This is a genomic window from Xanthomonas sp. NCPPB 2586 (assembly GCF_041475775.2).
Classification (GTDB): domain Bacteria; phylum Pseudomonadota; class Gammaproteobacteria; order Xanthomonadales; family Xanthomonadaceae; genus Xanthomonas; species Xanthomonas campestris.
Map to the genome: position 1 here is coordinate 2,764,662 of NZ_CM192981.1, position 456,490 is coordinate 3,221,151.

410 protein-coding genes, 7 tRNA genes, 5 other RNA genes and 13 pseudogenes (2 of these 435 only partly in view) are annotated in these 456,490 nt (G+C 64.8%); 194 read left to right on the top strand and 241 right to left on the bottom strand.

Features of this window, described 5'->3' with window-relative positions:
- The 5 genes from ACCQ09_RS11780 to ACCQ09_RS11800 form a co-directional block, all read left to right on the top strand.
- Positions 1-1,643, top strand: the 3' portion of a protein-coding gene (locus ACCQ09_RS11780; protein ID WP_228427907.1) for a methyl-accepting chemotaxis protein. It extends 724 nt beyond the left edge of the window; only the last 1,643 of its 2,367 coding nucleotides appear in the window; its start codon lies beyond the left edge, outside the window; it ends in the stop codon at positions 1,641-1,643.
- Positions 1,644-1,835: 192 nt separating this feature from the next.
- Positions 1,836-2,705: a CheR family methyltransferase gene (locus ACCQ09_RS11785; protein ID WP_040941365.1), complete on the top strand. Its 870-nt coding sequence runs from the start codon at positions 1,836-1,838 to the stop codon at positions 2,703-2,705.
- Complete coding sequence (cheD, locus tag ACCQ09_RS11790; protein ID WP_024937701.1) at positions 2,702-3,298, top strand: chemoreceptor glutamine deamidase CheD; 597 nt, start codon at positions 2,702-2,704, stop codon at positions 3,296-3,298. Before ACCQ09_RS11785 ends, cheD begins: the two co-directional genes overlap by 4 nt.
- On the top strand, positions 3,295-4,371 hold the full coding sequence (locus ACCQ09_RS11795) for a protein-glutamate methylesterase/protein-glutamine glutaminase (protein WP_011037036.1): 1,077 nt from the start codon (positions 3,295-3,297) through the stop codon (positions 4,369-4,371). Before cheD ends, ACCQ09_RS11795 begins: the two co-directional genes overlap by 4 nt.
- Positions 4,372-4,478: 107 nt before the next feature.
- The gene (locus tag ACCQ09_RS11800) at positions 4,479-6,659 is read left to right on the top strand and encodes a sensor domain-containing protein (RefSeq protein WP_228427908.1); all 2,181 of its coding nucleotides are present in this window, start codon (positions 4,479-4,481) and stop codon (positions 6,657-6,659) included.
- Between the two features lie 48 nt (positions 6,660-6,707).
- Here ACCQ09_RS11800 and ACCQ09_RS11805 read toward each other — a convergent pair whose 3' ends face one another.
- From ACCQ09_RS11805 to ACCQ09_RS11820, 4 genes are all read right to left on the bottom strand, one after another.
- Positions 6,708-7,583, bottom strand: a complete 876-nt coding sequence (locus ACCQ09_RS11805; protein WP_052844677.1) for an alpha/beta fold hydrolase — start codon at positions 7,581-7,583, stop codon at positions 6,708-6,710.
- 195 nt (positions 7,584-7,778) lie between these two features.
- A complete protein-coding gene (gene acnB, locus ACCQ09_RS11810) occupies positions 7,779-10,370 on the bottom strand; it encodes a bifunctional aconitate hydratase 2/2-methylisocitrate dehydratase (protein ID WP_040941367.1) in 2,592 nt (863 codons plus the stop codon).
- Between the two features lie 52 nt (positions 10,371-10,422).
- Positions 10,423-10,830 carry a type II toxin-antitoxin system VapC family toxin gene (locus ACCQ09_RS11815; RefSeq protein WP_011037032.1) on the bottom strand — a complete coding sequence of 136 codons (408 nt, stop codon included), beginning with the start codon at positions 10,828-10,830 and terminating at the stop codon, positions 10,423-10,425.
- Positions 10,827-11,084, bottom strand: coding sequence for an AbrB/MazE/SpoVT family DNA-binding domain-containing protein (locus ACCQ09_RS11820; protein WP_011037031.1), 258 nt, complete (start codon positions 11,082-11,084; stop codon positions 10,827-10,829). The genes ACCQ09_RS11815 and ACCQ09_RS11820 overlap by 4 nt, the downstream gene beginning before the upstream one ends.
- Positions 11,085-11,232: 148 nt before the next feature.
- Between ACCQ09_RS11820 and acnA the strand changes: the two genes are divergently transcribed.
- The gene (acnA, locus tag ACCQ09_RS11825) at positions 11,233-14,001 is read left to right on the top strand and encodes an aconitate hydratase AcnA (protein ID WP_040941368.1); all 2,769 of its coding nucleotides are present in this window, start codon (positions 11,233-11,235) and stop codon (positions 13,999-14,001) included.
- Between the two features lie 189 nt (positions 14,002-14,190).
- On the opposite strand, the gene ACCQ09_RS11830 is transcribed toward acnA, so the two are convergent.
- Positions 14,191-14,637 (bottom strand): nuclear transport factor 2 family protein, encoded by a 447-nt coding sequence (locus ACCQ09_RS11830; RefSeq protein ID WP_228427906.1) that lies wholly within the window; start codon positions 14,635-14,637, stop codon positions 14,191-14,193.
- A 97-nt stretch (positions 14,638-14,734) separates the two neighbouring features.
- On the opposite strand from ACCQ09_RS11830, the gene rpfB reads away from it, so the two are divergent.
- Both rpfB and rpfF read left to right on the top strand, forming a co-directional pair.
- Positions 14,735-16,417, top strand: a complete 1,683-nt coding sequence (gene rpfB / locus ACCQ09_RS11835; RefSeq protein ID WP_011037028.1) for a fatty acyl-CoA ligase RpfB — start codon at positions 14,735-14,737, stop codon at positions 16,415-16,417.
- 176 nt (positions 16,418-16,593) lie between these two features.
- Complete coding sequence (gene rpfF, locus ACCQ09_RS11840; RefSeq protein WP_011037027.1) at positions 16,594-17,463, top strand: diffusible signal factor synthase RpfF; 870 nt, start codon at positions 16,594-16,596, stop codon at positions 17,461-17,463.
- 12 nt (positions 17,464-17,475) lie between these two features.
- Here the strand turns inward: rpfF and rpfC are convergent, their stop codons facing one another.
- The 6 genes from rpfC to ACCQ09_RS11870 all read right to left on the bottom strand — a co-directional run bounded on the left by rpfC (position 17,476) and on the right by ACCQ09_RS11870 (position 25,340).
- The gene (rpfC, locus tag ACCQ09_RS11845) at positions 17,476-19,656 is read right to left on the bottom strand and encodes a sensor histidine kinase RpfC (protein WP_011037026.1); all 2,181 of its coding nucleotides are present in this window, start codon (positions 19,654-19,656) and stop codon (positions 17,476-17,478) included.
- Between the two features lie 7 nt (positions 19,657-19,663).
- Positions 19,664-20,278, bottom strand: a complete 615-nt coding sequence (locus ACCQ09_RS11850; RefSeq protein ID WP_040942322.1) for a hypothetical protein — start codon at positions 20,276-20,278, stop codon at positions 19,664-19,666.
- A gap of 10 nt (positions 20,279-20,288) precedes the next feature.
- On the bottom strand, positions 20,289-21,425 hold the full coding sequence (gene rpfG / locus ACCQ09_RS11855; protein ID WP_011037024.1) for a cyclic di-GMP phosphodiesterase response regulator RpfG: 1,137 nt from the start codon (positions 21,423-21,425) through the stop codon (positions 20,289-20,291).
- A 138-nt stretch (positions 21,426-21,563) separates the two neighbouring features.
- Positions 21,564-23,081 (bottom strand): lysine--tRNA ligase, encoded by a 1,518-nt coding sequence (gene lysS, locus ACCQ09_RS11860; protein ID WP_075285726.1) that lies wholly within the window; start codon positions 23,079-23,081, stop codon positions 21,564-21,566.
- Positions 23,082-23,292: 211 nt separating this feature from the next.
- A protein-coding gene (gene prfB, locus ACCQ09_RS11865; RefSeq protein WP_100097357.1) for a peptide chain release factor 2 occupies positions 23,293-24,418 on the bottom strand; the annotation gives its coding sequence in 2 pieces (ribosomal slippage) (positions 23,293-24,342 and positions 24,344-24,418; 1,125 coding nt in all).
- 73 nt (positions 24,419-24,491) lie between these two features.
- Positions 24,492-25,340, bottom strand: coding sequence for a LytTR family DNA-binding domain-containing protein (locus tag ACCQ09_RS11870; RefSeq protein WP_227971156.1), 849 nt, complete (start codon positions 25,338-25,340; stop codon positions 24,492-24,494).
- 206 nt (positions 25,341-25,546) lie between these two features.
- Between ACCQ09_RS11870 and ACCQ09_RS11875 the strand changes: the two genes are divergently transcribed.
- From ACCQ09_RS11875 to ACCQ09_RS11890, 4 genes and pseudogenes are all read left to right on the top strand, one after another.
- A complete protein-coding gene (locus ACCQ09_RS11875; RefSeq protein ID WP_267129919.1) occupies positions 25,547-25,873 on the top strand; it encodes an acyltransferase family protein in 327 nt (108 codons plus the stop codon).
- 146 nt (positions 25,874-26,019) lie between these two features.
- Entirely contained in the window at positions 26,020-26,742 is a 723-nt protein-coding gene (locus ACCQ09_RS11880; RefSeq protein WP_323370235.1) for an acyltransferase family protein, read from the top strand.
- A 175-nt stretch (positions 26,743-26,917) separates the two neighbouring features.
- Positions 26,918-28,191 (top strand): annotated as a pseudogene (locus tag ACCQ09_RS11885) (acyltransferase family protein).
- 89 nt (positions 28,192-28,280) lie between these two features.
- On the top strand, positions 28,281-29,309 hold the full coding sequence (locus tag ACCQ09_RS11890; protein WP_011037017.1) for a DUF1176 domain-containing protein: 1,029 nt from the start codon (positions 28,281-28,283) through the stop codon (positions 29,307-29,309).
- A gap of 87 nt (positions 29,310-29,396) precedes the next feature.
- On the opposite strand, the gene recJ is transcribed toward ACCQ09_RS11890, so the two are convergent.
- From recJ to ACCQ09_RS11955, 13 genes are all read right to left on the bottom strand, one after another.
- Positions 29,397-31,136: a single-stranded-DNA-specific exonuclease RecJ gene (gene recJ / locus ACCQ09_RS11895; RefSeq protein ID WP_040941373.1), complete on the bottom strand. Its 1,740-nt coding sequence runs from the start codon at positions 31,134-31,136 to the stop codon at positions 29,397-29,399.
- Positions 31,133-32,053 carry a phosphoglycerate mutase gene (locus ACCQ09_RS11900; protein WP_040941374.1) on the bottom strand — a complete coding sequence of 307 codons (921 nt, stop codon included), beginning with the start codon at positions 32,051-32,053 and terminating at the stop codon, positions 31,133-31,135. Before ACCQ09_RS11900 ends, recJ begins: the two co-directional genes overlap by 4 nt.
- Before the next feature lie 3 nt (positions 32,054-32,056).
- Entirely contained in the window at positions 32,057-32,521 is a 465-nt protein-coding gene (gene greA, locus ACCQ09_RS11905) for a transcription elongation factor GreA (protein ID WP_014507602.1), read from the bottom strand.
- An 8-nt stretch (positions 32,522-32,529) separates the two neighbouring features.
- Positions 32,530-35,772, bottom strand: coding sequence for a carbamoyl-phosphate synthase large subunit (gene carB / locus ACCQ09_RS11910; RefSeq protein WP_011037013.1), 3,243 nt, complete (start codon positions 35,770-35,772; stop codon positions 32,530-32,532).
- A gap of 57 nt (positions 35,773-35,829) precedes the next feature.
- Entirely contained in the window at positions 35,830-36,381 is a 552-nt protein-coding gene (locus tag ACCQ09_RS11915) for a hypothetical protein (RefSeq protein ID WP_040941375.1), read from the bottom strand.
- Entirely contained in the window at positions 36,381-37,508 is a 1,128-nt protein-coding gene (gene carA, locus ACCQ09_RS11920; protein WP_040941376.1) for a glutamine-hydrolyzing carbamoyl-phosphate synthase small subunit, read from the bottom strand. The genes ACCQ09_RS11915 and carA overlap by 1 nt, the downstream gene beginning before the upstream one ends.
- A gap of 239 nt (positions 37,509-37,747) precedes the next feature.
- Positions 37,748-38,464 carry a 4-hydroxy-tetrahydrodipicolinate reductase gene (dapB, locus tag ACCQ09_RS11925; RefSeq protein WP_011037010.1) on the bottom strand — a complete coding sequence of 239 codons (717 nt, stop codon included), beginning with the start codon at positions 38,462-38,464 and terminating at the stop codon, positions 37,748-37,750.
- Between the two features lie 74 nt (positions 38,465-38,538).
- Positions 38,539-39,267 (bottom strand): MOSC domain-containing protein, encoded by a 729-nt coding sequence (locus ACCQ09_RS11930; protein ID WP_040941377.1) that lies wholly within the window; start codon positions 39,265-39,267, stop codon positions 38,539-38,541.
- Entirely contained in the window at positions 39,264-40,466 is a 1,203-nt protein-coding gene (locus ACCQ09_RS11935) for an aminotransferase-like domain-containing protein (RefSeq protein ID WP_040941378.1), read from the bottom strand. Before ACCQ09_RS11935 ends, ACCQ09_RS11930 begins: the two co-directional genes overlap by 4 nt.
- Positions 40,467-40,670: 204 nt before the next feature.
- Positions 40,671-41,171, bottom strand: a complete 501-nt coding sequence (locus ACCQ09_RS11940) for a nuclear transport factor 2 family protein (RefSeq protein ID WP_019237696.1) — start codon at positions 41,169-41,171, stop codon at positions 40,671-40,673.
- 63 nt (positions 41,172-41,234) lie between these two features.
- Positions 41,235-41,483, bottom strand: a complete 249-nt coding sequence (locus ACCQ09_RS11945; protein ID WP_011037006.1) for a DUF6587 family protein — start codon at positions 41,481-41,483, stop codon at positions 41,235-41,237.
- 1 nt (position 41,484) lies between these two features.
- Positions 41,485-43,344, bottom strand: a complete 1,860-nt coding sequence (gene feoB, locus ACCQ09_RS11950) for a ferrous iron transporter B (RefSeq protein ID WP_011037005.1) — start codon at positions 43,342-43,344, stop codon at positions 41,485-41,487.
- The gene (locus tag ACCQ09_RS11955) at positions 43,341-43,589 is read right to left on the bottom strand and encodes a FeoA family protein (RefSeq protein WP_011037004.1); all 249 of its coding nucleotides are present in this window, start codon (positions 43,587-43,589) and stop codon (positions 43,341-43,343) included. The genes feoB and ACCQ09_RS11955 overlap by 4 nt, the downstream gene beginning before the upstream one ends.
- Before the next feature lie 116 nt (positions 43,590-43,705).
- Between ACCQ09_RS11955 and ACCQ09_RS11960 the strand changes: the two genes are divergently transcribed.
- The 5 genes from ACCQ09_RS11960 (at position 43,706) to ACCQ09_RS11980 (ending at position 47,429) form a co-directional block, all read left to right on the top strand.
- Complete coding sequence (locus ACCQ09_RS11960; RefSeq protein WP_040941379.1) at positions 43,706-44,503, top strand: enoyl-CoA hydratase-related protein; 798 nt, start codon at positions 43,706-43,708, stop codon at positions 44,501-44,503.
- Positions 44,504-44,579: 76 nt separating this feature from the next.
- Entirely contained in the window at positions 44,580-45,476 is an 897-nt protein-coding gene (locus ACCQ09_RS11965; protein WP_040941380.1) for a hydroxymethylglutaryl-CoA lyase, read from the top strand.
- Positions 45,477-45,579: 103 nt separating this feature from the next.
- Entirely contained in the window at positions 45,580-46,350 is a 771-nt protein-coding gene (locus ACCQ09_RS11970) for an SDR family oxidoreductase (RefSeq protein ID WP_040941381.1), read from the top strand.
- A 100-nt stretch (positions 46,351-46,450) separates the two neighbouring features.
- Positions 46,451-47,017: an elongation factor P-like protein YeiP gene (gene yeiP / locus ACCQ09_RS11975; RefSeq protein WP_011037000.1), complete on the top strand. Its 567-nt coding sequence runs from the start codon at positions 46,451-46,453 to the stop codon at positions 47,015-47,017.
- Position 47,018: 1 nt separating this feature from the next.
- A complete protein-coding gene (locus ACCQ09_RS11980; RefSeq protein ID WP_040941382.1) occupies positions 47,019-47,429 on the top strand; it encodes a hypothetical protein in 411 nt (136 codons plus the stop codon).
- A gap of 255 nt (positions 47,430-47,684) precedes the next feature.
- Here ACCQ09_RS11980 and ACCQ09_RS11985 read toward each other — a convergent pair whose 3' ends face one another.
- The 3 genes from ACCQ09_RS11985 to ACCQ09_RS11995 are packed head-to-tail and all read right to left on the bottom strand — an operon-like array spanning position 47,685 to position 51,290.
- Positions 47,685-49,547, bottom strand: a complete 1,863-nt coding sequence (locus ACCQ09_RS11985; RefSeq protein WP_040941383.1) for a DUF7844 domain-containing protein — start codon at positions 49,545-49,547, stop codon at positions 47,685-47,687.
- On the bottom strand, positions 49,544-49,837 hold the full coding sequence (locus ACCQ09_RS11990) for a DUF2388 domain-containing protein (protein WP_011036997.1): 294 nt from the start codon (positions 49,835-49,837) through the stop codon (positions 49,544-49,546). The genes ACCQ09_RS11985 and ACCQ09_RS11990 overlap by 4 nt, the downstream gene beginning before the upstream one ends.
- A 34-nt stretch (positions 49,838-49,871) precedes the next feature.
- The gene (locus tag ACCQ09_RS11995; RefSeq protein WP_040941384.1) at positions 49,872-51,290 is read right to left on the bottom strand and encodes a D-2-hydroxyglutarate dehydrogenase; all 1,419 of its coding nucleotides are present in this window, start codon (positions 51,288-51,290) and stop codon (positions 49,872-49,874) included.
- Positions 51,291-51,497: 207 nt separating this feature from the next.
- Here ACCQ09_RS11995 and serA point away from each other — a divergent pair, with 207 nt between their 5' ends.
- Positions 51,498-52,739 (top strand): phosphoglycerate dehydrogenase, encoded by a 1,242-nt coding sequence (serA, locus tag ACCQ09_RS12000; protein WP_040941385.1) that lies wholly within the window; start codon positions 51,498-51,500, stop codon positions 52,737-52,739.
- A 197-nt stretch (positions 52,740-52,936) separates the two neighbouring features.
- Here the strand turns inward: serA and ACCQ09_RS12005 are convergent, their stop codons facing one another.
- Both ACCQ09_RS12005 and ACCQ09_RS12010 read right to left on the bottom strand, forming a co-directional pair.
- The gene (locus ACCQ09_RS12005; RefSeq protein WP_011036994.1) at positions 52,937-53,218 is read right to left on the bottom strand and encodes a hypothetical protein; all 282 of its coding nucleotides are present in this window, start codon (positions 53,216-53,218) and stop codon (positions 52,937-52,939) included.
- Between the two features lie 106 nt (positions 53,219-53,324).
- Positions 53,325-53,876, bottom strand: a complete 552-nt coding sequence (locus tag ACCQ09_RS12010; RefSeq protein WP_012438273.1) for an NUDIX hydrolase — start codon at positions 53,874-53,876, stop codon at positions 53,325-53,327.
- 173 nt (positions 53,877-54,049) lie between these two features.
- Between ACCQ09_RS12010 and ACCQ09_RS12015 the strand changes: the two genes are divergently transcribed.
- From ACCQ09_RS12015 to ACCQ09_RS12040, 6 genes are all read left to right on the top strand, one after another.
- On the top strand, positions 54,050-55,522 hold the full coding sequence (locus ACCQ09_RS12015) for an amino acid permease (RefSeq protein ID WP_016944570.1): 1,473 nt from the start codon (positions 54,050-54,052) through the stop codon (positions 55,520-55,522).
- A gap of 73 nt (positions 55,523-55,595) precedes the next feature.
- On the top strand, positions 55,596-57,026 hold the full coding sequence (locus ACCQ09_RS12020; protein WP_040941386.1) for an amino acid permease: 1,431 nt from the start codon (positions 55,596-55,598) through the stop codon (positions 57,024-57,026).
- A 667-nt stretch (positions 57,027-57,693) separates the two neighbouring features.
- On the top strand, positions 57,694-58,347 hold the full coding sequence (locus ACCQ09_RS12025) for a methylthioribulose 1-phosphate dehydratase (protein WP_011036990.1): 654 nt from the start codon (positions 57,694-57,696) through the stop codon (positions 58,345-58,347).
- Positions 58,348-58,380: 33 nt separating this feature from the next.
- A complete protein-coding gene (locus tag ACCQ09_RS12030; RefSeq protein WP_040942323.1) occupies positions 58,381-58,947 on the top strand; it encodes a 1,2-dihydroxy-3-keto-5-methylthiopentene dioxygenase in 567 nt (188 codons plus the stop codon).
- Positions 58,948-58,949: 2 nt separating this feature from the next.
- Complete coding sequence (mtnC, locus tag ACCQ09_RS12035) at positions 58,950-59,648, top strand: acireductone synthase (protein ID WP_011036988.1); 699 nt, start codon at positions 58,950-58,952, stop codon at positions 59,646-59,648.
- Between the two features lie 355 nt (positions 59,649-60,003).
- The gene (locus ACCQ09_RS12040; RefSeq protein WP_040941387.1) at positions 60,004-61,053 is read left to right on the top strand and encodes a C13 family peptidase; all 1,050 of its coding nucleotides are present in this window, start codon (positions 60,004-60,006) and stop codon (positions 61,051-61,053) included.
- A gap of 189 nt (positions 61,054-61,242) precedes the next feature.
- On the opposite strand, the gene ACCQ09_RS12045 is transcribed toward ACCQ09_RS12040, so the two are convergent.
- The 11 genes from ACCQ09_RS12045 to hisS form a co-directional block, all read right to left on the bottom strand.
- Complete coding sequence (locus ACCQ09_RS12045; protein WP_040941388.1) at positions 61,243-62,829, bottom strand: calcineurin-like phosphoesterase C-terminal domain-containing protein; 1,587 nt, start codon at positions 62,827-62,829, stop codon at positions 61,243-61,245.
- Between the two features lie 643 nt (positions 62,830-63,472).
- Entirely contained in the window at positions 63,473-64,093 is a 621-nt protein-coding gene (hisIE, locus tag ACCQ09_RS12050; protein ID WP_012438267.1) for a bifunctional phosphoribosyl-AMP cyclohydrolase/phosphoribosyl-ATP diphosphatase HisIE, read from the bottom strand.
- Positions 64,083-64,859, bottom strand: a complete 777-nt coding sequence (hisF, locus tag ACCQ09_RS12055) for an imidazole glycerol phosphate synthase subunit HisF (RefSeq protein WP_011036984.1) — start codon at positions 64,857-64,859, stop codon at positions 64,083-64,085. Before hisF ends, hisIE begins: the two co-directional genes overlap by 11 nt.
- Complete coding sequence (gene hisA / locus ACCQ09_RS12060; protein WP_011036983.1) at positions 64,853-65,587, bottom strand: 1-(5-phosphoribosyl)-5-[(5-phosphoribosylamino)methylideneamino]imidazole-4-carboxamide isomerase; 735 nt, start codon at positions 65,585-65,587, stop codon at positions 64,853-64,855. The genes hisF and hisA overlap by 7 nt, the downstream gene beginning before the upstream one ends.
- Entirely contained in the window at positions 65,584-66,186 is a 603-nt protein-coding gene (gene hisH / locus ACCQ09_RS12065) for an imidazole glycerol phosphate synthase subunit HisH (protein ID WP_012438265.1), read from the bottom strand. Before hisH ends, hisA begins: the two co-directional genes overlap by 4 nt.
- Positions 66,183-67,310, bottom strand: coding sequence for a bifunctional histidinol-phosphatase/imidazoleglycerol-phosphate dehydratase HisB (gene hisB / locus ACCQ09_RS12070; protein WP_228427905.1), 1,128 nt, complete (start codon positions 67,308-67,310; stop codon positions 66,183-66,185). Before hisB ends, hisH begins: the two co-directional genes overlap by 4 nt.
- Complete coding sequence (gene hisC / locus ACCQ09_RS12075) at positions 67,307-68,395, bottom strand: histidinol-phosphate transaminase (RefSeq protein WP_227972152.1); 1,089 nt, start codon at positions 68,393-68,395, stop codon at positions 67,307-67,309. Before hisC ends, hisB begins: the two co-directional genes overlap by 4 nt.
- Positions 68,392-69,687, bottom strand: coding sequence for a histidinol dehydrogenase (gene hisD, locus ACCQ09_RS12080; RefSeq protein WP_228427904.1), 1,296 nt, complete (start codon positions 69,685-69,687; stop codon positions 68,392-68,394). The genes hisC and hisD overlap by 4 nt, the downstream gene beginning before the upstream one ends.
- Positions 69,684-70,598 (bottom strand): ATP phosphoribosyltransferase, encoded by a 915-nt coding sequence (gene hisG / locus ACCQ09_RS12085; RefSeq protein ID WP_012438261.1) that lies wholly within the window; start codon positions 70,596-70,598, stop codon positions 69,684-69,686. Before hisG ends, hisD begins: the two co-directional genes overlap by 4 nt.
- Before the next feature lie 9 nt (positions 70,599-70,607).
- Positions 70,608-70,934, bottom strand: coding sequence for a YerC/YecD family TrpR-related protein (locus ACCQ09_RS12090; protein ID WP_011036977.1), 327 nt, complete (start codon positions 70,932-70,934; stop codon positions 70,608-70,610).
- Positions 70,935-71,144: 210 nt separating this feature from the next.
- Entirely contained in the window at positions 71,145-72,578 is a 1,434-nt protein-coding gene (hisS, locus tag ACCQ09_RS12095) for a histidine--tRNA ligase (RefSeq protein WP_016944567.1), read from the bottom strand.
- 246 nt (positions 72,579-72,824) lie between these two features.
- Here hisS and ACCQ09_RS12100 point away from each other — a divergent pair, with 246 nt between their 5' ends.
- On the top strand, positions 72,825-73,448 hold the full coding sequence (locus ACCQ09_RS12100) for a Crp/Fnr family transcriptional regulator (protein WP_228427903.1): 624 nt from the start codon (positions 72,825-72,827) through the stop codon (positions 73,446-73,448).
- Between the two features lie 91 nt (positions 73,449-73,539).
- Here ACCQ09_RS12100 and ACCQ09_RS12105 read toward each other — a convergent pair whose 3' ends face one another.
- Together ACCQ09_RS12105 and thrC are read right to left on the bottom strand one after the other, a co-directional pair.
- Positions 73,540-74,280, bottom strand: a complete 741-nt coding sequence (locus ACCQ09_RS12105; protein ID WP_011036974.1) for a murein L,D-transpeptidase catalytic domain family protein — start codon at positions 74,278-74,280, stop codon at positions 73,540-73,542.
- Positions 74,281-74,379: 99 nt separating this feature from the next.
- Positions 74,380-75,684 (bottom strand): threonine synthase, encoded by a 1,305-nt coding sequence (gene thrC, locus ACCQ09_RS12110; protein ID WP_040942324.1) that lies wholly within the window; start codon positions 75,682-75,684, stop codon positions 74,380-74,382.
- A gap of 164 nt (positions 75,685-75,848) precedes the next feature.
- Between thrC and ACCQ09_RS12115 the strand changes: the two genes are divergently transcribed.
- A complete protein-coding gene (locus ACCQ09_RS12115) occupies positions 75,849-76,163 on the top strand; it encodes an EthD family reductase (RefSeq protein ID WP_029217002.1) in 315 nt (104 codons plus the stop codon).
- Positions 76,164-76,231: 68 nt separating this feature from the next.
- Here the strand turns inward: ACCQ09_RS12115 and ACCQ09_RS12120 are convergent, their stop codons facing one another.
- From ACCQ09_RS12120 to ACCQ09_RS12140, 5 genes are all read right to left on the bottom strand, one after another.
- Entirely contained in the window at positions 76,232-77,200 is a 969-nt protein-coding gene (locus ACCQ09_RS12120; RefSeq protein ID WP_228427902.1) for a homoserine kinase, read from the bottom strand.
- Positions 77,197-79,704: a bifunctional aspartate kinase/homoserine dehydrogenase I gene (gene thrA / locus ACCQ09_RS12125; RefSeq protein WP_228427901.1), complete on the bottom strand. Its 2,508-nt coding sequence runs from the start codon at positions 79,702-79,704 to the stop codon at positions 77,197-77,199. The genes ACCQ09_RS12120 and thrA overlap by 4 nt, the downstream gene beginning before the upstream one ends.
- Positions 79,705-80,294: 590 nt before the next feature.
- The gene (locus tag ACCQ09_RS12130; protein WP_228427900.1) at positions 80,295-80,795 is read right to left on the bottom strand and encodes a TspO/MBR family protein; all 501 of its coding nucleotides are present in this window, start codon (positions 80,793-80,795) and stop codon (positions 80,295-80,297) included.
- Between the two features lie 230 nt (positions 80,796-81,025).
- A complete protein-coding gene (locus ACCQ09_RS12135; protein ID WP_075285747.1) occupies positions 81,026-81,481 on the bottom strand; it encodes an outer membrane lipoprotein in 456 nt (151 codons plus the stop codon).
- Positions 81,478-82,044, bottom strand: coding sequence for a UDP-N-acetylglucosamine acyltransferase (locus ACCQ09_RS12140; protein ID WP_075285748.1), 567 nt, complete (start codon positions 82,042-82,044; stop codon positions 81,478-81,480). The genes ACCQ09_RS12135 and ACCQ09_RS12140 overlap by 4 nt, the downstream gene beginning before the upstream one ends.
- 209 nt (positions 82,045-82,253) lie before the next feature.
- Between ACCQ09_RS12140 and ACCQ09_RS12145 the strand changes: the two genes are divergently transcribed.
- Both ACCQ09_RS12145 and ACCQ09_RS12150 read left to right on the top strand, forming a co-directional pair.
- Entirely contained in the window at positions 82,254-82,628 is a 375-nt protein-coding gene (locus ACCQ09_RS12145) for a hypothetical protein (protein WP_228427899.1), read from the top strand.
- A 185-nt stretch (positions 82,629-82,813) separates the two neighbouring features.
- Complete coding sequence (locus tag ACCQ09_RS12150; protein WP_228427898.1) at positions 82,814-82,966, top strand: hypothetical protein; 153 nt, start codon at positions 82,814-82,816, stop codon at positions 82,964-82,966.
- A gap of 60 nt (positions 82,967-83,026) precedes the next feature.
- On the opposite strand, the gene ACCQ09_RS12155 is transcribed toward ACCQ09_RS12150, so the two are convergent.
- A complete protein-coding gene (locus ACCQ09_RS12155) occupies positions 83,027-83,668 on the bottom strand; it encodes a hypothetical protein (RefSeq protein WP_228427897.1) in 642 nt (213 codons plus the stop codon).
- Positions 83,669-83,771: 103 nt separating this feature from the next.
- Between ACCQ09_RS12155 and ACCQ09_RS12160 the strand changes: the two genes are divergently transcribed.
- The gene (locus ACCQ09_RS12160; RefSeq protein WP_075285750.1) at positions 83,772-84,005 is read left to right on the top strand and encodes a hypothetical protein; all 234 of its coding nucleotides are present in this window, start codon (positions 83,772-83,774) and stop codon (positions 84,003-84,005) included.
- Positions 84,006-84,018: 13 nt separating this feature from the next.
- On the opposite strand, the gene ACCQ09_RS12165 is transcribed toward ACCQ09_RS12160, so the two are convergent.
- The 4 genes from ACCQ09_RS12165 to ACCQ09_RS12180 all read right to left on the bottom strand — a co-directional run bounded on the left by ACCQ09_RS12165 (position 84,019) and on the right by ACCQ09_RS12180 (position 86,503).
- Positions 84,019-84,738, bottom strand: coding sequence for a hypothetical protein (locus ACCQ09_RS12165; RefSeq protein ID WP_146011543.1), 720 nt, complete (start codon positions 84,736-84,738; stop codon positions 84,019-84,021).
- On the bottom strand, positions 84,735-85,148 hold the full coding sequence (locus ACCQ09_RS12170) for a hypothetical protein (RefSeq protein ID WP_146011544.1): 414 nt from the start codon (positions 85,146-85,148) through the stop codon (positions 84,735-84,737). Before ACCQ09_RS12170 ends, ACCQ09_RS12165 begins: the two co-directional genes overlap by 4 nt.
- A 369-nt stretch (positions 85,149-85,517) precedes the next feature.
- Positions 85,518-86,198 carry a hypothetical protein gene (locus ACCQ09_RS12175; protein WP_228427896.1) on the bottom strand — a complete coding sequence of 227 codons (681 nt, stop codon included), beginning with the start codon at positions 86,196-86,198 and terminating at the stop codon, positions 85,518-85,520.
- Between the two features lie 228 nt (positions 86,199-86,426).
- Positions 86,427-86,503 (bottom strand) — tRNA-Arg (locus ACCQ09_RS12180).
- Between the two features lie 136 nt (positions 86,504-86,639).
- On the opposite strand from ACCQ09_RS12180, the gene amaB reads away from it, so the two are divergent.
- From amaB to ACCQ09_RS12220, 8 genes are all read left to right on the top strand, one after another.
- On the top strand, positions 86,640-88,172 hold the full coding sequence (gene amaB / locus ACCQ09_RS12185) for an L-piperidine-6-carboxylate dehydrogenase (protein ID WP_119959771.1): 1,533 nt from the start codon (positions 86,640-86,642) through the stop codon (positions 88,170-88,172).
- 329 nt (positions 88,173-88,501) lie between these two features.
- A complete protein-coding gene (locus ACCQ09_RS12190; RefSeq protein ID WP_011036963.1) occupies positions 88,502-88,786 on the top strand; it encodes a DUF4190 domain-containing protein in 285 nt (94 codons plus the stop codon).
- A gap of 2 nt (positions 88,787-88,788) precedes the next feature.
- A complete protein-coding gene (locus tag ACCQ09_RS12195; RefSeq protein WP_040941399.1) occupies positions 88,789-89,556 on the top strand; it encodes a class I SAM-dependent methyltransferase in 768 nt (255 codons plus the stop codon).
- Between the two features lie 5 nt (positions 89,557-89,561).
- A complete protein-coding gene (locus ACCQ09_RS12200) occupies positions 89,562-90,617 on the top strand; it encodes a quinone-dependent dihydroorotate dehydrogenase (protein WP_011036961.1) in 1,056 nt (351 codons plus the stop codon).
- Positions 90,614-91,666, top strand: coding sequence for a UDP-N-acetylmuramate dehydrogenase (murB, locus tag ACCQ09_RS12205; RefSeq protein WP_075285751.1), 1,053 nt, complete (start codon positions 90,614-90,616; stop codon positions 91,664-91,666). Before ACCQ09_RS12200 ends, murB begins: the two co-directional genes overlap by 4 nt.
- Complete coding sequence (locus ACCQ09_RS12210; RefSeq protein WP_011036959.1) at positions 91,660-92,571, top strand: DMT family transporter; 912 nt, start codon at positions 91,660-91,662, stop codon at positions 92,569-92,571. The genes murB and ACCQ09_RS12210 overlap by 7 nt, the downstream gene beginning before the upstream one ends.
- Positions 92,572-92,715: 144 nt before the next feature.
- The gene (locus ACCQ09_RS12215) at positions 92,716-93,420 is read left to right on the top strand and encodes an aspartate/glutamate racemase family protein (protein ID WP_228427895.1); all 705 of its coding nucleotides are present in this window, start codon (positions 92,716-92,718) and stop codon (positions 93,418-93,420) included.
- 194 nt (positions 93,421-93,614) lie between these two features.
- Positions 93,615-94,898, top strand: a complete 1,284-nt coding sequence (locus ACCQ09_RS12220; RefSeq protein ID WP_228427894.1) for an MFS transporter — start codon at positions 93,615-93,617, stop codon at positions 94,896-94,898.
- 143 nt (positions 94,899-95,041) lie between these two features.
- Here the strand turns inward: ACCQ09_RS12220 and ACCQ09_RS12225 are convergent, their stop codons facing one another.
- Positions 95,042-95,773, bottom strand: a complete 732-nt coding sequence (locus tag ACCQ09_RS12225) for a phosphatase PAP2 family protein (protein ID WP_011036955.1) — start codon at positions 95,771-95,773, stop codon at positions 95,042-95,044.
- Entirely contained in the window at positions 95,754-97,019 is a 1,266-nt protein-coding gene (gene ispG, locus ACCQ09_RS12230; RefSeq protein ID WP_011036954.1) for a flavodoxin-dependent (E)-4-hydroxy-3-methylbut-2-enyl-diphosphate synthase, read from the bottom strand. The genes ACCQ09_RS12225 and ispG overlap by 20 nt, the downstream gene beginning before the upstream one ends.
- A 121-nt stretch (positions 97,020-97,140) precedes the next feature.
- On the opposite strand from ispG, the gene ACCQ09_RS12235 reads away from it, so the two are divergent.
- Positions 97,141-98,367, top strand: a complete 1,227-nt coding sequence (locus ACCQ09_RS12235; protein WP_014507542.1) for a sensor histidine kinase — start codon at positions 97,141-97,143, stop codon at positions 98,365-98,367.
- Positions 98,364-98,939, top strand: a complete 576-nt coding sequence (locus ACCQ09_RS12240) for a response regulator transcription factor (RefSeq protein WP_011036952.1) — start codon at positions 98,364-98,366, stop codon at positions 98,937-98,939. The genes ACCQ09_RS12235 and ACCQ09_RS12240 overlap by 4 nt, the downstream gene beginning before the upstream one ends.
- 321 nt (positions 98,940-99,260) lie before the next feature.
- On the opposite strand, the gene ACCQ09_RS12245 is transcribed toward ACCQ09_RS12240, so the two are convergent.
- Positions 99,261-100,262: a glycoside hydrolase family 5 protein gene (locus tag ACCQ09_RS12245; protein ID WP_228427893.1), complete on the bottom strand. Its 1,002-nt coding sequence runs from the start codon at positions 100,260-100,262 to the stop codon at positions 99,261-99,263.
- Between the two features lie 426 nt (positions 100,263-100,688).
- Between ACCQ09_RS12245 and ACCQ09_RS12250 the strand changes: the two genes are divergently transcribed.
- Positions 100,689-102,545 carry a putative bifunctional diguanylate cyclase/phosphodiesterase gene (locus tag ACCQ09_RS12250; protein ID WP_040941403.1) on the top strand — a complete coding sequence of 619 codons (1,857 nt, stop codon included), beginning with the start codon at positions 100,689-100,691 and terminating at the stop codon, positions 102,543-102,545.
- Positions 102,546-102,625: 80 nt separating this feature from the next.
- Here the strand turns inward: ACCQ09_RS12250 and ACCQ09_RS12255 are convergent, their stop codons facing one another.
- Both ACCQ09_RS12255 and ACCQ09_RS12260 read right to left on the bottom strand, forming a co-directional pair.
- Positions 102,626-104,188 carry a sodium/sugar symporter gene (locus ACCQ09_RS12255; RefSeq protein WP_040941404.1) on the bottom strand — a complete coding sequence of 521 codons (1,563 nt, stop codon included), beginning with the start codon at positions 104,186-104,188 and terminating at the stop codon, positions 102,626-102,628.
- A gap of 262 nt (positions 104,189-104,450) precedes the next feature.
- A complete protein-coding gene (locus tag ACCQ09_RS12260) occupies positions 104,451-107,069 on the bottom strand; it encodes a glycoside hydrolase family 3 protein (RefSeq protein ID WP_040942327.1) in 2,619 nt (872 codons plus the stop codon).
- A gap of 430 nt (positions 107,070-107,499) precedes the next feature.
- Between ACCQ09_RS12260 and ACCQ09_RS12265 the strand changes: the two genes are divergently transcribed.
- Entirely contained in the window at positions 107,500-109,455 is a 1,956-nt protein-coding gene (locus tag ACCQ09_RS12265; RefSeq protein WP_228427892.1) for a PhoX family protein, read from the top strand.
- Positions 109,456-109,509: 54 nt separating this feature from the next.
- Here the strand turns inward: ACCQ09_RS12265 and ACCQ09_RS12270 are convergent, their stop codons facing one another.
- From ACCQ09_RS12270 to pcnB, 7 genes are all read right to left on the bottom strand, one after another.
- Positions 109,510-110,097 carry an ATPase gene (locus tag ACCQ09_RS12270; RefSeq protein WP_165349470.1) on the bottom strand — a complete coding sequence of 196 codons (588 nt, stop codon included), beginning with the start codon at positions 110,095-110,097 and terminating at the stop codon, positions 109,510-109,512.
- 55 nt (positions 110,098-110,152) lie between these two features.
- Positions 110,153-111,667 carry a glucose-6-phosphate isomerase gene (gene pgi / locus ACCQ09_RS12275; RefSeq protein WP_040941406.1) on the bottom strand — a complete coding sequence of 505 codons (1,515 nt, stop codon included), beginning with the start codon at positions 111,665-111,667 and terminating at the stop codon, positions 110,153-110,155.
- Positions 111,664-112,044, bottom strand: a complete 381-nt coding sequence (gene panD / locus ACCQ09_RS12280; RefSeq protein ID WP_040941407.1) for an aspartate 1-decarboxylase — start codon at positions 112,042-112,044, stop codon at positions 111,664-111,666. The genes pgi and panD overlap by 4 nt, the downstream gene beginning before the upstream one ends.
- A 107-nt stretch (positions 112,045-112,151) precedes the next feature.
- Positions 112,152-113,006: a pantoate--beta-alanine ligase gene (gene panC / locus ACCQ09_RS12285; protein ID WP_011036942.1), complete on the bottom strand. Its 855-nt coding sequence runs from the start codon at positions 113,004-113,006 to the stop codon at positions 112,152-112,154.
- On the bottom strand, positions 113,003-113,818 hold the full coding sequence (panB, locus tag ACCQ09_RS12290; protein WP_228427891.1) for a 3-methyl-2-oxobutanoate hydroxymethyltransferase: 816 nt from the start codon (positions 113,816-113,818) through the stop codon (positions 113,003-113,005). Before panB ends, panC begins: the two co-directional genes overlap by 4 nt.
- Positions 113,819-113,853: 35 nt before the next feature.
- Complete coding sequence (gene folK, locus ACCQ09_RS12295; RefSeq protein WP_075285756.1) at positions 113,854-114,339, bottom strand: 2-amino-4-hydroxy-6-hydroxymethyldihydropteridine diphosphokinase; 486 nt, start codon at positions 114,337-114,339, stop codon at positions 113,854-113,856.
- 3 nt (positions 114,340-114,342) lie between these two features.
- Positions 114,343-115,710 (bottom strand): polynucleotide adenylyltransferase PcnB, encoded by a 1,368-nt coding sequence (gene pcnB, locus ACCQ09_RS12300; RefSeq protein ID WP_040941409.1) that lies wholly within the window; start codon positions 115,708-115,710, stop codon positions 114,343-114,345.
- 47 nt (positions 115,711-115,757) lie between these two features.
- Here pcnB and ACCQ09_RS12305 point away from each other — a divergent pair.
- A tRNA-Glu gene (locus tag ACCQ09_RS12305) sits at positions 115,758-115,832 on the top strand.
- 385 nt (positions 115,833-116,217) lie between these two features.
- Here ACCQ09_RS12305 and folE2 read toward each other — a convergent pair.
- Together folE2 and ACCQ09_RS12315 are read right to left on the bottom strand one after the other, a co-directional pair.
- On the bottom strand, positions 116,218-117,153 hold the full coding sequence (gene folE2, locus ACCQ09_RS12310; RefSeq protein WP_040941410.1) for a GTP cyclohydrolase FolE2: 936 nt from the start codon (positions 117,151-117,153) through the stop codon (positions 116,218-116,220).
- 34 nt (positions 117,154-117,187) lie between these two features.
- Complete coding sequence (locus ACCQ09_RS12315) at positions 117,188-118,348, bottom strand: N-acetylmuramoyl-L-alanine amidase (RefSeq protein WP_040941411.1); 1,161 nt, start codon at positions 118,346-118,348, stop codon at positions 117,188-117,190.
- 220 nt (positions 118,349-118,568) lie between these two features.
- Between ACCQ09_RS12315 and ACCQ09_RS12320 the strand changes: the two genes are divergently transcribed.
- Positions 118,569-118,793, top strand: coding sequence for a hypothetical protein (locus ACCQ09_RS12320; protein WP_040941412.1), 225 nt, complete (start codon positions 118,569-118,571; stop codon positions 118,791-118,793).
- Positions 118,794-118,999: 206 nt separating this feature from the next.
- Positions 119,000-119,470 carry a hypothetical protein gene (locus ACCQ09_RS12325; RefSeq protein ID WP_043877915.1) on the top strand — a complete coding sequence of 157 codons (471 nt, stop codon included), beginning with the start codon at positions 119,000-119,002 and terminating at the stop codon, positions 119,468-119,470.
- Here ACCQ09_RS12325 and ACCQ09_RS12330 read toward each other — a convergent pair.
- The 13 genes from ACCQ09_RS12330 to ACCQ09_RS12390 all read right to left on the bottom strand — a co-directional run bounded on the left by ACCQ09_RS12330 (position 119,424) and on the right by ACCQ09_RS12390 (position 144,679).
- A complete protein-coding gene (locus ACCQ09_RS12330) occupies positions 119,424-120,962 on the bottom strand; it encodes an MASE1 domain-containing protein (protein WP_014507522.1) in 1,539 nt (512 codons plus the stop codon). The two genes, ACCQ09_RS12325 and ACCQ09_RS12330, sit on opposite strands and share 47 nt — an antisense overlap.
- Positions 120,963-121,343: 381 nt before the next feature.
- A complete protein-coding gene (locus tag ACCQ09_RS12335; RefSeq protein ID WP_014507521.1) occupies positions 121,344-122,771 on the bottom strand; it encodes a sugar porter family MFS transporter in 1,428 nt (475 codons plus the stop codon).
- Positions 122,772-122,855: 84 nt separating this feature from the next.
- Positions 122,856-124,196, bottom strand: coding sequence for a xylose isomerase (gene xylA, locus ACCQ09_RS12340; RefSeq protein ID WP_047677169.1), 1,341 nt, complete (start codon positions 124,194-124,196; stop codon positions 122,856-122,858).
- A gap of 36 nt (positions 124,197-124,232) precedes the next feature.
- Positions 124,233-125,726 carry a xylulokinase gene (gene xylB, locus ACCQ09_RS12345; RefSeq protein ID WP_014507519.1) on the bottom strand — a complete coding sequence of 498 codons (1,494 nt, stop codon included), beginning with the start codon at positions 125,724-125,726 and terminating at the stop codon, positions 124,233-124,235.
- Positions 125,723-128,086 carry a glycoside hydrolase family 95 protein gene (locus tag ACCQ09_RS12350; RefSeq protein ID WP_040941414.1) on the bottom strand — a complete coding sequence of 788 codons (2,364 nt, stop codon included), beginning with the start codon at positions 128,084-128,086 and terminating at the stop codon, positions 125,723-125,725. The genes xylB and ACCQ09_RS12350 overlap by 4 nt, the downstream gene beginning before the upstream one ends.
- A gap of 91 nt (positions 128,087-128,177) precedes the next feature.
- A complete protein-coding gene (locus ACCQ09_RS12355) occupies positions 128,178-131,081 on the bottom strand; it encodes a TIM-barrel domain-containing protein (protein WP_040941415.1) in 2,904 nt (967 codons plus the stop codon).
- 112 nt (positions 131,082-131,193) lie between these two features.
- Positions 131,194-131,268: non-coding RNA, sX9 sRNA (locus tag ACCQ09_RS12360), on the bottom strand.
- 61 nt (positions 131,269-131,329) lie between these two features.
- The gene (galD, locus tag ACCQ09_RS12365) at positions 131,330-132,997 is read right to left on the bottom strand and encodes a GH35 family beta-galactosidase GalD (RefSeq protein ID WP_080566083.1); all 1,668 of its coding nucleotides are present in this window, start codon (positions 132,995-132,997) and stop codon (positions 131,330-131,332) included.
- A gap of 83 nt (positions 132,998-133,080) precedes the next feature.
- On the bottom strand, positions 133,081-134,994 hold the full coding sequence (locus ACCQ09_RS12370) for a sialate O-acetylesterase (RefSeq protein WP_228427890.1): 1,914 nt from the start codon (positions 134,992-134,994) through the stop codon (positions 133,081-133,083).
- A gap of 103 nt (positions 134,995-135,097) precedes the next feature.
- Positions 135,098-137,353 (bottom strand): sialidase family protein, encoded by a 2,256-nt coding sequence (locus ACCQ09_RS12375; RefSeq protein ID WP_040941417.1) that lies wholly within the window; start codon positions 137,351-137,353, stop codon positions 135,098-135,100.
- 111 nt (positions 137,354-137,464) lie between these two features.
- Positions 137,465-140,200, bottom strand: coding sequence for a TonB-dependent receptor (locus tag ACCQ09_RS12380; RefSeq protein ID WP_040941418.1), 2,736 nt, complete (start codon positions 140,198-140,200; stop codon positions 137,465-137,467).
- A 337-nt stretch (positions 140,201-140,537) separates the two neighbouring features.
- Positions 140,538-143,450: a TonB-dependent receptor gene (locus ACCQ09_RS12385; RefSeq protein WP_040941419.1), complete on the bottom strand. Its 2,913-nt coding sequence runs from the start codon at positions 143,448-143,450 to the stop codon at positions 140,538-140,540.
- Positions 143,451-143,707: 257 nt separating this feature from the next.
- Positions 143,708-144,679, bottom strand: coding sequence for a LysR family transcriptional regulator (locus ACCQ09_RS12390; RefSeq protein ID WP_014507511.1), 972 nt, complete (start codon positions 144,677-144,679; stop codon positions 143,708-143,710).
- A gap of 419 nt (positions 144,680-145,098) precedes the next feature.
- Between ACCQ09_RS12390 and ACCQ09_RS12395 the strand changes: the two genes are divergently transcribed.
- The 5 genes from ACCQ09_RS12395 to fdxA all read left to right on the top strand — a co-directional run bounded on the left by ACCQ09_RS12395 (position 145,099) and on the right by fdxA (position 149,203).
- Complete coding sequence (locus ACCQ09_RS12395; RefSeq protein ID WP_011036921.1) at positions 145,099-145,737, top strand: 2-dehydro-3-deoxy-6-phosphogalactonate aldolase; 639 nt, start codon at positions 145,099-145,101, stop codon at positions 145,735-145,737.
- Entirely contained in the window at positions 145,734-146,882 is a 1,149-nt protein-coding gene (gene dgoD / locus ACCQ09_RS12400) for a galactonate dehydratase (protein ID WP_011036920.1), read from the top strand. The genes ACCQ09_RS12395 and dgoD overlap by 4 nt, the downstream gene beginning before the upstream one ends.
- Entirely contained in the window at positions 146,876-147,787 is a 912-nt protein-coding gene (locus tag ACCQ09_RS12405) for an SMP-30/gluconolactonase/LRE family protein (RefSeq protein ID WP_011036919.1), read from the top strand. Before dgoD ends, ACCQ09_RS12405 begins: the two co-directional genes overlap by 7 nt.
- Positions 147,784-148,662 carry a 2-dehydro-3-deoxygalactonokinase gene (locus ACCQ09_RS12410; RefSeq protein WP_040941420.1) on the top strand — a complete coding sequence of 293 codons (879 nt, stop codon included), beginning with the start codon at positions 147,784-147,786 and terminating at the stop codon, positions 148,660-148,662. The genes ACCQ09_RS12405 and ACCQ09_RS12410 overlap by 4 nt, the downstream gene beginning before the upstream one ends.
- Before the next feature lie 217 nt (positions 148,663-148,879).
- Positions 148,880-149,203: a ferredoxin FdxA gene (gene fdxA / locus ACCQ09_RS12415; protein WP_011036917.1), complete on the top strand. Its 324-nt coding sequence runs from the start codon at positions 148,880-148,882 to the stop codon at positions 149,201-149,203.
- A gap of 76 nt (positions 149,204-149,279) precedes the next feature.
- On the opposite strand, the gene ACCQ09_RS12420 is transcribed toward fdxA, so the two are convergent.
- Together ACCQ09_RS12420 and dapA are read right to left on the bottom strand one after the other, a co-directional pair.
- A complete protein-coding gene (locus tag ACCQ09_RS12420) occupies positions 149,280-149,798 on the bottom strand; it encodes a hypothetical protein (RefSeq protein WP_012438549.1) in 519 nt (172 codons plus the stop codon).
- Between the two features lie 16 nt (positions 149,799-149,814).
- Positions 149,815-150,723, bottom strand: a complete 909-nt coding sequence (gene dapA, locus ACCQ09_RS12425; RefSeq protein WP_228427889.1) for a 4-hydroxy-tetrahydrodipicolinate synthase — start codon at positions 150,721-150,723, stop codon at positions 149,815-149,817.
- 92 nt (positions 150,724-150,815) lie between these two features.
- Here dapA and ACCQ09_RS12430 point away from each other — a divergent pair, with 92 nt between their 5' ends.
- The 9 genes from ACCQ09_RS12430 to ACCQ09_RS12470 all read left to right on the top strand — a co-directional run bounded on the left by ACCQ09_RS12430 (position 150,816) and on the right by ACCQ09_RS12470 (position 156,328).
- A complete protein-coding gene (locus ACCQ09_RS12430; protein WP_011036914.1) occupies positions 150,816-151,442 on the top strand; it encodes a glycine cleavage system transcriptional repressor in 627 nt (208 codons plus the stop codon).
- 13 nt (positions 151,443-151,455) lie between these two features.
- Entirely contained in the window at positions 151,456-151,806 is a 351-nt protein-coding gene (locus ACCQ09_RS12435; RefSeq protein ID WP_016945239.1) for a ribonuclease E inhibitor RraB, read from the top strand.
- A 38-nt stretch (positions 151,807-151,844) separates the two neighbouring features.
- Positions 151,845-152,327: a peroxiredoxin gene (locus tag ACCQ09_RS12440; RefSeq protein ID WP_011036912.1), complete on the top strand. Its 483-nt coding sequence runs from the start codon at positions 151,845-151,847 to the stop codon at positions 152,325-152,327.
- A gap of 82 nt (positions 152,328-152,409) precedes the next feature.
- Complete coding sequence (locus ACCQ09_RS12445; RefSeq protein ID WP_011036911.1) at positions 152,410-153,807, top strand: PhoH family protein; 1,398 nt, start codon at positions 152,410-152,412, stop codon at positions 153,805-153,807.
- Positions 153,807-154,286, top strand: a complete 480-nt coding sequence (locus tag ACCQ09_RS12450) for a hypothetical protein (RefSeq protein WP_040941422.1) — start codon at positions 153,807-153,809, stop codon at positions 154,284-154,286. The genes ACCQ09_RS12445 and ACCQ09_RS12450 overlap by 1 nt, the downstream gene beginning before the upstream one ends.
- Before the next feature lie 66 nt (positions 154,287-154,352).
- Positions 154,353-155,168: a bifunctional hydroxymethylpyrimidine kinase/phosphomethylpyrimidine kinase gene (thiD, locus tag ACCQ09_RS12455; protein ID WP_040941423.1), complete on the top strand. Its 816-nt coding sequence runs from the start codon at positions 154,353-154,355 to the stop codon at positions 155,166-155,168.
- A complete protein-coding gene (locus ACCQ09_RS12460) occupies positions 155,159-156,010 on the top strand; it encodes an alpha/beta hydrolase family protein (RefSeq protein WP_011036908.1) in 852 nt (283 codons plus the stop codon). Before thiD ends, ACCQ09_RS12460 begins: the two co-directional genes overlap by 10 nt.
- A 68-nt stretch (positions 156,011-156,078) precedes the next feature.
- Positions 156,079-156,155, top strand: a tRNA-Arg gene (locus ACCQ09_RS12465).
- Between the two features lie 96 nt (positions 156,156-156,251).
- A tRNA-Arg gene (locus ACCQ09_RS12470) sits at positions 156,252-156,328 on the top strand.
- 65 nt (positions 156,329-156,393) lie between these two features.
- Here the strand turns inward: ACCQ09_RS12470 and ACCQ09_RS12475 are convergent.
- Both ACCQ09_RS12475 and ACCQ09_RS12480 read right to left on the bottom strand, forming a co-directional pair.
- Positions 156,394-157,386: a DedA family protein/thiosulfate sulfurtransferase GlpE gene (locus ACCQ09_RS12475; protein WP_040941424.1), complete on the bottom strand. Its 993-nt coding sequence runs from the start codon at positions 157,384-157,386 to the stop codon at positions 156,394-156,396.
- Between the two features lie 44 nt (positions 157,387-157,430).
- Positions 157,431-158,375, bottom strand: coding sequence for a LysR substrate-binding domain-containing protein (locus ACCQ09_RS12480; protein WP_040941425.1), 945 nt, complete (start codon positions 158,373-158,375; stop codon positions 157,431-157,433).
- Positions 158,376-158,512: 137 nt separating this feature from the next.
- Between ACCQ09_RS12480 and ACCQ09_RS12485 the strand changes: the two genes are divergently transcribed.
- Entirely contained in the window at positions 158,513-159,214 is a 702-nt protein-coding gene (locus ACCQ09_RS12485) for a pirin family protein (RefSeq protein ID WP_012438554.1), read from the top strand.
- A 690-nt stretch (positions 159,215-159,904) separates the two neighbouring features.
- Here the strand turns inward: ACCQ09_RS12485 and ACCQ09_RS12490 are convergent.
- The 9 genes from ACCQ09_RS12490 to ACCQ09_RS12530 form a co-directional block, all read right to left on the bottom strand.
- Complete coding sequence (locus tag ACCQ09_RS12490; protein WP_040941426.1) at positions 159,905-161,869, bottom strand: methyl-accepting chemotaxis protein; 1,965 nt, start codon at positions 161,867-161,869, stop codon at positions 159,905-159,907.
- Positions 161,870-162,906: 1,037 nt separating this feature from the next.
- A tRNA-Ser gene (locus tag ACCQ09_RS12495) sits at positions 162,907-162,999 on the bottom strand.
- A gap of 85 nt (positions 163,000-163,084) precedes the next feature.
- Entirely contained in the window at positions 163,085-163,297 is a 213-nt protein-coding gene (gene csrA, locus ACCQ09_RS12500; RefSeq protein WP_040941427.1) for a carbon storage regulator CsrA, read from the bottom strand.
- 141 nt (positions 163,298-163,438) lie between these two features.
- Complete coding sequence (gene alaS, locus ACCQ09_RS12505) at positions 163,439-166,087, bottom strand: alanine--tRNA ligase (RefSeq protein ID WP_040941428.1); 2,649 nt, start codon at positions 166,085-166,087, stop codon at positions 163,439-163,441.
- 101 nt (positions 166,088-166,188) lie between these two features.
- Positions 166,189-166,677, bottom strand: coding sequence for a recombination regulator RecX (recX, locus tag ACCQ09_RS12510; protein ID WP_040941429.1), 489 nt, complete (start codon positions 166,675-166,677; stop codon positions 166,189-166,191).
- Between the two features lie 115 nt (positions 166,678-166,792).
- A complete protein-coding gene (recA, locus tag ACCQ09_RS12515; protein WP_011036899.1) occupies positions 166,793-167,824 on the bottom strand; it encodes a recombinase RecA in 1,032 nt (343 codons plus the stop codon).
- 172 nt (positions 167,825-167,996) lie between these two features.
- The gene (lexA, locus tag ACCQ09_RS12520) at positions 167,997-168,638 is read right to left on the bottom strand and encodes a transcriptional repressor LexA (RefSeq protein WP_011269877.1); all 642 of its coding nucleotides are present in this window, start codon (positions 168,636-168,638) and stop codon (positions 167,997-167,999) included.
- Positions 168,639-168,704: 66 nt separating this feature from the next.
- Positions 168,705-170,381 carry a 2-polyprenylphenol 6-hydroxylase gene (gene ubiB / locus ACCQ09_RS12525; RefSeq protein WP_011036897.1) on the bottom strand — a complete coding sequence of 559 codons (1,677 nt, stop codon included), beginning with the start codon at positions 170,379-170,381 and terminating at the stop codon, positions 168,705-168,707.
- Positions 170,382-170,803: 422 nt separating this feature from the next.
- A complete protein-coding gene (locus tag ACCQ09_RS12530; RefSeq protein ID WP_040941431.1) occupies positions 170,804-173,344 on the bottom strand; it encodes a TonB-dependent receptor in 2,541 nt (846 codons plus the stop codon).
- A 245-nt stretch (positions 173,345-173,589) separates the two neighbouring features.
- Between ACCQ09_RS12530 and ACCQ09_RS12535 the strand changes: the two genes are divergently transcribed.
- A non-coding RNA gene (locus tag ACCQ09_RS12535) (sX9 sRNA) lies at positions 173,590-173,664 on the top strand.
- Positions 173,665-173,854: 190 nt separating this feature from the next.
- On the opposite strand, the gene ACCQ09_RS12540 is transcribed toward ACCQ09_RS12535, so the two are convergent.
- The 7 genes from ACCQ09_RS12540 to rlmE all read right to left on the bottom strand — a co-directional run bounded on the left by ACCQ09_RS12540 (position 173,855) and on the right by rlmE (position 181,273).
- Positions 173,855-174,349, bottom strand: a complete 495-nt coding sequence (locus ACCQ09_RS12540; RefSeq protein ID WP_016945236.1) for a CinA family protein — start codon at positions 174,347-174,349, stop codon at positions 173,855-173,857.
- A gap of 405 nt (positions 174,350-174,754) precedes the next feature.
- Entirely contained in the window at positions 174,755-176,074 is a 1,320-nt protein-coding gene (gene hflX / locus ACCQ09_RS12545; RefSeq protein ID WP_040941432.1) for a ribosome rescue GTPase HflX, read from the bottom strand.
- An 11-nt stretch (positions 176,075-176,085) separates the two neighbouring features.
- The gene (hfq, locus tag ACCQ09_RS12550; RefSeq protein WP_011036893.1) at positions 176,086-176,364 is read right to left on the bottom strand and encodes an RNA chaperone Hfq; all 279 of its coding nucleotides are present in this window, start codon (positions 176,362-176,364) and stop codon (positions 176,086-176,088) included.
- Between the two features lie 76 nt (positions 176,365-176,440).
- On the bottom strand, positions 176,441-177,424 hold the full coding sequence (miaA, locus tag ACCQ09_RS12555; protein ID WP_040941433.1) for a tRNA (adenosine(37)-N6)-dimethylallyltransferase MiaA: 984 nt from the start codon (positions 177,422-177,424) through the stop codon (positions 176,441-176,443).
- On the bottom strand, positions 177,424-178,326 hold the full coding sequence (folP, locus tag ACCQ09_RS12560; RefSeq protein ID WP_040941434.1) for a dihydropteroate synthase: 903 nt from the start codon (positions 178,324-178,326) through the stop codon (positions 177,424-177,426). The genes miaA and folP overlap by 1 nt, the downstream gene beginning before the upstream one ends.
- 312 nt (positions 178,327-178,638) lie before the next feature.
- Positions 178,639-180,579 (bottom strand): ATP-dependent zinc metalloprotease FtsH, encoded by a 1,941-nt coding sequence (gene ftsH / locus ACCQ09_RS12565; protein ID WP_040941435.1) that lies wholly within the window; start codon positions 180,577-180,579, stop codon positions 178,639-178,641.
- Between the two features lie 61 nt (positions 180,580-180,640).
- Complete coding sequence (gene rlmE / locus ACCQ09_RS12570) at positions 180,641-181,273, bottom strand: 23S rRNA (uridine(2552)-2'-O)-methyltransferase RlmE (RefSeq protein ID WP_012438562.1); 633 nt, start codon at positions 181,271-181,273, stop codon at positions 180,641-180,643.
- A gap of 65 nt (positions 181,274-181,338) precedes the next feature.
- On the opposite strand from rlmE, the gene yhbY reads away from it, so the two are divergent.
- Positions 181,339-181,644 (top strand): ribosome assembly RNA-binding protein YhbY, encoded by a 306-nt coding sequence (gene yhbY / locus ACCQ09_RS12575; RefSeq protein WP_011036888.1) that lies wholly within the window; start codon positions 181,339-181,341, stop codon positions 181,642-181,644.
- Positions 181,645-181,660: 16 nt separating this feature from the next.
- Complete coding sequence (locus tag ACCQ09_RS12580; RefSeq protein ID WP_040941436.1) at positions 181,661-182,035, top strand: Mth938-like domain-containing protein; 375 nt, start codon at positions 181,661-181,663, stop codon at positions 182,033-182,035.
- A gap of 188 nt (positions 182,036-182,223) precedes the next feature.
- Here the strand turns inward: ACCQ09_RS12580 and ACCQ09_RS12585 are convergent, their stop codons facing one another.
- The 4 genes from ACCQ09_RS12585 to surE are packed head-to-tail and all read right to left on the bottom strand — an operon-like array spanning position 182,224 to position 185,089.
- Positions 182,224-183,006, bottom strand: a complete 783-nt coding sequence (locus ACCQ09_RS12585; protein WP_228427887.1) for a peptidoglycan DD-metalloendopeptidase family protein — start codon at positions 183,004-183,006, stop codon at positions 182,224-182,226.
- Positions 183,003-183,617: a YqaA family protein gene (locus ACCQ09_RS12590; RefSeq protein WP_011036885.1), complete on the bottom strand. Its 615-nt coding sequence runs from the start codon at positions 183,615-183,617 to the stop codon at positions 183,003-183,005. Before ACCQ09_RS12590 ends, ACCQ09_RS12585 begins: the two co-directional genes overlap by 4 nt.
- 18 nt (positions 183,618-183,635) lie before the next feature.
- The gene (locus ACCQ09_RS12595; RefSeq protein WP_011036884.1) at positions 183,636-184,313 is read right to left on the bottom strand and encodes a protein-L-isoaspartate(D-aspartate) O-methyltransferase; all 678 of its coding nucleotides are present in this window, start codon (positions 184,311-184,313) and stop codon (positions 183,636-183,638) included.
- Positions 184,310-185,089 (bottom strand): 5'/3'-nucleotidase SurE, encoded by a 780-nt coding sequence (surE, locus tag ACCQ09_RS12600; RefSeq protein ID WP_012438564.1) that lies wholly within the window; start codon positions 185,087-185,089, stop codon positions 184,310-184,312. Before surE ends, ACCQ09_RS12595 begins: the two co-directional genes overlap by 4 nt.
- Positions 185,090-185,188: 99 nt before the next feature.
- Between surE and ACCQ09_RS12605 the strand changes: the two genes are divergently transcribed.
- Positions 185,189-185,728, top strand: a complete 540-nt coding sequence (locus tag ACCQ09_RS12605) for a Smr/MutS family protein (RefSeq protein ID WP_014507480.1) — start codon at positions 185,189-185,191, stop codon at positions 185,726-185,728.
- 60 nt (positions 185,729-185,788) lie between these two features.
- A non-coding RNA gene (locus ACCQ09_RS12610) (sX9 sRNA) lies at positions 185,789-185,863 on the top strand.
- Between the two features lie 116 nt (positions 185,864-185,979).
- On the opposite strand, the gene truD is transcribed toward ACCQ09_RS12610, so the two are convergent.
- The 9 genes from truD to ACCQ09_RS12655 form a co-directional block, all read right to left on the bottom strand.
- The gene (gene truD, locus ACCQ09_RS12615; protein WP_040941437.1) at positions 185,980-187,083 is read right to left on the bottom strand and encodes a tRNA pseudouridine(13) synthase TruD; all 1,104 of its coding nucleotides are present in this window, start codon (positions 187,081-187,083) and stop codon (positions 185,980-185,982) included.
- Positions 187,084-187,178: 95 nt separating this feature from the next.
- A complete protein-coding gene (gene ispF, locus ACCQ09_RS12620) occupies positions 187,179-187,670 on the bottom strand; it encodes a 2-C-methyl-D-erythritol 2,4-cyclodiphosphate synthase (protein WP_014507478.1) in 492 nt (163 codons plus the stop codon).
- Between the two features lie 5 nt (positions 187,671-187,675).
- Positions 187,676-188,473, bottom strand: a complete 798-nt coding sequence (gene ispD, locus ACCQ09_RS12625; protein WP_040941438.1) for a 2-C-methyl-D-erythritol 4-phosphate cytidylyltransferase — start codon at positions 188,471-188,473, stop codon at positions 187,676-187,678.
- Positions 188,470-188,835, bottom strand: coding sequence for a cell division protein FtsB (gene ftsB, locus ACCQ09_RS12630; protein WP_014507476.1), 366 nt, complete (start codon positions 188,833-188,835; stop codon positions 188,470-188,472). Before ftsB ends, ispD begins: the two co-directional genes overlap by 4 nt.
- A gap of 3 nt (positions 188,836-188,838) precedes the next feature.
- The gene (gene eno / locus ACCQ09_RS12635; RefSeq protein WP_011036877.1) at positions 188,839-190,131 is read right to left on the bottom strand and encodes a phosphopyruvate hydratase; all 1,293 of its coding nucleotides are present in this window, start codon (positions 190,129-190,131) and stop codon (positions 188,839-188,841) included.
- Between the two features lie 125 nt (positions 190,132-190,256).
- Positions 190,257-190,619 carry a hypothetical protein gene (locus ACCQ09_RS12640; protein WP_011036876.1) on the bottom strand — a complete coding sequence of 121 codons (363 nt, stop codon included), beginning with the start codon at positions 190,617-190,619 and terminating at the stop codon, positions 190,257-190,259.
- On the bottom strand, positions 190,616-191,446 hold the full coding sequence (gene kdsA, locus ACCQ09_RS12645) for a 3-deoxy-8-phosphooctulonate synthase (RefSeq protein WP_011036875.1): 831 nt from the start codon (positions 191,444-191,446) through the stop codon (positions 190,616-190,618). The genes ACCQ09_RS12640 and kdsA overlap by 4 nt, the downstream gene beginning before the upstream one ends.
- Positions 191,447-191,860: 414 nt before the next feature.
- On the bottom strand, positions 191,861-193,525 hold the full coding sequence (pyrG, locus tag ACCQ09_RS12650; RefSeq protein WP_011036874.1) for a CTP synthase: 1,665 nt from the start codon (positions 193,523-193,525) through the stop codon (positions 191,861-191,863).
- A 166-nt stretch (positions 193,526-193,691) separates the two neighbouring features.
- Positions 193,692-193,931: a hypothetical protein gene (locus ACCQ09_RS12655; RefSeq protein WP_019237729.1), complete on the bottom strand. Its 240-nt coding sequence runs from the start codon at positions 193,929-193,931 to the stop codon at positions 193,692-193,694.
- A 163-nt stretch (positions 193,932-194,094) separates the two neighbouring features.
- Between ACCQ09_RS12655 and parE the strand changes: the two genes are divergently transcribed.
- Positions 194,095-195,984 (top strand): DNA topoisomerase IV subunit B, encoded by a 1,890-nt coding sequence (gene parE / locus ACCQ09_RS12660; RefSeq protein WP_019237730.1) that lies wholly within the window; start codon positions 194,095-194,097, stop codon positions 195,982-195,984.
- Between the two features lie 263 nt (positions 195,985-196,247).
- Here the strand turns inward: parE and ACCQ09_RS12665 are convergent, their stop codons facing one another.
- The gene (locus tag ACCQ09_RS12665; protein WP_011036871.1) at positions 196,248-197,033 is read right to left on the bottom strand and encodes a CDP-diacylglycerol diphosphatase; all 786 of its coding nucleotides are present in this window, start codon (positions 197,031-197,033) and stop codon (positions 196,248-196,250) included.
- Between the two features lie 142 nt (positions 197,034-197,175).
- Here ACCQ09_RS12665 and ACCQ09_RS12670 point away from each other — a divergent pair, with 142 nt between their 5' ends.
- Positions 197,176-198,672 (top strand): S10 family peptidase, encoded by a 1,497-nt coding sequence (locus ACCQ09_RS12670; protein WP_011036870.1) that lies wholly within the window; start codon positions 197,176-197,178, stop codon positions 198,670-198,672.
- Positions 198,673-198,726: 54 nt separating this feature from the next.
- Here ACCQ09_RS12670 and ACCQ09_RS12675 read toward each other — a convergent pair whose 3' ends face one another.
- The 3 genes from ACCQ09_RS12675 to ACCQ09_RS12685 all read right to left on the bottom strand — a co-directional run bounded on the left by ACCQ09_RS12675 (position 198,727) and on the right by ACCQ09_RS12685 (position 201,464).
- Positions 198,727-199,488, bottom strand: a complete 762-nt coding sequence (locus tag ACCQ09_RS12675; protein WP_011036869.1) for a YdcF family protein — start codon at positions 199,486-199,488, stop codon at positions 198,727-198,729.
- Positions 199,489-199,700: 212 nt separating this feature from the next.
- A complete protein-coding gene (locus ACCQ09_RS12680; RefSeq protein ID WP_011036868.1) occupies positions 199,701-200,828 on the bottom strand; it encodes an inorganic phosphate transporter in 1,128 nt (375 codons plus the stop codon).
- A 9-nt stretch (positions 200,829-200,837) separates the two neighbouring features.
- Positions 200,838-201,464, bottom strand: a complete 627-nt coding sequence (locus ACCQ09_RS12685; protein WP_011036867.1) for a DUF47 domain-containing protein — start codon at positions 201,462-201,464, stop codon at positions 200,838-200,840.
- A gap of 273 nt (positions 201,465-201,737) precedes the next feature.
- On the opposite strand from ACCQ09_RS12685, the gene ACCQ09_RS12690 reads away from it, so the two are divergent.
- Together ACCQ09_RS12690 and ACCQ09_RS12695 are read left to right on the top strand one after the other, a co-directional pair.
- Entirely contained in the window at positions 201,738-203,048 is a 1,311-nt protein-coding gene (locus ACCQ09_RS12690) for a hemolysin family protein (RefSeq protein ID WP_040941439.1), read from the top strand.
- On the top strand, positions 203,032-203,706 hold the full coding sequence (locus ACCQ09_RS12695; RefSeq protein WP_012438572.1) for an exopolysaccharide biosynthesis protein: 675 nt from the start codon (positions 203,032-203,034) through the stop codon (positions 203,704-203,706). Before ACCQ09_RS12690 ends, ACCQ09_RS12695 begins: the two co-directional genes overlap by 17 nt.
- 31 nt (positions 203,707-203,737) lie before the next feature.
- Here ACCQ09_RS12695 and ACCQ09_RS12700 read toward each other — a convergent pair whose 3' ends face one another.
- Positions 203,738-204,238: a pyridoxamine 5'-phosphate oxidase family protein gene (locus tag ACCQ09_RS12700; RefSeq protein ID WP_011036864.1), complete on the bottom strand. Its 501-nt coding sequence runs from the start codon at positions 204,236-204,238 to the stop codon at positions 203,738-203,740.
- A gap of 60 nt (positions 204,239-204,298) precedes the next feature.
- Positions 204,299-205,300 (bottom strand): LLM class flavin-dependent oxidoreductase, encoded by a 1,002-nt coding sequence (locus ACCQ09_RS12705; protein WP_014507466.1) that lies wholly within the window; start codon positions 205,298-205,300, stop codon positions 204,299-204,301.
- A 422-nt stretch (positions 205,301-205,722) separates the two neighbouring features.
- On the opposite strand from ACCQ09_RS12705, the gene ACCQ09_RS12710 reads away from it, so the two are divergent.
- Positions 205,723-207,129, top strand: coding sequence for an MFS transporter (locus ACCQ09_RS12710; protein ID WP_012438575.1), 1,407 nt, complete (start codon positions 205,723-205,725; stop codon positions 207,127-207,129).
- Positions 207,130-207,209: 80 nt separating this feature from the next.
- Here the strand turns inward: ACCQ09_RS12710 and ACCQ09_RS12715 are convergent, their stop codons facing one another.
- A complete protein-coding gene (locus ACCQ09_RS12715; protein ID WP_052844680.1) occupies positions 207,210-208,910 on the bottom strand; it encodes an ATP-binding cassette domain-containing protein in 1,701 nt (566 codons plus the stop codon).
- 39 nt (positions 208,911-208,949) lie between these two features.
- Positions 208,950-210,038 (bottom strand): HPr kinase/phosphatase C-terminal domain-containing protein, encoded by a 1,089-nt coding sequence (locus tag ACCQ09_RS12720; RefSeq protein WP_040941441.1) that lies wholly within the window; start codon positions 210,036-210,038, stop codon positions 208,950-208,952.
- A gap of 219 nt (positions 210,039-210,257) precedes the next feature.
- On the opposite strand from ACCQ09_RS12720, the gene ACCQ09_RS12725 reads away from it, so the two are divergent.
- Positions 210,258-211,745, top strand: coding sequence for a B12-binding domain-containing radical SAM protein (locus ACCQ09_RS12725; RefSeq protein WP_040941442.1), 1,488 nt, complete (start codon positions 210,258-210,260; stop codon positions 211,743-211,745).
- Between the two features lie 52 nt (positions 211,746-211,797).
- Entirely contained in the window at positions 211,798-213,012 is a 1,215-nt protein-coding gene (locus ACCQ09_RS12730; protein ID WP_040941443.1) for a nucleotidyltransferase family protein, read from the top strand.
- Positions 213,013-213,029: 17 nt separating this feature from the next.
- Here the strand turns inward: ACCQ09_RS12730 and ACCQ09_RS12735 are convergent, their stop codons facing one another.
- The 11 genes from ACCQ09_RS12735 to ACCQ09_RS12785 all read right to left on the bottom strand — a co-directional run bounded on the left by ACCQ09_RS12735 (position 213,030) and on the right by ACCQ09_RS12785 (position 224,252).
- The gene (locus ACCQ09_RS12735) at positions 213,030-214,142 is read right to left on the bottom strand and encodes a glycosyltransferase family 4 protein (RefSeq protein WP_040941444.1); all 1,113 of its coding nucleotides are present in this window, start codon (positions 214,140-214,142) and stop codon (positions 213,030-213,032) included.
- Entirely contained in the window at positions 214,139-215,263 is a 1,125-nt protein-coding gene (locus tag ACCQ09_RS12740; protein WP_040941445.1) for a glycosyltransferase family 4 protein, read from the bottom strand. The genes ACCQ09_RS12735 and ACCQ09_RS12740 overlap by 4 nt, the downstream gene beginning before the upstream one ends.
- Positions 215,264-215,386: 123 nt before the next feature.
- On the bottom strand, positions 215,387-216,085 hold the full coding sequence (locus ACCQ09_RS12745) for a class I SAM-dependent methyltransferase (protein WP_040942331.1): 699 nt from the start codon (positions 216,083-216,085) through the stop codon (positions 215,387-215,389).
- 8 nt (positions 216,086-216,093) lie between these two features.
- On the bottom strand, positions 216,094-217,308 hold the full coding sequence (locus tag ACCQ09_RS12750; protein WP_040942332.1) for an amidohydrolase family protein: 1,215 nt from the start codon (positions 217,306-217,308) through the stop codon (positions 216,094-216,096).
- A gap of 12 nt (positions 217,309-217,320) precedes the next feature.
- The gene (locus ACCQ09_RS12755; RefSeq protein ID WP_011036853.1) at positions 217,321-218,166 is read right to left on the bottom strand and encodes a class I SAM-dependent methyltransferase; all 846 of its coding nucleotides are present in this window, start codon (positions 218,164-218,166) and stop codon (positions 217,321-217,323) included.
- A gap of 161 nt (positions 218,167-218,327) precedes the next feature.
- Positions 218,328-219,182 (bottom strand): Wzz/FepE/Etk N-terminal domain-containing protein, encoded by an 855-nt coding sequence (locus ACCQ09_RS12760; RefSeq protein WP_228427886.1) that lies wholly within the window; start codon positions 219,180-219,182, stop codon positions 218,328-218,330.
- A gap of 36 nt (positions 219,183-219,218) precedes the next feature.
- Positions 219,219-220,355, bottom strand: a complete 1,137-nt coding sequence (locus tag ACCQ09_RS12765) for a hypothetical protein (RefSeq protein WP_052844683.1) — start codon at positions 220,353-220,355, stop codon at positions 219,219-219,221.
- 1 nt (position 220,356) lies between these two features.
- The gene (locus ACCQ09_RS12770; protein ID WP_040941446.1) at positions 220,357-221,295 is read right to left on the bottom strand and encodes a glycosyltransferase; all 939 of its coding nucleotides are present in this window, start codon (positions 221,293-221,295) and stop codon (positions 220,357-220,359) included.
- Positions 221,292-222,545 carry an O-antigen translocase gene (locus ACCQ09_RS12775; protein ID WP_011269881.1) on the bottom strand — a complete coding sequence of 418 codons (1,254 nt, stop codon included), beginning with the start codon at positions 222,543-222,545 and terminating at the stop codon, positions 221,292-221,294. The genes ACCQ09_RS12770 and ACCQ09_RS12775 overlap by 4 nt, the downstream gene beginning before the upstream one ends.
- Positions 222,542-223,684, bottom strand: coding sequence for a DegT/DnrJ/EryC1/StrS family aminotransferase (locus ACCQ09_RS12780; RefSeq protein ID WP_040941447.1), 1,143 nt, complete (start codon positions 223,682-223,684; stop codon positions 222,542-222,544). Before ACCQ09_RS12780 ends, ACCQ09_RS12775 begins: the two co-directional genes overlap by 4 nt.
- 145 nt (positions 223,685-223,829) lie before the next feature.
- The gene (locus ACCQ09_RS12785) at positions 223,830-224,252 is read right to left on the bottom strand and encodes a sugar 3,4-ketoisomerase (protein ID WP_011036847.1); all 423 of its coding nucleotides are present in this window, start codon (positions 224,250-224,252) and stop codon (positions 223,830-223,832) included.
- 330 nt (positions 224,253-224,582) lie between these two features.
- Between ACCQ09_RS12785 and ACCQ09_RS12790 the strand changes: the two genes are divergently transcribed.
- The 14 genes from ACCQ09_RS12790 to ACCQ09_RS12855 all read left to right on the top strand — a co-directional run bounded on the left by ACCQ09_RS12790 (position 224,583) and on the right by ACCQ09_RS12855 (position 235,860).
- Entirely contained in the window at positions 224,583-225,176 is a 594-nt protein-coding gene (locus tag ACCQ09_RS12790) for a cytochrome b (protein ID WP_228427885.1), read from the top strand.
- A gap of 56 nt (positions 225,177-225,232) precedes the next feature.
- Positions 225,233-226,579, top strand: a complete 1,347-nt coding sequence (locus ACCQ09_RS12795) for a cytochrome c (RefSeq protein ID WP_011036845.1) — start codon at positions 225,233-225,235, stop codon at positions 226,577-226,579.
- A gap of 32 nt (positions 226,580-226,611) precedes the next feature.
- Positions 226,612-227,007, top strand: a complete 396-nt coding sequence (locus tag ACCQ09_RS12800) for a c-type cytochrome (RefSeq protein WP_228427884.1) — start codon at positions 226,612-226,614, stop codon at positions 227,005-227,007.
- 258 nt (positions 227,008-227,265) lie between these two features.
- Entirely contained in the window at positions 227,266-228,033 is a 768-nt protein-coding gene (locus ACCQ09_RS12805) for a hypothetical protein (RefSeq protein ID WP_040941448.1), read from the top strand.
- 62 nt (positions 228,034-228,095) lie between these two features.
- Positions 228,096-228,677, top strand: a complete 582-nt coding sequence (locus tag ACCQ09_RS12810; RefSeq protein ID WP_011036842.1) for an RNA polymerase sigma factor — start codon at positions 228,096-228,098, stop codon at positions 228,675-228,677.
- Positions 228,674-229,327: a zf-HC2 domain-containing protein gene (locus ACCQ09_RS12815; RefSeq protein ID WP_040941449.1), complete on the top strand. Its 654-nt coding sequence runs from the start codon at positions 228,674-228,676 to the stop codon at positions 229,325-229,327. Before ACCQ09_RS12810 ends, ACCQ09_RS12815 begins: the two co-directional genes overlap by 4 nt.
- Positions 229,324-230,649 (top strand): S8 family peptidase, encoded by a 1,326-nt coding sequence (locus ACCQ09_RS12820; protein WP_040941450.1) that lies wholly within the window; start codon positions 229,324-229,326, stop codon positions 230,647-230,649. Before ACCQ09_RS12815 ends, ACCQ09_RS12820 begins: the two co-directional genes overlap by 4 nt.
- Before the next feature lie 8 nt (positions 230,650-230,657).
- The gene (ccmC, locus tag ACCQ09_RS12825) at positions 230,658-231,416 is read left to right on the top strand and encodes a heme ABC transporter permease CcmC (RefSeq protein ID WP_042598868.1); all 759 of its coding nucleotides are present in this window, start codon (positions 230,658-230,660) and stop codon (positions 231,414-231,416) included.
- Complete coding sequence (gene ccmD / locus ACCQ09_RS12830) at positions 231,413-231,616, top strand: heme exporter protein CcmD (protein ID WP_040941452.1); 204 nt, start codon at positions 231,413-231,415, stop codon at positions 231,614-231,616. Before ccmC ends, ccmD begins: the two co-directional genes overlap by 4 nt.
- A complete protein-coding gene (ccmE, locus tag ACCQ09_RS12835; protein ID WP_040941453.1) occupies positions 231,613-232,083 on the top strand; it encodes a cytochrome c maturation protein CcmE in 471 nt (156 codons plus the stop codon). Before ccmD ends, ccmE begins: the two co-directional genes overlap by 4 nt.
- 66 nt (positions 232,084-232,149) lie before the next feature.
- Positions 232,150-234,147 (top strand): heme lyase CcmF/NrfE family subunit, encoded by a 1,998-nt coding sequence (locus ACCQ09_RS12840; RefSeq protein ID WP_014507442.1) that lies wholly within the window; start codon positions 232,150-232,152, stop codon positions 234,145-234,147.
- Positions 234,144-234,686, top strand: a complete 543-nt coding sequence (locus ACCQ09_RS12845; protein ID WP_012438594.1) for a DsbE family thiol:disulfide interchange protein — start codon at positions 234,144-234,146, stop codon at positions 234,684-234,686. Before ACCQ09_RS12840 ends, ACCQ09_RS12845 begins: the two co-directional genes overlap by 4 nt.
- Before the next feature lie 47 nt (positions 234,687-234,733).
- A complete protein-coding gene (locus ACCQ09_RS12850; RefSeq protein WP_225443923.1) occupies positions 234,734-235,135 on the top strand; it encodes a cytochrome c-type biogenesis protein in 402 nt (133 codons plus the stop codon).
- The gene (locus ACCQ09_RS12855) at positions 235,135-235,860 is read left to right on the top strand and encodes a tetratricopeptide repeat protein (protein ID WP_040941454.1); all 726 of its coding nucleotides are present in this window, start codon (positions 235,135-235,137) and stop codon (positions 235,858-235,860) included. Before ACCQ09_RS12850 ends, ACCQ09_RS12855 begins: the two co-directional genes overlap by 1 nt.
- Before the next feature lie 39 nt (positions 235,861-235,899).
- On the opposite strand, the gene ACCQ09_RS12860 is transcribed toward ACCQ09_RS12855, so the two are convergent.
- Positions 235,900-237,876 (bottom strand): ATP-binding protein, encoded by a 1,977-nt coding sequence (locus ACCQ09_RS12860; protein WP_372357279.1) that lies wholly within the window; start codon positions 237,874-237,876, stop codon positions 235,900-235,902.
- 82 nt (positions 237,877-237,958) lie between these two features.
- Positions 237,959-239,455, bottom strand: coding sequence for an ATPase domain-containing protein (locus ACCQ09_RS12865; protein ID WP_016945215.1), 1,497 nt, complete (start codon positions 239,453-239,455; stop codon positions 237,959-237,961).
- Between the two features lie 192 nt (positions 239,456-239,647).
- Here ACCQ09_RS12865 and ACCQ09_RS12870 point away from each other — a divergent pair, with 192 nt between their 5' ends.
- Positions 239,648-240,022 carry a response regulator gene (locus tag ACCQ09_RS12870; protein ID WP_080640113.1) on the top strand — a complete coding sequence of 125 codons (375 nt, stop codon included), beginning with the start codon at positions 239,648-239,650 and terminating at the stop codon, positions 240,020-240,022.
- Positions 240,023-240,044: 22 nt separating this feature from the next.
- On the opposite strand, the pseudogene ACCQ09_RS12875 reads toward ACCQ09_RS12870, so the two are convergent.
- Positions 240,045-242,874: pseudogene (locus tag ACCQ09_RS12875) on the bottom strand (hybrid sensor histidine kinase/response regulator).
- Positions 242,875-243,156: 282 nt separating this feature from the next.
- On the opposite strand from ACCQ09_RS12875, the gene ACCQ09_RS12880 reads away from it, so the two are divergent.
- Complete coding sequence (locus tag ACCQ09_RS12880; RefSeq protein ID WP_014507434.1) at positions 243,157-243,486, top strand: hypothetical protein; 330 nt, start codon at positions 243,157-243,159, stop codon at positions 243,484-243,486.
- Positions 243,487-243,751: 265 nt separating this feature from the next.
- Positions 243,752-244,489 (top strand): DNA/RNA non-specific endonuclease, encoded by a 738-nt coding sequence (locus ACCQ09_RS12885; RefSeq protein WP_228427883.1) that lies wholly within the window; start codon positions 243,752-243,754, stop codon positions 244,487-244,489.
- Positions 244,490-244,648: 159 nt separating this feature from the next.
- Here the strand turns inward: ACCQ09_RS12885 and ACCQ09_RS12890 are convergent.
- Positions 244,649-244,722: non-coding RNA, sX9 sRNA (locus tag ACCQ09_RS12890), on the bottom strand.
- Positions 244,723-244,889: 167 nt separating this feature from the next.
- Between ACCQ09_RS12890 and ACCQ09_RS12895 the strand changes: the two genes are divergently transcribed.
- The gene (locus ACCQ09_RS12895; RefSeq protein ID WP_170873826.1) at positions 244,890-245,186 is read left to right on the top strand and encodes a hypothetical protein; all 297 of its coding nucleotides are present in this window, start codon (positions 244,890-244,892) and stop codon (positions 245,184-245,186) included.
- Between the two features lie 52 nt (positions 245,187-245,238).
- Entirely contained in the window at positions 245,239-245,457 is a 219-nt protein-coding gene (locus tag ACCQ09_RS12900) for a hypothetical protein (RefSeq protein ID WP_011036826.1), read from the top strand.
- 35 nt (positions 245,458-245,492) lie between these two features.
- On the opposite strand, the gene ACCQ09_RS12905 is transcribed toward ACCQ09_RS12900, so the two are convergent.
- Complete coding sequence (locus ACCQ09_RS12905; RefSeq protein ID WP_070694577.1) at positions 245,493-245,723, bottom strand: DUF1653 domain-containing protein; 231 nt, start codon at positions 245,721-245,723, stop codon at positions 245,493-245,495.
- 175 nt (positions 245,724-245,898) lie between these two features.
- Positions 245,899-246,510 carry a DUF488 domain-containing protein gene (locus tag ACCQ09_RS12910; RefSeq protein ID WP_372386076.1) on the bottom strand — a complete coding sequence of 204 codons (612 nt, stop codon included), beginning with the start codon at positions 246,508-246,510 and terminating at the stop codon, positions 245,899-245,901.
- Between the two features lie 286 nt (positions 246,511-246,796).
- Here ACCQ09_RS12910 and ACCQ09_RS12915 point away from each other — a divergent pair, with 286 nt between their 5' ends.
- From ACCQ09_RS12915 to ACCQ09_RS12930, 4 genes are read left to right on the top strand one after another with little or no spacing between them, the layout of a single operon-like run.
- Positions 246,797-247,792, top strand: a complete 996-nt coding sequence (locus ACCQ09_RS12915; protein ID WP_228427882.1) for an acyl-CoA dehydrogenase family protein — start codon at positions 246,797-246,799, stop codon at positions 247,790-247,792.
- Positions 247,780-248,541: a PIG-L deacetylase family protein gene (locus ACCQ09_RS12920; protein WP_228427881.1), complete on the top strand. Its 762-nt coding sequence runs from the start codon at positions 247,780-247,782 to the stop codon at positions 248,539-248,541. The genes ACCQ09_RS12915 and ACCQ09_RS12920 overlap by 13 nt, the downstream gene beginning before the upstream one ends.
- Positions 248,538-249,134 (top strand): methyltransferase domain-containing protein, encoded by a 597-nt coding sequence (locus tag ACCQ09_RS12925; protein ID WP_076035940.1) that lies wholly within the window; start codon positions 248,538-248,540, stop codon positions 249,132-249,134. Before ACCQ09_RS12920 ends, ACCQ09_RS12925 begins: the two co-directional genes overlap by 4 nt.
- The gene (locus tag ACCQ09_RS12930; RefSeq protein WP_227971658.1) at positions 249,131-249,808 is read left to right on the top strand and encodes a glycosyltransferase family 2 protein; all 678 of its coding nucleotides are present in this window, start codon (positions 249,131-249,133) and stop codon (positions 249,806-249,808) included. The genes ACCQ09_RS12925 and ACCQ09_RS12930 overlap by 4 nt, the downstream gene beginning before the upstream one ends.
- Positions 249,809-249,817: 9 nt before the next feature.
- Here ACCQ09_RS12930 and ACCQ09_RS12935 read toward each other — a convergent pair whose 3' ends face one another.
- A complete protein-coding gene (locus ACCQ09_RS12935; RefSeq protein ID WP_228427880.1) occupies positions 249,818-250,222 on the bottom strand; it encodes a hypothetical protein in 405 nt (134 codons plus the stop codon).
- Between the two features lie 344 nt (positions 250,223-250,566).
- On the opposite strand from ACCQ09_RS12935, the gene ACCQ09_RS12940 reads away from it, so the two are divergent.
- Positions 250,567-252,591, top strand: a complete 2,025-nt coding sequence (locus tag ACCQ09_RS12940; protein WP_228427879.1) for a hypothetical protein — start codon at positions 250,567-250,569, stop codon at positions 252,589-252,591.
- Here ACCQ09_RS12940 and ACCQ09_RS12945 read toward each other — a convergent pair.
- From ACCQ09_RS12945 to ACCQ09_RS12955, 3 genes and pseudogenes are all read right to left on the bottom strand, one after another.
- A pseudogene (locus tag ACCQ09_RS12945) lies at positions 252,574-252,924 on the bottom strand (IS5-like element IS1480b family transposase); the annotation flags it as partial. The gene ACCQ09_RS12940 and the pseudogene ACCQ09_RS12945 sit on opposite strands and share 18 nt — an antisense overlap.
- 31 nt (positions 252,925-252,955) lie before the next feature.
- Positions 252,956-254,088, bottom strand: a protein-coding gene (locus ACCQ09_RS12950) for an IS3-like element IS476 family transposase (protein WP_087942069.1) whose coding sequence is annotated in 2 segments (ribosomal slippage) — positions 252,956-253,833 and positions 253,833-254,088 — 1,134 coding nt in all. Because the reading frame shifts where the segments join, the coding sequence is not laid out codon by codon here.
- Positions 254,089-254,134: 46 nt separating this feature from the next.
- Positions 254,135-254,603: pseudogene (locus tag ACCQ09_RS12955) on the bottom strand (IS5 family transposase); the annotation flags it as partial.
- A gap of 197 nt (positions 254,604-254,800) precedes the next feature.
- Here ACCQ09_RS12955 and ACCQ09_RS12960 point away from each other — a divergent pair.
- Both ACCQ09_RS12960 and ACCQ09_RS12965 read left to right on the top strand, forming a co-directional pair.
- Positions 254,801-256,063 carry a DEAD/DEAH box helicase gene (locus ACCQ09_RS12960; RefSeq protein WP_228428491.1) on the top strand — a complete coding sequence of 421 codons (1,263 nt, stop codon included), beginning with the start codon at positions 254,801-254,803 and terminating at the stop codon, positions 256,061-256,063.
- Positions 256,064-256,139: 76 nt separating this feature from the next.
- Positions 256,140-257,600 carry a restriction endonuclease gene (locus tag ACCQ09_RS12965; RefSeq protein WP_197708504.1) on the top strand — a complete coding sequence of 487 codons (1,461 nt, stop codon included), beginning with the start codon at positions 256,140-256,142 and terminating at the stop codon, positions 257,598-257,600.
- On the opposite strand, the gene ACCQ09_RS12970 is transcribed toward ACCQ09_RS12965, so the two are convergent.
- The 5 genes from ACCQ09_RS12970 to ACCQ09_RS12990 all read right to left on the bottom strand — a co-directional run bounded on the left by ACCQ09_RS12970 (position 257,601) and on the right by ACCQ09_RS12990 (position 264,875).
- A protein-coding gene (locus ACCQ09_RS12970; RefSeq protein ID WP_087942069.1) for an IS3-like element IS476 family transposase occupies positions 257,601-258,733 on the bottom strand; the annotation gives its coding sequence in 2 pieces (ribosomal slippage) (positions 257,601-258,478 and positions 258,478-258,733; 1,134 coding nt in all). It lies immediately after the preceding gene.
- Between the two features lie 33 nt (positions 258,734-258,766).
- Positions 258,767-259,435 (bottom strand): hypothetical protein, encoded by a 669-nt coding sequence (locus tag ACCQ09_RS12975; protein ID WP_162866381.1) that lies wholly within the window; start codon positions 259,433-259,435, stop codon positions 258,767-258,769.
- Positions 259,436-259,490: 55 nt separating this feature from the next.
- A complete protein-coding gene (locus ACCQ09_RS12980) occupies positions 259,491-260,141 on the bottom strand; it encodes a hypothetical protein (RefSeq protein ID WP_040941459.1) in 651 nt (216 codons plus the stop codon).
- A 39-nt stretch (positions 260,142-260,180) separates the two neighbouring features.
- Positions 260,181-264,197: a hypothetical protein gene (locus tag ACCQ09_RS12985; RefSeq protein ID WP_040941460.1), complete on the bottom strand. Its 4,017-nt coding sequence runs from the start codon at positions 264,195-264,197 to the stop codon at positions 260,181-260,183.
- Between the two features lie 36 nt (positions 264,198-264,233).
- Complete coding sequence (locus tag ACCQ09_RS12990) at positions 264,234-264,875, bottom strand: DUF1629 domain-containing protein (RefSeq protein WP_011036803.1); 642 nt, start codon at positions 264,873-264,875, stop codon at positions 264,234-264,236.
- Positions 264,876-265,405: 530 nt separating this feature from the next.
- Between ACCQ09_RS12990 and ACCQ09_RS12995 the strand changes: the two genes are divergently transcribed.
- The 3 genes from ACCQ09_RS12995 to ACCQ09_RS13005 all read left to right on the top strand — a co-directional run bounded on the left by ACCQ09_RS12995 (position 265,406) and on the right by ACCQ09_RS13005 (position 266,802).
- Positions 265,406-265,687: a hypothetical protein gene (locus ACCQ09_RS12995; RefSeq protein ID WP_040942343.1), complete on the top strand. Its 282-nt coding sequence runs from the start codon at positions 265,406-265,408 to the stop codon at positions 265,685-265,687.
- 15 nt (positions 265,688-265,702) lie between these two features.
- On the top strand, positions 265,703-266,314 hold the full coding sequence (locus ACCQ09_RS13000; protein WP_228428456.1) for a hypothetical protein: 612 nt from the start codon (positions 265,703-265,705) through the stop codon (positions 266,312-266,314).
- A 128-nt stretch (positions 266,315-266,442) separates the two neighbouring features.
- Positions 266,443-266,802 carry a hypothetical protein gene (locus tag ACCQ09_RS13005; RefSeq protein WP_011036801.1) on the top strand — a complete coding sequence of 120 codons (360 nt, stop codon included), beginning with the start codon at positions 266,443-266,445 and terminating at the stop codon, positions 266,800-266,802.
- 62 nt (positions 266,803-266,864) lie between these two features.
- On the opposite strand, the gene ACCQ09_RS13010 is transcribed toward ACCQ09_RS13005, so the two are convergent.
- The 9 genes from ACCQ09_RS13010 to ACCQ09_RS13050 form a co-directional block, all read right to left on the bottom strand.
- Entirely contained in the window at positions 266,865-267,338 is a 474-nt protein-coding gene (locus ACCQ09_RS13010) for a hypothetical protein (protein WP_228428457.1), read from the bottom strand.
- A 57-nt stretch (positions 267,339-267,395) separates the two neighbouring features.
- Positions 267,396-268,046: a DUF1629 domain-containing protein gene (locus ACCQ09_RS13015; RefSeq protein WP_197708505.1), complete on the bottom strand. Its 651-nt coding sequence runs from the start codon at positions 268,044-268,046 to the stop codon at positions 267,396-267,398.
- Between the two features lie 93 nt (positions 268,047-268,139).
- On the bottom strand, positions 268,140-268,619 hold the full coding sequence (locus tag ACCQ09_RS13020) for a JAB domain-containing protein (RefSeq protein ID WP_011036798.1): 480 nt from the start codon (positions 268,617-268,619) through the stop codon (positions 268,140-268,142).
- Between the two features lie 398 nt (positions 268,620-269,017).
- Positions 269,018-269,206: a hypothetical protein gene (locus ACCQ09_RS13025; RefSeq protein ID WP_194734445.1), complete on the bottom strand. Its 189-nt coding sequence runs from the start codon at positions 269,204-269,206 to the stop codon at positions 269,018-269,020.
- Positions 269,207-269,532: 326 nt separating this feature from the next.
- Positions 269,533-270,030, bottom strand: coding sequence for a hypothetical protein (locus ACCQ09_RS13030; RefSeq protein WP_012438762.1), 498 nt, complete (start codon positions 270,028-270,030; stop codon positions 269,533-269,535).
- Between the two features lie 44 nt (positions 270,031-270,074).
- Positions 270,075-270,581 (bottom strand): hypothetical protein, encoded by a 507-nt coding sequence (locus ACCQ09_RS13035; protein WP_322707481.1) that lies wholly within the window; start codon positions 270,579-270,581, stop codon positions 270,075-270,077.
- 739 nt (positions 270,582-271,320) lie between these two features.
- The gene (locus ACCQ09_RS13040; protein WP_040941465.1) at positions 271,321-271,788 is read right to left on the bottom strand and encodes a hypothetical protein; all 468 of its coding nucleotides are present in this window, start codon (positions 271,786-271,788) and stop codon (positions 271,321-271,323) included.
- On the bottom strand, positions 271,785-272,243 hold the full coding sequence (locus ACCQ09_RS13045; protein WP_040941466.1) for a hypothetical protein: 459 nt from the start codon (positions 272,241-272,243) through the stop codon (positions 271,785-271,787). Before ACCQ09_RS13045 ends, ACCQ09_RS13040 begins: the two co-directional genes overlap by 4 nt.
- Before the next feature lie 121 nt (positions 272,244-272,364).
- A protein-coding gene (locus ACCQ09_RS13050) for an IS3 family transposase (RefSeq protein WP_087942080.1) occupies positions 272,365-273,509 on the bottom strand; the annotation gives its coding sequence in 2 pieces (ribosomal slippage) (positions 272,365-273,272 and positions 273,272-273,509; 1,146 coding nt in all).
- 315 nt (positions 273,510-273,824) lie between these two features.
- Here ACCQ09_RS13050 and ACCQ09_RS13055 point away from each other — a divergent pair.
- Entirely contained in the window at positions 273,825-274,805 is a 981-nt protein-coding gene (locus ACCQ09_RS13055; RefSeq protein ID WP_012438063.1) for an IS5-like element IS1646 family transposase, read from the top strand.
- Between the two features lie 562 nt (positions 274,806-275,367).
- Here ACCQ09_RS13055 and ACCQ09_RS13060 read toward each other — a convergent pair.
- Positions 275,368-276,500 (bottom strand): IS3-like element IS476 family transposase gene (locus ACCQ09_RS13060; protein WP_506182559.1). Its coding sequence is split into 2 segments (ribosomal slippage): positions 275,368-276,245 and positions 276,245-276,500, totalling 1,134 coding nucleotides; the frame shifts between segments, so codons are not numbered across the junction.
- Positions 276,501-276,616: 116 nt separating this feature from the next.
- Between ACCQ09_RS13060 and ACCQ09_RS13065 the strand changes: the two genes are divergently transcribed.
- Positions 276,617-276,970, top strand: coding sequence for a hypothetical protein (locus tag ACCQ09_RS13065; RefSeq protein ID WP_052862137.1), 354 nt, complete (start codon positions 276,617-276,619; stop codon positions 276,968-276,970).
- A 3-nt stretch (positions 276,971-276,973) separates the two neighbouring features.
- Here the strand turns inward: ACCQ09_RS13065 and ACCQ09_RS13070 are convergent, their stop codons facing one another.
- From ACCQ09_RS13070 to ACCQ09_RS13080, 3 genes are read right to left on the bottom strand one after another with little or no spacing between them, the layout of a single operon-like run.
- Positions 276,974-277,567, bottom strand: coding sequence for a hypothetical protein (locus ACCQ09_RS13070; RefSeq protein WP_228428468.1), 594 nt, complete (start codon positions 277,565-277,567; stop codon positions 276,974-276,976).
- Positions 277,545-277,934: a hypothetical protein gene (locus ACCQ09_RS13075; RefSeq protein WP_040940231.1), complete on the bottom strand. Its 390-nt coding sequence runs from the start codon at positions 277,932-277,934 to the stop codon at positions 277,545-277,547. The genes ACCQ09_RS13070 and ACCQ09_RS13075 overlap by 23 nt, the downstream gene beginning before the upstream one ends.
- Complete coding sequence (locus ACCQ09_RS13080; protein ID WP_040940233.1) at positions 277,934-278,794, bottom strand: hypothetical protein; 861 nt, start codon at positions 278,792-278,794, stop codon at positions 277,934-277,936. The genes ACCQ09_RS13075 and ACCQ09_RS13080 overlap by 1 nt, the downstream gene beginning before the upstream one ends.
- 204 nt (positions 278,795-278,998) lie before the next feature.
- Between ACCQ09_RS13080 and ACCQ09_RS13085 the strand changes: the two genes are divergently transcribed.
- From ACCQ09_RS13085 to ACCQ09_RS13095, 3 genes and pseudogenes are all read left to right on the top strand, one after another.
- Positions 278,999-279,292, top strand: a complete 294-nt coding sequence (locus ACCQ09_RS13085) for a helix-turn-helix domain-containing protein (protein WP_230620479.1) — start codon at positions 278,999-279,001, stop codon at positions 279,290-279,292.
- Between the two features lie 90 nt (positions 279,293-279,382).
- Positions 279,383-279,481: pseudogene (locus ACCQ09_RS13090) on the top strand (DUF4236 domain-containing protein); the annotation flags it as partial.
- Positions 279,482-279,673: 192 nt separating this feature from the next.
- Complete coding sequence (locus ACCQ09_RS13095; protein WP_228428469.1) at positions 279,674-280,516, top strand: hypothetical protein; 843 nt, start codon at positions 279,674-279,676, stop codon at positions 280,514-280,516.
- Positions 280,517-280,541: 25 nt separating this feature from the next.
- Here the strand turns inward: ACCQ09_RS13095 and ACCQ09_RS13100 are convergent, their stop codons facing one another.
- The 3 genes from ACCQ09_RS13100 to ACCQ09_RS13110 are packed head-to-tail and all read right to left on the bottom strand — an operon-like array spanning position 280,542 to position 283,960.
- A complete protein-coding gene (locus tag ACCQ09_RS13100; RefSeq protein ID WP_040940225.1) occupies positions 280,542-282,476 on the bottom strand; it encodes a helix-hairpin-helix domain-containing protein in 1,935 nt (644 codons plus the stop codon).
- Complete coding sequence (locus tag ACCQ09_RS13105; RefSeq protein WP_040940223.1) at positions 282,477-283,286, bottom strand: PP2C family serine/threonine-protein phosphatase; 810 nt, start codon at positions 283,284-283,286, stop codon at positions 282,477-282,479.
- Positions 283,286-283,960 (bottom strand): vWA domain-containing protein, encoded by a 675-nt coding sequence (locus ACCQ09_RS13110; protein ID WP_040940221.1) that lies wholly within the window; start codon positions 283,958-283,960, stop codon positions 283,286-283,288. Before ACCQ09_RS13110 ends, ACCQ09_RS13105 begins: the two co-directional genes overlap by 1 nt.
- Positions 283,961-284,127: 167 nt before the next feature.
- On the opposite strand from ACCQ09_RS13110, the gene ACCQ09_RS13115 reads away from it, so the two are divergent.
- From ACCQ09_RS13115 to ACCQ09_RS13125, 3 genes are all read left to right on the top strand, one after another.
- Positions 284,128-284,703: a hypothetical protein gene (locus ACCQ09_RS13115; RefSeq protein WP_162866383.1), complete on the top strand. Its 576-nt coding sequence runs from the start codon at positions 284,128-284,130 to the stop codon at positions 284,701-284,703.
- A gap of 52 nt (positions 284,704-284,755) precedes the next feature.
- On the top strand, positions 284,756-285,736 hold the full coding sequence (locus tag ACCQ09_RS13120; RefSeq protein ID WP_108133918.1) for an IS5-like element IS1646 family transposase: 981 nt from the start codon (positions 284,756-284,758) through the stop codon (positions 285,734-285,736).
- Between the two features lie 525 nt (positions 285,737-286,261).
- Positions 286,262-286,750, top strand: a complete 489-nt coding sequence (locus ACCQ09_RS13125; protein WP_162866384.1) for a hypothetical protein — start codon at positions 286,262-286,264, stop codon at positions 286,748-286,750.
- A 157-nt stretch (positions 286,751-286,907) separates the two neighbouring features.
- On the opposite strand, the gene ACCQ09_RS13130 is transcribed toward ACCQ09_RS13125, so the two are convergent.
- Entirely contained in the window at positions 286,908-287,888 is a 981-nt protein-coding gene (locus ACCQ09_RS13130; RefSeq protein ID WP_108133919.1) for an IS5-like element IS1646 family transposase, read from the bottom strand.
- A gap of 296 nt (positions 287,889-288,184) precedes the next feature.
- Here ACCQ09_RS13130 and ACCQ09_RS13135 point away from each other — a divergent pair, with 296 nt between their 5' ends.
- A complete protein-coding gene (locus ACCQ09_RS13135) occupies positions 288,185-289,675 on the top strand; it encodes a hypothetical protein (protein WP_228428231.1) in 1,491 nt (496 codons plus the stop codon).
- A 319-nt stretch (positions 289,676-289,994) separates the two neighbouring features.
- On the opposite strand, the gene ACCQ09_RS13140 is transcribed toward ACCQ09_RS13135, so the two are convergent.
- The 3 genes and pseudogenes from ACCQ09_RS13140 to ACCQ09_RS13150 form a co-directional block, all read right to left on the bottom strand.
- Positions 289,995-290,810 (bottom strand): hypothetical protein, encoded by an 816-nt coding sequence (locus ACCQ09_RS13140; protein WP_162866385.1) that lies wholly within the window; start codon positions 290,808-290,810, stop codon positions 289,995-289,997.
- A gap of 99 nt (positions 290,811-290,909) precedes the next feature.
- Positions 290,910-291,755, bottom strand: a pseudogene (locus tag ACCQ09_RS13145) (site-specific integrase); the annotation flags it as partial.
- Positions 291,756-291,763: 8 nt separating this feature from the next.
- A pseudogene (locus ACCQ09_RS13150) lies at positions 291,764-293,233 on the bottom strand (DUF6538 domain-containing protein).
- 252 nt (positions 293,234-293,485) lie between these two features.
- Here ACCQ09_RS13150 and ACCQ09_RS13155 point away from each other — a divergent pair.
- The 12 genes and pseudogenes from ACCQ09_RS13155 to ACCQ09_RS13210 all read left to right on the top strand — a co-directional run.
- Positions 293,486-293,704 (top strand): annotated as a pseudogene (locus tag ACCQ09_RS13155) (Arm DNA-binding domain-containing protein); the annotation flags it as partial.
- A gap of 129 nt (positions 293,705-293,833) precedes the next feature.
- The gene (locus ACCQ09_RS13160) at positions 293,834-294,676 is read left to right on the top strand and encodes a tyrosine-type recombinase/integrase (protein ID WP_228428256.1); all 843 of its coding nucleotides are present in this window, start codon (positions 293,834-293,836) and stop codon (positions 294,674-294,676) included.
- Positions 294,677-294,845: 169 nt separating this feature from the next.
- Positions 294,846-295,049 carry a helix-turn-helix transcriptional regulator gene (locus ACCQ09_RS13165; protein WP_015463065.1) on the top strand — a complete coding sequence of 68 codons (204 nt, stop codon included), beginning with the start codon at positions 294,846-294,848 and terminating at the stop codon, positions 295,047-295,049.
- Positions 295,049-295,444, top strand: coding sequence for a hypothetical protein (locus ACCQ09_RS13170; protein ID WP_162866386.1), 396 nt, complete (start codon positions 295,049-295,051; stop codon positions 295,442-295,444). Before ACCQ09_RS13165 ends, ACCQ09_RS13170 begins: the two co-directional genes overlap by 1 nt.
- Positions 295,445-295,447: 3 nt before the next feature.
- Positions 295,448-299,014, top strand: a complete 3,567-nt coding sequence (locus tag ACCQ09_RS13175; RefSeq protein ID WP_040941467.1) for a plasmid replication protein, CyRepA1 family — start codon at positions 295,448-295,450, stop codon at positions 299,012-299,014.
- A gap of 48 nt (positions 299,015-299,062) precedes the next feature.
- Positions 299,063-299,518 carry a hypothetical protein gene (locus ACCQ09_RS13180; protein ID WP_162866387.1) on the top strand — a complete coding sequence of 152 codons (456 nt, stop codon included), beginning with the start codon at positions 299,063-299,065 and terminating at the stop codon, positions 299,516-299,518.
- A 531-nt stretch (positions 299,519-300,049) separates the two neighbouring features.
- Positions 300,050-300,394 (top strand): hypothetical protein, encoded by a 345-nt coding sequence (locus tag ACCQ09_RS13185; protein ID WP_162866388.1) that lies wholly within the window; start codon positions 300,050-300,052, stop codon positions 300,392-300,394.
- A gap of 49 nt (positions 300,395-300,443) precedes the next feature.
- A complete protein-coding gene (locus ACCQ09_RS13190) occupies positions 300,444-301,403 on the top strand; it encodes a hypothetical protein (protein ID WP_080640118.1) in 960 nt (319 codons plus the stop codon).
- 2 nt (positions 301,404-301,405) lie between these two features.
- Positions 301,406-301,879, top strand: a complete 474-nt coding sequence (locus tag ACCQ09_RS13195) for a hypothetical protein (protein WP_197708506.1) — start codon at positions 301,406-301,408, stop codon at positions 301,877-301,879.
- Positions 301,876-302,109 (top strand): hypothetical protein, encoded by a 234-nt coding sequence (locus tag ACCQ09_RS13200; RefSeq protein ID WP_162866389.1) that lies wholly within the window; start codon positions 301,876-301,878, stop codon positions 302,107-302,109. The genes ACCQ09_RS13195 and ACCQ09_RS13200 overlap by 4 nt, the downstream gene beginning before the upstream one ends.
- A complete protein-coding gene (locus tag ACCQ09_RS13205; RefSeq protein ID WP_228428233.1) occupies positions 302,099-302,533 on the top strand; it encodes a hypothetical protein in 435 nt (144 codons plus the stop codon). Before ACCQ09_RS13200 ends, ACCQ09_RS13205 begins: the two co-directional genes overlap by 11 nt.
- The gene (locus tag ACCQ09_RS13210) at positions 302,520-302,729 is read left to right on the top strand and encodes a helix-turn-helix transcriptional regulator (protein WP_162866390.1); all 210 of its coding nucleotides are present in this window, start codon (positions 302,520-302,522) and stop codon (positions 302,727-302,729) included. The genes ACCQ09_RS13205 and ACCQ09_RS13210 overlap by 14 nt, the downstream gene beginning before the upstream one ends.
- Positions 302,730-302,878: 149 nt before the next feature.
- Here ACCQ09_RS13210 and ACCQ09_RS13215 read toward each other — a convergent pair.
- The 3 genes from ACCQ09_RS13215 to serS form a co-directional block, all read right to left on the bottom strand.
- Positions 302,879-302,968, bottom strand: a tRNA-Ser gene (locus tag ACCQ09_RS13215).
- A gap of 174 nt (positions 302,969-303,142) precedes the next feature.
- Positions 303,143-304,162, bottom strand: a complete 1,020-nt coding sequence (locus ACCQ09_RS13220; RefSeq protein WP_011036777.1) for a LysR family transcriptional regulator — start codon at positions 304,160-304,162, stop codon at positions 303,143-303,145.
- Positions 304,163-304,439: 277 nt separating this feature from the next.
- Positions 304,440-305,720 (bottom strand): serine--tRNA ligase, encoded by a 1,281-nt coding sequence (gene serS / locus ACCQ09_RS13225; RefSeq protein ID WP_011036776.1) that lies wholly within the window; start codon positions 305,718-305,720, stop codon positions 304,440-304,442.
- A 109-nt stretch (positions 305,721-305,829) separates the two neighbouring features.
- Here serS and ACCQ09_RS13230 point away from each other — a divergent pair, with 109 nt between their 5' ends.
- Positions 305,830-306,483, top strand: coding sequence for an energy transducer TonB (locus ACCQ09_RS13230; protein ID WP_012438644.1), 654 nt, complete (start codon positions 305,830-305,832; stop codon positions 306,481-306,483).
- Positions 306,484-306,596: 113 nt separating this feature from the next.
- The gene (locus tag ACCQ09_RS13235) at positions 306,597-307,160 is read left to right on the top strand and encodes an energy transducer TonB (RefSeq protein WP_012438645.1); all 564 of its coding nucleotides are present in this window, start codon (positions 306,597-306,599) and stop codon (positions 307,158-307,160) included.
- Here ACCQ09_RS13235 and aroA read toward each other — a convergent pair.
- The 3 genes from aroA to serC form a co-directional block, all read right to left on the bottom strand.
- A complete protein-coding gene (aroA, locus tag ACCQ09_RS13240) occupies positions 307,144-308,460 on the bottom strand; it encodes a 3-phosphoshikimate 1-carboxyvinyltransferase (RefSeq protein ID WP_040941470.1) in 1,317 nt (438 codons plus the stop codon). The two genes, ACCQ09_RS13235 and aroA, sit on opposite strands and share 17 nt — an antisense overlap.
- A 115-nt stretch (positions 308,461-308,575) precedes the next feature.
- Complete coding sequence (pheA, locus tag ACCQ09_RS13245) at positions 308,576-309,778, bottom strand: prephenate dehydratase (protein WP_016944749.1); 1,203 nt, start codon at positions 309,776-309,778, stop codon at positions 308,576-308,578.
- 66 nt (positions 309,779-309,844) lie between these two features.
- Positions 309,845-310,930, bottom strand: coding sequence for a phosphoserine transaminase (serC, locus tag ACCQ09_RS13250; RefSeq protein WP_011036771.1), 1,086 nt, complete (start codon positions 310,928-310,930; stop codon positions 309,845-309,847).
- A 175-nt stretch (positions 310,931-311,105) separates the two neighbouring features.
- Between serC and msrP the strand changes: the two genes are divergently transcribed.
- Positions 311,106-312,074 (top strand): protein-methionine-sulfoxide reductase catalytic subunit MsrP, encoded by a 969-nt coding sequence (gene msrP, locus ACCQ09_RS13255; protein ID WP_012438648.1) that lies wholly within the window; start codon positions 311,106-311,108, stop codon positions 312,072-312,074.
- Between the two features lie 151 nt (positions 312,075-312,225).
- On the top strand, positions 312,226-312,882 hold the full coding sequence (msrQ, locus tag ACCQ09_RS13260; protein WP_040941471.1) for a protein-methionine-sulfoxide reductase heme-binding subunit MsrQ: 657 nt from the start codon (positions 312,226-312,228) through the stop codon (positions 312,880-312,882).
- Here msrQ and ACCQ09_RS13265 read toward each other — a convergent pair.
- Positions 312,824-313,633, bottom strand: a complete 810-nt coding sequence (locus ACCQ09_RS13265; RefSeq protein WP_040941472.1) for an FHA domain-containing protein — start codon at positions 313,631-313,633, stop codon at positions 312,824-312,826. The genes msrQ and ACCQ09_RS13265 overlap by 59 nt on opposite strands.
- A 111-nt stretch (positions 313,634-313,744) precedes the next feature.
- Between ACCQ09_RS13265 and ACCQ09_RS13270 the strand changes: the two genes are divergently transcribed.
- The 3 genes from ACCQ09_RS13270 to ACCQ09_RS13280 all read left to right on the top strand — a co-directional run bounded on the left by ACCQ09_RS13270 (position 313,745) and on the right by ACCQ09_RS13280 (position 315,959).
- A complete protein-coding gene (locus tag ACCQ09_RS13270) occupies positions 313,745-314,020 on the top strand; it encodes a polyhydroxyalkanoic acid system family protein (RefSeq protein ID WP_014507417.1) in 276 nt (91 codons plus the stop codon).
- Positions 314,021-314,155: 135 nt separating this feature from the next.
- Positions 314,156-314,716, top strand: coding sequence for a phasin family protein (locus ACCQ09_RS13275; RefSeq protein ID WP_228428235.1), 561 nt, complete (start codon positions 314,156-314,158; stop codon positions 314,714-314,716).
- Positions 314,717-314,957: 241 nt separating this feature from the next.
- Positions 314,958-315,959 (top strand): restriction endonuclease, encoded by a 1,002-nt coding sequence (locus ACCQ09_RS13280; RefSeq protein WP_040941473.1) that lies wholly within the window; start codon positions 314,958-314,960, stop codon positions 315,957-315,959.
- A 183-nt stretch (positions 315,960-316,142) separates the two neighbouring features.
- Here ACCQ09_RS13280 and hutC read toward each other — a convergent pair whose 3' ends face one another.
- Together hutC and ACCQ09_RS13290 are read right to left on the bottom strand one after the other, a co-directional pair.
- Positions 316,143-316,880: a histidine utilization transcriptional repressor HutC gene (hutC, locus tag ACCQ09_RS13285; protein WP_052844689.1), complete on the bottom strand. Its 738-nt coding sequence runs from the start codon at positions 316,878-316,880 to the stop codon at positions 316,143-316,145.
- 52 nt (positions 316,881-316,932) lie between these two features.
- Complete coding sequence (locus ACCQ09_RS13290) at positions 316,933-318,288, bottom strand: formimidoylglutamate deiminase (protein WP_372386289.1); 1,356 nt, start codon at positions 318,286-318,288, stop codon at positions 316,933-316,935.
- A 75-nt stretch (positions 318,289-318,363) separates the two neighbouring features.
- On the opposite strand from ACCQ09_RS13290, the gene hutI reads away from it, so the two are divergent.
- The 5 genes from hutI (at position 318,364) to ACCQ09_RS13315 (ending at position 324,594) form a co-directional block, all read left to right on the top strand.
- On the top strand, positions 318,364-319,569 hold the full coding sequence (gene hutI, locus ACCQ09_RS13295; RefSeq protein WP_228428239.1) for an imidazolonepropionase: 1,206 nt from the start codon (positions 318,364-318,366) through the stop codon (positions 319,567-319,569).
- 12 nt (positions 319,570-319,581) lie between these two features.
- Positions 319,582-321,123, top strand: a complete 1,542-nt coding sequence (hutH, locus tag ACCQ09_RS13300) for a histidine ammonia-lyase (RefSeq protein ID WP_011036761.1) — start codon at positions 319,582-319,584, stop codon at positions 321,121-321,123.
- Between the two features lie 34 nt (positions 321,124-321,157).
- Positions 321,158-322,000, top strand: coding sequence for an N-formylglutamate deformylase (hutG, locus tag ACCQ09_RS13305; protein WP_068574576.1), 843 nt, complete (start codon positions 321,158-321,160; stop codon positions 321,998-322,000).
- Positions 322,001-322,015: 15 nt separating this feature from the next.
- A complete protein-coding gene (hutU, locus tag ACCQ09_RS13310) occupies positions 322,016-323,683 on the top strand; it encodes a urocanate hydratase (RefSeq protein ID WP_070694526.1) in 1,668 nt (555 codons plus the stop codon).
- Positions 323,684-323,856: 173 nt separating this feature from the next.
- Positions 323,857-324,594, top strand: a complete 738-nt coding sequence (locus ACCQ09_RS13315; protein ID WP_014507408.1) for a hypothetical protein — start codon at positions 323,857-323,859, stop codon at positions 324,592-324,594.
- Positions 324,595-324,812: 218 nt separating this feature from the next.
- On the opposite strand, the gene ACCQ09_RS13320 is transcribed toward ACCQ09_RS13315, so the two are convergent.
- The 6 genes from ACCQ09_RS13320 to ligA all read right to left on the bottom strand — a co-directional run bounded on the left by ACCQ09_RS13320 (position 324,813) and on the right by ligA (position 335,767).
- Positions 324,813-327,284 carry a glucose/quinate/shikimate family membrane-bound PQQ-dependent dehydrogenase gene (locus tag ACCQ09_RS13320; protein WP_228428240.1) on the bottom strand — a complete coding sequence of 824 codons (2,472 nt, stop codon included), beginning with the start codon at positions 327,282-327,284 and terminating at the stop codon, positions 324,813-324,815.
- Positions 327,285-327,475: 191 nt separating this feature from the next.
- The gene (gene gyrA, locus ACCQ09_RS13325) at positions 327,476-330,175 is read right to left on the bottom strand and encodes a DNA gyrase subunit A (RefSeq protein WP_011036756.1); all 2,700 of its coding nucleotides are present in this window, start codon (positions 330,173-330,175) and stop codon (positions 327,476-327,478) included.
- A 209-nt stretch (positions 330,176-330,384) separates the two neighbouring features.
- Complete coding sequence (gene mtnA, locus ACCQ09_RS13330) at positions 330,385-331,449, bottom strand: S-methyl-5-thioribose-1-phosphate isomerase (RefSeq protein ID WP_011036755.1); 1,065 nt, start codon at positions 331,447-331,449, stop codon at positions 330,385-330,387.
- A 47-nt stretch (positions 331,450-331,496) separates the two neighbouring features.
- Complete coding sequence (locus ACCQ09_RS13335; protein ID WP_012438660.1) at positions 331,497-332,183, bottom strand: DUF3011 domain-containing protein; 687 nt, start codon at positions 332,181-332,183, stop codon at positions 331,497-331,499.
- A gap of 111 nt (positions 332,184-332,294) precedes the next feature.
- A complete protein-coding gene (gene epmA, locus ACCQ09_RS13340; protein ID WP_011036753.1) occupies positions 332,295-333,269 on the bottom strand; it encodes an EF-P lysine aminoacylase EpmA in 975 nt (324 codons plus the stop codon).
- Positions 333,266-335,767, bottom strand: a complete 2,502-nt coding sequence (ligA, locus tag ACCQ09_RS13345; protein ID WP_228428242.1) for an NAD-dependent DNA ligase LigA — start codon at positions 335,765-335,767, stop codon at positions 333,266-333,268. Before ligA ends, epmA begins: the two co-directional genes overlap by 4 nt.
- 187 nt (positions 335,768-335,954) lie before the next feature.
- Between ligA and ACCQ09_RS13350 the strand changes: the two genes are divergently transcribed.
- Complete coding sequence (locus tag ACCQ09_RS13350) at positions 335,955-337,079, top strand: pyridoxal phosphate-dependent aminotransferase (protein WP_014507402.1); 1,125 nt, start codon at positions 335,955-335,957, stop codon at positions 337,077-337,079.
- A 181-nt stretch (positions 337,080-337,260) separates the two neighbouring features.
- Here the strand turns inward: ACCQ09_RS13350 and zipA are convergent, their stop codons facing one another.
- From zipA to ACCQ09_RS13390, 8 genes are all read right to left on the bottom strand, one after another.
- Positions 337,261-337,995 carry a cell division protein ZipA gene (zipA, locus tag ACCQ09_RS13355; RefSeq protein ID WP_011036750.1) on the bottom strand — a complete coding sequence of 245 codons (735 nt, stop codon included), beginning with the start codon at positions 337,993-337,995 and terminating at the stop codon, positions 337,261-337,263.
- Between the two features lie 56 nt (positions 337,996-338,051).
- Entirely contained in the window at positions 338,052-341,555 is a 3,504-nt protein-coding gene (gene smc / locus ACCQ09_RS13360; RefSeq protein WP_040941481.1) for a chromosome segregation protein SMC, read from the bottom strand.
- A 178-nt stretch (positions 341,556-341,733) separates the two neighbouring features.
- A complete protein-coding gene (locus ACCQ09_RS13365) occupies positions 341,734-342,018 on the bottom strand; it encodes a hypothetical protein (protein ID WP_228428244.1) in 285 nt (94 codons plus the stop codon).
- A 16-nt stretch (positions 342,019-342,034) separates the two neighbouring features.
- Positions 342,035-342,688 carry an alpha/beta hydrolase gene (locus ACCQ09_RS13370; protein WP_228428246.1) on the bottom strand — a complete coding sequence of 218 codons (654 nt, stop codon included), beginning with the start codon at positions 342,686-342,688 and terminating at the stop codon, positions 342,035-342,037.
- Between the two features lie 369 nt (positions 342,689-343,057).
- Positions 343,058-343,507, bottom strand: a complete 450-nt coding sequence (gene rplI, locus ACCQ09_RS13375; protein ID WP_005991240.1) for a 50S ribosomal protein L9 — start codon at positions 343,505-343,507, stop codon at positions 343,058-343,060.
- A 327-nt stretch (positions 343,508-343,834) separates the two neighbouring features.
- On the bottom strand, positions 343,835-344,065 hold the full coding sequence (gene rpsR / locus ACCQ09_RS13380) for a 30S ribosomal protein S18 (RefSeq protein WP_005991243.1): 231 nt from the start codon (positions 344,063-344,065) through the stop codon (positions 343,835-343,837).
- Between the two features lie 11 nt (positions 344,066-344,076).
- A complete protein-coding gene (gene rpsF, locus ACCQ09_RS13385; RefSeq protein WP_011036747.1) occupies positions 344,077-344,511 on the bottom strand; it encodes a 30S ribosomal protein S6 in 435 nt (144 codons plus the stop codon).
- 349 nt (positions 344,512-344,860) lie between these two features.
- Complete coding sequence (locus tag ACCQ09_RS13390; protein ID WP_040941482.1) at positions 344,861-345,199, bottom strand: HesB/IscA family protein; 339 nt, start codon at positions 345,197-345,199, stop codon at positions 344,861-344,863.
- A gap of 188 nt (positions 345,200-345,387) precedes the next feature.
- Between ACCQ09_RS13390 and asnS the strand changes: the two genes are divergently transcribed.
- The 13 genes from asnS (at position 345,388) to ACCQ09_RS13455 (ending at position 357,770) form a co-directional block, all read left to right on the top strand.
- Entirely contained in the window at positions 345,388-346,782 is a 1,395-nt protein-coding gene (gene asnS, locus ACCQ09_RS13395) for an asparagine--tRNA ligase (protein ID WP_014507398.1), read from the top strand.
- Between the two features lies 1 nt (position 346,783).
- Complete coding sequence (locus ACCQ09_RS13400; protein WP_040941483.1) at positions 346,784-347,038, top strand: hypothetical protein; 255 nt, start codon at positions 346,784-346,786, stop codon at positions 347,036-347,038.
- Complete coding sequence (locus tag ACCQ09_RS13405) at positions 347,035-347,340, top strand: hypothetical protein (protein ID WP_040941484.1); 306 nt, start codon at positions 347,035-347,037, stop codon at positions 347,338-347,340. The genes ACCQ09_RS13400 and ACCQ09_RS13405 overlap by 4 nt, the downstream gene beginning before the upstream one ends.
- Positions 347,337-347,672 carry a hypothetical protein gene (locus tag ACCQ09_RS13410; RefSeq protein WP_040941485.1) on the top strand — a complete coding sequence of 112 codons (336 nt, stop codon included), beginning with the start codon at positions 347,337-347,339 and terminating at the stop codon, positions 347,670-347,672. Before ACCQ09_RS13405 ends, ACCQ09_RS13410 begins: the two co-directional genes overlap by 4 nt.
- Before the next feature lies 1 nt (position 347,673).
- On the top strand, positions 347,674-348,312 hold the full coding sequence (locus tag ACCQ09_RS13415) for an FMN-binding negative transcriptional regulator (protein WP_040941486.1): 639 nt from the start codon (positions 347,674-347,676) through the stop codon (positions 348,310-348,312).
- A 93-nt stretch (positions 348,313-348,405) separates the two neighbouring features.
- Positions 348,406-349,068 (top strand): carbonate dehydratase, encoded by a 663-nt coding sequence (can, locus tag ACCQ09_RS13420; protein WP_014507393.1) that lies wholly within the window; start codon positions 348,406-348,408, stop codon positions 349,066-349,068.
- A gap of 75 nt (positions 349,069-349,143) precedes the next feature.
- Entirely contained in the window at positions 349,144-349,674 is a 531-nt protein-coding gene (locus ACCQ09_RS13425; protein WP_040941487.1) for a 3-hydroxyanthranilate 3,4-dioxygenase, read from the top strand.
- A gap of 62 nt (positions 349,675-349,736) precedes the next feature.
- Positions 349,737-351,866 (top strand): FUSC family protein, encoded by a 2,130-nt coding sequence (locus tag ACCQ09_RS13430; protein WP_040941488.1) that lies wholly within the window; start codon positions 349,737-349,739, stop codon positions 351,864-351,866.
- A gap of 32 nt (positions 351,867-351,898) precedes the next feature.
- Entirely contained in the window at positions 351,899-353,170 is a 1,272-nt protein-coding gene (gene kynU / locus ACCQ09_RS13435; protein WP_228428248.1) for a kynureninase, read from the top strand.
- A gap of 49 nt (positions 353,171-353,219) precedes the next feature.
- Complete coding sequence (locus ACCQ09_RS13440; RefSeq protein WP_011036736.1) at positions 353,220-354,590, top strand: FAD-dependent oxidoreductase; 1,371 nt, start codon at positions 353,220-353,222, stop codon at positions 354,588-354,590.
- A gap of 366 nt (positions 354,591-354,956) precedes the next feature.
- A complete protein-coding gene (gene sbcB / locus ACCQ09_RS13445) occupies positions 354,957-356,402 on the top strand; it encodes an exodeoxyribonuclease I (RefSeq protein ID WP_040941489.1) in 1,446 nt (481 codons plus the stop codon).
- The gene (locus tag ACCQ09_RS13450) at positions 356,399-357,085 is read left to right on the top strand and encodes a DUF2461 domain-containing protein (RefSeq protein WP_011036734.1); all 687 of its coding nucleotides are present in this window, start codon (positions 356,399-356,401) and stop codon (positions 357,083-357,085) included. Before sbcB ends, ACCQ09_RS13450 begins: the two co-directional genes overlap by 4 nt.
- A 112-nt stretch (positions 357,086-357,197) precedes the next feature.
- Positions 357,198-357,770 carry a DUF2939 domain-containing protein gene (locus tag ACCQ09_RS13455; protein WP_040941490.1) on the top strand — a complete coding sequence of 191 codons (573 nt, stop codon included), beginning with the start codon at positions 357,198-357,200 and terminating at the stop codon, positions 357,768-357,770.
- Between the two features lie 38 nt (positions 357,771-357,808).
- On the opposite strand, the gene ACCQ09_RS13460 is transcribed toward ACCQ09_RS13455, so the two are convergent.
- The 9 genes from ACCQ09_RS13460 to ACCQ09_RS13500 all read right to left on the bottom strand — a co-directional run bounded on the left by ACCQ09_RS13460 (position 357,809) and on the right by ACCQ09_RS13500 (position 367,656).
- A complete protein-coding gene (locus ACCQ09_RS13460; RefSeq protein ID WP_040941491.1) occupies positions 357,809-358,552 on the bottom strand; it encodes a fused MFS/spermidine synthase in 744 nt (247 codons plus the stop codon).
- The gene (locus ACCQ09_RS13465; RefSeq protein WP_012438679.1) at positions 358,549-359,514 is read right to left on the bottom strand and encodes a 5'-nucleotidase; all 966 of its coding nucleotides are present in this window, start codon (positions 359,512-359,514) and stop codon (positions 358,549-358,551) included. Before ACCQ09_RS13465 ends, ACCQ09_RS13460 begins: the two co-directional genes overlap by 4 nt.
- Positions 359,515-359,688: 174 nt before the next feature.
- Positions 359,689-360,465 carry an NAD kinase gene (locus ACCQ09_RS13470; RefSeq protein ID WP_011036730.1) on the bottom strand — a complete coding sequence of 259 codons (777 nt, stop codon included), beginning with the start codon at positions 360,463-360,465 and terminating at the stop codon, positions 359,689-359,691.
- Positions 360,466-360,679: 214 nt separating this feature from the next.
- Positions 360,680-362,815 (bottom strand): bifunctional 23S rRNA (guanine(2069)-N(7))-methyltransferase RlmK/23S rRNA (guanine(2445)-N(2))-methyltransferase RlmL, encoded by a 2,136-nt coding sequence (gene rlmKL, locus ACCQ09_RS13475; protein WP_040941492.1) that lies wholly within the window; start codon positions 362,813-362,815, stop codon positions 360,680-360,682.
- A gap of 167 nt (positions 362,816-362,982) precedes the next feature.
- Positions 362,983-364,596 carry an ATP-binding cassette domain-containing protein gene (locus ACCQ09_RS13480; RefSeq protein WP_014507382.1) on the bottom strand — a complete coding sequence of 538 codons (1,614 nt, stop codon included), beginning with the start codon at positions 364,594-364,596 and terminating at the stop codon, positions 362,983-362,985.
- Between the two features lie 364 nt (positions 364,597-364,960).
- A complete protein-coding gene (locus tag ACCQ09_RS13485) occupies positions 364,961-365,920 on the bottom strand; it encodes an SAM-dependent methyltransferase (RefSeq protein ID WP_228428250.1) in 960 nt (319 codons plus the stop codon).
- Between the two features lie 169 nt (positions 365,921-366,089).
- Complete coding sequence (locus ACCQ09_RS13490; protein ID WP_029217208.1) at positions 366,090-366,596, bottom strand: GNAT family N-acetyltransferase; 507 nt, start codon at positions 366,594-366,596, stop codon at positions 366,090-366,092.
- Between the two features lie 44 nt (positions 366,597-366,640).
- Positions 366,641-367,168: an alpha/beta hydrolase gene (locus ACCQ09_RS13495; RefSeq protein ID WP_012438684.1), complete on the bottom strand. Its 528-nt coding sequence runs from the start codon at positions 367,166-367,168 to the stop codon at positions 366,641-366,643.
- Positions 367,165-367,656 carry an MOSC domain-containing protein gene (locus tag ACCQ09_RS13500; RefSeq protein ID WP_012438685.1) on the bottom strand — a complete coding sequence of 164 codons (492 nt, stop codon included), beginning with the start codon at positions 367,654-367,656 and terminating at the stop codon, positions 367,165-367,167. The genes ACCQ09_RS13495 and ACCQ09_RS13500 overlap by 4 nt, the downstream gene beginning before the upstream one ends.
- 23 nt (positions 367,657-367,679) lie before the next feature.
- Here ACCQ09_RS13500 and ACCQ09_RS13505 point away from each other — a divergent pair, with 23 nt between their 5' ends.
- Positions 367,680-368,255 (top strand): N-acetylmuramoyl-L-alanine amidase, encoded by a 576-nt coding sequence (locus ACCQ09_RS13505; RefSeq protein WP_012438686.1) that lies wholly within the window; start codon positions 367,680-367,682, stop codon positions 368,253-368,255.
- Between the two features lie 9 nt (positions 368,256-368,264).
- Here ACCQ09_RS13505 and ACCQ09_RS13510 read toward each other — a convergent pair whose 3' ends face one another.
- From ACCQ09_RS13510 to ACCQ09_RS13525, 4 genes are all read right to left on the bottom strand, one after another.
- The gene (locus ACCQ09_RS13510) at positions 368,265-369,215 is read right to left on the bottom strand and encodes a DUF1684 domain-containing protein (protein ID WP_012438687.1); all 951 of its coding nucleotides are present in this window, start codon (positions 369,213-369,215) and stop codon (positions 368,265-368,267) included.
- A 73-nt stretch (positions 369,216-369,288) separates the two neighbouring features.
- On the bottom strand, positions 369,289-370,176 hold the full coding sequence (locus tag ACCQ09_RS13515; RefSeq protein ID WP_228428252.1) for a sulfurtransferase: 888 nt from the start codon (positions 370,174-370,176) through the stop codon (positions 369,289-369,291).
- A complete protein-coding gene (locus ACCQ09_RS13520) occupies positions 370,173-370,970 on the bottom strand; it encodes a CoA pyrophosphatase (protein WP_228428258.1) in 798 nt (265 codons plus the stop codon). Before ACCQ09_RS13520 ends, ACCQ09_RS13515 begins: the two co-directional genes overlap by 4 nt.
- 91 nt (positions 370,971-371,061) lie before the next feature.
- Entirely contained in the window at positions 371,062-371,760 is a 699-nt protein-coding gene (locus tag ACCQ09_RS13525; protein WP_004429231.1) for an FKBP-type peptidyl-prolyl cis-trans isomerase, read from the bottom strand.
- A gap of 164 nt (positions 371,761-371,924) precedes the next feature.
- Between ACCQ09_RS13525 and ACCQ09_RS13530 the strand changes: the two genes are divergently transcribed.
- Genes ACCQ09_RS13530 through nth form a run of 3 tightly spaced genes read left to right on the top strand, consistent with a single transcriptional unit; the run spans position 371,925 to position 373,766 of the window.
- Positions 371,925-372,707: an enoyl-CoA hydratase/isomerase family protein gene (locus tag ACCQ09_RS13530; protein ID WP_040941495.1), complete on the top strand. Its 783-nt coding sequence runs from the start codon at positions 371,925-371,927 to the stop codon at positions 372,705-372,707.
- Between the two features lie 10 nt (positions 372,708-372,717).
- A complete protein-coding gene (locus tag ACCQ09_RS13535; protein WP_012438690.1) occupies positions 372,718-373,086 on the top strand; it encodes a hypothetical protein in 369 nt (122 codons plus the stop codon).
- Positions 373,083-373,766 (top strand): endonuclease III, encoded by a 684-nt coding sequence (gene nth, locus ACCQ09_RS13540; protein WP_011036717.1) that lies wholly within the window; start codon positions 373,083-373,085, stop codon positions 373,764-373,766. The genes ACCQ09_RS13535 and nth overlap by 4 nt, the downstream gene beginning before the upstream one ends.
- Positions 373,767-373,968: 202 nt before the next feature.
- Here nth and ACCQ09_RS13545 read toward each other — a convergent pair whose 3' ends face one another.
- The 3 genes from ACCQ09_RS13545 to ACCQ09_RS13555 all read right to left on the bottom strand — a co-directional run bounded on the left by ACCQ09_RS13545 (position 373,969) and on the right by ACCQ09_RS13555 (position 376,653).
- Positions 373,969-375,528 carry a SulP family inorganic anion transporter gene (locus tag ACCQ09_RS13545; RefSeq protein WP_011036716.1) on the bottom strand — a complete coding sequence of 520 codons (1,560 nt, stop codon included), beginning with the start codon at positions 375,526-375,528 and terminating at the stop codon, positions 373,969-373,971.
- 12 nt (positions 375,529-375,540) lie between these two features.
- Positions 375,541-376,221: a carbonic anhydrase gene (locus tag ACCQ09_RS13550; RefSeq protein ID WP_011036715.1), complete on the bottom strand. Its 681-nt coding sequence runs from the start codon at positions 376,219-376,221 to the stop codon at positions 375,541-375,543.
- A 111-nt stretch (positions 376,222-376,332) separates the two neighbouring features.
- The gene (locus tag ACCQ09_RS13555; RefSeq protein ID WP_029628989.1) at positions 376,333-376,653 is read right to left on the bottom strand and encodes a hypothetical protein; all 321 of its coding nucleotides are present in this window, start codon (positions 376,651-376,653) and stop codon (positions 376,333-376,335) included.
- A 339-nt stretch (positions 376,654-376,992) separates the two neighbouring features.
- On the opposite strand from ACCQ09_RS13555, the gene ACCQ09_RS13560 reads away from it, so the two are divergent.
- The 9 genes from ACCQ09_RS13560 to rnt all read left to right on the top strand — a co-directional run bounded on the left by ACCQ09_RS13560 (position 376,993) and on the right by rnt (position 385,687).
- Positions 376,993-378,243, top strand: coding sequence for an OprO/OprP family phosphate-selective porin (locus ACCQ09_RS13560; protein ID WP_011036714.1), 1,251 nt, complete (start codon positions 376,993-376,995; stop codon positions 378,241-378,243).
- Positions 378,244-378,435: 192 nt separating this feature from the next.
- The gene (gene pstS / locus ACCQ09_RS13565; RefSeq protein ID WP_228428254.1) at positions 378,436-379,455 is read left to right on the top strand and encodes a phosphate ABC transporter substrate-binding protein PstS; all 1,020 of its coding nucleotides are present in this window, start codon (positions 378,436-378,438) and stop codon (positions 379,453-379,455) included.
- A 177-nt stretch (positions 379,456-379,632) separates the two neighbouring features.
- Positions 379,633-380,724, top strand: a complete 1,092-nt coding sequence (gene pstS, locus ACCQ09_RS13570; protein ID WP_011036712.1) for a phosphate ABC transporter substrate-binding protein PstS — start codon at positions 379,633-379,635, stop codon at positions 380,722-380,724.
- Positions 380,725-380,836: 112 nt separating this feature from the next.
- Entirely contained in the window at positions 380,837-381,811 is a 975-nt protein-coding gene (gene pstC / locus ACCQ09_RS13575; RefSeq protein ID WP_011036711.1) for a phosphate ABC transporter permease subunit PstC, read from the top strand.
- On the top strand, positions 381,811-382,674 hold the full coding sequence (gene pstA, locus ACCQ09_RS13580) for a phosphate ABC transporter permease PstA (protein WP_011036710.1): 864 nt from the start codon (positions 381,811-381,813) through the stop codon (positions 382,672-382,674). The genes pstC and pstA overlap by 1 nt, the downstream gene beginning before the upstream one ends.
- A gap of 22 nt (positions 382,675-382,696) precedes the next feature.
- Positions 382,697-383,527, top strand: a complete 831-nt coding sequence (pstB, locus tag ACCQ09_RS13585) for a phosphate ABC transporter ATP-binding protein PstB (protein WP_011036709.1) — start codon at positions 382,697-382,699, stop codon at positions 383,525-383,527.
- A 120-nt stretch (positions 383,528-383,647) separates the two neighbouring features.
- Complete coding sequence (phoU, locus tag ACCQ09_RS13590) at positions 383,648-384,358, top strand: phosphate signaling complex protein PhoU (RefSeq protein ID WP_011036708.1); 711 nt, start codon at positions 383,648-383,650, stop codon at positions 384,356-384,358.
- A gap of 134 nt (positions 384,359-384,492) precedes the next feature.
- Positions 384,493-384,897, top strand: coding sequence for an RcnB family protein (locus tag ACCQ09_RS13595; RefSeq protein WP_012438695.1), 405 nt, complete (start codon positions 384,493-384,495; stop codon positions 384,895-384,897).
- 139 nt (positions 384,898-385,036) lie between these two features.
- Complete coding sequence (rnt, locus tag ACCQ09_RS13600; protein WP_011036706.1) at positions 385,037-385,687, top strand: ribonuclease T; 651 nt, start codon at positions 385,037-385,039, stop codon at positions 385,685-385,687.
- A 206-nt stretch (positions 385,688-385,893) separates the two neighbouring features.
- Here the strand turns inward: rnt and ACCQ09_RS13605 are convergent, their stop codons facing one another.
- From ACCQ09_RS13605 to ACCQ09_RS13615, 3 genes are all read right to left on the bottom strand, one after another.
- Complete coding sequence (locus tag ACCQ09_RS13605) at positions 385,894-388,926, bottom strand: ligand-binding sensor domain-containing diguanylate cyclase (protein WP_040941497.1); 3,033 nt, start codon at positions 388,924-388,926, stop codon at positions 385,894-385,896.
- A 247-nt stretch (positions 388,927-389,173) separates the two neighbouring features.
- Positions 389,174-389,923: a 23S rRNA (guanosine(2251)-2'-O)-methyltransferase RlmB gene (rlmB, locus tag ACCQ09_RS13610; RefSeq protein ID WP_011036704.1), complete on the bottom strand. Its 750-nt coding sequence runs from the start codon at positions 389,921-389,923 to the stop codon at positions 389,174-389,176.
- Between the two features lie 316 nt (positions 389,924-390,239).
- Positions 390,240-390,710: a GFA family protein gene (locus tag ACCQ09_RS13615; RefSeq protein WP_040941499.1), complete on the bottom strand. Its 471-nt coding sequence runs from the start codon at positions 390,708-390,710 to the stop codon at positions 390,240-390,242.
- A 68-nt stretch (positions 390,711-390,778) separates the two neighbouring features.
- On the opposite strand from ACCQ09_RS13615, the gene ACCQ09_RS13620 reads away from it, so the two are divergent.
- Positions 390,779-391,577, top strand: a protein-coding gene (locus ACCQ09_RS13620; RefSeq protein ID WP_100101148.1) for an IS5 family transposase whose coding sequence is annotated in 2 segments (ribosomal slippage) — positions 390,779-391,050 and positions 391,049-391,577 — 801 coding nt in all. Because the reading frame shifts where the segments join, the coding sequence is not laid out codon by codon here.
- 111 nt (positions 391,578-391,688) lie between these two features.
- Here ACCQ09_RS13620 and rnr read toward each other — a convergent pair.
- The gene (rnr, locus tag ACCQ09_RS13625) at positions 391,689-394,214 is read right to left on the bottom strand and encodes a ribonuclease R (RefSeq protein ID WP_040941500.1); all 2,526 of its coding nucleotides are present in this window, start codon (positions 394,212-394,214) and stop codon (positions 391,689-391,691) included.
- A gap of 121 nt (positions 394,215-394,335) precedes the next feature.
- On the opposite strand from rnr, the gene ACCQ09_RS13630 reads away from it, so the two are divergent.
- Positions 394,336-394,422 (top strand) — tRNA-Leu (locus ACCQ09_RS13630).
- Between the two features lie 552 nt (positions 394,423-394,974).
- On the opposite strand, the gene ACCQ09_RS13635 is transcribed toward ACCQ09_RS13630, so the two are convergent.
- The 10 genes and pseudogenes from ACCQ09_RS13635 to ACCQ09_RS13680 form a co-directional block, all read right to left on the bottom strand.
- Entirely contained in the window at positions 394,975-396,498 is a 1,524-nt protein-coding gene (locus ACCQ09_RS13635; RefSeq protein WP_227971796.1) for a platelet-activating factor acetylhydrolase IB subunit, read from the bottom strand.
- A 538-nt stretch (positions 396,499-397,036) separates the two neighbouring features.
- A pseudogene (locus ACCQ09_RS13640) lies at positions 397,037-397,123 on the bottom strand (acyl-CoA dehydrogenase family protein); the annotation flags it as partial.
- A 52-nt stretch (positions 397,124-397,175) separates the two neighbouring features.
- Positions 397,176-397,286, bottom strand: a complete 111-nt coding sequence (locus ACCQ09_RS13645; protein WP_012438704.1) for an acyl-CoA dehydrogenase family protein — start codon at positions 397,284-397,286, stop codon at positions 397,176-397,178.
- A gap of 28 nt (positions 397,287-397,314) precedes the next feature.
- Positions 397,315-397,401, bottom strand: a pseudogene (locus ACCQ09_RS13650) (acyl-CoA dehydrogenase family protein); the annotation flags it as partial.
- Positions 397,402-397,453: 52 nt separating this feature from the next.
- Positions 397,454-397,540, bottom strand: a pseudogene (locus tag ACCQ09_RS13655) (acyl-CoA dehydrogenase family protein); the annotation flags it as partial.
- A 52-nt stretch (positions 397,541-397,592) separates the two neighbouring features.
- Complete coding sequence (locus tag ACCQ09_RS13660) at positions 397,593-397,703, bottom strand: acyl-CoA dehydrogenase family protein (RefSeq protein WP_012438704.1); 111 nt, start codon at positions 397,701-397,703, stop codon at positions 397,593-397,595.
- A gap of 28 nt (positions 397,704-397,731) precedes the next feature.
- Positions 397,732-397,818 (bottom strand): annotated as a pseudogene (locus ACCQ09_RS13665) (acyl-CoA dehydrogenase family protein); the annotation flags it as partial.
- Positions 397,819-397,870: 52 nt separating this feature from the next.
- Positions 397,871-397,981: an acyl-CoA dehydrogenase family protein gene (locus ACCQ09_RS13670; RefSeq protein ID WP_011269903.1), complete on the bottom strand. Its 111-nt coding sequence runs from the start codon at positions 397,979-397,981 to the stop codon at positions 397,871-397,873.
- A 28-nt stretch (positions 397,982-398,009) separates the two neighbouring features.
- Positions 398,010-398,096 (bottom strand): annotated as a pseudogene (locus tag ACCQ09_RS13675) (acyl-CoA dehydrogenase family protein); the annotation flags it as partial.
- A gap of 52 nt (positions 398,097-398,148) precedes the next feature.
- Positions 398,149-399,297, bottom strand: a complete 1,149-nt coding sequence (locus ACCQ09_RS13680) for an acyl-CoA dehydrogenase family protein (RefSeq protein WP_012438705.1) — start codon at positions 399,295-399,297, stop codon at positions 398,149-398,151.
- Between the two features lie 123 nt (positions 399,298-399,420).
- Here ACCQ09_RS13680 and ACCQ09_RS13685 point away from each other — a divergent pair, with 123 nt between their 5' ends.
- From ACCQ09_RS13685 to metH, 3 genes are all read left to right on the top strand, one after another.
- A complete protein-coding gene (locus tag ACCQ09_RS13685; protein ID WP_040941503.1) occupies positions 399,421-400,416 on the top strand; it encodes an ArsR/SmtB family transcription factor in 996 nt (331 codons plus the stop codon).
- On the top strand, positions 400,413-401,552 hold the full coding sequence (locus tag ACCQ09_RS13690) for a homocysteine S-methyltransferase family protein (protein ID WP_012438707.1): 1,140 nt from the start codon (positions 400,413-400,415) through the stop codon (positions 401,550-401,552). Before ACCQ09_RS13685 ends, ACCQ09_RS13690 begins: the two co-directional genes overlap by 4 nt.
- An 82-nt stretch (positions 401,553-401,634) precedes the next feature.
- Complete coding sequence (gene metH, locus ACCQ09_RS13695; protein ID WP_040941504.1) at positions 401,635-404,391, top strand: methionine synthase; 2,757 nt, start codon at positions 401,635-401,637, stop codon at positions 404,389-404,391.
- Between the two features lie 412 nt (positions 404,392-404,803).
- On the opposite strand, the gene ACCQ09_RS13700 is transcribed toward metH, so the two are convergent.
- The 5 genes from ACCQ09_RS13700 to ACCQ09_RS13720 form a co-directional block, all read right to left on the bottom strand.
- Entirely contained in the window at positions 404,804-406,009 is a 1,206-nt protein-coding gene (locus ACCQ09_RS13700) for an AGE family epimerase/isomerase (protein ID WP_040941505.1), read from the bottom strand.
- A complete protein-coding gene (locus ACCQ09_RS13705; RefSeq protein WP_040941506.1) occupies positions 406,006-406,992 on the bottom strand; it encodes a carbohydrate kinase family protein in 987 nt (328 codons plus the stop codon). The genes ACCQ09_RS13700 and ACCQ09_RS13705 overlap by 4 nt, the downstream gene beginning before the upstream one ends.
- On the bottom strand, positions 406,989-408,299 hold the full coding sequence (fucP, locus tag ACCQ09_RS13710; RefSeq protein ID WP_040941507.1) for an L-fucose:H+ symporter permease: 1,311 nt from the start codon (positions 408,297-408,299) through the stop codon (positions 406,989-406,991). The genes ACCQ09_RS13705 and fucP overlap by 4 nt, the downstream gene beginning before the upstream one ends.
- 13 nt (positions 408,300-408,312) lie before the next feature.
- The gene (locus tag ACCQ09_RS13715) at positions 408,313-409,458 is read right to left on the bottom strand and encodes a LacI family DNA-binding transcriptional regulator (protein ID WP_372386127.1); all 1,146 of its coding nucleotides are present in this window, start codon (positions 409,456-409,458) and stop codon (positions 408,313-408,315) included.
- A gap of 207 nt (positions 409,459-409,665) precedes the next feature.
- Positions 409,666-410,502, bottom strand: coding sequence for a transporter (locus ACCQ09_RS13720; RefSeq protein WP_228428298.1), 837 nt, complete (start codon positions 410,500-410,502; stop codon positions 409,666-409,668).
- On the opposite strand from ACCQ09_RS13720, the gene ACCQ09_RS13725 reads away from it, so the two are divergent.
- Positions 410,421-410,600, top strand: coding sequence for a hypothetical protein (locus tag ACCQ09_RS13725; protein WP_162274426.1), 180 nt, complete (start codon positions 410,421-410,423; stop codon positions 410,598-410,600). The genes ACCQ09_RS13720 and ACCQ09_RS13725 overlap by 82 nt on opposite strands.
- 155 nt (positions 410,601-410,755) lie before the next feature.
- Here ACCQ09_RS13725 and ACCQ09_RS13730 read toward each other — a convergent pair whose 3' ends face one another.
- Genes ACCQ09_RS13730 through ACCQ09_RS13755 form a run of 6 tightly spaced genes read right to left on the bottom strand, consistent with a single transcriptional unit; the run spans position 410,756 to position 414,663 of the window.
- Positions 410,756-411,433 (bottom strand): DUF2058 domain-containing protein, encoded by a 678-nt coding sequence (locus ACCQ09_RS13730; protein WP_043890343.1) that lies wholly within the window; start codon positions 411,431-411,433, stop codon positions 410,756-410,758.
- Between the two features lie 18 nt (positions 411,434-411,451).
- The gene (locus ACCQ09_RS13735) at positions 411,452-411,688 is read right to left on the bottom strand and encodes a SlyX family protein (RefSeq protein ID WP_011036690.1); all 237 of its coding nucleotides are present in this window, start codon (positions 411,686-411,688) and stop codon (positions 411,452-411,454) included.
- The gene (locus ACCQ09_RS13740; RefSeq protein ID WP_011036689.1) at positions 411,681-413,027 is read right to left on the bottom strand and encodes a UDP-glucose dehydrogenase family protein; all 1,347 of its coding nucleotides are present in this window, start codon (positions 413,025-413,027) and stop codon (positions 411,681-411,683) included. The genes ACCQ09_RS13735 and ACCQ09_RS13740 overlap by 8 nt, the downstream gene beginning before the upstream one ends.
- A gap of 24 nt (positions 413,028-413,051) precedes the next feature.
- Positions 413,052-413,954, bottom strand: a complete 903-nt coding sequence (locus ACCQ09_RS13745) for an FKBP-type peptidyl-prolyl cis-trans isomerase (RefSeq protein WP_223648126.1) — start codon at positions 413,952-413,954, stop codon at positions 413,052-413,054.
- On the bottom strand, positions 413,884-414,045 hold the full coding sequence (locus tag ACCQ09_RS13750; protein ID WP_223648265.1) for a hypothetical protein: 162 nt from the start codon (positions 414,043-414,045) through the stop codon (positions 413,884-413,886). The genes ACCQ09_RS13745 and ACCQ09_RS13750 overlap by 71 nt, the downstream gene beginning before the upstream one ends.
- A 60-nt stretch (positions 414,046-414,105) precedes the next feature.
- Positions 414,106-414,663, bottom strand: a complete 558-nt coding sequence (locus ACCQ09_RS13755) for a glutathione peroxidase (RefSeq protein WP_014507343.1) — start codon at positions 414,661-414,663, stop codon at positions 414,106-414,108.
- A gap of 134 nt (positions 414,664-414,797) precedes the next feature.
- Between ACCQ09_RS13755 and ACCQ09_RS13760 the strand changes: the two genes are divergently transcribed.
- From ACCQ09_RS13760 to ACCQ09_RS13790, 7 genes are all read left to right on the top strand, one after another.
- Positions 414,798-415,046 carry a hypothetical protein gene (locus tag ACCQ09_RS13760; RefSeq protein ID WP_012438718.1) on the top strand — a complete coding sequence of 83 codons (249 nt, stop codon included), beginning with the start codon at positions 414,798-414,800 and terminating at the stop codon, positions 415,044-415,046.
- 2 nt (positions 415,047-415,048) lie between these two features.
- Positions 415,049-415,411, top strand: a complete 363-nt coding sequence (locus tag ACCQ09_RS13765) for a GntR family transcriptional regulator (RefSeq protein ID WP_011036686.1) — start codon at positions 415,049-415,051, stop codon at positions 415,409-415,411.
- Positions 415,408-416,283, top strand: coding sequence for an ABC transporter ATP-binding protein (locus ACCQ09_RS13770; protein WP_011036685.1), 876 nt, complete (start codon positions 415,408-415,410; stop codon positions 416,281-416,283). The genes ACCQ09_RS13765 and ACCQ09_RS13770 overlap by 4 nt, the downstream gene beginning before the upstream one ends.
- Positions 416,280-417,266: an ABC transporter permease gene (locus ACCQ09_RS13775; RefSeq protein WP_011036684.1), complete on the top strand. Its 987-nt coding sequence runs from the start codon at positions 416,280-416,282 to the stop codon at positions 417,264-417,266. The genes ACCQ09_RS13770 and ACCQ09_RS13775 overlap by 4 nt, the downstream gene beginning before the upstream one ends.
- A gap of 9 nt (positions 417,267-417,275) precedes the next feature.
- Positions 417,276-418,100 (top strand): GIN domain-containing protein, encoded by an 825-nt coding sequence (locus ACCQ09_RS13780; protein WP_228428297.1) that lies wholly within the window; start codon positions 417,276-417,278, stop codon positions 418,098-418,100.
- A gap of 27 nt (positions 418,101-418,127) precedes the next feature.
- Entirely contained in the window at positions 418,128-418,661 is a 534-nt protein-coding gene (locus ACCQ09_RS13785) for a DUF2884 family protein (protein WP_011036682.1), read from the top strand.
- Between the two features lie 98 nt (positions 418,662-418,759).
- The gene (locus tag ACCQ09_RS13790; protein ID WP_016944498.1) at positions 418,760-419,182 is read left to right on the top strand and encodes a hypothetical protein; all 423 of its coding nucleotides are present in this window, start codon (positions 418,760-418,762) and stop codon (positions 419,180-419,182) included.
- A gap of 120 nt (positions 419,183-419,302) precedes the next feature.
- On the opposite strand, the gene ACCQ09_RS13795 is transcribed toward ACCQ09_RS13790, so the two are convergent.
- Entirely contained in the window at positions 419,303-420,706 is a 1,404-nt protein-coding gene (locus ACCQ09_RS13795; protein ID WP_228428296.1) for a class II fumarate hydratase, read from the bottom strand.
- A gap of 301 nt (positions 420,707-421,007) precedes the next feature.
- Between ACCQ09_RS13795 and ACCQ09_RS13800 the strand changes: the two genes are divergently transcribed.
- The 17 genes from ACCQ09_RS13800 (at position 421,008) to ACCQ09_RS13880 (ending at position 442,748) form a co-directional block, all read left to right on the top strand.
- Entirely contained in the window at positions 421,008-422,330 is a 1,323-nt protein-coding gene (locus tag ACCQ09_RS13800; protein WP_012438720.1) for a hemolysin family protein, read from the top strand.
- A 35-nt stretch (positions 422,331-422,365) separates the two neighbouring features.
- Positions 422,366-423,733 carry an adenylosuccinate lyase gene (gene purB, locus ACCQ09_RS13805; RefSeq protein ID WP_011036678.1) on the top strand — a complete coding sequence of 456 codons (1,368 nt, stop codon included), beginning with the start codon at positions 422,366-422,368 and terminating at the stop codon, positions 423,731-423,733.
- A gap of 252 nt (positions 423,734-423,985) precedes the next feature.
- Positions 423,986-424,486: a DUF3060 domain-containing protein gene (locus ACCQ09_RS13810; protein ID WP_040941510.1), complete on the top strand. Its 501-nt coding sequence runs from the start codon at positions 423,986-423,988 to the stop codon at positions 424,484-424,486.
- A 139-nt stretch (positions 424,487-424,625) separates the two neighbouring features.
- Positions 424,626-425,249, top strand: coding sequence for a DUF3060 domain-containing protein (locus ACCQ09_RS13815; RefSeq protein ID WP_040941511.1), 624 nt, complete (start codon positions 424,626-424,628; stop codon positions 425,247-425,249).
- Positions 425,250-425,419: 170 nt separating this feature from the next.
- Entirely contained in the window at positions 425,420-426,967 is a 1,548-nt protein-coding gene (locus ACCQ09_RS13820; RefSeq protein ID WP_040941512.1) for a JmjC domain-containing protein, read from the top strand.
- On the top strand, positions 426,964-427,875 hold the full coding sequence (locus tag ACCQ09_RS13825; RefSeq protein ID WP_011036674.1) for a GNAT family N-acetyltransferase: 912 nt from the start codon (positions 426,964-426,966) through the stop codon (positions 427,873-427,875). The genes ACCQ09_RS13820 and ACCQ09_RS13825 overlap by 4 nt, the downstream gene beginning before the upstream one ends.
- Before the next feature lie 180 nt (positions 427,876-428,055).
- Positions 428,056-430,884 (top strand): 2-oxoglutarate dehydrogenase E1 component, encoded by a 2,829-nt coding sequence (locus tag ACCQ09_RS13830; protein ID WP_019237773.1) that lies wholly within the window; start codon positions 428,056-428,058, stop codon positions 430,882-430,884.
- A 42-nt stretch (positions 430,885-430,926) separates the two neighbouring features.
- The gene (gene sucB / locus ACCQ09_RS13835) at positions 430,927-432,129 is read left to right on the top strand and encodes a dihydrolipoyllysine-residue succinyltransferase (protein WP_228428295.1); all 1,203 of its coding nucleotides are present in this window, start codon (positions 430,927-430,929) and stop codon (positions 432,127-432,129) included.
- A gap of 146 nt (positions 432,130-432,275) precedes the next feature.
- Positions 432,276-433,712 carry a dihydrolipoyl dehydrogenase gene (gene lpdA / locus ACCQ09_RS13840; protein ID WP_040941513.1) on the top strand — a complete coding sequence of 479 codons (1,437 nt, stop codon included), beginning with the start codon at positions 432,276-432,278 and terminating at the stop codon, positions 433,710-433,712.
- 153 nt (positions 433,713-433,865) lie between these two features.
- Positions 433,866-434,459: an LOG family protein gene (locus ACCQ09_RS13845; RefSeq protein WP_014507326.1), complete on the top strand. Its 594-nt coding sequence runs from the start codon at positions 433,866-433,868 to the stop codon at positions 434,457-434,459.
- 211 nt (positions 434,460-434,670) lie between these two features.
- The gene (locus tag ACCQ09_RS13850; RefSeq protein WP_012438728.1) at positions 434,671-435,273 is read left to right on the top strand and encodes an IMPACT family protein; all 603 of its coding nucleotides are present in this window, start codon (positions 434,671-434,673) and stop codon (positions 435,271-435,273) included.
- On the top strand, positions 435,270-437,036 hold the full coding sequence (locus ACCQ09_RS13855) for an ABC transporter transmembrane domain-containing protein (RefSeq protein ID WP_011036668.1): 1,767 nt from the start codon (positions 435,270-435,272) through the stop codon (positions 437,034-437,036). Before ACCQ09_RS13850 ends, ACCQ09_RS13855 begins: the two co-directional genes overlap by 4 nt.
- 95 nt (positions 437,037-437,131) lie before the next feature.
- A complete protein-coding gene (locus ACCQ09_RS13860; RefSeq protein ID WP_014507323.1) occupies positions 437,132-438,031 on the top strand; it encodes a hydrogen peroxide-inducible genes activator in 900 nt (299 codons plus the stop codon).
- Positions 438,032-438,119: 88 nt separating this feature from the next.
- Positions 438,120-439,811 (top strand): ATP-binding cassette domain-containing protein, encoded by a 1,692-nt coding sequence (locus ACCQ09_RS13865; protein ID WP_016944493.1) that lies wholly within the window; start codon positions 438,120-438,122, stop codon positions 439,809-439,811.
- Entirely contained in the window at positions 439,795-440,880 is a 1,086-nt protein-coding gene (locus ACCQ09_RS13870; protein WP_011036665.1) for an efflux RND transporter periplasmic adaptor subunit, read from the top strand. Before ACCQ09_RS13865 ends, ACCQ09_RS13870 begins: the two co-directional genes overlap by 17 nt.
- The gene (locus ACCQ09_RS13875; protein ID WP_040941515.1) at positions 440,877-442,280 is read left to right on the top strand and encodes a TolC family protein; all 1,404 of its coding nucleotides are present in this window, start codon (positions 440,877-440,879) and stop codon (positions 442,278-442,280) included. The genes ACCQ09_RS13870 and ACCQ09_RS13875 overlap by 4 nt, the downstream gene beginning before the upstream one ends.
- Before the next feature lie 270 nt (positions 442,281-442,550).
- Positions 442,551-442,748 (top strand): hypothetical protein, encoded by a 198-nt coding sequence (locus tag ACCQ09_RS13880; RefSeq protein ID WP_014507319.1) that lies wholly within the window; start codon positions 442,551-442,553, stop codon positions 442,746-442,748.
- Positions 442,749-443,125: 377 nt separating this feature from the next.
- Here ACCQ09_RS13880 and ACCQ09_RS13885 read toward each other — a convergent pair whose 3' ends face one another.
- Together ACCQ09_RS13885 and pdxY are read right to left on the bottom strand one after the other, a co-directional pair.
- Positions 443,126-444,253 (bottom strand): prephenate dehydrogenase, encoded by a 1,128-nt coding sequence (locus ACCQ09_RS13885; RefSeq protein ID WP_040941516.1) that lies wholly within the window; start codon positions 444,251-444,253, stop codon positions 443,126-443,128.
- Positions 444,250-445,158 (bottom strand): pyridoxal kinase, encoded by a 909-nt coding sequence (pdxY, locus tag ACCQ09_RS13890; RefSeq protein ID WP_011036662.1) that lies wholly within the window; start codon positions 445,156-445,158, stop codon positions 444,250-444,252. Before pdxY ends, ACCQ09_RS13885 begins: the two co-directional genes overlap by 4 nt.
- 178 nt (positions 445,159-445,336) lie before the next feature.
- Between pdxY and ACCQ09_RS13895 the strand changes: the two genes are divergently transcribed.
- Positions 445,337-445,411: non-coding RNA, sX9 sRNA (locus tag ACCQ09_RS13895), on the top strand.
- A 121-nt stretch (positions 445,412-445,532) separates the two neighbouring features.
- Here the strand turns inward: ACCQ09_RS13895 and dnaJ are convergent.
- The 4 genes from dnaJ to hrcA all read right to left on the bottom strand — a co-directional run bounded on the left by dnaJ (position 445,533) and on the right by hrcA (position 450,522).
- Positions 445,533-446,663: a molecular chaperone DnaJ gene (gene dnaJ, locus ACCQ09_RS13900; RefSeq protein WP_011036661.1), complete on the bottom strand. Its 1,131-nt coding sequence runs from the start codon at positions 446,661-446,663 to the stop codon at positions 445,533-445,535.
- A 138-nt stretch (positions 446,664-446,801) separates the two neighbouring features.
- Positions 446,802-448,730: a molecular chaperone DnaK gene (dnaK, locus tag ACCQ09_RS13905; RefSeq protein WP_011036660.1), complete on the bottom strand. Its 1,929-nt coding sequence runs from the start codon at positions 448,728-448,730 to the stop codon at positions 446,802-446,804.
- A 141-nt stretch (positions 448,731-448,871) separates the two neighbouring features.
- Positions 448,872-449,390 (bottom strand): nucleotide exchange factor GrpE, encoded by a 519-nt coding sequence (grpE, locus tag ACCQ09_RS13910; protein WP_014507314.1) that lies wholly within the window; start codon positions 449,388-449,390, stop codon positions 448,872-448,874.
- Positions 449,391-449,490: 100 nt separating this feature from the next.
- Positions 449,491-450,522, bottom strand: a complete 1,032-nt coding sequence (hrcA, locus tag ACCQ09_RS13915) for a heat-inducible transcriptional repressor HrcA (protein WP_029628994.1) — start codon at positions 450,520-450,522, stop codon at positions 449,491-449,493.
- A gap of 138 nt (positions 450,523-450,660) precedes the next feature.
- Here hrcA and recN point away from each other — a divergent pair, with 138 nt between their 5' ends.
- On the top strand, positions 450,661-452,325 hold the full coding sequence (gene recN / locus ACCQ09_RS13920) for a DNA repair protein RecN (protein WP_011269906.1): 1,665 nt from the start codon (positions 450,661-450,663) through the stop codon (positions 452,323-452,325).
- 653 nt (positions 452,326-452,978) lie between these two features.
- Here recN and fur read toward each other — a convergent pair.
- Positions 452,979-453,389, bottom strand: a complete 411-nt coding sequence (gene fur / locus ACCQ09_RS13925; protein WP_005988392.1) for a ferric iron uptake transcriptional regulator — start codon at positions 453,387-453,389, stop codon at positions 452,979-452,981.
- A gap of 103 nt (positions 453,390-453,492) precedes the next feature.
- Between fur and ACCQ09_RS13930 the strand changes: the two genes are divergently transcribed.
- The gene (locus ACCQ09_RS13930) at positions 453,493-453,888 is read left to right on the top strand and encodes an outer membrane protein assembly factor BamE (RefSeq protein ID WP_011036655.1); all 396 of its coding nucleotides are present in this window, start codon (positions 453,493-453,495) and stop codon (positions 453,886-453,888) included.
- Positions 453,889-454,115: 227 nt separating this feature from the next.
- On the opposite strand, the gene ACCQ09_RS13935 is transcribed toward ACCQ09_RS13930, so the two are convergent.
- The gene (locus ACCQ09_RS13935; RefSeq protein WP_012438734.1) at positions 454,116-454,412 is read right to left on the bottom strand and encodes an RnfH family protein; all 297 of its coding nucleotides are present in this window, start codon (positions 454,410-454,412) and stop codon (positions 454,116-454,118) included.
- Positions 454,413-454,414: 2 nt separating this feature from the next.
- On the bottom strand, positions 454,415-454,846 hold the full coding sequence (locus ACCQ09_RS13940) for a type II toxin-antitoxin system RatA family toxin (protein WP_011036653.1): 432 nt from the start codon (positions 454,844-454,846) through the stop codon (positions 454,415-454,417).
- Positions 454,847-454,906: 60 nt separating this feature from the next.
- Between ACCQ09_RS13940 and smpB the strand changes: the two genes are divergently transcribed.
- Positions 454,907-455,410: an SsrA-binding protein SmpB gene (gene smpB, locus ACCQ09_RS13945; RefSeq protein ID WP_011036652.1), complete on the top strand. Its 504-nt coding sequence runs from the start codon at positions 454,907-454,909 to the stop codon at positions 455,408-455,410.
- 230 nt (positions 455,411-455,640) lie between these two features.
- Here the strand turns inward: smpB and ACCQ09_RS13950 are convergent, their stop codons facing one another.
- On the bottom strand, positions 455,641-456,490 hold the end of the coding sequence (locus tag ACCQ09_RS13950; protein WP_040941517.1) for a S8 family serine peptidase. The gene runs 1,610 nt beyond the window's last position; the window shows 850 of its 2,460 coding nt (coding positions 1,611-2,460); its start codon lies off the right edge, out of view; it ends in the stop codon at positions 455,641-455,643.

The following is a 456,490-nucleotide window of genomic DNA, read 5'->3' on the forward strand; positions in this document are numbered from 1 at the left end:
GCCAGGACGAAGTGGGCGAGCTGATGCGCGCCATGCAGCGCATGCAGCGTGACCTGCGTGAGCGCATCGAACGCGACCAGCAGGTGGCCAACGAAAACCTGCGTATCCGCATCGCACTGGACAAGTCCTCCACCGGGCTGTTCATCACCGATACCGAGCGCAAGCTGATCTACGCCAACGACTCGTTCAAGAAGACCGTGGCGCATTACGAAGGCAGCATCCGTCTGGCTTCCAGCGACTTCGACGCGTCCAAGGTCATCGGCCAGCACGTGAGCTACCTCGGCCTGTCCGACGCCACGCTGCGCAAGGCCATGGCCGCGCTGGATCGCGACGGCACCACCACCTTCGAAGAACGCTTCGGCGAAGCGGTGTTCGCCCAGACCGTCACCACCATCCAGGACGAAGATGGCCAGTGGGTGGGCGATGTCTGCGAATGGCGCGACCGCACCATCGAAGTGCAGGTCGAAAACGAAGTGGGCCGCATCGTGCGCGCCGCCGCTGCTGGTGACATGACCGGCCGCGTCGATACCGACGGCAAGCAGGGCTTCTTCCTGCAGCTGGCCCAGCAGCTCAACGGTTTGCTGGACGCCAACGCCGCCAGCATCGAGCAGATCTCGGCATTGCTCTCGGCGCTGTCGCGGGGCGATCTCACCGTGCGTATGCAGGGCGAGTTCAAGGGCGTGTTCGCGCAGATGCGTGACGATGCCAATGCCACTGCCACGCAGCTGGCCGACATCGTGGGCCGCATCAAGCTCTCGTCGACGGCAATCAATGCCTCGGCCGGCGAAATTGCCTCCGGCAACCAGGACCTGTCGCAGCGCACCGAGCAGCAGGCCGCCAACCTGGAAGAAACCGCCGCTTCGATGGAGGAACTCACCTCCACCGTGCGTCAGAACGCCGAGAGCGCCCGCCAGGCCAACCAGCTGGCGATCGGTGCAACCGGTGTCGCCTCGCAAGGTGGCGAAGTGGTGTCGCAGGTGGTCAACACCATGTCCGGCATCGAAGCCTCGTCCAAGAAGATCGCCGACATCATCTCGGTCATCGACGGCATCGCGTTCCAGACCAACATCCTGGCCTTGAACGCAGCGGTGGAAGCCGCACGTGCCGGCGAACAGGGCCGCGGCTTTGCGGTGGTGGCTTCGGAAGTACGCACGCTGGCACAGCGTTCGGCCGGTGCCGCCAAGGAGATCAAGGGCCTGATCGACGATTCCGTGCACAAGGTGGCCGAAGGCTCGGCGCTGGTGCGCAAGGCTGGCAGCACCATGGCCGAAATCGTCGCCAGCGTGCAGCGCGTCACCGACATCATGGGTGAGATCTCCGCCGCCTCGCAGGAGCAGTCCGCAGGCATCGAACAGGTCAACCAGACCATCACCCAGATGGACGAAACCACCCAGCAGAACGCCGCGTTGGTGGAAGAAGCCACTGCTGCCGCCCGCTCGATGGAAGAACAGGCCGGCCACCTTGCCGAAGCGGTGTCGGTGTTCAAGCTGGACACGCCTGCAGCACCCGTCCACGCCCGCCCGGCAGCCTCACGCCCGGTCGCGGTGAAGACGGCTGCCAAGCCGGCACTCAGCGCTGCAGCACCCGCTCGTCCGGCCAAATCCGAAACCGCCTTGGCGGATGGAAACTGGCAAGAGTTCTGAGGTGTAGATTGACCCAACAACGCCCCGGTCTCCCGGGGCGTTGTGCATTTGGGGCACGGCACGCTGCCGAAGGCACAGTGATGTGCAGCCCCCCTGCAGTGCGACCGCCCGTCGTCGCGGATGCACCCGCTGCAAATGGCGCTTCAGTTGCATGCCAACGTGGCCGATACCTGGTTATAGCTCACCACGCGTATGGATATGACGACGACCTCCACTCCCGCATCAGACACACGCGAGTTCGACTTTGGCGACCGCGATTTCAAGCGCGTCTGCGACCTGATCTATCATCGGGTCGGCATCGCCCTGGCTCCCGCCAAACGCGACATGGTCTATGGCCGGCTGTCGCGCCGTTTGCGCGTCCTCGGCCTGCGCTCGTTCCGCGACTACCTGGACCAGCTCGAATCCGGCAACGACGACGAAGAATGGCAGGCGTTCACCAATGCGCTGACCACCAACCTCACCTCGTTCTTCCGCGAGCCGCACCACTTCGACAAGCTGCGCGAAGAACTGCAGAAGCGTGCCTCGCAGGCACCGCTGAAGATCTGGTCGTGCGCCGCCTCCACCGGCGAGGAGCCCTACTCCATCGCCATCACTGCCTGCGAAGCCTTCGGCACGCTCACCCCGCCGGTGAGCATCGTCGCCACCGACGTCGACACCCAGGTGCTGGAAACCGCCTCGCGCGGCGTCTACGCCATCGACCGCGTGGCCTCGCTGGATGCGGCGATCAAGCGCAAGTATTTCCAGCGCGGCAGCGGCCCCAACGAAGGCAAGTGCCGGGTCATTCCTGCACTACGGCAGTTGATCGAATACCGCCAGTTGAACCTGTTGTCCTCGCGCTACGACGTTGGCGGCCCGTATGCGGCGCTGTTCTGCCGCAACGTGATGATCTACTTCGACAAGCCCACCCAACGCGGCATCCTGTCGCGCCTGGTCACCCACATGGGCGACGACGGCTTGCTCTACACCGGACATTCGGAGAATTACCTGCATGCGGCCGACCTGATCCAGCCGTGCGGGCGCACGCTGTATCGGCGCGCCCCGCGCGCAGGAGCCGGATCATGAGCACCGCCGTGCAAGTCGACGATGTCATGCGCTACCGCGATTCGCGGTTCCAGACCATCACCGCCAAGCTGCTGCCCACCCAGTACCTGGTGGTCGATGACGACACCGCGTTGACGACCACCTTGGGATCGTGCGTTGCGGCCTGTCTTCGCGACCCAGTGCTGAAGATCGGTGGCATGAACCACTTCCTGCTGCCGGAAGGTCAGGTCGGGGATGGCGCACCCGCGCGCTATGGCAGTTATGCGATGGAGTTGCTGATCAACGACATGCTCAAGCGCGGCGCGCACCGTAAGCGCATCGAAGCCAAGGTCTTCGGTGGCGCCAACGTGCTCAAGGGTTTCACCAGCAATCCGGTGGGCACGCGCAACGCCGAGTTCGTCCGCCAGTACCTGCAGGCCGAACACATTCCCATCATTGCCGAAGATCTGTGCGGCATCCATCCGCGCAAGGTGTGGTTCTTCCCGACGACTGGCCGCGTCGTGGTGCAGCGTCTGCCGCACGCACACGAAGCCGAAGTCGCCGCCGCCGAATCGGCCGTGCGCGCCCGTCTGTCCAAAGCCCCGGTCACCGGTGGCGTGGAGTTGTTCGAATGACGCTGGAAACTCCTGTGCGTGTGTTGATCGTCGACGACTCGGCGGTTGTGCGTCAGATGCTTACCGAAATCCTCTCGCGCGACCCCGGCATCGAAGTCGTCGGCTCGGCCGCCGACCCGTTGCTGGCGCGCGAAAAAATCAAACGCCTCAATCCAGACGTGATCACGCTGGATGTGGAAATGCCGCGCATGGACGGGTTGGTGTTCCTGGAAAACCTCATGCGCCTGCGCCCCACCCCGGTGGTCATGATTTCCTCGCTGACCGAACGCGGCGCCGACACCACGCTGCAGGCCTTGTCACTGGGCGCGGTGGATTTCATCTCCAAGCCCAAGATCGACGTTGCGCGCGGCCTGGAAGGCTATGCCGAAGAAATCGTCAGCAAGGTCAAGATGGCTGCCAAGGCCAAGGTGAGCGCGCTCAATCGTCCCAGCGCGCCCAAGATCACCCTGGACATGCAGTCCGCGCCCGTGCCGGGCAGCGCGCTGCGTTTCCGCACCACCGATCGCCTGATTGCCATCGGTGCCTCCGCCGGCGGCACCGAGGCACTGCGCGTGGTGCTGGAACACATGCCCGCCGACGCCCCTGCGGTGGTCATGACCCAGCATCTGCCGGCCAGCTTCAGCACCGCATTTGCCGAGCGCCTGAATCGCCACTCGGCGATGTCGGTGCGCGAAGCCAGCGACGGCGAAGCCATTCTGCCGGGCCACGCCTACCTGCCGCCGGGCGGCCAGCATCTGCGCATCATCCGAGACGGTGCGCGCTGGCGCTGCCGTATCGACGACGGCCCGCCGGTCAACCGCCACAAGCCGGCAGTGGACGTGCTGTTCCGTTCCGTTGCCGCCAACGCTGGCCCGAATGCGGTCGGCGCCATCCTCACCGGCATGGGCGACGACGGCGCACGCGGCCTGCTGGAAATGCTGCAGGCCGGTGCGCCCACGCTGGTGCAGGACGAAGCCAGCAGCGTGGTCTGGGGCATGCCCGGGGCTGCCTACAAACTGGGCGCTGCGCAGGAAGTGGTGCCCTTGGAACGCGTGGCCGAACGCCTCATCGCGCTGTCGGCACAGGCACGCTGAAGCGTATGACCGCACCTCCCCCGCATCCAGCCGACCCCGCGGCGGACCCCGGCAGTCCGGGATCCGCCGCGGCCGGCCATGCGGAAACGCCGACACAGATCGATGTCATGCCGGGAGAGAGAGCGTCGGACACCCGTTCGCGCCTGCTCGCCCAGGCCCTGGATGGCAGCAGCAGCGCCATCCTGATCTGCGATCTGCAATCGCGCCTGCTGTACGCCAACGATGGCTTCGAGCGCATGTTCGGCTACACCGAAGCCGAACTGGTCGGCCAGCGGCCCTCGCACGTGCTGACCCGTGCGCTCAGTGACCAGACCGAGGTTGCGCGCATCCGCGAACGCGCCGATGCCTTGCAACAGACCCAGGCCGACCTGCTGGTGTACCGCAAGGACGGCACGCCGCTGTGGATCTCGCTCAACTTCAACCCGATCTACGACGCCCAGCACAACCCATCGCATTACGTCGCGGTGCTTACCGACATCACCGAAACCAAGATGCACGAAGTGCTGCAGCACCGCGTGCTGGAGGCGCTGGTGCAAGAGCGCCCGCTAATCGAAGTGATGACGCTGATCTGCACCGAGGTGGAACGCATCGCCCCGGAAGTGCTGGCCACGGTGATGAGCGCCGACAACGACGGCTGCCTGCACTCGCTGGCCGCGCCCAGCCTGCCGCCCGAGTATGCCGATGCGGTCAATGGCCTGAAGATCGGCCCCGGTGCCGGCGCCTGCGGCACCGCTGCCTGGCGCGGCCGCGCGGTGATGGTGGAAGACATCGCCAACGATCCGCTGTTTACCCATTTCCGTGATCTGCTGTTGCCGATGGGCCTGCGTGCCTGCTGGAGCACGCCGATCCGCGCCAACAGCTCGCGCGTGCTCGGCACCTTTGCGCTGTATTACCGCAGTGTGCGGCGCGCCGATGCCTGGCACGTCAAGCTCACTGACCTGTGCCAGCAGCTGTGCACCCTGGCGCTGGAGCGCGAACAGATCCGCCAGCGCGTGCATCAACTGGCCTTCTATGACGCACTCACCGGCCTGCCCAACCGCATCATGTTCAGTGCCCGCGCCGAGCAAGCCCTGACGCATGCCGAATATGCCGGCGAGCCGGCTGCGTTGATGTTCATCAACATCGACCGCTTCAAGCTGATCAACGACAGCCAGGGTCACGCGGCCGGCGACGGCTTGTTGCGCGACATCGCATTGCGTATCGGTGAACAGCTCACCGCCACTGCCATGCTGGCGCGCCTGGCCGGCGATGAATTCGCCCTGGCCCTGCCGCAATGCAGCGCCGAGCAGGCCAGCGCCACCGCCGAACGCCTGCTCGGCACCATCGCCGGCCCGCTGCCGGTGGGCCACATGACCGTGCACCCGTCTGCCAGCGTCGGCGTGGCGATGTTTCCCGAGGACGGGCGCGATATCAACATCCTGCTGCGGCATGCCGATCTGGCAATGAACCGCGCCAAGAAGGAAGGCGGCGGGCGTTTCCGCTTCTTCAGTGCCGACATGAACCGCATGGCGCAGGAGCGCGTGGCGCTGGAAGCAGAGCTGCGCCAGGCGATCGGCCGCAATCAACTGCAGCTGCACTATCAACCGCAATTGCTCAGCCAGGCGCCGCATGCGCTGTATGGCGTGGAAGCCTTGTTGCGCTGGAACCACCCGCAACTGGGCGCCGTGTCGCCCGCGCGCTTCCTGCCGGTGGCCGAAGAGCAAGGCATGATGCCGCAGCTCAACGACTGGGTGCTGCGTCGCGCCTGCGAACAGGTTGCCGATTGGCGCCAACGCGGCGTGCCGGTGGCGCGGGTCTCGGTCAATCTGTCGGCGAGCAGCTTCGAAAGCCCGCGCATGCTCACCGACCTGCTGCGCCTGATCGACGACATGGGCGTGCAGCCGTCGGACCTCACGCTGGAAATGACCGAGAGCGTGATGCTCTCCGGCCAGCCCGGCGTGCTGGAGAACCTGCACGCCATCCGCGAAGCTGGCATCTCCTTGTCGCTGGACGACTTCGGCACCGGCTATTCCAGCCTGAGCCACCTGCACCGCCTGCCGATCGACGAACTCAAGCTCGACATGAGCTTCGTGCGCGACATCGAACACAGCGAAGACGCGCGCGCACTCACCACCTCGGTGCTGCGCATCGGCGAGCACCTGCGCAAGCACGTAGTCGCCGAAGGCGTGGAGAACGAAGCCCAACGCCTGCTGCTGGCCGATCTGGGTTGCGAAGTGCTGCAGGGCTACCTGTTCTCGCGCCCCTTGCCCGCCGCCGCCCTGGAAGCCTGGCTGGGCGCACAACCCTGACAGTTGCCTGTTGGGCCGGCACGCGCGCTCGCTGCAACTGGTGGCGCTTTAAGTTGCCACTTGCCGGATCAAGGCGATCGACGCGCGACGCGATGCGACGAACCGTTCCCGATCCAACGTCCGTCCCAACCAGCCCAGCAACTGCGCATTGACGAAGGCCGGGTTCTCCAATGTGGCGATGTGGCCCGCATCGGGAACCAGCTCGTAATCGCAGTTGATCACCTCGGCCATCAGCAACAGTTCTTCCACCGGCCGGGGAATGTCGTACTCGCCACCCATCAGCAGCGTGGTGGCCGGATTCAGATGTGCAAGGCGTTCCAGCGCATCCTCGCGCCCGAAGATCAATCGCCCCAGCGGCACGATCGCGTCCCGCAAATGATCGGGCGACAAGGCCGCCAGGCGTTGTGCGAACGCCACAGGCAAAGGCGAGGCCAGATCGATCGCCGGGCGGAAGAACAACGGCACGATCGCCGACACCAGCGTCGGCGTCACCTGCCCCGCCGTGGCGATGGCATCCAGCAGGCCGAAGTAGCGCTCACGCGTCACCTGCGGCTCGGCCCCCAGATAGGTATCCATCAGCACCAGGCTGCGCACGCGCGTTGGCGCCATCAGCGCCAGTTCCGCGGCCCACATGCCGCCAACGGACAGCCCGACCACGGCGCACTCTTCGATCTGCAACGCATCCAACAATGCCAGCATCTGTCGCGCCAGGTCACCGATGGTCTGCGTACCGGCCGGCAACGGCCCCGATGCGCCATGCCCCCACAACTCGGGAACGATGACGCGATAGTGCGGTGAGAGGGCCTGGATCTGCGGTTCCCACATTGCCGCATCCCAGAGGTAACTGTGTCCCAGCAACACCGGGAACCCGTGACCATGTTGTGCGTAGTGCAGCGGTTGACCAGCGATCGTGCAAGTGGGCATTGGACATCGAACCGCAATGGGGGAAGCGGCGACACTCTAGACCCGTGCACTTCAGATTTTTGTTGCAGCGCGCCAGAGGAGTTACCTGCGATTTGCGTTGGCACACGCACTTGTGCGGCCAGACGAAGCCAGTGCCCGTTAAACGAAAAACGCCCGGCAGTGCCGGGCGTTTTGCGACGAACGTGCTGCGCTCGATCAGGCAGCGACAGTGTCGGCCACGTCCTGATATTCCTGGATCTGATCGAAGTTCATGTAGCGGTAGATATGCTCGCCACTGGTCTTGATCACGCCCACATCGGCCATGTACTCGTCCTTGGTCGGGATGCGACCCAGACGCGAGCAGATTGCCGCCAGCTCCGCCGAACCCAGATATACGTTGGTGTTGCGACCAAGGCGATTCGGGAAGTTACGCGTGGAGGTGGAGAACACGGTGGCGCCCTCGCGTGCCTGCGCCTGGTTGCCCATGCACAGCGAGCAGCCCGGCATTTCCATGCGTGCGCCGGCCGCGCCGAAGGTGCCGTAATGGCCTTCCTTGGTCAGCTCGGAAGCATCCATCTTGGTCGGCGGTGCCACCCACAGGCGGGTCGGGATATCGCGCTTGCCTTCCAGCAGCTTCGCCGCGGCACGGAAGTGGCCGATGTTGGTCATGCACGAACCGATGAACACTTCGTCGATCGCCGCACCGGCAACCTCCGACAGCATCTTGACGTCGTCCGGGTCGTTCGGGCACGCCACGATCGGCTCGTGGATATCGGCCAGATCGATCTCGATGACGGCGGCGTATTCGGCGTCGGCATCGGGCTGCAGCAGCTGCGGATCGGCCAGCCACTCTTCCATCTTCTTGATGCGGCGGCCCAGCGTGCGCGCATCGGCATAGCCTTCGGCAATCATCCAGCGCAGCAGGGTGATGTTGCTGGTCAGGTATTCGATGATCGGCGCCTTGTCCAGGTGCACGGTGCAACCGGCCGCGGAACGCTCGGCGGACGCGTCGGACAGCTCGAACGCCTGCTCCACCTTCAGGTTCGGCAAGCCTTCGATTTCCAGGATGCGGCCGGAGAAGATGTTCTTCTTGCCCTGCTTGGCCACGGTCAGCAGACCGTCCTTGATCGCGTACAGCGGGATTGCGTTGACCAGGTCACGCAGGGTCACGCCCGGCTGCATCTCGCCCTTGAAGCGCACCAGCACGCTCTCGGGCATGTCCAGTGGCATCACGCCGGTGGCGGCGGCAAAGGCCACCAGGCCGGAGCCGGCCGGGAACGAAATGCCAATCGGGAAACGGGTGTGCGAGTCGCCGCCGGTGCCGACGGTGTCGGGCAGCAGCATGCGATTGAGCCAGCTATGGATCACGCCGTCGCCCGGGCGCAGCGACACGCCGCCGCGGGTGGAGATGAACTCCGGCAGCGTGTGGTGGGTCTTGACGTCCACCGGCTTCGGATACGCCGCGGTGTGGCAGAACGACTGCATCACCAGGTCGGCCGAGAAGCCCAGGCAGGCCAGGTCCTTCAGCTCGTCGCGGGTCATCGGACCGGTGGTGTCCTGCGAGCCCACCGAGGTCATCTTCGGCTCGCAATAGGTGCCCGGGCGCATGCCCTGGCCTTCCGGCAGACCGCAGGCGCGGCCAACCATCTTCTGCGCCAGCGAGAAGCCCTTGCCGGTGTCCGGCGGGTCCATCGGCAGACGGAACAGATCCGAGGCCGGCAGGCCGAGGAATTCGCGTGCCTTGGCGGTGAGGCCACGGCCCACGATCAGCGGAATGCGGCCACCGGCGCGCACTTCGTCGAACAGCACGTCCGACTTCATTGCGAACTCGGCAATCACCTGCCCGTCCTTCAGCGCCTTGCCGTCATACGGACGCAACTCGACCACGTCGCCATGCTCCATCTGCGACACGTCCAGCTCGATCGGCAACGCACCGGCGTCTTCCATGGTGTTGTAGAAGATCGGTGCGATCTTCGAACCCAGGCACACGCCGCCGAAGCGCTTGTTCGGGATGTACGGAATGTCTTCGCCGGTCCACCACAGCACCGAGTTGGTCGCCGACTTGCGCGAGGAACCGGTACCGACCACGTCGCCAACATAAGCAACCAGATGGCCCTTGTCCTTGAGATCGGCGATGGCCTGGATCGGGCCGCGCTTGCCGTCTTCTTCCGGCACGAAGGCCGCGCCTTCGCGCGCATTCTTCAGCATTGCCAGTGCGTGCAACGGGATGTCTGGGCGGGTGGTCGCATCCGGCGCCGGCGACAGGTCGTCGGTGTTGGTTTCGCCCGGCACCTTGAACACGGTGATGGTCATGCTCTGCGGCACTTCCGGCTTGCTGGTGAACCACTCGGCATCGGCCCAGCTCTGCAGCACGGCCTTGGCGTGCGCGTTGCCGGCTTCGGCCTTTTCCTGCACGTCATGGAACGCATCGAACACCAGCAAGGTGTGCTTGAGCGCTTCGGCGGCGGTGGCGCCGAGCTCGGCGTTGTCCAGCAGCTCGATCAGCGGATGGATGTTGTAACCGCCCAGCATGGTGCCCAGCAGTTCGGTGGCACGCGTCGGCGAGATCAGCACGCTGGTCTCGGTGCCGAACGCCACCGCGGCCAGGTACGAGGCCTTGACCTTGGCGGCGTCATCCACGCCGGCCGGCACGCGCTGGCTGAGCAGCTCGACCAGGAAGGCCTCTTCGCCGGCGGGCGGGTTCTTCAGCAGCTCGATGACCTCGGCGGTCTGCTGCGCGGTCAGCGGCAGCGGCGGGATACCGAGCGCTTGGCGCTCTGCAACGTGGTGGCGATAGGCTTCCAACATGCGGATTCTCCAAAGGACAGCTAGTGAATGTGTAGAACGCGAAAAACGTGGATCAGGCAGCGGGCTTGGGCACGATGATCTTCAAGCCCTTGAAGTAGTCGCGGAAAAAACTGTCGTCGCGGGTGATCAGGCCGTCGCATTGCAGCATCGCGTGCGCACCGATCAGGAAGTCCGCCACCACCCGTTCGCGCTTGCCGCCGCGCGCACGGAAGCGGCGCTGCATCTCGCCGGCGCGCAACGCCGATTTGGCCTCCAGCGCGTTGAAGCGGATGCTCATGTCTTCCAGCACCGACAGCGCTTCGGCGCCATCGCGCAGCGCGCTGCAGACCTCGGCCAGCACCACGTCGCAGACCACCACCGGGCCGGTGCTCAGGCATTGGCGCAGGCAGGCTTCGGCGGCGTCGGCTTGCGCGCTGTCGGCCAGCAGGTCGACCAGCACCGATGAATCAATGGCGATCATGCGCCGGCTTCGGGATCGAGCGGATCGCCCGGCGCACGCCCACGGATGGCACGCATCGCATCGTCGGTGCTGGCAAAGCCGTCCAGCTTGAAGCGGCCGCGTGCGCGTGAAATGGCATCGTCAACACTCTTGCGCAGAATGATGCGGCCGCCTTCCAGCTCGACCTTGAGCGTGGTGCCCTTGGTCAGGCCCAGCGCGTCGCGCACCGCCTTGGGCAGCGTGATCTGGCCGCGTTCGGCAACAGTGGCTTCCATGGGCGCTCCGCGGAAAAAGTATGCATGAATTCTACATACTTGACTTGTCGTACTCAAGGCCACATACCGGTGTGCACAAACCGGGCGTACACACTGAATCGGTCACACTGTGGCCGAGCCTAAAGCCTGCAAGCCATAGGAGTGATGCATGAGCGATTCCTTTTTCACCCGCACCTCGCTAGAGGTCAACGGCCAGCGCTACGACTACTACAGCCTGCCCAAACTGGGCGAGCGCTTCGATGTCGCCCGCCTGCCCTACTCGATGAAGATCCTGCTGGAGAACCTGCTCCGGCATGAAGACGGTGGCGTCACCGTCGGCAAGGACCACATCGAAGCGGTCGCCAAGTGGGACCCGGCCGCCGAACCCGATATCGAAATCGCCTTCATGCCCGCGCGCGTGGTGCTGCAGGACTTCACCGGCGTGCCCTGCGTGGTCGACCTGGCCGCGATGCGCGACGCGGTGGTCAAGCTCGGTGGCAACGCCGACCAGATCAATCCGCAGATTCCCTCCGAACTGGTCATCGACCACTCGGTGCAGGTGGACGTATTCGGCAAGCCCGAAGCGCTGGATCTGAACGGCAAGATCGAATTCCAGCGTAACCAGGAGCGCTACGGCTTCCTGCGCTGGGGCCAGAAGGCCTTCGACAACTTCAAGGTGGTGCCGCCCAACACTGGCATCGTCCACCAGGTGAACCTGGAGAATCTGGCACGCGTGGTGATGAGCGCGGACAAGGACGGCACCCAGATCGCCTATCCGGACACCGTGTTCGGCACCGACAGCCATACCACCATGATCAACGGTATCGGCGTTCTGGGCTGGGGCGTGGGCGGCATCGAGGCGGAAGCGGCGATGCTCGGCCAGCCCTCCTCCATGCTGATTCCGCAGGTGGTGGGCTTCAAGCTCACCGGCAAGCTGCCCGAAGGCGCCACCGCCACCGACCTGGTACTCACGGTCACCCAGATGCTGCGCAAGCACGGGGTGGTGGGCAAGTTCGTGGAGTTCTACGGTGAAGGCCTGCAGCACCTGCCGCTGGCCGACCGCGCCACCATCGGCAACATGGCGCCGGAATACGGTGCCACCTGCGGCATCTTCCCGGTCGATAACGAATCGCTGACCTACCTGCGCCTGTCCGGCCGCAGCGAGGAGCAGATTGCACTAGTGGAGGCCTATGCCAAGGCACAGGGCCTGTGGCACGACGCCGATACCCCGCATGCGCAGTACAGCGCCACGCTGGAGCTGGACATGGGCGACGTCAAACCGTCGCTGGCCGGCCCCAAGCGCCCGCAGGACCGCGTGCTGCTGGAAGACATGCAGTCCAACTACCGCGAAAGCCTCAAGCCGTTCGCCGAGGCGCGCAGCAAGCGCTTGGCCGATACCAAGCAGGAAGACCGGCTCAAGAACGAAGGCGGCGGCGGCACCGCGGTGGGCGCCAAGGCCTCGCAGGCCGAAAGCGCTGGCGACAGCGGTGCGGGCTGGCAGCTGCGCGATGGCTCGGTGGTGATCGCGGCGATCACCTCGTGCACCAACACCTCCAACCCGGCAGTGATGCTGGGCGCCGGCCTGCTCGCCCGCAATGCCGCGGCCAAGGGCTTGAAGGCGCAGCCCTGGGTGAAGACCTCGCTTGGGCCGGGCTCGCGCGTGGTCACCGACTATCTGAGCAAGGCCGGCGTGCTGGCCGATCTGGAACAACTCGGCTTCTACGTGGTGGGCTACGGCTGCACGACCTGCATCGGCAACTCCGGCCCGCTGCCGGAAGGCGTCTCGGCGGCGATTGCCAAGGATGACCTGGTGGTGACTTCGGTGTTGTCGGGCAACCGCAACTTCGAAGGCCGCGTGCATCCCGAGGTCAAGATGAACTACCTCGCCTCGCCGCCGCTGGTGGTGGCGTATGCGATCGCCGGCACCACCGACATCGACCTCACCCGCGACCCGCTCGGCACCGGCAGCGACGGCCAGCCGGTGTACCTGCGCGACATCTGGCCCAGCAACAAGGAAATCGGCGACACCATCGCCGCCACCGTCGGCCCGGAAATGTTCAAGCAGAACTACGCCGATGTATTCAAGGGCGATACGCGCTGGAACACCATCGCCTCGCCGGATGGCGCGCTGTACGAATGGGATGCCGGGTCCACCTACATCAAGAACCCGCCCTATTTCGAAGGCATGACGATGCAGGTGGGCCACGTCGACGACGTGCATGGCGCGCGCATCATGGGCTTGTTCGGCGACTCGATCACCACCGACCACATCTCCCCGGCCGGCAACATCAAGAAGGATTCGCCCGCGGGCCGTTTCCTGCAGGAGCGCGGCGTGCAGCCGGCCGACTTCAACAGCTACGGCAGCCGGCGCGGCAACGACGATGTGATGGTGCGCGGCACCTTCGCCAATATTCGCATCAAGAACCTGATGTTCGGTGGCGAGGAAGGCGGCAACACGCTGTATTTCGGCAAGGACGGCGCCACGCCTGAGAAGCTGGCCATCTACGACGCGGCGATGAAGTACAAGGCCGACGGCGTGCCGCTGGTGGTGCTGGCCGGCAAGGAATACGGCACCGGCTCCTCGCGTGACTGGGCCGCCAAGGGCACCAACCTGCTGGGCGTCAAGGCCGTGGTCGCCGAAAGCTTCGAGCGCATCCACCGCTCCAACCTGGTCGGCATGGGCGTGCTGCCACTGCAGTTCCTGGAAGGCGAAAATGCGCAAACCCTGGGCCTGGATGGCTCCGAGGTGCTGGACATCACCGGCCTGCAGGACGGCGCCAGCCGTCGCGCTACCATCGATGCGAAGAAGTCCGATGGCAGCGTCAAGCAGTTCCAGGTCAAGGTGCTGCTGCTGACGCCGAAGGAAGTGGAGTACTTCAAGCACGGCGGCCTGCTGCAGTACGTGCTGCGCCAACTAGCCGCCCGCAAGGCAGCCTGATTGCACTGAAGTGATGTTCTCGACACTCCCGCCGCCCGGCGGGAGTGTCGTTTTTGGGCAACGGATGTCTCGCAAGCGTGGCTGGGGATCGCCTGATGGCGGTGAAACAGCACTGCGTCTGTGAGCCAAGAAGAGCGCACGCACTGCACCAGTCCGATATGGTCGCGCTCGCTGATATTGGAACCTGCCCTACCCGCCACCTGCCGTCCACTGCGCGTGGTACAGCTCCCAGTCGCTGCCACGCAGCCGCCAGCCGGTGGTGACCTGGTAGTGCTGCGCCTGATCAGGCAGCCAGCGTCCGCCGCCGCCGGTCAGCAACACGCTGAAGCGCACGGTTGCCGTACTGTCCTGCATCTGCACGTCCACCGGCCCGACGGTGACGCCGATCGCTTGATGACCCAGCAGTTGCAGTTGCAGCAGGCGCCGCGCCCCGGCCGCGTCCATGCCGTGCTCGCCGACAAAATCCTCTGCCACCGGCGCCATCGCCCCGCGTACATCGCGTGCCTCGATCGCCGCGCGCATCTGCTCCACCGTGGCACGCAGCCGCTGCTCCGGGCCCGGCTTCGCGCAGCCGGCCACCAGCAGCACGCAGAACGCGACTAGCCCGACCTGCCACCTCAAAATGCTGCTGCGCATCACGCTTCGCCTTTTCCATCCATGACGGTATGCTGCCAGTTGCTGTGGCGCCGTGGAACATGGCACGCCACCAACGAATACCCTGGAGGGGGGGCAGATGAGTCAGGCACGTCCTTGGTTGCAAAGTTATCCGGCCGGAGTGGCCGCGGAGATCGATCTGGAGCAGTTCCGCACCGTGGCGGAGGTTTTCGCCACCTCGGTGGCGCGCTTCGCTGATCGTCCCGCGTATCACAGCTTCGGCAAGACCATTACCTACCGCGAAGCAGATCAGCTGGTCGACCAGTTCGCGGCCTATCTGCTCGGCGAGTTGCAGCTGAAAAAAGGCGACCGCGTCGCCTTGATGATGCCCAACTGCCTGCAATACCCGATTGCCACCTTCGGCATCCTGCGCGCCGGTCTGACCGTGGTGAACGTCAACCCGCTCTACACCCCGCGCGAGCTCAAGCACCAGTTGATCGACTCGGGCTCCAGCGTGCTGGTGGTCATCGACAACTTCGGCACCACTGTGCAGCAAGTGATCGCCGACACGCAGGTCAAGCAGGTCATCACCACCGGCCTGGGCGACATGCTCGGGTTCCCGAAGGCCGCACTGGTCAACTTTGTTGTCAAGTACGTCAAGAAGCTGGTGCCGGAGTACCGCATCAACGGCGCGATCCGCTTCCGCGACGCGCTGGCACTGGGCCGCAAGCACCGCGTCCCGACCCTGCAGATCGAGCCGGACGACATCGCCTTTTTGCAGTACACCGGCGGCACCACCGGCGTGGCCAAGGGCGCAATGCTGACCCACCGCAACCTGGTCGCCAACATGCAGCAGGCGCACCAGTGGCTGGCCGGCACCGGCAAGCTGGAAGAAGGCCACGAGGTGGTGATCACCGCGTTGCCGCTGTACCACATCTTCGCGTTGACGGCGAACGGCCTGGTCTTCATGAAGATCGGCGGCTGCAACCACCTGATCAGCAACCCGCGCGACATGCCGGGCTTCGTCAAGGAACTCAAGAAGACCCGCTTCACCGCGTTTACCGGCGTCAATACGCTGTTCAATGGCTTGCTCAATACGCCCGGCTTCGATCAGATCGACTTTTCGTCGTTGAAGATGACCCTCGGCGGCGGCATGGCAGTCCAGCGCTCGGTCGCCGAACGCTGGAAGCAGGTGACCGGCCTGACTCTGGTCGAGGCTTACGGCCTGACCGAGACCTCGCCCGCCGCCTGCATCAACCCGATGGATCTGGTCGACTACAACGGCTCGATCGGCCTGCCGATTCCGTCCACCGATGCCTGCATCAAGGACGACGACGGCAAGGTGCTGGCGCTGGGCGAGATCGGCGAGCTGTGCATCAAGGGCCCGCAGGTGATGAAGGGCTATTGGAAGAAGGCCGACGAGACCGCCAAGGTCATGGACGCCGAAGGCTGGCTGCACACCGGCGACATCGCGCGCATGGACGAACGTGGCTTCGTCTATATCGTCGACCGCAAGAAGGACATGATCCTGGTGTCCGGCTTCAACGTGTACCCCAACGAGATCGAAGACGTCATCGCGACGATGCCGGGCGTGCTCGAAGTGGCCGCAGTCGGCGTGCCGGATGAAAAGTCCGGCGAAATCGTCAAGGTGGTGATCGTCAAGAAAGACCAGGCCCTGACCGCCGAGGACGTAAAGGCGCACTGCCGCACCAACCTGACCGGCTACAAGCAGCCGCGCGTGATCGAGTTCCGCAAGGAATTGCCGAAGACCAACGTCGGCAAGATCCTGCGTCGCGAATTGCGGGATGCGGCCAAGGCATAGCCAACCGTGCAACCGCAGAGTTGAAGACGTTCAGTCGTCATGACGCCCGCGACGCCGCAAGGCCTTGCGGGCGTCTGCTTTTGCACGCATAGAATCCGATGTCGGCGCACGCTCACGCGTTCACCCTTATCTCCGTCCGCAAGGCGGCCGGCCGGACGGTCTCACGGAGAACCACCATGTCTGCAGTTCAACCCTTCATTCGTACCAATATTGGCTCGACCCTACGCATCATCGAAGAACCGCAGCGTGACGTTTACTGGATCCATATGCATGCCGACCTGGCCATCAATCCCGGGCGGGCCTGTTTCTCGACACGCCTGGTCGACGACATCACTGGCTACCAGACCAACCTGGGACAACGCTTGAATACTGCCGGTGTGCTGGCGCCGCACGTGGTGCTGGCATCGGACAGCGACGTGTTCAATCTGGGCGGTGATCTGGCCCTGTTCTGCCAACTGATCCGCGAAGGCGACCGCGCCCGCCTTCTCGACTACGCCCAACGCTGCGTGCGCGGCGTGCATGCCTTTCATGTCGGCCTGGGCGCGCGTGCGCACAGCATTGCGCTGGTCCAGGGCAATGCGCTTGGCGGCGGGTTCGAAGCGGCACTAAGCTGCCACACGATCATTGCCGAGGAAGGCGTGATGATGGGGCTGCCCGAAGTGCTGTTCGACCTATTTCCGGGGATGGGCGCCTACTCCTTCATGTGCCAGCGCATCAGTGCGCACCTGGCGCAAAAGATCATGCTTGAAGGCAACCTGTATTCGGCCGAACAGCTGCTCGGCATGGGCCTGGTCGACCGTGTGGTACCGCGTGGCCAGGGCGTGGCCGCAGTGGAACAGGTGATCCGCGAGAGCAAGCGCACGCCACACGCGTGGGCGGCGATGCAACAAGTGCGCGAAATGACCACCGCCGTGCCGCTTGAGGAGATGATGCGCATCACCGAAATCTGGGTAGATACCGCCATGCAACTCGGCGAAAAATCACTGCGTACCATGGACCGCCTGGTGCGCGCGCAGTCGCGTCGCTCAGGGCTCGACGCGGGCTGATGCGCCGGCGGTCTATTCGTTGCTACGGGGGGAGCACTCGCCGTCCTTGACGCCCTGCACGCGTGCGTCGAGTGCATCCTTTCCCGCCTTCAACTGCTCGCGCAGTGTGGACAGCCGCAGCCGCCATTCTGCCTGCAGCTGCCAATCGGCCATGCGCATCAGCTCGCCACCGCTGCTGGCAACCTGCGCCAGACCAAGGTTGCTGGCCACGCCGCGTAAGGCATGCGCACTCTCGCGCAGTTGTTCCCAGTCCGAGCACGTGCCATCGCGTTCGATATCGCCCACGCAGTTCTGCGCATCGTCCAGACACTGGCGCACGAACTGGCGTTCGAATTCCTCGCCCATGCCCAGCGCGGCCAGCTCGTCCAGCACGCTGGAATCGAGCACGCCTTCGAAACTTGTCGCCACCTGCACCGTGGTTGCCGGCGTCGCCAACTGCCGGGTGCTCACTGCCAGATCGGCCAGGGTGTCGAGCAACTTGGCCGCCACGACAGGCTTGGCCAGAAACGCACGCGCGCCGGCCTGTTCGCAGGCGCGAATCGCTTCGGGCGTCACGTCGGCGCTGAGCACCACCACTGGCGTGTAGCGCATGCCACTGGCCTGCATCACCCGCAATTGCTTGAGCATGTCCAGGCCGTTCATGCCCGGCATGTGCAGATCCACAATCACCGCGTCGTAATCCTCTTCGGCCATCGCATCGAGCACCTGCTCGGCGCCGTTGACGCACAGCACCTTATGTCCAGCCTTCTCTAGCAACCGCTGCAGCACCATGCGGTTGGCTTCGTGGTCGTCGGCCACGAGCATGCGCATACTGCGCACACGTGCGCGATGACGCAGGAATGGGTTGGAAAAAGCGATGATGTTGGAAGATTCCAACTCCTCGGGCGCATCCACCAACGCCCCGGTCGGCACCCGTACGGTCGAAGATTTCAGCGGCTCGCCGATCGCCATCGGCAGCTCGAACCAGAACACGCTGCCGCTTGGCTGATTTTCCTTGAACCCGATACTGCCTCCCATTGCCTCTACAAGGCCCTTGGCGATGGTGGTGCCCAGGCCGGTGCCCTCGTAACGGCGCGACAACCCGACATCGGCCTGCTCAAAGGCCTCGAACAGCCGCGGGCGCATGTCCATCGGCACGCCGATGCCGGTGTCTTCCACATCGAAGCGCAACCGGACGGCGTCCTCGGCACTCCCGGACACGCGCGTGACCCGGAGCAACACATGCCCGTGCTCGGTGAACTTGACCGCATTGCCGACCAGATTGAGCAGTACCTGACGCAGATGAGCGGTGTCGCCCTTGAGCAGGTCGGGCACGTCGTCGGCCACCTGCGTGCCGTACTCCAGCCGGCGCCCCCTGGCCTGCGGCTGCAGGATCAAGTTGACCGAGCCGATCATCTCGCGCAGCGAGAAGTCGCGGCGATCGATACGGATCTTGCCGGCCTCGATCGCCGAAATATCCAGCACCTCTTCCACCAACGACAGCAGGCTGCGCGCCGATGCCTGGATGGTGTTGAGGCACTCCTTCTGCTCGGCGTCCAAGCGCGTGGTCGCCAGCACTTCGGTCATGCCCGACAGCCCGTTGAGCGGCGTGCGGAACTCATGGCTCATATTGGCCAGGAAGCGGCTCTTGGCCTGGTTGGCGTGCCGGGCTTCGCGCACTGCACGGGTCATCGCACGTAACAGCGAGTCGAAGTACAGCGGCACCGCAATCAGGCCCAGCAACAACCCCCAACTCAGATAGGGATTGGCTTTCCAATAAGGAGAAATCAGGATGGCACCGAGAAAACACAGGCTGCCCATTGCGGTCGCCGCACGCAGATAGTTGCTGCCATAGCGCAGACCGTTGCCGATGGTCACCCACATGCACACCGCATACAGCGGCGAGGCTGGCTCGCCCTGGATGGCCATGATCGCGCCGGTGCAGGTGTAGTCGAGCAGCATCCCGATCAGCCGGCGCGTATGCGACACCTGCGGTCGCAGCAGGATTGCCACCATCAAGCCCAACGACACCAGCAGCTCGCCGACCAAGATCAACCAGGTGGCCATCAAGGTATCGCCGTGGGTGTGCTGATAGCGCCATCCCAGGTACGAAATGAACAATGTGGTGATGATGATGCGGATCAGATTCTGCGCGTGTTCCGAATCTGCTCGCCCTGACAGGCGCCGCTTCAACCATGGCAATGGAGACTTCATAGACGCCTCAGACGCGCGGCGGCGTCGATGGGGTTGGGATCCTTCCGTGCTGCGAAGCAGCGTCGATACCTGCTGCTGGCGACCCGGCCATTGCCTGGTCCCGCTCGCGTAGCGTACGCAACAATGACATAGGAACCACGATCAGCGCACCCAGAAGCGCGATCCCCAAGCCAAGCTGGCCCTGCCAATACGTGCTATTGGCAAGCGTCGTGCCGAAGCTGAGCGTGGCCATGGCAACAGCGGTATGCAGCGTCTCGCTGCCGAAGCGCAGCCCATTGCCGATCGTGATCCAGAGCAACACGACGTATAGAAAGGCCATCGGTGCGCCCATCCAGGTCATTGCCAGCCCGATCAAGCCATAGTCGGCGAGCATCCCAAGCGTCCGCCGCAGATGCGAGCGCGGTGGGCTTGCCACAATCCGGCAAAAGATCAGCACTGCTGTCGCCTGACCGATCGCGATCAGACAGAACAGCTGCTGCAACTGGCGCCCGGAGACCGGCCATCGGGGAGCGCTGATCAGCGTGTAGACCAGGATCAGCGCAATCAGCGTGATGCGTACCAGGGCTTGACCGTGCTCGCTGTCGGCGCGCCGGGCAAGTCGAGCACGCAGCTGGCTGAGCACCGCCCTCACCTCACACCCCAGGACGCGCCGATGCGGTGGAGAACTGTCCGCAGATCTGCTCCAGTTGCGCGCGCCCGCGCAGCAGTGCGTCCACGCAGCGCGGGTCGAACAGCCGACCGCGTTGGGCGTACAGGTAGGCTAGTGCTGCGTCCATCGTCCATGCTTCCTTGTAAGGCCGTGCCGAGAGCAGTGCGTCGAAGACGTCGGCCACTGCCACGATGCGTGCTTCCAGCGGTATCGCCTCGCCCACCAGGCCGTCGGGATAACCGCTGCCATCGTAACGCTCGTGATGGCGTAGCGCGATCAGCGCGCCCACCTGGATGAAGCGGTTCTGGCTGCCGCTGAGCAGCTCATAGCCGATGCGCGGGTGGCGCTTCATCACGTTCATTTCGTCTTCGGTGAGCTTGCCCGGCTTGAGCAGCACCGAATCGGGAATGGCGATCTTGCCCATGTCGTGCAGTGGCGCGGCCATCTCGATGATGCGCACTTCTTCTTCGGACAAGCCCAGCTGCTCGGCCACCAGGCCGGCCACGTGCGACATCCGCTCCAGGAAGGCACTGGTGCCGCCGTCGCGGTATTCGATGGCGCGTGCCAGGCGCGAAAGCGTTTCGCGTTCGCGCTCTTCGACCTCGTTCATGCTCGCAAGCAGGCGTTGCTCCAGCGACAGCGCACGTTGCTTGACGCTCTCGCTCTGCTGGCGCAACTGCAACAGGTTCGAGCAACGGGCGCGCAGTTCGCGCGGCCGGATCGGCTTGACCAGGAAATCGATCACGCCCGCTTCCAGCGCCGCCTGGCGGATCGGCTCGTCGCCGACGATGGTGATCAGGATGATCGGAATGTCGCGGTGGCTCGGCAAACGGCGCAGCCGCCGCGCGAACTCCAGCCCATCCATGCCCGGCATCCGGTAATCGAGCAGCAACAGATCCACGCGACCAGCTTCGCACCAGGACAGCGCGTCCAGCGGATCGCCGAAATCGTAGACCTTCAACTCCGGCGCGATGTCTTCGATGACATGACGCAGCATTGTCCGCGCGGACATCTGGTCATCGACAATGACGATGTTCAATCCCAGATCCGCCTTTTCCGACCAGCTTCCCCATGTCTCCGCCGAAGATACACCCGCCGGATTCCCTAAAACATCCTGCATAACCGTTTCTCCTCTCGTTCGAGAACGGGAAAGCGACGACGTCGGTCCCTGTACCGACTCCTCCGGCCATACCGTGACCGGAGCTCCGCCCTAGCATATGCAGTATCTGTGCCGTCGGCACGCGGCGGCACAAAAAAATCAGGCTTCCGGGCGCATGTAGGGGAACAGCAGCACGTCACGAATGGAGGTACTGCCGGTCAGCAGCATCACCAGCCGATCGATACCGATGCCCAGCCCGCCGGTCGGCGCCATTCCGTACTCCAGGGCACGGATGTAATCGGCGTCGTAATGCATGGCTTCGTCGTCGCCGCCGTCCTTCGCCTGCACCTGGGCCTGGAAACGCGCCGCCTGGTCTTCCGGGTCGTTGAGCTCCGAGAACCCGTTGGCCAGCTCCTTGCCATTGATGAAGAGCTCGAAGCGGTCGGTATACCCCGGCTCGGTGTCGCTGGCGCGTGCCAGCGGCGACACCTCGACCGGATGGTCGGTGATGAAAGTCGGCTGCACCAGCGTGTGTTCGACGGTGGCCTCGAAGATTTCCAGCAGCAGCTTGCCCCAGCCGTAGGACGGCTTGACCTTGATCTTGAGCCGCTCGCAATGGCGCAGCAGCGCCGCGCGGTCGGTGCAATCGGCCGCGCTGATCTCCGGGTTGTGGTGGCGCACCGCCTCATCCATGCGCCAGCGTCTGAAAGCCGGCGCCAAATCAATGTCGGCGCCGTCCCAGCTGACCTGGGTGGTGCCGAGTACGCCCTGGGCGGTGTCGCGGATCACCTGCTCGGTCAGGTCCATGATCTCGTGGTACGTGGCATAGGCCTCGTAGAGCTCGAGCATGGTGAACTCGGGGTTGTGCCGGGTCGACACGCCTTCGTTGCGGAAATTGCGGTTGATCTCGTAGACGCGCTCCAGCCCACCGACCACCAGCCGCTTGAGGTACAGCTCCGGGGCCACGCGCAGGTACAGGTCCAGATCCAGTGCGTTGTGGTGGGTGGTGAACGGCTTGGCAGTGGCGCCGCCGGGGATGTAATGCATCATCGGCGTTTCAACTTCCAGGAAGCGGCGCGCGTCCAGCCAGGCGCGGATGGCGCGGATGATCTTGGAGCGCTTGATGAAGACCTCGCGCGCTTCCGGGGTGACGATCAGGTCCACATAGCGCTGGCGATAGCGCTGCTCCACGTCCGACAGGCCGTGCCACTTGTCCGGCAGCGGACGCAGCGACTTGGTCAGCAAACGCAGCGCAGTGGCCTTGACCGACAGCTCGCCGGTCTTGGTGCGGGTCAGCCCGCCCTCCACCGCCACGATGTCGCCCACGTCCCAGCCCTTGAAGGCGGTGTAGGCATCGCCCAGCACATTGCCCTGCAGGAACAACTGCACGCGCCCGGACTCGTCCTGGATCTGCGCGAAGCTGGCCTTGCCCATCACCCGCTTGGCCATCAACCGGCCCGCCAGCTTGACGCTGCGGTCGGCTGCTTCCAGCGCTTCGGCAGTCCAGGTTTCGGCCTCGGCGAACTCGGCCTGCAGGTCGCCGGCAAAGTGGGTGCGCACGAAATCGTTCGGATAGGCGATGCCCTGGCCGCGCAACGCGCCCAGTTTCGCGCGCCGCTCGGCGATGAGGCTGTTCTCGTCGGCGGGGAGCTGCGGCGTGGGGGTCTGTTCGGTCATGGCGGGAATCGATCTGCAATGGGTCGGGCACGGGCCCGGTGGGGGTAAGGCGCCGGTGGGGTCGGCGCCGCTGCGACGGTGCAGCGCGATGGAACGATCGCGTAGCGGTGTCGCGTGGTGTGAGATCGCAAGGCGTCGCTGGCGAGCGACGCGGTCTCCGCAGTGCTGCAGTGCGCCGGTGCGACATTACCGCCGCACCGGCGCACCGCACTCAGGCATCCAGGCGCTTGGAGCCCGCCGCCAGGCCGGCCTTGAGGCTGGCTTCGACGAATTCGTCCAGATCGCCATCGAGCACCTTCTGGGTGTCGCTGCGTTCGATGCCGGTGCGCAGATCCTTGATACGGCTCTGGTCGAGCACATAGTTGCGGATCTGGCTGCCCCAGCCGATGTCGGACTTGGTCGCTTCCAGCGCATCGCGCTCGACGTTGCGCTTCTGCACTTCCAGCTCGTACAACTTGGCGGCCAGCATCTTCATCGCGTTGTCGCGGTTCTGGTGCTGGCTGCGGCCGGTCTGGCAGGCGACCACGGTATTGGTCGGAATATGCGTGATGCGCACCGCCGACTCGGTCTTGTTGACGTGCTGGCCGCCGGCACCCGAGGAGCGGTAAACGTCGGTACGCAGATCGGCCGGATTGATGTCGATCTCGATGTTGTCGTCCACTTCCGGCGACACGAACACCGAGGTGAAGCTGGTATGCCGGCGGTTGTCGGAGTCGAACGGCGACTTGCGCACCAGCCGGTGCACGCCGATCTCGGTCTTCAACCAGCCATAGGCGTACTCGCCTTCGATGCGGATCGTGGCCGACTTGATGCCCGCGACTTCGCCGCCGGACACTTCCATCAGCTCGGTCTTCCAGCCGCGCGACTCGGCCCAGCGCAGATACATGCGCAGCAGGATTTCCGCCCAGTCCTGGGCTTCGGTACCGCCGGCGCCGGCCTGGATGTCGACGAACGCGTTGGCGCCGTCCATCTGGCCGGAGAACATGCGCTGGAATTCCAGCTTTTCGACGTGCGCCTGGTACTTGTCCAGGTCGGCGATCACCGCCACGGCGGTGTCTTCGTCCTGCTCGCTCTCGGCCAGGTCCAGCAACTCGCCGGCATCGGTGAGGCCGGCCAGCACATCGGCGATGCCGATGACGGTCTTTTCCAGCATGGAGCGCTCGCGTCCCAGCGCCTGGGCGCGCTCGGCGTCGTTCCAGACATCGGGGCTCTCAAGCTCCCGGCTGACTTCCTCTAGACGCTCTTTCTTGACGTCGTAGTCAAAGATACCCCCTGAGCGAGAGCACGCGATCGTTGAGATCGGTGATGCGCTGGCGGATCGGATTGGTTTCGATCATGACGGACTTCCGGCAAACAAGCCCGGTAGTTTAGCAAGCGGGCGGCGACGGCGGAACGCGGTGGCCATCCAGTTCAGCCCGGCACAACCGGCACCGCTGGCGCCTCGGCATGGCCGGCGGCCCGCCGCAGCGACGCCAGGTAACGGCGGCTGCACGGCAGCGGGCCATTGCCGGACAGGTGCACGCGCGCCTCGCCGGCGTCCAGCGGCTCGATGGAAACCACGCAGCCCAGGTTGACGATGTAGCTGCGATGGATCCGCACGAACACGGCCGGATCGAGCTTCGCCTCGATCGCCGTCATCGTGCTGCGCAGCGGATAATCGTGCCCGCGCACATGTAGATTGACGTAATTGCCGGACGCCTGCAGCCATTCGATATCGGCGGCGGCGACCAGGAAATCGCGCCCCAACTTACGAACCAGAAAGCGTCCGGGGCGCTCGAGCGACTCCACCGGCGCGCCTTCGTCGGGCGCAGCCAGCAGCCGCACTTCGCCCTGCAAGCGCCGCAACAGAAACCGGTAGCCGTGCATGCACGCGACGATGATCACGAAGGTGCGCACGTCCTTGAGATATTCGTAGACCAGTTCCTGCGGCCACGCGCCGAAATCGTAATGCTCGCCCAGCAGCCGATAGGCCAGCATGCGTAGCCCGACCATCGTCAGGACGTGCACCACCGAGACTGCCACGCTCAGCAACAGATACCAGGGCAGCCGGCGCCACCAGGTATCCAGATGCAACGGCAGCTTGCGCGTGAACCAGCCAATGACGGGGACGAGCATCAGCAGCCAGACCAGGCCGCTGGACAGCTCCCAGACCCAGGGCTCCCAGCTTTGGATCGGCAGCCCGGCGCGCCGGCGATCCATCAACTCGGTGACCGCGTTGCCGCTGGCGTTGACCACCACCACCAGTAGCCAGAAGAACATGCCTGCGCTGCGCTGCCACGGCAGAAAGCGCTCCAGGGTCGTGCGGGCGGGGTCAGTGCTCATCCCCATATTCTAGGGCTGGCACGGCTGGTCGCCTCCAGTGCGGACGCCGTTCCCTGAATCTCCCGATATCGCCCCTATCCGCTGGCCGCCTAAAGCGCCGCCCCATGTAGTTGGCCCCCTATCGGCGATGGCAGAGGCAGCCAATGCAAAGGCGTCACGATCTGGACTGGCTGCGCGTCATCGCGTTTGGCCTGCTGGTGCTTTACCACGTCGGCATGGACTACGTGACCTGGGACTGGCACGTCAAAAGTCCCACCACCCAGCTGATGCTGCAGCCGGTCATGCTGCTCAGTAGCCCGTGGCGGATGTCGCTGCCGTTCCTGATTTCCGGTGTCGCCACAGCCTTCATGCTGCGCAGCAGGCCGGAGGGCTTGCTATATCGACGATCGCGCCAGTTGCTGCTGCCGCTGTTGTTCGGCATGGCCGTGATCGTGCCGCCACAGTCCTATTATCAAGTGGTGGAACAATGACCCGGCGGCTACCACGAGGGCTACCTGGCGTTTTATGCAAAGTATCTGAGCCCCACCAAGGATTCTGTGGCACCGACGGCGACTGTCTGCGCCTGCCGACCTGGAACCATCTGTGGTTCCTGCCTTACCTGTGGGCTTACACGCTGGTGGCCTGGTTCCTTTGGCGTCTGCTTCCTGCCGACGCGATGGTGCGGATACGCGCATGGACCGCGCGGGAAGTTCGGGGCTGGCGGGTGTTGCTGGTACCGGTGACGCTCCTGGCGCTGGCACGTCTGCTGCTGGTGGCTCGCTTCGAGCAGACCCATTGGCTGTTCGACGATTGGTACAACCACGCGCAGTACCTGCCGATCTTCCTGATCGGAGTGCTGATTGCGCCAATGACCAGCGTCTGGGAGTCGCTGCAACGCCTGCGCTGGGTGGCACTGCTGCTGGCCGTTTGCAGCTATGCGTTGATGATCCACACCTTGTATTTATCCATTTACGATGACGCGCATCCCGCGCCCACCACGCTGCGCCTGCTCTTGCGGGTGCTGTGGGCGGTCGACCAGTGGTGCGCGATCGCCGCCGTCCTGGGCTTTGCCTACCGTTTCCGTCATGCAGACGGCGCCGCCTTGCGTTATCTCACCGCTGCCGTGTTTCCGGTCTATGTGCTGCATCAGACCATCATCGTGGTCCTGGCGCATTCCCTGAAGCCACCGGCACTGCCGCAACTGGTCGAGAGTGCGACGCTGATCGTCGTGACCGCCGCGCTGTGCCTGGCGGGCTACGAGGTCATCCGCAGACAGCGCTGGCTACGGCCGCTTTCTGGCCTGCCAGCGATGACAAGGCTGCGCGCGGCTCCCGTCATAAAGAAAGAGACGGCGACGTAGCGACGCCAGAGCCGGCCTTCGCTCGGGTGAAACTATTCGCGCATCTCGGGCCAATCGCCCGCTCGCCGTCCCCGTGGGACCGCAACTGGTCACACAGGGACGGCATTGCTCCCTTGGCGCAGCTGTATGGGGCCAGATTGCCGAGGGTGCGGGCACGCCTTCCAACGACACCATCATGAACGAGCGCCGCCACGATATCGATGCCTTGCGCGTCTTCGCCTTCGCCCTGCTGATCCTCTATCACGTGGGCATGGCCTACGTGGCCGGCTGGGAGTTCCACCTCAAGAGTGCCTATACCACCGAGTGGTTACAGGCGCCGATGATCGTTCTCAACCGCTGGCGCATGCCGCTGCTGTTTATGATCTCCGGCATTGCGATCGGGCTGGCGCGTGCGGAACGCGCGCCGTGGCAGTTCGCATGGCGACGCTGCGGCCGGTTATTGCCTCCATTGCTGTTCGGCATGTTCGTGGTGGTGGCGGTGCAGGCGTACTGCCAGGGCGTGACGAATGGAAAGGTCAGCCCGGGCTTTGGCGCCTTCCTGCTGCGCTATTGGCAGGTGCGTCCCTGGCCGGCCGGCAGCTTCGATGGCTGGGAGCACGGCATCACCTGGAACCATCTGTGGTATCTGGCCTACTTGCTGCCGTACACGCTGTTGCTCCTGGCGCTAATGGCGCTGGCCCGCGCGCTGCCGACGCTGGCACTGCCACGGCTGCCCGCCGCCGTGCTGGTACCGGCGCTCTTGCTGCTGCCCATCCTGTGGGAAAGCATCTGTGTGCTGTGGGTGCTGCCGCGCTACCCGCCCACCCACGCATTGGTCGGCGACTGGTTCGTGCATGCCGAATCGCTCCCGTTGTTCCTGTTGGGCTATCTGCTGGCGCATAACGCGCGCTTTTGGCGCTGGGCGGTGCAGCTGCGCTGGCTCACCTTGGCGAGCGCGGTGCTGGCAATCACGGTGGAGCTGACCTTGCGGGCGGGCGGCCAATCGCTACTGCCGGCCGGCTTGCAAACCGCGCTGGCCGCGCTGCCGCTGGGGGTGATCGAGCGCCTCGCGCGCGCTGCCTATACGTGGCTGGTACGTGGCTGGCCTTGCTCGCTTTGCTGGGCTGGGCGCGGCATCGCCTCAACCGCCCGTTCGCCTGGTTGCCGTACTGCACCGAGGCCGTGTTTCCCTGGTACATCCTGCATCAGAGCCTGATCATCGTCGCGTTGTACTGGCTGGCGCCGTTCAAACTCGGTGCGTGGCTGGAGCCGGCCCTGGTGCTGGCGGCGACCGTGGCCGGATGCCTGTTGCTGCATGAGCTGGTCATCCGCCGCCTGCGTTGGCTGCGTCCGTTGTTCGGCGTGCCAGCGCGTCCCCGCGCCGCGCCCGCTGTGGGCACGGGTGTTTCTGCGGCTGCTGAGCACCCAGGCGAGCCTAGGCAGCGCGATCAACGCGGCACATTGCCCTAACCCGCGCCAACCGTACTCCGCCGCGGGATGGACGGCAACTGCCGGCGGCACGCAAGATGCGCTTCCGTTCCTGTTGTTGAAGATCATCGATGCGCCCTTCCCTGTGTACCGCCCTGTTGTTGCTCTCGCCTGTCGCCGCGCTCGCCGCGCCTGCCACCAGCGTCGATTTCAGTCACGACGACTGGACCATCGCCTGCGACAACACCCGCACCTGCCGCGCTGCCGGCTACCAGGCCGATGACAGCGACCCGCCGGTTTCGGTGTTGCTCACCCGCAAGGCCGGTGCCGGCCAGGCGGTGACGGCGGAGCTGATGTTGGGCCAGTACGACAAGGTCAAGATGCCGGCCTCGCTTAGCCTGCAGATCGATCAGCGCAACCAGGGCAAGCTGGCGCTGGATGGCAAGCGCGGCACTGCGGTGCTGACCAGTGCGCAGGTCGGCGCGCTGCTGGCGGCGTTGCCACGCAGCAGCAAGATCGTGGCGCTCGGCAACGATGGCCGGCGCTGGCAGTTGTCCGATCGCGGCGCGGCCGCGGTGCTGCTGAAAATGGACGAATTCCAGGGCCGGATCGGCACGCGCGGGGCACTGGTGCGCAAGGGCGACCGCGACGAAACCGCCGTGCTGCCGCCATTGCCGGCACCCCAGGTCCGCGCGGCCAAGCTCGCCGCAGCGCAGGCAGGCGACGCACGCCTGGGCACGCTGCCGGCGCTGTATCAGGCGCTGCGCGCCACCCTTCCTGCCGATGAGGAGTGCAAGGGGCTCGACGCCAGCGATGCGTCGGAACCGCTGAACGTCACGCGCCTGACCAACGACAAGCTGCTGGTTTCCACCGATTGCTGGATGGGCGCGTACAACATCGGCACCGGCTTCTGGGTTGTGAATGCGCGCGCACCGTTCACCCCAACCCTGGTGACCCTACATGCCAGCGATCTGGATGGCGCCACCATCCTGGAGTCGCAGAAGGGTCGCGGCCTGGGCGACTGCTACAGCCAGGCAGCGTGGACCTGGGATGGCCGCCGCTTCGTGCTGACCTCCAAGTCCACCTCCGGCCTGTGCCGGCTGGTCGCCGCCGGCGGCGCCTGGGAGCTGCCAACCGTGGTGGCCGACGTCAAACAATAACCTGCCCGATCACCCGGCCGGCGCATCGTCAACGGCGCGGTCTGCAGCACGGCAGATCGCGCCAGGCCTGCGCCCGGAGCGCACCGCTCAACCCGCTGACGCCGCCGGCTCGCAGTGCTCGACGATGAGCTGTACCGCAGTGCCACCGCGGTAGTCGTCGCCGACCAGTCGATAGGCGATGCGCACCGTGCGCGCTGGCTCGCTGCCGCGCCAGCCATTGAAGTGGATGGCGTTGAGCGGCTCGGCGCGCCCGGCGCAGCGCAAGGTCAGCTTGAGGTGGCGCTCCTTGAGCAGGCGCCATTGCAGCACCTCGAATTGCCCATCGAACAGCGGTTCGGGAAAGCCCTGCCCCCACGGCCCGGCGGCACGCAGCGCTTCGGCATGCAGATGATCGAGTTCGTGCGCGGCCAGCTCGCCATCGCTGTGCAATTCGGCCTGCAACAGCGAGGCATCGACCATCGCCTGCACCTGGGTCTGAAACGCCTGCTCGAACGCGGCCAGCGCGCGGTGCTCCAGGCTCAGGCCGGCCGCCATCGCATGCCCGCCGAACTTCTGGATCAAGCCCGGATGGCGCGCATCCACCGCCGCCAGCACGTCGCGGATATGCAGGCCGGGAATGGAGCGCGCCGAGCCGCGCAACTGGTCGCTGCCCGGCTCGGCCGGTGCCAGCGCGATCACCGGACGGTGCAGGCGGTCCTTGAGTTTGGAGGCAACCAGGCCGATCACGCCTGGGTGCCATTCGGGGTCGAACAGGCAGGCGGCCATCGGCAGCGCACCGTCGGCAGCCAGCATCACCTTGGTGACGGCCTGCTCGGCATCGTCGGTCATCAACTGCTGCACCGCGCGGCGCTCGGCGTTGATTTCTTCCAGCAGACCTGCGATCTCGCGCGCCCGGCTCCAGTCCTCGCACAGCAACAGTTCGATGCCCAGCGCCATGTCTTCGAGCCGGCCGGCGGCGTTGAGACGTGGCGCCAACGCAAACCCGATATCGCTGGCACTCAACCGCGCCGCATCGCGGCCGCTGGCGTCGATCAACGCACGCAGGCCGATGCAGCCTTTGCCTTCACGCAGGCGGCGCAGGCCCGCAGACACCAGTGCGCGGTTATTGGTGTCCAGCGGCACCAGATCGGCCACCGTGCCCACCGCCACCAGATCCAGCAGCACCGACAGGTCCGGTTCTGCGCGCTCGGCAAAGGCCCCGCGCGCGCGCAACACGCCACGCAAGGCGAGCAGCACGTAGAAGATCACCCCGACCCCGGCCAGCGTCTTGCTCGGGAAACTGTCCTGCACCAGGTTGGGGTCCACGATCGCATCGGCCGGCGGCAAGACCTCGCCGGGCAAATGGTGATCTGTGACCAGCACGGTCCAGCCGCGTGCCTTGGCCGCCGCAACACCGGCATGGCAGGCGATGCCGTGATCGACGGTGACCAGCAGATCCGGCTGCAGCGCGGCCAGTTCGTCCACCAGCGCCGGCGACAGGCCATAGCCATGCACCATGCGATTGGGCACCGCATGGTGCACATCCAGCGCGCCCAGCATGCGCAGACCGCGCACGCCGACTGCGCACGCGGTAGCGCCATCGCAATCGAAGTCACCTACCACCAGGATGCGGCGTTGTGCGGCGATCGCATCGGCCAACAGTTCGGCGGCGACGCGGCTGTTGTGCAACAACTCCGGCGACAACAGCTGGCCGAGCCGCGGGTGCGCGCCCTGCACATCGACCACGCCGCGCGCGGCGTAGATCCGCCGCAACAACGGCAGCATTGCGTCGGGCCAGGTGCCGCCCTGCCCGGGCGGGCGTCGCACAATCGTGGGGCTGGAGGTCATTGCACCAGCTGCAGGCGCGGCTTCCGCCAGAACCGCCAGCGCTGCGTGCGCTGCAGCGTCAGGGTCTCGCCGTCCTGGAAATCCAGCACCAGGCGATCGAGTTCGCCGCGCGCGATGGCGGCGAGCAATGGCGCCACCGCATCGGCACTGAACTGCTCCAGCGAGCGCAGGTGGCGCAGATCCACCAGCGCATCCACGCGCTGCTCGCCCTGCGCATCGGCACCTGCGGCAAGCGCCAGCGAACGCAGCAACGAATCGCGGCTGCGTACCTGGCGGTGCGGCGAGGTCACTGCGTGCGGCAACACGCCGCCACCCCAGAACCACAGCGAATTGATCGGCGGCTTGCCGCTGGCCACACGCCCCTCGTTCCAGGGATGCTGGTGCAGCACCACCTGGGCTTCGGTCAGCAGCGCGCGCCAGCGCCGGCCCGTGTCGCCGGCCGGCAAATGATCGAACAGGTCTTCACCGATCGCCGCTTCGGGTGAGGCGAACTCCGGCAGCTGTGCATCCGGCGACAGCCGCAGATACCAGCGCGAGGGCGTGGGTGCATCCAGCAGAAAGCCGGCATCGCCAAACATCGGCTTGAGCACCGGCAACAGCATTACCAGATCTTCGGCGGTGGCGCCCAGTGCTTCGCCGTAACCCATCAAGCGCGCGCCCTGCATGTCCGGCACCACATAGGCCGGATCAGCGCGGACCCAGGTCGCGCCAGCGGCGTCGCCGGCATCGAGCTGACGCGTCAGCGCCGCCACAGGCCACTGGTGCGGGGTGAGCGCGAAATGGCGCTGCAACTGCGCCACTTCGCCAGCCTCGGCCGGCTGCACATCGGCGCGCGCCAGTGCACGCGCCACCGCTGCATCGCCCAGGGTTCCGGGCAGGCGGCGGCGTTCCGGCAGCAGCAGGGTCGCGGTGGTCATCGATCAGTCGAGATACGCCACACTGACGACTTCGTATTCGCGCTGCCCGGCCGGCGCATCGATGGTCACCGAATCGCCTTCCAGCTTGCCGATCAGCGCACGCGCCAGCGGTGAGGAGATCGCGATCAGGCCCAGCTTGATGTCGGCTTCCAGATCGCCAACGATCTGGTAGCGCTTCTCTTCGTCGGTTTCGGTATCGGCCAGCGTCACGGTGGCACCGAACACGATCTTGGTGCCAGCCGCCAGCTTGGTGATGTCGATGATCTCGGCATGCGACAGCTCGCCCTCCAGCTGCTTGATGCGGCCTTCGATGAAGCTCTGCTGCTCGCGCGCGGCGTGGTACTCGGCGTTTTCCTTGAGGTCGCCGTGCGCACGCGCTTCGGCAATCGCGGTGATCACCGCCGGGCGCTTGACCGACTTCAGGTGGTCCAGTTCCTCGCGCAGACGCTGCGCGCCCTTGGACGTCATGGGGGCTCTCATGCTTCCAGCTCCTTGTGCAGTTCCTGCAGCGACCAGACGGGGCCGGTGCCGCGGAATTCCAGTGAATGCACCAGCGCCTTGGCGCCGGCGACGGTGGTCGAATAGGTCACGCGATGCTGCAGCGCTTCACGACGGATCGAGAACGAATCGGAGATCGCCGCGCGCCCTTCGGTGGTGTTGACGATGTAGACGATCTCGCCGTTCTTGATCGAGTCGACGATATGCGGCCGCCCTTCGGCCACCTTGTTGACGATCTCGCAGCTCAGGCCGTGCTGCTGCAACCACGCACCGGTGCCACGCGTGGCCACCAGGGTGAAGCCGCGCTCCACCAGGGCCTGGGCCACCGGCAACACGCGCTGCTTGTCCGGGTCACGCACCGACACGAAGGCCTTGCCCAGCGGCGGCGCCTTGATGCCGCCGGCTTCCTGCGCGCGCGCAAACGCGGCGCCGAAACTGCGGCCCACGCCCATCACCTCACCGGTGGAGCGCATCTCCGGCCCGAGGATCGGGTCCACGCCCTGGAACTTGGCGAACGGGAAGATCGCCTCCTTCACCGAGTAGTAGTCCGGCACGATTTCCTTGGTGGCGCCCTGCTCGGCCAGCGTCTTGCCGGCCATGCAGCGCGCAGCGATCTTGGCCAGCGGCATGCCGGTGGCCTTGGACACGAACGGCACGGTGCGCGAGGCACGCGGGTTCACTTCCAGCAGGTACACGATGTCATCGCCGGCGTCGTTGACCTGCACCGCGAACTGCGTGTTCATCAGGCCGACCACATTCAGGCCTTCGGCCAGCATCACCACCTGGCGACGCAGCTCGGCCTGGGTTTCGGCCGACAGCGAATACGGCGGCAGCGAGCAGGACGAATCGCCCGAATGCACGCCGGCTTCTTCGATGTGCTCCATCACCCCGCCGATCAGCACGTTGCCGTCCTTGTCGGCAATGATGTCCACGTCCACTTCCACCGCGTTATCGAGAAAGCGGTCCAGCAACACCGGCGAATCGTTGGAGACCTTCACCGCATCGCGCACATAGCGCGCCAGGTCGGATTCGCCATACACGATTTCCATCGCGCGGCCGCCCAGCACATAGCTCGGGCGTACCACCAAGGGGTAGCCGATTTCGCGCGCCAGCACCAAGGCCTCGTCGGCATTGCGGGCAATGCGGTTCGGCGGCTGCTTCAGGCCCAGCTTGTCGACCAGCTGCTGGAAGCGCTCGCGATCTTCCGCCAGATCGATCGAGTCCGGCGAGGTACCGATCACCGGCACGCCGTTGGCTTCCAGCGCACGCGCCAGCTTCAGCGGGGTCTGGCCGCCGTACTGCACGATCACGCCCTTGGGCTGCTCCAGCTCGACGATCTCCAGCACGTCTTCCAGCGTCAGCGGCTCGAAGTACAGGCGGTCGGAGGTGTCGTAGTCGGTGGAGACGGTTTCCGGGTTGCAGTTGACCATGATGGTCTCGAAGCCGTCATCGCGCAGCGCCAGTGCCGCGTGCACGCAGCAGTAGTCGAACTCGATGCCCTGCCCGATGCGGTTGGGGCCACCGCCCAGGATCATGATCTTGTCGCGGTTGCTCGGCAGCGCTTCGCACTCGTCCTCGTAGGTCGAATACAGGTACGCAGTGCTGGTGGCGAATTCGGCCGCGCACGAGTCCACGCGCTTGTACACCGGGCGCACCTTGAGCGCGCGGCGCAGCGTGCGCACGGCTTCTTCGTTGGTGCCGATCAGCTCGGCCAGGCGTGCGTCGGAGAAACCGGCGCGCTTGAGCAGGCGCAGGCGTGGGGCATCCAGTGCCGCCATCCCATCGTCGGCAAGCTGCTGCTCGAGGCTGATCAGCTCTTCGATCTGGTCCAGGAACCAGGGGTCGATGAACGACAGCGCATACACATCGGCCACGCTCATGCCGGCACGGAACGCATCGCCCACGTAGAACAGACGCTCCGGGCCCGGAGCCTTCAGCTCGCGCTTGAGCGCGGCCATGTCGTCTTCGCTGCCCAGATCCAGGCCGGTCGGGTCCAGGCCGATCTTGCCGGTTTCCAGGCCACGCAGCGCTTTCTGCAGCGATTCCTGGAAGGTGCGGCCCATCGCCATGACTTCGCCGACCGACTTCATCTGCGTGGTCAGGCGTGCATCGGCCTGCGGGAATTTTTCAAAGGCAAAGCGCGGAATCTTGGTGACCACGTAATCGATCGACGGCTCGAACGAGGCCGGGGTCAGGCCACCGGTGATCTCGTTCTTCAACTCGTCCAGCGTGTAGCCCACCGCCAGCTTGGCGGCGACCTTGGCGATCGGGAAGCCGGTGGCCTTGGACGCCAGCGCCGAGGAACGCGACACACGCGGATTCATTTCGATCACCACCACGCGGCCGGTGGTCGGGCTGATGCCGAACTGCACGTTGGAGCCGCCGGTATCCACGCCGATCTTGCGCAGCACCGCGATCGAGGCATCGCGCAGGCGCTGATATTCCTTGTCGGTGAGCGTCTGCGCCGGCGCCACGGTGATCGAGTCACCGGTGTGCACGCCCATCGGGTCGAGGTTTTCGATCGCGCACACGATGATGCAGTTGTCCGCGGTATCGCGCACAACTTCCATCTCGAATTCCTTCCAGCCCAGCACCGATTCTTCCACCAGCACTTCGGTGGTCGGCGACAGTTCCAGGCCGCGGCCGACGATGTCGATCAGCTCTTCGCGGTTATAAGCGATGCCGCCACCGCTGCCGCCCAGGGTGAAGCTGGGGCGGATGATGGTCGGGTAGCCGACGCGGGTCTGGATATCCAGCGCTTCTTCCAGCGTGTGCGCCACTTCGGCCCGGGGGCAATCCAGGCCGATCTCGCCCATTGCCACGCGGAACAGCTCGCGGTCTTCGGCCATGCGGATCGCTTCGCGCTTGGCACCGATCAGCTCGACGTTGTACTTCTCCAGCACGCCGTGGTCGGCCAGGTCCAGCGCGCAGTTCAGCGCGGTCTGGCCGCCCATCGTCGGCAGCAGGGCATCGGGCTTTTCCTTGGCGATGATCTTCTCGACCGTCTGCCAGTTGATCGGCTCGATGTACACGGCGTCGGCCATGTTCGGGTCGGTCATGATCGTGGCCGGATTGCTGTTGACCAGCACCACGCGATAACCCTCGTCGCGCAGCGCCTTGCACGCCTGCGCGCCGGAGTAGTCGAACTCGCAGGCCTGGCCGATGACGATCGGGCCAGCGCCGATGATCAGGATGGTTTTAAGGTCGGTGCGCTTTGGCATTGTCTTCTCTAAGTCTGGACAGCGTGACAAATAGGGGGAGTGATCGGACGCTGTCGATCAGGAAACGGCATCGGCGGTCAGCACGATGCCGCACTGCGCCTTCAGGTCTTTCGCCATGCGTGCTTCGTGGTCGTCGGGCATCGGCGAGGCGGCATCCAGCGCGGCCATCAGGCGTGCGCCGGAGGGGCTGCGCAGGAACGTGTCCAGCTCGGCACGTGCCTTCTCGTTCAGCCCTGCACCGGCCCTGTCGGCAATCGTCTGCGCGTTGGAACCGGCAAACACGCTCGCCAGCGACTTGCCGGCGGAGGTGTCCAGAAACTGCGCCCAATCGGCAACCACCTGCGCGCCGTCGTCGCCGAGACCGGCGATCATCGAGCTGCGAAAGCCTTGGTCGATCATGTCCTGAATCGGCTTGCGCGCGCAGACACGCTGCGCATCATCCAGCGCGCTCAACGATGGCGTGCTCTTGACCGTCAATTCGGCCATGTCGGTTCCAAGCCCGCCCATGCCCAACCGGGTCACCAGCGTCTTGACCGCGCCGTCGCTGGCTGGCGCGGCATGCACCACGCCCACCGTGCAGGACAGCGCCAGCAGCAGGCATACCCGCATCAAGACTTCGCCTCGGCCATCGATGCGACAAACCGATCGAACAACGGCCCGACATCGCGCGGGCCCGGCGAGGCTTCCGGGTGGCCCTGGAACGAGAACGCCGGCGCGTCGGTCAGGGCGATGCCCTGGTTGGTGCCATCGAACAGCGAGCGATGGGTCACCCGCACGTTGGCCGGTAGCGTGGTTTCGTCCACCGCAAAGCCATGGTTCTGCGAGGTGATCATCACCCGGCCACCCTCCAGATCCTGCACGGGGTGATTCGCGCCGTGGTGGCCGGTGGCCATCTTGACCGTCTTGGCGCCGGCGGCGAGCGCCAGCAACTGGTGGCCCAGGCAGATGCCGAAGGTGGGCACCTTCTTGGCGATCAATTCCTGGATCGCGGTGATCGCGTAATCGCACGGCTCCGGGTCGCCGGGGCCATTGGACAGGAACACGCCATCGGGCTGCAGCGCCAGCACCTCGGCCACCGGCGTCTGCGCCGGTACCACGGTGACCTCGCAACCGCGCTCGGCCAGCATGCGCAGGATGTTGATCTTGACGCCGTAGTCGTAGGCCACGACCTTGAACTTGAGCTCGGCCTGCACGAAGGCGTTCGCGTTTAGATCCAGCTGACCTTCCTGCCACTGATAGGTGGTTTCGGTGGAGACCACCTTGGCCAGGTCCATGCCCTTCAGGCCGGGGAACTTGCGCGCGGCTTCCAATGCCTTTTCGACATCGATCTCGCCGGCCATCAGTGCACCGTTCTGCGCACCCTTCTCGCGCAGCAGACGGGTCAGCTTGCGGGTGTCGATGCCGGAGATGGCCACCACGCCGCGGGTCTGCAACCAATCCGGCAGCGCCACCTGGTTGCGCCAGCTGCTGGGGCGGCGCGGCACATCGCGCACGATCAGGCCGGCGGCCCACACCTGCTTGGCCTCGTCGTCCTGATCGTTGAAACCGGTGTTGCCGATATGCGGATAGGTCAGCGTGACCATCTGGCGGGCGTAGGACGGATCGGTCAGGACTTCCTGGTAACCGGTCATGGCGGTGTTGAACACCACTTCGCCGACGGATAGCCCGTTGGCGCCTACGGATTCGCCCTCGAACACGGTGCCGTCTTCGAGGACAAGGATTGCGGGTTGGGTCACGTGGGGTCTCGCTCTGGCTGCCTGGGACTCCGATGCGCTCCCGGCCAAATTCCGGTTGCAGCAAAGCGCGGACGCGGTGCTGGGGACCGGTCCGACGCTAGGTTCGGGCAAGCGAGAATTGTAAAGGCAAGTGCCCCGGCATGCCAGTGCGCGGCACACCGATCAGCGCAGGCGCCGCATCGCTGCCAGGTGAATACGGCCCGCTGGCATGCGTCCATTCATGTAACCGACGCCCGCGTTTACAGCACCAGATCGCGCACCCGGTAACTGCCCGGCGGCTTGCCGAGCAGGCGCTTGGCCGCATGCAACGCACCGCGCGCGAAGATGTCGCGGTTGGTGGCGCGGTGGATCAGCTCGACGCGTTCACCCAGCCCGGTGAACTGCACGCTGTGCTCGCCGACGATGTCACCGGCACGCACGCTGGCAAACCGCGGCTGGGCCCCGCTACCGGTGGCAGCCTCGCCCAGCGTCAGCGCAGTGCCCGAGGGGGCGTCCTGCTTGTGCACGTGATGGGCTTCGATGATGTCGCAGTCCCAGCCCGGCAGGCTGCCGGCGGCGCGCTCCACCAGTTCGGTGAGCACCGCCACGCCCAGGCTGAAATTGGACGCCCAGACCAGCGGAATCTGGCCCGCAGCCTGCAGCAAGCCGGCCCGCTGCGCCTCGTCCAGCCCGGTGGTGCCCGAGACCAGCGGTTTGCCGCGCTGCACGCACAACGCCAGGATCGGCGCAAAGCCCTGCGGCAGGCTGAAGTCGATCGCCACATCGAACGCCGGCGCACCGCCCAGTTCGTTGGCGGCGAAGTACGGCACGCCATCCACCACACGCTGCGAGGGCGACCGCCCCACCACCGCACCGACGACGTGCAAGGCGTCGTCTTCGGCGGCCAATCGCAGCAATGCCTTGCCCATGCGCCCGGAGGCACCGTGGATCAGAACTTTCACGGGAGAAGTTGTCATGGGGTCAGGCTAGCGAGGCGGCAACGGTTTCACAAGATGAACCGGCAACCGCCTGCTGCGCGTGACGCCAGCGCTCACCCCGGATCGACAGCGCCGTGCAAGCGCGCGCCCCAACTCTCCACTTCGCGGCGCTGCAGGCGGCGCTCGAACAACGCGCGCCACGACGGCACCAGCGGCAGCTGCAACACCGCGGTAATGGCCTCGGCATCCACCTCGCGCGCATACAGCACCTGCTGCACACGCGACAGCGTCCACTGCGGATGCGGGCGTTCCAGCAGCGTCAGCGCATCGCCGGCCGCCAGCTGCCCGGGCTGCAACACGCGGTAATACCAGCCGGTGCGGCCACTGTCCTGGACGCGGCGCGCCATGTCGCGCAGGCCGAAGCGGTCGGAAAGTTTCCAGCACGGTTGCCGCAGTTGCGACACCTCCACCACCGCACTGCCCAGCGCCAGGCGATCACCCAGGCAGACATCGGCCTCGGTCAGGCCGAGGCTGCTGAGGTTTTCGCCGAACGCGCCGGCCGCCTCCAGCAACGCATGCGCGCCGATCTCGGCCTGCCACGCCGCATAGTGGTCGCGCGGGTAATGGTGGATCGCCTTGTCGGGACCGCCATGCACGCGGCGGTCGCCCTGCTCGTCGCCCTCCAATCCTTCGGCACAGATCTGCAGCGGCCGCGTGACCATGCGCTTGTCGATCGCACTGCGGCTGCCCGGGCGGGTGAAGTCACGCGCCACGCCGGTGGCCACGCTGTCGATCCGCGTCAACTGCGCCGGCGTGACGAGGCGTGCCTCCGCAGCGCTCACGCGCCCTGCCCCGGCAGCTCCGCCAATGCCTCACGCAGCAATTCGCCGAGCACCTGGATGCCGGCATCGATGCGTTCGCCCGGCACGGTAACGAACGACAGCCGCAGCGTATTGGTCTGCGGCAAGGTGGCGAAGAACGGCGCGCCGGGCACAAACGCGACATTGCGCGCGATCGCACGCGCCAGCAGCACGCTGGCATCCAGGCCCTGCGGCAGCGTCACCCACAGGAACATGCCGCCGTCGGGACGATTCCACTGCACCTGCGGCGGAAAGTGCCGCTCCAGCGCCTCCAGCATCAGGCTGCATTGCCGCGCATACAGCGCGCGGATCTGCGGAATATGCGTATCCAGGAAATCGTCCTGCAACGTGGAGTGCACCACGCGCTGGGTAAACGACGGCGTATGCAGATCGGCCGCCTGCTTGGCCTGGATCAACTTGCCCAGCACTGCCTCCGGTGCCACCACGTAGCCCAGGCGCAGACCGGGCGCCAGCACCTTGGAGAACGAGCCCATGTAGATCACCCCGTCCGGGTGCATCGACAACAGGCTCGGCAGCGGCTCGCCGCTGTAGTACAGCTCGCCGTACGGGTCGTCTTCGACGATCGGCACGCCCGCCTCCGCAGCCCGCGCCACCAGCGCCTGGCGGCGCGACAGCGGCAGCCGGCGCCCGGTGGGGTTCTGGAAATTGGGCAGGCAATACAGAAAGCGCGCATCGGCCAACAGCGAGGGGTCCAGTGCATCCACCACCACGCCATCGGCATCGGACGGCATGCCGGCAAAGTTGGGCTGGAACAGCGAAAACGCCTGCAATGCACCGAGATAGCTCGGCGTCTCCACCAGCACCTTGCTGCCTTCGTCGATGAATATCTTGCCCAGCAGATCCAGCCCCTGCTGCGATCCGGTGGTGATCAGCACCTGGGTCGGGCGGATGCTGGCACCGTCACGGCTCAGCCGCGCGGCGACCCACTCGCGCAGCGGCAGATACCCTTCGGTGGGGCCGTATTGCAGCGCCGCCTGCGGCGCATCGCGCAGCACCTGGTCGCTGGCCGCACGCATGCGCTCCACCGGGAACGTGGCCGGCGACGGCAGGCCGCCGGCAAAGGAAATCACCTCCGGCCGTTCGGTGATCTTGAGGATTTCGCGAATCGCCGAACTGGTCAGCGCCTGCGCACGTCGGGAGATCTGGAAAGAGGTCGTCATCAACCAAGCATAGCGACTGCCCGCCGCCAACGCGCTGTGCGCTGCAGCGAACGCGGTGCGGCCTGACTACGATTGTTTACCGCGTGATTGCGCTGCCATGCGTGCATTCGGCAGCGCATGGCATCACTGCTTGGCGCGCTCACTGCCGCACGATGCTGAAAGCGCCAGTGCTCCCGCGCACCAAAGGCGGCGCGCGCGCCGCGCTCAGTCGTACGCGGGCCCGACCCAGGCGGTGCCTTCGCTGCGTTCCACCAGAGTTTTCCAGCGCTTGCGAATCACCTTGTCGCGGCTGCGCAAGGTCATGCGCATGCCGGGCAACCCGATCGTGGCGCGGGTTTCGACCATGGCCGAGGCTTCGTCCGGTGCAATCTCGATCTTGGTGATGGAGTGCTTGTAGTCCATCACGTCTCCCAGGTTGACCGACGCATGCACCTGGCGCAGCGCCTGCGCCCACTCGCCATTGGCCTTGCAGTATTTTTCGCGCGAGGTGGTGCGGCGCTGCTGGTGCGAATCCATGCGGTACAGCACCACCATCTCGAAATCCGGTGCGGTCATGGCGCACAAGGCCTCACCATCCTGGGCCAGCATCGCCTTGTCGTGCGCGGCATACAGATCGCGCACCTGCTGCTCGTCCAGCGCATTGCCACCGTAGTTATAAATCCCCGCAATCGCTGCCAATACGGCCAGCAACACCAACACACGCATCGCCTTTCCCCTGGACTGCCGCGTCCTGCGGCCGCGCAAGTGTAGCGAAGGCGCTGCCGGCCGTCAGTGGCTGCGCGGCGTCTTCGGCCCGCAACTGTCACAGCCACCGCAGGCGGCCGCGCCCTGCCCGGCGGGCGGTGCGACGCGGCGCCCCATTGCCTGCATCCACGCGGGGCGGCCCTCGCGCACCAAGGCGAGCGCAAGCGCGCCGCGCAGACGCCGCAGCGTGCCGGGGAATTGTTTTTTCATCACCACCCATGCGCTCACCAGCACGGCGAGCGCGATGATCACGTATTGCAGGGTCAACGACATCTCAGCCGGCTCCGAACAACACGGCAAGCTGGTAGGTCACCAGCGAGGCCAGATAGGCCAGCGCGAACAGGTAAACCGCGCTGATGGTCATCTGTTTCCACGAGTTGGTTTCGCGCTTGATCGTGGCCAGCGTGGAGATGCACATCGGTGCGTAGATGTACCAGACCAGCAACGACAACGCGGTGGCCAGCGACCAGCCGTCGCTGATCAACGGCGACAGCGCCTGCGCGGCCGCGTCGTCATCGGCTGCGGACAACGCATAGACCGTGGCCAGCGACGCCACCGCCACCTCGCGCGCCGCCAGGCCGGGAATCAGCGCAATGCAGATCTGCCAGTTGAAGCCCAGCGGCGCGAAGAACACCGCCATCGCATGGCCGATCCGCCCGGCGAAGCTGTAGTCGATTGCGGGCAACGTGGCATTGGCTGGTGCGGCCGGGAACGACAGCAGGAACCACAACAGAATGGTCAGCGCCAGGATGATGCCGCCCACGCGCTTGAGGAAGATCACCGCGCGCTCCCACAGGCCCAGCGCCAGATCGCGCAGCTGCGGCACACGGTAGGACGGCAGCTCCAGCATCAACGGATGCTCGCTCTTGTCGCGGCGCCACTTCTTCATCGTCCACGACACCAGCAGCGCACTGACGATGGCCGCGGCATACAGCGCGAACAGGATCAGCCCCTGCTGATTGAAGATGCCCCACACCGTTTTTTGCGGAATGAAGGCGCCGATCAGTAGCGCATACACCGGCAACCGCGCCGAGCAGGTCATCAGCGGCGCCACCATGATGGTGGCCAGGCGGTCGCGTGGGTCCTGGATGCTGCGGGTGGACATGATGCCGGGCACCGCGCAGGCAAAGCTCGACAGCAGCGGAATGAAGGAGCGCCCAGACAGGCCTGCCGAGGCCATCATGCGATCGAGCAGGAACGCCGCGCGCGGCAGGTAGCCGGACTCTTCCAGCGCCAGGATGAAGGCGAACAGGATCAGGATCTGCGGCAGGAAGACGATCACCCCACCCAGGCCAGCGATGATGCCGTCCTTGAGCAGGCTGTTGAGCGGGCCTTCGGCCATGTGGGTGCCGACCCACTCGCCCAGCATCGCGGTGCCGCCGTCGATCAGGTCCATCACCGGGGTGGCCCAGGCGTACACCGCCTGGAAGATCAGGAACATCACCACCGCCAGCGTCACCAGCCCCCACACCGGGTGCAGCAGCCAGCGGTCCAACGCATCGTCCACACGCGAGGTGCGCGTGGGCATGGTCACCGCCGCGCTCAGGATCTGCCGCACCTGGGCGTGATAGTTGCCATCGGCCGGCGGCGTGGCGGTGGGGGCAGCCAGGTGCGCGGCCTGCGCGTCGATGCGCTCGACCAGCGCCTTGGCGCCGCCGCGCCGCACCGCCACCGTCTCGACCACCGGCACACCGAGCGCCTGCTCCAGTGCGGGCAAGTCGATGACGATGCCGCGCCGCTGGGCGGCATCCATCATGTTCAGCGCCACGATCATCGGGCGGCCCAGCTCACGCAGCTCCAGCGCAAAGCGCAGGTGCAGGCGCAGGTTGGTCGCGTCCATCACATAGACCAGCACATCGGGCGCCGGCTCGCCGGGGTAAAAACCGCGGCACAGATCGCGGGTGATCGCCTCGTCCAGACTGGCCGGCTGCAGGCTGTAGGCGCCAGGCAGATCCAGCACCGCAAACTCGCGCCCGGAGGGCGCACGGAAATGGCCTTCCTTGCGCTCGACGGTGACGCCGGTGTAATTGGCCACCTTCTGCCGGCTGCCGGTCAGCTGGTTGAACAAGGCGGTCTTGCCACTGTTGGGGTTGCCCACCAACGCCAGCCGCATCGGCAGGCCGATCGCGCTCATGCCGCCACTCCGTCGTCACGCACCTGCACACGGGCCGCCTCGCTGCGGCGCAGTGCAAAGCGCGTATAGCCAACCTGCACCAGCAACGGCTCGCGGCCAACCGGGCCCATCGCCAGCACCGTTACCTCTTCCCCCGCCACGAAGCCTAGTTCGCGCAGACGCCGGGCGATGGTGTCGTTGGGCTGACGGTCCTGCACGGATTCCACGGTGGCGACGCGATGCAATGGCATATCCGACAACGTCACAAAGACGGCCTGATTGTTAGGAATGGTTCTCAATTCTAGCATCGACGCACCGCGTCATGGCTCCAGCGGGTGGGCCGGCTATCATGGTTCGCATCCCATTCATGGACGCATGCGCAATGCAGGAAACCGGCTTGATCGTCGAGGACCAGGGAGCGGTCCGTACGCTGCGGCTCAATCGCCCGGCAGTGCACAACGCGTTCGACGCGACCCTGATTGCCGCCCTCACCGGCGCCCTGCAGCAAGCCGGTACCGATGCGCAGGTGCGGGTGGTGGTGGTCACCGGTGCCGGCGCGGCGTTTTCCGCCGGCGCCGACCTGCACTGGATGCGCAGCATGGTCAGCGCCAGCGAGGCCGACAATGCGGCCGATGCACTGACGCTGGCGCGGCTGATGCGCACGCTGGACGAATTGCCCAAGCCCACCATTGCGCGCGTCAATGGCGCCGCGTTCGGCGGCGGCGTCGGCCTGGTGGCGTGTTGCGACATCGCCATCGGCTGTACCGAAGCGCGCTTTGGCCTGACCGAAAGCCGCCTTGGCCTGCTGCCGGCGGTGATTTCGCCCTACGTGATCGCCGCGATCGGCGCGCGCCAGGCGCGGCGCTGGTTCGCCACCGCGGAAATCTTCGATGCCGGCATGGCGCAATCGCTCGGGCTGCTGCATCAATTGGTGGCCGCCGACCAGCTCGACATTGCGGTGCAGCGCCAGATCCGCCTGCTGCTCTCGGCCGCTCCGCAGGCCGCCAGCAGCGCCAAGGCGCTGGTACGCAGCATGCTGCCGTATTGCGAACGCGATGCCATCGACGCGGCCAACGCCGCCTTGATCGCCCGCTTGCGTGTGTCGCCGGAAGGCCAGGAAGGCCTGGGCGCCTTCCTCGACAAGCGCCCGCCTGCGTGGGCGAGCGAGGAAAGCGCATGAGGCTGTCCTGGTATCGAGCCGACCCCATGCCGTGCACCGGTCAGCAGCAAGGGCGCTCCACGGCCCGGAGCCGCCCATGAGCGACTTCGTACGCATTGTCGAAGTGGGCCCGCGCGACGGCCTGCAGAACGAAGCCAACCCGATTGCCACCGCCGACAAGATCGCCTTGATCAACCAGCTCTCGGCCACCGGGTTGCGCACGATCGAGGCGACCAGCTTCGTCAGCCCGCGTTGGGTGCCGCAGCTGGCCGATGCGGCCGAGGTGTTTGCGGGGATCACCCGCCAGCCCGGCATCGCCTACCCGGTGCTGGTGCCGAACCTGCAGGGCTATGCGCGTGCGCACGCGGCCGGCGCGCAGGAAGTGGCGGTGTTCACCGCGGCCTCCGAAACCTTCAACCGCACCAATATCAATGCCGGCATCGACGAATCGATCGAGCGCTTCCGGCCGATCCTGGCGCAGGCCGCGCAGGACGGCGTGCGCGTGCGCGGCTACGTGTCCACGGTGCTCGGCTGCCCCTACCAGGGCGAGGTGGCGGTGGCCGATGTGGTGGATGTGGCCGAGCGGCTGTACCGCCTGGGCTGCTACGAGATTTCGCTGGGCGACACCATCGGCGTCGGCACCCCGGCCAAGGCACGCCAGATGCTGGCCGCGGTGGCCGGCAGCATCCCGATGCAGGCCCTGGCCGTGCACTTCCACGACACCTACGGCCAGGCGCTGGCCAATATCGCCTCCTGCCTGGAGCAAGGCGTGCGCGTGGTGGATGCGGCCGTGTCCGGCGCCGGTGGCTGCCCGTATGCGAAAGGTGCCAGCGGCAATGTCGCCAGCGAGGACGTGGTCTATCTGCTGCATGGCCTGGGCATGCCCACCGGCATCGACCTGCCTGCCCTTGCCCGTACTGGACGCTGGCTGGCGCAACTGCTGGGCAAGGAAACCGGCAGCAAGGTCGGCAAGGCACTGGCAGCGGCCGCCTGATCATTCCACCCGCGTTGCGCCGCGCAGCGATGCGATCAGCGCTTCGGCTAGAATCGCCGACCGATCGCCGGCCGGCATCCCCGCTTTCAAGGAACCCACGCGCATGCAGCCTTCTTCTGTCCTTGCCATCGTCACCGGCGGCGTTTCCGGCCTCGGCCTGGCCGTGGCGCAGCGCATCGTCGCCGACGGCGGCAGGGTCGCGCTGTTCGATGTCAACGCCGACAAGGCCGACGCGGCGCTGGCCTTGCTGGGCGCGGGCAACGCGCACTATTTCGCCACCGACGTGACCGATGAAGCGCAGGTCGCCGCCAATGTCGCGCAAGCGGCGCAGGCACTGGGCGGGCTCAACCTGGCCGTTAACTGCGCCGGCATCCTCGGCGCCGGCCGCGTGCTGGGCAAGGAGGCTGCGATGCCGCTGGCCACCTTCCGCACCACCGTCATGGTCAATCTGGTCGGCAGCTTCAATGTCGCCAAGGCCGCCGCCGATGTGATGCAACACAACGCCGCCGGCGAGGATGGCGAGCGCGGGGTGATCATCCACACCGCCTCGGTGGCCGCCTACGAGGGCCAGATCGGCCAGGCCGCGTATGCTGCCAGCAAGGGTGGCGTGGTCGGGATGACCTTGCCGATGGCGCGCGAACTCGCCCGCTTCGGCATCCGCGTCATGACCATTGCGCCCGGCGTGTTCTGGACCCCGATGGTGGATGGCATGCCCGAAACCGTGCAGCAATCGCTGGCCGCCTCGATCCCGTTCCCCTCACGTCTGGGCCAACCCGACGAGTACGCCGAAACCGTCGCCTTCATCCTGCGCACGCGCTATCTCAACGGCGAAGTCATTCGCCTGGACGGCGGCGTGCGCTTGGCGCCCAAGTAGCAGGGAATGGGGAATCGGGAATGAGGAATCGCAACCGCGCCCCACTCCCAGCACCCCGGCCCCGGCTTTTCCAATTCCCCATTCCCAACTCCCGATTCCCATGAAAGCTAACGACATCAAGAAAGGCAACGTCGTCGAATACAACGGCGGCATTTACCAGATCCGCGACATCGAACGCAGCTCGCCGCAGGGCCGTGGCGGCAATGTGCGCTTCCGCTTCATCATGTACAGCGTGCCGGGCGGCGCCAAGCTGGATGCCAGCTTCGATGCCGACGACAACCTGCCGGAAGTGGAACTGCTGCGCCGCCAGTCGACCTATTCGTATAAGGACGGCGAGGCCTTCGTGTTCATGGACGACGAGGACTACACCCCCTACATGCTGGACGCGGAGGTGATCGGCACCGACGCCGGCTACATCACCGATGGCCTCACCGGCATCTTCGTGCAGGTGATCGACGACCAGCCGGTCGCCGTGCAGCTGCCGCAGACGGTGACGCTGGAAGTGGTCGAAACCCCGCCAGAGCTCAAGGGCGGCACTGCCACCAAGCGGCCCAAGCCGGCCAAGCTCAACACTGGGCTGGAAATCATGGTGCCGGAATACATCACCAACGGCGAACGCGTGCTGGTCAACACCACCACCGGCGAATTCGCTGGCCGCGCCGACTGACATGCGCAGCATCCTGTGCCTGCTCGCGCTGCTCGCGCTGCTGGCGCTGAGCGCATGCACCGCCGAGCCGGCACCGGCGCCCGCCCCTGCGGCGGTCGCCCCCGTGACCGCTGCACTCGCCTGCACCGACCCGGTGGTGGAAGAGGAATGGCTGCAACATCCGGCCGGCCTGTGCGGCATGCCGGATGACGTGCGCAAGCTGGTGGACGACTACGACACCTGCGAGCATTTCGCCGGCGAAGAGCCGTACGACGACGCGCGCCGCCGCGAAATCGAAGCGGCCGTGGAGCAGTACTGCACGCCGGCACCCGCCCGGCTGGCTGCATTGATGCAGCGCTACCGCAACGATGCCGGCATCAGCGAGTGGCTGCGCAACTACGCAAAACAAGCGGATTTGCAGCCTGCGAGCTGAGCCGTGCCATGCAGACGTAGCGGCTGGCTGTGTTCTCGACGCTCCCAAGCCGCTTTCTCACGCTAGACGGGCTGGAAAGCACGTCCGTTCCGGCGTTAGCTTGCGCGCAGCGCAACGCGGCATGCGCGCTGTTGTCAGCGTCAACTCATTCGCAGTGTCCTAAAGACCTTCAAGTCGCGGGCGTGTTGGTGTGTTGGATGCACCCGCAATGCCTGCAACGCTGCAATCAACCGACGCAAACGCCAGCGTCGCCGCTCACTTGGCAGTCACTGATCCAGCAGCCGCAACTGCCTGCACCGGCTGTGCAAGCACACGCAATCGTGCACGCAGTCTTTCCACGTTCGCTTCACTCTGTTCCAGATCATCGCGCAGCTCGGCAGACAACTGCTGTCGGCCCAGCGCCTGCAATTGCTTCCAGCCATCGGCCAGGCCGCTACTGGCCTGCGCGACCTGGGCGCGCACACGTTGCTGCTCGTCGGCCTGCGGCAATCCGTAGCCGGGGCCATCGAGAAGCGCCGCCGGGTGACTGAGCCGCGCCTGCCGGGCGAACAGGCGCAGCAGTTGATCCTGCACTGCTGCGCGCTCGGCGATGCCGGGCCGCAACAGGCGCTTGAGCGCATCGCGCGCGATCAGCTCCTGTCGCCGTAATGCGGCCTGCTCCAGCAGTAATGCAGCTGCGGTTTCGCGCAAGCCGCCGCGGTCGAACCACTGCGCGCGTGCGCCAGGCGCGGCATCCAGCCATTGCGCGACACTCATCTGCGGTACCGGGATGCCGCGCCGAAGCACGTCGAACATGGCCTGGTAATGCGCAGCCGCCGATTCGAAGTAATAGCCCTGGCGTGTGGCCTGCGCGCGGTCGTCCAGCACGTGCAGATCGGCAAGGCCGGCGCGCTGCAGCCGCTGGCGCACGCCGCGCGGGGTGATCGATGACATGCCGGCTTCAGCAAGACGCGGCACGCCGTCGTGCAACAACTTGTAGGTTTCCACCGCACAGTTGTTGCTGATGAAGTAATAGCGCCCGTCGTAGCTCCAGTGCACCTGCGCGGCGCGCGTCAGCAACGCGGCGATCTCATCCGGGCGCAACGCCAGCGGCACCGACGACAGGGCACGCAATTCCACTTTGGTGTATTCGTCGATGACCTGGTTCAACGGCAGCACGAACAGCCGCGACGGATACGAGCCGGTCAGCCCGCGCCAGCTGGAGATCTGCACATCGCCGACGAAGGCACGAAACGACAGCACGCGGTGATACTGCAGATCCAGCCGGCATGCCGGCCCTGGCACGCGACCGGGCGCGCAGATCACCAACCGCAACATGCTGTGGCCCCAGCGACTCATCGGCTGCTCGTTGCCTTCGGCAAGCAGATAGTCCACCGCATAGACCCGCGCCGGATCCAACGCCAAAAGCGACATCGCACCGGCATCGTTGTCGGCCTGCAGATACGGCAAGGTCGGCGCGCATGCTGCCGCAGCGTGCGGCGGCCCTAGCCGCTCGGAAAACCAGGCCGCGAGCGCTGGACGGCGGCAGGCGTAGTCCGCATCCAGCACGTAATGCTCGAGATTGACCGCAACAAATTCGGCCGGGCTATGCCGCTCGTAGGCATCGGGACTGCGGTCGCTGAAGCGGTTTGCACCGCGCCCGACCCGCCAGGGACGCACCTGCCAGCCGGCAAGATCGCGCAGGCGTGGGTCGCGCGACAACGTACTGCCCGCTCCACGGTCGCGCACGTGCGCCAATTCATGCACCAACGCCGCCATCGCCGCACGTGTGGCCGGGGCGCTGATGTCAGTGCGTGCGCTGGCGGGCTGCATGCTCCAGGCATCCAACAGCGCATGATCGAGCAGGATGCGATTGCCGATCGCACGACCATGCACCTGCGCCGGCAAATCGCGGCGCCACTGCAATTGAATGGGTGCTGCATCGCGCGTTACCCAGCCCGCCGGCAAGCGTTGTTCAACCTGCTGCAGCAGCGCCTGGCTGGCCGCGCGCTCGGAAGGGGTCAACTCCGATGCGACAACCGACACCTGCAGCACGGGCGAACGCTGCGATTGGGCGTGCGCCGCCGGTGCGATCGCTGCGGCCAGCCACAGCCATGCGCACCGGCGACGACGATTCACTGCGCCAGAATGGACTGAGCCAGTTCCAGGTCGCTGGACACGCGCGCCGCATCGCTGCGACTGCGCAATTGCAGCAATGCCGCTTCAAGCCGCGCACCACGGATGGCGCCATCGCTGGCCACGAAACCGGCCGCATCCTCGCGTGCGTCGGCAACCACCTTGTCGTCGCCGGAACTGCTGCTGTTGGACGAACCGGCCGACGAGGCACCGGCCGAGGTTCCCGCAAGACTGGATGCGGCGGCTGCCAGCGGCAGCAGGGTCAACGCACAAAACACCAGGGAGCGCATCATCGGCGTGTCTATTCCATGTGAGGTGGTGAAGAGACTACCCGGCAGGCGTTGCGCCGGGCACCTCGTCCATGTCGAACAGCTTGCCTGGATTCAGCAAAAGATGGGGGTCGAGCACCTGTTTGATGCCGCGCATCAGCGCGATTTCTGCCGCCGAGCGCGTACTCCACAGGTACGGTTTCTTGACCAGGCCAATGCCGTGCTCGGCCGAGATGCTGCCGTCGAAACGCTGCAGGCTCTGCGCCAGCAACTTGGTGACCTGCTCGCAGGCAGTGATGAAATCTGCCTGGCTGGTGGCATCGGGCTTGAGCACGTTGATATGCAGGTTGCCGTCGCCGATATGGCCAAACCACACCACATCGAAATGCGGGTAAGCATCGTGCAGCAGTGCCTGCGTCTCGGCCAGGAACGCCGGCATCGCCGAGATCCGCACCGACACATCGTTCTTGTAAGGGGTGTAACGCGCCAGCGCCTCAGTGATGCCTTCGCGCAGGCGCCACAGCTGCGCCGCCTGCGCATCGCTCTGGCTGATCACCCCGTCGCTCACCCAGCCCTGCTCCATGCAGGCCTCGAACGCCGCCATCGCCGCCGCTTCCTGCGCCTCATCGCCGGCAGCGAATTCGGTCACCACGTAGTACGGGTGCACCTGCGCAAACGGCGCCTGCGCGCCGTGCGCCAGCACGTGCTCCAGCGCGCGGTCGGTGAAGAATTCGAACGCTTCCAGCCGCAGCTGTGCGCGAAACGCCGCGAACACCTGCATCAACACATCGAACGACGGCAGCGCCAGCAGCATCACGTTGCTCGGCGGCGGCAGGTCGGTCAGCCGCAGGGTTGCTTCGACCACGATACCCAGCGTGCCTTCCGAGCCGATCATCAGATGCCGGAAGTCGTAGCCGCTGGAATTTTTCACCAACGCATTGTTGAGATGCAGCAGCTCGCCGGTGCCGGTGACCACGCTGAGCCCGGCCACCCATTCGCGGGTGTTGCCGTAGCGGATCACGCGGATGCCGCCGGCATTGGTGGCGATGTTGCCGCCGATCGAGCACGAACCACGCGCTGCGAAATCCACCGGGTACACCAGGCCGTGCTCGCGCGCGGCGTTGTGCACCGCTTCCAGCGGCATGCCGGCCTGCACGGTGAGCGTGCGATCCACCGCATCGAAGGCCAGCGGCTTGTTCAACCGCTCCAGGCTCAGCACCAGCTCGCCATTGGCTGCGACCGCGCCACCAGACAAACCGGTACGCCCGCCCGAGGGCACCACCGCCACCGCATGCGTGTTGGCCCAGCGCACCACCGCCTGCACTTCTTCCACCGACCCCGGCAGCGCGATGGCCAGCGGATTGGGCGTCCAGCGGCGCGTCCAGTCACGGCCGTAGTGCTCCAGGTCGGCCGGTCCGGTCTTCAACCGCAGCGCGGGGACGGCCTGTTGCAAGGAGAGGATGCGGGGATCGGTCATGGCACGCAGCGCGGCGGTAGGAACCGCACAGCGTGCCAGCCTGCGCCGGCCCCGTCCAGCCGCATCAACCTGCGTGCGCGCGGCGTTGGATTCAGCTGAAACCGTTGCGGCACAAGGGCTGCGACGTCACACCGCAGGCACGGCGGGTGCCAAATCGCTCACCCCATCTGGCATAGTGGCCGGCCCGATTGCTGCAGTGCGTCCACCATGTCGCCGAAGAAAACCTCGTTTCCCAAGCAGGACATCCGCGTCCTGTTGCTGGAAGGCATCAGCCAGACCGCCGTGGACGTGTTCCGCGCCGCCGGTTACTCGCAGATCGAGCTGCACGCCAAGTCCCTGCCCGAGGACGAACTCAAGGCGCGCATCGCCGAGGCGCACATCGTCGGCATTCGCTCGCGCACCCATTTGAGCGCCGATGTGCTGGCGCACGCCAAGCGACTGATCGCGGTGGGCTGCTTCTGCATCGGCACCAATCAGGTCGACCTGGAGGCGGCGGAACTGGCGGGCATTCCGGTGTTCAACGCGCCCTACTCCAACACCCGCAGCGTGGCCGAACTGGTCATCGCCGAGGCCATCCTGCTGTTGCGCGGCATCCCGCAGAAGAATGCCGAATGTCACCGCGGTGGCTGGTCCAAGTCGGCCGCCGGCAGCCACGAAACCCGCGGCAAGGTGTTGGGCATCGTTGGCTACGGGCACATTGGCACCCAGGTTGGCGTGCTGGCCGAATCGCTAGGCATGCAGGTGATCTTCCACGACATCGAAACCAAGCTGTCGCTGGGCAACGCGCGCGCGGCGATCGACCTGGACGACCTGCTGGCGCGCTCGGACGTGGTGACCCTGCACGTGCCGGAGACCCCGTCCACCAAGGACATGATCGGCGCGGCAGAAATCGCCCGCATGAAGCCCGGCGCGCATCTGATCAATGCCTCGCGCGGCACCGTCATCGACATCGATGCACTGGATGCGGCGCTCACCTCCGGCCAGATCGGCGGCGCGGCCGTGGACGTGTTCCCGATCGAGCCCAAGGGCAATGGCGATGCGTTCGAGTCCCCGTTGATTGCGCACGACAACGTCATCCTGACCCCGCACGTGGGCGGCAGCACGCTGGAAGCACAGGACAATATCGGCGTGGAAGTAGCCGCCAAACTGGTGCGCTACAGCGACAACGGCAGCACCTTGTCGGCGGTGAACTTCCCTGAAGTCACCCTGCCCGAGCACCCCGACAGCCTGCGGCTGCTGCACATCCACCGCAACGTGCCGGGCGTGCTGTCGCAGATCAACGAACTGTTCTCGCGCCACAACCTCAACATCGATGGTCAGTTTTTGCGCACCGACCCCAAGGTGGGCTATGTGGTGATCGACGTCAGCGCCAGCGAGGAGCTGGCGGGCGTGTTGAAGGACGAGCTGGGTCAGATCACCGGCACCTTGCGGACGCGGGTTCTCTACTGACGGGGATTAGGGATTCGGAATTTGGGATCGGGAAGAGTGGCGGCGCTGGCGAGCCCTTTCTCTGACAGGTATCTGGCTTGGATCGATTGCGGTGGCGCAAAAGCGAATGCGCACACCGCCAAAACAAGCGCGTAAGAGCGGATCACGCGACGTACGCGCTTGCGAATCCCCAATCCCCAATCCCGAATCCCAGCCCCTCAGGGCTGCAACTCGCCGCGCAAGCCCTCGCTCAACAGATAGTCGTCGGCCTTCAAATACCACCGCTCCGGGCCGGTGGTGACCGCCTCCATGTACAGGCCGTCGCCATCCTCGCGCGGCGGGCGCTGCAGGCTGACGATCGCCACGCCATGCGGCGGCCCGCTCAACGCCAGCAGCGCCCGTTGCACGGTACGCGCCAGTTCGGCCGAGTCCATCCGGTCGTCGACCGGGCGGAACGCCAAGCGGTAAGTGAACGAAGCAGCGGTGCGGGACATGGGCATGGACAGGCAACGGGCGCCCAAGGGTACCCAATCCCGCCATGCCCGCCCAGCCAACGGACGCTCGGCGCCCGCGCAAGCCGGCCCGGCAACGCCCGTCGCCGGCGCATCAGCTGCCGCCGTGCGCCATCCACTTCTCGGCCATGCGACGCATCGACGGATCCAGCTCCGGGTCGGCCAGCAGCTCGGCGATCGGGCGCCACGCCAAAGCGAGCGATTCTTCGCTGACCTGGAAGGTCTCGTCAGCGCCGGCGACCACCACGTAGCGGGCGTCGTAATGCCAGTGGCCGGCCACCTCGCCACGGGCCGGGATCCAGTGCCGGTCCAGATCGAACAGCAGGCCGTCGGCCAGGGTCAGGCCGTTGAGGCCGGATTCCTCCTGTGCTTCGCGCAGTGCCACCTGAGCCAGATCGCGGTCGCCATCGGCGTGGCCGCCCAGCTGCAGCCAGCGCTGCAGCTTGCGGTGATGGGTCAGCAGCGTGCGGGTGCCATCGGCACCGACCACCCACGCCGAGCCGGTGAAGTGACCTTCGACACGCTCGCGCACGAACGGATCGGTGGCATCGTCCAGGAGTTGCTCGAACTGGTCGGCCACCTCGGACTCGTTCGGCCAGCGGGCGCGGTAGACCGTCAGTTGCTGCCGCAGGGGTGCATCCACCATCTATTGTTCCCGGTTGTCATGGACCAGCGACCATTATCGCCATTCATGCTGCGTACGCGCTTGTCGTGAGCGTGTAGCTTTGGCAAGGTAGGCCGCTTGCCTGTCCCATCGGGATGCGGCGCACACTTCGCCCAGGCGCGCGCGCCTTCGTTCTGCCACTTAGGATGTACCGAATGCTGAAGTCTCTGTTGAGGGTCAAACCGATCGAGCCCGCCGGACGTGTGGATGCGGGCGAACCGGTCGAAGGCAGCCTGCAGGGCGAAGCGACGCTGCAACGGACCCTCACCGCCAAGCACCTGATCATGCTCGGCATCGGCGCGGTGATCGGCGCAGGCATCTTTGTGATGACCGGCCAGGCGGCTGCCAACCATGCTGGGCCAGCGGTGATGCTGTCGTTTGTCTTCGCGGGTATCGCCTGCACGTTTGCCGGCCTGTGTTACGCCGAGTTCGCGGCAATGATGCCGGTCTCCGGAAGTGCTTACTCGTATTCCTACGCGACGCTTGGAGAAGGCATCGCCTGGTTCATTGGCTGGTGCCTGGTGCTGGAATATCTGTTCGCAGGGTCAAGCGTCGCGGTGGCGTGGTCTGCCTATCTGATCAGCTTCATCACCGGCACGCTGGGTCTTCCGTTCCCCACAGAGCTGACCAACGCCCCGCTTGCCTGGATCAATGGCGAATTCGTGGCGTCTGGCAACATCCTCAACCTGCCTGCCGTGCTCATCGTGGCTGCGGTGAGTGGGTTGTGCTATGTCGGCATTACCCAGTCGGCCTTCATCAACGCAATTGTCGTGGCGATCAAGATCGCAGTGATCTGTCTGTTTGTTGGCTTCGGCGCGGCATATATCGACCCGGCCAACTGGCATCCTTTCATTCCCGAAAATACCGCCCCAGGCGTATTTGGCTGGAGCGGCGTATTCCGCGCTGCCTCGATCGTGTTCTTTGCCTACATTGGCTTCGATGCGGTATCGACCTCGGCTGGAGAAACCAAGGACCCGCAACGCAACATGCCGATCGGCATCCTCGGCTCGCTGGCGGTGTGCACCATCATCTACATCATCGTGTGTGCAGTGCTGACAGGTTTGATGCCATATACCCAGCTTGGCACTGCCAAGCCGGTGGCCACTGCGCTGGAAGCGCACCCGCAACTGACTTGGCTCAAGACTGCGGTGGAGATCGGCGCGATCGCCGGCCTGTCCTCGGTGGTGCTGGTGATGCTGATGGCACAGCCGCGCATCTTCTACACCATGGCCAAGGATGGGTTGATGCCCAAACTGTTCGGCAAGGTGCACCCGAAATTCCACACGCCATATGTCGGCACCGTGATCGTGGGGGTGGTCGCCGCATCACTGGCGGGGTTGATCCCGCTCAGCGTGCTGGGTGAACTGGTGTCGATGGGCACCCTGCTCGCCTTCGCCACCGTGTGCGCCGGCGTAATGGTGCTGCGTTTCACCAAGCCCGAGCTGGAGCGTCCGTTCCGTGTACCGCTGGCAATGATAGTTTGTCCGTTGGGTACGCTTGCGTGCCTGGCCCTGTTCTTCCAGGCCTTCCAGGAACACTGGAAGGTGTTCGTGGGCTGGACCGTGATCGGCCTGGTCATCTATTTCGGCTACGGCATCCACCATAGCCGTCTGGCTCGCAAGGCCTGACCCTTTCAAGACCGGCGTTCGCGCCGGTCTTCTCGTTCAACGATCGCGCGCAGCGCCAAGCCGGAACCGCTCCATGTTCAAACAACTTTGGGCCACCAAACACCCGCACGCCAGCCATGAGGCGGCCGACGGGCTGGGCCTGCAACGCGCGCTCGGTCCCTGGGGGCTGACCGCCCTGGGCATCGGCGCGGTGATCGGCGGCGGCATCTTCGTGATCACCGGCCAGGCCGCGGCCGACCATGCCGGCCCGGCGATCGTGCTGTCGTTCGTGCTCGCGGCGATCTGCTGCGCGTTCTGCGCCATGGCCTACGCCGAATTTGCGGCGATGGTGCCAGTCTCCGGCAGCGCCTACACCTATACCTACGCCACCTTCGGCGAGCTGGCGGCCTGGTTCATCGGCTGGATGCTGGTGCTGGAATACGGCGTCTCTGCCTCGGCGGTCGCGGTCAGCTGGACCGGATATTTCCTCAGTCTGCTGGAACACTTCGGCATCCATTTGCCGGCCGCCCTGGTCAGCGCACCGCTGGACGGCAAGCTGCAGCGCACCGGCGCGATCGCCAACCTGCCCGCCGCCGGCATCGTGTTGTTGCTGACCTGGCTGTGCTATGTCGGCATCCGCAAGTCGTCGGCGATGAACATGGCGATGGTGATCCTCAAAACCGGGCTGATCATCCTGGTCATTGCGGCGGGCTGGAAGTACGTGGACCCGGCCAACTGGCATCCCTTCATCCCCGCCAACGAAGCACCGGGCAAGTACGGCATGGAAGGTGTGCTGCGTGGCGCGGCGATGGTGTTCTTCGCCTACATCGGCTTCGAGGCGGTGTCGGTGGCGGCGCAGGAATCGCACCGTCCGCAACGCGATCTGCCGATCGGCATGATGCTGTCGCTGGTGATCTGCACCGTGCTCTACATCGCCATGGCCGCGGTGATGACCGGCCTGGTGCCGTTCACCCAGCTGGGCACCGATGAGCCGGTAGTGACCGCAGTGGCCGCGCATCCGCAGCTGGCCTGGTTGCGCGTGGTGGTGGAAGTGGGTGCGCTGATCGGGCTGTCGTCGGTGGTGCTGGTGATGATCATCGGGCAGCCGCGCATCTTCATGATCATTGCGCGCGATGGCCTGCTGCCGGAGGTGTTCACGCGCATCCATCCCAAGTACCGCACGCCGCACATCAATACCGTCATCACTGGCGTGGGCATCGCCATACTGGCGGCCGTCTTCCCGCTGGATGTGCTGGGCGAGCTGACCTCGATGGGCACGCTGATCGCCTTCGCCGCCGTGTGTGCGGGCGTGCTGATCCTGCGCCGCACCCATCCGGAACTGCCGCGTCCGTTCCGCATGCCGGCCGCGTGGCTGATCTGCAGCGCCGGTGCGCTCAGCTGCCTGGCCTTGCTGTCGGCGATGACGCTGCACAACTGGATGCTGATGGGGCTATGGACCCTGGTCGGGCTGGTGGTCTATTTCGGCTACGGCTATCGCCACAGCCGCCTGCGCGAGGGCCGCTGAGCACGCGCGCGGGCCAGCAGGGACTGACAAAACGGCTGCGCGCCCCCTAGGGGAGCGGGCGATCTGAGCCTTCGTTGCAGGGCGGCTGATTTGTGGCTTGGCCTCCAAGGCTCTGATCTGCGGCGTTGCTGCAAGGACCCTGGCCCGCCCACCATCGCAGGACACTTCGCGAGGATGTCCCCGTCGGCTCTTACGCGGCATCCATGCCGCGTCATTTCCCGCGGTGCTGTGCGGGCAAGGACCGGTCGAGATGGTCGACGTGCATAGCAAAGCGCCCTACGTGATGCACGTTTTTTGATGCTGGTGCTGGTTCGACATCCGACACAGGTGCGACAAGCGGCTGTTCATGCGGCCACCGACCAACCGTCTGGTGCGGTGTCCTCGCCGCTTGCGGGACCGTGTGGCGGCATGGATGCGGCCACCGAGCCCCCAGGGACGGGTTCACGGCGTGTCCCGCGAGCGGTGAGGGCACCGCGCGCCCGACCCACTCAGCGTTTGACACGGGCTTCTGACTGAACCCAAAAAGAGACAACGAACAAAACCACTGCGCTCACTGCCAGACGCACGCTCGTTACATTCCGTCAGCCATTCGCGATCCGAGCGCGGCAGGAACAGCCCCTGCTGCGCTGCACCTGACCCTAATCCGGTGGGGCAGTAGAATAGGCGCATGAATGCGACCACTGCCCCCCTGCCCTATAGCGCCGCCCGTTTGCACGAGCTGGCGCAGCTGTTGATCGGCAATATCCGTGAGCTGGCCCAGGCCGGCTGGACGCCTGCCACCAGCAGTAATTTTTCCCATCGCCTGGACGAGCAGCACGCGGCCATCACCGTCTCCGGACGCGACAAGGGCCGCCTGGTCGAAGAAGACATCATGGTGGTGGACTTCGATGGCCAGCCCGTGGGCCGCCCGTTGCGCCCGTCTGCCGAAACCCTGTTGCACACCCAGCTGTATCGCCGGTTCCCGGAGATTGGCTGCGTGTTGCACACGCATTCGCCGGTGCAGACGATTGCCTCCCGCCTGTATGCAGGCAGCGGCGTGATCCGCCTGGAAGGCTATGAACTGCTCAAGGCCTTCGAGGGAAATACCACCCACGAAACCGCGGTGGATGTGCCGGTGTTCGCCAACACCCAGGACATGCAGGTGCTGGCCGCGCAGGTCGAGGCCTTGCTGGACAAACAGAGCATGTGGGGGTATCTCATCGAAGGACACGGCCTGTATGCCTGGGGCCGCAACATGGCCGAGGCACGCCGTCATCTGGAGGCATTCGAATTCCTGCTGCATTGCGAACTCGAGCTGCTCAAGCTGCGCAGTCCGCGCTAAGCCCTCCCCGCCCCACGTGTGAGCCAGACCGCCATGAGCCGACTGCGTATTTTTGCCGATTCCAACCCGACCACCCCGCACTTCGACAGCCGCGACGGTGAGCAGATCGCCACCGAGCTGCGCAAGATTGGTGTCACCTTCGAGCGCTGGCACGCCAGCCAGCCGGTCGAACCGGGTGCATCGCCCGAACAGGTGATGGCCGCCTACCGCGCCGACATCGACCGCATCAGCGCCGAGCGCGGCTTCAAGACCGTGGACGTGGTGAGCATCGCGCCAGACAACCCCAAGCGCGAAGAAATGCGTGCCAAGTTCCTGGATGAGCACTTCCACAAGGAAGACGAGGTGCGCTTCTTCGTGGCCGGCTACGGGTTGTTCACGCTGCACGTGGACGCGCAGGTCTACGAGATCGAATGCGTCAAAGATGATCTGATTGCGGTGCCGGACAGCACGTTGCATTGGTTCGACATGGGCCCGGAGCCGCACTTCGTGGCAATCCGTTTCTTCACCGAGCCGGACGGTTGGGTCGGCCACTTCACCGGCACCGAAATCGCCAAACAATTCCCCCGCTACGCCCCCGAGAAACCTCCAAAGGCCAGCTGACGATGACACGACCGCAAGCGATCCTCACCGATATCGAAGGCACCACCAGCAGCATCTCTTTCGTCAAGGACGTGCTGTTCCCGTATGCGCGCCGCGCCATGCCCGCTTACGTGCGCGAGCACGGCGGGCACCCGCAGGTGCGGCACTGGCTCAATCAGGTGGCCGACGAGATCGGCGAAGACGTGCCGGACGAGGTGCTGATCACCACCTTGCAGACCTGGATCGACGAAGACCGCAAGCACACCGCGCTCAAGGCCCTGCAGGGCATGATCTGGGAGGACGGCTACCGCACCGCCGATTTCAGCGCGCATATCTATACAGACGCGGCGATCCAGCTGCAGGCCTGGCATGCCGAAGGCATTCCGCTGTACGTGTATTCGTCCGGTTCGGTGCCGGCGCAGAAGCTGTTCTTCGCACATAGCGATGCCGGCGACCTGAGCGGCCTGGTGAGCGACTGGTTCGACACCGAGGTGGGCCCCAAGCGCGAGAGTTCCAGCTACCGCCGCATCGCCGAACGCATCGGCGTGCCGGCGCCGGAGATCCTGTTCCTGTCTGACGTGATCGAGGAACTGGATGCTGCCAAGCGCGCCGGCATGCGCACCGCGCTGCTCGACCGCCTGGAGGATTACCCCACCCCGCGTTCGGCGGACGATGTGGGCAGCCACCAGCGCGTGGAAAGCTTCACGCAGTTGGTGCTGTAACTGGCCACGCGCCATCGCTTCGGTTGATGGCGCGGTTTTGTTGGCGTGGGCGGCACCGTGAGTGTGCGGAAGCTGGGGTGACGGTGCGCCTGTTGATCACGGCGAGCGTGTCCACAGCAGATTGCTGGCTTGTATTGACTGCAGAGCGCAGCTGCAGGCGCCCTTGGCGGCTCGGTAAGTTGAGTCGACAACACGGCCGCTCATGCAAGCCAGCATGACGCCCGCCTACCGCAACGCCAGTGTGCGGCCCCTTCGCGTTGGATCACCGATCAGCTACATACGACGCCAGCCGCCTCGGCTTGTTATCCGCCTGCGCAAGCGCTACATCTGCATCTTTCCGGTCCTGGCGTCCTCCATGTTGCAGTCATCCCGATCCGGTCCGCCTGCCCTGTTGCGCCGGTTGCTGCTGCTGACCGCACTGGTGGCCCTGGTTGCCGGCTGCCACCCGGATGCCGGCGCGGCGCTACCGGCGCAGCAAGACGCCAGCGACGCGCAGGTCGATCCGGTAGACCAGGCGGCGCTCGCCAGCGCGCTCAAAACGTTGGCGCCGCAACGCCCAGGCATCACCGATCTATACGTGGTGGGCTTTGCCGGCGATGCCAGCGACGACGTGTTTCGCAACGAAACGCTCTACCTCAAGCAGCTGTTCGAGCAACGCTTCGACGCCCGTGGCCGCGTGATCACGCTGGTGAATCACCCGGACAATCTCGGCGAGCGCCCGTACGCACCGCTGGCCACCTACGACAATCTCTACGACACGCTCGCGGCGATCGGCAAGCGCATGGACCGCAAGGAAGACGCGCTGCTGCTGTTCGTCACCACGCACGGCACCGAAGACCACACGCTGTATGTGCAGGTGGACCAGAACGAAGAAGATTTCATCAGCCCGCAGGATCTGCGCAAGGCACTGGACGATGCCGGCATCGACAACCGTGTCATCGTGCTGTCGGCGTGTTATTCGGGCGGCTTCATTCCCGCGTTGCGCTCTGCCACCACGCTGGTGCTCACCGCGGCACGTGCCGACCGCCCCTCCTTCGGCTGCGGCAACACCTCCAACGCCACCTACTTCGGCCAGGCCTGGTTGATCGATGCGATGAACCAGGTGGCCGACCCAGTGGCGGCGTTCGAAGCAGCCAAGGTGGCGATCACTACGCGCGAAAAAGAGGACGGCGAGCTGCCGTCATTGCCGCAGCAGTCGGTCGGCAAAAATATCGGGGCCGTGCTGGCGCGCTGGCGTGCCGGGTTCCAGCTGGGGCCGGCGCTGGCATATCCATACCTGCCAGTCGTTGCCGAAGCCGCGGATGACGCGGTTGCCGATCAGGGCGATAACCCCGCCGACACCAAAGACGCTGCGCCCTCCACGCGCCCACAACCCACGGCAGCGCCGCAACCGAAGCGTCCGTGATGCGCTAAAGGTTGCGACTAATTCTCATTACGTCACCGGCGGCCGCGCATCTTTAGACTTGCCGGGCCAGCCAGCGACACGCCAGCCAGCACCGATCCCCGCCAGCGCGCCCATCGCCTGCCAGCCCGGATCCAGACGCCTCCCTCGTGGAGGCGTTCGCGTTTGTGGGGTGCGCCCTGCGCGCCGAACTCAGGGCGTGGCGCGCTCCAGGCGATAGGTGGTGCGCGCGCTTTGCACGCCGGTAGGCAAGGTGGCACGCACCTCGACGGTATGCGCGCCGACCTCCAGCGTGGTCGGCAATGCGCCGCGCCATAGATGCGTGGACGGCGTGGCCTCCGGTGAGCGGTCGTACCCCCGCAGCTGCTCGGCCACATCGTCGCGCGTGTTCTCGGCGAGCACGCGTGGATCGGGCCGCTCCACCCGCTTCATCGGCTGCCAGGCGCCGCCGTCGATGCGCATCTCCACCGGCGTTTGCGCATCGCCCATGAACACGTTTGCGTACACGCCCCAGGCCGCATACGCGCCTTGCCGCAGCACCTTGGGTGCACTCAGCAGCAGTTGCGCATCCTCCGGCGCACGCGCGGCGTGATACGCCAGCGTGTAGTCGCCACTCGGCGCTACCTGCAGCACCGCATAACCGTTCGGGGTGCCATCGCTCATGGTGGCATCGGGAATGCCGTCGGCGTCCTTGACCCCGGACCAGAACGCGCCGCAGGCCGCGCCTACGTTGTATTCGTGCAGCGGACGCGCACCCTGCCAGCCTTCATCGGCGCCGTGCGCCACCTGCCGCTGCGTGTGGCTGTGCGCGCTCAGCACCAGCACATGCGGGAAGTCCTTGAGCAACGCAAACAGGCGACGCCGATCGGCATGGCGAAACGTCTCCTGCCCGGGCGCGGCATCGAACAACGGGATATGCAGGCCCAACACCACCAGGCGCTCGCGCGGCAGCTGCGCCAGGTAGGCCTGCAGAAAGGCGAATTGATCCTCGCGCAGGCCGCCGACGTACGCCGGCTTGGCGCCCGGCGTATAGATCACATCGTCCAGAAACACGAAGCTCGCGTTGGCCTCCTCCACCGCGTAGGTGTCCGGGCCATAGATCGCACGCCAGCTGTCCAGCGACTGCAGGTCATCGCGCGCATCGAAGTTGAGGTCGTGGTTGCCCGGCACATGGAACCACGGCACGCCCAGCTGCGTGGTGACCTTGTTCAAGGCCGGGTACAGGCTCAGATCGTCGCTGACGATATCGCCCAGCGTGGTGCCCAGGCGCGCGGGGACCTTGCCGACGATGGGCGCGACGATATCGCGGCGGTAGTAGTCCACATCGGCCAGGCTGGCAGTCTGGCTGTCGGCAAACACCAGTATCTGGAAGCCGCTTGCCTGCGCGGCGACGCGCGGGGTCAGTGCGAAATCCCGGTTGCGGGTGTTGGTGCCTGTGGCAGCGATGCCGCTGTATTTGCGCTTGGGCGAGCCCTTGGGCGCGTAATGGCGCCAGAACCCGGGCAAGCCATCGGCATCGGGAACGAAACTGCGATCGCCCGGCTTGATCACAAAGACGGTCTGGCCCTCGCGCACCGGCAGACGGTAGCGGCCCTGCGCATCGGTGCGCACCAGCTGCTGCCCATTGGAGACGATGACATCGGCAAGACCAGGCTCATCACGGCCCCGCCCCGGCCTGCCGTCGCGCTCTTCGAACACCACGCCATCGACCACGACATCGCGCGCATGCGCAGTGCCTGCGAGCAGGCCCAGGGCCAGGAGAGCAAAACGAAGCTGCATGGGTGTTCCCGCGATAACCAGCCGTAATTGTAGCGGGGCCTGCTGGGCCACCGCAGTGTCGGGTGGGTAGGTCATCACGACGCGTGGGGGTGTCTGCGCGATGAGATGTCGGATCCGCAGTGCGTAGGAGCGCGCTTGCGCACGATGAGGCGTTATCGGTAACGCCCATCGCGCGCAAGCGCGCTCCTACGACGTGCATTAGCTACCACGCGAATCACCTTGTGCCGGGATTTCCAACAGCGCCATTGCATTGACCAGGCCCAGCCGCGCGCGTCAATGAGATGCAGTGCACAGCGACGAGGAGCTGAGTGCAATCAGATCTGCGGCAGCCCAGCTCTACGTAGGAGCGCGCTCGCGCGCGATGAGGCGTTATCGGTAACGCCCATCGCGCGCAAGCGCGCTCCTACGGGGTGCACTAGCTATCACGCGAATCACCTTGTGCCGCGATTCCGGCGACGCCATTGCATCGCACAAGCCTAGCGGTGCGCAGCAACAAGAGGCGCTGCGCAGCGACGATGCGACTGGCTGCGATAAGGTCTGTGGCAGTCCCGCTTTGCGTAGGAGCGCGCTTGCGCGCGACGAGGCGTTATCGATAAAACCCATCGCGCGCAAGCGCGCTCCTACGAGGTGCGCTGGTGAGCGATTACGTGTGCCGCGATTCCAGCAGCGCCACTGCATCGCCCAGGCCCAGCCCGCGTGCGCGCAGCAGCACGATCAGGTGGTACAGCAGGTCGGCGGATTCGCCCAGCAACTCGGCGTCGCCCTGCACTACGCCGGCCAGCGCGGTTTCCACGCCCTCCTCGCCCACCTTCTGCGCAATGCGGCGGATGCCTTGCTCAAACAGCTTGGTGGTGTAGCTGCCATGCGGGCGCTCGTGCTCGCGCTCGGCGATCAAGGCGTCCAGGCTGCCGAGGAACTGGCTGGGCGCGGTGGGGAAGCAACTGGTGCGGCCCAGGTGGCAGGTCGGGCCGTGCGGACGTGCCTGCACCAGCAAGGTGTCCGCATCGCAATCGGTTTCGATCGCGACCACGCGCAGCACATTTCCCGAGCTCTCGCCTTTGGTCCAGAGGCGCTGCTTGCTGCGGCTGAAAAAAGTGACCTCGCCACGCGCACGCGTCACCGCAAGCGCCTCGGCGTTCATGTAGCCCAGCATCAGCACGCGCAGGTTGTCGGCGTCCTGCACGATCACAGGCAGCAAGCCGTCGCCCTTGTTCCAGTCCAGCGCATCGAGCGCATCGCCCGCGGCCGTAGTTTCACTGCCCATCACGTACCTCGATCTGTTGCGCACGCAGGAAGCGCTTGAGTTCCGGAATCGGAATCGCGCCGCTATGGAAGACACTGGCCGCCAGCGCACCATCGGCGTCGGCCTGGTCGAACACGTCGGCGAAGTGCTGCATCTCGCCAGCGCCGCCGGAGGCAATCAGCGGTACCCGGCACAACGCGCGCACCTGGCGCAGCTGCGCAATATCGTAGCCATGCCGGACCCCGTCGTTATCCATGCAATTGAGCACGATCTCGCCCGCACCCAGTCGCTGCGCCTCGGCCACCCAGTCCAGCGTGCGCATCGGCAGCGCCTGGGTCTTGCTTGGGTCGCCGGTGTAGCGGCGGACGCGCCACTGCCCGTCCTCTTCGCGGATCGAGTCGATGCCGACCACCACGCATTGCACGCCAAAGGCGTCGGCCAGCTCGGAGATCAGCTGCGGCCGCCCCAATGCCGGCGAGTTGATGGAGATCTTGTCGGCGCCGGCATGCAGCACCGCACGCGCGGTTTCTACATCGCGGATGCCGCCGGCCACGCAGAACGGGATGTCGATCAGGCGCGCAACGCGCTCGACCCACGCATAGTCCACCGAACGCCCTTCCGGGCTGGCGCCAATGTCGTAGAACACTAACTCGTCCGCGCCCTGGTCGCGGTAGCGCATCGCCAACTCGACGATGTCGCCCATGTCGATGTGGTCGCGGAACTTGACGCCCTTGACCACGCGGCCATCGCGCACGTCCAGGCAGGGAATGATGCGACGGCTCAGCATGCCAGTGCGTCCTTCAGATCCAGATGACCTTCCAGCAGCGCCTTGCCGAGCACGATGCCGGCACACCCAGCCGCCTTGGCCGCGGCCACGTCGGCCAGATTGCGCGCGCCACCGGAGACCTGCACCTGCAACTGCGGCGCCAGTGCGCGCAGATGCGCATACAAGCCCATGTTGGGGCCGGACAGCATGCCGTCACGCGCGATGTCGGTGCACAACAGATGCTGCAGACCGGCCTGCGCGTACTGCGTGGCCAGTTGATCCAGCGTGGCCTCGGCGGTTTCGGTCCAGCCATGCACCGGCAGTTGCCATACGCCCGCTGCGTCCTGGCGTGTGTCCAGCGCGATGGTCAGCCGATCGGTGCCGAATTCCTGCAGCCAGCCGATCACCGTGGCGCTGTCGCGCACGGCCAGCGAGCCCACCACTACACGCGCCGCGCCGGCATCGAGAATGCGCGCCACATCCTCGCGCGAGCGCACACCGCCACCGGTCTGCACCTGCAGGCCGGTCTGACGGCTAATCTGACCGAGCAGCGCGGCCAAGGTGTAGCCGCCGGCCTTGGCCGCATCCAGATCCACCAGATGCATCCACTGCGCACCGGCGTCGGCAAACGCCTGCGCACGCGGCAGCACATCGTCGCCGTAGCGGGTTTCGCGGGCGTAATCGCCTTGCAGCAGCCGCACCACGCGGCCGTCGCGGATGTCCAGCGCGGGGTAAACGGTGAAACTCATGGGAAGCTCATCTCAAGAAAATTGCGCAGGATGCGCGCGCCGGTGTCGGCGGAACGCTCGGGGTGGAATTGCGCGCCGCACCGCAAGCCGCTCTGCACCACCGCGGTGAACAGCCCGCCGTGGTCGCAGGCGGCCACGGTGTCGGCGGTGACTGGCGCGGCATAGCCATGCACGAAATAGGCGCTGGCACGCTCCGGCAATCCAGCAAGCAGCGCGGAGTCACGCATCGGCACCAGCTGGTTCCAGCCCATGTGCGGTACGCGAATGCCAAGCGCCGGCGTCATGTGCCGCACGATGCCCGGCAGCATTCCCAGACAAACCACGTCGCCTTCTTCGGAATGCTCGAACAACAGCTGCATGCCCAGGCAAATACCGATCAGCGGCACCTGCAATTGCTGCAGCGGTTCAATCAGGCCCTGCGCACGCAGGCGCGCCATGGCCTCCGGCGCTGCGCCCACGCCCGGCAGGATGACGCGCTCGGCGCCCTGCAGGCCCTGCGCATCACGCACCACGCGCGCTTCCACGCCCAGGCGCTCGAGCGCATAGCGCACCGAGCCCAGATTGGCACCGCCGGCGTCGATGAGCGCGAGATCGGTCATAGCGCCCCCTTGGTGGATGGCAACGCGGTGCCCTCGCGGCGGATCGCCTGGCGCAGTGCACGCGCCAATGCCTTGAAGCAGCCTTCCACCTTGTGGTGATCGTTCTCGCCGCGCACTTGCAGATGCAAATTCAATCCGGATGCATCGCACACCGAACGGAAGAAGTGCGGCACCAGCTCGGTGGGCATGTCGCCAACGCGCTCGCGTTTGAAGTCGCCGTCGAACACGAAGTATGGCCGGCCGCTGAAATCCAGCGCAGCACTGGCGATGGTTTCGTCCATCGGCAAGGTAAAGCCGTGCTGTGTGGTGTCGCCCGCTACGCGCCATGGGCTGTCGTCCGGATCAAAGCCATAGCGGCCAATACCGCGCTTGTCGCCCAAGGCTTCGCGCAAGGCCTGCCCCAGCGCCAAGCCGGTGTCTTCGATGGTGTGGTGCTCATCGATGTGCAGGTCGCCTTCAGCGCGGATATCCAGCGCAAACCCGCCGTGCTTGCCGATCTGCTCCAGCATGTGATCGAAGAACGGCAGCCCGGTGGCGGTGTGCGGTTCGGCCACGCGATCCAGGTCGAGCTCCACGCGGATGCGGGTTTCCTTGGTATTGCGCTGGACCACCGCGCGGCGCGGGGCATCGGCCAGTTCGTGTGCGATGCCGGCCCAGTCCCAATCGCCGCCGAACTGCTCGGTGCGCAGCTGGAACCCGCGGATGTTGAGGTTCTGCGCGAACTGGATGTCGGTGATGCGGTCGCCCACCATCGCCGAACGGCTCCAGTCGATGGTGCGGTCCTGCAGGTACGGCACCATCAGGCCAACGCCCGGCTTGCGCGTCGGCGCGTTGTCGGCCGGCCAGCTGCAGTCGATCAGCACTTCGCGGAACACGATGCCCTGGCTGGCGAAGATCTGCAGCATCAGGTTGTTGGGGCCGTCGAAGGATGCCTGCGGATAGCTTTCGCTGCCCAGACCGTCCTGGTTGCTGACGATGACGAACTGGTAGCCGGCATCGCGCAGCTTGAGCATGGCCGGAATCACGCCTTCGACGAAGCGCAGCTTTTCGTAGGCGTCGATCTGGAAATCGGCCGGCTCGGTAATCAGCGTGCCATCGCGGTCGACGAAAAGAATCGGGGTCATGCGGCCTCCTGCTTGCGCTGCAACGCGCCCAGCACACGGTCGTTCTGTTCGGGCGTGCCGATGGTGATGCGCAGTGCATCGGACAGGCGCGGCACCGCGCGTTGATCACGCACCACCACACCTGCTTCGAGCAGCGCCTGGAACGCTGCTTCGGCGTCGTCGAAACGCACCAGCAGGAAGTTGCCCTGCGAGGGGTAGACCTGGCGCACGCCGGCCACCTGCACCAGCGCGGCATGCAGGCGTGCGCGCTCGGCACGGATCTCGGTCACCCGCCGCTGCGTCACTGCCAGCGCAGGTGCAGACAAGGCCTGCTCGGCCATCACCGCGCATGGCGTGGGTACCGGATACGGCGCCTGGCAACGGCGCAACAACGCGATCAGCTCGGCATTGGCGATCAGGCTGCCGATGCGCGCAGCCGCCAGCGCGTGCGCCTTGGACAAGGTGCGCAACACCGCCAGATTGTCGTAGCGCGCAAGCAGGCCAATGGCCGAGGGCACATCGGAGAACTCGCCATAAGCTTCATCCACCACCACCACCGCCTTGCCCTGCAGCGCCTGCAAGGCAACCTCGATCTCGGCCAGCGGGATCGCCGAACCGGCCGGATTGGACGGCGAGCACAGGAACACCAGCTTGGCCTTGGCATCCAGCGCGGCCTGCACGATCGCCGGCACATCGGCATGGAAACCCTCAGCCCCATCCACCAGCGGCACTTCGACCAGCGGCGCATTCTGCAGACGTGCGCACACCGCATACATGCCGAACACCGGTGGCGTGACCACCACCGCATCGCGCTCGGGCACGCACAGGCCACGCACCAGCAGATCGATGGCCTCGTCGCTACCGCGGCCGATCAGCAATTGCTCGGGCGCACAGCCGTACAGCTGCGCCAGCGCCGCACGCAGGCCCTTGGGTTGCGGATCAGGATAGCGACGCGTGCTGGCGTCGGGATCGGCCGGATTCCCCCAGGCCGACTCGTTGGCGTTGAGCCACACATCGCCTTGCAATGCACTCGTGCGCGCCGACGCATAACCTGCAAATGCGCGCAGATCGTCGCGCACCAGATCCATTACCGATGCCGTGCTCATGCGGCCACTCCCATGCGCAGCGCCACCGCGTTGGCGTGCGCGTCCAGGCCCTCGGCGCGCGCCAGAATCACTGCGCATGCGCCGATTCCATCGATACCCGCCTTGCTCGCCGCCTGTACGCTCACCATGTTCTGGAAGCTGGCCACGCTCACGCCGCTATAGGCACGCGCCGCACCGCTGGTCGGCAACACGTGGTTGGTGCCGCTGCAGTAATCGCCCAGTGCTTCGGGCGTGTAGTCGCCGAGGAACACCGAGCCGGCGGCTTCCACCTGCGCGAGCCACGCACGCGGCTCGCGCAATGCCAGGATCAGGTGCTCCGGTGCATAGCGGTTGCTGATCTCGAACGCCTCCGGCAGCGTCGCCACCTTGATCAACCGCGACTGCGCCAACGCCTGGCGCGCGATGTCGGCGCGCGAGAGTTGCGCCAGTTGCAGGTCCAGTTGCTCCTGCACTGCGGCAATCAATGCATCGCTGTCGGACAACAGCAGCACCTGCGAATCCGGGCCATGTTCGGCCTGCGACAACAGATCGGCCGCGACAAATGCCGGTTGCGCGCCGGCATCGGCAATCACCAGCACCTCGGACGGGCCGGCCGGCATGTCGATCGCGGCCGCGCCGGATTGCGCCACCTGCTGCTTGGCTTCGGTAACGAAGCTATTACCGGGGCCAAACAATTTGTCGCAGCTCGGAATGGAGTCGGTGCCGTAGGCCATCGCTGCAATCGCCTGCGCGCCACCGAGCTTGAACACGCGGCGCACGCCGGTGAGTTGCGCGGCCACCAGCACCGCCGGGTCGACACTGCCATCCTTGCGCGGTGGCGTGCACAGCACCACTTCGCGGCAGCCAGCCAGCCGCGCCGGCACGCCCAGCATCAAGGCGGTGGACGGCAACGGCGCGCTGCCGGCCGGCACGTACAAGCCCACGCGGCCGATCGGGCGCACGATCTTTTCGCAGACCACGCCAGGTGCGGTTTCCACCGCGTAGCCTTCGCTCATGCCGGCGCGGTGAAAGGTGTCGATGCGCGCCACGGCGTCCTGCATCGCCTGGCGCAGTTCCGGCGCGATGGCGGCGTCTGCCGCGGCAAATTCGGCCTCGCTGACCGCAAAGCTGTCCAGCGTGACGCCGTCGAAGCGTGCGGTGATCTCGCGCAGCGCCACATCGCCGCGTGCACGCACATCGGCGATCAGGGTGGCGACCGCCTTGCGTGTCTGCGTGGCGACGGTCTGCACCGGGCGCGTCAACGCCTGGGTGCGTGCGTCTGCACTGAGTTCGGTCCAATCAAGCGTGTTCATGCGAGCGAGCGCTCCACCGTCAATACCATCAAGCCTTGCGCACCTGCGCGTTCCAGTTCTTCCAGGCGCTGCCAGGTCACCGCGCCATGGCACATGGTCTGCAGGCGCAACGCGCCATTGCCATCGTCGGGCAGCTGCACCAGCGGGTCGGCATCCGGCAGCAAGCGGCGCAGCGCATCTACGTTGCCCTGCTCGGCGCGGAACATCAGCAGTTTGCTGTCGCGCAGCTTGAGCACGCCATCCATGCGCCGCAGCAGCATCGCCAGCAACGCCGCGCGCGCATCGGCCGGCTCGCGCACGGCACCAGCCAGCACCGCCTCGCTTTCCATCACCAGCTCGACCGGCTTGAGCTGGTTGGCGGCCAGCGTCGCGCCGCTGGAGACCAGGTCGCAGATCAGATCGGCCGTGCCCAGGCGCGGCGCGATTTCCACCGAGCCGGAGAGCTCGACCACCGATGCGTCGATGCCCTGGCGCTCCAGCCAATCGGCCAGGATCGCCGGGTAGCTGGTGGCGATGCGCTTGCCCGCCAGCTGCGCCACGCCCTGCCATTCCCACTCTTCCGGCACCGCCAGCATCAGCCGGCACTGGCCGAAACCGACGCCGCGCACGGCGTGATACGCGGCCGGCAGGCCAGCGCGACGCCGCGCCGATGCCTGCTCGTCCAACTCGTTCTGGCCGACGATGCCCAGGTCGCAGACGCCATCGGCGATCAGGCCCGGGATGTCGTCGTCGCGCACCAGCAACAGGTCCACCGGCAGCGATTCGCCGTAGCAGAACAATTTGTCGCGGCTCTGCCGCCAGCTCAGCCCGCAGGCGGCCAGCAGGCTGCGCGCCGGCTCGGCCAGGCGGCCGTTTTTCTGGATGGCAATGCGCAACCGGTCACGTGCCGGTGCTGCCGTGGAAGCACTCATCTTGTTCTCTCAGTGGGATTCGACAGGGCGCGACGATTGCTCGCGCAGGGCCGCGGCATAGCCGCCGGCGCCGTGTTCCAGGGTGCGCGCGACACGCCCGATGGTGGTCACGCTGACCTGGGTCAGGTCATGGATCTCGCGATACGGCACACCCTTGACCAGCAACGGCACCACCCGCCAGCGGTCGGACATGGCTTCGAGTTCGGCCGGCGTGCACAGGTCACGCAGGAAGGCCTCGACGGCGCCGGGTGCCTCCAGGCACGCCAACGCCTCGGACAGCATCTTCAGCGAGGCGGCGACATCGGTACTTTCGCGGGGAGCAGGTCGTTGTTTCATCGCGTTAATGTAATAGCGTGTTAGTACATTAGCGCAAACGGGATACTGAGGACAAGCGGGCGAGCCTGCGGCGTTCATGCAAGCGTCTTGCACGGACGCGCTCTGATCTCGCTACCGCAGCGCCACCGCCACGCATCCTGCCCCGAAAACGAAAGCAGCCGGCCAGATCGCTCCGGCCAGCTGCCCGCAACGCCCGTGCAATGGGCGCGATCAGTTCGCCGCGATCCCCGACACCAGCATCGCCTTGGCCTGCTCCAACTCCACCTGCAACGTGCTGGCCAGCTCGTCACGGGCCACATCGAACTGCTGCTCGCGCACCAGGTCCTTCACCGCCACCACGCCACGCGCCAGCTCGTCGTCGCCGGCCAGCACCACGAAGCGGATGCCCGCACGCGCGGCGTACTGGAACTGCTTGCCGACCTTCTTCGGCTCCATCTGCACTTCGGTATTGATGCCGCCAATGCGCAGCCGGCGCGCGATATCCAGCGCATCATCCAGGCGCGACTCGTCCATCAGCGCCACCATCGCGTGCACGCTGCTCTCGGCGATCCCGGCAATCAGGCCGGCCTCGCGCAGCTGCCAGAACAACCGCGTCAGGCCAATGGAAATGCCCACGCCCGGCAGCTTGGACTTGGTGTAGTGGCTGGCCAGGTTTTCATAACGGCCGCCCGAGCAGATCGAGCCGATCTGCGGGTGATCGGTCAGCGTGGTCTCGTAGACGGTGCCGGTGTAGTAATCCAGCCCGCGCGCGATCGAGAAATTCAGGCAGTAGGCGGTCTCGGGCACGCCCAGCGCCTTGACCAGTTCCAGCACCTCACGCAACTCGGCAATGCCCTCGCCCAGCGTTGCGCTCGCGCCCACCGAGGTCTCCAGCGCCTGCAACTGCGCCAGCGCATCGGCATGCCCGTTGGAGCGCACCGCCACGAAGGCCAGGATCTTGTCCACCTGCGCGGCCGCAATGCCGAAGCCTTCGCCGGTCAAGGTGTCGCGTACGTACTCGGCGCCGCGCTTGTCGATCTTGTCGACCTCGCGCAGCACCGCCAGCTGCAGCTCGCCCTCAGCCACGCCCAGGCTTTCGAAGAAACCGCGCAGCAGCTTGCGGTTGTTCAACTGCACCTTGAACTCGCCGATGCCCAACTCGGCGAACACCGCGTGGATCACCGCCAGCACTTCGGCGTCGTAGCGGATGCTCAGCGCATCCTTGCCGATCACATCGATGTCGCACTGGTAGAACTCGCGGAAGCGGCCACGCTGGGCGCGCTCGCCGCGGTACACGCGCTGCATCTGGTAACGGCGGAACGGAAAGCTCAACTCGTGCTCGTGCTCGGCCACATAGCGGGCCAGTGGCACGGTGAGGTCGAAGCGCAGCGCCAGCTCCGGCAGGCCGCCACTCTCGGCGCCCTCGTCGGCTGCCGCGGCGGCATTGGCCAGCGCGCCGGTGGACTGCACGAAATACACCTGGCGCTCGGTTTCGCCGCCGGATTTGGTCAGCAGCACATCGGAGAGCTCGAACACCGGGGTTTCCACCGGCAGGAACCCGAACCGCTCGTAGTTGCGGCGGATGACGTCCAGCATGCGCTGGAACGCGATCTGCTCGCGCGGCAGCAATTCCATGATGCCGGGCGGCGTACGGGGCTTGATCACGAGCGAAACTCCTGCGTATCGAGTGGGGCGAACGCGCAATTCTACCGGCTGGGCGGCCGTGCTGACCGCATGGCGTATCATTCGCCGCGTCCCAGCAGTGCGTGGCCCATGTACCGGCAGCTTCCAGACCCCAGCGTGACCTGCCCGGCCCCGGCCGAGGCCACTGGCGCCACCGCCCGTGACTCCGAATGCGCGTTGTGTGCGGTACGCGGCCGGGCGATCTGCGCGGCGCTCTCGGAACAAGAGATGGCCGCGCTGGACCAGGCCACCAGCGCGCAGGCCTATGCCACCGGCAGCACGCTGGTGCGGGCCGGCGAGGCGCGCCACCACGTCTACACCGTGACTTCCGGGGCGCTGCGCATGGTGCGCACCCTGGCCGATGGGCGACGCCAGATCACCGGCTTCGTGCTGCCCGGCGACTATGTCGGGCTCACCGAAACCAGCCACCACCGCCACGATATCGAAGCCATCATCGACAGCCGGGTCTGCCGCACGCCGATGGCGCAGATGCGTCAGCTACGCGAGCGCTACCCAAGCCTGGAACGCAAGTTGTTGCAGCGTGCCGGCATGGAGCTGGCCGCCGCGCAGGACACCGGCCTGCTGCTGGCGCGCCTGCAACCCAGCGAGCGGCTGGCGCATTTCCTGCTGCGCCTGGCCGCACGCTCCACCCGCCCGGGCGCATCCGGCGACACCGTGGCGCTGCCGGTGAGCCGCAGCGACATCGCCGACCATCTTGGCCTGACCATGGAAACGGTGAGCCGCACCTTCACCAAGCTCAAGCAGCAGCACCTGATCGCCCTGCCCCAGCTGCATCTGGTGCAGATCCTGGACTATCCGGCGCTACGCAAGCTGGCTGGCGACGAGGTCTGAGCCCGGCCGCCATGCGCTGGCGGCGAAACGGAGCGGGCAAGCATCGCAATCGCTGGCTGCGACATCTCCGGCAACGCCAGCCGCAGCGCCCCTAGCGCCCACCCACGCTGGCAACGGCAGCGCCGCAACCGCCACTCAACAGGCGCGATTGGCGCAACCAGGCACGGTCCGGGTAATAGGCAAACACGAAGGCGCCTTCGCGCAAGGTATCGATCAACTGTTTGGCCACCGCCGGCCGGACCGCCGGGCAGCCCAGGCTGCGGCCCAGCCGGCCCTGGCTGCGGATCACCGCTTCGCTGACATACGGCGCACCGTGGATCACGATCGCGCGGTCGCGTGCATGGTCGTTGAAACCAGGCTCCAACCCCTTCAGGCGCAGTGAATAGCCGTTGTGGCCGGTGTAGGCCTCCTGCGCGGTGAAGGCGCCAAGGCTGGACTGGAAACTGCCGTCGTCGTTGGAGAATTTCGCCGCCAGGTTATTGCCGGTATTGCGCCCATGCGCCACCCACTCTTCGAACAACAGCCGCTGGCGGGCCAGATCGAATACCCACAGCCGCCGCTCGGTCGAGGGGCGGCTGTAGTCGATGACGCTGAGCACCCGCTCGGTGCCCACCTGCTGGCGTTGACGCGCGCATTGCAGGGCTTCGGTGGCCAGGGCCAGGACCTGCCGGTCCAGCGCCGGTGCCTGGCGGGCCAGTGCATCGACCAGGCCGGCCTGCGGTGTGCCCAGGGGCGACACAGGCGAGGCAGCGATGGCGTCGGCGGCACCCGCCGTGCCGGCCGTTGCCCATCCGCACAGCGCGGCGGCAACGGCGATCAATCGATAAGACATGCAACAACCCACAGGGACGCGGTGCCACGTGGGCCCGCACCCCCTAGAGATAGCCGCATCCGGCCCGGTTTCCAACCCCAGCTGGCTGAACGTGTTCGGTCAGGGCGCATCCGCGAGCAGACGCTGCCGGAACGCCAGGTAGTCCGGTGCCAGCGGTTCGGCATGCGCCGGACGCTGCAACAGCGCCGCCAGCGCCGGCGGAATCTCCACCGCGCGGCCGATCAGCGGCTCCACCACCGCCTCGAACTTGGCCGGGTGCGCCGTGGCCGCCACCGCCCAGTCGCCGGTGCCGCCCTCGACCCCTTCCGCGCGCAATTGCTCCAGTACGTGCACGGCGGTGGCGGTATGCGGGCAATGCACCTCGCCGTAGCGTGCGAAGCGTTGCTGCACGGTATGGCGGATCGCCGTGTCATCCACCGAGAGCGCACGGAAGGCCTCGCGCAGGGCCGCATCGTCGCCGTCATACAGCCAACGCAGGCGTTCGAAATTGCTGGGCGCGCCCACGTCCATCGCGTTGGCCACGGTGGCCACGCTGGGTTGCGGGGCGTAGTCGTCGCCGGCGAAGTAGTCGGGCAACACATGGTTGGCGTTGGACGCCAGCGCGATCTCGCCCAACGGCACGCCGAGCGCGCGCGCCAGGATCGCCGCCAGGCCGTTGCCCAGGTTGCCGGTGGGCACCACCAGGTTCAATGCGGCCCTGGAGCCAGCGTGGTGCTGCAGCGCTGCGTGCGCGTAGTAGCTCATCTGCGGCAGCAGCCGCCCCAGGCTGATGCTATTGGCCGAACTCAGCGGCACCTGCACCTGCAGCTCGCCATCGTTCAAGGCCTGCTTGACCATGGCCTGGCAGTCGTCAAAGGTGCCGGCCACACGCAATGCCTGGATGTTGTCGCCGAAGCAGCCCAGCTGATGCGCCTGCCGTGGCGACACGCGGCCATCCGGATACAGCACCACCACCCGCAGGCCGGGCTGCCGATGGAACGCCGCCGCCACGGCCGCGCCGGTATCGCCGGAGGTGGCCACCAGAATGGTCAGCGGGCGGTCTTCGGCGCGCCGCAGCCGGGTCAGGCAAGCGGCCAGAAACCGCGCACCAAAATCCTTGAAGGCTGCGGTGGGGCCATGGAACAGCTCCAGCGCGTAGTCGCCCGGCGTGGCCAGCGGCACCAGCGGCGCCGGGAAATCGAACGCTTCGGCGCAGATGGCCGCCAGCTCGCCTGCCAGCGCGTCACCTTCGAAGAACGGCTGCAGCAGTGTGGTGGCCGTGTCGGCCAGCGTTGCGCCGGCCTGCAGGGTGCGCGCCGGCGGCAGGGTCTGCGGCACGTACAGGCCGCCGTCCGGGGCCAGGCCGGCGGCGATCGCCTGGCTCAGGCTCACGGCAGGTGCGGCGCCACGGGTAGAGATGAACATCATGCGGACTCCAGGCAGAGCGGAAACGGGCCAGCGCCCATCAACGAGAAAGGCGGATGCTGCGGGTGAGCGGCGGCATTGGACATCGCGGCGCGCCGCCAGGCGGTCGCACGGGGTTGCTGGCGCGGCGCTATGCTGCGCGCACCTTCCCGTGGAGCCCGCAAATGATCAAGGTCAGTGTGATGTACCCGTATCGCGATGGCGCCCGCTTCGATCACACCTACTACAGCGACACCCACATGCCGTTGGTGAGCGCGCGCATGGGCGCGGCCTGCCTCAGCTACACGGTGGACAAGGGCATCAGCGGCGGTGAGCCGGGCAGCACGCCGCCGTACATCGGGATGTGCCACATCTTTTGCGATTCGGTCGAGGCCTTCAACGGCAGCTTCGGGCCGCACGCGGCCGAGATCCTTGCCGATATCGCCAACTACACCGATCTCGCGCCAGTCATGCAGATCAGCGACGTGGTCGTGGGATGAACATGGCATCGCGGTGCACGCCTGCTGCGCGCACCGCTGCTGCCTGATCGAACAACGCGTGCGCTGGCTCATGCAAGCAGCCGTGCCGCGGGGCTGTTGATGGGCGTCACCCAGGCCTGGCTGTCCAGGCCCACGCCGGCAAATGCGGCTTGCACCGCCGGCGCAGCAGCAGCGGCAGCCGCGCGGGTTTCGAACCAGGCAAACACGCTGGGGCCGGCACCGGAAATACTGGCGCCCAGCGCAGCATGCGCGAGCGCGGCCTGTTTCGCCTGCGCAAAGCCGGTAATCAAGGGCGCGCGCCGCGGCTCGACCAGCACATCGCGCAGGCCGGCGCGGACCAGGTCCGCATCGCCGGCATGGCAGCCGGCCAGCACCAGCGCCAGGTTGGTGCTCTGCGCCACGAACTCGCTCAGGCGGTAGTCGCCAGCCAGGGCTTCGCGCGCGCGGCGGGTTTCCAGCACTGCCTCCGGATGCACCACCAGGCTGTGCCACGCCTCCGGCACTGCGATCGGCACCAGCCGCTCCAAGGTGCACAGCACCAGCCCGCCCAGGAACAACGGCCCCAGGTTGTCGCCATGCCGGCTGCCGCTGGCCACCGCTTCGCCATCGAGCGCGTGCTGATAGAGCTGGTCAGTGCTGACCGGCGTGTCCAGCAAGGCATTCGCCGCCACCAGCGCAGCCACGCACGAGGCAGCGGAGCCGCCCATGCCCGAACTCAAGGCGATGCCCTTGTCGATCTCCAGTTCAAAGCCGAACGGCAGCGCCAATGCCGCACGCAGCGACATCAATGCCGCGCCGGCGGTGTTGCGCTCGGCCTCCAGCGGCAGCGCCACCGTGGTGCCGCGAATGGCGGCAATGCGCACCACCGGCGCGTCGATGCGGCGCACGGTCACGGTGTCGCCCACGCCATCCAGCGGGTAGCCCAACAGGTCGAAGCCCACCGCCACGTTGGCCACCGACGCCGGCGCAAATGCGCGCGCCTCGCGCAGCCCACGTGCGGCGGGCACGGCCTGGCCCATGTCCACCATCTGATTCACAAACGCGCCCCCTCGCCTGCCGCCACGCGCAGCAGATCGGCAAACACGCCGGCCGCGGTCACTTCCGGCCCTGCGCCCGGGCCCTGCACCACCAACGGGTTCTCGCAGTAGCGGCGGGTGGTGAACTGCACCACGTTGTCGGTCAGGCGCAGATTGGCGAACGCATGGTGCGCAGGCAATTCCACCAGGCCCACGCTGGGGGCGCGATCTGGAGGCAGCTGCGCGACATAGCGCAGCACGTTGCCGCGCGCATGCGCGTCGGCCAGCCGCTGCGCAAAGCCGGCGTCCACCGTCTGCAGCTGTGCCATGAAGTCATCCACGCTGGCCTGACGCAACGCCTCGGGCACCAGGCTTTCCACGCTGACATCGTCCAGGCTGATCGCCCGCCCCGCCTCGCGCGCCAGGATCACCAACTTGCGTGCCACATCCACGCCGGACAGGTCATCGCGCGGGTCTGGCTCGGTGTAGCCCATGCCGCGCGCCTGCGTCACCAGCTCGGAGAACGGCACGCTGCCGTCGTATTTATTGAACAGCCACGCCAGCGTGCCGGAGAAAATGCCTTCGATCGAGGTCACTGCATCGCCGGTATCGACCAGGTCGCGCAGCGTGGTGATCACCGGCAGGCCGGCGCCGACCGTGGCCTCGTAGCGGAAGCGCGCACCGCTGACATCGGCGGCGGCACGGATCGCTTCATAGCGCGCCAACGAGCCCGAGCCGGCCTGTTTGTTCGGCGTCACCACATGGATGCCGGCCGCCAGCCAGCCCGCATAGCGGTCGGCCACCTCTGCACTGCCGCTGCAATCGATGATCACCGTATGCGGCAGGTGCGCGGAGAGCAGATGCGCGGTGAAGCGCTCCAGATCGGTGGGCGTAGACGCCGCTGCAAATGCATCGCGCCAATCGCCGGTCACGCTGCGCTCTTCCAGCAACATGCGCCCACGCGAGACCACGCCGCGCAGGCGCAGATCCAGGTTGGCCTTGCCGAGCAGTTGCGGCTGCGCGGTACGCAGCTGATCCAGCAACGCCGCACCCACATTGCCCGGCCCGATGACACCCACCGAGAACGTCTGTGGCGACAACCAGAAACCGGCATGCGCCGCGCGCAAGGCCTTGGTGGCATGCGCTGCATCGATCGCCACCGAGATGTTGCGCTCCGACGAACCCTGTGCAATCGCCAGGATATTGACCTGCGCGCGGCCCAGCGACTCGAACAAGCGCGCCGCCACACCGGGTTGCCCGGCCATGCCATCGCCCACCGCCGCCAGCACGCTGATGCCGGTGGTCAACTGCACGCGCTGCACCTGGCCAACCGTGAGTTCGTGCGCAAACGCCTGCAGCAGCGCATTACGCGCACGCTCGGATTCATGCTGCTTGACCACGCAGCAGATCGAATGTTCCGACGAGCCTTGCGAGATCATCACCACCGACACCTGCGCCGTGCGCAGCGCCGCGAACACACGCTCGGCCGTTCCCGGCACACCGATCAGGCCGGTGCCTTCCAGGTTGAGCACCGCCAGATCCGGGCTGAGCGTCAGCCCCTTGATCGGCCCGCTCACCGCACTGCTGGCGGTGATACGCGTGCCTGGATGTTCGGGCTGGAACGTATTGCGGATGATGATCGGCAAACCCCGCTCGATCGCCGGCGACATGGTCTGCGGATGCACGACCTTCGCGCCGAAATAGGCCAGCTCGCAGGCTTCGTCGTAGCTCAGGGTTTCCAGCTGCACCGCCTCGGGCACCACGCGCGGATCGGCCGAGAGCACCCCATCCACGTCGGTCCAGATGTGCAGCTCGTGAGCATCGAACAAGGCCGCGAAGATTGCGCCCGAATAATCGCTGCCGTTACGCCCCAGCGTGGTGATGCGGTCGCCGCGATCGCGCGCGACAAACCCGGTGACCACCACCCGCGTCTGCGGATGCGCCTGCCGCCAGGTGTCCAGCCGCTGCGCGCTCACCGCCCAGTCCACATCCACACCCAGCTCGCCGCGATTGACCACCAGCACATCGCGTGCATCCAGCACTGCGCAGTCTTCGCCCAATGCACGAAAGTGGTCGCCAAGCAGCTGCGCGGAATACACCTCACCCAACCCCTGCACCCGATCAAGCACTTCGCGCGGCAGCTCGCCGATGACTGCAAGCGCCGCAAGGATCTGTGACAGATGCTCGAAGCGCTCGTCCAACCACTCTACGGTGGGCCCGGAATGCTCGCCCAGCAACGCCACCGCCGCACCGCGATGCCGCGCACGCGTTTCGTGCCAGCGCTCGCGCCACTCGGGACGATTCTGCGCGGCCAGTTCGGCCAGCTCGATCAACGCATCGGTCACGCCTTTCATCGCCGAGACCACCGTCACCTGCACGGTCTCATCGCGTGCCAGCAACAGCTGCGCCACATGCCGGTAACGCTCGGCATCGGCAACCGAGGTGCCACCGAATTTATGCACCACGGTGCGGACGGAAGGCGTTGGGACAGCGGCGGGTTCAAACGAAACGACAGGCGATGACATCGACAGACCTCGTTGGGAGGCCCCGTCCGCTTCAGGTGAGAGAGGGAGACCCCCGCATCCTGATCCGGGTGCGGGGCCGTTGTTTTCGGAAATTACGCGAAGACGACGGACCGCACCGGGCGAATGGTGGCGGTGGTAATGGTGGTGGTAATGCCGGCCACGCCCGCACCCGGCCGCAGTAGCGGCTGGCAGAGAAGCGAAACGCTGGCGGAGGCGTTATCCATGCGTGCAAAAGACATCACAGGGCCGAGGCCTGTCAAGCATTGCGTGAATGGGTAGGCGCACGCGCTCGGGGCGCGAAACAGAAAACCTTGTTGCTCAGGGATTTAAGCATCGCGCGCGCAAGCAATTGATTGCTATGGAAACTTTTGGAACGACTTTGGAGAGCCGCCCTGCGCAGGTTTCGAACCTCGATTGGTAGTGTCATGCGCTCAGATGACGCGATACAGCTGACTAGATCGCTTGCGGGCGAGGCGTTGCCTCGCTGCCGGCATCAGTTCGCATCAAGCGACAGGCCACTTCGCACCAAGCAACAGATCGTCGCTATTGCCGCGCCGGTGAGTACGAGGCACCAAGATCAACAGCGGAGATCAGCCGAGTACCTGGGGATTGAGTTGCCAGACCGAAAAGTTGAGCGCCGCCGCGAAGCTCACCCACGCCAGATAAGGCACCAAGAGCCACGCCGCCAACGCCCGCCGCTTCGCGAACACGGCAATCGTTCCTGCCAACACCAGCCACAGCGCCACGATGTCCGCGAATGCCCAAGCCCCCAACTGCCACGCAAAGAACAGCCAGCTCCACAAACCATTGAGCATCAACTGCAGCACGAACAGGCCCAGCGCCGGATGCGTCCCCGCCCGGCTGACGCGCCGCCACACCAACCAGACCGACACCGCCATCATTCCGTACAACACTGTCCACACCGGTCCGAACAACCAGCCCGGCGGCGCCCACGTCGGCCGCTGCAGCAGCGCATAAAAGCTGGCCGCCTGGATCGATGCCATTGCGCCCAGCCCAGCGACGGCATAGCAAAGCACCAGCCAACCCAGAAGGCCGAACCATTGCGATTTTTTTGAACGTCCTTGGGTCATGACTGCTTTGGCCTGTGATCCGCGCTCGTCAGCGTGGCAGAGCTTCTGTGCAAGCCGTGACTACGCGCATAAGCGAGTCCGCGCTCAGCTAACGCCGTACGGATTCGTGTCGCCATGTCCAATCTCCTCGGGATAGGGAGTTGGACTCCAAACCAATGCGCCACTCAAAATCGGGGGACGTCGCGTCCGCACAGGTCTATTCATGCATTTGCGGAGTTAGGTGTTGGCGATCAGTTGCGAGGGTCGGCGATCAGCCTGGACGGCGAACCGTACAGAACCAGCACTCGGGCCCCTGCTGCAAATGCAGGTGTTGCACCCTGCACCACTGTCATCAGTGAACCGTTTTCGGTCTGGACGACGTACTCCATGCCATCCGCACGTGATGCCGAACGCTCAGCTGCAGCACCGACAATGGCGCCGGCGACCAGGCCGCCAACTGCTCCGACGGCGTTGGCACGACCACTGCCGCCCATCGATGAGCCGGCAATGCCGCCTGCTGCCGCGCCCGCCGCGGCGCCACCGCCCTGCGTGCCATCGATCGAAACAGCGCGCGCACTGATCACCGTGCCTGCCACGGTCCGATTGACCTGGCCAACCGAACCCACTGAGTAGCTGTCGGTGCGCACGTTAGGTGCGCACCCAACCACTGCGACCGCGAGGTAGGTCGCGACGATGAGCGACTTCACGGAGTCGCCTGGCTGCTCGGGAACATCGGCTTGCTCACGTCGACCGTTTCCAACGCCTGCAGGAACAGCGCGATGTTGTTCTGGGCGGAGCGATTGACAGACTCGCGAGCGCGGATCACGCCGGCGAACGCATAGCCCGCCGGCACAGTGCCCGAAGCGCTCACATCCTGGGTGTAGACGATGCTGCCGTTCGCGCGATCGATCAGCTCGTAGCGCGCGATGGTCTTGGTGGTCATGGACGCGCCGAACGACGGTATGTCGATCGCCAGGATCTTCACCGACAAGCTGAGCTTTCGCGGTGCGTCGTCACGAAAGATCGCCATCCGGTTGAGCGCCTCAGTCAGGGCGTTCTCCCACATGTCCGGTATTTCGTGCTGCGCCTCAGGCGGCACCTTGCCCTTTGCCTCGTCCGGTCGGGCCAGCGTGACCGTCAGCGACTTCAGCTCGGCATCGAGCTTCTTGCTGCTGACTCCTACGCCCGGCACCGAGAAGTTGAGCGGCGGATTGGCCGCACAGCCAGAAAGCGCCGCGATCACGATCGCAGCGGCGAGTAGCTTTCTCATTCCATTCCCCTGTTGCTTCCATTGCGGCATGGGGCCGCACCCCTACAGCTAACACGATAGTAACAAATGACTCGAACTGCACCAGATGAACATCTCCCCCGACTATCCATGTAGCAGACCAGCAGCCTGCCTTCCCCCACGTTCGGCTGGCGCAGGCCAAGGACTGACATACGCCAGGAAGCCACGCCCTTGCCGCCCAGCATTCCCGCGTGCCAGTCCACCAGTCGCAGCTGGTCACCACACACGGCGCACCACATCGCTACCGCATCAGCGGGCCGGCGCCGACCACGTTCCACATCGAGCGCTGCCGCTGCGGCAAGGCCACTGCGCCGAGCACCAGCCGCGCAGTCACCGAAGGCCGCTGGACCGAACCCACCGGCCAACACCGCATCCCGCTGTCCCACCTGAGCCGTGCGCGAGCAGCTGTTAGCACACTTGGCCACCGCGGCACATGCCGCCTGATCGAGGTCATCATGCGTCTACAACCCAAAGCACAGGCCGCGCGGAAGGCGGCATATACCGCACAGGGCCGCACCCTGCGCCGCACTCGCGGCGGCTTCGCCGCAATGCCCGCGCAGGTGTAAGCCAACGGCCCCGTGCAGATCCAGGCGTTCATCCGCCGATGAATCAACTGGCTCGACGAAGCCGGCCTGGTGCAGTTCGACGACCCCCAATTCCCGAACGTCATAACCCTCAACCCACGCGGCATCGCCTACGCCGAGCAGCTGGTGCGCGACGAACCCGCTGCGCGCAGCAAGGCAGGTGCGCAATGAGTGCCTTCGCCCTCTCCACCGTCCGCCACAAGGACCGCGAACGCGCCGATCTCGCGAACGGCCTCGAGGCCTTCGCCAAGGCCGGCGGGAAGATCGAGAAATTGGGGGGTTACTCCCGCGCGCAAGATTCTATCGCGGCGCCAGGTTAACAACGCTCGCATGCAGACCAAAACAACGCAGAGTCAGAACCCATCGTGACGATAAAATTCCTATCCGATCAAATAATTTAGGTGATTGAGTGTTTGCTCCACCTCAATCCGGGCTTCCTTAAGCGAATCGAGATAATCATCGGGAGCATCCATTTCCAATGGACGACCATCATTCTCGTAAATTACACCCGCATTATTTTGATAGATGGCGGCGTACATCAACGCCTGTCTAGCCATTCCTGCAAGCACAATTGCGCGCAGAAGTCCCGTAGCAGCCGGACCAATTTCGTGGATCTCAGATGCGCGCCGAGTCAGTGTCTCTGGAAGTTGAGCGTATCCACTTGCCTCATGAAGAAAAGGCCCATCCGGGCTGTCGAAATCATTTGCAGCGACCCAGGCCTGCACAAGGCCCCCTCTGAATTTCTCAATAAGGGGCTGAAAAGCGATTGCAAACGCTTTAGTTCTGAGCACTCGATCCCTCTCAATCCGATGCTCTTGTCCCGCCTGAATTCGAATTGGAATCCAAATGGCGACACCAATGCCGGCGATGCTCCCGACTGCCTGTACCCACGCTGGAGCATCCTTCCCAAGATCAAATGGGTAAATAAGAAGAACAAATATAAGCGCAATACCGATATAAAGCATCTGGACCAGCACATGCCTCACGACGCGCTCCAACCTAATCCTCTGAACGTCTTCCACCGAAAAATCCTTATTTAGAAAAATCTCAGAGTACCCGAACAACCTCATGCCAAGGTCACTCGGATCGTATGATCGAAACAACCAACCACGTTGGCGGTCATGCATGACCAACGAAGATGTCGCGAATCTCGCTGGCAAAGACTGTCTCAACGTCGCAGAGGCAGCCCACTACTGCGGCGTCTCCGAATCCCAGTTCCGCAAGAACGCACTCGCCTACGTGCCACTCCGCCGCATACGGATGCTCGCCGGTCATTCTGACTATACGACGACAGAGAAGTTCTATGCACACTTGACCCCCGAGGGGGACGAAGAAGCCGTTCGTATAATTGGATTCTGAAAATGATGCAAAGCTAAACCTGAGAATTGAATCTTTTTACAGCGACCTTCTCAACTCTGGCATCTTTCCGAGCTTTACGGGCAGCAGCAATTGCATTTTTAGAAAGTTTTATAACATCCTCTTTTGGCTCGTGATGCAGAGGCACAGCCAAGTGGATTAAATCAAAAACATGACCAGCCGAATTTTGATTGTCACTAGACCTAAAGGACAAAGGAACAGGACCTTTCCGAGCATTGCATTGCGGCATTTGTGCGACTAAGGCAGCTTGCCACCCAGCCAAAATCACATTGGCCTGATCATGGTTACAATAAAGCAACAAGCCGCCCGCAGTTTGGTTAGGCATCCCGGTTGCATAGCGAGACGTGAGCTGCTGATATCCATGAAAAATCTTACTCACATCGCTGGCAATCTTAGCCTCGCCAAGCCACTTATAATCCCCATACTCTATTACAATATCCACATTGCCATTTATATTTTTCGCGGCACAATTCAACTCAAGATTAGTTAGCGATAGCTCAATGATTCCAGTGAGCGTATCTTCACTAAGATCCTTGAAGTGGTTACGCTTATTTGCAATCAACGAAATTTGGTGAAGAACAGCATCTTCGACTAACTGAACCCACTCATCGTACAGCGGCCTATCAAAATCCCACATCATTATTTTGAAGTGCAGCTGTTTAACCGGCGAAAGCTGAGCATTAGCGCGCCACTGATCCATCGTTACTTCTTTCATGAAGAGCTTACCGCTTCATTTATTTTGAAGTAAGGCACTAAATTTCTCTCAAAATGACGGATTTGACTTCCATTTTGGGGGTCAATCAAATATCCATCCTTGTAAGCAGCCATTACTTCACTATCGTCGAGCAGCTCTCCCACTCCATCCTCGTCGCCAGCACTAAAATAAATAAAATGCATGTCTAGAAGCTTAGTTTTTGGTTTTGAAGCCAACAGCCGCACACTTTCAAAGAGTACAGAATCATCTGAGGAAATTCCGGCAATCTTTGATAGCTCGCTAATCGTCCATGAGGCATCACGATCAGAGATAAAATGGGAAAGCTGCTTAACCAAACAAGCAGCGGCCTCCCTAACATCCTGATCAGATATCTCATTAATTGAATTAGCAATGTCGGCTAACGACGTCATATCCAATTTTTGACATGTGGGGTCAGCTTTGAGACTACAAGACTGAGGTCTCGTGACGTGAGACAGCCACGGACAACGCAATAGCCGACCACCGGGAGAGCCTTTCCTAAATCCATTGCCACCCCCGGAATCTGCACCTCGGGAACGGTGATTATCCCATCTGGGTGCTTAACCGACCACTGCATCGCGACTTTGAACAGTTCCAAACTTTTTCCAGCCGCCGTCACGGCCGCGGCTCCGGCGGCGTCATAGACGGCCTTCCGTAAGCACAGCGCAGTTCTGCGTCTCGCCTTGTGGTGATTCACTGACTGTCCGCCAGCAGAAAATCCATAATCCACAAGCTTTCCATCGGGGGCCTGATATAAACCATCAACAGAGTTGCCATAGATTGGCAAATTTAATTGAGCGACCGAGAAATTGCCGCAGGGTGCTAAGCAAATGCTTCGCGCCTGGTTCTGGAAAGCGCTGAGTTGGACCATCCTGGGGATAATCGACAGCTATTACGACATAGTTACCATGAGACGGCAGCCAGATAGCATCATACACTTGCTTGAATATGTTTTTATATCCAACGATTCTTTCATACCCGCTTGCAGCCCCGTCCTTTAGGCTTGATGCCGGCACGGGGACCGAATGAACATAAGAGCGCACCCCGGTATAAAGTGCGGCCACCCCACTTTCAAGCTCTACAAAACCGGCGGCAGTTGGGTCTAAGTACCTCATAGGTATAAGAGTACTCTCGGGAGCCACACCAGGAAAGACATCGGTCAAATCGTTTTTGTGCTTCCGCTTTGCTCTAATCCAAGCCTCCACGGCGGGCCTTTCACCGGGCTGAAGTTGAACAATCTGTATGTACTTCTCACCTGCTACAAGGTGTTCGACCAGGCCCTTGTAAAGCGCGTCTTCCTGAGCCTGATTGCTTCCAGTCGCGATAATAGAAGTGACTGTATTCTCATATCCCCGCGAGGTATCGAAAGCTGCCCGACCTAAAATATGTCTCGCAACCGATCTCCACGGTGCTCGCCCCAGTCCCCACAGCATACTGTCCATCTGCATTCCGTCTGCTCTCCTATCCATAAGGAATCTGAGAGTAACTCGATCCGTAGAGCGTATGCTGTAGGGGTTATTCCTACAATGCTTTTTGTGTGTCTCTAAGTGGCTGTAGAGACCACTTTAGCGAGGGAACGGCTTCATGTGGCAGCTGTGGCAGAGGCCTGTGGATATCCACAAGAATGCAGCAGGCCAGATACTTCAGGCTGCATCTAACTTGTTGATTCCTGGTGACCCCGGCCCGATTCGAACGGGCGACCTTCCCCTTAGGAGGGGGACGCTCTATCCAGCTGAGCTACGGGGCCAAGGGCGGCATTGTCGCATGTTCGTCCGGCTTGCCAAGCCGGCGGGCGGTGCGGGGAGCCTGCTAAAATCGGCGGCTACTTGCGTTGCGTTCCGCTTGGTGCGGGGTGCGGCCGTCCCGACTTTTTTGGAGATCCCATGTCCGCTGACCTGCTCAAGGCGCTCGACCTCGCCCCGTCCAATGCCGGCACCTATCTTGGCGAGGGGACCTGGTCGCAGGCCACCGGTGCTGGGGTGCTGCAGCCGCTCAATCCGACCACCAATGCGGTGATCGCCGATGTGCAGGCCACCACGCCGGAGGACTACGAGCTGATCGTGGCGCGCGCGCAGGCCGCCTTCAAGGTCTGGCGCACCACCCCGGCGCCGCGTCGTGGCGAGGCCGTGCGCTTGTGCGGCGAGGCACTGCGTACGCACAAGGACGCGCTCGGTTCGCTGGTGGCGCTGGAAATGGGCAAGAGCAAGCCCGAAGGCGATGGCGAGGTGCAGGAGATGATCGACATCGCCGACTTCGCCGTGGGCCAGAGCCGCATGCTGTACGGCTACACCATGCATTCGGAGCGCCCGGGTCACCGCATGTACGAGCAGTACCAACCGCTGGGCCTGGTCGGCATCATCAGTGCGTTCAACTTCCCGGTGGCCGTGTGGGCGTGGAATGCGTTCCTGGCGGCCATTTGCGGCGATATCTGCATCTGGAAGCCGTCCAACAAGACCCCGCTGACCGCGATCGCGACGATGAAGATCTGCAATGCAGCGCTCAAGGAGGCAGGCTTCCCGGACATCTTCTTCCTGATCAACGATGCCGGCACCTCCTTGTCGGAGAAGCTGGTCGAAGACGGCCGCGTGCCGCTGATCAGCTTCACCGGCTCGACCCAGATTGGCCGCGTGGTGGCCGAGAAGGTCGCACGCCGCCTGGGCCGTTGCCTGCTGGAGCTGGGCGGCAACAACGCCATCATCCTGGACGAAACCGCCGACCTGAAGCTGGCGGTGCCGGGCATCGTGTTCGGCGCGGTGGGCACCGCCGGCCAGCGCTGCACCACCACGCGCCGCCTGATCGTGCATGAGTCCATCCACGACAACGTGCTGGCCACGCTGGTCAAGGCGTACAAGCAGCTCGACAGCAAGATCGGCGACCCCACCGACCCGGCCAACCTGATGGGCCCGCTCAATAGCCGCGGTGCGGTGGAACAGTTCCTGGAGTCCATCGCCAAGGCCAAGGCCGCCGGCGGCACCGTGGAAGTGGGCGGCACCGCGATCGATCGCCCAGGCAACTTCGTGTTGCCGGCGATCGTGACCGGGCTGAAGAACAGCGACGCGGTGGTGCAGCACGAGACCTTCGCGCCGATCCTGTACGTGATGAAGTACAGCACGCTGGATGAGGCGATCGATCTGCAGAACGGCGTGCCGCAGGGCCTGTCGTCGTCGATCTTCACCCAGAACCTGAAGGCGGCCGAGAAGTTCCTGTCGGCGGCCGGCAGCGATTGCGGCATTGCCAACGTCAACATCGGCACCTCGGGTGCGGAGATCGGCGGCGCCTTCGGCGGCGAGAAGGAAACCGGCGGCGGTCGCGAATCCGGCTCGGATGCGTGGAAGGTCTACATGCGCCGCCAGACCAACACCATCAACTACTCCGATTCGCTGCCGCTGGCGCAGGGCATCAAGTTCGACCTCTGATCGCATTGTGATCGCAGCGCCCCGGGCTCCGGGGCGTTGTCCGGTGCTGGCACCTGGCGCTCGTTGCGCCTATTGGTACCACTGCCTGCAGCGACGCACGCGCTGCTTTCTGCGCGCTGCCGCGCAGGGGCCAACGCGAGCACATGCAACACCCAGCGCTTGCCCAGTGCGCAAAAGACCGCCTCACGCATTGGCCGCGACCCGATGCACCGCCGCAGGCCATACTGCACAGCCGCCATTCCGCCGCAGACCGCACGCCATTTGCGTGCCCGCTCTGGGATAATTGTGCAGCGCCCTGCCCTCCGGCTGTGGCCATCCAAGGAGTTGTGATGAATCATGTCGTCCGACAGACCAGCACGCTGGCCATCGTCAGCCTGGTCTCAGGCATTCTCGGCTGGACCCTGCTGCCGTTCCTGGGCAGCGTCTGCGCCATCATCACCGGCCACCTGGCGCGCGGCGAGATCCGGCGCAATCCGCAAGGCCTGGAAGGCGATGGGCTGGCCGTTGGCGGCCTGCTCCTGGGCTGGATCTCGGTGGCGATGTGGATTGCGGGCGTGGCGATCTTCGTCCTGTTCTTCGGCGGCCTGGCCTGGTTTGCGGCGGCAAACGCGTGAGCATGGCCGCGCCATCCTCCGCGCAACGGTTCAACGACCGGGTGGCCGCATACGTGCGCTACCGGCCCAGCTACCCGCCGCAGGTCTTGCGCTGGCTGCATGAGCAGCTCGGCGTGACGCCCGCCAACCACGTGGCCGACATCGGTGCCGGCACCGGGATTTCCAGCCGGTTGTTCCTGGAGGCCGGCTACCCGGTGACCGCAGTGGAACCCAATCCGGCCATGCGCGAAGCAGCGCAGCAATGGCTGGCCAGCTATGCCAAATTCCGGGCGGTCGACGGCACTGCCGAGGCCACCGGGCTGGCCGATGCCAGCGTGGATGTGGTCTCTGCGGCGCAGGCCTTCCATTGGTTCGACATGCTCGCGGTGCGTGCCGAATGGGCGCGCATCCTGAAACCCGGCGGCCTGGCGGTGGTGTACTGGAACAGCCGCGAACTGGACAGCACCGCGTTCCTGCGCGGCTATGAGCAGCTGTTGCTGGACTACGGCACCGACTACACCGCCGTGGCCGAGCGTTACCAGGACGATGCCACCATGCAGGCGTGGTTCGGCGAGGGTTTCGTTGCGATGGCCAAGTTTCCCAACGTGCAGCAGCTGGACTTCGAGGCCTTGCGCGGCCGCTTGCTGTCGTCGTCATACGCGCCCCTGGCGCACGATCCGCGGCATGCACCGATGCTTGCCGCGCTGCGCGCCCTGTTCGATGCACATGCCCAGGATGGGCACATCGATTTCCATTACCAGACCCGCGTGTTTGCCGGGAGATTGAACTGACCCGCATGTATTCGCTCGCCCGCCCCTTCCTGTTCGCCTTCGACGCCGAGCGCGCCCACGCGCTGGCCCTGCGCGCCATCGACACCGCCTACCGCACCGGCACCACGGCGCTGGTGGCCACCCGGCCGGTGCCCCTGCCCACGCCTGCCTTCGGGCTGATGTTCCCCAACCCGGTGGGCCTGGGCGCCGGGCTGGACAAGAACGGCGAGCACATCGATGCGCTGCTGGCATTGGGCTTCGGGTTTGTCGAGATCGGCACGGTGACGCCGAAGCCACAGGAGGGCAATCCCAAGCCGCGCATGTTCCGGTTGCCCGAATACCAGGCGGTGATCAACCGCATGGGCTTCAACAACCTGGGCGTGGATGTGCTGGTGAAGAACGTGCAGCGTGCGCGCCGGCGCGGTGGCCTGCTCGGCATCAACATCGGCAAGAACAAGGACACGCCCAACGAGGAAGCGACCAGCGATTACCGCTATTGCATGGAGCGCGTGTATCCGCTGGCCGACTACATCACCGTCAACATTTCCTCGCCCAATACCGCCGGTTTACGCGAGCTGCAGGAAGAACAGGCGCTGCGCCGGCTGATCGCCGATCTGCGCGAAACCCAGGAAGCCCTGGCCGCCCAACACGGCAAGCGCGTGCCGATGCTGGTGAAGGTGGCACCGGACCTCAACGACCGCGACATCGATGCGGCCGCACGCGTGTTGGCTGACCTGGCGGTGGATGGCGTGATCGCCACCAACACCACGGTGACGCGCACCCTGGTGGCCAGCCATCCGATGGCCGAGCAGGCCGGCGGCCTGTCGGGCGCACCGCTGCTGGGGCAATCCACGCTGGTGCTGCGTCGCCTGCGTGCACGCCTGCCTGAGTCCATTCCGTTGATCGGCGTGGGCGGCATCACGTCCGGCGCCGATGCGGTGGCCAAGATGGCCGCCGGTGCCAGCCTGGTGCAGTGCTACAGCGGCCTGGTCTATCGCGGGCCGCGCTTGATCGGCGAGTGCGTGGATGCAATCCGGCGCCGCCGTGAGTCGCCCAGTGGCGGCGCGGTGGGGCCGCTATGAGCGCGGCATCGCCGCTGCGCTGGCAACTCATCGAACACGCCCCGCTCCGCGCACTCAATACCTTTCATGTGGATGCCACGGCACGCTGGCTGTTGAACATCCATGCGCCCGAGGCGCTGCCCGACGCACTGGCTGCGCCGCAGATCGCCGGGCAACCACTGCTGGTGCTGGGCAGCGGCAGCAATGTGTTGCTGGCCGGCGACCCGCCCGGCTGTGTGCTGTGTTTCGACAACCGCGACATCACCATCATCGCCCACCATGCCGACCACGCCATCGTGCGCGCAGGCGCCGGGGTCAATTGGCACGGGCTGGTGATGTATTCGCTGCAGCAGGGGCTTTCCGGCCTGGAAAACCTGGCGCTGATTCCCGGCACCGTGGGTGCCTGCCCGATCCAGAACATCGGCGCCTACGGCGCGCAGGTCAGCGACTTCATCCACGTGGTGGAAGCCTACGACCGCGGCACCGAGCAGTTCGTGCGGCTGAACCCGGCCGAGTGCGCCTTCGGCTACCGCGACAGCGTGTTCAAGCAGCAGCCGGACCGGTATCTGATCGTGGCGGTGGAATTCAATCTGCCGCTGCTGCACGAATTACGACTGGACTATGCCGGCATCCGCGAAGAACTCGCGCGCATGGGCGCCGAGCTTGCGGGCGCGGCCGATGTGGCGCAGGCGGTGATCAACATCCGCCAGCGCAAGCTGCCTGACCCGGAGGTGTTGGGTAACGCCGGCAGCTTCTTCAAGAACCCGCTGCTGCCGAGTGAGCAGATTGCCGCTTTGCAGGCGAGCTTTGCCGACATGCCGGTGTTCCCCGGCGAGCAGCCCGGCCAGGGGAAACTCTCGGCGGCGTGGCTGATCGAACAATGCGGCTGGAAAGGCAAGCGCGAGGGCGACGCCGGCATTTCCGAAGCGCATGCCTTGGTGCTGGTCAATCACGGCAATGCCAGCGGCGCGCAGCTGCTGGCATTCGCACGCCAGGTGGCCGAATCGGTGCGGGAGCGGTATTCGGTGATCCTGGAACCGGAGCCGCGCGTGATCGGAGCGCATTGGTGACGGCGCAGCCCGCGTCGGCACGCGCTGCGCTGTGGATGCTGGTCAGCACATTTGCGTTCGGCCTGATGGCCATCACCATCCGGCTGGCGTCCAAGGACATCGCCACGACCGAGATTGCGTTTTTTCGTAACGCATTCGGCTTGTTGGCGCTGCTGCCGTTGATCGTGCGCCCTGGCAAACCGCTGCCGCGCACGCGCCAGTTGCCGCAGTATCTGGCGCGCACGTTGATCGGCCTGGCCTCGATGCTGTGCGGCTTCTGGGCGATCGGGCATCTGCCGCTGTCGCAGGCCATTTCGTTGTCGTATTCCACGCCGTTGTTTGTCACCGTGCTGGCGGTGATCTGGCTGCACGAGCAGGTGCGCCTGCGCCGCTGGCTGGCGGTGGCGGCGGGGTTTGTGGGCGTGCTGGTGATCCTGCGGCCAGGCTCGTCCACGTTCACGCCCGGGTTGCTGATTGCACTGCTGGCCGCGGTGATCAGCGCGGTGGTCGCCATCCAGATCAAGCAGCTCTCGCGTAGCGATGATTCGGACACGGTGGTGTTCTACACCTACGTGTTTTGGGTGCCGATGTCGTTGATCCCCGCGTTGTTCCAGTGGACCTGGCCACACGGGATCGACTGGCTATGGCTGATCGCCACCGGCATCTTCGGTACCGCCGGGCAACTGTTCTGGACGCGTGCGCTCAAGCTGGGCGAAGTCTCTGCGTTGCAGCCGATCAGCTTCATGCAATTGCCACTGGTGGCCTTGCTGGGCTGGTGGCTGTTCGGCGAAGCGATCGCGCGCCACACGGTGATCGGTGCGGCGATCATCATCTCTGCCAACGTGTACATCGCGCATCGCGAAACCGTGCTGGCGCGCCGCGCGGCGACGCATGCGCCGGTGGAAGGCGCCAAACCGGGTGAGTGAGCGGGTCCACGCGGCAGCTGGATGGGCTCGCTGGCCATGCATCTCCTCGGCAATGCCAACGTAGACTTCGGTCGCCGCGTACTGCGTACCACCTGCGCCGTAAGGTTTCCGATTTACCATCCGCCGCACTGACGTGGAGTTCGCATGCCGGTCCCAACGAAAACCATTGGTTTGATCGGCGGAATGAGCTGGGAATCCACCCTGCCCTATTACCGCATCATCAACCAGCACTTGCGCCATGCGTGCGGTGGCCTGCACTCGGCGAAGCTGCTGCTTTACAGCGTCAATTTTCATGACATCGAGCGGCTGCAGCACGCCGGCGATTGGGAGGGGGCGGGTCAGGCGATGGCCACGGCAGCGCGTGCGCTGCAGGCCGGAGGCGCCGACTTCATCGTGCAGTGCACCAACACGATGCACTGCGTTGCTGACGCGATCACCGCCGCCACGCCCCTGCCGCTGCTGCACATCGCCGATGCCACCGCCGATGCATTGGTCGCCGCGGGCATCCTCCGTGTCGGGCTGCTTGGTACGCGCTTCACCATGGAGCAGCCGTTCTATCGCGAGCGACTGGAAGCGCGGGGCTTGGATGTGCTGGTGCCGCCGGCCGAGGCACGCGCACAGCTGCATCGGGTGATCTACGACGAGTTGTGCCAGGGCGTGATCAAACCGAAATCGCGCGACTATTTCCGTCAGGTCATGGCCGACCTCGGCCAGCACGGTGCGCAAGCGATCATCCTGGGGTGCACCGAGATTTCGCTGCTGGTGGACAGCACCGATGCGCAGCTGCCGTTGTTCGACACCACCGCGTTGCACGCCGAGGCGGCGGCATTGGCAAGCGTGTCCGGCTGATTCGCAGTGAAGGCGCAGCAATGGCGCCCCTGACCGAAGCAACAGCGTATTTGCGTGAAGTCTGATAGGTGCCATCGGCATTCCATCCCCCAAACGCCGTAGCGAGGGCACTGCATGGCAGCTAGCATTGGATGCTCGGCGCGTTACCAAGCTTCAATGGCAGTGCATCGCCACCCGCGACAGGATGCAATTGCATGACCACCGACGCCCTACCAACGCAACTCACCCGCCGCGATTACAAAACGCTGGGCTTGTCCGCGCTGGGCGGCGCGCTGGAATTCTATGACTTCATCATCTTCATCTTTTTCGCGAAGGTGCTGGGCGAGTTGTTCTTCCCGCCCGGCATTCCGGAATGGACGCGGCAGTTGCAGACGTTCGGCATTTTTGCCGCCGGCTATTTGATCCGCCCGCTGGGCGGCATTGTGATGGCCCATTTCGGCGACCTGCTCGGGCGCAAGCGCATGTTCGCGCTGAGCATCGGGTTGATGGCGCTGCCCACGCTCGCTATCGGCGTGCTGCCGACCTACGCGCAGATCGGCGTGGCGGCACCGCTGTTGCTGCTCACGATGCGGCTGCTACAAGGCGCAGCCATTGGCGGCGAGGTTCCCAGCGCATGGGTGTTCGTTGCAGAACACGTGCCCGCGCGGCGCAGAGGGCTGGCCTGCGGCACACTGACTGCTGGCCTGGCTGCCGGCGTGCTGCTTGGTTCGCTGAGCGCCGGCGCACTCAATCGCGCCTTCACCCCGCAGGAGATCGCCGAATACGCCTGGCGACTGCCATTCCTGGCCGGCGGCATCTTCGGCCTGCTGTCGGTGTATTTGCGGCGTTGGCTGCATGAAACGCCCGTGTTCGCCGAGTTGGTGGCCATGCGCGCGCTGGCACGCGAGACGCCGCTGAAGGTGGTGCTGCGCGATCACCCGCGCAGTCTCGCGCTGTCGTTGTGGCTGACCTGGGTGGTGGCCGCCGCAGTGCTGGTGGTGTCGCTGATGACGCCCACGCTGCTGCAGACTGCGTATGGCTATCCGGCACCGGTCGCGCTGCAGGCCAACCTGCTGGCGGTGCTCATGCAGGCCATCGGCTCGGTGGTGGCCGGCGCGCTCTCGGACCGCTGGGGCAACGGGCGTGTTCTGCTGGCCGGCAGCGTGATCCTGGGCATCAGCGCATGGCTGTTCTATCGCCTGGCAGGCGATCCGCAACTGCTGTTCCCGCTGTATGCCCTGCTCGGTGCTGCGCTGGGCGTGCTGGGTGCGATTCCCCGCGTGATGGTCGAGGCGTTTCCACCGGTGGTGCGTCTGTCCGGCGTGTCGTTTGCCTACAACCTGGGCTATGCCGTGTTCGGCGGCCTGACCCCGTTGCTCGTGGTGCTGCTGCTCAAGCAACACCCGATGGGGCCGGCGTATTACGTGATTCTGCTGGCATCCATCGGAGCCATCGCTGGCGCTCGCTTGTGGCAACGGGAGCGTGTCAGCATTTCTTAGGGCCGCTGCCAACCCCTAGCGAACGGTGGTCAGGCGGGCGTGCACGGCGCGCAGGAGCCGCAGAGTACAAAGTGGGAATGGCTCTGATGCTGAGCACCGGCCGCACCCGCCTTGCGGCTGCGCAGTCGGTTCGTGAGTCGCCCTTAATCAGCGAACGGCACGCGCCCGGGCCGCTCCACCACCGCCCCGCTCGGCGTGCGCCAATGCGGGCGCCGCATACCGCGAAACATCACCAGATACAGGCCCACCACCCACACCAATGCAGCCGACCAGCCGCCGAGGATGTCGGAGGGATAATGCACGCCCAGGTAGATGCGCGAGACACCGACCAGCAGCGCGAACAGGCCGGCAACACTGGTCACCGGCCAGCGCCAACGCGTACGCCACGCCAATGCAATCACCACGGCCGCCAGGGTCATCGAGCCCATCGCGTGGCCACTGGGAAAGCTGAAAGTGCTTTCCGGGGCGATCGATTCCCACAGGCTGGGCCGGTGCCGCTGAAAGAACTGCTTGGCGCCCAGGTTGAGCAACGCCGAGCCCACAAACCCAAGCGCGGCGAAGGTGCCTTCGCGCCAGCGCCGCAGCACCAGCAACACCAGCACGATCGCGATATCCAGCGGGATCACGCCGTACTGGTAACCAACTTTAGAGACGATGCTGAAGAACGCATCCAGCCCCGGCGAGGCAATGCTGCGCAGGCTCCACAGCAACGGTTCGTCGAAATAGAAGTTTTCCAGCTCATGCACTTCGTCGGCGAGGTCGACGAACAATCCCAGCGGCAGCAGCACGCCCGCAAACAGCAGGCCGAACCGCCACGCATTGCGCTGCAGCCAGGTCTTGAATCCGGTCGGCGACTCAGCCGGCCCGACGGACATAGGTGCGTTCGACGTACTGGTCGATCAGGTCGATGAATTCGTAGGCGATGTTCTCGCCGCGCAGGGTGACGGTCTTTTCGCCATCCACAAATACCGGTGCCGAGGGCGCTTCGCCAGTGCCCGGCAGCGAGATACCGATGTTGGCGTGTCGCGATTCACCCGGCCCATTGACCACGCAGCCCATCACCGCCAGCGTCATGTTTTCTGCGCCGGGGTTGCTGATCTTCCATTCCGGCATCTTGGCGCGCACATGGTTCTGCACCACGCCGGCCAGCTCCTGGAAAAACTCCGAGGTAGTACGGCCGCAGCCGGGGCAGGCGGTGACCAGCGGCGTGAACGCACGCTGCCCGGTGGTTTGCAGCAGCTCTTGCGCGACGATCACTTCCTGCGTGCGCGACTGTCCCGGTTCGGGCGTCAGCGAAATGCGGATGGTGTCGCCGATGCCTTCCTGCAGCAGCACGCTCAGCGCCGCTGCCGAGGCCACGATGCCCTTGCTGCCGATACCGGCCTCGGTCAGACCCAGGTGCAGCGCGAAGTCGCAGCGCGCGGCCATGTCGCGGTACACCGCGATCAATTCCTGCACGCCGGACACCTTGGCCGACAGGATGATGCGCTCGCGCGGCAAGCCCAGTTCCACGGCGCGTTCTGCCGAATCCACCGCCGAGCGGATCAGCGCTTCGCGCAGCACCCGGCCCGCATCCCACGGCGTCTCGCGCTTGGAATTTTCGTCCATCAGCTGCGCGGCCAACGCCTGGTCCAGCGAGCCCCAGTTGGCGCCGATGCGCACCGGCTTGTCGTACTGGATGGCGAATTCGATCAACTGCGCAAACTGCAGGTCCTTCTTCTTGCCGAAGCCCACGTTGCCCGGATTGATGCGGTATTTGGCCAGCGCCTCGGCGCAGGCCGGTTCGGCCGTGAGCAGCTGGTGGCCGTTGTAGTGGAAGTCGCCGATCAACGGCACTTCGATGCCCATCATGCGCAGCTTCTCGACGATGCGCGGGATGGCCGCTGCCGACTCGGCATTGTTCACGGTCAGGCGCACCATTTCCGAGCCGGCCCGCCACAACTCGGCGACCTGCTTGACGCTGCCGGCGATGTCGGCAGTGTCGGTATTGGTCATCGACTGGACGACCACCGGATGGCCTCCGCCCACAATGACGTTACCGACCTTGACGGCCTGGGTGATGCGGCGCGGCCAGGCGCTGGCATCGGCGGGGGGACTTGGGCGGGTGACGGCGTCGTACATCGCGCTATTTTAGCCTGTCCGCCGTCCGCTCACAGCTGAAGCGCTGCACGCGGCCCCTCCCCGCCCGGATGCGACGGTTTGTCGCAGGCCACCACCCCGACGAGCGCATAGCATTGCCGTGATGAATACCTCCGACGCCTCCTTCCTGCGGACCCTGTGCAGCCTGCGCTGGCTGGCCACCGCCGGCCAGGCCGCCACCATCCTGGTCGCCAGCGGGCTCATGGGCCTCACCCTGCCGCAGGAGCCGCTCTGGGCCGGGGTGGCCGCGCTGGCGGTGTTCAACCTGTATGCGCAGTTGCGGGTGGCGCACCGCGGCGCGGTCAGCCCGGCCACCGAGTTCGGCCACATCCTGGTCGATGTGACGGTGCTGACCTGGATGGTGGGCTGGAGCGGCGGCATCGCCAACCCGTTCGGTTCGCTGTTCCTGGTGCTGATCGCGCTGGCCGCGCTCGCCCTGCCGCTGAGCTGGGCGATGGCGGTGGCGGCGGCCTGCGTGGCCGGCTACGTCATCAGCGCCGCATTCGGCTTGCCACTGCCGTACGGCGGCTTCGACCCGTTGACCCTGCACATGTGGGGCATGGCGGCCAACTTCCTGCTTTCCACCGTGGTGGTGCTGGTGTTCGCCACCCGGCTGGCGTTGTCGCTGCGCGAGCGCGAACGCGAGATCTCCACACTGCGCGAGCGCTTTGCACGCAACGAAGGCATCGTGGCGCTGGCCACGCATGCCGCCTCGGTGGCGCATGAGCTCAACACCCCGCTGGCGACGATGACCCTGCTGGCCGACGACATCGCCGACCAGTGCGATCAGGTCGAGCTGCGCGAAGACCTGGAAACCCTGCGCGAGCTGTTGGTGCAATGCCACGAGCGCGTGCTTGCGCTGGCCGCACCGGCCGACAACGGCCATCTCAGCCGCGAGGTGGCGGTGCGCGATGTGCTGGAACAGTGGCGCCTGGTGCGCCCGACCATCGAGCTGCGCCGCAATGAAGACGCGCCGCTGCGGCTGATGCTGCAGCCCGGCGTGAGCCACCTGTTGATGGTGCTGCTCAACAACGCCGCCGATGCCGGCGAACGCGCCGGCCGGCCGCTGATCGACCTCACCCTGCGCGTGGAAGACGACCAACTGGTCGGCGAAGTGCGCGACTACGGGCTGGGCTTCGACACCTCGCAGGCGATGTTGCCGGGCACCTTGTTCAACAGCGGCAAGCCCGACGGCATGGGCGTGGGACTGGCCCTGTCGCATGCCACCGTCGAGCGGCTGCAGGGTGAACTGTGGATGCTTCCCGCCGAAGGCAGCGGCGCCCGCGTCGGTTTCCGCCTGCCGCTCTCCGAACACGAGGCCCTTGCATGAGCACTCCCATCCGCACCGGCCTGCTGGTCGACGACGACACCCTGTATCTGCGCACCTTGCAACGCAGCCTCGCCCGCCGCGGCGTGGAAACGCTCACCGCCACCGATGCGGCCAGCGCCTTGTCCACCGCACGCAGCGCGCTGCCGGACTTCGCCTTGATCGATCTGAAGCTGGGCCACGACTCGGGATTGAACCTGATCCAGCCGCTGCGCGAGATCCGCCCGGACATGCGCATCCTGCTGGTCACCGGGTACGCGAGCATCGCCACCGCGGTGGAGGCGATCAAGCTCGGCGCCGACGACTACCTGCCCAAGCCAGCCAACATCCCCACCATCATGCGTGCGCTGGGCGAAGAGGACGACGACCTGCCCGATCCGGACGAAGAAGAAACCGCGCAGGAAATGATGACCCCGCTCAGCCGCCTGCAGTGGGAGCACATCCAGCAGGCGCTGCACGAAACCGGCGGCAACGTGTCCGCCGCCGCGCGCCTGCTGGGCATGCACCGCCGCTCGCTGCAGCGCAAGCTCACCAAGCGCCCGAGCCCGGGACCGCAGCGCGAGCCCGGGCGCTGAGCGCCTGGTGTGCCTGCTGCGGTTTCGGCAGGCTTTCGCAAAGACGTTGCGCGGCTGCCTCTGCATGGGTGATCGTTCGCCGCGGCTCATGGATGACAGCGCGTCAGTCATTGTCGTTGCGCTGAAGCACAGCCGACGTTGCATACACAGCGCAGTCGTCGAACGCCCTATCTAGGCTGCCAGCCGATTGCTTACGCGCTCTGCAACCGCCTAGAGCTCTGTAACCACGCTACAGCGCCTCAGCGAACACACTGCCCGAAACGCAGCAGACGCGATGATCCTTGCAGGCACATCGCGCCCCGCCGCAAAACCACCGATGCATCACTCCATCGCCCGCACGCGCGCACCGAACACCCGCGCACGGCGCGAGGTCGCGGCAATGCCGTCCGGGCCCTGAATCAGGCTGCGTCCCCAACTGCTCAAACGCGCAGGATCCCAACCGAGCACGATATCCAGCGACTGCGTGCTGCTGTCGTTGCCCGACCACGACCAGCCGAGATAGCCCACGCCGTACTCGCGCGCGCGGTGCATGATCGCCGCCTCGTCCACGGGCGCGCCGCGATGATCGGCGCCGAACTCGCCCACCACCAGCGCAAGATTGTTGCTGCGGAAGGTGCGCAGGTAGCTGTCCACCACCGCGTCGCTGCCGAACACCTCGTACATGTGCACGCTGAAAATCAGGTTGCGGCGGCTGTCGCGCGCCAGCAACGCCGCCGCGTTGTCGCGCATGTAGAACTGCCAGTCCTGGCCCCAGTTGGGCGCATCCACCATCAGCGCATGCGTGAGCCCGGCGCCACGCAGCGTGGCGATCGCATTGGCGTGGCCGTTGACCCATTCGCTGGCACTGAGCTGATTGCCGGAGGGCTCGTTGCCGATGTTGATGATCACGTAGTCTTCCTGGCCCACCAGCGCAGTGCGCACGCTGGTCCAGTAACTGGCGGCATTGGCCAGGCTGCCGGCGGCGCCGTCTTCGCCATAGCCGGTGGTGTCGTGCACCTCCAGCATCGCGATCAGCCCCAGGGCCTTGCAGCGCGCGATGATGCGCGCCACCTCGGCCTCGGGCGTGCGGTTCCAGCGGTGGCCGGAACTGAGCACCACCCGCACGCTGTTGGCACCGGTGGCCGCAATCTGCGCCAGCGCGGCATCAGTGCGATCGGCAAACCAGGCATGCGGCAGGTTGATGCCGCGCAGGATCAAGGTATTGCCATTGGATTCCTTCAGCTGTGTGCCCGACACGGACAAGCCGGCGTGCGCGGATGAGGCCAGCACCAGGCCGGCAAGGATCAGGACCAGGCGTTGCGCCAGGCGAGGAATGGTGTTCATGCTCGGCTCCAGACAAGGTGGACGCCGCAGACCGGCGTCCGCGGACAGCGCGCATCGGGCGTGCGCCAAGACCGTGCCAACCCGCGACGCAGGCGATCGCAGCGCGGGTCACAGAACCGACAACAGGTACAGATCAGGACAGAGCGCGCAGATCCGCATCCAGCGTGCTGGTAACGTTATCTCGTGCGTGTCCGGGCGCCACGCGCTTGTCGGGAACTGCGGGGAAACCTGCGGCATCGCAGGCACAGCGCACCCGACCCCGTCTGCGCCCTGCCGTGGTGCAGCGCAGTGATTCGGCCGCCAGTGCTGCGCGGAGTGTCGAATGCAGCGTGCCGATTGCCGCGCTGCACCACTCGCATGCGCGGCCAACTGAACGGCGCCAGTCGCGCGTGATCAAGTCGCCGCGCTCGAGGCCGATACGGGCACATGCATTCCACGCCCGCCCCTGTCGCCTCCCCCCTCCCGTCTGCGCTCGATGAAGCGGCACGGCTGGCGGTCCTGCACGGTCTTTGCCTGCTGGACTCGCCGCCGGACCCGGTGTTCGACACCATCGCCGCCATGGCCGCACGCATGCTGGGGACCGAGATCGCCCTGGTCTCCTTGGTGGACGAACACCGCCAATGGTTCAAAGCCCGCGTCGGCCTGGAAGCGCCTGAGACCCCGCGCGAACATGCCTTCTGCGCGCACGCGCTGCGCTCCGATGACGTCCTGGTGATTCCCGATGCCTTGCTGGACCCGCGCTTCTGCAACAACCCGCTGGTACTGGGTGCGCCGCATATCCGCTTTTACGCTGGCGCACCGCTCAAGCTGCGCGATGGCCACACCATCGGCACGCTGTGCGTGATTGGCACCAGCCCGCGTGCCGGGCTGGATGCGGAGCAACGCATCCAACTGGAAGGCCTGCGCGACCTGGCCGTGCTGCGGGTCGAAAACCTGCGCAGCAGTACCTACCGCGATGGCCCCACCGGCCTGCCCAACCGCGCGCGCTTCAGCGAAGACCTGGACGCGGTATTGCTGCAACGCACGGCCGATTCCGCCGCCACCGCGATCGCGGTGGACCTGTGCGGCAGCGATTATTTCCGCGACATGGTCAAGGCGCTGGGCTGGGATTACGCAGACGGCTATGTGGCGCTGGCCTACAAGCGTTTGATCAGCAAATTGCCGGCCGGCACCGCCTTGTACCGGCTGGATACGACCACCTTCGCCTTCATGGTCACCACCGCCGACCCGCTACGCCTGAGCGCGCTGTGCAGCAAGATTTCCAAGGGGTTCGTGGCGCCGCTGGAGCACCAGGGCATTCCGCACACTGCGGTCGCCTCGATTGGCGCGGTGCTGCTGGAAACCAGCTACGGCGCCGCCGACACGCTGCGCTCGCTCACCACCTCGGTGGATGTCGCCCGCGAACATTGCCTGACCTGGAGCCTGTACGAGCGTAAGCACGACGTGGTCCAGCGCAACACCTTCCGCCTGCTGGCCGCCCTGCCCGCCGCGCTGGCCAGCAGCAATCAGCTGCGCCTGCACTACCAGCCGCGCGTGGATCTGCACGATCACCGCTGCGTGGCGGTGGAAGCGCTACTGCGCTGGCAGCACCCGATGATCGGCCCGGTGATGCCGTCGGACTTCATTCCGATGGCTGAAAAAACCGCGCTGATCAACCGCATCACCGCCTGGGTGATCGACCAGGGCATCGCCCAGGCCGCACGCTGGCAACAGCAGGGCCTGGACTTCAACCTGGCCTTGAACGTGTCGGCCGCCGATCTGGATCAACCCGGTTTCGTCGGGTTGCTGCGCCGCGGCCTGGACCGCCACAAGCTCGACCCGCGCCGGCTGGAGATCGAATTCACCGAAAGCGCGATGATCCGCCACCCCGAGCATCTGTCCGAGCAACTGGCGGCCGTTGCCGCGCTGGGCGTGCATATCGCCATCGACGACTTCGGCACCGGCTACAGCAATTTCAGCTACCTCAAACAACTGCCGGCCAGCTCGCTGAAGATCGATCAATCCTTCGTTCGCTCGCTGCCAGACAGCCGCACCGACCGCACTTTGGTGCCGGCGATGATCCAGCTCGGTCACAGCCTGGGCCAGCGCGTGGTGGCCGAAGGGATCGAGTCGGCGCAGGCGTACGCACAGCTGCGCAGCTGGGGCTGCGACGAAGGCCAGGGCTACTGGATTGCCAAACCGATGCCTGCCGCCGCGCTGGAAGCTTGGTTAGAGACACCGTGGTACCAACGCGCCACCGACGCTGCCCCGCCAGCACCGCAACTGGAAGCCGTGCGCCTCTGAGTGACGGCGCCCAAACGCAACGCGGCGCAGAGAGTACTCTCCGCGCCGCGTTAATTACTGCCTGCAATGTGCGCTGGCGCTTACCAGAACACCGCGTACAGCGCGATCAGGATCGCAACCACGCCCACCGCACCGATCTTGAAGCCCAGCGTGGTGCCGTAGGCCACGTCCTTGGTGCGGATCAGATCGCGTGCCTGCGTGGCCGGTGTCAGGAGCGACACCACCACCGCCAGCACCAGCGCGGCGACGAACACCACGCCGATGCGGTCCATGAAGGGCAGTTCCGGCCACAGGATCTTGAGCGCGAACGACAGCACCACCGAGCCGATCGCCGCAGTCAATGCGCCAGCTTCATTGGCACGCTTCCAGAACAGCCCCAGCATGAAGATCACCACCACACCGGGGGTAAAGAAGCCGGTGAATTCCTGGATGAACTGGAAGCCCTGGTCGAAGTTGCCCAGCAACGGCCGTGCGGTGAGGATGCCGATCAGCACCGAGACGCCGGCAACGATGCGACCCACGCGCACCAGCTGTTTCTGCTCGGTCTGCGGGCGGAACTTGGCGTAGAAATCCAGGGTAAAGATCGTCGCCACCGAATTGATCTTCGACGCCAGCGAGGCCACGATCGCGGCCACCAGCGCGGCAAACACCAGGCCCAGGATGCCGGTCGGCAACAGCTGCATCATGGTGGGGTACGCCTGATCAGGCTTGGCCAGATCCGGTGCCAGCACCACTGCGGCAATGCCTGGCACCACGATCACCACCGGCATCAGCAGCTTCAGGAAGGCCGCGAATACCATGCCCTTCTGCGCTTCACCGATGTTCTTGGCGGCCAGTGCGCGCTGGATGATGTACTGGTTGAAGCCCCAGTAGCTGATGTTCATCACCCACAGCCCGCCCAGCAGCACGCTCAGGCCAGGCAGATCCTTGTAGAACGGGTTGTCCTTGCTGAGGATCATGTGGAAGTGCTCCGGGTGCGCACTCCACAGCTGCTTGAAGCCGGCCAGCACGCCAGCGCCATCGCCGATGCGCGACAACGTCAGGCCGGTCACCAACAGGCCGCCCAGCACCAGCAAGGTGACCTGCACGATGTCGGTCAGGGCCACCGCCTTCAAACCGCCGTAGAGCTGATACACCAGCGCGAATACGCCGATCAGGGTCAGTGCCAGGGTCTGGTCCATACCGGTGACCTGGCTGACCGCGATCGAGCCCAGCCACAGGATCGAGGTGAGATTGACGAACACGTACAGCAGCAGCCAGAACACCGCCATCAGCGTGCGAATCCACTTGCCGTAACGCTGCTCCAGGAACTGCGGCATGGTGTAGATGCCATTGCGCAGGAAGATCGGCAGGAAGAACTTTCCCACGATCAGCAGCGTCAACGCCGCCATCCACTCATAGGAAGCGATGGCCAGGCCGATCGCATAGCCGGAACCGGCCATGCCGATGATCTGCTCGGCAGAAATATTCGCTGCGATCAGCGAAGCGCCGATCGCCCACCAGGGCAGCGACTTGCTGGCCAGGAAGTAGTCTTCGGCACTCTTGCTGTGCCCGGCCTTCTCGCGCGACACCCACTGCGCGAGCACGAAGATGCCGGCCAGATACACCAGCACGATCACGATATCCAACGTCGCCAAACCCACTGCACTCTCCTGTCTGGCTCTGGGGTGTGCGCCGCCGATCGGGCAAGCCTGCAGCGTGCCGCCGCCACGCACTTAAGTGCGTAGCGTCAGCGCGGCGAACCGCGGCTGCAGGCCATCCCGGCCATTCGACGACACCGCTCCCCGCGGCGGCTGTTGACACCACCTGCAACGGTGGCCGCTGTCGTGCACCGCCACGGTGGCGGTGCACGTGTTGCTTCAGCGCAGCAGTGGGTGGCCCTGCGGCCAGCCACTGCGGCTGGACTTACTTGACCGGGCAGTCGACCGTGACTTCGGCTTCGTTGAGTGCGCCCAGCGCAATCTTGGATACCGCGATGTCCAGCGCCGCGGCGCTTTCAATGCTGGCGACCTGGGTCAGCTTGGTCACGTCGGCGCCGGCTACCGCAAAGCACTTCAGCGGGATGCCCACCACCTTCCACTGGCCCTGTGGCAACGCGGCCAGGGTCTTCTGCGCATCCACACGGCCGCCGCACTTTTCGCCACAGCCCACACCCAGCCACACCGGCGCGGTCACCGCGCTGTCGCGGCGCAGGGTCAGCTGCAACTGCACGTCGCCGTTGCTTTCGCGCGACACATCCACCGGCTTGCCGGACACCAGCAGCACGCTGGAGGCCTTGGCACCGGACCACTGCAGGCGGCGCGCATCTTCCTGCGCCTTGTGGTCCACCGCGCTCATCTTCAGGCTGCCATCGGACAAGCCCACCGGCAGCGTGGTCGCCGGCATGTTGGCCTGGCCGGCGTTGGACAGCTGCATCGCAATGCCGAGCGCCGGCTTGCCGCGCACGAAATACACCCCGCCCACCGACTGCTCACCGGAGACGCCAGACTCCTCCGGCAGCGCAGCCAGATCGCCCTTGTCCGCGTAGGTCAGGCCGAAGCCGAACTTGAACTGCGGGTCGTAGTCCTTCTGGCCGACGTTGTTGGCGAACTGCACCGCGGTCTTGGGCCAGGAGAAGCTCAGCTTGCCCTTGAAGTCGTTCTGCACGCTGCCATCGGACTTGCGCAGCAGCACGTCGGCAATGCCCTCGCCTTCGGAGCCCGGCAACCACGCGGCGACGAATGCATCGGCCACGTTGATGTACTGGTTCATCCACAGCGGGCGGCCGCTCAGGAACACCGCCACCACCGGGATGCCTTCGGCCTTGAACTTCTTCAGCAACGCCAGCTCGCTGTCGTCGCCCGGCTTGTACAGCAGCGTGGCGATGTCGCCCTGGAATTCGGCATACGGGTTCTCGCCGAACACCACCACGGCCACATCGGGCTTGGTCTTGTAGGCGCCATCCACGGCGAGCTCGGCGCTGCCGCCGGCTGCGGTGATCTGCTTGTTCAGGCCTTCCCAGATGGTGTTGCCGTTCGGGTAGTCGCTGCGCTTGGTGCCGGTGCCCTGCCAGTTCAGCGTCCAACCACCGGACTGTTTGCCCATGTCGTTGGCGCCGTCGCCGACCACCAGCACGCGCTTTTTCGGATCCAGCGGCAGGACGCCGGCCTGGTTCTTCAGCAGCACCAGCGACTCACGCACCGCCTGGCGCGCAATGGCGCGGTGCTCGGGCGCGCCCAGCAGCTCGAACTTGCCGCCGAGTGGGCGCTTGGACGGCTTGCCGGCTTCCAACAGGCCCAGGCGCAGCTTGACGCGCAGGATGCGGCGCACCGCATCGTCCAGGCGTTCCATCGAAATCTGGCCGGACTTCACTGCGGCCAGTTCGGTCTCGTAGATGCCCTTCCAGCTGTCGGAGGCCATCGCCATGTCGACGCCGGCAATGAACGAGGCCGGGCAGTTCTCGTTGGTGCAGCCCTTGACCTGACCATGGCCATTCCAGTCGCCAACCACGAAACCGCCGAAATTCATGCGGCCCTTCAGCACGTCGGTCAGCATGACCTTGTTGCCGTGCATCTTTTCGCCGTTGAAGCTGTTGAACGAGGCCATCACCGTCTGCGCACCAGCGGCAATCGCCGGCGGGTAACCGGCGGCGTGGATGTCGCGCATGGTGGCTTCGGACACCTTGGTATCGCCCTGGTCCTTGCCATCGGTGGTGCCGCCGTCGCCGACGAAATGCTTCACCGACGAAATCACATGGCTGCCGTCCAGGAACTGCGGCGTGCCCGGTACGCCCTGCACACCCTCGACCATCTTGCCGGCGAAGCTGGCCACCACGTCCGGCGACTCGGAATACCCTTCGTAGCTGCGGCCCCAGCGGTCGTCCTGCGGCACCGCCACGGTGGGCGCGAAGGTCCACTCCATGCCGGTGACGCGGGTTTCGGCGGCGGTGACTTCACCGATCTTCTTGATCAGGTCCGGGTTGCGCGTGGCGCCCAGGCCGATGTTGTGTGGGAACAGCGTGGCGCCGACGATGTTGCTCTGGCCGTGCACCGCATCGATACCGAAGATGATCGGAATCGCATTGCCACCCTTGGAGGTGTCCATCGACGCTTCATAGAACGCGTCGGCCAGCTTCAGCCACTCGGCCGGCTTGGCGTCGTACTTGCCGCCCGGGTCGGAGTTGCCACCGGCCAGCACCGAACCGATGCGGTACTTGCGCACATCGTCCGGGGTCATGCTGGCGATGTCGCCCTGGATGGTCTGCGCGACCTTTTCCTCGACGCTCATCTTGGCCATCACGTCGCTGATGCGCTGCTCCAGCGCCTGGTCCTGGGAGAACGGCCACTTCGGCGACGGCCACTGGTCCGGATGGATGGTGGTGGAGGTCTCGGCCGGTGTTGCCGCCGGGGCAGTCGTGTCGGCCGCAGCGGTGGACGTGGCGTCCTTGCCTTGGCAAGCAGCCAGCATCAGCACCGCAGCAGCGGTAGCCAGGGAGAGGGCGCGGCGCGCAACGGGCGCGGCGGTACGACGAAGCAGCATGTCCAAGATCCGGGTCTCCAGGTGGTTCTCCTGCCGCAATGCAAGCGCCGCAGGCCTTTAGGCGGCGTACGCTCACGTGATTCCCCTACCCTGTCAACCGTGCTTGCCCGTATGCCAAATCACGGGGAACTTATCGGACAGGGCTATAGCGTTGGAATACCGACAGCCGCAGTCAAACCGCGGAAAATCGCCGAATCCGGTGCCACGTCTGCGCCGACGCGCCCGCGCACTTTGCTGCATCGCACCACTGGCGCGCGCGCGCAGTGCGCAGCCGTCGACCCGTACTGCCCAGCCCGCACCACGCATCAGCTCGCTAATCTGAAACACAGCCAACGGGTGAGCCCGCCGTCAAACAAGTGTCATCTGGGCGACCTAGCGTGACCGGCTTGCCGATGCGCGCGACGCATTGCCATTGCCGTCATTGCCTGGAGTTTCGATGTCTGCCTCCCCCGATCCCCTCCGCCGCCGCGCCCTGCAATTGCTGGCGTCAGTTCCTCTGCTGCCGCTGGGCAGCGCCAGCGCCGCAGCGCTGCAGCAACTCGGCGGTGCCGCATTGGCTGCGCGCCCGCTGCGTCTCTCGGAAAACCCCGCGCGGCTGGTCTCGGCCACTTTCCACGGCATGCCGGCACCCACCCTGGCCAACCCGGCGGCAATGGCCACCACCACCGTCGGCTCGGCACTCACCGTGGCCCGGCATGACGGCAGCAGCCAGCGCTACGCCCTGGCCTATCACCCGTTCTTCGTCACCGGCGACCAGGTGCCCGATGGTCACGGCGGCACCGTGCTGGCCGGCGGCTATTACGACATCCAGCATCGCCCCATCATCGACCGCTCCAAACCCGGTGCCGAGCGGCCGTTCTTTTCCGATTGCCCGGATGGGTCGTCGCTGCTCACCCTGCCCAATGCCAAGGTCGCAGGCGTCAAAGGCAACACGGTGTTTGCGGTGGTGCAGTTCGAATACACCACCCGCGACCAGGCCGGCAACGACACCAACCGCCACCTGCCCGCACCGATCGCCGTGCTCACGCTCGACCAGGACCCGGCGACCGGCAAGCTGTCACTGGTGAAATACCACAACGTCGACACCGCCCCCGTCCACGGCCTGTGGACCACCTGCGGCGCCAGCCTGTCGCCGTGGAATACGCATCTGTCCAGCGAAGAGTACGAACCCGACGCCACCGCGCTGGCCGGCAATACGCAGTTCCGCAGCTACAGCACGCATCTGTATGGCGACCCGGAACGCGCCAACCCGTACCACTACGGCCACCTGCCGGAGATCACCGTGCACCCGGACGGAACGGGGAGCGTGCACAAGCACTATTGCCTGGGCCGCATCTCGCACGAGCTGGTGCAGGTGATGCCAGACAAGCGCACCGTGCTGATGGGCGACGACGCCACCAATGGCGGGCTTTTCATGTTCATCGCCGATCGCGAGGCCGACCTGTCGGCCGGCACGCTCTATGTCGGCAAGTGGCACCAGACCTCCGGCGTCGGCCCGGGCGCGGCCACGTTGAGCTGGATCAAGCTGGGCCACGCCACCAGCGCCGAGATCGAAGCCCTCGCCGACCGCCTCACCGCCGCCGACATTCTCGACGTGCACCTGAGCGACCCAGGCGATGCCACGTTCACCAAGATTCCCTTCAACGGCACCTACAACTGGATCCGCATCAAGCCGGGCATGGAGAAGGCGGCCACCTACCTGGAAACCCATCGCTATGCTGCGCTGGCCGGCGGCAGCCTGGGCTTCACCAAGCTCGAAGGCACCACCGTCAACGCGCGCGACAAGATCGCCTACATGGCGATGTCCTACATCGTCACCAGCATGCTCAACGGCTCGGGCGACGTGAAGGTGGAAGGCCCGCAGTCCGGCGCGGTGTATGCGCTCAACCTGCGTGGCGGGCGCCGCGACACCAAGGGCGCACCGATCCACAGCGAATGGGTGCCGATCGACATGGCTGCGCCTGCCGCGCTGACCGGCCACGACCTCGCGCAGGCCGACGGGCTGGGCAACCTGGCCGACCCGAACCGGCTGGCGAATCCGGACAACCTCAAGTTCTCCGAGTCGCTGCGCACGCTGTTCATTGGCGAAGACAGCAGCCTGCACGTCAACAATTTCCTGTGGGCCTACAACGTCGACAGCGGCACGCTGACGCGCCTGCTCTCGGTGCCGGCCGGCGCCGAATCCACCGGCCTGCACGCGGTCGACCAGATCCATGGCTGGACCTATGTCATGAGCAATTTCCAGCATCCCGGCGACTGGGAAAGCCCGCTGCACGACACCGTCAAGGCCACGCTGGATCCACTGGTGCGCGCCAACTACAAGGATCGCTTCGGCGCTGCGGTGGGCTACCTCACCGGTGACCCGGTGGCGGTGCAGTTGAGCAAGGCGTAAGCCCATCTGGCGTGCCGCTCGCAGCGACCGAAAGGCGTTGCGAGCCGCACGCCATTAAGACACGCCGCGCGCCTCCAGTGCCGTCATCACAACGGGTTTTGCCCAGTCGGGCACCTGCGCCAGTTGCTCGGCGGTGGCCGGGTAATGCAGCCCGGCGTGATCAAGCTCCAGTACCAGCAGCGGTTCCACCTGCCCGGCCGCATCGGCCGGCGCGCTGTTGTCGGACACATGCAGCACCGCCAGATGCGGCAACAACGTAATCAGGTTGGCGCGCGATGCATCAAAGCGCTCGCGGATCTTGTGCTCGGCAATCGCATGGCCACCTGCTGCCACCCGCGCCGCGACGCGTTGCACATGCAGCTCCACGCTCGACAAGCCGCAAAACCACACCGCGATGCGGTGCTGCGCACAGGCGTCGAGCAACAGACGCGGGATTGTCTGCGCGCCCAGCGTGGTTTCGAAGGCATAGTCGTGGCCCTCGTCCATTGCACGGCGCAGCCGCCGCACGCCTTCCTCCCAGGCCTGCACATTGGCCTCGTCCAGCGCCCAGCCCTGCTCCACCCATTGCCGGGTGAAGGCGTCCGGGTTGAACCAGGTGGCGCCATCCTCCTGCAGCAAGCTGCCCAGCAGCGAATGGCTCAAACGCAACGGGGCCCGAAGGCCCCGTCACTCAACACACCGACGATTGCAGCCGCGCTTAGCCGCGCAGCTTGGCCAACAGCTCGCGCGTGACCGGGTCGGCCACATCGGCAGCCTCGCCCTTCAGCGCTGGCAGCAATTGGCTGGCCAACTGCTTGCCCAGCTCGACACCGAACTGGTCGAACGCGTTGATGCCCCACATCACCGACTGCACGTACACGCTGTGCTCGTACATCGAGATCAGCGCACCCAGCGCCTGCGGAGTGAGTGCATCCAGCAGGATCACCGTGCTCGGGCGACCGCCGGGATAACTGCGGTGCGGGTCGCTGCTGTCCTGGCCATTGGCCAGCGCCTCGGTCTGGGCCAGCACGTTGGCCATCAGCGCGACATGGTTTTCTGCGTACGGGTCGTCGTTGTGCACGGTGCCGATGAAATCGGCCGGCACCACGCTGGTGCCCTGATGCAGCGCCTGGAAGAAGCTGTGCTGCACATCGGTGCCGGCACCACCCCACCACACCGCCACGGTGTCGCTGTCCACGGCCGAGCCGTCCAGCTTGACGCGCTTGCCCAGGCTCTCCATCACCAGCTGCTGCAGATACGCCGGCAGCAAGGCCAGGCGCTGGTCGTAGGTCATCACCGCATGCGTGGCGCTACCGAGCAGATTGCGGTTCCACACCGCGGTCAGCCCGTGCAGCACTGCCACGTTTTCTTCCAGCGGCGTGTTGAGCGCATGCGCGTCAAACTGCGCGGCACCGTCGAGCAATTGCTCAAAGCGCTCGAACCCGATCGCCAGTGCAATCGGGAAACCGACCGCCGACCACAGCGAATAACGGCCGCCCACCCAGTCCCACATCGGCAGCACGCGGCTTGGCGCAATGTCGAACGCCTTGGCGGCACGTTCGGGATTGGCACTCACTGCGTACAGGCGCTCACTGCCACCGAGCCACGCATGCAGAATGCTGCCGTTGAGCAGGGTTTCCTGGGTGCCGAAAGTCTTGGAAATGAGGATGCCGGCGGTCCGTGCCGGGTCCAGCGTTGCCAGGGTGCGCTGCATCGCCGCGCCATCGACGTTGGAAACGAAATGCACCCGGAAACGCGCACCGGACGGTGCACGCAATGCATCGGCGACCAGACGCGGACCCAGATCCGAACCCCCGATGCCGACGCTGACAATGTCGGTGACATCGGTGCCTTCCAGCTGCTGGATCAGCGCGCCCATGCGCTGCCGGACCTCAGTAGCGGTGGCGTATGCATCGGATGCGACCGGTGCATCGGTGAGATCACCACGCAGCGCGGTGTGCAGGGCGGCGCGCTGTTCGGTGACATTGACCTGCTCGCCACGGAACAGCCGCTGGAACGCGCCTGCCAGGTCGCGCTCGCGTGCGATTGCAAACAGCGCATCGAGCGCGGCGCGGTCGTATTTCTGCCGCGCGAAGTTGAAATACAACGGACCGACTTGCCGGGCGTACTGCGTGGGCCGCTGGGGCTCTGCGGCAAGCAATGCGGGGATGGCAGCGCCGCGCAGGCGCTGGGCGTGGGCGTGAAGCGCGTCGAATCCGTTGGTGTGTGTCATGCGGCCTGAGTGGGGATGCTGTGGTTGGTGTGGGAGATCGCGTTGTGCGCGTCCACATATACCAGATTGGGCTTGAAGGTCTTGGCTTCGTCTTCGCTCATGCTGGCGAACGCGGCCACGATGATCAGATCGCCCACCTGCACGTGACGCGCGGCGCCGCCGTTGAGCGAGATGATGCCGCTGCCTTGTTCGGCACGGATGGCATAGGTGCTGAAACGCGCACCATTGGTGACGTCCCAGATGTGGACCTGTTCGAATTCGCGGATGCCGGTCGCTTCCAGCAGCAGGCCGTCGATGGCGATCGAGCCCTCGTAGTTGAGCTCGGAGTGGGTGACGGTGGCGCGGTGGATCTTGGCTTTCAGCAGGGACAGGTGCATGTGGCTACAACGCAAAGGAAAGCCGGCATTTTAGCGGAAAGTGCAGGCATCGACCGGCCAGCAGCGCAGCCGGTCGTGAGGGCTTCAGGCCGGCCGCGCGCGCGGCCTCAGAATTCCAGATTGTCGATCAGCCGGGTGCTGCCGATCCGGGCAGCGATCAGCGCCACGCGTGGGCCGGCTGCCGGGTTGCTGGCACCGTCGTCGGGCTCGCTCAGATCAGGCAGGCGCAGCGCGGTGTAGTCGACACGGAAACCCACCGCTTCCAGTGCCTGGGTTGCCGCCGCCTCGACCTGCAGGCGCGGCACGCCGGCGGCATGGCTGTCGCGCATCTGCAGCAGCACCTTGCGGATCTGTGCCGAGATCGGGCGATCGTCGGCCGACAGATACTGATTGCGCGAGCTCATCGCCAGGCCATCGGCCTCGCGCACGATGCTGCCGCCCAGGATTTCGATCGGAAACGCCAGGTCGGCCACCATCTGCCGGATCACCGCCAGCTGCTGATAATCCTTCTTGCCGAAGGCAGCCACGTCCGGCTGCACCTGATTGAACAGACGCGCCACCACCGTGCAGACGCCATCGAAGTGGCCCGGCCGGCAGACGCCTTCGAGCACGTCGCTGACACCGGGTGCATGGATCGGCGTGGCTAGCGCGGTCCCGAGCGGATACATGGTATCCACGTCCGGCAACCACAGCGCGTCGCACCCGGCATCCTCAAGCCCACGCATGTCGGCTTCGGGCGTCCGCGGGTAGCGTGCGAAGTCTTCATTGGGGCCGAACTGGGTCGGATTGACGAACACGCTGGAGACCACGCGGTCGGCGTACTGGCGCGCCAGCATCACCAGCGAATAGTGCCCGGCGTGCAGGTTGCCCATGGTGGGCACCAGCGCCACGCGCAGCCCCTCGCGCTTCCAGCCGGTGACCAGTGCGCGCAGCGCCGACAGATCGGTAATGGTCTGGATCATGCGGCGTACGCGTGCTCGGCGTCGGGAAAGCTGCCATCGCGCACGGCCTGCGCGTAGGCCTGCACGGCGCCCGCCACCGACCCGCCTTCGGCCAGGAAATCCTTGACGAACTTGGGACGGCGATGGCCGCTGTCCAGGCCCAGCATGTCGTGCATCACCAGCACCTGGCCATCGCAGCCGGGGCCGGCACCGATGCCGATCGTGGGCATGCGCAACTCGGCGCTGATCTGCGCTGCGATCGGCGTCGGCACGCATTCGAGCACGATCAGGCTGGCACCGGCATCGACCGCGGCCTGGGCGTCGCGACGCAGCTGTTCGCCGGCTTCGCCACGGCCTTGCACCTTGTAGCCGCCGAAGCGCAGCACCGATTGCGGCGTGAGCCCCAGGTGCGAACACACCGGGATTTCGCGCTCAACCAGGTAGCGGATCACGTCGAGCTTGTGCCCGGCGCCTTCGATCTTGACCATCTCCGCACCCGCCTGCAGCAGCTGGGTGGCGGCATCGAGCGCACGTTCCGGCGTGGCATCGGCCTGGAACGACAAGTCGGCCACCAGCAACGCACGCTCCAGCACGCGGGCCACCGCGGCGGTGTGGTAGACCATGTCGGCCGTGGTCACTGGCAGCGTGGACTCGTGCCCCTGCACCACCATGCCCAGCGAGTCGCCCACCAGGATCAGGTCCACGCCATTGGCGTCGAAGGTGCGCGCAAACCCGGCGTCATAGGCGGTCAACATGACCAGTTTTCGACCGTCGCGCTTGGCCTGCGCCAAGGCGGGCACGGTCCAGGGCTTGCTGTCGGCGTGGCTGCTCATGAACTCATTACGTGGGGTGATAAGCCGGCCATTATCTACCCAATCGGCTCCAGCCCACAGCCATCGACGCCCTGCAGGGCGTGTCGCACTGTTCCATGCCCTGGAATGATCGTCTCCGGGGCGAGCTCGGCCAGCGGCACCAGCGCAAACGCACGGGCACGCAGATGCGGGTGCGGCACCTGCAAACGCGGCAGGTCGATCACCTGCTCGGCATACAGCAACACATCCAGATCCAGGGTGCGCGGGCCCCAGCGCTCGCCGTCGCGACGGTCGCGGCCGAATGCCTGCTCGATCGCCAGCAGCCCGTCCAGCAGCGCCAGCGGCGCCAGCGCAGTGCGCACGGCGGCCACGGCATTGATGAAGTCCGGCTGGTCCTCACGGCCCCAGGCCGGCGTGCGGTACAGCCGCGAAGCGGCGGTCACCGACGACTGCGGCAGCGTGCCCAGCGCGACGATGGCCGCGCGCACGGTGGCCTCGGCCTGGCCCAGGTTGGCGCCCAGGCCGACAAAGGCGGTCAGCACGCCCTACTCGCCTGCGGCGGCGCCGGTACGACGGCGGCGGCGGCGACGCTTGCGCGGTGCCGACTCATCTCCGTCGTGATCGGCCTGCGCGTTCTCGATCGCGTCCACCAGCTCCTGGCCGGACGACTGCTGCGCATCGCGCCAGAACTCGACATCGGCGGCATGGTCGGCCGAGGCGAACTGGCGCAGCACCAGGAAGTCGAACGCGGCCCGGAAGCGCGGGTGCGACAAGGTGCGGAATACGCGCTTGCGCTGGCGCGAGGAGAACCGGGTCTGCAGCAGCCAGATCTCCTGCATCGGCAGCGAAAAGCGACGCGGCAAGGCCACCCGCTCCAGCTGGTGCAAGGTCACCCGATCGGCGGCGCGACGCTGTGCGTCTTCCGGCTGCACGCCCTGCGCCTGCAGCCCCATCAGGGTGCGGCAGAACGCCGGCCACAGCAGCAACGCGAACAGGAACGCTGGCGACACCGGCTCATCATTGGCCACGCGTGCATCGGTGTTGCGCAGGCCTTCCAGCACCATCGCGCGCAAAGCGCCGCTGCGGTTGGATTTGAGCGCGGCTGCACTTTCGGGGAACAGCGCCCCAAGCAAGCCGTAACGCTCCAGGCCCTCGAAACTGGCCACGCCGTGCCCGGACAGGAACAGCTTGAGAACCTCTTCGAACAGACGCGCGGGCGCCGCTTCGGACAACAGCCCGGCCAGGCGTGGGATCGGCTCGGCGGTGCCAGCTTCGATGTCGAAGTTCAACTTGGCCGCCAGGCGCACCGCGCGCAGCATGCGCACCGGATCTTCCTGGTAGCGCAGCTCCGGGTCGCCGATCAACTTCATCAAGCGCGCCTGCACGTCTTCGAAGCCGCCGCAGTAATCGCGCACCGAGAAATCCTCGATCGCGTAATACAGCGCGTTGCAGGTGAAGTCGCGGCGGATCGCATCGTCTTCGATGGTGCCGTAGACGTTGTCGCGCACCAGGCGGCCGTTATCCAGCTCGCGGTCACCGCTGCCGTCATCGATGTTGGCGCGGAAGGTGGCGACCTCGATGATCTCGCGGCCGAACACCACATGCGCCAGGCGGAAGCGGCGGCCGATCAGGCGGCAATTGCGGAACAACGCCTTGACTTCCTCCGGCGTGGCGCTGGTGGCCACGTCGAAGTCCTTGGGGTGGCCGCCGACCAGCAGGTCGCGCACCGCACCACCAACCAGGTAGGCGCCAAAGCCGGATTCGCGCAGGCGGTACAGCACGCGCAACGCGTTGGGGCTGATGTCCTTGCGCGAGATGGTGTGCTGGTCGCGTGGGATGACGCGCAGCGTGAACGGGGATGTAACTGAAGGTTCGATGGTGGCGCTTCCGTTTCGTGTTTCAGGATTGCCCAACGGCTTTTACCTCACTATACTAGCGCGCTGCACAGCTCGCACCAAACGCTCCCTTCGTCTAGCGGTTAGGACGTGGCCCTCTCAAGGCTAAAACAGGGGTTCGAGCCCCCTAGGGAGCGCCAACTTCGTCCTCTGCAGACACGCCAAGGCCCCGCGATTGCGGGGCTTTTGCGTTGTGGGCCGAGAATGCAGGCGATCGAATCAGGGCAGCGTGTGGGCAACGCAGGTGTGGTCGCGGCCGTTATGCAGCGACCGCTGCGATGGCGGCCGCTGCGCCGATTGCCGAGGCCGCCTGCGCAGCAACACGCCGCACCGTACTGCGTGAGAGGTGTTTAACCGCGCTGAGCAAGTACGATGCCGCTCCAGCGCAGCCAGCGCCGATCACCGCATGCGGGCCGGCGCGCGCGCAGGTCATTCCGCCTCAGTCAGATGCAACGCCGTGTGCCTGACCAAGCGCGTGGGCAACACGCGCCTGGCACGAATTGCCGTAGATGCCTGCAGCGCACGTCAGTGGTCTTGCGACTCGGCAATCATGTGGAAGACGTCTGCATCACTGCCAGTTTCGGCAACCGCGTCGTGCGCGTGCAGGCTTTCGAAATGGCGGACCGCCACATGAAATGAGGCATAGCGCTCGGCCAACTCCTTGCGGAGCCGGCGCGCGGCATCTTCCACGTACATCAGGTTGGCACCGTTCAAGCGTGCAAATGCCTGCTCATCAATCCGCCGCACCGCGGCCTGGACCGGCGTGGCCAATGCGCTTTCGCACAAGACCACCAACTCGCGGATGTCGAAACGCTGCACGCGCGCGACCAGATCCACGCGCACCTGCGCCACGCTGCGCTGGCTATGTGGCGTGGCATACGAGCCGTTGCGTTGCAGCCACTGAGCGACATCTTCGACCTGCACTGCGGTCTGTCCGGCGTGCTGTTGCGCGAAGGCCTCGCTCAACAACTGACGCGATAGCGCGGCCGAACACGGACAAGTCGAGGCATACAGCACATCGATCTGCAGACGCATCTCACTGCGCCCCGCCCTGCTCTGTGCGTCGATGCGCACTGGATAGGCACGCCAACCCGCCAGTCCCTCGCTACGCAGTGCCGGCATCCGCAACATCACTTCGAAGGCCAGACTCACCCGCGCCGCACGGCTGCCGCAATCGGCATGGCTGTCGATCATTGCCTGCAGCAACTGCGAGAGCATCGCCGGTGATAGCGGTTGCTCCAGATGCCGATCCAGCAAGCGATACAGCCGTGACATGTGGATACCCTTGAGTTCGGGCCGCGGCAGATCGACCTGCACCTGCGCGCGTGCAGCCACCGTGCCACTCGGCTCGGCCTCGTCCAGGCGCACCGGAATCGCAATGTCCTGCATGCCAACCCAGCGTAAGGGCGCATGCAGCGCGGAAGGTTCGGTGACGGCGATATCGGGAAGCGTGGCGGACATGAAAACCCATGGAAAAAGAAAGGGACGGCCGCACTCAGGCGCGACCGGGAAATGCCTGGAAGTAGTCGTCGATGCCGGCGTGCAGCGTCTGCGCCAGTTCATCCTGATGCGCGTCGCCACAGAGCCGGTTGCAATCGTCGCGATTGCTCATGAAGCCAGTTTCCACAAGCAGTGACGGGATATCAGGCGATTTCAGTACTGCAAACCCGGCCTGACCCACCTGGTCCTGATGCAGTCGTGTGACGTGCTGCAGGCGATCGAGCATCAGCTTGCCGAACTGCAGGCTGCTGGCGATGGTGCCGCTGAGCGACAGGTCGGCCAGCACCTGCGACAACACCGGATTACTCGGCACCCGCAGGCGGCGTGCGCTGTCGCCCATGTCATCGGCCGCGTTCTCGCTATCGGCGATCCAGCGCGCCAATGCCGAGCTGGCGCCGCCTTGGGACAACGCGAACACCGAGGCGCCACGTGCGGCACTGCTGGGCGCGGCATCGGCGTGGATCGACACGAACAGATCGGCGTTGTGTCGGTGCGCGATCATGACGCGCTCATGCAAGGGCACGAAACGATCGTCGCTGCGGATCATGGTCGGCCGGTAACGCGGATCGGCCGCCAGGCGCTGGTGCAGCCGCCCCGCGACTGCCATGGCCACATGCTTCTCGTAGCGCGCATCGGCACTGACCGCGCCGGGATCCTTGCCGCCGTGACCGGCGTCGATGGCAACCACGTAGGGATGCAGGCGGGAGCGCGTGGGCGCAACCGCCGCAACGGCCGGCTCGGTCGGATCGGCTGCGGACAACGACGCAGTGCCGGACACAGCAGCAAGATCGACCACCAGTGCACCATCCTCCCAGCGCGCCGTGGCTGTTAGCGGCTGCGCCAGATCGAGCACCACGCGCAGCCCATCGCCGTGCGGGCCGCTGCGGATGGCAACGACCGCAAGACCGTCAGGCAATGGATCGACCTGCGGTGGTTGCGTCGAAACGCCCGGCAGGTCGATGACCAAGCGCGCTGGATTGGACAGGCTGAAGCTGCGGTAGGCGACCTGGGTAGTCAAAGCGAGCCGAAGTCGCAGCCCCGCATCCTGACGCTGCAGATTGCAACTGCGTAGCAGCGGCTGCGGCTGCGCGTGGACCAAGCGTGGCGACAGCAGCAAGGCTGCACCGACGGTGTGCAACACCTGCCGCCGCCTCATCGGGCCAACCCCGCTGGATCGACGCGGCCACCGCGCCGCTTCGAGCACGGGAGGTTCGGCATGGTGACCAGGCAAACAACACTCTGCGGTAAGGGACGCGACACGGCGTAGCCAGACGAACGATGGAATCAAGTGTTATAAAGTAACACTAGTCGCGCAAATGCAAGCCCGCCACGGCCCGCCAACGCCCTCACGTTCACTTTTACCGAAGAGCACCACGATGTCGCCCGTCATCCCCGACAGCTATACCGCCTGGCGCCACTGCATCGAAGTCGACTGCGCCCAGCCGCTGACAGCCCCTTTCATCGCCCAACGACTCGCCAGCCTGCGCGACCTCGGCGACCACCACACCCAGCAGTTCTTGCTTCGTTGGGGCGAACCTCATCACCGGCGAGTGATTGGATGGTTTGAACGTGCCGGTGGCGAACTCGAGCCGAGCCGCTAAATAGCGCGCTCCAGCACTGCACATCACGCCTGACCGGATAGGTCCAGGTAACGGCGGACGCGGTTGACTGTTCCTCGCTGTTCGGCGGACGGTATGCCGCAGCGATTTTCTGCGACAAACAATCAACAAAATCTGCCATTCAACACGTAACGTGTAAGCGCCTGAATCGCAGGCGGTGTTGCCCCATGCAGGGGGAAGGCAAAATCATGAAGAACTCAAAAAATTGGCTTATGGCTTTTTGCGTCGTTGCTGGAATGCTGTCATCAGGCATGGCAGTGGCTCAGTGCTGTGCCAATGGTGGTGTCGGCGTACATGCAATGACAGGGCTTGGCGAAAGCAATCCCAAGGCAGCCAATCTAACAATGGATCCTTCGCTTGCCATTTATGAACTCCATCGTGATGGAGTGACATATCTCCAGATCAACGACGTAACTGGCGTGGTCCACGCAGTGGTAGCAAGAGTGGACAACGCACTCTGGACCTTGCCGATGGGCAAGGATGTAGAACGTGTCGTGTTGCCGGCTGCAAACAGGATTGCAGCCGGCACGAGTTCAAACAATCCGCCAATGCTTGATTCAACTCAGCGTGATCAAGCACGACTTGTCTACAAAACAAAGAACTTCACGGTATTCAACTGGCGGGAAGCAACTGGGGAACACTGGATAGTCTCCCCCTGACCGCAACGGAGACTGGCTCGGCAACCAGAAAGGTCAGAACCAGCGCATGGCGGCGGCGAAACATGCCGCCATGCGCTTTCAACCGCGCCTTCAGTTCAGCCTCCACATCGATCGAGTCGCTCTTGGCCGCCTCAGCTGACGACGAATCAGCAATTACACGCACCAACACGCCCCTAGCCCCTTTCCCGGTCCAAGCACGAGCCTGGATGAAGTGCCGACTGGCCGGCGGCAAGATCTCCACACAATTGAGAGTACTGCGATAAGCACTCAATTGAAGTTCCAACGATAGCTTCCTGCAGTCACCGCGAAACACGCATTGAAACTGAGACTGGCAGAAACGCTCGAGTGCTGACGAACGCAGAGCCTGATACAGCCCATGCGTCTCGATTTCCAACGGATACAGCGCGGCGACATACTGCTGAAGCAATTGCGACTCAAGGACACTGACTCGTGTCATTTCCATTGCTGCAGAATGCTGCCCTCTCCCCCTCAAATCAGCCACCACATCTTTGCGCATCTTGTTGATCTGAACATTGATGTCAGAGTACTCCAGCACTCGATTGCGTAGCATGCGCTCAGCACTAGAATAGCTGGCTCGGGCTAGAGTGAAGGCGTCATCTCCTGGTTGACTTGAAACCTTATTGCGGGCTGGCTCGCGCAGACGAGCATTGAAAACAAAAAGAACTGTCGTCGTGACCGCATAGAGCAACTGCATACTAAAAACTTGTTGATCAAAAAAACCGATCTGATACACCCGAGGAAGCGAGAACTCAATTGCGAAGCTTGCCAATAGTGACCCTAGAGCACTGCCTTTCCACCCTTGCCTGAAAGTCAACACGACCATTGGCACGAGCATCGCTACCATCAAGATGTTTCGAGTCAATGGCTCTTGCGAGACCCCTAATAAAAAAAACAGACTGAGGATAACAGCCACCGCGATTGCAAGATCTCGCTGGAGACTCAGGCGTACAGGACCATCATTCCAGTTAGCCCATAACATCGCCGGAAGAAGCAAGACCAGCATGCCCAGATAGCTACCTGACCAATAGCGCAACATCAGGTCTAGTACAGGATAAGCCTGCGGTCCACCGAGGGTCGAGTTTAGCACCAAGCTGCATATAGCGTTCCAGAGAGCTATGACAAGAGCAGCAGGAATAAACCATTGCTGGCTTTTAACAATATGAGGAACTTGGTATCGAAGTAGGCCAATCGCCCCAGCAATCAAAGGCGCATGTACGAAGGGACTCAGATATGACCATAACGGATTAAATCCCTGCAATTCGCCCAGCGGAATACGCAAGAACAACATCGCCGCAGCGTCACCTGCCAACAGAAAAGGCCACTCGCGGTAAGGCCGGAACAGCAAAGTGACTACGCGCAACCCAACTGGCAGATACCATTGGTCGATCGACAAGCGCCAAAGCATCAGAAACGCCAAGCAGTAGCACACGCTGATCAGCATGCCCCTAACAAGCTCTTTAGCTACCGCCATACCACCACTCCTTGGTTCCACGATTCGCCCTAGTCTGGAGGGAAACTACCTATTGGAGTATAGCGGTGGCGCACAATTTGCAAGAAGAGCCTGCGCGCTTGCGGGCGGTTATCGCAGTTGAAGACGTGCATTGCACTTTGCTGGTGCGTTGGGCCACGCGGGAATCAGGCCGCCTGATACAGCAGAGGCCAGAGCTGCGGGCAGTTGCCAGGGGCACACACGCCGCATCCAGCCCAACGATGACAGCCAGCTCGACTGAGTCGCTTGCAGCGATGCAGGCATGCGAGACATCGGCAGATCCCGGCGAGATCATCAACGCAGAAGGCCGCGCATTGCGCGGCCTTCTGCGTTTCTCATGCTGATATCAGCACAACGCCGTGATCAGCCCTCCATCTGCTCCAGCTCCTTGCCCTTCGTCTCGTAGACGTACTTGAGCACGAAGAACACCGAGATGAAGGCGGCAACGGTGTAGATGCCGTAGGCGCCGGCAAGACCGATGCTGCCGAGCAGGATCGGGAAGCTGACGGTGATGGCGAAGTTGGAAGTCCACTGCGCGGCGCCGGCGATCGCCAGGCCCGAACCGCGGATCTGGTTGGGGAACATCTCGCCCAGCATCACCCACATCACCGGGCCCCACGAGGCATTGAAGAACACCACGTAGACGTTGGCGGCAACCAGCGCGAGCATGCCCATGGCATCGGACATGGCGAGCTTGCCGTTGGGATCCAGCGAGGCGGTGGCGAAGGCGTAGGTCACCAGTGCCAGCGATACCGCCATACCGGCCGAGCCGATCCACAGCAACGGCTTGCGGCCGATCTTGTCGACCAGCATCACCGTGACCAGACAGGCACCGATGCTGAGGCCGCCGGAGAGCACGTTGATCAGCAAGGCGTCCTGTTCGGAGAAGCCCACCGCCTGCCACAACACCGCGCCGTAGTAGAACACCACGTTGATGCCGACCAGCTGCTGGAACACTGCCAGGCCGACGCCGATCCACACGATCGGGCGGATCTTGCCGGTGGTCTTGCTGATCAGGTCGGAGAACTTGGGCTTGTGCTGGTCGGCCGACATCGAGGCGGAGATTTCGCCCAGCTTGGTCTGCGCGGCCGCGTTACCGTACAGCCGCTTGAGCACCACCAGCGCCTGCTCGCGACGGCCCTTGACCACCAGGTAGCGCGGGCTTTCGGGGATGACCAGCAACAGCAGCAGGAACAACAGCGACGGGATGGCCTGCATCCAGAACATCCAGCGCCAGGCAGCCTGCCCTGCCCACAACGGCTCGGTGGACGCACCGGCAGCATTGGCCAGCAGGTAGTTGCTCAAGAACGCGCAGAACAGCCCGCTGATGATGGCGATCTGCTGCATGGTCGCGAGCCGGCCGCGATAGCGTGCGGAGGCGACCTCGGCGATGTAGGCCGGCGAGATCACGCTGGCCGCGCCTACCGCGAAGCCGCCCATCACGCGGGCAAAGATGAAGAAGCCGGAGCTGTGCGAGGCACCGGCACCGATGGCCGAGAGCAGGAACAGCGCCGCGGAAATGATCAGGACCGCACGGCGGCCCCAGCGGTCGGCCAGGCGGCCGGCAAAGAAGGCGCCGATAGCGCACCCCAGCAGCATCGAGGCGACCTCGAAGCCGGTCTCGGCGGCACTGGACTGGAAGGTCTGCTTGAGCCCGTCGACGGTGCCATTGATCACGCCACTGTCGAAGCCGAACAGAAAGCCGCCGATCGTGGCCACGCAGCTGATCAGGATGATGAAACGGGTGTTCTCGCCGGCATCGGGGGCGCCGTCAATGGAGACACTGGACATGGGTTCACCTGGAAACATGCAAGGGAGCGGTCACGGGGTGACCGCCATCGGCCGGCGACGCAGTGCGCCGCCGGCCACGGGACATCAACGCGTCAGGTACTGATTGATCAGGTTCTCGTAGGCTTCCTGGCGGCCGCTGAGCTGCGTCGGCTCGCCCTTGCCGGCGGCGTACTTGGCCAGCTCCGCCAGCGTGCTGGTGCCGTTGGCAAAGTCTGCGCCTGCGCCGCTGTCGAAGCTGGCGTAACGCTGCGCGCGCCAGGTTTCCAACGGTGAGGAGGTCAACAGCGCGTCGGCCACTTCCAGCCCGCGTGCGAACGCATCCATGCCGCCGATGTGGGCCAGGAACAGATCCTGCGGGTCGGACGATTCACGCCGCACCTTGGCATCGAAATTCAGACCGCCCGGTGCCAGCCCGCCCTGACGCAGCACCACCAGCATCGCGCCGACGGTGTCGTACAGGTCGGTCGGGAACTGGTCGGTATCCCAGCCGTTCTGCGGGTTGCCGCGGTTGGCATCGATGCTGCCAAGCAGGCCGGCATCGCTGGCCACCTGCAGGTCGTGCTCGAAGCTGTGACCCGACAGCGTGGCGTGGTTGGCTTCGATATTGAGCTTGAAATCCTGGTCCAGGCCGTGCTGGCGCAGGAAGCCGATCACCGTGGCGCTGTCGAAATCGTACTGGTGCTTCATCGGCTCCATGGGCTTGGGCTCGATCAGGAAGTTGCCTTTGAAGCCGATCGCACGCCCGTAGTCGCGTGCCAGGGTGAGGAAGCGCGCCATGTTGTCCTGCTCGCGCTTCATCTGCGTGTTGTGCAGGCAGGCATAGCCTTCGCGGCCGCCCCAGAATACGTAGTTCTCGCCGCCCAGCTCCACCGTGGCATCGGTCGCGGCCTTGACCTGCACCGCAGCGCGCGCCACGACATTGAAGTCCGGATTGGTGGAGGCACCATTCATGTAGCGCGGGTGCGAGAACAGATTGGCGGTACCCCACAGCAGCTTGACGCCGGTGTCGGCCTGGCGCTGCTTGGCAATGCCGACCATGTGCTTGAGGTTGTTTTCGTACTCGCCGATGTCGTCCGCATCCGGCGCCAGATCGATGTCGTGGAAGCAGTAGTACGGCACGCCGAGCTTGGTGAAGAATTCGAACGCGGCATCGGACTTGGCTTCGGCACGCGCCAGCGCGGTGTTGCCTACATCCCACGGATACGCGCGCGTGCCCGGGCCGAACGGATCGGCGCCATTGCCGCAGAAGCTGTGCCAGTAAGCCACTGCAAAGCGCAGGTGCTCGGCCATGCTCTTGCCGGCGACCTGCTTGTTGGCGTCGTACACCTTGAACGCGAGCGGGTTGTCCGAATCACGGCCTTCGAAGCCGATCTTGCCGATGCCGGGGAAATATTCTTTCGCGCCGATGAAAACGGTGTTGCTCATGGGGTGAGAGGTCCTTGGTACTGGGGGAGTGATGAATCAGCCGGCGTAGAGCGGGCTGACGACGTGCAGGTGCTTGAGGAAGTTCTGGTAGTGCTGCTGGTAGGCGGCCACGCGTTGCGGATCCGGGCGCGCCGACAATGCATCGTCGATCTGCAGGTGCTCCAGCACCACCTCCGACAACGCGGCCTGGCCGCCATCGTCGCGGTCGCAGGCCCACACCGCCTGCAGCGCGGCACCAAACGCCGCGCCTTCGGGCTGGGTCGGCACCACCACCTGCAGGTTGAACACGTCGGCCACCATCTGCCGCCACTGCGCGCTCTTGCTGCCGCCGCCGGTGAGCAGGATGGTATCGAACTGCAGACCGGCCGCGACAAAGGCATCGAAGCCATTGCGCAGGCTGTAGGTGGCCCCTTCCATCGCCGCGCGATAGAAATGCGCCGGTGTGGTGTTGTGCAGATCCATGCCGAACAGGCAGCCACGGGCATCCGGCAGATTGGGTGTGCGCTCGCCATTGAAGAACGGCAACAGCACCAGCCCGTCGGCACCGGGCGTGGTGTCGGCGATCATGGCCTCGGTCTGCGCACGGGTGATGGAGAACATGCGCATCACCGCTTCGGTGGCCACGGTGCAGTTCATGGTGCAGATCAGCGGCAACCAGCCACCGCTGGACGAGCAAAACGCGGCCCAGCGTGCGTCGTCGTCCACCACCGGATGATCGGCGTAGGCGAACAAGGTGCCGGAGGTGCCCAGGCTCATGGTCAGCCGGCCGGGCACCACATTGCCGGTGCCGATCGCCGCCATCATGTTGTCGCCACCACCGGTGGTGACGCGCACGCCGGCCGGCAAGGCAAGCGCCTCAGCCGCCGCATCGGACAGGGCGAACACCGCGCCAATCTCCACCAGCGGCGGCAAGGCATCGCGCAGGTCGCGTTGCGCATCCATCGCGCCAAGCATGCGCTCGGACCACTGGCGGGTGCGCACATCCAGCCAACCGGTCCCGGAGGCATCGCCCACTTCGGTGAAGCGCTCGCCGGTGAGCCAGAAGTTCACGTAGTCGTGCGGCAACATCACCGTGGTCATCGCCGCATACGCCTCGGGGCGATGCTTGCGCGTCCACGGCAATTTGGATGCCGTGTAGCCGGCCATGATCGGGTTGCCGGCGGTGGCCACGCTGCCTGCCGCGCCGCCGACCGCATCCATGATCTCGTCGCATTCCAGCGCGGTGCTGGTATCGCACCACAGCTTCACCGGCGCGGTGACGCTGCCATCGGCGGCCACCGGCACGAAGCCATGCTGCTGCCCCGACACCGAGATGCCGCGCACGCGCGCGCGCAGCTCGGCATCGAGCTGCGCGAAGCAATGCACGATGCCGTCGATCCACCACTGCGCCTGCTGCTCGCGGGTGCCATCGTCGCGGCTGATCAATTCCATCGGCGCGCCGATGGTGGCGACCACAGCGCGCTCCTGCGGATCGTAGGCCACCAGCTTGACGCTCTGTGTGCCGACATCCAGTCCTACGTACACGCTCATTGCTTCACCAATCGGTTGTTGTTGAGGCCCACCTGCTGGGTGCGCCCGGCGCCCAGTTGCAGGTCCAGGGTCTGCCCTGCATAGGACAGTTGATAGCGCCCGCCACGATCGCTGTGCACACGGGCTTGCTGCAAGCGACCTGCATCCCATTCCAGATCCACGCTGGCGCCGCCGCGCACACGCAGGCCGCGCACGCTGCCGCGCGGCCAGGCCTTGGGCAAGGCCGGCAGCAGGAACACACTGCCACCCCAGCTTTGCAGCAGCATCTCGGTAATGCCGGCGGTGCCGCCGAAGTTGCCATCGATCTGGAACGGCGGATGTGCGTCGAACAGGTTCGGATAGGTGCGCTCGGGCGAAAGCAGCAGTTGCAGGATGCGGTACGCATGCTCGCCGTCGGCCAGCCGCGCCCACAGGTTCAGACGCCAGCCGATGCCCCAGCCGGTGGCGTTGTCGCCGCGAATCTCCAGCGAACGTCGCGCGGCAGCCGCCAACTCGGGCGTGTCGCGCAGGTTGATCTGGCTGGAAGGATGCAAGGCATACAGATGCGAGACGTGGCGGTGATGGATCTCCGGCGCCTGCATGTCCCAGTCCTGCTGCCACTCCTGCAACTGCCCCGCCTTGCCGATGCGGTTGGGCGGCAATTGCTCGCGCAGCGTGGCCAGCTGCTGTGCCAGCGCGGCATCGACATCAAGCAACTTGCTCATCGCGATGCACTGCGCGAACAGGTCGCGCAATAGCTGCGCATCCATGGTCGGGCCGGCGCAGACCGCCGCCCCGAACGGATGCTGGTTTTCCGGCGACATCGATGGATTGGTCACCATCGCGCCGGTGCCGGGGTCGCGCACCAGGGTGGCGACGAAGAACTCTGCCGCCCCCTTGAACAAGGGATAGATCTTGGCCAGATACGCACGGTCGCGGCCGTAGTCCCAGCGGTCCCACAACTGCTGCAGCAACCACACCCCGCCCATCGGCCACAGGCTCCACTGCGCACCGTCGATCGGCCCGGCCTGGCGCCACAGATCGGTGTTGTTGTGGACCACCCAGCCGGGTGCGTCGTACATCGCACGGGCGGTGTGTGCACCGGTGCGGGCGAGATCGAACAGCATGGCTTCCAGCGGTTCCACGCACTCGTGCAGTGCATTGGCTTCGCTGGGCCAGTAGTTCATCTCGGTGTTGATGTTGATGGTGTACTTGCTCTCCCACGGCGGCTGCATCAGGTCATTCCAGATGCCCTGCAGGTTGGCCGGTTGAGTGCCGGGTCGCGAGCTGCAGATCAGCAGATAGCGCCCGTACTGGTGATAGAGCGCTGCCAGTGCCGGGTCGTTGCCCTCGGCAAAGCGCTGCACGCGCTCGTCGGTGGGAAGCGTGGCCGCTTCGCTGCTACCCAGATCGATCGCCACGCGCCGGAACAGGCGTTGATGATCGGCCAGATGCGCGCGCAACAACGCGGCGTAGCTGAGCTTGCCGGCTTTTTGCAGGCTTGCCGCGGTGAGCGCGAGCGGGTCGCCTTCCACCGCATCGAAACGTTGGTAACTGGTAGCCGCGGTCAGCAGCAACACCACTTCATCGGCACCCTGGATACGCAGACGGTCGCGCACCGCGGTGACGCTGCCACCCTTGACCTGGGGCAGCACGCGCAATGCAAAGCGCAGCTTGCCGTCGATGCCGGCGAAGCTGCCATTGCGGCCACTGAACAGCAGGCTGCCCTGCTCTACCGTGACCTCGCCGCTCTGCGGGCTATCGATGCCCACCCGCAATGAAATACCACCCGGCCGATCGCAGGACAGACGCACCACGATGCACTGCGACTGCGCCGACACGAACACCTCGCGTCGTTGCACCGCGCCGCCGGAGCGGAACGTGGTGGTGGCCACTGCGGTATCCAGATCGAGCTGACGACGGTACTCACTGATGCCGTCGGCACGGTCGAAATCCAGCAACAGATCGCCCAACGGCTGGTATGGCATCTGCTTGAGCGGGCGCGACAACAGCTTGGCATCGGCCAGCTGCTCGGCCTCTGCATAGCGGCCGGCAAAGATCAGCGCGCGCACCTGCGGCAACGCCGCCAGCGCCTGCGGATTGGTGGCGTCGTACGGGCCACCGGCATACAGCGTGTCTTCGTTGAGTTGCAGACGCTCGTGGGCGATGCCGCCCCACACCATCGCGCCCAGCCGGCCGTTGCCGACCGGCAAGGCCTGCACCCATTCATTGGCCGGCTCGCGATACCACAGGTGCAAGGCATCGTCCGGGGCGACCGCAGGCAATGGCGCGATGCCGGCTGCCTGCGACAACGCCGGAGCGGCACCCAGGACCGCGACTGCGGCCCCGGTTGCCTTGCAGAGTTCTCTGCGTGTCAGCACGGCGACCGCCGTGCGGCTTCACCGGAACTGCGCGCGTGTGCCTTGCGGCGCTCCGGCATCTGCACACTCATCGTGGAAAGACAGCCTGCAATCATCGACGACGCGCTTTGCCGGACGCAATCTTGCGCTGCAACACGCTGACCGGCTTGCCGTCGTACTGGATGCTGGTGTCCACCTTGGGCTCCAGCGCACCGGCGTCCTCACGCGGGCCGTCGACAAAACGCACATTGATGGTGCGCTTGGCCTGCATGCCGGTCCAGCTGCCTTCGCGCTGGCCGATGCGCAGCTCGCCCTTGGCCTGGTCCCAGCTCAGCGGAATGCGGCTGAACTCGCCCTTCTCGTAGCCATAGCCTTTGCCGTCGTCCTCATACAACGAGAACTGACCATTGGCACCCGTGTAGACCACCACGGTGAGCGGCGCATCCGGCTTCTGGTCAACGTACTCCTGCACCGGGCCGGTGGGCACGATGGAGCCGGCACGCACGAACAGCGGCATGCGTTCGATCGGCGCGGCGGCCTCGATGGTCTGGCCACCCTCGTAGCGCTTACCAGTGGCGAAATCCAGCCAGCTGCTGCCGGCCGGCAGATACACCTGCCGCGAGGTCGCGCCGAAGCGGGTCACCGGTGCGACCAGGAATGCCGGGCCGAACAGGTACTGGTCGTTGATGTCGCGTGCCTTCGCGTCATCCGGGAAGTCCATCATCATGCCGCGCATGATCACGCCGTCACGCTGGTAGGTATCGCCGGCCAGGCTGTAGATGTACGGCAGCAGGGCGTAACGCAGGCGGTTGTAGTAGGCCATGCTCTCGTAGAACGGCGTGCCTTCCGGGGCGATGTTCCAGATCTCGCGGTACGGGAACTGGCCATGCGAGCGGAAGATCGGCACGAACGCACCGAACTGGAACCAGCGCGTGTTGAGTTCGCGCCATTCCGGCAGATGCGCCGGGTCCTGGTTTTCGTAACGCTTCTCCACCGCAAAGCCGCCGATGTCGAAGGTCCAGTTCGGCAGGCCCGACAGCGCCATGTTCACGCCGGCGGAAATCTGGTCGTGCATGTCGTCCCAACGCGAGACGATGTCGCCGCTCCATACCGCCACCGCATTGCGCTGCGTGCCGGCATAGCCCTTGCGCGAGAGGATGAACACGCGCTTGTCGTCGGCCGCACGGTCACCCACGTACACGCCGTGCGTGTGCGGCAACGGATACGAATTGAAGAACTCGGTTGAAGGGCCCAACGCGGTCGGCGTGGTGCGTGCCTTGCGCTCACCGATATCCAGGTTGGAATGCACGTCCGGCTCGTCGGCGTCCATCCACCAGGCATCGAAACCCTTGCTGTTGAGCTTTTCGTTGATCTGGCGCCAGTAGATGGCCTGGGCCTTTTCGGAGTACGGGTCGTAGAACGAGTTCTTGTAGCCCTTGCCGATCCAGTCCAGCTCGCCGACTTCGACGTTGCGCTTGAACATGAAACCCGCCGCGTCCAGTTCCTTGTAGTTGGCGGTGGTGGGATAGAACTTGGGCCAGATCGAAATCATGATCTGCGCGTGCATGTCGTGCACGGCCTTGACCATGCCGTCCGGGTCCGGGAAATGCTGCGGATCGAAATCATGCGAGCCCCAGGCGTTTTCCGGCCAGTACGACCAGTCGAGCACGATGTTGTCCAGCGACAGCTTGCGCTTGCGGTATTCGGCCACCGCGCCCACCAGTTCGTCCTGGCTCTTGTAGCGCTCGCGGCTCTGCCAGAAGCCATACGCCCACTTCGGCAGCATCACCGACTTGCCAGTGAGTTCGCGGTAACCGGCCACGGCCTGGTCGTAGGAGTCGGCCGAGACGAAGTAGTAGTCGATCATCTGCCCGGCCTCGGACCACAGCGACAGATCCTTCGCTTCGGTGGCCGGCAGCGGGTCGCGGTGCAGCAGCGCGATGTAGCTGGGGTCGATCAGATCCCATTCGATCTTGACGGTGTGGCGCGTGCCGGGCTCCAGATCCAGCTTGAACTCGTGATTCCACGGGTTCCAGTTCTGGCGCCAGCGATCGATCACCAGCTTGCCGTCCACGTACAGCTTGGCGTACTCGCTCGAGTACAGCGAGAAGGTGTGCTCGCCACCGGTGAGCGCTTCGATCTCGCCCTCCCAGGTGACCTGCATGCGGCTGTCCTTGTCCTTGGTGATCGCCTTCTTCGGGAACTTGGTCAGGTCGCTGAGGTACTGGTAATTCACTTCGGCCTCGCGGCGTTCCAGCACCTGCTTGCCGTTGATGGCGTAGCGCGCGGTCAGTGCACCGGACTTGCCCTTGGCGTCGTACAACTTGAGCGACTTGGGCAGCGGCTGCAGGCCGCGCGGATCGCCCAGGCGGGTAATCGAGTTGTTGTCCCACAGCAGGCCGTAGTTGCGGCTGGACACCAGGTACGGCACCGCCATGTCGATGTTGTTCTGCTGCAGCTCGACGTTGCGGCCCTTCTGGTTCATCCAGCCCTGCTGGTGCTGGCCGAAGCCGTACAAGCCTTCGTCATCGGGTGACTGGAAACGCTGACGCACGCTCAGGTACTGCTTGCCTTCCACTTTCAGCGGCGCAAAGCTGCGCCCGCCGGCCACTTCGGACAACACCGGCTTGCCATTGGCATCGGCGAAGCTGACATGGCCATCGACGGTGGAAACGGTGGCGGTGACCTTGCCGGTCTTCAGCTGCACGCTGTCGCCCTGCTCGGCCACCTGGAAGGCGGTATCGCCCTGCACCGGCACGCGCATCAGGCTGGGCGTGCGCGCGAAGTCGCCATCGGGATCGGCACTGACGCGGATGATGCCGGCATCGACCACCTGCAGACGCACCGCTGCGGCACCCTTGGCGCTCGGCATCACGGTGACGCCGTCGGCGGCCTTGCGCACTTCCTGCGCATGCGCGGCATTGGCCAACAAGGCCAACGACAGCGCCACGCATTGCGCGAGCGGCCGACGTCGGGATGCGGGCGCGCGGCCGGCGGAATGGTGGGTGGTTTGCATGTTCACTCCCTTTGAATGGCGAAACACTGCCGCGGGGGCGGCAGCACTGGGTTCGATGGATGTGCGGTGCGCCGCACGCCACGCAGCTGCGCGGCGTGTGGGGACTTAGAGCGGCTAACAAAACGTAGCGAGCAGTCGTTAGGTGGGTGCGGACGGCGCGGAGGAACCGGAGTGTACGGGGGTACATGCCGATTCCGAGCACCGGCCGCGCCCGCCTGGCGGCTGCGCAGTAGTTTTGATAGCTGCTCTTAGTTGTAGGTGGCCAGCTTGATCTTGAGCAGCTGCGGTGCGCTGGAGAAATTGACGCCGTAGTCGGTCTGGTCGCCATTCCAGTTGCGCTGGAACTGCCAGGTGTCGCCGTCGTACTGGCCCTCTTCCACGCGGTCGTACAGCATGTTGGCGGTGGCTTCGCTGGCCGGGTGCAGGGTCACGCGCACGTGGTAACCGGTGACCAGGAATTCGTCCGGGCCCAGCTCGGCAATCAGTGCCGCGCCGATCGGCTCGGGGTTGCCCGGCGGCTCGCCCTTGAACCAGAACTGCGGCACGCCGTAGGTGATGGTGGCGCTCCAGCGGTCGTTGAGCTTGAGCTCCTGCACGGCCTGGCCGGGTTCTTCGGCGGTGCCATGCAGCTTGCCTTCGGATGCGGCCTTGGCGAACGGACGCATCCCCAGGCTCACCAGCTTGAAGCCCAGCGCAAACGGCGCCAGGGTTTCTTCGTTGACGTGCTTGGCGCCCAGCGGATAGTTGGAATAGCGCGTGTAATCCATGCCGAACGCCGACCAGCCGATGCCGTCATGCCCCAGGGTGGGGAACAGGTAACGCGCGTATTCCGGGCGGTTGCCGGTTTCGGCCACGAACAAGGCATTGTCCGGGCGCGCGTAGCGCTCCAGCACCGTGGTGTACATGCGGTACTCGGGCATGTAGATGTCCGGTGCCAGCAGGTCGATATGCGGGCCGGCGGCCTTCCACACGTCGAGCACGTTATCGGTGGGGCCACCGCTGGCGTACTGGCCGGGCTGGCCCGGATTGAACGGCCCGCGCAACGCCGCATTGACGTACATCGGCAACGGATAGGCTTGCTTGCCGGCTTCGGCCACCTGATCGATGTAACGGCCGATCGACCACGCGTGGAAGATCTCGTCCGCATCGGCGCCAAACACCTGCGCCCAGCTGCCGGGCTGCTTGTTCAAGCGCTTGAGCAGTTCGTCCGGCACCGGGCCGTCGAACAGCTTCTGCGCCATCGGCGAGAAGTCGCGCACGCTGCCGTAGGTGCCCGGCTCGTTCTCGGGCTGGATCATGATCACGGTGTGCTGCGGATCGACCTGCTTGAGATGCTGCATGAAGGCGACGAACGCCTTGCGGTCGGCATCCAGCGTGGCCTGCGCATGCGGCGACAGCGACCCGATCGCCTTGCCTTCGCGCGTCACCACGCGCGGGAAGCGCTGGTTGTCGGTCTTCACCCAATGCGGCGCGTAGGCCGGGCCATTGTTCTTCCAGGTGGCAAACCACAGCAGCACCAGCCGCACCTTGTGCTCGCGCGCCTGCGCCAGCAGCGTGTCGACGAAGGAGAAATCGAACTTGCCTTCTTCCGGCTCCACCTGCTCCCAGGCGATCGGCACCTGCACGGTGTTCGGGCCCAGCACCTGCATCGCCGGCCACACCTTGTCCATCACGCCGGGATAGTTGCTGGAGTTGTTGACCTGCGCGCCCAGGATCAGGAACGGCGCGCCATCCACCATCAGGGCGTGCTTGCCATCCTTGCTGACGAACTGCGGCATCGGTGTCTGCGTCGCCGGCGTGGCAGCAGGCGCCGTGGCCGGTGCCGTGGTACCTGGCGTTGCGGCGGCCTGCGGCTTGGCGGCGCTATCGGGCTCACCGGACTGGCAGGCGGCCAGCGCCACCGCCAGGGAAGACAACAGCAACGGCCGCAGGCAACGGCCGGCCAGCGAACGGGGGATCACGCGTGCAACGGGGGAATGCATGGACATAGGACTCCGTGTCACCAGGTATCGGTTCGGAAGGGGGAAACGGGCAATTGCTCGCGATTGACCAGGTTGGCGTCGGCGGGGTTTTCGCTCCAGCCGTAGCGCACTGCCACCGGCGCGGCCACCGCATCGCTGCGCACGATCACCCGATCGCCAGCGATGCGCGCCTGCGCCGGATGGAACCGCTTGTCCGCACCGGCCACCGCAAAGCCCTGCAACGTACCGCCGCCGCGCACCTGCAAGGCACTGCCCTGCAGATCGAACTGCACGCTGGCCTGGCCATCGGCATAGCTGGCGCGGGCGAACACCGGCGCGCTGTACACCAGCGTTTCGCCGTAGGCCACATGCCGCGCAGCGAGCGCCAGGCGATGGCCCACGTCGCGCTTGTTGGTGGGGTGGATGTCGGTGGGGTTGCCGATGTCGATGATCACCGCCTGCCCGGTCGCCGGCAGCGCCAGCGTCTTGGACTGCGATTCGCGCAGCAGCGCCCACGGACTCAGATCGCCGGTGTCGCCGCCGGCCTTGAAGTTGGCCAGCTGCACCCACAGGAACGGCAACCGCTTGGCACCGCGCTCGGCGCGCCACTGCTGGATCATCGCGGCGAACTGGTCGCGGTATTTCACCGCACCGGTGTCAGTGGCGTTGGTTTCGCCCTGGTACCAGATCACGCCCTTGACCGGGAATGGCTGCAGCGGGTGGATCATCTGGTTGTAGAGCAGCGTGGGGAGCTGGTTCTTGTTGTCGGTGAGCGACACGCGCACCTGCGCCGGGCGGAATTTCCAGCCCGCCAGGGCGCGCTGGGTGCTGCCGATCTGCACGAAGCGCTGTTCGTCCGGGCCGTGCATGCCGCCACCGCCACTGAGGTCTTCCAGGCGCACCGCGACCTGGTTGACGCCGGCCCGCAGCGCCGCCGCCGGCACTGCATACACACGCGGCAGGTTCCACTGTTTCTCGGTCTGGCCCACCTGCTGGCCATTGACGTAGGTGATATCCGAATCGTCGATCTGGCCAACCCCCAGCTGCACGCCGGCTCTGGCTTCGGCGGCGGTCAGGGTAAAGGTGGTGCGGTACCAGGCAATGCCGTCCATTCCCTCATAGCCGCTGAGTTCCCACTGCTGGGTCACCGGGATGCTGTCCCAGTCGCGGTCATCGAATTCGGGCGTGCGCCACTGCGGGGTGTCGCCGTCCACCTTGGGCCAGCGCCCGATGCGCTTGCCGGTGGTGGCCTGGGCGGCCGCATCGCGCTGCTTGATCGCCTCGATCGCGCCCTGGTTTTGCTCGGCTTTCAGGCCCAGCGAGGCGGCGTCCATCCACGCCTCGATCGCGCTGCCGCCCCAGGTGCTGTCGACAATGCCGATCGGTACGCCGGTACTGGCGCGCACCTCTTTCGCAAAGAAATAGCCCACCGCCGAAAACGCACCGGCGTTCTCCGGCGTGGCCGCTTTCCAGTCGCCACCGGTGAGCTTGGCCTCCGGCTGCACCGACCACGACTTGGGCACCTTGAAGTGGCGCAGCTGCGCATCGTTGGCCGCTGCCACCGCCTGCGGGCCATCGCTGGCCTGGGCCAGTGGCCACTCCATGTTCGATTGCCCACTGGCCAGCCAGACATCGCCGACCAGCACATCGCGCACCTGCAGCGCGCCGCCGTCGCCACGCACGCTCAGCACGTACGGGCCACCGGCGGTGTGTGCGGGCAGGCGAACCTTCCACTGCCCCTGCGCGTCGGCCTTGGCGGTGGCCTGCTTGCCATCGAAACTCACCGTGATTGCGGCGCCGGGCGTGGCCCAGCCCCATACCGGCATCGCCTCATCGCGCTGCAGCACCGCGCCATCGGCAAACAGCAACGGCAGGCTCGGTTGCGCGGCGGCGCTGCCGCTGGCCAGCAACACACCCAGCAGGCAGGCGCGGGAAATGTGGGACGGGGTCATGCGGTGATCTCCAGGGTCGGCGGTGTCACGGCGCCCGCAGCGGCCAGGCCGGCGGCGCCGTACACGGTAAAGCAGCAGGACGTCGCGGACAGGCATGCACTGCTCATCTCGGATCGCCGTAGAAAATGCCGCGGCCGCCGGTGGCGAAGTACACACGCCCGGCAATGCGCGGATCACCGGTCACGCTGTACGGGCGCCCGAAGCGGTGCGCGTCATCGTTGATGCGCTGCCACTGCGCGCCGCCATCGTCGGAGCGGAACACGCCATCCACGCCCTGCACGCGCCCGGCCAGATACAGCGCCGGCGGCGCACCGGCACGCAGCGCCTTGCCGATGCCCAGCGAGCGCGCTTCGTCCGGCTGTGAGAGCACCTGCAGCGTGCCGTCCTGCCAGCGCATCACACCCTTGCCGGGGCTGGCCAGATACACCACGCCTGCGCGCCACGGGTCCGGACGCAGCTGCGGGCGGGTGCGTTCATCGCGCGCCGGGCTGCCCACCTGTACACCGGTCGCACGGAAACTGCGCGCGGCATCGGTGCTCTCATACAGCTGCCCGCTGGCGACATCCACCGCATACCAGCGCCGTGCGTCCACCCGGTCGGCCACCACCACCGCGGTGTCCGGCAGGCCGTCCACACGCTGCCACTGCGCGCCGAAGTCGGACGTGCGCCAATTGCCGCCGCGCTCCGGTGCCCACACCACCTGCGCCGCATCGGCACCAATGGCAATGCTGCCGGCGCCCTGCCCGGCTGGCGGCTCGCTTGCAAACGCCGCCCACTGCTTGCCGCCATCACGCGAATACAGCGCGCGGATTTCGTTGTTGCGGCGGGCGCGCACGGTACCGCTGCGCACCACCCACTGCGGCGCCTGGCCGGCGGCATCGATGCTTTCGCCATTGGTCAGCCGTGGGCCGGCGTACTGCAACTGCGCGCGGTCCAGCTCGTCATGCCGGAAGCCATCGATATCGCCGAGTGCGCTGAGCAGATGCGCGCCGGCCATCGGGCTGAGCAGGTCCAGCGGCACGGTTTCTTCCAGCCCACGGTCCTGGAACCACCACTGCAGCGGGCGCTGCGGTGCGGCGAAATCCTGCAGATTGCGCGAGGCCCAGATGCCGTAGCCGGTCACGAACAGCGCGTGGTTGCCGTCGAACGGATCGATTGCCAGCGCCCCCATCCAGTGCGGCGTGGCATGTGCGGTCCACGGCGCGGCGCTGTGATCGAACACCGCATCGGCCAACAACGGCGTCCAGTGCTTGCCACCATCCACGCTGCGATACAGCTCGTCGCGCGGCGTGCGACGGCGGAAGGTGCTGGCCAGCAGCACCTGCGGATGTTGCGGATCCACCGCCACCGCGCCCCAGCCGAATCCATCGCCACTGGCTGGCTGCGGAATCGGGCTGATCTCACGCCAGCGCCCCTGTGCCGGCGTGAATTTCCACAAGGCTCCCCCGGCCATCAGGTCCGGCCCGGGCTGGTCGCCATAGCTCAGATACCAGTGCCCATCGCTGCCGCCGGCCATGTGGCTCGGGCGCAGGCCGTGTGGTTGCCCGGCCACCGGTGCCCAACTGCGGCCGGCATCTTCGGACACATACAGGCTGGTCTGTTCGGTGGACACGCCCACGTAGATGCGCGGTGTTGGCGAGCCGTTGTTGCCACTGGCTGCGTCGAACACGACAAAGGCGATCCCCACCGCCTGCTCGCGCCCAACATGATTGCGTGCGATGGCACCGGCCAGCGCGGCGTCGGGAAACGACGCCACTTTCGCCCAGTGCGCGCCGCGATCGTCGCTACGCCACAGGCCGGCATCGCGCGAGCCCAGCAGCAGCACGCGGCCATCGTGCGGGTCCACCGCCAGCCGCTCGCCATTGGCGCGGCCCAGCTGGTTACCACCCAGCTTGAACGGCAGATCGGCGCGCTCGAACGTGCGGCCGCGGTTGAACGAGCGCAGCACTGCGGCAGTGCCGGCGCGTTCGTGCATATAGGTGCCGGCCGCCAGATACAGCGCATCGGCATCGGCGGGGTCGACGGCGAATGCGTCGATGCCCATCAGGTTCCAGTCGTCGGCGCCCAACCAGTCGGTCAGCGCGGTCCACTGCTGCGCCTGCGCATCCCAGCGGTACGCGCCACCCACATCGGTCCGCGCATAGGCCAGACCACGTTCGGCGGGATGAAACAACACACCGGTGACAAATCCGCCACCGCCAATGGCGACACTACGCCACTTGTAGGGCCCGGACGTGGCGGGCTCGGCCGCACGCACGCTGGGCGTCGAAAAGAGCAACAGCAGCAGGCTCAAGACAGCCAGCCATGCTCCTGTTGTGGTGGTGCGGCGCTTAGTAGGCGGATCGATCATTGCGATCATTCCTCCGGCTCCCCTCGCGATCGACGGCAACGCCGTCGATAGGAAAAACACCAGTCCAACGAGCTGCCTGCACAGCTCGCCGGACCGGCGACGCACTTCCTACGGCGCGTTCTACAGGTTGGCCCGCAACGTCAGGCCATACCGACGATCGTTGATCACAAAGTCGCGGTAGCGCGACTCGGTCCCCAGGTAGCTTTCGCGACGGGTATCGAGCAGATTCACGCCGTCCAGCGAAATCGACCACACATCATTGATGTTGAAACGCAGCGAGGCATCCAGCTGGCCGAAGCCCTTGTTGTAGACCGGCAGATTTTCAGTGCCGTTGCCCGCGGTGGTCACCAGCCAGTCGCTGCGCCAGTTGTAGGCCACACGGCCCTGGAAGCGCGCCGTTTCGTAGCTGAGGATCGCGTTGTAGCTGTTCTTGGACAGGCCTTCCAGCGGCACCGTCAGCGACTGGCCGTTGGTGTCGGTGGCCGTCGGGCTCGGCGCCTCGCTGTCGACATAGGTGTAGTTGGTCTGCAGGCCGAAGCCGCTCAGCCAGCCCGGCAGGAAGTCGAAGAACTGCGTGTAGCCCAGTTCCGCGCCGCGGATCTTGCCGACATCGCCGTTGACCGGACGGGTGATCTGCGCAGGCTGGCCATCGTAGATCTCATTGAAAACGGCATTTGCAATAAAGCCCTCTACTTTTTTGTAGAAAAGCGTGCCGTACATCATCGAGCCCTGGCCGAAGTACCACTCCAGCGCAGTGTCGAATTGATCAGCCTTCACCGGCTCCAATTCCGGATTACCTGCATTGCCCACCAAGGTGGAGCCGCCTGCGCCAGAGTTGGTGCCCAGGCTCAAATTTGGATTAAGGCGATCAAAGGTCGGGCGTGAGATACCGCGCGAGGCGGCAAAACGCCATTGCAACTGGTCGCTCAGCATCCAACGCAAGTTCAGACTCGGTAGCACATCCGTATAGGTCTGCTGCGCATCTACTGGAATCAGGCCGCCGCCCTCGCTATCGGTGCCGGTGCGTACACCAGTTGAACCGACTTCGGTGCGCACGACACGCACGCCGATGTTGCCATCAAACGGAATTGAGTCGCTGTCCACACCGAAGCGCAATACACCGTAGGCCGCGTAGGTCTTCTCGGTCTGAGCGTTAATATTGTTGGGTGCGAATACAAGCGGACTGGCGCCGAAGGTGGCAAGAGTCTGCTCATAGTTGGACACTGCCGAATTGGCTGCGGTCAACGTACGTCCAAAGGTGCTGCTTTCACCACGGAAAAAATCGGTAATTGGATTGGTCACGATACCAATGCTGGGAAACGCCGCGAATGGCGAGTCGGTCGCAGCACCGCATGCGGTGTTCAAACACATAAAGCGATAGATATTGCCCTTGGTCTCGGCATCGCGATCGGTGTAGCGCACACCGGCCTTGAAGCTGCGCACGAAGTCGCTGTCGAACGCCAGGTCCATGTCGGCGCGCCAGGCGAACTCAGTGCCCTTGTTGTCGTCCTTGTTATCCAGGTGGTAGCGCCAGCCGTCATAGTTGTTGACGTCGGCCAGATAGCCTTCCGCGCCGCTAGCATCGGTCACCGACAGGCGCGGCAGATCGCCACGAAAATCGACGTTGAACTGCGGGCTGGTGTCCTGCCCGGTCGCCACGATGTAGCGCGTGCCAGTGGTGGTGGCATCGACATACTGGAAGTCGGTGCTCAGGGTCAGCTTCTCGTTGACCGTCCACTTGGCGCCCAACGAGTAATCGGTGGTCACCGAATGACGCTCGGTCAGGCTGGTGTTGGATTCGGTCGGCACGTTCTGGAACGAGCCGTTGACGAACTCGTTGCGGTCGTTGACCTGGATACCGGGCAACCCTTGTATGGGATTTCGCTGCGTCAGTGCGAAGAACGAGTAATCCTGCCAGCTGAAGTCGTAGTCCGAACGCAGCACCTGCGTGTAGACCTCGACCGAATCGTTCGGACGCCATTGCATCGCAAACGCGCCGGTCTTGCGCTCGCGCTCACCGATGGTGGTGTTGATACCGGCACCGTGCGGCACCGACACGCCCTGGCCTTCGTAGCCCGGCAGGTCGGTCTGGGTGTACCACGGCTCGATCGAGATGGTGTCCTGACGGAACGGGCTCTTTTGCTGCGAGTAGTTCACCAGGATGCCGATCTCGCCGATGCCGGTCTGCCAGCGATCGCTGAACAGGCCCGAGAACGCCGGCTTGCCGTCGTCGGCCAGGTCGTAATAGTTGTACTGGACGCTGCCGGCGATCTTGCGGCCTTCGTAGTCGAACGGCAGGCGCGTACGCAGGTCGACGGTGCCGCCCAGGCCACCTTCGATCATGTCGGCCGACGGGTTCTTGTACACGTTGACGCCGCCGAGCAGTTCGGCCGACACGTCTTCGAAGCTCAGGCCACGGCCGTCATTGGCGGTGAAGATGTCACGGCCATTGAGCTCGGTGCGCACCTGGGTCAGGCCGCGAATGGCGATCGAGCTGCCTTCGCCGTAGTTGCGCGAAATCTGGATGCCGGAGATGCGCTGCAGCGCCTCGGCGACGTTGTTGTCGGGCAGCTTGCCGATGTCTTCGGCGACGATGGAGTCGACGATCTGCTCGGCGTTCTGCTTGACCAGCTGCGCCTTGGTGACGCTGCTGCGCGTGCCGGTGACCTGCACGGTGTCCAGCTGCTGGGTGGTCGCATCCGATGCCGGTGCGGCAGTGGTGGTCGCATCCTGCGCATAGGCCTGCGCGCTCAGCAGCGTGGCCACACTGATGGCCATCACGGAGCGGCGGAATTCACGGATCGAACGCTGACCCACAGCCCGGCCTGCCGGAATGTGGCGATGTTGCACTGACATGGTGCTCCCTCCCAGGACGCATGTACTGCTTATTTTTTGGCGGGCAGGTGCGCGAACGCCCTGCCCTGTCGTCGTTGCTGCCACATCCGGCCGCGGCAAGGGCCTTGGGCTGGTGGATGCGTGGTAATCCCAACAAGGCTTACCTAGCGGCTGCGGCGGGAGCATAGGGCGGGCCTGTCATGCCACACCAATGAAATATTCCTGGAAAGGTATTCAAAACGGCTATAGCAAGTCGGAGAAACCCGCTGTCTCTGGCATTGCGGCCTTCGCGCCGTGGCAGCGGGCGCGCGGGCCTGCAGCTGCAAGCCCGCGCACACTTGCCGCGTGACGCGGCGCACTACCAATTCATGCGCAGCACCAGCGAGTAGCGGCGGTCGTTGACGAACGAGGAGCGCGTGTACAGCCGCGGATCTACTTCGCCGCCCTCGTACGAGGTCGGCCCCATCAGCACCTTGGTCACGGTGTTGGTCAGGTTGTTGGCCTGCAGGCCCAGCTGCAGATGGTCGTTGAAGCGGTAGAAGAACGAGCCATCGAGCTGGCCGTAGTCATCGGCCCAGGTCGGCAGCCGGGTAGCCGCATCGCTGGTGGTCAGCAGGTAGCGCGAACGCCAGTTATAGGCCAGCCGCAGCGACAACGGGCCTTTCTCATAGATACCGGCCAGGTTGTAGCTGCGCCGCGACAAGCCTTCCAGCGGCAGTTCGACGCCACCGACGGTGACGTTGGTGAACGGGTCGATCGCAGTATTGGTGCCGCCCTGGCTGTCGACGAAGGTGAAGTTGGCATTGATGCCAAACCCGTTCAGCCAGCCCGGCAACTGGTCGAAGAACTGGGTGTAGCCCAGCTCGGCGCCGCGAATGGTTCCCTCGTCCATGTTGTAGGGGCGGGTGACCAGCCAGGCGCGGTTGTCGTAGATCTCGCTGCGGGTCTGGGTGGAGAAGTAATCCTTGACCTTCTTGTAGAACAGCGTGGCGTACAGCATGTCGCTGGTATCGAAGTACCACTCCAGCGCGGTATCGAACTGGTTGGCCACCATCGGCTTGAGGTTCGGGTTGCCGGCAGTGCCATCAAAATCAGTCGCCTGGCCGGCGTCGTTGGTCTCCACATTGAGCAACACGTATGGCTGCAACTGGGTGTAATCCGGGCGCGCCATTGCCTTGGAAGCGGCAAAGCGCCACTGCAAGGTATCGCTGAAGCGCAGGCGCAGGTTCAGGCTCGGCAACACGTTGGTGTAGCTGCCCTGGGCGTTGTTCTCGAAGTACTGCCCGGTGTAACGCGCCTGCAGTTCGGGCGAGACGTTGAGGCCGGCCAGATCCTGGAACTGGCCGAAGCCTTCGGCCTGGGTCTTGGTCTGCACCACACGCACGCCGACATTGCCGTCCACCGGAATGCCCCAGGCCTCGTCATTGCCGAAATACAGCGCCGCATACGCGGCCTGGGTGCGCTCGAACTGGCGATTGGTGTCCTGCGGTTGATAGGTGTCCGGCGCCCAGCCAGAGCCGCGCAACGCCACGATCTGCTGAATCATCTGCGAAGCGGAGCCGTAGTTGTTGACCAGGCTGCTGTTGGGCACCACCAGCGTGGTCGGCACATTCACCCCACCCCGGAAGAAGTTGGAAAAGGTGAACAGCGAGGACTGGTCGGTCATGAAGTCGGACATGTTCGCCAGACCGTTGCTGCTACCCGGAATGGCGGCCCAGTTATCGGAGATCACGCCCCAGTTGTAGCCGGAGTTCTTGTTGATCTGGTTGCGGTCGGTGGCACGCATGCCGAAGCGCGCAAAGCGCAACCAGCTGCTGTCATCGAAGGTGTATTCCAGATCCACGCGCGTGGACAGCTGACGCCCGCGGTTCTTGCCCAGGTGGTCCATCGCCGCCGCCCAGAAGTAATTGGACGGGTCCTGGGTGAACGCCGGGTTGGCGATCTGCACGCTGGGGTACCTTCCGGAGACATCGTAGGTCAGCCCCGGCAGATAGGTTGCGCTGAACACGGTGAAATCCAGCTGCTCGTTTTCCGACTGCACCAGCTGCATGTCGCCCTTGATCTGCAGGTTGTCGTTGAAGAAGTGGCTGAAGCCCACCGACAGATCGGTGGTGGTGGTGCTCTGCTCGGAATAGCGATTATTGGTATTGAAACGCACGCCGTCGCCGGTGAGCGCGCCACGCCACGAGCTGGACACCGGCGCGCCGCGCAGGAAGGCGCCGCGCTCGTCGTAGTCGAAGGTCGTTCCCGGTGCCGGGGTGATGCTGTTGTTGCTGTCGTTGAAGAACGCCGCGCGCTCCTGCCAGTTCATCTCATACCGTGAGCGCAGGAACTGGGCATAGATCTCGGTGGCATCGCTGGGCTTCCACTGGAAGGCCGCGGCAATGCCGTCGCGGGTGCGCTCGAAATCCAGCTGGCGCCAGTTCACCCCGCCCGGCACATAGACCTCGCTGCGGCCACTACCGGCCAGCACCGCGTCGTCGGTGCGGCGCACATAGGGCTCGACCTGGATGCCGTCCGAGCGCGTGGCCAGCTCCGAATGGGCGATGTCGATCATGAAGCCCATTTCGCCGATGCCGGTGTTCCAGCGGTCGCTGAACAGGAACGAGGCCGACGGCTTGTACTTCTTGCTCATGTCGCCGTAGTTGTAATCGACATTGCCGCCAACGATGCGGCCCGGATTATCGAACGGCATGCGCGTGCGCAGATTGACCGTGCCGCCCAGCCCGCCTTCGATAATCTCGGCCGAGGGGTTCTTGTACACGTCCACGCCGGCCATCAACTCGGCCGGCACGTCTTCAAAGCTCAGCCCGCGGCCGCTGGCGGCGCTGAACACGTCGCGCCCGTTGAGTTCACCGCGCACCTGGGTCAGGCCGCGAATCATCACGCCGCTGCCTTCCGCCGAAAAGTGGTCGGGATCGCTGCGTGCCATGAAGCGGTCGATGGTCACGCCGCTGACGCGCTGCAGGGTTTCGGTGACGCTGCGGTCGGGCAAGGCGCCGATATCTTCGGCGCTGACCGAATCCACGATCTGGCTGGCATCGCGCTTGATCACCTGGGACTTGATCAGGCTGGCGCGCACACCGCGCACTTCCACTGTGTCCAGGTCCACCGCGCTACCGCCAGCGTTGGTGAGTGGCGCCTGCTGAGCATAGGCCGGTGCCGCGAGCAGCACGCCGATGCTGATGGCCATGGCCGAGTGACGCAGGCGAACCAGACGACGCGCACGCGCGCCCGTGCCTGCCGAAGCATGGCTGGAAAATGTGTACATCCGAATCCCTCCCAGGACGCAAGACGACTGAAGACTGGTTGTCGCGACCAATGGGGTCGCGTGATCGATGGGACATGGGCACTGGGGCCCGGTTCCGCTTCCCACTACATGGCGGCTTGGCCGCCGATCACCTGCCCGACTTCACGTGCGCTTCAGCGTGTGATCTGACGCACAGGTATAGGCGCCCGGTCTAGCGCCAGCCAATGAAAAATTCACAGGCTGGTATGCTGAAAAGGAATGGAAATGGAAGAGCCTGCTTAGACAGGCGATTCCGGGCTGCGCAGGCCCGGATACAAGCGACGCGCGGTGCTGCGCAGGGCCTGCAAAATGCGCTCGGCGCCGGGTGGCAGGATGTAATCGCGCCGACGGATGATGCCGAACGACTCCATCCGCACGCCCAATTCGATCGGCAGCACGGTGAGCAACTTGGCCTGGATCAGCGGCGCCACCGATTCCACCGGCAACGCGGTCAGCATGTCGCTGCCGCGCAGCAACGTGGAGGTGACCGGCAGCGACGAGGTCTCGATCGCATTGGTCGGGGTCTGCACGCCGTGCTCCATGAACATCGAATCCAGTCGCGAGCGCAGCACGCTGTCGGCCGGCGGCAGGATCCAGCCGTGGCGGACCAGATCGGCGTGCTGCAGGTTGGCGCGGCTGGCCAGCGGGTGGCCGGCGCGGGCGATCACCGAATGCGGCTCGTCGGCCAACGGCTCGAATTCCAGCTCGCCCACCCCTTCCGGCCCCAGGATGCGGCCGATCACGATGTCCAGCTGCCCATCCAGCAGCTTGGCCACCAGCGGCCGGCTGTAGTCCATCTCCACCCGCACCAGGATGTCGGGGAACTCGCGTTTCACCTCGGCGATCGCCTGTGGCACCAGGTTGGTGCCCGGATTGACCACCGTGCCGATCGAGGCCTGGCCCATGCGGCCGGCGCGCAACGCGGCAATCTCTTCCTGCGCCCGGCCGATCTCCGACATTGCCGCGCGGGCGCGGCGGATCAGCACATGCCCGTACCAGGTGGGCTCCACGCCGCGCGCGTGGCGCTCGAACAGCTTCACCCCGAGCATGTCTTCCATTTCCGCCAGCAGTTTGGAGGCGGCCGGCTGGGTCATGCTGGCGGCCTCGGCCGCACGCAGGACCGAGCGCTGTTCGTGCAGATGCAACAACAACAACAGCTGGCGGGTCTTTAGCCGGGCTGCGTTGAACCAGGGAGTACCGGAATTTGCCATGGGGTGCCGTCGCGGACGTGTATTCGTCGGAGGAATAGAATATGCCGAAAATTTCATTTGCAGCACATATCTCCCCGCGCGAGGCTATCGAGCGCCGCAGCAGGAGCCCCTACCTCCCGGGCGCGGCCAGAACAGTCGTGGTTGCCCGCCAGATGGCGGCAACACGCGGATGCCATGACCGCCGAGGAGGAAGACGATGACGCCATCTTGCCGGCCAACCGCAGGCAGCCGGCCTGCGCCCGTGCTTGCGACAATTGCCGCGCCGGGCAGCCGTAGCGTGCGCCGTGCCGCCGCCTCCGTGCCCGGGTCTGCAACGCGCACCGCCTGCCCTGCCCGATCGCGCAGCCGCCCCCCTTCCCCCGACATCGAGGGCCGCCTGGCCGTCGATGGCTGTATTCCGCTCTAGTGCGAGTAACCCGATGACTGCATCCACCACCCCCGTGTTCAACCCGTTCGCCCTGCCGCTGGTCGCCATCCTGCGTGGCATCACCCCGGAAGACACGCTGGCGCATGTCGGTGCCTTGATCGACGCCGGATTCGACGCGATCGAGATCCCGCTCAACTCGCCACGCTGGGCCGAGAGCATTGCCCTGGCGCAGCAGCGCTACGGCGCGCGCGCCTGGATCGGCGCCGGCACCGTGCTGCGCAACGAAGACGTCGACACGCTGGCCGGGATCGGCGCGCGTTTCATCGTCACCCCCAATACCAAGCCTTCGCTGATCCGCCATGCGGTGTCGCGCGGGCTGACCGTGGTGGCCGGCTTTGCCACCGCCAGCGAAGCCTTCGATGCCATCGACGCCGGCGCGCAGATCCTCAAGCTGTTCCCCGCGGCCACCTATGGCGCGGCGCATGTGCGCGCCTTGCGCTCGGTGCTGCCGACCCACGTGCCGGTTTACGTGGTCGGCGGAGTGAGCCCGCAGACCCTGGCCGGCTTCATGGCGCAGGGCGCCGCCGGCGCCGGCATCGGCGGCGAACTGTACAAACCCGGCCAATCCCTCGAAACAACCCAGACGCATGCACGCGCCTTTGTGCAGGCTTACCAGGAACTGCAAGGATGAAGATCACCCGCCTCACCACCTACCACGCCGCACCGCGCTGGTTGTTCCTCAAGGTCGAAACCGACGAGGGCATCACCGGCTGGGGCGAGCCGGTCATCGAAGGCCGTGCGCGCAGCGTGGAAGCGGCCGTGCACGAGCTGGCCGGCTACGTGGTCGGCAAGGATCCGGCCCGCATCAATGACCTGTGGCAGACCATGTACCGCGCCGGCTTTTACCGAGGCGGCGCTATTTTGATGAGCGCCATCGCCGGCATCGACCAGGCGCTGTGGGACATCAAGGGCAAGGCGCTTGGCGTGCCGGTGTACGAGCTGCTGGGCGGGCTGGTGCGTGATCGCATGAAGACCTACCGCTGGGTCGGCGGCGACCGCCCGGGCGCAATCATCGCGCAGATCAACGATTACCGTGCGCTGGGCTTTGACACCTTCAAGTTCAACGGCACCGAAGAAATGAAGCTGATCGACAGCGCGCGTGCGGTCGATGCGGCAGTGGTCAAGGTGGCCGAAATCCGCGAGACCTTCGGCAATAGCATCGATTTCGGCATCGACTTCCACGGCCGCGTCGGCGCGCCGATGGCCAAGGCGCTGCTGCGCGAGCTCGAACCGTTCAAGCCGCTGTTCGTCGAAGAACCGGTGCTGGCCGAACAGGCCGAGTACTACCCGCGCCTGGCCGCGAGCACCTGCATTCCGTTGGCTGCCGGCGAGCGCATGTTCTCGCGCTTCGAGTTCAAGAACGTGCTGTGCGCCGGCGGCATCGGCATGGTGCAGCCGGACCTGTCGCATGCCGGTGGCATCACCGAGTGCGTCAAGATCGCCGCCATGGCCGAAGCCTACGATGTGGGCTTCGCACCACACTGCCCGCTCGGCCCGATCGCGCTGGCTGCCTGCCTGCACGTGGACTTCGTTTCGCACAATGCCGTGCTGCAGGAACAGAGCATCGGCATCCACTACAACGAAGGCGCCGACCTGCTCGATTACGTCATCAACAAAGAAGATTTTCACTGTGTGGATGGCAGCATTGCCGCACTGCCCAAGCCCGGGCTCGGTGTGGAGATCAACGAAGACATGCTCAAGCGCGCAAACGAAAATCCGCCGGACTGGCGCAACCCGGTGTGGCGTCACGCCGACGGCAGCATCGCCGAATGGTGAGCACCGCCGACTACACCGCCGTCCTGGCCGTCGACAGCCGCTGCACGCATGGCGAAGGCGTGCTGTGGTGCGAGCAGCGTGAAGCGCTGTATTGGGTGGACATCAGCGAAAAACGCCTGTGGCGGCATCATCCGGGCAGCGCGCAGACGCGCTTCTGGACACTGCCCGACCGCCCGGGCTGCATCGGCCTGATGGACGATGGCCGCCTGCTGATCGCGCTGGCCAAGGCCATCTGCATCGCCGACCCGGACAATGCCGACGGCGACACGCTGCCGCTCGACCATCTGGCCGATGTCGAAGCCGACAACCCGCTCACGCGCAGCAATGACGGCCGCGCCGATCGCCATGGCAACTTCGTGTTCGGCACCATGGACGAGCACGAAGACAAGGCCGGGCGCGGGGCGATGTACCAGTTCTCGCTGCGCCACGGGCTGCGTCGTCTGCCGTTGCCGGGCGTGTCCATTCCCAACTCGATCTGCTTCAGCCCGGATGGCCGCACGCTGTACTACTGCGATTCGGTGCGCCCGCAGATCCTGCGCTGCGATTACGACCCGGACACCGCGCAAACCAGCAACACGCGCGTGTTCACCACCCTGGATCGCGACGACGCCGAGCCGGATGGCTCCATCATCGACAACGCCGGCCACCTGTGGAACGCGCAATGGCGCGCCTGGCGCGTGGTGCGGTATCGCCCGGACGGCAGCGTGGAGCGCATCGTGCAGATGCCGGTCAAGCACCCCACCTGCAGTGCCTTCGGCGGTGCCGCACTGGACCGTCTGCACGTGATCAGCTCGCGCCTGGACCATAGCGATGCCGAGCTGGCACAGACCCCGCAGGCCGGCGGCCTGTACCTCTGCGACCTGCCGGTGCGCGGCCTGCCCGAAAGCCGGGTGACCAGCGCATGATCGCGATTGATTGGGGCACCAGCAGCCTGCGCGGTTATCTGCTCGGGCCCGATGGCCAGGTGCGCGACCACCGCCGCGGCGCCGACGGCATCCTGGCCTGCCAGGGCCGCTTCAACGCGGTGCTGGAAGCGCTGATCACCGGCTGGGACGGCCCGGTACTGCTGTCGGGCATGATCGGCAGCCGCAATGGCTGGGTGGAACAGGCCTACCTGCCCTGCCCGGCCGACACCGCGGCGCTGGCCCAGGCAATGCAGCGCTACGACGACCTGCTCCCCGGCCGCACGCTGTGGTTCGTGCCCGGCGTCAGCGTCGGCGAACGCGACGGCACCCCGGATGTGATGCGCGGCGAAGAAACCCAATTGGTGGGCCTGCTCGCCGCGCTTGGCGACGGCGAACACATCGCCTGCCTGCCCGGCACCCACAGCAAATGGGCCCGCCTGGCGCACGGCCAGCTCACCGACTTTGCCACCGTCATGACCGGCGAGCTGTATGCCCTGCTCCGCCAGCACAGCATCCTGGGCAAGCTGATGCAGGACGACGGCGGCAGCCTGGATGAGGGCGCCTTCCTGCAGGGGGTGACGCGCAGCGCCGAGCCCGGCGGGCTGAGCCATCACCTGTTCGGCACCCGCACCTTGGGGCTGTTCGAGCGCCTGCCCGCTCAGGCACTGCCGTCCTACCTCTCGGGCCTGCTGATTGGCCACGAACTGCGCGACCACCGCGGCGACCACCGCGCAGTGCACCTGGTCGGCAGCCCCGCCCTGGCCCAGCGCTACGCCCTGGCGTTACAGCACCTGGACGTGACTTGCCAGCTGCACCCGGAAGACCTCGCCGCCGCCGGCCTGTTCGCGCTCGCCCAACAGCGCGGCCTCGCCTGACCTGGGCAACGCCTTCTCGCAGTGAGGCGAGAAGGCACCGGCCGCGGGCCACCAGCGCGCGTTCGTCCTAATGCCCGCGCCCCGAGCGCCGGCCAAGCGCGAGGCGGCAGCACCGCCAACCGCCCCCGCACTGCCAAATCACTGCAAGATCACGCCTCACCCGCACACCCACCACGCGACTGCTTTAGAATTGCGCGGCTTAACGCCGGAAGTTGCCATGCCTTTTGTTGTCACCGAAAACTGCATCAAGTGCAAATACACCGACTGCGTCGAAGTCTGTCCGGTGGATTGCTTCCACGCAGGCCCGAACTTTCTGGTCATCGACCCGGATGAGTGCATCGATTGCACCCTGTGCGAGCCCGAATGCCCGGCCAACGCGATCTATCCCGAAGACGACGTGCCGGCGGGACAGGAAGCCTTCGTTGCCCTCAACGCCGAGCTGGCCAAGGCCTGGCCGGTGCTGACAGTGCGCCAGGAGCCGCTTCCCGACGCCGCCGAGTGGGACGGCAAGCCGGACAAATTGCCGCTGCTGCAGCGCTGATCCGCCGCGCCGCCGGCCGCAAATACAGAACGGGCGCCCTGGGCGCCCGTTTTGCTGTCTGCACTGCCAACCGGCCTCAGCCGCCCAGCTTGCCCTTCAGCGAGGCGATCAACGCCACCGGCGCCGCCGCAGTGGCAGGCATGCCGCGCGGATCAACCGCCGAGACGTAACTACCGGCTTCGACCTTGACCACACGCACCAGGAAGCTGGCGCCCTCGTAGGTGACGTCGTAGGAGCCCAGCATCTGCGCCTTGCTGGCGATGGTCAGGCCCGGGATATCGGCCAGCGCGTCGCCCACCTTGGCAAACACCGCATCGCGCTCGCCGGGCACGGTAAAGCCGCTGTTGGCGCTGGCCGACGGCGGGGTATTGGCGTTCTGCTGGGTGGTGGACGCCAGCGTCGGCACCTTCATGGCACCGGAGGTGTCGGGCAGGTTCAGATCCGGCGGCACTTCCAGCGGACGTGCCTCCGGGGCCAGCGCATAGTCGCCGCGCGCGCCCTTGTGGAACCAGCTGCAGCCGCTCGTGGCGGCGACGGTGGCGGTCGCCAGCAACGCGAGCGAGAGCACGCGGACGGGGGAAACGGAATGACGCATCGATAGATCTCCTGGGTCAGGCCGCGAGCATTTCGCGGCTGGAAAGCGCTTCCAACGCAATTGCGTTGGCGGCAAGGCGGTCGGCGGCCGGCTGATGGGCCGCGGAAAGTGGCAGCAACGGCAAGCGCAGGCCGTGGCCGATCCCGGCGCGCTGCAGCAGCGCCTTGACGGGGATGGGATTGGATTCGACGCCGCAGAAGCTGTGGTACTCGCTCAGACGCGTGTCCCAGGCGTTGGCGGCCTCGTGCTGGCCGGTGCGGGCCAGATCGCAGAGCCGGCGGTAGGCCGACGGCAGCGCGTTGGACGCCACCGACACCAGGCCGTCGGCGCCGGCCAGCATTGACTGGGCGGCGCTGCCGTCGTCACCGCTGAGCACCACGAAGCTGTCGCTGCGCATGGCCACCAGCGCGGCAACCCGCTCCGGTTCGCTGCGCGCTTCCTTGATGCCGACGATGTTCGGGTGGCTCACCAGCGCGGCGACCGTTTCCGGCAGCAGGTCGCAGCCGGTACGGCCCGGCACGTTGTACAGCAACACCGGCAGGCCGCCGTTGTCGGCAACCGCCTGGAAGTGCGCCAGCAGGCCGGCCTGGGTGGGCCGCACGTAAGGCGGCGTCACCACCAGCGCGTACTGCGCGCCCAGCGTGGCGGCACGGCGGGTCTGCGCGATGGTTTTTGCGGTACCGGAGAGCCCGGTGCCAGCCAGTACCGGCACACGACCGGCCACCTGTGCCACGGCCGCACGCACTAGCGTGTCGTACTCGTCGTCGCTCAGTGCCGCCGCTTCGCCGGTCGAGCCGGCAACCACGATTCCCTGGACACCGCCGTGCAACTGCTGCTCCAGCAGCCGCCGCCAGGCATCCAGGTCGAGTGCGCCGTCCGGCCCGAAAGGGGTCGCCAGCGCGGTGATGATGCCGGAAAGGGACAAGATTCTGCTGCTCTTACGTGACAGGAAAGGCCCGCGCGCACGCGGGTTGTGGCCGCCTGCATGTTACTTGCGGCGCGAAAGCACGGGCAAGTATGCTGGTCACCGCCAGGGCGCCTGCCCGGGCGGCCATTCAGCCTGATGCAATGCCGGAAGCCCCTTTGACTGACTCGACTCCCCGGCCTTCGCCGACCGAAAATCACCTCCTGATCAACGCCTACACGACGCATCCGGAGTCCCCCCTGTTGCCCGTCACCCGCCGCATCGCCGACAGCGGCTGCAATCTCGTGGACGCCCGCCTGGCCACCGTGGGGCGCGATGTCTCGGTCACCGCGCTGGCCACCGGCTCCTGGGACTCGGTTGCCAAGCTCGAAGCCATGCTGACGCGGCTCGAACGCGAAGAAGGCCTGAAGCTGGTGTGGTACCGCACCGGCCCCAAGCAGGCGCAATCCAATCTGCTGCCGTACATCGTCGAGGTGATCGCCGCCGACAAGCCCGGCATCCTGTTCCAGCTTGCCGATTTCTTCGACCGCCAGGGCATCACCATCGAGAACCTGCAGAGCACCCGTTACCGCGCGATGCAGACCGGTGCGGAGATGTTCTCTGCGCAGGTGACCATCGGCGTGCCGGCCAACATGCACATCGCTGCCTTGCGCGATGATTTCCTGGAATTCTGTGATCACCTCAATCTCGACGCGATCATGGACCCGATGAAGTTTTAAGACAGGAGTTCGCATGGCCATCGCGATGTCCGCGCTGAAACAGATGTTCGACCACATCCGCTCGGAAACCGACTGGAACCTGGACGGCCCGTTGCGCTGGGAATACTTCTTTGCCGATCCGGCGCAGCAACCGCTGCAGCAGCTGGCCGAGCAACTGACCAAGGACGGCTACCGCGTCATCGATATCTTTCTCGGCGAACGCGATGAGGACGATGGTGACGACGAAGAGTCGTACTTCCTGCATGTGGACAAACTGGAACACCACACCCTGGAAACGCTGAATCAGCGCAATGCCGCGTTCGATGCACTCGCCAAACGTTTCCATGTGGCTGCTTATGATGGGATGGACGTCGGGCCGGCCTGATCGGCACCGACCGCCTCTCCCCTTCAGGCTGAGCAACGATGACCGACGCTGTACTGGAACTGCCCGCTGCAACCTTCGATCTGCCGCTGTCGCTGTCCGGCGGCACCCAGACCACCTTGCGTGCCCATGCCGGCCACTGGCTGGTGATCTACTTCTACCCCAAGGACAGCACGCCCGGCTGCACCACCGAAGGCCTGGACTTCAACGCGCTGCTGCCGGAATTCGACAAGGCCGGCGCCAAGATCCTGGGCGTCTCGCGCGATTCGGTGAAGTCGCACGACAACTTCTGCGCCAAGCAGGGGTTTGCATTTCCGCTGGTCAGCGATGGCGATGAAGCACTGTGCCGCGCCTTCGACGTGATCAAGGAAAAGAACATGTACGGCAAGCAGGTGCTCGGCATCGAGCGCAGCACCTTCCTGCTGTCGCCCGAGGGGCAGGTCGTGCAGGCCTGGCGCAAGGTCAAGGTCGCCGGCCATGCCGATGCGGTGCTGGCCGCGTTGAAGGCGCACGCCAAACAGTGAGTCCCCTCGTTTCCCGCGTCCTCCATCACCCTGCCTGCGCAGGCGCGATGGCTCGCCCCTGCTCCATCACTTGGAAGACCCAATGACCCGAGGCAAGCGCATCTACGTGCTGGACACCAACGTGCTGATGCACGATCCCACCGCGCTGTTCAAATTCGAAGAACACGATGTCTTCCTGCCGATGCAGGTGATCGAAGAACTCGACAACGCCAAGAAGGGCACCTCCGAAGTCAGCCGCAACGCGCGCCAGGTCAGCCGCTTCCTGGACGAATTGCTGGAAAACACCAACGCCGAGCAGATCCAGGCCGGCATCCTGCTGAGTCATCCGCAGGGCATCCAGCTCAAGGGCCAGGCCGCGATCGGGCGGCTGTATTTCCAGATCCACCCGATCGAGCCGGGCCGCACCTTCGGCGCGATGCTGCCCGACAACAAGATCCTCGCCTCGGTGCTGGCGCTGCGCGAAGAGAACCCCGATGTGCCGGTGATCCTGGTGTCCAAGGACATCAACCTGCGCATCAAGGCCTACATCAGCGGCCTGGTTGCCGAGGACTACCAGAACGATCGCGCGCTGGACGATTTCAGCCTGCTGTTCACCGGCGCGATCGAGTTGCCGGAAGACTTCTGGCAAAAACACAACGAAGACCTGCGCAGCTGGAACGAGCGCGGACGCACCCATTACGAGATCGTGCTGGCCGACGACGAAGACTGGTATCCCAATCAGTATCTGTATCTGCCGGGCGAAGACGAAGTGGAACTGCGCGTGGCCAAGGTCGGCGGCGGCAAGGCCACACTGTGCCTGGTGGATGATTTCCGCCATACCCAGCATGCGGTCTGGGGCATTGCCGCGCGCAACCGCGAGCAGAACTTTGCACTCAATGCGCTGATGGACCCGGAGATCGATTTCGTCACCCTGCTCGGCACCGCCGGCACCGGCAAGACGCTGCTCGCGCTGGCCGCGGGCCTGGCGCAGACGATGGACCAGCAGCGTTACCGCGAGATCATCATGACCCGCGCGACGGTGAGCGTGGGCGAAGACATCGGCTTCCTGCCCGGCACCGAAGAAGAAAAGATGACCCCGTGGATGGGTGCGCTCACCGACAATCTGGAAGTGCTCACCCACAACCAGGACGGCGGCTCATGGGGCCGCGCAGCCACCAATGACCTGCTCGCCAGCCGCATCAAGATCCGCTCGATGAACTTCATGCGCGGGCGCACGTTCCTGTCGCGTTATCTGATCCTGGATGAAGCGCAAAACCTCACGCCCAAGCAGATGAAGACGCTGATCACCCGTGCCGGCCCCGGCACCAAGATCGTGTGCCTGGGCAATGTCGAACAGATCGACACGCCCTACCTCACCGAAACCACCTCGGGCCTCACCTACGCGGTGGATCGCTTCAAGGCCTGGCCGCATAGCGCGCACATCACGCTGCGGCGCGGCGAGCGTTCGCGGCTGGCCGACTTCGCTTCGGAGGTGCTGTGATGCCCACGCTGCGCAGCGCTGCGGCGCTGACGTTGCTCACCCTGGCTGGCTGCGCAACCACGCAGCCGGCCAGCGTGCCGACCAACCTGAAAAGCGGCCAGTCGTGGGTGATCACGCGGCAGACCATCGCCGATCAGGTGCTGGACACCTGCTCGCGCGACAGCCCGGCACGCCAACCGGGCAGGATCACCGGCTACTGGGCGCCGACGCATCAGCAGATCGAACTACTCGAATCACGCCAGGACGCACTCACCCCCACCATCGCCGAGCCGCGCGACTTCGACCGGCAATACGTGGGCGTGGTCGTCGATGGGCGTGAGCTGATCTACATCAACGCGTTCAAGCTGCCCGACAGCCCATCACTGAAACCGGCCACGACCGCAGTGGGTGCCTGTGATGGCGGCGCTGCCTTCTGGGGCGCGTTGTACGACCCGCAAACTGGCGCGTTCTCGGAAATCGCCATCAACGGCGGCGCCTGATCGACCACGACCCAAGGCGTTAAAGGGAGTCTGCACAGCCGCGCCGCGGCAGTGCAGAATCGCCACATGACCACGCCCAGCACGCTGTCCGCATTGACCATCGCCGGTTCGGATTCCGGCGGTGGTGCCGGCATCCAGGCCGACCTGAAGACCTTCGCCGCGCATCGCGTGCACGGCCTGTCCGCCATTACCGCACTGACCGCGCAACACACCCGTGGTGTCACCGCCGTGCATGTGCCGCCGCTGGCATTCCTGCGCGCCCAGATCGATGCCTGCTTTGCCGATTTCCAGATCCAGGCGGTCAAGCTCGGCATGCTGGCCAACGCCGAGGTCATCCACTGCGTGGCCGACCTGCTCGAACAGTACCGCCCGCCATTCGTGGTGCTCGACCCGGTGATGGTGGCCACCAGCGGTGCGCGTTTGCTCGAAGACGCCGCGTTGGACGCACTGCGCACTCGCCTGTTGCCGCTGGCGAACTTGATCACGCCCAATACGCCCGAGGCCGAATTACTCACCGGCCGCCGTATCGACACCCCCGATGCCGCCGACCATGCAACCGCCGCCTTGCTGGAGCTGGGCGCCAACGCCGTGTTGCTCAAGGGCGGGCATTTGCGCGAAGGCACGCGCGTGATCGATCGGTTCGACGACGGCGTTGCGCAGGAGATCTTCATACATCCGCGCCTGGAACTGGACACACACGGCACCGGCTGCACCCTCTCTGCCGCCATTGCCGCGCAGTTGTGTCAGGGCCTGTCGTTGCTCAACGCCTGCGAGGCCGCGATCGATTATGTGGCCCGTGCAATTGCCAATGGCCAGCGTCCGGGCCAGAGCGATGTGGTGGTGCTGGATCACTTTGGTGCCGCGCCGCACGCATGGGATTGATCAACGCCGCACACACGGCCATCGCGGCGGATGGGCACGGCTGGCAGCTGCTGCACTACGCGCCTGCGCAGCCGATCGCCAGCCTGTTGTGGTTACCTGCATTGGGCGTGGCGGCCCGGCACTACGCGCCATTCGCGCAGGCATTGGCCGAGCGCGGCATTGCGGTCTTCGTGCACGAATGGCGTGGCAACGGCAGCAGCACCTTGCGTGCATCGCGTCACCACGATTGGGGGTTTCGCACCCTGCTTGAACATGATCTGCCGGCCAGCCAGGCCATTGTCGCTGCGCAGTCACCGCCGCTGCCGCGGCTGCTGGGCGGCCACAGCCTGGGTGGGCAACTGGCCTGCTGCCATGCCGCGTTGCATCCGGGCAATGCGGCGCGCCTGTGGCTGGTCGCCAGCGGCTCGCCGTACTGGCGCAACTTTCCGTCACCGCTGCGTTATGGGCTGCCGTTGGCGTACCGGTTCCTGCCATGGCTGGCACGTGTGCAAGGCGTGCTGCACGGGCGGCGGCTCGGCTTTGCGGGGACCGAAGCGCGCAGCCTGATCGCCGACTGGGCGCGCGTCGGCCGCAGCAATCGCTACCGCGCTGCGGGCGCACCGTGGGATCTGGAGCAGGCACTGGCCAGTGTCACCTGCCCGGTCGACGGTGTGGTGTTCGCACGCGACCGCTTCGGCCCCGCTACAGCGCTGCACGCGCTTTGCGCCAAGATGCCGCAGGCGCCCACGACGCTGCGCCTGCTCGACGACGCAGCGCTGGGCATGCGCAGCGACCATTTCGCGTGGATGCGCGCACCCATCGCGGTCGCCGCTGCGTTACGCACGTCGCTGCACGATCGATAGCGCCACGGGATCGTCACAAAGGGATTGACGCACGCGTCAGGCATCCGCATAATTCCGCTCCTGACGAGGCGCCCGTAGCTCAGTTGGATAGAGTACCTGGCTACGAACCAGGCGGTCGGGAGTTCGAATCTCTCCGGGCGCACCATCTTCAGAACAACATAAGACAGCCTTCAACCGCTGTCTTTTTAGTTACAAAGGTTCGATCGCATTGCGGCGGATCTGCACCACTCAAACAAGACATGCGCCCGTAGCTCAGTTGGATAGAGTATCTGGCTACGAACCAGGCGGTCGGGAGTTCGAATCTCTCCGGGCGCACCATTCTTGGAAAAACGACCAGCTTGCTGGTCGTTTTTTTTTGCCCATCAGATCCAGCGGACCGTGCGTCAGGCCAGTGCGCCCGCTTCGCCGGTCGGCGCAAGCATGGCCAATGGCACCAGTGACACCACCGGATGCCCCGCATCGCGCCAGGCATCCAGCCCACCCAGTAGCGGACGCACATCGCGATACCCGCGCTCGCGCAAGCGCCCAGCCAACCAGGCGGAGGACACTTCATCCGGGCAGGCGCAATAGATCACCACGCTGCGATCGCGCGGCACCGTTGCCAGAATCTGCGCCAGCTCGCGCTCATCGGCAAACACCGCACCGGGAATCGTGTACGGCTGCAGATCGCGAAAGCCCTGCGCGCGGATATCCAGCACCGCCGGCCGCATCGCTTCGTCGGCGGCGAGCATCGGCACCAGTTCTTCGACCGCAATGCGCGCGGTCTCCAGCGAGCGCAGCAGCGTATGGCGGCGCCACCAGCGCCAGCCGACATAACCGGCCAACAGCAACGCCACCACCAGCACGGCGCCCGAGCCCAGCGTGGAGAGAAAGTGCAGCACGTCCTGCACCTGATCGGCGAACAGCGCGCCCAACCCAAGCCCCACCGCTGCCCACAGCAACGCGCCAAACGCGTCGTAGCGCAGGAATGCTCCTGGCCGCACCTGCATCGCGCCCGCCATCGGCACCGATACCATCGACAGGCCAGGCACGAACTTGGCCACCGCCAGCACGCGTACGCCCCAGCGCCCGAAAAAACGCTCGGTCTTCTTCATGCAGGTATCGCGCGACAGCGACAGCCGGCACAGCGACTGCAAGGTGCGATTGCCGAAACGGCGCCCGGCCAGATACCAGACCAGATCGCCCAGCACGCTGGCGAATACCGAAACAGCGAGCGCTGCCAGCGCGGCACTCCACGCGGCGCTGCCGCCATGCAAGGCATAGCCGGCGCCCACCAGCACCAGGGTCGGCATGGCCGGCACCGGCAGACCGAGCGACAACGCCAGCACGTTGGCGAACACCAGCGCCAATCCGTACTGTTCGATCAAGCCTTGCATGCGGCACCCTGGCGCGACGGCGAGCGGCCATTATCCGCCTATCGCTACGCCACCGGCTGCCCTGTGGCGACGGAACGATACGTTTCGGCCAGCTGCTCCAGCCAGCGCGCAAATAACCCGTCGCTGCGCAGCGCCTGCCGCCACCAGCCCAGCGCCTCGCCCTCCTCGCCCGGGCGCCAGGCCAGGTAGAACGTCTCGTCCGGCTTGTGCGTTTCCACCGCAAGCGCGCGCAGGGCGCCGGCCTGCAATGCGCCGCGCGCGTACGGCTCGGGCAGGAAGCCATAGCCGGCCCCAGCCAGCTGCAGCTGCAACTTGGTCTGCATGTCCGGCACGGTGAGCACGTCGCGGCCGGAGAGCAGCCCCACCGTGCGCGGCAGCAGCCGGCGTGCGGAGTCCGCTGCCGCGATCGCGCGATGCTCGGCCAGCTCCGCCACGCCCAGCACTCCGGCGTCCACCAGCGGGTGCGTAGCGGCCACTGCGAACACGAACCGCAGCGAGCCGATCGGTTCGGCCACATAACCGCCACCGCTCGGCCCTTCGCCAGCAGCAACCACCAGATCCACGCGTCGATCCAGCAACGCCTCCCAGCTGCCGGAGAGCGACTCGCTCACTACCCGCAACCGGGTGCTGTCGGCGATGCGATAGAAGTCCAGCAATTGCGGCAGCAGCAATGACGCCGGCAGCACCGCGTCCAGACCAATGGCGAACTCCGACTCCCAGCCGGAGGCGACCCGCCGTACCCGCACTTCCAGCTCCTGCGCCGCGCGCAGCAATTGCCGCCCCTCACGCAGCAGCTCGCGGCCGGCCTGCGTTGGCGTGGCCTTGGGGCCAACGCGCTCGAACAACAGCACCCCCAGGTCCTCCTCCAGCTTGGAGACCGTGTAGGAGATCGTCGACGGCACCTTGAACAGCACCTTCGCCGCAGCGGTGAAGGAGCCACGGCGGTCGATCGCATCCAGGATCTGCAACGCATCCAGGCTGATTTTCATTGTTCGATTTTTTCGATGGTAGCAGTCAAATCTACTCGCTTTTTTTACCCGGGGCACCTCTCCAAACTACGCATCAACGGAACGGGCAAGCAAAACGCACCTTCCGCCTCATTCGAATCTTTCCAAGGAGAAGCACCATGTTGACTGTCCGCAAGAGCGAAACCCGTGGCCGCGCCGAGCACGGCTGGCTGTCCTCGCGTCATACCTTCTCCTTCGCCAGCTACCACGATCCGCGCCACATGGGCATCGGCCCGCTGCGCGTGATCAACGAAGACAAGGTAAAGGCGGGCGAAGGTTTCGGTACGCATGCCCACCGCGACATGGAGATCATTTCCTACGTGCTGGACGGCGCACTGGAGCACAAGGACAGCATGGGCACCGGCTCGGTCCTGCATTACGGAGATGTGCAGCGCATGAGCGCCGGCAGCGGCGTGACCCACAGCGAGTTCAACCACTCGGCCAGCGACCCGGTGCACTTCCTGCAGATCTGGGTGATGCCCGAGCGCAACGGCATCGAGCCCAGCTACGAGGAAAAGCATTTCGACGCCGACAGCAAGCGCAACACCTTGCGCCTGATCGCCTCGCCCAACGGCGACGGTGGCTCGCTGAAGCTGCACCAGGATGCGCGCCTGTACGCCACCATCCTGGACGGCGACGGTCGCCTGCAGCACCCGCTGGCTCAGGGCCGCCTCGGCTATGTGCAGGTGGCGCGCGGTAGCCTGACCGTCAACGGCCAGGTGCTGTCGGCCGGTGATGCCTTGCAGGTGACGGGCGAGCCGGAGATCGTGCTGGCCGATGCCCGTGATGCCGAAGTGTTGGTGTTCGACCTGCCGCAGTGAGTGGTTGGCAGTGCGTCGCCTTCATGCATCGGAGTCACGAGCGCTGCGACTGCGCACCAGTAATGCAAAAACCCGCCGACTGGCGGGTTTTTGTTGTGGCATCGGCTGCCTCGACTGCAGCAGGCGTTAGAACATGCCTGCTTGATTGAATGACAGGTGGCGTAGGCACCGTGTCATGCCAAGGGTGTAGCCGCACCTCTGCGCTGCAGCCTCGGCTGCCTGGCGGCGATAACGGCAGTAGAACCATAGGGGCTGCGCTTCTTGCAGTAGTCAGCCACGCGACGACACGGGCCAAACGCAATGAAAGCGCCGCGATTTGATGCGATGCAAGCAATCCGAATCAACGCACGACGATTCGAGAAGCACTCTGCTCGGCACATCACAAACCGCAGGACGTACAAGCGTGCATTTCGCACAGGCATGCTCTGCAACGTGGGCGCTTCCGGGTCCACCGCACTACGGACAAATCGCACCACACGCGCCACACGGCGACCAACGCGGAGCACTCCAGCGGCGCTGCACACACGGCGCGTTGCATCACTCGCTAGCCACGCACTGAGCATACCGGTCGATCAGCAGAACGAGCATGCCTGCCACTGCTCCAGCACACGCGCTTTATCCAACCAACCGGACTCCAACCCACGTGCAAGCGAAACAGTCAGCGCCCGCAAAGAATGCTAGCCACATGCATCACGCACGCCGTGCCAACACCTCCACCGCGGGTGCGTCCTGCGGCTGACCGACCTCGTCGCCATTGACCAGCGCGAATAATGCGTCCGCATCGGCCTCCAGCACACGCGCAGAGCGCGCCAGATCATCGACCATCTGCGCCTGATCACGCGCCTGTACACCGATCGACTGCAGCGCCTGATTGGCAGTGGAAATGTCCTGCGCCTGCACCTGGCTGGCTGCGGCGATCTGCTCCACGGTCGCGGTCACCTTCAACACCGAGGTGACCATGTCCTGCATCACCTTGCCGGCCTGCTCGGCCAGGCGTGAGCCATCGCCCACCTGATTGGTGGCGTCTTCGATCAGTGAGCGAATTTCGCGCGCAGACACGCTGCAGCGCTGCGCCAGGCTGCGCACCTTGGTCGCCACCACGGCAAAGCCCCTGCCCTGCTCGCCTGCACGCGCCGCTTCCACCGCTGCGTTGAGCGCCAGGATGTTGGTCTGAAAGGCAATGCCGTCGATCACCTCGATGATCTGGCCGATACGGTCGGTCGCCTTGCGAATGCTGGAAGTGGTCTGCACGACCTCGGCAATGACGTGCGCGCCCTTGCGCGCCACAGTGGCTGACTCTTCGGCCATGTGTTGCGCAGCGCCGGCGTTTTCCGAATTGGCGCGCACCGTCTCGGCCAGCTGCTCGATGCTGGTGGAGGTCTGCTGCACGGCATCGGACTGGCTGGCCGCACGGCTCACCAATTCCTGGTTGCTTGCCGAAATATGGTGCGCCTCGCGCTGTACGTTCTGCGCAATGCCCATGGTTTGCCGCACCAGATCGCGCATGCGCTCGGCCCAGCGCACCTGGTCGGTGACGTCGGTGGCGTACTTCACCACTTTGTATGGGCGCCCGGACACATCCAGGATCGGGTTGTAGGAGGCCTGGATCCAGGCCGTGCTGCCGTCCTTGCGCAGGCGCCGATACCGGCCCGCATCGAACTGCCCGCGCGCCAGCGTGGCCCAGAACTGACGGTAGTCTTCCGAGGCGCTGTAGGCAGCATCGACGAACACGCTGTGATGCTTGCCGATCGCCTCGTCGGCGCGGTAACCAAGGATCGCCAGAAAGTTGTCATTGGCACTCAGCACCAGGCCATCCAGGTCGAACTCAATCACCCCCATCACCTTGGCGATCGCCTGGATCCGGCCGTCCGCATCGGCGGATTCCACCACCTGACGCGTGATGTCGGTGGCGTACTTGATGACCTTGTAAGGGCGCCCACGCTCGTCCAGCACCGGGTTGTAGGAGGCCTGGATCCAGACCTCGCGCCCGTCCCTGCCCACGCGTTTGTAGCGCCCGGCATCGAATTCGCCACGCCCGAGCTTTTCCCAGAACACGCGGTATTCGGCCGACTGCCGCTGCGCCGGTTCGACAAACAGACGGTGGTGCTGGCCACGGATTTCGTCCAGCCGGTAGCCCATGACCTCAAGAAAATTGGCATTGGCATCGAGCACCGTGCCATCCAGCGAAAACTCGATCACCGCCATCACCTTGTCGATCGCGTCGATGCGGCCTTCGAAATCGGCGGTCTGGCGCACCTGCGCGGTGATGTCGGTGGCGTACTTCACCACGCGATACGGCTTACCGGAGCGATCCAGCAGCGGGTTATAGGAGGCGTTGATCCACACCTCGCGCTCACCATTACCCAGGCGGCAATAGCGCCCTGCATGGAAGTCGCCGCGCCGCAGCGTGTCCCAGAACTGCCGGTACCCATCGCTCTCGCGCTCGCTCGGGTGCACGAACATGCGGTGATGCTTGCCGACCACATCTTCCAGCCGATAGCCCATCAAGGCGAGGAAGTTGTGGTTCGCATCCAGGATGCGGCCCTCCAGATCGAACTCGATGACGGCCATGACCCGATCCATCGCGGTGGCCTTGTGCTGCAGCCCTCGGGTCCAAAGAGAGGTAAGACGTCCAACAAGCGGCTGCAAGCGCATTCCAACGTTCCGTGGTGTGGGTCACATCTTTAGCGGCTCACCGATCGAATCCTTGACCGTTTCCGAGCGCGCACGAAGGCAGGTTTATGCATGATTTAAGGCGAAAACCGGGCTCTTCTGGACCGGCCACATCACTGAAGAAGCTTAGGTAGCGCTATCTCGCGAGCGCTCATCGATCAGTTGTTCCTATCCATCGGCGGCCGGCATGGCTTGCGCGCATGCAAAGGCCGCCCTGGCATTGCGAGTTCACTCTTCGCAATGCCATGAAATCGCTCCAAGGACGAAGCACCCACGCCAGGCGGCAATCGCACTATCGTTGCGTGGACGCCAAGGAAATAGATCGCGTGATCATCGGACGCGGTGCTGTGCCACGGATGCGGTTGAGACACCATCGGCACCCTGTGATGCGACCACGACGCAACGCATCCAATCAATGCCAGCCACACCGGTAGTCTCAATCTGCAGGCAGAGACTGTCGTGCCGAAATTCCGGAGCGACCTTCGCTAGAAACCGAAACCATCATCAATTGGAGGCATCTCAGCCATATCAGCCGGCGAGCAAGTGCAGCAGAAGCAACGCCTGACGATGCTGCGTTTGCTGTTTAGCTGATCGAGCACAGGATGTAGCCAAAAGGAACGGCCCTGCGCTCAAGGCCAGGCGATGCGTGGTCATACCCAGGGCCCAGCGAACAGCCGCATTGCACGCCGGCACGCGCTGATGCCGTTCGACACCGGCACCGCAATGCATGGCAACAGCAGCCAACACCACGCCATCCGCAACTCCAAGATGCCTGCATAGACCTGAAAGTAGCGCCGAGGCGGCTTTAGGGCCTGCATGCCAGTGGACGGGTCATGCCTGCAAGTGATCGCACTGCACGTGTGATGCTGGGTAGCGCCGTCCGCCTGGACAATCACTTTGACCACTGCAACCACACGGAGCATCCGAGCGTGCGAAGCAGATGGAGCGATATCTTCTACTTGGCGAACGCACAAATGAAAACACCCGCAAATCAGGGATTTGCGGGTGTTTTTTTGAACTGGCGGAGCGAGAGGGATTCGAACCCTCGATAGAGCTTTTGACCCTATACTCCCTTAGCAGGGGAGCCCCTTCAGCCGCTCGGGCATCGCTCCAGTTTTTGCATCCTGCCGCGGTGTCTCGTGGCAGGCCGCGAAGAATACCGGGTAAGAGGGGCTAACGTAAACCCTTTTGAATCAATCAGTCCGAACAATCGTCATTGTGATGCGCACCGGACGCAACCGGCTCGTCACCGCGCTGGATGCGCTGATAGATTTCTTCGCGATGCACGGCAACATCCTTAGGCGCGGCAATGCCAATGCGCACCTGATTTCCCTTGACGCCGAGCACGGTCACGGTGACCAAGTCGCCGATCATCAGGGTTTCGCCTACTCGGCGAGTGAGGATCAACATTTTGCAAATCTCCTGGAACTGGCAGGTATCCCACCAGCATCGGCGGCCTCCTGAATGAGACGCGCCCTAGGTAAAGGGGATAAAGACCAGAAATGGTAGCGGGACATCCTGCCAGCCAGCAAGGCTTGGCAGGACAAGTGTTCAGCCCAAGTGTTGCTTGACCCAGGAGGGCACGCCTTGGAGCGCAGTCGCAAGGGCGGGCCCGTCCTCGCCACCACCCTGGGCGAGATCCGGACGGCCACCGCCCTTGCCCCCGATCTGACTGGCGATATGGCCAAGGAGTTCCCCTGCCTTCACCTTGCCAGTTGGGCTGCCGTTCACGCCGGCCACCAGGGCGACCTTGCCGCCTGCAGCGCCGGCCAGCACGATCACCGAGTCGCCCAATTGTTGTTTCAGGCGATCCATGGCCTCGCGCAACGCCTTGGCGTCGAATCCCTCAAGGCGCACCGCAATCACCTTGACGCCTGCCACGTCCACCGCGCTGGCGCCGAGGTCGGCGGTCGCGCCGGATGCAAGCTTGGCTTTGAGCGACTCCAGCTCGCGCTCCAGGCGCTTCTGGCGATCGGTCAGCGCCCGCACCTTGTCGACGATCTCGGTGCTGTTGCCGCCGAGCAGGTTTGCGGCCTCACCCAGACGACGCTCCTCTTCAGCCACGTAGTCGAGTGCGCCCTGCCCTGTCACCGCTTCGATGCGGCGCACGCCGGAAGAGACGCCGCCTTCAGAGGTGATCTTGAACAAGCCGATGTCACCGGTGCGGCTGACATGGGTGCCGCCGCACAGTTCGGTCGAATAGCCGCCCATCTTGAGCACGCGTACGCGCTCGCCATACTTTTCGCCAAACAGCGCCATCGCACCGAAGTCCAGGGCCTCCTGCATGGCCATGTTGTGCACTTCAACGCTGTGGTTGGTGCGCACTTCCGCATTGACCTTGCGCTCGATCACTGCAAGTTCTTCCGCAGTGATCGGCTGGAAATGCGAGAAGTCAAAGCGCAGGCGATCCGGCGCCACCAGCGAGCCCTTCTGCTGCACGTGGGTCCCCAGCACCTCGCGCAACGCGGCATGCAGCAGATGCGTGGCCGAGTGGTTGAGGATGGTCTTGCCACGACGCTGCACATCGATACCACCGGACAACACGTCGCCAAGTTTCAGTGCGCCCTCCGCGATACGCCCGACATGCCCATGGAATTGGCCAGCGAACTTTTGTGTGTCGGCGACCTCAATACTGACGTCCGTGCCGCTGAGCTGACCGCTGTCGCCGACCTGGCCGCCAGATTCGGCGTAGAACGGCGTGCGATCGGTGAACACGATGACCTCATCACCGGCCTCGGCACGGTCCACCGGCCGCCCCTGCTTGAGCAACGCGACGACCTTCAGCGCGTCAGCATCCTGGGCTTCGTAGCCAAGGAACACGGTCGGCGCCATGGTGGCCACCAGATCCGCAGGCAGCGCCACGCCGCCACCGAACTTGCCTGCCGCGCGCGCGGTTTCGCGCTGACGCTCCATGGCGAACTCAAAGCCCTCCATGTCCACGCGCATTCCGCGCTCACGTGCGATGTCGGCGGTGAGATCGACCGGGAAGCCGTAGGTGTCGTAAAGACGGAACGCATCCGCGCCCGGAATGATCTCCTGCGAGCGCGACGCGACGTCATCGAAGATCTTCATGCCAGCGTCGAGCGTCTCGGCAAACCGTTCTTCTTCGGCCAGCAACGCACGCGCCACGGTCTCCTGCGCGACCACCAGCTCGGGATAGGCCTCGCCCATCAGCTCGACCAGCGTGGGCACCATCTTGCTGAAGAACAGCTGGCGGACGCCCAGCATCCAGCCATGCCGCAACGCGCGACGGATGATCCGGCGCAGCACATAGCCACGCCCTTCGTTGGATGGCAACACGCCATCCACGATCAGGAACGAACAGGCGCGGATGTGATCGGCGATCACCCGCAGCGACTTGTTTTCCAGATCCGCAATGCCGGTCAGCGCGCTGGCCTTACCGATCAGCGCCTGGAAGACGTCGATTTCGTAATTGGTGTGCACGTGCTGCAGGATGGCGGCCAGCCGCTCAAGGCCCATGCCGGTATCCACGCACGGTGCCGGCAACGGCACCAAGGTGCCGTCTGGCTGGCGATCGAACTGCATGAACACCAGGTTCCAGATTTCGATGAAGCGGTCGCCGTCTTCATCGGGCGAACCCGGTGGGCCGCCGGCGATGTGATCGCCATGATCGAAGAAGATTTCGGTGCACGGACCGCAGGGACCGGTGTCGGCCATCTGCCAGAAGTTGTCCGACGCATACGGCGCGCCCTTGTTGTCGCCGATGCGCACGATGCGGCTTTCCGGGATGCTGATCATGTCGCGCCAGAGTTCAAAGGCTTCTTCGTCGGTGTGGTACACCGTGACCAGCAAGCGATCGGCCGGCAGCTTCCAGACCTGCGTCAGCAGCTCCCACGCCCAGGCAATGGCGTCCTTCTTGAAGTAATCACCGAACGACCAGTTGCCCAGCATCTCGAAGAAGGTGTGGTGGCGCGCGGTGTAGCCCACCGAATCCAGATCGTTGTGCTTGCCACCGGCACGCAGGCAGCGCTGCACGTCGGCGGCACGCACGTAGCTGCGCTTTTCCGCGCCAAGGAAGACATCCTTGAACTGGACCATGCCGGAATTGGTGAACAGCAAGGTCGGGTCGTTGCCCGGCACCAGCGGCGCGGATGGCACGATGGTGTGGCCCTTCCCCTCGAAGAACGCGAGGAAGTCACTACGGATCTGGGAAGTGCTGAATTTGGCGGGTGCGTTCATGGGCTGGCATTGGGCGGGCGGTGGTCCCGGTCACCCCATGAGATGTGGGCGCAGAGGAGCGGAACAACCTGAAACCACGAAGGGTAGCAGGCCTGACGCCCTCAGTCCTCAAGGTCGAAGCGTGTTGCCAGCCGAATGCTGTTGCCATCGAAGCCGCGCCGCGCCAGCAGGTCGGCAGCCTTGCGCCGCTGTACCAAGTCAACCGGCCCATCCTCGCCGAAACGGCGGCGGATCAGATCGCGTGCGTTTTCGGTCCAGTCCCCTTCGAAGGTTGCCATCGCTGCACTGACCGCGTCGCTATCCAGGCCGTGGGTTCCAAGTTCTGCGCGGATGTGCAACGGCCCATACCCCGAACTGGCCCGGTTACGGACCACCGAGGCAGCAAAGCGTAAATCGTCCTGCCAGCCCTCGCCTGCGAGCCGCTCAACGGCGGCCTGTGCGGCCTCTGGCTCGATGCCACGCGCCTGCAACTTGCGGTTCAACTCTTTTTTGGAATGTTCACGGCGCACCAGTAATCCCAGTGCACGTTGGACCGGCGTCTGTTCCTTGAACCGACGTCCCCGCTTCGGTGCGGGCGTTTGCTCACTCATCGTGACGTGTCCCGAAGGTAAATGCGCCGTCCGTGGCGCCCGCCCTCCTGGCTTTCGATAGAACTACCGCGAGGAGCGACGGCACTGACTCCGCCGTCCCCGCGATAGGGAAAACTCACTCGCTCTCGGTCTCGCCGGCTTCACGCGGCGCCTCGGCGGGCTGGAACTTCTCGCGCAGCTCGGCTTCGAGCTTGATCGCCACCTGCGGGTTGTCGCGCAGATACCCACGGGCGTTGTCCTTGCCCTGGCCGATACGCTCGTCGCCGTAGCTGTACCAGGCACCTGCCTTGTCGACCAGCTTGGCTTCCACGCCCATATCGATCAGCTCACCCTCGCGGCTGATGCCTTCGCCGTACAGGATCTCGGTAATGACCTGCTTGAACGGAGGCGCCAGCTTGTTCTTGACCACCTTGATCTTGGTCTGGTTGCCGATGATCTCGTCACCCTTCTTGATCGCACCGATGCGGCGGATGTCCAGGCGGACCGAGGCGTAGAACTTCAGCGCATTGCCGCCGGTGGTCACTTCCGGGCTCTGGCCCGGCATCATCACGCCGATCTTCATGCGCAGCTGGTTGATGAAGACCACCAGCGTGTTGGAGCGCTTGATGTTGCCGGTGAGCTTGCGCAGCGCCTGGCTCATCAAACGGGCCTGCAGGCCAGGAAGCTGGTCGCCCATCTCGCCTTCGATTTCGGCCTTCGGGGTCAGCGCGGCAACCGAGTCGATCACCACGATGTCCACCGAGCTCGAACGCACCAGCATGTCGGCGATTTCCAGCGCCTGCTCACCGGTATCCGGCTGCGACAGCAGCAGGTCATCGACATTGACGCCCAGCTTGGCGGCATAGATCGGGTCCAGCGCATGCTCGGCGTCGATGAAGGCCGCGGTGCCGCCCAGCTTCTGGCATTCGGCAATGGCCTGCAGGGTCAGGGTGGTCTTGCCCGAGGATTCCGGCCCGTAGATCTCGACCACGCGGCCCTTCGGCAGGCCGCCAATCCCCAGTGCGATGTCCAGCATCAGCGAACCGGTCGGGATGACCTCGACGGCCTCGATGACCCGGTCGCCCATGCGCATCACCGAGCCTTTGCCGAATTGCTTTTCGATCTGGCTCAGGGCGGCGGAAAGGGCGCGCTTCTTGTTCTCATCCATCTGGGTGATCCTCGTCAGTGATTTCGGTATGGGGCTAATGTAGCGGCGGTGTATCGCACGGACTGAGACTGCCTGCGACACACTTAGATTAGGGAGGCCAACTTGGTGGCGGCAGCGGGAAATTCTGCGCTACCGGCTCGGGAAACGGCCAGCGCATGCATCGGCGCAGTGCTCAACGGTTGGGCCGCAACAGGCCGCAATACAGGCCCTCGATGGCGAAATCCTGATCCGGCAGCACTTCGATCGGCGCGTAGTCCGGATTGCGTGGCAGCAGCCGGATGCGGTCCTTGCCGATCTTGAGCAGCTTGACGGTGATCTCTTCGTCGATCCGGGCCACCACGATCTGCCCCGAGCGGGCGTCGCGGGTGCGATGCACGCCGATCAGGTCGCCGTTGAAGATGCCTTCGTCGCGCATCGAATCGCCCTGCACCTTGAGCAGGTAATCCGGCGATGGCGAGAAGAACACCCGGTCCAGCACCACGAAATCGTCCGACCCGATGTCGGCGCCGATCGGCAGCCCGGCCGCCACGCGCCCCAGCACCGGCAAGCGCAGCACGTCATCGCGAACCGGCTCCTCTGCAGGGGCGGCCCTGGCGTGCGCAGCGGCGCCGGCCAACCGGATACCGCGCGCCTGGCCCGGCACGCGACGGATGGCGCCGGCCTGCTCCAGCGCTTCCAGATGGTATTGCGCGGCGCGCACGCCCTTGAAGCCGAATGCCCGCGCGATCTCGGTCTGCGAGGGCGGCACGCCATCGGTCTCGATCCGCTCGGCGATGAGGGCGAGGATTGCTTGCTGGGTATCGGTCAGGTCCATGGTTAGTAGTATTACTACTAACGACCGTGCGCGCAAGCGATTGCTTGCTCCTCCGCAGGGACCGCGTCAGCGGCGGCTGCGCCAGATCGAGAACAGGATCCAGACCCCGCACAACGCCGCGCCGATGAACCCGCTGACGCCCAGTGCCAGCAGCCAGCGGCTGGCAATGCCGCCAACGCTGTTCATCACGATCGACGAGCCAATCACCAATGCGGCGGTGACGATTCCCATGGTGAGGCGGTTGGCGGCACGGTCGACCTGCTCGCCGAATTCGCGCAAGGCTCGCGTTTCCACGTGCAGCTGCAGCTTGCCGCGACGCGCGGCCTGGATCAGCCGCTTGAGATCGCGCGGCAGATCGCCGATCAGGTCGATCGCCCCGGTCACCGTGCGCCGGCCACGCCGCAGCATCGCGCTGGGCGCGTACCGCTGCAGCACCACGCGTTCGAGATAGGGGCGCGCTTCGCTGGCCATGTCGAAATCCGGGTCGAGCTGGCGCCCCATGCCTTCCAGGGTGAGGAAGGCCTTGATCATCAGCGCCAGGTCCGATGGCAACGTCAGCCCGTGATCGCGCAGGATGGCAGTGACATCGCCCAGCATCGCGCCGATGCGCAGTTCCTTGAGCGGTACGCCACGATAGGCATCGACGAAGGCGCCGATGTCCTGTTGCAGGCGCGGCTCGTCGATGTCCAGGCTGGTGCCTGCCCATTCCAGCAACACGTCGATCACCGACTCGGCGTCGTAGCTCACCATGCCGTGCAACAGTTGCGCGACCTGGAAGCGGCGCTGTTCGGAAATGCGCCCGACCATGCCGAAGTCGATGACCGCGATGCGCCCGTCGCGCAGATAGAAAATATTGCCGGGATGCGGATCGGCATGAAAACAGCCGTCCTGCAGCACCATCTTCAACACGATGCCGGCGCCGGTGCGTGCCAGCGCCTTGCGGTCCAGGCCGGCGGCATCCACAGCAACAAGATCGCGCCCGGGAATGCCGTCGACGAAGTCCTGCACGTTGAGCGACTCGCAGGTCCATTCCCAATGCACGGCGGGAATGAGGATCTGTGGATCGTTGGCGAAGTTGGCGGCGATGCGCTCGGCATTGCGGCACTCGGCGGCGAAATCGAGCTCGCGGCGCAGCGACAGCGTGAACTGCTGCACCACTTCGGCGGGGCGATAGCGCTTCAGATCCGGCGCGCGGGTTTCGACGATTTCGGCCAGCCGTGCGAGCAGACGCAGGTCGGCATCGATGGTGTCGCCGATGCCGGGGCGCCGGATCTTGAGCACCACCGCGGTGCCGTCGGCCAGCCAGGCGCGATGCGTCTGCGCCAGCGATGCGGCCGCCAGTGGCTCTTCATCCAGCCGCGCGAAGACCTGCTCCGGTTCCATTCCCAGCGCGGCCACCAGTTGCGGGCGGATATGTGCGAACGGCAGCGCCGGCACGGCGTTCTGCAGCTCGCTGAGTTCCTCGATCCAGTCTGGCGGCAACAGATCCACGCGCGTGGCCAACACCTGCCCCAGCTTGACGAAGGTTGGACCGAGCTCTTCCAAGGCGCGACGGACACGCGTGGCCGCGGACATGCGCAGACGGCCTTCGGCATTGGTCCAGTGCAACAGCCGGCCCGCACGCTCCAGCACGTCGGCCAGGCCGATCCGCCGCACCACATCGCCGAAGCCATAGCGGATCAGGACGGAGGCAATTTCCTGCAGGCGCCCAAGGTCACGGACGGTGCCAAGTGCTTCCCACATCAGCGTGCTCCTTGCGACGCAGCGATTGCGCAACGCAGCGACGCAGATGCCTGGACACTGCCCTGCACTTTGACTCGCCATAACGCAGCGGCCGCGCGCGTACGCGGAGCGATCAGCAGCGCGGAGCCCACCGCATCAGCACGCAGTGCCATCCACACAGACTGTTGAAAGCGAGGCGCATGCTGCGGCACACGCGTGCGCGCACTGGGACGCCGCAGGCCCGTGGCGAGCGACTGCGCGACGAGCGCGCGCAAGGAGAAAGCAGGAGACAAACGCATGGGTCACGCACACGGGAACGATGTACGTTTGTAGCCGATCCGCCCGCATCTGTCGCCTGCGCAGCTGAAGCAGACGCCGCACCCAGCCCTTGGATTACCCAGGCCATGCAGCGCGGAAGCGCGCAGGCAGGCGCTGCACCTATCTCAGTAGCGCAAGCGCAGCGTCATGCCGAAGGTGCGCGGCGCACCCAAAAATGCATTCCATGAGCCGGCCTGCAGCGGCGCATCGATGGCCACCTGCCGATAGGTCACATTGCCAAGATTCTCCGCCCAGGCTTCCAGTTGCCAGCGTTTATCGCTGGCGCCGATGCCCAATCGCGCGTTGACGATGGTGTAGGACGGCTGCAGCTTCTGCGGATCCAGGTCGGTGCCGACGTTGTAATCGGAGCTGTACTTGGCGCCCAGATTGGCACGACCGATCAGCTGGCTGCCGATGGCGTGTTCGTAGCTCAGCGCGAGGTTGCCAGACCAGCGCGGCGCAAAACTCGTGCGGCTGCCGGGCAGCAATGCCAGGTCTGCATCGGGCAGGCGGTCCTGGCCGTAGGCGGTATCCGTATAGCTGAGGCCACCTTGCAGCATCAGGCCGGGCAACCCGGTCTGCCACAGCACTTCCGCGTCCACGCCTTGAGAGATAACTGTCGGAATGGCGCGCACCACGAAGCTGGTGCCCAGAAAATTATTGAGCTGGAAGTCGCTGAAATCCTGGTAGAACAGCGCGGCGTTCAGTAGCAGGTTGCCACCCAACCAGGTGGTCTTGGCGCCAAGCTCGTAACTGTCGACGAACTCGCCCGGGAAGGCGGTGTCGTCCACCGGCACGATGCCTTGCACGCCCGTGGACAAACCGTCGGCAGATTGCACGCGGTCCAGGTTGAAGCCGCCAGCCTTGTAGCCGCGCGCCGCCGACACATACGTCATCAGCGCGTCGTTCCAGCGATACGCCAGCTTGGCAGTGCCGGACCATTCGCGCTCGGTCAGTTGTTGCTGGGTCCTGCGGCCGTCATGCGCCACGTTGCTCCACGGCAGGCAGGTAAAGCCCACCACTTGCGGAGCGATGCTCGGCACGGATGCTGCCGGTACGCCACGCGCAGTCAGCGCCGCACCAATGCGTCGCGCCGCAGCCGGATCCAGCTGCCCGTTCGCGGCGAAGTAGCTCGCGCAGGCCGGGCTGCCGTCCGGATTCTCGAACGAGGAAGCCAGCGCCTTGTTTTCGTAGGTGTAGCGCAGCCCCACCACCACATCCAGCGCATCGGTGGCATGCCAGGTGTTGTTGGTGAACACGGCAACGCTCCGGCCATCCTGGCGGAAGCGGTCCTGGCTGCCCTGGCCGCGAAACAGCGAACCGGTAGGCAGGCCGGTGGCGTCGGCGAGAAAGCGCGGTGCATCCGCACGTGCGGCCAGCGCGGGGTTGATGCGTCCTAACAGCGCCGTGGAGAGGTACGGCTCGTAGGCCGTTCCAAAGCGGTACGACTCGTTGCGATGCACGGTTTCATCGGCGTAAAACGCGCCCACCATCCAGTCCAGCTGCTCACTGGAACCGGCCAGCCGCAGCTCCTGGCTGAAGGTTCTGAACCCCGTGAGCATTTCATCCTGCTGCGGTGCGCGGTACAGCACGTCTGCGGCACTGAAATCGAAATCCAGGCCGTTGACCGAGGTCCAGTCACGTAACGCGGTGATCGACGTCAGCACCGGCGCGCCCAGCCAGGGCGTGGTCCAGTCCACCTGCGCCGACACCCCACGGTCGCGAATGTCCTGCGCGGTGCTGCGATTGCTGTAGGCCAGCCGCCGGGACGGATCCGCCTGCCCGATGGCGCCCTGCCCGCCTGGCGTCAGCGCGTTGAGGATCGCGGCGGTCGGCCCACGCTCGGTGGTGACGGTGACACAGCAGTTCTCGTTGCGATTGGTGGCATCGGCGGCGATATTGATGGCCAGATCATGCGACGGCTCCCACAGCAGCTGGATGCGGCCGGTCTCCAGATTCTGGTCGCCGTCGTCGGTCGCCGTGCGCGGGCCAGCGCCAGTCACGACATTTTCGAACCCGTCGCGGCGGCGTTTGGCGGCATAGACGCGCAGCGCACTGGTTTCTCCCACTGCATCGTTGAATGCCGCAGCCAGACCGAACGCTCCGTAGTTGCCGGCCGTCAGTTCCGCTTCCGCGCTACGCGTGAAGCTGGGGCGGCGCGTCACCACATTGATCACGCCGGCCGAGGTGTTCTTGCCGAATACGGTGCCTTGAGGACCCTTCAGCACCTCAATGCGTTCCAGCTCGCCGAGGTCCGAGAACCCCACACCGTTGCGCGCACGCGGCACCCCGTCGATCACCACACCCACCGAAGATTCCAGGCCTGCGTTATCGCCCACCGTGCCGATGCCGCGGATACGTGCAGTGGTTTGCGCAGCGCTCTGGGTACTGGTGACGATCAATCCCGGCACCAGCACCTGCAAATCCTTGATGTCGTGGACGCCGTTGTCCAGCAGCAGTTGCTCGGGCAGCACCGAAACGATGATCGGTACGTCCTGCAATGCTTCTTCGCGCTTCTGCGCAGTGACCGTCAAGGCGGCCAAGGTCGCTGGTTCCGTGCGTTCGGCAGGCGCGTCACTCTGCGCTTGTGCGTACAGCCAGGGCGCGTGCGTCGCTACGAAGATGGCAAGCGCAAGCCTGCCACCGCGTCGGTGATCGATATGCATTGGGTTTCCCGGCGGTGAGGCGGTGAGGCGCTGCGACTGCATCATGCGGCGACGGCCGCGAGATATGTCACAAGCAACGCTACCGTTCGCGCATCTACGCAGCGGGCGCATGACCGAATCCATCGCTCGCGCGACGAACGCCAGGCGACTCCGTGCTCGCTTGTGTGAGCACGGCCGCGGTTTAGAGAAGCCATCAACCCGACTGCGCGGCCGACAGGTGAGCGCGGCCGACGCTTGGAAGTCTCATGTACAGCCGTAAACTCCGGTTCCTCTGCCCCGTCCGTGCTCGCCCGCTAATTGCTTGCTACGTTTTGTCAGCCGCTCTTAGATCGGTCGCGACCTCGCAGGATGCGGTCCTGCCGGTCCTTACATGCAACACGAACGGTCTCTCGCGGTGAGACGTGACCTTACAACCACCGGGTATTCGACACTTCCGGGATGACGGCGCCGCAGCGCGTGCCTGGAGCACCTGCAAGGCAGCGCGCCGTGCAGCAGTGCGCAATGCACGTGCTAAAGCAACGCGCTCAGGCCACGTAACGCCGCAGCCACCGTCTGCCGACGTACCGCGTCGCGGTCGCCGCTGAAATGGAACAACTGCGCAGTGGCATAGCCGCCGCGCCGCTTCCAGCCGATCCAGACCGTGCCGACTGGCTTGTCGTCGCTTCCACCACCGGGGCCGGCAATGCCCGTTACGGCGACGGCGATGCTGGCGCCGGAATTCACGAGCGCGCCAGAGACCATCTCGATCACCGTCTCGCGACTCACCGCACCATGTACTTCCAGCGTCTGCGGCCGCACACCAAGCAAGGCCTGTTTGGCCTCGTAGCTGTAGGCGGCCATGCCGCACTCGAACCAGTGCGAGGAGCCGGCCACGTCGGTCACCGCCTTAGCGATCCAGCCGCCGGTGCAGCTCTCGGCGGTGACCAGGCGCTCGCGCGCGGCAAGCAACTGTTGCCCCAACACCTCGGACAGCTGCTGCAATTCGGAATCGGTGGACATGGACATGGGCACGGCGTGTGGGGAATCGACGTTTTAGCCCAATTCATCGCCAATGTCTGCGGTGAGACCAGCACAGGACGGGTTACTGGGCGGCCGCGGTTCAGTGGCTACATGCGCAGCGCGTCGCCACTGCCCCGACGCGGGCTGCACCAGAAAAAAATAGCCACCGCGTCAACCGACCAAGCTGGCCGTCTGCTAGCCGCAGACACGCCTATAGCTCTTTGCGAGATTCTCGGCCGCGTGTGCGATGCGCATTGCGGGGCCGCAGGCGACCACAGGAAGGTGGATCTGCCGCTAACAGACTCCATCGGTCGCCAGCGCGCACCCCAGGCGCGTTACGCGATGCTGCGGAAGCAACGGATGACATGCGATGCCGGAGCGGCCGCATCGCAGCGGCCGCACCGTCATGCATCAGGTCTCCCAGTCCTCACGGCGATCCGGCAACAACGCGCGCAGCGGTGCACCGTCTTCGCCGGCGGCAAGACGTTCGGCTTCGACATAGGGCAAGTCGACTTCCAGCAACCAGCCCTCCTCGTCCACCTGCTCGCTACGGATCACTTCCAGCTGATGCAGCTTGGAGCGCAGACGACCGGCAGAGGCCGGCAAGCGGAGCGAACCGGTGATGTGGCGCAGGTCCAGCCGATGGCCCAACGCACGCTGCAGTTCTTCCAGGCCACGTCCATCACGCGCAGAAATCCAGACGCGCTCGCGGCGTGCCTGGTCGGGGATGCCGTCCTGCGCGTCATGGCGCACCTCGGCGCCCTCGATCTTGTCGATCTTGTTGAACACCAGCAGCTGCGGCAGATCGCCTGCACCGACGGCCTGCAAGACCTCATCGACCTGATGGATGCGTTCTTCGCGCAACGGGTCCGCCGCATCAACGATATGCAACAGCAGATCCGCATCGCGCGCTTCGGACAAGGTCGACCGGAATGCAGCCACCAGTTCGTGCGGCAGATCCCGCACGAAGCCCACCGTGTCGGCCAGCACCGCGCTGCCACCTAGCAAGGCAATGCGCCGCACCGTGGGGTCGAGCGTGGCGAACAGCTGGTCGGCCGCGTAGGCATCGGCGCCGGTCAACGCATTGAACAGCGTGGACTTGCCAGCATTGGTGTAGCCCACCAGCGCAATCCGCGGCAATTCGCTGCGCATGCGCGCACGACGCATCTGGGTCCGCTGCACTTCGACTTTTTCCAGCCGCTTCTGCAGCTGCTCCACACGCTTCTGCAGCAGGCGGCGGTCGGTTTCCAGCTGGGTTTCGCCCGGGCCGCGCAGACCGATCGCACCGCCGCGCTGACGTTCCAAGTGAGTCCAACCGCGCACCAGGCGCGTGGCCATGTGGCGCAGCTGCGCCAGTTCCACCTGCAACTTGCCTTCGTGGCTGCGCGCGCGTTGCGCGAAGATATCCAGGATGAGCCCGGTGCGGTCGATCACGCGCCGCTCCAGATACCGCTCGAGGTTGCGCTCCTGGCCCGGCGACAAGGTGTGGTTGACCAGCACCAGATCCGCGCCGGTGGCCTCGGCCGCAGCCTTGACCTCTTCCAGCTTGCCGCTGCCGATCAATGTCGACGGGCTGGGTTTATCGATGCGCGCGGTGAGCGTGGCCGCTACCGTGGCGCCCGCCGACTTGGCAAGCTCGGCGAACTCCTCCAGCACATCCTCTTCGGCAGGCCCACCGGAGTGGGTCTGAATCAACAACGCGTGTTCACCCTTGCGTGAGCGATCAAACACGCACTACTCCATCATTGCTCGACGTCGTCATCTTCCGCCTGGTTGTTTTCATTGGATTGCACATAGCCGCCACCCGGGCCCACGCGCACGTTGCGCGCCGGAACAACGGTGGAAATGGCGTGCTTGTAGACCATCTGGCTCACGGTATTGCGCAGCAGCACCACGAACTGGTCGAACGATTCGATCGTACCCTGCAACTTGATGCCGTTGACCAGATACACAGAGACCGGCACCCGCTCGCGACGCAGTGCGTTAAGGAATGGATCCTGTAAAGATTGCCCCTTGGCCATCGAAAAATCCTCTTCATTATTGTTCTTATGATTCCGGTCGACCCTGCTTTCCCCAGCCGGTCCCGGAAACGGGATGTTACACGGCTGAAGGCTGCTGCATAGTGCGCCGTTGGCCGAGGAAGCCGGCAACCGCCTGTTCCAATTGACCGCGATCACGCTCCGGGTCGAACCAGCGTGCGTCGAGCTCGCCACGCAGCCAGGTCAGCTGCCGCTTGGCCAGCTGCCGGGTGGCCTGCACGGCCTTGTCGCGGAACTCGGCCAGGCTGCCGGCCCCATCCAGATACTCCCAGGCCTGCCGGTAGCCCACTGCCCGCACCGCCGGCAAATCCAGTGGCGCCGCCACCGCGCGCATCTGCGGCAACGCGCGCAGCTGCTCGACCTCGGTCAGGAGACCTTCCGCCAACATCGCGTCCAGGCGCATGGCGATACGCGCATGCAGCACCGCACGTTGCTGGGGTGCGAGCACTAGTTTGAGCACCCGCACCGGCGCACGCGGCCCCGGTGGTCGCGTCTGCCAGTAGCTGATCGGCTTGCCGCTGATGCGGTAGACCTCCAGCGCACGCTGGATGCGTTGCGGGTCAGTGGCATGGATGCGCGCGGCAGCAACCGGATCAATCCGTGCCAGTTGCGCATGCAGTGCCCCCCACCCCACCTGCTCGGCTTCAGCAGCGATCGCCAGCCGCACCGCGGGGTCGGCTTCGGGCATCTGCGCCAGCCCTTCCAATGCCGCACGGAAATACAGCCCGGTTCCGCCTGCCAGGATCGGGATCTTGCCGCGCGCCACGATCTGCGCCATGGCGGTGCGCGCGTCAGCGGCAAATTCCGCCGCCGAATAGACCTGCCAAGGATCGCGCAGGTCGAGCAGATGGTGGGGAACCGCCGCACGCATTGCCGCGTCCGGCTTGGCCGCACCGATGTCCAGACCGCGGTAGACCAGCGCGGAGTCGACACTGACGATCTCACCGCCCCAGCGCTGCGCTGCCTCGATCGCCAGTGCCGTCTTGCCGCTGGCGGTCGGGCCCATCACGGCGATGGCCAGCGGGCGCTGGTCGGCTGCCATCAGTCCTCGTCCGGCCAGCGAATCGTCGGCGCCGCAGCTGCTGCCATGCGCGGGGTGGGAATTGCAGCCACCGCACGCCATACCTTCAACGCATCCACGGTCGCCGCCACGTCATGCACGCGCAGCAGTTGCGCGCCCTGCTGGGCGGCGATCAGATGCGCGGCCACCGAGCCATGCACGCGGTCGGCCGCAACCTGGCGACCGGTCAATTCACCGATCGTGCGCTTGCGCGAGAATCCCGCCAGCACCGGCAGGCCAAATTCCTGCAGCCGTTGCAGTTGTGCCAGCACGGTGAGGTTATGCGCGGTGCTCTTGTCGAATCCGAATCCGGGGTCGAGGATCAGCCGCCGCTTGTCGATGCCGGCCATTTCCGCAGCAAAAATGCGCTCGGCCAGAAAGCGATGCACCTCGGCCACCACATCGTCGTAATGCGGCTCGGCCTGCATCGCGTGCGGTGCACTCAGCGCATGCATCAGCACCACCGGCACCGCGAGTTCCGCAGCGGCCTCCAGCGCGCCCGGCGACCGCAACGCGTGTATATCGTTGATCATGCCCGCGCCCGCGGCGACTGCGGCGCGCATGACCTCGGGCTTGTAGGTATCAACGCTGATGGGCACATCGGTCTGCGCGCTCAGGGCCTGGACCACCGGGATCACCCGCTGCAGTTCCTCGTCCAGCGATACCGCACTGGCGCCAGGCCGGGTGGATTCACCGCCCACATCCAGCACCGCCGCACCTTCTGCGACCAGTCGCAGCCCATGAGCCACCGCCGCGTCCACCGTCGTGTGCTGGCCGCCATCGGAGAACGAGTCCGGCGTGACATTGACGATGCCCATCACCTGCGGGCCATCCAGGCGCAGCAGGCGGCCTGCGCAGTTCAATTGCGGGGTGGTGTCGAACATCGGCAATTCTCGATCAGGAAGAAGGATCCGCATGCGCACTCGGCATGCAGCCGTGCACGCATTTCGCCGCGCAGCAAGTTGTCGCGGAACGCGGTGACGCGTGGTTGAGACAGCGGCAACCTCAGCCCCGCTTACTCACTGGCGTGGGGCGGGCATTGTCGCGCAGCGCATCGGCCTCTGCACATCATCCCTGCACTTGCCATCGGTGGCGCAGGAGCCACTGACATTGGACCGGCAATTCAATCCACCACAATGCAACAAGGCCAGGATCGCTCCTGGCCTTGCGCGTTTCATGCAGCTGACCACCAGGCGTTACAGCTGCTCGGCAGGACCTGCGATCGGCGGCAACGGACGCGGGCTACCCTTGTCGTTGTTGTTGCCACCGTCCTTGTCGGACTTGGCCCAGCCAGCCGGCGGCGGCGGGTCGCGGCCTTCCATGATGGCGTCGATCTGCGGCACGTCGATGGTCTCGTACTGCAGCAGCAGCTGCGACATCGCATGCAGCTTGTCCAGATTCTCCGTGAGGATGGTCTTGGTCTTGCTGTACGCCTTGTCCAGGATCGACCGCACCACTTCGTCGATCTTGCGTGCGGTCTCATCCGAGACGTTCTTGTGCTGGGTCACCGAACGGCCCAGGAACACCTCGTCCTCTTCCTCGCCGTAGGCCACCGGACCGAGTTCATCGGACAGGCCCCACTTGGTGACCATGTTGCGGGCCATCTTGGTGGCGCGCTCGATGTCGTTGGACGCACCGGTGGTGACCTTGTCGCCGCCGAAGATCAGCTCTTCGGCAACGCGGCCGCCATACAGCGAGCACAGCTGCGATTCGATCGCCACGCGATTCATCGAGTAGCGGTCGCCTTCCGGCAGGTACATCGTCACGCCCAGGGCGCGACCACGCGGAATGATCGTGACTTTGTAGACCGGGTCATGCTCGGGCACCAGGCGGCCGACAATGGCATGACCAGCCTCGTGATACGCAGTCAGGGTCTTCTCGTCCTCGCTCATGGCCATCGAGCGGCGCTCGGCACCCATCAGGATCTTGTCGCGTGCACGGTCGAAGTGGTCCATGCGGACTTCCTTCTCGTTGCCACGTGCAGCAAACAATGCGGCCTCGTTGGCCAGATTGGCCAGATCGGCACCGGAGAAGCCCGGGGTACCACGTGCAATCACCAGCGGCACGACGTCGTCGGCCAGCGGCAGCTTGCGCATGTGCACGCGCAGGATCTGCTCGCGGCCCTTGACGTCCGGCAGGCCGACCACGACCTGACGGTCGAAGCGACCCGGACGCAGCAGCGCCGGATCCAGCACGTCAGGACGGTTGGTCGCAGCAATCACGATCACGCCTTCGCCGCCCTCAAAGCCGTCCATCTCGACCAGCAACTGGTTGAGCGTCTGCTCGCGCTCGTCATGACCGCCGCCCAGACCGGCACCGCGATGACGACCCACCGCATCGATTTCGTCGATGAAGATGATGCACGGCGCATGCTTCTTGGCCTGCTCGAACATGTCGCGCACGCGGCTGGCGCCGACGCCCACGAACATTTCGACGAAGTCCGAACCGGAGATGCTGAAGAACGGCACTTTTGCTTCGCCGGCGATCGCCTTGGCAAGCAAGGTCTTACCGGTACCCGGCGGGCCCACCATCAGCACGCCGCGCGGAATCTTGCCGCCCAGCTTGGTGAACTTGGTGGGATCGCGCAGGAAGTCGACCAGCTCGCCCACTTCTTCCTTGGCTTCGTCGCAGCCAGCGACGTCAGCGAAGGTGACCTTGACCTGGTCTTCGCCCTGCAGCTTGGCGCGCGACTTGCCAAAGCTCATCGCTCCCTTGGCGCCGCCGCCACCGCCCTGCATCTGGCGCATGATGAACAGCCAGAAGCCGATGATCAGGATGACCGGCAGGAAGTTGAGCACCAGCGACCAGAAGCCCGGCCCGGTGGACGGCTTCTGGCGGGTCATTTCGATGTTCTTGCTGTACAGCACGTCGACCAGCTTGTCGTCGCGCGGACCGTAGACGGTGGCTTCGCTGCCGTCGGTGCGCTTGAAGCGGATCGCGTTGACGGCCAGGTTGGTCTCATCGGTGTAATCCACCGACTTCACCCGGCCCGAATCCACTTCCTTCAGGAACTGGGTGTAGGTGATCGAGTCAGGGCCCACTCCGCCGGCCATGCGCGGCGAAAAGCTCTGGAAGACGACCATCAGCACAACCGCGACGACCACCCATAGCAGCAGATTCTTGGTCAAGTCGTTCATCCTCATTGGCTCCGGTGCCCTCTACTCTTCTATTCTTGAAAAAACAATCATCGTAGTCAGCTTACTTGATCTGGGCACGCTTGCCCTGACCGAGCACATAAACTTCCGCGGAGCGCTTTCGCGAGGCCGCCGGCTTGCGAATCGTCACCTTCTCATAGCGGCGGCGAAGCTCACGAATGTAGTCGTCGGACCCTACACCCTGGAACAGCTTGATCAGGAACGCCCCGCCTACCTTGAGGTGGGTGTCGGCAAATTCCATGGCCAGTTCCGCCAGGTGCATCATCCGCGGTTGGTCTACCGCATCCATACCGCTCTTATTGGGGGCCATATCCGACAGAACAAGGTCTACCGGCACATCGCCCAGCATGGCCTCGAACTCCGATAGAACGGCCTGCTCCCTGAAGTCGCCGTGAAGGAACTCCACCCCGGCCAGCGGCGGCATCTCCAGGATGTCCAGCGCCACCACCCGGCCGCTCGCGCCCATCGACTTGCGCACCTGCTGAGACCATCCGCCCGGCGCCGCGCCCAGGTCGACCACCACCATGCCTGGCTTGAGCAGGCGGTCGCGCTGCAGCAGCTCTTCCAGCTTGTAGGCGGCACGCGAGCGCATGCCTTCGGCCTGGGCCTTTTTGACGAAAGGGTCGGCGAAGTGTTCCTTGAGCCAGCGCTGGCTGCTTTTACTACGGGAAGGCATTGGCAAAGGGGTCCGAACGGGCCGCCATGATACCCTGAACACCCTTTGCTTCCTTTCGATCCTGCATGTCCATCGTTCTAACCTCCGCCCAGAACCGTTTCCTGCGCGGCCAGGCCCATGATCTCAAAGCACTGCTGCAGACCGGCGGCAAGGGCGTCACGCCGGCGTTCGTGGCCGAGCTGGAAGACGTGCTCGAACGCCACGAGCTGATCAAGGTGAAGGTGGCAGCGGAAGACCGTGAAACCCGCGACGCGTTGATCGCCGAGATCATCGAACACACCGGCTGCGCGCTGGTGCAGCGCATCGGCCATGTCGCCATCCTGTACCGCCCCAGCAAGGAAAAGCGACAGATCGTGCTGCCGCGCGGCTGACCCGACGAGTTCTGCCATGCCTTTGAACCAGGAACACCCCGACTACACTTACGCGCTACGCGCGGCCGATGGCCGCCACGCCAAGGTGAACGAGCAGATTCTGCAGCAGAGTTTCATCCTGATGCCGGACGAGCTGGTGGAACACTGGCCCGTCCCCTCGCTCGGCCAGCTGCAGCCTGCCCACATGGACGCCGTGCTGGCGCTGAACCCGTCAGTGATCCTGCTGGGAACCGGCGAGCGCCAGCAGTTCCCGTCTACGGATGTCCTCGCCGCCTGCCTGACCCGCGGCATCGGCCTGGAAGCCATGACCAATGCGGCGGCGGCACGCACCTACAACGTGCTGGCCAGCGAAGGCCGCCGGGTGGCGCTGGCGATGATCGTAGGCGGGTGAGTTGGGGATTCGGGATTCGGGATTCGGGATTCGGGATTCGGGATAGCCTGCCGAAGCACTGGTCGCTGTCAAGCAAGCCATGCCACTTCGCTGAAGCGCTATTGATGACGCGCGAAATTTGCGCCTCACCGTAACGCCTCAGCCCAACGCCGTTACGATTCCCGACTCCCTATTCCCGACTCCCGGCTTCACTTCTTGGGCAGATACAGCAGCGGGTCAACCGGCTTGCCGTTGTAGCGGATCTCGAAATGCAGCATGTCGCGGGCGGCGCCGCTGCGGCCCATCTCGGCGATCTGCTGCCCGGCCTTCACGCTCTGGCCTTCGTTGAGCAGGCGCTTGCGGTTGTGGCCGTAGGCCGACAGCCACTGATCGTTGTGCTTGATGATGATCAGCTCGCCGTAGCCGACCAGGCCGGCGCCGGAATACACCACCACGCCGTCGGCGGCGGCGCGCACGGCTTGCCCGCTGGCACCGGCAATGTCCACGCCTTGCTTGGTGGTCTCGCCGGTGACGAAGGTCCCCACCACCACGCCGTCGGCCGGCCAGCGCCAGCTGAAGCCGCTACTGACCGGGGCCGCAATCGGTGCGGCCGGGCGCGGCGGAACCACGGTGCCGCCACTGGCCACCGGTGCACTTGCACCAGGCTTGCTCGCGCCGGGCGGATACAGCTTGAGCGTCTGTCCGGGGTAGATCGTGTTCGGTGAAGACAGCCCGTTCCAGGCAGCCAGGTCCGGCGCGGTGATATTGGTGCGGCGCGAAATCGCATACAGCGTGTCGCCGCGCTGCACGGTCACGGTTGCACCGGGACGCGGCACCGACGGACGCGGCGCGGCACTGGGCCGCGAAGCGCCACCACCACTGCCCGAGTTGGGCGAACGCACCACTGTCGCGCTGCTGCAGGCCGTCAGCCCTGCCGCCACTACCAGCATCACCGCTGTCTTGCGTACCGATTTCATCTGCGCCCTGCTCATCCGTTCGTTGCCTTCCACACCAGCCAGCCGGCCACCACCGCCAGGACCGCCATCGCCACCCAGCCCAGGGGTTCGATCCAGCGGTGCAGCGCGGCTTCCGCGCGCGCGCCGCCAAGGCGGATCGCGCCGGCCACCAGGTACACGCGCTTGCCGCGCCCCACCAGCATGCTGGCGATGAACGGCAGGATCGGCACGCCGACCACGCCCGAGGCCCAGGTAAAGATCTTCAGGGGAATGGGCGTAAAGCCCACGATCACCAGCAACCAGAACGCCTTCCACGGCGATTCGGCCACCACCTGCCGCAGGTTCTGCACCTGCTCGTCGATGCGCGCGCTCCAGCCCAGCCACTCGATCAGCGGCTGCAAGGCAGCGAACGCGAAGTGGCCAAGCAGATAGCCCACCAGCGCACCACTGAGCGATCCGATCAGGCTCAGCGTGGCGAACCACAGCGCGCGTCGCGGTTCGGCCAGCGACATCGGCGCCAGCATCACTTCCGGCGGAACCGGAAAGATGAAGCCCTCGACGAAACTGAGGCCGGTCAGCAGCGCTGGTGCGCGGCGGTGGCGGGACCAGCGGATGGCCACGTCGTACAACGGCCCGAATATCTTCATCGAGAAACTCTCATGGGTTCAATCCAGCATGCCCGACAACAGAGGGACGAACGTGACCGGCGCCAGAACCTCTTGCGCGATCTCGCCATCGGCGCCGCGCGTCAGCTGCACCAGTGATTGCGAGGAGGCGCCACCGACCGGGGCCACCAACCGGCCACCGACCGCCAATTGATCGACCAGGGCGTCGACCAGCGCCGGCGCGGCCGCGGTGACCACGATCGCATCATAGGGTCCGTGCTCCGGCCAGCCGATCCGGCCATCGTCGTGCTTGCTGCGCACGTTCATGCCCAGATGGCGAAAGCGCTTGCGCGCCTGGCGCAGCAGATCGCCGATGCGCTCGACGGTATAGACCTCCAGGCCCAGTGCCGCCAGGATCGCGCCCTGGTAGCCAGAGCCGGTGCCCACTTCGAGCACTTTCTTCGGCGCCACCTGCAGCACTGCCTCGGTCATGCGCGCGACCACCCATGGCTGGGAAATGGTCTGGCCATGGCCGATCGGCAGCGCAGTGTCTTCGTAAGCGCGCGAGGCCAGCGCTTCATCGATGAACAGGTGACGCGGCACGGTGCGCACGGCGTTGAGCGTGGCTTCGTCCTGGATACCGGACTCGCGCAGACGCTCGACCAGACGGTCGCGCACCCGCTGCGAGGTCATGCCGATTCCCACCGATTCCGGTTGCAGGCGCAGCCGCGGGGTCATGCCGGCGCGTCCAGCGCGGCGGTCAGGCCGCCGACCCAGCCGGCCACGGTGTCCAGCGCCTGGTAGCGCGTGAGATCGACATGGATCGGCGTGATCGAAATATGCCCGGTGCGCACGGCGTGGAAGTCGGTGCCGGCGCCAGCATCCTGCTCGGGACCGGCCGGGCCGATCCAGTAGACGGTACGGCCACGCGGATCGCTCTGCGGCACGCACGGCTCGGACCGATGCCGGTTGCCAAGACGCGTCACTTCGAACCCGAGCACATCCGCCCAGGCCAGATCCGGCACGTTGACGTTGAGGATGGTGTCGGCGGGCAATGGATCGGCCTTCAACCGCGCCACGATTTCCACCGCGGCGCGTGCGGCGGTCTCGAAATGATGGGCTTCGTGATTCTGCGTCACCAGCGAGACCGCCACTGCGGGCAGGCCGAGAAAACGCCCTTCCATCGCAGCAGACACCGTGCCCGAATAGATCACGTCGTCGCCGAGATTGGCTGAATTATTGATGCCCGAGACCACGATATCCGGGTCGTAATCGAGCATGCCCGTGAGCGCCAGATGCACGCAGTCGGTGGGTGTGCCGGCAACCGCGCAGGTCTGCGCGTCGATGCGGCGGGTGCGGATCGGCACATCCAGGGTCAGCGAATTGCTGGCACCGGAGCGATCGCGATCGGGCGCGACCACCATCACTTCATGACCGGCGCGGCGCAGCGCCTCGGCCAGGATCTGGATGCCGGGGGCGTCGACACCGTCGTCGTTGCTAACCAGTACGCGCATGGGACTCCTCGGAAAACCCGGCCATGATACCGGATGCGTCCGTCCGCTTCGCGCTTGATCTTCGCTTGCGCCTGAGGTTGGGCAGGGTACGCTGTGACGATGTCGCATCCTGAAGACGAAGACGACGGCGCGCTGTTCCGTGCAGCCATTGGCGAAGTGAAGCCGATCCGCGCCGTTGCGCCGCCCGCCAACACCAAGCCGCGGCCAAAGGCGCGTGCGCGCATGGCCGAGCGCGACGAAGCCGAGGCGCAGAGCGAATTTGCGCGGCTGCTGCGTGATTCTTCGCCGCTGGAAGCTGGTGACACCGCCAGCTACCGGCGCGACACCCTGCCCGCGCGGCTGTTTCAGCGACTCAAGCGCGGGCAGTTTTCGGTGCAGGACGAACTGGACCTGCACGGCGCCACTGCCGCACAAGCCGACGCCTTGCTACGCCAGTTCCTGCTGGAGGCGCATGCACACGAGCACGGCTGCGTGCGTATCATCCACGGCAAGGGCCTGCAATCGGACAGTGGCGCACCGGTGCTGAAGAATCTGGTGGACCGTGTGCTACGCCAGCGCAACGATGTGTTGGCCTTCCATTCCGCACCGCCGACGCAAGGTGGAACCGGTGCCCTGCTGGTGTTGTTGGCACGGCGTTAGAGCAGCTAGCGACACCACGGCGCAGCCGCCAGGCGGGCGCGGCCGGTGCTCGAAATCGGCATGTACCACTCCTGCACACCGGTTCTTCCGCGCCGTCCGCACCCACTCACGGCTGCTCGCTACGTTTTGATAAACGCTCTTGGTCGCACCGGTCATGCATCGTAGGAGCGGCCCTGGCCGCGATGCATTATCGGTAACGCCTCATCGCGGCCAAGGCCGCTCCTACGGGAATGCTAGTGCTGGCGTACCACTCAGCCCTCGGAACGCGACTGCGGTGCAACGCGCGCTGCATCGACGACCTCGCCCAGTTCCCACAACACCGCAGTTGCGTAGCAGCCCGGTGGCAAGGCGAAGGTGAGCTGCAGCGTCTGCGCGTCCAACCAGGCATGTGCCAACGCCTGCGGACGCAGCCGCAACGCGCGGCGCTCCTGCTTGAGGCCGGCCGCTTCCAGGCCCGTGCGCAACGCAAGCGATTGCGGATCCGACAGTGCCGCCTGTTCAATCGCCGCGGCATCAGCGCTGCAGCGTAATTCGCCGGCGCCCCACAACGGGCCGCTGGGATGAATGTCGAAACGCGCCAGGCGCTCGGCCAACACCTCGCTCCAGGGTTCGGGACCGAACACGCTGCGTGAGCCGTCCAGCATCCAGGCCTCGCCGTCAAGTGGCGCATCCCAATTGCCCTGTTCCACGCGCGCAGTCAGCACCTGGTTGAACAGTGCCGAGCGTGCTGCCGACAACAGCAGCGAACGTTGATCGTTGCGCAGGCGCCGTTTGGGTGCCTGCGCGAGCGTGCCATCCAGCTGCCGCGTGTAACCGAACATCGCCAACGCCGCGGCGACATTGCCGCCATCGCGGCCGAAGCGCTGCTCGCCAAACCAGTTGGGGATGCCGCGCGCAGCGATCGCGTGCAGGCGCGCATCGATGGCCGCCTGATCGCCCACCACTTCGCGCAGGGTCAGCACGAAACGATTGCCATGCAAGGCGCCGCGCTGCAGCTTGCGGTTGTGCCAGGTGTGCTCCACCACCTGCATGTCGTCATCGTCCAGCGCGCTCAGGTCCGGGGCGATGCGCTTGGGCAGATGTACGCTGAAGCGTTGCGTGGTCACCGCGTGGCGGTCCTTCAGACCCGCGTAGCCAATGCCCATCTCCGCAATGCCGGCCCACTGCGCCAAACGCTTGGCCACGTAAGCGGTGTTCTGGCCACGCTTGCGCACGCTCAGCAGCAGATGCTCGCCTTCACCCGATGCATCGAACGCGGGCAACTCATCAACCTGGAAATCCTCGGCAACGCTGCGCATTGCCGCAGTGAGCACCGCGGCGCCATGCGCGCGCGGCAAAACGGGTGAATCGCTCATGGGAAAGTCCAGTGAGATGCGACAGGTGACGTCCGCATGCTGCCGGCATCGCCGGCGTCAGAATGCAATCGCACGCCTCGCGCGTGCGACGCCAGTTATGCGGCGATCTTGCCGAGCAGCACCGCGACCTGTGCGGCAATGCCTTCGCTACGCCCGGTGAATCCCAGCTTCTCGCTGGTGGTCGCCTTGACGCTCACCGCATCCAGTTCGATGGCCAGCAGCCCGGCAATGCGCTCGCGCATCGCCAACGCGTGCGGCCCCACCTTGGGCCGCTCGCAGATCACCGTGATGTCGGCATTGCCCACCCGCCAGCCGCGATCACGCAGCAACTGGTCGCAGTGCTGCACAAACTGCGCGCTGTCGGCACCCTTCCAACGCGCATCGGAGGGCGGAAAATGCACACCGATATCGCCCAGCGCCAGGCCACCGAGCATCGCATCGCACAACGCATGCAGCACCACGTCGCCATCGCTGTGTGCCAGCACACCGTGACTGTGCGCCATGCGCACGCCACCCAGCATCAGATGATCGCCCGGGCCGAACGCATGCACGTCGTAACCCTGGCCGATGCGGAAATTGAAGGACATGTTGCTTACACCTCTTCGGAACCGGACGCCGCAGAACGCGCACCGGAAAAAACGGACGTTGCAGCAGAGGGCGTAGCGCTGCGCTCAGCCTCCCGGCTTGCGCCACCGCAGTCGCGGTTCGCCAGCTCGAATTCAAAACGTGCCAGGTCCGCAGGCGTGGTCACCTTGAAATTATCTTCGGCACCTTCCACCAGCAAGGGACGCAAGCCAAGCCGCTCGATCGCCATCGCCTCGTCGGTCACGTCCACGCCGGCAGCCGATGCCTCGGTGAGACCGCGAATCAACTGATGGCGCCGGAACAACTGTGGCGTCAACGCGCGCCACAACCGCTCGCGCGGCTCGGTGCCGTCGATCCCGCCATCGTCGCCTGCGCGTTTGAGCGTATCGCGCACCGGCGCGGCCAAAATGGCACCGACCGGATCGCCGCGGCCAATCTCCAGCAACCGGTCCAGATCGGCCAGCGCCAGGTTGGGCCGGGCCGCATCGTGCACCAGCACAAAATCATCGGCGCGCACGCCGTCGGGTAACGCCAGCAACCCGGCCAGCACCGACGCCGCACGCGTGGCGCCGCCCACGCAGGTGAGCACGGGCTTGGCGTGCACGGCTGTCCAGCCCGGCCAGTCGGCATCGTCGGGAGCAATCGCCACCACGATCCCGGCCACCGCCGGATGTGCTGCCAGGGCCGCCAACGTGTAGGCCATCAGCGGCTGGCCCGCCGCGTGCAAATACTGCTTTGGCACCGCACCGCCAAAGCGCGTGCCACGCCCGGCCGCCGGGACAATCGCCCACACCGAGCCGGTCATGGGTGATCTACCGGGTCCGCAGACGCTGCGGGCGGTTGTGCAGGCGTTGCTGCTTCCTGTGCTGCCGGTGGCAACAGCGGCGCATCTTCGACCACGCGATAAAACGTCTCGCCGGGCTTGATCATGCCCAGCTCGCTGCGCGCGCGTTCCTCGATTGCCGCCTCGCCGTCCTTCAAATCCTTGACCTCTGCCGCCAATGCCTGATTGCGTTGGCGCAGGCCTTCGTTATCCCGTGTCTGATGGGCAACCTGGGCTTCCAGCATCATCACTTCACCGGAATTCCCAGGCCCGAACCAGAAGCGGTACTGCAGCCACGCCAGCAGTACCGCCAGCACCAGCAGGAGCCAGCGCCAGTTGCGCATGGCTTATCGCTTGAGCGAAACGAACGCGTCGCGGCCGGCGTAACGCGCGCCGGACCCCAGTGCCTGCTCGATGCGCAGCAACTGGTTGTACTTGGCCACGCGGTCGCTGCGGCACAGCGAGCCGGTCTTGATCTGGGTGGCGGTGGTGGCCACGGCGATATCGGCGATGGTGGTGTCTTCGGTCTCGCCCGAACGGTGCGACACGATCGAGGCGTAGTTGGCCGCATGCGCCATGGCAATGGCTTCCAGCGTCTCGGTCAGCGTGCCGATCTGGTTGACCTTGATCAGGATCGCGTTGGCGGTGCCGCTGTCGATGCCTTCCTTGAAGATCTTCGGGTTGGTCACGAACAGATCGTCGCCCACCAGCTGCACCTTCTTGCCGACGCGATCGGTCAGCAACTTCCAGCCGGCCCAGTCGTCTTCGGCCAGGCCGTCTTCGATGCTGATGATCGGGTACTGCGCCACCCAGTCGGCCAGGAAGTCGACGAACTGCTCGCTGGTCAGGCGCTTGTTTTCGCCCACCAGGTTGTACTTGCCGTTGTCGTAGAACTCCGACGAGGCCACGTCCAGGCCCAGCAGGATGTCTTCGCCAGCGGTGTAACCGGCCTTGCCGATCGCCTCGAGGATGGTGTCCAGCGCTTCGACATTGCTGCGGAAGTCCGGGGCGAAGCCGCCCTCGTCACCCACGGCCGTGCTGAGGCCGTGGCCCTTGAGCACCGACTTCAGCGAATGGAAGATCTCGGTGCCTGCGCGCAGCGCTTCGGAAAACGAGCTGCAGCCCACCGGCAGCACCATGAATTCCTGGAAGTCGACATTGTTGTCGGCATGCGCGCCGCCGTTGATGATGTTCATCATCGGCACCGGCAGGGCGACATCGGATTCGGTGATGGTCGACAGGTACTGCCACAGCGGCTGCTTGCGCGAGGCGGCGACCGCATGCGCGGCAGCCAGCGACACACCCAGCAGCGCGTTGGCGCCCAGGCGGCCCTTGTTCTCGGTGCCGTCGAGGTCGATCAGGCGACGGTCCAGGCCCTGCTGGTCGGCGGCATCGAAGTCCTTGAGCGTCTCGGCGATGGTGCCGTTGACGTTTTCCACGGCCTTGCGCACGCCCTTGCCCAGGTAACGGGTCTTGTCGCCGTCGCGCAGTTCCACCGCTTCCTTGGTGCCGGTCGAGGCGCCCGAGGGCACGGCGGCGCGGCCGAACGAGCCGTCTGCCAGCGTGACTTCCGCCTCCAGCGTGGGATTGCCGCGGGAGTCGAGGATTTCACGGGCGAGAATCTTGGCGATAGTGGTCATAGGTCCGATCGGTTACCAGTAAGGGGGGAAGTACACCGGAAACAAGCTGCCGGATTATCGCCGCACACTGCCCCGTTGCCAAATCGCATGGGCAGCGAACGCACGGCAAGCCAGCCGGCGCGCCGCTAGGCCATCACGCCCAGCAGCGACAAGCCAAACAACAAGAGCAAGAACAGCAGCGACGCCAGCCCCATCGCCGCGGCGACAGGCTGGCGACCCAGCCGAAGCGCAAGGGGGCCGGCCACCAGGCCGCCCAATGTCACCAGCGCACCCACCACCAGCGTGACCAGCATCGGGGTGCGCGTGGCCTGCATGGCATGACTGCCGTCGCCCGGCATGCCGAAGCTGGCGGCCGCCAGGAAGGCCATTACCGCAAAACAGGCCCACGCGGACAGCGACAGGCCCAGCACCACCCAGCCCCAGGGCCAGTGACGCCACTGCCGGCGCTGGCGGCGCACTGCTGCCTGCGCCCATGGATCAGGACTCATGCGAAGCGCGCGAACCCGTGCTTTTTGGTCACTGCATCCAGTTCCATCAGCGTCTCGAGCAACTCTTCCATGCGGTCCAGCGGCCAGGCATTGGGGCCATCGGACAACGCCTTGGACGGGTCCGGATGGGTTTCGGCAAACAGGCCGGAAATGCCCACTGCGACAGCGGCACGTGCCAGCACCGGCACGAATTCGCGTTGGCCACCGGAACTGCTGCCCTGCCCGCCCGGCAACTGCACCGAATGGGTGGCATCGAACACCACCGGGCAGCCGGTGTCGCGCATGACGCTGAGCGAGCGCATGTCGCTGACCAGGTTGTTGTAGCCGAACGAGGCGCCACGTTCGCAGACCATGATCTGCTCGTTGCCGGTCGACTTGGCCTTGTCCACCACCGGCTTCATGTCCCACGGCGCCAGAAATTGGCCCTTCTTGATGTTCACCGGCTTGCCGGCGGCGCAGACGTTCTTGATGAAGTCGGTCTGGCGCACCAGAAAGGCCGGGGTCTGCAGCACGTCGACGACGGCGGCGACTTCATTCATCGGGGTGTATTCGTGCACGTCGGTGAGCACCGGCACGCCGATCTGCTTTTTCACCGCGTCCAGCACCTTCAGGCCTTCTTCCAGGCCGGGGCCGCGGAAGCTGGTGCCGGAGGTGCGGTTGGCCTTGTCGAAACTCGACTTGAAGATGAAGTTGATCCCCAGCTTGCCGGTGATCTCCTTGAGCTTGCCGGCCACGTCAAGCTGCAGCTGCATCGACTCGATCACGCAGGGGCCGGCAATCAGGAACAGCGGCTGATCCAGGCCAACTTCGAAGTCACACAGTTTCATCAGGTCACCTTGTTGATTGAAGCCTCTCTCCCACCGGGAGAGGGGTTGGGGTGAGGGTAAGAATAAGGACACCAAGCGCTTATGAAGCCGGGTGGTTTGCGTTGGTTGGCGCGTGGCGACGCGTTCATCAGGGCCGCCATCTTCGGGTGTGTTGCGGCGCCCCTCATCCGGCGCTTCGCGCCACCTTCTCCCGATGCGAGAAGGAAGCTGCTGCGCACCTTATTGATTTGAGCCCCTCTCCCACCGGGAGAGGGGGTTGGGGTGAGAGTACGATTGCGAAGCACCGCTATAGCAACATGGTCTGCCTTGGCTTCCGCGTCGACGCGTTCGTCATGGCTGCCACCTTCCAGTGTGTTGCCGCGCCCCATCATCCACATCTACGGACCACCTTCTCCCAACGGGAGAAGGCGTGGATCACGCACGCGCTTCCTTCAACAGCTTGCCGCCGGCCTTCTTCTCGCGCGCGGCGCGCACGAAACCAATAAACAGCGGATGCCCGTCGCGCGGAGTGGACAAAAATTCCGGATGCGCCTGGCAGGCCAGGAACCACGGATGCGTATCGCGCGGCAGCTCCACCATTTCCACCAGCGTGTCGTCCATCGACTTGCCGCAAATCACCAGGCCGGCATCTTCCAGCTGGGTACGGTAGCGGTTGTTGAACTCGTAGCGATGGCGATGCCGCTCGGCCACCACGTCCTTGCCGTACACCTCGCGCGCCAGCGTGCCCGGCTTCAGGCGCTGCTCCTGCAGGCCCAGACGCATGGTGCCGCCCAGGTCGGATTTTTCATCGCGCTTTTCCACCTCGCCGGTGGCGGTGCGCCACTCGGTGATCAGGCCGATCACCGGGTGCGGCGACTGGCGATCGTTCTCGGTGCTGTTGGCAGCATCCAGATCGGCCACGTGGCGGGCATAGTCCACCACCGCCGCCTGCATGCCGTAGCAGATGCCGAAATACGGCACCTTGTGCTCGCGGGCGTACTTGGAGGTCTGCACCTTGCCTTCGAAGCCGCGATCGCCGAAGCCGCCCGGCACCAGAATGCCGTCGATGCCCTGCAATGCGGCCATGTCGCTGCCTTCCAGATCCTGCGCTTCCAGCCAGGTCAGGTTGACCTTGGTGCGCTGACGCAGGCCACCGTGCTTGAGCGCCTCGGCCACCGACTTGTAGGCGTCCTGGTGATCGACGTACTTACCGACCACCGCGATGGTCACCTCATCGAGCGGATGCTTGACCGCATCGACCACCGCTTCCCACTCGGACAGGTCGGCCGCGGCGACCTTGTCGCGCAGCTTGAATTGATCGATGACCAGTTCGTCCAGGCCCTGGCGGCGCAGTTCCAGCGGCATGCCGTACAGCACATCGATGTCGGGGCAGCTGATCACCGCACGCTCGGAGACGTTGGTGAACAACGCGATCTTGCGGCGCTCCGAATCCGGCACCGCCTGTTCGGAGCGGCACAGCAGCACGTCCGGCTGGATACCGATCGAGCGCAGCTCCTTGACCGAATGCTGGGTCGGCTTGGTCTTCAACTCGCCGGCCGCAGCAATGTACGGCACCAGGGTGAGGTGCATGAACATGGCCTTCTCGGCGCCGCGCTCGGTGCGCACCTGGCGGATGGCCTCCAGGAACGGCAACGACTCGATATCGCCCACGGTGCCGCCGATCTCGATCAACGCCACGTCGAATCCAGCCGTGGCCTCGTCGATGCAGCGACGGATTTCATCGGTGATATGCGGGATGACCTGCACGGTCGCGCCCAGGTAGTCGCCGCGGCGCTCCTTGCGGATCACGTTTTCGTAGATACGGCCGGTGGTGACCGAATTCTTGCGCGACAGCCGCGTGCGCACGTAGCGCTCGTAGTGGCCCAGGTCCAGATCGGTTTCGGCGCCGTCATCGGTGACGTAGACCTCACCATGCTGGAACGGGCTCATCGTGCCCGGGTCCACATTGATGTACGGATCCAGCTTCATCATCGTGACCTTGAGGCCACGCGCCTCAAGAATGGACGCAAGCGAAGCAGCGGCGATGCCCTTGCCTAGCGAGGACACTACACCGCCTGTTACAAAAATCAGGGGAGTCATGGGGCTCAAGGCCTCCCGGAAAGCCATAGTTTAACGGGTGACGGGCGAATGCCCAAGGGTTGCGTGCACTCCAGGCGTCCGTGACGCCACTGGATGCACGCACACCGTGCAAATGCAGACGCCCCGGCCGGAGCCGGGGCGTCTGCGGGCGAAACCTGCGCTGTCCTCAGCGCGACGGCTTCTCTTCTTCCTCTTCTTCGCGCGGGGCCTGGCCTGCTTCCGGCTTGGCCTTGGCAGCAGCGGCGCGGCGCTCGGCCTTGCGCTCGGCCTCGGTCTTGGCCTTGTCGTCATTGGCCTTCTGCGCGCTGGCGCCCTGCCCCTGTGGCGGAGCGGTCTGCGCAATGGCCGGCAGTGCTGCAACCGCGGCGGCACCCAGGGTGAGCATCAGAATGTGCTTGAACTTCATGGGTCTGCTCCTGGTTCGGTGACATCCTAAGGTGGGGACGTTTGGTTCCGAATCCAACGCCAGCATAGTCAGCGGCGCCCGGCCGGGCACTGAACGCCGGTCGCGTGCAAAAAATCGCCCCAGACCCCACACTTGCGCGTCGTTTCACGTGCCAACGAGATGCATGAACACCCGTTATAACGCCGCCGATATTGAAGTCCTGTCGGGCCTTGACCCGGTCAAGCGCCGCCCTGGCATGTATACCGACACCGCGCGCCCGAACCATCTGGCGCAGGAAGTCATCGACAACTCGGTGGACGAGGCGTTGGCCGGCCACGCCAAGCAGGTCGAAGTGACCCTGTACAAGGATGGCAGCTGCGAGGTCTCCGACGATGGCCGCGGCATGCCCGTGGACATGCACCCGGAGGAGAAGATCCCCGGCGTGGAGCTGATCCTCACCCGCCTGCATGCCGGCGGCAAGTTCAGCAATCGCAACTACACCTTCTCTGGCGGCCTGCATGGCGTGGGTGTGAGCGTGGTCAATGCGCTGTCGACCAAGGTCGAGCTGTTCATCAAGCGCGAAGGCAGCGAGCACCGCATGGAGTTCCGCGACGGCAACGCCGCCTCCAAGCTGGAAGTGGTGGGCACGGTCGGCAAGAAGAACACCGGCACGCGGCTGCGTTTCTGGGCCGACCCGAAGTACTTCGACACGCCCAAGTTCAACGTGCGCGCGCTGCGCCATCTGCTGCGCGCCAAGGCCGTGCTATGCCCCGGCCTGACCGTGAAGCTGCACGACGAGGCCACCGGCGAGCAGGACAGCTGGTACTTCGAGGACGGTCTGCGCGACTACCTCAAGGGCGAAATGGCCGACCGCGAGCTGCTGCCTGCAGATCTGTTTGCCGGCAGCCTCAAGAAGGACACCGAGATCGTCGATTGGGCGGCCGCGTGGGTGCCGGAAGGCGAGCTGACCCAGGAAAGCTACGTCAACCTGATCCCCACCGCGCAGCACGGCACCCACGTCAACGGCCTGCGCTCGGGCTTGACCGATGCGTTGCGCGAGTTCTGCGACTTCCGCAACCTGCTGCCGCGCGGCGTGAAGCTGGCGCCGGAAGACGTGTGGGACCGGGTCACCTTCGTGCTCAGCCTGAAGATGACCGACCCGCAATTCTCCGGGCAGACCAAGGAACGGCTGTCGTCGCGCCAGGCCGCCGGCTTTATCGAAGGCGCCGCGCACGATGCCTTCAGCCTATATCTCAATCAGAACGTGGAGATCGGCGAGAAGATCGCGCAGATCGCCATCGACCGCGCCAGTGCGCGCTTGAAGACCGAAAAGCAGATCGTCCGCAAGAAGGTCACCCAGGGCCCTGCCCTGCCCGGCAAGCTGGCCGACTGCATCAGCCAGGACCTGTCGCGGACCGAGTTGTTCCTGGTGGAGGGCGACTCCGCTGGCGGCTCGGCCAAGCAGGCACGCGACAAGGATTTCCAGGCGATCCTGCCGCTGCGCGGCAAGATCCTCAACACCTGGGAAGTGGCGTCCGGCAGCGTGCTGGCGTCCGAGGAAGTGCATAACCTGGCCATTGCGATTGGCTGCGACCCGGGCAAGGACGACATCACCGGGCTGCGCTACGGCAAGGTGGTGATCCTGGCCGACGCCGACTCCGATGGCCTGCATATCGCCACCCTGCTCACCGCGCTGTTCCTGCAGCACTTCCCCGCGCTGGTGGCCGCCGGCCACGTGTTCGTGGCGATGCCGCCACTGTTCCGCGTGGACGTGGGCAAGCAGGTGTTCTATGCGCTGGACGAGGAAGAAAAGACCACGCTGCTGGACAAGATCGCGCGCGAGAAGATGAAGGGACAAATCAGCGTCACCCGCTTCAAGGGCCTGGGCGAGATGAATCCGCAGCAGTTACGCGAATCGACCATCCACCCCGACACGCGCCGCCTGGTGCAGCTGACGATCGACGACGGCGAACAGACCCGCTCGTTGATGGACATGCTGCTGGCCAAAAAGCGCGCGGGCGACCGCAAGCAGTGGCTGGAAACCAAGGGCGATCTGGCGTCGCTGGAAGTCTAAGGACGCGGCGATTCGGAACTGCCTTCTCGCTGCTCGTTGCAGCGGCGAGAAGGCATCTCTTCGCGCGGAAGTGAGCGTGCTCTGGAATGAGCGCGCTGCATGCAGGGGCCGAGTGGAGCTCGGATCGCAGCAGCGTGTGACGCATGTGTTTGTAGAGCGTTCAAACACCTGACGCTTCACTGGATCCCGATGCGCGCGTCATCAAACAGCGCGCAGCAGCAATCGCTTCAGCACGCATCGCGAGCCACGCGCTCCCGCATCACTCAGCGCACACCCGGCAACACCTTGCGGGCGCCGGTGACCAGGCCACAGGCGTGGTCCTGCAATTCTTCGCCACTGGCCCGATTGCCGGTGGCCGCATCCTGCCGCGTCGCCAGCAACACGAAGCCCGGCTGCCCTTCGTCCAACTGCGCGCCCGCCACCACCAGCGAGTAATCGCGCAGGCTCGCATCGGCAGGAATGGCGCTGGCGAGCAGGCGAATCGGATCCTCGTTGAGCGTATCGCCCGGCAGCGTCCTGGCCAGATACACATGGCCCAGCAAGGGCTCGGCCAACGCACGCCATTGCGGGCCGATCTGCGCATGCTCTCGCTGCAGGGCGGCATAGACGTCCGGGCGCAGGCAATCGATGTGGATGTGCAGCTGCTCCTGCGAGCGCCCGTACGGCGAGTTGAGCGCCAGGCTCACATAGGCGCGCGGCAACGGCTGCGCCAGCGCGGATGCAACGAAGCTGCGCGCCGACCATGCGCTGGCGAAATAGTTGGGCGCATCGGCCTGCAATAGCGAGGGATCTTCGATCCCGCTGACACGCACGCTGGGCACCAGCAGGTATTGGAAGCGGCCGTGGTTGTCCTTCAGTACCACCGCCTGCCGCTGCGGATCAGGCCACACCGCGGCGCAATCGTCCGGCACCGGCCCGGCCTGCAGGCAGTGCGTGGTGACGATGCGCCACAGCGCATCCGGATCGCTGGCATGCCGCACCGGCGGCGGCGAGGCGCAGCCGGCCACCGACAGCGCGACAGCAAGGAATTGGGCAACACGGCAACGCATGTTCGTCTTCAACCAGCGCCTGCGGCGCGCCATCATAACCAGCCGCGCCGCTTCGGTCAGCGCGTCCTGCCATGCCTTTGGGCACATCCAATAGCGATCGCAGGCGCCTAGGATCGTCGCTCCCTCATCGCCGTTGACCACCATGCCTTCTTTCCTGCGCGCCAGCGTGCTGACGCTTCTTCTGTTGGGCGGGCCGGCCCTGGCGGCCGTGCCGGCAGACAAAAAGACCGACCCCGCCGCCGATGCACCCGCTGCCAAACCGGCGCCGTTGCCTGCCGATGCCAGCGTGCGCCAGAGCACCCGCGTGGCCGGGCGCTCACTGAACTACACCGCCACCGTCGGCACCCTGCCGGTCCGCGATGCGCAGGGCAAGACCACCGGCGAGGTGGTCTTCACCGCCTACACCGTCGACGGCAAGGACCGCCCGGTCACCTTTGCGTTGAATGGCGGCCCGGGTGCTTCATCGGTGTATCTCAACATGGGCGCGATCGGGCCAAAGGTGGTGGCATTTGGCGCCGAAGGCAACAGCGCCTCGGCACCGGCCGCGCTTCGCGACAATCCCGGCACCTGGTTGGACTTCACCGACCTGGTGTTCATCGACCCGATCGGCACCGGCTTCAGCCGCTCTTTGATCAGTGACGACGAGGCCAAGAAGCAGTTCTACAACCCGCAGGCCGACGTCGAATATCTTTCGCGCGTGGTCTACGACTGGCTGCTCAAGAATCGCCGCCTGCAGGCACGCAAATACCTGGTGGGCGAAAGCTACGGCGGCTTCCGCGGCCCACGCATCACCCACTACCTGCAGACCCGCCTGGGCGTGGCGATGAATGGCGTGGTGCTGGTGTCGCCGTACCTCAACCCGACCCTGGACGATAACAGCGATGTGTCGCCGCTGGCCTGGATGATGACGTTGCCCTCCATCGCCGCCGCGCACCTGGAACGCCAGGGCCAGCTCACCGATGCGGCGATGCGCCAGGTCATCGACTACACGCGCGGCGACTACGCGGTGGCACTGATGAAAGGACGCACCGACCCGCAGGCCAGCGAGGCGATGCTGCAGCAGGTCACGCGCATGACCGGACTGGATCCGGCCTATGTGCGGCGCTCCGGCGGGCGCCTGGAAACCCAGGCGTATCTGCGCGAAGTCTTCCGCGATAAAGGCGAGTTGGGCAGCCGTTACGATTCCAACGTGACCGCGTTCGACCCGTTCCCCAACGACCCCGAGCAACGCGCCAACGACCCACTGCTGGACAGCATCATCGCGCCCACCACCACCGCGATGGTGGACTTCGTGACCCGCGTGGTGGGCTGGAAGATCGATGCGCGCTACCAGGCGCTCAATTACGACGTCAACAAGCTCTGGGACTGGGACGATGAGCTGCGCAAGGGCGCGGTGACCCAATTGCGCCAGGCGGTGGCGATCGACCCGAAGTTGCGCGTGCTGATCGCGCACGGCTGGAACGACCTCTCCTGCCCGTTCATGGGTTCGGTGCTCACCGTGGACCAGATGCCGGCGATGGGCAGCGACCATGAGCGCGTGCAGGTGCGCGAGTACCCGGGCGGCCACATGTTCTACAACCGCGCCGACAGCCAGGCCGCGTTCCGCAGCGACGTCAAGGCGATGTACGAGACACGCTGAGGTTGGTCCTGCCGGCGGCAGCAGTCGCCGACAGTGCGCAATGCCTTGCAGCGATCACAGCGCACCGGGCAGCGTGGCCTCCACGTTCCAGCCCAGCCATTCGTAGACACGGTAACGCGCGATGCCCAGGTATTCGTGCAGCGCCACATCGGCCAGGGTGAAGTTGTAGCTCTGCGGCAGCAGCGACCACGAGGCGCGCAACCAATCCGAGCGGACCGGCGTGGTGCGCATACCGAAGTGCAGGAAATACAGCTCTGCACGATGCAGGTGCGTGGCCGAGGACACCAAGACGATGCGCTGCGGCCGGTACGCGCGCAGCAGCGGCTGGCTGAACTGCGCGTTCTGCCAGGTGGTCATGCTGGCCGGCTCCAGAATCAGATCACCGGCCTCCACACCCAAGCCCAGCAACACCCGCCGGTACACCACCGCTTCGCTCAGCCCGAGCCCGCGCGCATCGCCGCCGCTGATCTCGATCTTGCAATCGTTGCCGGTGGCGGCGCAGGCGCGGTACAGGCGCGCCGCCTCGACGATGCGGCCATACGCGAACACGTTTGCTTCGGCCGGCGCGCCCGCACGGTCGGAACGCACCGTGCCCGCGCCAAGCAGCACGATGGCGTTGCGCGCGCCCCAGTCAGTGAAATCGTTGGCGCCGGTGCGCTGCAGGTCGCGCAGCATCCACGACGGCAGCGGGCCGCAGCCCACGGCCAGCACCAGCAGCAGGCTCAGCGCGCCGAGCAGGCGCGAGAAGCGCCGCATGCCCAGCCGATCGATCAGCCAGGCAAAGCCGAACAGCACACAGACCAGCGACAGCATCATCTTGCGTCTCCGTCAGCCAAGAGCGGGACTTCAGGCGTTTGCGTCGCGCAACGCTGGCGCAAGTGACGCATGAGAGCCACGCTGTGTGTCGCATCATCCCCCGGCCAGCATGCCTCATTCGTGGACTACTGACCGCATCCGCGCAAGCGTCTGATAGCGCCGCGCGGGGCGGCGCATCGTCGACGCTGCAGATGACCGCCGCGCGACAGACCTCAGGTCCAGCCGAACAGTTCGAACCCGCGCAGGATCAGATACGCCACGCCACCAGCAGCCGGGATGGTGAGGATCCAGGCCCAGACGATGCGTTCGATCACGCCCAGCCGCAGCGAGCGCGGATTCTTGGCAAAGCCCACGCCCATGATCGCAGTGGAAATGCTGTGCGTGGTCGATACCGGCATGCCGAAATGCGCGGCCACGGTGAGCACGGTCGCCGAGCTGGTTTCCGCCGCAAAGCCGTGGATGGGGTGCAACTTGACCATCTTGTGGCCGAGCGTCTTGATGATCTTCCAGCCGCCCGAAGCGGTGCCGGCAGCCATCACCACTGCGCAGGTCAGCACGATCCACATCGGAATGCCGGCACCCGCGGCCAGCCCGGTGCCCGGATGCAGAAACGACAGCCAGCTCGGCAGATCGTCCAGCGCACCGGCCGACTGCGCGCCGATCAGGGTCATCGCGATGATGCCCATGGTCTTTTGCGCATCGTTATGGCCGTGCGCGTAGCCCATGTAGGCCGCCGAGGCGATCTGCGCCTTGCCGAAGAACGCGTTGACCCAGCGCGGACGCGCCAGCCGGCCGATCGGCCCGCCCAGCTTGGCCATGCCGGCGATCAACGCCCACAGCAGCAGCATCACCACGATGCCCAGCAGGAAGCCGGCGATCGGCGAGGTGATCATCGGCACGAACACTTTCCACAACAGGCCCTTGTTCTTGGCCCAGTTGCCGATGTTTTCCGACCAGATCAGCGCATCCCAGTTGTTGTGCGCGGCAGCCAGGCCGGCACCGCACAGCCCACCGATCAAGGCGTGCGAGGACGACGACGGCAGCCCCTTCCACCAGGTGATCAGGTTCCAGATGATGCCGCCCAGCAGCGCGCACAGGATCACCTGCGGAGTGACATCCACCACGTTGGTGTTGAGCAGGCCCGAGGCGATGGTGAGCGCCACGGCGGTGCCGGTGAGCGCGCCGATGAGGTTCATGCCGGCCGCCAGCATCACCGCCCAGCCGGGCGAGAGCACCTTGGTGGCTACCACGGTAGCGATGGAGTTGGCGGTGTCGTGGAAGCCGTTGATGAACTCGAACACCAGCGCCGCCAGGATCACCACCAGAACAAGGGTAAGCACGCGGCGACCTCAGCTGTTCTTCAGCACGATCTGGTACACCACCACACCGGCCTCGCGGCAACGGTCGATGGCCTTTTCCAGGATCTCGAAGAACTCCTTGAGCAGGAACATCTGCAGGGTATCCAGGCGGCCGGAATAGATGTCGCGGTACAGCTCGAGCATCAGACGGTCGGCTTCGTTTTCCAGCATGCGCAGCTTGTCGTTGAGCGCGGTCATGCGGTCGATGTTCATGCGCGGCAGGTCGGTGACCATTTCCACCACCACCGCGGCGGCCTGCTCCAGCATCGAGGCGCGCGGGGCGAAATCGATGTGTTCCAGGTGCTGGGTGGCCAGCGAATAACGGTCGGCGAACTTCTCGACCTGCTTGGGAATCTTGTACAACGCCGAGCCCAGCGCTTCGATGTCTTCGCGCTCGATCGGGGTCATGAAGCTGTCCACCAGCGCCTGGCCGATCTTGTCGGAGGCAGCGCGTTCGCGCAGACGGGCCAGCTTGAAAGCGTCCAACGCGGGTTGCCGGTCGGACTCGCGCATCATGGCGTGCAAGGCCTTGGTGCTGTCGTAGGCGGCCTCGGCCGCTTCGTTCAGAAGCGCGTAGAACTGCTTGCCGGAACCGAAGATGGTCTGCAACGAGAACATGGGTGGAGGACTTCCTGCCGTCGAGGGAGAGACGGCACCAAGGGCGAATTATGACCGTTCCATGACCTGTCTGGGTATATCGGCGCTGCGCAGCCCCTTCACATGGGCATTTCCCGGCTCGAACCACCCTGTGATTTGCTAACATGCCACCGCGCCTTCGGGCGCATCCTATGGAAGACGACCCTAGCCCCCCCTGTTGCCGCTCCGCCCTTGAGGCCGCCGGCGACCTGCGTATCACCCCGCCCTCCCCTTCACTGACCGGGGAATGCGCCCGTGGTTGAGTTCCTGATCGTCATCGCCCTGATTCTGTTGAACGGCTTCTTCGCCATGTCGGAGATGTCGCTGATGACGTCTCGCAAGAGCCGCCTGAAGCAGATGGCAGGCTCGAGCAAGCGCGCCGCGCGGGCGCTGGCCCTGGCCGAGAGCCCGGAAAACTTCCTGTCCACGGTCCAGATCGGCATCACCCTGATCGGCATCCTGACCGGCGTGTTCGGCGGCGAGGCGATCGGCATCGCCATCGGCACCTGGCTGCAGGGCATCGTGCCGGCGCTGGACCCGTACGCGCCGGTGATCGGCAAGACCCTGGCGGTGGCGCTGATCACCTTCCTGACGCTGATCTTCGGCGAGCTGGTGCCCAAGCGCCTGGCCCTGCGCAATTCCGAAGACATTGCCGGCGTGGTGGCCGTGCCGATGGCCTGGCTGGCGAAGATCGCCGCGCCCGGCGTGTGGGTGCTGGCGCGCTCCACCCGGCTGGTGCTGCGCATGTTGGGCATGGGCAAGGACGAATCGGCGTCTGTCAGCGAAGAAGAGATCCGCATGCTGGTGGCCGAAAGCCACGAAGCCGGCGTGATCGATGCGCACGAGCGCGACATGATGAACCGGGTGATGCGCCTGGGCGACCGCACCGCCGACAGCCTGATGACGCCACGCAACCGCATCGCCTGGCTGGATGCCAACGCCGAACCCGAACGCAATCTGCATGTGATGCGCGAACACGAGTTCTCGCGCTACCCGGTGTACCGCGGTAGCGACCAGGACATTGCCGGCGTGCTGGAGGTCAAATCGCTGGTGACGCGCATGGATGGCCACGGCGCGCACTTGTTCCAGAACCTGCGCGACACCTTGTTCGTCTCCGAATCCACGCATGCGATGAAGCTGCTGGAAATCTTCCGCGAAGAACAGCAATCGATGGCGCTGGTGGTGGACGAATACGGCGAGATTCGCGGGCTGGTCACCATCAGCGACCTGATGGGCGCCGTGGTCGGCCGCCTGCAGTCGGTGGAAAACACCGACGACGATGCGCTGGTGGTCACGCGCGCAGACGGCTCGCTGCTGATCGATGGCTCGCTGCCGGTGGAAGAACTGCGCGAAGTGCTGGGCGCCGAGCTGCCGGAAGCCGATGAGGGCGATTACCACACGCTCGCGGGCCTGTGCATCTACTACTTCGGCCGCATTCCGCAGGCCGGCGAATTCTTCGACTGGGCCGGCTGGCGCATCGAGATCGTCGACCTGGACGGTGCGCGCGTGGACAAACTGCTGTTGCGCCGCGTTGGCGACGAGGACAGCGATGACATCGTCGGGTGATGCCGCGCCGCCGCCCGATGCGGCGGCAGACAGCGAGCAGATGCGCTACCGCAACGAAGGTATCCGCAGCCTGCTGGCTGCCTTCAGCGACGGCGACCCGCAGCAGGTGCTGCGCGTGCGCGAGATCCTGGCCGACCTGCAGCAGAGCGCGTTCGGCGTGTTTCTGTTCCTGGCGATCCTGCCATCGTTCATCCCGATTCCGGGCATAGCCGGCGGCATCAGCGGCCCGCTGACGGTACTCATTGGCGTGCAGATGATGTGCTGCCTGCGCAAGCCCTGGGTGCCGCGCTTCATTGGCGAACGCGGGCCGCGCCGCAGTACCGGCCAACGCTTCATGACGCGGCTGGCGCCAACGCTGCGACGCCTGGACCGGATGCTCAAGCCGCGTCTGCACGGTTTGGTCGATCGCCGTCCAGCGCAGGTATTCACCGGATTGCTGCTGGTGCTGGTCGGCATTCTGCTGACCCTGCCGATCCCGTTCACCAACTACATCTTCGGGCTGATCCTGCTGCTGTTCGCGCTGGCATTGCTCGAACGCGATGGCGCCTTGCTGCTGGTTGGCTGGGGCGCAGCGTTGCTGTCGGTGGCCGCCTTTGGCGTGACCTCCGACCAATTGGTGGACCTGATCCGTGGCTGGTGGCCTGCCGCCTGGCGCTGAGCGCAGGCGACAGGCAGCTGCATCACCCGCTTTACTTGAGGTCCACGACGCGGTTGTCCGACAGGCTGCCCGGATCGTCGGTCACTGCAGTCATCACGAAGTACAGCGCCTTGCCGAGCAGCCCGCCGGGGCCATCCCAATACTCGGCCGATTCGGCGCGCACGTGGATCAGGCGCAGGTTCGGGTCGTCCTTTCCACCTGGGAAAAATACCTTCATTGCCGGCGACCACAGTTGCTCGATCTTGGCGCGGTCATCGATCACCCGCGCAGTGCCGGCCACCGAGACGTAGCTGTTCTTCGATGCTGAGGCATAGGCGACATTGACGCGCGGGTCGGCGGCGATTTCGGCCACCTTCGGGCTGTCGGCGGCGGTGGCAAACCACAGGTCGCCATCGAACTCCACTTCCTGCGTTCCGAGCGGCCGGCTGACCAGCCGGCCGTCGGCCGAGACGGTGGTGAACATTGCCACGTTCACCCCGCGGATCAATTCCGCCAATTGCTTGATGCTCTCGCCACGTTCCTGGATCTGCATGCAGTCACTCCCAATAGATGTGGCTGCATCTGAGCGGATCGGCGCGCAAAGCAACGTGAATCACGCGGTGGTCACGTCCAGCTCGCGGCAGGCCGCCGCAGCGATCTCGAACGAGCGCAGACGCGCGGCGTGTTCGTAGATATTGGCGGTGAACAACAGCTCGTCCGGTGCGTGCCGTTCGATGAAGGCGGCAACGCCCTGCGCCACCTGATCCGCATCGCCGAGCACCGTGCAGGCCAATGCACGCTCCACGCCGGCTTTTTCATGCGGCTGCCAGAACGTTTCGATGTCGTCCACCGGCGGCGGAATCTTGCCCGGCCGGCCGCGACGCAGGTTGACGAAGCTCTGCTGCTGGGTGGTGAACAACTTGCGTGCCTGCGCATGCGTTTCGGCGGCCACCACGTTCAGCGCCAACATCACGTATGGCTTGGACAGCTGCGCGGAGGGACGGAATTCACGGCGGTAAATTGCTACTGCTTCGTCCATTGCATCGGGTGCGAAGTGCGAGGCGAAGGCAAACGACAGCCCCATCGCCGCGGCCAGCCGCGCACTGAACAGGCTGGAGCCGAGCAGCCACACCGGCACGTCCAGGCCCGCACCGGGCACGGCCTGCACCAACTGGCCCGGCACGGCCGGCGCGAAATAGCGCAGCAGTTCGGCCACGTCCTGCGGGAATTGGTCGGCACTGTCGAAGTACCGGCGCAGGGCGCGGGCGGTGGGCTGGTCGGTGCCGGGCGCGCGGCCCAGGCCCAGGTCGATCCGCTGCGGATACAGCGAGGCCAGCGTGCCGAACTGCTCGGCCACCTGCAGCGGGGCGTGGTTGGGCAACATGATGCCGCCAGCGCCCACGCGGATGGTCCTGGTGCCACCGGCGACATGGCCGATCAACACCGCGGTAGCAGCGCTGGCGATGCCCGGCATGTTGTGGTGCTCGGCAAGCCAGTAGCGCTGGTAGCCCCAGCGTTCGGCGTGCTGCGCGAGATCGAGCATGTTGGCGAAGGCGTGGGTGGTGTCGCTGCCTTCGCAGACCGGTGCCAGGTCCAGCACGGAAATGGGCGTCATTGGATGACTCCGGGAAGAATGATGGGACAGAGATGGGGCTGCGCTGCGCGCATTGCCAGCGGTACAAGGGCTGGCTGGGGGATTACAGCGTCCCAGCAGGTGAACACCGGTGGGCGCGTCTGTGGCGGTCAGGCAGACCGCAGCGAAGCGTACTGTGTCGCGGGAGTGGTCGGGCTTGCTTGAGCGGATTGATGGCCAGCGAACGGCAGCCGCGACGCATACGTGCGCATGTGGGGCACGGCATCGCGCGTGCATTTCGCAGTGGTGAAATCACGCAAAGCCGCGCTGCAGCCCTCCGCCAGCGGGCATGTCAGGCGGGCACACACCCCCTTGCGAACATGCAGCGCAGGTAGCGAAGCCGCACTGCGCAATGCCGCAGCTGGCTTGGCTATGCTCAGGCGCCCTGCCACTTGGCGCCTGCAATGACGTCTTCTTCCACCTCCGCTGCCGCGACGGCGAGCAGTGCGCAGATCGCCGCGCGCATCGACCGCCTGCCCGCCAGCGCCACGCTGTGGCGGCTGGTCGGGCTGCTGGCGCTGGGCGGTTTCTTCGAGTTGTACGACCTGTTCCAGACCGCCTATATCAGCCCGGGGCTCATTCGCGACGGCATCTTTGCCAGCGGCAATGACGGCGCCTTCGGCATGTCCGACCAAGCCGCGTTTGCCGCGGCGACCTTTCTTGGTCTGTTCGTCGGGGCCGCCCTGCTCAGCCCCTTTGCCGATCGCTTCGGTCGCCGCCTGGTGTTCACCGTGGCGTTGGTCTGGTACACCGCCGCCACGGTGGCCATGGGCCTGCAGAGCACTGCCACGGCAGTGATCGTGCTGCGCTTTGTGGTGGGGATCGGGCTGGGCATCGAACTGGTGACCATCGATACCTACCTGTCCGAACTGGTACCGCGTCACATGCGCGGGGCCGCATTTGCGTTCGCGTTTTTCCTGCAGTTCCTGGCGGTGCCCAGCGTGGCGCTGAGCGCCTGGCTGCTGGTGCCGCACGCGCCGCTGGGTGTCAGCGGCTGGCGCTGGGTGGTGTTGCTGAGCGGTGTGTTTGCGCTGGCGATCTGGTGGCTGCGCAGCCGGCTGCCGGAGTCCGCACGCTGGCTGGCGGCGCAAGGGCGGCATGCCGAGGCCGAAGCGGTGATGGCCCAGCTCGAAGCTGCCTGCAGCCGCGATCTTGGCCGGGCGTTGCCGCCGCCGGAACCGGTGCAACGGGTCGCCGCACCCGACAGCCGTCTATCCGCATTGTGGCGGCAGCCCTACCGCGGGCGTATCGGCATGCTGGTGGTGTTCCAGATCTTCCAGGCCATCGGCTTCTTCGGTTTTGGCAACTGGCTGCCTGCGCTCATCAACGCGCAAGGCGCCGGGGTGACCAAGAGCCTGGCGTATGCGTTTGCGATTTCGCTCGCTTACCCATTGGCGCCGCTGTTGCTGCTGCGTGTTGCGCATCGCTGGGAAAACAAATGGCAGATCAGTGCATCGGCTCTGGGTGCAGTGGTATTTGGCGTGCTCTTCGCGCTACAGCACGCGCCGCTGGGCATGATTGCCTGCGGGGCGATGATTGCCTTCTGCAATGCGTGGATGAGCTTTGCCTACCACGGCTACCAGGCCGAACTGTTCCCCACGGCACTGCGCGCACGTGCGGTGGGTTTTTGCTATTCCTTCAGCCGGTTGTCTACGGCCGGCAGCAGCGTGTTGATCGGTTGGCTGCTGGCGCAGACCGGCAGCCACGGCGTGCTGGCCTTCATCGTGATCAGCATGACGATCGTGGCCAGCGTGATTGCTGCGTTCGGCCCACGCACGCGCAATCGTGCTTTGGAAGACATCGCGGGCTGATTGCCGCGTAGCGCCTGTAGCGCAAAGCCGTGCGGCGTCGCGTGAGCGTCGTGCGTTGATGGTTGATGCGGGCCGCTGCGCTACGGCACGGCTTCCGCGGGGGTGGTCGCCGCAGCACCCAGGGGCACCGTGTGGTCGGCGATGCTGGCCAGGCTGGTGCGATGCGAGACCACCACCAGCGCGGTCTGCGGTAACCGCTGGCGCAACATGCACAGCACCTGTTGCTCAGACTGCGCATCCAGTGCGCTGGTCGCTTCGTCCAGCAAGGCCAGCGCTGGGGCGCGCAACAACACTTGTGCCAGCAACAGCCGTTGCAGTTCACCGCCGGAGAGCCGGCCATCGCTGCCATTGATCGGCGCATCCAGCCCGAGCGGATCGCGCTGCAGCCGCGCACCCAGGCCGACATCGGCAAGCGCCGCCCACATGTCTGCCTCCAACGCGCCGGGCAGCGCCCACTTCAGGCAATCGCGCACGCATCGCTGCCATGGACGTACGCCCTGCCCCACATAGGCGCTGTGGCGGATCAGTGCGCGGTACTCGGGAAACCCGAGCATGCGGCCCGCCATGCGTGCCTGCAGGTGCAACGGCGCGGTCTGGCCCGACAGCACATCCATCAGGCTGCTCTTGCCGATGCCCGATGGCCCCACCACCAGGGTGATCTGCCCGGGCACCAGCGCCAGGGGGGGAATCTGCAGCGCGGACAGTGGCTGCAGCAGCGTGACGCGATCAATCTGCAGCGGCGCCGGCAATGTCGAAGCATCAGCACGTGTGGATTCACTGCGCGGGGCGGCAAGCGCCACATAGCGGCGCCACAGTTGCAAGGCCGGCCACGCCGAACGCAACTGCTGCACGCTTTGCCGGGTGGACACCAGATACGGCAGCAGGCGGCCCAGCAACAGGCTGACGGTGATCAACGCGGCGCGATCGGCGCCCTGCCACAGGTTGGCCACCACCAGAATGCCGGCGATGGCGGCCACTGCGGTGAGCTCCAGCAGCAGGCGGCTGTTGGCCACCAGTGCCTGCTGCTGCGCGTAGCCCTGCCCCAGGCGATCGGAAATGCGCGTGTAGTGGCCGGTTTCGACATCCTCGCGCTGGAACGAGCGCACGTGGCGCAGCCGCCGCGGGAAGTCCTCGCTCAGCCAGAACAGCCGGGTCATGTCGGCCACGTAGTCGCGACTGATACGGGCCTGCTGCGCACTGCCCGAAGCCCGCAGCCCGCACCAGGCCAGCACCAGCAACACCGGCGCGGCGGCAGCCAGACCCGGCACGATCAACAGCGCCAGACACACACTCACCACTGCGGTGATGCCGGCCACCAGCAACTGCAGCACCGCACTGAACCCCTGCGTGGCGATCTCGATGTTGTAGGTCAGCACGTTGGCGATTTCCGCCGAGCTGGCATCGGCCAAGGCCGGCAATGGCGCCTCGAGCAAGGAGGCATGCACGCGCTGGCGCAGGCCAATGGCATAGCGGCTGGTCAAGCGGGCCGCCAACCGCGCGCTCTGCCAGCGCAACACGGCAAACAGCAGGCTCACCAGGACGAACAGGCTTGCCTGCAATGGCAGGCCGCCGGGCAGGACCAGTACCTGCCCGGCCACGCGCAGGCCCTGGCCGGGCTGCACCAGCGGCACCAGGCACACGGCCACCGCGCTGCCCGCCAAAGCGGCGGCGAGCGACAGCAGCACGTAGAGCGCAATGCGGCTGCGATCGGCGCGCACCAACGTGGCGGCAAAGCTGCGCACCACCATGCGGACCGATGCACGCGATGTGGCGGCGTCCATTTCAGCGCTCGTCATGGGTTCACGTCTTGCGCCATGCGCTCACGCGCCCGGCAGTGAGGATGCGGCGCGGTGCAGCAGCTGCAGCAGCGCATCCACTGCGGCATCCGGATGCGCGCCGCGTTGCATGCGGTATACGCCACGCTGCTGCACCTGCGCGATGAAATGCGACCAGCCGGGCTGGCCGGCCGCATATGGCTGATCCGCCGCCAGGCATGCAGCGATCTCCTCGTGCGCCATCGGCGTCAGCAGGTGGGCCGGATCGGTGGCCGGCACATCGCTCAGCAACACCACCGCCGCCAACGGCAGCGGTGCCGGCGCGAGCACCGCGCGACTATCGCGCAGATCGACCTCGAACTTTTCCACCCCGCTGCGCCGCCGGATGGTGGGGGCCGCACTGATCCAGGCGCGGGTGGGTGCGTCCAGCAGGCCCAGCGATGCCGGCCGCAGATGCAGGAAGTTGGCTACGCCGGTTGCAACCAGATGGTGCGGCTCCACAAAGACGCCGTCTTCGGCCAAAAATTGCAGCCCACGCAACAGGCTGTGCAAGGCCAGGGTCGACTTGCCGGCGCCACTGGCCCCGAGCAAGAGCGCACCATGTCCCTGCCAGCCAACGCAGGCGCCGTGCAGCGGCACCAGCGACATGCCACGCGCTGCCAACAGGAACACCGCGAATTCGATCAACTCGTAGCGCAGGTGATAGGCATGCATGAGCATGTCGTCCGACACCACCACCATGGCGCGCCGCTCGGCGACCGACACCATCAGGTAGTTGCATTCGTCCATCACCCCGCACAGCAGACCGGCAGCGGCATGCGTGCGAACCGGCGGCGGCTCGGCCACCGGCGCGCGCGGCGCACGCGCCACCACATCCAGGGTGATATGGAACTGCGGGGCGCCATCGAAGCGATGCGCAGGCAGCCCGGCGTACGCGGCCTCAACCAGCGCAAGCAGCGCCGGGCTGTCGCTTTCGAAGTGGAACGACGCGCCAAGTACCTGCTTGCGCACGCCATGCCGGCGTGGCCGTTGCTCGTCAAACGGATCCAGCGGGGCCGGCATTGCAGCGTGCGCGCGCTCCGCCCGCAACGCGCTGATTGGCGCCAATTCCGCCACTGCGGCCGACTGCGGCATGCCGTTTCATCCGTGCACAAGTTCAGCCGGTGTGTGCGGCTCGGCCGCCGAAAGGTTGCGTGCATTGCCCGCCGCGCGCATGAACGGCGCGCAGCGCACGGCTCGTGCATCGGCACAACCAAAGTGGCTTGCATGCGCACCTACTGCCGAGCCGAATGCCGGTGTCTTGCGCGCGCCGCTGCTGCGCCCACCTGGCGACAGAACGAGAACCTTGCGCAGATGCTAAAGATCCAGGTCAGCCATTCGTACTTCCTGCGTTACGACCCCAAACAATGGGAACGCGGCAAGCCCTATCCGCCGCTTGCCACGTTGCAGGTGGCCGCCTTGCTGCGCGAACACGGCCATCGTTTGAGCCTGTTCGATGCCATGCTTGCCGACGACGTGCAGGACTACCCCGGCGCGCTGCAGGCGGCGCAGCCGGACCTGGTGGTGTTCTACGAAGACAACTTCAACTTCCTCACCAAGATGTGCCTGAGCCGCATGCGCGAGGCGGCCTGCACGATGATCGCCACCGCGCGCGCGCAGGGCTGCCGCGTGCTGGTGGCCGGCTCCGATGCCTCCGACAACCCGGATGTGTTTCTGGCCGCCGGTGCCGATGCAGTGTTGATCGGCGAAGGTATCGCGCCGTTGCTGGAACTGGTGGCGCGGTTGGACGCGAACCCGCAATGCGCACCCGACACCTGGCTGGACGGCGTGGCACGCATCGCCACCGCGCATCCTGCCGCCGCTCGCGAACACGTGGGCGCGCAGCCGCCGGATGCGCGGCTGGGCGGATTGCCCGCGTGGGATCTGGTGGACATCCCGCGCTATCGCACCTTCTGGCAACAACGCCACGGCTATTTCAGCCTCAACATGGCCGCCTCGCGCGGCTGCCCGTTCCGCTGCAACTGGTGCGCCAAGCCGATCTGGGGCAACCACTACAAGCGCCGCAGCGCAGAAGACGTGGCCGCAGAGATGATCCACCTCAAGCGCACATTTGGGCCCGATCACATCTGGATGGCCGATGACATCTTCGGCTTCCATATCGACTGGGTGGAAACCTTCGCCGAGCAGCTCAGCGATGCCGATGGTGCGATCCCCTTCATGATCCAGACGCGCGCCGATCTTGCCAGCGACCGCATGGCTACCGCCCTGGCGCGTGCCGGTTGCGCCGAGGCGTGGCTGGGCGCGGAAAGCGGGAGCCAGCGCATCCTGGACAAGATGACCAAGGGCACGCAGGTGGCCGATGTCATCGCCGCACGCCGCCGCCTGGGTGCGCGCGGGATCCGCGTGGGCTTCTTCATCCAGCTGGGCTATCTGGGCGAAGAACTCGTCGACATCCTGGCCACCCGCGCCTTGGTGCGCGAGGCCGCACCGGATCTCATCGGTGTCAGCGTGTCGTATCCGCTGCCCGGCACCAAGTTCTACGAGGAAGTGAAAAACCAGCTGGGTGGCAAGACGCATTGGCAGGACAGCGACGACCTGGCAATGATGTTCCGCGGTGCCTACGACTCGGAGTTCTACCGCAGCGTGCGCAACCTGCTGCACACCGAAGTGGACCTGCAGCAGGCGCGCACCACGATGGGCGATCTGGCGTATGCGCAGGCGTGGCAAGCGCTGGAGCAGCGCTGGGACAGCTTGATCGCCTCCGAGCACGCACATCGCACCGAACCGTTGATGGCGGCGGCGCGACCAGTGCGCCAGCTGGCCAGCGTGCTGGTCGGCTGAAACGCGCCACGGCCCTGCACCACCGTTGTTACCTCTTTTCCGGATTGCCTCGATGCAGCCTTCGCTTCGCACGATCAAACACGGCCTGCGCACGGCCACCGAACGGCTCGCCCGGGAGCTTGCGCAGCCCAGCGACGCGCCGCCACGCTGGGATCGCCTGCAATGGCAGCTGGCAGCCGCTGCCGCCGCCGCACATGGCGTTTCGCCGCTGCTGCAACGCCAATCGCTGTGGCAGACAGCCGAATGGACACGCTTCCTCGATGAGCAGCGTGCGCACGTGGCGCATCGCCATCGCCGCATCGCCTTGCTGTTGACCCAGATCGATGCCGCCGCAAGAAGCGCCGGCATTGCAGTGACTGGACTCAAGGGCACTGCCCTGCATCGGCTGGGCGTGTATCTGCCCGGCGACCGGCCCATGGCCGACATCGATCTATTGGTAGAGGCTGAGGACGCGCCGCGTGCGGCCGAGCTGCTGTGTGCGCTGGGCTATGTGGCCTCGTTCGACCAATGGAAGCACCAGGTGTTCAAGCCGGTGCACGGCGAGGCCGTGGCCGGGCTGGGCGAGCACCGCGATGCACCGATCAGCATCGAGCTGCACACGCGCATCCAGGAACGCTTGCCGGTGGCGTGTGTGGACATCACCGCGCGTGTACTGCCGGAGCGTCCGCAGCCCGGTCTGAACGCCTATCCGTCGATTGGCGCGTTGATGTGCCATTTGCTGCTGCACGCCGCCGGCGGTATCTGCCACCGCAGCGTCCGCCTGATGCACCTGCACGACCTGGCACTGCTGGTCACACGCATGGGCCCGCGCGATTGGGAGGTGCTGTGGGAAGACAGCGCTGCGCCGCCGTGGTGGGCGTTGCCGCCGCTGCTGCTGCTGCAGCGCTACTACGGCGATGTGGTGCCGGCCGCGGTGCTGGCGCGCCTGCGCGCGCAGTGTGCGCCGCTGTTGCGGATGCGCGCCGCGCGCCTGACCTTGACGACCGCGTCCTGCTCCAACTTATGGCTGCCGGCGTTGCCCGGCATCGAATGGTCACGCTCGCTGGGCGAGGCACGCCAGTACCTACACCAGCGCATCGCGCCGTCGGCAGAGAGCCGCAAAGAGCGCGCCGACATGCTGCGCACGCAGTTGTGGCTGCAAGACCAGCCGTGGGTGCGCCAGTCACAGACGCGGCGGCTGATGACGCGCCTCACCCGCCCGGTGCCACGCACCGACATGCTGTACGTGGTGCGCGCGGCGCTGGATGGGTATCTGCAGCCGGCCTGAGGCCAACCTGCAGTTGATCAGCGCAGCGGTCGCTGCGCGCAGAGTTCGCGGTACAGGGTTTCGAACAGCCGGGTGGTCAGCCCGGCATCTTCGCGGGTGGCGCGGCATTGCGCGGCCCAGGCAAGCCGCAGGCGCAGTTCGTCGTCGGCCAGCACCTGGCGGATCGCTTCGGCCAGGCCGGCCCAATCGCCCGGTGGTACCGCCAGTGCGGCGCTCGGCGCCCACTCGGCCAGATGGCCCACCGCCGTACCCACCGTGGGCACGCCCACCAGCGCGGCCTCCAGTAACACCATCGGCCCGGCTTCGTGCAGCGAGGACATCAGCAGCAGATCGGCGGACTGCATGATCGGGCGCAATTCGCGCTGTGTCTTGAAGCCCACAAAGCGCACCTGCGCGCCGAGATCCAGCTGTTCGGCCAATGCGTGGATCCTGCCGTCGAGCGTGTCCACACCGACGATGTCCACCACGAACGCCACACCGGCACGCTTGAGGGCAGCCAGGGCGCGCAGCAAGGTGGTCTGATCCTTGACCGGGTTGAGGCTGGCCACGTGCAGCAGCCGCGCCACACCGCCGCTGCGTGCCCGCGGCGGCGCCGGTGGCCACGCGCGCAGGTCCACGCCCAGCGGCACACGCTGCGCCGTCACGCCCAGCGCATGCAACGAAGCAATGATGGGCAGGCTGGCCGCGGTGACACGGTCTGCCAGGCGCAGGATCACCGCCTCGCGCAGGCGCCCGCGCCAACGCCGGCGGCCGCCGTAGCCGATGCCGTGCAGCGCCACCAACTCGCCGCCGGCGATATGCACCACGCTGGGCCGCCGCAGCAGCTTGGCCGCCACCACCGCGATCAAGCTGCAATAGCCTGAAAACAGGGCCTGCACCACGTCGAATGGCGCGCGCCGATGCTCCTCGCGGATCGCGGCGATGGCACGCAGGCGGGTGCGGTGTTGGCCGATGTTGTGCACGGTGGCGCCGCGCAGCATCCAGGTCGCCGGTTCCGGCTCCTGGTGCAGCACGAACACATGCACCTCGTGGTTCCGTGCCAACCAGTCGATCAAGGTCAGAAACACCGGAATCACGCGCACTTCGCCGCTGCGATCCACGCCACCGGGCACCACTACCGCCAGTTTCATTGCCGTTGCCCCGCTGCCGTGCGCAGCACCTGTGTGTAGGCGTCGCGCCATTGCCGGCCCACTGCGGCAAACGACAACCGCGCATCGAAATACGCACGCACCTGCGCCCGGCTGGGGCGCTGGCGTGCGTGTGAAACCAGAAGATCGGACAGGCGCGCGGCATCGCCCACCGGAAACAGCGCGCCCATGGACGCGTTGTCGCTGAGCGCTCGGAAGGCGGGAATGTCGCTCAGCAGCGGCAGCGTTCCGCAGGCATAGGCTTCCAGCGCGGCATAGCCGCAACTCTCCGCATGGCTGGCGGAGACGAACACATCCGCCGCCCGCTGCAGCTGCTGAATTTGCGCATGCGTGACCTTCCCTAGCAAGTGCACGCGTGATGCAAGCCGTGGGTCGTCGTGGATGCGCTGGCGCACCGCCTCCAGCAGCGGCGTCTCATGGAAGGCGCACCACAGCCGCAGGCCAGGCAGACGCGCTGCCGCCATGGCCACGGCATCCAGCACGCACAGCGGGTCCTTGCCCTCGCTCAAATGACCAACCCACAGCACGCATGGGTCGCCGGCCAGGCCGGTGACCGCACGCGCCTGGATGCGGTCGCCCGGCGTGAAGCGGCTACTCGACTCGGGGATCGCAAACAGCTGCGTGCGCGGCCCAAACAGCTTGGCACGGACGAAGGGCTGCGCCAGCGCCAGCGAGGTGAACGCGATGCCGGCCGCCGCTGCGTAGCGCGCGCGCCACACCGGCTTGCGCCACCAGCGCGGCGGCCGATTGGCATGGTCCTGCAGCACGATCGGCACCTGCGGCAACAACCGTGCAAGGCGCCGCGCATCGCCGGCAAATTCCAGCCCGTGCACATGGATCACCGCAACGTCGAGTTGCTGCAACAGATCAGCCAGCCGCCGCGCACGTGCGGCGCTGCCGCGCTTGCCAGGGTCGAGAAAGTGATACGCCACGCCCTGCCGCGTCAGCTGCTCGGTGTGCGCAGACACCTGCACTACCGTCACCTGGGTGCCGGTGCTGGCGACTGCCTCAGCAATGTCGGCCAGCGATGGCCACTGCGCGAATACCTGCGCAGCGTCCCAGCCACTTGGTGCGGGCAGCAGATTGAGATGGGCCACGTGCACGTCAGTCCCCGGAGCGCAGGAGACGTGCCGGGCGCGCGATGTGGGCACGACTGCCCGCGTTCTGCGCGATCCGTTGCACCGCGTGGCGCCAAACTGCCGCCTTCACATCGCTCACCATGCCGCTCACGCGAGCCGTCGCAGGCGTAGCACCAGCGCCACCGGCACTTGCAGCGCGGCGGTGTCGAAGCGCGCGCCGGGCGGGATGTCGGCAGGATCGAGCATCGGCTCGGCCACCGCCTCGATCGCCAGATCCAGCGCCGCGCATGCCGAATGCCAATGGCTGTAGAGATGTTGGGTATGGCGGATGGCGTAGTGCTGGCCGTCGGCCTTGAAGTCGCGTCGCCAGCCCAGCGCATGACCGATCGGATGCACGTCGCTGCACAGCACGCTGCCGCCGATGCGGGTGACGCGCCGCAGTTGCTCCAGCGCCGTCCACAGCCGTGGCAGATGCCCGACCACCAGGCCGCACACGGTGATGTCGGCCATGGCATCGACAACCGGCAACTGTTCCAGGCTGCCCTGCTGCAGGGAGAAGCACGTGGCGGGCCAGCGTTGCGCCAGTTCGTGCGCGGCGCGTTGCAGCATTTCCGGCGAGAGGTCTACGCCAGTGACCTGCGCAGCGCCGCGTTGCAGCGCCTGCAGCATGTAGCGCCCGCTGCCACAGCCGGCATCGAGCACATGCTGGCTGCGCAGGTCGGTGGGCAACAGCGCCAGCATGGCGCGCTGCTCGGCGAGCATCACCGGGTTGTGCGCGTGCGGCGGATACGCCTGCGCCCACAGCGCATACGCTGCGGCCGGCTCCAGCGTGGGCACACTGCTCATTGCACTGTTCATTGCGCCGCTCCAAATGCCACGCGCGTTGCGGCATGCGTGTGCGGCGACAGCAGCTGCACGCCGGGTTCAAGTGCCAGCACCTGTGGATCGGCCAACGCGGCGTCCAGCAATTTGGGGCAGCCATCCAGCAACACCGGCAAGGTTGCGATGCCGGCTGCGTCGAACCAGTGGGCGAAATCGGGGTCGGCAATCCGCGGTTTGCCATCGCGGATCACCGCGCGCAATTGGCTGCGGCTGCAACCCACCACACTCGCCGCAGGCTCACCGCCGCGGTCGCGCACGATCACCAGGTCGGCCACCGCGCCCGGTGCCAGGCTGCCGCGCGCGGGCAGGCGCAGGATGCGCGCCGCTTGATGCGTGGCCAGGCCCAGCAGCAGGTCCGGGGCCAACCCGCTGTCGGTGGCCAGGCGCAGATCGTCGAGCAGGTCGCGCCCGCCGCTGACGCGCGCATCGCTACCCAGCGCCAGCCGCCCGGCCATGCACAGACGCCAGGGGTCCAGCGTCTGGCCGAGCAGCGCCAGATTGCTCGACGGGCACCACACCACGGCCGCACCGCAGGCGATGATGCGGTCGATATCCTGCTCGCCCAGCCCCACACCATGGATCAGCACGCTGTTGCCGGCCAGGCAACCGAGACGGTCCAAGGCGTCCAGCTCCGCGCGTGCAACCGCGTCGGTGCCTTCGGCCAGATGGATCATCCAGGGCTGCCCGGACGGGGTCGCGGCGAAACTCTCCTGCACCGGCGGCCCATAAGCTGGCCCGCCCAACGCATAGCTCCAGCCGAATGCACGCAGGACCGCCACCGGGAAATCGGCCGTATCCAGTGCGGCGTGCCAGGGATCGTGCTGGGCCACGCAGGTAACCCCCGCGAGCAGATTCTTCAGACCACCCTGGCGCAGGCGTACGTCCTTGGGCACTTGCAGCGCAACGGCCACCTCTCGACGCTGAAAATGCGCCTGAAAGGCATCGATCCACGCATAGCTGTTGGCGAACGGTGCGCTCTGCGGCAGCGGCGGCACGGCATTGATCTGCAGATGCTCATGCGCGTTGATCAGGCCCGGCGCCAGCACATGCCCCTGCAGATCCAGCCGCAGCGTGCCGGTGCCCAGCGTGCCACCGAAGTGGCCGGCACGCAGCGTCACCGGCGCGCGCGATGGCCCGGCCAGGGTGATCGCGCGCGCGCCGTACAGGCACACATCGGCCATGGCCATCGCGGTCTCCACTCAGCGCTTGCGCATCACGATCAGGAAGTGATCGCCCATGTCGCGCAGCAACGGCCAGCCGCCCATGCGGTCGTCCAACTGCCCCAGGCGCGCGGACAGGCGCGGATGGCGCTCATAGAAGTCCACCAGATACGGCGGCGGCAGGAACAGACTCAACGCCTGGTAGCGATCGAGCACGAAGTGCTGGCTGAAAGCCCGGTAGAACTCGCGCGGCAGGTGATACCAGGTCCAGATGGTGTGGCCGTTCATGCCCACCGCGGTCGCACCCTGCGCCGCACGCACCGCCGCGCGCTTGAAGCGGCCGCGCACTGCGTAGTGGCCGACTTCCCACGGGCAGATCCGCCCGATCACCGAAAACACCAGGCAGCCATCCGGGCGCAGCAGGCGTGCGCACTCGGCAGCGACGGCCGGCAGGTCCGGCGCGCAGTTGAGCGGGCCGAAGTTGGAATACATGCCATCGAACTCGCCTTCCAGCCGCTCCAGCTGCTGGATGCCGACATGCGCGGCAGTGAGGCGCTCCTCAAGGCCTTGTCGGGCAGCACGCTCACGGGTGCGCGCCACCATGGCCGGCGACCAGTCGGTGGCCAGCACGCTGTAACCACGGCTGGCGAACTCGCCTGCATCCAGCCCGGTGCCGCAGCCCAGGTCCACCAGCCGCGAACCGACCGGCAGTTCGGTGGCCACGGTGTCCCATAGCGTGGTGCGCATGCGCTGGATCAGCGCGTTGTTGCCGCGCGGCCCATCGTAGTCGGCAGCCACGCTGTCGAAGGCACGCTGGGTTTCCAGCAACTGCGACGCATCCACACCGCGGCCACGCCGCGCCAGTGGCTCATTGGTTGCCGACATGCGCGCGCTCTCCCACCGGTCCTGCTGTTGTCACGACACTCTCCAGACGCGGCGCCGCACTCGCGGCATCGCTTGATTGAACAGTGAGTGCCGGCTGCCGCCACTTTGGTTGCGGCACTGCGTGCGCCCAATCCGGGTGGAACGAATGCGCGTCGCAGCACTCACACCGTCGCGTGCGGTGCCTGCCCGCGTCCGCGACCGCGCACGGCATTTCGCAACACCGCGGCCAGTACGCCAAGCGCACCACCACCGAGAATGCCGGCGGCCCAGGCCATGATCGCGTTCGGGAACGCCTGGTGGTCCGGCACATACAACGGCCACGCCAGCGAGGTCTGGTAGGTGTAGCGCTCGGTGAGCCGTGCGACCAGATCGTCGCGCTCGGCCTTCAAGGCGCGGATGGTGGTGTTGCTGTCGGTGAGCAGGACGCCGGCCAGCACCTGCGCAGGCGTGGCCTGGTCATTGGCTTGCGGGCTGCCCAACTGCTGCTGCAGCTGCGCGCGGCTGGCCGTCGCCACGCGCAGGTCCTCGTCCAGGCCGCGCAGGCGCGTCTTCGCGAGCGCCAACGCCGCGGTGTTGGTCTGGCCATGCAATGCCTGCAACTGCGCGACGGTGGCCATTGCGAGCGTGCGTGCCTGTGTTGCGGATTCGGCGCGGATGGTGATGCCGATCAGGTTGGCATACGGGTCCGGATCGGGCTTGAGACTGCCGCGGTACAGCTGCGCGGCACGGCTCTTCAGCGGCACGCCAGCGTGCGTCAGCACCGCGTCTTGGAACAGCCGCGTCTTCATCCGGTCGATCACCCGCTGGAACGGCTCCACCATGGGATCACGCCCGGCCGGGGTCGGCCCGATTTCGCCCACCTGGATCCAGGCCGTGGCCTCCCATTGCGGCTTGGCCACGCGGGTAAAGGCGAACGTGATTGCCAGCACCACCAGCAGCGCGGCGAGCGCCCAGCGCCACTCGCGCAGCAGGATGCGCCACAGGTCGATCAGGTAGATCTCGTCTTCATCTTTCATCAGGCTTGGCTCGGCAATCGAAAACAATGGGGGCGGCTACGCGGAGGCAACCGGCAGGGCGCGGCGGTTCGGCAACAGCAGCGTGCAGGCGTGCAAGCCCAGGCACAGGCCGATGAAGGCGAAGTTGGTCCAGGTGAATGCCTGCGGGGCGAACGGCGACATCAGGCAGGCGTAGGCGATCCGCAAAAAGATCAGCACGTGGAAGATCGAAAGCGACGCATTGAGCCGGCGCACGCTCCACAGCAAGGCGGCATACAGCGCCAGCAGTGCGATCACCGCGCCGGGTGCGCCCCAGGCCATCAGGAACGGGAAAAACTCGGTGCCCACGTTGATATTGGGCGCATCCAGCGGAATGCTGGTGTCGGCGGTGGCGATGGAGCCGCCCAGCGGCATCAGCTGGTTGATCAGAAAGCTGGCATTGACGTAGCCCTTGGCCAGGATCGCGCCGAAGTTGTACGGGCCCGCGCTGATGTACAGCAGCAGCCATTGCACGCCTTGCGGCATGGCGCGGTAGAACGCGCTGAAGGGCAGCGCCACGGTGGCCAGCGAACCCGAACGCAGCGCGCCGAGCACCGAGAACACCGCGCCACCCGCCATCACCAGCAAGGCGATGCGCTTCCAGGGCAGTTGCCGCGCCGGGTCGCGGCGCAGCAACAGCACCACCACGAACGAGAACAGCCCGGCAAAGATGCGATTGCGGTCGATCACCACGATCGGAAATACGAACCCAACCAGTACCATCGCGGTGCGCAACCCGCGGTGGCGCACGCACAGCAGCGCAATCGGCGGCAGGATCCAGCACATGTTGGAGATGTGCCGCACATGTGCCCGCAGCGGACTCAAGGTGGCATACGAAGACGGGTCACTGAACAGTGGAATCGGAAACAACGCCACGTCCAGCAGGCAGAACACCGCCACCCCGGCGGCCAGCGCCATCACCAGGAATGATTCGCGCGTGCCGGCATATCGCTGCAGGCGGAACTGCTGCACGCTTGGCAAGCGGGTGCCGAGCAATGCGTCCATCAACAGAGTCAACGAGGCAGCAAAACCCAGAATCCACAATCCTGCGAGATAGCCGGACGGCAGCTCGTAGATCCAATAGGTGATGCCACAACTTGCCAGCATTGGCGGCCATAGAAACATCGATGGCCATCTGATGAGATTGCCCTTCATGTTATGAGCTGACCATCCTGTCCCACCCTGCTTTCGCCAAGACACTTCTCGTCAGATACAGCACAAGAAATCCCGATGCCTGCAGGTATCTCTTCTCGATGAAATGTATTTTGGATGAGATCAAGCTGGATTGAGCGAGTATGAATCGCTGGTCCCTGCGACCAAAAATATGACGGGACGCAGAAGCGACCTCCAGGAATTCGGTCAGGTTGCTTAGCCTCTTTCCAGGATCACGCGTCTTGCTTGCATTCGCTCCATGGAGCCGATACGCACACACCGGAACATCAATGAACGCAAGCAGATCTTTCGATACAAGCCTGAGATAAAAGTCCCAATCCTCAATCCGAAGGCTTTCGTTCCACCGGAGACCTGCCGCGAACGTACTCCTGCGCAGCAGCAATACGGCGCCGCTTACGGCCCACCTACAAATGATCTCGCGGCGAATCCCGTCATCGCTTGCGTAAGGGCCGCGACTCACTCCATGGAGTCCGGACATCGCACTTGCATGCAAGGTCGCGCCATCACCATCGATCACGATCGCATCGCCGATGACCGCCGCTTTATTCCTATGGCGTACCAGGTAGTCAACCTGAACGTGCAGTCCGCCAGGAAGAAGATAGTCGTCACTCGCACAAATGCGCAGATACTCCCCGCGCGCGCGCAATGCCAGCTCGTTGAGCGTGGCCGCCACACCGCGGTTGCTGCGCTGGACGAACTGCACCGGCATGCGATGGCCGTGCAGCGCGATCCATGCGGCGATCTGCTCGCCGGTGTCATCGCTGGAGCCATCATCGATGATGACGATCTCCTTGGACGGGTACGGGTCCTCCAGCACGCTGTCCAGACAGCGCTGCACAAAACGCGCATGGTTGAACGCGGGAATCAGCACCGACACCAGCGGCCAGCGCGCACGTCCGCTCGGGCGTTCCAGCAGGCTCATGCCGTCGTCCTCAGATAACGGCGCACCACCACGATGTTGAACAGCAGATACAGCACGTAGTTGACGACAAATGCATACATGGCGCCGATCAGGCCGAACTGTGCAGTGAACAGGTACACCAGCCCCAGATAGCTGGCGGCAAACACGCATTCGGACACCACGAACAGCCGCGTCATCGCCTTGGCCAGCATCACGTAGGACAGCACGAACGCGGCGATCTTGATCACATCGCCGAGCAGCTGCGGGCCATACAACGGAGCGGCTGCGGCAAAGCGGGCATCGAACAGTAGCCAGGTCACCCAGTCACGCAACAGGTAGACGCACGCGGCCATCGCCACCACCGCGGGCATCACGTAACGATAGGCGGTCCGCAGCTCGCGGCGCAGTGCCTGCCGGTCCTGCAGCGAGGCCAGCTTGGGCAGGTAATAGACGTTGATCGCGGTGGTAAAGAACAACAGGTAGGCATCGGAGACCCGGCTCACCGCCTGCCAGTAGCCAACCTGCTGCCAGCCAAACTGCAGCGCCAGATGATCGCGCACCAGCATGCCCACCAGCTGCGGCACCAACGTGGCGGTGAGGGTCATCACCGAAAACGCCGCAAGCTGGCGGGTCATCTGCGCATCCAGCCGCATGCGCAGCATCTCGCGCTGGAAATACGGGCTGCGCAGCAAGGCCGGCACGGCGGCGATCAACCACAGCACCTGGCCCAGCACCAACGCCAGCAAGGCGCCTTGCAACTGCCACCCGCTGCCCAGCCAGGCGACCAGGGCAACACTCAGCACCGCCCCGCTCACCTGCACGATGGCGAGCCGGCGTACGTCCATGAAGCCATTAATGATCGCCAGGATGTAGTTGACCAGCGCGATGCCGATCTGCGCCACCGCCAGCACACAGATCAGCCAACGCGCCTGCGCATCGCCCAACAACCGTTCGGCGAGCACGTCGCTGAAGACCAGCGCCAGCACTGCCATCACGCACGCCGCACCACAGGCGTAGCCGAGTGCTGCGCTCAACAGTCGTTGCAGTGCAAGTGCATCGCTGCGGTACTGCGCCACATACTTGACGATGCCGGTACTGATGCCGCCACCGGCCAGCACCGCCAGCACCGACATCAGGGCCAGGAACTGCCCCAGCCGGCCAACTCCCTGCGGCCCGGCAAACACCGCCACCAACTTGATCACCACCAGCGCCGCCAGCAGCTTGGCCAGCGTCGCAACGCCGGTGTAGGCGCTGCTGCGCACCAGATTCACGGTACGCTACCGAACACTTGGCAGGCGGTGATGACGCGGCTGACTGCCGCGTCGTCCAGCGCCGGGCTCATCGGCAGGCTCAGCACTTCGCGATGCAGCTGCTCGCTGATCGGCAGGCAGGTATCGCCCAGCATGGCATAGGCCGGCTGCAGATGCGGCGGCACCGGGTAATGGATCTGGGTCTGGATACCGAGGTGCTGCAGATGGCTTTGCAAGGCATCGCGGCGCTGGCTACGCACCACGAACAGATGCCAGACATGCTGCTCGGCATGCGCCACCGGGGGCAACGTGATCCAGGGGTGATCGATCTCTTGCAGGTAACGCTGGGCCACTGCGCGGCGCTGTGCAGCCTCCTCATCCAGATAGCCCAACTTGACCCGCAAGAAGGCCGCCTGGAGCTCATCCAGGCGCGAATTGACCCCCTGGAACAGATGCTGGTATTTCACCTCCGAGCCATAGTTGCGCAGCGCGCGCACCCGCTCGGCCAGGCGCGGGTCGGAGGTCACTACCGCACCGCCGTCGCCCAGCGCACCAAGGTTCTTGGTGGGAAAAAAACTGAACGCCGCCGCATCGCCGAACGCGCCCGCACGCACACCGTCGCGGCTTGCGCCATGCGCTTGCGCGGCGTCTTCGATGAGCAGCAAGCCATAGCGGTGCGCCAACGTCTGCAGTGCCGGCATGTCGGCAAGCTGTCCGTACAGATGCACGGCCAGAATGGCGCGTGTGCGCGGCCCGATGGCGCGCTCCACCCTGCACGGGTCCACGTTGAAGGTCTGCGGATCCGGCTCCACCGGCACCAGCACCAGATGGTTGTGGCTGATCGCCAGGAACGTCGCAATGAACGTATTGGCCGGCACGATCACCTCATCGCCCTCGCGCAACACGCCCAATTCGCGGTAAGCGCGCAGGATCAGCGACAACGCGTCCAGCCCGTTCCCCACCCCCACCGCCTGCTGCACGCCGCAGTAGCTGGCGAACTCCTCTTCGAACGCCGCCAACTCCTGGCCAAGCACATACCAGCCCGAATCGATCACCCGCGCAGCGGCGGCCTTGAGCGCATCCGTGTAACGCGCGTTGACGGCACGCAAATCCAGAAAGGGAATTTCAGGGAGCGTCATTGACTGAATGTTCCAACGCATGTCTGCTCAGACAGGCACGCACTCAAATTCACGAACGCAGGCCCAATGACGCGCTCGCAACGACGTGCACTGCGACTACGACCAATGCGGCCAGCGATCTGCGCAAACTCGCCCGCCCCGATGATGACCAACGGCTTGCGCATGCTCATGCCTCCAGCCGGCTGACGCCGCGGGCTTCGGTGAGGAATTCGTCGTAGTCCAGGATGTAGTCGCCCGGGTCGTAGTACTGGTCGGCCAGCACCATCAACACGCAGTCCTCGCTGAACTGGTGCAGGTCGCGCCACACCATGCGCCCGAGCAGTACGCCCTGCGACGGGTCGTCCAGCACCACTTCTTCCGGGCCCTGGCCCTGGCCTTCATCCAGCAGCAGCGTCACCGACCCATGCAGGGCAACTGCCAATTGGTTGAGCTGGCGGTGCGCATGCTGGCCGCGATGCACGCCCTGGCGCGTACCGAAGATGTAGTACACGCGACGGATCTCGAACGGGACGTTGCGCTGCTGCTCCAATGAAATGAGCAGCCCGCGGTCGTCGCCGTGCGTATGCAACTGGATGCGTTCGATGGCCATGTTCCGGGGGCGTAACCGCTGACTGCACGTAGTGCGACATGCCTGAGTGCGTCCGGATGTGCGAAAGGTTGCGGCCCGTCACGCCATACGCACACGCCAGACAGGCACGCCCATCTCATTGCGTACACGCCCATGCACGACGCACCGGCGGTGCGATTTCACGGCGATGCAACCTTTCGTCGGCATCGCCGCACATATCCGTGCACGTTCACCTGGCTGTCATGGCCGGCGTGGGGAGCGCAGGCCCGGCGACGCATCGCATTACCGGATCCAACGACCACCTCCGAAGAGGACCCCAACCCGATGAATGCCCCCCGGCATGCCCCTGACATGTCCGCCAGTAACGGCGCCGACGCACTGCCGCCGCCGTCGGCGACCACCGCGCCGGGCGTGGTTCCCCTGCCCCGCTCCATGCGTGTCCTGCACTGGCTGACGGTGCTGTGCCTGGTGATGGCCGCCAGCCTGATCCTGCTGCGCGCCGAACTGGAGGGCCGCGCCCTGCGGCAGTGGTTGCTGGAAGGCCACCGCCACTTTGGCCTGATGGTGCTGCTGCTCTTCGTCTTACGCGTCAGCCTGCGTCTGCGCTTGCGCGCCTTGCCGCCCGGCCCGCCCTCGCCGCTGATCATGCGCCTGGCTGCCGGTGGCACGCATGTGGCGATGTACGCGCTGATGCTTGCGCTGCCGCTGATCGGCTGGTCGCTGAGCAACGCTTACGGCAAAACGGTCTATCTGTTCGGGATAACGCTGCCAAACCTGGTCGCTGCGGATGAGGACCTGGCCGACACCCTCGGCACCTGGCATTTGAATGCGGCCTGGGCACTGCTCGCATTAGTCATGGTGCATATCGTTGCCGCACTCGTGCACCACCTGGTGTTGCGCGATGGCCTGCTGCATCGCGTGCTGCCCGGCAAACATCACCGATGACCCGCTTCCTGCTGCCCGCCCTCGCCCGCTCCCGCACCGCCGAACAAGGACTTCCCATGCCTTCCACACTGCCCGCTCCCCGCCGCACCCATGCCGCACGCACGGCGTCGCTGACCTCCATGTTGTGCGTGTCCGGCCCGTTGCTGCTGCTTGCCAGCACCCAGGCCCAGGCCATTCCCTCGTTCGCGCGGCAAACCGGTTCGTCGTGCGCAGACTGCCACATCGGCTCCTACGGTCCCTCGCTCACGCCCTACGGCATGCGCTTCAAGCTGGGCGGCTTCACCGACACTGACGGCAACGGCACCAAGATCCCGGCCTCCGGCCAGCTCACCTGGGCCCGCACCAACCCCAGCCGCGGCGACAGCACCGCGCGTCTCACCCAGGCCGATCTGTATCTGGCCGGCCGGGTCAACGACAATATCGGCGGCTATTCGAAGATCCGCTCCAACAACAGCGGCAACGCCACCTTCGACACGCGCCTGGACGATGTGGATCTGCGCTTTGTCAGCAAGCCGTTCCAGATGGCGGGCAAGGACGCGATGCTCGGCGTCAGCGTCAATAACAACCCAGGTATTTCCGACCCGATCCACGTGCTGCCGAATGCCTCGACGCTGACACCGGCCTCCAATGGCGGCGCCTCCACGATGCTCAGCTCCTCGGCGCTGTCCAACCGCGTGATCGGCGCCAGCGTTTACGGGCTGTACGACCGCAACTGGTACGGCGAAGTGGGCACCTACAAGGCGCTTTCCACCGACACGCAGGACCGCCTGGGCTGGCCGATCAACGGCGACCCCGGCAGGCTCAGCGACACCAGCTACGCACGCGTGGCCTACATGAAGGACATGAAGCGGCAGTTCTTCTCGATCGGCATGACCGCGTTGAACACGCGCCGCCAGCGGCCGCGCAACGGGCCCAGCGACGACCTCACCGACCTGGGTTACGACCTGACCTATCAGTTCCTCGGCACCCGCGAACACACCATGTCGCTGGCCTACGTCAACATCTACGAGCGCCGCAAGTACGGCAGCCCGCTGGTGTCCTCGGACCCAAGCATGGGCCCGCTGGATCGCGGCAGCGTGCGTGACCAGACCCTCAGCATGAACTACGCGTTCAAGCAGACCTACGGCGTGCTGGCCGCGCACATGATCAATACCGGCTCCTTCGATGCGGCGCGTTATTCGCCGGTCGGCATTCCCGACACAACCAGCAATCTGATCCTGGTGTATTGGAGCCCGTTCGGCCGCGAAGGCACTTACACCACCAACGCCAACCTGCGCGTGTCGGCCGGCTGGTTCCGCTTCGACAAGTTCAACGGCAGCACCTCCAACGTGTTCCGTGGCCCCCCGATCACCAACCCGCGCGATCTGGACAGCTTCTCGCTGTCGGTGAACCTGGCGTTCTGATCCCCATCGCTGCACGTATCCGACGGACCCCCATGCATCCATTCCACAAGACCCTGTTGTGCGCCCCGCTCGCCGGCCTGCTATTGGCCGGCGCCACCCTGGCACCGCCGGCGCGTGCCGCCGACGGTGCGGGCAAGGACACCTTCATGGCCGAATGCGCCGAATGCCACAGCGCAACGCAAGGCAAGAACAAGAAAGGCCCGTCCATGTTCGGCATTGGCAACCGCCAGGCGGCCAGCCTGCCGGACTACAGCAACTACTCCGACGCGCTCAAGAACAGCAAGTGGCAGTGGACGCCGGCACAGCTGAAGACCTACCTGTCGCAGTCTTCGTCCAAGGCGCTGCCCGGCACCAAGATGAAGTACGAAGGCCTGGATGATCCCAAGGAGTTGGAAGCACTCATCGTCTATCTCAACAGCCTCAAATGAGGCTGGGCATGACCGGCAGCGTACGGTCAGGCGCGGTGCACGGCGCCTGACTGCCCTGGGCCAGCTGCGTTGTCGGCAGTGATTTGTTCGCGTATACGAACGGAACCGCTGTTGCCGACGCGGCTGCACCTGGCCCGACCGGGCAGTATCGCCCACCGTTCACCGTAGACACCGACCGTTGCCGCACGCCTTCATCGCCAGCGCCGATCGCCCGCCCTGCTATGCCCATTTGAGCATGGCAGCGGGCAGCTATGGGCCATGCTGACCCCGCCTGCCCGCCTGCACCGCGGCGCTTCGGCCTCCTTTCGAAACGCAGGCCACCCGGGGCCTGCCAACGGCCTATGGCTCGCCCTGGCGCTCACGCTGGGGCCGTGTAGCCACGCCCTGGCTGACGATGTCGGCGGCGCTGTTTCGGCCTCCTCCAGCCTGATCGACCGCGGCATCTCGATCGCGCCGGACAAGGCCACCCTGCAGATGGCCGGCTATTGGCTGCCCTCGCCCGGGTGGTCGGTCTCGGTGTCCGGCGCGCTGCAGTCGCCGTCATTGAGCGACCCGGTGGCGGTCACCGCCCAGATCGGGCGCGCCTGGATGCTGGGCGATCGCTGGCAGATGCAGGCCAGCGCACTGTATTACGGCTACCCGACCAACCAGGCCACGCGCACCTTCGACCGTCAGGAAGGCAGCCTGGCCTGGTCCTACCGCGATGTGCTCACCTTTTCGGTCTCGGTCTTCAACTTCCCGCGCGCCGACCAGTCACCGTGGAATGTGGCGGTCGACGTCACCGCCAATGTGCCGCTGCGTCACGATGTCAGCCTGGTGCTGGGCGCGGGGTCGTCGCGATTTCCGGCAATGGCCTACGGCGCCAGCGAAGCCGGCCGCTATCAATACGGACAGGTGGGGCTGTGCTGGAGCCGTGCCGGCTGGGCGTTGAAGCTGGAGCGCGTGATCACCAGCAACAACACCCCGCGCATGCAGGGCGGACCGGGCGAAACCCCCTGGCTGAGCAGCGTCTCCAAGTCGTTCTGATCCAGACGCAACCTTTTGCCCGGTGATGGGCACTGACCGATAACCTTTGCAGCGCCTCTTCGATGACTGACACCGATACCCTGGGTGACGCGACCGACCGCATGCTGCTGCGCCGCATGGCTGCGGGCGACCGTGACGCCCTGGCGACCATGTACACCGCCTATCACGGGCGGCTCTGTCGCTTCCTGTCGCGCCTGACCCGGCGCCCGGACATCATCGAAGAAGCGATCAACGACTGCTTCTGGATCGCCTGGCAAAAAGCCGGCGACTTCCGCGGCGATTCGCAGGTGTCGACCTGGATCATGGGCATCGCCTACCGCTGCGGCTTGAAGTGCCTGCGCCAGCACGACGGCGAGGCCATCGACGACACCGCCACGGTCGAAGACCACGCTCCCAGTACCGACGACAACGACGACCGCGAACTGCGCGACTGGCTCGACAAAGGCATGGAACGGTTGTCGCCAGACCAGCGGCTGGTGATCGAACTGGTTTACGGCGTCGGCCACAAGCTGGAAGAAGTCGCCGAAATCATGCAGTGCCCGGTGGGCACGATCAAAGCCCGGCTGTTCCATGCGCGGGTCAAATTACGCAATGTGCTGCCCGGCCTGGCCGGCAGCGCGCCATCTACGGAGACCATGCAATGAAGACGTTCTTCATCGCGCCGGGCAAGGAATGCTCGCACGCCTGGGAGTTGATGCCCGCCGTTCTGCTGGACAGCGCCAGCGAAGAAGAGAACACCTGGCTGATCGCACACGTGGCCAAGTGCCCGTCGTGCAGCGCCGAGTTCGCCCAGCAGAGCCGCCTGCGCCAGGCGCTGGCCCTGCCCTGCGCGGTCAAGCTGGATGCCAATGCCGGCCTGCTGCGGCTGCTCGGCAAGATCGATGCGCCCGAACAGGTGCCGGTCCCGGCACGCGCACCGCCCGCCCGCCGCTCCGGTAGCTGGACGGTGCGTGCGCTGGCCGCCGCCGCCCTGGTGCAGGCAGTCGGCCTGGGCGTCATGGGCGTCAAGCTGGCTGCGCCGGCGCCCGTGCACGACTACCGCACGCTCAGCAGCGCCACTGCCTTGCCGGTGCCGAAGGGCGCGATCCGGGTGGTACCGGATGCCGGCCTCACCGTCGCCGACTGGGATCGCCTGCTGCATGCACAGCAGTTGCAGGTGGTGGGGGGCCCCAACGAAATGGGCGCCTACACCGTGGTACCGGCCGCACAGCCGCCGGCGCCATCGCAACAGACCGTGCAGCAGCTGCGCGCCACCCCGGGCATCCGGCTGGCCGAGATCGTGTCCGCGCCATGACCACGCCCTGGGCCATCGGTGTGCTGGCGGCGCTGCTGAGCCTCACCGCCCCCGTGTGCGCGCAGGCGGCCGATCCGCAGGCCGTCGCCGCGGCTGCCGAGGCAGAGAAAGCGGACGCCGACGCAAAGGTGCCAGACAGCAGCCGCGACATCCTGCTGGCAGTGGCCAACCCGCTCACCGCGCCGCCGGCGCGCGCCGGCTCCAGCCTGATCGGATATGCCTCCAGCTACTACGGCGCCGGCCAGCATGCGGCCGCCCGCATGGAAGCGCTGAAGCAGCGCTACCAGTTACGCGAAGTCTCGGCCTGGCCGATCACCTCGCTGGGCCTGTATTGCGCGGTGCTGCACCCGCCGGCCGGTGTCTCGCGCGACGAATTGATCAAGGCGCTGTCCGACGACGACGGCGTGGAACTGGTGCAACCGGTGCAGGAATTTTCGGTGTTTTCCACCGATGCCTCGGAAAAGACCGGCGCCCTGACCGGCTACAACGACCCGTACGTGGACCTGCAACGCGGCTTCATCGCCACCGATGCGGCAAGTGCGCAGGCCATCACCCAGGGCCGCGGCGTGACGGTGGCCGTGGTCGACACCGGCGTGGACACCAGCCACCCGGATCTGAAGTCACGCATCCGCGAGGTGCACGACCTGGTGGACGACACCCCGGTCACCACCAGCACCGATTCGCACGGCACCGAAGTGGCCGGCATCATCGCCGCCGGCAGCAACAACCATCAGGGCATCGTCGGCATGGCGCCGCGGGCCATGCTGAGCATCTACAAGGCCTGCTGGTATGCGCCCAGCGCCGGCAGCACCGGCAGCACCGCCCGCTGCAATTCGTTCACCCTGGCCAAGGCGCTGGCGGCGATCAACAACAGCTCCGCGCGCGTGGTCAATTTGAGCCTGGGCGGCCCGGCCGACCCGTTGCTGCGCAAGATGCTCACCCACCTGGTCGACCATGGCCGCATCGTGGTCGCAGCCATGCCGCCGAACGGGCGCCTGGATGGCTTTCCGAACGATGTACCGGGCGTGCTGGTAGTGCGCAGCAGCAGCGCCACGGCCGCCCTGCCCGGCGTGCTCAGCGCACCGGGCAAGGACATCCTGACCACGCAGCCGAACGGCCGTTACGACTTCACCTCCGGCTCGTCGATGGCCACCGCGCATGTCAGCGGCATGGCCGCATTGCTGTTGTCGCTGTCGCCATCGATGGACGCCAACGCCTTGCGTGCGCTCATGCAGCGCACCAGCAAGGTCTCCGATGGCCAGTTGCAGGTCAACGCCGGCGCCGCGGTCGACGCGCTGGCGCTTTCCAAACACTCCAACTGACGACGCGCATGGCCAAGTGGATTCCCCTGTGGCTGCACAAGCTCAGCTCGCCGCCCACCTTCTACCGGTTCGCCGGTGTGGTGCGCCCGTGGGCGCTGGGCCTGGCACTACTGCTGGCTGCGGTGGCCGCCTACGGCGGACTGGTGCTGGCGCCGCCGGATTACCAGCAGCACGACGCCTACCGCATCATCTTCATCCACGTGCCCAGCGCCTGGATGAGCCTTTTCATCTACGCGGCGATGGGCGTGTCGGCGTTCATTGCGCTGATCTGGCGGATCAAGCTGGCCGAAGTGGTGACCATGGCCTCGGCACCGATCGGCGCCGCCTTCACCTTGATCACCCTGTGCACCGGCTCGCTGTGGGGCAAGCCGATGTGGGGCACCTGGTGGACCTGGGATGCCCGGCTCACCTCCGAACTGTTGCTGCTGTTTCTGTACCTGGGCGTGCTGGGCCTGTACCACGCGGTGGAAGATCGCCGCCAGGCGATGCGCGCGGCCGGGCTGTTGGCGCTGGTCGGCCTGGTGAACCTGCCGATCGTGCATTACTCGGTGGTGTGGTGGAACACGCTGCACCAGGGCTCCACGGTGCGCCTGCTCGGCCCCTCCAAGATGGGCGCGGACATGCTGTGGCCGCTGCTGCTGATGCTTGTGGCGACCAAGCTGTATTACGTGGCCAGCCTGTTCGGCCGCGTGCGGGTGGACCTGCTTGCGCTGGAAAGCGGCAAGGACTGGGCACGCCGCATCGTCTTGACCGAGCGCACCGCATGAGCGCCTTTCTCGCCATGGGAGGCTATGGCGCCTACGTGTGGACCGCGTATGCCTTGTTCGTGCTGGTGCTGCTGGCCGACCTGATCGCCCCGTGGCTGCGCCGGCAGCGCTTGCCCGCGCAACTGCGCGGACAGCTGCAGCGGCAGGCACCGCGCCGGCCGCGCGACCAGCCGGTGCCGGTGCTGGAGCGCGACGCATGAACGCCACCCGCAAACAACGCCTTTGGCTGGTGATCGGCGTGCTGGCGGCGGCGGCGCTGGCGGTGACACTGATCGTGCTCGCCCTGCAGCGGAACATGAGCTACCTGTTCACGCCCAGCCAGGTGGATGCGGGCGCGGCGGCCGGCTACCAGCAGTTCCGCCTTGGCGGCATGGTCAAGGCCGGCTCGATCCAGCGTGCCACCGACAGCCTCACCGTCACCTTCACCGTGATCGACAAGCACGCCGCCACGCAGGTGGAGTACACCGGCATCCTGCCGGACCTGTTCCGCGACAACCAGTCGGTGATCGCCAACGGCCGCATGCAGGCGGGGCGCTTTGTCGCCAACGAAGTGCTGGCCAAGCACGACGAAACCTACATGCCGAAGGAACTCAAGGACGCGATGGCCGAAGGCCACGTCGGCAAGCCGATCCCAGCGGCCGCGGCCCCGTTGAGCGGTGTGCGCTGACCCGCGCCACCGCTCCATCACTCCGGATCCAGATGACTCTCTCCCGTTGCCCGCAGCGCCACGCCCATGACGCCTGAACTTGGCCAGATCGCGCTGATCCTGGCGTTGCTGTTGTCGCTGGCGCAGGGCGTGTTGCCGCTGATCGGTGCCTGGCGCGGCAACACCGCGCTGATGGCGGTTGCGCGGCCTGCCGCTGCCGGCCAGGCGGTGTTCGTGTGGCTGGCTTTCGGCCTGCTGGCCTGGTCGCTGCTGTCGCTGGATTTTTCGGTGCGCTATGTCGCCGACAACGCCAACATCGCCCTGCCCTGGTATTACCGCATCGCCGCGGTGTGGGGCGCGCACGAAGGTTCGCTGCTGCTGTGGATCGCGATCCTGTCCACCTGGACGGTGCTGCTGGCCGCCTGCAGCCGGCACCTGCCGCAGCACTTCGCCGCACGCGTGCTGGCGGTGCTGGGGCTGGTATCAGTGGGCTTTCTGGCCTTCATCCTGCTGACCTCCAATCCGTTCGGGCGGCTGTCGCCAATTCCGCTCGATGGCAGGGAACTCAATCCGGTGCTGCAGGACCCGGGCATGACCTTCCACCCACCGGTGCTCTACACCGGTTATGTCGGCTTCTCGGTGGCATTCGCGTTCGCGGTAGCCGCACTGCTGGGTGGCGAACTCGAACAGGCCTGGGTGCGCTGGGCACGGCCGTGGACCAATGTCGCCTGGGCCTGCCTCACCGCCGGTATCGTGGCCGGCAGCTGGTGGGCGTATGCGGAACTGGGCTGGGGCGGCTGGTGGTTCTGGGACCCGGTGGAAAACGCCAGTTTCATGCCCTGGCTGGTCGGCACCGCGCTGATCCACACCCAGGCAGTGACCGAAAAACGCGGCAGCCTGCGTGCCTGGACCATCCTGCTGTCGATCCTGGCATTTTCGTTGTCGTTGCTGGGCACCTTCCTGGTGCGCTCGGGCGTGCTCACCTCGGTGCATGCGTTTGCCGCCGACCCACGGCGCGGGCTGTACATCCTGATTTTCCTGGTGGCGGTGGTTGGCGGCTCGCTGCTGCTGTATGCGCTGCGCGCGCCCAAGATCGCCACCGGCAAACCGTTCGCAGCGGCCTCGCGCGAGACCGCGATCCTGGTCGGCAACCTGCTGCTCACCGTGGCCGCGGCGATGGTGTTGCTGGGCACCTTGTTCCCGCTGGTGGCCGATGCGTTCGGCCTGGGCAAGGTGTCGGTGGGCCCGCCCTATTTCGGCCTGCTGTTTCCGTTGCTGATGGCGCCGGTGGTGCTGTTAATGCCATTCGGCCCGTACCTGCGCTGGGGCAAGGCCGAGATGGCACCGCTGCTGTCGCTTGGCGCGCGCGCGGGTATTGCCGCCATCGCCTGCGCGCTGGTCGCCAGCGTGTTTGCCGAGGGCCAGGCGAAGGCCATTGCCGGCATCGGTGCGGCCGCCTGGGTGGCTGCCGGCACCGCGTTGTACATGCACAAGCGCTGGCGCGAGATGCCGCGCGGGCGGCGCTTTCCTGCCGAGATGGCCGGCATGTTGCTGGCGCACGCCGGTGTGGCGGTGTTCGTGGCCGGCGTGCTGGTGTCCGACAGCCTGTCGGTGGAACGCGACGTGCGGCTGGCGCCCGGCCAGAGCGCGGAGATCGCCGGCTACAGCTTCCGCTTCGATGGCGTGCAGCTGGTGGATGGGCCCAACTGGAAAGCCGAACAAGGCAGCGTGCAGGTCAGCCGAGATGGCGCGCCGGTGGCCACCTTGCATCCGCAAAAACGCCTGTACAGCAGTGAGCGCATCCAGACCGAATCGGCGATCGACGCCGGCGCCACCCGCGACCTGTACGTGGCACTGGGCGAGCCGCTGGACGACCAGCACATCGAAAACGACTGGACGCTGCGGCTGTACTACAAACCGTTGATCCGCTGGATCTGGGCCGGCGGGCTGTTGATGATGCTGGGCGGATTCGTCAGCGCCTGCGCGCGGCGCTTCCGCGCACCGGTACCTGCGGTTGCCGCGGTGTCGTCGCCTGCTCCCATCGCCCCCACTCCCCTCGCCGTTGCCGGAGAGTCGCACCTGTGAACCGCCTCCTGCCCCTGTTGGGCTTTCTGGCGCTGGCCGCGCTGTTCGGCTTCGGCATCTACTGGACGATGCAGCACAATCCGCGCGATGTTCCCTCGCCACTGATCGGCAAGCCGGCGCCGGCGTTCTCGCTGCCGCTGCTGGATCAACCGCAGCAGCAGGTCACCCGCGATCAATTGCTGGGCAAGCCCTACGTGCTGAATGTCTTCGGCAGCTGGTGCGCCGCCTGCGCGCAGGAGCATCCGGTGCTGATGGCGCACGGCCGCACGCTCGGCGTGGCGTTGATCGGCTACAACTACAAGGACGCGCCGGCCGATGCCAACGCCTGGCTCGCGCAGCACGGCAATCCCTATGGCATGGTGATTGCCGATGAGCCCGGCCAGACCGCGATCGATTTCGGCGTGTATGGCGCGCCGGAAAGTTTCCTGATCGATGCGCACGGGATAATCCGCTACAAGCACATTGGCGTGCTGACGCCGGAGGTCATCCGCAATGAATTGATGCCGGCGATTGCGGGCTTGTCCCAAGGCGCGCCGTGAGCCTGCGGCAACGCACCGCGCGCCTGCTGCTGGCGCTGCTGCTGGGCATGCTGCTGGCCCCACCGCTGGCCGCCCAGGCGGTGGACCCGTTGCCGTTCAAGGACCGCAACGAAGAAACACGCTTCCAGCGATTGACCGCGCAGCTGCGCTGCCTGGTCTGCCAGAACGAGAACCTGGCCGACTCCAATGCAGACCTGGCCCGCGACCTGCGCCACCAGGTGTTCGCGCAACTTCAGGCCGGCCGCAGCGATGCGCAGATCAAGCAGTACATGGTGGAGCGCTATTCGGATTTCGTGTTGTACGACCCACCGGTCAAGCGCGGCACCTGGCTGCTGTGGTTCGGGCCGTTGCTGATGTTGGGCGCAGGCGCGGCCGTGGTCCTGCACACCGTGCGTAAACGGGCGCGTGCCGGCACCCCGGTGGCGCCACAGACCGAGGAAGACTGGTGATGATCGGGTTTTATGTCGCAAGCGCCGCGATGGTGGTGGGCGCCACGGCGCTGCTGGTGGTGCCGGTGCGCCAGCATGCGCAGCGCAACGGCAGCGCGCGGCATGCGCTGCCGTTGCTGCTGATGCTGGGCCTGCCACTGGGCACGGCGGGGCTGTATCGCCTGGTCGGCACGCCCGATGCAATGGCGAACGTGCAACCACAGCGTGCGGCTGCAAGCGCCCTCGCGCAGCCCGGCAGTGCAGCGTCTGCGTCAGGCATGACTGCTGCAGTAGAGCAAACGCCGGCACCGGACTCGCAACAGGCCGCCGCGCTACAGGCGCTCACCAGCTGGATGCAGCAGGCCAAGGCGCATGAGCAGGAAAACCGCCCTGCCGAGGCACGCGATGCGTATGCGCAGGCGTTGCAGCTGGCACCGGACAACAGCGCGGCCATCGTGGGCTGGGTGGCCTCGGACATGGCCACGCGCGCAGACTTCGCCATCGACGCGTCCTCGCGGGCACGCTTGCAGCAGGTGGTTGCCGCCGAGCCGGACAACCAGCGCGGCCTGTGGCTGCTGGGCATCAGTGATTTCCAGCAACACGACTACGCCGCGGCCACCGACCACTGGCAGCATCTGCATGGGTTGCTGGACACCGGCTCGCCGATGCAACAGGCCGTTGCCGACAAGATTGCGGTGGCGCAATCGTTGGCCAGCGCGCGGCAATCGAAGGCAGCCATGCGTTGATTGCCTGCAGCGCGTGGCGGCAGCGACGCACGCGCAGCGTTACGCGGAAGGCCCCAGCACTTCGTGCAACTTGCCGCTGAACTCGCCCAGCGTAAATGGCTTGGCGATCATGCTCATGCCCTCGCCCAGGAATTCGCCGCGATCGCGCGCGGTTTCCGCATAGCCGGTCATGAAGATCACCGGCAGATCGCGACGCGACTGGCGTGCGATCTCGGCCAGCTGGCGGCCGTTGAGGCCAGGCAAGCCGACATCGGTGACCAGCAGGTCGATGCGCTGCGGTGAGGCCAGGATCGGCAATGCCGCATCGGCATCGGCCACCACTTCGGCCTGGTAGCCGAGCTCCTGCAGTAATTCGGTGACCAGCAGCCGCACCTGCGCATCGTCTTCGACCACCAGCACCTGCTGGCCCTGCCCGGCGACCACGCTGCTGGGCAGCACGGCCGGGCGCGCATCGTGCACGTTGACGCCGGAGGGCAGATACAGGCTCACGGTGGTCCCCGCGCCCGGTTCCGATTCCACCCACACCTGGCCGTTGGACTGCTGCATGAAGCCGTAGATCATCGACATGCCCAGGCCGGTGCCCTGGCCGATCGGCTTGGTGGTGTAGAACGGTTCGAACACCCGCTCCAGCACGTCCGGGGTCATGCCGGTGCCACTGTCTGTGACCGAGACCACCGCATAGCCGCCCACTGCGAGCGTGATGCCGCGGCCGAGCAGCAACGGTGCGTCGGTGACGGTCAGATGCCGGGTGGCGATGCGCAGCTGGCCGCCATCGGGCATGGCGTCGCGCGCGTTGATCGCCAGGTTGAGCAAGGCGCTTTCCAGCTGGTTTTCATCCACGTACGCCGCCGGCATGTCCGCCTGCAGGTCGGTCACCAGCTGCACCGATTCGCCCAGCGTGCGCGCCAGCAATTCCTGCAGCGATACCACCAGGTCATTGACGTGCAGATGCCGGGCCTCCAGCGATTGCCGGCGCGAAAACGCCAGCAGCCGCTGGGTCAACGCTGCCGCGCGCAGCGCCGAGGCCGAGGCCACATCCAGGAACCGGCCCAGCCCTTCACTGCGGCCCTGGTCGATGCGCAGCCGCGCCAGATCCAGTGCCGAGAGAATGCCGGTGAGCATGTTGTTGAAATCGTGCGCGATACCGCCGGTGAGCTGGCCCACCGCTTCCATCTTCTGTGCCTGGCGCAACGCCGCTTCGCTGCTTTCGCGCGCCTGCATCTGCTGCTCCAGCTCGGCGGTACGTTCGGCCACCTTGGCTTCGAGCAGCGTGGCCTGCTGCTGGATCGACTCCATCGCCACGGTGCGCGCGGTCACATCGGTGGCGAACACATGAAAACCGTCCACCTCGCCATGCGCATCGAAGCGTGGCAGGTAGCGGATCTCCGCATCGCGGCGGCGGCCGTCGGCATGCGGCCAGCTCACCTCCACGGTGAGCGCCTTCCCGGCAAGGGCGGCATCGATCCAGCCGCGCCGCTGGCGCACCAGCGCCGGCCCCATCACCTCGTCCAGCGACCGCCCGACCACAGCGGCGGGCGACTGCCCGATCCACACTTCGTAGGCCTGGTTGGCGAAGCGGTAGATCAGGTGTTTGTCGATGAAGGCGATCAGCACCGGCAACGCATCGGTGACGCGGCGCAGCTCGGCTTCGCTCAGCGCCAGCGCCGCCTGGCTTTCGGCCAGCTGCGCCATCTGGTCGCGAATGACGAATTGCTTCTGACGCGAGCGCAGCGCCGTGGAAATAGCACTCTGCAACGACACCGCACCCAACGGGCGTTCCAGCTCGATGACGTTGATCGCCGCCGCCGGCAGCGTGGTGTGCCGGTTGTAATAGGCCCCGCGCGAGGAGCGCAGCAGCACGAACGGAATGTCCGACCATGGCGGCTGCGCCTGCAGCGCGGCGGTCAAGGCCTCCACATCACCGGCCACCGCTTCTTCGGTCAGCACCACTACGCCGGCGGAGTCGTCCAGCTGCCGCGCCATCTGCGCGAGCGAATCATGGATGCACACCGACAGGTCCTGACGATCCAGGATGACCGCAATGCTCTCCGCATCACGGCCAAATGGCGCCACGATGTGGACCGTGCCGCCGGGGGCCTCAACGCCGCGCAAGATCGTTGCCCAGCAGCGGCGCCTCGTCACCGATGAAATGCGGCGTCCCGGTCAGCACGCCGTGGAAGTCGTTGAGCGGCGCGCTCAGGCGAATGCCCGAATTACCGATGCGCAGCTCGCGGATGGCATCTTCGTGCGCACCGCTGCGGTTCTTGATCACCGACAGCGCCTTGCGGATGCGGCCCTGTGCTTCGAAGAAGCGGAACAGGATGACGGTGTCGGCCATGTAGGAGATGTTGAGGTTGCCGGTGGACATCGTGCCCACCAGACCATGCTGCGGATTGATCAGGAAGGTGGTCACGCCGCTCTGGTTCAGATACGACAGCAGCTCGTGCATCTGCAGCATCAGCTGCTTTTCCTGCGGCATCGACGACAGATAGCCGTTGAGGCTGTCGATCACCAGCAGGCGGCAGTTGCGCTGCTCCACGCTGGCGCGCACCTGCCAGGCGAACTCGCCCGGCGACAGCTCGGCCGGATCCATCTGAAGCAGTTCCAGCATCCCCGACTCCAGATGCCGGCGCAGATCCAGCCCCAGTGATTCGGCGCGCGCCAGCAAGGTGCCGGTGCGCTCGTCGAATTCGAAGATGCAGCAGTGCTCGCCACGTGCACATGCCGCAGCGACGTATTGCAGGGCGACATTGGTCTTGCCACTGCCGGCCGGGCCGGTGAGCAAGGTACTGGTGCCACGCAACGGCCCACCGTGCAGCAGATCGTCGACTTCCTGCACCCCGCTGGAGACTGCCTCGCCGATGAAGGTGACATGGTGGTCGGAGGCGATCAGGCGCGGGTAGATCCGCAGGCCGCCACGCAGGATCGACAGATCGTGATAGCCGGCAATGAAATCCACGCCGCGCAATTTCTGCACCTGCATGCGCCGACGTGCGGCGCCGAAATCCAGCGTCAACCGCTCCAGCGATACCACGCCATGACACAGGCTATGCAGATGCGAATCGCGTCCCTCGCTGGTGCCGGTCAGATCGTCCACCAGCAGCACGGTGATGTTGCGCGGCGCAAAGAACTGCTTGAGCGCCAGCACCTGGCGGCGGTAGCGCAGCGAGTCCTGCGCCAGCAGGCGCAATTCGGACAACGAGTCGAACACCACGCGCTGCGGCTTGACCCGGTCCACCTCGGCCTGGATGAGCTTGACGGTGCCATCCAGTTCCAGTTCCCACGGGTGCAGGATGGATTGCTGCCGCCCGTCGCCCAGAAACGCTTCGGCCGATGCCAGCTCGAAAATATGCAACGCATCAAGCGACCAGCCGTGCGACTGCGCAACTTCCTGCAGCTCATCCAGCGTTTCGGACAAGGTGATGTACAGGCAACTCTCGCCCTTGGACGCGCCTTCCAGCAGGAACTGCAGCGCCAGCGTGGTCTTGCCCGAGCCTGGCTGGCCTTCGAGCAGGTACAGCCGGTTGGACGGCAGCCCACCACGCAGGATGGTGTCGAGTCCGCTTGTTCCCGTGGCGATACGCGTTGAGGTCATTGGATGAAGTGTCCCTAGGCCATTCAGGTTAACACGCGCGTTCACTCCTTCACCGAAGCCGGCTGAAGTGCTCAGCTTGCTGCCAGGGCTACCGCTGGACACCGTCACACCTGCCCCAACGCAACCCTCACGGCCCCTGCCCTAGCGTTGCACGCAGATCGCTGCACCGCGACAGATTGTTTTGAGGCTCTGGTGAATCACGCAACTGCACACGCACGCATCCTGCTGGTGGAAGACAACGACGCTATCCGCCTGATGACCACCGACATCCTGAGTGCCGAAGGCTACACGGTGGTCGCCGCAGAGGATGCCGAAGTTGCATTGCAGCAGCTACAGAACCTGCCGGTCTTTGATTTGCTGTTGTCCGATATCTGCCTGCCCGGCATGAACGGGCGCGACCTGGCCGACAACGCACGTGTGTTGTACCCGAGCTTGCCCATCGTGTTCATGACCGGGTTCGCAGGTGCGGCATCGGCGCGCAAGGACTTTCTGGCCAGCGGCATGCGTCTGCTCACCAAGCCGTTCACGCTGCGCGATCTGCTGGACACCGTCCGCACCTCGCTGTAATCCACTGCGGCGCCAGCAGCAGTCAGCCTGCACCGCTGACGGGACGAGCGAGCAGTTGGCCAACCCTGCGCTCCAGGTCGGCGGCCAGGAATGGCTTGGTCAGCACTTCCATACCTGTCTCCAGTTGCCCGGCACCCACGGCCGCGCTCGCTGCGTAGCCGGTCACGAACAACACCGGCAGCGCTGGCCGCTGCAGACGGCCGGCATCGGCCACCTGCCGTCCATTGAGCGCGCCAGTAAGGCCGACGTCGGTCACCAGCAGGTCGATCACCTCCGCCGATTGCAGGCGCTCCACCGCGGTACTGCCGTCCGCGACGTCGATGACCCGGTAACCGGCATCGGTCAGCACTTCGCAGATCAGGATGCGGATCGGCGCTTCATCTTCCACCAGCAACACGGTCTTGCTGTCGGCGTCCGTTGGCAGCGTGGGCGCGTCGATGGCGGCCTGGTCGGCGGGCAACGGTTCGCCGGTAAAGCGCGGCAGGTACAGCGACATGGTGGTGCCGACCTCGGCTTCGGAATGCATGCGTACCTGCCCGCCGGACTGCCGGGTAAACCCGTAGATCATCGACAGACCGAGGCCGGTGCCCTGCCCGATCGGCTTGGTGGTGAAGAACGGCTCGAACACTTTTTCCATCACCTCTTCGCTCATGCCGGTGCCGGTGTCCTGCACGCTCAGGCACATGTATTGCCCTTCCGGCAGCTCCAGCTGCTGCGCGGCGCTGCCACGCAGCTCGGCATTGGTAATGGCGATGGTCAGGGCACCGCCATCGGGCATGGCGTCACGTGCATTGATGCACAGGTTGAGCAAGGCGTTTTCCAGCTGCGGCGCATCGACCAGCACCTGCCACGCTTGCGCATCGGCACGCAGTTGCAGCGCGATCGATGGTCCCAGCGTGCGCGCAATGATCTCGCGCATGCCGCGCACCAGCGTTTCCACTTCCAGCGCGGTGGGCGCCAGCGTTTGCCGCCGCGAAAACGCCAGCAGGCGCTGGGTCAGCGCCGCCGCACGCGCCGCGCTGGATTGCGCCATCTCCACGTAGCGCTCCAGCCGGTCGTAACGGCCTTGCGCGATGCGCGTTTGCAGCAGCTCCAGCCCCACGCTGATGGCAGTCAACAGATTATTGAAGTCATGCGCCAGCCCGCCGGTGAGCTGCCCCACCGCTTCCATCTTCTGGCTCTGGCGCAATTTTTCTTCGGCCAACAACAGCTCGGCGGTGCGCTCGCGCACGCGCTCTTCCAGGGTATCGGTGAGCTGGCGCAACTGCGCCTCGGCCTGCCGCTTGTCGGTGATGTCGGTGGCGGTGCCGAACCACTCGATGATGCGCGCGTGCGCATCCAGCAGCGGCACCGCACGCATCTGCGTCCAGCCGGTCTGCTGGTCGGGAAGATTGACGCGGTACTCCACATCCAGGCTGGCCGTGTTCGCGATCGCGGTGGCAATGGCTTGTGCCAGCTGCGCGCGATCGTCCGGATGCACCAGCTCCTGCTGCCAACGTGGATTGGCCGGCAGGTAGTCACTGAGCACGCCATTGCCCACGCGGTGGCGCAAGGCGCTCCAATCGGCACTGGCCGAAAAGATCGCATGCGACGACGCGCGCACCAGTGCATCCAGGCGGCGCTCGCTCTTGAGCAGCGCTTCGCCGGCCAGGCGCTCGGCGGTGCGGTCGCGCAACACCTTCACGAACCCGATGGCTGCGCCGGTTTCCTCGCGCAACACCATCATCGAGCCGTTGGCCCAGAAGCGCTCGCCGGAGCTGCGCACATGCCAGCGCTCATCCGTGCCGCTGCCTGTTTCCAACGCGCTCGCCATTTCGATCAGCAGCTGCTTGCGTGCGATGTCTTCGGGAGTGAAGGTGCGCTCCAGCGTCTGGCCCAGCATGTCGGCCTCGGCCCAGCCCAGGATGCGCCGCGCGCCCTCATTCCATCACCCGGCCCTGCAGATCGGTGGCGATGATGGCGTAATCCATCACGCTGTCCAGGATCTGCCGGTTGCGCACCTCCGCTTCGCGCACGGCGCGTTCCAGGCTGAGGCGGTCGGTGATATCCAGGCCCTGGATGAACACGCCGGAGATCGCGCCATCGCTGCCGGTGATCGGCTGATACACCAGATCCAGCAGGCGCCGCTCCACTGCACCGTCCGGTTCGGCCTGCATGGTGTAGGCAAGCGCATTGGCCGTGTACGCACGGCCGGAGCGGTACACCTCGTCCAGCGGCTGCAGGTAGCCCTGCTCGGCCGCGTCCGGCAATGCCTCGGCCAGCGGCTTGCCGATCACATCGCGGTGCCCGATCAGCTTCGAATAGCCATCATTGACGAACTCCACCCGATGCTGCGGCCCGGTGAGGAACGCCATGAACATCGGCGCCTGCTCGAACAACCGGATCAGGCGTTCGTGTTCGTCGCCCAGGTGCTGCTGCGCCAGCTTGCGATCGGTGACCTCGTTGGTGACGCAGAACGCACCGCCCACACGGCCGTCGTCCAGATAGATCGGCGAAAACGAAAACGTCCACCAGGTCTGCTCCGGGCTGCCGTGCCGATTCATGCCAATGGGCATTTCCTCGAAGCGCGACGCGTGGCCGGCAAACGCGGCCTCGATCGGCCCACGCACGGCGTCCCACGCATCGGCCCACAACGCGCGCAACGGCGCGCCCAACGCACGCCGCTGGCGCGGGCCCAGGATCGGGGTGTAGGCGTCGTTGTAGAAGAATGTCAGCGCCTCGCCCCACACCAGATACATGCTTTCGGGCGAGCTCAGAATAAGGTTGACCGCGCTGCGCAGCGGTGCCGGCCATTGTGTTGGCGGCCCGAGTGGCGTCAGCGCCCAATCGTGCTCGCGCACCGCTTGCGCCATGGTGCTGGCGCCGTGCGGAAATGCCGCCGTCACGCGCGCTCCCGCCGCACCTGCGGGGCCATCATCGCGCACGGCAGCGGCACTTCGCCGATAAAAACCTCTGTGGCGCTGACGCTGGCGAGCAACGCCGTGGCATCCGTGGTCACGCGTGCATACATGTGTCTGAACACCAGAAAGCAAAGGGAATGCGACATCGCAGCTGCACGTGACGAGGGCTAGCAGCCGCTGCCGCCAATGATGGGAGTGCGGCGCAGCCACGTCCAGCACGCACGCCTGGAGTGCATGTTGCTGTTGTCGCAGGTCGCTGATGAAGGTGTCGCGTTCTTTGCTGATGGTGTGGCAGGCATCAGCCACGCAAGCGCGCTCAATCATGCCGCGCCGCTAGATGCTGCTGGGAGTGCAAGACGACGCATGCTGGTGCTTGCGTATTCGCCGATCGGCCGTGATCGAGCGATTCGGCCTTGCTGTGCATCCAGAACGCATCTTGATGGGTTGATGCACCATTGGCGTGCAACCAAGCAATGGCTGCATCAGTGCGCGCGCATGCACAACGATGCAGCACGTGCACGACAGTTTGTTTGCACGCAGGTGATCGCGCTCTTACACAGTTGAAGTTTTTGCACTGAGTCACAGCTCGCGAAATCCGGCGTTGACGCTCGCGCTCGCTTGACGGATATCTACCCCACCGCGTGCCACTGCGTGGCGATAGGGGCGCGGCAACCACCATTCAACGACAGGCCTACACAGGCGGCCTTCGGCTGCCCGCGACATCAACGCCATCACGCATCTCGCTCGACAGGTGGCGGACGTTTCCGGTGCCTGGCGCCAGCGGCGTGCGCCTAACTGACAGACACACCACCCACGGAGATGTACCGCTATGCGTTTGGGAATCTTCCTCGCCGTTTTCCTCCTCACCACCTTCAGTGCCGGTGCCCAGGCCCAAGTGGTCACGCTCAACAAGGGCGGCTTCCTGCTGCGCTACGACTGCACCAACCGCACGGCCTTGCGTTACGAATACACGCTCACCGCCGACACCGGCTCGGCCGCGCGTCCGTCCAGCTTCTTCCTGGACACCGACCTGCCCAGCGGTTGCGCCGGCCAGACCACCACCAACTCGTATGCGAGCGTGCGCTCCGGCTACGACCGTGGCCATCTGGTCACCTCCAACCACATGGACTACAACGCCACCTACATTCGCCGTGCCAACTTCATGTCCAACATCGTTCCGCAGGTGGCTGGCTTCAACCAGGGAATCTGGGTACGTGCAGAAAATGTCGCCGAGTGCTACCGCGACATCGCCAGCGTGCAGGTCTATGGCGGCGTGATCTATAGCGACACCAGCAACGACTACTTCCTGGCCAGCCACGGCATCCGCACACCGGATTTCTTCTGGAAGACCATCATCACCGCCAACCCGGGCGGCGGCACGCGCGCGATCAGCTGGCTGATTCCCAACAGCGCCACGCTTGGCTCACTGGACAGCTACATCGTCAGCATCGATGAGCTGGAAGACCTCTACGGTGCCAGCGAGATCGGCATCTCAGCACCAGCCGGAGTGAAGGCAATGCTGCCTGCAACCACCTGGCCGCAGCCGAGCAATTGCGACCTGGGTTAACCGATCTGACGTAATGCGCAAGAAGCCCTGTATGCAGGGCTTTTTGCTTTTACGCGCGGCGCATAGTCGCGCTACTTACTAAAGCTTCTGCCTGCTTGCACTCCATGCATTGCAGGCCGGCGAGATTGGCTCTTGGCGTTCGCCCGAACCGCTAAGAGCGGCTAACAAAACGTAGCGAGCAGTCGTCAGGTGGGTGCGGAAGGCGCGGAGGAACCGGAGTGTACGGGGTACATGAGGATTCCGAGCACTGGCCGCGCCCGCCTGGCGGCTGCGCAGTAGTTTTGATAGCTGCTCTAAACATCGGTGGCGCGTTTGTGATCAGGTTCGTGCCCGACGCCCACGCCGATGCATACGCGCGCCGTAACTGCAGTGCGTCCCGATGCCGAGCAACTGCGTAGCCGTGGCCGGCCTCAAGCGCGGCGACCTGTCGGGTTACGTGTGGAACTGGATCGCCGCGCAGCGCCTACGCATCACGGCCGAGCTCTTCAAGACCATGCCAGGCAAGAATCTCGTCGATGCGCCGACCGACAAAGCGTGCATCTTCGACCGACAATGCGCGTGCCTCGATGACCTCAGCCATCCCGGCAAAGGCTTGCCAGAAATGGCAGCGATCCGGGCACGACTTCAGCAACGCCGGCACCGCGGCATCGAGATGATCCAGATGTGTGCGCAGCGCGGTTCGATCCATCCGACCTAGTATCGGCCACACCGTCTCACGGCATGAGACGCGCACTGGCGACACTTCTGCCATGGCACCCCCACCTCACCCGCCCACCAGTCTGTTCGAGCAGCTCTGCCGGCGCGTGGCGACCAGCGCGGACCCGTGGGAGGCGATCGAAGCGTTCGAGCGCGACCTGCTCCGCCGCTATCCCGACGATGGCGCCGAAGCGGTGGAGCTGGTGATCGCCTTCGCCTCCAGACTTGGCCTGCTGTCGCGGGAGGCGCTCGACCGCCAGCACGACGCGTAAGCATCGAAGCGGCAGAAGCGACGCAGGGCCTGCGGTCAGCCGATACGTTCGAACCGCGGCCGCATCATGCCCTCTACCTCGACCTGCGCCACAAACATCTCGAATGGCCGCACCCACATCCCTACGTCCGTCTCGAGCGGGCGGTACAGCACCAGCGGCGCCAATGTCTCGCTGTGACGAACCACGCCCAGCACCTCGTAGTGCCCACCTTTGAAATGCCGATAACGGCCGGGCTCGATGGACGGGAGCGGAGGCAAGGAAGGCATGGGCATGCGTCATGAGTGGAAGTGCGCAAGGGTAGCCTAGCTTCGCCGCTCGCGTGGTGCGAGGGCTGCTGACTGCTGGACTCGCGTCCGCGATCAGCAGACGACAAGATGCGTACTGGCAGGCTTGCGCACACATACTGCAGCTTGCGCAGGCGCTGCGCGCGATGCGTGCAGGCTACGCATCGTGCTCCGCAAATAAAGCGCCCTGCTGCGGCGGATAGATCAAATCTGCGCCTGCCACCTGCGCGCCGGGCGTCAGCTGGTGCGGCTGCGGGGGCTTCTCGCTCATCACGTGCAACACTGCATGGCCGCGGTGCACCAGCAAATCGGAAATCAACCGGCGGTGGCACTGCCACCACAGCGCCTCTGCACACATCAGCGCGCTACGCGTGCTCGCCGCAAGCGTGGTCACCTGCGCGAATGCCCGCTGGAATTCCGCGCTGGTCATATGATCGGCATAGCCCTGGAACGCGGCATTACGCCAGGCCCCATTCGGCGATCCCGGCTGCGCACGACGGCGTCCACCGAGCTGTGGCAACCAGACGTAGGCCAAGCCGATCTCGGCCAACGCCGATGCCATTACGTCACTTGCAAACCACGGATAGCGCCTGGAGCCAGGAAAACGCCGCACATCCACCACTGCCTCGATGCGGTGCACGCGCAGCAGTGCGACAAACGCTTCCCAACTGCGTGTGGAATGGCCAATCGTCCAGACGGTGCTGGGAGCACCGGCATCCGCTTTGGCCAACGCATGTACCTCGTGGATCTGCGGCGTTTCAGTGTTCATCGCCATGGCATTCGTTGATCGCAAAAGTTCAGTGCGACCGTAAAAGATATGCCACGCACGCGAGGTGAACTGGCTGTTGCGCCACTGTATGTGTTGCTATCAGCAATTCCGCAACGTCGCTGCGAATGCCGCCGCTCCGAGACTCCCGCCTTTCTGTTGCTTGCACGCCAACGAATCCTCGTGACTGTCTGCGCACAGCACACCCAAGCCAACTCAACCGGCGTCATCACCGCACCGCGATGACCGCCTCACACCTCTTGCACCGACCGCTGCTTAGCTTTTCGTGATGAACGCACGCATCAGCCCGATGACACTCATTTCGTCATCACCCCCTCCAGCATCTGCGCAGAGTGGCCTCGACCTGGCCGCAGCGAATACATGGCTGGCCATGCATCCCACGCTGCCCTTGCCTGGGCGTGGCAACACCCTCGCACGCTGGCGCATCCTCGCCGACATCGCGGCGGCGGACTTGTGCGTTGCCAAATTGCTGGAGGCGCACTACGACGCGCAGGCCATCTGCGCGGACCTGGGCAGTGATCTCATGCAGCCAGAGCAGTGCTGGGCCGTGTGGGCGGCCGAGCCGCCCGGCACGGACATGCACTTCACCGACAACGCATTGCACGGCACCAAGGCCTGGTGCTCGGGCGCAGCGCATGTCACGCATGCACTGGTCACCGCGCCGCACCAGGGTGCTCCAGGCCTGTTTGCCGTCGCGCTCGATCAGCCCGGCATTCGCATCGATGCCAGCGCGTGGCAGGCGCTCGGCATGCGCGCGATCGAAACGGCCAACGTCACATTCTCTGCCACGCCGGCACAGCTGGTCGCCGCAGATGGCGGCTATCTGGCGCGCCCGGGGTTCTGGCACGGCGGTGCCGGCATTGCCGCGTGCTGGTTCGGCGCAACCGCGGCGGTGGCAGACGTATTGCGGCAATCACCGCGCGTGCGCCGCGACCCACACGCCGCTGCGCACCTCGGCGCCATCGATACGGGCCTGGCCAGCACGCGTGCGCTGATGCGCGAGCTGGCGGCACGCATCGATGCGCAGCCACACCTGGCGCATCAGCGCGAGGTGATGCAGCTGCGCAGCAGTGTCGAAGCCATCGCCCGCGACACCGTGGATCGCGTCGCCCGCGCACTCGGCCCCGGCCCGCTATGCATGCAGGGCGCGCATGCGCAGCGGTGTGCAGATCTGCTGGTCTTCATTCGCCAACACCATGCAGAGCGCGACCTGCAATCGCTGGGCGAGCGCTGCCACCAGGAGGCGGCCGCATGGACGCTCTAGCAGGGCAGCCGATCGAAGGCAGTGGAACTCCGGAATCGGTGTGGCGCGCTGCCGCCGTGCTCCAGCACATGCCGCAAGTGTCACTGGGCGCGCTGCTGCAGGATGCGCGGCGGCTGGTGGTGGTTGCGCCACATCCGGACGATGAAGTGCTTGGCTGTGGTGGTTTGATGGCCGCCGCGCAGGCACACGGCATTCCGGTCTGTGTGATTGCGCTGACCGATGGCGAGATGGCCTACCCGCACGTGCCCGCCTGGGCACCGCACCTGTTGGCGCCTGCGCGCAGGCAGGAACTCGATGCGGCACTGGCCGCCCTTGGGCTGACTAACAACGCGGCGACCCATTGCGATCTTGGCGACGGCGCATTGCACGAGCACGAAGACGCCATGACGCGCGCGATTGCCAGCCAGCTGCAGCCAGAGGATCTTGTATTGGTCACCTGGCACCGCGACGGCCACCCCGACCACGAAGCCGCCGCGCGTGCCACCCACGCCGCCTGCGCACGCCACGGTGTGCGCCTGCTCACCTATCCGGTGTGGGCATGGCATTGGTCGCAACCGGGCGACGGCATTTTTGAGGACGACCGCGCACTGCGTTTCGAGCTCACGCCCGCCGTGCACGCCGCCAAACAGCGCGCGATCACGTATTTTTCCACCCAACTCGGCACCTGCACTCCACCGGTCAACGAGCCGATTCTTCCACCGCATGTGCTGGCGCGTTTCGATCGCACGTTCGAAGTGTTCTTCGCATGAGCGTGTTGAACAGCGACGACTTCGAGCAGCTCTACGCGGACGCTGACCCGTTTGGCTACCGCTCCCGCTGGTACGAGCAACGCAAGCGCGCCGTGCTGCTGGCCGCCCTGCCCTTTCCCTTGGTCGACTGCGGCTGGGAGTTCGGCTGTTCCAATGGCGAGCTCACCGCAGAGCTGGGCACGCGCTGCACCCGCTTGCTGGCAACCGATCTTTCTCACCACGCCGTCAAGCTGGCCAGCGAGCGCGTGCAGCAGCACCCAGGCATCACGCTGCAACATGCCAACCATCCGGCCGACTGGCCAACCGAACAGTTCGACCTGATCGTCTTCAGCGAAGTCGGTTACTACCTCGACGCCAACGCATTCGAGCGCACCGTCGCCTTGTTCGCCACATCGCTTGCGCCGCAAGGTTGCCTGGTGGCCTGCCACTGGCGGCATCCGTTCGAAGGCGCGGTGCGCAGTGCGGAGCACGTGCATCAAGCGCTCGATCAGGTGCTGGCGCGCGACACCCTGTGCCGTTACGAAGACGCAGATTTCCTGCTACAGGCATGGATGGCAGGCCATTCGATCGCACAACGCGAGCAGTTGCGATGATCGCAGTCACCATCCCCGCGCATAACGAGCAGGCGCTGATCGGGCCCTGCCTGCAGTCCATCCGCGTGGCCGCGCAGCACCCTGCCCTGCAGGGCGAAGCGGTCGAGATTCACGTCGCACTGGACCGTTGCACCGATCAAACCGGCGTCATCGCCCGCGCGCATGGCGCGATCACCCAGGAGGTGTGCGGCGGCGTGGGTGTTGCACGCGCGGCCGCCGCAAGCGCGGCCATTGCGCGCGGTGCGCATTGGCTGGCGTGCACCGATGCCGACACACGCGTCCCGCCCGATTGGCTTGTGGCGCAACTCGCCTGCGCGGCAGATGCCTTCTGCGGCGTCGTGGAAGTGACCGACTGGCGCGATCACCTGAGCCAGACCCGCGCCGCGTTTCTGGCCAGCGAAATCCGGCACGACGGCCATCCGCATGTGCATGGCGCAAACCTGGGCATGCGAACCTCCGCCTATCTGGCCGCCGGCGGCTTTTCCAACGCGAGTAGCAGCGAAGATGTCGCGCTGGTCGCCGCCCTGGAACAGGCAGGCATGCGCATCGCGCGCCTGGCCAGCCCGGTGGTGAACACCAGTGCGCGCCGCAGTGCACGTGCGAGTGGCGGCTTCGCCGATTATCTGCTGCGCCTGGAGGCAGCCCTGCTGGCAGCCAGCCCAAGCCTGAGCTGACCCTCTCCACTAAGAGCAGCGATCAAAACGACTGCGCAGCTGCCAGGCGGGCGCGGCCGGTGCTCGGAATCGGCATGTACCCCGTACACCCCGGTTCCTCCGCGCCGTCCGCATCAGGTGACGATTGAAATCGGGTGCACCGTCGTTCCACCAGACCGCCCCACGCTCACCGAGTCCTGTTTTTGCAGCATCCACCTCACCGCGCGCTGCTTTGCGTTGCATCGCGTCGCGCGTACGTAGCGCCGCTTTGACCGCACGTCGCGCGTCCATCAAGGCATGCACCAGCGCATCGCGTGCTTCTGCCGGTAGATCAGGATTGGTCGCGCGCCACAAGCGCCCGCAGACTACGAGATACCGGCCATCTGGGGTGCGGAGAGGCCCGTCAGCTGCTTGCTTGGGAGTCGCGCTACGCATGTGTGGCAGAAATGTCGAGAGACGCGGTAGTGAACCGTGCCTTCCGCGAATGCGATGTCGAGAAGCAGGAGGAGAGCCTTCGGAGTTAACTATTCGAGGCTTAGCGGCGGTCGAGGTCGAACGCACAAGACGATTGGCGGAGAGAGTGGGATCGGATCACGTCCGACTTAACCCATTTAATCCTTTGCAGAAAGCGTGCTCGGCAGGTTTCCTTTCAATGTTTCCTCGATCATAGCGCCGGGCTTGGCTCGATTGCTAGCGCCCGCTTGCCTGTGAGGTAGATCGACGCTGGCACCGCTCCTCTGCGTAAACTGGACCGAAGCCATATCACCACCGAGTCAAGGATGAGCCGTCCCTATCTTTCCAGCTCCATCGATCAGCTCGAGGAACTGTTTTCCACATCCCAGAATGCATCCCCGGTATTGCTCGCCATTGCGACCGAACTAGGGTTTAGAAGAACTGCACGGGCAAAAGAGTTGGAGGTCGAGGTGATGCAGACCTTGGCTCGCTTGAGCCCGGAAGCTGAGCAAGAACGTCCTGCACCCCCATCGCAGGCCGAAGGTGCCACCGGAGATAGGGACAGGCTCTGGTCTCCACCCGTGGCTCCGCCTGACTCGGCACACCGCCCCAAAATTTATGCCAATCGCCCCAAGGATGTGCTTGCTGCGTGGTCTGCGCTGGAGGTCCTGTCACCCCAAACCTATGACCGCACTATCGACCTGGCGAAGGGAGACCGCGCCATCGTTTCCATCAGCGATGGCCGCCTGCCTTGGGACAGAGGGTCTGCGAGCTCGCGCCCCAGGCAGAAGATTTATTTCCACATCGTTTTGGCGACCATTCCTGCCGCGCCCGCTTTCGCTGCATTGATCGACCGCTTCAAAGACTCCCGTCTTGAACGCCCGAGCGTTAAAGGTGACGTTGTTCTTGCCTCATTGCTTGTGGACAAGGAAGGAATCCTTGCTGGAGAGGCACCCGTCTCGCTGTCCGCGTTCGGATGGGGCTTGCCTGTCGCCCTGGGAGGGTCGCTCAAGGACTTGGCTGCCTGGACCCAACAAGAACCGCGGCTGATCGAAGGCCTCACCAAGCAGTTGGGCGTTTCATCAACAGAGACCCCAGTTCCACTGACGTGGGAAGCGCTACAACGCGCCTCTTCCTGGCTGGTAGACACCCTTGGGTTATCCGGACACCAAGTAAGCGGCCCGACATTCGCTGTCGCCCATTACCTCTACTACACGTTGCGGATTGTTCCAGATCCGCTTCTTCTCAATAGCTTTTACCTGCGCGACTTGGCCAAGGCACGAGAGATCGCCAACAAGGGCGAACTCCCCAAAGCGTTGTCTCTCTATCTGGGCAGCCAGAAGCCAGCAGCACGACGGGACTTATTGAAAGACGATGCCGCCCTGGAAGCTTCGTTGGCTCCAGCCGATGTGCCGCTGGGTCGATGGCCCACCCCTGCATCGCATACCCCTGCCCTGTTACAGCAGGCTGCTGTCAACTCGGCGGGGCGTTTGTCCGGAGGCCCCGGGATTTTAGGCGTCAATGGCCCACCTGGGACGGGAAAAAGCACCCTGCTGCGTGACATTGTGGCGGATTTGCTGACTCGCCGAGCCACAGCCATGTGCGCGTTCACCGACCCGACCCAAGCTTTTAAAGTCGGTTGGACAAAGAGGGCCAAGGGAGAGACCCAGGAGCTTCACGCGCTGGATGCCAGCTTGCGGGGATTCGAGATGATCGTTGCCAGCTCGAACAACAAGGCCGTCGAGAACGTCAGTGCAGAAATGCCATCGATGCAAGCGATTCCCGGCGACTCCCTCCTGCGCTATTTCGCGCCGTTGGCTTCTGATCTATTGGACCGCGAGGCATGGGGGTTGATGACAGCGGTCCTCGGCAATGCATCCAATCGGTCTGCGTTCCGAAAGAAATTTTGGGGAGACTCGCCACGCTCCCTTGAACGCTACCTCAAACAGGTCAGCGGCATCGCACCGCGTGAAGACGGGTCTCCCGAGGGCCTGGCCGAACTTTGCAGTGCGCCATCTACTCCAAAGGAAGCCCAAGACCGCTGGGAGCGTGCTCGAAAGCATTTCAAGCAACTCTCCAGTGCGTGCTCCACGCGGTTGTCTCAGCTGGAAAACTTGCGACGCGCCTTGATCCAACTGCCCAAGCTGCGGGAAGAAGAGAAGGCAAAACGCCAACAACATCTGGAGGCATCCAGTCATGCCAACCAGGCACAGTCGCTGCTTGCTGCCTTGGTTCGAGATACACAGACCGCAACTTTGGCGCTACAGCAGTGTGAGACCGCGCTGTCCCATCATGCGCAAAAGCGACCTAGTTTTTTCAGTCTAAGAACCTGTTCACGATCTTCTGAGTAATAGTGCCAAGAAGGCCAAATGGATGAACTGCAGGCTGGTGTTGAGTTTGCGCTCGCAGTTCTTCCATAGCCTTCGGTTCTTCTCCAGCCAAGCAAAACTACGCTCGACGATCCATCGCTTGGGCATGACCTTGAAGGTGTGCAGTTCGCTGCGCTTGGCAATCTGCACCGTGAGCTGCTCGCCTAAAATCTCTCGCACGCCGTCGGCAAACCGTACGCCGGTGTAACCGCTGTCGCACAGTAAGCTTTGTACATGCGTCAAATTTGACTGGCAGCGCTCCAACGCCTGCAGCGCACCTTTGCGGTCGGTCACCTCCGCCGTCGTCACCGCGATTGTGACCTGCCCCCATCGTCCGTACCAGTGATTACTGATAAAGCCCGGGGTTGAAGGGTACTGCGTTGTTGGCTTGTTGTGTACGGTAGTTGGCGGCGAACTGTGCCGGCGGGATGCGACCACAACTGCTGTGCGGCCTGATCTGGTTGTAGTGGCGTCGCCAGTCTGCGATCACGTCCCGGGCTTGTGCCAACGAGGTGAACCAGTGCTCGTTGAGGCACTCGTCGCGGAACTTGCCGTTGAAGCTTTCGATGTAGGCGTTCTGCGTGGGGGCACCCGGCTCGATCAGGATGTGCTCGATGCCATGTTGCTGCGTCCAGGCAATGAAGGCGCGACTGGTGAACTCGGGGCCATTGTCGGTGCGGACCGCGCGTGGATAGCCACGGAAACACGCCGCCTGATCGAGCAGGCGCACTACGTAAGCCCCGCTGATGCCGTGATCCACGGCAATGTCCACGCTCTCGCGAGTGAAGTCGTCGACCACGGTCAGGCACTTGATGCGGCGTGCGTTGGCCAGCGCATCGAACACGAAGTCCATGCTCCAGGTGTCGTTCGGCATGGAGGACGCCAGCAGTTTCTGCCGCTCACCCACCGGACGCTTGGCCTTGCGCCGTTTGCGCACCTTCAGCTCGGCTTCCTCGTACAGGCGATAAATCTTTTTGTGATTCACGGATGGAAACTCCGGGCGCAACAAATCATGCAGTCGGCGATAGCCGAAGCGGCGGTGGGTCTGGGCCAGCTCGACCAGCCGCGCCGACAGCGCCTGCGTGGCTGGCGTCGGCACGGGTGCGTGGCGGAAAGCATCGCGGGACAGCCCCGCAAGGCGGCAAGCCCGGCGCTCGCTCAACGGGGTGTGTTCGAGCATTCGTCGGATTGCCTCGCGCTTGCGTTGCGGGGCTAGCGTTTTACCCCGAAGCCAACCTTCAGCGCTTCGATGTCCAGGTGCGCCTCGGCCAGCAACTTCTTCAATCGAGTGTTCTGGACCTCCAGTTCTTTCAGCCGCTTGGCCTCGTCGGCCTCCATCCCCCCGTACTTGGCCCGCCACTGATAAAAGCTGGCCGGGCTGAAACCATGCCGACGGCACAACTCTGCCACGGCCATGCCCGCGTCGGCCTGTTTGATAAACCCGATGATCTGCTCGGTGCTGAATCTGCTCTTCTTCATGTCCGTCCTCTTGGGTTCACGGACTTTATAGCTTCAGCTGGTACGGCTCAGTTGGGGGCAGGTCAAGCGCATGGGGCAATCCCTGAGTATCAACAGCGATATGCCGCTTGATGCCCGACACCTTCTTGCCCGCGTCATATCCCTTTTGCCCCGCTGTGTCCGTGTTCTTTACGCTCTGCGCGTCCACGATCAAGAACCTGGTGCAGGCGTTGCGCTCCTGTCTGGCGCGGGCCACGCCAACCTGATTTTTTAAGTGCCTGCTCCAGCAGGCTCACTCCCTCATCGTCGCACTCGCTCCACTTGGCAAAGTACGAGTGCACGGTCCGCCACTTCGGAAAGTCGCTGGGTAACGCTCGCCATTGGCAACCGGTTCGCAGTACGTACAACACTGCGCACCACACCTCATACACATCCACACGGCGTGGCTTGGTGCGCTTACGCGCTTGTTCCAGGATCGGCAGCACGTGTTCGAACTGCTCCCGGCTCATGTCACTCGGATAGGTCTTTTGGCGCATCCGCATAGTCTGCACTGCTCAGGAAAGATCGTGAACAGGTTCTAAGGCGTCTTTTTGGTGCCCAGTCCGCCAAATCTTGGGAGGTCACGCATGGGCCTCTCAAACATCAGGCTGACATCGCAAAGACGGCGAGGGGCATCGCTGTAGAAGCCCAATCCAAGGCAGATGGTTTGGCGCGGGCAGCTGGGCAGCAAGCAGTGATTGCTTCACAGGAACTCGAAAAGGCCAGTAAGAAACGCGAAGCGACGGAGCAGCAGTGCCACGAGGTGCAGATCGGCGCTGGAGCTCACGTGCTGGACGAGCATTTCCTTTCACTGCCGCACGAGCAGAAGCAGCTGGCCGTGCCCTGGCTGGACAGTGAGCTACAGAAGCTTCGAATGGAGGTCTTCGAAGCAGCCATGGAAGTGCATCGGGCCTTCATCGACGCAGCAGCAAAGCCCCTTCTCCATAACATCAACGCCTTGGTCGGAGGAAACTTCAACATTCCACCAGACCGACAGCACTTGAGCGGACATCTATGGAGCAGCTTGTTCCTGGTCGTGCCGGTCATTTCAACAACGTTTGCTTCCGTCGAGCGAATGTTGGGACGTCTTCCCCAGGAAACCTTTGGCTGGCTTCTGGTGGATGAAGCAGGGCAAGCGACGCCGCAAGCAGTCGTAGGTGCCCTGCTTCGATGTCAGCGAGCAGTGGTCGTGGGCGATCCGCAGCAAGTTGAGCCAGTCGTTCCGCTGCCTGACGTGCTGACTGCTGCCGTCCTTCGCGAGTTTGATGCCGACCCTGACAAATTCGGAGCCCCAAATGCGTCGGCTCAAACCTTGGCCGACGAGGCTGGAGACTATTGCGCCACGTTCGATACGGCCGGTGGATTCCGGACGGTGGGATCTCCCCTGCTCGTCCACCGTCGGTGTGCGTCGCCGATGTTCGAGATTTCCAACACAATTGCTTATGGCGGGTTGATGGTCCAGGCAAAGCCCCCTAAGGGCTCGAGCATTCGAGATGTCTTGGGCAACTCCCATTGGATAGACGTGCTTGGAAGTGCGCGGGACAAGTTCTCACCGGAGGAAGGCCAGCAACTGTTGCTTTTTCTCAGGACTTTGAGAAACAACGCGGTTCTCCCTGATCTCTACATCGTCACGCCCTTTGTCGCCGTTCAAGATGGCCTTCGAGAGCTGGTGAAGCAGGACGGCGTCTTGCAAGGCTGGGTGGAAAATTCCTCCAAGTGGCCATCCGAGCGGATTGGCACCGTCCACACTGTCCAAGGAAGAGAGGCGGAGGCCGTCATCATCGTTCTAGGGGCCCCGGACCCTGGCCAAAATGGCGCCCGGCAATGGGCCGGTTCGACGCCGAACCTGCTCAACGTCGCAGTCACCCGAGCCAAGGAAGCCGTTTACGTGATTGGTAATCGCTCACTTTGGTCAGCCGCTGGGAAATTTAGTGCGCTGAATCTAAAGCTGCGTTGAGCAACGATAGGATGGTACTCGCAACGCTTTCAAGATCAGACAAAACAAGGGGGACGGTATGGGGAGACGGACAGGCTTGGAAGGATTCATCCGCGCAGCTGGACGAGCTGCGGCAAGCGCTGAGAGGGAACGCAAGCGCCAGGAGCGCATGCGTCAAACGCATTTTAGGCAATTGGAGCGCCATGCTCGCATGGCTGCGGCACAGCAAGTCCGCGATCAACGTGCGTTCGACCGTGAACAAAAAGAATCGGCTAAGCGAGCCAAAGCGGAATACCTCGATGACCGCCAGGGAGAGGTGGATGACCTCAACGCAGAGCTTGCCGACCGCATGGAGGACTTGCGTGGAATCCTTGCCCATACGCTGTCTCATGACGACACCATCGACTTTGCAAGTCTTCGGCATGTCGAGCCTTTTGAACGGTTCGAGACACCAAAGGATCTGCAACCTGCTCGCCCTCCCGAGATGCAGCCAGTTCCGCTCCCCACGGGCATCTATCGGTTCATTCCGGGTGCCTCTGGTCGTCATGCCGCAGCTGTAGCGAAAGCAACAGCGGCGCATAGGCTCGTGCTGAACGATTTTGAAGAAAAAGAAAGAGCCAAAAGCAATCGTGTTGCCGGCCTGAAGGCCAAATACGAAAAGGAACGAGCAGTCTACGAAGCCGATGTCAAACGTCGCGACACCGAGATAGATGCTCTCCAATCGGCCTACATGGCGCACGATGCCGATGCGATCGTGGCCTACAACGAGATGGTTTTGACACGCTCAGAATATCCGTCCGAGGGCTTCCCCCAGGTCTTCAAACTTGCTTATGGCCAGGACTCGTCCGAGCTTGTCATCGAATACGATTTACCAGAAATATCAACGATTCCTGCAGATGCTGAATACCGCTACGTCAAGACGAAGGATCTCATTGAATCCAAGGCCCGTAAGCCGGCGGAGATCAAAGCACTCTATCAGGACATTATTGCTTCAATTGCGCTTCGAACCCTGCACGAAGTTTTCGAGGCAGATCAAGCGAACGCTTTATCGCTGGTCACCTTCAACGGCATGATCGACACGCACGACCCCGCCAGCGGCCGCGAGTTGCGAGTCCCGGTGGTTTCAGTTCGCACAACAAAGATAGCGTTTCTGGAACTCCGCTTGGAACGTGTAGAGAAGATCCCGTGCCTTCGGAACTTAGGCGCCCAGGTCTCCAATCGTCCAGACGAGCTCCAAGCAATCAAACCTATCATCGACTTCGACATGGTGGATAAGCGCTTCATCGAGCAGGGGGATGTGCTCTCCACACTCGAATCGCGGCCTAATCTGCTAGAACTGACTCCAGGAGAGTTTGAGGTGCTGGTGGCGAATCTGTTTTCGAAGATGGGCCTCGACACTAAGCTCACCCGCAGCTCTCGCGATGGAGGCGTGGATGCAGTGGCCTTCGATACCCGTCCGGTGCTCGGTGGGAAGGTGGTTATCCAAGCAAAACGGTATCGCGACACAGTGGGTATTAGTGCTGTTCGAGTGACCTGCCCCCATCGTCCGTACCAGTGATTACTGATAAAGCCCGGGGTTGAAGGGTACTGCGTTGTTGGCTTGTTGTGTACGGTAGTTGGCGGCGAACTGTGCCGGCGGGATGCGACCACAACTGCTGTGCGGCCTGATCTGGTTGTAGTGGCGTCGCCAGTCTGCGATCACGTCCCGGGCTTGTGCCAACGAGGTGAACCAGTGCTCGTTGAGGCACTCGTCGCGGAACTTGCCGTTGAAGCTTTCGATGTAGGCGTTCTGCGTGGGGGCACCCGGCTCGATCAGGATGTGCTCAATGCCATGTTGCTGCGTCCAGGCAATGAAGGCGCGACTGGTGAACTCGGGGCCATTGTCGGTGCGGACCGCGCGTGGATAGCCACGGAAACACGCCGCCTGATCGAGCAGGCGCACTACGTAAGCCCCGCTGATGCCGTGATCCACGGCAATGTCCACGCTCTCGCGAGTGAAGTCGTCGACCACGGTCAGGCACTTGATGCGGCGTGCGTTGGCCAGCGCATCGAACACGAAGTCCATGCTCCAGGTGTCGTTCGGCATGGAGGACGCCAGCAGTTTCTGCCGCTCACCCACCGGACGCTTGGCCTTGCGCCGTTTGCGCACCTTCAGCTCGGCTTCCTCGTACAGGCGATAAATCTTTTTGTGATTCACGGATGGAAACTCCGGGCGCAACAAATCATGCAGTCGGCGATAGCCGAAGCGGCGGTGGGTCTGGGCCAGCTCGACCAGCCGCGCCGACAGCGCCTGCGTGGCTGGCGTCGGCACGGGTGCGTGGCGGAAAGCATCGCGGGACAGCCCCGCAAGGCGGCAAGCCCGGCGCTCGCTCAACGGGGTGTGTTCGAGCATTCGTCGGATTGCCTCGCGCTTGCGTTGCGGGGCTAGCGTTTTACCCCGAAGCCAACCTTCAGCGCTTCGATGTCCAGGTGCGCCTCGGCCAGCAACTTCTTCAATCGAGTGTTCTGGACCTCCAGTTCTTTCAGCCGCTTGGCCTCGTCGGCCTCCATCCCCCCGTACTTGGCCCGCCACTGATAAAAGCTGGCCGGGCTGAAACCATGCCGACGGCACAACTCTGCCACGGCCATGCCCGCGTCGGCCTGTTTGATAAACCCGATGATCTGCTCGGTGCTGAATCTGCTCTTCTTCATGTCCGTCCTCTTGGGTTCACGGACTTTATAGCTTCAGCTGGTACGGCTCAGTGGGGGCAGGTCACTTAAGTTGCTCTGCTGACCAGCAGAGATCTCAAAACCTGTTCGATTTGCAAAATCGCTTCCATGAAAGGGAATGTCCGCTACTGCAGTGACAGACCAGTCAACTCCGGAACCAACCACGCTCCCACTCGGCATCGGGGGGGAATCATCGCCAAAAAAATCAATGGCATTGGGGCGACTATCTGCACAACCTTCAATTTGACCGACCAAATCATAAAGAACCGAGTCAGAAAGCCTTGTCGGTTTACCCCCTAAACCATTAAATTTTAACCGAAACTCCATGCCAACGAGTCCCCTCAGCCTACCGGACTCATACAAAGATAGAAGTTTATCTTGCAACTTTGAGAAGAATTCAGCTCTTTGTATCCGATCCTCTGCGGGCCAAACAGTCAATTCAATCCCGCTCCGCACCCCATCCCTAGATATGAAAAAATCAGGCGGATCAAGGCTTGGTCCAAGTGTCTCGAATGCTAACTGTGGATTCTGCTTTTTGAGCAAATCGCTCAAATGCTTGAGATGATCAGCCTCCATAGATTGCTTTGACTGGTAAGCATCCCATTGAAAAACAGAGTCGGAAACCATATAAATTTCCTCACTACCTAAAGTTTTACCAATCAACGTTGGACAAATTGGAATCATCGCTTTCTCCTTGAAAAATTGACCCTTTCTTCCACCTGGCCACAATCAGCAAACTTCATCGCGCGGCCGGCGCAGTGCGCAGGCTGACCGCTCTGTATTGCCTCTGGTTGCCGTAACGCGGCCCGTTCTTCTCAAGCGTGGCGCAGAGCCGGCCTTCGCCACAGGGAGCTAGGTCAGCGCGCGAGACGCGGTCCATGTAGTCGATGGAGGCACGAAGCTGTGCGAGTTCGGTTCGCTTCTCGTTGATGATGCCGACCGAGTAAGCCACCGCACTCAGCCCTAAGACGCCCGCCACGAGCATCGTGGCGGACGCCATACCCATGCGCCGCGTGATCCGCGTTTCCAAGGATTGCTGGGCCTGCGTGTAACGCCGAGTGGCTTGCTGCAACGTCTCGTCCGCAAGGGCCATCTCTTTGTTGAACCGCTTGGCGGCTGGCTCCAGCGTCTGCGTCAACGCTTGATTGGTCAGCTGCGTTAGCCTCGGCAGTGCGTTCTCCAGCACCCGATTGACCTTGGAATCAGCGCTGCCCACCGCGTTCTGGAGCACCTGGAGTTGCTCGGTGACCACATCGCGCAACCGTTGTTCGCGCTGCTGCATGGATGCCACCAGCGTCGTTAGCACTTTGACCGTCTCCTGCAACGAGGCGTTCGATGCATTCAACGTGGCCATCATTTCCGCCATTGCGGCAGCGTCTTGCTTGTCCATGAGGTTTCCTAACTCGGCTGGTCACGGAAGCGATTTTGACTAACCACCGCCTCCACCACCACCGCCCCCTCCTCCTCCGCCGTCTCCACCTCCACCGCCATCCCCTTGGGGACCGCTCTGCATCGGCCCCTTGGCAAACTCTGGCAGCGTCATCACCATGACCGGCCCGCGGCTGGTGTTGATCTCCGCTGAGACATCCATTCCCAGCGCCTGGCGCGTGGCGACGTGCTCCTGGGCTTCCTGCTGGGCCTGTGCCTCCAGGAAATCGTTGCCTTTTTTCAACAGCGCCTGCGTCGCTGCGCTGTTGGCCACCCGGTTCAGCGCTTGCTCGATCGCCAGTTCGTTCTTGCTGTCGAGCGCATAAAGCACCTCATCCACGTCGGGATCGCCCGTGATCGATTTCCGCTCATCTTTCGACGAATCGTTTGGGGCATCGCCTCCTCCTGGACCGGCGAAGCGCTGAGCTAAAGATGGGAAGGCATCGGTTTGCTCAGCAGCTTCGCTGGGAGAGCGGCGACTTGGTTGGTGCGCGCTGAATGCATCAATGCTCCCACTCTCCTGGTCCCGCGCGCCGTCGCGAACGAAGGGATAGGGTTCTCCGCGCTCGCGATACTCCTTCCATTCTTGATGGAAACGTTCGTCTTCCCGATCCGCCGCCTCAATCTCCTGTTGCAGTTGGCGCAACGAGCGCATGGTCTCTTCCAGGAACAGGGCACCGCCCGGATCTGCGGCGCTGCGGTCCTGCGCCGGGGTCGATTGGGCCTGCTGGCTTTCCACGTCTGCTGGCTCCGTGGGAAAACGATTCTCTGCGCTGCCTCCCAGCGATTGCCCGTGTGCTTGCGCGAGATTTATTGCGGGCAGCACAGCCGCCCCATGGTCGATGGGAGAGACGTCTGAAGGACTCGCCTGCCGTGCCTCAGCTGCTCGCTCAAGAGTGGTAGGCGCAGGGGGCTGCGACGCAATCAACGGTTCTGCTGTCGCAGGCGCTGTTTGGGCCATCACGCGAACCTGCTCTGCCTCCTGCTTACGGGCCACGTCTTGCTGACGGACCGACGCTTGCTCCATCTCCGCTTGCTGCGTTTGCACGCTGGGAGGCAGCGCTGGAGGCACCGCATCGGCCTCCGCGCCTTGCGAAAATTGGTTACCGGATTCCGGGTCCTCGGATGAAGACACTTGAAGGCGCGCGGCGGCGCGACTCTCCACCGCCGACATTTCCAGCGCGCGTTCCGCTTCTTGTGCTTGATGCGGCCGCGCGTCGCCTGGACTGTGCGTTTGCTTCAGTGGGTCAGGTGCGTCAGGAGCCAGATGTTCGTGTGCCTGTTGGTTCCGCATCTGTGGCTGCTCGCGTGCGTCTTCCTGCTGCGACTCGGGTCGTGGCGTTTGTTGAACCAACGCAGCATCTGGAGCGTGCGGCTGAGTGTCCAGTTGCGGCGAGGCCTGCCGCGGTTCGAGTCCTTGAGTTTGTTGCTGCTGATCATGTGTTTGCTGAGCCTGAGCTTCCTGCACCTCAACTTGCCGGGTTTCTTGAGCCTGGCGGTCTTGCTGCTCCCGCTGCTGGTTGTCCTCGGATTGGCGTTCCTGCGCCTGTCGTTGCTGGACTTCCCTACCCTCACGCTCCTGTAGCTCGCGTTGCTGGTTGGTGTGTGCCTGACGCTCCTGTTGCTGGTGGTCTTCCTGTTCGCGTTGCTGCTCCGCTTGGCGTTGACCTTCCAGCATCGCGTGCGCCTGGACTGCCTGCTCGCTCTGCGACTGATCTTCGCGCTCAGGCTGTGCCTGATGGAGGTGCTCGCGCACCTGCGCGGCATGCTGCTCTTGCGCGAGACGATCTTGCTGTTCGCGTTCTTGTCGCGCCTGCGCGGCGACAGAAGCCTGCATGCGTGCCTGGATGTAGAGCACCTGCTGCGGATTGGACGAGTCGGAGGTCGAGGTGTCTGTCTCCCCCGTCGCCTCGGGCGCTCGCGCAAGGGGCGGCAATTCTCGCCGATTGCCTTGCGCCTCATTCAGCGCCTGACGGATGTCGTCGCTGCTGGTGACGGCCACCACCCGAGCGACGCCATCGCTGCCGCGCTGGAGGTGGACGATGGGGCTGTCATAGCCGTATTGCCCGGACTCGTTGCGCTGGAGTTGCTGCATGGTCGGTCCGGCGATGCCGCTGGCGTCCCTGGTCCGCTGCGAGGCCAGCTCCACGGCCTGCTGGGTCTGCGGGTTGACGTTCAAATCAACGCCTGCAGCCCGGTAACGGTGCAGCAGCTCGTTGTGCTCCATCTGCGTAGCTGTGGGCGCGGGAAGCGCCTGGATCGCGGTCAAGGCTTCCTGGGAGCGCTCCAACGAGGGCTGCCGCATCTGGTCGGTCAGTTCCAGCTCTACCGCCAGGTTGCCGCTGGCGACGCCATCCTTGCCCGCCCACTGGCCTGACTCGGTGCGCTGGTAAAGCTGAGCGTCCGACCCCAGCACCGCGCCTGACTTGGCCCGGGCGGCTTGGACGGCTGCCGGCACCTCGACTCCGTAGGCCTGGGCTCGCTGCGCGGCATGGTTCTCGATGTATGCGGCCGCAATGGCCTCGCGCCCGGTGGCGACGTTGGTCTCGATGCGTGCCAGCGCCTCTTGATTGAGCTGCTGCACGCGTTCCGGGGGTGCGAGTTGGAGGGCATAGCTGCCAATCTCATCGGTTCCAGAGGCCGTGGTCCTGACTTGGCGCTCCCAGGTCTGACGCTCGGGATTGCGCTGCCAATTCTGGTTGTCCAATCCCACCTGATCGCTTGCCCGTGCAGGGAGGTTGAACGGGTCCTGGGGCGTCGGGACCTTGCCCAGCGCCAGTTCCACCGCTTTGGCGTTGGCCAGAGCGCCCAGTTCCTGCGATTTTTCATAGCTGGCGACCACGGGCTGCTCGCCCGACGTGCGGCGGCCATCCTGGGCGAGGTCGATGGCGGCTTCGCGCTGCCAGTTGCGACCGTTGAACTGCCACTCCACGCCCGCTTTGTCGGTCTGGTGGTAGATGGCGCGGTTGTCCAGCAAATCGGCGCCTTTGTCGAACGCCTTGCTCATCAACAGCGCGTCGCCCACAACCAAGGCCGCAGGCACAAAGCCGCTACCACCCAGCGCTGCTGCCGTGGACGCGCCACCGGCCCAACCGCCGACGTTGCGGGCCAATGCATGGGCGACTTCGGACTGGGCGGCGGTGGCATTGCCTTGTTCCAGCAACTCGGCCGAACGGCGGGCGGTCAACACCGCATCGGCGCCGGTGGCCAGCAAGCCGCCCGAACGCACCAAGCTGCTGGCCGATGCTTCGCCCAGCAGCAGTTCCATGGATACGCCACCCCTCTGGCCTCGGGGGACGCGCAGGTTATGTGCGGCCTCCTCGCCCAGGGTCTGCTCGACCTTGAGGATGCCTTGCTCTGAAAAAACCACGCGCCCATCGTGGTGGGCATTGGAAAGGGCAAGGGACAGCCCGCTGCGCTGAAGCTGGATATCCCCGCCCCGGATAATTGCGCTATTGCTAACCTGGATTTGGTTGAGCGTGGCGACGATGCGCGACTCAGAGTGCGCGACGGCACCCCAGCCGTGATCCACTCCAGTGAATCCTTTCAGAGCTTCAATCTGTTGGGCATGGGTCTGCTGATAGGTCGGGATATCGCGGAAAAAGTCTTGAACCTTCTGGTTGGTCTGCGGAGGGGTTAAACCAACCGGCGTATTGGTGTTCAAGTCGCCGTTGATTAGGCCTACTTTGACGGTATCGCGTAGGTGCTCGACGCGCTGGACAACGCGGTCCATTGCCGCTGGGTCGCCCTCCAACATGGCTTGTCCATCTCGGGACGCGTAAAGATCTTCAAGGTGATCAAGCAGCCCATACTGGTATGCGCTAAGAGGGCCGCCGCTATGTGGCGTGATGCCCATCGTTTGAGCGAACGCGGGGTTGGCCGGCAAGAACAGTCGGTTTTCCGGTGCGTGGATGTCAAACTTCCCCGCCCGTTGCAACTCATCAAGCAACTCGCTGTTCTTCAGCGTCTGCTGCTCGATGCTGTGGTGGTCCTGAAAAAGCGTGCGGTAGTTCGGCATGGATCAGGCTCCTTCCTTGCGACTTTGTGGCTCGCCTTATCGGTTGACCACGTCGTAGAACCAGAGGCCATCCGATTTACCTTGCGCGCCTATCCCGGCTGCTTTAACAGCATCTTTGAACACCCGGTCACAAAAGACCCCACCGTGAAATGGCAGCCTGAACACATGCGCCGTCCCGAGCACGTCGCGTTTGAAGGCCAGTCGCGAGCCCCCCGCCAAGCTGTAATATTTCCCGTCTTCGTATTCCTCACTCACCTTAATATCTAGGTGAGAAGTATCTTCATCCAGCGCGTCCACCGTGCGGACCACATCGCACAGGTAGACGTTTGGCCCCTTCGAGCCATCGGCCAAGCGATAGTCGGTATCGGCAAACGCGAACGCCGCAGGATCTACCGTCTCCATCACTCGACGCAGGCGCTCTGACACCAGCCAGTAGCCGCTGAATCCCCCTTCCAGATCTTCGGGAAGCACGCCTTCACTGGGGTGGTAGACCAGGCGTGGGATCTCGCGCAAAGCGGGAAATCCGCCGTCCTTGGGCTTCAGAATTAGCCTTGGTGGAGTTAGGAGAGCGTCTCGGTTCTCAAAGACAACCCCATGGCCTTTGCCACCTCGCCGAACGTCCGGCTGCAGGTGGAAGAACTCCCCTTTCTTAGGCTGATTGGTCGTCGTTGTTTCCATGCGTTGCGTCTCGTCCAGTCCACCAGGGTATGGTCTCCACCTCAGTCGAGCAGAGTCTACCGTCTCGATAGCGGACTTGGGCAGACAACGGGGCTCAATTCCGACTTGCCGCAGCTCGCTCTACCTCAGCCCGGCTTCGTCTACTCAAGCGCAGGACGAATTCCTCCTGACGCCAATATGGCCCTAACCTCCAACGACCCATTAGGCGAGCGCAAGGGGGCGCCTAGCTCGTTCAGGATGCTGCACCAGCAACGGTCAGACGCTAAAAGATCGACCGGACGGCTTGGCAGCTGTCCTTTTGGTCTCGCACCTTAGGACCAGACCACGAACCACTTAAAATTCCTGATGGTTTAACCTACATTTTGGAACTGGGGGCATTGCTACGACTTACCTACGCCTAGGTTAGACGCGAGAAGCCTTTGGTGCCTGAACAGAATAGCGTGCTCGATGCTTTGATCGCTCACAGTGGCGATGGAAGGCAAGAGCTTGACAATACGAAACAATTCGTATAGCTTGAAATGGAGTTCAATATGGGGTTTAAGGCAGTAAAACAGAAGGTCGTTGCGGGACTGCTCTCAGGCGACTACGCCCACGACGGTCGAGCAGACATTGATGACAAGAACCTGCTTAAAACAGGCAAGGTGAGTCCGCAGGAAGTTGCGAAAGTGCTCAAAAAGAGCAGTGGCAAAAATCACTCCAGCAGCCTTCATCATCAAGACAGCTCCATTGAGGTGCACGTAATCAAGTGTAGGGCCTGGTATGTGAAATTCTACTTTGACCCCGACACAGTCTTTATTAGCGTTCATCAGTAAAATGAGATCCCACAAATGAAATTTTTCATGCCTGGCGACAAAAAAAGCGCTCTCTGCCATCGAGACGGCAGAGTAATGACTACCTTTGGTTACAGAGACGTGCCGTTCCGAGACGGCAATGGAGTGGTGCAGAACGTATTGGTCGGCACTTGTGACGTGTGTGGCGATGCGATTCTCATCCCAGCTCAGTCAACCCCAGCAATCGCAGCTGCGCGAAAGAAAGTAGAGCACTCGCTAGAAGTGAACATCCCGGCCACGTTCGTAGATGCATTAGACGCGGCCATTGTGCGCGTGACTGCTCACCCGAGTCCTGATTTCCGAAAGCAACTGCTGGTCTATTACGTCAACCGTTACGCGGCTGGGGAAGAAGATTCTGGTGAACTTAAGCGCCTCATCAACGGCACTTCTGTCCTGCTCAAGTCTAAAACAGTGCCGAAAAGACGCCTATCAATGAAATTCAATGGCGTCATTGATGGCCGAATCGAGAAGATTAGAGAAGATACGCTGCTGTCCAAGACAGACTTGGTCAAGTCGATTGCTATCAAAATCTACGACGACATCGTGCAACCTGATGAGCCAAAACACCACAAGGCGCTGTCTGAAATCGCAGATGTGCTTTACGCCTGACACAGGTTCGACACTATATCGTGCATCGCTGGCTATCATTTGTGCAGGCAAAATTGTAAAAGCGGCCTGAGCGTTTGCCTCCCGTGGGTTAGAACACCCTCTTAACCGAAGTATCAGGGATTTCCATCATGGCAGATAAAGAAAAAGAAAATACTTCAAAGGCGCCTTTGCTGAAGAAAACCGATCTTCAACACGAATATTCCTGGAAAGCGTTGGAAGGCGACAATCCTCACGTCGTTGGCGCCCCCGACAGCACACTACTCAGTCGGTCCGAGGGTTACGAAGTTTTGGACTTCATTAATCGTTTTGCCGAGCAGCACAACCTAAAGCAGAAAAACAGCGGAAAAAAGACGGAATGGCTCATTAAAATAAAGCTCCCCTCTAACGTCCGCAGCCACGCTAACGTTAGAAGTTGGCTGGAGAAGAACTGGAAAACCTTCAACGACGAATGGGACAACAAGCTAAAGCGCGGCGACATCGTCGGTTGATTAGCGGTAATAGAGGCCGGCGATATCGCCAACTTCTATAATTTCTGCAGGAAATCAGCTTATCACACCCGATCGAGGACGTTGCGGATCTCATAGAGCTTACTACTCGCGTCATGCAGCCTTGAAATGAACTGATCGAGGAACGAGTTGGAAACCTCAAAACTCTGGCCATGCTTGGGCTGCCGATAAAGTATCTGGGCATTCTCTCCGTTGGTGATTGGATAAGCATGTACAAAGTGAGAGCGGTCCTTATTGAGACTTCTGATAAGGCGAAGTGCCATCCCTCCTGCTTCTTCGGTGTAAATACCCCTGCTATTAGCATCTGCTAGTGCCTTTTCTAACTTACCACACAATTTCCCTGCTTCTAGAGCACTGAGCTCGTCCTGGCTCCCATTAGGAACAAGACGGCAAATGATCTCAATCATGAAACTCGTGATCGATGCGAAGCCGTAGAGCGCGACTCCAAGGCGGTAGAGGTAGAAGTCATCAGCAGGGAGAGAAAGCCTTGTCTGCTCGCGGATAATGTCGAACTTCATAGTCAAATTGCTCCAATTTGCTTGGTTGTGCGGTTGACTTCTCTTGTTTTTTGCGCCTCAGGGCAGCTCGATACCCGATGCGTCGATAAAAGAGATGCCGCTTTCACCCGCATCATCAGGAATCCCCGCGTCATGGACCGCGTCTTTGAAAGCCCGGTCGCAAATCACGAATGAGCTAAAGGGCGTAAGGAATACGTGGGCTTGACCCACGACTTCCTGTCTAAAGGCCAAGCTGGCCCCTCCTCCCACCGAGTAGAACTTGCCATTGACATAGTCGTCGTCTATTTTGATTTGAAGCCTCGAGGCAACTTCGTCCAAGGCATCAAGCTCGCGAACAATGTCGCACAAAAAGTGGCGCGGACCTTTGGTTCCATCGGCCAAGCGGTAATCCACCTCCGCGAAGGCAAAGGCGTCGGAATCCACCAAAACCATGGCATCGTAGAGTCGCTCTGAAACCAACCAGTAACCGCTGAATCCCGGCTCTAGATCGCGCGGGGCTGGACCTGTTTTGGGGTCGTAGGTCAGCTGCGGTGTTTCGCGGAGCGTGGGAAATCCTCCCTCCTCCGGCCGCAGGATCAACCTCGGAGGGGACAGCAGGTGGCGGACATTGTCGAACCTCACCCCACAGGGCTGCCTGTTGCTCTCCATGTCCGCTTCAAACATGTAGAAGCTCCCGGCCGTCGGCTGATTGGGCGTTGTTGATGACATGCGTTTTATCCCGTCCGTGCGCTGTGGTCTCAGCTGACAGAAAGAGCTTAACTCGGCCGCTGTGCCGACCCAACCCATAAGCCAATGGAGGGGCTATACCCACCCCCTTGCGGCCAGGCTGGTGTGCTGCCGACCGCCGATGACCAGGTGGTCGAGGACGCGGATGTCGAGCAGCGCCAGCGCCTGCTTCAGGCGCTCGGTGACTTTGCGGTCGGCTTCGCTGGGCTCTGGATTCCCGCTCGGGTGGTTGTGGAAGAGGATGACGGCGACGGCGTTGAGGTCCAGGGCACGCTTTGCTACGACTCGCGGGTGGACATCGCACCCGTCGATGGTGCCGCTGAAGAGATGTTCGGTTGCGAGGATGTGATGCTTGGTGTCGAGGAAGACGACCCCGAAGACTTCGTGCGGCAGGTGAGCGCAGCGGGCAACCAGGTAGTCGCCGGCTTGGTCGGGGCTGTGGATGCGGCCTTGGCGTTGAAGGCGCTGTTCCAAGATGGTCGCGGCAGCGAGGAGAATCCCCTCCTCGTCCATCTCAAGTTGATATTGGACTGCTCGGTCTTGGGTGCGCTTCATCGGTTTGTCTCCACCAGCGCGTTGTGCGCCTCGTGGGAACCGACAGGCGAAGCGTTAGGCTCGACCGCACCCGGGAGTGAGCACCGTTAGGCGCGCAGCGGAGGGCCGCAACAGAGCGCCAGCGTCGAGGAGGAGGCTCGCCCTTGCGGTCGGGACAGCGAAGCCAAGATTCCCTTCAAGAGGCCCAGCGCGGGTGGAGAAAACAGCATGCATGCCAACAAGGCTTACGGGCCAAACGGCGTGCGGATTGAGGGGGGCGACTGATGTTGTCAGCAGGCGATGGCTGGGTTTTGCAGCCAGTGATGAGCCTACTGCGGACCTGTGCTTGCCTGAAGCCCTTATGACTGCGCATGAGCAGCACGCAAGCTTCGGGATGGACCAAGGCAGCACCAATGGACTCAGACGTGCTCGGCCATGTTTTCCAGTCCGTGCCAGGACAATATTTCCTCGGCCCGACGGCCGACGAACTGCGCGTCTTCGCTCGTCGCTGCCTTGCTCTCGATGGCGGCGGCCATGCTGGCAAAGGCTTGCCAGAAGTGGCGGCGGTCGGGACTGGAGGCCCGTAATGTCGGCACCGCAGCATCCAGACGCTCAAGGTGACGGCGAGACCGGCTCTGTCCATGGGCTCGAGTATCGGCAGTGTCGTCGCACCACTTGAGACTTAGCATCGTCAGGACAGCGAAAGCGAACTTCTTGCAGGGTGCCGGCACGACGCTGCTCAAGCATTCCATGGGGGAGCTTCTCAAAGCCTGGCAACGCCCACCGAGCCCTAACGTGTAGGCCAACGAAACGCTTTCAACCTCACCAGCGCCACCTGGTTCCTCTCACCTTTTGAAGAACGAGAATCACCTGGTGACAAAGAAAAACGCCCCAGCTTTGAACTGGGGCGTTCTTAGAAAAGCTCGACCTGATCTCAGCTCGGCAGGGTTTCGATGGGACCCACATCACCCGTCGGAATTCTGCCGCCGCAAGAGCCGTAGCAACCGCCGCCGATCAGCACTCCACCACCACCACCGCCGGTTCCAGCGGAGCCGCCGCCACCACCGCCGCCGCTCGAAGGCTGCTGAGCAATCTTCTCGGCCATTTCCTTTGCCTTCTTTCCGCAAGGCTTCTCAATGTAGACCATGCCCCGGCCAGTATAGTTGAGAATCTTTACGGTGTAGGAAACATAACCCTTATATGAGTTTGCGACCCAATTCCCCTCACCCAGCAGTTTGGATGCTGCCGAATCAAGCCTATCCATAAAAACGGCATTGGCGGGATTCTTGCTGTCGCTAAACTTTGGCAGCTGCGTCAAGGGCACCTGAATTGGCACCAGTGGCGGCATCGGGAGTTCCGAGCACGCAAATGCAGCCCCCATAAGCCCCGTCAGAGACATCGCAGCGACGCCAGCTTTCTTCATAATTCCCATTTACGCCCTACTCCTTTTTTTAAAAAACAATTAACCACATAAACCTACTGACCGATTGGACGTTTATCCAATACCAGTGCCCTGCCATGCTTCGACGTATAGATCCGGTCTATTTCAGCGTTGAGTCGCAGGGCTTCAGACTCCCCGAGCATTCTTTGCTCTGTTGAAAGTGACCTAGACATCATCACTTCCCGAGTAACAGACGCACGAGTATCTCCACGCATTTCCGCCACACGCGACACGGCATACGCAGCAACAGGATCCCCGCTTGCGCTGCCGCCTTGGAAGGACGCCAGCATATTCAAAGCGAAAAGGTTTCCTTCCGCACCAGCGTCTACCAGACGCTGTTGCGCCATAGGATCAGAAGCGAGTAATCGCGCATCTAAGATCGTCTGCGCGACCTTATCCCCTGCCTCTGAGGCCTGCTTCAGCAGGGCCTCTGGCGCGCCCATGTAGGCGTCGAGCTGCTTTTCATTGGGAAAGCCATGACGATCCAGCCACTTCTGCTCGGCCTTACTTTCGGCATAGCCCGGGTCGTTATCGAAGCTCATCCCGTCTCTAGTTTTCGGCACTTCTGGGAACGGATGTCGAACACGAGAGTCATTCCGAAGATCGACGCCGCCTTCAACCGACTGAGACGGGGCCCGATCCTTGACTGATTCGTTCGCTGCATTGGGAATCTGATTCTGGGAGATGCCCTGCGTTGACCCTTCGTCCTTACGCGCTTCGTGCGTCCAGATGATGCCACCTACTACGACTGCCAGTGCGGCTGCACTTAGCGTTACTGCTTTGTTGCCCATCTCACCTTCTCGTAATTCCATTACAGCTGCGTAAGCGCAGTCCCAAGGAGGATAGCGTTGCAGATCAGCTCGCTTCACGCAAGCTTAATCTTGCAAAAACTTAGGTCCGTATCGGAGCAACGGTCTGCCGAAGCAGCGAACGATAAAGATGCGAATGCGAGTCCAATTTTCTCGCCTCTTCAGCGCCATAACACCAAATGAGACCTGGACTCACCATGATGTCGCGAGTGAGCTTCTTACAGGGTGCCGGCATGAGGCTGCTCAAGCGTCCCGCGAGGTGAGCGACCATCGGTCCCGCGTCCGGCAGAATCAGATTGCGCTTCTGGCATTCCTGAAACCATGGGTCTCGCGCCCGACGGGATGTCAGGAAGTTCTGAGCCAGCCGTCATCCAAGAGCGCCAAGCTTCCCGAGGGATCTCCGGCGCGACCAGGTCACGGCCGCACAGAAGTGACGGGACATCAACCATTACGCGGGGACGGGGTCCTGATTTCAGCCCAAACGTTTCGCCACCAGGTCCATCCACCCGGACTGGGATGCGGAAGCTTGCGCGCTCAACGGGCCGCGGCCCGCGATGACCTGGAACGCGTCCAGGCCAGCCTGATCCTGGGGAAAGAGCGGCCCGTCCACGCCCCTGACGAAGTGGTCGCCTTGAATGGCCCCGCATACTTCACAGTGGTTGGCCCAATAGGTCGCGTTCGCGGTCTCCGAGCGCCCCGGCTTGAGCCATTGTGCGACCTCTTGGATGTGCGCCGCTGTGCCTGGGTCCAGCGCCCTGATGTAGCCCAGTATGGCCGTGCCACCCACCTCGGGCTCGTCGTCTGGCTCTTCCACACCCTCGTTGTCGATGAAGAACGGCACCCACACCGTGGTGACAGCAATGGCCTTTGCGCACTTCCAGCACTGCGTGGTCGCTTGCAGGAGGGCATAACTTGAAGCGCTAAAAGTCAGCGGGGTCATGGGGTCGTATCGGTGTATGCACCGCGATTCCAGGAGCGGTAACGCCAGGGCACCACGTCCTCTAAAAACGTGATGCGGGGGCTGGGAAGGTTGCCAAATCCTGCGATGCTGGCGCGCAGCCGCTCCGCGTGCGCCTGCGGCACAAACAGCCAAGGCCTGACGGACCACCCCAGCGGCACACCGCTGTCTCGCTCAAGGGCCCCCCTGATGCCAGCCCAGTGCTCGTTCCATCCCTTCAGGCGAGCAATCAAGGGAGGGGCCCGGGCTGCGTAGCTGATTTCGCAGAGGTAGGCCGCCTGCTCCTTGAAGCTCACAGCAACCGCATCGCAATACCAATGCGGGCCGCTGGTGTCGGGATTTGCCCCCTCGTTGAGCTGGATGCAGCACTGGCTGTTGACGAACAGCGCGCGGTCCGCTCGGAGGTAATCGAGCGCCACGCCTTCGAAGTGATCCATGTTTGCAATGCTCCCCTTTAGACTAGGATAAGAGTTCAGACAAGTTATCTTAGCCAAGACCAAACTCAAAAATGGCACGCTGATCGTGATCGAAATGATACGCCCAGGGTTCCGTAGACACTCAAGACCCTCGTTGCGCGTAGCGCCGTTCAAACTCTACAGGTGACAGGTCGCCAGTTGAACCGTGGCGGCGGTTGGGGTTGTAGAACATCTCGATGTAGTCGAATACCTCGGCGCGAGCGGCGTCCTTGGTGGGATAGGTCAGCCGCCTGATCCGCTCGCGTTTGAGCAGGCCGAAGAAGCTCTCCACGGGTGCGTTGTCGTGGCAGTTGCCACGCCGACTCATGCTGCACACCAAGCCATGGGACGCCAGGAAACTGCGCCAGTCATCGCTGGTGTAGACAGACCCTTGGTCCGAATGAACCAAGCAACCAGCGTTGGGTTTGCGCCGCCACACCGCAGACAACACCGCCTGCACGACCAACTCGGTGTCGGCCCGATCGCGCATCGCCCAGCCGACGACCTGCCTGGAAAACAGATCGATCACAACAGCCAAATACATCCAGCCTTCATGCGTGCGGATGAAGGTGAAATCGCTCGCCCAGGCCGTGTCCGGCTCCGTCACGTCGAACTGTCGGTCAAGCAGGTTGGCCGCCGCCTTGCACTGCATTCCTCCATGGAAGCGCGGTTTGCGACCATAGCCCACCTGGGCACGCAGTCCCTCGGTGCGCATCAGCCGATGCACCCGATGACGACTACAACGCTCACCCAGATCGCGCAGATCCGTGGTGATCTTGCGATGCCCATAGACACTGCCGCTGGCCAGCCAGTGGTGCTTGATTAGTCCAAGCAAGCGATCATCTTCCTTGGCGCGCTCACTGTTGGGCGAGCACAACCAGGCGTAATAACCCGACCGGTTGACCCGCAATACCCGGCACATTGCACACACCCTGAATTCCCCGCAGTGGGCTTGCATGAAGGCGTACTTTGCCTTTACCCCTTGGCAAAGTACGCGGCGGCCTTTTTTAGGATGTCGCGCTCCTCGGTCACTCGACGCAACTCTGCCTTCAGCCGCCGAACCTCGGCGCTCTGGTCCACCTCGGCGCGATGCACCACGCCAGACTTGCCGAACGTGCGCAGCCAGGCGTACAGGCTGTGCGTCGTGACACCCAGCCGCTCGGCGACTTCTGCCACCTTGAACCCACGATCAGTCACTTGCCGGACCGCCTCGATCTTGAACTCATCCGTATACCGCTTGCTGCTCATAGACACCTCCGAATCGACCATTTTCCATGGCCTTGAGATGTCTAGGAAACCCTGGGCGTATCAAAAAATCAATCACCACACCTCCGAACGGAGTTGCAGCGGAGTTCGGATACTACCCTATGGTCTGCAACATAAAGACCAGGCGGTTTATTTTAAAAACACTTCCTGACCACAAAGAAATTGTGGCTGATGTTCGAGGCGACCCGAACGTGGTCAAAGGGTGGTTTTATCCTGGAGCGCAACAAGTCCTAAGGAACCTCTGAACAACGCACCACAGATACGCGACACTACCCGCCTGATGTTGAGGGGTGATCCATGCAACTGACGTTCGGTGACGCTGAGGGCCTGGGCAAGCGCAAGCAGACGCGCCGGGAGATCTTCCTGGCCGAGATGGAGCAGGTCGTCCCGTGGCAGCAATTGCTCGGGCTGGTCGCGCCGCACTATCCCGTGTCGGGCCGGCCAGGTCGGCAGCCGTACGCACTGGCGACGATGTTGCGGATTCATTTGCTGCAGCAGTGGTATGCGTTGAGCGATCCGGCGATGGAAGAAGCACTGCACGAGATCCCGACCTTGCGGCGGTTTGCCCAGCTCGGTGGCTTGGACAACGTTCCGGACGAGACCACGATTCTCAACTTTCGCCGCCTGCTGGAGACCCATGGCCTTGCCGCGCGGATGCTGGAAGCTGTCAACGCGCATCTGGCGCGCAAGGGCCAGAGCCTGCGGTCGGGCACGATCGTCGATGCGACGCTGATCGCGGCGCCCAGTTCGACCAAGAACGCCGACCATGCGCGCGACCCCGAGATGCATCAGACCAAGAAGGGCAATCAGTGGTATTTCGGGATGAAGGCGCACATCGGCGTGGATGAGTTTTCCGGGTTGGTGCACCACGTCCATTGCACGGCCGCCAACGTCGCCGACGTCACGGTGACGCACACGTTGCTGCATGGCAAAGAAGACAGCGTGTTTGGCGACAGCGGCTACACCGGTGCGGATAAGCGCGAAGAACTGCAGGACTGCGAGGCTGCATTTTTCATTGCTGCCAAGCGTTCGGTGCTTCAAGCCATCGGCAACAAGCGGGAGCGTGCTCGGGAACAGCGTTGGGAACACTTCAAGGCCAGCGTGCGCGCGAAGGTGGAGCATCCGTTCCGGGTGATCAAGCGCCAGTTCGGTTACACCAAGGTCCGCTATCGCGGCCTGGCGAAGAACACCGCGCAGGTGCTGACGCTGTTTGCGCTGTCAAACCTGTGGATGAAGCGAAAGCAGTTATTGCCTGCTATGGGGAGCGTGCGCCTGTAACGCAGGCAACACCCTGCAAACGCGCCGGAAACGGCAAAAAAATCGAGGATCTGAGCGCCGTCAGCCTGGCCGATGTAGTTGGGCTCATCCTCCGACGCCGTTGATCAGACCATCCCTAAAGGGGGGCAATCGTGAAATGCCTTACAGCGCGCGAACCTTCGGGCTTCCCAAAACTCACGTGTTGACGCTTCGCAAAAGCGAAAGCCAAGAAGAACTCGTGTTTGTAGTGTGGTGCTTATCGTTCTTAACCGGCATGCGCCTGACCACAACAGACAGGGGCTTTCTCGACGCGACACCAATACTTCCTGGAAAGCTTATCGACTTTTCCTTGAGCCGCTGCACTTTGACAGACGCTCTCAATCTGGCTTTAGATTACCTAGAATCAGAGCGCAGCAACCCACGCGCTCTTAGGCGTGTAGAGGCAGTCATCCATACCCTTTTCTTGGCTCAGCATCCACAAAGCTTAGATTTCGAAAAATTCCAATATCTCTACATGGCATTAGATGCATGTTTCAAGCTAGTAATCTCCAAAGTGACCTGCCCCCATCGTCCGTACCAGTGATTACTGATAAAGCCCGGGGTTGAAGGGTACTGCGTTGTTGGCTTGTTGTGTACGGTAGTTGGCGGCGAACTGTGCCGGCGGGATGCGACCACAACTGCTGTGCGGCCTGGTCTGGTTGTAGTGGCGTCGCCAGTCTGCGATCACGTCCCGGGCTTGTGCCAACGAGGTGAACCAGTGCTCGTTGAGGCACTCGTCGCGGAACTTGCCGTTGAAGCTTTCGATGTAGGCGTTCTGCGTGGGGGCACCCGGCTCGATCAGGATGTGCTCGATGCCATGTTGCTGCGTCCAGGCAATGAAGGCGCGACTGGTGAACTCGGGGCCATTGTCGGTGCGGACCGCGCGTGGATAGCCACGGAAACACGCCGCCTGATCGAGCAGGCGCACTACGTAAGCCCCGCTGATGCCGTGATCCACGGCAATGTCCACGCTCTCGCGAGTGAAGTCGTCGACCACGGTCAGGCACTTGATGCGGCGTGCGTTGGCCAGCGCATCGAACACGAAGTCCATGCTCCAGGTGTCGTTCGGCATGGAGGACGCCAGCAGTTTCTGCCGCTCACCCACCGGACGCTTGGCCTTGCGCCGTTTGCGCACCTTCAGCTCGGCTTCCTCGTACAGGCGATAAATCTTTTTGTGATTCACGGATGGAAACTCCGGGCGCAACAAATCATGCAGTCGGCGATAGCCGAAGCGGCGGTGGGTCTGGGCCAGCTCGACCAGCCGCGCCGACAGCGCCTGCGTGGCTGGCGTCGGCACGGGTGCGTGGCGGAAAGCATCGCGGGACAGCCCCGCAAGGCGGCAAGCCCGGCGCTCGCTCAACGGGGTGTGTTCGAGCATTCGTCGGATTGCCTCGCGCTTGCGTTGCGGGGCTAGCGTTTTACCCCGAAGCCAACCTTCAGCGCTTCGATGTCCAGGTGCGCCTCGGCCAGCAACTTCTTCAATCGAGTGTTCTGGACCTCCAGTTCTTTCAGCCGCTTGGCCTCGTCGGCCTCCATCCCCCCGTACTTGGCCCGCCACTGATAAAAGCTGGCCGGGCTGAAACCATGCCGACGGCACAACTCTGCCACGGCCATGCCCGCGTCGGCCTGTTTGATAAACCCGATGATCTGCTCGGTGCTGAATCTGCTCTTCTTCATGTCCGTCCTCTTGGGTTCACGGACTTTATAGCTTCAGCTGGTACGGCTCAGTGGGGGCAGGTCACCAGCCTGCAGTTCATCCATTTGGCCTTCTTGGCACTATTACTCAGAAGATCGTGAACAGGTTCTTAGAAGATCACGCCAGAGCAGCTGAAGCCCTCTCCTTGTTAAGAGCAAAGGAAAACAACTACTCGGGCAACAACCCCAACAAGTTCCGCGCAGACATTGAAAGAGCCAGGGCCACCCTGATCGCAATCGAACTCGGACTAAAAGAAGACGGCACTCTTCAGCGGACTCCAGAGGAGGACCGGGATGCTCAGCTCGACCTAGCGTTTCCAAACGCCCAGTCCAAAGAGGTTGTCACCTGGCAGGGCAAGCACTTCATGAAGTGCTTTACGCCTACAGGCAAGAGCCTTAGCGGAAAGACTGTTTTCGGCTGGAAACCATATTGGAAAGAGTTCGAAAGCTGATAATCAGGCTGGTGGCACGGCCGTGCGATCCCATGCCCGCCGCGCCCAGCCAACGATGAGTGTGGGCATCACGATGACAGGTAGTCCCCAGAGAAACGCGAGGTAGAAGGCCCCGGTAGCGAGCTCACCATAGACAGGGTGTTCCGCGAATTTCCAGCCAAACACGGCGCAACCGAAGACGGCTGCAAGCCCCACCCCGCCGCCCACGAGCGCCCCCTTCAGGAATCCGCCTTTGCGAAAATAGGGAATGCGGCCGGTCCTGACATGCCAAGCCCAGACCTGCTGGGCGCGGATGTGCAGCATCAGGCAGAACACCAGGAAGCCGGCGATCAGCAGCCCACCTGCGCAGTAGACCAAGCCCATCAGCTGTTGGGTTTTGAAAACAGCGTCGAGGCCTGCTCCAAACAACAGCATGCCCAAAGGCCCGAGAATAACGAAGGGCAGGATCATGGCAGCCGGCCCGGTCGGCGCATAAAGCCGCTGGTAGTTCGCTTGGTGGTTCATTTCTTTTTCTCTGTTAGGAGTAAGACCAAACGGCGTCACGGCAACCGCATGGCAAGTGGTTGGTCGAGGGTCAGCCCGCAGATGTTCCGTCATCGGTCACGTCCACCAGTTCCCAACCTTCGCCCGCCTGCCGGAACTTCATCGTCATCTTTAAGCGCATTTCCTTGGCCTTCGGCGTCGTAGGCTGATCGCCAATGAAGCCCAGTCCATCGACGCTCCCGGAGATCCGACACTCCTGATCACCGTTGGGCAGTTTTGTGCAGGCGATCTCCAGCCCGCTCGCTTCCTTGACTTCGAACCGCCAAGTCTGCTGAAGCGTTGCCTGCCTCCCCTGCTCAGTAAAGAATCGCTCTACTGCTTTGACAGCATCCTCCTTGCTCGGCGCATGCTTTGCACCACAGGCCGACAAGCCCAACGCCAAGAAGGACGCCGAAATCCAAACACGTTGAATGGTCCGCATCACGACTCTCCGATCTTCTGTTTGGTCAGGTCCACGCCGATGACTTCGTTTCGGTAACCCACCTGGACGCGTTCGACGTCCACCTCGGCGCGCGGGCCTCCGTTCTCCAACCAGACCCGCTTGACGGTGAAGACCACCAGATCGTCCCTGGCATCCCTGCCCTGCTTGAACAATCCGGTGGCCTCGCTTTCACTCATGCGGATCGGAAGATGAAAGTGCCCGGCATGCTGGGGTGTCCAAACAGACCGCTCACTGCGGGCACTGGTCGGGACAAACCCCTCGCCGGTGATGCCCTCTACCTGGAATCCGGTGATCCAAGGAATCGGCACGTAGATATCCAAGATGCCGCGCTGCCGGTCATAAGACGGCTGATCCACGATGTTGGGGCGAACGGCAAAACGCTGGATGCCACGGAAGCGCTCGGCCCGCGCATCAAAGGCCGCGCCATACTTGCGCTCAATGGCTTCCGGCTCCTGAGGGGTGATGCCATTCGGGCCGTTCCGCTTCGTGTCGATCAACCACTCGCCATACAAGCACTGCTCGCGCTCGGTCTTGCTCAACCGGTAGCTGGACCGCGTCAACGCAATCAGCCTCGCATCGCAGGTGTGGTAGCCCGCCGAGGCCGTAGATGCCAACCCAGCGCGGATGTGTTGCGCGCCTGCCAGTTCTTCCTGGTCGAGGTCCCAGTAGGTTCCTTGCGGATCGAGATACGGGCTCTTGGCCCTGTCCGTCGATGCCTGCGGAGCCCCGGTGATGGCCCGCCCAATTTGCTGAAGAAGATTTCCCCTGTCCTGCGCTTGCACCACCATGCTTGCGGCCATCGCGAACGCGCCTATGGCCGCTGCCCACTGCTTCTTCATGCCCTGCTCCTTGCGTCGGGTTGCGACGAACTTACGTGTCACGTAGAGTCTACCCGTGGCGTAAGGCTTCCGTCATGCTCTTTCCATGCCTGCATTGCATCGATTCAGCCTGTGAAGCCCGCCACTCCCGCCGCTCGGGAGATCGTGGCCGCGCGCCTGCGCCAAGCCCGCGAACGACGAGGCCTGAGTCAGCGCGAGGTAGGGATGCGAATGGGCCTGGACAAAGACACAGCGTCAGCGCGGATATCCCGGTATGAATCCGGAGCCATGTCCATCAGCCTCGAGGCTTTGTTCGAGATGGCCGAAGCGCTGGAAGTGCCGCCTGCTTTTTTACTGGCTGGCACCCCTGGGATGGCCGACGCAATTTTGGCATTGGGGGAGCAGAGCCATACTCAGCAAGACCAACTGGCAAAGGTCTTGGTGGCGCTATCTAAGCTGGAGCCCAAGGTGCGTGCTGCGCGCGTCCAAAAGCTGTTGATGCCAAACGCTGACGAATAGCGGAACCATCCGAGGCACCCCGAACCCGCTACTGCAGCGGAGCCACGTGCCATACAAGCATCTGGCACGGAGGCCTAGGGGGGCCTAAGCATGGGACTTTATCTGCGCAAGAGCGTGAGGGTTGGACCTCTGCGGTTCAAATTGTCGAAGGGCGGGATTGGCGTCTCGGCCGGGATCAAGGGGCTCCGGGTCGGAACGGGTCCGCGAGGTAACTACGTGCATATGGGTGCACGCGGCATTTACTACCGTGCGACCATCCCTTCGGGAGCCACGCGTCCTCGTCCGGTGTCACCACGCGGTTCCGTCCGTCCCGTGCCTGGTGCCCAGCACTCCCTGCCTTCACCCCCACAATCGCCTGAAATTTCGCGCACGCATGGCCCGATGGTCGACATAGATTCGGCCGACGCGACCACGATTGTGGACTCGTCCTCCCAAGCACTGCTGGAAGAGCTCAATACAAAGAAGAAGAGGTGGCGCATGTGGCCAGGCGTCGCTATGGTTTCGGCGCTAGTCCTTTTGATTGCGGCTGGCAACGAAGCCCCGGACTGGGCGCTGGTTATGCTGGCTCTCTTGAGCGTGGGAGCCATTAGCGCAACGCATTTGAAGGACCAACTCCGGAAGACGGTAGTTCTGATGTATGAGCTGGACGAGCCGATGGAGAAGGCGTTGGAAGCACTCCACGCAGGAGCCCACACCATAGCCTCCGCTTATGCCACGTGGCACGTGTCCTCCCACGCCAAGGTCTTCGACCGGAAATACCACGCTGGGGCTGGAACCCTTGTCAAGCGCAAGCCGACGCGCTTTGCCTCAGCGCCGCCTCCATTTGTCAAAACGAACATCAAGACCATCGCCGTCAATGTCGGAACCCAGGCGCTCCATTTTTTCCCGGACCGCGTTCTGATCTACGACGCGAATGGCGTTGGCGCGGTGGGCTACAAAGAGCTACAGGTGCTGGTGTCATCCACTCGCTTTATTGAGGATGGCAGCGTTCCGCGTGATGCAACGGTGGTGGATCGGACATGGCGTTACGTCAATAAGAAAGGAGGCCCTGACCGCCGCTTCAAGGACAATCGGGAGCTGCCGGTATGCCAATACGAAGAGGTCGCCCTGCGCAGCGACACCGGCCTCAACGAGCTACTACAGATTTCTCGTCTGGGATCAGCAGCGGGGTTCGCCTCAGCCATTGCGGGCCTATCCCGAGTCATGCCTAGAGAGCTGCCCTAGCGATCGCCTCTGTCAGCAATGACTTTTAAAGAACCCCGACAGCCCTAGCGTCTGCTGTCCGCTGTGAGAAATCTTCCACCGCGGCACTCATGGCTTCCTCTAAAGACCTGCGACGAGCCATCGCGGCCTGTCGCATCTGGAGAATGGCACTGCGGCCGGCAACCAGGTCTGCCTCGATTTGGGCCCTTCTTGCTTGAATGGTTCGATCTAGATCCGCGACCTGCCTGGGATCGATTGCTGAGTTCGGGTTGAAGTGGAATCGTGCTTCTTTTTCCTGCCACCACTTCATAAGGCGGTCGGTCAGCGCGGGCCCAAACCCCGGAACGTTTAGAACCGCATTGCGATTCACATCTGCTGCCGTCTCGATGCCAAACGATTCCAGCATGACTTTCTTCGCCGCCCCGATGCCCGGAATAGTGGCTCGCTCAATCTCGAACTGATCCAAGAACTGTTTGCGTGCGATCTGTTCGCGATTGTTGGACAGCGCTCGATAACGCCTTTCTCGTTCCGCATGCAGACCGGCATGCTCATCCCGCAGCGGACGAAGCTGATTCTGCTTCGCTTGAAGCTGAGTGTCCGCTTGCTCCTGCTTCCATCGAGCGACGAGCCCGTCGTATTGGGCTTTCGCTTGCTTATAGCCGGACGCCAGTGGTGCAAAGTCCGAACGGCCACGGCTGTTGACCCACGCGCCCATCGCCCACCCCAGACACGCCCACACGGGGGCTAGCACCGCAGAAAGCGCGATGCCAAGCACCACAATAAGCAGCCCCACCAGCCACCCGGTCGTTTTCCAGAAGGTGTGCCTGCGGCCCAATGCTTGAATCTGGGGATTGGCAGGCACTACCTTCACCTGTGGCAGCGCATGCATGGGTGGCAACACTGCTGTCGTGATATCTCGCCAAATCGCATCCAGGTTGAAGGGACCGGAGGCCAGCTTGGGAATGACGACCGCTGCACCGCCAAAGAGCGAAATCCCGGCGCGTTCAATTGGACACCATGGGCACTCAGCCAGCCCATTGAAATAGGAATGGGACGGCCTGGAAGAACACCGTTTGAAGTGCTGCTCCAGCTTCGTCAGGGCCTGGACCCAGTCTTCTGCCTTGGGCCGCCCGCCCGGCTTGGCCCCCTCGATGCCAAAGGCCTTTTCCCAGAGGTCTGCAACCCAAGGTGATGCCGCGGCCGGCGAGGCACTCAATGGCGGGGGCTTCATGCGGGTGCGCGCAGTGTCTTTGCCGTAGGCGTAGCGGAACTCAGGGATCGCCTTCTCGATTGGCATGTCGCCCGGCCCGCTGTATCGGCCAGCAAAGGGATGCCGACCGTTCATGAGCATCTGAAAAATCAGGACGGCCAAGCCGAAGTTGTCGTGGTTGGCGGTTCGTGTGACTTGTTTGAAGGCCTTTCCGTGGAGCTCGGGCGGCGTAAAGTCTTGAACGCCGACCTCACAGAGGAAGGTGCGCCCTTGATGCGAAACCTGGAAGCTGTCCGTGTCGATCAGCTTCACGGTTGCATCGGGTGACACCCGCACGCCTCCGTGATTGACATCCCCAACCAAGTGACCCGCATGGTGAATAACTGAGAATGCTCGGGCCGTGTTCAAGGCGGCACGAACAACCAGTCTCCAATCGGCCTGGGGAAATTCCGCCAGACGGCTTTTCGGACTGTAGAGCTTATGTATGTCCTTCGACGCACGAAGGTTGGCCATGACGAAGCCACAGACCTTGCCATCGGATTGCCGCAGCACTTCAGTAGGCCAAGCAGTGAGCTGATCCAGCGCAGCGGTCCGAAGGGCAGCCATGGCCACCAGCTTGTCGGCTCTCTCACTGCTTACCGCAGCCAAATAGATTTTGGCAGCCGAGTCCGGCCTCCCCTCGACTTCGAAGACCGTTCCCTCTCCCCCTTTGCCCAGTTGCTTTCCCAGCCGAACCGGTCCGGATTTACCAACCAGAGCAGGTGAAACCACTTAGGCGTCCTCTACTGGCGCCGGTGCGTTTGGCAGCTTCGCCAGCCGACTGGCAAGCAGGAGCGTCTTGTCGTCGTCCGTCCGCTCGCAGATCACTGGCGAGGCAAGATAGGCTTCCAACTTAGAGGACAACTCTTCGCTGTAGCCTGCCCCCTCTAAGGCACGGACCGGCGCGAATATCTTGTCGAAGAAGGGCGAATGAACGCTCTGCGTGGCTTGGTGGAGCACCAAGGCTTCGATGCCATCGGTGAACACCGCGACCTCATCCACCGCGCCCACATTGCAGGAAAACTCCGCGTTTAACACGGCCGCCGGATCGGTGACGAAGACGGTCGTGTTGATGTATTCCCCGTGCTGGGGCCAAAACACATAGGCCCAATCATCGCCGCGAGGGCGAATAACAATGGCCCCATCGCCCACCTGGAAGAAGCATGTATGCGTCGGGGAGACGATAGCCGCCACCAACGTGCAAGCATACTCTCTGACCTCCAACCCGTCGGCCGCAGCCCTGTGCGCAATACGGGTCGTAACGCCGGCGAGCCAGTTCAAGACCACGTCCCGCGTTATCTCTTCAACGCCATGGCCGTCTTCAAAGTGGTTGCGCACACAATCCCGAATCTCCGACGTCGCTAGCTTCGCACCGGTCTCTGATTGAGATGCACTTCCCGCACCATCCGACGCCACCAACAGCACGGTGCCGTGCTCTGGAAAGAATTCCTGTCCATAGGCGTCCTGGCAGTCCGTTCCAAACTTGATGTGGGATGTACCAATGGATGAGGCCGCAACGACGCGCCAATCCTGGAGATCCATTACACGCTGGCCCAGCCGTCCGGGGCAGTGGGGTTGACCAGAGGCACATTATCTCCAGGGGTCGAACGGGACACCGCGCTCATTGAGTTGGACAGCCATTTGAACAGTTCTTTGAACTGGAGGCCCTTGAGATGCAGCGGTGCACGCGAGGAGATTTTGCCAAGAGTGTCCATGTCTGCCCCCTGCACGCCAACCGCGAAGAACTGAAAGTTCTTTGTCGCTTCCCCTTCCCGGACCAAAGCTGCAGCACGTTGCCATGCGTCGGTCGGCGAACCATCGGTGATGAGAAACACCCAAGGTCGGTAGTAGGAAACGCCGTTGGCTTTGTAGATCTCCTTGCGTTGCCGAACCATCTCCAAGCCTTGCTCAATCGCTGCGCCCATTGGGGTGTCCCCGGTGCACGAAAGCACGGGAGGATAGAAGCTATCTGCCGTGACAAAGTCGGTTACGGTCTGGACCGGACCGAAGGTGACGATGGCGACCTCCACCCGTTTGGCGGCGAGTGAGTCCGAGTTCAGTTCTTCCTGAAACTGCAGCAGACCAGCGTTGAGCTGCTCGATGGGCTTGCCGCTCATGGAACCTGATGTGTCCAGCAACAGCAGGCATGCGCACCGGTTCTCTGGGTTCTCCGCAAAATCGCTGGCGCCAAAAGGCACCTGTTCAAAATCGTTCATTACGATGGATCTCCCTGTCCATTGGTTTGAAGCGCCATCATAGCTCCGCCAATCAACCCAATCTATGATGGGCCATGGTGACTCGCCCTACCCCTACCTCATTACCAGCTTGGGCACCGCAAAGAGCTGCGGATTGGGCTCCCCTAGCTGTGTCTGCGGTGATTATCTTGACCATGACGGTAGCGCTAGCGCTTCGCACTGCTGACGTAGAGAGCGCACCAGATAAGACGACAGTAGAAACAGCAGCGAACTCATCAGTGACGCCCCCGCTCAATGCTGGAATACCTGCTTTTTCGACCGAGCGCGTCGGTTCCCTAAGGCTGGTGCCCACCACTCAGCTGCCGCCGGTAAAGCAACCCCTGCAGGCCGACGAGCGATGCCCTCTGTCGTCGCTGCCTAACCCATCCCCTGAGGCCAAGGCGGCTATCAACGCGGGCTGGCACGTCAGTGCGGACATGACGTTCAAAGGATTTCGCTTCGTCATGGTGGACGCCGGTGCGAAGAAGGCTTCCGCTGGCTGCATGGCTATTGGAGCCAGCACTTTGATATTCAATGTCCACGGCCTCATTGCCATTGCTTACGACCGAAATGCCAAGCAGTCGTCCAGGTTGAGTTCGTTAACCATCGGGGAATCTGGTGCCTTACAGCTCGGAGCCTTGAAAGGACCACTTGCTGAGGTCAGGGTCAGTGACCAGCAGATTGCTCTCAAGCGTTTGCCCAAGAGCAAGCTAAGGAACCTCTGAACAACGCACCACAGATACGCGACACTACCCGCCTGATGTTGAGGAGTGATCCATGCAACTGACGTTCGGTGACGCTGAGGGCCTGGGCAAGCGCAAGCAGACCCGCCGGGAGATCTTCCTGGCCGAGATGGAGCAGGTCGTCCCGTGGCAGCAATTGCTCGGGCTGGTCGCGCCGCACTATCCCGTGTCGGGCCGGCCAGGTCGGCAGCCGTACGCACTGGCGACGATGTTGCGGATTCATCTGCTGCAGCAGTGGTATGCGTTGAGCGATCCGGCGATGGAAGAAGCACTGCACGAGATCCCGACCTTGCGGCGCTTTGCTCAGCTCGGTGGCTTGGACAACGTTCCGGACGAGACCACGATTCTCAACTTTCGCCGCCTGCTGGAGACCCATGGCCTTGCCGCGCGGATGCTGGAAGCTGTCAACGCGCATCTGGCGCGCAAGGGCCAGAGCCTGCGGTCGGGCACGATCGTCGATGCGACGCTGATCGCGGCGCCCAGTTCGACCAAGAACGCCGACCATGCGCGCGACCCCGAGATGCATCAGACCAAGAAGGGCAATCAGTGGTATTTCGGGATGAAGGCGCACATCGGCGTGGATGAGTTTTCCGGGTTGGTGCACCACGTCCATTGCACGGCCGCCAACGTCGCCGACGTCACGGTGACGCACACGTTGCTGCATGGCAAAGAAGACAGCGTGTTTGGCGACAGCGGCTACACCGGTGCGGATAAGCGCGAAGAACTGCAGGACTGCGAGGCTGCATTTTTCATTGCCGCCAGGCGTTCGGTGCTTCAAGCCATCGGCAACAAGCGGGAGCGTGCTCGGGAACAGCGTTGGGAACACTTCAAGGCCAGCGTGCGCGCGAAGGTGGAGCATCCGTTCCGGGTGATCAAGCGCCAGTTCGGTTACACCAAGGTCCGCTATCGCGGCCTGGCGAAGAACACCGCGCAGGTGCTAACGCTGTTTGCGCTGTCAAACCTGTGGATGAAGCGAAAGCAGTTATTGCCTGCTATGGGGAGCGTGCGCCTGTAACGCAGGCAACACCCTGTAAACGCGCCGGAAACGGCAAAAAAATCGAGGATCTGAGCGCCGTCAGCCTGGCCGATGTAGTTGGGCTCATCCTCCGACGCCGTTGATCAGACCATCCCTAAAGGGCTTCTGAGGACACGCCCTCGATATGACTCAAGAGTCGCCAAATAACTCTACTCATCCTGCTCGGCGCGTTCACCCTGCTGAGTGAAGCGAAGCACCAATACACCGTCACCAGCCGCTTCGAGAAGGCCTAGAGCTCCGGAACTTTCCAAGTCAGCTACTCCGCAGCTGGCCGAGTCACCGGTAGCAGCACTGTCTGAGCATACGGTAAGCGCACAGCAAACGGACAGCCAACATCTCTGCAGTATGGATGACCTTTCACAGTTCCAGCGAGATGTATTGCTTGTTGCTGTGCCCCGCTAGTCCACTACTGGCAGGAACTAGCCCCCTCTATGCCGGAGCTTCCCACAAAGTGCTAGGATTTACATAGGCCCTGGACTGGCCGGGGTTGCCAAGGAGATGGTAATGAGCTTTCCCGCAGATGTCTTTTATCCCGCTCAAGCTGAGCTTTTGCCCGAAGGGACGTTGCTCTACGCTCGCGATGCGTGGTGGCTGCGATGCAGCCTGGTAGGAACGGCGGAAAATGTGGTGCCGAAGGTGCTGGCCCTGACGGGGGATAGAACTGGTGTTATGACCATGCTCGCGAATTCGGAAGTGCTGGCTGTGAACTCGAAATACGGCTGGGAAATTCGCATTCCTCACCCACTGGATTTAGACTCCGAATCCAAAGTCATCGGATCAATCAGTGTTGGCGAAGGTAGCCTGATCGGAATCTGGGGGCACATTTACGGTGACACGGACGCACTGTATTGCATTGCTCCGGATGGCACTGCAGTCGCCAATGACCTAATCCCTTGGTCCGCGAAAGTAAGGTATCCCGTCTACCACGTGTGGCTGCAAGAACGTCGGACCGGCAAGCTGATTGGCGACGCCCCGCTGTTCAGCAAAGAATAGTAGTTAATCGTTACCTGCTGCCTTGGCAGCAGGTTCTACTAGGGATGGTCTGATCAACGGCGTCGGAGGATGAGCCCAACTACATCGGCCAGGCTGACGGCGCTCAGATCCTCGATTTTTTTGCCGTTTCCGGCGCGTTTGCAGGGTGTTGCCTGCGTTACAGGCGCACGCTCCCCATAGCAGGCAATAACTGCTTTCGCTTCATCCACAGGTTTGACAGCGCAAACAGCGTCAGCACCTGCGCGGTGTTCTTCGCCAGGCCGCGATAGCGGACCTTGGTGTAACCGAACTGGCGCTTGATCACCCGGAACGGATGCTCCACCTTCGCGCGCACGCTGGCCTTGAAGTGTTCCCAACGCTGTTCCCGAGCACGCTCCCGCTTGTTGCCGATGGCTTGAAGCACCGAACGCCTGGCGGCAATGAAAAATGCAGCCTTGCAGGTCTGCAGTTCTTCGCGGTTGTCCGCACCGGTGTAGCCGCTGTCGCCGAACACGCTGTCTTCTTTGCCATGCAGTAATGCGTGCGTCACCGTGACGTCGGCGACATTGGCGGCTGTGCAATGGACGTGGTGCACCAGCCCGGAAAATTCATCCACGCCGATGTGCGCCTTCATCCCGAAATACCACTGATTACCTTTCTTGGTCTGATGCATCTCAGGGTCGCGCGCATGGTCGGCATTCTTGGTCGAACTGGGTGCAGCGATCAGCGTCGCATCGACGATCGTGCCCGACCGCAGGCTCTGCCCCTTGCGTGCCAGATGCGCGTTGACCGCTTCCAGCATCCGCGCGGCAAGGCCATGGGTCTCCAGCAGGCGCCGAAAGTTGAGAATCGTGGTCTCGTCCGGAACGTTGTCCAAGCCACCGAGCTGGGCAAAGCGCCGCAAGGTCGGAATCTCGTGCAGCGCTTCTTCCATCGCCGGATCGCTCAGCGCATACCACTGCTGCAGCAGATGAATCCGCAACATCGTCGCCAGTGCGTATGGCTGCCGACCTGGCCGGCCCGACACGGGATAGTGCGGCGCGATCAGCCCGAGCAGTTGCTGCCACGGAACCACCTGCTCCATCTCGGCCAGAAAGATCTCGCGCCGGGTCTGCTTGCGCTTGCCCAGGCCCTCAGCGTCACCGAACGTCAGTTGCATGGATCACTCCTCAACATCAGGCGGGTAGTGTCGCGTATCTGTGGTGCGTTGTTCAGAGGTTCCCTAGCCTCCCATGAGCAGAATTTTCGCATCAGCCCATATACTGACTGCGCCATAAGCCTGCAAAAAAGAGGCCGAGACTCGGAAAATCACTCGCTGCATAGGAATCACAGAAAGCCAATCTTTGTCAGTTATTAGACGTTCGAGGACTGCCAATCCGCAGCCATTAATTTATTGCGCCAGCCTCATTTCGAACAAGTAGAGAGACAATATGAGCCTACCGAAGGAGGCCAGATGTGACCTACAACCAGCTTGCCAAGATTGCCTCTTCCTATGGGCTGCGAGATTCCATCATTCATATCTGGGCATACAGCTTACATGTCGGTTATGGACACAACCTCCCATTTGAGTATGCGCACTCGCGGCAAGGTTTTCAAAATCAAATGAAGCCGAGCGTCCAGGAGTTCTACCTGGACCTCTACCTCAGAGAGGTGCTTCTTCACGCAGGTGCTTCGAAAGGCGCGCGCCGCTCGCTACGGGACTGGAATGACCTTGGCACACTCCATAACGCTATTCGCAGCTACAGCGATTTCAAAGCAAAGTGTGACTTAGACATCTGGACCACAATGCACCGTATCGGGCATCAACAGTTGCCTCATTTCGAGCGCTTCGGATCCTCATATCTTGGACGCTACTGGTCTCTCTACAAGCGTGGTCACCTCTCCGACGTCGTTTACAACGCATTGGGCCTAACATCCGAAGATTACTTTCTCTTCGCCGGAGCCACCCAAGCGCTCTTCATGAGCAACTATGAAGTCCCGTTACTGCCACAGCTGACCGCACTCGACTTGGACGTCGCGGCAGTGACAGCAAGGGTAGCTGCGATAACTGCCACGCCCGCGCTGTTGCGTAACCGCTGCCTCCTGGATGCGCGCCATGACTCGTCCTGGGACTACACCCCTAACCCTGTAGCGGTGAAACCCCTAATCCTACTTCGATCCGACGCCCCGGCTAGGCTGTCCTGTCCACGCCCGTCACTTCTGGGCAAGCGACTACTCGCAGGACTCTTTTATGACCTTGCGAACGCGGAAGGCTTTGCCCAAGCCTACGGGGATGCATTCGAGGATTTGGTGGGCGACTGCTTTGGCCACCTCACGGGCACGACGATCGCTGAGCGCCCCACCCCCTACACCGTGGCAGGTTCACAGCGACACGGTAGCGACTGGATTCTCAAAGACGCAGCCACCACTGTCTTCGTGGAATGCAAGACCATGAGGATGCCCATCTCGGCACAGCTTGCGGCTAGCCCTGGCGATTTGGAGCACGGCCTGAAGCGCCTAGCCCAAGCCGTAGTCCAGAATTACCGAAATATCATCGACGTGACGTCAAACCACGTAGGAATCAAACTGCCAGATGGGCCAATCTATTCCCTAATTGTCACCCTTGAAGACTGGATCCTATTTGGTCAGAAGGCAGTAGACGCCCTTACCAGACTGGTGGCGCAGGAGCTATGCGAGCGCGGGATGGATGCCAGTATCGCGCAACGTTACCCATTTGCCATTGTCGGATGCGCGGCATTGCCACGGGTGGTCGACTCAATCAGCGAGCATGGGCTACATATCTTCACGGACAAAGCCTCTCAGCGATTCAACGGCTACTTTTTTCCGCAGTTTTTGGACGAGGCTAACCTATTCAGCAAGGGGCCGGCGGCCGCAATGTTTGACGGCGAATGGAAAGATTTGATGGAGCGCCTCAGAATTCGATTCCCGAGGGCATCGGGTCAATAATCTGACAACTGTGGAACATCGCCTTTATCGCGCCTACTTTCGACGCGCCCATTTCTCTTCACTAGAAATTATCACGAAATCAGAACCAACCGACCTTTCTACCTGCTCTAATTCCTCATGTTGCGCTATCGAAGAACCATCCAAAAACACATCCGGCATGGGCTCAGGATAGTCGTCATAACCTCTCCTAGTCAAAAACTTTGAGTAGAACCAGTCACGAAGCCCACAAGGTGGAACACGTCTCCCCGCCTCTATCATCCACTCTCTCCTATCATCCGCCCCAGCCATGTTTAGATCCCGATTGCCTAACAAGATAAATTTAAAGATTTTTGCTATGGAGATAGGCTATCAGAGTATTCCACGAATGGCTATCAGGCCTCATATCAAACTCCATCATCCGCTCGAAGCCAAACTCATCCCACAAACCAGGATCTTGCCTAACAACATCTGAAACTTTCTTACATCCCTTGAATCTTGGATCCCTCATTTTTTCACGAAAAAGCGGCGCGTCGAACCCGAATTTCGGGCACACTCTATAGCCACAATACCCAGATTTTGGTTGGGTATGACGAAAGCGATCATACCCCCCCGCAGCGAATAGCCTGACTGATTTAATGCCAACTCGGAAAGCTGTGAGTAGCGAAAGCGATATCGCGATGGTGCCAATAAGTTGCCTCGAAAAATTCTCATCAAACTTCAAGTGATCCATGTATAGAGACTCACCAAAAAAGTCAAAAGGACTAGCTTTAAAGATACCAACTCGGACATCTTTAGTAGTTAAACCGCGAACGAAACTAATTACATAGACTCCTAACGGAGCCTCTAAGGATTTTCTTTGCCCGTAGCGTTTAGACCACGTCTTTGTGTGTTCATAAGCACCAGCATTATTGAAGACCATAAAGAGCCTACAGAAGTCGACAGGATTTAAATTGAATACCCCGACCTTTCTTTGCTCAACAAGCCCATCCCCCAGAAATGAAACGTTGTGCGCACTCAGATACTGGCCTGCAATCTCATGAGATGAAATGGAAGCATACAAGCCACTCAGACGGTCTTGGTAATAACTTAATTGCGACCCGGAAATTTCTGAGGGCCCGAATCTTGAAAAAATCTTTTCCCCAATACCCACCGTCATCCCTCTTAATGGCTTGTGATTTTCGAGGGCATCCCCTTACGACACTACGGAACCCACTTTCAATATCGATCTAATGTTCTAGGTCCCGGAAAAATGCTTCTATACGATTGGAGTGCGCCTTTCAGGGGCGTCAAGAAGCTCATCATTCATAGGGCATTTCAATCTGAGCAAATTGATTTCAAATTCATCCGGCTTATATGTGGGAAGCAATACAGGCGGAATGAACTTGGCAAGCGTCGCCACTCGGTCCGGCAGGCTCCGCCGATCAATATAGAACTTTTCCAACACGGTCTGCCCGGTCCCATGCCCAGTGAGTGCTCCAGTCTCTGAAGCCGACACACCCGCCTCATCCAGCTTTGAAGCGATAGTGTGCCTCAACCCATGGAAGCCCTGCCTCTTCTCCGACACCCCTTGCCGCTTGATGTAGACGGAAAACTGCCGGCTCAACTGCCGCCCATAACCCAGCCCCGTCGAATTGGACAGGTCCGGGAATAGCAATTCCAGTCCTGCTTGTCGGGCCTCTTTCACGTAATCCAGGAAGCCGCAATCGATCACCGGCTGCGCTAGCGGGATGAACCGCCGGCTGTGCTTGTTCTTGATGCTCTGCTTCTTCCCGATCTTTCGGACGAAGAAGCCGGGCACGCCGTCGATGGTGTCGATGTCCTCCAGCCGTAGCTGCGCGATCTCGTTGACGCGAGCGCCTGAGTAGAGACCGAGGATCGGCCCGAACCACCGATGCGGGTATTTCGCCGCCCATCTCGGGAACTCCACTGGGTCAAAAATGGCCTTCAGCTCGGCATCCGTGAAAGGCGAGCCGGTGTCTTCCGAATCAGGCGTGGAAATCGCCCGGATGCCCGCCAACGGATTCACCGCCAGATGTTTACCCTCGACAAGCGACACAAGGAAGACTCTCAACCGTTGCCGGTGCTTGGCCATCTTCCACGCAGGCGATGTCATCGGAGGCCCCAAACAAGGGACGTTATGCCTGGTGAATGCGCACCGAGTCCGCCTAGCTTCTCCACCGCTGTGAAACAACGACTATAGGTCGAATGATGCTAGTCATCGAGCTCATGACCAACGATCTGCGCGCGGAGTTCTGACACCACCCCCGCCCCCTGTAACTCTTGAATGAAAGTCTTACGAAGCGAGTGGAAACCGCGCTTGGCCGGCGCCCAGCCTTTCCCAACCTCGGCCAGGTGTCGACTGAAGGCCTTAGTGATCCAGTTGCCCTGCCCGTTTACCGCCGTTGCTTTAGCTGCAGGGAATAACCTGGCTTCACCAGCTCCGCGCTTGCCATCGACCCATTCCAGGAAACCCATCTTGAGTAGCTCTGGATGGAGCGGGACCGTGCGAAGGCTGACCTCGGTTTTGACTTTTTGGTGCTCGCCTTCGTCTGAGATGCGAATGCAAGGGATACCGTCCTCCTCAAACACGTCTTTGATAAGCAGTTGACCGACCTCCGACGCTCTGGCGCCGGTACAGAGTCCAATGAGCGACGCCCAGCGAGCGGCCTCGGACAACTTGGACAGCGCATCAGGCGCGAACAGCGCCTGGATCTGTGCACGGTCGTATGCCTTGAAGCCCAGCTTCTTGCGGGCTCGCTTTTCTCGCTGTGAGTAGCTCACATGGCCGGACGCAGGGTTGTCGCCTCACGGGTAATGGCCTGACGCCATCGCCCATTCGAAAAACCCGCCTTTGCCGCCGATGTAGCTCTGCTTGTTGGTGAGCGTTGGCGTCGAAGCACCCTTCTCGCGCATGTCCTGATACCAGCGCGCCAGGTCCGAGCGCGTGATGGCATGGACCTTCATTGTCGGCCCCAGGAACGCCACCAACGCCTCGATGGCCGTCTTCTTGATCGTGTAGGTCTTGGGCAACGTCGAGCCCTTGAGCGTCGCCAGGAATGCGTCACGGGCTTTGCCCAGCGTCATTGTTTCGATGGCCGGCGCAGAGACCAGCCTACTCGGGCCCGCATGCGGTGAGCCAAACATGGTTGGCGCGGCCACCGGAACTGCCCGAGCCTGCAAGGCAGCGCCGGCCATCGCTTCCAGTTCCATGAGCTGCCTATAGAGCTTCAAGTCCTTCGGACTGTCGATCTGCCACTGCTCCGTCAACGTCCCATCCGGCTGGCGGGTGCGGTTGAGCGTCAGTTCTTGGAGGTTCTTGGCGCTCGTCAGACGAGCGATTAGGAGGTCGGCGTCCGATTTACTGAGCTTGGCCACGCGTTGATCCTTCAACTGTGCGAAGAGCCGAGCATAGCCCGCCCCAAGCACGACCGCACGCACGTGAGCCTGCGCCAAGTCCTTGGTTTGCAGGGTGCGTTTGAGAAGCCGGCAGCCCATCACGGTTTGCAAATCGACGGGCACACGTTGGACGAACGACCAGCGGCCGGTGGACGACCGGCTCAAATGATGAGGGATGCGCATGCGAGTGTTTCCTCTGCATGCTTCCTGCCTTCAATCAACTCGCCTAAAAAAATGATTATTTAAATCAATGATTTAGGAGTGACTGGCGGAGAGAGTGGCCGCCGAACCCACATCACCCTGGGTCACACCCAGTCACTTTGCATCACTATAATCCATTCAGATTCAACAATTTGCGTTGACTTTGCGTCTCACAAGGCATCGCAAAATTTGATATGATCGCAGGGACAAACACGGAAAAAACCCGGAGTACCAATGCCCAGGACTCACCATAGGCTCTCGCCTACGTTCGTCAATGCGGCGAAGAAAGGAAACGCAAAGCCTGGCCGATACTCCGACGGGGGAAATCTAGCGCTACGCGTCGGCGAAGGCGGAGCGGCTAGCTGGACTTTCGAATTTGTCCGCGCAGGCCAGCGCAGAGAGCTAGGTTTAGGGTCAGTAGGCGTTGTTGGTTTGGCAGATGCAAGGGCGCGAGCCGCCTCGTTGCGCTCAGACCTGGCCGCAGGCATAACGCCGCAAACTGCTCGCGCACGCACCCAGGCAAACATCGGGCTTACGTTTCGACAAGCGACGGAAAAGTACCTTTCCGGCAAAGTGTCGGCCATGAAGAACGACAAGCACAAAGCGCAGTGGCGCAGCACCCTTGAAACGTATGCCTACCCTTATATCGGCGACCTTGACGTAAAGCAGATCGATACACCTCATGTGCTTGCGGCGCTTGATCCAATCTGGGTTACGAAAAACGAGACCGCCAGCTGGGTACGCGGGCGCATCGAACGAGTTCTGGCGTGGGCGACAGTGAGCGGACATCGTACTGGGGACAATCCGGCGCGCTGGCGCGGTCATCTTTCGGAGGCACTTGCAGCACCAGCACAGGCCAAGAAAGTTGAACATCACGCGGCCCTGCCCTATGCAGAACTTCCTGCATTCCTATCGGCGCTGCAAGGCCAAATCGGCATTGGAGCACAAGCGCTGCGTTTCGCGATCCTGACAGCCACAAGAACTGGAGAAGTCATCGGCGCCCGCTGGGGTGAATTCGACTTGCATGAAAACGTCTGGACGATTCCTGTAGAGCGGATGAAAGCAGGCAAGGAACACCGAGTGCCGCTGAGCAGCGCCGCCCTTGAAATTCTTTCTGCAATGAGGAATTTCGCCACCGGAAGTGGCGACGGCTTTGTTTTTCCAGGGGCGAAGAATGGAAGACCATTATCGAACATGGCAATGCTTGCAACCCTTAAAAGGATGGGTCGGACGGACATCACCGCGCATGGGTTTCGCTCAACTTTTCGCGATTGGGCTGGGCAGGAAACACACCATCCACGCGAGGTTATTGAACATGCTCTGGCGCACCAGCTTAAAAGTAAAACTGAAGCTGCCTATGCGCGGGGCGACTTGCTCAGGAAGCGCCGCGCGTTGATGGATGAGTGGGCGACCTACGCAGCTTAATTTGCATGTCGCAGGGTATTCACATGCAAAATCGCCATGTGAACAGGGCATCCTAAGTCGTTGATCTGTAAACCCCTTCCCAAAAGTGAATAGTGTTCAAGCGTCTGTTGACGCGCAATTATGCCCTACGCCTGAGACGACTTGGGCGTTAATTGGAGCACTAGAACACATGTTAGAAAATCGCCTTAGCATCGAACGCCTTCCGTCCGTACTTGCACGCGTTGGCAGAAGTCGCGCCAGCCTCTACCGAGACATTGCAGCTGGTCTATTCCCGTCCCCGGTCAAAATCGGAGAAAGAGCGATTGGCTGGGATCCACGTGTCGTGGATAGCTGGATCGCCAAGCGCTTCGCGTCTGTGGAGGCACGCAGCTGATGCAGCCACATGAAAAACGCCAGGCCGATATGCGCGGCCTGGCGTCTAACCCACCCGAGAAGCAGAGCCCTTCCGAAGCTCAACAATATGCTCAAATACCTGTGCGTATTGAGGCACTGGCAGAATTTCCGGCCTTTGTGTGGGCGCAATCTGCGGCTTGGCACCTTGAGCGTGCTCATCGAGCCCGCTCCGTTGACGAAATAAAACATCATCTTCGGGGCTGGGTAATCCGTCACGCGTTCCAAATGCGTGGGATTCATTCGAACTGGCCGGAATATGCCTGGGCTACGTTCGCGTCAGCCATCACCGCCAGTGGTCTCCACTTGAAATTCCGTCGCAAGGATGTTCGTGCGGTCTGCGCATCTGCGGACAAGGTCGCGCGCGGCGAAGGCTGACCCATGCGACGATTTGCTGAGTTTGTGGCGGCGCGCTGGCCGACACCGGAAGATGCTCTATTTGAATTCTTCGCCGACGCGCAGGCCGCGGCGTTGGAAGTCCGAGCGCAGCTGGACGAGCCTCCGGAACTAGATGGGGTCCGCCGGTACCTGACGAGCCAGGCCGGCAAGCGCGATAAGCGACAGTTCCTCGTTGCCAGCGTTACCACCGACCCCGATGGGACCACGTGGCCGGCAATCACGTTCAAATCGTTTAAACACGGTGGCGCTTCGAAGTATTGGAAGCCACGCGACCTGGCTTGGCAGCTTTTTGCGCGCGAGGGTCGTGAGGACATTGGCGCAGATACCGCGCGAGTGGCCGAGTACGCCGAGCGTGCGCGATTGGCGAAGACGGCAGCGCAGGCGCGAGCCGTAGAGCGTGACGCTGCTGACCAGCTTGGCCGCCTTGCCGCCGCCGATGCCGCGCGCATCGCTTGGGAATCGGCTTCACCCGATTGCGATAAGCATGCCTATCTGCGAAGCAAAGGCGTAGCTGCATATGGGCTGCGCGTCGCGACCACGACCCTGCGCGCACGGTTGTGGGACGCTGAGCGGGCGCGGTGGGTGAATGAAGCGATTGTCGTGCGCGCTGGGGATCTGTTGGTGCCTGTGCGCCTGCCAGACGGGCAGCTGGTCAATGTGCAACGCATTGACGCGACTGGCCGCAAATTATTTTTGCGTGGTGGACAGAAACGCGGCGGGTTTTTCCTGATAGAAGGCACCGGCCGCACCTGGCTTTGCGAGGGTGCCGCAACCGGCGCAAGCATCCATGAAGCGACCAGTGCGGCCGTGGTCGTTGCGTTCGATGCCGGCAATCTTATTCACTGCGCCAGTCTGGCCGACGCAGTTGCGGCCGATAACGACGCCAGTGGCACCGGCCAGCGTGCCGCAGAAGCGACTGGCCTGCCGTGGGCATGCCCCGTTGCCGTGGGCGAAGACTTCAACGACCTGCACCAACGCCAGGGCATCCAAGCCGTGCGCTTGGCGCTGGCTGAGCTGCACCAGCCGCCACTGCCCGAAGCATCCGCATACGTGCGCCCGTTCGAACTGCCTGCGCTGGATGTCCCGACCAGCCGTGCCGACGCCCTGCGCGCCCTTGGGCGCCTGACTGACGCAGCCGATGCGGCGGCCTTCGCATGGGCATTGGCTAAGCGCTTGTCGATGGGCGTCCCGGCGCGCGGTGAAACGGTTGAATCAATTTCATCGGCACTGCGCGACGCGCTTCCACGTTCGATTCTGGCCGACGCCACCATCAACGCAATCGCTGGTGGCATCCGTTGGATTGTAGATCGACGCCGGTCGTCAGCATTGGCGGCAGTGCACCCGTCTGCGGCAGTACTGGCGCGGCACACCGTCGAACGGCGGGACAACCTTCCCGCGCTGGGCGAAGCCGACTATCGCGGCGTCATCGTACTACGAGCCCCGATGGGCTGCGGGAAGACTCAAAAAATCGGCTTGCCCTTTGCCGAATGGGCGAGCCGCCGAGATGGGCGCTTTGTTGCCCTGGCGCACCGACAGTCGCTGATCGCCGAGCTATCTGCGCGGCTGGGGTGCGCCCACTATCAACGCATCGCTGGCGAATACGCGGTGCACGTTGACGCGCTTGCAGCGTGCCTGCCGTCCATCGTTAAAGGCGATCACGCGCAGATCTATCGAGAAGCGCAATGGGTGTTCATCGACGAAATCAGCCAGGTTGTGCGCAGCCTTGCAGCGCGGGTCACGGTGGCCGACCGCAAGCAGATGGCAGACGTGCTCGCCGCCCTGCGCGACATGGTGTCACACGCCGAGTGCGTCATCGTGGCCGATGCAGGGGTTGATGATCGCACGATTGAATTCCTTGAATCCTGCCGCCCCAGCGAGCGCTTTCGCATCATCGATACTGACATTGCGCCATTGCGGGCGCGAGAAGCGGAATTCGGCTTCGGGCCGGATGCCCTGCACCATGCCTACGGCGACATGCTCACTGAATTAGCCGATGGGCGCCGCTTGTGGGTGGCATGTGGAGAGAAGTCGCGGGCGATCGAATGCGCGCGGCTGCTGGAAACCTGCGGCCGGCGCGTGTTACTGGTGCACTCCGATAACGCCGGCAACCGCGAACAGGCGGAATTCCTCGCCGCCCCTGATCGCATGAGTCGCCTCTACGATGCCATAGTGGCGTCACCAGTCATCTCTAGCGGAGTATCGATCGAACACCGCGATTTCGGTGGGGCCTGGTTTCACAGGGTCTTTGTGATTGCGTCCGGTGCTACCGTCACACCGGCCGACGCGATGCAGATGGCGCGCCGGGTGCGCTATTTAAATTCGCTCTCAGTGGTTGTCACAGCGTCCAACAGGTTCGAAATTGATTCGGCCGCTGCGATCCTGACTGGCCTGTCTGAGGCGGCAGAACTGGAACGCCGCGCCCCGATGCCAACCGATTTGGACGGCATTGTGGCCGACATCGAAGCCGGTGATGCCAAGCATCGGGCGGACTTCGCCGGGGGACTCTGGTGGCTGTTGGAAGCGGCCGGCTGGGCTGTCAGCCCGATGCAGATCGGCGACAGCGCGGTGAGCGCGGAATCAATGAAGCTGCTGCGCGCAGATATCAACCGCGAACAACGCGACTCGCTGCTGGCCGCGCGTGATCTAAGTGACGTTGAAGCACGACGAATGCGCGAACGACCGGCCTTGAGCGAGGTTGACCAGGCGGCGCTACTTCGGCACAGAATCGTGCGCGATCTTGGGCTGAGCGATCAACTTTGCGACGCCGACCTAGACGTTTGGGATGCAGGCCGCGGGCCGCGGGCATGGGATAGGTTCACGGCAGCCACCGCTGGCACTACTGAGGCAGCGAGCGATGGTGGGATAACAGACCTTCATCGGCTCCGATTCGGGCGTGCACGGGTGTTGGCGTATCGGGAGCTATTTGCTTGGTTCAAGCTGGCACCGGGGTTCCGTGTCACTTCTGAAGTTTCGGCAGCGCTGCTTAGCCGCATGTACGTGCGGCGGCAGTTGTTGGCAGTGCTGGGGTTGGTGCCTGCCAAGTGGGCTGGGGAACGGTTCGGCTTACCGAGCGGTAGAGCCGCCACACAGGCGGTTATCGATCTGTTTGATCGAATGGGCTTGAAACTGATCCGTGCGCGCAACAACCGAAAGGCAAAAATGGGTGCCACAACTGGCATAGAAACCTTAGGTGGTTACGTGGGTTGTGGCACCCATCGGGGCATTGTCGATGTCACGACCTGGTACGTCGTAGATTCGGACTCATGGTCCAGAACTGCAGAGCTTGCCGCTCGCCGAAATTCCCGCCGCGTGCTTGATGCAGTTCCGCACGAGTCAGAAGACGAACGTTATTGGAATGGTGTGCTCTGCGAAATCATGGCCCACGCGCTGAGTGCCGATGAGGCTGCGCAACTGATCCTGGCCAAGGGCCGAAATCAACTAGAAAGCAAGGCGCGCAGGGATCACAAGGGACGCACCTACGGCGGCAGGGTAGCGATACTCTGGTTCCGAAGCATCTACGCACCTGATTGGTGCCCGCAAGCTGCGTGAGGTAGACTCGTAGAACTGTCTTAATCAATCCGCAAGGAGACCCTAGGAATGGATTCTTCAGCTTTTACGGTAAAACCTGTGCCAGATATTACAGCAGGACAGCTGTTTTACATGTCTGGGGGCTGGTGGCTTAAAGCAGTAACACAAGGACAGGAACCGGTGCAGGGTGCGATGTGCGTCGTAGGCCCCGAACAAGGTCAATGGGACTGCACCGCAGAGCAAACTGTCATAACTATCGCCGATGGCTGGGAATGGTTTGCCGACGTATCTAAACCTATAGCTCCCGTAGCTGGTATGGCGCCCGCTGGTAGCTTAGGGTTGATGACGGGCACGCTGTTAGTAGTGGGTTTTCAGTGTGCAATCCGTTTAGACCATGCAACGTTGCATTACGTACAGGGCGGCGTCAAAGCGCTTCACTTTCGGAACTGGAGCGCAATGGTTCGAAGGCTTGACGGCAGCAAGAACGCCGATGATTTATTCAACGTGGTTAACGCGGGCGACTGAGCGTGACAACGCTTGGAGCGAGCCGCGCCAAACTGTGAAGCTGGGTGCCGTCGTGGTGTATCCGGTGGAGCAGCTGGAAGCGTGGGAGCGGCGGCAGCTGCACACCCCCACTGCATAGGCATCCCCCCCCCCTGCCCTAGACCTTGCAGGTGCCGGGGGCGGGGGTGCCTGGTCGATCGATTCCTTCGATGCATTCGCGATCGATCGACCGCGCGTGATCGCGCTGGCTGCCTGCGTGGCGATGCGGGCGCCTTGAACTGATCGCGCTGAGTGGCTGGTCGGTGATCGCTGCTGCGCATGCTGACCTATTCAATTCCGATATGGCGCACACCCCTGGCATGCGTGCAGCAGCATGGCCGCCCACCTCGCATCCCTGTCGGCCCGGCCGTGGGGTGTCTGACCCGTCTAAACCTGAACGACGCAACGCGAGCCGTTCAGTTTCGGGCCGATGTGAAGGCAAATGTAAAGAAATCGTTAGGGTCCTCTCTGAGGGGGTGGCACTGTGGGGCAGGTTGACCCGCCAGATTTACGGTGTGGCTGGCCGCTGAAAACCGTTTTTCTGTTCATACATCGGACGATTTCAATGAATTCCGCTCATGTATGAAATGCAAGCGCAGCAAGTCTTGTGCGGTAATCGCGCATCCGAAAAAGTACACCGGCCAGTGTAAAGATAATCAAAAAATCAGCGGCCCCACACGCCCCGCTGCGCCCATCTGCGCCGGGTTGGCACCTACCCCACCTGCCAGCCGCCGCAAGCCCGCCACACGCCCGCGCTGGCGGCTGCGCAGGGATGCGTCGATGCCAAGCCCCTCCCCTGTCGGGCCGCTGTTGCTCGTCGTGGTCGCGGAAATCCAGCCGGTGGAACGCAGCCACTAACGCGGCGCACGATTCGACACATCACCTACCTAGAAACACCCAAAACCGCATGACCACTTCACTTACCAGCATTCTCGAAAACGCTCGCAACCAGTCGGGCGCCAAAGTCCATTACGACGCGAACGACAACGTGCGCGCCGCCTACAAGACCGGCACCGCTGTCGCTGGCGAAATCTCACTGCTCGGACCTGTTCCGGCCAATCTCGCAACTTATTTCCGCGAAGACGGCACGCTGCGCGAAACCCCCGCCGGCCGGCCGAGTGTCAGCAGCTTCCTACTCGATCCTCTCACCATCGCCGCAGCGCACAGCCGCGCCGCTGTCGCCGGTGCACATCTGCTGATCCGCGAGGACGCCATTGCGCCCCGTCCGATCGGCGCCGGCCCTGATCTGCCGGTGATGCAGCGCGAGACCAGCGGGTTTAGCGTCATCAAGCCTATGCAGCTCGCCGTGGTCGCAGATGGGGCGAACGCCGCTGTATCGACCGCCTTGCCCGTCTGGTCCGCGACCGTCGATTGGGACTCGGAAGCGACTAGCCCCCCTTTCGGCGCGGCGTTCCGCATCGAGCGTGCCGACTACCGCCGCCGCGCCCTGGATGGCAGCCTGGATGAACTGCTTTCTGCATCGATCCTGGCTGGCGTCGGCCGTGCTGCCGACGTGGCGCTGCTGTCTGCGTTGAGTGCCGCAAGCCTGGCCAATTTCAGCCTGGCAGCTGCTGCCGCACAGGGTCTGCGCTTCGCTGACCTGGCTGCCCTGATCGGCACCAGCGCCACCGGAGCCACTGTTGGCCAGGACGGTGTGCTGCGCGCTGCCGGTGTCGCCGCTGAACTGACCGACGCCACTGCGGGCACGTTCGTGGGTGCGTTCAACCAGGCGGCTGTGATCCTCGACCGTGAGGTGCGTGTTGTTGCCGATCGCCACTCCCTGGACGGCGAATTGCTAGTAACGGTTTTCACAAGCGCCGCAGCCCTGGTTCCGCGTGCAGGTGTGTTCTTCAAGGTCGCTGCCTAATCATGGCCGCGACCAATCCAGTTCAGCGGCAGCAGGGTTCCGATTCACCCCTGCTGCCAACGAAAGCGGGGGCCGCTCGCGGCTCCCGCACCCTATTCGAACGCCTGACATCGGCCTGGCACGCGCTGACTGCCGATGAAACTCCGCTGCCCGATCCTGCTGGCGTGTTCGCCTGGTCGATGGCCGAGATTGCCGGCGCCAATTTCACCCGCATGGCCGATGACGATGATGGCCCGCGCGTGGCCATCCATCTACCCCTGATCGGCAACCCGATGTGGCGCGCCAACGCGGAAAGCGAGCCCGAAATCGAGCGCCGCATCCGCAAGGCATGGCCGGAATTGGAGTCCGGCCAGGTGCGCAAGCTCATGGCCCACGTGGCGGCCCGCGTGCGTGCGGCGCTGATCCAGCCCGTCCGTGGCGATGACCAGGAAGAGCATGGCCCGCGCGGATCGTATGTAAATCGGTGGCGCGCATGATCGAGCTTTTATCCATCGCCGCCATGCTGGTGGCCAGTGAATGCCCGAGCGCCGAAATGCTCGCTGCCTGGAAGGCCAGCCGCTCCGCCACCATCCCGGCGGAAATCCCCTGCGCACCGGCACCGATGCGCACAAAATCCCGCGCGGCGATCGTTCGCGAATTGCGCCGCGGCTCGACGCCGATCGACAACGGCCGCAGCATCATGGATCGCGCACGCAGTGGGCGATGATTCCGCGCCGGTTTCGGACTGGCTTTTGCCGCAGGTGTTCCGCGACCTGATCGAAGTCGTAGGTCGCGACGCCGCGTTCCGCCTGGCCGGTCATGCGCTCTCGAACGCCGTGAAGCGTAAGGGCCGCGGCCTGGTGGGCTACTTGTATGTGCCGGCGAACAGCTGGGCGCCTACCCATGCCACGTATACCGCGCTCATCGGTGCCGATGCCACTTCCAAGCTGATGCGGGCCTTCGGTGGTGACCAGCTTGAAATCAACCTGCCGGGATCGTGGCTTGACGCAAGACGAAACGCCTTGATCATTCAAACATGGAAGGCAGCGGACCAGCGTCATCTGACAACAGGGATGGTTGGGTGGCTCTTCCAAATCTCAGGAAGGCAGGTCCAGAACATCGTGCGAGGCATCCCACGTGCAGCAGCATGATTTGATCACCGGCAGCCAGGCCGCGCGCATTGCCGGGATATCCCGCACACAAGTGGGGAGGCTCGCTGCGTCTGGTGATTTCCCCGCTGCGGTCAAATTTTCTGCGCGCATCATCCTGTGGAATCGCGTTGAAGTGCAGGCGTGGGCAGACTGGTACCGCGAACAAGACGCGCCAGATCCTGTCGATGATGAGTAAAGCTAAATCAACATCTCCTGCCACGGCCTTCGTTGCGTCAGGGTTCCCGACCCACCTTTCAGGCGCATTCGGAACACGGAAAAGAACACGGAAGCCAAAAACCCAAATCCCGGATTTTTCTTTAAAATCAGGAAATTACGCCACCTTTGTGGCGGAGAGAGTGGGATTCGAACCCACGGAAGGTTTGACCCTTCGCCGGTTTTCAAGACCGGTGCCTTAAACCGCTCGGCCATCTCTCCGATGCTGCTGGTGCGTGCGCCAACGGCCTTGGTCGCTCGCACGAGCGCCACCATGCAGTGCAGGTGGCGCTGAGGTGGTGACCGCCAAACTGCTTGGGGCTGCCACCGCCGGGATCACTCCCGGGCGCGCATTCTCGCATGCCCGGGCCGGTTTGCCCACGCGTCGGCGTTGGCTCAGCCGGCTTCGGCCACCACCAGGCGCGGGGCCGCTGCGGCGGTGGCGCGCTTGAGCTTTTCCGCCAGTTCGGCGCAGTTGCCGCCGCAATCCAGGCGCGAGCGCTCGATTTCCTGCGGCAGGTGTTCGGCCAGGAAGTCGATGAACACGCGCACGGCCGGCAGCAGGCCGCGGCGCGAGGCGAATACGGCGTGGCAGATGCCTTGCGGCAGCGACCAATGCGGCAGCACCACTTCCAGTTCGCCATTGCGCACCGCTTCGGCGCACACCGTCTCCGGCAGCATGGTGATGCCGAAACCGTCGCGCGCCATCGATTGCAGCAACGGGAAGTCAAAGCCGGCCAGCCGCGGCTGCAGGTCCACGCGGCGCATCTCGCCGTTGGGGCCGTGCAGTTCCCAGCGCTGGTGCGCTTCGTCCTCGCTGGTGCTCATGGTGGTGTGGTTGGCCAGCTCGCCCGGGTCTTTCGGACGCCCGGCGCGGTCCAGATACTTGGGGCTGGCAACCAGCAACTCCTGCACCTGGCCAAAGCTGCGCATCACCAGGCTGCCGTCGTCATCCAGCCGCGAACGCACGCGCAAGGCGACGTCGTAGCCTTCGTTGATGACATCGACGCGGCGATTGCTGATATTGAGCTGCAGCCGCACCTTCGGGTATTTGCCGAGGAATTGCGGCAGCAGTTTCGGTAACTGGATCTGTGCCAGCGACACCGGCACGCTCACGCGCACCAGGCCGCGTGGCTCGGCGCTGAGGCGGTCCACCACCTCGCGCGCGGCTTGCGCCTCAGCCAGCATGGTTTGCGCATGCCGGTGCACGCTGGTGCCGACGTCGGTCACCGCGAAACGGCGCGTGGAGCGCTGCAACAGGCGCACGCCCAGGTCGGTTTCGAGTTGGCTGATGCGGCGGCTCAGACGCGATTTGGGAATCCCCAGCGCGCGCTCGGCAGCCGCAAAGCCGCCGTGGTCCACCACCATCGCGAAGTAGTACAGGTCATTCAGGTCGTGCATGGCGCAGGTATCCATGGATAGAACGATGCGCGATATTTAACCACCTTTATCCCAATCGAGCAACGAACGTGTCCGGCGTCACGCCTTGCGCCGCCCGCCTCAAATGCCAACGGGGCCGTCACCGGCCCCGTTGGGTTACGAACACTTTTGGGTCACTGCGTCGAACGTCGTTGCTCATGCATCGCTAGCGCCCGCTTGGGCCGGCCGAACGCTGCGGCAGCCGCGTGACTACCAGCTATCTAATGCCCTCACGACTCCGCAGCCACACGGCTGCGCAGCAGTCCAATGACGCTCAGCCAATCCGCTCCAGCCCGCCCATGTACGGGCGCAGTGCGTCCGGCACGTCAATCGAGCCATCGGCGTTCTGGTAGTTCTCCATCACTGCGATCATTGCGCGGCCCACGGCGGTGCCGGAGCCGTTGAGCGTGTGCAGCAGCTCCGGCTTGCCGCTGGCCGGATTGCGCCAGCGTGCCTGCATGCGCCGCGCCTGGAAATCACCACAGTTGGAGCACGAAGAGATCTCGCGATAAGTCGCCTGCGAGGGCAGCCACACTTCCAGGTCGTAGGTCTTGATCGCCGAAAACCCCATGTCGCCGGTGCACAGCAGCACCTTGCGATACGGCAGGCCCAGTTTTTCCAGCACCACTTCGGCGCAGCGCGTCATGCGCTGGTGCTCGGCCTCGCTGTCTTCCGGGCTGCACGCGGTGACCAGTTCCACTTTCTCGAACTGGTGCTGGCGGATCATGCCGCGGGTGTCGCGGCCACCGCTGCCCGCTTCGGCGCGGAAGCACATCGAATGGGCGGTCATGCGCAGCGGCAGGCGCTCGGCGTCGACGATGGCATCGCGCACGATATTGGTCAGCGGCACTTCGGATGTGGGAATCAGATAACGCTTCGAATCGCCCACTTCGGTCTGGAACAGGTCGTCTTCGAACTTCGGCAACTGGCCGGTGCCGCGCATCGAATCGGCGTTGACCAGCAGCGGCACGTTGGTTTCTTCGTAGCCATGCTCGCCCACATGCAGGTCAAGCATGAATTGCGCCAGCGCACGGTGCAGGCGGGCGATCGGGCCACGCAGCACGGTGAAACGCGCGCCGGACAACTTGGCTGCGGTTTCGCCGTCCAGCCAGCCGTGCGGCGCGCCGAGTTCGACATGATCCTTGACCGCAAAATCGAACTGCCGCGGCGTGCCCCAGCGCGCCTGCTCGACGTTCTCGCTCTCGTCCTTGCCCGCGGGCACATTGGCGGCCGGCAAGTTGGGAATGCCCAGTGCAATGCCTTCCAGCTGCGCGCGGATGACATCCAGTGCGTCTTCCGATGCCTTGAGCTCATCGCCAAAGCCGGCCACTTCGGCCATCAACGCCGCCACGTCTTCGCCCTTGGCCTTGGCCTGGCCGATCGCCTTGGACTTGGAATTGCGTAGGCTCTGCAGCTCCTGCGTGCGCACCTGGATCCGCTTGCGCTCGCTCTCCAGCGACTCCAGTTCCGCAGTGTTCAAGTCGAAGCCGCGCGTGCTGCGCAGGCGCTCGGCAAGGTCGGCGGGATGTTGGCGAAGCAGGGCCGGATCTAGCATCGGAGGATCGTTTTTGGTGGGAGCCGGGGATTATCGCCTGTTCCGACAGTCGCTGCGATCGATTCACCGATGCTATGCCAGAATCGGCCTGATCCTTCAGGTGAGCCCTATGCCCGCGCCCCGCCCTGCGTCCGATCGCCACATCGTTCTGCGTCTGCCCCGCCACACCCTGAAAATTGCCGGTATCGCGTTCGTCGCGGGCCTGCTGCTGTTCCTGCTGGTCTGGGCCACCGGGCGCAAGGACTTCTACAAGGCCTCGCCCGCACAACCAACCGCTGGCGCACCCGCCGACACCATCCAGCCGCTGCCGGCGCCGTTACCGGCGCAGGATGGCTCCATCGAGATGCCGCAGGCCAAGCCGCCCGAAGACGCGCCCGCTCTGGTGGAAACCGCCCCGCCTGCGCCGCCCGCACCGGCCCCGCTTCCCGAAGACGCAGTACCCGGTGCACCTGGCGCCCCGACCAGCGCCGCGCCCGTTGCAGGCGGTGATCGGCCGGTGCCGATGCAGGGCCAGATGCCGCCGCCACGCTATCCCGCAGCGGCGCTGCGCCGTGGCGATGCGGGCGATGTGGTGGTGCGCGTTGACGTGGATGCCGCCGGCAACCCTGGCGGCGTGGCGCTGGTGCAGCGCAGTGGCTCGCGCGATCTGGACCGCGCCGCGATGGAGGCGGTGCGTCGCTGGCGCTTCCACCCGGCCCAGCGCGGCGGCCAGCCGGTGGCTGGCAGTATCGATATCCCGTTCGAGTTCAAGCCCGCTCAGTAAGCTGAACCTCGCCCGGTCGCCGACCGGGATGTGAAGGCGTCGCCTTAGCTGCGCCTCAGGCAAGGCCGACCAGACTGTGGGTGTCATCCCAAAGATGCGCCCGGAGGTTGGCCATGTCCTTCACATCACAGTCTTCATCCCACCACGCCACACCGCTGCCGCGCGACGCAGGCCGCCGCGTGCGTGATCACGAAAGCGACGGTGCCTCGCCCTGGTTGTGGGCGACCGTGCTTGCCGTGCTGGTGGTCGTTCCCAGTTGGTGGTGGGCGCGGCATAGCGACGAATCGCTGGCAACTGATGCTCCAGCGCCGATGGCGCGCCAGGTCCTGCCCGCGTCCGATGCGCCACGTGAGGCAATGATGATTCCGCATCTGCCGGTGCGCCCGCCGATCAGCAGCCAGGAGCCGCAACCGCTGCCCGGCAACGCGATGCCTAATTACCCCTCGCAGGCTCTGCAGGATGGCAGCGCCGGCAGCCGCATCGCGCGGCTGCAGTTGGATGTACAGGGCCGCGTCAGCGCGGTGACCATCGTGGAGCGCCAAGGCAGCCCGGATCCGCGCCTGGACGAAGCCGTGGTGGAAACGCTGCGTCAGTGGCGCTTCGAGCCTGCGCTGCGTGACGGCCATGCGGTCGTCAGCAGCGTGCAGGTGCCGGTGGAATTCACGGACGCGCGCTGAGCCCGAACCCGGCGCCCTGCGCCAGGCTGTCGAAGCCTGGGAACGAGGTGGCCACGTTCGCCACGTCGTTGACCTGCACCGTCCCGGTGGACAGCTGGCCTGCGATGGCAAACGCCATTGCAATGCGGTGATCGCCGTGGCTCTCGATGACGCCGCTGCCCAGCGTGCCGCCGTGGATGGTGGCGCCGTCCGGGGTTTCGTCCACCACAATGCCGAGCGCGCGCAGGCCGGTGGCCATCGCGGCAAGGCGGTCGGATTCCTTGACGCGCAATTCCGCCGCACCACTGACGACCGTGTCGCCGCGCGCCGCAGCTGCTGCGACAAACAGCGCCGGGAACTCATCGATCATGTCCGGCACCAGCGCTTCGGGAATCTGCGCGCCCCGCAGCGGGGCATAGCGTACGCGCAGGTCTGCCACCGGCTCACCGCCGTGTTCGGCGTGATTGTCTTCCACGATATCGGCGCCCATCAGCCGCAGGGCGGCCAACAGGCCAGTGCGCCGCGGATTCAGTCCTACCGCACGCAAGGTCACGTCCGAGCCGGGAATGATGCTGGCGGCTACGATGAAAAACGCTGCCGATGAAAAATCTGCCGGCACCGCGATATCGGTCGCGCGCAAACGCTGTCCGCCACGCAGACGCGCCTGGCCAGGAGAAAACGCGATCTCCACGCCGAATGCGGAGAGCATGCGTTCGGTGTAGTCGCGCGTGGGATGCGGCTCACTCACCGAGGTCTCACCCGCTGCATACAACCCGGCCAGCAGCACGGCCGATTTGACCTGCGCACTGGCCACCGGCGAGGCAAACGTAATGCCTTGCAGCGCCTGGCCACCGTGCACTTGCAGCGGCGGCGTGCCATCCGATTCGGTTTCGATACGTGCACCCATCTGCGCCAGCGGGCCGGTGACGCGGCGCATGGGCCGCTTGGACAACGACGCATCGCCCACCAGCACGCTGTCGAACCGCTGCGCCGCGAGCACGCCGGCCAGCAAGCGCATGCCGGTGCCGGCGTTGCCACAATCCAGCGGCCCCTGCGGCGGCTGTAGGCCGTCCACACCGACGCCATGCACGATGCGCTGCGACGCCGACGGCGTTTCAATGCGTACGCCCAGCTGGGCAAAGATCGCCGCGGTGGAGCGCGTGTCTTCGCCCTCCAGAAAGCCGTCGATCTTCGAGATGCCATCCGCCAGTGCGGCGAACATCACCGCGCGGTGCGAAACCGACTTGTCGCCGGGAATGGTCAGGCTGCCCTGCAGCGCAGTGCCGCGCTGTGCGATCCAGTGTTGCGTGCTGTTGCTCATGCGAATGATCCGATTGCGACGGCATCGCTGCGGTCAGCAATGCATTTGGGAAGGAAGACGGTGTAGAGACAGGTGCCGCGTCAGGGCCGACGCGGCGCCGCAGCCGATGCGCTGCTCAGGGAATGGCGACCGGATACGAGCCCAGCACCTTGATCTGTGCCGAATGCGCTTCCAGTTCGGCCAGTGCCTGTTTCATCGACTCGTCCTCCACATGGCCGGCCAGGTCGATAAAGAAGCCGTATTCCCACTTGGCTTGATGCGACGGCCGCGACTCGATGCGGTTCATGCTGATGCCATGCCGCGCGAACGGGCTGAGTACATCGAACAACGCGCCCGGCTTGTCGTGGATGAACACCAGCACCGAGGTCCGATCGTGCCCGGACGATGGAAAAATCTGCCGGCCGATCACCAGAAAGCGCGTGGTGTTGTCGTCGTCGTCCTCGATCGATTTCATGATGACTTTTTTCAAGCCATACACGTGCGCGGCGCTTTCGCCACCGATGGCCGCCGCGTCCTCGGCATTACGCGCACGGCGCGCGCCTTCGGCATTGCTGGAGACCGCAATCTTTTCCACCTTGGGCAAGTGCGAACGCAGCCAGCCGGCGGTCTGCGCAAACGACTGCGAATGCGCGTAGATGCGTTCGATGTCTTCCAGGCGCCCGTTGCGCGAAAGCAGGTACTGATGCACACGCAACTCGACTTCGCCGCAGATCTTGAGGTTGGAGGTGAGGAACATGTCCAGCGTGACCTGGATCGTGCCCTGGCCGGAATTTTCTACCGGCACCACGCCGAAATCGGCATTGCCGGCTTCCACTTCCTGAAACACTTCTTCGATGGTCGCCATCGGCAGACCCACCGCCGACCGGCCGAAATGCTTGAGCACCGCCTGCTGGCTGAAGGTGCCTTCCGGGCCGAGATACCCGATCTTCAGCGGCTCCTGCTGCGCAAGGCACGCAGACATGATTTCGCGGAACACATGCACCAGCACTTCATCGCTGAGTGGTCCTTCGTTGCGGTCCACCACCATGCGCAGCACCTGCGCTTCGCGCTCGGGGCGGTAGTAATCCACCGCCGCTGCCAGCTTGCCCTTGGCCTTGCCGACCTGATGCGCGAAGTTGGCGCGCTCGGCGATCAACGCCTGGATGCCACGGTCGATCTCGTCGATCTTGGCACGCACATCGGCCAGCACTGGGGCAGCGGTTGCCAGTGGCTTGGCGCTGTCCTTGCCAGCCAACTTGGTGGCTTTCTTGCTGCTGGCCTTGGTAGCCGACTTGGCGGTGCCGCCAGCGGCGTTGGTGTTCTTGGGCTTGGGAGCCATCGGGGGGCTTTCCTTCAATAAAACGGCGCACTGCGCCAGCGCGGCAATGCCGCGGTTGTGGGGGACTCAGCCGTGGCGCTGCTGGAAATCGTGCATGAAGGCCACCAGTGCCTGCGCACCGGCCACCGGCATGGCGTTGTACAGCGAAGCGCGGATCCCGCCCACGGCCTTGTGCCCCTTCAGCGCGAGCAAGCCGGCCGCCTTGGATTCGCTGACGAACAACGCATCGAGCTGCTCATCGCCCAGGAAAAACGGGATATTCATGCGCGAACGCACCGTCGGCATCACCTGGTTGCGATAGAAGCCACCGGAGCCATCGATTGCGCCGTACACCAACGCGGCCTTTTCGGCATTGCGCTGCGCGAATGCGGCCACCCCACCCTGCTCGAGCATCCATTTGACGGTGAGCCCGAGCAGATACCAGTTCCAGGTAGGCGGCGTGTTGAGCATAGAATCGCGCGCCACGTGCGAGGCGTAATTGAAGATGTCTGCACGCGGTTGGCCGGCACGCTCGAGCAATTCGCGGCGCACGATCACCACCGAAATACCCACCGGGCCCAGATTCTTCTGCGCGCCGGCATAGATCAGGCCATAGCGCCTGATGTCCAGCGGCTCGGAGGCGATCGACGAACTGAAGTCGGCAAACAGCGGCAAGGTGCCCACGTCCGGCGTGTCGCGGAACTCGACCCCGTGAATGGTTTCGTTGGCAGTGATGTGCACGTACGCGGCGTGCGGCGACAGCGTCCAGCTCGCGACCGGCGGAATGTCGACATAACCGCCGGGCTGGCCATCGGCGGCCACGCGCACATCCACATACGGCGTGGCCTGCTTGATCGCGGTCTTGCCCCAATGGCCACTGACCACGTAATCGACTGCTTGGCCAGGCGCGGCGAAATTCAGCGGCAACAGCGCCTGGATGGTGGTCGCGCCACCGGAGGTGAACAGCACCGCGTAGTCGTCGGGAATCGACAACAGCGTGCGCAAGTCTGCCTCGGCGGCGGCGGCCACCGCCATGAAGTCGGCGCTGCGGTGGCTGATCTCCACGATCGAGGCACCCACGCCGTTCCACTCGACCATCTCTTCCTGCGCTTGCCGCAGGACCGATTCCGGCAATGTCGCAGGGCCGGCACTGAAATTGAACGCGCGTGTCATGGCACACCTTGTCGAGCTAGCCTCTTAGTATGCCGCAGCGCATCCGCGTTGGCAGCGCCGACAAACGGTTGCACCTGCATCCTTTTGACCCTGCGCCGCGTAGTCTGGAGACCTGGAGCAGAACTTTCGTCCTGGTCCGTTAGTCTCACCTTGCAGCCACTGCCTGGAGCCTGCCATGTCACTTCGCGATGCCTTGAAGACGCCGTCCAGCGAGATCACCGATGAGGCCGTTTATCGCGACCGGCGGCGCTTGCTGCAGTTGTTTGCGCTGACGCCTGCGTTGAGCGTGGCCGGGTGCGCCGAGGCCGATCCGCCGCCTCCGCCGAAGACCGTGGTGACGCCTGCGCAAGCGCGCAGCGGCTTCCGCACCGCTGAGGAACTCACCCGGCTGGAAGATGTCACCAGCTACAACAATTTCTACGAGTTCGGCACCGATAAGACCGACCCGTCCAAGGCGGCCAAGACACTCAAGCTGTCGCCGTGGTCGGTGAAGGTCAGTGGCGAGTGCGAAAAACCCGGCAGCCTGTCGCTGGACGAGTTGCTCAAGGGCATCAGTGCCGAAGAACGCATCTACCGGCTGCGCTGCGTTGAAGGCTGGTCGATGGTGATCCCGTGGACGGGCGTGCCGCTCGGCGAAGTGCTCAAGCGCTTTGCCCCCACCTCCAAGGCCAAGTACGTGGCCTTTACCACGCTGGCCGACCCGCAACAGATGCCCGGCGTACGCTACCGCTCGATCAACTGGCCGTACCGCGAAGGCCTGCGCATTGACGAGGCCATGCATCCGCTGACGCTGCTCGCCACCGGGCTCTACGGCAAGCCGCTGCCGCAGCAGAACGGTGCGCCGCTACGGCTGGTGGTGCCGTGGAAGTACGGCTTCAAGAGCATCAAGTCGATCGTGGAGATCCGCTTTGTCGAGAAGATGCCCGAAACCGCCTGGCACGACCTGCAGCCGTCCGAGTACGGATTCTTTTCCAACGTCAATCCAGCCGTGGATCATCCGCGCTGGAGCCAGAAGACCGAGCGCCGCATTGCCGGCACCGCCAGCAAGCTGTTTGCCGAACGAATTGCGACCAAGCCCTTCAACGGCTACGCCGACCAGGTCGCCTCGCTGTACGCGGGGATGGATCTGAAGAAGTGGTTCTAGGGACGCAACGCCCAACGTGACATCCACCCGTTGTCTGTAGGCGCGCACCCGGGCGCGATGGCTTTCCCGGAACTGCCTCTCGCGCCCGAGTGCGCTCCTACGACAACCAACGCATCGCGGCTGCGATGCGTCGCTTCATCTTCGAGATCGCATGGCCAAGAAATCCGTTTCCGTGATCGCTGCCAAGACCGCCGTGCATGCCGCCGTGCTCGCGCCCATTGCACTGCTGGGCTGGCAGTTCTGGCAGGTGTGGCAGCAAGGCAGCGATGCACTGGGCGCCGACCCGGTGGCCGAGATCGAGCATCGCACCGGGCTGTGGGCGCTGCGGCTGCTGCTGATCACCCTGGCCATTACGCCGCTGCGGCAGCTGACCGGCCAGGCGGTGCTGATCCGCTTCCGCCGCATGCTCGGCCTGTATGCGTTTTTCTATGCCAGCGTGCACCTCACCGCTTACCTTTGGCTGGACCTGCGCGGGTTCTGGACACAGATTTTTGAAGAGATCGTCAAACGCCCGTACATCACGGTCGGCTTCACCGCCTGGCTGCTGTTGGTGCCATTGGCGATCACCTCGACTCAAGGCTGGATGCGGCGGCTCAAGCGCAACTGGGGCCGGCTGCACATGCTGATCTATCCGATCGGGTTGCTGGCCGTGCTGCACTTCTGGTGGCTGGTCAAATCCGATATCCGCGAGCCGGCGCTGTATGCCGGCATCCTGGCGTTGCTGCTGGGGTGGCGCGTGTGGAAACGGCTCAGCGCGCGCCGAACCACAGCAAGGCACTCAGCGCCGCCGCCAACAACACCGCGCTGAGCAGCAGCCACGGCCAGCGGGCCACCTTTACCGGCGCTCGGGTCGGGGCTTCGCTCACGCGCGGCAACGGTTGCGGGTCGCTCTCGGGCACATGCCAGGTGGCGTCGTGCTGGATCTTGGGCACTTCCACCACGAAACGGTGGCGCGCGTCGAACACGACCTGATCACCGGCTTGCAGCCAGCCGTCGCGCACCTGCACGCCGTTGATCCAACTGCCCTCTTCCGAGCCGAGATCGCGGATCAGCACCCGGTCGCCATGCCGTTCCAGGCGGGCATGCTGGGCGGCGAAGGCCGGGTCGTCGATGACGATGTCCGTCGCCGGGTCGCTGCCGACCAGCCGCGAACGGTCCAGCGTGAAACTGCGCCCGTGATGGCGACCTCCCAGGCCACGCAGCAGCAGGCAGACTTCGCTCAGGCCGGCATCGTCGTCCTGGATGTCGTTGGCCGGTGCGCTGGACGGCGCACTGCGCAACAGCATCTCCACGCCATCGGCATACAACGCGTCGCCGGCACGCAACAACGCCATGCGCCGCACCGGCCGCCCGTTGACGTGGATGCCGCGAATGCCGTTGGCCACCTGCAGCCAGAGACCGCGCTGATCCAGGCAGAACTGCGCCAACAGCAACGCCCCCTGGGCATCGTCGACGATCCGCACGCTGCCGGAGGCATGGCGTACGATCCGGTGGACGCCGGGCTGGAGAGAATGATCCGGCTGCTGCCGGTGGGTGAAATGAACTTGCAGATCGCGCACCCGCCGCAGCCTAGCAGGTTTGCCCGCAGCCCCATAGCGCATACCGCCGCACTTGGAGCGCGCCCCGCACATGCGCACAATGCGCGCTCCATCGCATGACTTCAGGAACCCATGTCCAGTATCGATATCCGCCACGACCATTCCAGAACGCCGGCGCAGGCCCGTGCGGCGATCGAGGAGGCGGCACGCAAGCTGACCGATCGTTACGGCATCGCTTCGCACTGGGAAGGCGACACCTTGCGCATCGCGCGGGCGGGCGTGGATGGGGCGATCAATCTGCTGCCGCAGCAGGTGCATGTCACCGCTGAGCTGGGCTTTTTGTTGTCGGCCATGCAGCCGATGGTCGAGTCCGAGATCCGCCGCCTGCTGGCTGAAAAGCTGGCCTGATCCAGCCCCAGGCTTCAGCCGCAAGTCACCTGCGCCACAGCCTGCGGGCGGATGCTTGATGGATGCTTCACCTGGCCGATGCATAGCCGGCACTAGGGTGATGCAACGTCAGTCCGCAACCGACAGGAGCATCGCATGACGACCGGATACGATCAGAACGGCAACCGCGGCAACGCGGCCCATGGGTTCCAGGCGCAGGCCGAACAGGTGTCGCGCCGGCTCGGCGAATCGGCGCAGACCGTCTGGCTGGCCGGGCTCGGCGCCCTGGGCCGTGTGCAGAGCGAAGGCAGCAAACTATTCGACTCGCTGGTACGCGAAGGCGCCGCGTACGAACGCAGCGGCCAGCGCAAGGCCGCCGCCAGCGCAGACGAATTACGCGAGGAAGTGGAAACCCAGTTCGAGCAGGCGCGCGATACCGCGGTGCGTGGCTGGGACCGGCTGGGCAAGGCCTTCGACGAACGCGTCAAGGGCGTGCTGCGCACCCTCAACATCCCCGAGCAGGACGAGCTGGAAAACCTGCGTCGCGAGGTGGAGTCGCTCAAGGCACAGGTACGCGCGAACACGGCTGCGACCAAGCGGGCCAACCGCACCGCCAACCAGGCCGCACAGGCGGCCAGCAGCGACACCGCGCCTGGCACCGCAACGCCGGGCAGTGGTCCCGCAGCTACGCACACTGCGGCCTTTGACGGCAAATAAACCCTGCACAACTGGATTGTTGCAAAGCAGCATGGTTTTTTAGACAATCGGGAAGACCCGCCAGTCCTGCAACACGAAGTCCGTTTGCTCCCCTCCCCTCACGGCTTCGGACTGGCGGGTCTTTCGCTGCCTGGGTCACGGCTCGTGCATTCACCGACCGCGATCCATTGACGAATCTGCCGCGAAGGATTCTTCTAAGCGCACTGCTTCGCTAGACGCGCCATTGCTTCGCTAGATACTCATGTCCCATTGGATGTTGGCGCTTGTGGCTGCACTCCTGCTCTGGTTGGCGGTGAGTGGCTATCTCTGGTTCGTGCGCCGACGCGCCAACGAACTGACCGAAGGCGTACGCGCGCTGGCCGCGATGCATTGGCGCGACTTTTCCGCCGTGGTGCTGCGGGTGCTGCAGGACCAGCGCGGCTGGCAGCCCACCCAGTTGCCGCAGGACGGCCTGCCCACTGCCGAATTCATGATGCAGACCGAGCACGGCACCCGCCTGGTGGCCTGCAAACACGGACGTGGGTATCGCATCGGCGTGGCTGCGGTGAACGAGCTGGGTGCGATGGCCCGCCTGGCTGGTGCCAATGGCGGGGTGATGGTCACCGAAGGCCGCATGGAACGTGAAGGCATGGCCGCGGCCGACAAGCAGTCCATCGAGGTGCTGGATGGCGCGCGGCTGTGGCCGCTGCTCAAGCCCTACCTGCCCGGCGATATCGAAACCGGCGTGGTCGGCGCGGCCAGGCGCCGGGCGATCCGCCACACCGTGATTGCCGGCGCAGCGGCGGCAACGCTGGGCGTGGTGATGGCAGTGGCTTTGCAGCCGGCCGAGGTGCCGCCCGCCCAACCACTACCGCGCACGTCAGCACCGCTGAGTCCCGCACCAGGTGCAGCATCGGCTGCTCCACCGGCTGTTGCGCCGGCTCCGGCATCGGCCGCACAGGCAGCGACGTCGACTCCACCGGCCATGCCGGTCGCCGCCGGCGATGAGCCGGACCTCGCCACGTTGCAGGGCTACCAGCGCGAAGTCTCCAAGGCATTGGCGCAGACGCCGGGACTGGTGCGCGGAATCTGGCTGACGCAGTTGACGCTGGCGGTGGACCGCACCGTGGACGATGCGACCGCCTGGCCGCTGATTTGCCGCGAACTGGAGCGTTACCCCTACCTGCGCACGGTGCGCGTGCAACTCAATCCGCGCGCCGGCGTCGCCGAGCCGGTGCGCTGGCGGCAGTGCACGACGATCTGAGTCGCGCGGCCTGATGCGTGCGTGCGGGCGGTGCGTTCTGCGCGAAACCCGCCAGCCGCGACCACCTCGCCCGCCGCTCGCCTTGCCCGCCGCTTCATCCAACCCGTCGATTTACTCAGTACGCACCCTGCCGCCACCGGCCGCATGCGCGCGCAAGCTCGACGTGCGCAGTGCGGAATCGCCTCAGCGCATGCCCGGCGCGAAGCGTGCAATCAGATCGTAAGACCCACCCAGGAACAGCTGCCGTACATAGGTGACCGGCTGCTCGCCGCGCCAGGTGTGCCGGTCGATGACCAAACAGGCTGCGCCATCGGCAACCTGCAGGCACCTGGCCTGGGCAGGATCGGCACTGATCGCGCTGATGCGGTGCTCGGCACGGGTCCAGGGCACGTTGCGCAATAGCCAGCTGCCGGGCGCGATGGTGTCGAATGGCTGCGCCAGCGCCTCGGGCACGGTGGTGATGTCGATGACGCGTTGCTCCAGGGCGAACGGACTGCCATCGGCCAGATGCACGCTTTCCAGTGCCAGCAATTTCCCGCGGCTGCCCAGCGCACGCTCCTGCGGCACGCGTTGCCGCGCCGCGCGCACGCGCCGCGACAGCAGCTGAAACTGGTAGACATGGCCGCGCGTGGTCATCTCCACTTCGATGTCCGGGATCGACAGCGCCACCTGCTCCAGATGCGGATGCGGCCGCGCGACGAACGAGCCAGTGCGGCGGCGGCGCTCGATCATGCCGGCGTCGGCCAGCAGGCCGAGCACCTTGTTGACGGTCATGCGCGAGCAACCGTACTGCGCCATCAATTCATGCTCGGGTGGCACGCGGTGCCCGGGCGGCCAGTCGCCACTGTGGATGCGTTGCTCCAGGTCCTGCCGGATCCGCTGATTCAAGGTTCCGGGTGTGGCGGGGGTGGCGGTGGTCACGACAGGGTCTCCGGTGAGACCTGCATTGTGCCCGCTTCGCACATCGCGCCGATCACCCGTGCAACAGCGTTTGCATGACGGCGGCAAAGCGTGCGGCGACACGTTCGCGCGCCACATGGCGGCCATCGCGCACCACCCACTGCCCGGCACGCCAGACATGCCGCACTGCGCCGGCGCGTGCGGCGAACAGCCAGCTGTCGAGCAACGCATCGTCCGTGCGTGCCAGCAGCGCCGGATGGGTGTGGTCCAGCTCCAGCAAGTCGGCCGATGCACCGACGCAGATCCCGGGCTGCCCGCTCCCCAGCGCCTGCGCCGCGCCGGCCAGTGCGCTGCTGTACAACCAGCGGCCACTGGAGGTGTCGGCGGGCGCCAGCACATTGCGCGCGCGCAGCTGCAGGCGCTGGCCGTATTCGAGCAGGCGCAGTTCTTCGGCCGCATCGATCAAGACATTCGAATCCGAGCCCACACCGAAGCGCCCGCCGCGGCTGGCGAATGCCTGCATCGGGAACAGGCCGTCGCCGAGATTGGCCTCGGTGATCGGGCACAGGCCGACCACCGCGCCACTCTTGACGATTGCGTCGAGCTCCCCCGCCTCCACATGCGTGGCGTGCACCAGGCACCAGCGCGCATCCACTGGCGCATTGGCGTACAGCCACTGCACCGGGCGCTGCCCCGACCAGGCCAGGCAGGCCTCCACCTCGCGCTGTTGTTCGGCGATATGGATGTGGATGGGGCCATCCACCAGCGGCACCAGCGCGGCGAGCTGCGTGGGCGTTACCGCGCGCAGGCTGTGCGGCGCCAGCCCGAGCACCGCGTCCGGCAGTGCGGCCAGGCTGCGCGCGCAGTCCGACAACAGCCGGGCAAAGCCGTCGATATCGTGGATCAGCCGCCGCTGCGCAGGGTTCGGTGGCACCCCACCGAAATCCGAGTGCGCGTAGAACACCGGCAACAGGGTCAGGCCGATGCCGGTGCCCGCGGCCGCCGCAACAATGCGCTCGGCCATTTCGGCGGGCTGCGCGTACGGCGCGCCGCTGACGCTGTGGTGCAGATAGTGGAATTCGCCCACGCGGGTGAAGCCGGCTTCCAGCATTTCCACGTACGCCTGCTCGGCAATGGCCTGCAGGCTGTCCGGGTCCAGCCGGTCGACGAAGCGATACATCAGCTCGCGCCAGCTCCAGAAACTGTCGCCGCTGCGCCCGCCCACTTCGGTCAGCCCGGCCATGCCGCGCTGGAAGGCATGGCTATGCAGGTTGCCCAGCCCGGGCAGCAGTACCTCGGCACGGGTATCGGTGGTGGCGGGCGTGGCCTCCGTCTGCACAGCGGCGATGCGCCCGTACGCCACGGTGATCCGCACGTCGCTGGCCCAGCCATCGGGCAACAACGCCCGGGCCGCCCACACCGCTTGCACTGATTGGTCTGCCACTGGACACCCTTGGTTGCCGACTCTATTGTATATACATATCAGACCACACAGGCCTGCGCCATGCATTGCGATGTCCTTTGGCACAACGCGCGGTTGATGACGCTGGACGCTGGCGACGGCGGCCTGGGCAGCGTGGACGATGGCGTGGTCGCCTGCCAGGACGGCACCATCGTGTACGCCGGGCCGGCAGCCGATGCGCCGCCGCTGCAGGCCACCCACACCCACGATTGCCAACGGCGCTGGATCAGCCCCGGCCTGATCGACTGCCATACCCACCTGGTGTACGCGGGCAACCGCGCCAATGAATTCGAACAACGCCTGCGCGGCGCCAGCTATGCGCAGATCGCCGCCGCCGGCGGTGGCATTGTGGCGACCGTGCGCGCGACGCGTGCCGCCGATGATGCCGCCTTGCTCGCCGCCAGCCTGCCGCGCCTGGACGCGCTACTCGCCGAAGGCGTGACCACGCTGGAGATCAAATCCGGCTACGGCCTCACGCTGGAAGACGAAATCAAGCAGCTGCGCGTCGCGCGCCAGCTCGCCACGCTGCGCCAGGTGGAGGTGGTGCCTACCTTCCTGGGCGCGCATGCGGTGCCGCCTGGCATGCAGGCACAAACCTATATCGATGCGGTGTGCCAGGAGATGATCCCGGCGGTGGCGGCGCAGGGCCTGGCCGAAGCGGTGGATGTGTTCTGCGAGCATCTGGCGTTTTCGCCGGCGCAGGCCGAACAGGTATTCGTCGCCGCGCAGGCGCACGGGCTGCAGATCAAGATCCACGCCGAGCAATTGAGCAACCAACACGGCGCCGCGTTGGCCGCGCGCTACGGTGCCTTGTCGGCGGACCACATCGAATATCTGGACCAGGCTGGAGTCGACGCAATGGCCCATGCCGGCACCGTCGCAGTGCTGTTGCCGGGCGCGTTCTACTTCACCCGCGACACCCAATTGCCGCCGATTCCCGCATTGCGCGCGGCCGGTGTACCGCTGGCCCTGGCCACTGACTGCAACCCCGGCACCTCGCCGCTGACCAGCCCGCTGCTGGCGATGAACATGGCCGCCACCTTGTTCCGCATGACGGTAGACGAATGCATCACCGGCTTCACCCGCGAAGCGGCACGTGCGCTCGGACGGGGCAACCGGCTGGGCCGGCTGCGCGCCGGCATGCAGTGCGATCTGGCGATCTGGGACATCGACGCGCCGGCCGATCTGGTCTACCGCATGGGCTTCAACCCTCTCCACACCCGCGTTTGGCGCGGGCATCCTTGCTGACCCGGAGTCGTCATGAGTGCGTCTGTTGTGTTGCAGCCCGGCCAGGTCACCCTGGCGCAGTGGCGTGCGCTGTATCGCGGTGCCGAAGTCACCCTGGACCCTGCCTGCGCGCAGGCGGTGTTGCGTAGCGCGCAGACGGTGGAGGCGATCGTGGCGCGGGGCGAGCCGGTGTACGGGGTCAACACCGGCTTCGGCAAGCTGGCCAGCGTGCGGATCGAACGCGACGATCTGCAGACCCTGCAACGCAATATCGTGCTTTCGCACGCGGCCGGTGTCGGCGACCCCACGCCGGTGCCGGTGGTGCGGCTGATGATGGCGCTCAAGCTCACCAGCCTGGCGCAGGGCGCCTCGGGAATTCAGCCCGATACCCTGGCGCTGCTGGAGGCGATGCTGCGCCAGGGCATCACGCCAGTGGTGCCGTGCCAGGGCTCGGTGGGTGCGTCGGGCGACCTGGCGCCCCTGTCACACCTGGCCGCGGTGATGATCGGCGTGGGCGAGGCCTTCGTCGGCGATCAGCGCCTGCCGGCGGCGGATGCGCTGGCCCGGGCGCAGCTGCAGCCACGCGTGCTCGGTGCCAAAGAGGGCCTGGCGCTGCTCAACGGCACCCAGTTCTCCACCGCCTGCGCGCTGGCCGGCTTGTTCGAGATCGAAACCGTGCTGCAGGCCGCGCTGGTCACCGGCGCGCTGTCGGTGGAAGCGGCCAAGGGCTCGGACACGCCCTTCGATGCGCGCATCCATGCCTTGCGCGGGCAACCCGGGCAGATCGCAACCGCGGCCGCCTTGCGTGCGCTGATGGCGGAATCGGCCATCCGCGAATCGCATCGGCTGGGCGATGTGCGTGTGCAGGATCCGTACTGCCTGCGCTGCCAGCCACAGGTGATGGGCGCGGCACTGGATGTGATGCGCCAGGCCGCGCGCACATTGGAAATTGAAGCCAATGGCGTGTCCGACAACCCGCTGGTCTTCAGCGATACCGGCGAGGCATTGTCCGGTGGCAACTTCCACGCCGAGCCGGTGGCATTCGCGGCCGACATGCTGGCGCTGGCGGTGTGCGAAATCGGCTCGATCAGCGAGCGCCGCACCGCGATGCTGGTCGACCCTGCGCTCTCGGGCCTGCCGGCGTTTCTCACCCCGCGCCCCGGCTTGAATTCGGGCTTCATGATTCCACAGGTGACCGCCGCCGCGCTGGTCTCGGAAAACAAGCAATGCGCCTACCCAGCCAGCGTCGATTCGATTCCGACCTCCGCCAACCAGGAAGATCACGTGTCGATGGCAGCGCATGGCGCACGCCGCCTGCTGGCGATGGCCGACAACGCCGCGCACGTCATCGGCATCGAACTGCTGGCCGCCGTGCAGGGCTGCGATTTCCACGCGCCGCTGCGCTCCAGCGCCGCGCTGGAAGCCGCGCGTGCACTGCTGCGTGCGCAGGTGCCCACGCTGCAGGACGACCGTTACTTCCATCCGGACATGCTGGCCGCCAGCGCGCTGGTGCGCTCGGGCGCCCTCGCCACTGCGGTGGGCATCGTACTGCCTGGCGTGGAGCTGAGCGCATGAGCCGGCCCACCGCGTCGCATCGCAGAGCGCGCGCATGAGCGCCCTGCCCGACTGGCTGCACGTGCAGCGCGGCAACGCACCGCTGCTGATCAGCTTCCCGCACACCGGCACCGACCTGCCGCAGAGCGTGGCCAACCACTTCGTCTCGCCATGGCTGGCCTGCCGCGATACCGATTGGTGGGTGGATCAGCTCTACGACTTTGCGCAGAGCCTGGGCGCCACCACCGTGCGCACGACGGTTTCGCGTTCGGTCATCGACGTCAATCGCGACCCGAGTGGTGCCTCGCTGTATCCCGGCCAGCACACCACCGGCCTGTGCCCGTTGACCACCTTCGACAATCAGCCGCTGTACCGCGATGGGCAGGCGCCGGATCCGGCACAGATCGCGTTGCGCCGCACGCAATGGTTCGATCCGTATCACGCTGCGCTGGCCGATGAAATTGCACGTCTGCGCGCACTGCATCCGCGCATCGTGGTCTATGACGCGCATTCGATCCGCTCACACATCCCGCACCTGTTCGCAGGCGAATTGCCGCAGTTCAACATCGGCAGCAACGACGATGCCAGCTGCGATCCGGTACTGGCCGATGCGGTGGAACAGCTGTGCCGCAGCAGCGGCTCCAGCACCGTGCGCAACGGCCGTTTCAAGGGCGGCTGGATCACACGCCACTACGCGCAGCCGGATCAGGGCGTGCACGCGCTGCAGATGGAGCTGGCCTGCCGCGGCTACATGCAGGAACCGGAACAGATCACACCGGACACCTGGCCAACGCCGTGGCATCCGGTACACGCGGCCGCACTGCGCGCCGTCTTGCGGCATGTGTTGCGCGCCTGCCTGGATTTCGCCGCGGGCGCCACGCCCGCAGCTCACCGTTGATTGAAGGACCTTGGCATGACCCGTCACGACTCCACCCGCGTCATTCGCGCCGCCACCGGCAGCACGCTCACCGCCAAGAGCTGGCTCACCGAAGCGCCGCTGCGCATGCTGATGAACAATCTGGACCCGGACGTGGCCGAGCGTCCGGAGGAACTGGTGGTGTACGGCGGCATCGGCCGCGCCGCGCGCGATTGGGAATCCTTCGATGCGATCGCCGCCGCACTCACCCGCCTGGACGATGACCAGACCCTGTTGGTGCAGTCGGGCAAGCCGGTCGGTGTGTTCCGCACCCACGCCGACGCACCGCGCGTGTTGATCGCGAATTCCAACCTGGTACCGCGCTGGGCCACCTGGGACCACTTCAACGAACTGGATAAAAAAGGCCTGGCCATGTACGGCCAGATGACTGCGGGCAGCTGGATCTACATCGGCGCGCAAGGCATCGTGCAAGGCACCTACGAAACCTTCGTGGAGATGGGCCGCCAGCATTACGGCGGCAGCCTGGCCGGCAAGTGGCTGTTTACCGGCGGGCTCGGTGGCATGGGTGGCGCGCAGCCGCTGGCCGCGGTGATGGCCGGCGCCTCCTGCCTGGCGGTGGAATGCCGCCGCTCCAGCATCGACATGCGCCTGCGCACCGGCTACCTGGACACCTGGACCGACTCGCTGGACGAGGCGCTGCGTCTGATCGAGGAATCGTGCACCGCGAAGAGGCCACTGTCGGTCGGCCTGCTCGGCAATGTCGCCGACGTGCTGGACGAACTGCTGCTGCGCGGCATCAAGCCGGACCTGCTGACCGACCAGACCTCCGCGCACGACCCGGTCAACGGCTACCTGCCGCAGGGCTGGACGGTCGAGCAGTGGGACGAACAGCGCGTCAGCGCGCCGAAGGACGTGGAAGCCGCCGCGCGCGACTCGATGGCCAACCACATCCGCGCCATGCTCACCTTCCATGCGCTCGGCGTGCCCACCGTGGATTACGGCAACAACCTGCGGCAGATGGCGCTGGAAGAAGGCATCGACAACGCCTTCGACTTCCCCGGCTTCGTGCCCGCATATATCCGGCCGTTGTTTTGTCGCGGCATCGGGCCGTTCCGCTGGGTGGCGTTATCCGGCGACCCGGAAGACATCGCCAAGACCGATGCAAAGGTCAAGGAACTCATCCCCGACGATGCGCACCTGCACCGCTGGCTGGACATGGCCGCTGAAAAGATCGCCTTCCAGGGCCTGCCCGCGCGGATCTGCTGGGTCGGCCTGGGCGACCGCCATCGGCTCGGCCTGGCCTTCAACGCGATGGTGCGCAGCGGCGAGCTGAAGGCACCGGTGGTGATCGGCCGCGATCATCTGGACTCCGGCAGCGTCGCCTCGCCCAATCGCGAAACCGAAGCGATGGCCGATGGCTCCGATGCGGTCTCCGACTGGCCCCTGCTCAACGCCCTGCTCAACACCGCCAGCGGCGCCACCTGGGTTTCGCTGCATCACGGCGGCGGCGTCGGCATGGGCTTTTCGCAGCACGCCGGCATGGTCATCGTCTGCGACGGCAGCGAAGCAGCAGACAAGCGGATCGAACGCGTGCTCTGGAACGACCCGGCCACCGGCGTCATGCGCCATGCCGATGCGGGATACGCGATCGCCGTGGAGTGCGCGAAGGACCAAGGCCTGGATTTGCCGGGTATCCTGAGCTGAGCCTGGCCGCGCTGACAGCGCCACGCGCTGTCAGTGGGGCGAAGCCACGCGCAAGCCCCTAGTTGGCGGTTGCTGCAAAGACCGCAGCACTGCGCATCGAGCATCTTCAAGCGAAAGCGCTCAAGTCTGCCGGTTACTGGCCGACAAGATATGCATCGTTCCGAGGAGCCTCCATGGGCATCCTGATCTACCTGGTGCCTGCCTTCGCACTCTGGGCGCTCATCGCCACGGGGTTGGCGTTCGTGCGTGGGCGCCAGCTCACTGCCGAGTACGGGCAGCATGCCAGCACCCAGGACAGTCTTGCGCGCTATCAGGCGGCGCTGTCGCAGCTGAAAGCACGCGCGGCGGCGACCACGCTGGAGCTGGAGTCCCTGCAACGCAGCTACACGGTGTTGAAGCAATCGCTCGATCAGCAGGAACAGAATGCCTCGGCGCAGCAGTCTTCAGACACGCCCGACCAGGTGATTCCGATGGTGATGGTGCAGCGCCTGGATATCGCTTCGGAAATCGGCACGCTGTTTGCGCATGTCGCGCGCGTGGCACGCAGCCTGCGTCGTTACAGCGCCTACAGCCGCGGCCACAACGCGCCCGAACCCAGCACTGCACGCTACGACCTGCATTGGCTGGCCGATTGTCTGCACAGCTTCGACCAGATCGGCCATGCGCTGCTGCGTGGCAATGTGGCTGCGCTGATCACGGCGTGCCAGGATCTGCTGTCGATGTACGAGCACTACCTCAAGGATGGTTCCGGCTATAACAGCCGCGATACCTTCCAGCGCCTGAGCAGCGACATACCGCTGTCAGAGGCCACCGACGCCATTCGCTCGATTATCGTCAAGGCCACGCTGGCGCAGGACGTGCAGGATGCCGTGAAGGAAGAGCAAGACAGTCTTGCAAGTGCTGTGAACTGAGTGGCTGGGTTGAGTGCCTGAGGCGTGCAGCGCGGAATCTGGGACGTTTGCTTTCTTACAACGCATCCGCGCAGGTCCTTCGTATCGCGCCTTGAATTGAGCGCTCGGGCTGATTGTCCGAGCTGCGCGTCTGGACGGGTTGCGAGGACTGCGTGCTAAAGAAACGCGCCGCAAGCGGCGCGTTTCTGATTTACAGATCCAACCAACCGCGTTGCCGCTTACCGCTGCGGCAACGCGTAGGCGACCAGGGCATCGCCTGCCGGGGTTTCCATGAAGTGGTGACCGGCCGCCATGATCACCAGATACTCGCGGCCGCCGTAGGCATAGACCATCGGGTTGGCCTGGCCACCGGCCGGCAGCTTGGCGTGCCACAGCTCCTTGCCGGTGGCCAGGTCGATCGCACGGATCAGGTCATCGGTTGCGGCAGCAATGAAGATCAGACCGCCCGCAGTGACCACCGAGCCACCGTTGTTCGGCGTGCCGATTTCGATCGGCAGGCCCGAGCGAATCCCGAACGGCCCGTTGCCGCGCGCACTACCGAAGGGACGATCCCACAGGGTCTTGCCGCTCTTCAGATCGATGGCACGAATGCCGCCATAGGGTGGCTGTTTGCACAGCAGCTTGGTGAACGGCAAACGCCAGCCGGCGTTGACGTTCACCGCGTAGGGCGTGCCGGCCTGCGGGTCGCCGGCGCCTTCGGCACCACCGGCATCGCCACGCACCTGATCGCGCGGAGCCCAGCCCAGTTTGTCCGCCTTGGCGCGCGGCACCAGGATGTTGTAGTTGGGCATGTCGTTGTAGTTGGCCACGATCACGCCACGGTGCGGATCCACCGCCACGCTGCCCCAGTCCGAGCCGCCGTTATAGCCGGGGTATTCGATGGAATGCCGGTCGGCTTCGGGCGGCGTGTAGATGCCCTTGTAGCTCGCCTTGCGGAACTGGATACGGCACACCAGCTGATCGATCGGGGTCATGCCCCACATGTCGCGCTCGGTCAGATCCGGCTTGCGCAGCGTGTGGTACAGCGAGAACGGCTGGGTCTTGGAGCGCATCTGCGGCTCCACACCACCGCCGGGCACGGCGCGCTCTTCCACGCCAACCAGCGGCTCGCCGGTGCGGCGGTCCAGCACGTACAACTCGCCCTGCTTGCTCGGCAGCAACACGGCCGGCACGTTGACGCCATCCTTGGGGAAATCGATCAGGCTCGGCTGCGAGCCGAGGTCGTAATCCCATGCGTCGATATGCGTGGTCTGGAAATTCCACACCGGCTTGCCGGTGGTCACATCCAGCGCTACCAGCGAGGTGGCATAGCGGTTTTCCGGCGGCGTGCGCGAGCTGCTCCAGTAGTCAGCGGTGGAATTGCCCATCGGCAGATACACGTAACCCAGCTGCTCGTCGGCCGCTGCGGTGGTCCACATGTTGGGCGTGCCGCGCGTCCAGGTCTGGCCCGGCGGCGGTGCACCATTCCATTCGGGATGGGTCATGTCCCAGGCCCAGCGCAACTGGCCGGTGACCGCGTCAAAGCCCTGGATCACGCCCGAGGGCTCGTAACGCTTTTGCCCGTCAAGGACCTGATGCCCGGTGACCACCACGCCGCGCACGATGGCCGGCGGCGAGTTGATCGAGATGTAGCCCGGTGGCGTCTCGCCCATGCCGACGGTGATGTCGACCTGGCCGTTCGTGCCGAAGGCCGCGCATGGCGTCCCGGTGCGCGCATCCAATGCGATCAGGCGCCCATCCAGCGTGCCTTCGATCACGCGCGTACGGCACAACGCAGGCGCCGTCGCCGCCTGCGACGCAACTGCGTCATTCGCGGCCGGCGCTGCTGTCGGCACTTCGTAATACGACACCCCGCGGCAGGCTGCGGTATACGGAATGGCCTCGTCCTTGACCTTGGGGTCGTAGCGCCAGCGCTGCTTGCCGGTGGAGGCGTCCAGCGCGATCACCTGATTGCGCGCGCTACACAGATACAGGCTGTCGCCGACCTTCAACGGTGTGGTTTCGGCGCCCCAGCGCTTGGTCGGCACATCGCCGGTATGGAAAACCCATGCCTGCTGCAGCTGGCCGACATTGTCGCGATTGATCTGCGTCAGCGGCGAATAGCGCTGCCCAGCCTGGCTGCGTCCATATGCGGCCCAGTCGTCATCGGCCGGCGCATTGGCGGGCTGTGCCGGCTGCGCGCCATCGGCGGGGCGATTGACCACACCTGCGGCGATGCCTGCCACCTGCGTCAATGCACCCTCGGCCTCGGTGATTCCGAACGGCACGAAGGCCAACGCAAAGGCCACCACAAACACCACTGCCAGTCCGCCAGCCACGCTGCGCGAGACGGCGCGCGACACCGGGCGCTCGAGCTTGGGCAACAGCAGCGCCAGCACAAACGCCAGGCCCACGATCAATCCAAGCCGCGGCACCCAGCGCCAGTAATCACTGCCCGATTCCCACCACGTCCACAGCAGCGTGGCGACCACGACGGCGGCAAACCACCACGCGCCGGCATTGCGGCCGCGGAACAGCAACACGCCAGCGATCAGCATCGCCAGGCCTGCCGGTGCGTAATACCAGGATCCGCCCAGCGCGGCGAGCCACGCACCACCTGCCAGCAGCACCAGCCCCAGCAGCACAATCACGCCTCCCAGAATCGCCAGGGCCCAATGGCCGCGACGGGAGGGACGAAGCAATGTCGACATCAGTAGTTCCTCTTTGCATCTGCGGCCAACGCAACGTTGCCGCACCGCGAACTACCTTCGACCCGTTTTTGTGAAAGACCTGCGTTCTTTGCTGACATGTTCTGTCAACAATGCGTTACAGCCAAATACCGCAAAAAAAACGCCGGCAATGCGCCGGCGTTTTTCATGACTGTGCACATCGCACCGCGCGATCAGCCCTCGGCAGGCGGCGCATCGCTGGTGATTGCAACCGCCTCATCCACCACATCCTCGGGCTCTTCCAGCGAGGCATCCAGGCGTTCGACCGCCTGCAGTTTCTCGCCCTTGGACAGCCGAATCAGCGTCACGCCCTGGGTGTTGCGGCCCACGCGCGAAATCTCCGAACCACGCGTGCGCACCAAGGTGCCACCATCGGAAATCAGCAGCACTTCATCGGTGGAACCCAGCAGCACCGCACGCACCAACTTGCCGTTGCGCTCGGTGGTCTGGATACCGATCACGCCTTGCGTGCCGCGTCCCTTGCGCGGGTATTCGGCCAGCGGCGTGCGCTTGCCATACCCGTTCTCGGTGGCGGTCAGGATGTAGGCCACATCGCCGTTGTCGGCGACATCGATCACTGCCGGCTCGGCGCCGTCGGTGGTCTCCACGACCTCCTCGGCACTCTCGTCCTCGACCTCGTCTTCCACTCCGCCGGCACGCTCGGAAACGATCAGGCTGACCACCTCCTCGCCCTTGGCCAGACGGATACCGCGCACGCCAGTGGCGGTACGGCCCATCGAGCGCACGGTCGACTCGCCAAAGCGCACGGTCTTGCCGTTGGAAGCAAACAGCAGGACATCGCGGTCGCCATCGGTCAGCGCCACACCCACCAGCGCATCGCCTTCATCGAGATTGATGGCGATCTTGCCGCGCGCCAGACGGAACGCGAATTCACTCAGCGGGGTCTTCTTGACCGTGCCGTTGCGGGTGGCGAAGAACACGTAGCGGTTGTCGGCGTATTCGCGCACCGGCAACACCGCCTGCACGCGCTCGCCCGATTCCAGCGGAATCCAGTTGATGATCGGGCGACCGCGTGCATTGGAGCCGGCCTCCGGCAACTGATGCACCGGCAGCCAGAACACCTTGCCGCTGCTGGTGAAGGTCAACAGCGTGTCGTGCGTGTTGACCAGCCACAGCTGATCGATGAAATCTTCTTCCTTGGTCGACGCCGCCGAACGGCCACGGCCACCGCGGCGCTGCGCGCGATACGCGCTCACCGGCTGGCGCTTGGCATAGCCCGCGTGCGAAAGCGTCACCACTACGTCTTCCGGCGCGATCAGATCCAGGATGTCCAGGTCTTCTTCGCTGTGACGGATCTCGGTGCGGCGCGCATCGCCATACTCTTCGCGGATGTTGATCAGCTCGTCGCGAATCACCTGCAACAGCACGTCGGGGTTCTCCAGGATGCGGATCAGACCCTGGATGACTTCGAGCAACTGCTTGTATTCGTCGGTGAGCTTTTCCTGCTCCAACCCGGTCAGGCGATGCAGACGCATTTCCAGAATCTGCGAGGCCTGCACTTCGCTGAGTTGATAGAAGCCGTTGGACAGGCCCACGCCCGGCGCCAGATCTTCCGGCTTGGACGCCTCGGCACCGGCAGCGCCGAGCAGCGCGCCCACCAGGCCCGGTTCCCAGGTCTTGGCCAGCATGCGCTCGCGCGCTTCCTGCGGATTGGCCGAGGTCTTGATCAGCTCAATCATCTCGTCGATGTTGGCCAACGCAACGGTCAGACCTTCCAGCACATGCGCACGTGCGCGTGCCTTGCGCAGTTCAAAAATGGTGCGGCGGGTGACCACCTCGCGCCGGTGGCGGATGAACGCCTCCAGCATCTGCTTGAGGTTCATCAACTGCGGGCGGCCATCGACCAGCGCCACCATGTTGATGCCGAACACCGACTCCATCTGGGTCTGTTGGTACAGGTTGTTGAGCACAACCTCGGCCGACTCGCCGCGCTTGATTTCGATGTAGATGCGCATGCCGTCCTTGTCGGACTCATCGCGCAGCTCGCTGATGCCTTCGAGCTTCTTTTCCTTCACCAGCTCGGCGATCTTTTCGATCAGCCGTGCCTTGTTGACCTGGTACGGAATCTCGGTGACCACGATCGCTTCGCGGCCGTTGTCGGCCACTTCCACGTCGGCCTTGGCACGGATGCGCACCCGGCCACGGCCGGTGCGGTAGCCGGCGGCAATGCCGGCGGTGCCGTTGATGATGCCGGCAGTGGGGAAATCCGGGCCCGGGATGTACTCCATCAGCCCTTCGATATCCAGCTCCGGCGTGTCGATCAGCGCGATGCACGCGTTGATCGCTTCGGTCAGATTGTGCGGCGGGATATTGGTGGCCATACCCACCGCGATACCAGCCGACCCGTTGACGAGCAGGCTCGGGAACCGTGTCGGCATGACCGTCGGCTCGAGTTCCTTTTCATCGTAGTTGGGCTGGAAATCGACGGTTTCCTTCTCGATGTCGGCCATCAGCTCATGCGCCAGCCGCGACATGCGCGACTCGGTGTAACGCATCGCCGCGGCGGAGTCGCCGTCGACCGAACCGAAGTTACCCTGGCCGTCCACCATCAGGTAGCGCAGCGAGAACGGCTGCGCCATGCGCACCAGCGTGTCGTAGACCGACTGGTCGCCGTGCGGGTGGTACTTACCGATGACGTCGCCGACGATACGCGCCGACTTGAAGTAGGCCTTGTTGCTGTGCGCGCCCAACTCGTTCATCGCGAACAGCACACGGCGATGCACGGGTTTGAGGCCGTCGCGCGCATCGGGGAGTGCGCGCCCCACGATCACGCTCATCGCGTAATCGAGGTAGCTCTTGCGCATCTCGTCTTCCAGGTTGACCTGGATGATTTCCTTGGCGGTTTCTGCCATTCGGGTTCCGTAAGTGAGGTGGCGGGCGAGCCGGAAAGCCGCGTCGGGGGCGCCTCAGAGACAGGCTGCCGACCCCACGCTCCCGCCGATCGATTCAAGCGCCGGATTGTAGCATGAAGGGGCAACCCAATGCCGCCGGTTTACCAGCCAGAAACAAGCACTTGCAGGACTTTGCGGGGCACTTGCCGGCCCCGCGCCCGTGTGCTGGCTCAGTTGCCGAAGGCGGCCTGCATGCGCGCCAGGTCCGGCTGCGCGATGACGCCACGTTCGGTGACGATGGCATCGATCAGATGGCCCGGGGTGACATCGAACACCGGATTCCAGGCATGGATGCCGTCGGCCACGGTGCGCACGCCGCCCACGCCGAACAATTCGCCCGGATCGCGCTGTTCGATCTCGATCTGGTCGCCATCGGCGGTGGCCATGTCCACCGTGGACGACGGCGCCACCACCATGAACTTGACGCCGTGGTGGCGGGCGGCGATCGCCAGCTGGTAGCTGCCGATCTTGTTGGCGGTGTCGCCATTGGCGCAGATGCGGTCGGCGCCGACGATCACCCACTGCACCAGGCCCGATTTCATCAAGTGCGAGGCGGCCGAATCGGCGATCAGGGTGGCATCGATGCCATCCTGCTGCAGCTCCCACACCGTCAGGCGCGCGCCCTGCAGCCAGGGCCGGGTCTCGCCGGCAAAGACCTTGCTGATGCGCTGCTGCGCCATGCCGGCACGGATCACGCCCAGCGCGGTGCCGAAGCCGGCGGTGGCCAGCGAGCCGGTGTTGCAGTGGGTCAGCACACCGCTGCCAGGAGCGATCAGGCCGGCGCCGAGCGCGCCCATATGGCGGTTGGCGGCCAGGTCCTCGTCGGCGATGGCCTGCGCCTCACGGGCCAGCACATCGCGCCAGTCCGGCCCTGCGGCGGCGAGCACGCGCCGCATGCGCATCAGCGCCCAGGCCAGGTTGACCGCGGTCGGGCGCGCGGCATTGAGCCGCAACAGCGCCGGTTCCAGCTTCTGCAATGCCTCGCTGCCGCTGTCGGCGGCGATCTCGCGCGCTGCCAGCACCACGCCCCAGCCGGCCGCAATGCCGATCGCAGGCGCGCCGCGCACGGCCAGCGAATGGATGGCCTCGGCCACCGCATCGCTGCTGTCGCAACGCACGTGCTCCACCACGAAGGGCAGCTTGCGCTGGTCGAGCAATTCCAGGGCATCACCGGTCCACAGCAGCGGACGGATGTGGTCGTAGCGGGCGTAATCGATATGGGCGCTGTCGTTCATGCCGCCATTGTAAGGCGCGTGCGCCGGGCAGTCAGTGGACGGGCCCGTCAGTCGACGATGAACTCGGCCCGGCAGCCGTCGTTGACCCACACGCCATCGCGGCTCCAGCCCCAGGTCTGCCCTTCCACGCACGGCGAGCCGGATATCTGCTTGCGCAGGCGCACGCTGCGCTCCACCGACACCCCGCACATGCGGCGCGAGCGGCTCTTGGATTCACAGGTAAGCGTGCGCGGCATGTCGACGAAGCCGGAGCCATCCTCGGCGCCCACTTCGAATTCGCCATCGCACCCACGCGAGACCCAGATTTCATTGCGGCGGGTGCCCCAGCTGCGGCCTTCCTTGCACGGCCACACCGAGCGTTGGCGCAACAGGCGCACCGGCGCGCCGCGCAGGATCACCGGGCACGCCACCTTGCTGCCATTGGAATCACAGCGCACCACACGGCGCATCTGCGGGGCGGTCAGCACGCGGGCCGAGGCGAATTCCGCACGACAGCCCTGCTCCACCCACACGCCATCGCGTTCGATATCCCACTCGCTGCCGCGAATGCAGCTGGTCTCGGACAGTTGGCGCACCAGTTGCACGCCGTGTTCGGTGTCCATGTCGCAATGCACGCGCGCCATGTCCTTGGATTCGCAACGCACCACGCCGGAGCCACGCTCCGCCGCCTGCACATCGGCCAGCATCAGCAGCGGCAAGCCCCACAAACCGCATAAGCCGATCAGCCACTTCATGCTGAAAATCCTCACCCGAAACGATCAACGCCGCGCCCCCGTGGACGTGACGATGAGAGCACCATCGATGTGAAGAAAGCAATACGACGCCGATGACAGTGCGGTGGCGGCTCAGGCGTGCGCGAACGCAAATGCCAGCACATCGGCAATCTGCGTGGTTCCGCGCATGGCCATCAACAGGCGGTCCACGCCGACCGCCACGCCCGCGCAATCGGGCAGCTGCGGCAATGCCTGCAGCAGGCGCTCATCCAACGGCAACGGTGGCAGGCCACGCGCCGCACGCCGTTGGTTGTCGCGTTCGAAGCGCATGCGTTGCTCGTGTGCGTCGTTCAATTCGTGATAGCCATTGGCCACTTCATACGCGCCCAGGTACAGCTCGAAGCGTTCGGCTACCGGCGGGGTGTCGTTGCGAATACGTGCCAGCGCGCATTGGCTGGCCGGCCAGTCGTGCACCACGGTCAGCGTGTCGCGCGCAAAGCCTGGCTGGATGTGGTGGGTCATCAGCAGATCCAGCCAATCGTCGCGGGTCAGCCCGTCGGCAGCGATCGCCACATCGGCCAGTGGCGCGCGTAATACGTCCAGTGGCGCCAGCAAGGGGTCGATTCCCAGGTGGTGCAAAAACAGTTCGCGATACGTGAGCACGTTGACCGACGCGCTGCGCCCGACCAGCGCCAAGGCCCGTTCGATCAGCGCGATGGTTTCATTCGCCAGCGCGCGATGATCCCAGCCCACCCGGTACCACTCGAGCATGCTGAACTCGGGATTGTGGCGGCCACCGGCTTCGCCGTTGCGAAACACGCGCCCCAGCTCATAGCAATCGCCGACGCCGGCGGCGAGCAACCGCTTGAGCGGATACTCAGGCGAGGTCCGAAGCCAGCGCGTGGGCGCACCCGCATCGACATGGCCACTGAAGCGGGTGCTGAAACTCTCGATGTTCGGCTCGGTATTGCCTGCCGCCGAGAGCACCGGGGTTTCCACTTCCAGCACGGCGCGCTCGGCGAAAAACCCGCGAATCAGGGCATTCAGGCGCGCGCGCAGGCGCAACGCCTCCAGGTCCACCGGCAGTTCGCCGGGCAGCGTGCTCATACCGCTTGACCGTGCTCACTCAGGAACGCCAGCAGCCGCGCTTCATCCCAGATCTCCACGCCCAGGCTCTGCGCCTTGTCCAGCTTGGAGCCGGCTTCTTCGCCCGCCACCAGGAATGCGGTTTTCTTGGAGACGCTACCGGCCACCTTGGCGCCCAGCGATTCCAGGCGCTGCTTGGCGGCATCGCGCGTCAGCGCGGCCAGCGTGCCGGTGATGACCACGGTCTGGCCGTCCAGCGGCCCGGCCTGCACCGCATCGGCCTGCGGCAATTGCGCCAGCAACGCGTCCATGGCGCGTTGCGCGGCCGTTGCCAGTGCCGCGTTTTCCGGACGCGCCAACCACTGCTGCAGCGAGGCGATCACAGGTGCCGGCACACCGGCTTGCAGCAACGGGTCGGCCTCGGAGGCGATCAACGCATCGAAGGAGGCGGTTGCAGCGGCCAGTTGCTGCGCACGCACCGGGGTGACCTTGGGAATATCCAGGTCTTCGAGCAGCACCGCAAAACTCAGCGCGCCGCGCAGCTTGGGCGACGGCGGATGCGCATCGCCGATGCGCACACCACGCTGCAGCAGGTCATCGATCGCCTGCTGGTTGCCGGCCTGGTCGAAGAAATGCCCGAGCGAGCGCGCCACTTCACCGCCGATGTCCGGCACGCGCTTGAACAGCGGCCAGGGCAGATGACGGATCACATCCAGCTCCCCAAACCACGCCGACAACGCCTTGGCCGTGCTCTCGCCCACATGCTCGATGCCCAGCGCAAACAGGAAGCGCTCCAGCGTGGTGTCGCGCGAGGTCTCGATCGCCTCGATCAGGTTTTCGGCCCACTTGGTGGCGATTTTCTTGCGATTCCAGTCGAATGCCGGCAGGCCCGCGCGCAACAGATCGGCCTGCCAGGTCTGCGGCGCCGGCTGCACGCCGGCAAGATCCACACCGATGCCGACCATGGTTTGCTCGACCTGCGCATACGCACCGGCAGCCAGGTGCTCGCGTGCTTCACGCAAGAACGCATGCGGGCTGTCGGCGGTGCTGATCAAACGCAGCTGCAGCAGCTGGTCGACATTGAGCAGATACAGGTCGGCCACACCCTGCACCACGCCACTGTCGACCAGCACTTCAATGAATTTTTCGCCCAGCCCGTCCACGTCCATCGCGCGCCGCGACACAAAATGGCGGAAGGCTTCCTTGCGCTGCGCCGGGCACGTGAGCTCGCCCGAACAGCGCCACACCGCCTGGCCTTCTTCGCGCACGATCTCCGAGCCGCATACCGGGCATTGGGTCGGCATCTGCCAAGCGTGGGTGCCGGCAGGGCGCTGCTCGGCGACCACACCGGCCACCTCCGGAATCACATCACCAGCGCGTCGCACGATCACCGTGTCGCCCACGCGCACATCCAGGCGCGCGATCTGGTCGGCGTTGTGCAAGGTCGCGTTGGTCACCACCACACCGGCCACGTGCACCGGTTTCAAGCGCGCCACCGGCGTTGCCGCACCGGTGCGGCCGATCTGGATTTCGATCGCCTCCACCGTGGTGGATTGCTCCTGGGCCGGGAACTTGTGCGCCAGCGCCCAGCGCGGTGCGCGCGAGACAAAGCCCATCTCGCGCTGGCCAGCCAGATCGTCCAGCTTGTACACCACGCCATCGATATCGAATGGCAGGCCGTCGCGTGCTTCACCGATGCGTCGGTAGTACGTCAGCAAGCCCTCGCTGCCCTGCACCACCTCTACCAGCTGGCTGACCGGGAATCCCCATTCGCGCAGCTGCGCCAACATCGTCGAGTGAGTCGGCGGCAACGCACCGTCCGCGACCTCGCCCACGCCGTAGGCAAAAAAACTCAACGGCCGTTGCGCGGTGATGCGTGCATCGAGCTGGCGCAACGAACCGGCCGCACCATTGCGCGGATTAGCCAGCACCTTGCCGCCCTGCAGGCGCATCTGCGCGTTGTAGGCCTCGAACGCGGCACGCGGCATGTAGACCTCGCCACGCACCTCCAGCACCTCGGGCCAGCCCGTGCCACGCAGGCGCAGCGGAATGGCCTTGACGGTGCGCAGATTGGCGCTCACATCCTCGCCGGTGGCGCCATCGCCGCGGGTGGCGCCCTGCACGAATTCGCCCTGTTCGTAGCGCAGGCTGATGGCCAGGCCGTCGAGCTTGGGTTCGGCGCAAAAGACCGGCTGCTTGCGCTCCAACCGTTCGCTGATGCGGCGCACGAACTCGGCCACTTCCTCGTCGCTGAAGGCATTGCCCAGAGACAACATCGGCAACACATGCCGGACTTCGGCAAACCGCGACGCGGCCAGGTAGCCCACGCGCTGGGTCGGCGAATCGGCAGTGGCCAGCTCCGGATGCGCCGCTTCCAGTGTCTCCAGCTCGCGCAGCAGCCGGTCGTACTCGACATCGGCAATCTGCGGCTCGTCGAGCACGTGGTAGCGGTAGTTGGCGTCTTCGATGCGCTGACGCAGGGCATCGATGCGCTGTGCGAGATCCGGGCTGGCAGTCATGCGATCGCAGAAAGGATGCTGGGCCGCCCATTCTAACGGCCGCCGCCGATGCCGGACGTGGTGCAGGCAGACCGCTGCGGAGCACCGTCCGTCGGAAGCGGACGCGGCAGCGTGATTCCCGATAGGCAGACGGGCGCAAAACCGCTAGCGTTGCGCCCTCTTCGCCCAACCCCTCCGGAGCTCACCCGTGTCGTTGCCCGTCTCGCGCCGTTCTTTCCTCAGCCTTGCCACGTCCGGCCTGGCGGTGTCCGCCCTGGGGCTGACACCTGCGGCAGAGGCGGCCCGCAAGCGCGCTGCCGCACCTGCAGCGCCGAGCGTGGCGCTTGCGGCCGGCACGGTGTACCTCAACTTCAACGAGCATCCCACCGGGCTGTCGCCGGCTGCACTGGATGCGGCGAGCCGCTCGCTGGCGCGCTCGGGCCGCTATCTGTTCGAAATGGAACAGGACCTACGCAACCTGATGGCCGGCGAACTGCAGCTGCCGCACGACCACCTTGCGTTCTTTCCCGGCTCCAGCGACCCGCTCAACCGCGCCGGCACCTTGTTCACGTCACCGCGCGCCGGCCTGGTCATGGCCGACCCGACCTTCGAAGCACTGGCCGACCTGGCCGCCGCGCAAGGCGTGCCGGTCCGCAAGGTGCCGCTGCGTGCCGACGGCGCGCATGACGTCAAGGCCATGGCCAAGGCCGACCCGAGCGCCGGGCTGATCTATCTGTGCAACCCCAACAACCCGACCGGCTCGATCACCCCGCGCGCGGAGATCGAATGGCTGCTCGCCAACAAACCCGCCAGCGCCGTGCTGGTGGTGGACGAAGCCTACATCCACTACAGCACCGAGCCGTCGGTGGCCGATCTGGTGCGCCAGCGGCAGGACCTGATCGTGTTGCGCACGTTCTCCAAGCTCTACGGCATGGCCGGCATGCGGCTGGGTGCCGCACTCGCCCCCCCGGGCCTGCTGACCAAGCTGGCCAGCCTGGGTGGCAACCCTCTGCCCGTCCCGGCGATGGCCGCGGGCATCGCCAGCCTGCGCGATCCGATGCTGGTGCCCAGCCGCCGCGCCGACAACGCCCGCGTCCGCGACGACACCATCGCCTGGCTGAAATCCAAGGGCTACACCTGCCTGCCATCGCAGGCCAATTGCTTCATGGTCGACGTCAAGCGCGACGGCAAGGTGTTCGCCGACTCGATGCAGAAGCAGGGCGTCATCGTCGGCCGCAGCTGGCCGATCTGGCCCAAGCGGGTGCGTGTCACCGTGGGCAGCGAGGCAGAAATGCTGCGCTTCCGCGAGGCGTTTGCCAAAGCGAAGCGTTGAGCATTAAGCACTGAGTGGCAATCCCTTCTCCCCTCGGGAGAAGGTGCCCCGCACGGGCGGATGAGGGTGCGAGCGAAGCCTCGTGCCGCCCAGCCGCGCCAGGGCTTCGCCCCGTACCCTTACCCCAACCCCTCTCCCGCAGGAGAGGGGCTTTGATTCCCTCTCCTGCGGGAGAGGGGAATCACCAGCGCGGCGACTTGGTCAGCGGCGGAGCCTGATGCTGGCGGTCGTAAGCACGCAGTTCGTCGCGGATATGCGCAACGCGCTGGCGGCCCAAGGCGTTGCGGCTGTCGTCCAGCACCACGCCGTCGAGCAGTTCGGCCATGCGTTGCACGGTGGGCAACATCTTTTCCCAGGCATCGAGCGCGGTCATCGGTGCCGGCAAGGTCAGGAAGAAGGCGATCGCCGGCGTCTGCATCTCGCGGATGTTGGCCATGTCGAAGCTGCCCGGCTTGAGAATGCTGGCCATGCTGAAGATCGGGCCGCGCTCGGGATGCCCTTCCACCAAACGGTGAAAGACATTCATGTGGCCAAACACCAGGCCGGTCTTTTCCGCGGCAACCACCACGTCTTCGCCACGCAGCACCTGGCCGGCCTTGGCCGCCACGAACAGCGACACGATCTTGTCGAAATCCTGATTCGGACGCTTGCCGACATCGTTGCCGCCAGCGCCGTCCTGGTCATCGAGTTCCAGTTCGCTCTGCTCGGCGCCGGTGTCGCTGCGCTCGAAGGGCATGCCGTCCGCGTCCACGCCGCTGGAAATCACCGGCTCGCGGCGTTCGCGCGGCTGGGTGTCGTCCTTGTCCACCCGTCGCCCCTGCGGCGATTTCTTCGGGCGACCAAACAGGAAGATGGCCGCGACCAGCAGCAGTCCAGCGATCAGGATCCCGATCCGGATCATGGCCATGTCGGACATTCAGCGTGCCTCCGCGCAAGAGTGACAGGTGTAATCATCCCAGCAAGCATGGCACGTCATGCCGCGCCCGCCAAACGTGCGGCCTCTTCCAGGTCCACGCTCACCAGGCGGCTGACGCCGGGTTCGCGCATGGTCACGCCGGAGAGCTGGCGCGCCGCTTCCATGGTCGCCTTGTTGTGGCTGACGAACAGGAACTGCACCTTCTCGCTCATCTCCTTGACCATGTTGGCCAGGCGGCCGACGTTGGCCTCGTCCAGCGGTGCGTCCACCTCATCGAGCAGGCAGAACGGCGCCGGGTTGAGCTGGAAGATCGCAAACACCAGCGCCACCGCGGTCATCGCCTTTTCGCCACCGGACAGCAGCGAAATGCTCGACACACGCTTGCCCGGCGGGCGCGCCATGATGGTCACGCCGGTGTCGAGCAGATCTTCGCCGGTGAGCTCCAGATACGCGTGCCCGCCGCCGAACAGGCGCGGATACAAGGCCTGCACACCCGAGTTGACGCGGTCGAAGGTGTCCTTGAAGCGGCCACGGGTTTCGCGATCGATCTTGCGGATCGCTTCTTCGAGCGTTTCCAGTGCGGTCGTCAGGTCCACGTTCTGCGCGTCCAGATATTCGGAACGCTGCGCGGCTTCGCCGTATTCCTGGATCGCGGCCAGGTTGACCGGCTCCAGCCGGCGCATGCGGGCATCGATCTGCCCCACCGCCGCTTCCCACTCGGCCGGGTTGGCGGCCTCGTCCAACCCATTGACCACGTCTTCGAGCACGAAGCCGGCCTTGACCACCGCGGCGGCGAGTTGTTCGGCGTTGAGCACCAGCGCCTGCTGGTCGAGCTTGCGCTGGGAGATGCGCTCGCGTTGCGCCAGGGCCTGCTCGTCGCGCTGCTGGCGGGTCTGTTCGAAGCTGCGCAGTTCGCCGTCGATGCTGTCCAGCATGGTGCGCGCCTCGCCGAGCACGCGCTCGGTGCGCACGCGCTCGCTCAAGGCGGCCTGATGTTCGTGTTCGAGCGTTTCAACTGGCGAATCGCCTTCGCTCAGCTGCGCCACCAGATCTCCCAGGCGCGTGTCGAGCTGGCCACGCTGGCTGTCCATGCGCTCCAGGGTCTGGCTCAGCGAGGTGATCTGGGTGCGCTGGGATTCCAGCGTGAGTGCCAAGGCATGCATCGCATCGCGTACGCCGCGCGCGGCATCACGCGCCTGGTCACGTGCATCGGTGAGCTGGCGGCGCTCGCTTTCCAGCGCTTCGCGGGTGCCTTGCAGGTCGCCCATGCGCACCACCGCGTCCTCGAGCTTGGCGCGCGCTTCGCGGGCCTGCTCGCGGCTGGTGTCCAGGGTTTCCAGCAACTGCCCTAGTTCGGCCTCGATCCGCTCGATGCGCCCACGTGCCGCGTCCACCTTGCCCTGCTGGCTCTGCAGCTGGCCGGCCAGTTCGGACACGCTGCGGTGCGCCATGTACAGCTGGCGCTGCGCGTCTTCGCGCTGTTGTTCGGCAGCCAGCAGTTGCTCGCGGAAGCTGGCCAGTTGTTCTTCCAGGTCGCCCTCACGCTCCTGCAGCGTGTCGATCTGCGAGCGCAGCTCCTGGATCTCGCGCTCGCGCAGCAACGCGCCCTGCTTGGCCGCGCCGGAGCGCGACACGCGCACCCAGCCCTCGCCCAACCGTTCGCCGCTGCGGGTGATCACCGAATCGCCGTCCGGCAGGTTGCGCTGCAGGCTGCGCGCGGCATCCAGGTCTTCGGCGGCATGCAGGCGCGCCAGCAAGCGGCGGATCGCAATCGGCCCCTGCACCTTGGCGGCAAGCGAGGTCGGCGCGAACTGCACGTTGTCGGTGGCTGACGACACCAGCGCGATGCGCCCGTCGCCCAACTCGCCCAGCGCGTCGACCAGTTGTTCCGGCGCCTCCACCAGCACGCCTTCGATCAACTGGCCCAACGCGCCTTCCACCGCGTTTTCCCAGCCGCTTTCCACGCTGATGCGCTCGCCCACACGCGCGGCCGAATCCAGCCCGCGCGCCTTGAGCCAGGCCACCGCCGCGCCCTGTTCCTGACCCAGCGCAGCCTGCTGCAAGGTTTCCAATGACGACAGCCGGCCACGTGCGGCCTGCGCCTGCTTGCGGACTTCGGCCAGTTCGCCCTGGCTGGCGCGTTGCTGTTCCTGCAAGCCACCCAGCGCGTGCTTGCGCGCTTCGACCTGCTCGGTCAGCCCGTCCAGCGAGGCCTTTTGCGTTTCATGCCGCAGTTCGATCTGTTCGAACGCTTCGGCCAACGCATCCAGATCCAGCCCGGCGCGTTCGTTGACCAGCGCCTCGCGGCGACGGTCGGCTTCCAGCGATTGCCGGTCCAGATAATCGACGCGGGTGCGCTCCACTTCGCCGGCGCGCGAGGCTTCGCCGGTGTCGCGGTTATGGGTTTCCCAGCGCTGCTGCCAGTCGGCCAGGCGGGCTTCGGCGTCGCGCAGCGCGTCCTGGCGGAATTCGTGGTCTTCGCGCAATTGCTCCAGCTGTGGTTCGGCATCGGCCACCGCCTCGCGCAACACCGCCAGCTTGGCGGAGTCGCCGCTGATGTGCTGGGTGAGCTCCTGCAGCTGGCTCTGCGCTTCGTCGCGCGCCTTGTGCAGGCGGTGCGAGAGTTCGCGCTGGTGCTGGATCTGCTGCTCGATACGCGCCAGTGCGCCACCGACCTGGTAGACATCGGCCTGCGCCTTGGCCACCGCTTCGGCGGCCTCTTCGCGACGCACACGGCCGGTTTCGATGCGCGCCTCGGCATCGCGCTGCTCGGCGATCAGCTGCTGCAGGCGGGTTTCTTCCTGATTCAACTTTTCGCGCAGGCCTTGCAGCTGGCCATCCAGACCGCGGTATTCCAGCGCCTTCCACTCCGCATCCTTGATGCGGCGTTCTTCCTGCAGGGCCTGGTACTGCTCGGCCTGCCGCGCTTGGCGCTGCAGATGCGCCAGCTGCTTGGTGATTTCCTCGCGCAGGTCACCCAGGCGATCGAGGTTTTCGCGCGTATGACGGATGCGCGTTTCGGTTTCCTTGCGGCGTTCCTTGTACTTGGAAATGCCGGCGGCTTCTTCCAGGTAGACGCGCAGATCTTCCGGGCGCGCCTCGATGATCTGGCTGATCATGCCCTGCTCGATGATCGAGTAGCTGCGCGGCCCCAGGCCGGTGCCCAGGAACAGGTCGGTGATGTCGCGACGCCGGCACTTGGTGCCGTTGAGGTAATAGGCGCTGTTGCCGTCGCGGCTGACCAGGCGCTTGACCGAGATCTCGTTGAACGAGGCGAACTCGCCGGTGATGGTGTGATCGGAATTGTCGAAGATCAGCTCCACCGTCGCCTGCGACACCGGCTTGCGCGCCGAGGAGCCGGAGAAGATCACGTCGGTCAGCGAGTCGCCGCGCAGGCGGCTGGCCGAGCTTTCGCCCATCACCCAGCGCACCGCATCGATGATGTTGGACTTGCCGCAGCCATTGGGGCCGACGATGCCGGTCATGTTGGTGGGCAGGTGCAACGTGGTCGGGTCGACGAACGACTTGAAACCGGACAGCTTGATCGTGGAAAGACGCATGGACGCTAGGGATCTCGGTCAACGGCGCAACAGGCGCCGTCGGGACGGGTTTGCGAGGGCTTCGCCCCTGGCTGGCAAGGCGCCGGCGGCAGTACACGAAGCGAACGATTGATGGCGAGTATAGCCGGGCAGGCACGGCGGGCATGGCCGCCGCGCAGGCCATGGCGGCCGGCGCGGTTCAGGACCGGCGCGGCCGGCGGCCACGCACCGGCAGGCCCGCAAGGTGTTGCAGCGCGGCCCGCAGTGCGGCGCGGAACACTGACGCATGCTGCACTGCGGGAAATTCCTGGTAGCGCACCGCCAACCGCGGCACCGTTGCCAGGCGCTCGGCCAGGCGTGCGGCGGCATCTGCGGGCGCGCCGGCAATGGCCTCCAACAAGGCGGCACGGTGTGGATCCTGCCGGGCATGCGGATCGATGTGCCCTGCCCGTTCGGCACCGCCGAGAAACAGCCACAGGCGCATGGCGCGCGCCGGCCCCTCACGGCTGAAACTGTTGCTCCGGATCGCCCAGCAACGCTCCCTGTGACCACCACAGCGATGGGCTCGCGGCCGCGTATTCGGTGAACGGCCCACGCCCTGAGTAGAGCGCGTGCAGCACGAACAGCCCGGCCAACGAATGCCCCCAGAGCGCGTGCCGCTCACGGTCCAGCGGCACGCGCCGCGCCAGCGCGGGCATGGCCTGCCCCGTCAACACCTCCAGCAGCGCGTCGGCGCCGCCGCCCACCGGCCCGGGTGGCGACGTGGGCGCGGCCAGGAACGGATGGTCCGCTGGCTGGAACGTGTAGTCATGCGCACGCCTGGGCAGATCCACCAGCAGGTCGTTGTCGGGCCCAACGAACACCAGTACCCACGGGGTCCGCGCAGCGGCCAGGCCCTGCAGCCATGCGTGATCGAACTGTGCCAGCGCCCGGTTACCGTCCAGCATCCACAACGCCGGGAATCCGCGCCGCGGCGGCCGGGTCCGCGGAATGCCGATGCGCATGCGCCAGCGGCCGCCGTGCCCGTCCCCCACCTCGAACGTGTCGAACCGGTAGAACGGCGAGCGCGCATCGAGAACCGAGCGGCCAAGCCGTGCCGATGGCCGACCACCGCGCGGCCGCGTTCCGGAGACAGCGTATCGATGCGACCGCATGCATTGCGCCTCGAATCCTGCAAGGAACGCCGAGCCTGCAACGCAGCACGCCACGCGGCAAGCACAGGCGTCGCACCGGTTTGGTCGCGAATCAGAAAGGTGCGCCTGCGCCTGGTCTGTTCAACACGTCAGCAGATACGCCCGGTCGCTCCGTTGATGCAGCATGCAACGCGGCAAGGTCAAGCGTTTCGGCGGTTTGGCCGCGAATCAGACAGGTCCGCCTGCGCCTGGCCTGTTCAACGCGTCAGCAGACAAGCCTGATCGCACCGTTGATGCAACCAGCGCCCGTCACCGCCTTGCGCTGTCTATTTTCCGCCTATAAAAAAGGGCGCCGTAAGGCGCCCTTCTTGATGCAGACACGTATCGCAATCAGGCGTCGGATTCGACGATGACCTTGACGGTGGTTTCCACATCGGCGTGCAGGTGCAGCACAACGTCGTACTCGCCGACATTGCGGAATGCGCCTTCGCCCAGGATCACTTCGCTCTTTTCCAGCGGCAGGCCGGCGGCGGTGAACGCCTCGGCGATGTCGCGCGGGCCGACCGAACCGTACAGCTTGCCTTCCGTCGACGCATGCGCGCCGATGGTGACGCTGGCGCCTTCGAACTTGGTGGCGCGGCTCTGTGCATCGGCCAGGATGGTGTTGGCCTTGGCTTCGTACTCGGCGCGCTTGGTTTCGAACGCTTCGACGTTCGCAGCGGTGGCCGGCACGGCCTTGCCCTGCGGCACGAGGAAGTTGCGGCCGTAGCCCGGCTTGACGCTGACCTTGTCGCCCAGGTTGCCCAGGTTGGTCACTTTCTGCAGAAGAATCAGATCCATGGTGGTGCTCCGTTATTCGTTAGCGCCGGCCTGTGGCCGCCGCAACGGGTGCTGTCCGAATAGGAGAAGCCGGAAATCGGGATTGGGGAATCGGGAATCGTAAGAACCCCGACCAACACCGCACACTCGAACTAACCGGCTTCTATCAATTTATCAACCCGCACATGGATGTGCGGGCCTTTGTGAAGGACTCACATCAGACCGTGCGGGCTTTTCGTGAGGGGCTCACATCAGACCGTGCAGGCTCCTGTGAGCGACGCACACTGAAAAACCGTGTGGGTCTTGCGAAAGGAGCCGCGCCACTGGCGAGCTCCCACGCAGCACTACTTAGACGTCGTGATTGTCCGTGTACGGGATCAGCGCCAGGAAACGCGAGCGCTTGACGGCCGTTGCCAGCTGACGCTGGTACTTGGACTTGGTACCGGTCACGCGGCTCGGCACGATCTTGCCGTTCTCGGTGAGGTACTGACGCAGGGTGTTGAGATCCTTGTAATCGATCTCTTTGACGCCCTCGGCGGTGAACTTGCAGAACTTGCGACGACGGAAGAACTTGGACATGACAGCGCTCCTTAAGCGGCTTCGGCGTTGTCGCCGTCGGTATCGGTGGCGGCAGGTGCAGCATCGCCTTCCTCGTCGTCACGACGACGACGCTCGCTACGCTCGGGCTTGTCGCCCTTCTCGTCCTTGCTCTTCATGATCAGCGACTGCTCGGTATCCGGGCCATCGCGCTTGATCACCAGGTGACGCAGCACCGCATCGTTGAAGCGGAAGCTTTCGACCAGCTCGCTCAGCACGGCCTGGTCGACTTCGATGTTGAGCAGCACGTAGTGCGCCTTCACCAGGTTCTGGATCGGATAGGCCAGCTGACGACGGCCCCAGTCTTCCAGACGGTGGATGGTGCCGTTACCGCCCTCGATCAGCGACTTGTAGCGCTCGATCATGGCCGGGACCTGCTCGCTCTGGTCCGGATGGACCAGGAACACGACTTCGTAATGACGACTCATGTTGTTTTACCTTTCGGATGTGGCCACGTGGGCCGGTCAGCTCCCCGGGAACCCGCACAAGGCGGCCGGTGGAGCAAGGGTTTCCCGCCCAAACGGGCAGGAAGCCGGAAAGTATGGCAGTTCAAGCGCTTAGCCGCAACCGGGCCATCCCAACAGCCAAGCTTACGAGTGCGGCGGCTGCTTAAGCCCCTCTCCCGCCGGGAGAGGAGTTAGGGTGAGGGTACGGGGGCAAAGCCACTCGTGTCGTTCAGCCACGCGAGGCTTCGCCCGTACCCTCATCCGCCCCTTTGGGGCACCTTCTCCCGGTGGGAGAAGGAAACACGCCGGCGCCGCTTGGCTCAAGTCGCGCTCAGCGGTACTCGGCTTCGGTGGTGAAGCTCTCGCCGCAGCCGCACTCGGCCGTGGCATTGGGGTTGCTGAAGGTGAAGGTCTCGCTCAGGCCGTGCTTGCCGAAGTCGATGCAGGTGCCATCCACCAGCGGCAGGCTGGTCGGGTCGACAAAGATGCTGACCCCGCCCTGCTCGAATACCGCGTCGTCGTCACGCTTTTCGCGCGCCAGGTCGGTGATGTGGCCCCAGCCGGAGCAGCCGGTCTTGGTCACGCCAAAGCGCAGCCCCAGCGCACCCGGGGTCTGCTGCACGAAACGCTGCACGCGCTCCAGCGCGGCGGGGGTGAGGCTGATGGTCATACGGGCACTCCAACACAATAGCGGCAAGTATAGAGGCCGACCGGCGCGATCGGCATGCAGGCCAGATGGGGCCAGCGTTGCCCGCAGACAAGCGCGGCGCGCCTGCGCCTGTTCAGGTGCTCGCGCCGGCGCGGTCGCAGCCAGTAAACTCGCAGGTCACTCCAAGGTCGCTACGGCGAGGAATAGTCATGACGGTGGTCAGCGTTGAACACGCGCTTGCGGGGAAGATCCCGGAGGGCGGCGAAGTTACGGTACGCGGGTGGGTGCGCACGCTGCGCGGGTCTGCCGGACTGGCCTTCATCAACGTCACCGATGGCTCCTGCTTCGCGCCGATCCAGGTCGTGGCCACCGAGTCGCTGCCGAATTTCGACGAGATCAAGCGCCTGACCAGTGGCTGTTCGCTGATCGCCAAGGGCGTGCTGGTGAAGTCGCAAGGCAAGGGGCAATCGTTCGAGATCCAGGCCAGCGGCGTGGAGATCGTCGGCTGGGTCGAAGACCCGCTGACCTACCCGATCCAGCCCAAGCCGATGTCGCCGGAGTTCCTGCGCGAAGTGGCGCATCTGCGTCCGCGCACCAACCTGTTCGGCGCGGTCACGCGTATCCGCAACTGCCTGGCGCAGGCGGTGCACCGCTTCTTCCACCAGAACGGCTTCAACTGGATCAGCACCCCGATCATCACCACCTCCGACGCCGAAGGCGCCGGGCAGATGTTCCGCGTTTCCACGCTGGACATGGTGAACCTGCCGCGCACCGCGCAGGGCGAGGTGGATTTCAGCCGCGACTTCTTCGGCAAGGAAACCTTCCTGACCGTGTCCGGCCAGCTCAACGTGGAGGCCTACTGCCTGGCACTGAGCAAGGTCTACACCTTCGGGCCGACCTTCCGCGCCGAAAACAGCCACACCACCCGCCATCTGGCCGAGTTCTGGATGATCGAGCCGGAAATCGCGTTCGCCGATCTGGCCGAAGACGCGCGCCTGGCCGAACAGTTCCTCAAGTACCTGTTCCGCGCCGTGCTGGACGAACGTGGCGACGATCTGGCCTTCCTGGCCGAGCGCGTGGACAAGAACGCCATCAGCAAGCTGGAAGCCTTCATCAATGCGCCGTTCGAGCAGATCGACTACACCGACGCGGTGAAGCTGCTGCAGAACTCCGGAAAGAAGTTCGACTTCCCGGTCGAATGGGGCCTGGACCTGCAGACCGAGCACGAGCGTTGGTTGACCGAAGAACACATCGGCCGCCCGGTGGTGGTAACCAACTATCCCGAGCACATCAAGGCGTTCTACATGCGCCTGAACGATGACGGCAAAACCGTTGCGGCGATGGACGTGCTGGCGCCGGGCATCGGCGAGATCATCGGCGGCAGCCAGCGCGAAGAACGCCTGGATGTGCTCGACGCGCGCATGGCGCAGTTCGGTCTGGATAAGGAGCACTACAGCTGGTACCGCGACTTCCGCCGGTATGGCTCGGTGCCGCACGCCGGCTTCGGCTTGGGGTTCGAGCGCCTGGTGGTTTACGTGTGCGGCTTGAGCAATATCCGCGACGCGATCCCCTACCCGCGCGCGCCGGGCAGCGCGGAGTTCTGATGTGAGCCTGTTGGCCGCCTCCACGCTGCAGGTGCTGGCCTTCGTGCTGGCATTGCTGGCGGCCGGCATCGCCGGCATGCGGGGCGTACGACTGGCGCGGCAGTCAGCCATGCAACTGGATTCCGCTGCATGGTGGCAAAGCGGGCCCGCACGCAAGGCGATCAGCCACGCAGTGCGCCCGCTGTGGTGGACCATTGCTGCGCTGCTGGTTGGCGCAGTCCTTCCCAAGCTGGCCTTGCTGATGGCGGACACATGACCCTGTTCTTCGCACTGTGTTTCGTGGGTGTTGCGGTCGCCGGGCTGACCGCCCTGCTGATCTTCTGGCCACTCACCCTGGTGCACCTGCGCGACCGGCACCCGGATGCGCTGGACAGCTTCGGCGACCCGGCCTTCATCAGCCCCACCGCGTGGCGCTGGTTGTTGGCGCGCCGCTACCGCAGCTACCGCGACAGTGCGCTGTCCGGTCTGGCCACACCCGCCTGGCTCTCGCTGCTGACCATTTTTTTCGGCCTGGGCATGGCGGCCCTGCTCGGGCTGCTTTCCAAGGTACTGACATGAGCATCATCGATATCGACACAGCGCACAGCTCTGGCAGCCACGATCAGTGGTGGCTGGCCACCATCGGCCGCACCCTGATCTGGGCGCGCCTGCGCATCAAGGAAGCCGGCACTGCCGAAGTATTGGACAGCGATGGCAAGACGCTGGCCTACGACAGCGAGGACACCGCACGCGCGACCTTGTTCGATGCCGAATTCGTGGCACTGGACGGGCTGGACGAAGAAGACGCGCTGATGCGCGGTTTTTCGCTGCATGAGGTGTCGCCACCGCGCGGCGACAGCGATACCGACCTGCGCGAGCGCATGGTGGTGACGATGGGCGGCCGCGCCTGAGATGTACGCACCGCGCGCGTTCGCACAGACCGATCTGGCGTTGCTGGACGGCCTGATCGCGCATGACCCGTTCGTCACCTTGATCACGCCGGGCGAGACCGGGCAACCGGTCATCTCGCATCTGCCGGTGCTGTACCGGCGCGATGCGGAGGCGATCGTCATCGAAGGGCATTGGGCCCGCCCCAATCCGCAGGCGCGCCACCATGGCGATGCAGTGATGCTCGTGCACGGCCCGCATGCCTATGTGTCGCCCACCTGGTATCCGGACAAGGAAGCCGCCGCGCGCGTACCCACCTGGAACTACGCGGTGGCGCATCTGCATGGCCAGTGCAGCGTGGTCGAGGACGAGGTGGCGGTCGGCGACTTGATCGGGCGCATGAGCGCGCAGTTCGAACACAGCATCGGCAGCGACTGGCTGTTCGAGATGGACCGCGACAGCCATCGGCGCCAGCTGCGCGGGTTGGTGGCATTCCGCTTCGTGCCCAGCCGCATCGAACTCACCTTCAAGCTCAGTCAGAACCACCCGGTGGCCAATGTGCGTGCCGTCAGCGCTGCGCTGGCCGCCCGGGCCTCGGCCGAGACGCAGGCGGTGGCCGCGCTGATGCGCGATGCACTGCAGGCGCGTAGCGGCCATGACTGACCAGCGCCGCCAGCGTGGCGTTCCTGCACCACGGCTTTACGCCACTGCGGTGGCACCTACGCTCCCTTCCCCACGTTCTGGAATACTGCGCGCATGAACGAGCTCAACCATTTGCTTGAAAACAACCGCGCCTGGGCCGATCGCATCAATCGCGAAGACCCGGAATTCTTTGCCAAGCTGTCCACCCAGCAATCCCCGGAATATCTGTGGATCGGCTGTTCGGATTCACGCGTTCCGGCCAACCAGATCATCGACATGGCGCCGGGCGAAGTGTTCGTCCACCGCAACATCGCCAATGTGGTGGTGCATACCGATCTGAATTGCCTGTCGGTGATCCAGTTCGCGGTGGACGTCCTCAAGGTCAAGCACATTCTGGTCGTCGGCCACTACGGCTGCGGCGGCGTGTTCGCCAGCCTGACCCAGAAGCGCATGGGCCTGGTGGACAACTGGATCCGCCACGTCACCGATGTGGCCGACAAGCACGAGGCCTGCCTGCACCAGGCCGGCGACCTGTCGGTGCAGCACGCACGCCTGTGCGAGCTCAATGTGCTGGAACAGGTAGTCAACGTCTGCCGCACCACCATCGTGCGCGACGCCTGGGACCGCGGCCAGGAACTGCGCGTGCACGGTTGGGTCTACAGCCTGCGCGACGGGCGTGCGCACGATCTGCGCATGTCGGTCGATCGTGCGGACATCCTGCAAGAGCGCTACGACGCGGCACTGGCGCAGATCCAGGCCGACCATAGCGAACGCTGAGCGCAGCCGGCCGCGCGGCACCCATCGGTGCCGCCGGTTGGCTATGCTGGGCGTCTTCTTCGCCAAGGAACGCCAATGCTGGCCCCGCCGATCAACCTGCACGCCTGGATCGAGCAGCACCGCCACCTGCTCAAGCCGCCGGTCGGCAACAAGTGCATCCAGCAGGACGGCTTCATCATCATGATCGTCGGTGGGCCGAACGCGCGCACCGACTATCACTATGACGAAGGCCCGGAGTGGTTTTTCCAGCTCGAAGGCGAAATGGTGCTGAAGGTGCAGGACGACGGCACCGCGCGCGACATCCCGATCCGTGCCGGCGAGATCTTTCTGCTCCCGCCCAGGGTGCCGCATTCGCCGCAACGCGCCGCCGGATCGATCGGCCTGGTGATCGAGCGTGAGCGCCTGCCGCACGAGCAGGACGGCCTGCAGTGGTATTGCCCGCAGTGCAACCACAAGCTGTATGAAGCGATGTTCCCGCTGGAAAATATCGAAACCGACTTCCCGCCGGTGTTCGATCATTTCTATCGTTCGCTTGCGCTGCGTACCTGCTCACAGTGCGGGCATGTGCACCCTGCGCCGGAACGCTATGCCGCCGTCGAGGCCTGAGCCGCAGGCCGTGGGTTGCACCCGCATCTGCCAACCACCTTGTTTCTGCTGACCTCCACGCCATGCTGCGCGCGCTGATCGACCTCAAGCCGCGCGACGTGCCATTGCGCGTTGCACTGCGCAACACCGCCGCGGTGGTGTTGCCGCTGCTGATCGGCGTGGCGACGGGGCATGTTGCGGCCGGCCTGGCGGTGTGCAGCGGCGCGTTGAACACCATGTTCTCCGACCAGCCCGGCCCGTATCGGGCGCGCCTGCAGCGCATGCTGATGGCGGCGCTGGCGGCCGGTGGCGCCGCGCTGCTGGGCATCTGGGTCGGCCACAACACCCCCGCCCTGGTGCTCGCCGGGCTGCTGCTCGGCCTGGGCGGCGGCTTGCTGGTCGCACTGGGCCCGGTGGCGGCGCGGGTTGGCCTGACCAGCATGATCCTGTTGGTGGTCAGCGCCGACATGCGCCTGCCAGTGGCGCAGGCGCCAGGCGTTGCGCTGCTGATCTTTGCCGGCGGCGTGCTGCAGGTCCTGCTGGCGCTGGCTGCATGGCCCCTGCAGCGTTACCGGCCCGAGCGCTTTGCATTGGCAGAGCTGATGCGGCAGCTGGCCGGCATTGCGCGGCAACGCCCGGAAGCCAGCGCGCCGCCGCCTGCCACGCAGGAAGTGCTCGATGCCATGGTCATGCTGCATGGCGAGCACCGTTCGCGCGCAATCGCGGTGCAGAGCTTCCGCATCATTGCCGAGCTGTGCGACCGCGTGCGCCTGGAACTGCTGTCGCTGGCCGACGCCGACACCCGCCTGGGCCAGTCACAGGCGCGGCCGGCGATCGAACGCGTGCTTGAGCGCAGCGCCATCGTGCTGGAACAACTTGCCCACGCGATGACCGTGGGGGAAGACCCCGCTGCCGCCACGGCCTCGATGACCGGCTTCGACGATCTGGTGGCGGCGCTGGCGCAGTTCCAGCACGACAACGCCGATACCCGCCAGCGCCGCCTGGTGCGCGTGGCGGTGGCGCGCGCGCAAGGCCTCGGCGGCCAGCTGCGCGCCCTGGTCCGCAATGCGCACTGGGCCAGCAGCCGCGGCGAGATCCAGGCGCAGCTGGCCGAAGCGCGGCTGCCCGCGGCGCTGCGCCCGGCCGCCACCTGGGCCACGCTGCGGGCGCACCTGGACCTGTCTTCGGTGGCGTTTCGTCATGCGTTGCGCTGCGGCGTGTGCCTGGCCCTGGCGATCGCCTTTCAGCGTTGGCAGCAGATTCCGCACGGCTTCTGGATCCCGATGACCACCGCGATCGTGCTCAAGCCGGATTTCGGCGGCACCTTCAGCTTTGGCGCCTTGCGGGTCGCCGGCACCTTCGTCGGCTTGTTGCTGGCCACACTGCTTGCGCATCTGGCAATGGACGGTGCCGGCATCCGCCTCAGCCTGTTGGCGCTGTTTTGCCTGGGATTTCGTCTGTTGACGCAGGTCAACTACGGCATCGGCGTGGCGTTTTTGACCGGCATGCTGGTGCTGCTGTTGTCATTCGAAGGCGTGTCGCCGGGCGAGGCAGTCGGCGCGCGTCTGCAGGCCACCGTGGCCGGCAGCGCACTGGCATTGATCGCCTACGCGCTGTGGCCCACGCGCGAACGCCGGCAGATCCGCGCCTCGCTGGCGCAATTGCTCGATGCCTACCGCGCGCACCTGCGCAACCTGCTGCTCGGCCAGCTGGATGCCTTGAGCGACAGCCGCGCTGCCGCGCGGGTAGCGCGCACCAATACCCAGGCCTCGATCGAACGGCTGCGTGGAGAACCCCGCAGCCGTCGCAACCTGGACGAGCTCAAGCGCGCCGAATCATTGTTGGCCAATGGCAACCGCTTGATCCGTGCCACGCTGTCACTGGAAGCGGTGCTGCGCGATGGCCACCCGCTGCCGGCACTGGATGGATTGCCTGCGTTTGCCGAGCAGGCCGATCAGGCCCTGGCCGAGTTGAGCGCCTGTCTGCGCGAAGGCCGCGTGCCGGCGCCGGCCACGCTGCGCACCGCCGAGCGCGGGGTGTCCGATGCGCTGGCGGCGCTGCCCGATGGCCTGCCCGCAGCGGCGGCGCTGGCCGACACCATCGACCGTATCACCGACAGCATCGGCACCCTGACCCACCTGTTGCGCCCCGCCCGCCCCGCCTCTGCCGAGGCCCCGGCCGTGCATGACGGCGCGCAGGGCGCCGGCAGGTAAACTGCGGCATTGACCTGCGCCGCGAGCCGATGATGACCGATCCACTGTCCCGCTCCCATGCTGCCGCACTGGACGCTGCCGACCCGCTGCGAGCGCTCCGCGATGCGTTCGTGTTTCCGCAACATGGCGGCCAGGATCAGACCTATTTCGTCGGCAATTCACTGGGCCTGCAACCGCGCCAGGCGCGTGCGATGGTGTCCGAAGTGCTCGACCAGTGGGGCGCGCTCGCGGTGGAAGGCCACTTCACCGGCCCGACCCAATGGCTCACCTATCACCAGCTGGTGCGCGACGGGCTGGCACGGGTGGTCGGCGCACAGCCGGACGAGGTGGTGGCGATGAACACGCTCACCGTCAACCTGCACCTGATGATGGTCAGCTTCTACCGGCCCAGCACCGAGCGTGCCGCGATCCTGATCGAAGCCGGCGCGTTTCCGTCCGACCGCCACGCCGTGGAGTCGCAGCTGCGCCTGCACGGGCTGGACCCGGACACCCACCTGATCGAAGTGGAGCCCGACGCAGCCGACGGCACGCTGTCGATGGACGCGATCGCTGAAGCAATTGCGCAGCATGGCCCGCGGCTGGCGCTGGTGCTGTGGCCGGGGATCCAGTACCGCACCGGCCAGGCGTTCGCGCTGGGCGAGATTGCGCGGCTGGCGCGCGCCCAGGGCGCAGCGGTGGGTTTCGACCTGGCGCACGCGGTGGGCAACATCCCGCTCAGCCTGCACGACGATGGCGTCGATTTCGCCGTGTGGTGCCACTACAAATATCTCAACGCCGGCCCGGGTGCGGTGGGCGGCTGCTTCGTGCATGCGCGGCATGCGCATAGCAACCTGCCGCGCATGGCCGGCTGGTGGGGCCACGAACAACCCACACGCTTCCGCATGGAGCCGCAGTTCGTGCCTTCGCCCGGTGCCGAAGGCTGGCAGCTGAGCAATCCGCCGGTGCTGGCACTGGCGCCGCTACGCGCGTCGCTGGCGCTGTTCGACCAGGCCGGCATGCCGGCGCTGCGTGCCAAATCCGAGCAGCTCACCGGGCATCTGGAACAGCTGATCCAAGCGCGCGTGCCGCAGGTGCTGCAGATCGTCACCCCGGCCGATCCCGCACAGCGTGGCTGCCAGCTGTCGCTGCGCGTGGCCGGTGGCCGAACGCAGGGCCGCGCCCTGTTCGAGCACCTGCAATCGGTGGGCGTGCTGGGCGACTGGCGCGAGCCGGATGTGATCCGCATCGCGCCGGTGCCGCTGTACAACCGCTTCTGCGATCTGCACCAGTTGGTGGAGCACGTGGAAACCTGGGCCGCTGCCTGAGCCCTTCCTCCTTGCCGGCGCCCCTGTCCGGCCGCTGCCGGATACCGCATTGAGCGCTGCTGCCTCCCCTCGTTCCCTGACCCTGATCGGCGCCGGTTTGGCCGGTTGCCTGCTCGCCATCCTGCTGTCGCGACGCGGCTGGCAGATCACCTTGTACGAACGCCGCGGCGACCCGCGCATCAAGGGCTACGAGTCCGGGCGTTCGATCAACCTGGCCTTGGCCGAACGTGGCCGGCATGCCTTGCGCCAGGCCGGCGCCGAAGACGCGGTAATGGCCAAGGCGGTGATGATGCGCGGGCGCATGATCCACCCGGTCAGCGGCGAGCCGCAGCTGCAGCGCTACGGGCGTGACGACAGCGAGGTGATCTGGTCGATCCACCGCGCCGCCTTGAATGTCACCCTGCTCGATCTGGCCGAACAGGCCGGCGCGCGCGTGCATTTCTATCGGCGCCTGCACACGGTGGATTTCGACGCCGGCTACGCGCGCTTCATCGACGACCGCGACGACCAGCCGCACGAGATCCACTTCCAGGCACTGGTCGGCAGCGACGGCGCCGGCTCGGCCTTGCGCGCGGCCATGCAGCGCAAGGCGCCGGTGGGCGAACACATCGCCTTTCTCGATCATTCCTACAAGGAACTGGAAATTCCACCGCGGGCGGATGGCGGTTTTCGCATCGAACGCAATGCGCTGCACATCTGGCCGCGCGGGCGCTACATGTGCATCGCACTGCCCAACGACGGCGGCACCTTCACGGTGACTTTGTTCCTGCCCAACGAAGGCATGCCGAGCTTTGCCACCACCCGCAGCGGCGACGAAGCGTTGGCCTTGTTTGCCCGCGACTTTCCCGATGCATTGCCGCTGATCCCGCAGCTCAAGGAACACTGGGAAGAGCACCCGCCCGGCCTGTTGGGCACGCTGACCCGCGAGCGCTGGCATCTGGATGGCCGCGCCGTGCTGCTGGGCGATGCCGCGCATGCGATGGTGCCGTTCCACGGCCAGGGCATGAACTGCGCGTTCGAAGATTGCGTGGCGCTGGCCGAACAGCTGGATGCACACAGCGACCTGAGCGAGGCGTTCGCGGCCTTCGAAGCCGCGCGCCGCGACGATGCGGCCGCGATCCAGCAGATGGCACTGGAAAACTATCTGGAGATGCGCGATCGCGTGGGCGATGCGCAATTCCTGCTGCAGCGCGCACTCGAACAGCAACTGCAGGCACGCTGGCCCACCCGCTTCGTCCCGCACTACACCATGGTCACCTTCCTGCGCACGCGCTACGCGATCGCACTGGCACGCAGCGAGATCCAGCGCGAGATCCTGCTCGAAGCCACCCACGGCCACACCGATCTATCTCGGATCGATTGGGTAGCACTCGAAACTGTGGTGCATGCCCGCCTGGAGCCGCTGGAAGGCGCGCACTGAGCGCAGGGATGCGGCGGCGTTGCCGATGACGTAGTGGCAGGACCGTGGTGGCGCGCAGGCGGCCACGACCCGAGCGACGCCTCGGCCGCGACCTTCGCATGACATGTATGCGCGCGGTGGTCGCTATCTCGCGTGCGGCGCACGGGCAGCAGCGCTGGGCCATGACGTCAGCCGTTTGTCCGCGCCCGCTGGCATCGACGAGCGCACAGCGCCTCTCTGCCGCGCCTGAAGCATCGCAGCGTATTCCACTGCACCTCACAGCGCCCCCGCACAGCCGCGCCTCAGCGAGCCGGCGGGAGGATGAGGGATACTAACCAGCACCGGCGGCGCCTTGCAGCGCGCCGCAGCTTTGGATTGTGATACGGCATGCCTGACAGTTTTCTCTTCTACGACCTGGAAACCTTCGGCCAGGATCCGCGCCGCACCCGCATCGCGCAGTTCGCGGCCGTGCGCACCGATGCGCAACTGCGCGTGATCGAAGAGCCGATCAGTTTCTTCGTGCAGCCGGCCGACGATCTGTTGCCCTCGCCCTACGCCACCATGGTCACCGGCATCACCCCGCAGCACGCGCTGCGTGAGGGCGTGAACGAGGCCGAGGCATTCGCGCGCATTGCCGAGCAGATGGGCCGCCCGCAGACCTGCACGCTGGGCTACAACTCGATCCGCTTCGATGATGAGTTCGTACGCTGCGGCCTGTTCCGCAATTTCTACGACCCCTATGAGCGTGAGTGGCGTGGCGGCAACTCGCGTTGGGATCTGCTCGACGTGCTGCGGTTGGTGCATGCACTGCGCCCGGACGGCATCGTGTGGCCGCAGCGCGAGGATGGCGCCACCTCGTTCAAACTGGAGCATCTGGCCGATGCCAATGCCGTGCGCGAAGGCGATGCACATGAAGCCCTGTCGGACGTGTACGCCACCATCGGCATGGCGCGCAAGTTCCAGCAGAGCCAACCCAAATTGTGGGACTACGCGCTGCGTCTGCGCGACAAGCGCTTTGCTGCCAGCTTGCTGGACGTGATTGCGATGCAGCCGGTGCTGCACATCTCGCAGCGCTACCCGGCCACGCGCCTGTGCGCGGCCGCGGTGTTGCCGCTGACCCGTCACCCGCGCATCGACAGCCGCGTGATCGTGTTCGATCTGGACGGCGACCCGGATGCGTTGTTGCGCCTGAGCCCGGACGAGATCGCCGACCGCCTGTACATTCGCGCCGCCGATCTGCCCGAAGGCGAGCAGCGCATCCCGCTCAAGGAAGTGCATCTGAACAAGGCCCCCGCCCTGGTGGCCTGGCAGCATCTGCGTAGCGATGACTTCCAGCGCCTGGGCGTGGACCGCGCCGCGGTGGAAGCCAAGGCCGCGCGGTTGCGCGAACTGGGCCCGGAGCTGGCAGAAAAAGTACGCCAGGTCTACGGCGCCGAGCGCGCCGGGGCAGCAGCGGTCAACGACGCCGACGCCTCGCTGTATGACGGCTTCCTGGCCGAGGGCGACAAGCGCCTGCTGACGCAGGTGCGCAGCAGCGCGCCGGGCGAACTGGGCGCAATGGAAGCGCGCTTCCGCGACCCACGCCTGATCGAACTGCTGTTCCGCTACCGGGCGCGCAACTGGCCGCAGACACTTTCGCCGCACGAGCACCAACGCTGGAACGATTATCGTCGGCAACGTCTGCTGGAAGACCGCGGCCTGGGCGAAGTCACGCTGGAGCAGTTCTACGCGCAGATCGCCGATTTACGGCTTGCTCACCCCGACGATGCTACCAAGCAATCCCTGCTCGACCAGCTCGCCGCCTGGGGTTCGGACCTCCAACGCACGCTATGACCACCTATTTTTCCGACGCCAGCTTCAAGTTCCTGCGCGCCCTGGCCCGCCACAACGACAAGACCTGGTTCAACGACCATCGGCATCAGTACGAGGCGCATGTGCGCCAGCCGTTCCTGCAGCTCATCACCGACCTGCAACCGGACCTTGCGCAGGTCAGCGAGCACTATCGCGCCGATCCCAAAACGCAGGGCGGCTCGCTGTTTCGCATCTATCGCGACGCACGCTTTTCCAACGACAAATCGCCCTACAAGAACTGGCAAGGCGCGCGGCTGTTCCATGCGCGGCGGCGCGAGCTGCCGGCACCGTCGTTCTACATCCATCTGCAACCCGGCGAGAGTTTCGTTGGCGCAGGGCTATGGCATCCGGAGCCGGAGACGCAACGCAAGCTGCGGCAGTTCATCTTCGATAACCCGGGCAGCTGGAAAGCCGCCGCGCACGCGCCCAAGCTGACCCGTAAATTCGCACTCGACGACAGCGAAAAACTGGTGCGTGCGCCGCGCGGTTTCCCTGCCGACTTCGAGTTCATCGACGATCTCAAGCACCGCAACTGGGCGTATCTGCGTCCGCTCGACGACGCCACCATGACCGGCAATCGGCTACGCCAGACCATTGCGGCTGATCTGGTGGTGTTGGCGCCGTTCGTTGACTACCTGTGTGCCGCGCTGGATCTGGAATTCTGAGCGCAGGCACGCCACGCATGCCCGCGCACTGCCTGCTGCTGTGCGCACATCCGCCACGCCTTCCAGCACGTGCACCCGCAGTAACGCGCCTATCAATCCAGGAGTGGCGGCAATGAAAAAATGGTGGTGGTTGCTCCCGCTGTTGATCGTGCTGGCACTGGCCGGCTATGTAGTGGGCGGGCCGTATCTGGCAATCCGCGGCATCAGCCAGGCGGTGGCCAACCGCGACACCGCGCAACTGGCGCGGCACGTGGACTTCCCGACGCTGCGGGTCAACCTGAAAGCGCAACTGGACGACTACGTGGTGCGCGAAGCCGGCAGCGGCCTGCAATCGAGCCTGCTGGGTGGCTTTGCGCTGCAGATTGCCAGCCGTCTCGGCGGCGCCGGCGTGGATACGCTGGTGACGCCGTTAGGCATCAGCGCGTTGCTGCAAGGCCATCAGGTCTGGAACCGTGTGACCGGCGACACCGTCAGCCCGGACACCTACGCAGCACCCTCGCCTGCGCGACCGCTGGACGGCGCCGAGCAACGCTTCGAATCGACCCGCCGATTCACCGCCACCACGCACACCGCCAGCGGTGCGCCGGTGGTATTCGTGCTGAGCCGCCAGGGCCTGCGTTGGCGGCTCACCGACATCCAACTGCCGCTGCGCGATGCTGCAGGCAGCGCCCCTGCCGGCGGCTGAGTCGCGCCAGCATGCACATTGGTCGGCACGCAGCGTTTTTAGCTGAATCGCCAGGCCCGCTCCGTCCACGCCGCCTGCAGGCGCTGCATGGAGGGCCGCAGTTGTCGCGCCGCTGACCACGGCAGCGGCCGCAGTGCATCGGCGATGCTGCCAGGCGTGCGTTTACCGTCCCAGCAAAACACGATCTGGTTACGCAGATCCGGCTCGGGCAGCACCAGCATGTGTCCATCGAACAGCGCGCGCAGCGTGCCCAGGTGCTCGGCGGTCGCCACCTGGAACAGGTTCAACACCAGCACACCGCCGGGCCGCAGCGCCGCCTGGCACGCCGCATAGAACGCGGTAGTGCACAGCGCCGGCGGAATGCCGTCAGCGTCGTAGGCGTCCAGCAATAACAGGTCATAGCGCTGTGGGCGTTGGGCAATCCAGGCCGCGCCATCGTCCAGGCTGACCTCCAGGCGTGCGTCATCGCGCGGCAGGCGGAACACATCGCGCAAGGCCAGCACCTGCGGATCGGCCTCCACTGCTTCGACACGTGCCCAGGGTAGATACCGGTGACAGAACTTGGCCTGCGCGCCGCCGCCCAGACCGATGATGCCGATGCACTGCGGGCGCGGCTGTAGCCACAACGCGGCCAACATGCCGCGCGTATAGGGCACCACCAGCCGGCGCGGCGCCCAGCGCGCCATGCGCGTCTGGATGGTGTCCTCGGCGAAGGACAGCTCCACCGCGCGCCAGCTCATCCGCAGCGCGGCGCGGACCGGCGTGCGCTGCGGCCCGCTCATCCGATCGGCGGGTCGTTGGCCACGCCGTGCGGCACGTGGCCGGCGGCCACATGCTGGTGCTGGCGTGCGCTATCGATGTTGTGTTGCGAATCATCGAAGAAGATGTCCGCGCCAAACGCTTCCAGGAACGGCCCCTTGTGGCGCCCGCCCAGGAACAACGCTTCGTCCAGCCGCACACCCCACTCGCGCAGGGTGCGGATCACCCGCTCGTGCGCCGGTGCCGAGCGCGCGGTGACCAGCGCGGTGCGGATCGGCGAGGCCTCGCCCGGCGGAAACGCCGCCTGCAGCGCATGCAGGGCGGAGAGGAAATTACGAAACGGCCCCACCGACAACGGCTCGCGTGCGCGCTCGCGCTCGTGGCGGCCAAAGGCTTCCACGCCCTGTTCGCGCGAGATGCGCTCGCTCTCGTCGCCGAAGATCACCGCATCGCCGTCGAAGGCGATCCGCAGCTGCGTAGACAAGCGGGTGTCGTCGTTGTCGACGATGGCCGCAGCCGCCTCGGCCCGTTCGCCCGGTGCACGCGGCATGATGGTGGCCGCTGCGATGCCATGGGTGAGCGCGCGCCGCACCGACTCGGGATTGGCCGACAGGAACAGATCGGTGCCGAACGGTTTGACATAAGGCCAGGTCGGCTGACCAGAGGTAAAGGTGGCGCGCACGATGCCCAGGTTGTAATGCTGGATGGAATTGAAGATGCGCAAGCCGGTGTCGGCGGAATTGCGCGACAGCAGGATCACTTCAACGCGCGGCGTTTCTTCGGGCGTGTCGTGGTTGAGCGCCAGCAACTTGCGCACCACCGGAAACGCCACGCCCGGCTCCAGGATGTCGTCCTCGTGCTCGCGCTGGAATGCGGAATACGCCTCCACCCCGTCGGCCTCGAACAGCGCGTGGCCTTCTTCGAGATCGAACAGTGCGCGGGAGGTCACCGCGACGGTCAGCAGTCTGGGGGAGTTGTCAGCCATTTGAATGCCGGGATTGGGGAGTGGGGAATCGGGAATAGGTAGAAGCAGGAACGGCAGATCGGGAGTGCCTCGGGCATCCGTGCAGCATCGTAGCGTGTGCGTACACGTCTAAAGCACACGTGCCGCGCTGTTGCTGTTGCCAATCCCGCATCCCGACTGCCCAATCCCCGCCCCTCACACCGCAAACTGCTCGCTGAAGATGCGTTCTTCCAGGTTGTGTTCGGGGTCGAACAGCAAGGTCACGCGGCGTTCGGTGGATTCGCGGATGGTCACTTCGACCACATCGCGAATTTCATGCGAATCGGCGGTCACGCTGACCGGGCGCTTGTACGGATCCAGCACGCGAAAGCGCACTTCGGTATCGGCCTTGAGGATGGCGCCGCGCCAGCGCCGCGGCCGGTACGGCGCGATCGGGGTCAAGGCCAGCGTGTGCGAGCCCAGCGGCAATATCGGGCCGTGCGCGGAGTAATTGTAGGCGGTGCTGCCGGCCGGGGTTGCCACCATCACCCCGTCGCCGATCAGCTCGGCAATGCGGGTCTGGCCATTGAGGTCCACGCTCAGATGCGCGGCCTGGCGGGTCTGCCGCAGCAAGGAGACCTCGTTATAGGCCAGCGAACCGGCACTGGTGCCGGATTCGGTCTGCACCAGCATTTCCAGCGGACGCAGGTGGGCCGGCTCGGCGCGTTGCAGGCGCGCCAGCAGGTCGTCCTCATCGTCGCGGTACTGGTTCATCAAAAACCCGACCGAGCCCAGCTTCATGCCGAACACCGGCTTATCGGCGGCACCGTGCCGGTGCAGGGTCTGCAGCATGAATCCGTCGCCGCCCAGCGCGCAGACAATGTCGGCATCGTGCAAGGCGTGGTCGCCGTAGCGCTGCACCAGGCGCGCGCGTGCGGCCACCGCCGGCTCGGCGGGGCTGGCAAGAAAAGCGATGCGGGGCATTGCGGTCATCGTTGACTCCAGGGCATGCGAATCAGCATACCGCAGCGCCGTGGTGGGCTTGTGCGTGGGCCGCTGTCACGGCGTGCGCGCCGCAGCGGACGCGTTGCTGCGCGGCATCCGCTAGGTGCCGCAGGCCGCCCCCGCCGTCAAGGTGCAGATGGATCCGCCGCACGTCGTCCAAGCCCTGTGCTGCGCCGTCATCCGCCGCTGGCGCGGCCTGTCATCACGCGGTCAAACGCCAGGCGCGGTGGATGCGTGCATGCCGCTCGAAATCCGGATCGATGGTGCGCGGGCTGATCTCCTCGCATTGCGCAAACTCGGCCACCGCTTCTTCATCCAGCTTGAACCGGCGGAAATTGTTGGAGAAATACAGCACGCCGCCCGGCGCCAGGCGCGCCACTGCCGCGCGCAGCAAGCGCACATGCTCACGCTGGATATCGAAATCCTCGGCGCGTGCGGAGTTGGAGAACGTCGGCGGGTCGCAGAAAATCACGTCGAAGTGCGCACGCTCGGCTTCCAGCCAGGCCAGCGCGTCGGCCTGCACCAGCTTGTGCTTGCTGCCGGCCTGGCCGTTCAAGGCCAGGTTGTCGGCGCACCACTGCAGATAGGTACCGGACAGATCCACGCTGGTCGTGGCGCTCGCGCCGGCCACCGCCGCCTGCACGCTGGCCACGCCGGTGTAACAGAACAGGTTGAGGAAGCGTCGCCCCTTGGACTGTTGCGCCATGGTGCCGCGCAACGGGCGGTGATCCAGAAACAGGCCGGTGTCCAGATAATCGAACAGGTTCACCCGCAGCAGCGCGCCGTGCTCGCGCACGTTGACGATTTCGTTGCGCTGCTCGAAGCGGCCATACTTGCTGCCGCCCTTGCCACGTTCGCGCGACTTCAACGCGACACGTTCAGCCGGCACCTCGAACACCTCGCGCGCAGCGGCCAACAATTCGCCCAGGCGACGGCGCACATCCGCCTCGGGAATGGTCGCCGGCGCGGCATATTCCTGCACATGCAGGAAGATGCGCCGGTCGCCATCGGCTTGCTGATACACGTCGATGGCAGCGGAATATTCCGGCAGGTCGGCATCGTAGACGCGGAAGCACTCGATGCCTTCGCGGGCGCGCCACTTCTTGAACTTCTGCAGGTTCTTGCGCAGGCGGTTGGCCACCATCTGCGCGCCTTCGCTGAGCGCCGTCGGTGCCGCCAACGGAGTCCGGCGCGGTACCGCGATCGGGTCGCAGACGATCAACGCGCACTCGATCGCGCCATTGAACAACTGGTATTTCTTGCCCGCACGCAGGCCGGTGGCGTACGCCAGCTCGGCATTGCCGCACAGCAGGCTCGCACGCCACTGCGGCACCACGCGCTGCAGGGTGTCGCCAAGTTTGCGATACAAGGCCGCGTCGGCAGCCAGGCGCTCGTCGTACGGCGGGTTGCACACCACCACGCCGGTGGGCTGCGGCGGAGTCTGCAGGTCGCCGACCTCACGCACGCCGAACCAGATGACCTCGGCCACGCCGGCCACCTGCGCATTTTCCTTGGCAGCGCGGATCGCATGCGGGTCCATGTCGCTGCCATGGATCACCTGCTTGAGCGCGGCACGGCCAACGCTGTCGCGCTCGCGTGCCTCGGTCACCAGCTGCTGCCAGCTGTCGCGGTCGAATCCGCGCCAGCGGCTGGGAATGTCGCTGCCGTAGCGCTGCAGGCCGGGCGCGACATCGGCCGCCATCAGCGCGCCTTCGATCAACAAGGTGCCGCTGCCGCACATCGGGTCCAGCAAGCCACCGCCATCGGCATAGGCACGCGGCCAGCCGGCGCGCAGCAGCACGGCAGCGGCCAGGTTTTCCTTCAACGGCGCTTCGTTCTGCGCCATGCGCCAGCCACGCCGGTGCAGCGGCCCGCCGCCCAGATCCACCGAAATAGTGGCGCGGCCCTTGCGCAGCGACAGGTTCAGGCGCAAATCCGGGCTTTCCACGTCCACCGACGGGCGCTCCAGCCCCTGCCGGCGGATGGTGTCCACCACCGCGTCCTTGATGCGCTGCGCCGCATAGCGTGCGTGCGTGATGGCGGTGCCGGACACGTGCGCATCCACCGACAGCGTGTGCCCGGTGGACAAATGCTCATGCCAGGGCAGCTCGGCAACGCCGGCATACAGGGCGTCTTCGTCCGGGCAATCGAACTCGGTCAGCGGCCACAGCACCCGACTGGCCAGCCGCGACCACAGCACGGCGCGCTGGGCATCGCGCAACGCGCCCTCGACGTTGACGCCGGAAATGGTGGCGGTGGCCTTGCTGGCACCAAGCGCGAGCAACTCGTCGGCGAGCAGGTATTCCAGGCCCTTGGCACAGGATGCGAAGAATTTCACGTAGGCAGGTATCGATGGAGACGATGACCGCGCAGCTGGCGGCGACCGTGGAAGCAGGACAGCGGGCCGGTGGCGGTGAAGCGCTGCCGTGGCCGCGGGCGGGGGCAAATGGTCGGCCATCGGGGCCGGCATTACCAGCCCGACGGCCTGCCCTGCCCGTGCGCGGTTCACCACGGCGCCAGCCGCCACTGCGGCTGGGCCGTGTCCAGGCGCTGCTGCAGACCCAGCCGTTGCAGGAAGGCGGCGTCGTGCGAGACCACCATCAGGGCGCCGCGATAGTCCTGAAGCAGCGCTTCCACGGCCTCCACTGAGGCCAGGTCCAGATGGTTGGTTGGCTCGTCCAGCAGCAGCAACTGCGCCGGCCGGGCCCGGTACAGCGCACAGGCCAGCGCCACCTTCAGCCGCTGGCCGCCGCTGAGCTGGCCGGTGGGCAGGTCGGCACGGGCCTGGTCCAGGCCCAGCAGCGCAAGCCGCAAGCGTTGCGAATGGGCCTGGCCATCGGGGTCGGCAGCGTGCAGGTGCTGCGCGGCAGAACGCGCCGGGTCCAGCTGCGCCAGGTCCTGGTCCAGATAGGCCACTGGCACGTGGATGGCGCACTGCCCGGCTGACGGCAGCAGTTGCCCGGCCAGCAGCCGCAGCAGCGACGACTTGCCGCTGCCATTGGGCCCGACCACCCCGATGCGCGGCTGGCCGTGCAGCAGCAGGTCCAGCCGCCGCCCACCTAGCCGCCCATCCGCCAGCGCCACCTGCTGCAACGTGGCGAGCCGGTGCGCCGCGGTGGCCGGCGAAGACGGCGGCAGCAGCGCGACCGCCTGCGCGTGCTCCACCTGCACTGCCGCATCGGTGACGGCAGTAGCCAGGCGTGCGCGCGCGGCGGTGTGCTGCTGGTGCAGGCGCCCGGCGCTGGCCTCGCTGCACTGCTTCTGCCGGCCAAGCAGGATCGGCGCCTGATTGGCCTGGCTGGCGGCACGGCTGCCACGTGCCTGGCGCTGCTGCTGCCGTTGCTGCTGGCTGCGCAAGGCCTGCTCGCCCCGCTGCCGCTCCAGCTTGCGGCTGGCCAGCAGGTCGCAGGCGGCCTGCCGTTCCAGCGCCCGCTGCGCGGCATAGGCGCTGTAGTTGCCGCCATAGCTGCACAGACCCTGCGGCGACAGCTCCAGGATGCGCTGCATTGTCTCCAGCAACGCGCGGTCATGGCTGATCACCAGCAGCCCGCCGGTCCAGGCCTGCAACTGCGCCAGCAACCGCGCCCGCTGCACGTCATCCAGATGGTTGCTCGGCTCGTCCAGGATCAAAAAGTCTGGCTGCGCCAGCCATGCGCCTGCCAGTGCCACCCGCATCGCCTCGCCACCGCTGAGCGTGTCCGCCGGCGCACGCGCATCGCGCCCGCCCAGGCCGTGCTGTTCCAGGGCAGCGGCGAATGTGTGATGCGCGGTCCAGCGCTCGCCGACCCGTTCGAAATCAGCCGCTTCCACGCTGCCGTTCGCAATGCGGTCCAACGCATCCAGGAGCGGCGCCACGCCGGCCAGCGCGGCGATGCTCTGCCCGGGCGCGGCGCTCACCCGCTGCGGCAGGTACTGCACGCTGCCGGTACGGACACAGCGCCCGGCGCTGGGCGCCAGCGCACCGGCCAGGATGCGGCCAAGCACACTCTTGCCCACGCCATTGCGACCGACCAGGCCGGTGCGGCGCTGATCGATGCGCGTGGTGAGATCAGAAAACAGCGGGCTGCCATCGGGCAGCAGATACGTAACGCTTTCCAGCGTCAGCGAAGGACAGGTCATTGGTCACTCCATTGCATGCCAGCACGCGCGCCGATCCAACCGGAACGGCAGCGGGTTCGGCCGTCATCACGACGGCGGCATCAATGGCGCATTGGACCAACCTCAAACGGTGAGCAATGGTGCAAGTGTAGGCCGGTGCGTGGGCGTGAGGGAACCTTCTGGCACGTTTACGCCGCTGATTCCGTTCAACTTGTGCGTCATGTGAGAGCGGCTAGTGCGCATCGCATCCAACGCCCAGCGTTGGATGCCCAAGGCGATCCATCTTGCAGATCAGCGCGCGCCGCCTGTTGACCAGGCACACACCGAGGCCACGTTGCACACGGTCGAGAACGTGCAACCAGGGCCTGCACTCGGGAGTTACATCTCAGTCGCCCATCGGTTTCCGCGCAATCACCGTCGGAAAGATGCTTGCGCGATCATCGATGAAACGCACATCGGCAAACCCTGCGCTCTCCAGCTGCGTGCGGGTCTGCGCATGCGTACGGAACGACGCCCAGCGCGCCTGCACCACATCGATGAATACCTGGCTCTGCAGCACCAACGCAGCGCCGTCGATCAGGTCCAGTTTCCAGGGCGACTCGGCACACAGGCTCGGTGGCGGCGTGAGAAAGCTCGCCACCAGCGTGCCGCCCGGCCGCAGCCTGTCAAAAAATGCGCGGTACAAGGCAATCACGCGCGCATCGTCCGGCTCATAGAGATTGAGGCCGTTGCTGGTCAACACATCCACGCTGTTCGGCTCGCCCGGCGCCCACGCATCCTCACGTTGCAGCGTCAACTGGCCTTCCAGGCCATACTGCTGCGCAAGCCGCAATGCACCGTCCAACGCCTGCGGGTCGAGATCGATACCGATCAGCCGCACATCCGGGCACTGCCCGTAGTCCAGGCTCAGCACGTCGCCCATCCAGCCGCACGGCAGCGAGGCCAGCGTCATGCCGGGCCGCAGCAATGCCTGCAACTGCGTACGGAAGATGCCAAAGCGCTCGCGCGTTGCGAGCACGGCGGGCGCCTTTTCGAAGAGTTCGTACTCCAGCGCAGGCGTCGTCTGCTGCACCAGGGTTCCTGCCTGATACGTCACCAGCTGATGCGTCCAATACGCATTGAGCCCACGATTGCGCAGCAGGAACCGGCCCAGTTCCATCGCCCACAGCGCATCGACCAGTTGCAGCAAATGCTCCATTTCTGCAGCAGAGCGATCGTTGTGTTGACGCAGCCGCGTCTTGATCGACGCGAGCAAGGTCGCGTCATCGGTGTCCGTCTCGCCCAGATGCGAAATCACCCGGCCGTGCGGTGCCGTCTGCGGCGGTGGTTGCTCATCATGTTGCATCGTTCACCTTTGGCAATCGCCAATCGCTGTCTACCGCCATGGTGGCGCGTGCGGCGCTGCGATGCGGCCCAAAGGGCGAGGCAAGATGCCGGCGAGCGAATGCGCACGATGCGAGCGCAGCGCGGCTGCGCCATTACCCGTGCGCAGCGACCACAGCACAGCGAAAAGCTCAGCCCAGCCCGAAGGCCGGGTGATAGGCCACATCGGCCAGCGGCAGCAGCCGGTCGCCGAAGGCCAGCGCCTGCAATTCCGATGCAGGCGCGTCGGGCACGCTCAATCCCGGCTCCACCGCAAATCCCAACCGCCGGAAAAAGCCGGGTTCGCCGTAGGCCACGCAGCCGGCCGCACCGCGCTCGCGCAAGGTGGCCAGGGCCGCCTGCACCAGGCGCGTGCCGAGCCCCTGACGTTGATGGCCTGGGCCCACCGCCAGCGGGCCGAGTGCGAACCAGCCGGAAGAACCGTCGGACAGCGCCACCGGCGACACCGCCAGATGGCCGACCACATAGCCGTCGTGATCGGCGACCAACGACAGCGCCAGCGCATCGTCGTTACGCAGCGCGGCGATTACATGCTGCTCGTCATGCCGGCTGTGCTCGGCGCGCATGAAGGCCACCATCGTCAGCACCTCGATGGCAGCGGCGTCGCCGTCGCTCGCCTCGCGGATCAGCACACTCATCGGCGCATCGGTCTGCGCCGAAGGCATGTCGTGGTCGTCGTGCATCACAGGCTCTGCAGCAGTTCGGCGAAGGCGCGCGAAGCCGCGTCCACGTGCGCACCCAGGCGATGCCCGTCATCGACCAACAGCAGCCGCGCCGAACGGGCCTGCGCCCAGGCAATGACGTCGGCGGCCGGAATCAGTTCGTCGTGCCAGGCATGCACGATGGAGATCGGCACCGCTGCGGCATCCAGCGCCGGCAACGGCCCCATCTTGGTCGGCGGCACCATCAGGAACAGCGCGCGTGTCGGCACCTGCAGCGAGACCTGTGCGGCGATGTAGGAGCCCAGGCTGGAGCCCGCCAGCACCACCGGGCCTTTCTCGGCGGCGGCGCGCGCAATCTCCAGCAAACGCTGCAGCCGGCCGCGCACATCGCCCAGCTGGCCCAGGTCGCGGCGCGCGTCCAGGTCGGTGAAGTCGGGCCGCTCATGCGTCCATCCCAGGCGCTCGGCCACTTCCGCCAGCGCGGTGACCTTGAGCGCATCGGGCCCGCTTTCGAACCCATGCGCCAGGATGCAATGGCCGCGACTCATAGCGCCTGCACCGTATCGCCGATGCGCAGCACGCCGCCGCGCAGGATGCGTGCGCACAGCCCGCCGTGGCCGCGCATCGCGTTATAGCCGCCCGGCCCCAGCGCCTCTTCCATGCGCGAACACGGGTCGCACGGATCGGTGCCTTCCAGCTCCACCTCACCGATGCGGAACCGCCGCCCTTTCAATGCAATCAACGGAATTCCGGCTACCACCAGGTTGCGGCGCAAGGTTGCCGGCGCAAGTGCCGCCTGGCCGGCCAATGCGGCAATCACCGGCAGGTGCTCGGCCTGGATCAGGGTGATGCCGCGCTTGCCGCTGCCGCCCTTGTAGCGATCGCCCACCAGGCCAATACCGGTGGTGGCCTGCGCCGCATCCACTTCCAGCATTGCCACATCACGCGCAGGACGCACGCCGATCCAGGTCACCTGCCCGGTCTGCGGCAGCGTCGCCATCAATTTGCCCAGCGGGCTGTCGGGATTCAAAGCCATCGTCGAATGCTAGCATCCGCACCATGTCCGATGCCGTCCTGCCGTCGCCCCCGATCACCTACGCGCCGTTGTCCTACGAATCGCGGCTGGCCCGGCGCACGCTGCGCAACATCGACATGGTGGTCATCCATTGCACCGAGTTGCCCGACATGGCGATGGCGCGCGAATACGGCGAACGCGTGCTCTACGACAGCGGCACCGGCAACAGCGGCCACTACTACATCGACCGCAATGGCAGCATCCAGCAGTACGTGGCGCTGGAGCGCGTTGCCCACCACGTGCGCGGCCACAATCCGCACACGCTGGGCATCGAACTGGTCAACAGCGGGCGTTATCCGCATTGGTTGGATTCGCGCCATCAGCAGATGCACGAGCCCTACCCCGACGCGCAGATCAACGCGCTGGTGACCTTGCTGCAGTGGCTGGAGCAACAGCTGCCGTCGGTACGGCGGATTGCCGGCCACGAGGCATTGGACACCACCCAGGAAGCGGCCAGCGACGACCCCTCGCGCAAGATCCAGCGCAAGCGCGACCCCGGGCCGTTGTTTCCGTGGGAGCGCATCGAAACTGCCGTGCGCTGGGTGCACGCGCCGCGCTGAGCGCCGCGCTCAGCGACCGGATGGGCGATAGGTCTTCTCGCCAGCATTGACCGCCAGATCCAGGCGATTGTCCGGCGGCGCAATCGGGCACACTACATGCGGTGTCAGCGCGCACGGCGGGTTCTCGGCCAGATTGAAATCCAGCACAACGCGGCCGTCGCGCGGCGCGTCTGTGTAGAGATAGCGCGCACCGCCGTAGCTTTCCTTGCCGCTGGTGCGGTCGGCGAACACGAAGAACAGCCGCGCATCGCCATCCTGTGCGATCGGACGCAGGCGATAGCGTTGGCCGTTGCGGGTGAACGCCGCTTCGCCCGGCACCTGCACCGTCAACGGTGTGCCGATCGAGGTCAATAACGTGGTGGCACGTGGCGCGTCATACGGCTGCCACTGCGCGTCGATACGCCAGTGCGCATCGGTGGGGAAATAGTCCAGCTCACCGAACTGCGCCAGCGCTGCCGGGTCGCGAAACCGCCACCCGTACAAGGCGCCGGTCTGCACCACATAGAACTCGCGCGCATCGATGCGCAGACGGTCGCCCGGCTGCCCTGCCCGCTCGGGCGCCAGCGCCACCTCTGTCACGGGCTTGCCGTGCAGCGTCACTGCGGTGCCGGCCGCGGCCTGGAAGCGCAGCTGGCCTTCGGGATCCAGCGTCAGGTTGCCCAGTTGCGCAGGCCCCGCCGGCAGCACGATATCGGCATGCGGGTCGGCCCCCACCCGATAGCGGCCCGGGCGCACGCGGCCGGAGCCGGTGTAGCTCAACCAGCCATCCGGAGCATGCAATTGGGCACGGCGCGCCGCACGTGCGTGCGCAAGCGCTGCAGCGTAGCCGTCACGATCGGCGCGCGCGCTCGACGGCTCAGCCGCTGCACCACTGCCCTGCGAGGTCGACCCGGCCGAACATGCAACCACCAGCACGATTCCCACGACGCCTATCGCGCCACGCTGCAACTGCCACCGCATCAGCACACCCAACACTGCGAGAACTGCGCTCCGCGCAGCGAGCCTGCGTCCCCACAGGCCACCTTTCCTGCGCCTATTGTGCCTGCAATTGGCTAGCGACCGCGACCGGGCGGCTGCGATCCTGCAACCAGCCGCTCCACGATCCGGCATACACGCGCGCACCGGAGAGCCCTGCCACCTCCAGCGCGAGCAGCAGATGGCAGGCGGTCACACCCGAGCCACACATCACCACGGCCTGCTCCGGTGCGTAGTCGCCCAGCAGCGCGCCCAGCTCGGCGCGCAACTCCGCCGCCGGCTTGAACCGCCCATCGCGCAGGCTCATGCCGAGCGGGCGACTCACCGCGCCCGGCACATGCCCGGCCACCGGATCGATGGGCTCCACCTCGCCACGAAAGCGCTCGCCGGCGCGTGCGTCGAGCAGCCAGCCCGGCGCCGCCTCAAGGCGCGCCAGGATCGCCTCGGCGTCCACCACCGCATCCGCATCGAAACTGCCCGGATACGCGCCGCTGTCGACCGGCACAGGCACTGCCGTGGTCTCGGGCAACCCGGCCGCACGCCAGGCGGCCAGGCCGCCATCCAGTACCGCCACGTGGCGATGGCCCATCAGCCGCAGCATCCACCACGCACGTGCGGCCGCCATGCTGCCGTCGGCCGCGTCATAGACCACCACCTGGCTGTCGGGCGTGATCCCCCAGCGGCCGAGCTGGGCCGCGAAGACATCACTGTGCGGCAGCGGATGACGCCCTTGCCCAGGGCGCGACACATCCGCCAGCGCGTCGTGCAGATCGGCGAAATGCGCATCCGGCAGATGTCCTTGTGCGTAGTCGCGCTGTGCGGCGCCCGGGTCCGGCACAGTGGGCGGTGCCGCCCGCGCATCCAGCAGACGCAAACGCGGGTGCTGCAGCGCTGCTGCCAGGGTGGCGCTGTCCACCAGCGTGGTCCAGTCGGGTTCGGCACTCATGCACTCTGCTCCAGACGACGGCGAAGATTGAGAAGAATGGCCGCGGTGGCACCCCAGATCCGGTGACCGGGCCAGTCGTATTCGAGCACGCGGCGTGGCCGGCCGCGGTACTCCAGCTCCACGCTGCGCAGATTGTCCGGGTCCATCAGATAGGCCAGTGGCACCTCGAAGACGTCGGCCACCTCATCCGGCTGCGGTACGGCCACAAAGGCCGGGTCGATCACCGCCACCACCGGGGTGACGCGGAATCCGCTCACGGTCAGAAACGGGTCCAGATAGCCCAGTGCGTGCACCTGCTGCGCGCCCAGCGCGATTTCCTCGCAGCTTTCGCGCAAGGCCGCCGCCGCCGCATCGGCATCGGACGGCTCGATCCGGCCACCGGGGAAACTCACCTGCCCGGCGTGGTGGCGCAGGCTGTCGGTGCGCCGCGTCAGCAACACCATCGTGCCCTGCGTGCGCGGCACCAGTCCGCACAGCACCGCCGCTTCGGCCGAGGCGCCACCTTCGGTGAGATCGATCAACTCGGCATGGTTCCAGCCGGGCCCATCTGGCGCGGTGTGCAGCGGATACAGCGCACGCTGCAAGGCCGCGCACTCGGGCAGTTGCGCCGCCAACGCGCGCGCGGGCAGCACCGTCTGCAGATACTCCTGGCGTTCACCGTCACTCATGCTCATCCAGCGTGCAATTTCATCCAGGCTCCGCAGGCAACCGATACAGCTCCCCTGCGCGTCCAGCGAACATACACCGGTACACGGGCTGGCCAGGCTACCGCTGTTCGAATCCTCGCCCTGCATCGTGCGGCCTCCGCGCCTGATGTCCATTCCCGTACCCAAAACGACAACGCCGGCCTGGTGGCCGGCGTTGTCACAGCAACAGCAAACGCAATTACTTGACGCTGACCAGCTTGATCTCGAACTGCACAGCCACGTTCGGCGGGAACGGGGTACGCGGGTCGGCACCGTAGGCCTTTTCCGGCGGCAGGGTCACTTCCCACTTGGAGCCAGCCGGCATCTGCAGCAGCGTGTCGCGCATGGCCTGCATCTCGACTTCGCTGACCTTGATGGCCGGGATCTGCTGCGCAGGACGTGCCTTCTCGCGGTCGCCGAAGGGAAACGGACCGGCGACTTCGAGCTGCACGGTGCTGGCCTGGGTCGGCTTGGCGCCCTTGCCGGCTTCGATCACGCGGTACTGCACGCCGCTCGGCAGCGTCTGCACGCCAGCGGTGCTCTTGTTCTTGGCCAGGAACGCATCGCTCTTGGTCTTGTTGGCGGCAGCGGCCTTGTCGTACTCGGCCTTGGCCTGCTGGGCACGGCCCTGCTCACGCTTCTGGAACGCTTCCACGGCCGGCTTCAGCTGGTCGGCAGTGATGGCCGGCTGCTTCTTGGCATAGGCGTCCTGCAGACCCTTCACCACCGAGTTGATATCCAGCTGTTCACCACGTCCGGTGAGCTCGGCAAGGTTGTTGCCGTAGTCATAACCAAAGTAGTAGCTCAGCTTGCCCTTCTCGGACGTTGTGTCCTGGGCCAGCGCATTGCCCGTCAGGGCCAGGGCCGCCACAGCGACCGCGATCGAACGCAACTTCATCAAACAATTCTCCAGGGTGGTGGCACAGGACGGGTCTGCCGCCTGAGATGACGCGCTAGGATAGCGGCCGCGATAGCGAACCGCTACTTATCACGAAACCTATGACCAGCAAGGGTTTCAGAAGTTCCGCATTTACTTTTTTTTTACGTTAGCCAGGAAGTCCGATGTCCAATCACGTCATTCTGATCGCAGACCACGCCAATGTCCGGACCATTACGGTCAATCGCCCGGACAAACTGAACGCCTTGAACCAGCAGACCATGCAGGCGCTGGATGCGGCATTTGCAGAGGCGGCAGCGGCCGAAGACGTGCGTGTGGTCGTGCTGACCGGCGCCGGCCCCAAGGCCTTCGTGGCCGGCGCGGACATCGCCGAGATGAGCGAGCTGTCGGCAATGCAAGGCCGCGAGTTTTCGCTGTTGGGGCAGCGGCTGATGCGCCGGATCGAGCGGATGCCCAAACCGGTGATCGCCATGGTCAACGGGTTCGCGTTGGGTGGCGGGCTGGAACTGGCGATGGCCTGCCACCTGCGCATTGCCGCCGCCACTGCGCGGATCGGGCAACCGGAAATCAATCTGGGCCTGATCCCGGGCTTCGGCGGCACGCAACGCCTGCTCCGCCTCACCGGCCGCGCCGCCGCATTGGAGCTGTGCCTGCTCGGCACGCCGATCGATGCCGCGCGCGCCCTGCAACTGGGCCTGGTCAATCGCGTGGTCGAACCAGAGGCCTTGCAGGCGGAAACCACCGCACTGGCCGAGCGCCTGGCCGGCTCCGCACCGCTCGCGCTGCGCGGCATCCTGGATGCGGTGGTGGTGGGCGGCGAATGCGGCATGGAAGAAGGCCTGCAGCTGGAAACCGCGCAATTTGCCCTGCTGTTTGCGACCGACGACATGCGCGAAGGCACACGGGCGTTTCTCGACAAGCGCCCCGCGCAGTTCCGCAATCGCTGATCGCATCGCCATGAACGCCGATGCAGTTTCCCCGCCGCATGCACTGCCTTTGCAGTTGTTCGAACGCGTGCTGGCCGACGATCTCGATGGCGCGCTGGCGCTCGGGCTGATGGAGTACTGCCCTGAACAGCACGACGCAGTGGATCCCGCTGTGACGGCCACCCTGCTTGCCGCACAGCAACGCCTGCAGACCGCATGGGCGGCGCGTCAACGCTATCAAGCACGCATGGCGCGCTTGCAACGACGTGCGGCCGAACGTGACGCGCGACGCGCGCCTGCGCCCACGCCCGCGCAACCCGCAGCGCCAGCCTTGCCCCCGCTCGCCGCTGCGATCCTGGCGCGCGCGAAAGCCAAAGCCAGCGGTGGAGCGTCCACATGAGCAGCGCACTTTCCGCACCGCCCCCGCGTCGCGGCAGCACCCTGCGTAAGCCGGAGATACAGGAGCTGTTTGCGCGGCTGCGCGAACTCAACCCGCATCCCACCACCGAGCTGGAATACACCACGCCGTTCGAACTGCTGATTGCGGTGCTGTTGTCCGCACAAGCCACCGATGTTGGCGTCAACAAGGCCACGCGCAAGCTGTACCCGGTCGCCAATACGCCACGCGACATCCTGGACCTGGGCGAAGAAGGCCTGAAGCGCTACATCTCGACGATTGGATTGTTCAACGCCAAGGCCAAGAACGTCATCGCCACCTGCCGCATCCTGCTGGAGCGTTACGGCGGCGAGGTACCACATGATCGGGCCGCGCTCGAGGCGCTACCTGGCGTGGGCCGCAAGACCGCCAACGTGGTGCTCAACACCGCGTTCGGCGAACCCACCATGGCCGTGGACACCCACATCTTTCGCGTCGCCAACCGCACCGGCCTGGCACCCGGCAAGGACGTGCGCGTGGTCGAAGACAAGTTGGTCAAGGTGATTCCGGCCGAATTCCTGCACGACGCCCACCACTGGCTGATCCTGCACGGGCGTTATGTCTGCAAGGCACGCAAACCGGATTGCCCGAATTGCGTGATCCACGATCTATGCCGCTACCGCGACAAGACCGTGGCCGCCTGATCGCGAAAGAAAGACCGGGGAAGCAAGGATCGGGCTGCGCGCAGTAAGCGCCAGTCGAAAGCCGCCATTGCGAGCCCCCAATCTGCAAATCCCCAATCCCGGCCCAAAAAAAATCGCGACCGGATGATGCGTCTTATCGGCGCCATGCATCATCCGGTCACGACAGGACACACCCGGCGCGAACGCCGGGTGGCTATCAGGGTCAGGCCGCTTTGCGCGGTTCCTGCGTCGGCACAGGATCGACCTTGCGCTGGCCCTCCACGCGACGATCCAGCTCATTCCAGTCCACGGCCAGCTCGCAGCCGCGCGACGCTGCATTGCGGCTCCAGTCGCGTAGCAACTCGATGCACGCATGGTCGACGTGATGCAGCTTGGCCACGTCCAGATGCAGCACCGTGTTCGGCGGAACGCTTTCCAGCGTGCGCGCCATCGCCGGCACCTTCAGGAACGTTGCAGAACCCTGCAGGGTCAGATGCATTTCGTCCTTCTTATCGGCGTGCTCGCGCACCTCGACCTTCAGGCGCGAGGAATGCAAGGCCAGACGGAACAGCGACAGACCGAAACCAATCAGCACACCGGTCAGCAGGTCGGTGGCCACGATCGCAAACGTGGTGGCCAGATAGATCGCGGCGGTGCCGCGGCCATAGGTCGCCAGTTCCTTGACCTGACCGATCTTGATCATCTTCACGCCGGTGTAGACCAGGATGCCGGCCAGACAGGCCACCGGCGTCATCCGCAACAGCCACGGCAGCAGCATCGCGAACACCAGCAGCCAGCTGCCGTGCAGGATGGTCGACACACGCGTGGCAGCACCGGCCTGCACATTGGCCGCACTACGCACGATCACGCCGGTCATCGGCAATGCACCCAGGAAACCGCACAGCATGTTGCCCACGCCCTGCGCCGCCAGCTCACGGTCGTACTGCGTCCGTGCGCCCTGGTGCATCCGATCCACTGCCGCTGCCGACAACAAGGTCTCGGCACTGGCGATGAAGGCGAAGGTCACCGCCGACACCAGCAAGGTGTGATTGAACACCCCGAAGATGTCGGAAAGGCGGGGAATACTGATCGCCGAGAACAGGTTGGTCGGAACATCGACCTTGTTGACGTTCAGTCCCTGCAACTGCACGGTCGCCGTCACCACCACCACCGCGATCAACGCACCCGGCAGGAAGCGCAACCGCTGCGGACGCAGCTTGTCCCAGGCCAGGATGATGCCGATGGTCGCCAGGCCCACCAACAAGGCGGTGCGGCCGGTGCCTTCGCTGATCGCCTGCCACAACACGGCAGGCAGTGCAGCGAAGTTCTCCAGACCGCGCGCCTTGGGCGCTGCATCCATCAACACGTGCGCCTGCGAGGCCACGATCAGGATGCCGATGCCCGACAACATACCGGCCACCACGGCCGGCGACGTCATCCGGAACCACACCCCTGCCCGGCACAGACCGGCAACCAGCTGGATCGCGCCAGCCACCAGAATCACTGGGCCGAGCGCGGCAGCGCCATGCTCGCGCACCAGTTCGAACACCAACACAGCCAGGCCGGCGGCCGGGCCGCTCACCTGCAACGGTGAGCCCGCCAGAAAACCAACAACCAGTCCGCCGATGATGCCGGTGATCAGACCCGTTGCCGGCGGCATGCCGGATGCAATCGCGATGCCCATACACAAGGGCAACGCGACAAGGAAGACCACCACTGACGCGAGCAAATCACGCCCGAACAGCCCCTGACGGAAATATCCGCCGATACCTGCTGTGTTCATGAGTGTGCTCCGTCAGACGAGTTCAGCCCGCACCGCTTGCTGCAAGCGCGGGCGAGGAGTGGCTTCGGGAGTCGTCTCGCCCAGGAGCGGGCGGAAGCCCCCCTTTTCGGCATCGAAGGCGCGGATCTCTCCGTGGGCGATATCGTAGATCCAGCCATGGATCCGCAACGTGCCTGCCGCCAGGCGTGCTGCCACGACCGGTTGCGTCCGCAGATGGTCCAGCTGCGAGACCACGTTCTCTTCGGTCATGCAGCTCAGCGCCTCCTGGCTGGCCGGATCATGGCCATGGTGGGCGGTGACGTGACGCGCTGCGTCGGTGTGCTTCAACCAGGCAGCTACGGACGGCACATCTTCCAGCGACTCGGGCTTGAGCACGGCCTTCATGGCGCCGCAGTCGGTATGGCCGCAGACCACGATGTGGCGCACACCCAACACGGCGATGGCGTATTCGATCGCCGCAACCACGCCACTGACGTGCTGCGAGTAAGGCGGCACTACATTGCCGATGTTGCGGTAGACGAACAATTCGCCGGGCTGCGCGGAGAAGATCAGCTCCGGCATGACGCGCGAGTCGGCGCAGGTGATGAACAGCGTGTGCGGCTTTTGGCCGGCAGCGAGTTCATGAAAGCGCGCACTCTGGCGCGGATACACTTCCTTACGGAAATGACGAAACCCTTCAAGCAAACTTTCCATGGGAGATAACCTCTAGGCAACGGATAGCGATCCGCGGCGCAAACCGCGAATTGCGAAATTGAACAAATCAAGAGAATCCGGCGGAAACGCCGGGTACAGCGACAGCTGGGATCAGGCGCGCAGGGCGTTTGGAGGACGCAGTTGCGGGATCAGGTCGCGTTTGTGATTTGCCGGCGCGTGATGCGCGTACCAAGAAGGTGAATACCGCGCCAGCACAGGCCATGCTTGGGAGAGCAAGGGGATATCGTCTGCAGGCTGTGTATCGACTTGGGTCTGGGAGTCCCCATCGTCCTGCGGATCTTCGGTGGCATCGCGTTCTTCGCCAGCATCCACCATCACCGCCAGGCCGTCGCCCACCACCGCATTCTGGATGCGGGTGTGCGCATTGGCTGCCGACCACGCGGTGAGCGCGAGCAGACAAACCAGCAGCAATTGGAGGAATCGCGGAAACATGGTCTCGAAACTAACAATTTAGAACCCGGCAGCGCAAGTGGTGCGATGCACAAAGTGCGATGGAACGCGCCACTTGCAGATTGCGGTTCAGCTCGCCATTAACTAAGTCACGCAAATCGCCGGGTTTCAGCGCCCACCAGAACTGTCATAAACGCGACTTTGTTCAGACTCATGACACACACTGACAAAAACAAAACACGCGTAAATCTTTGTCTTGATTGACAAAAAGTGTTCCGATGAGTGGTTGCGGAATTGTCACATTAACGCAACTTTCACGGCCTAGCCTGCGCCCACTTTCTCGTCAGGTCGCAAGGCACCATGAAACTTTCTCCTACCCTGCTTGGCTCCGCATTGCTGGTGGCGCTCGCCGCGCCGGCAGCCCACGCCGAAATCGCCATCGATGTGATCGGCGGCTCGGAAATGTCGCTGGAAGGCCTGGTCCAGGCCGATGGCAACTGGTTCCACAACGACGTGCAGGATCTCAACGGACCGATCGGCGCCAACGGCGACAATTCCGAATTCAGCATTCGCCGCGCCGAGTTGGTACTCAAGGGCAAGGGGCCGGGCAACTTTGAATGGGTCGCCGGCTACGACCCCAGCGTGCTGAAGGAAGTCACTGTGCGAGGCACCACCATCCGCAGCACCGGACGCTTCCTGGACAACAACATCAAGTACAAGTTCGGCGGCAACGCCAACAACTACCTGCAGTTTGGCCAGTTCAAGCAGCCCAACAGCCTGGAAGAGCTGTCCAGCACCAAGAACAATGACTTCGTGTCCAAGGCCGCGGTCACCAATACCTACGGCATCTCGCGCCGGCTCGGTGTGGCGTACGGCATGGGCGACAACAACTGGAGCCTGACCGCCAGCGCGTTCGGCCGCGAACTGACCCGCAACCAGGCCCACGGCAGCGGCTACGGCGCACGCGGCACCTGGGCGCCGATCAATGAGACCGGCAATGTGCTGCACTTCGGCCTCAGCTATCTGGCCTACGACACCGACGACGACACCCTGCGCCTGCGCGCGCGCCCCGACGCCGACCTCACCACCGTGCGCCTGATCGACAGCGGTGCCATCACCAATGTCGACAACGTGGGCGTGGCCGGCGCTGAAGCGATGTGGATCACCGGGCCGTTCAAGCTGCAGAGCGAGTACTTCCAGGAAAACGCCAACCGCATCGGTGCCAACGCAAACGACTATAAGAGTGACGGCTGGTACGTCAGCGGGGTCTGGAACATCACCGGCGAGACCTGGGGCTACAAGGCCGGCGTGCCGACCACCCCGCTGCCCAACGAACCGGCATCGGGCATGTGGCAGCTGGCAGTGCGCTACGACACCCTGGACCTCAACGACGGCCATCTGGTCGCCAACGGCAACACGCCGTTCGTCGATGGCGTGCTGGGCGGCAAGATGGATGTGTGGACCATCGGCGCCAACTGGTACTGGCGCTCCAACTTCAAGTTCGCACTCGACTACGCCAAGGTCGAAAGCACCCGCTACAACAGCGCCACCCGCGGGCTGGTCGACGACAACCCGTCGATCATCGAGGCACGCGCGCAGTTCTACTGGTAAGCCATCGCTGCGGCAGGCCTCCGCAGACACCGGCCGCAGGCACTGACAGCACGTGGCCCTGTGCGTCGCTGTGACAGGCGCCACTTCCGCCCCGTCATCTTCGTGTCATCTCCCCGACATTGCGCAGTCACGCCATTGCCCTGCAATGGCGTCCTGCGGGACGTCATCCCTATCGCTACAAGGAGCTGTTCCGTGATCTCTTCCATCAAATCCCGTCTGGCTGTCGGCGTGCTCGCTGCCGCACTGGCCATGGGCGCCCAGGCTGCCGATGTCACCGGCGCCGGCGCATCGTTCATTTACCCGGTCATGTCGAAGTGGTCGGCCGACTACAACACCGCCACCAAGAAGCAGGTCAACTATCAGTCGATCGGCTCCGGTGGCGGCATTGCGCAGATCAAGGCCGCCAGCGTGGATTTCGGTTCTTCCGATGCCCCGCTCAAGCCCGAAGAGTTGGCTGCCGCCGGACTGGCGCAGTTTCCCTCGGTGATCGGCGGCGTGGCGCCGGTGATCAACGTGCCGGGCATCGCTGCCGGTGCGGTCAAGCTGGACGGCAAGACCCTGGGCGATATCTTCCTGGGCAAGGTCACCACCTGGAACGATGCGGCCATCGTTGCGCTGAACCCGGGCGTGAAGCTGCCCGACAGCAAGATCACCGTGGTGCATCGCTCCGACGGTTCGGGCACCAGCTTCAACTTCACCAACTACCTGTCCAAGGTCAATCCGGACTGGAAGAGCAAGGTCGGCGAAGGCACGGCGGTGCAGTGGCCGACCGGCATTGGCGGCAAGGGCAACGAAGGCGTGGCCGCCTACGTGAAGCAGATCAAGGGCGGCATCGGCTATGTCGAGCTGTCGTACGCGCTGCAGAACAAGATGGCCTACACCGCGATGAAGAATGCGGCCGGCAAGTTCGTGCAGCCGTCCGATGAGACCTTCGCTGCGGCCGCCAACAGTGCCGACTGGGGCAGCAGCAAGGACTTCTACCTGGTGATGACCAATGCCGCCGGCGACAACGCCTGGCCGATCACCGCCACCAATTTCATCCTGGTGCAGAAGAAGCCGAAGAATCCGGCCGGCCTGAAGAACACCCTGGAGTTCTTCCGCTGGGTCTACAGCAAGGGCGATGCGCAGGCCAAGGCGCTGGACTACGTGCCGCTGCCGGACACGCTGGTCAGCCAGATCGAAGCCTACTGGGCCAAGACCCTGCCCCGCTAAGTGCACAGGACCGACGCCGTCTCTCTCCCCGGCGTCCGGACCGGGACGCGGACTTTCGGGTCCGCGTCTTTTTTTGTGATGCCAGTGCCCGGATGGCGCTGTCATGCACGTGTAACAAAAACATCATTTCATAGCTGCGTCTGCCGGACACCCGGCCAATCCTGCCTCGGAGCCACCATGAAACTGCAGTCGGCCAGCCTGACCGCCCTGTCCCTCACCATCGCCCTTGCCCTGGCGGCCTGCTCGCCCGGCAAGGACGCGCAGTCCGGCGATCCCGCACAAGGCGGTGCCAACGCAGGCGCGGCGGCCGGCGAGAGCAAGAGTGCGGAGATCGCCGGCGCCGGTGCGTCCTTCATCTACCCGCTGGTGTCCAAGTGGTCGGCCGACTACAACGCCGCCACCGGCAACAAGGTCAATTACCAGTCGATCGGTTCGGGCGGCGGCATTGCGCAGATCAAGGCCGGCACCGTGGATTTCGGCTCCTCCGACAAGCCGCTCGATAGCGCCGAGCTGCAGCAGGCCGGCCTGGGCCAGTTCCCCTCGGCCATCGGCGGCGTGGTGCCGGTGGTGAACATCGAAGGCATGGCGCCCGGCAAGCTGCGCCTGACCGGCGCCCTGCTCGGCGACATCTTCCTGGGCAAGGTCACCATGTGGAACGACGCGGCGATTGCTGCGGCCAACCCGGGCGTGACCCTGCCGGCGACCAAGATCAACCTGGTGCATCGCTCCGACGGTTCGGGCACCACATTCAACTTCTCCAACTACCTGTCCAAGGTCAGCCCGGAGTGGAAGACCAAGGTCGGCGAAGGCACCTCGGTGCAGTGGCCGGGCGGCGTGGGCGGCAAGGGCAACGAAGGCGTGGCCTCCTACGTGCAGCAGATCAAGGGCTCGATCGGCTATGTCGAACTGGCCTACGCGCTGCAGAACAAGATGCCGTACGCGTCGATGCAGAACGCTGCCGGCCAGTGGGTGGAGCCGAACGCTGAAAGCTTCGGCGCCGCAGCGGCCAGCGCCGACTGGACCAATGCCAAGGACTTCAACCTGGTGATCACCAATGCACCGGGCGAGAAGGCCTGGCCGATCACCGCGACCAACTTCATGCTGATGCACAAGCAGCCCAAGGACGCGGCCCGCAGCAAGGCCACGCTGGACTTCTTCAAGTGGGCACTGGAAAACGGCCAGGCCCAGGCCAGCGAACTGCATTACGTGCCGCTGCCGCCGGAGCTGGTGAAGCAGATCGAAGCCTACTGGGGCAGCGAGTTCAAGTGATGTTCGCCTCCCGCCGCTGTGGCGGGTTGCGCTGCGACGCGGTGCCTGAGGGCGCCGCGTCGATCCTGCTATCTCACGCTCCCGCGATTGCGCGGGTGACGAGCCCAATCGAATGAATGCCACCGCCATTCCCGAAGCGATGACCGCACCGCGCGGCCGCGATCTGCGCGATGCGCGTGCCGATCGCCTGTTCAAACTGGCATTGGCGGCAACCGTCGTCTTCGTCCTGCTGGCCCTGGGCAGCGCTGCGCTGTCGATGTTGTGGGGCGGACGCCACGCGCTGCAGATGCAAGGCCTGAGCTTCTTCTATTCCGCCGACTGGAATCCGGTCGAGAACAAATACGGTGCGCTGGCACCGATCTACGGCACCTTGGTCACTGCGCTGATCGCGATGGTGATTGCAGTGCCGGTGAGTTTCGGCATCGCCTTCTTCCTCACCGAAGTGGCGCCGCGCTGGTTGCGCGGCCCGGTCGGCACGGCAATCGAGTTGCTGGCCGGCATTCCTTCGATCATCTACGGCATGTGGGGCCTGTTCGTGCTGGTGCCGGTGATGACCGAGCACGTGACGCCATGGCTCAACGACAACCTGGGCACGCTGCCGCTGATCGGCAAGTTGTTTCAGGGCCCGCCGCTGGGCATCGGCCTGCTGACCGCCGGCTTTGTGCTGGCGATCATGGTGATCCCGTTTATTTCCTCGGTGATGCGCGAAGTGTTCCTGACAGTGCCGACGCGCCTTAAGGAATCGGCGTACGCATTGGGATCGACCAAGTGGGAAGTCAGCTGGGACATCGTGCTGCCCTACACGCGGTCTGCAGTGATTGGCGGCGTATTCCTGGGCTTGGGCCGCGCACTGGGTGAAACCATGGCGGTGGCCTTCGTGGTCGGCAACACGGTGCGGCTGTCGCCGTCGCTGCTGGAACCAGGCACCACCATTGCGGCATTGATCGCCAACGATTTCGGTGAGGCAACCGAAACCTATCGCTCCGCGCTGCTGTTGCTGGGCTTCGTGTTGTTCATCGTGACCTTCATCGTGCTGGCCATTGCGCGCTTCATGCTGATGCAGCTGTCGCGTCGGGAGGGCAACTGATGTCGTCGGTCTCGCAACACCTCTACACGCGGCGCCGCATCACCAATGTGGTGGCGCTGCTGCTGTCCTGCGTCACGGCGTTGTTCGGCCTGTTCTTCCTCGGCTGGATCCTGTGGACGTTGCTGTCCAAGGGCGTGCCCGGCATCGACGTCAACCTGTTTACCAAGATGACCCCGCCGCCGATGCAGGAAGGCGGCTTGCTCAATGCCTTCTTCGGCAGCGCGGTGATGTGTGGCCTGGCAATCGCGATCGGCACGCCGCTGGGCGTGGCGGCCGGTACCTGGCTGGCCGAATACGGCAATGCGCGCAAGACCGGCGTGGTGGTGCGCTTCGTCAACGACATCCTGTTGTCGGCACCGTCCATTGTGCTGGGCCTGTTCGTGTACACGCTGTACGTGATGCAGACCGGCGGGCGCTTCTCCGCGTTCGCCGGTGCGCTGTCGCTGGCCTTCATCGTGCTGCCGGTGGTGGTGCGCACCACCGACGAAATGCTGCGCCTGGTGCCTTCGCAAATGCGCGAAGCGGCGCTGTCGCTGGGCATTCCGCATTGGAAGGTGACCGTGCAGGTGCTGTATCGCAGCGCGTCTGCCGGCATCGTCACCGGCGTGCTGCTGGCGCTGGCGCGCATCAGCGGCGAAACCGCACCACTGCTGTTCACCGCCTTCGGCAACCAGTACTGGAACAGCAACATCTTCCAGCCGATGGCCAGCGTGCCAGTAATCATGAACCAGTTTGCCGGCAGCCCGTATGAGTCGTGGCAGACCCTGGCCTGGTCGGGTGCACTGGTACTGACCGTGTTCGTCTTGTTGGTGAGCCTGGGCGCACGTGCGCTGCTGTTGCGTAACAAGATTTCCAATGACTGACCTTTCTTTCCGGACGCCCGACATGAACGATCTCCAAAACGCCAAGCCGATGCATCGCATCGCTGTTCCGGCCGCCAAGGGGGCGCCGACGGCGCAGGCGCCGGTGAAGGTGGCCGCACGCAATCTGGACTTCTATTACGACAAGTACCACGCGCTCAAGGGCATCAATATCGAAATCCCGGAAAAGCGCGTCACCGCGCTGATCGGGCCATCCGGTTGCGGCAAGTCCACGCTGCTGCGCATCTTCAACCGCATCTATGCGCTGTACCCGAAGCTGGAAGCGCGTGGCGAAGTGCTGCTGGATGGCGAAAATATCCTCTCGCCGAAATATCCGATGAACCGCCTGCGCAGCAAGGTCGGCATGGTGTTCCAGAAGCCGGTGCCATTTCCGATGACCATCTTCGAGAACGTGGCCTACGGCATCCGTCACCACGAGAAACTGTCCAAGGCCGACATGCAGAACCGCGTCGAGCACGCGCTGCGCCAGGGCGCGCTATGGGACGAGGTCAAGGACAAGCTTGGCCAAAGCGCACTGGGTCTGTCCGGTGGCCAGCAGCAGCGCCTGTGTATCGCGCGTGCGGTGGCGCTGCGGCCGGACGTGCTATTGCTGGACGAACCGACCTCCGCGCTGGATCCGATTTCCACCAGCCGTATCGAGCAGCTGGTGGAAGAACTCAAGCGCGATTACACCATCGTGATCGTGACCCACAACATGCAGCAGGCCGCGCGCGTGTCCGATTACACCGCCTTCATGTATCTGGGCGACCTGATCGAACACGATCGCACCGAAACCATTTTCTCGCAGCCGTCCAAGCAGCAGACCGAGGACTACATCACCGGCCGCTTCGGCTGATGTAGGCCTGCCGTATCACCGCATTGAAGCAGCTCCGCCACCCCGCCGCGTGCGACGCCACCTGCATGCGCATGCCTGGGCAGGGACGGACATCCACCACTGCCACGAATCGAGAACACGATGAACCAGCACCTCAACGACCACATCGTCAAAAGCTACGACGAGGAGCAGCACCGTCTTGTCGCCGAAATCGTGCGCATGGGTGATACCGCAGTGGCGCAGCTGGAAGCGGCGCTGGATGTGGTGGAACGCCGTGATGACAATGCCGCGCACCGTATCGTGGTCAACGACGAAGCCATCGACGCGCTGGAACATGCGATCAGCCACGACGTGATGCGGCTGGCATTGCGCGGGCCGATGGCGCGCGACCTGCGCGAGATCCTGGCCGGCCTGCGGATTCCTGCAGATATCGAGCGCATCGGCGATTACGCCGCCAACGTGGCCAAGCGCTCGATCGCACTCAATTCCGCGCCGCCGCTGCCGCAGACGGTGGGCTTGCGTGCACTCGGCCAGATGGCGGCCGATGCGGTACGCGAAGCCGTACAGGCCTACCGCAACAAGGACGCCGAGGCGGCCATCCGTGTGCGCGACGAAGATGCACGCCTGGACGCGCAGTACACCGCGTTGTTCCGCGAGTTGCTCACCTACATGATGGAAGACCCGCGCAATATCACCCCGTGCACACATCTGCTGTTCATGGCCAAGAACCTGGAACGGATCGGCGACCACGCCACCAACATCGCCGAGAACGTCTGGTTCCTGGTGCATGGCGAGCAGCCGCTGCCGCCGCGACTGAAGCGCGACGAGACCAGCACTACCGGCGTCATCTGAGGCCAGCGCCTGCCCTAGCGGCGCTGCGGATGACCGGGAGATCGCCCGCAAAGCCTCATTTAATTACGTATTCATCTTTAGACTCCTAGGGTGAAATCACACAGGCAGTCCCTGTGACCTCAGGAGTCGCGCAGATGAAACGCATCATTGGTTACTTCATGGCCCTGTCGCTGCTGGCGTCTGGCGGCGCGCTTGCCGCACCTCAGCAGCACGACAACCGCGGCCACGACGACAATCGCAACCGGTCTGCACAACGCCATGACGACCGTGGCCCTGACCGTCACGACGACCGCCACGATGATCACCGCGACGACCACCGCAATGCGCGCGCCAACGACCACCGCAACAATCGCCACGGCCCGCCCTACCGCCGCGGCGAACGGCTGGCACCGGACCATCGCGGCAACCGCGTGGCCGGCTACCGCAAGCATCATCTGAACACGCCGCCGCGTGGCCACGAGTGGCGCCGTGTGGACAACACCTACGTGTTGATCGCGGTTGCGACCGGCCTGATTGCCAGCGTGGTCGCCGGCCGCTGATATCTGCGCCCCGCAGCTGACGTCAGCAGGCCCGATCCGTGCAAGCACAGGTCGGGCCTTTTCGTGTCTGGCCGTCTTTCTCATGCGCACGGACGGCGGCTGTGCGACCGATCGGGCCGGCCATGCGACCTGCTAGGCTATGCCGATGAACGAACCGGTCGACCTGCAACCCTCCCCCTCCCTGCTACCCATGTCGCGGCGTTTTCGCGGCTATCTGCCGGTGGTGGTGGACGTGGAAACCGGCGGGTTCGACTGGAACAAGCACGCGTTGCTGGAAATCGCCTGCGTGCCGATCGAGATGGACGCGCAGGGGCATTTCTTCCCGGGCGAAACCGCCAGTGCGCATCTGGTGCCGGCGCCGGGGCTGGAGATCGATCCGAAGTCGCTGGAGATCACCGGCATCGTGCTCGACCATCCGTTCCGTTTCGCCAAGCAGGAAAAGGACGCGCTGGACCATGTGTTCGCACCGGTGCGCGCAGCGGTCAAGAAGTACGGCTGCCAGCGCGCGATCCTGGTGGGCCACAACGCGCATTTCGATCTGAATTTCCTCAACGCCGCAGTTGCCCGCGTTGGCCACAAGCGCAACCCCTTCCATCCGTTCAGCGTGTTCGACACGGTGACCCTGGCCGGCGTGGCATACGGCCAGACCGTGTTGGCGCGCGCCGCCCAGGCCGCCGGCCTGGACTGGAACAGCGCCGATGCGCACAGCGCGGTGTACGACACCGAACAGACCGCGCGCCTGTTCTGCAAGATTGCCAACGCGTGGCCGGGGCCAGCCAGCGCGGGGTGAGTGGGTGGGGATTGGGCAGTCGGGATTGGGCAGTCGGGATTGGGGATTCGCAAAAGCGGCGTTCCCGGCTTCTGAGACGACGTTGGTCGGCGACACCGTTGCATACGACGCGATCAAATCCCACGCCGTTTGTTGTAACCAGCAAAGCGCCAAACAGCGCGCTCTTGCGAATCCCCAATCCCCAATCCCCAATCCCCAATCCCGTCCTAACCAATACAGATCCGGTCGCGCCCGGCGCTCTTGGCTTCGTAGAGCGCATGGTCGGCACGTTGCATCAGCGATGAACCCGACTCTTCCTCGCCCAGTTCGGCCAGTCCCGCACTGAAGGTCACCTGCAGGCCTTCCACGCCGCCCCAGTCGTGCCGTGCATGAAACTGCGCGCGGATGCGCAGGCACAAGGCGTGCGCCTGCTCAAGCGTGGTGTCGCTGAGCAGCAGCGCAAATTCCTCACCACCCAGGCGCGCGGGCAGGTCCGAGGCACGCGCCGCCGCCGTGAGCAGCACGCCCACGTCATGCAGCACCGCATCGCCGCTGGCATGCGAATACTGGTCGTTGATGCGTTTGAAATGATCTATGTCCAGAATCGCCAGCACCAGCGGCCGTCCACTGCGGCGGGCCCGGCTTAAATCACGTGCCAGCGCCTCGTCGAAATGCCGCCGGTTCGGCAAGCCGGTCAACGCATCTTCGTGGGCCTGGCGTTCGAACGCATCGGACTTGATGCGCAAACGCGTGAGCAGCTCGCTCTTTTCCTGGTTGGCCTGCAATAGCCGTTGCGCCTGCCGCTGCAGGTCTTCGGTGCGCTTGCGCACCAGTTCGGCCAGCCGCGCGTTGTGGGTCTTGTAGCGCCGCAACAGAAAGCGATACAGCAACGCAAGCAACAGCAGCGCGCCCAGCGCGCCGGCCAGCCGCACGTCCTGGCGTTGCCACCACAGCGGCAGCACCTCGAACGCCCAGACCGCTTCGTGCGGGCTCCAGGCACCGCCCGGGTGGCGCGCGGCCACGCGCAAGCTGTAACGCCCCGGCGGCAGGCCAATGAATTCCACGCTGCGCTGCCGGCCGCGCTCGATCCAGGTGTTGTCCAGACCATCCAGGCGCGTGCGGTATTCGATACGTTCGGGCAGCAGGAAGCTCATGCCGACATAAGACACCGTCAGCCGCTGCCCGCCCGGCAGCTTGGTCTGCTGCCGCCATGGCACCGGCCGGCCGCCCTGCTGCACGTTTTCGATCAACGGCGGCGGCGCGGGCCGTTCGCGGAAGCGCTGCAGGCGTGCCGGGTCCACGGTGCTCACGCCGCCGGCAGTCACCACCCACACGCTGCCATCGGCACGTTCGATCATGCTCGGGCCAGAGCTGCCATTGGCCTGCGCGTTGCCCATGCCATCGATTTCGCCGTAGCGTTCGATGCCGAGCCGGCCGCGCCCCTCGGCCACTGCATTGAGTGTGTTGAGTTCAGTTCGCAGCACGCCGCGGTTGCTGCTGATCCAGGCATTGCCCAGGCGATCGGCGACCAGCTGGAACACGGTGTCCACCGGCATGCCCTGCTCCAGCCCCACGCGTGCCAGCGCGCCACGACGTGCCCGGTACAGCCCACGATCGGTGGAAATCCAGACATCTTCGCCAACGCGCTGGAATCCGAACACGCTGCGCGCACCGCCCAGCCGCTCCAGCGGCAGCTGCTGCAGCACACCGTCACGGACCACGGCCGCGCCATCGACCGAACCGATCCACAGTGCACCATCGATGCTGGCGAGCGCAGTCACCACACCATCGGGCAGGCCGGTGATGGCCAGCGGCGCACGCCGCCCATCGACCAGATGTACTACGCCACGTTGGGTCGCCAGCCAGACGGTGTCGGCATCGTCGATCACGATTGCGCGAATGTGCCCGTTGGGAATGCCGTCGGTCTCACCGAAGTGGCGCAGCACACGCCCGTTGCGCAGCACAAACACGCCATCGGCGTAGGTGCCCACCCACAGGTCGCCGCGCCGATCCAGCGCCAGGCTGAGCACCGACAGCCGCCGCCCGGACGGTGTGGCCACCGGCACCGGCACGATGCGGCCGTCGGGCAGCAGGCGGTCCAGGCCTGCGGTGGTGGCCACCCACAGGCTGCCGTCGCGGTCTTCCAGCAGCGCGCGCGCGTAGTCGCCACTGAGCCCGTCGCGCTGGCTGTAGCTGCTGAACAAGGTTTCGCGCAGGCGGAACAGCCCACCGTTGGCGCCCACCCAGATGCTGCCTTCGGCATCCTCGCGCAGGCTGACGATGCGCCCGGTGGGCAGCGCACGGCCAGCCTCCAGATGCTCCACGCCGTGGCTGCCGATGCGCAGCAGGCCCTGGCTCTCGCTGCCCAGCCACAGGTCGCCATGGCGATCCTGCAGCATCGCAGTGAAGTGGCCCTGCCCCGGCACGTGGTGCACCAGCTGCGCACGTTCGCCCTGCAGGCGATACAACTGCTCGCCGGCCACTACCCACACCGTGCCGTCCGGTGCCCGATACGGCCAGGCCAGACCCGGCGGCAGGCCGAACGCTGCGGGTGCGCGATGCATGCGGCCATCCGGCTCGCGGTAGATCAGGCCATCCAAGGTGCCGATCAGCAGCCGGCCCCGGCCGTCGAACACCATCCGCGGGAAGCTGCTTTGCAACGGCACGCCGGCCTGCGGCGGGAAATAGTCGAAGCGGCCATCCGGCCACAGGCAGCCCAGGCCATGGCCTTCGAACAACAGCCACATCCGGCCATCGGCATCCATGGTCATGCCGTGGATCAGCGCCTGTGGCCAATCGGCACGGCGCGGCCACTGCCGCCAGTGACCATCGGCACCGTGGCGCACCAGATTGCCGCGTGCATCACTCAGCCACAGGGCGTCGTCGTGATCCACGTACAGCGCGCCGACGCCGTTGTCGGGCAGGCCGGGCCGCGTGCTGCGATCGATGACGGTGAATTCCAGGCCGTTGTAGCGGACCAGGCCCTCCCATGTGGCGAACCACAGGTAGCCATCGGCGGTCTGGGCGATGTCGCGCAGCGAGTTATGCGGCAGTCCGTTGCGCGAACTCCAGCTGTCGATGGCGTAGTCGCGCAGGCGTGCGCTCGTGCCCGGGGCCGCGTGTGCTGCAAGCGAGCACATCCACAACAGCGCGCACACGCAGGCCGCGAGCCAGCATTCCCACTGCCCCCACCCTCGTGTCGACGCCGTTGCGCCATCCCCACTATCGCCCGCGCTGCGAGCGCCCACCCCAAGCTTCATCACCCACACGACACGCCGTTCGCTGCGGATATGGTAGGCAAAAACGCGCGGCAGTGCCGCTGTCGCGATGCCAGGGCTTGGTGTAATGGGCTTGCCGGTGCGTGGACGAGCCCAGCGCACCGCGCGATGCGCTGCAATTGCGCAGGAGTGTGGCGTTGCCGGTATGCCGCCGATGGGCGATGCGCGCTTATAGTCGTTGCCGCAGTGCCCGGCCCCCGCGCACTGCGGCGCCGGCGCGCCGCATGACTCAGGCGCCCAGGCGCTGGCGCACGGCCTCGAACAAGGTCACGCCGGTGGCCACCGAGACATTGAGGCTTTCGATGTCGCCGGGCATCGGGATCTTGACCAGGCCATCGCAATGCTCGCGGGTGAGCCGACGCAAGCCATCACCCTCGCCGCCCAGAACCAGGCCGACATTGCCGCGCAGGTCCACGCTGTATAGCGAAGCCTCCGCTTCGCCGGCCAGGCCATACAGCCATACGCCCTGCTTCTGCAGATCGCGCAGGCAGCGCGCCAGGTTGGTCACCGCCACCACCGGGATGCGGTCGGCCGCGCCGGCCGAGGTCTTACGCACGGTGGCGTTGACCGTGGCGGACTTGTCCTTGGGAATCACCACCGCGGTGACGCCGGCAGCAGCGGCGCTACGCAGGCAGGCCCCCAGGTTGTGCGGGTCCTGCACGCCGTCCAGGATCAGCACAAGCGCGCGCCCTTGCGCAGCCTCCACCAGGCCTTCCAGTTCGTTCTCGGCCCAGAGTCGCGCCGCAGCGTAGCGCGCAGCCACGCCCTGATGGCGCACCTGCCCACCTACGCCGTCCAGCGCCTGGGTGTTGACGCGGCGCACGTCGATGCCCTTGCGGCGCGCCTGTTCTTCGATCTCGGTCAGGCGCGGGTTCTTGCTACCGGCCTCGATCAGGACCTCGCGCACGTTGTCGGCGTCGTTCTCGACGGACGAGGCGACAGCGTTGACGCCGACGATCCACTGGTTCTGCTTGCTCATTGCGCGGGCATACGAAGAAATGAGGGGGAATGGTAGGGCCTGCGGCCTGCTACGTCACGGCCGGGGCATGGATCGCCTGATAAAGCAGGTAGAGGCATTGCAACACTGGTGCTGGCACCTGCGGGAGTCATGCGCCGCTGGCCGCCGCGCGCATGCCGCAACGGCAGCCGTGCACCGGACTGTTTGCGCGCGACGTGAACCGCTGTGGACAAGCGCTTGAACGCTTGTCGCGCCGACGTCAGCAACAAACCGCAGTGCACCGACATCAGCCTGATTGACCACAGCGAGGACCTGCCAGGCGAGGCCCCATCGCTGCTTACACCGGCCACCGCTCGGTGTCGTGATCCGGATGCTGATGCGATACGAGCGCAGCCTGGAATGCCAATGCCGCCGCGTCATCCTCGCTCGGGCGTGTCGGCAGCTGCGTCAGGGTATCGACGAACGGCACCTTGCGCTCCAACCCGTACTGAATATGTGGGGGCAACCGCTCTGGCGTATCGAATGCACCAGCGGCAATCGCCACGCCATCGGGTGCTTCATAGGTCAACGGCGTGCCGCACTCGGCGCAAAAACCGCGCTGCACCAGCGTCGACGACGCGAAGCGCTTGGGCTCACCGCGGGTCCAGCGGAACGCGGCGCCACGCACCGACACCAGCGGCGCGTAATACGCTCCAAACGCTTTCTGACACATGCGGCAGTGACAGATGGATGCGTGGTCCAGCACGCCGCGCACATGAAAGCGCACCGCACCGCATTGGCAGCCACCGCTGTATTCGGATGCGCTCATCGTTTGCCTCGCAGATCGGCGTGTTAGAACCTGTTCACGATCTTTCCTGATCAGTGCAGACTATGCGGATGCGCCAAAAGATCTATCCGAGTGACATGAGCCGGGAGCAGTTCGAACACGTGCTGCCGATCCTGGAACAAGCGCGTAAGCGCACCAAGCCACGCCGTGTGGATATGTATGAGGTGTGGTGCGCAGTGTTGTACGTGCTGCGAACCGGTTGCCAATGGCGAGCGCTCCCCAGCGACTTTCCGAAGTGGCGGACCGTGCACTCGTACTTTGCCAAGTGGAGCGAGTGCGACGATGAGGGAGTGAGCCTGCTGGAGCAGGCACTTAAAAAATCAGGTTGGCGTGGCCCGCGCCAGACAGGAGCGCAACGCCTGCACCAGGTTCTTGATCGTGGACGCGCAGAGCGTAAAGAACACGGACACAGCAGGGCAAAAGGGATATGACGCGGGCAAGAAGGTGTCGGGCATCAAGCGGCATATCGCTGTTGATACTCAGGGATTGCCCCATGCAATCGCGGTGACGACGGCGGAGGTGACCGACCGCAAAGGTGCGCTGCAGGCGTTGGAGCGCTGCCAGTCAAATTTGACGCATGTACAAAGCTTACTGTGCGACAGCGGTTACACCGGCGTACGGTTTGCCGACGGCGTGCGAGAGATTTTAGGCGAGCAGCTCACGGTGCAGATTGCCAAGCGCAGCGAACTGCACACCTTCAAGGTCATGCCCAAGCGATGGATCGTCGAGCGTAGTTTTGCTTGGCTGGAGAAGAACCGAAGGCTATGGAAGAACTGCGAGCGCAAACTCAACACCAGCCTGCAGTTCATCCATTTGGCCTTCTTGGCGCTATTACTCAGAAGATCGTGAACAGGTTCTTAGGCAAGCCACCGCGTCATCACGGCGCGGTGGCACTCACTCCGCACTTTCCGGCTCAGCAGTGCGGGCCGCCATGCCGGCCACCCGCACTACCGCGCAGCATCAATACGGCTTTTTCTTGCGCCTGGCCGGCTTCTCACGCGGCGGCAGCGGTGCTTCTGCAGGCGCACCATCTTCGGCCAGACGGAAGTCGATCTTGCGTTCTTCCATGCTCGCCTTGAGCACCAACACGCGTACCGGGTCGCCCAGACGGAATTCGCGACCGCGGCGTTCGCCGGTCATCGTCTTGCGGATCGGATCGAACTGGTAGTAGTCCTGCGGCAGCTGGGTGACGTGCACCAGGCCGTTGACCTTGGATTGGGTCAATTCCACGAACAAGCCGAAGCTGGTCACACCGCTGATCACGCCGTCGAACTGGCCGCCGACATGCTTTTCCATCCAGGCGGCGCGATAACGCTCGTCCACTTCGCGCTCGGCCTCGTCGGCACGCCGGCCACGCTCGGAACACTGCAGCGACAACGCGGCCATCTGGCGCGGGGTGTAGATGTATTTTTCCGGGCTGGCGCCGGTCAGCGCGTGCTTGATCGCACGGTGCACCAGCAGATCGGGATAACGGCGGATCGGCGAGGTGAAGTGCGCGTACGCCTCCAGTGCCAGACCGAAGTGACCGTTGTTTTCCGGCGAATACACCGCCAGGCTCTGGCTGCGCAGCAGCACCGATTCCAGCAGCGCGGCATCCGGACGCGCACGCACCTTCTTCAGCAACTTGGTGTAGTCACCTGGGCGCACCTTGCTCCATGCCGGCAGGCTCAGCTGGAATTCCTTGAGGAACTCCAGCAAGTCTTCGAACTTGCTCTCCGGCGGCCGCTCATGCACGCGGTACGGCGCAGGCACATGCATGCTCAACAGATAACGCGCTGACTCGACGTTGGCGGCGATCATGCATTCCTCGATCAGCTTGTGCGCGTCGTTACGCACCAGCATGCCGGCCTGGGTGACCTCGCCGGTATTGTCGAGCACGAAGCGCACTTCGGAGGTTTCGAATTCGATCGCGCCGCGATGCGTGCGCGCCTTCGACAACACGTTGTACAGCTGATGCAGACGCTGCACCTGCGGCAACAACGGGCCGATAAACGCCTTGGTATCGGCATCGTCTTCGCCAACCGCCTTCCAGACCTGGTTGTAGGTCAGGCGCGCGTGCGAATTCATCACCGCTTCGTAGAAACGCGAGCCGGTCACTTCGCCATCGCGTCCCACCTGCATATCGCAGACGAAACACATGCGGTCGACCTTGGGCATCAGCGAACAGATGCCGTTGGACAAGGTCTCCGGCAGCATCGGCACCACGAACCCGGGGAAATACACCGAGGTGGCGCGCTTTTGCGCTTCATCGTCCAGCGGCGTGCCGGGACGCACATAGTTGGAGACGTCGGCGATCGCCACCACCAGACGGAAACCGTCTGCATTGGGCTCGCAATACACCGCGTCGTCGAAATCCTTGGCGTCTTCGCCATCGATGGTGACCAGCGGCATCTGCCGCAGATCCACGCGCCCGCCGATCATCTGCGGCTCGACCACCAACGGCACCGCCGCGGCTTCGTCGAGCACTTCCTGCGGGAATTCATGCGGCAGCTCGTGGCCATGGATGGCCATTTCCACCACCAGCGACGGCGTCAGCTTGTCGCCCAGCACCGCGATGATCTTGCCGATCGCCGGGCGGCGCGCGTCCGGCGGTGCGATCAGCTCGCACACCACCAGCTGGCCTTCGCGGGCCTCGCCGATGCCGTCCGGGGCAATCTGCACATTGCGCTGCACGCGCTTGTCGTCGGGGTCGACGTACGCCACGCCGTGCTCGTAGAAGAAGCGCCCGATCATGCGCGACATGCGCCGTTCCAGCACACGCGCGATGGCGCCTTCGCGGCGACCACGGCGGTCGATGCCGGTCACGTTGGCCAGTGCGCGATCACCGTGCATGACCTTGCGCATTTCGAACGGCGGCAGGAACAGATCGTCGCCACCTTCGTCCGGCTTGAGGAACCCGAAGCCTTCCGGATTGGCGATCACCACGCCGGCAATCAGGCTGGTCTGCTGCACCGGCGCGTAGCCGCCACGGCGGTTCTGCACCAACTGCGCTTCGCGCACCATCGCGGCCAGGCGCTTGCCCAGCGCATCGATGCGATCGCTCAAGCCCAGCTGTTCGGCAATCTCTTCGGCAGTCTGCGGGCCGTCGCAATCTTCCAGCAACTGCAGGATGGCTTCACGGCTGGCAATCGGCTCGGCGTAGCGCAGCGCTTCGCGGTCGGCGTGCGGGTCCTTGAATCCGGCATCCGCGACAGCCTGGACGGGGTCTTTCTGGAATCGTTCCGGCGGCGGCGCAGGCGGGCCGCTCTTGCGAGGATGCGGTGCGCGGGGCGCAGCAGGCTCGACGGGAGATGCCGGCTGGTCGGACGACGCCTTTGCCGCAGCGCGCTTGTTGGCAGATTTGGTGGACGCACCTGCCGCAGCGCGGACCAGGAAGTCCGGCATCCAGCCCGGCAGTTTCTGTTGCTCGGCGGTGCTGGACTCGCCCGGGCTGGCGGATTTGCGGCGGCTGGGCCGGTCGGAATCGGGGGTATTTTTCTTTGTCATTACCCTAATGGTACCCCTTGCGGTCCTGACGTGGGCGGCAATGCCAGCCAGGCCCTTGGCAATTGCTCCACATCACCCGTTGACAAGCCCGCCAGGAGTCTGCAAAATTCGCGGCTCACCTGCCCAGGTGGCGGAATTGGTAGACGCACTAGCTTCAGGTGCTAGCGGGGGTAACTTCGTGGAGGTTCGAGTCCTCTTCTGGGCACCAGTTTAAAAAGACCTCCGAGCGATCGGGGGTCTTCTGGTTTCTGGGGCCAGGTTTTTTTCGGGCAGGTGCCGCGACGTGGGCACTGCACGCTGTGCGAGTTCGGTGATGCAGGCCTTGCCTCAGAGGCGCGCGGCTGCGCTCGGCTTGTGGCGAAAGTGCCTAACCAGGCCTGTTGTGTTCCTGCTCGATGCGTTGGCGCTTGCGCGCTCGATGCAGGCAGCCTCAGCCTGCTCTGTTTATTGCATGGCCGTGCAGTTCAACGGACTCTGACAAGCACGGCAACTGCGTGGTTTCTGCCCTGCCCCACGGCTTGCTTGCTTCCAGCCTTTCCGAACGAGCTCATGTGCGCACCGCGCGCAGACGTGGCGTTCCGTCGCAAGGCTCGACCATCAGAGCTATAGAAGTCAGGTTGTAAGCCATAGCGATTGGCGTCGACGGAACCGAACGCGCCACGCGCCAGCTGCGACGCAACAGCAACTCGACCCACCTCATCGCAACCGCATCGCAGCGACGATCACAGGCGCAGGCGACGCCACCCCTGGATACCGCAGCTCAAGGCGCGGCAGTAATGCCTGCCGCGCGCAGGGCTTGTGCCCAGATCCGATAGCCGGCCTCGCTGGGGTGGGTACCGTCGGGCATCAGCGCCTCGGGCAAGGCGCCGTCGGGTTGCAGCATTTGCGGCCCGATATCCACCAGCTGCACCGCCGGGTCACCGACAAAGCGCGCAGCAAGCAGGCGGTTGGTTTCGGCGATCGGCGCTCGCTGCGGGCTGTCGGGGTGATGGCCGCGGGGCATGATCGCCATCAGGATCAACTTGCTGTTGGGCAGGCGCTGGCGCACTTCGGCAACTACGGCTTCCACCCCCTGCGCGGTCTCGGCGGGTGTACTGGCGCGCGATTGCGCGGTGCCGGTGAGATTGTTGGTGCCGATATGCAGCACCACCCAGCGCGGATCCAGCCCATCGAGTTCGCCCTGGCGAATGCGCCACAGCACGTTCTGGGTGCGGTCCCAGCCAAAGCCCAGATTCAACACCGGCCGCTTGCCGTACAGCCAGGCCCAGGACGCCGGCCCGCTGACGCGCGTGGCCTGCGGCGGGCCGGCCCAGAAATGCGTGATCGAATCACCGATCATCACCACCTCCGGCTTGAGGCTGCGTGCGGTGGCCAGTGCGGCGTGGTGGCGCGCGTACCAGTCGTAGGAGTCCTGCTCCAGCCAATCGACCGGGATCAGCGAGGTTGCCACGTCGCGGCCGAGCTCGGCGACCGGCTTGACCGGCGGCTCGCCCAGCAGCTTCGCCAGGGTCGGCTCGATGGCCTCCGCCAGCATGCGCTGGCCCTGCGTGTCCGGATGCAGCGCACCGGCCGGCGGGCGGAAGCGGGTGTCGTAGAACAGCTCGGTGCGCAGCGCGCCGTCGCGCAGGAAGATCGATCCCACATCCAGGTAGGTCACGCGCGGATTGTCGCCATAACGCACCGCCAGGGCCTGGTTGACCTGCGCGTCGCGGCGCGACTTTTCGGCCGAGACCGCACTTGGCAGCACACCCAGCAACAGGATGTGCGTGCGCGGCAGCTTCTGTTCGATCGCCGCGACCACCGCATCAATGCCCAGCTGGGTCTGCTCGGCGGTGTGCTGCAGGTGCCCGGTGTTGTTGGTGCCGATCAACACCACGGCCACCTTGGGATGCAGGCCGTCCACTTCACCGTTGGCCAGGCGCCACAGCACGTGCTCGGTGCCATCGCCGCTGAAGCCTAAGTTGAGCGCACCACGGCTGCCGTAAAAGGTCTGCCAGGTGGGCTGGAAATTCTCGTCGGGCGCCTGGGCCTTGTCGTAGTTCTGGGTGATCGAATCGCCGATCAGCAGCAGCGGCGTGTCGGCGTGTTGCTTTACCTGCTCCAGCACCTGCGCATGCCGCTGCGCCCACCAGGGCTCCTGCAGCCGGTCGGTCGGCACGATCGACGATGGCGGCGTCTGTGCAGTGGCCGCAGTGCAGACCAGCAACAGCCCACAGCACACCAGCGCGGGCGCAATGGCAGACAGCGAAAGGCGGGAAACCACCGCGTGCAAAGACCGGAACATGCGCGCACCAGAGATGGGAGATGCGGCGATTGTGGTCTGCGCGCGCGGCGTACGACAAGGGTGTACGCAGCGAGGCTGCGGTTTGGCGCTGCTGTGGTGGTGGCTCGGCGCCTGACGCCGTGCAGGCTGAGCAGCCTAGACATCGTAGGAGCGCGCTTGTGCGCGAGGTGGCGTTCTCGGTAACGCCTCATCGCGCGCAAGCGCGCTCCTACGAGGCGGGGTATCGCAACCGGATACGCCGCGATACCGGCAACGCCATCACGCGCCTGATCCCGATAGGCATGTGACTCATCAGATGTGGCACGTGGTCTTGGCTCGGCTGCCGAAACGGCTCAAGCCTAAATGCAGGCTTGCAAGCCCAGACGTTGTAGGAGCGCGCTTGCGCGCGATGTGGCGTTATCGGTAACGCCTCATCGCGCGCGAGCGCGCTCCTACGAGGCGGTGGGTCGCCATCTGATACACCACGATTCCAGCAAACTATTACGTGCCTGATGTGGATAGGCCTCGACCGGTGGCACGTGACGAAACGCGGCCGACCTCAGCGCAGCCCGGTTTCGCCGCGCGCGATCACCAGGCGTTGAATCTCCGAGGTGCCTTCGTAGATCTCGGTGATCTTGGCATCGCGGAGAGCGTTCCAGCGTTGCCGCACCCGCGGCAGCGCTGGAACGCGGCCGACCTCAGCACAGCCCGGTTTCGCCGCGCGCGATCACCAGGTGTTGAATCTCCGAGGTGCCTTCGTAGATCTCGGTGATCTTGGCATCGCGGAGAGCGTTCCAGCGTTGCCGCACACGCGGCAGCGCTGGAGCGCGGCCGACCTCAGCGCAGGCCGGTTTCGCCCCGCGCGATCACCAGGCGTTGAATCTCCGAGGTGCCTTCGTAGATCTCGGTGATCTTGGCATCGCGGAGAGCGTTCCAGCGTTGCCGCACACGCGGCAGCGCTGGAGCGCGGCCGACCTCAGCGCAGGCCGGTTTCGCCCCGCGCGATCACCAGGCGTTGAATCTCCGAGGTGCCTTCGTAGATCTCGGTGATCTTGGCATCGCGGAGAGCGTTCCAGCGTTGCCGCACACGCGGCAGCGCTGGAGCGCGGCCGACCTCAGCACAGCCCGGTTTCGCCGCGCGCGATCACCAGGTGTTGAATCTCCGAGGTGCCTTCGTAGATCTCGGTGATCTTGGCATCACGGAGAGCGTTCCAGCGTTGCCGCACCCGCGGCAGCGCTGGAGCGCGGCCGACCTCAGCGCAGCCCGGTTTCGCCGCGCGCGATCACCAGGCGTTGAATCTCCGAGGTGCCTTCGTAGATCTCGGTGATCTTGGCATCGCGGAGAGCGTTCCAGCGTTGCCGCACACGCGGCAGCGCTGGAGCGCGGCCGACCTCAGCGCAGGCCGGTTTCGCCCCGCGCGATCACCAGGCGTTGAATCTCCGAGGTGCCTTCGTAGATCTCGGTGATCTTGGCATCGCGGAGAGCGTTCCAGCGTTGCCGCACACGCGGCAGCGCTGGAGCGCGGCCGACCTCAGCGCAGGCCGGTTTCGCCCCGCGCGATCACCAGGCGTTGAATCTCCGAGGTGCCTTCGTAGATCTCGGTGATCTTGGCATCACGGAGAGCGTTCCAGCGTTGCCGCACACGCGGCAGCGCTGGAGCGCGGCCGACCTCAGCGCAGGCCGGTTTCGCCCCGCGCGATCACCAGGCGTTGAATCTCCGAGGTGCCTTCGTAGATCTCGGTGATCTTGGCATCGCGGAAGTAGCGCTCCAGCGGCATCTCCTTGGAATAGCCCATGCCGCCGTGGATTTGCACGGCCTGATGGGTGATCCACATCGCCGCTTCCGAGGCGGTGAGCTTGGCCACCGCTGCTTCGGTGCCGAACTTCTGGCCCTGCCCCTTGAGCCAGGCCGCGCGCAAGGTGAGCAGCAAGGCTGCGTCGAGCTTGCACTTCATGTCGGCGATCTTGGCCTGGGTCATCTGGAAGGTGCCGATCGCCGCGCCAAACGCCTTGCGCTCCTTCACATAGGCCAGCGTGGCCTCATAGGCCGCGCGCGCAATGCCCACTGCCTGGGAGGCAATGCCGATCCGGCCTGCATCGAGCACGCTCATCGCAGTCTTGAAGCCCTCGCCTTCCGCGCCCAGCACCTCGTCCGGCTGCGCTACGTAATCGGCGAACTCAATCTCGCAGGTGGCCGAGGCGCGGATGCCGAGCTTGGGCTCGGTCTTGCCGCGATGGAAGCCGGCGCGCGCCGTATCAACCATGAAAGCAGTAATGCCGCGCGAGCCCTTGTCCGGCTCGGTCACCGCGAACAACACGATGTACTTGGCCACCGGGCCGGAGGTGATCCAGCTCTTCTTGCCATTGATGACGAAGCTGCCATCGCCCTGCTTGATCGCACGGCAACGCATGGCCGAGGCATCCGAGCCGGACTGCGGTTCGGTCAGCGCAAATGCGCCGATGTGCGTGCCTTCGGCGATTGCGCGCACGTACAGCTGCTTCTGCGCCTCGGTGCCGTTCTTCAGGATGCCGGTGCAGAACAGCGAATTGTTGACCGACATGATGGTGGAGTGCGCGCCATCGGCGGCGGCAATCTCGATCATCGCCAGCGCATAGCTGATCGGGTCCATGCCGGCGCCGCCGTACTCGGCCGGCACCTCGATGCCCATCAGGCCGTTCTCGCCCAGCAACTGGATGTTCTCCAGCGGAAACTCGCCGCTGCGGTCGAACTGCTCGGCGCTGGGGGCGATCTTTTCCTGCGCGATCCGGCGGGCCACGTCCTGGATCATCAGTTGTTCTTCGGTAAAGCTGAAATCCACGTTCGACCCCTCCCGGGTATTGGCTGAGCGGCCATTGTAGCCACAACCATTCGCATGCGTATGTAGTTGACCCCACACCCCGCCCGGCCGAAAATATCTCCATATCGCGATATAGAGATATTCATGGATCTGGAAGACTGGTCGGCCCGCCTGAAAGTGTTTGCCGACGCCACCCGGGTACGCCTGCTGGCCTTGCTGGAACAGGAAGAACTCACCGTGGCCGAGCTGTCGGCCATCACCCGCCTCGCCCAGCCGCGCGTGTCCACCCATCTGGCCAAGCTCAAGGAGGCCGGCTTGGTGCGCGACCGCCGCGCCGGCGTGTCGGCCTACTACCGGTTTGACGAAGTGTCACTGGACCCGGCCCAGCGTGCGCTGTGGCTGGCGCTGAGCACCGGCAGCGACGACCCGCTGCTGCGCCAGGACGCCGAGCGCGTGGCTGCCGTGCTCGCCAACCGCGCCGCCGACCAGAACTGGGCCGATTCGGTGGCCGGCGACATGGAGCGGCATTACTCCCCGGGGCGCACCTGGGAAGCGCTGGCACGCACCGCGCTGCCGCTGCTGGAAACCGGCGACGTGCTCGATATCGCCTCCGGCGATGGCGTACTCGCCGAGCTGGTGGCGCCGCACGCCACCCGCTACATCTGCATCGACACCAGCGCACGCGTGGTCGCTGCGGCCAGCGAGCGCCTGCGCAAGCTGCGCAATGTGGAAGTGCGCGAAGGCGACATGCATGCACTGCCCTTCCCCGATGCCAGCTTCGACCTGGTGGTGCTGATGCACGCACTCACTTATGCAGCCAAGCCCGCGCAGGCGGTGGCCGAGTCGGCGCGCGTACTGCGCCCCGGCGGCCGGCTGTTGCTGTGCAGCCTGGCCAAGCACGAGCACCGCGCAGCGGTGCAGGCCTACGGCCACGTCAACCTGGGCTTTGCAGCGAAGGAATTGCGCAAGTTCGTAGAGAAAGCCGGCCTGGACGTGTCCAACCTGGAGTCAGTGACGCGCGAAAAGCGTCCACCGCATTTCGAAGTGATCTCGTTGATTGCGATGAAGCCGGGAATCGGGAATCGGGAGTCGGGATTGGTTGAAGGCAAGAGCAACGCGTCGCGGAGAGCCAACGCATGACACACCTACCAATCCCCAGTGCCGAATCCTCCATCCCGTTTTCGCTGCCATGGCTGCACCCGGAGCGCGCCGCCAAGCTCACCGCGGCGCTGCGCGAGCGCATCCTCATCATCGACGGTGCGATGGGCACCATGATCCAGCGTCACGATCTGCAGGAATCCGATTACCGCGGCACGCGGTTTGCCGAGGGGTACGACAGCGCGCAAGGGCACGTGCACGGCGCCGGCTGCGATCACGCGCCGCAAGGGCATGACCTGAAGGGCAACAACGATCTGCTGCTGCTGTCCAGCCCGGAGATCATCGCCGGCATTCATCGCGCCTACCTGGATGCCGGTGCAGATCTGCTGGAAACCAATACCTTCAACGCCACCTCGGTCAGTCAGGCCGACTATCACCTCGAACATCTGGTGTACGAGTTGAACAAGGCCGGTGCCCAGGTCGCACGCGCCTGTTGCGATGCCGTCGAAGCGCTGACACCGCAGAAGCCGCGCTTTGTGATCGGCGTGCTCGGCCCCACCAGCCGCACCGCATCGATCAGCCCGGACGTCAACGACCCCGGTTACCGCAATACCAGCTTCGATGCGCTGCGCGAAACCTATCGCGAAGCCATCGACGGCCTGATCGATGGCGGCGCCGATACCTTGATGGTGGAAACCATCTTCGACACCCTCAACGCCAAGGCTGCGTTGTATGCGATTGAAGAAGTGTTCGAAGCGCGTGGCGGCCGCCTGCCGGTGATGATCTCCGGCACCATCACCGATGCCTCCGGGCGCACGCTGTCCGGGCAGACCGCCGAAGCGTTCTACGCCTCGGTCGCACACGGCAAGCCGTTGTCGGTGGGCCTGAACTGCGCGCTGGGCGCCAAGGAGTTGCGCCCGCACGTGGAGACGCTCTCGCAGATCGCCGATGCCTACGTCAGCGCGCATCCCAATGCCGGGCTGCCCAATGCGTTCGGCGAATACGACGAGACGCCGGCAGAAATGGCCGAAACGCTGCGCGAGTTCGCCAAATCCGGCCTGCTCAACCTGGTAGGCGGTTGCTGCGGCACCACGCCGGACCATATCCGTGCGATTGCCGAGGCCGTGGCCGACCTGCCGCCGCGCCAGCTGCCCAACGCGCTGGAGCAAGCCGCATGATGCATGCCTGCGCGCGCCGTCTTCGTTGCCGGCCTGACACACACGCGTGCTCTGGCCGACCCGTCACCTTGCAGATGCCCGCATGAACGCACAGCCCCGCTACACCCGTCTGTCCGGCCTGGAACCGCTGGTCATCACTCCAGACCTGTTGTTCGTCAACGTGGGCGAGCGCACCAACGTCACCGGCAGCGCGCAGTTCCGCAAGCTGATCAAGGAAGAGCGCTACGAGGAAGCGGTGGAGGTGGCGCGCCAACAGGTCGCCAACGGTGCGCAGATTCTCGACGTCAACATGGACGAGGGCCTGATCGATTCCGAGAAGGCGATGACGCGCTTTCTCAACCTGATCATGTCCGAGCCGGATATCGCGCGCATTCCGGTGATGGTGGATTCGTCCAAATGGACCGTGATCGAAGCGGGCCTGAAGTGCCTGCAGGGCAAGAGCATCGTCAACTCGATCTCGCTGAAGGAAGGCGAAGCGGTGTTCATCGAACAGGCGCGCAAGGTGCTGCGCTACGGTGCCGCCGCGGTGGTGATGGCGTTCGATGAAGTGGGCCAGGCCGACACCTGCGCGCGCAAGGTGGAGATCTGCACACGCGCCTACAAGGTGCTGACTGAAAAAGTGGGCTTTCCGCCGGAAGACATCATCTTCGACCCGAACATCTTTGCGGTGGCCACCGGCATCGAGGAGCACGACAACTACGCGGTGGACTTCATCGAGGCCACGCGCGAGATCAAACGCACCCTGCCGCATTGCCATATCTCCGGCGGCGTCTCCAATGTGTCGTTCTCGTTCCGCGGCAATGAAAGCGTGCGTCAGGCGATCCACTCGGTGTTCCTGTTCCATGCAATCAAGGCCGGCATGGACATGGGCATCGTCAACGCTGGCGGCATGCCGATCTACGATGAGCTCGACCCGGAGCTGCGCGAGCGCGTGGAGGATGTGATCCTCAACCGCCGCAAGGATGGCACCGAGCGACTGCTGGAAATCGCCGAGCGCTACAAGGGCACCAAGGGCGCCGCCAGGACAGAAGATCTGGCCTGGCGCGAAAAACCCGTGCGTGCACGCCTGGCGCATGCGCTGGTGCACGGCATCGATGCGTTCGTGGAAACCGACACCGAAGAAGCCCGGCAACTCTCCACGCGCCCGCTGGACGTGATCGAAGGGCCGTTAATGGATGGCATGAACGTGGTCGGCGATCTGTTCGGCGCCGGCAAGATGTTCCTCCCGCAGGTGGTCAAATCCGCACGTGTCATGAAAAAGGCCGTGGCCTATCTGCTGCCCTTCATCGAGGCGGAAAAACTGCGCACCGGCGATGTCGGCAAGTCCAACGGCAAGATCATCATGGCCACGGTCAAGGGTGACGTGCATGACATCGGCAAGAACATCGTCGGCGTGGTGCTGGCGTGCAACAACTTCGATGTGGTCGACCTGGGCGTGATGGTCAGCGCGCAGGTCATCCTGGATCGTGCGCGCGAAGAAAACGCAGACCTGATCGGGCTATCGGGCCTGATCACGCCCTCGCTGGAAGAGATGTCGCACGTGGCGCGCGAGATGCAACGGCAGGGCTTCGAGATTCCGCTCTTGATCGGTGGCGCCACCACTTCGCGTGCGCACACGGCGCTGAAGATCGACCCGCATTACACCGCGCCGACCGTGTGGGTGAAGGATGCCTCGCGCGCGGTGGGTGTGGCGCAATCGCTGATCTCGCGCGATCTGCGCCAGGCCTTCGTCGCCGCCAACGATGCCGATTATGCCGAGATCCGCGCGCGTCATCGCAACCGTGGCGATGCCAAGCGGCTGGTGTCGCTGGAAAAGGCACGCGCGCAAAAGTTCGATGGCGGCTGGGACAGCTACACGCCCCCCGCGCCGCGCCAGCCCGGCATGCACGTGTTCGACGACTACCCGCTGGACGAGCTGATCGAGCTGATCGACTGGACCCCGTTCTTCCAGGCCTGGGAACTGGCCGGCAAGTTCCCGGCCATCCTCAGCGACGAGATCGTCGGCCCCCAGGCCAGCGAGCTGTATCGCGACGCCCGGCGCATGCTCAAGCGCATCGTCGAAGAGAAATGGCTGACCGCCAAAGCCGTCTTCGGCCTGTGGCCGGCGAACAGTGTGGGCGATGATGTTGAAGTGGTCCTGACGGACCACAGGGATTCGGCAGTCGGGATTGGGGAGTCGCAACAGCCCAGCCAATCCCGAATTACCAATCCCGAATCTCGGCATTTATTGCATTTTTTGCGCCAGCAAGTCGACAAACCCGTCGACCGCCCGGACTTCTGTCTGGCCGACTTCGTCGCGCCCAAGAGCAGCGGCAAGCAGGACTGGATTGGTGCGTTCGCGGTCACCGCCGGGATCGGCATCGACCCGCATGTGGCGCGTTTCGAAGCGGCCCACGACGACTACAACTCCATTCTGCTCAAGGCGTTGGCCGATCGCCTGGCCGAGGCCTTGGCCGAACGCCTGCATCAGCGCGTCCGCACCGAATTCTGGGGCTATATCGCCGATGAGACGCTGGACAACGAGGCGTTGATTGCAGAGCGCTATCAAGGTATCCGCCCGGCGCCCGGTTATCCGGCCTGCCCGGAGCACAGCGAAAAACGCACCTTGTTCCATCTGTTGCATGCCGAGCGCAACGCGGCGATGTCGCTGACCGAAAGCTTCGCCATGCTGCCCACCGCGGCCGTGTCGGGCTACTACTTCAGCCACCCCAAGAGCCAGTATTTCGTGGTGGGGCGCCTGGGCAAAGAACAGGTTGCCGACTACGCCAAGCGCAAGGGCATCACGCTGGCGCTGGCCGAACGCTGGTTGGCATCGAATCTGGATTACGACCCGGAGTGAGGGCAGCTGATCTGCCGCCTGGCTGCAGGGCCCCTGCCCGCCCCCATCACGGGACACGCTGCAAGGACGTCCTTGTAAGCGCTTACGCGGCATCCATGCCGCGTAAGTCCCGCGACGGTGGGCGGACAAGGACCAATCGCGATGGGCGGTGTGCATGGTTTTCAACAAAGCAACCAGAACACTCTCTGGCGCGGTGTCCTCACCGCTTGCGCGACCGTGTGGTGGCATGGATGCCGCCACCGAGCCCCCGGGATGGGTTCACGGCGTGTCCCGCGAGCGGTGAGGGCATCGCGCCCTCGACCGACTAGGCTTCTGACCTCAACGTCTGACTGCGTCTAAATGCCGCTACGAGTCGATATCTCGGCGCCTTGAAGTCATTGAAAGGTGGGCATACCCCGCCGACCCTGTCGCATCACGCAGCCGGCCGCAACACGTTCAACACTTCGTAGCACGCACCCATGGTGTGGTAATCGGTCTTGCCGGCCGGGCTCTTCTCGTCACTGTACTTGCGGTTGTCCGCATCCAGGATGCGGTACCACGCGCCGTAGCGGTGATCGATCATGTGAGTCCAGGAGTAGTCCCAGAGCTTGTCGTACCACTGCCAGTAGCGCGCCTCACCGCTGCGCTGCGCCAACAAAGCGGCGGCGGCCAGCGACTCGGCCTGCACCCAGAAATACTTGTCGTCGTCGCAGACCTTGCCATCGGGGTCGAAGCCGTAATACAGCCCGCCACGCTGCGCATCCCACGACCGCTCCACCGCCACATCGAACAGGTGCTGCGCGGTCGGCAGCAACCAGTCGGCCGGCGCATAGCGATCGAGCAACATCAGCAACTTGGCCCATTCGGTCTGGTGCCCGGGCTGGAACCCCCACGGGCGGAACAGGTGCTTGGGATTGTCGCGGTTGTAGTCCCAATCGATATTCCACTGCAGATCGTAGTGCTCCCACACCAGGCCATCGGCCTTGGCGGCCTGGCGCCGGGTCATGTTGTCGGCGAGCAGCAGCGCGCGGTCGAGATAGCGTTGCTCACCACTGGCCTCGTAGGCGGCGATCATCGCCTCGCACATATGCATGTTGGCGTTCTGGCCGCGATACGTGGTGAAGTTGAACTGCGCATCGGCTTCGTCACGGTACAAACCAAAACCCGGCTCCCAGAAATATTTCTCCAGGAGCTGCCAGGTTTCGTCCATCCACGCGCGTGCTTCGTCCACGCCGGCCTTCAAGCCGCACGAATACGCCAGCAACACGAACGCCACGCCGTAGCAGTGGTTCATGTCGTCTTCCACCACGCCATCGCGCAGCGTCCACGCATAACCGCCGGTGGCGGCATTACGGTGCACGTTACGCAAATAGGCCAGACCATGCCGCACCGCGTCCAGATAGTCGGCATTGCCGAATTCGCGGTAGGCCATCGCATAGTTGAAGACAAAGCGCGTGCTGCTCACCAGATGCCGGTGCCCGGCATCGTAGATCGAGCCGTCGTCGCGGAAATACTGGAAAAAGCCACCGGCCGGGTCGATCGCGCGCGGGTGGTAAAAGGCCATGGTGTCGGCGATGTGCTGGCGCAGGACATCGGCCGAACGGAAATCCGGTGCGGGGGTCGCGGGCAATGGGCTCATGATTGTTCCTGGATCAAAGAATGGACCTCGTCAACGCTGGGCATCGCGGCAAACGCGCCCTTGCGTGTCACTGCCAGCGCACCAACGGCGGCGGCGAAGCGAATCACCTCGGCAATGGCCGCCGGGTCGGCACACAGCTGCTCAAGCGGGCTCGCGCGCGCCGCCAGCTGGAACAACAGGCCGCCCACGAAGGCATCGCCGGCCGCCGTGCTGTCGCGCATCTGCACATGGAACGCTGGCACCTGCCCGGAATCCACACGCGTCTGCCAATGCACCGGCCCGCCGCCATCGGTGACAAGCAACCAACGGGCGTGACCTTGCCATAGCTTCTGCGTCACCGCGCTGGCATCGCTGTCGAGCGTGCCGGCGAGATAGTCGAGCTCTTCGCGCGACAGTTTCACCACGTCGGCAAGCGCGAGCGCTTCCCACAACAGCGGTGCCGGGTCGACATCCTGCGGCCACAGCATCGGGCGCAGATTGAGATCCAGGCTGACGATGGCGCCATCGGCACGCGCGCGGCGCATGCCGTCGAGCGTGCACTGCGCGATGGCCGGCTCGGTCATGCTGTTGGAGCACACGTGCAACACGGCCGCCTGCGCAAAGCCATCGGCGGCGAAATGTTCGGCACGGAACAACAGGTCGGCCGCCGGCGGGCGATAGAAGCTGAAACTGCGTTCGCCGGCCGCATCCAGCGCGACGAATGCCAGCGCCGTCTTGGCCTCATCGGTGCGCACGATGCCATCGGTCACGACACCGGCCTGCTGCAGGCTCTCCAGCAGAAAATCGCCAAACATGTCGCGCCCGAGCATGCCTACAAAATGCGCCGCGCCGCCCAGGCGTGCCACCGCAACAGCCACGTTGGCCGGAGCGCCACCCGCATATTGGGCGAAGGTGCGGGCCTCGTCCGGGCCGGCCGGCGGCAGCGCCAGCATGTCGATCAGCGCTTCGCCGAAACACACCACCTGGTTCTTGGCAGCACTCATGCGCGCGCCTCCGCCAGTGCGCCGCGCAGACGCGAGCCCCAGATGCCGTAAAACACGATGTACAGGTAGCACAGCAGCGGCAACACGAATGACTCATGCAAGCCGATGCGGTCTGCCAGCAGACCCTGCAGGTACGGCACGATCGCGCCACCCACAATGGCCATGATCAGCAGGCTCGACGCACGCCCGGTCAGCGGACCAAGACGCTCGATGCCCAAGGTGAAAATGGTCGGGAACATGATCGAGTTGAACAGGCCGATCGCCACCAGCGCATACACCGCCAGCATCCCGCCACTGGCCATGGTCAGGCCCAGCAGCAGCGCATTGATACCTGCGAATACCGACAACAACACGCGCGGCGACAACTTGGCCAGCAGCGCCGAGCCAATGAAGCGCCCGATCATCGCCAGCGTCCAGTACGCGGAGACGTAGTTGGTTGCCTGACGCTCGGTGAAGCCGCCGATCTGCGGCAGCGAGAAGTAGTTGACCATCAGGCTGCCGATCGCGACTTCCGCCCCCACGTAGAAGAAGATCGCCAGCACGCCGAACCGCACATGCGGATAGCGCAAGGCATCCAGCAGCGAATGCGCGCTTTCGTCCTTCTGCGCACTCGCATCGGTGAGCGCCGGCAGGCGGAACAGGAACACGAAGATCGCCAGCAGGAACAACACCACCGCCAGGCCGATATACGGCCCCTGCACTGCCTGCGCTTCCTGCACGCGATAGGCCAACTGCTCGGCGTCCGGCAGCACCTTGAGCTGGTCGCCCGTCATCACGGTGTTGGACAGGATCAGCCAGCCACCGAACAGCGGCGCGATCGCGGTACCAAGCGAATTGAGCGCCTGTGCCAGGGTCAGCCGGCTCGATGCGCTGCGCTCGGGACCGAGCAGCGCCACGTATGGATTGGCCGCCACTTGCAGGATGGTGATGCCGGTGGCCAGCACGAACAACGCACCGAGGAAGGCGCCATACACGCGCAATTCCGCCGCCGGCCAGAAGCCCAGCGCGCCAACCGCCGCCACCGCCAGGCCAGCCACGATGCCCTGCTTGTAACCCAACCGCGCCACCAGCCAGCCGGCCGGTAGCGACATCAGGAAATACGCGCCGAAGAAGGTGAACTGCACCAGCATCGCCTGCGCGAAGTTGAGCTCGAACACCGCCTTCAAATGCGGGATCAGGATGTCGTTGAGGCAGGTGAGAAAGCCCCACATGAAAAAGATCGTGGTGGCCACCGACAACGCGACGCCGTTGTTGACGGGCGCCTTGTTGCCGCTTGGCACAGTGGATTGCGTGGAAAGGGAAACCATAGGAGTTGCCTGGTCAGCGGCCTGGGGCCTTGGTGGGGGGATGGGTGGACACTGCGGGGGACGGTGCACATGCGCTGCTCGCGCGAATCTTCAATGCCACCGCGGCGGTAAGCCGCTGCGGCGCATGGTCGGGGTGTTCAATGCGCTGCAGCATCAGCCGTGCGGCCTGCTGGCCACGCGCGCGTGGGTCGGCCGCCAAGGTGGTGAGTGCGGGGGTGAACAAGCCGGCTTCGGCGATATCGTCAAAGCCGGTCACTGCAAAGTCGCGGCCGGGCACAATGCCGCGCATGGCCAACGCGGCCATCAATCCGAGTGCAACGCTGTCGTTGTAGCAAACCGCGGCACTGGCAGTGCGGTCGGGGTGCGCAAGCATCTGGGTCGCACAGACTGCGGCGTCCTGACGGTTAGGCGCCGACTCCACCCACTGCACTGCCAGACCGGCGGCCGCCATCGCGCGTGCGTAACCTGCGCGCCGTTGCCGGCAGGAACTGGACGCGGCATGCCCACCGAAAAAGACGATGTGCCGATGGCCCTGCGCGATGAGATGCGAGCAGGCCTCGAACGCGCCCTGCTCGTTGTCCAGCGCCAGCAGATCCCACTCGGCATCGGCGACCTCGCGATTGAACAGCAGCACATTGCGCTGCCGTCCCAATGCCTGGGTCAGTGCCTGCGCCTGACTGCCTTCGGCCGGCGACAGGATAATGCCGGCGGGCGTGTGCTCCATCAGCGAGCTCAGCACCGCCTGCTGGCGTTGCGTGGATTCACCGGTGCTACCGAGCAAGGTCACGTACCCGGCTGCGCCCAGCGCCTCGTCCACGCCAGCGGCGAATTCGGCAAAGAACGGATTGGACAGATCATTGATCACCAGCGCGATGCTGGATGACGTGCGGCGGCGCAGATTGGCGGCGGCACGGTTATAGACATAATGTTGGCGATCCAGCTCGGCCTCGACCCGCGCGCGCGTGCTAGCATGCACCAGCGGGCTGCCGCGCAGCACCAGCGACACCGTCGCGCGCGAGACACCGATGGCGTTGGCGATATCGCGCAAGGTCACCGCGCCACGGCGGGTGCTGCGCGCTGCGTCGTCCTCAGGCGACGGAGGCGCCAGCGTGGTGCGGGTCACGCAGCAGACCTGGAGTGGTAAGGAAGAGGCATGCACTCGACGCTGATTGGATCGATCCAATTAGGCCTTTTCCCTGCATTCAATGCATGCGGCAGTGCAGCATTTCTGTGGGAACGGGCTGGAGCGTGCGTCGGTCAGTTGGATGGCACTAACGAATGTCCCTGCCCCGCGACGACCAGCGCAAGCGCCCTGGCTCCAAGTCCGGCGCCTGTGTGCTGGCCCCAACGTATCCGGAGCTAACTATTACTGGAACGCGATCGACAGCCCTAGCCCGCCCTGCCAGTCCGGGCTCTCGGAGGTCAGCCCACGCAACACCGAGACATCCAACTGCATCGCGTGCGGCAGCTGCCAGGCACCGCCCGCGCCCGCTACCCGTGCGTGGTCACCCCCCGAGTCGATGCCGGCTTCCACATAGCTGCTGAAGTGCTCGCCGGAAAAGAAGGTGTAGTTCGGTGCGAAGGTCCATTGGTGGCCATCGCTATCGCGGGCATAGTTGACGTACAACGCCAATGCGCGCTCCTGCGGTAGGTCCCACGAGGCGGTGACACCCAGTTCGCGCGAATAGCCGTCGCTGAAGGCCGCACTGCCGGTCGGCACGCTGTAGCTGCCGAGCACGGCCCAATGAAAGCTCTCCACGCGCGACGGCAGCGCCACCTTGAGCGCAACGTGGCTGTCGCCACCACCCCGCACACGTTCACCACCGCCGTGCTGCCAGTTGTAGCTGTCACTGCCCAGCTGCAGCTCGACGTTCTCAAACAGGCCCAGGCGCAGCACGGTATCGGCCGTGTACAGCGTGGTGCGCTGCCCGCCGCTGCGGTCGGTGCTGGCATCGGGAAGCCCCTGTTCCCAGGCAAACGCGCCGGGGCGCAGCGTCTCGGCCGCGAACGGGATCCCCGGGCGATCGAACGCCGGCGCATCGTCGGCCTGCGCGGAAGCGCGCTGGCTGAGCAGAGTCAGTGCGAGCAGCACTGCGGCGGATGTACCGAGACCGCGTGCAAATGATCGGCGACGTGATTGCGCGCAATACGTTGCTTCAGCCGCAGGGGAAGAAGCAAGACGAAAAAGCGACAGTGCGGACATGGCAAGACCTTCCAATGAAGAAGCGGCGGCGCATCAGTCGCGTCATCATCCCGAAGCCGCCATCCGCGAGCGCTGCGATGGTGGGGTGCTGGCCGTGATTAGCCTGTGTATCGCGGCGCAACAGAACCGAAGCGCTGGAAGGCGGGCATTCGTTAGGCCTGCGGGCCAACAAAGACAGCGACGGGCAAACAAAAAGGCACCGCTCAGGTGCCTGATTTGCTGCCTTCAATGTGCCGGAAAAACACGCCCCGCCTCACCAGACCAGGTCGTCCGGCACCTGATACTTCGGGTCGGCGTACGGGTCGTCACCGGCCGGTGCATTGGGATCCACTTTCAACGCTACCGATGGTGCAAACACGGCTTCGGCTTCGGCCAGCACCTGCGCTGTCACCAGCAGATAGCGGCCGTTGAGTTGCAGCACGCCCAACTCGCCGGCATTGAGGGCCTTGAGCTGATCGGCGGTGACGTAGATGCGCTTGATCTTGCCGCCATATGGAAAATGGCGGGCGATGTCCGCTTCCGCGTGATTGAGGCTCTTGTCCTTGAGCAGTTCTTCGAGCTTGGCCTTGGCTTCGCGCCGCAGGCGTGCTTCTTCCTGCTTCACGCGCTCGGCTTCGATGCGCTCGTCCTTCTCGCGTTGCGCGCGGATCGCGTAGGCCTTGGCCAGATCGATGTCCTCGCGGGTACGCGCAGGCCGGGGCCCACGACGGTCTGCGTTCGGATGCGGCCTGGCGGAGGGCGCGGGCTTGCCGTCGGGTGCCGCAGCGGCATGCGGCCGCTGCGGTCCCCTGCCCTGTCCCGGCTTGCCGGGCGCAGGCTTGCCACCCTTGCCATGCGGACGCGCGGCAGGCCGTGCGTCGGGTTTGCGTTCGGGCTTGGGGGCGGGCTTGAAGCCCAACCCAAGCAACTGGTCACGTAGGGTATCGCTCATGGCGGTGGCAATCTGCAATCAATAGTGCGGCGGTGGCGGTTCGTCCGCCGCATCCGCAAACAACGTGGAGCGCACCTTGCCCAGATCCTCGAGCAGGTGGCGGATCAATTCGGCATTGCGGGCGCCCGTCAAACGGGCGTCCGCAAGCGCTTCACTCAGTTCGGTCAGCGCCTGCTCCTGAAAAGAGAGGCGCGTTTCCAGTTCCACCAACCGCGCTTCCAGTTCCTGGTCGCGCGGCGAGAGTTGCTCATGCATGCAGCGAACGGCCTCGTCCGATGGCGTAGTACGCCAGACCTGCGGCTTCGATCTCCTGCGGGTCGTACAGGTTGCGGCCGTCGAACACGACGTCGTCCTTCAGAGCCTGCTTGATCTTGCCGAAATCCGGGCTGCGGAACTGCTTCCACTCGGTGACCACGACCAGCGCGTCGGCGCCTTCCAGTGCGGCGAAGGCGTCGTCGCAGAACGCCAGGTCGTCGCGCTCGCCGAAGATGCGCTTGGCTTCGTGCGTGGCTTCGGGGTCGTACGCGCGCACCTTGGCACCGGCTTCCCACAACTGCGCCATCAGGCGACGGCTGGAGGCTGCACGCATGTCATCGGTATTGGGCTTGAACGCCAGGCCCCACACCGCAAAGGTCTTGCCGGCGATGCTGCCGTTGCCATCGGCATAGTGACGCTGCACCAGTTCGAACAGATGCCCCTTCTGCGCGTTGTTGACGCTTTCCACCGCGTTGAGCAGGGTCGGCTGCATGCCGTACTGCTGCGCGGTCTTGGCGAGCGCCTGCACATCCTTCGGGAAGCACGAGCCGCCGTAGCCGGCACCGGGATAGATGAAGTGCCAGCCAATGCGCGGATCCGAACCAATGCCGTTACGCACATGCTCGACGTCCGCACCGACGCGTTCGGCAATGTTGGCGATCTCGTTCATGAAACTGATCTTGGTCGCCAGCATCGCGTTGGCCGCGTACTTGGTCAGCTCGGCCGAGCGCACATCCATTTCCACGATGCGATCGCGGTTGCGGTTGAACGGGGCATACAGACGGCGCATGCGTGCAATCGCTGCCGGCTTCTTGGCCCCGATCACGATCCGGTCCGGGCGCATGCAGTCGGCCACCGCGTCGCCTTCCTTGAGGAACTCAGGGTTGGAAACCACGTCGAACTCATGGTCCACGCCGCGTGCATCCAGTTCTTCCTGGATGGCCGCGCGCACCTTGTCGGCGGTACCGACCGGCACCGTGGACTTATTGACGATCACCGACGGCCCGTCGATATGACGGCCCACGGTGCGCGCAACCGCCAGCACGTACTGCAGGTCGGCGCTGCCGTCCTCGTCCGGCGGCGTGCCCACGGCGATGAAGGTGATTTCGCCGTGCGCAATCGCCTCGGCCGCGTCGGTGGTGAAGCGCAACCGGCCAGAGGCGTGGTTGGCTTTCACCATCGGCTCCAGGCCGGGTTCATAGATGGGAATCACCCCACGATTGAGACCATCAACTTTCGCCTGGTCGATATCCACGCAGATAACGTGATGACCTACTTCCGCCAGACAGGTACCGGTGACAAGACCAACATAGCCGGTACCAAAGATCGCAACTCGCATGGGTGGGGGTACTCCTGTGGGGGATCAGGGAAGGATACCCATCAGTTCGACATCGAACGTCAACGTTGCGTCCGGTCCGATCGGCCCCCCTTGCGTGCCGTTCGGGCCATAGGCCAAGTTGGATGGAATCCAGAAACGATATTTCGAACCGACCGGCATCAAGGCGACACCCTCGGTCCATCCAGCAATCACTTGATTCAGACCAAACTCGGCCGGCTGGCCGCGCTGGTAAGAGCTATCGAAGACCTTCCCGTCGAGCAGCTTGCCTTCGTAGTTGACGCGCACCGTGTTGGTAGGCATCGGGCGCTCGCCGCTGCCCTGGCGCAGCACCATGTACTGCAGACCCGAGGCCGTGGTGATCACGCCCTTTTCGGTCTTGTTCTTGGCCAGGAACGCATTGCCTTCTTCGCGATTCTTGGCGCCGGCTGCGCCCTGCTTGGCAGTGGCGAACGCCTGCATCGTTGCGGCCGCTTCCTGCTGGGTCAACCGCGTGGTGCCCTTGGCGAATACGGTGCGGACGGCTTCCATCAGGATCGACAGATCGATCTCGTCCTTGATGCCGGCCAGCGACGGGCCAACCGCGCGGTCACCCAGCATCAGGCCGACATTTTCCTTGGACGGCGCCGCCGGGGCGCTGCCCGGTGCCATGCCCGGCATCTGCTGGCCATTGCGTGCCGCCAGCGCGGTGCGCAGTGCGGTGTCGGTGGCCTGGGTCTGCTCGTCGGACAACAGCGGCTTGCCGCCCTTGAAGGCGTTCTCGATGGCGCGCTGCATGGCGCCCACATCAATGTCCTGCGCGATCGGCTCGAACGAACGTGCCACGTCCATACCGATGGCGTAACTCACGTTGCTCTTTTCAGACGATGCATTCAAAGCCGGCTTCTCCTTGGTGGCCGCTGCGGCCGGTTGTTGCGACATCGCAGGCATCGTTGCCGACATTGCCACCATCAGTAGCGACGCCGCCGCGCCGCGCTTTCCCATCTTCATTCGATGCACTTCCCGAAAGTGAAAAGATCACGCCGACGCCGGCGCTGAATGCGCATTGTCGCATGTGCACGCGACGTTGCGCGCGCCGCGCTCAGCGTGCTGGCGCCTTGAGCTCGCGCTCGATCGCCGCCAGCACCTGCGGGTCGTCCGGCTTGACCTTGCTCGGGAACTGCGCCACCACCTGTCCATTGCGACCGATCAAATACTTGTGGAAGTTCCAACCCGGCGCCACGCCGGTCTCGCGCGTCAGTCGCTGATACAGCGGGGTCGCCTGCGCGCCCAGCACATGCACCTTCTCAAACATCGGGAACTTGACGCCATAGGTCAGCGTGCAGAATTCCTGGATCTGTTTCTCAGATCCGGGTTCCTGCCCCTGGAAATCGTTGGACGGGAAGCCGAGCACCGTGAACCCGCGGCTGCCGAAGCGCTGATTGAGCGCTTCCAGGCCTTCGTACTGCGGGGTGAAGCCGCACTTGCTGGCGGTGTTGACCACCATCACCACCTTGCCGCCGTAACTACGGTTCAGGTTGATTGGGGCCTTGCCGGCCAGCGGGCGGTAGTCCAGATCCAGCACCGACGTACCGGCCGCCGCCGCAGCAGTGGAAAAAAGTCCAGCAAATACAAGGACCAACAGACGATTGAGCGACATGAGCGGTGCCCTAGGTGGTGAGGACACACGCGCCGGCGGCGGGGTGCCATCAGTTGGGTATGACAGGCAGTTGACTGCCTGCGTTTCGGTGTTATAGTTGAATACAACACCAGTCATCCAACGCAGGGGAAAGCATGAACAGCACACGCTTTACGCGACCAGTTCCGCTGCTGCTGTTCGGCAGCACCCTGTTCGCCATTGGTTGCCTGGGAGCCGCTTCCAGTCAGGTCACGGATACCGGCGCCGATTATGGCGCGTCGGAGGCGGTTACGGAAAACGCGACAACTCCCCCCGAGACACGCACCCGGCCCAGCCGGCACCTGCGCGCCTCGCTGTCGATGCCCTATTTCTCCTTCGCGCAAGTCCTGCGCCCACGGAGCTGATCATGACTGACATCCAGTGGAGCGACGGCGCTCCCATCTATCGCCAACTCAAGGAACGTGTGATTGCCATGATGCTCGATGGAATCCTCAAGCCTGGCGACGCCCTGCCCTCGGTACGGCAAGTGGCGGCCGACTATCAATTGAACCCCATCACCGTCTCGCGCGCCTATCAGGAACTGGCCGACGAAAACCTGGTGGAGAAGCGCCGCGGCCTGGGCATGTTCATGACCCCGGAAGCCGCACAGAAATTGCGCGGAAGCGAACGCGAGCGCTTCCTCAATGAAGAATGGCCTGCGGTGCTGGAACGCATCCAGCGCCTGGGACTGACCATCGACGATCTGCTGCCACAGGGGAAAACACCATGACCGCCGTCTCTACCGACCACGTGGTCGACGCTCGTGGCCTGCGCAAGGCCTACAAGCACCGACTTGCGCTGGACAACACCAGCTTCACCATCGCCGCCGGCCGCATCATCGGGCTGATCGGCCCCAACGGCGCCGGCAAGACCACCGCGCTCAAGGCCGTGCTGGGCCTGACCGATTTCGACGGCGAGCTGCAGGTGCTGGGCATGGACCCGCGCACGCAACGCAATGCGCTGATGAACGAGGTCTGCTTCATTGCCGATGTAGCGGTGCTGCCGCGCTGGCTGCGGGTCGGCGAGGCCATCGACTTCGTCGCCGGCGTGCACCCGCGCTTTGACCGTGCCAAATGCGAGCGCTTTCTGGCCAACACCCAGCTCAATCGCAAATCGCGGGTGCGCGAACTCTCCAAGGGCATGATCGTGCAGCTGCACCTGGCCCTGGTGATGGCCATCGATGCGCGCATCCTGGTGCTGGACGAGCCCACGCTGGGCCTGGACATCCTGTACCGCAAGCAGTTCTACCAGCGCCTGCTGGAAGACTACTTCGACGAGCAGAAGACCATCATCGTCACCACCCATCAGGTGGAAGAGATCGAGCACATCCTCACCGATGTGATGTTCATCCGCGACGGCCGCATCGTGCTCACGGCCGATATGGAACACGTCGCCGAGCGCTACACCGAAGTACTGGTCAACGCCGAGCACCTGGACAGCGCGCGCGCACTGGGCCCCATCGACGAGCGCAGCCTGCCGTTCGGCAAGACCGTGATGCTGTTCGACGGTGCGCCCAAGGAGCAACTCGCCCGTTTCGGTGAAACCCGCAATCCCGGCCTGGCCGATCTGTTTGTTGCTGTCATGAAGGGGACCTACGCATGAATGCAATGACCCACCAAGCATCTCCCGCACGCACGTTCACCTGGCTGCTCAAACGCGAGTACTGGGAGCACCGTGGCGGTTTCGTCTGGTCGCAGGTGATCACCGGCGGCATCGCGGTGTTCTTCGCGCTGCTGGGCGCGGTGATCGGCGCAGTCAGCGCGCGCGGCAACATGTCCGGCGACAGCATGAGGATGGATGACCTGGCCGAATACACCCGCACCCTGGGCCAGGTGGGCGACGGCCTGCTGCTGGGCGGCATCGGCATCGCCTCGGTCGTACTGGCCTTCGTGGTGTTCTTCTATGCGCTGGGCAGCCTCTACGACGACCGCCGCGATCGCAGCGTGCTGTTCTGGAAGTCGTTGCCGGTGTCGGACACGCAGACAGTGCTGTCCAAGGCCGCATGGGCGTTGTTGCTGGCGCCGCTGATCGCGATTGCGATCGGTCTGGTGGTCGGCCTTGCCCTGTGGTTGATCGCCATCGGTGGTGCGTTGATCGCCGGCGTCCCCAGCCCATGGGCCATGGCCACGCATTCGCATCCGTTCGCTTTGGTTGGACGGCTGTTGATGACCGTGCCGATGAGCCTGTTGTGGTCGCTGCCGACCGTGGGCTGGCTGATGTTCTGCTCGGCCTGGGCCACGTCCAAGCCGTTCCTGTGGGCGGTGCTGTTCCCGCTGCTGGCCTGCGTGATGCTGAGCATTCTCTCGGCCATGCCCGGTGTGTCGCTGCCGATCGGCTGGGTCTGGTACATCGTCGGCTACCGCGGCCTGCTCAGTGCCCTGCCCGGCACCTGGTCGCCGCGCGCGGTCAGCGGCACCCTGGACAGCAGTGCGATGCAGAACCCCAGCGACCTGGTGCAGTGGGTGCTGCAACACACCGACAGCGCACGCGTCTACGGCAACCCGGACATCTGGATCGGTGCGGCCATCGGCGTTGCCCTGATCGCTGCCTCCATCTACCTGCGCCGCCGGCGCTCCGAAGCCTGAGGTCGCGCCATGCGCCTGCAACTGAGTCTGCTCCTGCTGCTTGGTCTGCCCGGTGTTGCCCTGGCCGAAGAGCAGTGCAAGTTTTCCGACCCGCGCAGCTTGGAGTTGCAGCTGTCCGGGATCAAGACGGTGTTGTTCGAAATCGCCTCCAATGAGCTGCGCCTGGAGGCGCTTCCGGGCAGCAGCGGGCGCGTGAGCGGGCGTGCCTGCGCTGCCCGGCCCGAGTTGCTGCGCAACCTCACCGTCACCCAGAAACGGATGGGCACCAAACTGGTAGTCACGCTGGAAGACGACCGCCCGCTGCGCATTTCCATTGGCGAGAGCTACGCCTATCTGGACCTGCGCGGCAGCGTGCCGAATACGCTGCTGGTGCAGTTCGACATCGGTTCTGGCGATGCCGAGATCAGCGGCGCCGCAGCCGTCAGCGCCGACGTGGGCTCCGGCGACATGACCGTTCGCCGCACCAAGGGCCGCGTGACCGCCAAGGTGGGTTCGGGCGATATCGAACTGGAGGACGCGGGCGCCTTGCAGGTGCTGGCCGTGGGCTCTGGCGATATCAAGGCGCGCCAGATCCGTGGCGCGGCCGAGGTCGGCAAGATCGGCTCGGGCGACGTGAAGCTGCATGGCGTCGCCGGCAACGTGCAGGTCGGCAGCATTGGCTCGGGCGATCTCGAAGTCCGCGATGTACAAGGCAGCGTCAACATCGAATCGATCGCCTCCGGGGCCGCGGATGTGCGCAAGGTGCAAGGGGATCTGACGTTGGCGCACAAGGGCAGCGGCGATATCAACGCCAGCGATATCTCCGGCACCACGCGTGTGCCGGCCGACAATTGATCAACGTCCAACATGGGGAGACTGCAGATGAAAGTGCTTGCTTCGGCATTACTGATGGGGGCGTTGCTGGTGGGGTGTGGCGGGCACTCGGAAAGCACGACCAGCGGCTCGGCACAGGTCAACGGCAGCGGTGTGACGTTCGACAACAACAGCGTCACGCTCAACCGTAGCGGCTTGCCGGCGGCCAGGATCGGTGCAGACGGCAGCTTGCGCATCGCTGGCAAGCCGGTGGCGCTGAACGCTGCGCAGCAGCAGGCCATGCGCGGCTATTACGCGCAGTTGCAGGCCGTGGCCAAGCAAGGCATCGAGATCGGCACCAAGGGCGCGGCGTTCGGTGCGCACGCGGCGGGCGAAGCGCTCAAGGGCGTGCTGAGCGGCAACCCCGACCAGATCGGCGGGAAGATCGAAGCCGAGGCCGACACCTTCAAGCAACACGCACTGCAGATCTGCGACCGCCTGGTTGGTCTGCGCACGGCGCAGGATGCGGCCGCCAGCCTGATTCCGGCCTTTGCGCCCTACGCCAGCCTCACCCAGCACGACGTCGAGGACTGCCGCAAGTAACGCCACTGCGCCGGCATGCGCCGCCCCGGTCGATTGATCGGGGCGGCGTTGACGGACGCGGGATTACACTAGTGGTCTTCCCACGACCCTCCGACCCCATGAACAAGCTCGTGATCCTCTGCATGGCGCTGCTGCTGTGCACTCTAGCCGCCTGCGGTGACCAATCGTCCCGCCGCGCCGAACGTGGCAAGCCACGCGTCGCGGTGACCACCCAGTCGGTGATGATTCGCCGCCCACCCGCAGCCAATGCGGAAATCACCCCGGACGGCACGCTGAAGATCGACGATATCGCCCTGCCGCAGGCCGAGCCGACCCGGCTCAAGTTGCAGCTGCTGTTCGGTCACCTGCAGATGTTGCGTCAGCAGGCCATCGCCGATGCGGGCCCGGACCCCGGGTACAAGTCGATCAAGCTCACCGCAACGCCGGACATCCAGCGCCTGAGTGGCGAATTGCTCAACGACATCCCGCCGCTGCAGCCGTATCGCGAAAGCTTCGGCAACGTGCAGGCCGAGCGGCATTGAGTCTGCATAATCGCGGCAATCCGTAATCGCGGCAATCCGTAGGAGCGCGCTTGCGCGCGATGAAGCGTTATCGATACCGCCCATCGCGCACAAGTGCGCTCCTACAACAGCTGACTGCGGTCAGCCGCCACCACCGCCACCCGCCTGGATGCCGCCGCGTGTCAACGCCGCCGGATCCAGCAAACGGCGCAGCTCTGCCTCGCTCAGACCGCTGTCTTCCTTGGCCACATCCAGCACCGGGCGCTGCTCCTTGTAGGCGCGCTTGGCGATCGCGGCAGCCTTTTCGTAGCCGATGATCGGGTTGAGCGCGGTCACCAGGATCGGGTTACGGTCCAGGGCCTCGCGCACGCGCTCCTGGCGCACCTTCAATCCGGCAATGGCGGTATCGGCGAGCAGGCGCGAGACGTTGCTGAGCAGGTTGATCGAATCCAGTAGGTTCGCGGCGATCAGCGGCAACGCCACGTTCAACTGAAAATTGCCGGTCTGCCCGGCCACCGTGATCGCGGCGTGGTGCCCGATGACCTGCGCGCACACCATCACGGTCGCTTCGGGAATCACCGGATTCACCTTGCCCGGCATGATCGAACTGCCTGGCTGCAGCGCCGGCAATTCGATCTCGCCCAGCCCTGCCAGCGGCCCGGCATTCATCCAGCGCAGGTCGTTGGCGATCTTGATCAAGGCCACCGCCAGCGCATTGAGCTGGCCCGACAATTCCACCGCATCATCCTGCGCCGCCAGGCCTTCGAACTTGTTCTCGGCACTTTCGAACTTGACGCCGCTCAACGTGGACAAGGCCTTGGCCACCTTGCCGCCGAAGCGCGGATCGGCGTTGATGCCGGTGCCAATCGCAGTGCCGCCCAGCGGCAACCGGTGCAGCCGCTTCAGGCTGTCGTCGATGCGCTCCTGCGCGGAACTGAGCTGTGCAGACCATGCGCCGAACTCCTGGCCAAAGGTCAGCGGCATCGCATCCATCAGATGCGTGCGGCCGGTCTTGACGATCTTGTCCAGACCCTTGGCGCGCTTGTCGATGGTCTTGCGTAGGTGCTTGAGCGCAGGCTGCAGCTGCTCCTGCACCGCCAGCAATGCCGAGACGCGAATGGCGGTGGGCACCACATCGTTGGAACTCTGCCCGAGATTGACGTGGTCATTGGGATGCACCGCATCCTTACCGGCGCGCGTGGCCAACGTGGCAATCACCTCGTTGGCATTCATGTTCGACGACGTACCAGAGCCGGTCTGATACACATCGATCGGGAAATGCGCATCGTGCGCGCCCTGCGCCACCTGCAAGGCGGCTTCCTGCACCACCTTGGCCACCGATTTGGACAGCAGCCCGAGATCGGCGTTGACGCCTGCGGCCGCGGCCTTGATCAACCCCAGCGCGCGAATGAAACCGCGCGGCATCGGCTGGCCGGAAATCGGGAAGTTCTGCACAGCGCGCTGGGTCTGCGCACCCCACAACGCATCGGCAGGCACCTGCAACTCGCCCATGCTGTCGTGTTCGATCCTGAAACTCTCGCTCATCTGCACTCTCCGCACATCGTTGATTGGTGGTGAAGGAAGGCTGGCAGCGGGGCGCACCCGGGCTGGCGACGCCATACGATACGCGCCCACGCCGTTGCCGCGATGTCATCGCAGCACTGCGGCTAGACTGCTGCCTGTGTTTGCTGGAGATCTTTCGCTGCCATGGGCCACGCGCCTGACTGTAGGACCAATCTTTTGATCGCGTGCCACGCCACGCCACGCCACGCCACGCCACACCGCCGCCCCAGCCCCGCACACGTTGCGCAGCGCGTTCCAGTCAACGCACGGCGTGGAGCACGCCATGTGGGCTAACGTCGGGCTGTTGCTGGTCGCGCTGTTGCTGGTGCTGTTGAACGGGTTTTTTGTCGCCGCCGAATTTGCACTGTTTAAATTGCGGCATACCCAGGCGGTGGGCCTGGCCGAACACCACGGCTGGCGCGGGCGCCTGCTGCTGGGCGTGCATGCACACCTGGACGCGTATCTATCGGCCTGCCAGCTCGGGATTACGCTGGCCTCGCTTGGCCTGGGCTGGGTCGGCGAGCCGGCCTTCGCGCACCTGCTGCAGCCGGTGTTCGACACGCTGGGTCTATCGCCGGAAGCCGCGCAGTTCACCGCGCTGGCGATCGCCTTCAGCCTGATCTCGTTTCTGCACATCGTGCTCGGCGAACTGGCGCCCAAATCGATGGCCATTCGCCGCCCGGAACGCATGTCGCTGTGGACGGCCGCACCGCTGTACGCGTTCTACTGGGTCATGTATCCGGCGATCTGGGTGCTCAACAACAGCGCCAACCGGCTGCTACGCGTGCTGGGCTGGGGCGAGGTGGAGCATCAATCGCACCGCTATTCGCGCGAAGAACTCAAGCTGATCGTGGGCCGCCAGGACCCCAACGCGGCTGCGCCCGACCACGGCATGGCACTGATGAGCCATGTGCTGGAGCTACCCGACCTGGTGGCTGGCGACCTGATGCGCCCGCGCGAACACCTGCGCAGCCTGCGGGAAGGCATGACGCTGCAGACGGTGCTGGCGGAATTCAGCACCTCGCGTTACAGCCGTTATCCCTGGTTCGACGCCGATGGCGAGCAGGTACTCGGCATCCTGCACACCAAGGACATCCTGGTGGCGATGGCGCGCGGCCAGACCCTGGATGCGTTGCGCACCCTGCTGCGCCCGGCCACCGTGCTGGCGCTGGAAAGCCCGATCCCGCGGGCGCTGGAGCAGTTCCGCAGCGGCGCCACCCATCTTGCGCTGTGCGTGGACGAGCACGGCCGCATCCTGGGCTTCTTCACCCTGGAGGACCTGCTGGAGGTGGTGGTGGGCGAGATCGAGGACGAGCACCGCCACGTGGTGCGCGACGCACCGGTGCGCGGCCCGGACGGCTCGCTGCTGGTGGCCGGCAGCACCTCGATCTTTCGCCTGGAACGCCTGCTGGGCCGGGATCTCAGCGCGCCCGACCAGGTCAATTCGGTTGGCGGCCTGATCGTGCACCAGCTGCAGCGGCTGCCGGAAGAAGGCGAGACCCTGGAACTGGACGGGCACCTGCTCACGGTCCGGCGGATGGTCGGCCACCGCATCCAGGCGGTGACGGTGCGCCCGGTCGGCGAAGCCGGCGCCGGGGCGGCGTAGAATAGCCGCCCCGCCTGCTTCCCAGTGCCCTGCCCATGTCGGATTCCGCCCTGCTCGCCCTGTCCCCACTCGATGGCCGCTACGCCTCCAAGGTGGACGCGCTGCGCCCGATCTTTTCCGAATACGGCCTGATCAAGGCGCGGGTGAAAGTGGAGATCGAGTGGCTGCTGGCACTGGCCGCCGAGCCGGGCATCGCCGAACTGCCGGCCTTCTCGGCCGCCGCCACGCAGCGCTTGCGCGCCCTGGCCGAGCAGTTCAGCGTGACGCACGCCGCACGCGTCAAGGAGATCGAACGCACCACCAACCATGACGTCAAGGCGGTGGAGTACTTCATCAAGGAACAGCTCAAGGACGACGCCGAGCTGGGCCCGGCGCTGGAATTCGTGCATTTCGCATGCACCAGCGAAGACATCAACAACCTCAGTTACGGCCTGATGCTGGAGCAGGCACGCCGCGAGGTGCTGCTGCCCACCCTGGACGGCGTCGCCGCCTCGCTGCGCACGCTTGCGCACGCTCAGGCCGCGCAGCCGATGCTCTCGCGCACGCATGGCCAGACCGCCTCGCCCACCACGCTCGGCAAGGAGATCGCCAACGTGGTGGCGCGGCTGGAGCGCCAGCGCAAGCAGATCGCCGCGGTCGAGCTGACCGGCAAGATCAATGGCGCGGTGGGCAACTACAACGCACACGTGGCGTCCTACCCGTCGGTGGACTGGCCGCAGTTCGCGCAACGCTTTGTCGAAGGCTTGGGGCTGGTCTTCAACCCCTACACCACGCAGATCGAGCCGCACGACAACGTGGCCGAAATCGGCGATGCCACCCGCCGCGCCAACACCATCCTCATCGACCTGGCACGTGACATCTGGGGCTACATTTCGCTCGGCTATTTCAAGCAAAAATTGAAAGAAGGCGAAGTCGGTTCCTCGACCATGCCGCACAAGGTCAACCCGATCGACTTCGAGAACGCCGAAGGCAATTTCGGCGTCGCCAATGCGCTGTTCGAGCATTTCAGCGCCAAGTTGCCGATCAGCCGCTGGCAGCGCGACCTCACCGACTCCACCGTGCTGCGCGCCCTCGGCACCGCGTTCGGCCATACGCAAGTAGCGCTCGACTCGCTGGCCAAGGGCCTGGGCAAGCTGACCGTCAATTCCGAGCGCCTGGATGCCGATCTGGACGCCGCCTGGGAAGTACTGGCCGAGGCCGTGCAGACGGTGATGCGCCGCCATGGCCTGCCCAATCCCTACGAGCAACTCAAGGCACTGACCCGCGGCCAGGGCATCACCGCCGCCTCGATGCAGGCGTTTGTGGAAAGCCTGCAACTGCCCGAAAAGGACAAGCAGCGCTTGCGTGCGTTGACGCCCGGTGCTTATACCGGTCTGGCCGAGCAATTGGCGCGCGCCATCTGATCTGCCGGCAAGGCCAGTACCGGCCCGCCGTACGGGCCGTATCTGCTCAGCCTGCCCAGACCTCAGGCAGCGTCCATCGGTCGCGCTTCCTGCCAATGGCGTGCCGTCTGCACTCGTTAAAGGCTGTGCCTCGATCCGCCTCGCGTCATGCACGCCAACTGTTTCCCGGGCCCGGACAGGGCCCATGGTCCTGCACATGGACCACCGAGCCGGACTGCTATCGTGCCGGCCTCGCCCTTCAGGAGATCGTCAATGCGTGTGACTCAGACAGCAGTGTCCCTGTTGACCCTCGCCAGCATGCTGGCACTGAGCGGATGCGGTGGCGATGGCCCCGCCGCGCAGGCGCTGTCGGCGGTGTCGTCCACCTTGACCGACCCAGCCAGCGGTGCCGACTGCGGCGGCAGGGATCTGCGCATTACCAAGGACAACGCCGACACGATCGTCAATGGCGAATGCGGCGCAGTAACGATCACCGCCTCGCATGGCGCGCTGAACGTCGAAAAGGCACGTACCATCCGCGTGGAGGGCAGCAGTTTCACTGTCCTCAACCGACAGGTCGGCGAGTTGAGCATCATCGGCAACAACAACACGCTCAACCTGACCAACCTCGGCAGCGCAGACATCCAGGGCAGCCAGAATCTGGTCCTGGTCCGCGAGGTGAAACAGGTGCGTTTTTCCGGTAACGACAACACCGTCAATCCCTCCAGCAAACCCACGCTGGACGACCGTGGCAGCGGCAACAAGCTGATGTAACGGCGGCGCGATCGCCATCGGCCTGTCTGCCGTGCCGCTGGTGGATCCGTGACTCACAGACTCGACCACCTCGTGCGCCAGCGGCGCATGGACCAGGCCCATCGCTGCGTTGTGTTGTTCCCGTTTTCAGGAGATTGCCATGGCATTGCGCTCACTGCTGTCCCTCTCACTGCTCGCATTGGCGGCCTGCGGCAAGCAGCCCGCTGCTGATCCTGCTGCTGCCATCTCCCCGACGCCTCCAAGCGCATCCGCAGCATCGGTGGCGCCAGCTCAATCCGCTCCCCAGCCGGCGCAGCCGGCCCTGTTGCCAGCAAGCACCGACGCCGCACCGAAGGCCGACACTGGCGAGCGGCCGACGTTGCTGGTCACCTCGACCAGCGGCACGGTCAGTTGCGACGGGCATAACGTCGATCTGACCGGCGACCACGCCAATCTGCTTTTCAAGGGCGATTGCGGCGCCATCTCCGTGCTGGGCGAGCAGGCAATCGTGCAGATCGAGCGCGCCGAATCGGTCCGTATCGTTGGCGACGCTGCTCAGGTCACCCTGGCCGGCGATGCCAAAAGCGTCGAACTGTTCGGCCGCAAGTCCACGCTCAAGGCCGGTCGCGTCGACACCCTGCTGGTGCCCGGCGACGACAATCACGTGCAGGTGCAGACGATCGGTGAGGCCACGCTGCACGGTCGCGGCAACCGCATCAGCCAGCAGTCCGGGACTGTGAGGGTCGATGACTACGGCAGCGACAACCAGATCACGACCCGCTGACCCGCCGGCGCCGGCCAGCATCCGGCGCGACCAGCGCCTCCGTGGGCATGCCTTGCACTGAAACCTGACTGCAACACAGGCCGGCAAGGCATCGCGCAGCGGGCTGGGCGACAATAGGCCACTTCGCCGGCCGCGCAGCGCCGGCTTTTCCCAGTCGGACCCGTCACACCATGAAAAAGACCGCCGCAAAAAAGACCGTTGCCAGAAAGGGCGCCCCGCTGCCCTTCGAGATCCATGCCACCCGCGATCAGCCGTTGGGCATGCCGGTCGAGCGCTTTCTACGCACCTACTGGCACAAGCATCCGCTGCTGATCCGCAACGCGTTCCCGGATTTCCAGTCGCCGCTGCAGCCCGAAGACCTGGCCGGACTGGCCTGCGAAGACGGCGTGCTGGCGCGGCTGATCAGCCACGACCGCGCCGCCGACGACTGGACCGTGCGCAGCGGACCTTTCCAGGAAACCGACTTCCCCGGCCTGCCCGACCACGACTGGACCCTGCTGGTGCAGGACGTGGACAAGTGGGACGCCGACGTGCGTGCGCTGCTGGAGCAGTTCCGCTTCCTGCCGCGCTGGCGCATCGACGACATCATGATCAGCTTCGCCGCCACCGGCGGCTCGGTGGGCGCGCATGTCGACCATTACGACGTGTTCCTGCTGCAGGGCCTGGGCCATCGCCGCTGGCAGGTCGACGCACGCAGCTCGCAGGGCCGCAAGCCCACGCCGATGGCGTTCCGCGACGATGTGGACATCAAGCTGCTGCGCGAATTCAAGCCCACCCACGACTGGGTGCTGGGCCCGGGCGACATGCTGTACCTGCCGCCGCTGGTGCCGCACCACGGCGTGGCCCAGGACGCTTGCCTGACCTTCTCCATCGGCACCCGCGCGCCCTCCTCGGCCGAGCTGATCGGTGACTACCTGGACACCTTGATCGCCGATGCCGACGAGGCCGTGCGCTATCACGACGAAGACCTCAAGGTGCCGGCTGATCCATACGAGATCGATGTCACCGCGATGAACCGCGTGGTCGCCGCACTCAACGCCCTGCGCATGAACGACCCGGACCGCCTGGGCGACTGGTTTGGCCGCTTCATGACCACCTACCGCGCCTCCGGCGACGTGGTGCCGGCACCGGAACCGATCCCGCGCGAGGCCGTGGAGCAGGCCCTTGACGAAGGAGTGCTGCTGCATCGCCACCCGTGGTCGCGGCTGGCCTGGCGGCGTGCCAAGCGCGGCGCCACCCTGTTCTGCAGCGGCCTGGAATTTGCGCTGTCGGTCAAGGACGCCAGCCGCCTGGCCGCCGCCGAGGAGATCGACGGCGCGCTGTACGGGCAGTTGTCCGTGCGTGGCCGCGAGGTGGTGCTGGAACTGCTGGCGCAGGGCCATTACCAGCGCGCGCATGAGGATCAGTACGAAGACCTCGACGACGACGATGCGCATACCCTGAGCCTGTCGGCCGACCACCTCGACAACGACGAAGACGCTGATCTGGATGCCGACACCGACGCCACGCAGATCGATGCGGACGCCGATGTGGAAGCAGTCGCAGACGAGGCTGACCAGCCGGATGCGCTCGAGGAAGCGGAAGACGAGGACGACAACGCCGAGGCGGCCGCCGACACCGGCATGGCAAGCGACGCCTCTGCCACGCAGGAAGACGACGCCGCCAACCCGGCCGACAACGACGCGTTGCACGACGACGAGGATCCGCAGCGCGCATGACTCCCGCCGGCCCGGCGCAGATCGTCACCCTGGACCCGGCCACGCAGGCCGGGACCTTGCGTGCGCTGCGTGCGGGCTGGGCGGCCAGCGCTACCGAGGACTCCTGGAATGCCCTCGACCCGCTCAGTCTGCACCTGGCCGCACGCGATGCGGATGGCGAGCTGGTCGCCGCCGTCCGGCTCACCCCGGATCGGCGCATCGACCGCCTGGGCGTCCTGCCGGCCTGGCGCCGGCGCGGTCTGGCCGCTCGCCTGCTTGCCGCCGCCGTGGACAGCGCCCGCCAGCGCGGCTGGCCCACCGTGAGCACGCATGTCAGCGCAGACGCCGCCGCCCTGTTCGGCCGGCTCGGTTTCCTGCCTGTGCCTCCCGCTGCGCTCTCGACAACCGCAGAGGAGGTGCCAGCAGGCCAGGCGCTGTATCGCCGCCTGGACGGCCCCATGGCGGTCGAAACCCTGGCTGCGGCACACACCGCCACCACCGCCCTGCTCGGCACCGCGCGCCGGCAGGTGTTGATTTACACGCGCGCCCTGGACGTGGCGTTGTTCGATGCCCCGGCCGTGCTCGAGGCGCTGCGTCGCTTTGCCACCGCTCGCCACGACAAGCGCGTGCACGTGCTGGTGCAGGAGCCCGCCGCGGCCGGCGCCAGCAGCAGCGCACTGCTGCGGCTGGCGCAACGCCTGCCCAGCGTGTTCCGGTTCCGTGCGATCAGCGATCCGGTCGATACCAGCTATGCATCGGCCTACGTGATCGGCGACGACGCCTACTACTTTCGTCCAACAGGGCACCGCTTCGACGACGGCGAAACCTGGCTGACCGGCGCGGCACGCAGCCGGCAGCTGGAGCGCGAATTCGCGCAGATATGGGAGCGCAGCGCACTTTGGAACGAGCCGCGCGCGCTTGGCATCTGACGCCGCAGCGCCCCTTGCGCGTAGGCGTCTGGCCAATTGGTCTACCCCGCCGGTCAGCTCGCAGACGCCCCCTCACAAGCGCAAGGGGGTATAATTTTTCGAGATTTGAGATCGACCGATAGGGCAACTCGCCCTGCCGCTTCCGCACAATCATCCCCACAGCAGACCCGACTTACCATCGTGGATAATCTCCTAAAGCAGTTCGCGCAGTCATCGCAGCTCGCCGGCGGCAATGCCGCCTATATCGAGGATCTGTACGAGCAGTACCTCGTCGCCCCCGACAGTGTCGATCCGAAGTGGAAGGCGTATTTCGACGGCTTCAACGGTCGCGATGCCGGTGATGTGCCGCACTCGGCGGCAATTGCCCACATTCTCAGCGCCTCCAAACAGGCTGCCAATGCCGGTACCGGCGTGGGCGCCAGCGACGAGCGCGAGCGCAATGTCGGTCGTCTGATCACCGCCTACCGTTCGCGTGGTCATCTCGGCGCGCAGCTCGATCCGCTGGGCCTGACCCCGCCGGTCAACCCGCCCGACCTGGACCTGCCGTTCCACAGCCTTTCGCAGGCTGATCTGGACAGCGAGTTCAGCACCGGCGGTGTCGGCGGGCAGCCGCGGATGAAGCTGAAGGATCTGCTGGCGCGCCTGAAGGCGACCTACGCCAGCACGATCGGCGCCGAATTCATGCATATTCCCGAATTCGACCAGCGCCAGTGGATCTACAAGCGCCTGGAAGATGCCGGCGGCAAGATCGCTGCCGATGCGGCCAGCCGCAAGCGCACGCTGGAGCGGCTCACCGCCGCCGAAGGCCTGGAGCGCTACCTGCACACCAAGTACGTCGGCCAGAAGCGCTTCTCGCTGGAAGGCGGCGACGCACTGATCCCGATGATGGACACCATCATTCGCCAGTCCGGCAATGACCAGGTCAAGGACATCGTGATCGGCATGGCCCACCGCGGCCGTCTCAACGTGCTGGTCAATACGCTGGGCAAGAACCCGCGCAAGCTGTTCGACGAGTTCGAGGGCAAGTTCGAGCACGCCCACGACGACCGCGCGCACACCGGCGACGTCAAGTACCACATGGGCTTCTCGGCGGACATCGCGGTCGGCGACGACAAGCAGGTCCACCTGGCGCTGGCGTTCAACCCCTCGCACCTGGAAATCGTCGACCCGGTCGTGGTCGGCAGCGTGCGGTCGCGGCAGGAGCGTTTCGGTGATGCGGATCGCAAGACCGTGCTGCCGATCCTGATCCATGGCGACGCCGCATTCGCCGGCCAGGGCGTGGTGATGGAGCTGTTCCAGATGTCGCAGGCGCGCGGTTTCGCGGTCGGCGGCACCGTGCATATCGTGGTGAACAACCAGATCGGCTTCACCACCAGCGCACGCGACGATGCCCGCTCCACCCTGTACTGCACCGACGTGGCCAAGATGATCGGCGCGCCGGTCTTCCACGTGAACGGCGACGACCCGGACGCGGTGATGTTCGTGTCCAAGCTGGCCTATGAGTTCCGCCAGCAGTTCAAGAAGGACGTGGTCATCGACCTGGTCTGCTACCGCCGTTGGGGCCATAACGAGGCCGACGAGCCGGCCGCCACCCAGCCGGTGATGTACCAGACCATCCGCAAGCACAAGACCACCCGCGAGCTCTACGCCACCAAGCTGGAAAGCGATGGCGTGCTGAGCGCCGACGAGGCCAAGGCGCTGGTGGATGGCTACCGCAACAAGCTGGATTCGGGCGAATACACCACCGAATTGGCCAAGCGCAAGCCGGACGAATTCGCCATCGACTGGTCCAAGTATCTGGTCGGCACTGCGGCCGATCCGGTCGATACGCGCGTCAAGCGGAATGAGCTGGACCGTCTGGCCAAGCTGATCACCACCATCCCGGCCGGTGTGGAACTGCACGCCCGCGTGGCGAAGATCTACGAAGACCGCGTCAAGATGGCCGCCGGCAATCAGGCCGGTGACTGGGGCTTTGCCGAGAATCTGGCCTACGCCACCTTGCTGGCCGAAGGCCACAAGCTGCGCCTGGTCGGCCAGGATGCGGGCCGCGGTACGTTCTTCCACCGTCACGCGATCCTGCATGACCAGAAGACCGACAGCTATTACCTGCCGCTGCGCCAGCTGGTGGAAAACCCGGAAGACGCCACCATCATCGATTCGCTGCTGAGCGAAGAAGCAGTGATGGGTTTCGAGTACGGCTACTCCACCACCGACCCGAACGCGCTGTGCGTCTGGGAAGCGCAGTTCGGCGACTTCGCCAATGGCGCGCAGGTGGTGATCGACCAGTTCATCGCTGCCGGCGAGGCCAAGTGGGGCCGCATCGCGGGCCTGTCGCTGTTCCTGCCGCATGGCTACGAAGGCCAGGGCCCGGAGCACAGCTCCGCACGTCTTGAGCGTTTCCTGCAGCTGTGCGCGCTGGAGAACATGCTGGTCTGCGTGCCGACGACCCCGGCGCAGTGCTTCCACATGATCCGTCGCCAGATGCGCATGACCACCCGCAAGCCGCTGGTGGTGATGACCCCGAAGTCGTTGCTGCGCCACAAGCTGGCGGTGTCGACGCTGGAAGAACTGGCCGATGGGCAGTTCCAGCATCTGATCCCCGACGCCAAGGCCGACGCGAGCAAGGTTAAGCGCGTGGTGCTGTGCTCGGGCAAGGTCTATTACGACCTGCTCGAAGACCAGACCAAGCGTGGCCAGGACGACGTTGCCATCCTGCGTGTGGAGCAGCTGTACCCGTTCCCGCGTGCGCAGCTGGCCGCAGAACTCAAGCGCTTCGGCAATGCCGCCGACGTGGTGTGGTGTCAGGAAGAGCCGCAGAACCAGGGTGCGTGGTATCAGATTCGCCATCACCTGAATTTCTGCCTGGCCAGCGGTCAGAGCCTGCATTACGCCGGCCGTGCCCGTTCGCCCTCGCCTGCTGCCGGCCACATGGCCGACCACATCGCCGAACAGCAGAAGCTGGTCGCCGATGCGCTGCTCAATCCGTTCAACGACCAAGTCGCTGAATAACTCCTCTTCCCCAAAGAACGAAAACCCTAGGACGCTCCCCGAATGGCCACCGAAGTCAAAGTTCCGGTACTGCCCGAATCCGTTTCCGACGCCACCATCGCCAGCTGGCACAAGAAGGCCGGTGAAGCGGTCAAGCGCGACGAGAATCTGGTCGATCTGGAAACCGACAAGGTCGTGTTGGAAGTTCCTTCGCCGGTCGACGGCGTACTGAAGGAAATCAAGTTCGAAGCCGGCAGCACGGTCACCAGCAACCAGATCCTGGCGATCATCGAAGAAGGCGCCGTGGCCGCAGCTGCACCGGCCGAAGAGAAGAAGGCCGATGCCACGGCGGCCGCTGCTGCGCCGGCACCGGCTGCCGCTGCCGCTGCCGCGCCGGTTGCATCGAAGTCGTCTGCTGACAGCCTGCCGCCGGGTGCGCGTTTTTCCGCCATCACCCAGGGCGTGGATCCGTCGCAGGTCGACGGCACCGGCCGTCGTGGCGCGGTGACCAAGGAAGATATCGTCAACTTCGCCAAGGCCGGCGGCGTGGGCAAGGCGTCTGGCGCCCGTCCTGAAGAGCGCGTGGCGATGACCCGCGTGCGCAAGACGATCGCCAAGCGCCTGATGGAGTCCAAGAACTCCACCGCGATGCTGACCACCTTCAACGAGGTCAACCTCGCCAAGGTGTCGGCCGCGCGCAAGGAACTGCAGGACGAATTCCAGAAGGCGCACGGCATCAAGCTCGGTTTCATGAGCTTCTTCGTCAAGGCCGCGGCCAACGCACTGCAGCGCTTCCCACTGGTCAACGCCTCGATCGACGGCGACGACATCATCTATCACGGCTACAGCGACATCTCGATCGCCGTCTCCACCGAGAAGGGCCTGGTGACGCCGGTGCTGCGTAACGTCGAGCGCCAGTCATTTGCCGAAGTCGAACAGGGCATCGCCGACTACGCCGCCAAGGCGCGCGCCGGCAAGCTGGGCCTGTACGACCTGCAGGGTGGCACCTTCACCATCACCAATGGCGGCACCTTCGGCTCGCTGTTGTCGACCCCGATCATCAACCCGCCGCAGAGCGCCATCCTGGGCATGCACGCGATCAAGGAACGTCCGATCGCCGAGAACGGCCAGGTCGTGATCGCGCCGATGATGTACCTGGCGCTGTCCTACGACCACCGCATCATCGACGGCAAGGATTCGGTGCAGTTCCTGGTCGACATCAAGAATCAGCTGGAAAACCCGGGCCGGATGCTGTTTGGCCTCTAAGAGCCGGGAATCGGGAATGGAGATTCGGGAATGGGACAAGCGCCCATCGACCGCTCCATTCCCGCCTGGACCTGGATGGGACGCGACAGGCGCGTGCGCTGTTGCGATTCCCCATTCCCTACTCCCCATTCCCGTGAGCAAATGAAATGAGCGAACAATTCGACGTCGTCGTCATCGGTGCCGGCCCGGCCGGTTATCACGCTGCGATTCGTGCAGCGCAGCTCGGCATGAAGGTCGCCTGCATCGACGCAGCCATCGGCAAGGACGGCAAGCCCGCCCTGGGCGGCACCTGCCTGCGCGTGGGCTGCATCCCGTCCAAGGCGCTGCTGGATTCCTCGCGCCAGTTCTGGAACATGGGCCACCTGTTCGGCGACCACGGCATCAGCTTCAACGACGCCAAGATGGACGTGCCCACCATGATCGGCCGCAAGGACAAGATCGTGAAGCAGTTCACCGGCGGCATCGCGATGCTGTTCAAGGCCAACAAGATCACCCCGTACTACGGCTTCGGCCAGTTGCAGCCGGGCAACATCGTCAAGGTGACTCAGCACGAAGGTGGCGAGATCGAGCTGAAGGGCACCAACGTGATCCTGGCGGCCGGTTCGGAATCGATCGAACTGCCGTTCGCCAAGTTCGACGGCGACACCATCGTCGATAACGTCGGCGGCCTGGACTTCACCGCGGTACCCAAGCGCATGGCAGTGATCGGTGCCGGCGTCATCGGCCTGGAGCTGGGCAGCGTGTGGAAGCGTCTGGGCGCCGAGGTCACCATCCTCGAAGCGCTGCCGGATTTCCTGGCGCTGGCCGACGCCGAAGTGGCCAAGACCGCGCTGAAGGAATTCAAGAAGCAGGGCCTGGACATCAAGCTGGGCGCCAAGGTCAGCAAGACCGAGATCACCGGCAGCGGCGATGCCAAGCAGGTGGTGGTCAGCTACACCGACGGCGCCGGCGAGCAGACCCTGACCGTGGACAAGTTGCTGGTGGCGGTGGGCCGCAAGGCCGCGACCAAGAACCTGCTGGCCGATGGCACCGGCGTCAAGGTGACCGAGCGTGGCCAGATCGAGGTCGATGGCCATTGCCACACCGGCGTCGACGGCGTGTGGGCGATCGGCGACTGCGTGCGCGGCCCGATGCTGGCGCACAAGGGCTTCGAGGAAGGCATCGCAGTGGCCGAGCTGATCGCCGGCCTGCCCGGGCACGTCAACTTCGACACCATTCCGTGGGTCATCTACACCGAGCCGGAAATTGCCTGGGTCGGCAAGACCGAGCAGCAGCTCAAGGCCGAAGGCGTTGCCTACAAGGCCGGCAGCTTCCCGTTCGCGGCGATCGGCCGTGCGGTGGCCATGGGCGAGCCGGCCGGCTTCGTCAAGGTGATCGCCGATGCCGAAACCGACCGCGTGCTGGGGATGCACCTGGTGGGCGTGGGTGTCTCGGAGCTGGTGCACGAAGGTGTGCTGACGATGGAGTTCAGCGGCTCGGCGGACGATCTGGCGCGCATCTGCCATGCGCACCCGACCCTGTCCGAAGCAATCCACGACGCCGCCATGGCGGTGAGCAAGCGCGCCATTCATAAGGCGAATTAAGCCGGGAATCGGGAGTGGGGAATTGGGAATCGCAAGAGCGTTCCCATCACTTCGCTCTTCATGCTGACGCCGGACCTAGGTCCGGCGTCATGCGTTCCGGCTTTTGTTTCTGCTTTTACCCATTCCCAATTCCCTACTCCCGATTCTCATCCCATGAAAAGCATCTGCGTCTACTGTGGTTCCAATGCCGGCAACAAGCCTGCCTATGCCGAGCGCGCCATTGCGCTGGGTGACCGCATCGCCAAACAGGGGCTGCGCCTGGTGTATGGCGGTGGCAATGTCGGCCTGATGGGCACGGTGGCCAACGCGGTGCTGGCCGCAGGTGGCGAAGTGACCGGCGTGATTCCGCAGCAGCTGGCCGATTGGGAAGTGGCGCATCGCGGGCTGACCACGCTGGAAATCGTCGGCTCCATGCATGAGCGCAAGATGCGCATGTTCGAGCTGTCGGATGCGTTCGTCGCCCTGCCCGGTGGCTTTGGCACCATGGAGGAGATCTTCGAGATGCTGACCTGGCGGCAGCTGGGCATCGGCAACAAGCCGTGCGCGTTCCTGGACATCGAAGGCTTCTACGCGCCGCTGATCGGCATGATCGATCGCATGGTCGAGGAACGCTTCCTGCATCCGGATCAGCGCAGCGACCTGTGGTACGGCGCCGACATCGAGCAGATGCTGGAGTGGATGCAGCACTACACGCCGGCACAGGCATCGAAGTGGATCGACGAGAAGCGCCGCTCCACCCTGGTGTGATCGTCACGGCGGCAACAACAGTCGCTGCGGACCAGCGCAGCGCGCTTGTATTACGGCGCTAACCCCACGCAGATGCTGTACTGATCTAGCACCACACGCTCGTCAGTGACCATGCGGATAGCGCGCTGCACATCCGCGCCGCAACCTGTCCACGCCCCCACCTGCTCGCACAGAGACGCACGCCCGGCCGCGCGCGACCAGCTCGCATAGAATGCACGCGATGCCAGACACCCTTGCCGCCGACGCGCACCACAGCCTGGAGATCAAGCACAGTCGCTTTGTCGCACAGGCCTGCGCGCTGGCATCGCCCGAGCAGGCACTGGAGCAGGTGCGGCGCTTTGCGGCCGTGGATGCCACGCACAATTGCTGGGCCTACCGCTACGGGCAGGAATACCGCTCCAGCGACGACGGCGAACCCAGCGGCACCGCTGGCCGGCCGATCCTAGCTGCGATCGATGGCCAGGGCTACGACCGCGTCGTGGTGGTGGTGACGCGCTGGTATGGCGGCATCAAGCTCGGCGCCGGCGGCCTGGTGCGCGCGTATGGCGGTACGGCCGCCGAATGCCTGCGGTTGGCCACGCGCCGGCCACTGGTGGCGATGTCGCTGCTGGCCCTGCGCTGCCCGTTCGACGACCTGGGCGTGGTCCACGCCGCGCTATCGACCTTCCACGCCGACAAGCTGGACGAGCAATTCGACGCCGAGGGCGCCGCATTGCGCGTGCAAGTGGCCGCGGATCAGCTCGCCGGCTTGAAAACCCGCCTGTGCGACGCCACTCGCAACAGGGTCCATCTCTCAACACCGGAAGCCGCATGAGCCAGCCCCCCGCCAAGCCTGCCCCACTCCGCAAGCTTGGCAACCTGCGCACCCTGTGGCCCTTCGTGCAGCGCCAGCGCGGCCTGTTCGCGGCCTGGCTGGTCGCATTGGCGGTCTCCTCGGCGGCCACGCTGAGCCTGCCGGCTGCGGTCAAGCGCATGATCGACCACGGCTTCTCCGGCGGAACGCAGATCAACCAGGCCTTCGCGCTTCTATTCGCGGTGGCGGTGGTGCTGGCGCTGGCCACGGCGGCGCGCTTTTATTTCGTGGCGCTGCTGGGCGAAAAAGTGGTCGCCGATCTGCGCGGCCGCCTGTATGCCCATCTGATTGGCCTGGATGCCGGCTTCCACGATCGCAGCCGCAGTGGCGAGCTGGTGTCGCGCCTATCGGCCGACAGCGAACTGCTGCGAGGCGTGGTCGGCACCACCATGTCGGTGGCCTTGCGCAGTTCGGTCACGGTGATCGGCAGCCTGGTGATGCTGTTCGTCACCAGCCCGCGGCTGGCCGGCTTCACCTTGATCGGCATTCCGCTGGCGGTGCTGCCGATCGTGCTCGGCGCGCGACGCCTGCAGAAGATCTCGCGGGCCAGCCAGGACCGCGTGGCCGACGCCAACACGCTTGCCGCCGAAACACTAGGGGCGGTGCGCACGGTGCAGGCACATGCGCGCGAGGGCTACGAGAGCAACCGCTTCAGCCAGGCCTTGCAGGCAGCCATCGGGACCGCGCGCGTACGCATCCGCACCCAGGCCACCGTCACCGCAGTGGCGATCATGCTGATCTTCGGGGCCATTGTCGCGGTGCTGTGGTTGGGCGCGCACGATGTCATCGCCGGGCAGATGACGCCGGGCACGCTGGGCCAGTTCGTGCTGTATGCACTGATTGGCGGTGGTTCGGTGGGTGCGCTGGCCGAAGTGTGGAACGAGCTGCAACGCGCTGCCGGTGGCATGGGGCGGATCGGCGAGTTGCTCGACGAGCAGTCGGCAATTGTCGCGCCCGCGACCCCGCAGCCGTTGCCGGTGCCGGTGCGTGGCGCGATCCATTTCGACCAGGTGGTCTTCCACTACCCGCAGCGCCCGGACATGCCGGCGCTGGATGGCTTCGACCTGCATGTGCAGCCGGGCGAAACCGTGGCGCTGGTCGGCCCCTCCGGCGCCGGCAAGAGCACGGTGCTGGCGATGCTGTTGCGCTTCCACGACCCGCTGAGCGGCAGCGTGCGGATCGATGACGTAGATCTGCGCCAGACCGATCCAGTGCTGCTGCGCGAGCAGATCGCACTAGTGCCGCAGCAGCCGACCTTGTTCGCCGCCAGTGCCGCCGACAACATCCGGTATGGCCGCCTGGATGCCAGCGACGCGCAGGTGGAAGCCGCCGCCACGGCTGCCGAGGCCGACATCTTCTTGCGCGCATTGCCGCAGGGCTATGCCAGCGAACTGGGCGAGCGCGGCACGCGCCTGTCCGGTGGCCAGCAGCAGCGCGTGGCGATTGCACGGGCGCTGCTCAAGGACGCCCCGATCCTGTTGCTGGACGAGGCCACCAGCGCGCTGGATGCACAAAGCGAGCGCGCCGTGCAGCAGGCGCTGGACCGCTTGATGCAGGGCCGCACCACGCTGGTCATCGCACATCGCCTGGCAACCGTGCTCAAGGCCGACCGTATCGTGGTGATGGACGCCGGCCGCATCGTGGCGCAGGGCACGCATGCGCAACTGGTGGCCGAAGGCGGGCTGTACGCGGAGTTGGCGAAGCTGCAGTTCATCGATCAGTGACCGCCACATGCTCGCTGATCGCTGCAATCACGCGGCACGCGCGTACGGCCACCTCGGCATGCACGCCTAAGCGCGCTGAGGCCAGGAGCTGACCCATGCCCCGCCCCAGGACCACCATCCGCCAACTCAGTTATTTCGTCGCGCTGGCAGACACCGGCAGCTTCACCCGTGCCGCCGAGCAGATGGGTGTTTCGCAACCCTCGCTGTCGCAGCAGATCCGGGGGCTGGAAACCATCATCGGCGCGCCGTTGTTCGAACGCGGCGGGCCGGCGATTCTCACGCCATTGGGGCGCGAACTGCTGGCGCGTGCACGCAGCATCCTGCTCGATCTGGCCGACCTGGAAGACGTGCGCGCCACCTCGGCGGATTCGCTGATCGGCACCATCCGGCTCGGTGTGTCGCCCACGCTGGGCGCGTACCTGATGCCCAGCCTGGTGGCGCGGCTGCACCGTGAGCATCCGGCGCTGCGCGTGCATGTGCGCGAAGGATTGCCAACAGTGCTGGCCAGCGACCTGGCCACTGGCGTGCACGACGTGATCCTGGCGCAGTTGCCGGTGGCCGGGCGCGGCCTGCACAGCGAACGCCTGTTCCGCGAACCGTTGCACGTGACCATGGCCGCCGACCATCCGCTGCGGACCAAGGCCTGCATCACCCCCGCCGATTTGCGCGGCGCCAGCTTGCTGACGCTGATGCCGGAATATCGCCTGGCCGAGCAGGTGGCCGCGATTGCGGCGGAAGTCGGCGCCAACGTGCTGCGCGATTACGAAGGGACCAGTCTGGATGCGATCCGGCAGATGGCCGGCATGGGCATGGGCCTGGCGCTGCTGCCGGATCTGTACGTGCGCCAGGAGATCCGCGAGGGCGACGATGTGGTGGTACGGCCGGTCAAGGGTGGGCGCTATTACCGCGACATCGGCCTGCTCTGGCGACAAGGTGCCGGCCGTGCGCCGGCGTTCGGGCTTATCGCCGAATTGCTGCGTGCCGCCGCCGCATAGGAAAATCCTATGCGGCAAATAAGCTCGCCGGCCTTGTTCGTAAGCACGAACTCGTCAATGCTGCACTGAACTCATCAGCGGAAGTGCAATGGCGGCGGGCAAACAGATCGGATGGCGGGAAGCGGCAAGCTGGCTGGCGGAGATCGTCGGGCCGGACATGCCCTATGTGCGTCTGGCCATCGTCTACGGCGTGGCGATCAGTCTGTTGTCGCTGGCCACGCCAATCTCGGTGCAGTTGCTGATCAACAGCGTGGCCAACACCGCGCTGCCCACGCCGCTATGGACCTTGTCGGGATTGTTGCTCGGCCTGTTGCTGCTGGTCGCCGGCCTGAGCGCGATGCGGGTGTGGGTCATGGCGCTGTTCGAACGCCGCTTGTTCGCACGCGTGGTGGCCGAGATCACGGTGCGCGCCGTGCATGCGCAAAACCCGTTCTTCGCCGACCAGAACCGCGGCGACATGTTCAACCGCTACTTCGATCTGGTGGTGGTGCAGAAGGCCGTGCCGAGTCTGGCCATCGGTGCGTTCACCATCGTGCTGCAGTCGGCGGTGGGGCTGATCGTCACCAGCTTCTACCACCCGTTTTTCCTGGGCTTCAACGCCTTGCTGCTGCTGGTGATCTTCAGCATCTGGATGCTCTGGTCGCGCGGGTCGATCCGCACCGCGGTGGATCTGAGCCACGCCAAGCACGAGGCGGCGCGCTGGCTGGAAAGCGTCGGCGGCTCCAACGGGTTCTACAAGTCCAGCCGCCATCTCGATTTCGCGATGGATCGCTCCGAGGCGGTCACGGCCGCCTATATCGATCGGCATCGGCGCCACTTCAGCTACAGCTTCACCCAGACCGCCTCCTTCCTGCTGGTCTACGCGGTGGCCAGCGCCGCGTTGCTGGCACTGGGCGGCAACCTGATCCTGCGCGGTGAGTTGTCGATCGGCCAGCTGGTGGCGGCCGAGCTGATCCTGAGCGCGGTGTTCTACGGTATCTCCCAGCTAGGCACCTACCTGGATGCGTTCTACGACCTGGTCGCCAGCTCCGAGGAACTTTCGTTGCTGTTCGCGATCCCGCAGGAACGCGCCGTGGTGGCGCCGGGCAAGACCCCGGGCAACAGCGCGGTCCGCCTGGATGGGGTGGTGATCGATGGCGCGCGGTTCGACTTTTCGCTGGCCGCCGGCGAACAGCTGGTGACGCTGGCCGATGGCGGTGCCGAGCGGCTGCTGGCCATGGTGTTGAAACGGCACGTGGTGCCCGACCGCGGGCTGGTGATGGTGGGCGGTGCCGACATGGCCACCTTCGACATGTACCTGCTGCGTTCGGAAGTCACCGTGCTCGACCGCCCCACCATCGTGGAGGTCACCATTCGCGAATACCTGGCGTTGGCCTCCAGTGATGTGAGCTCCGAAGCGATGCTGGAAGCCATCGACGCGGTGGGCTTGCGCAGCCGCATTGCCTCGCTTCCCAAGGGGCTGGACACGCGTCTGGCCGCCTCCGGCTACCCGTTGTGGATCGGCGAGGTGATGGCGCTGAAGCTGGCCAACGCGCTGCTGGTGCAACCGCGTGTGCTGATGCTGTCGCAGCTGTACGACCTGATTCCGGCCGAACGCCTGACCAAGATCCTGCGTCGTTTGAAAGCCACCGGCACCACCGCCTTGTTGTGCACCGGCCGGCCGGAGGACATCACCCTGGACGGCTGGTTCCGCCTGCAACCCGGACAGCAGCAGCGCTACGCCACGCGCGATGCCCTGATCGCATCCATGCAGGAGGCAGACGATGCGCCAGGCCGCTGATCGCAACGCGCACTTCCCCACCCTGGCGGCGATGCGGCCGCCCAGCATCGCCAAGGCACTGGCCTGGATGCTGCTGATCGGCGTGGCCATTGCCGCGGCGATCCTGGCGCTGGCACCGTGGGTACAGACCGCCAGCGGCAAGGGACAGGTGGTCTCGCTGGACCCGGGCGATCGCCAGCAGCAGGTCACCGCCTTCGTTCCCGGCCGTGTCGAGACGTGGTACGTGCACGACGGCCAGCATGTCTCGCGTGGCGACCCGATCGCGCGCGTCGGCGATCTGGATCCGGACCTGCTGACCCGCCTGGCCAGCGAACGGGCGCAGGTGCAGGCCGAGATCGCCGCCATCCAGCAATCACGCGCGGTGGCCGGCATCGATGTGGAGCGCAGCCGGCAATTGCTGGCCGAAGGTCTGGCCGGGCGCCGTGACTACGAGCTGACCCAGATCAAGGTGGCCGAAGCCGATGCCAAGCTGGCCGAGTCGCGCGCCAAGTTGACCCGGATCGACATCCAGTTGAATCGCCAGTCTGCGCAGTTGGTGCGTGCGCCGCGCGACGGCCGCGTGCAACAGCTCAACGCCGCCAGCGGCAGCGCGATGGTGTCGCCGGGCACGGTGCTCGCGGTGATCGCGCCCGAGCGCGTGGAGCGTGCGGTCGAGCTGTATATCGACGGCCGCGACGTGCCGTTGATCCGCCCCGGACGGCCGGTGCGGCTGGAGTTCGAAGGCTGGCCGGCAATCCAGTTCAGCGGCTGGCCGTCAGTGGCGCACGGCATGTTCGATGGCCGCGTGCGTGCCATCGACCCCAACGCCGCGCCCGACGGACTGTTCCGCATCCTGGTCGAACCCATGCCGGGCAAGCCGGCGTGGCCGGCGCAGGAATTCGCGCGCCAGGGCGGCAAGGTGCGCGGCTGGGTGCAGGGCGAAACCGTGCGGGTCGGCTACGAACTGTGGCGCCAACTCAACAACTTCCCGCTGGAATTCGACCGCCGCCCGACGGCCACGCAGCAGGATGACGGCAAGGCCAAGCCGGCGGCGTACAAGGCCGAAGACGACGCGACGGGCAAGAAATGATGCACCGTTTTGTTGCCCTGCTGATCGCACTCTGCCCCGGAGCGGCATTCGCCCAGGCCGCTGCCCTGACCCTGGACGAGGTATTGCAGTCCTCTGCCCGCTCGGCGCCGCAAATCGTCGAATCGCTGGCCAAGGTGCGCCAGGCCGAAGGCAAGGGGCTATCGGCCAATGGCGCGTTCGATACGGTGTTCGATATCGATGGCCGCTCACGCGAGGCCGGCTATTACGACGGCAGTTCGATCGAGAGCACGGTCAAGCGGCCCTTCGAGGAAAACGGCGGCTACTACTACGGCGGGTACCGGTCCTCGCGCGGGTCGTTCCCGGTCTACGAAGACAAGTCCTACACCGACCGCGGCGGCGAAGTGAAAGTCGGTGCGCTGTATGCGCTGCTGCGCGACCGCGTGGTGGATGAGCGCCGCACCCGTCGCAGCGTGGCCAGCGGCGACATCGACGTGGCGCAATACGAAGCGGAGATGGTGGCGATTGGCGTGCAGCGCCGCGCGGTGGATGCCTACCAGAGCTGGGTCGCGGCCGGGCTGAAGCTGCGGGCCTACAAGGACCTGCTGGAGCTGGCCGAACGCCGCCGCAACGCCATTTCCCGGCAGGTGACGCTCGGCGCACGGCCAACCATTCTGTTGACCGAAAACGACCAGAACCTGGTGCGCCGCCGCGCGCTTGTGGTGCGCTCGGAGCAGGACTTCGCCAATGCGGCCAATGCGTTGTCCTTGTATCTGCGCGACGACGCCGGCATGCCGCTGATCGTGTCCGCCGAGCGGCTGCCCGCCGACACCTCCGCGCTCGAAGGTCTGGCCGGCGCCAGCAAGATCACCGCGCCGGTGGAACGCCCCGATTACCGCGCCGTGCTGACCCGCATCGATCAGGCCACCGCCCGCCTGATGCTGGCGCAGAACGATCTGAAGCCACGCCTGGACGTGAGTTTCGAGGTCAGCAAGGATCTGGGCGCGCCCGGCGTGGGTGGCCCAAACCGTTCGCCGACCGATGCGATCATCGGCTTCCGTTTCAGCGTGCCGCTGGAAAACCGTTCCGCCAAGGGCCGCGTGGCCGAGGCACGCGCGGAGATCGAGGCGCTGGATCAACGCAGCCGCTTCCTGCGCGACCAGATTTCAGTGGAAGTGGAATCCATCGTCATCTCGCTCAATGCCGCCGAGCGGCTGGCCGGCATCGCCGATGAGGAGCGCAGCCTGGCAGACCGGCTCGCTGCGGCGGAGCGGCGCCGTTTCGAACTGGGCTCGGGCGACTTTTTCCTCGTCAATCAACGCGAAGAAACCGCCAACGATGCCCGCGTGCGCCTGATCGATGCGCAGGCGCGGATCGCCTCCGCACGTGCCGAACTGGCCGCCGCCACCGCGGACCGTGACGCTTTGATGCTGCGCCAGTAGCGCACGCTGGCGCTGGCCGGATGTCCGTGCATCCAGCCCAACAGGCCCGCCGCTGGGCAGCGTGCAACGCACCACTGCCATGCCCTCGAAGTGTCGCGCGCGTAGCGCGAGAAGCTAAAAAGCAGCCACAACTGGCGCCGTCATTTCGCGCTTCATCGCTTGACGACGCATCGGTAACACGGCGCTGCGCATGCTCGCGACACCGGCAACAGCGCCGGTCGCGCGATCGTTGACGGTCGCATTGCAACCTTGAAACTGAGGAGGTGCGAGATGTCTTTTCGGCAATTTCCAGCCGTCGGTGCAGACGGCGAGCCCTACGTGATCATCGAGTTCCGCGACGACCAGCCGCAGGGGCACGCGCAGACACACGCGACACCACGCTATGAGCTCCCCGACGGTCGCCATCTGCTGCGGCAGGGCCAACGCTTCGTCACCAGCGGCGGCGAACTGAGCCTGCAAGCGGCATAACGCCAGCTGGTCATTTTTTGACCATGGCAAACCCGGCCGTTGCGCGGCAAGGGCTGATGCGAGTTATCCACATGCTTGTCCAGGATTCATCCACACCCTGTGTGGATGAATCTGCCATGCGTCAGCGCCAGTGCTCGGGGTCGCTTTCACAGTCGTTCGAATTACTTAGCAGGCGAGTGCGTTTCCACTTGCCACTGCGTTGCTCCCGCAGATGTGGTGCATCCCGAGGCCACTCGATTGACAGAAGCAAAGCACCTTGAAGCCTGCCTACCCGTGATGCGGAACAGGCGTGGGCAGACGCGAGGCCTATGACTACATCGCTGCCGCTGATGAGTCAGGTCTTGCATACTCCGGTGCATGACGATGACTCGAAAGACTCAACGTTCCCGATCAACGCGCTCCAACACCCGCCCGATCCGGTCGGCATCGATTTGCGCTGCGGCGCGGCCCAGTGCAGCGCGATCGCTCTCCGGCTCGAACCCCATCCGGAAGTGCAGCTCGCCGCCGGGCGTGCGCGAGGAGTGGATCGAGGACAGGTTGACGCCGTGCTGCTCGAATACATGCAGCAACACGCGTAACGAGCCCGGCTGGTCTTCGGGCAGATACACGCTCAAGGTCAGCGGCTCGGTGAGGTCGGCCAGCAGGTAGCCCACCCGTTCATAGGTGTAGTTGCCGGCCGCCAGTGAGTCGCCTTGCAGGGCCTGCGCGTTGGCATCGAGAAAGGCCTGCCGAAATCGCAAGCGTGCCGCATCATCGCCCTGCACCACCAAGCCGCGCAGTTCTTGCAGCTGCGCGAGCAAGCGGTCGAGCATTTCGGCAACGTAAGGATTGCCGAACTGGATGTCTTCGTAGATCGACGGGTTGAGCGAGAGAATGCGCGCGATCACCGCGGTATCCAGTTCGAACGAGGCCGAGCGGTATGGCATCAAGGTGCGCAACTCGCCGAGCAAGGGGGCGTAGTCGCGCAAGGTGCCAGCCTGCGCCAGATGGGTGGCATGCACCATGGCCTGCACGAGCGCCATCGCGCGGTCGTGGTGTTCGGGCGTGGCGTAGACGCACTCGGCCTGCAACGCGCTGCACAGCGCATCCACCCAGCCGGACCAGCGCTGCACACGTGCGCGGCAGACCACCATCACCCGCCCCTTCAAGGTGGGCGACTTGGGCGGTGCGGTCATCGGGTGCAGGCCCACCACCTCGGCCTGCGACGCCAGCATCGCCGCGACTGGCGCCTGTTTGATCGAGGTGACATCCAGCCACAGTTGCTCCGCCGCACGCGCGCCGGCAAGAGCGGCATAGCGTTCGATCAGCGCAGCGGTGTGGCGGATTGGTGCCGAAAAAATCAGCACATCGGCGCGCGCCACCAGCGTGGCGTCGTCCAGCCCGTCCGGTAATGCCGGATCCACGCCGATCACCTCCAGCCCCATGCGCGTGCGCAGGAATTGGGCGAGCCAGCGTCCGTAGGCGCCGGCGATCCCGACGATGCCAACGACCGGATGCGCGATCACGCCAGTCGCTCAACCGCAAAGCGCGGCGCGGTGCCAAGCGCGGCCGGCGCGGCAGCCAGCACATCGAATTCCTCGAAGCCAGCAGCCAGGGTGGCCTCCAGCGCCGCATGCACGCCGGTCAGTGCATGCCCCACCGCCTGCTCGAATGGCACATCGCGCAGCAACAGGCCGATCAGCAACGCCATCAGCACATCACCGGTGCCGGCCACGTCCACCGGCAGGTGCGGGCTGGCCCAGCGATAGACTGCCTCAGCGCTCACGGCCAGGGTCACCAGCTCGCCGGTGCCGCCGGCCACGCTATGTGCAAGCACCCATTGCGGGCCACGCGCAAGCAAGGCGCGTGCAGCGACGATGGCATCGTCCTGTTCCAGACTCGGCAGCCCGGTCAGGCGACCAAGCTCGAAGGCATTGGGCGTCACCAACCAGGCATGCGGCAACAGCCGCTCGGCAAACACGCGCTCCAACCCGGGCTCCACGTAAGGGCCGGTGTGGGTGTCGCCAATCACCGGGTCCAGGCAATAGCGCAACTGTGGCGCCTGCGGCAGGGTCTGCTCCAGCCAGTCCGCAAAAGCCTCGCCATTGGCCAGGCTGCCGAAGTAACCGGAAACAAGCAAGCGTGCACGCTGCGGCAGGCCGCGCTCGGTCGCGCCCAGCAATAGATCCGCCAGCCAGTCGGCCGGCAGGATGCGTCCGCGCAAGGTGGCGTAGAACGGCGCATTGCTCAGCAAGGTAGTGGGTACTTCCGCCACGCGTAAGCCCAGCGCGCGCAACGGCGGCACCGCCGCGCTGTTGCCGGCATGCCCGTAGACCAATTGCGATTGCACCGAGATCACATCGACCGGTGCAGGACCATCCGGGCGCTGACGGCGGCCGTGGACGAGGTGGCTGTCGGTTGCGTCGCTCATGCAGGCACCATCTTCGAAAGAGATGTCCCATTATCCGCGCAAGCCAGCAAGCGTGCTGTCGAAACAGCAGGAATGGCACGCCCGTGCATCCACAACGCTGCGCCTGGTGACTGCTTAGAGCAGCTATCAAAACTACTGCGCTGCCGCCAGGCGGGCGCGGCCGGTGCTCGGAATCCTCATGTGCCCACGTACACTCCGGTTCCTCCGCGCCGTCCGCACCCACCTGACGGCTGCTCGCTACGTTTTGTTAGCCGCTCTTAGTTATGCCGAGTTGGGCAGGGCAATCCGTGCAGGCGATTCCATAAAAAAATCCGGCGTGCATCGCTGCACGCCGGACGTTGCTGGATCACATCAGCTGGATCTGCGCCCCTGGATCAGGAGGTCATCCGATCCCAGAAACCCTTCACTCCATCGATGAAGGTCGCCGACTTGGGCGAATGCTTGCGCGCGTCCTCACCGGTGAACGTGGCCTCAAACTGCTTGAGCAATTCGCGCTGATCGGTAGTGAGGTTGACCGGCGTTTCCACCACCACGCGGCAGTACAGATCGCCCTCGCTGCGGCTGCGCACCGAGCGCACGCCCTTGCCACGCAGCCGGAACAGCTTGCCGGTCTGCGTTTCGGCCGGGATGCGGATTTCCGCTTCGCCGCCCAGCGTGGCCACCCGCACGGTGTCGCCGAGCGCGGCCTGCGAAATGCGGATCGGCACCTCGCAATGCAGGTCGTCGCCATCGCGCTGGAAGATCGCATGCTCGCGCACGCGCACTTCCACATACAGATCGCCCGGCGGCGTACCGGCCGGGCCAGCTTCGCCCTCGCCTGCCAAACGGATGCGGTCGCCGGTGTCCACGCCTGCCGGCACCTTGATCGACAGTACCTTGTCCTCTTCCACGCGACCTGCGCCATGGCAGGTCTTGCACGGGTTCTGGATCAGCGTGCCGCGGCCGTCGCAATGCGGGCAGCTCTGCTGCATGGCGAAGATGCCGCGCTGGATGCGGACCTGGCCGCGCCCATGGCAGGTTGCGCAGACTTCCACCTTGCCGTCTTCCGAGCCGCTGCCGTGGCAGGGTTCGCACTCGATCAGCGTGGGGATCTCGATGCGCCGCTCGATGCCGGCGACGGCTTCTTCCAGATCCAGTTCCAACACGTAGCCGACGTCGGCACCACGTCGCGCAGCGCGCGGACCGGCGGCGCCACCGCCAAAAATATTGCCGAAGATATCGCCAAAGATATCTCCCATGTCCGGACCACCAGGCCCGCCACCGCCGCCGCCCATGCCGTGCTCGAACGCCGCATGGCCGTGCGCGTCGTAGGCACGGCGCTTGTTGCCGTCCGACAGCACTTCATAGGCTTCCTTGCATTCCTTGAACGTTGCCTCTGCAGCAGCGTCGCCAGGATTGCGGTCCGGGTGGTACTTCATGGCACAACGCCGATAAGCCTTCTTCAGCTCCTCGTCGCTGGCGCCACGGGCCACGCCCAGAACTTCGTAGTAATCGCGTTTGCTCATGACAGGGAATCGGGAATCGGGAGAAGGGAATCGTTCAAAGCGTACATCCTCACATCAGTAGGCATCCGGAAGGGTCAGAACAGCGAAGGAGCGATGCCGTAGCACCGCTCCTCCGATTCTCTATTCCCTATTCCCGACTCACGCCTTCTTATCGTCCTTGACCTCGGTGAACTCGGCGTCCACCACGTCATCGGCGGCCTTGGAGGCCTGCGCATTGCCGCTGGCCGCATCGGCGTTGCCGCCCTGCTCTGCCGCGGCGGCCGCGGCGTACAGCGACTGGCCGGCTTCTTCCAGGGTCTTGCTGCGCGCTTCGATCTGCGCCTTGTCGTCGCCCTTCATGGCGGTTTCCAGGTCGGCCAGGGCCGCTTCCACCTTGCCGATCACATCGCCACCCACCTTGCTGCCATGCTCGGTGATCGCGGTGCGGGTGGCGTGGATCAAGCCATCGGCCTGGTTGCGGGTCTGCACCAGCTCCTGGAACTTCTTGTCTTCTTCGCGGTTGGCTTCCGCGTCGGCGACCATGCGCTGGATCTCTTCATCCGACAGGCCCGAACCGGCCTTGATCTCGACCTTCTGTTCCTTGTTGGTCTTCTTGTCCTTGGCCGACACGTGCAGGATGCCGTTGGCGTCGATGTCGAAGGACACTTCCACCTGCGGCATGCCACGCGGCGCCGGCTCGATGCCGGAGAGGTCGAACTTGGCCAGCGACTTGTTGAAGCGGGCCTGCTCGCGCTCACCCTGCAGCACGTGCACGGTCACGGCCGACTGGTTGTCTTCGGCAGTGGAGAAGGTCTGCGAGGCCTTGGTCGGGATGGTGGTGTTCTTTTCGATGATCTTGGTGAACACGCCGCCCATGGTTTCGATACCCAGCGACAGCGGGGTCACGTCCAGCAGCAGCACGTCCTTGACGTCGCCAGCCAGCACGCCGCCCTGGATCGCGGCGCCCACGGCCACGGCTTCGTCCGGGTTGACGTCCTTGCGCGGTTCCTTGCCGAAGAAATCGGCAACGGCCTGCTGCACCTTCGGCATACGGGTCTGACCGCCGACCAGGATCACTTCGTTGATGTCGCTGGCGCGCAGGCCGGCGTCGTTCAACGCGGTGCGGCACGGCTCGATCGACTTCTTGACCAGGTCTTCCACCAGCGCTTCGAGCTTGGCACGGGTCAACTTGATGTTGAGGTGCTTCGGGCCCGAGGCATCGGCGGTGACGTACGGCAGGTTCACTTCGGTCTGCTGCGAGGTCGACAGCTCGATCTTGGCGCGCTCTGCGGCGTCCTTGAGGCGCTGCAGCGCCAACGGATCCTTGCGCAGATCGATGCCCTGATCCTTGTTGAATTCGTCGACCAGATACTCGATGACGCGGTTGTCGAAGTCTTCGCCGCCCAGGAAGGTGTCGCCATTGGTGGCCAGCACTTCGAACTGCTTCTCGCCATCGACTTCGGCAATTTCGATGATCGACACGTCGAAGGTGCCGCCGCCCAGGTCGTACACGGCAATCTTGCGGTCACCGCCGTTCTTGTCCAGGCCATAGGCCAGGGCAGCAGCCGTCGGCTCGTTGATGATGCGCTTGACGTCCAGACCGGCGATGCGGCCAGCGTCCTTGGTGGCCTGGCGCTGGCTGTCGTTGAAGTACGCCGGCACCGTGATCACCGCTTCGGTGACCTTTTCGCCCAGGAAGTCCTCGGCGGTCTTCTTCATCTTTTCCAGCACGCGTGCGGAAATTTCCTGCGGCGCCATGCGCTTGGAATCGCTGGTCTGCACCCAGGCATCGCCGTTGTCGTGCGCCAGAATGCCGTACGGCACGTGGGAGATGTCCTTCTGCACTTCGCCGTCAGTGAACTTGCGGCCGATCAGGCGCTTCACCGCGTAGAAGGTGTTCTTCGGGTTGGTCACCGCCTGGCGCTTGGCCGAGGCACCGACCAGCACTTCGCCGTCCTTGGTGTAGGCGACGATCGAGGGCGTGGTGCGATCGCCCTCGGAATTTTCGATGACGCGGGCCTTGCCGCCGTCCATGATCGCCACGCACGAGTTCGTGGTGCCGAGGTCAATACCAATGATCTTGCCCATGGATACGCTCCTGATGAGTCTTTAGCTGTGTCCGGCGACGCCGGGTCTGGCTGAGATGTGGGGGTGGTGCGCAGGTGTTCAAGCCACCTGTACGAATCTGCGATCCGCGTCTGCGCCGGCCGGTTCAGCCGGCAGCAGTGCTCAGTCGTGCTTGGCCACGACCACCAGGGCCGGGCGCAGCAGGCGCTCGTTGAGCAGGTAACCCTTCTGGAACACCTGCACGACATGGCCCGGCGCGATGCCCTCGGCCTCGCCCTGGCTGATCGCCTGGTGCTGGTCGGGATTGAACGGCTGGCCGACCGGGTCGAGCAGGGTCAGGCCGTTGTCGGCAGCGACCTTGAGCAGCTGCTTGTAGGTCAGATCCAGGCCATCGCGCAGCGGGCTGGGTTCGGTGCCGGCGGCGGTGAGGCCCGCGTCCAGGCTGTCGAACACCGGCAGCAGTTCGCCGAGCAGCTTCTCGTTGGCGAACTTGCGCGCGTTCTCCACATCGCGGGCGATGCGCTTGCGCTGGTTCTCCAGGTCGGCGCGCTCGCGCAGGGCGTCGGCCTTGACCAGGGCGATCTCGCTGCGCAAGGACTCGATCTCGGCCTTGAGCGGATCGGTCTCGGGCGGGTTCTGGGACAGGTCTTCGGAGTCGAATTCGGGGTGGTCTTGGTTCATGTGCAGTTCCCGGGCAAGCGGAACGCCCGCCCCAACGTCACCCCGTATGTGGGCGCTCGCGCGCGTTTCAAGCAAATTCCATCGCTCCGATCGAGCGCGGTTATCGCGTGCCGGGCGGCTCCATGGCCGCGCCCAGCATCTGCGCGGCGGTCTGCACCAGCGGAATCACCCGGTCGTAGGCCATGCGTTTGGGCCCGATCACCCCCAGCACGCCCAGCACCTGGCCGCCGGCGGTATACGGCGCGGTGACCAGCGAGACGTCGTCCAGCGACACCATACCGGTTTCCTCGCCGATGAAGATGCGCACACCCGGCGCCTGGATGGTGCGTTCGAGCAGCTGCAGGATCTCGCGCTTGCTGGCGAAGGCCTCGAACAGCTCGCGCAGCCGGTCCAGGTCCGACAGGTCCTGCACGCCCATCAGGCGGGTCTGCCCGGCCATCACCATGTCGTCGGCGTCGGCCGGCACCAGCGCTTCGCTGGCCAGGTCCACGCTGTGCGCCAGCAACTGCTCCATCTCGTTCTTGGCCAGCCGCAGTTCGCGCAGCAGCGAGGCGCGGATGTCCGACAGCGCGCGCCCGGCGAACTGCGCGTTGAGGTAGTTGGCCACCCGTTCCAGCTCGGCCGGCTCGTAGGCGCGGCGCGGCTCGATCACCCGGTTCTGCACCTCGTTGTCGGCAAATACCAGGATCGCCAGCACCCGGCGCGCGTCCAGCGGCACGAAATCGATATGCCGGAACGCAAACTGCTCGCGCCGCGGCGCGCTGACCACGCCCACGAAGTGGCTCATCGCCGACAGCATCTGCGAAGCGCTACCCAGCAGCGACTGCGTCCCGTTGCTGCTGGCCAACTCGGCGCGCAGCCGACGCACCTCCTCTTCGCCGGGCGGCTGCATCTGCACCAGGCTGTCGACGAACACCCGGTAGCCGTGCGCGGTGGGCACCCGCCCGGCCGAGGTGTGCGGAGAACTGAGCAGCCCGATGTCTTCCAGGTCGGCCAAAATATTACGGATCGTCGCCGGGCTGACATCCAGGCCGGCATGCTGAGCCAGCGTCTTGGAGCCCACCGGTTCGCCATCGCGGATGTAACGCGCGATCAGCGTGCGCAGCAGGTGGCGTGCGCGGGGGTCGAGCATTGGGGACTGGGACGCGCGCATGGGATCATCCGGTGAGACTGGGCATAGATAATGTTTGGCCCCGGGGTTGGCAAGCATCCCATTCCCCCAGCGTCCCCATCGGCCCTAAGCTTCCCCAAAGCGTTCACACTCGATCCCATGCTCAGACACCTCTCAATCAAGGATTTCGCCGTTGTCCGCGCCACCGAACTCGAATTCGGGCCGGGCATGACCGTGGTCTCGGGCGAAACCGGCGCCGGCAAGTCGCTGATGGTGGATGCGCTGGGCTTTTTGTCCGGCCTGCGCGCCGATAGCGGCGTGGTCCGCCACGGCGCCGACCGCGCCGAGCTGTCGGCCGAATTCCAGCTGCCGGCCGAGCACCCCGGCCTGACCTGGCTGGCCGACAACGAGCTCGATGACGATGCCCAATGCCAGCTGCGCCGTATCATTCGCGCCGACGGCGGCTCGCGCGCCTGGATCAACGGCCGCCCGGTGACCTCCTCGCAGCTGTCCGACCTGGCCGCCCGGCTGGTGGAAATCCACGGCCAGCACGAGCACCAGGCGCTGATGGCCCGCAACAGCCAGCTGGCCCTGCTCGATGCCTACGCCCGCAACAGCGCCCAGCGCGAGCAGGTGCGCCAGGCCAGCCAGCGCTGGCAGGCGCTGCTGGATGAGCGGGATGCCTTGTCCGCGCAAGGCGATGTCTCCGACCGCATCGGCTTTCTGGAGCACCAACTGGCCGAACTGGAGCGCGAGGATCTGGACCCGGCGGCCATCGCCGCGCTGGACACCAACCATCGCCGCCAGGCACACGCCACTGCCTTGATCGGCGCCTGCGAGAGCGTGGTCCAGCAGCTCAATGGCGACGAGGGCCCTTCGGCGCTGGGCCTGCTGCAGGACAGCCGGCACGACCTGGCCCGGGTGGCCGAGCACGAGCCGCGGCTGGGCGAAGTGGATGCGCTGCTGGACAGCGCCGCGATCCAGATCGAAGAGGCGCTTGCCCTGCTCGACCGCGTGCGCGACGACCTGGATGCCGACCCCACCCAATTCGAGGCCATGGAGCGCCGTCTCGGCCGCCTGCATGACCTGGCCCGCAAGCACCGCGTTTCGCCTGACGAGCTGGCCGCGCATCGCGACCACCTGACCGCCGAGGTTGAGAGCCTGCGCGGCGCCGACGAGCGCCTGCAGCAGCTGGACAAGCACATCGCGGCGGCCATCGGCGTCTGGCAAGGCGCCGCCAGCGTCCTCAGCGCCAGCCGCCAGAGCGCTGCGCAGGCGCTGTCCGCTGCCACCACCACGCTGATCGGCGAACTGGGCATGGGCGGCGGGCAATTCCTGATCCAGTTGCAGCCGCAAGAGACCCTGCGCCCGGATCCCAATGGCGCCGAGCGGGTGGAATTCCTGGTCGCCGCCAACGCCGGGCAGCCGCCGCGCGCCCTGCGCAAGGTGGCCTCCGGCGGCGAACTGTCGCGTATCTCGCTAGCGATCGAAGTGGCAGCGCTCGGCCTGGACAGCGTGCCGACCATGGTGTTCGACGAAGTGGATTCCGGTATCGGCGGCGCGGTGGCCGACATTGTCGGCCAGAAGCTGCGTGCCCTGGGCGAAGAACGCCAGGTGCTGTGCGTCACCCACTTGCCACAGGTCGCCGCCAAGGGCCACGCGCACTACCGCGTGAGCAAGGCGCCGGTGGATGGCATGACCCAGAGCGCGGTGGAACTGCTCGGCCCGCAGGCACGCCAGGAAGAACTGGCGCGCATGCTCGGCGGCGTGGAAGTCAGCAAGGAAGCCCGCGCGGCGGCGCGCAAGCTGCTGCAGAGCGCCTGAGTTACCGGGCGGGTCCCGCATGCTGCGGGCTCGCGGCGCGATGTGCCCGCCCGAGTTCGCAGTGACTTTCCCTCCGCGCTTGCGGGGGGTGGATTTCGCTGCAATCGGCAGAGCGGCATGCCTGCTGAGCCCCGACTTTTAGTGCGATTGGCCTGTTTGATAGCGCAGGCCTGGTAATCGGTAAGCCGGCACCCGATGCAGTATTTGCGGCGCATCGCGACAACGCGGCGCCAGTGCCTTACCTGCGGCAATTACAGACTGAAGCTGTGGCGCTTGCTCCCGTCGAGCGGCAGGCGTACATCGCGCTTGACCACGGACGTCTCGATTGCGCCGCGCGCTGCAATTGCTGCGCACGCGCACTGCACAACGCCCTAGCCACACGTGAGATGCGCAATCCACGCATCACTGCAGACCTCCTGCATCGGCAGTTGAGTAGTGGGATGGCAGTACTCAATCGTCGCGTGCAAGCGCAGCGGCGGGCACGCGCTGTGCGGCGCACCAAAACGCACTTGCGCGCCAGAACGCTGACCGCTGTTTCATCAAGGGTCACGACGGATAGCATGTCGCGCGCAGCACATCAGCGATGCGCTTCTCCCAGACATGCACAAGGCGGCCGAAGCCGCCTTGTCAGTGTTACCTGGGGCAACGTGGCGTCAGCGCGGGCGCTTCTTGCGCACGTACAGCACCAGCGAATGCTCTTCGAGCTCGTAGCCATGCTTCGCCGCAATCTGGCGCTGCAGCGCTTCAATTTCTTCGCTCTCGAACTCGATCACGTGGCCGGTGTCCACATCGACCATGTGGTCGTGATGGCCGCCGCGGTCCAGCTCGTACACGGCCTGGCCGCCTTCGAAATTGTGCTTCAACACCAGGCCAGCAGCCTCGAATTGGGTCAGCACGCGGTAAACCGTGGCCAGGCCGATTTCGTCGCCATGGTCCAGCAGCTGGCGATAGATGTCTTCTGCGCTGAGGTGGTGCTGGTTGCTCTTCTGTTCGAGCAGTTCCAGAATCCGCATACGCGGATGGGTCACCTTGAGCCCGACTTTGCGCAGGTCGTGGGTTTCCATACGTTCTCCGTTCATTGGCGATTTAGCGCCAGCTGCCTGAGACGGGTCGCGGCGACCGCCGGGAGTGTATCATCGGCGTGATTTCCTCAGCACTTAATCCCCGATGCGCAATCTCCTGCTGGTCGCCGCCGTTGCACTCTCCACCGCTGGCTGCGGCATCATCTACAAGCAGCCGATCTACCAGGGCAATCTGATCAAACAGACCGCCGTGGAGCAACTGCAGGTAGGCCAGAGCAAGCAGCAGGTCAGCGCGTTGCTGGGAACACCGTCCATCCCCGATCCGTTCCATGCCCAGCGTTGGGACTACACGTCCACGCAGCGCGTCGATCGTCTGGCGCGGACCGACGTCAAGAACTTCACCGTGTTCTTCGAAAATGAGCAGGTCGTGCGTTGGGAAGGCGATTATTTCCCGGCTCAAGACGAGCAGCTGGCCAAGTCGGCGCCAAAGCAGTTCGGCCGCAACCTGGCTCGCGACAAGAAGAAGCAGCGCGGCCGCTGAGGACGCTCACGCAGCGAGTGGATCACCGCTCGCTGCAGCTTGATCGTGATATCGCTGGCCATCGGCCAGCCCCGCTTGTCTCGGTGCCCCCCCCCCCAGGATGCTGCGCGTGCTGCTGCCATGCGCCTGCTCCGAGGCGCTGCCCTTAAGCACCCTGCTCTTCCGATGCCCGCCCCGCGCTTGGGGCGGATGGCAACTCTCATCTCTCACCGCGCATCAAACGCAACTTACGGCGAAGCATTGCGCTTCTTTTGCGTGCCCGGCGCCTGTTTGGCGGGCGCGGCACGACGCCGGCGCGCCTCCTTCGGGTCCAGTAGCAGCGGCCTGAGCAATTCGACGCGGTCGCCGTCGCGCAACACCTGGGCCGGCGTGGCAATCACGCCATGCACCGCCTGGGCGACTAGCGCTTGGTCACCGGCAAACCCGGAGGCGGCAACGGCCTCGGCCACCGTGGCGCCCTCGGCAAGTTCCAGCTGGACCGCGCTGTAGCGGTCCGGCCAGGCGACGATCACCTCCACCCGCATGACTAGACGTCGCCGCGATCGGCGACCCGCACGAAATCGTTGACCATGCGGTCGGCAAGGCCCTGGAAGCCCAGCGCCAGCGCCGGACCCAGCAGCCGCGAGCTGGTTTCCACTTCAAGGGTCAGGCTCACCTTGCACGCGTTGTCACCCAGCGATTGAAATTCCCACAGGCCTTCCAGGCGCTTGAACGGCCCGTCGCGCAGATGCATCACGATGCGTTCGGGCCGCTCCAGGATGTTTTCGGTGGTGAACCAGGTGCGGAACGAACCGAGCCCCAGGTCCAGCCGCGCCACGATGTGGGCGTCGTCCTCTTCAAGCACATGCGCAGCGTCGCACCAGCCGAAGCGGCGCGGATAGGCGGCGACATCATTGACCAGATCGAACATGCGGGTGGCGCTGTGTTCGACTAGGGCGCTGCGACGGATGGTAGGCATTCTCTGACTTGTGAAAGACGGGCGATCGTTTGGCGACGCCGAATCGGCGACAATAGCGGCATGAGCAAGAAACCTGCCAAGGATAAAGCAAAGAGCGCGACGGCCACGAAAACCATCGCCCTGAACAAACGTGCGCGCCACGAGTACCACCTCGAGGAGCGCTATGAAGCCGGCCTGGCCCTGCAGGGCTGGGAGGTCAAGGCCATCCGCGCCGGGCGCGCGAACATCGTCGACGGCTACGCCTACGTGCGGTCGGGCGAGATTTACCTGATCGGCGCGCAGATCACCCCGTTGATCCAGGCTTCCACCCACGTGATCCCGGTGGAACGTCGCGACCGCAAGCTGCTGCTGCACCGGGCCGAGATCGACAAGGTGCTGACCCGCGTGGAGCGCGAAGGCTACACATTGGTGCCCACCGCGCTGTACTGGAGCAGCAACAAGGTCAAGCTGGAGATCGCATTGGCCAAGGGCAAGCAGTCGCACGACAAGCGCGATGCCGCCAAGGAACGCGACTGGCAGCGCGACAAGCAGCGCGTGATGCGGCGGCATAATCGGGATGCGTGATTAGCCGGGAATCGGGATTCGGGATTCGGGATTCGCAAGAACGGGGCTGCTTGAGCTGAGCAATTGCTGAGACCGCAAGTTGCGATGGTTGGGCTGCTTTGAGGCCGTGCGATCCCGCCACGCCATGTGACGCGACCGCTCTTAGCCAGCATTCGGGCTGCAACCTGCATCGCGGCCGTTTTTGTTCAGCCAACCACCGCATTTGCGAATCCCCAATCCCGACTCCCGAATCACGTCTCTCCAAGCATCCGCATCAAATTCGGCACCCCCCTGCCCTGCACGTAACGATCGCGCTGCAGGTCGGTGCAGGTGTCCAGCAGCAGTTGCTTGACCCGGTCCGGAAAGCCGATGAACTCGCGGCGTGCGGATAAAAACCCGGCCAGCACGCCGGACACATGCGGTGCGGCCATGCTGGTGCCGCTCATCTCGACCATCAGGCTGGACGGGTCGCGCGGGTCGAAGCCGTAGTAGGCGGACAGGATCTTTTCGCCCGGCGCGACCACATCGGGTTTGGAGCGGCCATCGGCGGTCGGCCCGCGGGATGAAAAATACGACACGCCGTAGTTGTGTGGGCTGCTCTTGTGCACCGATCCCACCACGATCGCGTCCTCCAGATTGCCCGGATCGCTGATCGACAGATCCATGTTCGCCGGGTAGGTGCCGCCGTCGTCCTGCATCAGCCAGGCCAGGCCTTCGTTGCCGGCCGCCACCACTACCAGTACGCCCTGCCGCCATAACCGCCGCAACTCGTTGCATAACGGCGTGAAGCCGCAACCGTAGCTTTCCGGATCGAAGTACCCGCCCAGGCTGAGATTGACGCCGTGGATCACCAGCTCGCCGGCACGCTCGTTGAGATCGGCCACGTGCTGCACTGCCTTGATCATCCACGAATCGCGCCCGTTGCCGGCGTCGTCCAGCACCTTGAAGCCATAGAGTTGCGTCTCCGGCGCCATGCCGGCAAATTCCAGCAGTTCGCCCGGCTTGCCACTGGCATCAGGCACCGCCGCCCGGCAACAGCCGGCGATGATGCCGGCGATGTGCGTGCCATGGCCGTGCCCGTCGAGTGCGGTGAACCGTTTG

What these genes read in the sequence shown, in the direction of transcription:
- rpfC (WP_011037026.1), bottom strand. Translation starts at nt 19,656, where the DNA reads ATGAAGTCTCCATTGCCATGGTTGAAGCGGCGCCTGTCAGGGCGAGCA.
- ACCQ09_RS12820 (WP_040941450.1), top strand. Translation starts at nt 229,324, where the DNA reads ATGACCACGCCCTGGGCCATCGGTGTGCTGGCGGCGCTGCTGAGCCTC.
- ACCQ09_RS12605 (WP_014507480.1), top strand. Translation starts at nt 185,189, where the DNA reads ATGTCGCATCCTGAAGACGAAGACGACGGCGCGCTGTTCCGTGCAGCC.
- ACCQ09_RS12410 (WP_040941420.1), top strand. Translation starts at nt 147,784, where the DNA reads ATGATCGCGATTGATTGGGGCACCAGCAGCCTGCGCGGTTATCTGCTC.
- ftsH (WP_040941435.1), bottom strand. Translation starts at nt 180,579, where the DNA reads ATGAACGACTTGACCAAGAATCTGCTGCTATGGGTGGTCGTCGCGGTT.
- ACCQ09_RS12490 (WP_040941426.1), bottom strand. Translation starts at nt 161,869, where the DNA reads ATGCGCTTGCAGCCGCTTGTTGGACGTCTTACCTCTCTTTGGACCCGA.
- purB (WP_011036678.1), top strand. Translation starts at nt 422,366, where the DNA reads ATGTCGGATTCCGCCCTGCTCGCCCTGTCCCCACTCGATGGCCGCTAC.
- ACCQ09_RS12475 (WP_040941424.1), bottom strand. Translation starts at nt 157,386, where the DNA reads ATGCAAGGCTTGATCGAACAGTACGGATTGGCGCTGGTGTTCGCCAAC.
- ACCQ09_RS13175 (WP_040941467.1), top strand. Translation starts at nt 295,448, where the DNA reads ATGCGACGATTTGCTGAGTTTGTGGCGGCGCGCTGGCCGACACCGGAA.
- gyrA (WP_011036756.1), bottom strand. Translation starts at nt 330,175, where the DNA reads ATGGCAGAAACCGCCAAGGAAATCATCCAGGTCAACCTGGAAGACGAG.
- hutG (WP_068574576.1), top strand. Translation starts at nt 321,158, where the DNA reads ATGAGCGCCCTGCCCGACTGGCTGCACGTGCAGCGCGGCAACGCACCG.
- ACCQ09_RS12090 (WP_011036977.1), bottom strand. Translation starts at nt 70,934, where the DNA reads ATGAAACAACGACCTGCTCCCCGCGAAAGTACCGATGTCGCCGCCTCG.
- ACCQ09_RS12930 (WP_227971658.1), top strand. Translation starts at nt 249,131, where the DNA reads ATGATCGCAGTCACCATCCCCGCGCATAACGAGCAGGCGCTGATCGGG.
- ACCQ09_RS12395 (WP_011036921.1), top strand. Translation starts at nt 145,099, where the DNA reads ATGACTGCATCCACCACCCCCGTGTTCAACCCGTTCGCCCTGCCGCTG.
- truD (WP_040941437.1), bottom strand. Translation starts at nt 187,083, where the DNA reads ATGAGCGATTCACCCGTTTTGCCGCGCGCGCATGGCGCCGCGGTGCTC.
- ACCQ09_RS12250 (WP_040941403.1), top strand. Translation starts at nt 100,689, where the DNA reads ATGCATTCCACGCCCGCCCCTGTCGCCTCCCCCCTCCCGTCTGCGCTC.
- ACCQ09_RS13190 (WP_080640118.1), top strand. Translation starts at nt 300,444, where the DNA reads ATGACCACTTCACTTACCAGCATTCTCGAAAACGCTCGCAACCAGTCG.
- ACCQ09_RS12355 (WP_040941415.1), bottom strand. Translation starts at nt 131,081, where the DNA reads ATGCAAACCACCCACCATTCCGCCGGCCGCGCGCCCGCATCCCGACGT.
- hisG (WP_012438261.1), bottom strand. Translation starts at nt 70,598, where the DNA reads ATGAGTGCTTCCACGGCAGCACCGGCACGTGACCGGTTGCGCATTGCC.
- ACCQ09_RS11795 (WP_011037036.1), top strand. Translation starts at nt 3,295, where the DNA reads ATGACGCTGGAAACTCCTGTGCGTGTGTTGATCGTCGACGACTCGGCG.
- xylA (WP_047677169.1), bottom strand. Translation starts at nt 124,196, where the DNA reads ATGAGCAACACCGTTTTCATCGGCGCGAAAGAATATTTCCCCGGCATC.
- ACCQ09_RS13500 (WP_012438685.1), bottom strand. Translation starts at nt 367,656, where the DNA reads ATGGCTTTGAATCCCGACAGCCCGCTGGGCAAATTGATGGCGACGCTG.
- ACCQ09_RS12140 (WP_075285748.1), bottom strand. Translation starts at nt 82,044, where the DNA reads ATGAGAAAGCTACTCGCCGCTGCGATCGTGATCGCGGCGCTTTCTGGC.
- ACCQ09_RS11935 (WP_040941378.1), bottom strand. Translation starts at nt 40,466, where the DNA reads ATGACGACCTCTTTCCAGATCTCCCGACGTGCGCAGGCGCTGACCAGT.
- fucP (WP_040941507.1), bottom strand. Translation starts at nt 408,299, where the DNA reads ATGGTTTCCCTTTCCACGCAATCCACTGTGCCAAGCGGCAACAAGGCG.
- surE (WP_012438564.1), bottom strand. Translation starts at nt 185,089, where the DNA reads ATGCGCGTACTGGTTAGCAACGACGACGGTGTCGACGCCCCCGGCATC.
- ACCQ09_RS11890 (WP_011037017.1), top strand. Translation starts at nt 28,281, where the DNA reads ATGCGCCCTTCCCTGTGTACCGCCCTGTTGTTGCTCTCGCCTGTCGCC.
- kynU (WP_228428248.1), top strand. Translation starts at nt 351,899, where the DNA reads ATGACCGATCCACTGTCCCGCTCCCATGCTGCCGCACTGGACGCTGCC.
- ACCQ09_RS13405 (WP_040941484.1), top strand. Translation starts at nt 347,035, where the DNA reads ATGACCCTGTTCTTCGCACTGTGTTTCGTGGGTGTTGCGGTCGCCGGG.
- ACCQ09_RS13530 (WP_040941495.1), top strand. Translation starts at nt 371,925, where the DNA reads ATGTCCAATCACGTCATTCTGATCGCAGACCACGCCAATGTCCGGACC.
- ACCQ09_RS13080 (WP_040940233.1), bottom strand. Translation starts at nt 278,794, where the DNA reads ATGAAGAAGCAGTGGGCAGCGGCCATAGGCGCGTTCGCGATGGCCGCA.
- ACCQ09_RS12940 (WP_228427879.1), top strand. Translation starts at nt 250,567, where the DNA reads ATGAGCCGTCCCTATCTTTCCAGCTCCATCGATCAGCTCGAGGAACTG.
- ACCQ09_RS13700 (WP_040941505.1), bottom strand. Translation starts at nt 406,009, where the DNA reads ATGAGCCCATTGCCCGCGACCCCCGCACCGGATTTCCGTTCGGCCGAT.
- ACCQ09_RS13030 (WP_012438762.1), bottom strand. Translation starts at nt 270,030, where the DNA reads ATGGGAATTATGAAGAAAGCTGGCGTCGCTGCGATGTCTCTGACGGGG.
- ACCQ09_RS12695 (WP_012438572.1), top strand. Translation starts at nt 203,032, where the DNA reads ATGACATCGTCGGGTGATGCCGCGCCGCCGCCCGATGCGGCGGCAGAC.
- fur (WP_005988392.1), bottom strand. Translation starts at nt 453,389, where the DNA reads ATGGAAACCCACGACCTGCGCAAAGTCGGGCTCAAGGTGACCCATCCG.
- ACCQ09_RS13860 (WP_014507323.1), top strand. Translation starts at nt 437,132, where the DNA reads ATGCCCCGCCCCAGGACCACCATCCGCCAACTCAGTTATTTCGTCGCG.
- ACCQ09_RS12195 (WP_040941399.1), top strand. Translation starts at nt 88,789, where the DNA reads ATGGCCGCGCCATCCTCCGCGCAACGGTTCAACGACCGGGTGGCCGCA.
- carB (WP_011037013.1), bottom strand. Translation starts at nt 35,772, where the DNA reads ATGCCAAAGCGCACCGACCTTAAAACCATCCTGATCATCGGCGCTGGC.
- cheD (WP_024937701.1), top strand. Translation starts at nt 2,702, where the DNA reads ATGAGCACCGCCGTGCAAGTCGACGATGTCATGCGCTACCGCGATTCG.
- ACCQ09_RS13455 (WP_040941490.1), top strand. Translation starts at nt 357,198, where the DNA reads ATGAAAAAATGGTGGTGGTTGCTCCCGCTGTTGATCGTGCTGGCACTG.
- ACCQ09_RS13560 (WP_011036714.1), top strand. Translation starts at nt 376,993, where the DNA reads ATGAAACTTTCTCCTACCCTGCTTGGCTCCGCATTGCTGGTGGCGCTC.
- ACCQ09_RS13015 (WP_197708505.1), bottom strand. Translation starts at nt 268,046, where the DNA reads ATGTCATCAACAACGCCCAATCAGCCGACGGCCGGGAGCTTCTACATG.
- rpsF (WP_011036747.1), bottom strand. Translation starts at nt 344,511, where the DNA reads ATGAGTCGTCATTACGAAGTCGTGTTCCTGGTCCATCCGGACCAGAGC.
- ACCQ09_RS13070 (WP_228428468.1), bottom strand. Translation starts at nt 277,567, where the DNA reads ATGACGGAACATCTGCGGGCTGACCCTCGACCAACCACTTGCCATGCG.
- asnS (WP_014507398.1), top strand. Translation starts at nt 345,388, where the DNA reads ATGACGGTGGTCAGCGTTGAACACGCGCTTGCGGGGAAGATCCCGGAG.
- ACCQ09_RS12585 (WP_228427887.1), bottom strand. Translation starts at nt 183,006, where the DNA reads ATGAGCAGGGCGCAGATGAAATCGGTACGCAAGACAGCGGTGATGCTG.
- msrQ (WP_040941471.1), top strand. Translation starts at nt 312,226, where the DNA reads ATGGCCAAGAAATCCGTTTCCGTGATCGCTGCCAAGACCGCCGTGCAT.
- ACCQ09_RS13760 (WP_012438718.1), top strand. Translation starts at nt 414,798, where the DNA reads ATGAACAGCACACGCTTTACGCGACCAGTTCCGCTGCTGCTGTTCGGC.
- ACCQ09_RS12335 (WP_014507521.1), bottom strand. Translation starts at nt 122,771, where the DNA reads ATGTCCAGTGTCTCCATTGACGGCGCCCCCGATGCCGGCGAGAACACC.
- hisC (WP_227972152.1), bottom strand. Translation starts at nt 68,395, where the DNA reads ATGAGCACGGCATCGGTAATGGATCTGGTGCGCGACGATCTGCGCGCA.
- ACCQ09_RS12385 (WP_040941419.1), bottom strand. Translation starts at nt 143,450, where the DNA reads ATGTACACATTTTCCAGCCATGCTTCGGCAGGCACGGGCGCGCGTGCG.
- ACCQ09_RS12885 (WP_228427883.1), top strand. Translation starts at nt 243,752, where the DNA reads ATGCGTTTGGGAATCTTCCTCGCCGTTTTCCTCCTCACCACCTTCAGT.
- ACCQ09_RS13010 (WP_228428457.1), bottom strand. Translation starts at nt 267,338, where the DNA reads ATGAAGTTCGACATTATCCGCGAGCAGACAAGGCTTTCTCTCCCTGCT.
- ACCQ09_RS13335 (WP_012438660.1), bottom strand. Translation starts at nt 332,183, where the DNA reads ATGAAGTGGCTGATCGGCTTATGCGGTTTGTGGGGCTTGCCGCTGCTG.
- ispD (WP_040941438.1), bottom strand. Translation starts at nt 188,473, where the DNA reads ATGACCGGCTCGGTGTGGGCGATTGTCCCGGCGGCCGGGCGTGGCACG.
- ACCQ09_RS13125 (WP_162866384.1), top strand. Translation starts at nt 286,262, where the DNA reads ATGAGCTTTCCCGCAGATGTCTTTTATCCCGCTCAAGCTGAGCTTTTG.
- ACCQ09_RS12700 (WP_011036864.1), bottom strand. Translation starts at nt 204,238, where the DNA reads ATGCAGATCCAGGAACGTGGCGAGAGCATCAAGCAATTGGCGGAATTG.
- ACCQ09_RS12485 (WP_012438554.1), top strand. Translation starts at nt 158,513, where the DNA reads ATGTTGACTGTCCGCAAGAGCGAAACCCGTGGCCGCGCCGAGCACGGC.
- ACCQ09_RS12850 (WP_225443923.1), top strand. Translation starts at nt 234,734, where the DNA reads ATGCTGCTGGCCCCACCGCTGGCCGCCCAGGCGGTGGACCCGTTGCCG.
- ispG (WP_011036954.1), bottom strand. Translation starts at nt 97,019, where the DNA reads ATGTACGACGCCGTCACCCGCCCAAGTCCCCCCGCCGATGCCAGCGCC.
- smc (WP_040941481.1), bottom strand. Translation starts at nt 341,555, where the DNA reads ATGCGTCTTTCCACGATCAAGCTGTCCGGTTTCAAGTCGTTCGTCGAC.
- thrC (WP_040942324.1), bottom strand. Translation starts at nt 75,684, where the DNA reads ATGTTCATCTCTACCCGTGGCGCCGCACCTGCCGTGAGCCTGAGCCAG.
- fdxA (WP_011036917.1), top strand. Translation starts at nt 148,880, where the DNA reads ATGCCTTTTGTTGTCACCGAAAACTGCATCAAGTGCAAATACACCGAC.
- ACCQ09_RS13270 (WP_014507417.1), top strand. Translation starts at nt 313,745, where the DNA reads ATGTCCAGTATCGATATCCGCCACGACCATTCCAGAACGCCGGCGCAG.
- ACCQ09_RS13745 (WP_223648126.1), bottom strand. Translation starts at nt 413,954, where the DNA reads ATGCCTGCGATGTCGCAACAACCGGCCGCAGCGGCCACCAAGGAGAAG.
- ACCQ09_RS12725 (WP_040941442.1), top strand. Translation starts at nt 210,258, where the DNA reads ATGCTAAAGATCCAGGTCAGCCATTCGTACTTCCTGCGTTACGACCCC.
- ACCQ09_RS13165 (WP_015463065.1), top strand. Translation starts at nt 294,846, where the DNA reads ATGTTAGAAAATCGCCTTAGCATCGAACGCCTTCCGTCCGTACTTGCA.
- ACCQ09_RS11915 (WP_040941375.1), bottom strand. Translation starts at nt 36,381, where the DNA reads ATGCGGGTATGCCTGCTGCTGGCGCTGTCCTGCACGGTGGGCGTGGTG.
- dnaJ (WP_011036661.1), bottom strand. Translation starts at nt 446,663, where the DNA reads ATGAGCAAACGCGATTACTACGAAGTTCTGGGCGTGGCCCGTGGCGCC.
- metH (WP_040941504.1), top strand. Translation starts at nt 401,635, where the DNA reads ATGAACGCACAGCCCCGCTACACCCGTCTGTCCGGCCTGGAACCGCTG.
- ACCQ09_RS12105 (WP_011036974.1), bottom strand. Translation starts at nt 74,280, where the DNA reads ATGTCTTATCGATTGATCGCCGTTGCCGCCGCGCTGTGCGGATGGGCA.
- ACCQ09_RS12685 (WP_011036867.1), bottom strand. Translation starts at nt 201,464, where the DNA reads ATGTTCTCGTTGCAGACCATCTTCGGTTCCGGCAAGCAGTTCTACGCG.
- ACCQ09_RS12905 (WP_070694577.1), bottom strand. Translation starts at nt 245,723, where the DNA reads ATGCCTTCCTTGCCTCCGCTCCCGTCCATCGAGCCCGGCCGTTATCGG.
- ACCQ09_RS12245 (WP_228427893.1), bottom strand. Translation starts at nt 100,262, where the DNA reads ATGAACACCATTCCTCGCCTGGCGCAACGCCTGGTCCTGATCCTTGCC.
- ACCQ09_RS11785 (WP_040941365.1), top strand. Translation starts at nt 1,836, where the DNA reads ATGGATATGACGACGACCTCCACTCCCGCATCAGACACACGCGAGTTC.
- ACCQ09_RS12115 (WP_029217002.1), top strand. Translation starts at nt 75,849, where the DNA reads ATGATCAAGGTCAGTGTGATGTACCCGTATCGCGATGGCGCCCGCTTC.
- ACCQ09_RS13235 (WP_012438645.1), top strand. Translation starts at nt 306,597, where the DNA reads ATGTCCTTCACATCACAGTCTTCATCCCACCACGCCACACCGCTGCCG.
- ACCQ09_RS13275 (WP_228428235.1), top strand. Translation starts at nt 314,156, where the DNA reads ATGACGACCGGATACGATCAGAACGGCAACCGCGGCAACGCGGCCCAT.
- ACCQ09_RS13815 (WP_040941511.1), top strand. Translation starts at nt 424,626, where the DNA reads ATGGCATTGCGCTCACTGCTGTCCCTCTCACTGCTCGCATTGGCGGCC.
- rpsR (WP_005991243.1), bottom strand. Translation starts at nt 344,065, where the DNA reads ATGTCCAAGTTCTTCCGTCGTCGCAAGTTCTGCAAGTTCACCGCCGAG.
- ACCQ09_RS12675 (WP_011036869.1), bottom strand. Translation starts at nt 199,488, where the DNA reads ATGATGCTGTCGCTGGTCTGTGTGCTGTTCGGCTTTGCCTGGCTGATC.
- ACCQ09_RS12215 (WP_228427895.1), top strand. Translation starts at nt 92,716, where the DNA reads ATGCCGGTCCCAACGAAAACCATTGGTTTGATCGGCGGAATGAGCTGG.
- ACCQ09_RS12815 (WP_040941449.1), top strand. Translation starts at nt 228,674, where the DNA reads ATGAAGACGTTCTTCATCGCGCCGGGCAAGGAATGCTCGCACGCCTGG.
- ACCQ09_RS12375 (WP_040941417.1), bottom strand. Translation starts at nt 137,353, where the DNA reads ATGATCGCAATGATCGATCCGCCTACTAAGCGCCGCACCACCACAACA.
- ACCQ09_RS13180 (WP_162866387.1), top strand. Translation starts at nt 299,063, where the DNA reads ATGGATTCTTCAGCTTTTACGGTAAAACCTGTGCCAGATATTACAGCA.
- ACCQ09_RS12665 (WP_011036871.1), bottom strand. Translation starts at nt 197,033, where the DNA reads ATGCGTTGCCGTGTTGCCCAATTCCTTGCTGTCGCGCTGTCGGTGGCC.
- yeiP (WP_011037000.1), top strand. Translation starts at nt 46,451, where the DNA reads ATGAAAGCTAACGACATCAAGAAAGGCAACGTCGTCGAATACAACGGC.
- ACCQ09_RS12865 (WP_016945215.1), bottom strand. Translation starts at nt 239,455, where the DNA reads ATGACCTCAACGCGTATCGCCACGGGAACAAGCGGACTCGACACCATC.
- ACCQ09_RS13200 (WP_162866389.1), top strand. Translation starts at nt 301,876, where the DNA reads ATGATCGAGCTTTTATCCATCGCCGCCATGCTGGTGGCCAGTGAATGC.
- amaB (WP_119959771.1), top strand. Translation starts at nt 86,640, where the DNA reads ATGTCCGCTGACCTGCTCAAGGCGCTCGACCTCGCCCCGTCCAATGCC.
- dgoD (WP_011036920.1), top strand. Translation starts at nt 145,734, where the DNA reads ATGAAGATCACCCGCCTCACCACCTACCACGCCGCACCGCGCTGGTTG.
- ACCQ09_RS13230 (WP_012438644.1), top strand. Translation starts at nt 305,830, where the DNA reads ATGCCCGCGCCCCGCCCTGCGTCCGATCGCCACATCGTTCTGCGTCTG.
- pstC (WP_011036711.1), top strand. Translation starts at nt 380,837, where the DNA reads ATGAATGCCACCGCCATTCCCGAAGCGATGACCGCACCGCGCGGCCGC.
- ACCQ09_RS13545 (WP_011036716.1), bottom strand. Translation starts at nt 375,528, where the DNA reads ATGAACACAGCAGGTATCGGCGGATATTTCCGTCAGGGGCTGTTCGGG.
- ccmC (WP_042598868.1), top strand. Translation starts at nt 230,658, where the DNA reads ATGGCCAAGTGGATTCCCCTGTGGCTGCACAAGCTCAGCTCGCCGCCC.
- ACCQ09_RS13775 (WP_011036684.1), top strand. Translation starts at nt 416,280, where the DNA reads ATGAATGCAATGACCCACCAAGCATCTCCCGCACGCACGTTCACCTGG.
- ACCQ09_RS11960 (WP_040941379.1), top strand. Translation starts at nt 43,706, where the DNA reads ATGCAGGAAACCGGCTTGATCGTCGAGGACCAGGGAGCGGTCCGTACG.
- serA (WP_040941385.1), top strand. Translation starts at nt 51,498, where the DNA reads ATGTCGCCGAAGAAAACCTCGTTTCCCAAGCAGGACATCCGCGTCCTG.
- grpE (WP_014507314.1), bottom strand. Translation starts at nt 449,390, where the DNA reads ATGAACCAAGACCACCCCGAATTCGACTCCGAAGACCTGTCCCAGAAC.
- ACCQ09_RS13635 (WP_227971796.1), bottom strand. Translation starts at nt 396,498, where the DNA reads ATGTTCCGGTCTTTGCACGCGGTGGTTTCCCGCCTTTCGCTGTCTGCC.
- pstB (WP_011036709.1), top strand. Translation starts at nt 382,697, where the DNA reads ATGAACGATCTCCAAAACGCCAAGCCGATGCATCGCATCGCTGTTCCG.
- ACCQ09_RS12435 (WP_016945239.1), top strand. Translation starts at nt 151,456, where the DNA reads ATGGCCATCGCGATGTCCGCGCTGAAACAGATGTTCGACCACATCCGC.
- ACCQ09_RS13810 (WP_040941510.1), top strand. Translation starts at nt 423,986, where the DNA reads ATGCGTGTGACTCAGACAGCAGTGTCCCTGTTGACCCTCGCCAGCATG.
- ACCQ09_RS12980 (WP_040941459.1), bottom strand. Translation starts at nt 260,141, where the DNA reads ATGGACAAGCAAGACGCTGCCGCAATGGCGGAAATGATGGCCACGTTG.
- phoU (WP_011036708.1), top strand. Translation starts at nt 383,648, where the DNA reads ATGAACCAGCACCTCAACGACCACATCGTCAAAAGCTACGACGAGGAG.
- ACCQ09_RS11980 (WP_040941382.1), top strand. Translation starts at nt 47,019, where the DNA reads ATGCGCAGCATCCTGTGCCTGCTCGCGCTGCTCGCGCTGCTGGCGCTG.
- hisF (WP_011036984.1), bottom strand. Translation starts at nt 64,859, where the DNA reads ATGCTGAGCCGTCGCATCATTCCCTGCCTGGACGTGCGCGATGGCCGC.
- ACCQ09_RS13525 (WP_004429231.1), bottom strand. Translation starts at nt 371,760, where the DNA reads ATGAAGTTGCGTTCGATCGCGGTCGCTGTGGCGGCCCTGGCCCTGACG.
- hrcA (WP_029628994.1), bottom strand. Translation starts at nt 450,522, where the DNA reads ATGCTCGACCCCCGCGCACGCCACCTGCTGCGCACGCTGATCGCGCGT.
- ACCQ09_RS12200 (WP_011036961.1), top strand. Translation starts at nt 89,562, where the DNA reads ATGTATTCGCTCGCCCGCCCCTTCCTGTTCGCCTTCGACGCCGAGCGC.
- ACCQ09_RS12040 (WP_040941387.1), top strand. Translation starts at nt 60,004, where the DNA reads ATGTTGCAGTCATCCCGATCCGGTCCGCCTGCCCTGTTGCGCCGGTTG.
- ACCQ09_RS13490 (WP_029217208.1), bottom strand. Translation starts at nt 366,596, where the DNA reads ATGAGTGTGCTGATCCGCGAGGCGAGCGACGGCGACGCCGCTGCCATC.
- ACCQ09_RS13045 (WP_040941466.1), bottom strand. Translation starts at nt 272,243, where the DNA reads ATGGATCACTTCGAAGGCGTGGCGCTCGATTACCTCCGAGCGGACCGC.
- ACCQ09_RS12920 (WP_228427881.1), top strand. Translation starts at nt 247,780, where the DNA reads ATGGACGCTCTAGCAGGGCAGCCGATCGAAGGCAGTGGAACTCCGGAA.
- ACCQ09_RS13415 (WP_040941486.1), top strand. Translation starts at nt 347,674, where the DNA reads ATGTACGCACCGCGCGCGTTCGCACAGACCGATCTGGCGTTGCTGGAC.
- miaA (WP_040941433.1), bottom strand. Translation starts at nt 177,424, where the DNA reads ATGGCAGCCGACCAGCGCCCGCTGGCCATCGCCGTGATGGGCCCGACC.
- ACCQ09_RS12450 (WP_040941422.1), top strand. Translation starts at nt 153,807, where the DNA reads ATGCCCACGCTGCGCAGCGCTGCGGCGCTGACGTTGCTCACCCTGGCT.
- parE (WP_019237730.1), top strand. Translation starts at nt 194,095, where the DNA reads ATGAACACCCGTTATAACGCCGCCGATATTGAAGTCCTGTCGGGCCTT.
- recA (WP_011036899.1), bottom strand. Translation starts at nt 167,824, where the DNA reads ATGGATGAGAACAAGAAGCGCGCCCTTTCCGCCGCCCTGAGCCAGATC.
- ACCQ09_RS12045 (WP_040941388.1), bottom strand. Translation starts at nt 62,829, where the DNA reads ATGCAGCTTCGTTTTGCTCTCCTGGCCCTGGGCCTGCTCGCAGGCACT.
- ACCQ09_RS13875 (WP_040941515.1), top strand. Translation starts at nt 440,877, where the DNA reads ATGATGCACCGTTTTGTTGCCCTGCTGATCGCACTCTGCCCCGGAGCG.
- ACCQ09_RS12720 (WP_040941441.1), bottom strand. Translation starts at nt 210,038, where the DNA reads ATGCCGCAGTCGGCCGCAGTGGCGGAATTGGCGCCAATCAGCGCGTTG.
- ACCQ09_RS13075 (WP_040940231.1), bottom strand. Translation starts at nt 277,934, where the DNA reads ATGCGGACCATTCAACGTGTTTGGATTTCGGCGTCCTTCTTGGCGTTG.
- ACCQ09_RS12405 (WP_011036919.1), top strand. Translation starts at nt 146,876, where the DNA reads ATGGTGAGCACCGCCGACTACACCGCCGTCCTGGCCGTCGACAGCCGC.
- ACCQ09_RS12480 (WP_040941425.1), bottom strand. Translation starts at nt 158,375, where the DNA reads ATGAAAATCAGCCTGGATGCGTTGCAGATCCTGGATGCGATCGACCGC.
- panB (WP_228427891.1), bottom strand. Translation starts at nt 113,818, where the DNA reads ATGAGCAGCCACGCCGACAGCAAGCCCTGGACCGTGCCCGCCTTGGCG.
- ccmE (WP_040941453.1), top strand. Translation starts at nt 231,613, where the DNA reads ATGAACGCCACCCGCAAACAACGCCTTTGGCTGGTGATCGGCGTGCTG.
- pdxY (WP_011036662.1), bottom strand. Translation starts at nt 445,158, where the DNA reads ATGAGCGACGCAACCGACAGCCACCTCGTCCACGGCCGCCGTCAGCGC.
- ACCQ09_RS12030 (WP_040942323.1), top strand. Translation starts at nt 58,381, where the DNA reads ATGAGCCGACTGCGTATTTTTGCCGATTCCAACCCGACCACCCCGCAC.
- ligA (WP_228428242.1), bottom strand. Translation starts at nt 335,767, where the DNA reads ATGACTGCCAGCCCGGATCTCGCACAGCGCATCGATGCCCTGCGTCAG.
- ACCQ09_RS13005 (WP_011036801.1), top strand. Translation starts at nt 266,443, where the DNA reads ATGGCAGATAAAGAAAAAGAAAATACTTCAAAGGCGCCTTTGCTGAAG.
- ACCQ09_RS12460 (WP_011036908.1), top strand. Translation starts at nt 155,159, where the DNA reads ATGGGATTGATCAACGCCGCACACACGGCCATCGCGGCGGATGGGCAC.
- ACCQ09_RS13535 (WP_012438690.1), top strand. Translation starts at nt 372,718, where the DNA reads ATGAACGCCGATGCAGTTTCCCCGCCGCATGCACTGCCTTTGCAGTTG.
- ACCQ09_RS13370 (WP_228428246.1), bottom strand. Translation starts at nt 342,688, where the DNA reads ATGCGGTCGCATCGATACGCTGTCTCCGGAACGCGGCCGCGCGGTGGT.
- ACCQ09_RS12320 (WP_040941412.1), top strand. Translation starts at nt 118,569, where the DNA reads ATGTCGCCCGTCATCCCCGACAGCTATACCGCCTGGCGCCACTGCATC.
- ACCQ09_RS12420 (WP_012438549.1), bottom strand. Translation starts at nt 149,798, where the DNA reads ATGCGTCATTCCGTTTCCCCCGTCCGCGTGCTCTCGCTCGCGTTGCTG.
- ACCQ09_RS12760 (WP_228427886.1), bottom strand. Translation starts at nt 219,182, where the DNA reads ATGAAAGATGAAGACGAGATCTACCTGATCGACCTGTGGCGCATCCTG.
- ACCQ09_RS13685 (WP_040941503.1), top strand. Translation starts at nt 399,421, where the DNA reads ATGGATCTGGAAGACTGGTCGGCCCGCCTGAAAGTGTTTGCCGACGCC.
- ACCQ09_RS13365 (WP_228428244.1), bottom strand. Translation starts at nt 342,018, where the DNA reads ATGCGCCTGTGGCTGTTTCTCGGCGGTGCCGAACGGGCAGGGCACATC.
- ACCQ09_RS13040 (WP_040941465.1), bottom strand. Translation starts at nt 271,788, where the DNA reads ATGACCCCGCTGACTTTTAGCGCTTCAAGTTATGCCCTCCTGCAAGCG.
- lpdA (WP_040941513.1), top strand. Translation starts at nt 432,276, where the DNA reads ATGAGCGAACAATTCGACGTCGTCGTCATCGGTGCCGGCCCGGCCGGT.
- ACCQ09_RS13410 (WP_040941485.1), top strand. Translation starts at nt 347,337, where the DNA reads ATGAGCATCATCGATATCGACACAGCGCACAGCTCTGGCAGCCACGAT.
- pgi (WP_040941406.1), bottom strand. Translation starts at nt 111,667, where the DNA reads ATGACACACACCAACGGATTCGACGCGCTTCACGCCCACGCCCAGCGC.
- hutH (WP_011036761.1), top strand. Translation starts at nt 319,582, where the DNA reads ATGAGTGCGTCTGTTGTGTTGCAGCCCGGCCAGGTCACCCTGGCGCAG.
- ACCQ09_RS12805 (WP_040941448.1), top strand. Translation starts at nt 227,266, where the DNA reads ATGCTGACCCCGCCTGCCCGCCTGCACCGCGGCGCTTCGGCCTCCTTT.
- ACCQ09_RS13315 (WP_014507408.1), top strand. Translation starts at nt 323,857, where the DNA reads ATGGGCATCCTGATCTACCTGGTGCCTGCCTTCGCACTCTGGGCGCTC.
- ACCQ09_RS12580 (WP_040941436.1), top strand. Translation starts at nt 181,661, where the DNA reads ATGCCTTTGAACCAGGAACACCCCGACTACACTTACGCGCTACGCGCG.
- ACCQ09_RS12130 (WP_228427900.1), bottom strand. Translation starts at nt 80,795, where the DNA reads ATGACCCAAGGACGTTCAAAAAAATCGCAATGGTTCGGCCTTCTGGGT.
- ACCQ09_RS12770 (WP_040941446.1), bottom strand. Translation starts at nt 221,295, where the DNA reads ATGAGCCTGCTGGAACGCCCGAGCGGACGTGCGCGCTGGCCGCTGGTG.
- ACCQ09_RS12380 (WP_040941418.1), bottom strand. Translation starts at nt 140,200, where the DNA reads ATGTCAGTGCAACATCGCCACATTCCGGCAGGCCGGGCTGTGGGTCAG.
- ACCQ09_RS12670 (WP_011036870.1), top strand. Translation starts at nt 197,176, where the DNA reads ATGCCTTCTTTCCTGCGCGCCAGCGTGCTGACGCTTCTTCTGTTGGGC.
- rlmE (WP_012438562.1), bottom strand. Translation starts at nt 181,273, where the DNA reads ATGCCTTCCCGTAGTAAAAGCAGCCAGCGCTGGCTCAAGGAACACTTC.
- ACCQ09_RS12640 (WP_011036876.1), bottom strand. Translation starts at nt 190,619, where the DNA reads ATGAGTCCTGATCCATGGGCGCAGGCAGCAGTGCGCCGCCAGCGCCGG.
- kdsA (WP_011036875.1), bottom strand. Translation starts at nt 191,446, where the DNA reads ATGAAACTGTGTGACTTCGAAGTTGGCCTGGATCAGCCGCTGTTCCTG.
- ACCQ09_RS13790 (WP_016944498.1), top strand. Translation starts at nt 418,760, where the DNA reads ATGAACAAGCTCGTGATCCTCTGCATGGCGCTGCTGCTGTGCACTCTA.
- thrA (WP_228427901.1), bottom strand. Translation starts at nt 79,704, where the DNA reads ATGTCATCGCCTGTCGTTTCGTTTGAACCCGCCGCTGTCCCAACGCCT.
- feoB (WP_011037005.1), bottom strand. Translation starts at nt 43,344, where the DNA reads ATGAGCGCGATCGGCCTGCCGATGCGGCTGGCGTTGGTGGGCAACCCC.
- ACCQ09_RS13390 (WP_040941482.1), bottom strand. Translation starts at nt 345,199, where the DNA reads ATGACCATCAGCCTCACCCCCGCCGCGCTGGAGCGCGTGCAGCGTTTC.
- ACCQ09_RS13730 (WP_043890343.1), bottom strand. Translation starts at nt 411,433, where the DNA reads ATGAGCGATACCCTACGTGACCAGTTGCTTGGGTTGGGCTTCAAGCCC.
- ACCQ09_RS11945 (WP_011037006.1), bottom strand. Translation starts at nt 41,483, where the DNA reads ATGTCGTTGACCCTGCAATACGTGATCATCGCGCTCGCCGTGCTGGTG.
- ACCQ09_RS13130 (WP_108133919.1), bottom strand. Translation starts at nt 287,888, where the DNA reads ATGCAACTGACGTTCGGTGACGCTGAGGGCCTGGGCAAGCGCAAGCAG.
- ACCQ09_RS12330 (WP_014507522.1), bottom strand. Translation starts at nt 120,962, where the DNA reads ATGGCGGTAGCTAAAGAGCTTGTTAGGGGCATGCTGATCAGCGTGTGC.
- greA (WP_014507602.1), bottom strand. Translation starts at nt 32,521, where the DNA reads ATGACGTCCAAGGGCGCGCAGCGTCTGCGCGAGGAACTGGACCACCTG.
- ACCQ09_RS13755 (WP_014507343.1), bottom strand. Translation starts at nt 414,663, where the DNA reads ATGTCGCTCAATCGTCTGTTGGTCCTTGTATTTGCTGGACTTTTTTCC.
- ACCQ09_RS11900 (WP_040941374.1), bottom strand. Translation starts at nt 32,053, where the DNA reads ATGACCACCGCGACCCTGCTGCTGCCGGAACGCCGCCGCCTGCCCGGA.
- ACCQ09_RS11820 (WP_011037031.1), bottom strand. Translation starts at nt 11,084, where the DNA reads ATGGAAGCCACTGTTGCCGAACGCGGCCAGATCACGCTGCCCAAGGCG.
- ACCQ09_RS13460 (WP_040941491.1), bottom strand. Translation starts at nt 358,552, where the DNA reads ATGAGCGGGCCGCAGCGCACGCCGGTCCGCGCCGCGCTGCGGATGAGC.
- ACCQ09_RS13615 (WP_040941499.1), bottom strand. Translation starts at nt 390,710, where the DNA reads ATGAGCGCATCCGAATACAGCGGTGGCTGCCAATGCGGTGCGGTGCGC.
- ACCQ09_RS12225 (WP_011036955.1), bottom strand. Translation starts at nt 95,773, where the DNA reads ATGTCCGTCGGGCCGGCTGAGTCGCCGACCGGATTCAAGACCTGGCTG.
- ACCQ09_RS13770 (WP_011036685.1), top strand. Translation starts at nt 415,408, where the DNA reads ATGACCGCCGTCTCTACCGACCACGTGGTCGACGCTCGTGGCCTGCGC.
- lysS (WP_075285726.1), bottom strand. Translation starts at nt 23,081, where the DNA reads ATGACCGAACAGACCCCCACGCCGCAGCTCCCCGCCGACGAGAACAGC.
- ACCQ09_RS12985 (WP_040941460.1), bottom strand. Translation starts at nt 264,197, where the DNA reads ATGCCGAACTACCGCACGCTTTTTCAGGACCACCACAGCATCGAGCAG.
- ACCQ09_RS12325 (WP_043877915.1), top strand. Translation starts at nt 119,000, where the DNA reads ATGAAGAACTCAAAAAATTGGCTTATGGCTTTTTGCGTCGTTGCTGGA.
- hutI (WP_228428239.1), top strand. Translation starts at nt 318,364, where the DNA reads ATGCATTGCGATGTCCTTTGGCACAACGCGCGGTTGATGACGCTGGAC.
- ACCQ09_RS13195 (WP_197708506.1), top strand. Translation starts at nt 301,406, where the DNA reads ATGGCCGCGACCAATCCAGTTCAGCGGCAGCAGGGTTCCGATTCACCC.
- ACCQ09_RS12730 (WP_040941443.1), top strand. Translation starts at nt 211,798, where the DNA reads ATGCAGCCTTCGCTTCGCACGATCAAACACGGCCTGCGCACGGCCACC.
- rpfB (WP_011037028.1), top strand. Translation starts at nt 14,735, where the DNA reads ATGAGTCAGGCACGTCCTTGGTTGCAAAGTTATCCGGCCGGAGTGGCC.
- ACCQ09_RS13780 (WP_228428297.1), top strand. Translation starts at nt 417,276, where the DNA reads ATGCGCCTGCAACTGAGTCTGCTCCTGCTGCTTGGTCTGCCCGGTGTT.
- ACCQ09_RS13095 (WP_228428469.1), top strand. Translation starts at nt 279,674, where the DNA reads ATGGTCGACATAGATTCGGCCGACGCGACCACGATTGTGGACTCGTCC.
- can (WP_014507393.1), top strand. Translation starts at nt 348,406, where the DNA reads ATGAACGAGCTCAACCATTTGCTTGAAAACAACCGCGCCTGGGCCGAT.
- ACCQ09_RS12915 (WP_228427882.1), top strand. Translation starts at nt 246,797, where the DNA reads ATGAACGCACGCATCAGCCCGATGACACTCATTTCGTCATCACCCCCT.
- folP (WP_040941434.1), bottom strand. Translation starts at nt 178,326, where the DNA reads ATGTTCGACACCACCCCGCAATTGAACTGCGCAGGCCGCCTGCTGCGC.
- ACCQ09_RS13935 (WP_012438734.1), bottom strand. Translation starts at nt 454,412, where the DNA reads ATGCGGGTGGAGGTGATCGTCGCCTGGCCGGACCGCTACAGCGCGGTC.
- serC (WP_011036771.1), bottom strand. Translation starts at nt 310,930, where the DNA reads ATGACACGCGCGTTCAATTTCAGTGCCGGCCCTGCGACATTGCCGGAA.
- ACCQ09_RS12780 (WP_040941447.1), bottom strand. Translation starts at nt 223,684, where the DNA reads ATGCGTTGGAACATTCAGTCAATGACGCTCCCTGAAATTCCCTTTCTG.
- ACCQ09_RS13280 (WP_040941473.1), top strand. Translation starts at nt 314,958, where the DNA reads ATGTCCCATTGGATGTTGGCGCTTGTGGCTGCACTCCTGCTCTGGTTG.
- ACCQ09_RS12705 (WP_014507466.1), bottom strand. Translation starts at nt 205,300, where the DNA reads ATGACGCCCATTTCCGTGCTGGACCTGGCACCGGTCTGCGAAGGCAGC.
- ubiB (WP_011036897.1), bottom strand. Translation starts at nt 170,381, where the DNA reads ATGTGGGAAGCACTTGGCACCGTCCGTGACCTTGGGCGCCTGCAGGAA.
- ACCQ09_RS13930 (WP_011036655.1), top strand. Translation starts at nt 453,493, where the DNA reads ATGCGCAATCTCCTGCTGGTCGCCGCCGTTGCACTCTCCACCGCTGGC.
- ACCQ09_RS12710 (WP_012438575.1), top strand. Translation starts at nt 205,723, where the DNA reads ATGACGTCTTCTTCCACCTCCGCTGCCGCGACGGCGAGCAGTGCGCAG.
- ACCQ09_RS12025 (WP_011036990.1), top strand. Translation starts at nt 57,694, where the DNA reads ATGAATGCGACCACTGCCCCCCTGCCCTATAGCGCCGCCCGTTTGCAC.
- aroA (WP_040941470.1), bottom strand. Translation starts at nt 308,460, where the DNA reads ATGAGCAACAGCACGCAACACTGGATCGCACAGCGCGGCACTGCGCTG.
- ACCQ09_RS12170 (WP_146011544.1), bottom strand. Translation starts at nt 85,148, where the DNA reads ATGACGTCGTTAGCCGACATTGCTAATTCAATTAATGAGATATCTGAT.
- ACCQ09_RS12855 (WP_040941454.1), top strand. Translation starts at nt 235,135, where the DNA reads ATGATCGGGTTTTATGTCGCAAGCGCCGCGATGGTGGTGGGCGCCACG.
- recJ (WP_040941373.1), bottom strand. Translation starts at nt 31,136, where the DNA reads ATGACCTCCAGCCCCACGATTGTGCGACGCCCGCCCGGGCAGGGCGGC.
- ACCQ09_RS13470 (WP_011036730.1), bottom strand. Translation starts at nt 360,465, where the DNA reads ATGACCGCAATGCCCCGCATCGCTTTTCTTGCCAGCCCCGCCGAGCCG.
- ACCQ09_RS13820 (WP_040941512.1), top strand. Translation starts at nt 425,420, where the DNA reads ATGAAAAAGACCGCCGCAAAAAAGACCGTTGCCAGAAAGGGCGCCCCG.
- rpfF (WP_011037027.1), top strand. Translation starts at nt 16,594, where the DNA reads ATGTCTGCAGTTCAACCCTTCATTCGTACCAATATTGGCTCGACCCTA.
- ACCQ09_RS13800 (WP_012438720.1), top strand. Translation starts at nt 421,008, where the DNA reads ATGTGGGCTAACGTCGGGCTGTTGCTGGTCGCGCTGTTGCTGGTGCTG.
- yhbY (WP_011036888.1), top strand. Translation starts at nt 181,339, where the DNA reads ATGTCCATCGTTCTAACCTCCGCCCAGAACCGTTTCCTGCGCGGCCAG.
- ACCQ09_RS12430 (WP_011036914.1), top strand. Translation starts at nt 150,816, where the DNA reads ATGCTGGTCACCGCCAGGGCGCCTGCCCGGGCGGCCATTCAGCCTGAT.
- nth (WP_011036717.1), top strand. Translation starts at nt 373,083, where the DNA reads ATGAGCAGCGCACTTTCCGCACCGCCCCCGCGTCGCGGCAGCACCCTG.
- mtnA (WP_011036755.1), bottom strand. Translation starts at nt 331,449, where the DNA reads ATGAACGACAGCGCCCATATCGATTACGCCCGCTACGACCACATCCGT.
- ACCQ09_RS12440 (WP_011036912.1), top strand. Translation starts at nt 151,845, where the DNA reads ATGACCGACGCTGTACTGGAACTGCCCGCTGCAACCTTCGATCTGCCG.
- ACCQ09_RS13605 (WP_040941497.1), bottom strand. Translation starts at nt 388,926, where the DNA reads ATGAAGCTTGGGGTGGGCGCTCGCAGCGCGGGCGATAGTGGGGATGGC.
- sucB (WP_228428295.1), top strand. Translation starts at nt 430,927, where the DNA reads ATGGCCACCGAAGTCAAAGTTCCGGTACTGCCCGAATCCGTTTCCGAC.
- ACCQ09_RS13735 (WP_011036690.1), bottom strand. Translation starts at nt 411,688, where the DNA reads ATGCATGAGCAACTCTCGCCGCGCGACCAGGAACTGGAAGCGCGGTTG.
- ACCQ09_RS13855 (WP_011036668.1), top strand. Translation starts at nt 435,270, where the DNA reads ATGAGCCAGCCCCCCGCCAAGCCTGCCCCACTCCGCAAGCTTGGCAAC.
- ACCQ09_RS12750 (WP_040942332.1), bottom strand. Translation starts at nt 217,308, where the DNA reads ATGGCCATGGCCGATGTGTGCCTGTACGGCGCGCGCGCGATCACCCTG.
- ACCQ09_RS12810 (WP_011036842.1), top strand. Translation starts at nt 228,096, where the DNA reads ATGACTGACACCGATACCCTGGGTGACGCGACCGACCGCATGCTGCTG.
- ACCQ09_RS11875 (WP_267129919.1), top strand. Translation starts at nt 25,547, where the DNA reads ATGCAAAGGCGTCACGATCTGGACTGGCTGCGCGTCATCGCGTTTGGC.
- rlmB (WP_011036704.1), bottom strand. Translation starts at nt 389,923, where the DNA reads ATGAGCAAGCAGAACCAGTGGATCGTCGGCGTCAACGCTGTCGCCTCG.
- ACCQ09_RS13865 (WP_016944493.1), top strand. Translation starts at nt 438,120, where the DNA reads ATGGCGGCGGGCAAACAGATCGGATGGCGGGAAGCGGCAAGCTGGCTG.
- ACCQ09_RS13105 (WP_040940223.1), bottom strand. Translation starts at nt 283,286, where the DNA reads ATGGATCTCCAGGATTGGCGCGTCGTTGCGGCCTCATCCATTGGTACA.
- ACCQ09_RS13725 (WP_162274426.1), top strand. Translation starts at nt 410,421, where the DNA reads ATGATCGGCGACGTGATTGCGCGCAATACGTTGCTTCAGCCGCAGGGG.
- ACCQ09_RS13465 (WP_012438679.1), bottom strand. Translation starts at nt 359,514, where the DNA reads ATGGCTGACAACTCCCCCAGACTGCTGACCGTCGCGGTGACCTCCCGC.
- pyrG (WP_011036874.1), bottom strand. Translation starts at nt 193,525, where the DNA reads ATGACTCCCCTGATTTTTGTAACAGGCGGTGTAGTGTCCTCGCTAGGC.
- ACCQ09_RS12880 (WP_014507434.1), top strand. Translation starts at nt 243,157, where the DNA reads ATGTTGCTGTTGTCGCAGGTCGCTGATGAAGGTGTCGCGTTCTTTGCT.
- sbcB (WP_040941489.1), top strand. Translation starts at nt 354,957, where the DNA reads ATGCCTGACAGTTTTCTCTTCTACGACCTGGAAACCTTCGGCCAGGAT.
- ACCQ09_RS12745 (WP_040942331.1), bottom strand. Translation starts at nt 216,085, where the DNA reads ATGAGCAGTGTGCCCACGCTGGAGCCGGCCGCAGCGTATGCGCTGTGG.
- ACCQ09_RS11995 (WP_040941384.1), bottom strand. Translation starts at nt 51,290, where the DNA reads ATGACCGATCCCCGCATCCTCTCCTTGCAACAGGCCGTCCCCGCGCTG.
- folE2 (WP_040941410.1), bottom strand. Translation starts at nt 117,153, where the DNA reads ATGTCCGCCACGCTTCCCGATATCGCCGTCACCGAACCTTCCGCGCTG.
- ACCQ09_RS12370 (WP_228427890.1), bottom strand. Translation starts at nt 134,994, where the DNA reads ATGACCCCGTCCCACATTTCCCGCGCCTGCCTGCTGGGTGTGTTGCTG.
- serS (WP_011036776.1), bottom strand. Translation starts at nt 305,720, where the DNA reads ATGCTAGATCCGGCCCTGCTTCGCCAACATCCCGCCGACCTTGCCGAG.
- ACCQ09_RS11800 (WP_228427908.1), top strand. Translation starts at nt 4,479, where the DNA reads ATGCCGGGAGAGAGAGCGTCGGACACCCGTTCGCGCCTGCTCGCCCAG.
- hisIE (WP_012438267.1), bottom strand. Translation starts at nt 64,093, where the DNA reads ATGGGCAGTGAAACTACGGCCGCGGGCGATGCGCTCGATGCGCTGGAC.
- ACCQ09_RS13495 (WP_012438684.1), bottom strand. Translation starts at nt 367,168, where the DNA reads ATGAGTCGCGGCCATTGCATCCTGGCGCATGGGTTCGAAAGCGGGCCC.
- ACCQ09_RS13480 (WP_014507382.1), bottom strand. Translation starts at nt 364,596, where the DNA reads ATGACCTGTCCTTCGCTGACGCTGGAAAGCGTTACGTATCTGCTGCCC.
- ACCQ09_RS12190 (WP_011036963.1), top strand. Translation starts at nt 88,502, where the DNA reads ATGAATCATGTCGTCCGACAGACCAGCACGCTGGCCATCGTCAGCCTG.
- dnaK (WP_011036660.1), bottom strand. Translation starts at nt 448,730, where the DNA reads ATGGGCAAGATCATTGGTATTGACCTCGGCACCACGAACTCGTGCGTG.
- ACCQ09_RS12840 (WP_014507442.1), top strand. Translation starts at nt 232,150, where the DNA reads ATGACGCCTGAACTTGGCCAGATCGCGCTGATCCTGGCGTTGCTGTTG.
- ACCQ09_RS13320 (WP_228428240.1), bottom strand. Translation starts at nt 327,284, where the DNA reads ATGTCGACATTGCTTCGTCCCTCCCGTCGCGGCCATTGGGCCCTGGCG.
- ACCQ09_RS13140 (WP_162866385.1), bottom strand. Translation starts at nt 290,810, where the DNA reads ATGACGGTGGGTATTGGGGAAAAGATTTTTTCAAGATTCGGGCCCTCA.
- ACCQ09_RS13705 (WP_040941506.1), bottom strand. Translation starts at nt 406,992, where the DNA reads ATGAGTGCTGCCAAGAACCAGGTGGTGTGTTTCGGCGAAGCGCTGATC.
- dapB (WP_011037010.1), bottom strand. Translation starts at nt 38,464, where the DNA reads ATGACAACTTCTCCCGTGAAAGTTCTGATCCACGGTGCCTCCGGGCGC.
- panC (WP_011036942.1), bottom strand. Translation starts at nt 113,006, where the DNA reads ATGATCCAGACCATTACCGATCTGTCGGCGCTGCGCGCACTGGTCACC.
- rpfG (WP_011037024.1), bottom strand. Translation starts at nt 21,425, where the DNA reads ATGCAGGATGTTTTAGGGAATCCGGCGGGTGTATCTTCGGCGGAGACA.
- ACCQ09_RS13515 (WP_228428252.1), bottom strand. Translation starts at nt 370,176, where the DNA reads ATGAGTGCCGAACCCGACTGGACCACGCTGGTGGACAGCGCCACCCTG.
- recX (WP_040941429.1), bottom strand. Translation starts at nt 166,677, where the DNA reads ATGAGTGAGCAAACGCCCGCACCGAAGCGGGGACGTCGGTTCAAGGAA.
- ACCQ09_RS13510 (WP_012438687.1), bottom strand. Translation starts at nt 369,215, where the DNA reads ATGCGGTGGCAGTTGCAGCGTGGCGCGATAGGCGTCGTGGGAATCGTG.
- ACCQ09_RS12590 (WP_011036885.1), bottom strand. Translation starts at nt 183,617, where the DNA reads ATGAAGATATTCGGGCCGTTGTACGACGTGGCCATCCGCTGGTCCCGC.
- ACCQ09_RS12315 (WP_040941411.1), bottom strand. Translation starts at nt 118,348, where the DNA reads ATGAGGCGGCGGCAGGTGTTGCACACCGTCGGTGCAGCCTTGCTGCTG.
- ACCQ09_RS13430 (WP_040941488.1), top strand. Translation starts at nt 349,737, where the DNA reads ATGCTGCGCGCGCTGATCGACCTCAAGCCGCGCGACGTGCCATTGCGC.
- pheA (WP_016944749.1), bottom strand. Translation starts at nt 309,778, where the DNA reads ATGGCTCCCAAGCCCAAGAACACCAACGCCGCTGGCGGCACCGCCAAG.
- ACCQ09_RS13850 (WP_012438728.1), top strand. Translation starts at nt 434,671, where the DNA reads ATGCACGCGATGCCAGACACCCTTGCCGCCGACGCGCACCACAGCCTG.
- ACCQ09_RS13845 (WP_014507326.1), top strand. Translation starts at nt 433,866, where the DNA reads ATGAAAAGCATCTGCGTCTACTGTGGTTCCAATGCCGGCAACAAGCCT.
- ACCQ09_RS11990 (WP_011036997.1), bottom strand. Translation starts at nt 49,837, where the DNA reads ATGATGCGCTCCCTGGTGTTTTGTGCGTTGACCCTGCTGCCGCTGGCA.
- mtnC (WP_011036988.1), top strand. Translation starts at nt 58,950, where the DNA reads ATGACACGACCGCAAGCGATCCTCACCGATATCGAAGGCACCACCAGC.
- ftsB (WP_014507476.1), bottom strand. Translation starts at nt 188,835, where the DNA reads ATGCGCAACTGGCGCTGGCTCCTGCTGGTGCTGGCGGTACTGCTGGCG.
- ACCQ09_RS12530 (WP_040941431.1), bottom strand. Translation starts at nt 173,344, where the DNA reads ATGCATATCGATCACCGACGCGGTGGCAGGCTTGCGCTTGCCATCTTC.
- eno (WP_011036877.1), bottom strand. Translation starts at nt 190,131, where the DNA reads ATGACCACTATCGCCAAGATTCTCGCCCGTGAAATCCTCGACTCCCGC.
- ACCQ09_RS12390 (WP_014507511.1), bottom strand. Translation starts at nt 144,679, where the DNA reads ATGGCAAATTCCGGTACTCCCTGGTTCAACGCAGCCCGGCTAAAGACC.
- alaS (WP_040941428.1), bottom strand. Translation starts at nt 166,087, where the DNA reads ATGAACGCACCCGCCAAATTCAGCACTTCCCAGATCCGTAGTGACTTC.
- ACCQ09_RS12790 (WP_228427885.1), top strand. Translation starts at nt 224,583, where the DNA reads ATGTCCGCCAGTAACGGCGCCGACGCACTGCCGCCGCCGTCGGCGACC.
- ACCQ09_RS12975 (WP_162866381.1), bottom strand. Translation starts at nt 259,435, where the DNA reads ATGATTCCAATTTGTCCAACGTTGATTGGTAAAACTTTAGGTAGTGAG.
- ACCQ09_RS13825 (WP_011036674.1), top strand. Translation starts at nt 426,964, where the DNA reads ATGACTCCCGCCGGCCCGGCGCAGATCGTCACCCTGGACCCGGCCACG.
- epmA (WP_011036753.1), bottom strand. Translation starts at nt 333,269, where the DNA reads ATGAGCACGCTGCCCGGCGAACTGCCGGTGGACCTGGAGGCGTTGCGC.
- ACCQ09_RS12015 (WP_016944570.1), top strand. Translation starts at nt 54,050, where the DNA reads ATGCTGAAGTCTCTGTTGAGGGTCAAACCGATCGAGCCCGCCGGACGT.
- ACCQ09_RS12765 (WP_052844683.1), bottom strand. Translation starts at nt 220,355, where the DNA reads ATGAAGGGCAATCTCATCAGATGGCCATCGATGTTTCTATGGCCGCCA.
- ACCQ09_RS13020 (WP_011036798.1), bottom strand. Translation starts at nt 268,619, where the DNA reads ATGAAGCGCACCCAAGACCGAGCAGTCCAATATCAACTTGAGATGGAC.
- acnA (WP_040941368.1), top strand. Translation starts at nt 11,233, where the DNA reads ATGAGCGATTCCTTTTTCACCCGCACCTCGCTAGAGGTCAACGGCCAG.
- panD (WP_040941407.1), bottom strand. Translation starts at nt 112,044, where the DNA reads ATGCACCTGTCCCTGCTGAAAGCCAAGATCCACCGCGCCACCGTCACC.
- ACCQ09_RS13450 (WP_011036734.1), top strand. Translation starts at nt 356,399, where the DNA reads ATGACCACCTATTTTTCCGACGCCAGCTTCAAGTTCCTGCGCGCCCTG.
- murB (WP_075285751.1), top strand. Translation starts at nt 90,614, where the DNA reads ATGAGCGCGGCATCGCCGCTGCGCTGGCAACTCATCGAACACGCCCCG.
- ACCQ09_RS13160 (WP_228428256.1), top strand. Translation starts at nt 293,834, where the DNA reads ATGAAGAACGACAAGCACAAAGCGCAGTGGCGCAGCACCCTTGAAACG.
- ACCQ09_RS12240 (WP_011036952.1), top strand. Translation starts at nt 98,364, where the DNA reads ATGAGCACTCCCATCCGCACCGGCCTGCTGGTCGACGACGACACCCTG.
- csrA (WP_040941427.1), bottom strand. Translation starts at nt 163,297, where the DNA reads ATGTTGATCCTCACTCGCCGAGTAGGCGAAACCCTGATGATCGGCGAC.
- msrP (WP_012438648.1), top strand. Translation starts at nt 311,106, where the DNA reads ATGTCACTTCGCGATGCCTTGAAGACGCCGTCCAGCGAGATCACCGAT.
- ACCQ09_RS12165 (WP_146011543.1), bottom strand. Translation starts at nt 84,738, where the DNA reads ATGAAAGAAGTAACGATGGATCAGTGGCGCGCTAATGCTCAGCTTTCG.
- pstA (WP_011036710.1), top strand. Translation starts at nt 381,811, where the DNA reads ATGTCGTCGGTCTCGCAACACCTCTACACGCGGCGCCGCATCACCAAT.
- ACCQ09_RS12100 (WP_228427903.1), top strand. Translation starts at nt 72,825, where the DNA reads ATGGCCGCGCTGGACCAGGCCACCAGCGCGCAGGCCTATGCCACCGGC.
- rnr (WP_040941500.1), bottom strand. Translation starts at nt 394,214, where the DNA reads ATGACAAAGAAAAATACCCCCGATTCCGACCGGCCCAGCCGCCGCAAA.
- hisA (WP_011036983.1), bottom strand. Translation starts at nt 65,587, where the DNA reads ATGAGTTTCACCGTTTACCCCGCGCTGGACATCCGCGACGGCCGCGTG.
- ACCQ09_RS11940 (WP_019237696.1), bottom strand. Translation starts at nt 41,171, where the DNA reads ATGCGTGTGTTGGTGTTGCTGGCCGTATTGGCAGCGATTGCGGGGATT.
- ACCQ09_RS13550 (WP_011036715.1), bottom strand. Translation starts at nt 376,221, where the DNA reads ATGGAAAGTTTGCTTGAAGGGTTTCGTCATTTCCGTAAGGAAGTGTAT.
- xylB (WP_014507519.1), bottom strand. Translation starts at nt 125,726, where the DNA reads ATGAGCGTGTACGTAGGACTGGATGTCGGCACACAGAGCGTCAAGCTG.
- ACCQ09_RS13110 (WP_040940221.1), bottom strand. Translation starts at nt 283,960, where the DNA reads ATGAACGATTTTGAACAGGTGCCTTTTGGCGCCAGCGATTTTGCGGAG.
- rplI (WP_005991240.1), bottom strand. Translation starts at nt 343,507, where the DNA reads ATGGATCTGATTCTTCTGCAGAAAGTGACCAACCTGGGCAACCTGGGC.
- ACCQ09_RS13425 (WP_040941487.1), top strand. Translation starts at nt 349,144, where the DNA reads ATGCTGGCCCCGCCGATCAACCTGCACGCCTGGATCGAGCAGCACCGC.
- ACCQ09_RS13720 (WP_228428298.1), bottom strand. Translation starts at nt 410,502, where the DNA reads ATGTCCGCACTGTCGCTTTTTCGTCTTGCTTCTTCCCCTGCGGCTGAA.
- ACCQ09_RS12010 (WP_012438273.1), bottom strand. Translation starts at nt 53,876, where the DNA reads ATGGTGGATGCACCCCTGCGGCAGCAACTGACGGTCTACCGCGCCCGC.
- ACCQ09_RS12800 (WP_228427884.1), top strand. Translation starts at nt 226,612, where the DNA reads ATGCATCCATTCCACAAGACCCTGTTGTGCGCCCCGCTCGCCGGCCTG.
- ispF (WP_014507478.1), bottom strand. Translation starts at nt 187,670, where the DNA reads ATGTCCTTCAATTTCCGCATCGGCCAGGGTTACGACGTGCATGCGTTC.
- ACCQ09_RS12265 (WP_228427892.1), top strand. Translation starts at nt 107,500, where the DNA reads ATGTCTGCCTCCCCCGATCCCCTCCGCCGCCGCGCCCTGCAATTGCTG.
- hisH (WP_012438265.1), bottom strand. Translation starts at nt 66,186, where the DNA reads ATGACCGATCTCGCGCTCATCGACGCCGGCGGTGCCAATCTGGGCTCG.
- rnt (WP_011036706.1), top strand. Translation starts at nt 385,037, where the DNA reads ATGCCGATGAACGAACCGGTCGACCTGCAACCCTCCCCCTCCCTGCTA.
- hfq (WP_011036893.1), bottom strand. Translation starts at nt 176,364, where the DNA reads ATGGCCAAGGGGCAATCTTTACAGGATCCATTCCTTAACGCACTGCGT.
- ACCQ09_RS13595 (WP_012438695.1), top strand. Translation starts at nt 384,493, where the DNA reads ATGAAACGCATCATTGGTTACTTCATGGCCCTGTCGCTGCTGGCGTCT.
- ACCQ09_RS11870 (WP_227971156.1), bottom strand. Translation starts at nt 25,340, where the DNA reads ATGTTCTTCTGGCTACTGGTGGTGGTGGTCAACGCCAGCGGCAACGCG.
- recN (WP_011269906.1), top strand. Translation starts at nt 450,661, where the DNA reads ATGCTCAGACACCTCTCAATCAAGGATTTCGCCGTTGTCCGCGCCACC.
- ACCQ09_RS12910 (WP_372386076.1), bottom strand. Translation starts at nt 246,510, where the DNA reads ATGAACACTGAAACGCCGCAGATCCACGAGGTACATGCGTTGGCCAAA.
- zipA (WP_011036750.1), bottom strand. Translation starts at nt 337,995, where the DNA reads ATGTCCGACATGGCCATGATCCGGATCGGGATCCTGATCGCTGGACTG.
- ACCQ09_RS12595 (WP_011036884.1), bottom strand. Translation starts at nt 184,313, where the DNA reads ATGACCCCGCGGCTGCGCCTGCAACCGGAATCGGTGGGAATCGGCATG.
- ACCQ09_RS13795 (WP_228428296.1), bottom strand. Translation starts at nt 420,706, where the DNA reads ATGAGCGAGAGTTTCAGGATCGAACACGACAGCATGGGCGAGTTGCAG.
- ACCQ09_RS13120 (WP_108133918.1), top strand. Translation starts at nt 284,756, where the DNA reads ATGCAACTGACGTTCGGTGACGCTGAGGGCCTGGGCAAGCGCAAGCAG.
- ACCQ09_RS12755 (WP_011036853.1), bottom strand. Translation starts at nt 218,166, where the DNA reads ATGTCGGCAACCAATGAGCCACTGGCGCGGCGTGGCCGCGGTGTGGAT.
- ACCQ09_RS13740 (WP_011036689.1), bottom strand. Translation starts at nt 413,027, where the DNA reads ATGCGAGTTGCGATCTTTGGTACCGGCTATGTTGGTCTTGTCACCGGT.
- ACCQ09_RS13785 (WP_011036682.1), top strand. Translation starts at nt 418,128, where the DNA reads ATGAAAGTGCTTGCTTCGGCATTACTGATGGGGGCGTTGCTGGTGGGG.
- ACCQ09_RS12445 (WP_011036911.1), top strand. Translation starts at nt 152,410, where the DNA reads ATGACCCGAGGCAAGCGCATCTACGTGCTGGACACCAACGTGCTGATG.
- hisD (WP_228427904.1), bottom strand. Translation starts at nt 69,687, where the DNA reads ATGAACACGCTTGATTGGACCGAACTCAGTGCAGACGCACGCACCCAG.
- ACCQ09_RS13000 (WP_228428456.1), top strand. Translation starts at nt 265,703, where the DNA reads ATGAAATTTTTCATGCCTGGCGACAAAAAAAGCGCTCTCTGCCATCGA.
- ACCQ09_RS13520 (WP_228428258.1), bottom strand. Translation starts at nt 370,970, where the DNA reads ATGCAGGGCGAGGATTCGAACAGCGGTAGCCTGGCCAGCCCGTGTACC.
- smpB (WP_011036652.1), top strand. Translation starts at nt 454,907, where the DNA reads ATGAGCAAGAAACCTGCCAAGGATAAAGCAAAGAGCGCGACGGCCACG.
- ACCQ09_RS12655 (WP_019237729.1), bottom strand. Translation starts at nt 193,931, where the DNA reads ATGAAGTTCAAGCACATTCTGATGCTCACCCTGGGTGCCGCCGCGGTT.
- ACCQ09_RS13170 (WP_162866386.1), top strand. Translation starts at nt 295,049, where the DNA reads ATGCAGCCACATGAAAAACGCCAGGCCGATATGCGCGGCCTGGCGTCT.
- ACCQ09_RS12900 (WP_011036826.1), top strand. Translation starts at nt 245,239, where the DNA reads ATGGCACCCCCACCTCACCCGCCCACCAGTCTGTTCGAGCAGCTCTGC.
- ccmD (WP_040941452.1), top strand. Translation starts at nt 231,413, where the DNA reads ATGAGCGCCTTTCTCGCCATGGGAGGCTATGGCGCCTACGTGTGGACC.
- ACCQ09_RS13505 (WP_012438686.1), top strand. Translation starts at nt 367,680, where the DNA reads ATGTCCGATGCCGTCCTGCCGTCGCCCCCGATCACCTACGCGCCGTTG.
- hisB (WP_228427905.1), bottom strand. Translation starts at nt 67,310, where the DNA reads ATGACCCCGATTCTTTTCGTCGACCGCGATGGCACGCTGATTACCGAG.
- ACCQ09_RS13085 (WP_230620479.1), top strand. Translation starts at nt 278,999, where the DNA reads ATGCGAATGGGCCTGGACAAAGACACAGCGTCAGCGCGGATATCCCGG.
- ACCQ09_RS12715 (WP_052844680.1), bottom strand. Translation starts at nt 208,910, where the DNA reads ATGGACGCCGCCACATCGCGTGCATCGGTCCGCATGGTGGTGCGCAGC.
- lexA (WP_011269877.1), bottom strand. Translation starts at nt 168,638, where the DNA reads ATGGACCTGACCGATACCCAGCAAGCAATCCTCGCCCTCATCGCCGAG.
- ACCQ09_RS13055 (WP_012438063.1), top strand. Translation starts at nt 273,825, where the DNA reads ATGCAACTGACGTTCGGTGACGCTGAGGGCCTGGGCAAGCGCAAGCAG.
- ACCQ09_RS13035 (WP_322707481.1), bottom strand. Translation starts at nt 270,581, where the DNA reads ATGAGCTTCGATAACGACCCGGGCTATGCCGAAAGTAAGGCCGAGCAG.
- ACCQ09_RS12995 (WP_040942343.1), top strand. Translation starts at nt 265,406, where the DNA reads ATGGGGTTTAAGGCAGTAAAACAGAAGGTCGTTGCGGGACTGCTCTCA.
- ACCQ09_RS12785 (WP_011036847.1), bottom strand. Translation starts at nt 224,252, where the DNA reads ATGGCCATCGAACGCATCCAGTTGCATACGCACGGCGACGACCGCGGG.
- ACCQ09_RS12795 (WP_011036845.1), top strand. Translation starts at nt 225,233, where the DNA reads ATGCCTTCCACACTGCCCGCTCCCCGCCGCACCCATGCCGCACGCACG.
- ACCQ09_RS11815 (WP_011037032.1), bottom strand. Translation starts at nt 10,830, where the DNA reads ATGATCGCCATTGATTCATCGGTGCTGGTCGACCTGCTGGCCGACAGC.
- acnB (WP_040941367.1), bottom strand. Translation starts at nt 10,370, where the DNA reads ATGTTGGAAGCCTATCGCCACCACGTTGCAGAGCGCCAAGCGCTCGGT.
- ACCQ09_RS13220 (WP_011036777.1), bottom strand. Translation starts at nt 304,162, where the DNA reads ATGGATACCTGCGCCATGCACGACCTGAATGACCTGTACTACTTCGCG.
- ACCQ09_RS12150 (WP_228427898.1), top strand. Translation starts at nt 82,814, where the DNA reads ATGAGTGCCTTCGCCCTCTCCACCGTCCGCCACAAGGACCGCGAACGC.
- ACCQ09_RS13690 (WP_012438707.1), top strand. Translation starts at nt 400,413, where the DNA reads ATGACACACCTACCAATCCCCAGTGCCGAATCCTCCATCCCGTTTTCG.
- ACCQ09_RS12540 (WP_016945236.1), bottom strand. Translation starts at nt 174,349, where the DNA reads ATGTCCATGTCCACCGATTCCGAATTGCAGCAGCTGTCCGAGGTGTTG.
- pstS (WP_011036712.1), top strand. Translation starts at nt 379,633, where the DNA reads ATGAAACTGCAGTCGGCCAGCCTGACCGCCCTGTCCCTCACCATCGCC.
- ACCQ09_RS13940 (WP_011036653.1), bottom strand. Translation starts at nt 454,846, where the DNA reads ATGCCTACCATCCGTCGCAGCGCCCTAGTCGAACACAGCGCCACCCGC.
- ACCQ09_RS12220 (WP_228427894.1), top strand. Translation starts at nt 93,615, where the DNA reads ATGACCACCGACGCCCTACCAACGCAACTCACCCGCCGCGATTACAAA.
- ACCQ09_RS11805 (WP_052844677.1), bottom strand. Translation starts at nt 7,583, where the DNA reads ATGCCCACTTGCACGATCGCTGGTCAACCGCTGCACTACGCACAACAT.
- ACCQ09_RS13765 (WP_011036686.1), top strand. Translation starts at nt 415,049, where the DNA reads ATGACTGACATCCAGTGGAGCGACGGCGCTCCCATCTATCGCCAACTC.
- ACCQ09_RS12735 (WP_040941444.1), bottom strand. Translation starts at nt 214,142, where the DNA reads ATGAAACTGGCGGTAGTGGTGCCCGGTGGCGTGGATCGCAGCGGCGAA.
- hutU (WP_070694526.1), top strand. Translation starts at nt 322,016, where the DNA reads ATGACCCGTCACGACTCCACCCGCGTCATTCGCGCCGCCACCGGCAGC.
- ACCQ09_RS12005 (WP_011036994.1), bottom strand. Translation starts at nt 53,218, where the DNA reads ATGCCCATGTCCCGCACCGCTGCTTCGTTCACTTACCGCTTGGCGTTC.
- thiD (WP_040941423.1), top strand. Translation starts at nt 154,353, where the DNA reads ATGACCACGCCCAGCACGCTGTCCGCATTGACCATCGCCGGTTCGGAT.
- ACCQ09_RS12935 (WP_228427880.1), bottom strand. Translation starts at nt 250,222, where the DNA reads ATGCGTAGCGCGACTCCCAAGCAAGCAGCTGACGGGCCTCTCCGCACC.
- ACCQ09_RS13880 (WP_014507319.1), top strand. Translation starts at nt 442,551, where the DNA reads ATGTCTTTTCGGCAATTTCCAGCCGTCGGTGCAGACGGCGAGCCCTAC.
- ACCQ09_RS12175 (WP_228427896.1), bottom strand. Translation starts at nt 86,198, where the DNA reads ATGGACAGTATGCTGTGGGGACTGGGGCGAGCACCGTGGAGATCGGTT.
- ACCQ09_RS13870 (WP_011036665.1), top strand. Translation starts at nt 439,795, where the DNA reads ATGCGCCAGGCCGCTGATCGCAACGCGCACTTCCCCACCCTGGCGGCG.
- ACCQ09_RS11830 (WP_228427906.1), bottom strand. Translation starts at nt 14,637, where the DNA reads ATGCGCAGCAGCATTTTGAGGTGGCAGGTCGGGCTAGTCGCGTTCTGC.
- ACCQ09_RS12925 (WP_076035940.1), top strand. Translation starts at nt 248,538, where the DNA reads ATGAGCGTGTTGAACAGCGACGACTTCGAGCAGCTCTACGCGGACGCT.
- ACCQ09_RS12160 (WP_075285750.1), top strand. Translation starts at nt 83,772, where the DNA reads ATGACCAACGAAGATGTCGCGAATCTCGCTGGCAAAGACTGTCTCAAC.
- ACCQ09_RS12235 (WP_014507542.1), top strand. Translation starts at nt 97,141, where the DNA reads ATGAATACCTCCGACGCCTCCTTCCTGCGGACCCTGTGCAGCCTGCGC.
- ACCQ09_RS13485 (WP_228428250.1), bottom strand. Translation starts at nt 365,920, where the DNA reads ATGCAACATGATGAGCAACCACCGCCGCAGACGGCACCGCACGGCCGG.
- ACCQ09_RS12990 (WP_011036803.1), bottom strand. Translation starts at nt 264,875, where the DNA reads ATGGAAACAACGACGACCAATCAGCCTAAGAAAGGGGAGTTCTTCCAC.
- ACCQ09_RS12020 (WP_040941386.1), top strand. Translation starts at nt 55,596, where the DNA reads ATGTTCAAACAACTTTGGGCCACCAAACACCCGCACGCCAGCCATGAG.
- ACCQ09_RS11965 (WP_040941380.1), top strand. Translation starts at nt 44,580, where the DNA reads ATGAGCGACTTCGTACGCATTGTCGAAGTGGGCCCGCGCGACGGCCTG.
- ACCQ09_RS11970 (WP_040941381.1), top strand. Translation starts at nt 45,580, where the DNA reads ATGCAGCCTTCTTCTGTCCTTGCCATCGTCACCGGCGGCGTTTCCGGC.